The organism is Mycobacterium sp. Aquia_216, assembly GCF_026723865.1.
Classification (GTDB): Bacteria; Actinomycetota; Actinomycetes; order Mycobacteriales; family Mycobacteriaceae; genus Mycobacterium.
The window spans coordinates 5222336-5683708 of sequence record NZ_CP113529.1 but is presented as its reverse complement, the minus strand read 5'-3'; the positions used below and the strand labels follow the sequence as shown (position 1 = coordinate 5683708).

Annotated in this window: 444 protein-coding genes, 7 tRNA genes, 14 pseudogenes and 1 riboswitch (2 of these 466 only partly in view); of the genes and pseudogenes, 256 read left to right on the top strand and 209 right to left on the bottom strand. The window is 64.5% G+C overall.

Annotated features, from left to right (window positions below):
- Positions 1–722: the 3' portion of an aminodeoxychorismate lyase gene (locus tag OK015_RS26595; protein WP_268133133.1), read on the top strand. Its footprint begins 151 nt before the window's first position; only the last 722 of its 873 coding nucleotides appear in the window; the start codon falls outside the window, past its left edge; it ends in the stop codon at positions 720–722.
- A 240-nt stretch (positions 723–962) separates the two neighbouring features.
- Here the strand turns inward: OK015_RS26595 and OK015_RS26590 are convergent, their stop codons facing one another.
- From OK015_RS26590 to lmeA, 9 genes are all read right to left on the bottom strand, one after another.
- Complete coding sequence (locus OK015_RS26590; RefSeq protein ID WP_268127671.1) at positions 963–2480, bottom strand: sensor domain-containing protein; 1518 nt, start codon at positions 2478–2480, stop codon at positions 963–965.
- A 139-nt stretch (positions 2481–2619) separates the two neighbouring features.
- Positions 2620–4992, bottom strand: a complete 2373-nt coding sequence (locus OK015_RS26585; RefSeq protein WP_268127669.1) for a RyR domain-containing protein — start codon at positions 4990–4992, stop codon at positions 2620–2622.
- A 139-nt stretch (positions 4993–5131) separates the two neighbouring features.
- Entirely contained in the window at positions 5132–5800 is a 669-nt protein-coding gene (locus OK015_RS26580; protein ID WP_268127668.1) for an FABP family protein, read from the bottom strand.
- A gap of 162 nt (positions 5801–5962) precedes the next feature.
- Entirely contained in the window at positions 5963–6265 is a 303-nt protein-coding gene (locus OK015_RS26575; RefSeq protein ID WP_268127666.1) for a DUF1416 domain-containing protein, read from the bottom strand.
- 1 nt (position 6266) lies between these two features.
- Positions 6267–7100 (bottom strand): sulfurtransferase, encoded by an 834-nt coding sequence (locus OK015_RS26570; RefSeq protein ID WP_268127664.1) that lies wholly within the window; start codon positions 7098–7100, stop codon positions 6267–6269.
- A gap of 37 nt (positions 7101–7137) precedes the next feature.
- Positions 7138–7608, bottom strand: a complete 471-nt coding sequence (locus OK015_RS26565) for a DUF4395 domain-containing protein (protein ID WP_268127662.1) — start codon at positions 7606–7608, stop codon at positions 7138–7140.
- 96 nt (positions 7609–7704) lie between these two features.
- Positions 7705–7779, bottom strand: a complete 75-nt coding sequence (locus OK015_RS29370) for a putative leader peptide (RefSeq protein WP_442791331.1) — start codon at positions 7777–7779, stop codon at positions 7705–7707.
- Between the two features lie 50 nt (positions 7780–7829).
- Positions 7830–8252, bottom strand: a complete 423-nt coding sequence (locus OK015_RS26560) for a thioredoxin family protein (RefSeq protein WP_268127660.1) — start codon at positions 8250–8252, stop codon at positions 7830–7832.
- A 49-nt stretch (positions 8253–8301) separates the two neighbouring features.
- Entirely contained in the window at positions 8302–9114 is an 813-nt protein-coding gene (gene lmeA, locus OK015_RS26555; protein ID WP_268127657.1) for a mannan chain length control protein LmeA, read from the bottom strand.
- A gap of 186 nt (positions 9115–9300) precedes the next feature.
- Here lmeA and OK015_RS26550 point away from each other — a divergent pair, with 186 nt between their 5' ends.
- The 6 genes from OK015_RS26550 (at position 9301) to pstB (ending at position 15073) form a co-directional block, all read left to right on the top strand.
- The gene (locus tag OK015_RS26550; protein WP_268127655.1) at positions 9301–10071 is read left to right on the top strand and encodes a winged helix-turn-helix transcriptional regulator; all 771 of its coding nucleotides are present in this window, start codon (positions 9301–9303) and stop codon (positions 10069–10071) included.
- Positions 10068–11027, top strand: coding sequence for a mycothiol synthase (mshD, locus tag OK015_RS26545; protein WP_268127654.1), 960 nt, complete (start codon positions 10068–10070; stop codon positions 11025–11027). The genes OK015_RS26550 and mshD overlap by 4 nt, the downstream gene beginning before the upstream one ends.
- Before the next feature lie 141 nt (positions 11028–11168).
- Positions 11169–12293 (top strand): phosphate ABC transporter substrate-binding protein PstS, encoded by a 1125-nt coding sequence (gene pstS, locus OK015_RS26540; protein WP_442791166.1) that lies wholly within the window; start codon positions 11169–11171, stop codon positions 12291–12293.
- A gap of 47 nt (positions 12294–12340) precedes the next feature.
- Entirely contained in the window at positions 12341–13372 is a 1032-nt protein-coding gene (pstC, locus tag OK015_RS26535; protein WP_268127650.1) for a phosphate ABC transporter permease subunit PstC, read from the top strand.
- Complete coding sequence (pstA, locus tag OK015_RS26530; RefSeq protein ID WP_268127648.1) at positions 13369–14283, top strand: phosphate ABC transporter permease PstA; 915 nt, start codon at positions 13369–13371, stop codon at positions 14281–14283. Before pstC (OK015_RS26535) ends, pstA (OK015_RS26530) begins: the two co-directional genes overlap by 4 nt.
- A gap of 13 nt (positions 14284–14296) precedes the next feature.
- Entirely contained in the window at positions 14297–15073 is a 777-nt protein-coding gene (pstB, locus tag OK015_RS26525; RefSeq protein WP_268127646.1) for a phosphate ABC transporter ATP-binding protein PstB, read from the top strand.
- A 4-nt stretch (positions 15074–15077) separates the two neighbouring features.
- Here pstB and phoU read toward each other — a convergent pair whose 3' ends face one another.
- From phoU to OK015_RS26500, 5 genes are all read right to left on the bottom strand, one after another.
- Positions 15078–15746: a phosphate signaling complex protein PhoU gene (gene phoU / locus OK015_RS26520; protein WP_268127644.1), complete on the bottom strand. Its 669-nt coding sequence runs from the start codon at positions 15744–15746 to the stop codon at positions 15078–15080.
- Between the two features lie 57 nt (positions 15747–15803).
- The gene (locus OK015_RS26515) at positions 15804–17939 is read right to left on the bottom strand and encodes an LCP family protein (RefSeq protein ID WP_268127642.1); all 2136 of its coding nucleotides are present in this window, start codon (positions 17937–17939) and stop codon (positions 15804–15806) included.
- Between the two features lie 223 nt (positions 17940–18162).
- Positions 18163–19248, bottom strand: a complete 1086-nt coding sequence (gene dusB / locus OK015_RS26510; protein WP_268133132.1) for a tRNA dihydrouridine synthase DusB — start codon at positions 19246–19248, stop codon at positions 18163–18165.
- Positions 19249–19303: 55 nt separating this feature from the next.
- On the bottom strand, positions 19304–20326 hold the full coding sequence (locus OK015_RS26505) for an acyl-ACP desaturase (protein WP_268127641.1): 1023 nt from the start codon (positions 20324–20326) through the stop codon (positions 19304–19306).
- Between the two features lie 137 nt (positions 20327–20463).
- Positions 20464–21075 carry a TetR/AcrR family transcriptional regulator gene (locus OK015_RS26500; RefSeq protein WP_268127639.1) on the bottom strand — a complete coding sequence of 204 codons (612 nt, stop codon included), beginning with the start codon at positions 21073–21075 and terminating at the stop codon, positions 20464–20466.
- A gap of 143 nt (positions 21076–21218) precedes the next feature.
- Between OK015_RS26500 and OK015_RS26495 the strand changes: the two genes are divergently transcribed.
- A complete protein-coding gene (locus tag OK015_RS26495) occupies positions 21219–22208 on the top strand; it encodes an oxygenase MpaB family protein (protein WP_268127638.1) in 990 nt (329 codons plus the stop codon).
- Here OK015_RS26495 and OK015_RS26490 read toward each other — a convergent pair.
- Positions 22187–22720, bottom strand: a complete 534-nt coding sequence (locus OK015_RS26490) for a nucleoside deaminase (RefSeq protein ID WP_268127635.1) — start codon at positions 22718–22720, stop codon at positions 22187–22189. The genes OK015_RS26495 and OK015_RS26490 overlap by 22 nt on opposite strands.
- A 93-nt stretch (positions 22721–22813) precedes the next feature.
- Here OK015_RS26490 and OK015_RS26485 point away from each other — a divergent pair, with 93 nt between their 5' ends.
- Entirely contained in the window at positions 22814–23713 is a 900-nt protein-coding gene (locus OK015_RS26485; RefSeq protein WP_268127632.1) for a class I SAM-dependent methyltransferase, read from the top strand.
- A gap of 15 nt (positions 23714–23728) precedes the next feature.
- Here the strand turns inward: OK015_RS26485 and OK015_RS26480 are convergent, their stop codons facing one another.
- Together OK015_RS26480 and OK015_RS26475 are read right to left on the bottom strand one after the other, a co-directional pair.
- Positions 23729–24535 (bottom strand): TIGR04255 family protein, encoded by an 807-nt coding sequence (locus tag OK015_RS26480; RefSeq protein ID WP_268127630.1) that lies wholly within the window; start codon positions 24533–24535, stop codon positions 23729–23731.
- A gap of 79 nt (positions 24536–24614) precedes the next feature.
- Positions 24615–24687, bottom strand: a tRNA-Lys gene (locus OK015_RS26475).
- A 136-nt stretch (positions 24688–24823) separates the two neighbouring features.
- On the opposite strand from OK015_RS26475, the gene OK015_RS26470 reads away from it, so the two are divergent.
- From OK015_RS26470 to OK015_RS26460, 3 genes are all read left to right on the top strand, one after another.
- Positions 24824–24896: transfer RNA gene (locus OK015_RS26470), tRNA-Glu, on the top strand.
- Between the two features lie 48 nt (positions 24897–24944).
- Positions 24945–25021 (top strand) — tRNA-Asp (locus OK015_RS26465).
- A gap of 34 nt (positions 25022–25055) precedes the next feature.
- Positions 25056–25132: transfer RNA gene (locus tag OK015_RS26460), tRNA-Phe, on the top strand.
- Positions 25133–25164: 32 nt separating this feature from the next.
- Here OK015_RS26460 and OK015_RS26455 read toward each other — a convergent pair.
- From OK015_RS26455 to OK015_RS26440, 5 genes are all read right to left on the bottom strand, one after another.
- Positions 25165–26322: a site-specific integrase gene (locus OK015_RS26455; protein WP_268127629.1), complete on the bottom strand. Its 1158-nt coding sequence runs from the start codon at positions 26320–26322 to the stop codon at positions 25165–25167.
- On the bottom strand, positions 26323–26556 hold the full coding sequence (locus OK015_RS26450; protein ID WP_268127627.1) for a helix-turn-helix transcriptional regulator: 234 nt from the start codon (positions 26554–26556) through the stop codon (positions 26323–26325).
- Between the two features lie 10 nt (positions 26557–26566).
- On the bottom strand, positions 26567–27913 hold the full coding sequence (locus OK015_RS26445; protein ID WP_268127626.1) for an FtsK/SpoIIIE domain-containing protein: 1347 nt from the start codon (positions 27911–27913) through the stop codon (positions 26567–26569).
- Positions 27910–28332, bottom strand: a complete 423-nt coding sequence (locus OK015_RS29130; RefSeq protein ID WP_326498502.1) for a plasmid replication, integration and excision activator — start codon at positions 28330–28332, stop codon at positions 27910–27912. The genes OK015_RS26445 and OK015_RS29130 overlap by 4 nt, the downstream gene beginning before the upstream one ends.
- A 101-nt stretch (positions 28333–28433) precedes the next feature.
- Complete coding sequence (locus OK015_RS26440; RefSeq protein WP_268127624.1) at positions 28434–29213, bottom strand: GntR family transcriptional regulator; 780 nt, start codon at positions 29211–29213, stop codon at positions 28434–28436.
- 93 nt (positions 29214–29306) lie between these two features.
- On the opposite strand from OK015_RS26440, the gene OK015_RS26435 reads away from it, so the two are divergent.
- Together OK015_RS26435 and OK015_RS26430 are read left to right on the top strand one after the other, a co-directional pair.
- Complete coding sequence (locus OK015_RS26435) at positions 29307–29753, top strand: NUDIX hydrolase (protein WP_268127623.1); 447 nt, start codon at positions 29307–29309, stop codon at positions 29751–29753.
- A gap of 53 nt (positions 29754–29806) precedes the next feature.
- Entirely contained in the window at positions 29807–31351 is a 1545-nt protein-coding gene (locus OK015_RS26430) for an ATP-dependent nuclease (RefSeq protein ID WP_268127621.1), read from the top strand.
- A 50-nt stretch (positions 31352–31401) separates the two neighbouring features.
- On the opposite strand, the gene OK015_RS26425 is transcribed toward OK015_RS26430, so the two are convergent.
- From OK015_RS26425 to OK015_RS26415, 3 genes are all read right to left on the bottom strand, one after another.
- Positions 31402–31680: a DUF7161 family protein gene (locus OK015_RS26425; RefSeq protein ID WP_268127619.1), complete on the bottom strand. Its 279-nt coding sequence runs from the start codon at positions 31678–31680 to the stop codon at positions 31402–31404.
- A gap of 407 nt (positions 31681–32087) precedes the next feature.
- Positions 32088–32378, bottom strand: coding sequence for a hypothetical protein (locus OK015_RS26420; protein ID WP_268127618.1), 291 nt, complete (start codon positions 32376–32378; stop codon positions 32088–32090).
- Between the two features lie 312 nt (positions 32379–32690).
- A complete protein-coding gene (locus OK015_RS26415) occupies positions 32691–34304 on the bottom strand; it encodes a class I SAM-dependent methyltransferase (RefSeq protein ID WP_268127616.1) in 1614 nt (537 codons plus the stop codon).
- 95 nt (positions 34305–34399) lie between these two features.
- Between OK015_RS26415 and OK015_RS26410 the strand changes: the two genes are divergently transcribed.
- Positions 34400–37378, top strand: a complete 2979-nt coding sequence (locus OK015_RS26410; protein WP_268127615.1) for an Eco57I restriction-modification methylase domain-containing protein — start codon at positions 34400–34402, stop codon at positions 37376–37378.
- A gap of 153 nt (positions 37379–37531) precedes the next feature.
- On the opposite strand, the gene OK015_RS26405 is transcribed toward OK015_RS26410, so the two are convergent.
- The 4 genes from OK015_RS26405 to OK015_RS26390 are packed head-to-tail and all read right to left on the bottom strand — an operon-like array spanning position 37532 to position 43642.
- Positions 37532–39940, bottom strand: a complete 2409-nt coding sequence (locus OK015_RS26405; protein WP_268127613.1) for an AAA family ATPase — start codon at positions 39938–39940, stop codon at positions 37532–37534.
- Complete coding sequence (locus OK015_RS26400) at positions 39937–40512, bottom strand: hypothetical protein (protein ID WP_268127612.1); 576 nt, start codon at positions 40510–40512, stop codon at positions 39937–39939. Before OK015_RS26400 ends, OK015_RS26405 begins: the two co-directional genes overlap by 4 nt.
- Entirely contained in the window at positions 40509–42314 is a 1806-nt protein-coding gene (locus OK015_RS26395) for an SIR2 family protein (RefSeq protein ID WP_268127610.1), read from the bottom strand. The genes OK015_RS26400 and OK015_RS26395 overlap by 4 nt, the downstream gene beginning before the upstream one ends.
- The gene (locus OK015_RS26390) at positions 42311–43642 is read right to left on the bottom strand and encodes a rolling circle replication-associated protein (RefSeq protein ID WP_268127609.1); all 1332 of its coding nucleotides are present in this window, start codon (positions 43640–43642) and stop codon (positions 42311–42313) included. The genes OK015_RS26395 and OK015_RS26390 overlap by 4 nt, the downstream gene beginning before the upstream one ends.
- A gap of 303 nt (positions 43643–43945) precedes the next feature.
- Between OK015_RS26390 and OK015_RS26385 the strand changes: the two genes are divergently transcribed.
- The 4 genes from OK015_RS26385 (at position 43946) to OK015_RS26370 (ending at position 48282) form a co-directional block, all read left to right on the top strand.
- Positions 43946–44012 (top strand) — tRNA-Phe (locus OK015_RS26385).
- 333 nt (positions 44013–44345) lie between these two features.
- Positions 44346–44780, top strand: coding sequence for an MmpS family transport accessory protein (locus tag OK015_RS26380; protein ID WP_268133130.1), 435 nt, complete (start codon positions 44346–44348; stop codon positions 44778–44780).
- The gene (locus OK015_RS26375) at positions 44777–47632 is read left to right on the top strand and encodes an MMPL/RND family transporter (protein ID WP_268127607.1); all 2856 of its coding nucleotides are present in this window, start codon (positions 44777–44779) and stop codon (positions 47630–47632) included. Before OK015_RS26380 ends, OK015_RS26375 begins: the two co-directional genes overlap by 4 nt.
- A gap of 44 nt (positions 47633–47676) precedes the next feature.
- Positions 47677–48282: a TetR/AcrR family transcriptional regulator gene (locus tag OK015_RS26370; protein ID WP_268127604.1), complete on the top strand. Its 606-nt coding sequence runs from the start codon at positions 47677–47679 to the stop codon at positions 48280–48282.
- Positions 48283–48295: 13 nt separating this feature from the next.
- Here OK015_RS26370 and OK015_RS26365 read toward each other — a convergent pair whose 3' ends face one another.
- From OK015_RS26365 to OK015_RS26355, 3 genes are all read right to left on the bottom strand, one after another.
- Positions 48296–48751, bottom strand: coding sequence for a PPOX class F420-dependent oxidoreductase (locus OK015_RS26365; RefSeq protein ID WP_268127603.1), 456 nt, complete (start codon positions 48749–48751; stop codon positions 48296–48298).
- A gap of 89 nt (positions 48752–48840) precedes the next feature.
- Positions 48841–49338 carry a hypothetical protein gene (locus OK015_RS26360; RefSeq protein WP_268127601.1) on the bottom strand — a complete coding sequence of 166 codons (498 nt, stop codon included), beginning with the start codon at positions 49336–49338 and terminating at the stop codon, positions 48841–48843.
- Positions 49339–49568: 230 nt separating this feature from the next.
- Entirely contained in the window at positions 49569–50213 is a 645-nt protein-coding gene (locus OK015_RS26355; protein ID WP_268127599.1) for a TetR/AcrR family transcriptional regulator, read from the bottom strand.
- A 125-nt stretch (positions 50214–50338) separates the two neighbouring features.
- Between OK015_RS26355 and OK015_RS26350 the strand changes: the two genes are divergently transcribed.
- From OK015_RS26350 to OK015_RS26340, 3 genes are all read left to right on the top strand, one after another.
- Positions 50339–51700, top strand: a complete 1362-nt coding sequence (locus OK015_RS26350; protein WP_268127597.1) for an FAD-binding oxidoreductase — start codon at positions 50339–50341, stop codon at positions 51698–51700.
- A gap of 27 nt (positions 51701–51727) precedes the next feature.
- Positions 51728–52420 carry a M15 family metallopeptidase gene (locus OK015_RS26345; RefSeq protein ID WP_268127596.1) on the top strand — a complete coding sequence of 231 codons (693 nt, stop codon included), beginning with the start codon at positions 51728–51730 and terminating at the stop codon, positions 52418–52420.
- A 61-nt stretch (positions 52421–52481) separates the two neighbouring features.
- Positions 52482–53294: a class I SAM-dependent methyltransferase gene (locus OK015_RS26340; protein WP_268127594.1), complete on the top strand. Its 813-nt coding sequence runs from the start codon at positions 52482–52484 to the stop codon at positions 53292–53294.
- A gap of 27 nt (positions 53295–53321) precedes the next feature.
- Here OK015_RS26340 and OK015_RS26335 read toward each other — a convergent pair.
- Positions 53322–53438, bottom strand: a pseudogene (locus tag OK015_RS26335) (SDR family oxidoreductase); the annotation flags it as partial.
- Positions 53439–53501: 63 nt separating this feature from the next.
- Between OK015_RS26335 and OK015_RS26330 the strand changes: the two are divergent.
- Genes OK015_RS26330 through OK015_RS26315 form a run of 4 tightly spaced genes read left to right on the top strand, consistent with a single transcriptional unit; the run spans position 53502 to position 57492 of the window.
- The gene (locus OK015_RS26330; protein WP_268127592.1) at positions 53502–55079 is read left to right on the top strand and encodes a methylmalonyl-CoA mutase family protein; all 1578 of its coding nucleotides are present in this window, start codon (positions 53502–53504) and stop codon (positions 55077–55079) included.
- On the top strand, positions 55080–55520 hold the full coding sequence (locus tag OK015_RS26325; protein ID WP_268127589.1) for a cobalamin B12-binding domain-containing protein: 441 nt from the start codon (positions 55080–55082) through the stop codon (positions 55518–55520).
- Positions 55505–56461, top strand: coding sequence for an LLM class F420-dependent oxidoreductase (locus OK015_RS26320; RefSeq protein ID WP_268127587.1), 957 nt, complete (start codon positions 55505–55507; stop codon positions 56459–56461). The genes OK015_RS26325 and OK015_RS26320 overlap by 16 nt, the downstream gene beginning before the upstream one ends.
- A 47-nt stretch (positions 56462–56508) precedes the next feature.
- Positions 56509–57492 (top strand): CaiB/BaiF CoA transferase family protein, encoded by a 984-nt coding sequence (locus OK015_RS26315; RefSeq protein ID WP_268133128.1) that lies wholly within the window; start codon positions 56509–56511, stop codon positions 57490–57492.
- A 69-nt stretch (positions 57493–57561) separates the two neighbouring features.
- On the opposite strand, the gene OK015_RS26310 is transcribed toward OK015_RS26315, so the two are convergent.
- The 3 genes from OK015_RS26310 to OK015_RS26300 are packed head-to-tail and all read right to left on the bottom strand — an operon-like array spanning position 57562 to position 59504.
- Positions 57562–58827: an amidohydrolase family protein gene (locus tag OK015_RS26310; protein ID WP_268127585.1), complete on the bottom strand. Its 1266-nt coding sequence runs from the start codon at positions 58825–58827 to the stop codon at positions 57562–57564.
- Between the two features lie 40 nt (positions 58828–58867).
- Positions 58868–59182, bottom strand: coding sequence for a DUF4286 family protein (locus OK015_RS26305; RefSeq protein ID WP_268127584.1), 315 nt, complete (start codon positions 59180–59182; stop codon positions 58868–58870).
- 19 nt (positions 59183–59201) lie between these two features.
- Positions 59202–59504 carry a 2Fe-2S iron-sulfur cluster-binding protein gene (locus OK015_RS26300; RefSeq protein ID WP_268127581.1) on the bottom strand — a complete coding sequence of 101 codons (303 nt, stop codon included), beginning with the start codon at positions 59502–59504 and terminating at the stop codon, positions 59202–59204.
- A gap of 170 nt (positions 59505–59674) precedes the next feature.
- Here OK015_RS26300 and OK015_RS26295 point away from each other — a divergent pair, with 170 nt between their 5' ends.
- Genes OK015_RS26295 through OK015_RS26280 form a run of 4 tightly spaced genes read left to right on the top strand, consistent with a single transcriptional unit; the run spans position 59675 to position 63835 of the window.
- Positions 59675–61090: a class I adenylate-forming enzyme family protein gene (locus tag OK015_RS26295; protein ID WP_268127579.1), complete on the top strand. Its 1416-nt coding sequence runs from the start codon at positions 59675–59677 to the stop codon at positions 61088–61090.
- The gene (locus OK015_RS26290) at positions 61068–61982 is read left to right on the top strand and encodes an acyl-CoA dehydrogenase family protein (RefSeq protein WP_268127576.1); all 915 of its coding nucleotides are present in this window, start codon (positions 61068–61070) and stop codon (positions 61980–61982) included. Before OK015_RS26295 ends, OK015_RS26290 begins: the two co-directional genes overlap by 23 nt.
- Positions 61969–63066 (top strand): acyl-CoA dehydrogenase family protein, encoded by a 1098-nt coding sequence (locus tag OK015_RS26285; RefSeq protein WP_268127574.1) that lies wholly within the window; start codon positions 61969–61971, stop codon positions 63064–63066. The genes OK015_RS26290 and OK015_RS26285 overlap by 14 nt, the downstream gene beginning before the upstream one ends.
- A 1-nt stretch (position 63067) precedes the next feature.
- Positions 63068–63835 carry an enoyl-CoA hydratase/isomerase family protein gene (locus OK015_RS26280; RefSeq protein WP_268127571.1) on the top strand — a complete coding sequence of 256 codons (768 nt, stop codon included), beginning with the start codon at positions 63068–63070 and terminating at the stop codon, positions 63833–63835.
- Positions 63836–63872: 37 nt separating this feature from the next.
- Here the strand turns inward: OK015_RS26280 and mbp1 are convergent, their stop codons facing one another.
- Together mbp1 and OK015_RS26270 are read right to left on the bottom strand one after the other, a co-directional pair.
- A complete protein-coding gene (gene mbp1 / locus OK015_RS26275) occupies positions 63873–64115 on the bottom strand; it encodes a microaggregate-binding protein 1 (RefSeq protein WP_268127569.1) in 243 nt (80 codons plus the stop codon).
- 246 nt (positions 64116–64361) lie between these two features.
- Positions 64362–65234: a proline iminopeptidase-family hydrolase gene (locus tag OK015_RS26270; protein WP_268127567.1), complete on the bottom strand. Its 873-nt coding sequence runs from the start codon at positions 65232–65234 to the stop codon at positions 64362–64364.
- Positions 65235–65445: 211 nt separating this feature from the next.
- Between OK015_RS26270 and meaB the strand changes: the two genes are divergently transcribed.
- Positions 65446–66333, top strand: a complete 888-nt coding sequence (meaB, locus tag OK015_RS26265; protein ID WP_268127566.1) for a methylmalonyl Co-A mutase-associated GTPase MeaB — start codon at positions 65446–65448, stop codon at positions 66331–66333.
- A gap of 128 nt (positions 66334–66461) precedes the next feature.
- Positions 66462–67349 (top strand): thiamine pyrophosphate-dependent enzyme, encoded by an 888-nt coding sequence (locus OK015_RS26260; RefSeq protein ID WP_268127563.1) that lies wholly within the window; start codon positions 66462–66464, stop codon positions 67347–67349.
- On the opposite strand, the gene OK015_RS26255 is transcribed toward OK015_RS26260, so the two are convergent.
- Complete coding sequence (locus OK015_RS26255) at positions 67342–67995, bottom strand: response regulator (protein WP_268127562.1); 654 nt, start codon at positions 67993–67995, stop codon at positions 67342–67344. The genes OK015_RS26260 and OK015_RS26255 overlap by 8 nt on opposite strands.
- A gap of 113 nt (positions 67996–68108) precedes the next feature.
- Here OK015_RS26255 and OK015_RS26250 point away from each other — a divergent pair, with 113 nt between their 5' ends.
- Positions 68109–69311: a sensor histidine kinase gene (locus OK015_RS26250; RefSeq protein ID WP_268127561.1), complete on the top strand. Its 1203-nt coding sequence runs from the start codon at positions 68109–68111 to the stop codon at positions 69309–69311.
- A 16-nt stretch (positions 69312–69327) separates the two neighbouring features.
- Here OK015_RS26250 and OK015_RS26245 read toward each other — a convergent pair whose 3' ends face one another.
- A complete protein-coding gene (locus OK015_RS26245; protein ID WP_268127558.1) occupies positions 69328–70941 on the bottom strand; it encodes an FAD-dependent oxidoreductase in 1614 nt (537 codons plus the stop codon).
- A gap of 14 nt (positions 70942–70955) precedes the next feature.
- A complete protein-coding gene (locus OK015_RS26240; protein ID WP_268127557.1) occupies positions 70956–71633 on the bottom strand; it encodes an IclR family transcriptional regulator in 678 nt (225 codons plus the stop codon).
- Between the two features lie 127 nt (positions 71634–71760).
- Here OK015_RS26240 and OK015_RS26235 point away from each other — a divergent pair, with 127 nt between their 5' ends.
- From OK015_RS26235 to OK015_RS26200, 8 genes are read left to right on the top strand one after another with little or no spacing between them, the layout of a single operon-like run.
- Positions 71761–72624: an alpha/beta fold hydrolase gene (locus OK015_RS26235; protein ID WP_268127555.1), complete on the top strand. Its 864-nt coding sequence runs from the start codon at positions 71761–71763 to the stop codon at positions 72622–72624.
- Positions 72624–74348 carry a bifunctional 3-(3-hydroxy-phenyl)propionate/3-hydroxycinnamic acid hydroxylase gene (locus OK015_RS26230; RefSeq protein ID WP_268127554.1) on the top strand — a complete coding sequence of 575 codons (1725 nt, stop codon included), beginning with the start codon at positions 72624–72626 and terminating at the stop codon, positions 74346–74348. The genes OK015_RS26235 and OK015_RS26230 overlap by 1 nt, the downstream gene beginning before the upstream one ends.
- Positions 74296–75213 carry a 3-carboxyethylcatechol 2,3-dioxygenase gene (locus tag OK015_RS26225; RefSeq protein WP_268127553.1) on the top strand — a complete coding sequence of 306 codons (918 nt, stop codon included), beginning with the start codon at positions 74296–74298 and terminating at the stop codon, positions 75211–75213. Before OK015_RS26230 ends, OK015_RS26225 begins: the two co-directional genes overlap by 53 nt.
- An 11-nt stretch (positions 75214–75224) precedes the next feature.
- On the top strand, positions 75225–76922 hold the full coding sequence (locus OK015_RS26220; protein ID WP_268133126.1) for an FAD-binding protein: 1698 nt from the start codon (positions 75225–75227) through the stop codon (positions 76920–76922).
- A gap of 18 nt (positions 76923–76940) precedes the next feature.
- Positions 76941–78245 carry an LLM class flavin-dependent oxidoreductase gene (locus OK015_RS26215; RefSeq protein WP_268127551.1) on the top strand — a complete coding sequence of 435 codons (1305 nt, stop codon included), beginning with the start codon at positions 76941–76943 and terminating at the stop codon, positions 78243–78245.
- A 31-nt stretch (positions 78246–78276) separates the two neighbouring features.
- Positions 78277–79116 (top strand): coniferyl-alcohol dehydrogenase, encoded by an 840-nt coding sequence (locus OK015_RS26210; protein WP_268127548.1) that lies wholly within the window; start codon positions 78277–78279, stop codon positions 79114–79116.
- Positions 79109–80092, top strand: coding sequence for a cyclase family protein (locus OK015_RS26205; protein WP_268127545.1), 984 nt, complete (start codon positions 79109–79111; stop codon positions 80090–80092). The genes OK015_RS26210 and OK015_RS26205 overlap by 8 nt, the downstream gene beginning before the upstream one ends.
- 20 nt (positions 80093–80112) lie before the next feature.
- The gene (locus OK015_RS26200) at positions 80113–80925 is read left to right on the top strand and encodes an alpha/beta fold hydrolase (RefSeq protein WP_268133124.1); all 813 of its coding nucleotides are present in this window, start codon (positions 80113–80115) and stop codon (positions 80923–80925) included.
- Here OK015_RS26200 and OK015_RS26195 read toward each other — a convergent pair.
- Positions 80913–82547, bottom strand: a complete 1635-nt coding sequence (locus OK015_RS26195; RefSeq protein WP_268127543.1) for a multicopper oxidase family protein — start codon at positions 82545–82547, stop codon at positions 80913–80915. The genes OK015_RS26200 and OK015_RS26195 overlap by 13 nt on opposite strands.
- Before the next feature lie 99 nt (positions 82548–82646).
- Complete coding sequence (locus OK015_RS26190) at positions 82647–83405, bottom strand: SDR family oxidoreductase (RefSeq protein WP_268127542.1); 759 nt, start codon at positions 83403–83405, stop codon at positions 82647–82649.
- Positions 83406–83644: 239 nt separating this feature from the next.
- Here OK015_RS26190 and OK015_RS26185 point away from each other — a divergent pair, with 239 nt between their 5' ends.
- The 9 genes and pseudogenes from OK015_RS26185 (at position 83645) to OK015_RS26145 (ending at position 93003) form a co-directional block, all read left to right on the top strand.
- Positions 83645–84454: an SDR family NAD(P)-dependent oxidoreductase gene (locus OK015_RS26185; protein ID WP_268127539.1), complete on the top strand. Its 810-nt coding sequence runs from the start codon at positions 83645–83647 to the stop codon at positions 84452–84454.
- A 76-nt stretch (positions 84455–84530) separates the two neighbouring features.
- The gene (locus tag OK015_RS26180; protein WP_268127537.1) at positions 84531–85196 is read left to right on the top strand and encodes a TetR family transcriptional regulator; all 666 of its coding nucleotides are present in this window, start codon (positions 84531–84533) and stop codon (positions 85194–85196) included.
- A gap of 11 nt (positions 85197–85207) precedes the next feature.
- Complete coding sequence (locus OK015_RS26175; RefSeq protein WP_268127536.1) at positions 85208–85402, top strand: ferredoxin; 195 nt, start codon at positions 85208–85210, stop codon at positions 85400–85402.
- A 1-nt stretch (position 85403) separates the two neighbouring features.
- Positions 85404–86648, top strand: coding sequence for a cytochrome P450 (locus tag OK015_RS26170; protein WP_268127534.1), 1245 nt, complete (start codon positions 85404–85406; stop codon positions 86646–86648).
- Between the two features lie 63 nt (positions 86649–86711).
- Positions 86712–87887, top strand: coding sequence for an amidohydrolase family protein (locus OK015_RS26165; protein ID WP_268127531.1), 1176 nt, complete (start codon positions 86712–86714; stop codon positions 87885–87887).
- Positions 87884–89128: a M24 family metallopeptidase gene (locus tag OK015_RS26160; protein ID WP_268127529.1), complete on the top strand. Its 1245-nt coding sequence runs from the start codon at positions 87884–87886 to the stop codon at positions 89126–89128. Before OK015_RS26165 ends, OK015_RS26160 begins: the two co-directional genes overlap by 4 nt.
- Positions 89118–90245 (top strand): M24 family metallopeptidase, encoded by a 1128-nt coding sequence (locus OK015_RS26155; protein WP_268127528.1) that lies wholly within the window; start codon positions 89118–89120, stop codon positions 90243–90245. Before OK015_RS26160 ends, OK015_RS26155 begins: the two co-directional genes overlap by 11 nt.
- 95 nt (positions 90246–90340) lie before the next feature.
- Positions 90341–90583 (top strand): annotated as a pseudogene (locus OK015_RS26150) (enoyl-CoA hydratase/isomerase family protein); the annotation flags it as partial.
- Complete coding sequence (locus tag OK015_RS26145) at positions 90583–93003, top strand: CaiB/BaiF CoA-transferase family protein (protein ID WP_268127525.1); 2421 nt, start codon at positions 90583–90585, stop codon at positions 93001–93003. The pseudogene OK015_RS26150 and the gene OK015_RS26145, both read left to right, overlap by 1 nt.
- Here OK015_RS26145 and OK015_RS26140 read toward each other — a convergent pair.
- Entirely contained in the window at positions 93000–93839 is an 840-nt protein-coding gene (locus tag OK015_RS26140) for an SDR family NAD(P)-dependent oxidoreductase (protein ID WP_268127523.1), read from the bottom strand. The two genes, OK015_RS26145 and OK015_RS26140, sit on opposite strands and share 4 nt — an antisense overlap.
- Positions 93840–93940: 101 nt before the next feature.
- Here OK015_RS26140 and OK015_RS26135 point away from each other — a divergent pair, with 101 nt between their 5' ends.
- Both OK015_RS26135 and OK015_RS26130 read left to right on the top strand, forming a co-directional pair.
- Positions 93941–94432 carry a MarR family winged helix-turn-helix transcriptional regulator gene (locus tag OK015_RS26135; protein WP_268127521.1) on the top strand — a complete coding sequence of 164 codons (492 nt, stop codon included), beginning with the start codon at positions 93941–93943 and terminating at the stop codon, positions 94430–94432.
- 21 nt (positions 94433–94453) lie between these two features.
- The gene (locus OK015_RS26130; protein WP_268127519.1) at positions 94454–94870 is read left to right on the top strand and encodes a DUF5313 domain-containing protein; all 417 of its coding nucleotides are present in this window, start codon (positions 94454–94456) and stop codon (positions 94868–94870) included.
- A 3-nt stretch (positions 94871–94873) separates the two neighbouring features.
- Here the strand turns inward: OK015_RS26130 and OK015_RS26125 are convergent, their stop codons facing one another.
- Both OK015_RS26125 and OK015_RS26120 read right to left on the bottom strand, forming a co-directional pair.
- Positions 94874–95725: a mycofactocin-coupled SDR family oxidoreductase gene (locus OK015_RS26125; protein ID WP_268127518.1), complete on the bottom strand. Its 852-nt coding sequence runs from the start codon at positions 95723–95725 to the stop codon at positions 94874–94876.
- Between the two features lie 186 nt (positions 95726–95911).
- Positions 95912–96562 carry a TetR/AcrR family transcriptional regulator gene (locus OK015_RS26120; RefSeq protein ID WP_268127515.1) on the bottom strand — a complete coding sequence of 217 codons (651 nt, stop codon included), beginning with the start codon at positions 96560–96562 and terminating at the stop codon, positions 95912–95914.
- 240 nt (positions 96563–96802) lie between these two features.
- Here OK015_RS26120 and OK015_RS29365 point away from each other — a divergent pair.
- Both OK015_RS29365 and OK015_RS29360 read left to right on the top strand, forming a co-directional pair.
- Positions 96803–97420 (top strand): annotated as a pseudogene (locus tag OK015_RS29365) (acyl-CoA dehydrogenase family protein); the annotation flags it as partial.
- Between the two features lie 144 nt (positions 97421–97564).
- On the top strand, positions 97565–97990 hold the full coding sequence (locus tag OK015_RS29360; protein ID WP_442791330.1) for an acyl-CoA dehydrogenase family protein: 426 nt from the start codon (positions 97565–97567) through the stop codon (positions 97988–97990).
- Here the strand turns inward: OK015_RS29360 and OK015_RS26110 are convergent.
- The 8 genes from OK015_RS26110 to OK015_RS26075 form a co-directional block, all read right to left on the bottom strand.
- Positions 97987–98301 (bottom strand): DUF4190 domain-containing protein, encoded by a 315-nt coding sequence (locus OK015_RS26110; protein ID WP_268127508.1) that lies wholly within the window; start codon positions 98299–98301, stop codon positions 97987–97989. The genes OK015_RS29360 and OK015_RS26110 overlap by 4 nt on opposite strands.
- Positions 98302–98347: 46 nt before the next feature.
- Entirely contained in the window at positions 98348–99118 is a 771-nt protein-coding gene (locus OK015_RS26105; protein WP_268133122.1) for an acyl-CoA dehydrogenase family protein, read from the bottom strand.
- 73 nt (positions 99119–99191) lie between these two features.
- Positions 99192–100298 carry an acyl-CoA dehydrogenase family protein gene (locus tag OK015_RS26100; protein WP_268127506.1) on the bottom strand — a complete coding sequence of 369 codons (1107 nt, stop codon included), beginning with the start codon at positions 100296–100298 and terminating at the stop codon, positions 99192–99194.
- Positions 100295–100744 carry a nuclear transport factor 2 family protein gene (locus tag OK015_RS26095; protein WP_268127505.1) on the bottom strand — a complete coding sequence of 150 codons (450 nt, stop codon included), beginning with the start codon at positions 100742–100744 and terminating at the stop codon, positions 100295–100297. The genes OK015_RS26100 and OK015_RS26095 overlap by 4 nt, the downstream gene beginning before the upstream one ends.
- On the bottom strand, positions 100722–101954 hold the full coding sequence (locus OK015_RS26090; RefSeq protein WP_268127502.1) for a metal-dependent hydrolase family protein: 1233 nt from the start codon (positions 101952–101954) through the stop codon (positions 100722–100724). Before OK015_RS26090 ends, OK015_RS26095 begins: the two co-directional genes overlap by 23 nt.
- A 3-nt stretch (positions 101955–101957) precedes the next feature.
- Positions 101958–102281 (bottom strand): hypothetical protein, encoded by a 324-nt coding sequence (locus OK015_RS26085; protein WP_268127499.1) that lies wholly within the window; start codon positions 102279–102281, stop codon positions 101958–101960.
- Entirely contained in the window at positions 102265–103542 is a 1278-nt protein-coding gene (locus OK015_RS26080) for an aromatic ring-hydroxylating oxygenase subunit alpha (RefSeq protein ID WP_268127497.1), read from the bottom strand. Before OK015_RS26080 ends, OK015_RS26085 begins: the two co-directional genes overlap by 17 nt.
- A 21-nt stretch (positions 103543–103563) precedes the next feature.
- Positions 103564–104073 (bottom strand): carboxymuconolactone decarboxylase family protein, encoded by a 510-nt coding sequence (locus OK015_RS26075; RefSeq protein WP_268127495.1) that lies wholly within the window; start codon positions 104071–104073, stop codon positions 103564–103566.
- A 402-nt stretch (positions 104074–104475) separates the two neighbouring features.
- Between OK015_RS26075 and OK015_RS26070 the strand changes: the two genes are divergently transcribed.
- The 9 genes from OK015_RS26070 to OK015_RS26030 all read left to right on the top strand — a co-directional run bounded on the left by OK015_RS26070 (position 104476) and on the right by OK015_RS26030 (position 112189).
- Positions 104476–105774 (top strand): amidohydrolase family protein, encoded by a 1299-nt coding sequence (locus OK015_RS26070; RefSeq protein WP_268127492.1) that lies wholly within the window; start codon positions 104476–104478, stop codon positions 105772–105774.
- Between the two features lie 73 nt (positions 105775–105847).
- Positions 105848–107014, top strand: a complete 1167-nt coding sequence (locus OK015_RS26065) for an acyl-CoA dehydrogenase family protein (RefSeq protein WP_268133099.1) — start codon at positions 105848–105850, stop codon at positions 107012–107014.
- The gene (locus OK015_RS26060) at positions 107011–107823 is read left to right on the top strand and encodes an enoyl-CoA hydratase/isomerase family protein (RefSeq protein WP_268127490.1); all 813 of its coding nucleotides are present in this window, start codon (positions 107011–107013) and stop codon (positions 107821–107823) included. Before OK015_RS26065 ends, OK015_RS26060 begins: the two co-directional genes overlap by 4 nt.
- 4 nt (positions 107824–107827) lie before the next feature.
- Positions 107828–108988, top strand: a complete 1161-nt coding sequence (locus OK015_RS26055; protein ID WP_268127488.1) for a thiolase family protein — start codon at positions 107828–107830, stop codon at positions 108986–108988.
- A 115-nt stretch (positions 108989–109103) separates the two neighbouring features.
- A complete protein-coding gene (locus OK015_RS26050) occupies positions 109104–109721 on the top strand; it encodes a TetR/AcrR family transcriptional regulator (protein WP_268127486.1) in 618 nt (205 codons plus the stop codon).
- The gene (locus OK015_RS26045) at positions 109718–110233 is read left to right on the top strand and encodes a hypothetical protein (protein WP_268127484.1); all 516 of its coding nucleotides are present in this window, start codon (positions 109718–109720) and stop codon (positions 110231–110233) included. The genes OK015_RS26050 and OK015_RS26045 overlap by 4 nt, the downstream gene beginning before the upstream one ends.
- Before the next feature lie 168 nt (positions 110234–110401).
- Positions 110402–111676, top strand: coding sequence for a cytochrome P450 (locus OK015_RS26040; protein ID WP_268127481.1), 1275 nt, complete (start codon positions 110402–110404; stop codon positions 111674–111676).
- A complete protein-coding gene (locus tag OK015_RS26035) occupies positions 111673–111873 on the top strand; it encodes a ferredoxin (RefSeq protein WP_268127478.1) in 201 nt (66 codons plus the stop codon). The genes OK015_RS26040 and OK015_RS26035 overlap by 4 nt, the downstream gene beginning before the upstream one ends.
- A gap of 31 nt (positions 111874–111904) precedes the next feature.
- Positions 111905–112189, top strand: a complete 285-nt coding sequence (locus OK015_RS26030) for a DUF1330 domain-containing protein (protein WP_268127475.1) — start codon at positions 111905–111907, stop codon at positions 112187–112189.
- 3 nt (positions 112190–112192) lie between these two features.
- On the opposite strand, the gene OK015_RS26025 is transcribed toward OK015_RS26030, so the two are convergent.
- The 9 genes from OK015_RS26025 to OK015_RS25985 all read right to left on the bottom strand — a co-directional run bounded on the left by OK015_RS26025 (position 112193) and on the right by OK015_RS25985 (position 119900).
- Positions 112193–112393, bottom strand: a complete 201-nt coding sequence (locus tag OK015_RS26025) for a ferredoxin (RefSeq protein WP_268127474.1) — start codon at positions 112391–112393, stop codon at positions 112193–112195.
- A gap of 19 nt (positions 112394–112412) precedes the next feature.
- A complete protein-coding gene (locus OK015_RS26020) occupies positions 112413–113618 on the bottom strand; it encodes a cytochrome P450 (RefSeq protein ID WP_268127472.1) in 1206 nt (401 codons plus the stop codon).
- A 120-nt stretch (positions 113619–113738) separates the two neighbouring features.
- Positions 113739–114236: an NAD-binding protein gene (locus OK015_RS26015; protein ID WP_442791165.1), complete on the bottom strand. Its 498-nt coding sequence runs from the start codon at positions 114234–114236 to the stop codon at positions 113739–113741.
- Positions 114233–115048, bottom strand: a complete 816-nt coding sequence (locus OK015_RS26010; protein ID WP_268127470.1) for an NAD(P)-dependent oxidoreductase — start codon at positions 115046–115048, stop codon at positions 114233–114235. Before OK015_RS26010 ends, OK015_RS26015 begins: the two co-directional genes overlap by 4 nt.
- Entirely contained in the window at positions 115048–115944 is an 897-nt protein-coding gene (locus OK015_RS26005; protein WP_268127467.1) for an alpha/beta hydrolase, read from the bottom strand. The genes OK015_RS26010 and OK015_RS26005 overlap by 1 nt, the downstream gene beginning before the upstream one ends.
- Positions 115941–117605: a thiolase C-terminal domain-containing protein gene (locus OK015_RS26000; protein ID WP_268127465.1), complete on the bottom strand. Its 1665-nt coding sequence runs from the start codon at positions 117603–117605 to the stop codon at positions 115941–115943. Before OK015_RS26000 ends, OK015_RS26005 begins: the two co-directional genes overlap by 4 nt.
- A gap of 130 nt (positions 117606–117735) precedes the next feature.
- Positions 117736–118077 carry a hypothetical protein gene (locus tag OK015_RS25995; protein WP_268127463.1) on the bottom strand — a complete coding sequence of 114 codons (342 nt, stop codon included), beginning with the start codon at positions 118075–118077 and terminating at the stop codon, positions 117736–117738.
- A gap of 213 nt (positions 118078–118290) precedes the next feature.
- A complete protein-coding gene (locus OK015_RS25990) occupies positions 118291–118587 on the bottom strand; it encodes a ferredoxin (protein WP_268127461.1) in 297 nt (98 codons plus the stop codon).
- Positions 118584–119900, bottom strand: a complete 1317-nt coding sequence (locus OK015_RS25985) for an NADH-ubiquinone oxidoreductase-F iron-sulfur binding region domain-containing protein (RefSeq protein WP_268127459.1) — start codon at positions 119898–119900, stop codon at positions 118584–118586. The genes OK015_RS25990 and OK015_RS25985 overlap by 4 nt, the downstream gene beginning before the upstream one ends.
- A 36-nt stretch (positions 119901–119936) precedes the next feature.
- Between OK015_RS25985 and OK015_RS25980 the strand changes: the two genes are divergently transcribed.
- Positions 119937–120410 carry a hypothetical protein gene (locus tag OK015_RS25980; RefSeq protein WP_268127458.1) on the top strand — a complete coding sequence of 158 codons (474 nt, stop codon included), beginning with the start codon at positions 119937–119939 and terminating at the stop codon, positions 120408–120410.
- A 17-nt stretch (positions 120411–120427) separates the two neighbouring features.
- On the opposite strand, the gene OK015_RS25975 is transcribed toward OK015_RS25980, so the two are convergent.
- The 6 genes from OK015_RS25975 to OK015_RS25950 form a co-directional block, all read right to left on the bottom strand.
- Positions 120428–121294 carry an alpha/beta fold hydrolase gene (locus tag OK015_RS25975; protein ID WP_268127457.1) on the bottom strand — a complete coding sequence of 289 codons (867 nt, stop codon included), beginning with the start codon at positions 121292–121294 and terminating at the stop codon, positions 120428–120430.
- A 15-nt stretch (positions 121295–121309) separates the two neighbouring features.
- On the bottom strand, positions 121310–121708 hold the full coding sequence (locus OK015_RS25970; RefSeq protein ID WP_268127456.1) for a Rieske (2Fe-2S) protein: 399 nt from the start codon (positions 121706–121708) through the stop codon (positions 121310–121312).
- A 1-nt stretch (position 121709) separates the two neighbouring features.
- Positions 121710–122855: an amidohydrolase family protein gene (locus tag OK015_RS25965; RefSeq protein ID WP_268127455.1), complete on the bottom strand. Its 1146-nt coding sequence runs from the start codon at positions 122853–122855 to the stop codon at positions 121710–121712.
- Positions 122856–122885: 30 nt separating this feature from the next.
- Complete coding sequence (locus OK015_RS25960) at positions 122886–123977, bottom strand: amidohydrolase family protein (protein ID WP_268127454.1); 1092 nt, start codon at positions 123975–123977, stop codon at positions 122886–122888.
- A gap of 292 nt (positions 123978–124269) precedes the next feature.
- A complete protein-coding gene (locus OK015_RS25955; RefSeq protein ID WP_268133097.1) occupies positions 124270–125145 on the bottom strand; it encodes an NAD(P)-dependent oxidoreductase in 876 nt (291 codons plus the stop codon).
- Positions 125146–125174: 29 nt separating this feature from the next.
- Positions 125175–125576, bottom strand: coding sequence for a carboxymuconolactone decarboxylase family protein (locus OK015_RS25950; protein ID WP_268127451.1), 402 nt, complete (start codon positions 125574–125576; stop codon positions 125175–125177).
- Between the two features lie 147 nt (positions 125577–125723).
- Here OK015_RS25950 and OK015_RS25945 point away from each other — a divergent pair, with 147 nt between their 5' ends.
- The 4 genes from OK015_RS25945 (at position 125724) to OK015_RS25930 (ending at position 129658) form a co-directional block, all read left to right on the top strand.
- Complete coding sequence (locus OK015_RS25945; RefSeq protein WP_326498501.1) at positions 125724–126368, top strand: TetR/AcrR family transcriptional regulator; 645 nt, start codon at positions 125724–125726, stop codon at positions 126366–126368.
- Between the two features lie 8 nt (positions 126369–126376).
- Positions 126377–127114, top strand: a complete 738-nt coding sequence (locus tag OK015_RS25940) for an alpha/beta fold hydrolase (RefSeq protein ID WP_268127448.1) — start codon at positions 126377–126379, stop codon at positions 127112–127114.
- Positions 127115–127500: 386 nt separating this feature from the next.
- Complete coding sequence (locus tag OK015_RS25935; RefSeq protein ID WP_268127445.1) at positions 127501–128499, top strand: acyl-CoA dehydrogenase family protein; 999 nt, start codon at positions 127501–127503, stop codon at positions 128497–128499.
- Positions 128483–129658 (top strand): acyl-CoA dehydrogenase family protein, encoded by a 1176-nt coding sequence (locus tag OK015_RS25930; RefSeq protein WP_268127443.1) that lies wholly within the window; start codon positions 128483–128485, stop codon positions 129656–129658. Before OK015_RS25935 ends, OK015_RS25930 begins: the two co-directional genes overlap by 17 nt.
- 58 nt (positions 129659–129716) lie before the next feature.
- Here the strand turns inward: OK015_RS25930 and OK015_RS25925 are convergent, their stop codons facing one another.
- The 6 genes from OK015_RS25925 to OK015_RS25900 form a co-directional block, all read right to left on the bottom strand.
- Positions 129717–130289 (bottom strand): hypothetical protein, encoded by a 573-nt coding sequence (locus OK015_RS25925; RefSeq protein ID WP_268127442.1) that lies wholly within the window; start codon positions 130287–130289, stop codon positions 129717–129719.
- Positions 130286–131185 (bottom strand): hypothetical protein, encoded by a 900-nt coding sequence (locus OK015_RS25920; RefSeq protein ID WP_268127440.1) that lies wholly within the window; start codon positions 131183–131185, stop codon positions 130286–130288. The genes OK015_RS25925 and OK015_RS25920 overlap by 4 nt, the downstream gene beginning before the upstream one ends.
- 55 nt (positions 131186–131240) lie before the next feature.
- Entirely contained in the window at positions 131241–131684 is a 444-nt protein-coding gene (locus OK015_RS25915; RefSeq protein WP_268127439.1) for a hypothetical protein, read from the bottom strand.
- 95 nt (positions 131685–131779) lie between these two features.
- On the bottom strand, positions 131780–133144 hold the full coding sequence (locus tag OK015_RS25910; RefSeq protein ID WP_268127438.1) for a cytochrome P450: 1365 nt from the start codon (positions 133142–133144) through the stop codon (positions 131780–131782).
- The gene (locus tag OK015_RS25905; protein ID WP_268127437.1) at positions 133141–133359 is read right to left on the bottom strand and encodes a ferredoxin; all 219 of its coding nucleotides are present in this window, start codon (positions 133357–133359) and stop codon (positions 133141–133143) included. The genes OK015_RS25910 and OK015_RS25905 overlap by 4 nt, the downstream gene beginning before the upstream one ends.
- A gap of 30 nt (positions 133360–133389) precedes the next feature.
- Entirely contained in the window at positions 133390–134091 is a 702-nt protein-coding gene (locus OK015_RS25900; protein ID WP_268127436.1) for an SDR family NAD(P)-dependent oxidoreductase, read from the bottom strand.
- Between the two features lie 345 nt (positions 134092–134436).
- Here OK015_RS25900 and OK015_RS25895 point away from each other — a divergent pair, with 345 nt between their 5' ends.
- From OK015_RS25895 to OK015_RS25855, 9 genes are all read left to right on the top strand, one after another.
- Positions 134437–135642: a CaiB/BaiF CoA transferase family protein gene (locus OK015_RS25895; RefSeq protein ID WP_268127435.1), complete on the top strand. Its 1206-nt coding sequence runs from the start codon at positions 134437–134439 to the stop codon at positions 135640–135642.
- A 360-nt stretch (positions 135643–136002) separates the two neighbouring features.
- The gene (locus tag OK015_RS25890) at positions 136003–136821 is read left to right on the top strand and encodes an MlaE family ABC transporter permease (RefSeq protein ID WP_268127433.1); all 819 of its coding nucleotides are present in this window, start codon (positions 136003–136005) and stop codon (positions 136819–136821) included.
- Positions 136822–136830: 9 nt separating this feature from the next.
- On the top strand, positions 136831–137676 hold the full coding sequence (locus tag OK015_RS25885; protein ID WP_268127431.1) for an ABC transporter permease: 846 nt from the start codon (positions 136831–136833) through the stop codon (positions 137674–137676).
- Positions 137677–137695: 19 nt separating this feature from the next.
- Positions 137696–138958: an MCE family protein gene (locus OK015_RS25880; protein ID WP_268127430.1), complete on the top strand. Its 1263-nt coding sequence runs from the start codon at positions 137696–137698 to the stop codon at positions 138956–138958.
- Positions 138955–139977 (top strand): MCE family protein, encoded by a 1023-nt coding sequence (locus tag OK015_RS25875; RefSeq protein WP_268127428.1) that lies wholly within the window; start codon positions 138955–138957, stop codon positions 139975–139977. The genes OK015_RS25880 and OK015_RS25875 overlap by 4 nt, the downstream gene beginning before the upstream one ends.
- The gene (locus OK015_RS25870) at positions 139977–141095 is read left to right on the top strand and encodes an MCE family protein (protein WP_268127426.1); all 1119 of its coding nucleotides are present in this window, start codon (positions 139977–139979) and stop codon (positions 141093–141095) included. The genes OK015_RS25875 and OK015_RS25870 overlap by 1 nt, the downstream gene beginning before the upstream one ends.
- Positions 141092–142507, top strand: coding sequence for an MCE family protein (locus OK015_RS25865; RefSeq protein ID WP_268127423.1), 1416 nt, complete (start codon positions 141092–141094; stop codon positions 142505–142507). The genes OK015_RS25870 and OK015_RS25865 overlap by 4 nt, the downstream gene beginning before the upstream one ends.
- Before the next feature lie 101 nt (positions 142508–142608).
- Positions 142609–143862 carry an MCE family protein gene (locus tag OK015_RS25860; protein ID WP_268127422.1) on the top strand — a complete coding sequence of 418 codons (1254 nt, stop codon included), beginning with the start codon at positions 142609–142611 and terminating at the stop codon, positions 143860–143862.
- Entirely contained in the window at positions 143863–145590 is a 1728-nt protein-coding gene (locus tag OK015_RS25855) for an MCE family protein (RefSeq protein WP_268127420.1), read from the top strand. It begins immediately after the preceding gene.
- 76 nt (positions 145591–145666) lie between these two features.
- Here the strand turns inward: OK015_RS25855 and OK015_RS25850 are convergent, their stop codons facing one another.
- From OK015_RS25850 to OK015_RS25840, 3 genes are all read right to left on the bottom strand, one after another.
- A complete protein-coding gene (locus OK015_RS25850) occupies positions 145667–146188 on the bottom strand; it encodes a hypothetical protein (protein ID WP_268133096.1) in 522 nt (173 codons plus the stop codon).
- A 131-nt stretch (positions 146189–146319) separates the two neighbouring features.
- Positions 146320–146961 (bottom strand): hypothetical protein, encoded by a 642-nt coding sequence (locus OK015_RS25845; RefSeq protein ID WP_268127419.1) that lies wholly within the window; start codon positions 146959–146961, stop codon positions 146320–146322.
- Positions 146958–147707, bottom strand: coding sequence for a hypothetical protein (locus OK015_RS25840; protein WP_268127417.1), 750 nt, complete (start codon positions 147705–147707; stop codon positions 146958–146960). The genes OK015_RS25845 and OK015_RS25840 overlap by 4 nt, the downstream gene beginning before the upstream one ends.
- 201 nt (positions 147708–147908) lie before the next feature.
- Here OK015_RS25840 and OK015_RS25835 point away from each other — a divergent pair, with 201 nt between their 5' ends.
- On the top strand, positions 147909–148310 hold the full coding sequence (locus OK015_RS25835; protein WP_268127416.1) for a hypothetical protein: 402 nt from the start codon (positions 147909–147911) through the stop codon (positions 148308–148310).
- A gap of 35 nt (positions 148311–148345) precedes the next feature.
- Here the strand turns inward: OK015_RS25835 and OK015_RS25830 are convergent, their stop codons facing one another.
- Positions 148346–148879 carry a TetR/AcrR family transcriptional regulator gene (locus OK015_RS25830; RefSeq protein WP_268133094.1) on the bottom strand — a complete coding sequence of 178 codons (534 nt, stop codon included), beginning with the start codon at positions 148877–148879 and terminating at the stop codon, positions 148346–148348.
- Positions 148880–149050: 171 nt separating this feature from the next.
- Between OK015_RS25830 and OK015_RS25825 the strand changes: the two genes are divergently transcribed.
- From OK015_RS25825 to OK015_RS25810, 4 genes are read left to right on the top strand one after another with little or no spacing between them, the layout of a single operon-like run.
- Entirely contained in the window at positions 149051–149833 is a 783-nt protein-coding gene (locus OK015_RS25825) for a hypothetical protein (protein WP_442791164.1), read from the top strand.
- Entirely contained in the window at positions 149830–150642 is an 813-nt protein-coding gene (locus tag OK015_RS25820) for a hypothetical protein (protein ID WP_268127412.1), read from the top strand. Before OK015_RS25825 ends, OK015_RS25820 begins: the two co-directional genes overlap by 4 nt.
- Complete coding sequence (locus OK015_RS25815; protein WP_268127410.1) at positions 150642–151229, top strand: cytochrome c oxidase subunit 3 family protein; 588 nt, start codon at positions 150642–150644, stop codon at positions 151227–151229. The genes OK015_RS25820 and OK015_RS25815 overlap by 1 nt, the downstream gene beginning before the upstream one ends.
- 3 nt (positions 151230–151232) lie before the next feature.
- Positions 151233–151514, top strand: coding sequence for a cytochrome C oxidase subunit IV family protein (locus OK015_RS25810; protein ID WP_268127409.1), 282 nt, complete (start codon positions 151233–151235; stop codon positions 151512–151514).
- Positions 151515–151532: 18 nt separating this feature from the next.
- Here OK015_RS25810 and OK015_RS25805 read toward each other — a convergent pair whose 3' ends face one another.
- Positions 151533–152828, bottom strand: coding sequence for a cytochrome P450 (locus OK015_RS25805; RefSeq protein WP_268127408.1), 1296 nt, complete (start codon positions 152826–152828; stop codon positions 151533–151535).
- Positions 152829–153013: 185 nt separating this feature from the next.
- On the opposite strand from OK015_RS25805, the gene OK015_RS25800 reads away from it, so the two are divergent.
- Complete coding sequence (locus OK015_RS25800) at positions 153014–153715, top strand: TetR/AcrR family transcriptional regulator (RefSeq protein WP_268127407.1); 702 nt, start codon at positions 153014–153016, stop codon at positions 153713–153715.
- On the opposite strand, the gene OK015_RS25795 is transcribed toward OK015_RS25800, so the two are convergent.
- Positions 153631–154011 carry a hypothetical protein gene (locus OK015_RS25795; protein WP_268133092.1) on the bottom strand — a complete coding sequence of 127 codons (381 nt, stop codon included), beginning with the start codon at positions 154009–154011 and terminating at the stop codon, positions 153631–153633. The two genes, OK015_RS25800 and OK015_RS25795, sit on opposite strands and share 85 nt — an antisense overlap.
- Before the next feature lie 50 nt (positions 154012–154061).
- The gene (locus OK015_RS25790; RefSeq protein ID WP_268127405.1) at positions 154062–154817 is read right to left on the bottom strand and encodes an enoyl-CoA hydratase/isomerase family protein; all 756 of its coding nucleotides are present in this window, start codon (positions 154815–154817) and stop codon (positions 154062–154064) included.
- 107 nt (positions 154818–154924) lie between these two features.
- On the opposite strand from OK015_RS25790, the gene OK015_RS25785 reads away from it, so the two are divergent.
- The 5 genes from OK015_RS25785 (at position 154925) to OK015_RS25765 (ending at position 159001) form a co-directional block, all read left to right on the top strand.
- Entirely contained in the window at positions 154925–155344 is a 420-nt protein-coding gene (locus OK015_RS25785; RefSeq protein ID WP_268127404.1) for a lipoprotein LpqH, read from the top strand.
- A gap of 87 nt (positions 155345–155431) precedes the next feature.
- Positions 155432–156622, top strand: a complete 1191-nt coding sequence (locus OK015_RS25780) for an amidohydrolase family protein (RefSeq protein ID WP_268127402.1) — start codon at positions 155432–155434, stop codon at positions 156620–156622.
- Positions 156623–156654: 32 nt separating this feature from the next.
- Positions 156655–158136 (top strand): AMP-binding protein, encoded by a 1482-nt coding sequence (locus OK015_RS25775; protein ID WP_268127401.1) that lies wholly within the window; start codon positions 156655–156657, stop codon positions 158134–158136.
- A complete protein-coding gene (locus OK015_RS25770) occupies positions 158133–158756 on the top strand; it encodes a fatty-acid--CoA ligase (RefSeq protein WP_268127400.1) in 624 nt (207 codons plus the stop codon). Before OK015_RS25775 ends, OK015_RS25770 begins: the two co-directional genes overlap by 4 nt.
- A 14-nt stretch (positions 158757–158770) precedes the next feature.
- Positions 158771–159001, top strand: coding sequence for a (2Fe-2S)-binding protein (locus OK015_RS25765; RefSeq protein ID WP_268127399.1), 231 nt, complete (start codon positions 158771–158773; stop codon positions 158999–159001).
- Here the strand turns inward: OK015_RS25765 and OK015_RS25760 are convergent.
- Positions 158948–160663: an alpha-keto acid decarboxylase family protein gene (locus OK015_RS25760; protein WP_268127397.1), complete on the bottom strand. Its 1716-nt coding sequence runs from the start codon at positions 160661–160663 to the stop codon at positions 158948–158950. The genes OK015_RS25765 and OK015_RS25760 overlap by 54 nt on opposite strands.
- A gap of 65 nt (positions 160664–160728) precedes the next feature.
- Here OK015_RS25760 and OK015_RS25755 point away from each other — a divergent pair, with 65 nt between their 5' ends.
- The 4 genes from OK015_RS25755 to OK015_RS25740 are packed head-to-tail and all read left to right on the top strand — an operon-like array spanning position 160729 to position 163255.
- Complete coding sequence (locus OK015_RS25755; RefSeq protein WP_268127396.1) at positions 160729–161172, top strand: SRPBCC family protein; 444 nt, start codon at positions 160729–160731, stop codon at positions 161170–161172.
- Between the two features lie 5 nt (positions 161173–161177).
- On the top strand, positions 161178–162257 hold the full coding sequence (locus OK015_RS25750; protein WP_268127393.1) for a CaiB/BaiF CoA transferase family protein: 1080 nt from the start codon (positions 161178–161180) through the stop codon (positions 162255–162257).
- A gap of 57 nt (positions 162258–162314) precedes the next feature.
- Complete coding sequence (locus OK015_RS25745; protein WP_268127392.1) at positions 162315–162767, top strand: SRPBCC family protein; 453 nt, start codon at positions 162315–162317, stop codon at positions 162765–162767.
- A 41-nt stretch (positions 162768–162808) separates the two neighbouring features.
- Positions 162809–163255: an SRPBCC family protein gene (locus OK015_RS25740; RefSeq protein WP_268127390.1), complete on the top strand. Its 447-nt coding sequence runs from the start codon at positions 162809–162811 to the stop codon at positions 163253–163255.
- On the opposite strand, the gene OK015_RS25735 is transcribed toward OK015_RS25740, so the two are convergent.
- Positions 163248–164429, bottom strand: coding sequence for a pyridoxal phosphate-dependent aminotransferase (locus tag OK015_RS25735; RefSeq protein WP_268127388.1), 1182 nt, complete (start codon positions 164427–164429; stop codon positions 163248–163250). The two genes, OK015_RS25740 and OK015_RS25735, sit on opposite strands and share 8 nt — an antisense overlap.
- A 252-nt stretch (positions 164430–164681) precedes the next feature.
- Between OK015_RS25735 and OK015_RS25730 the strand changes: the two genes are divergently transcribed.
- A complete protein-coding gene (locus tag OK015_RS25730; protein WP_268127387.1) occupies positions 164682–165893 on the top strand; it encodes an acetyl-CoA C-acetyltransferase in 1212 nt (403 codons plus the stop codon).
- Positions 165894–165902: 9 nt separating this feature from the next.
- Positions 165903–168047, top strand: coding sequence for a 3-hydroxyacyl-CoA dehydrogenase NAD-binding domain-containing protein (locus tag OK015_RS25725; protein ID WP_268127385.1), 2145 nt, complete (start codon positions 165903–165905; stop codon positions 168045–168047).
- 9 nt (positions 168048–168056) lie between these two features.
- Here OK015_RS25725 and OK015_RS25720 read toward each other — a convergent pair whose 3' ends face one another.
- Positions 168057–168335, bottom strand: a complete 279-nt coding sequence (locus OK015_RS25720) for a hypothetical protein (RefSeq protein ID WP_268127383.1) — start codon at positions 168333–168335, stop codon at positions 168057–168059.
- 283 nt (positions 168336–168618) lie between these two features.
- Positions 168619–169821, bottom strand: a complete 1203-nt coding sequence (locus OK015_RS25715; RefSeq protein WP_268127382.1) for an FAD-dependent monooxygenase — start codon at positions 169819–169821, stop codon at positions 168619–168621.
- Between the two features lie 37 nt (positions 169822–169858).
- Here OK015_RS25715 and OK015_RS25710 point away from each other — a divergent pair.
- A pseudogene (locus OK015_RS25710) lies at positions 169859–170146 on the top strand (TetR/AcrR family transcriptional regulator); the annotation flags it as partial.
- Between the two features lie 160 nt (positions 170147–170306).
- Positions 170307–171290: an LLM class F420-dependent oxidoreductase gene (locus OK015_RS25705; RefSeq protein WP_268127380.1), complete on the top strand. Its 984-nt coding sequence runs from the start codon at positions 170307–170309 to the stop codon at positions 171288–171290.
- 6 nt (positions 171291–171296) lie between these two features.
- Here the strand turns inward: OK015_RS25705 and OK015_RS25700 are convergent, their stop codons facing one another.
- The 4 genes from OK015_RS25700 to OK015_RS25685 are packed head-to-tail and all read right to left on the bottom strand — an operon-like array spanning position 171297 to position 174171.
- The gene (locus OK015_RS25700) at positions 171297–171590 is read right to left on the bottom strand and encodes a putative quinol monooxygenase (protein WP_268127378.1); all 294 of its coding nucleotides are present in this window, start codon (positions 171588–171590) and stop codon (positions 171297–171299) included.
- 18 nt (positions 171591–171608) lie between these two features.
- Positions 171609–172625, bottom strand: coding sequence for an ABC transporter substrate-binding protein (locus OK015_RS25695; RefSeq protein ID WP_442791163.1), 1017 nt, complete (start codon positions 172623–172625; stop codon positions 171609–171611).
- Complete coding sequence (locus OK015_RS25690) at positions 172622–173359, bottom strand: ABC transporter ATP-binding protein (protein ID WP_268127376.1); 738 nt, start codon at positions 173357–173359, stop codon at positions 172622–172624. Before OK015_RS25690 ends, OK015_RS25695 begins: the two co-directional genes overlap by 4 nt.
- A complete protein-coding gene (locus OK015_RS25685) occupies positions 173356–174171 on the bottom strand; it encodes an ABC transporter permease (RefSeq protein WP_268127374.1) in 816 nt (271 codons plus the stop codon). Before OK015_RS25685 ends, OK015_RS25690 begins: the two co-directional genes overlap by 4 nt.
- A 258-nt stretch (positions 174172–174429) precedes the next feature.
- Here OK015_RS25685 and OK015_RS25680 point away from each other — a divergent pair, with 258 nt between their 5' ends.
- Together OK015_RS25680 and OK015_RS25675 are read left to right on the top strand one after the other, a co-directional pair.
- Positions 174430–174855, top strand: a complete 426-nt coding sequence (locus OK015_RS25680; RefSeq protein ID WP_268127372.1) for a Zn-ribbon domain-containing OB-fold protein — start codon at positions 174430–174432, stop codon at positions 174853–174855.
- 16 nt (positions 174856–174871) lie between these two features.
- On the top strand, positions 174872–176017 hold the full coding sequence (locus OK015_RS25675) for a thiolase family protein (RefSeq protein ID WP_268127370.1): 1146 nt from the start codon (positions 174872–174874) through the stop codon (positions 176015–176017).
- Between the two features lie 14 nt (positions 176018–176031).
- On the opposite strand, the gene OK015_RS25670 is transcribed toward OK015_RS25675, so the two are convergent.
- Together OK015_RS25670 and OK015_RS25665 are read right to left on the bottom strand one after the other, a co-directional pair.
- On the bottom strand, positions 176032–177681 hold the full coding sequence (locus tag OK015_RS25670) for a DNA repair helicase XPB (RefSeq protein WP_268127369.1): 1650 nt from the start codon (positions 177679–177681) through the stop codon (positions 176032–176034).
- Between the two features lie 8 nt (positions 177682–177689).
- Positions 177690–179942, bottom strand: a complete 2253-nt coding sequence (locus OK015_RS25665; protein WP_268127368.1) for a helicase-associated domain-containing protein — start codon at positions 179940–179942, stop codon at positions 177690–177692.
- Between the two features lie 137 nt (positions 179943–180079).
- Here OK015_RS25665 and OK015_RS25660 point away from each other — a divergent pair, with 137 nt between their 5' ends.
- From OK015_RS25660 to OK015_RS25645, 4 genes are read left to right on the top strand one after another with little or no spacing between them, the layout of a single operon-like run.
- The gene (locus OK015_RS25660) at positions 180080–180280 is read left to right on the top strand and encodes a hypothetical protein (protein WP_268127366.1); all 201 of its coding nucleotides are present in this window, start codon (positions 180080–180082) and stop codon (positions 180278–180280) included.
- An 11-nt stretch (positions 180281–180291) separates the two neighbouring features.
- Positions 180292–180777: a cyclic pyranopterin monophosphate synthase MoaC gene (gene moaC / locus OK015_RS25655; RefSeq protein ID WP_442791162.1), complete on the top strand. Its 486-nt coding sequence runs from the start codon at positions 180292–180294 to the stop codon at positions 180775–180777.
- Positions 180777–181259, top strand: a complete 483-nt coding sequence (locus tag OK015_RS25650; protein WP_268127365.1) for a MogA/MoaB family molybdenum cofactor biosynthesis protein — start codon at positions 180777–180779, stop codon at positions 181257–181259. The genes moaC and OK015_RS25650 overlap by 1 nt, the downstream gene beginning before the upstream one ends.
- Entirely contained in the window at positions 181256–181681 is a 426-nt protein-coding gene (locus tag OK015_RS25645; protein ID WP_268127362.1) for a molybdenum cofactor biosynthesis protein MoaE, read from the top strand. The genes OK015_RS25650 and OK015_RS25645 overlap by 4 nt, the downstream gene beginning before the upstream one ends.
- A gap of 21 nt (positions 181682–181702) precedes the next feature.
- Here OK015_RS25645 and OK015_RS25640 read toward each other — a convergent pair whose 3' ends face one another.
- The 4 genes from OK015_RS25640 to OK015_RS25625 form a co-directional block, all read right to left on the bottom strand.
- The gene (locus tag OK015_RS25640) at positions 181703–182566 is read right to left on the bottom strand and encodes a transglycosylase family protein (RefSeq protein ID WP_268127358.1); all 864 of its coding nucleotides are present in this window, start codon (positions 182564–182566) and stop codon (positions 181703–181705) included.
- 11 nt (positions 182567–182577) lie between these two features.
- Positions 182578–182788: riboswitch (cyclic di-AMP (ydaO/yuaA leader) on the bottom strand.
- A 207-nt stretch (positions 182789–182995) separates the two neighbouring features.
- A complete protein-coding gene (locus tag OK015_RS25635; protein WP_268127356.1) occupies positions 182996–183274 on the bottom strand; it encodes a MoaD/ThiS family protein in 279 nt (92 codons plus the stop codon).
- Positions 183267–184358: a GTP 3',8-cyclase MoaA gene (gene moaA, locus OK015_RS25630; protein WP_268127354.1), complete on the bottom strand. Its 1092-nt coding sequence runs from the start codon at positions 184356–184358 to the stop codon at positions 183267–183269. The genes OK015_RS25635 and moaA overlap by 8 nt, the downstream gene beginning before the upstream one ends.
- Entirely contained in the window at positions 184355–184759 is a 405-nt protein-coding gene (locus tag OK015_RS25625; protein ID WP_268127353.1) for a YccF domain-containing protein, read from the bottom strand. The genes moaA and OK015_RS25625 overlap by 4 nt, the downstream gene beginning before the upstream one ends.
- A 161-nt stretch (positions 184760–184920) precedes the next feature.
- Between OK015_RS25625 and OK015_RS25620 the strand changes: the two genes are divergently transcribed.
- From OK015_RS25620 to OK015_RS25610, 3 genes are all read left to right on the top strand, one after another.
- Positions 184921–185328 carry a cold-shock protein gene (locus OK015_RS25620; protein ID WP_268127350.1) on the top strand — a complete coding sequence of 136 codons (408 nt, stop codon included), beginning with the start codon at positions 184921–184923 and terminating at the stop codon, positions 185326–185328.
- Between the two features lie 79 nt (positions 185329–185407).
- Positions 185408–187360 (top strand): acyl-CoA dehydrogenase family protein, encoded by a 1953-nt coding sequence (locus OK015_RS25615; RefSeq protein WP_268127347.1) that lies wholly within the window; start codon positions 185408–185410, stop codon positions 187358–187360.
- A 13-nt stretch (positions 187361–187373) separates the two neighbouring features.
- A complete protein-coding gene (locus tag OK015_RS25610) occupies positions 187374–188378 on the top strand; it encodes a glutathione S-transferase family protein (RefSeq protein WP_268127344.1) in 1005 nt (334 codons plus the stop codon).
- A 4-nt stretch (positions 188379–188382) separates the two neighbouring features.
- Here the strand turns inward: OK015_RS25610 and OK015_RS25605 are convergent, their stop codons facing one another.
- Positions 188383–188871, bottom strand: a complete 489-nt coding sequence (locus OK015_RS25605) for a DUF2771 domain-containing protein (protein ID WP_268127342.1) — start codon at positions 188869–188871, stop codon at positions 188383–188385.
- The gene (locus tag OK015_RS25600) at positions 188868–190523 is read right to left on the bottom strand and encodes an MFS transporter (protein ID WP_268133087.1); all 1656 of its coding nucleotides are present in this window, start codon (positions 190521–190523) and stop codon (positions 188868–188870) included. The genes OK015_RS25605 and OK015_RS25600 overlap by 4 nt, the downstream gene beginning before the upstream one ends.
- Before the next feature lie 117 nt (positions 190524–190640).
- On the opposite strand from OK015_RS25600, the pseudogene OK015_RS25595 reads away from it, so the two are divergent.
- Positions 190641–191417, top strand: a pseudogene (locus OK015_RS25595) (DUF3027 domain-containing protein); the annotation flags it as partial.
- Positions 191418–191605: 188 nt separating this feature from the next.
- Here OK015_RS25595 and OK015_RS25590 read toward each other — a convergent pair.
- On the bottom strand, positions 191606–191884 hold the full coding sequence (locus OK015_RS25590; protein ID WP_268127339.1) for a DUF2530 domain-containing protein: 279 nt from the start codon (positions 191882–191884) through the stop codon (positions 191606–191608).
- Between the two features lie 85 nt (positions 191885–191969).
- Between OK015_RS25590 and OK015_RS25585 the strand changes: the two genes are divergently transcribed.
- From OK015_RS25585 to OK015_RS25575, 3 genes are read left to right on the top strand one after another with little or no spacing between them, the layout of a single operon-like run.
- On the top strand, positions 191970–192401 hold the full coding sequence (locus OK015_RS25585) for a MarR family transcriptional regulator (protein ID WP_268127337.1): 432 nt from the start codon (positions 191970–191972) through the stop codon (positions 192399–192401).
- Complete coding sequence (locus tag OK015_RS25580; RefSeq protein ID WP_268127335.1) at positions 192398–193225, top strand: TrmH family RNA methyltransferase; 828 nt, start codon at positions 192398–192400, stop codon at positions 193223–193225. Before OK015_RS25585 ends, OK015_RS25580 begins: the two co-directional genes overlap by 4 nt.
- 58 nt (positions 193226–193283) lie before the next feature.
- The gene (locus OK015_RS25575; RefSeq protein WP_268127332.1) at positions 193284–193571 is read left to right on the top strand and encodes a DUF2537 domain-containing protein; all 288 of its coding nucleotides are present in this window, start codon (positions 193284–193286) and stop codon (positions 193569–193571) included.
- On the opposite strand, the gene sepH is transcribed toward OK015_RS25575, so the two are convergent.
- Both sepH and serC read right to left on the bottom strand, forming a co-directional pair.
- Complete coding sequence (gene sepH / locus OK015_RS25570) at positions 193572–194342, bottom strand: septation protein SepH (RefSeq protein ID WP_268127329.1); 771 nt, start codon at positions 194340–194342, stop codon at positions 193572–193574.
- Between the two features lie 181 nt (positions 194343–194523).
- Entirely contained in the window at positions 194524–195642 is a 1119-nt protein-coding gene (gene serC / locus OK015_RS25565; RefSeq protein ID WP_268127328.1) for a phosphoserine transaminase, read from the bottom strand.
- 245 nt (positions 195643–195887) lie between these two features.
- Here serC and OK015_RS25560 point away from each other — a divergent pair, with 245 nt between their 5' ends.
- A complete protein-coding gene (locus OK015_RS25560; RefSeq protein WP_268127326.1) occupies positions 195888–196913 on the top strand; it encodes an AurF N-oxygenase family protein in 1026 nt (341 codons plus the stop codon).
- Between the two features lie 17 nt (positions 196914–196930).
- A complete protein-coding gene (locus tag OK015_RS25555) occupies positions 196931–198613 on the top strand; it encodes an FAD-dependent oxidoreductase (RefSeq protein ID WP_268127325.1) in 1683 nt (560 codons plus the stop codon).
- Here OK015_RS25555 and OK015_RS25550 read toward each other — a convergent pair.
- Together OK015_RS25550 and OK015_RS25545 are read right to left on the bottom strand one after the other, a co-directional pair.
- Positions 198610–199059, bottom strand: coding sequence for a VOC family protein (locus OK015_RS25550; protein WP_268127323.1), 450 nt, complete (start codon positions 199057–199059; stop codon positions 198610–198612). The two genes, OK015_RS25555 and OK015_RS25550, sit on opposite strands and share 4 nt — an antisense overlap.
- Positions 199060–199187: 128 nt before the next feature.
- Entirely contained in the window at positions 199188–200309 is a 1122-nt protein-coding gene (locus OK015_RS25545) for a citrate synthase 2 (protein ID WP_268127321.1), read from the bottom strand.
- 104 nt (positions 200310–200413) lie between these two features.
- Between OK015_RS25545 and pdxH the strand changes: the two genes are divergently transcribed.
- Together pdxH and OK015_RS25535 are read left to right on the top strand one after the other, a co-directional pair.
- Complete coding sequence (gene pdxH / locus OK015_RS25540; protein ID WP_442791329.1) at positions 200414–201040, top strand: pyridoxamine 5'-phosphate oxidase; 627 nt, start codon at positions 200414–200416, stop codon at positions 201038–201040.
- A gap of 181 nt (positions 201041–201221) precedes the next feature.
- A complete protein-coding gene (locus tag OK015_RS25535) occupies positions 201222–202514 on the top strand; it encodes a citrate synthase (protein WP_268127318.1) in 1293 nt (430 codons plus the stop codon).
- Between the two features lie 6 nt (positions 202515–202520).
- On the opposite strand, the gene OK015_RS25530 is transcribed toward OK015_RS25535, so the two are convergent.
- Both OK015_RS25530 and OK015_RS25525 read right to left on the bottom strand, forming a co-directional pair.
- Positions 202521–204092, bottom strand: a complete 1572-nt coding sequence (locus OK015_RS25530) for a phytoene desaturase family protein (RefSeq protein WP_268127316.1) — start codon at positions 204090–204092, stop codon at positions 202521–202523.
- Positions 204093–204094: 2 nt separating this feature from the next.
- A complete protein-coding gene (locus OK015_RS25525) occupies positions 204095–204352 on the bottom strand; it encodes a DUF2630 family protein (RefSeq protein ID WP_268127314.1) in 258 nt (85 codons plus the stop codon).
- Between the two features lie 108 nt (positions 204353–204460).
- On the opposite strand from OK015_RS25525, the gene arfA reads away from it, so the two are divergent.
- The 3 genes and pseudogenes from arfA (at position 204461) to arfC (ending at position 206030) form a co-directional block, all read left to right on the top strand.
- The gene (gene arfA / locus OK015_RS25520; RefSeq protein ID WP_268127312.1) at positions 204461–205423 is read left to right on the top strand and encodes a channel-forming protein ArfA/OmpATb; all 963 of its coding nucleotides are present in this window, start codon (positions 204461–204463) and stop codon (positions 205421–205423) included.
- 11 nt (positions 205424–205434) lie between these two features.
- Positions 205435–205515, top strand: a pseudogene (gene arfB, locus OK015_RS29355) (channel accessory protein ArfB); the annotation flags it as partial.
- Positions 205516–205529: 14 nt separating this feature from the next.
- The gene (gene arfC / locus OK015_RS25515) at positions 205530–206030 is read left to right on the top strand and encodes a channel accessory protein ArfC, sunset domain variant (RefSeq protein WP_268127309.1); all 501 of its coding nucleotides are present in this window, start codon (positions 205530–205532) and stop codon (positions 206028–206030) included.
- Positions 206031–206046: 16 nt separating this feature from the next.
- Here arfC and OK015_RS25510 read toward each other — a convergent pair whose 3' ends face one another.
- Together OK015_RS25510 and prrA are read right to left on the bottom strand one after the other, a co-directional pair.
- The gene (locus tag OK015_RS25510; RefSeq protein WP_268127306.1) at positions 206047–207387 is read right to left on the bottom strand and encodes a HAMP domain-containing sensor histidine kinase; all 1341 of its coding nucleotides are present in this window, start codon (positions 207385–207387) and stop codon (positions 206047–206049) included.
- Between the two features lie 23 nt (positions 207388–207410).
- A complete protein-coding gene (prrA, locus tag OK015_RS25505) occupies positions 207411–208121 on the bottom strand; it encodes a two-component system response regulator PrrA (RefSeq protein WP_268127303.1) in 711 nt (236 codons plus the stop codon).
- Between the two features lie 218 nt (positions 208122–208339).
- Here prrA and OK015_RS25500 point away from each other — a divergent pair, with 218 nt between their 5' ends.
- Both OK015_RS25500 and OK015_RS25495 read left to right on the top strand, forming a co-directional pair.
- A complete protein-coding gene (locus OK015_RS25500; protein ID WP_442791161.1) occupies positions 208340–210220 on the top strand; it encodes an ABC transporter ATP-binding protein in 1881 nt (626 codons plus the stop codon).
- The gene (locus OK015_RS25495; RefSeq protein WP_268127300.1) at positions 210217–212157 is read left to right on the top strand and encodes an ABC transporter ATP-binding protein; all 1941 of its coding nucleotides are present in this window, start codon (positions 210217–210219) and stop codon (positions 212155–212157) included. The genes OK015_RS25500 and OK015_RS25495 overlap by 4 nt, the downstream gene beginning before the upstream one ends.
- Before the next feature lie 28 nt (positions 212158–212185).
- Here OK015_RS25495 and OK015_RS25490 read toward each other — a convergent pair whose 3' ends face one another.
- Complete coding sequence (locus OK015_RS25490) at positions 212186–213658, bottom strand: carboxyl transferase domain-containing protein (protein ID WP_268127299.1); 1473 nt, start codon at positions 213656–213658, stop codon at positions 212186–212188.
- Positions 213659–213685: 27 nt separating this feature from the next.
- On the opposite strand from OK015_RS25490, the gene OK015_RS25485 reads away from it, so the two are divergent.
- On the top strand, positions 213686–214417 hold the full coding sequence (locus OK015_RS25485; protein ID WP_268127297.1) for an enoyl-CoA hydratase: 732 nt from the start codon (positions 213686–213688) through the stop codon (positions 214415–214417).
- A 5-nt stretch (positions 214418–214422) separates the two neighbouring features.
- Positions 214423–215556: an MBL fold metallo-hydrolase gene (locus OK015_RS25480; protein ID WP_268127295.1), complete on the top strand. Its 1134-nt coding sequence runs from the start codon at positions 214423–214425 to the stop codon at positions 215554–215556.
- On the opposite strand, the gene mug is transcribed toward OK015_RS25480, so the two are convergent.
- Complete coding sequence (gene mug / locus OK015_RS25475; RefSeq protein WP_268127293.1) at positions 215519–216052, bottom strand: G/U mismatch-specific DNA glycosylase; 534 nt, start codon at positions 216050–216052, stop codon at positions 215519–215521. The genes OK015_RS25480 and mug overlap by 38 nt on opposite strands.
- A 123-nt stretch (positions 216053–216175) precedes the next feature.
- Here mug and OK015_RS25470 point away from each other — a divergent pair, with 123 nt between their 5' ends.
- The 6 genes and pseudogenes from OK015_RS25470 (at position 216176) to OK015_RS25445 (ending at position 221677) form a co-directional block, all read left to right on the top strand.
- The gene (locus OK015_RS25470; RefSeq protein ID WP_268127291.1) at positions 216176–217768 is read left to right on the top strand and encodes a serine hydrolase; all 1593 of its coding nucleotides are present in this window, start codon (positions 216176–216178) and stop codon (positions 217766–217768) included.
- Complete coding sequence (locus tag OK015_RS25465) at positions 217765–220167, top strand: cation-translocating P-type ATPase (RefSeq protein ID WP_268127288.1); 2403 nt, start codon at positions 217765–217767, stop codon at positions 220165–220167. Before OK015_RS25470 ends, OK015_RS25465 begins: the two co-directional genes overlap by 4 nt.
- 94 nt (positions 220168–220261) lie before the next feature.
- Positions 220262–220441, top strand: coding sequence for an antitoxin (locus OK015_RS25460; protein ID WP_268127286.1), 180 nt, complete (start codon positions 220262–220264; stop codon positions 220439–220441).
- A gap of 4 nt (positions 220442–220445) precedes the next feature.
- On the top strand, positions 220446–220919 hold the full coding sequence (locus OK015_RS25455) for a type II toxin-antitoxin system Rv0910 family toxin (protein WP_268127285.1): 474 nt from the start codon (positions 220446–220448) through the stop codon (positions 220917–220919).
- Between the two features lie 56 nt (positions 220920–220975).
- A pseudogene (locus tag OK015_RS25450) lies at positions 220976–221146 on the top strand (VOC family protein); the annotation flags it as partial.
- A gap of 96 nt (positions 221147–221242) precedes the next feature.
- Positions 221243–221677: a hypothetical protein gene (locus tag OK015_RS25445; protein WP_268127284.1), complete on the top strand. Its 435-nt coding sequence runs from the start codon at positions 221243–221245 to the stop codon at positions 221675–221677.
- 4 nt (positions 221678–221681) lie between these two features.
- Here OK015_RS25445 and OK015_RS25440 read toward each other — a convergent pair whose 3' ends face one another.
- The 3 genes from OK015_RS25440 to OK015_RS25430 are packed head-to-tail and all read right to left on the bottom strand — an operon-like array spanning position 221682 to position 224944.
- Positions 221682–222167 (bottom strand): VOC family protein, encoded by a 486-nt coding sequence (locus OK015_RS25440; protein ID WP_268127282.1) that lies wholly within the window; start codon positions 222165–222167, stop codon positions 221682–221684.
- Positions 222168–222204: 37 nt separating this feature from the next.
- The gene (locus OK015_RS25435) at positions 222205–223716 is read right to left on the bottom strand and encodes a carotenoid oxygenase family protein (protein WP_268127280.1); all 1512 of its coding nucleotides are present in this window, start codon (positions 223714–223716) and stop codon (positions 222205–222207) included.
- A gap of 1 nt (position 223717) precedes the next feature.
- Positions 223718–224944 carry an acetyl-CoA acetyltransferase gene (locus tag OK015_RS25430; protein WP_268127278.1) on the bottom strand — a complete coding sequence of 409 codons (1227 nt, stop codon included), beginning with the start codon at positions 224942–224944 and terminating at the stop codon, positions 223718–223720.
- Between the two features lie 544 nt (positions 224945–225488).
- Here OK015_RS25430 and OK015_RS25425 point away from each other — a divergent pair.
- Positions 225489–226970: a DUF4185 domain-containing protein gene (locus OK015_RS25425; RefSeq protein ID WP_268127277.1), complete on the top strand. Its 1482-nt coding sequence runs from the start codon at positions 225489–225491 to the stop codon at positions 226968–226970.
- Positions 226971–227192: 222 nt separating this feature from the next.
- Here the strand turns inward: OK015_RS25425 and OK015_RS25420 are convergent, their stop codons facing one another.
- Positions 227193–227900 (bottom strand): potassium channel family protein, encoded by a 708-nt coding sequence (locus OK015_RS25420; protein WP_268133084.1) that lies wholly within the window; start codon positions 227898–227900, stop codon positions 227193–227195.
- Between the two features lie 189 nt (positions 227901–228089).
- Here OK015_RS25420 and OK015_RS25415 point away from each other — a divergent pair, with 189 nt between their 5' ends.
- Positions 228090–229586 carry a potassium/proton antiporter gene (locus tag OK015_RS25415; protein ID WP_268127275.1) on the top strand — a complete coding sequence of 499 codons (1497 nt, stop codon included), beginning with the start codon at positions 228090–228092 and terminating at the stop codon, positions 229584–229586.
- 37 nt (positions 229587–229623) lie between these two features.
- Here OK015_RS25415 and OK015_RS25410 read toward each other — a convergent pair.
- From OK015_RS25410 to OK015_RS25400, 3 genes and pseudogenes are all read right to left on the bottom strand, one after another.
- Positions 229624–229844 (bottom strand): annotated as a pseudogene (locus tag OK015_RS25410) (DNA-binding response regulator); the annotation flags it as partial.
- Positions 229845–230255: 411 nt separating this feature from the next.
- A complete protein-coding gene (locus OK015_RS25405; protein ID WP_268127273.1) occupies positions 230256–231254 on the bottom strand; it encodes an AraC family transcriptional regulator in 999 nt (332 codons plus the stop codon).
- Positions 231255–231674: 420 nt separating this feature from the next.
- Positions 231675–231950 carry a hypothetical protein gene (locus OK015_RS25400; RefSeq protein ID WP_268127271.1) on the bottom strand — a complete coding sequence of 92 codons (276 nt, stop codon included), beginning with the start codon at positions 231948–231950 and terminating at the stop codon, positions 231675–231677.
- Between the two features lie 405 nt (positions 231951–232355).
- Here OK015_RS25400 and OK015_RS25395 point away from each other — a divergent pair, with 405 nt between their 5' ends.
- From OK015_RS25395 to OK015_RS25385, 3 genes are read left to right on the top strand one after another with little or no spacing between them, the layout of a single operon-like run.
- Entirely contained in the window at positions 232356–233804 is a 1449-nt protein-coding gene (locus tag OK015_RS25395) for a condensation domain-containing protein (RefSeq protein WP_268133083.1), read from the top strand.
- A gap of 18 nt (positions 233805–233822) precedes the next feature.
- Positions 233823–235190, top strand: coding sequence for a hypothetical protein (locus tag OK015_RS25390; RefSeq protein WP_268127270.1), 1368 nt, complete (start codon positions 233823–233825; stop codon positions 235188–235190).
- Positions 235191–235250: 60 nt separating this feature from the next.
- Positions 235251–238208, top strand: coding sequence for an MMPL/RND family transporter (locus OK015_RS25385; protein ID WP_268127268.1), 2958 nt, complete (start codon positions 235251–235253; stop codon positions 238206–238208).
- On the opposite strand, the gene OK015_RS25380 is transcribed toward OK015_RS25385, so the two are convergent.
- Both OK015_RS25380 and OK015_RS25375 read right to left on the bottom strand, forming a co-directional pair.
- Complete coding sequence (locus OK015_RS25380; RefSeq protein ID WP_268127265.1) at positions 238205–238888, bottom strand: response regulator; 684 nt, start codon at positions 238886–238888, stop codon at positions 238205–238207. The genes OK015_RS25385 and OK015_RS25380 overlap by 4 nt on opposite strands.
- On the bottom strand, positions 238870–240552 hold the full coding sequence (locus OK015_RS25375) for a sensor histidine kinase (protein ID WP_268127263.1): 1683 nt from the start codon (positions 240550–240552) through the stop codon (positions 238870–238872). Before OK015_RS25375 ends, OK015_RS25380 begins: the two co-directional genes overlap by 19 nt.
- Before the next feature lie 458 nt (positions 240553–241010).
- On the opposite strand from OK015_RS25375, the gene OK015_RS25370 reads away from it, so the two are divergent.
- A complete protein-coding gene (locus OK015_RS25370) occupies positions 241011–241952 on the top strand; it encodes an SDR family oxidoreductase (protein WP_268127261.1) in 942 nt (313 codons plus the stop codon).
- A 36-nt stretch (positions 241953–241988) separates the two neighbouring features.
- Positions 241989–242834, top strand: a complete 846-nt coding sequence (locus OK015_RS25365) for a helix-turn-helix transcriptional regulator (RefSeq protein ID WP_268127259.1) — start codon at positions 241989–241991, stop codon at positions 242832–242834.
- Positions 242835–243018: 184 nt separating this feature from the next.
- Here OK015_RS25365 and OK015_RS25360 read toward each other — a convergent pair.
- The 6 genes from OK015_RS25360 to OK015_RS25335 form a co-directional block, all read right to left on the bottom strand.
- A tRNA-Arg gene (locus tag OK015_RS25360) sits at positions 243019–243094 on the bottom strand.
- Between the two features lie 56 nt (positions 243095–243150).
- On the bottom strand, positions 243151–243975 hold the full coding sequence (locus OK015_RS25355) for an LLM class F420-dependent oxidoreductase (protein WP_268127256.1): 825 nt from the start codon (positions 243973–243975) through the stop codon (positions 243151–243153).
- A 25-nt stretch (positions 243976–244000) separates the two neighbouring features.
- Positions 244001–245065, bottom strand: a complete 1065-nt coding sequence (locus tag OK015_RS25350; RefSeq protein WP_268127255.1) for a poly-gamma-glutamate hydrolase family protein — start codon at positions 245063–245065, stop codon at positions 244001–244003.
- Between the two features lie 93 nt (positions 245066–245158).
- Complete coding sequence (locus OK015_RS25345; RefSeq protein ID WP_268127254.1) at positions 245159–245479, bottom strand: DUF732 domain-containing protein; 321 nt, start codon at positions 245477–245479, stop codon at positions 245159–245161.
- A gap of 343 nt (positions 245480–245822) precedes the next feature.
- Positions 245823–246935: an NAD-dependent epimerase/dehydratase family protein gene (locus OK015_RS25340; RefSeq protein ID WP_268127253.1), complete on the bottom strand. Its 1113-nt coding sequence runs from the start codon at positions 246933–246935 to the stop codon at positions 245823–245825.
- The gene (locus OK015_RS25335; RefSeq protein ID WP_268127252.1) at positions 246932–247468 is read right to left on the bottom strand and encodes a nuclear transport factor 2 family protein; all 537 of its coding nucleotides are present in this window, start codon (positions 247466–247468) and stop codon (positions 246932–246934) included. The genes OK015_RS25340 and OK015_RS25335 overlap by 4 nt, the downstream gene beginning before the upstream one ends.
- A 181-nt stretch (positions 247469–247649) precedes the next feature.
- Here OK015_RS25335 and OK015_RS25330 point away from each other — a divergent pair, with 181 nt between their 5' ends.
- Complete coding sequence (locus tag OK015_RS25330) at positions 247650–248519, top strand: helix-turn-helix domain-containing protein (protein ID WP_268127250.1); 870 nt, start codon at positions 247650–247652, stop codon at positions 248517–248519.
- Between the two features lie 62 nt (positions 248520–248581).
- Here OK015_RS25330 and OK015_RS25325 read toward each other — a convergent pair whose 3' ends face one another.
- From OK015_RS25325 to OK015_RS25310, 4 genes are all read right to left on the bottom strand, one after another.
- On the bottom strand, positions 248582–249811 hold the full coding sequence (locus OK015_RS25325; RefSeq protein WP_268127248.1) for an Nramp family divalent metal transporter: 1230 nt from the start codon (positions 249809–249811) through the stop codon (positions 248582–248584).
- Between the two features lie 74 nt (positions 249812–249885).
- Positions 249886–250599 (bottom strand): SDR family oxidoreductase, encoded by a 714-nt coding sequence (locus OK015_RS25320; RefSeq protein ID WP_268127246.1) that lies wholly within the window; start codon positions 250597–250599, stop codon positions 249886–249888.
- Between the two features lie 46 nt (positions 250600–250645).
- Positions 250646–251722, bottom strand: a complete 1077-nt coding sequence (locus OK015_RS25315) for an NAD(P)H-dependent amine dehydrogenase family protein (RefSeq protein ID WP_268127243.1) — start codon at positions 251720–251722, stop codon at positions 250646–250648.
- 24 nt (positions 251723–251746) lie between these two features.
- Positions 251747–252538, bottom strand: a complete 792-nt coding sequence (locus tag OK015_RS25310) for an SDR family oxidoreductase (protein WP_268127241.1) — start codon at positions 252536–252538, stop codon at positions 251747–251749.
- Positions 252539–252778: 240 nt separating this feature from the next.
- On the opposite strand from OK015_RS25310, the gene pstS (OK015_RS25305) reads away from it, so the two are divergent.
- The 4 genes from pstS (OK015_RS25305) to pstA (OK015_RS25290) all read left to right on the top strand — a co-directional run bounded on the left by pstS (OK015_RS25305) (position 252779) and on the right by pstA (OK015_RS25290) (position 257094).
- Entirely contained in the window at positions 252779–253891 is a 1113-nt protein-coding gene (pstS, locus tag OK015_RS25305; protein ID WP_268127239.1) for a phosphate ABC transporter substrate-binding protein PstS, read from the top strand.
- Positions 253892–254077: 186 nt separating this feature from the next.
- Entirely contained in the window at positions 254078–255193 is a 1116-nt protein-coding gene (pstS, locus tag OK015_RS25300; RefSeq protein WP_268127238.1) for a phosphate ABC transporter substrate-binding protein PstS, read from the top strand.
- Positions 255194–255223: 30 nt separating this feature from the next.
- Positions 255224–256195 carry a phosphate ABC transporter permease subunit PstC gene (pstC, locus tag OK015_RS25295; RefSeq protein ID WP_268127236.1) on the top strand — a complete coding sequence of 324 codons (972 nt, stop codon included), beginning with the start codon at positions 255224–255226 and terminating at the stop codon, positions 256193–256195.
- Positions 256192–257094 (top strand): phosphate ABC transporter permease PstA, encoded by a 903-nt coding sequence (pstA, locus tag OK015_RS25290; RefSeq protein ID WP_268127233.1) that lies wholly within the window; start codon positions 256192–256194, stop codon positions 257092–257094. Before pstC (OK015_RS25295) ends, pstA (OK015_RS25290) begins: the two co-directional genes overlap by 4 nt.
- A 20-nt stretch (positions 257095–257114) precedes the next feature.
- Here pstA (OK015_RS25290) and ku read toward each other — a convergent pair whose 3' ends face one another.
- From ku to OK015_RS25260, 6 genes are all read right to left on the bottom strand, one after another.
- Positions 257115–258035, bottom strand: a complete 921-nt coding sequence (gene ku / locus OK015_RS25285; protein WP_268127231.1) for a non-homologous end joining protein Ku — start codon at positions 258033–258035, stop codon at positions 257115–257117.
- Between the two features lie 97 nt (positions 258036–258132).
- Positions 258133–259203: a GGDEF domain-containing protein gene (locus tag OK015_RS25280; RefSeq protein ID WP_268127229.1), complete on the bottom strand. Its 1071-nt coding sequence runs from the start codon at positions 259201–259203 to the stop codon at positions 258133–258135.
- Positions 259204–259339: 136 nt separating this feature from the next.
- Positions 259340–260266 (bottom strand): carbohydrate kinase family protein, encoded by a 927-nt coding sequence (locus OK015_RS25275; protein ID WP_268127227.1) that lies wholly within the window; start codon positions 260264–260266, stop codon positions 259340–259342.
- Positions 260263–261675 (bottom strand): mannitol dehydrogenase family protein, encoded by a 1413-nt coding sequence (locus tag OK015_RS25270; RefSeq protein WP_268127225.1) that lies wholly within the window; start codon positions 261673–261675, stop codon positions 260263–260265. Before OK015_RS25270 ends, OK015_RS25275 begins: the two co-directional genes overlap by 4 nt.
- A gap of 120 nt (positions 261676–261795) precedes the next feature.
- Positions 261796–262653 (bottom strand): HAD family hydrolase, encoded by an 858-nt coding sequence (locus OK015_RS25265; RefSeq protein ID WP_268127222.1) that lies wholly within the window; start codon positions 262651–262653, stop codon positions 261796–261798.
- A complete protein-coding gene (locus tag OK015_RS25260; RefSeq protein ID WP_268127220.1) occupies positions 262650–264176 on the bottom strand; it encodes a mannitol dehydrogenase family protein in 1527 nt (508 codons plus the stop codon). The genes OK015_RS25265 and OK015_RS25260 overlap by 4 nt, the downstream gene beginning before the upstream one ends.
- Positions 264177–264305: 129 nt before the next feature.
- On the opposite strand from OK015_RS25260, the gene OK015_RS25255 reads away from it, so the two are divergent.
- Together OK015_RS25255 and OK015_RS25250 are read left to right on the top strand one after the other, a co-directional pair.
- On the top strand, positions 264306–266561 hold the full coding sequence (locus OK015_RS25255; RefSeq protein WP_268127218.1) for an ATP-dependent DNA ligase: 2256 nt from the start codon (positions 264306–264308) through the stop codon (positions 266559–266561).
- A gap of 142 nt (positions 266562–266703) precedes the next feature.
- Positions 266704–267117: pseudogene (locus tag OK015_RS25250) on the top strand (fumarylacetoacetate hydrolase family protein); the annotation flags it as partial.
- 7 nt (positions 267118–267124) lie between these two features.
- Here OK015_RS25250 and OK015_RS25245 read toward each other — a convergent pair.
- Positions 267125–268042 (bottom strand): class I SAM-dependent methyltransferase, encoded by a 918-nt coding sequence (locus OK015_RS25245; RefSeq protein WP_268127215.1) that lies wholly within the window; start codon positions 268040–268042, stop codon positions 267125–267127.
- A gap of 84 nt (positions 268043–268126) precedes the next feature.
- On the opposite strand from OK015_RS25245, the gene OK015_RS25240 reads away from it, so the two are divergent.
- Positions 268127–268927, top strand: coding sequence for an enoyl-CoA hydratase/isomerase family protein (locus tag OK015_RS25240; protein WP_268133081.1), 801 nt, complete (start codon positions 268127–268129; stop codon positions 268925–268927).
- A 58-nt stretch (positions 268928–268985) separates the two neighbouring features.
- On the opposite strand, the gene OK015_RS25235 is transcribed toward OK015_RS25240, so the two are convergent.
- The 4 genes from OK015_RS25235 to OK015_RS25220 form a co-directional block, all read right to left on the bottom strand.
- On the bottom strand, positions 268986–269852 hold the full coding sequence (locus OK015_RS25235) for an LLM class flavin-dependent oxidoreductase (protein ID WP_268127212.1): 867 nt from the start codon (positions 269850–269852) through the stop codon (positions 268986–268988).
- A 105-nt stretch (positions 269853–269957) separates the two neighbouring features.
- Positions 269958–270722, bottom strand: a complete 765-nt coding sequence (locus tag OK015_RS25230; protein ID WP_442791160.1) for an STAS domain-containing protein — start codon at positions 270720–270722, stop codon at positions 269958–269960.
- A gap of 269 nt (positions 270723–270991) precedes the next feature.
- The gene (locus OK015_RS25225) at positions 270992–272212 is read right to left on the bottom strand and encodes a DUF4873 domain-containing protein (RefSeq protein ID WP_268127208.1); all 1221 of its coding nucleotides are present in this window, start codon (positions 272210–272212) and stop codon (positions 270992–270994) included.
- Complete coding sequence (locus OK015_RS25220) at positions 272209–273114, bottom strand: AurF N-oxygenase family protein (protein ID WP_268127206.1); 906 nt, start codon at positions 273112–273114, stop codon at positions 272209–272211. The genes OK015_RS25225 and OK015_RS25220 overlap by 4 nt, the downstream gene beginning before the upstream one ends.
- A gap of 172 nt (positions 273115–273286) precedes the next feature.
- Here OK015_RS25220 and cobF point away from each other — a divergent pair, with 172 nt between their 5' ends.
- The 4 genes and pseudogenes from cobF to OK015_RS25200 all read left to right on the top strand — a co-directional run bounded on the left by cobF (position 273287) and on the right by OK015_RS25200 (position 275737).
- Entirely contained in the window at positions 273287–274039 is a 753-nt protein-coding gene (gene cobF / locus OK015_RS25215; RefSeq protein WP_268127204.1) for a precorrin-6A synthase (deacetylating), read from the top strand.
- A 43-nt stretch (positions 274040–274082) separates the two neighbouring features.
- Positions 274083–274271 (top strand): annotated as a pseudogene (locus OK015_RS25210) (DNA-formamidopyrimidine glycosylase family protein); the annotation flags it as partial.
- Positions 274272–274478: 207 nt separating this feature from the next.
- Positions 274479–274946, top strand: coding sequence for a zinc finger domain-containing protein (locus OK015_RS25205; RefSeq protein ID WP_268133079.1), 468 nt, complete (start codon positions 274479–274481; stop codon positions 274944–274946).
- 41 nt (positions 274947–274987) lie between these two features.
- Complete coding sequence (locus OK015_RS25200; RefSeq protein WP_268127202.1) at positions 274988–275737, top strand: SDR family oxidoreductase; 750 nt, start codon at positions 274988–274990, stop codon at positions 275735–275737.
- A gap of 27 nt (positions 275738–275764) precedes the next feature.
- Here OK015_RS25200 and pgi read toward each other — a convergent pair whose 3' ends face one another.
- Positions 275765–277429, bottom strand: coding sequence for a glucose-6-phosphate isomerase (pgi, locus tag OK015_RS25195; RefSeq protein WP_268127200.1), 1665 nt, complete (start codon positions 277427–277429; stop codon positions 275765–275767).
- A 111-nt stretch (positions 277430–277540) separates the two neighbouring features.
- Complete coding sequence (locus tag OK015_RS25190; protein WP_085219831.1) at positions 277541–277813, bottom strand: chorismate mutase; 273 nt, start codon at positions 277811–277813, stop codon at positions 277541–277543.
- 349 nt (positions 277814–278162) lie between these two features.
- Between OK015_RS25190 and pcrA the strand changes: the two genes are divergently transcribed.
- The gene (pcrA, locus tag OK015_RS25185) at positions 278163–280499 is read left to right on the top strand and encodes a DNA helicase PcrA (protein ID WP_268127195.1); all 2337 of its coding nucleotides are present in this window, start codon (positions 278163–278165) and stop codon (positions 280497–280499) included.
- 12 nt (positions 280500–280511) lie between these two features.
- Here the strand turns inward: pcrA and OK015_RS25180 are convergent, their stop codons facing one another.
- Together OK015_RS25180 and OK015_RS25175 are read right to left on the bottom strand one after the other, a co-directional pair.
- Positions 280512–281075, bottom strand: coding sequence for a hypothetical protein (locus OK015_RS25180; RefSeq protein WP_268127193.1), 564 nt, complete (start codon positions 281073–281075; stop codon positions 280512–280514).
- A 1-nt stretch (position 281076) separates the two neighbouring features.
- Positions 281077–282168, bottom strand: coding sequence for a M23 family metallopeptidase (locus OK015_RS25175; protein ID WP_268127191.1), 1092 nt, complete (start codon positions 282166–282168; stop codon positions 281077–281079).
- A gap of 264 nt (positions 282169–282432) precedes the next feature.
- Between OK015_RS25175 and sucC the strand changes: the two genes are divergently transcribed.
- From sucC to OK015_RS25160, 4 genes and pseudogenes are all read left to right on the top strand, one after another.
- Positions 282433–283596 carry an ADP-forming succinate--CoA ligase subunit beta gene (sucC, locus tag OK015_RS25170; protein ID WP_268127189.1) on the top strand — a complete coding sequence of 388 codons (1164 nt, stop codon included), beginning with the start codon at positions 282433–282435 and terminating at the stop codon, positions 283594–283596.
- A gap of 14 nt (positions 283597–283610) precedes the next feature.
- The gene (gene sucD / locus OK015_RS25165) at positions 283611–284513 is read left to right on the top strand and encodes a succinate--CoA ligase subunit alpha (RefSeq protein ID WP_268127187.1); all 903 of its coding nucleotides are present in this window, start codon (positions 283611–283613) and stop codon (positions 284511–284513) included.
- 40 nt (positions 284514–284553) lie between these two features.
- Positions 284554–284655, top strand: a pseudogene (locus OK015_RS29350) (hypothetical protein); the annotation flags it as partial.
- 68 nt (positions 284656–284723) lie between these two features.
- A complete protein-coding gene (locus OK015_RS25160) occupies positions 284724–286250 on the top strand; it encodes an acetyl-CoA acetyltransferase (protein ID WP_268127185.1) in 1527 nt (508 codons plus the stop codon).
- A gap of 3 nt (positions 286251–286253) precedes the next feature.
- Here the strand turns inward: OK015_RS25160 and OK015_RS25155 are convergent, their stop codons facing one another.
- On the bottom strand, positions 286254–287102 hold the full coding sequence (locus tag OK015_RS25155; RefSeq protein WP_268127182.1) for an LLM class F420-dependent oxidoreductase: 849 nt from the start codon (positions 287100–287102) through the stop codon (positions 286254–286256).
- Between the two features lie 283 nt (positions 287103–287385).
- On the opposite strand from OK015_RS25155, the gene OK015_RS25150 reads away from it, so the two are divergent.
- The 6 genes from OK015_RS25150 (at position 287386) to OK015_RS25125 (ending at position 295410) form a co-directional block, all read left to right on the top strand.
- Entirely contained in the window at positions 287386–288240 is an 855-nt protein-coding gene (locus OK015_RS25150; RefSeq protein ID WP_268127179.1) for a DUF5336 domain-containing protein, read from the top strand.
- A gap of 39 nt (positions 288241–288279) precedes the next feature.
- Complete coding sequence (locus OK015_RS25145) at positions 288280–289701, top strand: cell division protein PerM (protein ID WP_268127177.1); 1422 nt, start codon at positions 288280–288282, stop codon at positions 289699–289701.
- Between the two features lie 82 nt (positions 289702–289783).
- Complete coding sequence (purN, locus tag OK015_RS25140) at positions 289784–290413, top strand: phosphoribosylglycinamide formyltransferase (RefSeq protein ID WP_268127175.1); 630 nt, start codon at positions 289784–289786, stop codon at positions 290411–290413.
- Between the two features lie 8 nt (positions 290414–290421).
- On the top strand, positions 290422–292005 hold the full coding sequence (purH, locus tag OK015_RS25135) for a bifunctional phosphoribosylaminoimidazolecarboxamide formyltransferase/IMP cyclohydrolase (RefSeq protein WP_268133077.1): 1584 nt from the start codon (positions 290422–290424) through the stop codon (positions 292003–292005).
- Between the two features lie 44 nt (positions 292006–292049).
- Positions 292050–293435, top strand: a complete 1386-nt coding sequence (locus OK015_RS25130; RefSeq protein WP_268127173.1) for an ATP-binding protein — start codon at positions 292050–292052, stop codon at positions 293433–293435.
- Complete coding sequence (locus OK015_RS25125) at positions 293428–295410, top strand: vWA domain-containing protein (protein WP_268127170.1); 1983 nt, start codon at positions 293428–293430, stop codon at positions 295408–295410. The genes OK015_RS25130 and OK015_RS25125 overlap by 8 nt, the downstream gene beginning before the upstream one ends.
- Here the strand turns inward: OK015_RS25125 and OK015_RS25120 are convergent.
- The 9 genes from OK015_RS25120 to OK015_RS25080 form a co-directional block, all read right to left on the bottom strand.
- Positions 295407–296762 (bottom strand): hypothetical protein, encoded by a 1356-nt coding sequence (locus OK015_RS25120; protein WP_268127168.1) that lies wholly within the window; start codon positions 296760–296762, stop codon positions 295407–295409. The genes OK015_RS25125 and OK015_RS25120 overlap by 4 nt on opposite strands.
- Positions 296763–296765: 3 nt before the next feature.
- Positions 296766–298247, bottom strand: a complete 1482-nt coding sequence (locus OK015_RS25115; RefSeq protein ID WP_268127166.1) for a condensation domain-containing protein — start codon at positions 298245–298247, stop codon at positions 296766–296768.
- Positions 298248–298525: 278 nt separating this feature from the next.
- Positions 298526–299128, bottom strand: coding sequence for a DUF1707 SHOCT-like domain-containing protein (locus OK015_RS25110; protein WP_268127163.1), 603 nt, complete (start codon positions 299126–299128; stop codon positions 298526–298528).
- A gap of 74 nt (positions 299129–299202) precedes the next feature.
- Positions 299203–300012, bottom strand: a complete 810-nt coding sequence (locus OK015_RS25105) for an enoyl-CoA hydratase family protein (protein ID WP_268127161.1) — start codon at positions 300010–300012, stop codon at positions 299203–299205.
- Between the two features lie 18 nt (positions 300013–300030).
- Positions 300031–301197: an acyl-CoA dehydrogenase family protein gene (locus tag OK015_RS25100; RefSeq protein WP_268127158.1), complete on the bottom strand. Its 1167-nt coding sequence runs from the start codon at positions 301195–301197 to the stop codon at positions 300031–300033.
- Between the two features lie 17 nt (positions 301198–301214).
- A complete protein-coding gene (locus OK015_RS25095; RefSeq protein WP_268127156.1) occupies positions 301215–303200 on the bottom strand; it encodes an acetyl/propionyl/methylcrotonyl-CoA carboxylase subunit alpha in 1986 nt (661 codons plus the stop codon).
- Positions 303201–303205: 5 nt separating this feature from the next.
- On the bottom strand, positions 303206–304795 hold the full coding sequence (locus tag OK015_RS25090; protein ID WP_268133075.1) for an acyl-CoA carboxylase subunit beta: 1590 nt from the start codon (positions 304793–304795) through the stop codon (positions 303206–303208).
- 55 nt (positions 304796–304850) lie between these two features.
- Positions 304851–306011: an acyl-CoA dehydrogenase family protein gene (locus OK015_RS25085; RefSeq protein WP_268127154.1), complete on the bottom strand. Its 1161-nt coding sequence runs from the start codon at positions 306009–306011 to the stop codon at positions 304851–304853.
- Between the two features lie 16 nt (positions 306012–306027).
- On the bottom strand, positions 306028–307749 hold the full coding sequence (locus OK015_RS25080; RefSeq protein WP_268127152.1) for an acyclic terpene utilization AtuA family protein: 1722 nt from the start codon (positions 307747–307749) through the stop codon (positions 306028–306030).
- A gap of 248 nt (positions 307750–307997) precedes the next feature.
- On the opposite strand from OK015_RS25080, the gene rpmF reads away from it, so the two are divergent.
- From rpmF to OK015_RS25055, 5 genes are all read left to right on the top strand, one after another.
- Entirely contained in the window at positions 307998–308171 is a 174-nt protein-coding gene (gene rpmF, locus OK015_RS25075; protein WP_066821168.1) for a 50S ribosomal protein L32, read from the top strand.
- Between the two features lie 120 nt (positions 308172–308291).
- Positions 308292–308975 (top strand): response regulator transcription factor, encoded by a 684-nt coding sequence (locus OK015_RS25070; RefSeq protein WP_268127147.1) that lies wholly within the window; start codon positions 308292–308294, stop codon positions 308973–308975.
- Positions 308975–310534, top strand: coding sequence for a HAMP domain-containing sensor histidine kinase (locus OK015_RS25065; RefSeq protein ID WP_268127145.1), 1560 nt, complete (start codon positions 308975–308977; stop codon positions 310532–310534). The genes OK015_RS25070 and OK015_RS25065 overlap by 1 nt, the downstream gene beginning before the upstream one ends.
- 75 nt (positions 310535–310609) lie before the next feature.
- Positions 310610–312184 (top strand): S1C family serine protease, encoded by a 1575-nt coding sequence (locus OK015_RS25060; RefSeq protein ID WP_268127143.1) that lies wholly within the window; start codon positions 310610–310612, stop codon positions 312182–312184.
- A complete protein-coding gene (locus OK015_RS25055; protein ID WP_090606087.1) occupies positions 312184–312744 on the top strand; it encodes a MogA/MoaB family molybdenum cofactor biosynthesis protein in 561 nt (186 codons plus the stop codon). The genes OK015_RS25060 and OK015_RS25055 overlap by 1 nt, the downstream gene beginning before the upstream one ends.
- 42 nt (positions 312745–312786) lie before the next feature.
- Here the strand turns inward: OK015_RS25055 and mscL are convergent, their stop codons facing one another.
- From mscL to OK015_RS25035, 4 genes are all read right to left on the bottom strand, one after another.
- The gene (mscL, locus tag OK015_RS25050) at positions 312787–313248 is read right to left on the bottom strand and encodes a large-conductance mechanosensitive channel protein MscL (protein WP_268127137.1); all 462 of its coding nucleotides are present in this window, start codon (positions 313246–313248) and stop codon (positions 312787–312789) included.
- Between the two features lie 64 nt (positions 313249–313312).
- Positions 313313–313993 (bottom strand): SAF domain-containing protein, encoded by a 681-nt coding sequence (locus OK015_RS25045; protein ID WP_268127135.1) that lies wholly within the window; start codon positions 313991–313993, stop codon positions 313313–313315.
- A 66-nt stretch (positions 313994–314059) separates the two neighbouring features.
- Positions 314060–314410, bottom strand: a complete 351-nt coding sequence (locus OK015_RS25040) for an FmdB family zinc ribbon protein (RefSeq protein WP_268127133.1) — start codon at positions 314408–314410, stop codon at positions 314060–314062.
- 73 nt (positions 314411–314483) lie between these two features.
- Complete coding sequence (locus OK015_RS25035) at positions 314484–315083, bottom strand: 5-formyltetrahydrofolate cyclo-ligase (protein WP_268127131.1); 600 nt, start codon at positions 315081–315083, stop codon at positions 314484–314486.
- 76 nt (positions 315084–315159) lie between these two features.
- Between OK015_RS25035 and OK015_RS25030 the strand changes: the two genes are divergently transcribed.
- The 10 genes from OK015_RS25030 to OK015_RS24985 all read left to right on the top strand — a co-directional run bounded on the left by OK015_RS25030 (position 315160) and on the right by OK015_RS24985 (position 326256).
- A complete protein-coding gene (locus OK015_RS25030) occupies positions 315160–316074 on the top strand; it encodes a UTP--glucose-1-phosphate uridylyltransferase (RefSeq protein ID WP_268127129.1) in 915 nt (304 codons plus the stop codon).
- Between the two features lie 93 nt (positions 316075–316167).
- Complete coding sequence (glp, locus tag OK015_RS25025) at positions 316168–317457, top strand: molybdotransferase-like divisome protein Glp (RefSeq protein WP_268127126.1); 1290 nt, start codon at positions 316168–316170, stop codon at positions 317455–317457.
- A 21-nt stretch (positions 317458–317478) separates the two neighbouring features.
- Positions 317479–318132: a GNAT family N-acetyltransferase gene (locus OK015_RS25020; protein WP_268127124.1), complete on the top strand. Its 654-nt coding sequence runs from the start codon at positions 317479–317481 to the stop codon at positions 318130–318132.
- Between the two features lie 239 nt (positions 318133–318371).
- On the top strand, positions 318372–319409 hold the full coding sequence (gene sepX, locus OK015_RS25015; protein WP_268127122.1) for a divisome protein SepX/GlpR: 1038 nt from the start codon (positions 318372–318374) through the stop codon (positions 319407–319409).
- Positions 319410–319459: 50 nt separating this feature from the next.
- Positions 319460–319532, top strand: a tRNA-Ala gene (locus tag OK015_RS25010).
- Positions 319533–320330: 798 nt separating this feature from the next.
- Positions 320331–321854 (top strand): PPE family protein, encoded by a 1524-nt coding sequence (locus OK015_RS25005; protein WP_268127120.1) that lies wholly within the window; start codon positions 320331–320333, stop codon positions 321852–321854.
- An 89-nt stretch (positions 321855–321943) separates the two neighbouring features.
- Complete coding sequence (locus tag OK015_RS25000; RefSeq protein ID WP_268127118.1) at positions 321944–322663, top strand: siderophore-interacting protein; 720 nt, start codon at positions 321944–321946, stop codon at positions 322661–322663.
- Positions 322664–322754: 91 nt separating this feature from the next.
- On the top strand, positions 322755–323228 hold the full coding sequence (locus OK015_RS24995) for a hypothetical protein (RefSeq protein ID WP_268127115.1): 474 nt from the start codon (positions 322755–322757) through the stop codon (positions 323226–323228).
- A 319-nt stretch (positions 323229–323547) separates the two neighbouring features.
- On the top strand, positions 323548–324192 hold the full coding sequence (locus tag OK015_RS24990; protein WP_268127112.1) for a TetR/AcrR family transcriptional regulator: 645 nt from the start codon (positions 323548–323550) through the stop codon (positions 324190–324192).
- Positions 324193–324765: 573 nt separating this feature from the next.
- Entirely contained in the window at positions 324766–326256 is a 1491-nt protein-coding gene (locus OK015_RS24985; protein ID WP_268127110.1) for a PPE family protein, read from the top strand.
- A gap of 572 nt (positions 326257–326828) precedes the next feature.
- Here OK015_RS24985 and OK015_RS24980 read toward each other — a convergent pair.
- The gene (locus OK015_RS24980; RefSeq protein ID WP_268133073.1) at positions 326829–327452 is read right to left on the bottom strand and encodes a class I SAM-dependent methyltransferase; all 624 of its coding nucleotides are present in this window, start codon (positions 327450–327452) and stop codon (positions 326829–326831) included.
- 497 nt (positions 327453–327949) lie between these two features.
- Positions 327950–328594, bottom strand: coding sequence for a TetR/AcrR family transcriptional regulator (locus OK015_RS24975; RefSeq protein ID WP_268127107.1), 645 nt, complete (start codon positions 328592–328594; stop codon positions 327950–327952).
- Between the two features lie 770 nt (positions 328595–329364).
- On the opposite strand from OK015_RS24975, the gene OK015_RS24970 reads away from it, so the two are divergent.
- Positions 329365–330048: an O-methyltransferase gene (locus tag OK015_RS24970; RefSeq protein ID WP_268127105.1), complete on the top strand. Its 684-nt coding sequence runs from the start codon at positions 329365–329367 to the stop codon at positions 330046–330048.
- A gap of 35 nt (positions 330049–330083) precedes the next feature.
- Here OK015_RS24970 and OK015_RS24965 read toward each other — a convergent pair whose 3' ends face one another.
- On the bottom strand, positions 330084–330842 hold the full coding sequence (locus OK015_RS24965) for an AraC family transcriptional regulator (protein ID WP_268127102.1): 759 nt from the start codon (positions 330840–330842) through the stop codon (positions 330084–330086).
- 210 nt (positions 330843–331052) lie between these two features.
- Here OK015_RS24965 and OK015_RS24960 point away from each other — a divergent pair, with 210 nt between their 5' ends.
- A complete protein-coding gene (locus OK015_RS24960) occupies positions 331053–331628 on the top strand; it encodes a DUF1543 domain-containing protein (protein ID WP_268127100.1) in 576 nt (191 codons plus the stop codon).
- A 301-nt stretch (positions 331629–331929) separates the two neighbouring features.
- On the opposite strand, the gene OK015_RS24955 is transcribed toward OK015_RS24960, so the two are convergent.
- Positions 331930–332643, bottom strand: a complete 714-nt coding sequence (locus OK015_RS24955; RefSeq protein ID WP_268127097.1) for a siderophore-interacting protein — start codon at positions 332641–332643, stop codon at positions 331930–331932.
- Positions 332644–332738: 95 nt separating this feature from the next.
- The gene (locus OK015_RS24950; RefSeq protein ID WP_268127095.1) at positions 332739–335006 is read right to left on the bottom strand and encodes a 2Fe-2S iron-sulfur cluster-binding protein; all 2268 of its coding nucleotides are present in this window, start codon (positions 335004–335006) and stop codon (positions 332739–332741) included.
- A gap of 499 nt (positions 335007–335505) precedes the next feature.
- Between OK015_RS24950 and OK015_RS24945 the strand changes: the two genes are divergently transcribed.
- The 8 genes from OK015_RS24945 (at position 335506) to OK015_RS24910 (ending at position 342133) form a co-directional block, all read left to right on the top strand.
- Positions 335506–336162 (top strand): TetR/AcrR family transcriptional regulator, encoded by a 657-nt coding sequence (locus OK015_RS24945; RefSeq protein WP_268127094.1) that lies wholly within the window; start codon positions 335506–335508, stop codon positions 336160–336162.
- A gap of 31 nt (positions 336163–336193) precedes the next feature.
- Positions 336194–337330, top strand: coding sequence for an acyl-CoA dehydrogenase family protein (locus tag OK015_RS24940; protein WP_268127091.1), 1137 nt, complete (start codon positions 336194–336196; stop codon positions 337328–337330).
- A gap of 26 nt (positions 337331–337356) precedes the next feature.
- Positions 337357–338172, top strand: coding sequence for an enoyl-CoA hydratase/isomerase family protein (locus OK015_RS24935; protein ID WP_268127089.1), 816 nt, complete (start codon positions 337357–337359; stop codon positions 338170–338172).
- Between the two features lie 75 nt (positions 338173–338247).
- Positions 338248–339024 (top strand): enoyl-CoA hydratase, encoded by a 777-nt coding sequence (locus OK015_RS24930; protein WP_326498561.1) that lies wholly within the window; start codon positions 338248–338250, stop codon positions 339022–339024.
- 186 nt (positions 339025–339210) lie between these two features.
- Positions 339211–340401: a lipid-transfer protein gene (locus OK015_RS24925; RefSeq protein WP_268127085.1), complete on the top strand. Its 1191-nt coding sequence runs from the start codon at positions 339211–339213 to the stop codon at positions 340399–340401.
- Positions 340401–340862 carry a MaoC family dehydratase N-terminal domain-containing protein gene (locus OK015_RS24920; protein ID WP_268127083.1) on the top strand — a complete coding sequence of 154 codons (462 nt, stop codon included), beginning with the start codon at positions 340401–340403 and terminating at the stop codon, positions 340860–340862. Before OK015_RS24925 ends, OK015_RS24920 begins: the two co-directional genes overlap by 1 nt.
- On the top strand, positions 340859–341272 hold the full coding sequence (locus OK015_RS24915) for a MaoC/PaaZ C-terminal domain-containing protein (protein WP_268127081.1): 414 nt from the start codon (positions 340859–340861) through the stop codon (positions 341270–341272). The genes OK015_RS24920 and OK015_RS24915 overlap by 4 nt, the downstream gene beginning before the upstream one ends.
- A gap of 36 nt (positions 341273–341308) precedes the next feature.
- Positions 341309–342133 carry an SDR family NAD(P)-dependent oxidoreductase gene (locus OK015_RS24910; RefSeq protein WP_268127079.1) on the top strand — a complete coding sequence of 275 codons (825 nt, stop codon included), beginning with the start codon at positions 341309–341311 and terminating at the stop codon, positions 342131–342133.
- 103 nt (positions 342134–342236) lie between these two features.
- On the opposite strand, the gene OK015_RS24905 is transcribed toward OK015_RS24910, so the two are convergent.
- The 5 genes from OK015_RS24905 to OK015_RS24885 form a co-directional block, all read right to left on the bottom strand.
- On the bottom strand, positions 342237–343019 hold the full coding sequence (locus OK015_RS24905; RefSeq protein WP_268127078.1) for a cupin domain-containing protein: 783 nt from the start codon (positions 343017–343019) through the stop codon (positions 342237–342239).
- Positions 343020–343101: 82 nt separating this feature from the next.
- Positions 343102–343938: a 2OG-Fe(II) oxygenase gene (locus OK015_RS24900; protein ID WP_268127075.1), complete on the bottom strand. Its 837-nt coding sequence runs from the start codon at positions 343936–343938 to the stop codon at positions 343102–343104.
- A gap of 26 nt (positions 343939–343964) precedes the next feature.
- Complete coding sequence (locus OK015_RS24895; RefSeq protein ID WP_268127073.1) at positions 343965–345602, bottom strand: thiamine pyrophosphate-binding protein; 1638 nt, start codon at positions 345600–345602, stop codon at positions 343965–343967.
- A gap of 176 nt (positions 345603–345778) precedes the next feature.
- Positions 345779–346666 (bottom strand): putative PEP-binding protein, encoded by an 888-nt coding sequence (locus OK015_RS24890; protein WP_268127071.1) that lies wholly within the window; start codon positions 346664–346666, stop codon positions 345779–345781.
- 73 nt (positions 346667–346739) lie between these two features.
- Entirely contained in the window at positions 346740–347492 is a 753-nt protein-coding gene (locus tag OK015_RS24885; RefSeq protein ID WP_268127069.1) for a GntR family transcriptional regulator, read from the bottom strand.
- A gap of 134 nt (positions 347493–347626) precedes the next feature.
- Here OK015_RS24885 and OK015_RS24880 point away from each other — a divergent pair, with 134 nt between their 5' ends.
- The 14 genes and pseudogenes from OK015_RS24880 (at position 347627) to OK015_RS24810 (ending at position 363377) form a co-directional block, all read left to right on the top strand.
- A complete protein-coding gene (locus OK015_RS24880) occupies positions 347627–348049 on the top strand; it encodes a GlcG/HbpS family heme-binding protein (RefSeq protein WP_268127067.1) in 423 nt (140 codons plus the stop codon).
- Positions 348050–349591: 1542 nt separating this feature from the next.
- Complete coding sequence (locus tag OK015_RS24875) at positions 349592–350302, top strand: MlaE family ABC transporter permease (RefSeq protein WP_268133071.1); 711 nt, start codon at positions 349592–349594, stop codon at positions 350300–350302.
- On the top strand, positions 350299–351153 hold the full coding sequence (locus tag OK015_RS24870; protein WP_442791159.1) for an ABC transporter permease: 855 nt from the start codon (positions 350299–350301) through the stop codon (positions 351151–351153). The genes OK015_RS24875 and OK015_RS24870 overlap by 4 nt, the downstream gene beginning before the upstream one ends.
- 4 nt (positions 351154–351157) lie before the next feature.
- A complete protein-coding gene (locus OK015_RS24865) occupies positions 351158–352618 on the top strand; it encodes an MCE family protein (RefSeq protein ID WP_268127066.1) in 1461 nt (486 codons plus the stop codon).
- Positions 352615–353643 (top strand): virulence factor Mce family protein, encoded by a 1029-nt coding sequence (locus OK015_RS24860; RefSeq protein ID WP_268127065.1) that lies wholly within the window; start codon positions 352615–352617, stop codon positions 353641–353643. The genes OK015_RS24865 and OK015_RS24860 overlap by 4 nt, the downstream gene beginning before the upstream one ends.
- Positions 353640–354959, top strand: coding sequence for an MCE family protein (locus OK015_RS24855; RefSeq protein ID WP_268127064.1), 1320 nt, complete (start codon positions 353640–353642; stop codon positions 354957–354959). Before OK015_RS24860 ends, OK015_RS24855 begins: the two co-directional genes overlap by 4 nt.
- Complete coding sequence (locus OK015_RS24850) at positions 354956–356305, top strand: virulence factor Mce family protein (RefSeq protein ID WP_268127063.1); 1350 nt, start codon at positions 354956–354958, stop codon at positions 356303–356305. The genes OK015_RS24855 and OK015_RS24850 overlap by 4 nt, the downstream gene beginning before the upstream one ends.
- On the top strand, positions 356302–357435 hold the full coding sequence (locus tag OK015_RS24845; protein ID WP_268127062.1) for an MCE family protein: 1134 nt from the start codon (positions 356302–356304) through the stop codon (positions 357433–357435). The genes OK015_RS24850 and OK015_RS24845 overlap by 4 nt, the downstream gene beginning before the upstream one ends.
- Entirely contained in the window at positions 357436–358896 is a 1461-nt protein-coding gene (locus OK015_RS24840; protein WP_268127059.1) for an MCE family protein, read from the top strand.
- On the top strand, positions 358866–359480 hold the full coding sequence (locus OK015_RS24835; RefSeq protein ID WP_268127056.1) for a mammalian cell entry protein: 615 nt from the start codon (positions 358866–358868) through the stop codon (positions 359478–359480). Before OK015_RS24840 ends, OK015_RS24835 begins: the two co-directional genes overlap by 31 nt.
- A gap of 46 nt (positions 359481–359526) precedes the next feature.
- Entirely contained in the window at positions 359527–360243 is a 717-nt protein-coding gene (locus OK015_RS24830; RefSeq protein ID WP_442791158.1) for a polysaccharide lyase beta-sandwich domain-containing protein, read from the top strand.
- Between the two features lie 269 nt (positions 360244–360512).
- A pseudogene (locus tag OK015_RS29345) lies at positions 360513–361221 on the top strand (CAP domain-containing protein).
- Between the two features lie 76 nt (positions 361222–361297).
- The gene (locus tag OK015_RS24815) at positions 361298–362185 is read left to right on the top strand and encodes an alpha/beta hydrolase-fold protein (protein ID WP_442791157.1); all 888 of its coding nucleotides are present in this window, start codon (positions 361298–361300) and stop codon (positions 362183–362185) included.
- Positions 362186–362327: 142 nt separating this feature from the next.
- Entirely contained in the window at positions 362328–363377 is a 1050-nt protein-coding gene (locus OK015_RS24810; RefSeq protein ID WP_268127054.1) for an ABC transporter ATP-binding protein, read from the top strand.
- 115 nt (positions 363378–363492) lie between these two features.
- Here the strand turns inward: OK015_RS24810 and OK015_RS24805 are convergent, their stop codons facing one another.
- Both OK015_RS24805 and OK015_RS24800 read right to left on the bottom strand, forming a co-directional pair.
- The gene (locus OK015_RS24805) at positions 363493–363891 is read right to left on the bottom strand and encodes a DUF732 domain-containing protein (protein WP_268127051.1); all 399 of its coding nucleotides are present in this window, start codon (positions 363889–363891) and stop codon (positions 363493–363495) included.
- Positions 363892–363956: 65 nt separating this feature from the next.
- Positions 363957–365234: a Rieske 2Fe-2S domain-containing protein gene (locus OK015_RS24800; RefSeq protein WP_268127049.1), complete on the bottom strand. Its 1278-nt coding sequence runs from the start codon at positions 365232–365234 to the stop codon at positions 363957–363959.
- A gap of 464 nt (positions 365235–365698) precedes the next feature.
- On the opposite strand from OK015_RS24800, the gene OK015_RS24795 reads away from it, so the two are divergent.
- From OK015_RS24795 to OK015_RS24690, 22 genes and pseudogenes are all read left to right on the top strand, one after another.
- Positions 365699–366298, top strand: a complete 600-nt coding sequence (locus OK015_RS24795; protein WP_268127046.1) for a TetR/AcrR family transcriptional regulator C-terminal domain-containing protein — start codon at positions 365699–365701, stop codon at positions 366296–366298.
- A 117-nt stretch (positions 366299–366415) separates the two neighbouring features.
- Positions 366416–367489 carry an antibiotic biosynthesis monooxygenase gene (locus OK015_RS24790; RefSeq protein WP_268127044.1) on the top strand — a complete coding sequence of 358 codons (1074 nt, stop codon included), beginning with the start codon at positions 366416–366418 and terminating at the stop codon, positions 367487–367489.
- 125 nt (positions 367490–367614) lie between these two features.
- Positions 367615–368445 (top strand): SDR family NAD(P)-dependent oxidoreductase, encoded by an 831-nt coding sequence (locus tag OK015_RS24785; RefSeq protein ID WP_268127042.1) that lies wholly within the window; start codon positions 367615–367617, stop codon positions 368443–368445.
- Between the two features lie 37 nt (positions 368446–368482).
- On the top strand, positions 368483–369292 hold the full coding sequence (locus OK015_RS24780; protein ID WP_268127040.1) for an SDR family NAD(P)-dependent oxidoreductase: 810 nt from the start codon (positions 368483–368485) through the stop codon (positions 369290–369292).
- A gap of 37 nt (positions 369293–369329) precedes the next feature.
- A complete protein-coding gene (locus OK015_RS24775; RefSeq protein ID WP_268127038.1) occupies positions 369330–370220 on the top strand; it encodes an enoyl-CoA hydratase/isomerase family protein in 891 nt (296 codons plus the stop codon).
- Positions 370217–370969, top strand: a complete 753-nt coding sequence (locus tag OK015_RS24770) for an SDR family NAD(P)-dependent oxidoreductase (protein WP_268127035.1) — start codon at positions 370217–370219, stop codon at positions 370967–370969. Before OK015_RS24775 ends, OK015_RS24770 begins: the two co-directional genes overlap by 4 nt.
- A gap of 159 nt (positions 370970–371128) precedes the next feature.
- Positions 371129–372277 carry a thiolase C-terminal domain-containing protein gene (locus OK015_RS24765; RefSeq protein WP_442791328.1) on the top strand — a complete coding sequence of 383 codons (1149 nt, stop codon included), beginning with the start codon at positions 371129–371131 and terminating at the stop codon, positions 372275–372277.
- A gap of 203 nt (positions 372278–372480) precedes the next feature.
- Positions 372481–372720, top strand: a complete 240-nt coding sequence (locus OK015_RS24760) for a hypothetical protein (RefSeq protein WP_268127030.1) — start codon at positions 372481–372483, stop codon at positions 372718–372720.
- A 78-nt stretch (positions 372721–372798) separates the two neighbouring features.
- Entirely contained in the window at positions 372799–373827 is a 1029-nt protein-coding gene (locus OK015_RS24755) for a Rieske 2Fe-2S domain-containing protein (protein WP_268127027.1), read from the top strand.
- Entirely contained in the window at positions 373824–375410 is a 1587-nt protein-coding gene (locus tag OK015_RS24750) for a class I adenylate-forming enzyme family protein (protein ID WP_268127024.1), read from the top strand. The genes OK015_RS24755 and OK015_RS24750 overlap by 4 nt, the downstream gene beginning before the upstream one ends.
- A 697-nt stretch (positions 375411–376107) precedes the next feature.
- The gene (locus tag OK015_RS24745; RefSeq protein ID WP_268127021.1) at positions 376108–377427 is read left to right on the top strand and encodes a Rieske 2Fe-2S domain-containing protein; all 1320 of its coding nucleotides are present in this window, start codon (positions 376108–376110) and stop codon (positions 377425–377427) included.
- A gap of 45 nt (positions 377428–377472) precedes the next feature.
- A complete protein-coding gene (locus tag OK015_RS24740) occupies positions 377473–378306 on the top strand; it encodes a DUF3891 family protein (RefSeq protein WP_268127019.1) in 834 nt (277 codons plus the stop codon).
- Between the two features lie 83 nt (positions 378307–378389).
- Positions 378390–379358: a PDR/VanB family oxidoreductase gene (locus OK015_RS24735; protein WP_268127017.1), complete on the top strand. Its 969-nt coding sequence runs from the start codon at positions 378390–378392 to the stop codon at positions 379356–379358.
- A gap of 57 nt (positions 379359–379415) precedes the next feature.
- Positions 379416–379916: a DinB family protein gene (locus tag OK015_RS24730; RefSeq protein WP_268127014.1), complete on the top strand. Its 501-nt coding sequence runs from the start codon at positions 379416–379418 to the stop codon at positions 379914–379916.
- Between the two features lie 120 nt (positions 379917–380036).
- Complete coding sequence (locus OK015_RS24725) at positions 380037–381182, top strand: acyl-CoA dehydrogenase family protein (protein WP_268133062.1); 1146 nt, start codon at positions 380037–380039, stop codon at positions 381180–381182.
- Positions 381183–381313: 131 nt separating this feature from the next.
- Positions 381314–381797: pseudogene (locus OK015_RS24720) on the top strand (AMP-binding protein); the annotation flags it as partial.
- 520 nt (positions 381798–382317) lie between these two features.
- A pseudogene (locus OK015_RS24715) lies at positions 382318–382921 on the top strand (alpha/beta hydrolase-fold protein); the annotation flags it as partial.
- Positions 382922–383166: 245 nt separating this feature from the next.
- Positions 383167–384075, top strand: a complete 909-nt coding sequence (locus OK015_RS24710) for an NmrA family NAD(P)-binding protein (protein WP_268127012.1) — start codon at positions 383167–383169, stop codon at positions 384073–384075.
- A gap of 36 nt (positions 384076–384111) precedes the next feature.
- Complete coding sequence (locus tag OK015_RS24705) at positions 384112–384660, top strand: carbonic anhydrase (protein WP_268127010.1); 549 nt, start codon at positions 384112–384114, stop codon at positions 384658–384660.
- A gap of 55 nt (positions 384661–384715) precedes the next feature.
- On the top strand, positions 384716–385714 hold the full coding sequence (locus OK015_RS24700) for an MBL fold metallo-hydrolase (RefSeq protein ID WP_268127007.1): 999 nt from the start codon (positions 384716–384718) through the stop codon (positions 385712–385714).
- 352 nt (positions 385715–386066) lie between these two features.
- Positions 386067–386969 carry an NmrA family NAD(P)-binding protein gene (locus OK015_RS24695; RefSeq protein ID WP_268127005.1) on the top strand — a complete coding sequence of 301 codons (903 nt, stop codon included), beginning with the start codon at positions 386067–386069 and terminating at the stop codon, positions 386967–386969.
- A gap of 66 nt (positions 386970–387035) precedes the next feature.
- Positions 387036–387842, top strand: a complete 807-nt coding sequence (locus OK015_RS24690; RefSeq protein ID WP_268127003.1) for an alpha/beta hydrolase — start codon at positions 387036–387038, stop codon at positions 387840–387842.
- Positions 387843–388181: 339 nt separating this feature from the next.
- Here OK015_RS24690 and OK015_RS24685 read toward each other — a convergent pair whose 3' ends face one another.
- Positions 388182–389147 (bottom strand): helix-turn-helix domain-containing protein, encoded by a 966-nt coding sequence (locus tag OK015_RS24685; protein ID WP_268127001.1) that lies wholly within the window; start codon positions 389145–389147, stop codon positions 388182–388184.
- 97 nt (positions 389148–389244) lie between these two features.
- Here OK015_RS24685 and OK015_RS24680 point away from each other — a divergent pair, with 97 nt between their 5' ends.
- The 3 genes from OK015_RS24680 to OK015_RS24670 all read left to right on the top strand — a co-directional run bounded on the left by OK015_RS24680 (position 389245) and on the right by OK015_RS24670 (position 391032).
- Positions 389245–389820, top strand: a complete 576-nt coding sequence (locus tag OK015_RS24680) for a TetR/AcrR family transcriptional regulator (protein ID WP_268126999.1) — start codon at positions 389245–389247, stop codon at positions 389818–389820.
- A 193-nt stretch (positions 389821–390013) separates the two neighbouring features.
- Positions 390014–390700 (top strand): cyclic nucleotide-binding domain-containing protein, encoded by a 687-nt coding sequence (locus OK015_RS24675; RefSeq protein WP_268126997.1) that lies wholly within the window; start codon positions 390014–390016, stop codon positions 390698–390700.
- On the top strand, positions 390697–391032 hold the full coding sequence (locus OK015_RS24670) for an FAD-dependent oxidoreductase (RefSeq protein ID WP_268126994.1): 336 nt from the start codon (positions 390697–390699) through the stop codon (positions 391030–391032). The genes OK015_RS24675 and OK015_RS24670 overlap by 4 nt, the downstream gene beginning before the upstream one ends.
- 80 nt (positions 391033–391112) lie before the next feature.
- On the opposite strand, the gene OK015_RS24665 is transcribed toward OK015_RS24670, so the two are convergent.
- On the bottom strand, positions 391113–392063 hold the full coding sequence (locus tag OK015_RS24665) for an alpha/beta hydrolase family protein (RefSeq protein ID WP_268126992.1): 951 nt from the start codon (positions 392061–392063) through the stop codon (positions 391113–391115).
- A 142-nt stretch (positions 392064–392205) separates the two neighbouring features.
- Here OK015_RS24665 and OK015_RS24660 point away from each other — a divergent pair, with 142 nt between their 5' ends.
- Positions 392206–392775 carry a TetR/AcrR family transcriptional regulator gene (locus OK015_RS24660; RefSeq protein ID WP_268126990.1) on the top strand — a complete coding sequence of 190 codons (570 nt, stop codon included), beginning with the start codon at positions 392206–392208 and terminating at the stop codon, positions 392773–392775.
- A gap of 143 nt (positions 392776–392918) precedes the next feature.
- A complete protein-coding gene (locus tag OK015_RS24655) occupies positions 392919–393125 on the top strand; it encodes a hypothetical protein (RefSeq protein WP_268126988.1) in 207 nt (68 codons plus the stop codon).
- On the opposite strand, the gene OK015_RS29340 is transcribed toward OK015_RS24655, so the two are convergent.
- On the bottom strand, positions 393041–393238 hold the full coding sequence (locus tag OK015_RS29340) for a helix-turn-helix domain-containing protein (protein ID WP_442791156.1): 198 nt from the start codon (positions 393236–393238) through the stop codon (positions 393041–393043). The genes OK015_RS24655 and OK015_RS29340 overlap by 85 nt on opposite strands.
- 162 nt (positions 393239–393400) lie before the next feature.
- Positions 393401–393733 (bottom strand): hypothetical protein, encoded by a 333-nt coding sequence (locus tag OK015_RS24650; protein WP_268126986.1) that lies wholly within the window; start codon positions 393731–393733, stop codon positions 393401–393403.
- A gap of 196 nt (positions 393734–393929) precedes the next feature.
- On the opposite strand from OK015_RS24650, the gene OK015_RS24645 reads away from it, so the two are divergent.
- Complete coding sequence (locus OK015_RS24645) at positions 393930–394364, top strand: hypothetical protein (RefSeq protein ID WP_268126985.1); 435 nt, start codon at positions 393930–393932, stop codon at positions 394362–394364.
- 6 nt (positions 394365–394370) lie between these two features.
- On the opposite strand, the gene OK015_RS24640 is transcribed toward OK015_RS24645, so the two are convergent.
- Genes OK015_RS24640 through OK015_RS24630 form a run of 3 tightly spaced genes read right to left on the bottom strand, consistent with a single transcriptional unit; the run spans position 394371 to position 396946 of the window.
- Positions 394371–394988 carry a TetR/AcrR family transcriptional regulator gene (locus OK015_RS24640; RefSeq protein ID WP_268126983.1) on the bottom strand — a complete coding sequence of 206 codons (618 nt, stop codon included), beginning with the start codon at positions 394986–394988 and terminating at the stop codon, positions 394371–394373.
- Between the two features lie 10 nt (positions 394989–394998).
- The gene (locus tag OK015_RS24635; RefSeq protein ID WP_268126982.1) at positions 394999–396072 is read right to left on the bottom strand and encodes an NAD(P)H-dependent amine dehydrogenase family protein; all 1074 of its coding nucleotides are present in this window, start codon (positions 396070–396072) and stop codon (positions 394999–395001) included.
- Between the two features lie 10 nt (positions 396073–396082).
- On the bottom strand, positions 396083–396946 hold the full coding sequence (locus OK015_RS24630; protein WP_268133060.1) for an SDR family NAD(P)-dependent oxidoreductase: 864 nt from the start codon (positions 396944–396946) through the stop codon (positions 396083–396085).
- 678 nt (positions 396947–397624) lie between these two features.
- Here OK015_RS24630 and OK015_RS24625 point away from each other — a divergent pair.
- Positions 397625–399118 (top strand): flavin-containing monooxygenase, encoded by a 1494-nt coding sequence (locus OK015_RS24625; RefSeq protein ID WP_268126980.1) that lies wholly within the window; start codon positions 397625–397627, stop codon positions 399116–399118.
- 370 nt (positions 399119–399488) lie between these two features.
- Here the strand turns inward: OK015_RS24625 and OK015_RS24620 are convergent, their stop codons facing one another.
- The 9 genes from OK015_RS24620 to OK015_RS24580 all read right to left on the bottom strand — a co-directional run bounded on the left by OK015_RS24620 (position 399489) and on the right by OK015_RS24580 (position 408883).
- The gene (locus OK015_RS24620) at positions 399489–400727 is read right to left on the bottom strand and encodes a vWA domain-containing protein (RefSeq protein WP_268126979.1); all 1239 of its coding nucleotides are present in this window, start codon (positions 400725–400727) and stop codon (positions 399489–399491) included.
- Complete coding sequence (locus OK015_RS24615) at positions 400724–401404, bottom strand: SRPBCC family protein (protein WP_268126977.1); 681 nt, start codon at positions 401402–401404, stop codon at positions 400724–400726. Before OK015_RS24615 ends, OK015_RS24620 begins: the two co-directional genes overlap by 4 nt.
- 13 nt (positions 401405–401417) lie before the next feature.
- Positions 401418–402308, bottom strand: a complete 891-nt coding sequence (locus OK015_RS24610; RefSeq protein WP_268126976.1) for an AAA family ATPase — start codon at positions 402306–402308, stop codon at positions 401418–401420.
- The gene (locus tag OK015_RS24605; protein ID WP_268126975.1) at positions 402305–402898 is read right to left on the bottom strand and encodes a nucleotidyltransferase family protein; all 594 of its coding nucleotides are present in this window, start codon (positions 402896–402898) and stop codon (positions 402305–402307) included. Before OK015_RS24605 ends, OK015_RS24610 begins: the two co-directional genes overlap by 4 nt.
- The gene (locus tag OK015_RS24600; protein WP_268126972.1) at positions 402895–403764 is read right to left on the bottom strand and encodes an XdhC family protein; all 870 of its coding nucleotides are present in this window, start codon (positions 403762–403764) and stop codon (positions 402895–402897) included. Before OK015_RS24600 ends, OK015_RS24605 begins: the two co-directional genes overlap by 4 nt.
- Positions 403765–403821: 57 nt before the next feature.
- On the bottom strand, positions 403822–406230 hold the full coding sequence (locus OK015_RS24595) for an aerobic carbon-monoxide dehydrogenase large subunit (RefSeq protein WP_268126970.1): 2409 nt from the start codon (positions 406228–406230) through the stop codon (positions 403822–403824).
- Positions 406227–406703, bottom strand: a complete 477-nt coding sequence (locus OK015_RS24590; protein ID WP_268126967.1) for a (2Fe-2S)-binding protein — start codon at positions 406701–406703, stop codon at positions 406227–406229. The genes OK015_RS24595 and OK015_RS24590 overlap by 4 nt, the downstream gene beginning before the upstream one ends.
- Before the next feature lie 85 nt (positions 406704–406788).
- Positions 406789–407667, bottom strand: a complete 879-nt coding sequence (locus OK015_RS24585) for an FAD binding domain-containing protein (RefSeq protein ID WP_268126965.1) — start codon at positions 407665–407667, stop codon at positions 406789–406791.
- A 55-nt stretch (positions 407668–407722) separates the two neighbouring features.
- Entirely contained in the window at positions 407723–408883 is a 1161-nt protein-coding gene (locus OK015_RS24580) for an XdhC family protein (RefSeq protein WP_268126964.1), read from the bottom strand.
- A 24-nt stretch (positions 408884–408907) separates the two neighbouring features.
- On the opposite strand from OK015_RS24580, the gene OK015_RS24575 reads away from it, so the two are divergent.
- The 5 genes from OK015_RS24575 (at position 408908) to OK015_RS24555 (ending at position 414818) form a co-directional block, all read left to right on the top strand.
- Entirely contained in the window at positions 408908–409873 is a 966-nt protein-coding gene (locus OK015_RS24575; RefSeq protein WP_268126962.1) for a LysR family transcriptional regulator, read from the top strand.
- 305 nt (positions 409874–410178) lie between these two features.
- Positions 410179–411456: a cytochrome P450 gene (locus OK015_RS24570; RefSeq protein ID WP_268126960.1), complete on the top strand. Its 1278-nt coding sequence runs from the start codon at positions 410179–410181 to the stop codon at positions 411454–411456.
- 190 nt (positions 411457–411646) lie between these two features.
- Positions 411647–412501, top strand: a complete 855-nt coding sequence (locus tag OK015_RS24565; RefSeq protein WP_268126959.1) for an NAD(P)-dependent oxidoreductase — start codon at positions 411647–411649, stop codon at positions 412499–412501.
- Between the two features lie 110 nt (positions 412502–412611).
- On the top strand, positions 412612–413565 hold the full coding sequence (locus OK015_RS24560) for an NAD(P)-dependent oxidoreductase (RefSeq protein WP_268126958.1): 954 nt from the start codon (positions 412612–412614) through the stop codon (positions 413563–413565).
- Complete coding sequence (locus OK015_RS24555) at positions 413562–414818, top strand: cytochrome P450 (RefSeq protein ID WP_268126956.1); 1257 nt, start codon at positions 413562–413564, stop codon at positions 414816–414818. Before OK015_RS24560 ends, OK015_RS24555 begins: the two co-directional genes overlap by 4 nt.
- A gap of 151 nt (positions 414819–414969) precedes the next feature.
- Here the strand turns inward: OK015_RS24555 and OK015_RS24550 are convergent, their stop codons facing one another.
- A complete protein-coding gene (locus OK015_RS24550) occupies positions 414970–415707 on the bottom strand; it encodes a hypothetical protein (RefSeq protein WP_268126954.1) in 738 nt (245 codons plus the stop codon).
- Positions 415708–415808: 101 nt separating this feature from the next.
- Between OK015_RS24550 and OK015_RS24545 the strand changes: the two genes are divergently transcribed.
- From OK015_RS24545 to OK015_RS29125, 4 genes are all read left to right on the top strand, one after another.
- The gene (locus OK015_RS24545; protein ID WP_268126953.1) at positions 415809–417386 is read left to right on the top strand and encodes a methylmalonyl-CoA mutase family protein; all 1578 of its coding nucleotides are present in this window, start codon (positions 415809–415811) and stop codon (positions 417384–417386) included.
- Positions 417387–417388: 2 nt separating this feature from the next.
- Entirely contained in the window at positions 417389–417793 is a 405-nt protein-coding gene (locus OK015_RS24540; RefSeq protein WP_268126950.1) for a cobalamin B12-binding domain-containing protein, read from the top strand.
- Between the two features lie 56 nt (positions 417794–417849).
- Positions 417850–418860: a CaiB/BaiF CoA transferase family protein gene (locus tag OK015_RS24535; RefSeq protein WP_268133058.1), complete on the top strand. Its 1011-nt coding sequence runs from the start codon at positions 417850–417852 to the stop codon at positions 418858–418860.
- A 63-nt stretch (positions 418861–418923) separates the two neighbouring features.
- Entirely contained in the window at positions 418924–419109 is a 186-nt protein-coding gene (locus OK015_RS29125; RefSeq protein WP_326498500.1) for a hypothetical protein, read from the top strand.
- A gap of 66 nt (positions 419110–419175) precedes the next feature.
- On the opposite strand, the gene OK015_RS29120 is transcribed toward OK015_RS29125, so the two are convergent.
- Complete coding sequence (locus tag OK015_RS29120; RefSeq protein WP_326498559.1) at positions 419176–419232, bottom strand: hypothetical protein; 57 nt, start codon at positions 419230–419232, stop codon at positions 419176–419178.
- Positions 419233–419505: 273 nt separating this feature from the next.
- Here OK015_RS29120 and OK015_RS24525 point away from each other — a divergent pair, with 273 nt between their 5' ends.
- Both OK015_RS24525 and OK015_RS24520 read left to right on the top strand, forming a co-directional pair.
- Positions 419506–420438, top strand: a complete 933-nt coding sequence (locus OK015_RS24525; protein ID WP_268126947.1) for an SDR family NAD(P)-dependent oxidoreductase — start codon at positions 419506–419508, stop codon at positions 420436–420438.
- Positions 420439–420703: 265 nt separating this feature from the next.
- The gene (locus tag OK015_RS24520; protein WP_268126945.1) at positions 420704–422335 is read left to right on the top strand and encodes an AMP-binding protein; all 1632 of its coding nucleotides are present in this window, start codon (positions 420704–420706) and stop codon (positions 422333–422335) included.
- Positions 422336–422387: 52 nt separating this feature from the next.
- On the opposite strand, the gene OK015_RS24515 is transcribed toward OK015_RS24520, so the two are convergent.
- From OK015_RS24515 to OK015_RS24490, 6 genes are all read right to left on the bottom strand, one after another.
- Positions 422388–423065 carry a GntR family transcriptional regulator gene (locus OK015_RS24515; RefSeq protein ID WP_268126943.1) on the bottom strand — a complete coding sequence of 226 codons (678 nt, stop codon included), beginning with the start codon at positions 423063–423065 and terminating at the stop codon, positions 422388–422390.
- 81 nt (positions 423066–423146) lie between these two features.
- On the bottom strand, positions 423147–424022 hold the full coding sequence (locus OK015_RS24510) for an alpha/beta fold hydrolase (protein ID WP_268126941.1): 876 nt from the start codon (positions 424020–424022) through the stop codon (positions 423147–423149).
- Complete coding sequence (locus OK015_RS24505) at positions 424019–425242, bottom strand: cytochrome P450 (protein WP_268126939.1); 1224 nt, start codon at positions 425240–425242, stop codon at positions 424019–424021. The genes OK015_RS24510 and OK015_RS24505 overlap by 4 nt, the downstream gene beginning before the upstream one ends.
- Before the next feature lie 20 nt (positions 425243–425262).
- Positions 425263–425769 carry a cupin domain-containing protein gene (locus OK015_RS24500; protein ID WP_268126937.1) on the bottom strand — a complete coding sequence of 169 codons (507 nt, stop codon included), beginning with the start codon at positions 425767–425769 and terminating at the stop codon, positions 425263–425265.
- A 5-nt stretch (positions 425770–425774) separates the two neighbouring features.
- Positions 425775–426506, bottom strand: a complete 732-nt coding sequence (locus OK015_RS24495) for a 2-keto-4-pentenoate hydratase (protein ID WP_268126936.1) — start codon at positions 426504–426506, stop codon at positions 425775–425777.
- Between the two features lie 13 nt (positions 426507–426519).
- Positions 426520–427302: a 2-keto-4-pentenoate hydratase gene (locus tag OK015_RS24490; protein ID WP_268133057.1), complete on the bottom strand. Its 783-nt coding sequence runs from the start codon at positions 427300–427302 to the stop codon at positions 426520–426522.
- A gap of 284 nt (positions 427303–427586) precedes the next feature.
- Here OK015_RS24490 and OK015_RS24485 point away from each other — a divergent pair, with 284 nt between their 5' ends.
- The 5 genes from OK015_RS24485 to OK015_RS24465 all read left to right on the top strand — a co-directional run bounded on the left by OK015_RS24485 (position 427587) and on the right by OK015_RS24465 (position 432465).
- Positions 427587–427988 (top strand): nuclear transport factor 2 family protein, encoded by a 402-nt coding sequence (locus OK015_RS24485; RefSeq protein ID WP_268126934.1) that lies wholly within the window; start codon positions 427587–427589, stop codon positions 427986–427988.
- The gene (locus OK015_RS24480; protein ID WP_268126933.1) at positions 427985–428824 is read left to right on the top strand and encodes an alpha/beta fold hydrolase; all 840 of its coding nucleotides are present in this window, start codon (positions 427985–427987) and stop codon (positions 428822–428824) included. The genes OK015_RS24485 and OK015_RS24480 overlap by 4 nt, the downstream gene beginning before the upstream one ends.
- On the top strand, positions 428814–430061 hold the full coding sequence (locus OK015_RS24475) for a Rieske 2Fe-2S domain-containing protein (protein ID WP_268126932.1): 1248 nt from the start codon (positions 428814–428816) through the stop codon (positions 430059–430061). The genes OK015_RS24480 and OK015_RS24475 overlap by 11 nt, the downstream gene beginning before the upstream one ends.
- A 56-nt stretch (positions 430062–430117) precedes the next feature.
- Positions 430118–431116, top strand: coding sequence for a PDR/VanB family oxidoreductase (locus tag OK015_RS24470; RefSeq protein WP_326498499.1), 999 nt, complete (start codon positions 430118–430120; stop codon positions 431114–431116).
- Between the two features lie 206 nt (positions 431117–431322).
- Positions 431323–432465, top strand: a complete 1143-nt coding sequence (locus tag OK015_RS24465) for an NAD(P)H-dependent amine dehydrogenase family protein (RefSeq protein ID WP_268126930.1) — start codon at positions 431323–431325, stop codon at positions 432463–432465.
- Positions 432466–432493: 28 nt separating this feature from the next.
- On the opposite strand, the gene dmpG is transcribed toward OK015_RS24465, so the two are convergent.
- Positions 432494–433528, bottom strand: a complete 1035-nt coding sequence (gene dmpG, locus OK015_RS24460) for a 4-hydroxy-2-oxovalerate aldolase (protein ID WP_268126927.1) — start codon at positions 433526–433528, stop codon at positions 432494–432496.
- Complete coding sequence (locus OK015_RS24455; RefSeq protein ID WP_268126924.1) at positions 433525–434436, bottom strand: acetaldehyde dehydrogenase (acetylating); 912 nt, start codon at positions 434434–434436, stop codon at positions 433525–433527. Before OK015_RS24455 ends, dmpG begins: the two co-directional genes overlap by 4 nt.
- A 39-nt stretch (positions 434437–434475) precedes the next feature.
- Between OK015_RS24455 and OK015_RS24450 the strand changes: the two genes are divergently transcribed.
- Positions 434476–435240, top strand: coding sequence for an IclR family transcriptional regulator (locus OK015_RS24450; protein WP_268126922.1), 765 nt, complete (start codon positions 434476–434478; stop codon positions 435238–435240).
- Here the strand turns inward: OK015_RS24450 and OK015_RS24445 are convergent.
- Positions 435237–435446 (bottom strand): YbaB/EbfC family nucleoid-associated protein, encoded by a 210-nt coding sequence (locus tag OK015_RS24445; RefSeq protein ID WP_268126921.1) that lies wholly within the window; start codon positions 435444–435446, stop codon positions 435237–435239. The genes OK015_RS24450 and OK015_RS24445 overlap by 4 nt on opposite strands.
- Before the next feature lie 181 nt (positions 435447–435627).
- Between OK015_RS24445 and OK015_RS24440 the strand changes: the two genes are divergently transcribed.
- The 5 genes from OK015_RS24440 to OK015_RS24420 all read left to right on the top strand — a co-directional run bounded on the left by OK015_RS24440 (position 435628) and on the right by OK015_RS24420 (position 440778).
- Entirely contained in the window at positions 435628–436431 is an 804-nt protein-coding gene (locus tag OK015_RS24440) for an SDR family oxidoreductase (RefSeq protein ID WP_268126920.1), read from the top strand.
- Positions 436432–436657: 226 nt separating this feature from the next.
- The gene (locus OK015_RS24435; RefSeq protein ID WP_268126917.1) at positions 436658–437086 is read left to right on the top strand and encodes a nuclear transport factor 2 family protein; all 429 of its coding nucleotides are present in this window, start codon (positions 436658–436660) and stop codon (positions 437084–437086) included.
- 65 nt (positions 437087–437151) lie between these two features.
- Positions 437152–438240 (top strand): zinc-binding dehydrogenase, encoded by a 1089-nt coding sequence (locus OK015_RS24430; RefSeq protein WP_268126915.1) that lies wholly within the window; start codon positions 437152–437154, stop codon positions 438238–438240.
- Between the two features lie 83 nt (positions 438241–438323).
- Positions 438324–439289 (top strand): VOC family protein, encoded by a 966-nt coding sequence (locus tag OK015_RS24425; RefSeq protein WP_268126913.1) that lies wholly within the window; start codon positions 438324–438326, stop codon positions 439287–439289.
- A 58-nt stretch (positions 439290–439347) separates the two neighbouring features.
- Positions 439348–440778 (top strand): aldehyde dehydrogenase, encoded by a 1431-nt coding sequence (locus OK015_RS24420; protein WP_268126910.1) that lies wholly within the window; start codon positions 439348–439350, stop codon positions 440776–440778.
- A gap of 262 nt (positions 440779–441040) precedes the next feature.
- Here the strand turns inward: OK015_RS24420 and OK015_RS24415 are convergent, their stop codons facing one another.
- The 4 genes from OK015_RS24415 to OK015_RS24400 all read right to left on the bottom strand — a co-directional run bounded on the left by OK015_RS24415 (position 441041) and on the right by OK015_RS24400 (position 445390).
- A complete protein-coding gene (locus tag OK015_RS24415) occupies positions 441041–442060 on the bottom strand; it encodes a cation diffusion facilitator family transporter (protein ID WP_268126908.1) in 1020 nt (339 codons plus the stop codon).
- A complete protein-coding gene (locus OK015_RS24410) occupies positions 442057–442455 on the bottom strand; it encodes an ArsR/SmtB family transcription factor (RefSeq protein ID WP_268126905.1) in 399 nt (132 codons plus the stop codon). The genes OK015_RS24415 and OK015_RS24410 overlap by 4 nt, the downstream gene beginning before the upstream one ends.
- Before the next feature lie 156 nt (positions 442456–442611).
- Complete coding sequence (locus tag OK015_RS24405; protein WP_268126902.1) at positions 442612–443457, bottom strand: mycofactocin-coupled SDR family oxidoreductase; 846 nt, start codon at positions 443455–443457, stop codon at positions 442612–442614.
- Positions 443458–443485: 28 nt separating this feature from the next.
- Positions 443486–445390 carry a heavy metal translocating P-type ATPase gene (locus tag OK015_RS24400; protein WP_268133053.1) on the bottom strand — a complete coding sequence of 635 codons (1905 nt, stop codon included), beginning with the start codon at positions 445388–445390 and terminating at the stop codon, positions 443486–443488.
- A 142-nt stretch (positions 445391–445532) separates the two neighbouring features.
- Between OK015_RS24400 and OK015_RS24395 the strand changes: the two genes are divergently transcribed.
- Positions 445533–445886, top strand: coding sequence for an ArsR/SmtB family transcription factor (locus OK015_RS24395; RefSeq protein WP_268126900.1), 354 nt, complete (start codon positions 445533–445535; stop codon positions 445884–445886).
- Positions 445887–446009: 123 nt separating this feature from the next.
- Positions 446010–446267 (top strand): type B 50S ribosomal protein L31, encoded by a 258-nt coding sequence (locus OK015_RS24390; protein WP_268126898.1) that lies wholly within the window; start codon positions 446010–446012, stop codon positions 446265–446267.
- A gap of 20 nt (positions 446268–446287) precedes the next feature.
- Here the strand turns inward: OK015_RS24390 and OK015_RS24385 are convergent, their stop codons facing one another.
- Positions 446288–446515: an ANTAR domain-containing protein gene (locus OK015_RS24385; RefSeq protein ID WP_268126896.1), complete on the bottom strand. Its 228-nt coding sequence runs from the start codon at positions 446513–446515 to the stop codon at positions 446288–446290.
- A 76-nt stretch (positions 446516–446591) separates the two neighbouring features.
- Positions 446592–447734 carry a GTP-binding protein gene (locus OK015_RS24380; RefSeq protein ID WP_268126893.1) on the bottom strand — a complete coding sequence of 381 codons (1143 nt, stop codon included), beginning with the start codon at positions 447732–447734 and terminating at the stop codon, positions 446592–446594.
- Positions 447735–447915: 181 nt separating this feature from the next.
- Here OK015_RS24380 and OK015_RS24375 point away from each other — a divergent pair, with 181 nt between their 5' ends.
- On the top strand, positions 447916–448167 hold the full coding sequence (locus tag OK015_RS24375; RefSeq protein ID WP_268126890.1) for a hypothetical protein: 252 nt from the start codon (positions 447916–447918) through the stop codon (positions 448165–448167).
- On the opposite strand, the gene OK015_RS24370 is transcribed toward OK015_RS24375, so the two are convergent.
- Positions 448164–448913, bottom strand: a complete 750-nt coding sequence (locus OK015_RS24370; protein ID WP_268126888.1) for a class I SAM-dependent methyltransferase — start codon at positions 448911–448913, stop codon at positions 448164–448166. The two genes, OK015_RS24375 and OK015_RS24370, sit on opposite strands and share 4 nt — an antisense overlap.
- A gap of 152 nt (positions 448914–449065) precedes the next feature.
- On the opposite strand from OK015_RS24370, the gene OK015_RS24365 reads away from it, so the two are divergent.
- The 5 genes from OK015_RS24365 to OK015_RS24345 all read left to right on the top strand — a co-directional run bounded on the left by OK015_RS24365 (position 449066) and on the right by OK015_RS24345 (position 453295).
- Entirely contained in the window at positions 449066–450028 is a 963-nt protein-coding gene (locus OK015_RS24365) for a permease (protein WP_268126886.1), read from the top strand.
- Positions 450025–450732 carry a TIGR03943 family putative permease subunit gene (locus OK015_RS24360; RefSeq protein WP_268126884.1) on the top strand — a complete coding sequence of 236 codons (708 nt, stop codon included), beginning with the start codon at positions 450025–450027 and terminating at the stop codon, positions 450730–450732. Before OK015_RS24365 ends, OK015_RS24360 begins: the two co-directional genes overlap by 4 nt.
- Before the next feature lie 175 nt (positions 450733–450907).
- Entirely contained in the window at positions 450908–451900 is a 993-nt protein-coding gene (locus tag OK015_RS24355) for a GNAT family N-acetyltransferase (RefSeq protein ID WP_268126881.1), read from the top strand.
- Between the two features lie 26 nt (positions 451901–451926).
- Positions 451927–452610 carry a DUF5642 family protein gene (locus tag OK015_RS24350; protein ID WP_268126878.1) on the top strand — a complete coding sequence of 228 codons (684 nt, stop codon included), beginning with the start codon at positions 451927–451929 and terminating at the stop codon, positions 452608–452610.
- A gap of 28 nt (positions 452611–452638) precedes the next feature.
- A complete protein-coding gene (locus tag OK015_RS24345; RefSeq protein WP_268126876.1) occupies positions 452639–453295 on the top strand; it encodes a DUF5642 family protein in 657 nt (218 codons plus the stop codon).
- Here the strand turns inward: OK015_RS24345 and OK015_RS24340 are convergent.
- On the bottom strand, positions 453292–453900 hold the full coding sequence (locus OK015_RS24340) for an alpha-ketoglutarate-dependent dioxygenase AlkB (RefSeq protein WP_268126874.1): 609 nt from the start codon (positions 453898–453900) through the stop codon (positions 453292–453294). The genes OK015_RS24345 and OK015_RS24340 overlap by 4 nt on opposite strands.
- A gap of 107 nt (positions 453901–454007) precedes the next feature.
- Here OK015_RS24340 and arcA point away from each other — a divergent pair, with 107 nt between their 5' ends.
- The gene (gene arcA, locus OK015_RS24335; RefSeq protein ID WP_268126872.1) at positions 454008–455219 is read left to right on the top strand and encodes an arginine deiminase; all 1212 of its coding nucleotides are present in this window, start codon (positions 454008–454010) and stop codon (positions 455217–455219) included.
- A gap of 79 nt (positions 455220–455298) precedes the next feature.
- On the opposite strand, the gene OK015_RS24330 is transcribed toward arcA, so the two are convergent.
- On the bottom strand, positions 455299–456867 hold the full coding sequence (locus tag OK015_RS24330) for a dolichyl-phosphate-mannose--protein mannosyltransferase (protein WP_268126870.1): 1569 nt from the start codon (positions 456865–456867) through the stop codon (positions 455299–455301).
- Positions 456868–456892: 25 nt separating this feature from the next.
- Here OK015_RS24330 and rsmI point away from each other — a divergent pair, with 25 nt between their 5' ends.
- Entirely contained in the window at positions 456893–457732 is an 840-nt protein-coding gene (gene rsmI, locus OK015_RS24325) for a 16S rRNA (cytidine(1402)-2'-O)-methyltransferase (protein WP_268126868.1), read from the top strand.
- Here the strand turns inward: rsmI and OK015_RS24320 are convergent.
- The 4 genes from OK015_RS24320 to OK015_RS24305 form a co-directional block, all read right to left on the bottom strand.
- On the bottom strand, positions 457729–458982 hold the full coding sequence (locus tag OK015_RS24320) for an aminodeoxychorismate synthase component I (protein ID WP_268126866.1): 1254 nt from the start codon (positions 458980–458982) through the stop codon (positions 457729–457731). The genes rsmI and OK015_RS24320 overlap by 4 nt on opposite strands.
- A gap of 51 nt (positions 458983–459033) precedes the next feature.
- The gene (locus tag OK015_RS24315) at positions 459034–459930 is read right to left on the bottom strand and encodes an RNA polymerase sigma-70 factor (RefSeq protein WP_268126865.1); all 897 of its coding nucleotides are present in this window, start codon (positions 459928–459930) and stop codon (positions 459034–459036) included.
- Positions 459927–461105, bottom strand: a complete 1179-nt coding sequence (locus OK015_RS24310; protein WP_268126864.1) for an NAD(P)/FAD-dependent oxidoreductase — start codon at positions 461103–461105, stop codon at positions 459927–459929. The genes OK015_RS24315 and OK015_RS24310 overlap by 4 nt, the downstream gene beginning before the upstream one ends.
- A gap of 108 nt (positions 461106–461213) precedes the next feature.
- A protein-coding gene (locus OK015_RS24305; RefSeq protein ID WP_268133051.1) for an FkbM family methyltransferase crosses the window boundary here: on the bottom strand, positions 461214–461373 show its end. The gene runs 635 nt beyond the window's last position; the window shows 160 of its 795 coding nt (coding positions 636–795); its start codon lies off the right edge, out of view; it ends in the stop codon at positions 461214–461216.

Genomic DNA, 461373 nt, shown 5'->3' with positions numbered 1-461373 from the left:
TGACCCAGTCGGCCAAGTTGATGGACTTGCCCGAGCCGGACCTTCCGCTTTGGCGGCGCGCGATCGACGTGGCCACCCGGGAGTGGGTCGCCAACTCGTCTGACGAAGGCGCGTTGCGGTTGATCTATACCCGGGGTCGCGAGGGTGGTTCGGCTCCCACCGCGTATGTGATGGTCAACGCCGTTCCGGACCGGGTGGCCGCGGTTCGCCGCGACGGACTTGCGGCGCTCACGCTGGATCGGGGACTACCCGCCACCGGTGCCGACGCGATGCCGTGGCTGCTGGCCGGTGCGAAAACCCTGTCGTACGCGGTGAATATGGCCGCCTTGCGCCACGCCGCCCAGCAGGGCGCCGGTGATGTCATCTTCGTCAGCTCAGACGGCTACATCCTGGAAGGTCCACGGTCGACGGTGGTGATCGCCACCGATTCCGAAGCGGGCTCGAACAGTCACCTCTGCCTGTTGACGCCGCCACCCTGGTATCCGATTCTTCGCGGCACGACGCAGCAGGCCCTGTTCGAGGTGGCGCGCAGCAAAGGCTACGACTGCGACTACCGTGCGCTACGCGTCGCGGACTTGCATGCCGCCCAAGGGATCTGGTTGGTCTCCAGCATGACCCTGGCCGCCCGCGTGCACACGCTCGACGGACGCCGACTACTTCGATCGCCGATGACCGATGATTTCGCTCAGCTGGTCGACGCGGCGATCGTCAGCGATCGCTGAGCGCTGAATTGTGTTGTCGGCTCGCGTAACGGCGGGTACGGTCGGCCGTACACAGGAAGGGAGGTGGTCCGCGAAATTGATAGCTTCATGGACATGTGAGGTGGCTACGCGCTAGCTGCATGGCTCGGAAGAGCTAGCGATCAACGCGCGCTGGCGAATTCCCCGTAGCCACCCGGCCCCCGAGCTTCCCGGTCTGTCCAACCGGGAGCATTGCTCGGGGGCCGCTCCATGTCATGGCCGTTACTGGATGCTCTTCGCGGCGATCTGCTCGGCGATCTTGCCCGCCTGGCCGGGTACCGCATCCGGACCGCACACCAGGACGTCGATCACCTTTGCGCCGTCGGCGTGCAGCACGTGGTGGCAGATTTTGCCGCCGTCGGATCGGCTGCGCTGTTGCGCGATCTTCGGCACGGTGCCACCGACTTCCGCGAATGCCCAGTCAAAGCTGTGGCCGTTGAGGCTCTCCGCCACCGTTTTTCCGGCACAGGACTTCCACTTGTCTGCCGACGCCCGGACGAAAGCGCTGGCCTTGTCGGGCGAGGCGAATTCCGCGACGGTCTCGATGATCCGGTGCGGCGGATCCTGTCCGGCCGTGTGCACGATCAGGCCGCTCACCGCGTCGAAGCCGCTGGCGTCCTGGTATGCCGCCGCGACGGCGGGCTCGTAGGTGCCGGCGCACTCGGGGTCGGACAGCGTCCACTTCGGATTGCGCAGCTGGCCGATTTTGTCGCCGGCCACCACGTTCGGGTCGCCGACGATCGTGCCGACTTCGGGCGCGCCGACCAGGTAGGAATCCAGCTTCGCCGAGTTGGGAGACGAATTCCCGGCGGCCGGCGCTGAATTCGAGTTGGCCGCGTTCGGAGCCGACTTGGTCTTGCCGCCCTGCGTAGTCACCACCACGACGATTGCGATCGCGGCGATGACTGCCACCGCGGCACCGCCGATCAGGATCAGCCGCTTGTTCGACCCGCCGCCGGTGGGCGCACCGCCGGTTACCGCGGTCGGGACGGTGACCGCGGTCGAGCCGCTGGGTTGTGTTGCGGTGGTCGACCCCGCGGCCGGAGCCTGAACCTTGGCGGCCGGGCCTCCCGGCGAACCGTCCTTGGCCTCGATTTCGGACAGCACGTTGTCGATTTCGCTCCGGGTGCGGTAGGTGACGTCGTGTCGCAGGCGCAGCATGCGCAGAAGTTGCGCGATGTCGCCGCGGGCACTGGGATCGTCGCCGTCCTCGTCGAACCCGGACCGCAGCTCGACCAACAGCTGGAGCTGCTGCTGCGGGCTGAGCTCTTTCTCGGCGAGGGTGTTCCCCAGCCGCGTGATGTAGCCGAACGGCACCGGGGGCTCTTCGGGCAGCGGGTCGGGCAAAGGCACCGGCTTGCTGCGCAGCGCGTGCACTGCGGTGACCAATTGGATGCCGGCGTCGACCGTGGGCTCCCGATAGTCGATGATCTGCAATGCGGCAAGGGGATTCACCCGCATGCTGTCGACGTCGCCGATCCGAACGGGCAGGATGGGCCGGCCGAGGGCCTGGGCGTAGCGCAACTCCGCCTGACTCGGCTTGGATTGCAGCCAGTTACTCGACAGCGCGACGATGAACACTTCACACTCGCGGATTTGCTCGAGGATTTTGGCCCACCACGAGTCGCCACCACCGAGCTCTTGGTCGAACCACACCTGGTTCTGCCCGCGCCGAAGCGCGGTGGTCAGGGCGTCGACCGTCGTCCGATCTTGGCTCGAGTAGCTGATGAACAGCGCCATCGCAATCTCCTAAAGTGAAGCGGAGCGAACGAACTGCTGCGCGCCCCGTACGCACATGCGCCGATACCGTATCAGTGTTGGGGCCCTTCACGATGCGCAAATTTTCAGCGCAATTGTGGGGTCCGCAATGCGTGAGCGGTTACCTGTCGCCGTCGTCGTGAACGTGGGCTTCTTCGGGCGGCTGATATTCGGCGTAGCGCCGCGCGAACTCGGCGCCGGGCACCGGCCACTGTTCACCGCTGGCTCCCCGCACCACCCAGTCGCCCTCGGCGGCGTTGGTAGGCCCCTCCAGGGTGTTGATGGTCTCGCCCGGGTTGGCCGGACGAGCCTGAACTAGTCCCTTGCGCTGCCAGAGCCCGTCGCCCACCGGCTCGTAGGTGTCTTGAAAGATGTCGTCGCGCACCGACCAGACTTTTCCGTCCTCGTGGATCGCCCAGTCGCCGGCGTCGCCGCGCATCGTGTGTCCCGAATCCGACGTCCACGTCCATGGCGCGCTGCGTTGCTCGGCGGTGACAGTTCCCACCCGGGTGAACGACTGCCACAGTGGACGCGACCGAAAGCCTAGCTGGCGCAGGCTCCACAGCGTGCCCGCCAGACTCCGCACCGCGGCGTTGAGCAGCTCCGGGTCGCTTTCCACCTCCGACCAGTCGACGAGCTTGTTGTGGATCTTGCGCGAGTCGTCGCGCGGCGAGCCGTATTTCCAGCCGTTGCGCCGGTAGTAGCGGCACCAGTCCTCGTGTTCCGCCTGCGCCATGCGCAGGGAGGAACCGTGGTCGAAACCCATCAGCGCAAGCTGTTCCAGCGGCGTCAATCCCGCCATTTCGCTGCCGGACAGCTGGGCCGGTGGGCTGCCCCACGTATTCCAGGTGTGTCCCGCGATCTGTTCCACCATCCACAACGCGTTGCGGACCTGGCGCCGGTTGGATCCCCGGTAGAACTCGTCGAGCTCGGCCCACGGCACGGAAGCCGCGCCACGCGGCCAACTCGGGTCGATCGTCGAGACGTAGCGTTCGTGGATCAGCCGTGCCGCACGCTCCCAGGCGTCCCGAACCTGACCCTCTTGGGTGTCGAGCACCAGCGAATAGGACTGCAGCCGGCCGACGACCTGAATGGAGTCGTCGTTGATGCTGGTGTTGAGGTCCGAGGCGTGGATGGGCATGTCGGGGAAGCGGGCGGCCAGCCGAGCGGCGGTTGTCCCGGCGTGGGCGTCGACGAAGATCACCGCGCTGGTCACGGGATCGACCTCACCGATCAGCCGCAACATGGTCGGGATCGACGGTGCCTCCGCGACCGCGTCGATCGCCGGCCCCTCCGACACGAATCCCGCTTGCTGACGGTAGAACTCGTGATCGCGCAGGTACTCCTCGGCGTCCCTGTCTACGAGGGTCAGTGCGGGCAACGCCACCGTGCCGGGCGGTGTGTAGAAGTCGCGTTCCAGCGCACGCTGGGTCAGGTCCGCGCACAGTGCCAGCGTCAATTGTGAGGTGCCACAAACAAATACGCGCTTTGTGTGCCCGGTCGCGATCACGCTGTCGAGGAGCCGGCCGGCGGTCACCTCGTATTTGCCGACCACGTCGGCCGCCCAGCGGGTATCCGATCCGCCGAACTGCTGGGCGCGCCACGCCTGGGCCAGCCAGGGATCGTCCATGCGCACGATGAGGGGCAGCCGCTGCTTGTGGGCGATTTCGGCGAGCCGGCGACTGATCAGGTCCAGCCACATCAGGTTGACCGCGGGGTCCGGTGCCATCAGGTAGAGCCGAGACAGGCGGCGCCACAGCCGAAGTGACACCAGGGTCGACGGGGTGTTGAAATCCACCAGCACCACCCGGGCGCCCTGCCTGCGGGCCCGCTGCACGCGGTCGTCGCTGGCGCCGGTGATGACGACCAGCGTGCCGCGTTTGTCCAAGGTGCGCGCAACGGCGCTGATCATCGACTGGGTGTCACCGTCGATACCGACGACGGCCGTGACGGAATCGGCCCAATTGGCCCGCAGCCGGTCCACCTGGGTCCGGAAGACCCCGATCACGGCGCCGCCCAGTCCGGTGAAGATCGCCGACAGCGCGGCGATACGGGCCAGTTCCAGGCCCACCGGTGTCGGGTTCGGGCAGGTGCGCCCGCTCACGGAGAAGTCCCCGGTGCCGCCCTTGACCAGACTGGCCGTCGCCATCAGGGGAGTGAAGAGGGCCGGATGGTTGGCGTCGTGACATCCCCAGTAGGAGCTGAGTCCCAAAATCGCCGTCATTGGGACGAGGCCCGCAATCAGGGTGAACGAAACACCCACCACGCGGTGGCTGCCCGAACGGAAATTCAGCACGGATGCCCAGATCAGCACGACGACAACGACCGCCAGCGTCGGCATCGATCCCGGCCGGCCGAACCACCCCAGCCAGGGCGGAAACGAGTCGTCGATGGAGGGCCGCAGATCCAGTAGGGCTAGATAGAGGACGAGGAGCAGACCGAGCGCGGTGACGGCCCAACGCAAGATGGGCGAGGGTGCCCTCGTGGGACGCATCCGCCGATCTCCCTTCGCGCGGCGGCTCGGACGTCGAACAGTACACGCAAAAGATCGGCCGAAGGCAATGGTTTGGTGCGAGCGCCGAATTACTCGCGAGTTGCCCCGAGTCTTCAAGGCGGGCAACGGTAGCGGGCCGTTATCCGACGAATCGCGACAGCCGCGCCGACAGGTGCGGGACCAGCCCGCCGTCGGCGTCCACTCGCTCTTCGACGTAGGCCAGGTCGCCGCCTTCGACGATGCCGTAGAGACGCTTGGCGCCGCCAACCAGAACGCCCGACCGGCTGCGGGCCAGCGCATCGGTCGCCAGCTCCCACGACGACTGGTTGCGTGGGCGCCCGTAGAACAGCTCGACGTAGCCGGACGAGTGGGCGAGCAACAGCTCGATGGCCTGGGACTCGCTCGGGTCATCGGGATCGACGACGAAACGCCAATAACCGGTCTCGCGCAGGCCGGGTTCCCGGTAGTTGCCATCGCTGTCGAGTCGCCAGGACCTGGCTTCCCAATTCAGGTAATCGCCGCCGTCATGGGAGACCACGATCTGCTGGCCGAATCGGTAATCCCCGTCGGGTCCGCGGCCCTCGCCCTCACCGCGCCACACGCCGACCAGCGGCAGCAGGGCCAGCAGCGCGTCGTTGAGGTTGGCGCCTTCGCGCAGGTTGGCCGTGTCGACCGGGACCGGCAGATCGTCGAAGGCCGGGATATTGCGGGCCGCGGTCACCTTCGCGCGTTCGGCGGCGGCAGCGATCGCGCCGTCGCCGAAACCTGCAGAACCGGCCGGTCCGTCAGGGTCCTCGTCGTGAGTCACGACTCGTCGGTGATTAGTCGGTAGAGGGTGTACAAGGCAAACCAGGAAATGACCACGGTTGCCGCGACCAGCATGATCTCGAAGAACAGCACCACGCCCGCGAGTCTATTCGCCTCGCGCCGTCAATCGCGCTTCCGGGGACCCTGGTCACGACGTCAGCGGTCAAGCGATCTTGATGTCCACCTCGTGGATACCGGCGCCCGACGGCGCCACGACGGCGTCGCCGTTGCCGGCCTTGGACAGGGCACGCAGCGTCCAGGATCCCGGTGCGGCGAAGAACCGGAAGTCACCGGTGGCCGACGCGACGACCTCGGCGGTGAACTCGTCCGAGGAGTCCAGCAGGCGGACGAACGCGCCACCGACGGCTTGGCCGTCGCGGTCCACGACGCGGCCGGTGATGACCGTTTCCTTCTCCAGGTCGACGCTGGCGGGCAACGTCTGTCCTTGCCTAGGTGCAGAGCACATATCAGCTTCCCAACTCGATCGGGGCGCCCACCAGGGAGCCGTATTCTGTCCAACTGCCGTCGTAGTTCTTGACGTTCTTATGCCCGAGTAATTCCTGCAGAACGAACCAGGTGTGCGACGAACGCTCTCCGATTCGGCAGTACGCGATCGTCTCCTTCGTGCCGTCCAGACCGGCGTCGGCGTACAGCTTGGCCAACTCCTCGTCGGACTTGAAGGTGCCATCCTCATTGGCGGCCCGGCTCCATGGCACGTTTATCGCCCCCGGAATGTGCCCGGGTCGCTGGCTTTGTTCCTGCGGCAGGTGCGCGGGCGCCAGGATCTTGCCGGAGAACTCGTCGGGGGAGCGCACGTCGACGAGGTTCTTGGCGTTGATGGCCGCGATGACCTCGTCCCGGAACGCCCGGATCGTGTTGTCCGGAGGCTCCGCGCTGTACGAGGTGGCCGGCCTGCTGACGGTGTCGGTGGTCAGCGGGCGTCCGTCGAGCTCCCACTTCTTGCGGCCGCCGTCGAGCAGCTTGACGTCGCTGTGGCCGTACAACTTGAAGTACCAGTAGGCATAGGCGGCGAACCAGTTGTTGTTGCCGCCGTAGAGGACCACGGTGTCGTCGTTGGAGATGCCACGTTCGGACAGCAGTTTGGAGAACTGCTGGGCGTCGACGAAGTCGCGCTTCACCTGGTCCTGCAGGTCGGTGCGCCAATCAAGCCTGACCGCGCCGGCAATGTGGCCACCGTCGTACGCGCTGGTGTCCTCGTCGACCTCGACGAATACGACGTTCGCGGCGTCGAGATTTTTCTCAGCCCACTCGGCGGAGACCAGGACGTCGGAGCGTGCCATGGCGGGGATCCTTTCGATTACTTGCGATGAACTTGGGTTACGCCGGACCGGCGGTCGGTCGTAAGCGAACCACGAGGGGATAAAGCTGGCAGCCCAGGCAGATGCCGAAGGCTGCGTTCAGGAACGCCGCCACCAGGGCGAACGCCGTCGCGATGACGCCCACCAAGGGTGCGCCGACGGCGAATGCGGCGGTACCGACGATCGCGAAGATCAGGCCGACCAATTGGGCGAATTTCAGGGGTGGCACCGGTTCGCGCTCTTTGACCGGGCCCAGCCGCGGGGCCACGAGCGTGGCGAACACCCGGCCATAGGGATGCCGGCGCGGGCCGCCGAGAGCACCGATCGCGAAGACCACGGCCTGCAGACCCAGGATGATCGCGGCCGCCAGCGGGCTCAATGCCGAGACGATCAGTGTCACGACCAGGACCGCGGTGGTGACCCAGGCGGCGAATCTGGGTCCACGAACGTCGACACGGTCGGTCTGGGCGCTGGGACTACTGCTTGACACGAAAGACTCCTATTTGCCTGTTGCGTGGAAACGGTGGAGACATGCCACGGCGGGGTTCCGGGCTGCTCCGAGTGCTGCGCGGGCGGGCGCGGCTACTCAGCAGCTACAGCAACAGCAACAACAACAACCCGCGATGCGGCACAGATCGACTGCGCGACGCTTGGTGAGCATGAGCTCCATGCGGGATGACACGTCGGTCAGCTTACCCAATGACATCGCGATCAAGCCAACAGCGGTTCGAGCGCTGACCGCAGGTCGGCGGCCTTGGGGACACCCGATGCCCGGTAACGCTGTCGCCCGTCGACATCGAAAATCAGGGTGGTCGGTAGCGACATAACCGAAAACTGGCGTGCGGCGGCCGGGTTGGCGTCGATGTCGACTTCGACATGTGCCACATCGCCCATGCTGTCGCACACCTGGTCGACCACCCGGCGTAGCCGATCGCAGGGTCCGCACCACGGTGCGCTGAAATGCACGACGGTCGGGCCGGTAGCCGACAAGCCCAGGTCGGCGGTGTCGGCGCCGGCACTTTCGCTCGGGTCTGAAGCTACTTCTTTGAGGCTTCCGGAGCGACGGGTCACCAACCAGCCGACGACGGCTGCTAGGGCTAGAGCCGCCACGATCGCGACGACAACGGTGGTCATCTGCGCCGCTCCTTCCCATTGCTTCGCGCTGCTTCGTCCGCGGCGCGGGTCATGACTCGTTAAACCCTTCGAGGGTCACGGTTACTCCCGTGGTGATGCCCTCGATGATGACGTCCGAGCCGCGTGCCCCGACGGTGCGCGGCGCCACGCCGAACGGGAGGCGTTGATTGGGCAGCCTGGCGGTGAAGCTGTGCAGCACGGCGTCGCGCTTGTCGTCCGGAACGGTTTGGTTGGCGGTATCCGGTCCGGTAAGGAAGCCGGTTGGGGTGAACACGAGTGTCGCGGGGTCGTCGGGCGCGATCGAAAGGTCCATCGAGACGCTCACCCGGTGGTCGAAGCCGGACGATTTCGGCGTGCCGCTGAAGACCAGGCCGTGGTTGCCGGAAATCCCCGATTCGGTGGTACCGCCGGTGGCGTCGTTGGTCTCGGAGGGTGGGGCCTCAACCATCAGGTCGCCCATGCCCAGGTATCGGCCCAGGTGCGTCGAGTCGATGATGATACGGCTCTCCAGCTTGCCCACCGGCAGCTTCGCATCGGGTCTGATCAGCCACGACGCGTAAGTCAGGTCTATCGAATGCATCGTGGCTTCGAGGGTGGCCTTGCCGATGGGTACGCGGTCGATGCCGTTAGCCTTGATCTCCAGCTCGTTGTAGTGGCCGTGCATCGCCTCCGGGATGAAGGGGAAGGCCAGTATCGCCACGAAGGGGTCGGACCCCAGATTTGCCGCCTTGCGCACGTTGCGCGAGAGCTGATACTCGGCGTAGATGCTGGTGCCGTAGTCCACGCCGACGGCACCGCCGACGATCACCGCCACGGTGGACACCACGGCGATCACACTGATCAGCACCCTGCGCATCCGCATATTGTGGCGCAGTTCACCGCGGCGTGCGGCGGCGGATTCCGGTCCGGATCACCTCGTGGCCGGGCTCACATACCTGGCAAGGGCACGCACAAAGACCAGGTAGCACGTTATCGTTACATGGCCTGGCCACTAACGCCACGTGGCTTTGTGAACCTGGGAGATGCCTTTCCCACGAGCTGAAGGGGCTTGTTGGAGCTTTTACTACTCACCTCGGAGCTGCATCCGGACCCGGTCCTGCCGTCGTTGTCGTTGCTCCCGCACACCGTGCGCACAGCGCCGCCCGAGCCTTCCTCACTACTGGAGGCTGGGACCGCGGACGCGGTGCTGGTCGACGCGCGCACCGATCTGTCGGCGGCGCGCGGGCTTTGCCGTTTGTTGAGCACCGCGGGCCGGTCGGTTCCGGTCGTGGCGGTCGTGGCCGAGGGTGGCCTGGTCGCGGTCAGCGCCGACTGGGGGTTGGACGAGATTTTGCTGCCCGGCACGGGGCCCGCTGAGGTTGACGCCCGGATACGGCTGGTGGTGGGCCGCCGTGGCGGGCTGGCCGACCAGGAAAGCGCAGGCAAGGTCAGCCTCGGCGAGCTGGTGATCGATGAAGGCACTTACACCGCGCGGCTGCGGGGCCGCCCGCTTGACCTCACCTACAAAGAATTTGAGCTGCTGAAGTATCTGGCGCAGCACGCCGGCCGGGTATTCACCCGCGCCCAGCTGCTGCACGAGGTGTGGGGATACGACTTTTTCGGTGGCACCCGAACGGTCGATGTGCACGTACGGCGGTTGCGGGCCAAACTCGGCCCCGAGTACGAGGCTCTGATCGGAACGGTACGCAACGTGGGTTACAAGGCCGTTCGACCGGCGCGCGGACGAGCGCCGATCGCCCCACCCGACGAAGCCGAAAACGACGAACCCGATGCAGAGAATCTGCACGACCCGCTGGCCGACCCGCTCCGCAGTCAGTGACCCGGCCGGACTGGCGCTCCGCACTGACCGCCGACGAGCAGCACGGGGTGCGCGAACTGGTCGCGGCGGCAACCGAATTCGATGGGGTAGCACCCGTCGGCGAACAGGTTCTTCGGGAACTCGGGCACGACCGCACCGATCATCTGCTGGTGGTCAGCGCCACTGAGGAGACCGCCAACACGGTCGAGGGCTACCTCAATCTCAGTCCGCCACGTGACGGCGGGGATCCGATGGCCGAACTGGTGGTGCATCCGCGGGCCCGCCGGCGCGGTATCGGCACGGCGATGGCACGTGCGGCGATCGCCAAAACTGGCGGCAGCAACCGCTTTTGGGCGCACGGCACGCTGGAGCCGGCCCGGGCCACCGCGTCCGGGCTAGGTCTGGTCGCGGTGCGGGAGCTCGTCCAGATGAGACGTTCGCTTCGTGAGATCCCCGACCCGGTAACCCCGCCGCCCGGAGTGCGGGTGCGCACCTACGCGGGCGCCGGCGACGACGCCGAGCTGTTGCGGGTCAACAATGCCGCGTTCGCCGACCATCCCGAACAGGGCGGGTGGACCGCGGTCGACCTGGCGGAGCGGCGCGGCGAACCGTGGTTTGACCCGGCGGGTTTGTTCTTGGCGTTCGGCGACGACGAGAGCGGCGACGCGGGCCGGCTTCTGGGATTCCACTGGACCAAAGTGCACCTGGATCAACCGCGTCTGGGGGAGGTGTACGTCGTCGGCGTCGATCCGTCCGCGCAGGGCCGCGGGCTGGGGCAGATGTTGACGGCCGTCGGCGTCGAGTCGCTGGCCCGCCGCCTTGGTGGACCAGCAAAACCGGGTGGCCCCGCACGGGAAGTCACCGTGCTGCTCTACGTCGAGTCAGACAACGTCGCCGCGGTCCGGACCTACCAGCGCCAGGGATTCACCACCTACAGCGTCGACACCGCGTACGCACCGGCGCCGAGCGTGGGCTGAGGCGAAAGCGCAGGCAGAGGTGGCGTGCCAGTTGATAATTCACCGCACGTTCACCCCTTGGGCACTCTTGTGGACGGGGCCTGCGCGCATAGTTTCGAGCGGCGGCCGCATGCGTCGAAACTGCGTCAGGAAGCGAGATCGGTGAGGCTCGACAACATGGGCAGGACGCTGGCGGCAGCGGTGTTGGCGGTCACGATAACCAGTGCGGGCCTGACAGCCTGCGGCAGCGACGACAATCACCGTGACCCGGCGTCGGGAGCGAGCTCGGGACAGGCTGGCACGATGATCTGCACCGGCAAAGGCGAACTGACCGCGGAAGGTTCGACCGCTCAACAGAACGCGATGGCGGTGTTCAGCCACGTCTGGGGCCAGTACTGCCCGCGCAAGTCCGTGTCGTACAACCCGACGGGGTCAGGTGCGGGCCGCGAGCAATTCATCGCGGGCCACGTCGACTTCGCCGGATCGGACTCCCCGCTGATCGCCGACCAGATCCTGCCCGCCACCAAACGCTGCAACGGGAACCCCGCATGGGACCTGCCACTGGTGTTCGGTCCGGTCGCACTGGTCTACAACCTGCCCGAGGCCAAGACGCTGACCGTCAACAGCGATGTGCTGGCAAAAATTTTGACGGGCAGGATCACCGTCTGGAATGACCCGATTCTGGCGGCGTTGAATCCCGGTATCGCGATGCCCGACACCAAGATCACCCCGATTTACCGGGTGGACTCTTCGGGTACCACCGATAACTTGCAGAAGTTTCTGACGACCACCGCACCGGAGAGCTGGTCCAGGGGAGTCGGCACCGAATTCCAGGGCGGCGTCGGCGAAGGCGCGGCGAAGTCGTCCGGTGTCATCCAGGCGGTGCGCTCCACGCGCGGCGCCATCGGATATGTGGAAAAGGGCTTCGCCGACCAGGCACGCCTGCCCTACGCCCAACTCGCCACGGCCAGTGGCGTGGTCTCTCTCACCAGTGAGACGGCCGGCAACGCCGTCAACACGGTCACCTTCGCCTCTGCCGGCAACGACCTGGTGCTGAACCTGAATTCGATGTACGGCGGCCAGCAGTCGGATGCCTACCCGTTGGTGCTGGCCACCTACGAGATCGTCTGTTCGAACGGCTACGACGCGGAGACCGCCGAGGCAATCAAGTCCTTCCTGACCGTGGCCGCGAACACCGGTCAGACCAACCTCTCGTCGGCCGGCTACATCCCGTTGACCGATAAGGTCAAGGGGCGACTGATCGCCGCGATCAATGCGATGCAGTAGCACTCGGGTCCAGGAGTGACACCAGAAACAGCAGTGACGGATTCACGATGACTACGCCAGATCCAGCCCAGGCGGGTTCGGGTGCGGTCGTTGCCGCGTCCTTTCCGTCGGCGCCGGTCGTACCCCTTAGCCCATGGAAGGGGACTCCATCCCGCTTCGGGGACCGGATATTTCGCAAGTTCGCCGAAGCTTGCGGGGTCCTGATCTCCGTCGTGGTCATCGCGATCGGCGGGTTCTTGCTGTTGCGTGCGATACCGGCGTTCAAGCGCAACCAAGAGGACTTCTTCACCTACCGCGGCAACTGGGTCACCACCAATACCTCGGCGATGCACTTCGGCATCCTCGACCTGCTCCAGGTGACGGTGTTCATCTCGGTGTTCGCCTTGATTCTGGCCATGCCCGTCGCTCTGGGGGTCGCCATCTTCCTCACTCAATACGCGCCGCGGCGGCTCGCCGGGCCGCTCGCCTACACGGTCGATCTGCTGGCGGCGGTTCCCTCAATCATCTACGGCGTGTGGGGTCTGTATGTACTGGCTCCGCAGTTGCGGCCCGTCGCGACGTGGCTGAATCAGTCTGTGGGCTGGTGCTTCTTGTTCGCCGACGGTAGTGCGTCGGCGGCCGGCGGCGGCACCATCTTCACCGGCGGGATCGTGCTGGCGGTGATGATCCTGCCGTTCATCACCGCGGTCACTCGCGAAGTCTTCGTGCAGACGCCGGGCGACCAGATTGAGGCGGCACTGGCGCTCGGTGCCACTCGCTGGGAGGTGGTCAAGACGACGGTGTTGCCGTTCGGGCGGACCGGCTATGTCAGCGGCGGGATGCTCGGTCTGGGCCGAGCCCTGGGTGAGACGGTCGCGTTGCTGATTATCTTGCGCGGCACTCAAAAGGCGTTCGGCTGGTCGCTATTCGACGGCGGTGCGACCTTTGCGACCAAGATCGCGGCCACCGCATGGGAATTCGATGACCGGTACAAAGCCGGCGCGTATATCGCTGCGGGACTGGTACTTTTCGTGCTGACGTTTGTGGTCGATGCCTTAGCTCGCGGCGCTGTCGCCGGGACCAGAAAGGCTAGGCGATGAGCTCGATCTTCGACCGGCCCCTCAAGGCACGCACGCTGTCCGGACTCGGTCGCCGCCGCCGGGTCGCGAACATCGTTGCGAGCGTGTTGGTCTCGCTGTCGATGCTGATTGCGCTGGCCCCATTGCTGTGGGTGTTGTTCTCGGTCGTCGCCAAGGGATTCAAGGCGATAGCGTCCGCTTCATGGTGGACGCATTCACAAGCGGGCACGACGCCTTTTCTGGCCGGGGGCGGCGCGTACCACGCGATGGTTGGAACCCTGTTGCAGGGATTGGTGTCCGCCGCGATCTCCGTGCCGATCGGTGTCATGCTCGCGATCTATTTGGTCGAGTACGGGGGCGGTACCCGACTTGGCCGGTTGGCGACCTTCATGGTGGACATCCTGTCCGGGGTGCCCTCAATTGTTGCGGCATTGTTCATCTACGCGCTATGTGTGTCCACGCTGGGCTTTCCCCGTTCGGGCTTCGCGGTGGCGCTGGCGTTGGTGCTGTTGATGCTGCCGGTGATTGAGCGGACGACCGAGGAGATGTTGCGGATCGTTCCGATTGATCTGCGTGAGGCCAGCTATGCGTTGGGGGTGCCAAAGTGGAAAACCATTGTCAGGGTGGTGATTCCGACAGGGTTGTCGGGCATCATCACCGGGATCATGTTGGCGTTGGCCAGGGTCATGGGCGAAACGGCTCCACTGCTGATCCTGGTCGGTTATTCGCAAGCCATGAACTTCGATATCTTCAAGGGGTTCATGGGGACGCTGCCTGGCATGATGTTCAACCAGACGGTGGCGGGTGCCGGCGTGAACCCGCTTCCCACAGATCGACTGTGGGGGGCGGGCTTGACGCTGATCTTGATGATCGCCGTTGTCAATGTCGGAGCCAGGGTGGTCTCGATGATGTTTGCGCCCAAGAAGTCCTAGGGAGGAGTGCTGGGTGGCAAAGCGTTTGGACTTGAAGGACGTCAACATCTACTACGGGTCGTTTCAGGCCGTCGCCGATGTGACGCTGTCGATTCTCCCCCGGAGTGTGACGGCGTTCATCGGCGCGTCCGGCTGCGGCAAGACCACCGTGCTGCGGGCGCTGAACCGGATGCACGAGGTCATCCCCGGTGCGCGGGTCGAGGGCACCGTGTTGCTCGACGACGAGAACATCTATGCCCCGGGTATCGACCCTGTCGGGGTGCGGCGAGCGATCGGCATGGTGTTCCAACGGCCAAACCCGTTTCCCGCCATGTCTATTCGTGACAACGTGGTCGCGGGCCTGAAGCTGCAAGGGGTGCGCAATCGTAGGCTGCTCGACGACGTCGCCGAACACTCGCTGCGCGGCGCCAACCTGTGGGATGAGGTCAAGAATCGGCTGAACCGACCCGGTGGCGGCTTATCCGGCGGGCAGCAGCAGCGGCTGTGCATCGCGCGCGCCATCGCCGTGCAACCCGATGTGTTGCTGATGGACGAGCCGTGCTCCGCGCTGGATCCCATCTCGACGATGGCGATCGAAGAACTGATCAGTGAGCTCAAGCAGGAATACACGATCGTCATCGTCACGCACAACATGCAGCAGGCCGCCCGCGTCAGCGATCACACGGCGTTTTTCAACCTGGAAGCGACGGGAAAGCCGGGCCGGCTCATCGAGATCGACGACACCGAGAAGATCTTTTCCAATCCCTCGCAGAAGGCCACCGAGGATTACATCTCCGGTCGCTTCGGCTGAGGGCTTACTGCGTCGTCGCCGCCGTTTCGTCTTCGGGCAGTCTGCCGGTGGCCTGGAAGATGACGCGCCTGGCGACCTCGACCGCGTGATCGGCGAAACGTTCGTAGAAACGGCCCAGCAACGTCACGTCGACGGCCGCCGCCACGCCGTGCTTCCATTCCCGGTCCATCAGCACCGAGAACAGGTGCCGGTGCAGATCGTCCATCGCGTCGTCTTCTTCGCGGATCCGGGCGGCTTTCTCCGGGTCACGGGACAACACCACCTCTTGTGCACTGTTACCCAATTCGACTGCGACTCTGCCCATTTCGGCGAAATACCCGTTGACCTCTTCGGGCAATGTGTGCTGAGGATGGCGCCGGCGGGCGATTTTGGCGACGTGCAGCGCCAGCGCGCCCATCCGGTCGATGTCGGCCACCATCTGGATGGCGCTCACGATGGACCGCAGGTCGCCCGCCACCGGTGCCTGCAGCGCCAGCAACACGAAGGCGCTCTCCTCGGCGAGAGCACTCAGATTCGCGATCTCTTCGTGGCCGGAGATCACCTGTTCGGCGAGGACGAGGTCGGCCTGCAGGAGTGCCTGAGTTGCCTTCTCCATGGCTACCCCCGCCAGCCCGCACATCTCGCCAAGGCGCTCGGATAAATCCGAGAGTTGCTCATGGTAGGCGGTCCGCATGCCGCCAAGCCTACTTACTCGGCGTCGGAATCGGCGATCTACTGAGGCGAAATGCGGTTATTCACAGGTGGTGTCGGCGGCGTTCGTCACCGCGAGGTCGTCCGGCAGTTTGGTCGGCGTGCTGCCCGGGTTGCGGTCGATCTGCACACTGAGTGAGGAGCCACTGGGCGCGGGAGCGGTAACCGACTTGAAATCCGGGCCGAGCACTACCTGAACGACCTGCCCGTAGCCGGAAACCCGCGCAACCTTTGAATTGGCGAACGCCGATGCCACCGTCGCCGCCGCTTGCTCGTTGCCGGCCGAGAAGAACACCGTCGTGGCATTCACCGAACTCGGATAGTCGTCGGGTGACATGACGTTGAACCCGTTCCGCTTGAGCTGGCTGGTGGCGGTAGCGGCAAGCCCGCTCTCTGCCGTCGCATTGGAGACCCGCACGGTGACCTCGTCAGGCGAGGTCGTCGTCACTTGCTCGCGTCGCGCCTCGGGCGCCGCGCTAGGCGGCGGTGCCTTCTTGGTGGTCGGTGCGCTGGTCGGCCCCGAGGTTGGTGTGGTCCCCAGGTTCTGCGCGTTCTGGTCGTTCTCCTCGGGCAGCGGATCGTCGTCGATGATCGCGTTGAAAAGTGCCTTCATGTCCGCGGTCCGCGGCGGTTCGTCGCCGTTCTGGTCCGTCACACCGGTGGGCACGGTGACGAAGGTAAAGTGCCCGGCCGCCATGCCCTGCAGCGATCGGCCCAGCTGAACAAGGTCTTTGGTCTGGACATTGTCCACGCGGCTGTTGCTGATGAACATGTTGACGACGTTGTTGAGCTTGTTGAGGTCGGTCAGCGTGTCCTCGGAGATCAGTGAGCGCAGCAGCGATGACAAGAACAACTGCTGGCGTTTGATGCGGCCGTAGTCGCCGTTGAACTCCGTCGTGACCTGACGGGCCCGCACGTAGTTCAGCGCCGTCGGGCCATCGATGAGCTGGCGTCCCGAATGCTCGAGGACGGTACCGAGCTCGTAGTCGTGCAGCGGGGTTTTGCTGCACACCTCGACACCGCCGAGTGCCTCGACCATCTTGGCGAACCCGGAGAAGTCGACGGCGATGAACCGGTTGATGCTCAGACCGGACAGTTTCTGGATTTCCTTCACCAGACATTTCGGGCCGCCGAAGGAGAACGCCGAGTTCAGTTTGGTCTCGGTGTAGACCATCTTCGATCCCCACGTCTTCGTCTTGTCGTCGTAGAGGGGTCCGTACTTTCCGGTATCGGGGTTCCACGCTTCGCACTGCATCGGGGTGATCGCCAAGTCGCGGGGGAACGAGACCGCCACCACGCGTTTGCGGTTGGCCGGGATGTTGACCAGCATCACGGTGTCCGACCGGGCGCCGCCGGCGTCCTCGGTGTCGCCCGCACCCATGTCGGCGTTCGCGCCGGAGCGGGAGTCCGTGCCGACGATCAGGAAGTCTTCATCGCCGTACTGCCCACCGGGGTCGACGATATCGCCGGAGTTCGGGTCGAGCGCGTTGATGACGTTGAGCCGGTGGTTCTTCGACGCGCTCCACTGGTACGCGCCCCCGGTCAGGGCCAGCGCCACCGCGGCGCACAGGGCGGCCATCGAGCGACCGGCCATCAACATCGGCCTGCGGCGCTTCGGTGCCCGGTTCGTGGGAGCTTTCGCTCGGCGGATGCGTTTCGGCTTGGCCGGGTGCGACTCGGTCGGCTCCTCGGCTGTGAGGTCGGGCTCGGAGTCGTCGCCGTGCGGGTAGTTCGGGAGCCCGAGGTCGGGAACCTCCGAGACGACGTCGAGCGAGTAGGCCGGGATATCGATGACCTGGGTGTCCCCTAAGTCGATGGGCATCTCCGGATCGGGCTCGCCAGATTCCTCGTCGAGGGCGGCGCGGCGGTGACGGGTGCCGGTGGAACTGGCCCCGACTTTGGCAAGCAGGTCGGCGACGCTGAGCGCACCGGAGGCGTGGCTCCCGCCTTTTGCGGCGCCGCGTGCAGACGGCTCGACGGTCTCACTGGGCGCGTCCGCGGCCGGCTCGGCGGGCGGCTCGATCTGCCATCGGTGGACGCTGTCGTCGGCGGGTGGTTCGGCGAATCGCTCCCACGGCGCGGCACTCAGTGCGACGGACGAGGTCGGGGTGGCCGGTCGGTGGTCGCGGGGGCCGCGGCGATGGCCAAGAGTGGCGTCTACCTCGCCGTCACTCATGCTTACTCGCCTCCGAAGCTCTGATGCCGCCGTCAGTGATGTCCGTGCGCCAACTCACCGCAGCGCCGCGCTAACAGTGCTGCAACTTCGCTACCCGTTGGGTCGCGCCGTATTCCGTAGCCCCTGTGCAGCGGGTTAAACCAACCGCCGCCCAAGCGCAATTCAGCAAGGTCCACATCGTACTGACTTATCGTCCCGGACGCGATTTCGAGCGGGGTTCGGCTCAGCCGCCGGAGTGCATGACATCGGCTCCCGCCGGCACCGTGCAGTCATCGGGGTCGCGCAGCCAGCCTTCGGGCAGCGACACCCGGGCGGCCGAGCCCTGCCGGCCGCGCGGTCCCGTCGCCGCTTCCGGAAAGGGGACGGTGCCGTCCAGCCGGTCCAGCAGAGCGTCGAGTTCGTCGCGCGTCTTGACCAAGGCCAGCGCTCGCCGCAAGTCAGATCCGGCCGGGAAGCCGTGCAGATACCAGGCGACGTGCTTGCGAATGTCGCGCATGCCCTTGTCCTCGCCGAAATGCGCGGTGAGCAATTCGCCGTGCCGTCGCACGATGTCGGCGACCTCGCCGAGCGTCGGCGGAGTGGGGGCCCGGCCGCCGGTGAATGCGGCCGACAGTTCGGCGAACAGCCACGGCCGCCCCAGGCAACCGCGGCCGATGACGACACCGTCGCACCCCGTGCTGGCCATCATGGTCAGCGCATCGCTGGCGTCGTAGATATCGCCGTTGCCCAGCACCGGAATCGTCTGCACCTGCTGCTTGAGTAGCGCGATCTGCTCCCAATCGGCGGTGCCGGAGTAACGCTGCGCTGCCGTGCGAGCATGCAATGCCACCGCGGCCGCGCCTTCGGCCTCGGCGATGCGGCCGGCGTCCAGGTGCGTGTGGTGCTCGTCGTCAATGCCAATGCGAAACTTCACCGTCACCGGTATGTCGGTACCGTCGGTCGCGCGTACCGCCGCCGCCACGATCTGGCCGAACAGCCTCCGCTTGAACGGCAGCGCCGCGCCGCCGCCGCGCTTGGTGACCTTGGGCACCGGGCAGCCGAAGTTCATGTCGATGTGGTCGGCCAGGCCCTCGTCGGCGATCATCTTCGCCGCCGCGTAGGTGGTGGCGGGGTCGACGGTGTAAAGCTGCAGCGAGCGCGGCGATTCGTCCGGGGAGAACGTCGTCATGTGCATCGTGACCGGATGGCGCTCGACGAGGGCACGCGCGGTCACCATCTCGCAGACGTAGAGTCCGCTGACCGTGCCGACCTTGGACTGCTCTAGTTCACGGCACAGCGTCCGGAATGCAACATTGGTCACGCCCGCCATCGGGGCCAGCACCACCGGGCTGGCGAGCGCGATCGGGCCGATGCGCAAGGCCGGACTACCGGCGGCTCATCACGAGCTTGCCGGCGGTTTGGTGCAGCTCGTTGGCGGTCGTCTTCTTGCCCGTACGCAGTTCCCGGTCGAGCTGGCGCTGCTTGGACACCTCGAACTTGTCGCAGGCCTGTTCGAGTTCCTTGATCAGCAGGGCAAGGTCGTCGCGAAGCGCGGCTGCTTCACCCGTGAAGTCTTCGCGTTCGAAGATGCGCCATTTCTTCAGCACCGGCATCACGACCTCCTCGAGGTGGATGCGCGGGTCGTAGACGCCCCCGACGGCGATGAACACGGCCTTGCGCCGGAACTCCGGCACCTGGTAGCCCGGCATCTGGAAGTTACGCAGGATCTTGTGCAGCGACTTCATCGCCTGGTTGGGATTAACCTCGAACCCGGCCTCGCTGACGTCGCGGTAGAAGATCATGTGCAGGTTCTCGTCAGCCGAGATCTTGCCCAGCAGCTGGTCGGCGATCGGCTCGTTGCAGGCTTTGCCCGTGTTGCGGTGCGAAATCCGGGTCGCCAGTTCCTGGAACGTGACATAGATGACCGAATCGAACAAGCTATCGGCGAACAGGTCGGCTCGGACTTGGTGGTTCTGGCCCGGGCTGAAGCCGCGGTTGACCACCTCGATGCGCAGCTTCTCCAGCTCGACGGGGTCGACCGCGCGGGTCACCACGAGGTAGTCCCGCAGCGCGATGCCGTGCCGGTTCTCTTCGGCGGTCCAGCGGTTGACCCACGTGCCCCAGGGCCCGTCGAGGCCGAAGTTCATCGCGATCTCGCGGTGATAGGAGGGCAGATTGTCTTCCGTCATCAGGTTCTGCACCATCGCCACCTGGGCGAGGTCGGAGAGTTTGCTCTGCTCGGGGTGCCACTCCTGTCCACCGAGCGCGTAGAAGTTCTTCCCGTCCGACCACGGGATGTAGTCGTGCGGGTTCCAAGCCTTATGCATGCTCAGGTGCCGGTTCAGGTACTTCTCGACGACCGGCTCGAGTTCGTGTAGCAGTTGCATCTGGGTCAGATCGCCTGACATGACACCCCCAGTTATCTGTGTCTAGTGGTTGCAGTCAATATATCTGTGTCGATCAGTTGCATCAAGTTCCGACAGGGCGCGGCAAGTCACAAATTGATCCCATTGCTGCGCATGCTCGGGGCCGGACGAACGGGCCGCTACGGAGATACCCCGTCGGACGGCGGTACATACGGGGCCGCCGTGTTGAAAAGCATGTTCACGCAGTAGTCGATGAATTGCTTGCGGGTGGCCCCGAGTTGCCTGTTCAGATACGCGGTGAACAGACTCGTCAAACCGCCGACCAGGCTGGTGGCGATCATCTTCTGCAGCACCGGATCGCCGATGCTGGACAGCTTGCGCTGCAGCAGATCGATGAAGCTGGGCATCCACTCCGCGCCCGACTGGGTCAGGATCGGCTCGACGGCCGGAGCCAGGAGCAGCACCCGCCCGCGCACCGGGTCGTCGACCATCAGCTCGACGAACTGCTCGACGGCCTCGCGAGGGGTGTCCGCCGAGGTGAGGGTCGTCATGGCCCGCGCGCAGACGTCGTCGTACACAGCGCGCACGAATTCGTCGCGGTCGGAGAAGCTCTCATAGAAGTATCGTTCGGTCAGCGCGGCCTTGCGGCACACGGCGCGAACGGTCAGTGCGGGCCCGCGCTCGCTGCCCAGTAACTGCACGCCGGCGGCGATGAGGTTGTCGCGGCGGAGGGCGTGACGACTTTCCAGGGGGACCCCTGACCAACGGCCCCGTCGTTGACCGGACTGCACATCGCTCCTAAGCTTAAAATTGACAACGTACGTAGTCAGAATTTCGGCTAGCTACAGGAAACCCAATAGTGACCAAAGATACGTCCGCAGCCTGCCCACTGACCAGCGCCGAAGCTGGTAGCGACACAACCACCGTCGACGATATGGCAATTTCTGGTGTTGAGCCCGGCGCTGTCGCCAGCGGGTGTCCGGTGTCCCCGTCGGGATATGCGGCGCCGCCGATCCCGCTCGGTCCCGATTCCCTGACGTGGCGGTACTTCGGGGATTGGCGCGGCATGTTGCAGGGGCCGTGGGCGGGATCCATGCAGAACATGCACCCGCAACTGGGCGCGGCGGTCATCGATCACTCGACGTTCTTCCGGGAACGCTGGCCGCGCCTGCTGCGGTCGTTGTATCCGATCGGCGGAGTCGTCTTCGACGGCGACCGTGCCTCAGTCACCGGCAGCGAGGTGCGCGACTATCACGTCGACATCAAGGGTGTTGACGAGCAGGGCCGTCGCTACCACGCGCTGAACCCCGATGTCTTCTACTGGGCGCATGCCACCTTCTTCGTCGGGACTATTCATGTGGCCGAACGGTTTTGCGGTGGGTTGACCGAGGCGCAGAAGCGCCAGCTGTTCGACGAACATGTCGACTGGTACCGGATGTACGGCATGAGCATGCGGCCGGTGCCCGCGTCCTGGGAGGAATTTCAGGTCTATTGGGAACACATGTGCCGCAACGTGTTAGAGGACAACGAGGCCGCACGTGCCGTGCTGGATCTGACCGACCTGCCCAAACCGCCATTTGCCCGAATGGCTCCGGACTGGTTGTGGGCGGCTCAGCGCAAGCTGCTGGCGCCGTTCTTCGTCTGGTTCACCGTCGGTCTCTACGATCCACCGGTGCGCCGGCTGATGGGCTACCGGTGGTCGCGACGCGACGAATGGCTGCACCGGCGCCTGGGCGACCTCATTCGTCTCGTTTTCACTTGTGTGCCAACACGATTCCGTAAACACCCGAGGGCCAGGGCCGGTTTGGATCGTGCGGCCGGGCGGATCGCGGCCAACGCGCCGCTCGTGCACACACCCGCGCGCAACCTGCCGCCGCTAGATGAGCGCGATAACCCAATGCATTACTGTCCCAAGGTCTCCTGACGACTCAGCGGCTCGGAGGCTGGGACGACCGTAGATTTGCGGTCGCCACCGTTGCGTTCGTTCCACAACCGGTAGACCTCGACGGCGCTGTCCCGAGGCTGGTACCGCATCGGCAGGCGCCGTTGGTCCCAGTCCTTCGAGAATTCGTCGTAAAACGTTGAGACCTCGAAGTATTTGCGGTCATCGAGGTAGTACTGCTCATAAGATTCGCGGGTGATCAAGAAGATGACTTCTTTGGGGGAGCAGTAGTACAGCGAGCCCAGGCACATCGGACACGGGTGGGCCATCACGTAAATCGTCGCGCCGACCAGGTGCTCGGTGCCCAGCTTCATGCACGCCTCTCGGATCGCCAGGATCTCGGCGTGCGCGGTCGGGTCGTTGGTCTGGGCGACCTTGTTGGCGCTCTCGGCAAGTACCTCGCCGTCTTTGACGATCACCGTCGCAAATGGTCGGCCGCCTTCAGCGACGTTGTGGCGGGCCAGGTCAATTGTCCGCTGGGCAAAGTCGGTCACGGATCGAGAGTAGTCCCGGTGAGCCCCGCCGCCGGGGCTGTGGTACTAACTAGCTTGCCTATATGTGTTGGGAATTCGGACCGAGGGAGCACCATGGCGCGCACCGATCGTGATCGCTGGGACCTCGCGACAAGCGTCGGGGCCACGGCAACCATGGTCGCCGCCCAGCGGGCGCTCTCCAGCGCCGAGAAGTTGATCGACGACCCCTTCGCCGCGCCGTTGGTGCGCGCGGTCGGAATTGATGTGTACGTCCGGTTGGTCAACGGCGAGATTCCGGTCGGTGGCGAAGCCGGGTTCGATCCATTGCGGATGGCGCAGGGAATGGCCTGTCGCACAAGGTTTTACGACCAGTTCTTCCTTTCGGGCGCGCAGAGCGGTGTCGCTCAGGCGGTGATTCTCGCCTCGGGTCTGGATGCACGCGCCTACCGCTTACCGTGGCCGGCGGGCACCGTCGTCTACGAGGTCGACATGCCCGACGTGATCGAGTTCAAGACCGCGACCCTGGGCGATCTCGGTGCAAAGCCGATCGCCGAGCGGCGCACCGTGGCCGTCGATCTGCGCGACGACTGGGCCAGTGCGCTACAGGCCGCGGGGTTCGACCCGAAGGCCCCCTCGGCGTGGAGCGCCGAGGGGTTGGTGGTGTACCTGCCCGACGAGGCGCAGGACGCGCTGTTCGACAGCGTCACCGCGCTCAGTGCCCCCGGCAGCCGGCTGGCCTTCGAATTCGTGCCTGACACAGCGATTTTCGCCGACCCCCGCTGGCGCGCACACCACGACCGGATGAGAGAACTCGGGTTCGAAGTCGATTTCAACGAGCTCGTCTATCACGGCGAGCGCAGCCATCTCGTCGACCACCTCAAGCAGCGCGGCTGGAGCGTGTCGTCGCACACCGTCAAGGAACTGCACGCGGCCAACGGTTTTCACTATCCTGATGACGACGTCGCGCAGGCCTTCGCCGATGTCACCTATAGCAGTGCGGTGCTCAGGGGCTAAGGCCGAACACAGGTGTCAGCCGAGTAAGTCATCCCTTAGCCGGCTGCTGAGCATTTCCTGGAACACCGCACGAGCCGGCTCGTAGAGGTTGTGAAAAGTCGCGCGGACGGCATCCCGGTTGTATTCGGGGATCGAGGAGACCGGGGTCCAGAAGCTGTCGATGTCCAGCTGGAAAAACGGCCCGGGCTGCGCCGGGATGGTCCGGCGCAGGTAGTAGTTGGGATCGAGGGCCTGGCCCAGGCCAGGCCCGTAGCGCACGATCAGCGATTTGCCCGGTTGCGGTTCGCGGTAGACCGCCGCGCCCTGCCATTCGGTCAAGGCCAGCCCGCCGGGCGCGATGCGTTGCGGCCCGAGCAGGGGCTCGGCGATCCATTCGGCCCAGTCAATGCGGCCGTCGGCGCCCAGCGGGACGCGGATCTCGAGGAGGTAGCGCAGACCGATACGTTCCACCCCGACGATCGACGACACCTGTGCACGCGCCTCGACGACGCGCATCGCGACGTCGGACAACGCCTCGAAGGTGGAGTAGGCGGTGGATTCGATGATGATCGCCTGGGTTTTGATCGAGGCCCCCAGCGTGCCGTTCCGGTTGACGTAACGCACGAAATTCTCGGCCGTTGGTGCCGGACCACCCCCGGGGCCCACCCCCCACGCGACGTCCTGAGCTTGGCGTTCGATCGGCAGCTCGTCGGCGAGCAGGCGTTTGAGTTCTCGGCTCGACGATTCGGTGAGGGAATCCGTTGCGGGGTGACGGATTTCCATCGTCACCAGGGCTACGGGTGCGTTTTGCCAGGCCGGATCGACGCTCACCTCGCGAAGCATAGCCAAGTAGTTTGGCGGCCACACGACGACCATGCCCGCGTGATGGCCGGCTGATTCGCGAAGGTCGTAGCCGGTTTTGTGCCCCCACTAGGACTCGAACCTAGGACCTGCGGATTAAAAGTCCGTAGCTCTACCAACTGAGCTATAGGGGCGGTGACGATTCAGGATACTTGGGCTCCAAATCCACATCGCATGCCGCTCGTTTGAGGATTGTGCCTGCGGTGACCTAAGCTAGCGTGGCTCCCAACGGTAGTTGCGTTGCGGGTACCCCGGAGTGATTCGGTTCTGGCCCCCATCGTCTAGTGGCCTAGGACGCCGCCCTTTCACGGCGGTAGCACGGGTTCGAATCCCGTTGGGGGTACGCGCAACGGCGGCAACGTCGGGGCGAGCAGTACATGCAGGAAAGCAAGGCCCTGTGGCGCAGTTGGTTAGCGCGCCGCCCTGTCACGGCGGAGGTCGCGGGTTCGAGTCCCGTCAGGGTCGCCAGCACGGCGAGGCACACGCTGCCTTCCGGCTTCCCGGCCAGGTAGCTCAGTCGGTATGAGCGTCCGCCTGAAAAGCGGAAGGTCGCCGGTTCGATCCCGGCCCTGGCCACCATCATTGAGCTGCACGGACGCGGTGACAGCACTCTATTGACGGTTGGTCTTGTCCGGTTCCTGTCCGTTCGCCTTGTTATTGGCGACGTCGTGGAGCCGGTCGAGGTTCGTTGCGACGTGGTCGAGTTCGTCTGAGTAGAGGTCGCTGTAGATATTCGCGGTGACAGTTGGCGTGGAGTGCCCCATGGTCTTCTGGACGTAGCGAAGGTCAGCCCCGGAAGCCCGTGCGAGGCTCGCATAGGTATGGCGTAGGTCGTGGATGGTCAGAGGCGCCAGCTTGGTTTTCTTCAGGGCTTCGTTCCAGTGGGTGTGCCGGCGCCAGTTGTTTGATCTGAGGAAGCCGCCGTTTGGCGAGGTGATCGCTTGTTGCCCGGCTGCGCGGTTCTCGATTCGTGGCTTGAGCGCGTCAATGACGATTTGCGGGAGCGGGACGGTTCGGACGGCAGCCCGAGTCTTCGGCGGTCCGACGATGATCCGTCCCTCAACTTCCGGGGCAGCCTGTCGGACGTAGAGCCGGCGAGCCTTCAAGTCGATGTCGCCGACGCGCAGACCGACGAGTTCGGACCAACGCAGCCCGGTGAAGGCCAGGATCGTGACGATGTCGCCGTGGTCGCCGCACGCCGATGCCAGCGCGGCGACTTCGGTGGTCGTGAGGTAGCGGTGCCGTTCTCGGGCCGGCATCCGCCCGGCCGATACGCCTTGAGCCGGGTTGGTGTGGATTCGGCCGTCCTCGCGCGCCATGTCGAAAATCGACCGGAGGAGCCGGAGCGTGGCGATTTTGGCCCATGGTCCGACTGTCAGGGTATCGATGAACTGTTGTACGTCCTTGCGGCTGATCTCGTCGACGGGGACATGGCCGAAGCGCGGGCTGATGCGGAGTTCCCAATGCTGGGTGTAGCCGCTCCACGTCTTCGGTGAAACGGCCGGGCGTTTCGATGCGCTGTATTGGGTCCAGATGGTGGAGAGGCTGGTACGGCCAAGTCGAGGGTCGAAGCGCCTGGTACCGATCGCCGCTTCGCCGTCCCGGTCGGCTTTGAAAGCCCGCGCTTCTCGCAAGGAGGCGAACGTCGATGAGGTTTCAACCCATCCCGACGGGGAGGCTGGATCCCGCACTAGGTAGCGCACTTGATAGCGCGGTTGGCCTGCTGAATTGATTCGCTTTCGAATGCCGCGCGGTACTGATCCGGCCACTTAGCGGCGCACCTGCTTGAGCCATGTGCGGACTTCCGCTGCGTCCCAACGTCTTACGCGATCGGATATCATGTAGCACGGCGGCCCCATGTCTTCGCCGCGTTCGCGCAACGCGCCCCATCGGCTAACGGTCGCAGCCGAAACGCCGAGCAGTTCGGCGACCTGCTCCGCTGTCAGAAGCTCTGGAAAGGTCGCTATCGCGGTGCCGGTGGGGCCGATGCCGAGAGTTGCCATGCCGATCTCCTCAGTTCCCTGCGGGATCAGTCGGCCTTAGGCGCGCGAACCCGTATTCTTCTGCAACAGAACGGATTAACGAATCAGGCCAGTAGTCGGCGCGTACCCGCATCGTTGATCCGTCTTCGGCGATGACGTATCCGGTCCCAGGTTTGTTGGGGTCGATCCGGTGTGCGGGCGCGGCATCGGCGAGGCCATCGCCCAGAACCATCGCGACCTCGTCGCGTGAGCGCAGCCGAAGTGCAACAGTTTGGGTGAATAGTCCGCGCATGGGCAGGATCTCCTTGCGTGGGTCCTGCATGAAGGCGGCGACGACGATTCCAACAGCTCTGCCCTTTGTCAGAATGCGTGAAAGCGAGGCCGCAACTTGCTTCTTGATGGCGGCGTCTGTCATGTAGGCGGTCAGGCCGGCCAATTCGTCGATAAGCAGAACGACGAGCGGCTCGGCCGTGCTGGGTACGTGCGAACGCGCTCGGCCGGCCATCCTGCATCCGCGGCTGTCTAGCAGCTCCTCCAACTTGGTCAGCAGCCTGGCGGCCTCGGCCTCGGTCGTCGCGACTTTGGTGAATAGTGCGGAGCCGACTGACACTTCGATCCCGTACTTGAGGTCTACCGCGAAAAGCTGCACAGTCCCTGACCTCACGGCCGGAGCCAATCCGCCTGCGATGCCCCAGAAAATGGAACCCTTTCCCGCGCCCGAGCACCCGACGGTCAGGGTGTGCAAGCCAGCGACGTGGAGAATCCAGGCCGACCCGTTCTCGCGCCTGCCGATCGCAACGGCGTTTGCCGCGGCACTGGTCGGCTGTCTAGCAGTTTCGATGTTCGATAGCTGTTGCCGCATAACGAATTCCATCCGGACCGTGCCGGGCGCGACGACCGTCGAGCGGGCGGAATGCGCCCCGACGGCATCACGGATTGCGGGCACCGAATTCTCCAGGTCATCCACCGTTTGGCCGGTCCGTGTACGGACGGACACTCGCAGGCAGTCGTCGGACATGCTCACCCCGAGAAGGCGAGGATGAGTCCAGATGGTCCTCGTCTTGCTCCCGCCCTGTGAGTCCGTGCGTGTGACGCGCTCAGAAGTGGACAACCCGCAGGCCTTGGCAACTCGCGGCCAGGAGATCAACGCCCATAGCAGCCATCGGGTCCGCCATGCGGGGGTTGCAACATAGCGCCCAAATGTGGCGGGCGAACGCAGTTTCCAAACGACGAGCGAAACGGTGACCGCGCCGATCACCGCGATGAGCCACATGGCACCGACCGCCAGCAGGTGCGTGAGGTCAAAGAAGTCGATGCCGCCGTCAGGATCTGGAATCGAATACGGATCGCTAGGTACTACGGGGTCGTACGGACTCATGCTGACACCCGGTCTCCCGCTGATGACCCCGCCTTGCCGGTGTCCGCAGTCATACCCGAGGCCCGAAATGACCACGCGATGCGGCCGGATTCACTCGAACGGTCTACGTACGGCAATACGCAGAGTTCCTCGAAAATCACTGGGGTGAAGGGCATTCCGGCAGTGTTCGGCGGGCACACAGGCTGCTTGGGTGTTGCGAACTTGACGGTGAGCGTTCGGGCTCGCTTGCTAGCTGCCGGGTCACCGTCGAGGACTTCGACCTGCCACAAGGGAGCGCCCGAGTCTCGATCAGTCGCTTGAACCTTGTTGTCCTTCGTCGATCGCTCGTAATCGATTACCGCCGTAACGTCGGATACCACGAACGCTCGGTGTGGGAAAACTTGCTGGTGGGACACCTTGAGCCACTTCGGCACGGACATTTTGTCTACCTTTCGTAGGGACTGCTCTAGATAAGCTGATTGTCACATAGTCGTCTAGAGGAGTGCCACGGCCGACGAACATTTTTTCCGAGATTCTGTGCCTAGCGCGCCGCGAACTCGTATTCCAGCACGTAAGCGGCCGCCACCTTCACGGTGTCGCAGACCTCAACGACCGCGTCGTTGGCGTCATAAGCAGTTCGCAGCACCGTCAGTACTGGAATACCTGGTTCAAGCTCCAGTTGCCGCCGTTCTTCTGGGGTGGGCATCCGAGCTGCAACTTCCTCGGTGAAGCGGGCCAGTACATGACCGTTTTCTTCAAGGCGGGCGTAGATGCCACCGGGTCCGGAATCGATCTGCTCGATCTGCGTGCCTTCAGCGAACGCCGCTGGGATGTATGAAACTGCCGTCTCAACAGGTCGGCCGTCGGCCAGGTAACGCCTCGATCGCACGACCACGTCATCATCGGCTGATATTCGGAGCCGCTCAGCTACAAGCGAATTCGGCCTTGCGAGGCTCACGACAATATTGTCGACTTGTGGCGAGTACCCGGATATCTCGGCCTCCACGGTAAACGCCGCCTTGCCTTCGGCGCGATGCTGTCGGGCGAATCGATCTGATGCCAGTCTGCGGATGGGAGGCGTCGGGCGGACAAACACTCCCCGGCCGTGTTGTGAGATGACCAATCCTTCGGTACGCAACTCCTGCATGGCCTGTCGTACAGTCATGCGCGCTACACCGAAATGCTCGATCAGCTCGGTCTCGGACGGTAGCCGCTCCCCGGGAGCGAGTCGACGGGAATTGATTGCCTCACGCAACATGCCCGCGATCTGCCGATATGGTGGCTTGTCATCCGCGCGGTCAATTCGCCTCAGTTGCAGCACCCGCTGACCTTCCGTTACATGTCTAGACGACTAGTCTAGGAAGCTAGTCAACTCGTGTCACACATGCCGGCACCAATCAGGGAAGAGCCAACGATGGCAAGTACGCCCAAACACTCGGTCAGTGTCGCCGGCATCGTTGTACGGGATGACGACCGCGTTCTGGTGATCAGGCGAGATGACACCGGCGATTGGGAAGCGCCGGGCGGAGTGCTCGAACTGGGCGAGTCCTTCGAGGACGGTGTTCGGCGGGAAGTCTTCGAGGAAACGGGATTGACGGTCACGGTGGAACGCCTCACCGGCGTGTACAAGAACCTGACCCACGGGATTGTCGCTCTGGTCTACCGTTGCCGTCCCGCCGCCGGCAACACTCAGCCCACGGCCGAGGCGCGCGAAGTCCGTTGGATGACAAGGGACGAAGTTGGGTCAACCATGCATCCCGCGTTCGCCGTGCGCGTTCTCGATGCCTTCGAACAGCAAGCGCGTTCGCGAGCCCACGACGGAGTCAATCTCTTACCGCGCAAGAGGTCCCGATCTCATTGAGCTGACCCGTGGCCACACGCAAGGCAGATTTCGTCTTTCGCCGAGTTTTAGAGGTGCAGTCAGCATTCGGCACATATGATCTGGACGCTCGAGCAGCCATCCTTCTTGTGGAGGTGTCAGTGCCCGCACCTACGGAACCTAAGCTCACCGATGCGTGGGACTCCGCCCGCCACGGCAACGGCGGCTGGCCGCAGTTTTTATCGGGTATCGAAGTTGCGGGACTTCGCGGCTGGAATGGCGAGCTAGTCGAATTTCGCTACCCCGTGGTCGCTATTGCGGGGGTTAATGGAGCGGGAAAGAGCACAATACTCAAAGCTGCTGCCGCTGCATATCAGGCTCCGTCAAATGGTACCGCTGCCACGTACTATCCAGACGACTTCTTCCCAAAGACACCCTGGGAAGACGTTGCAGGGGTTTCTCTTGCCTACAACATTCGACTCGGCGATCAGTCCAAGACGGTCTTGGTGAGAAAGCTGACGCGCAGATGGAGGGGCGTGTCAAAACGCGAGCGGCGTTCGACGTACTTTCTGGACATCTCGCGAATTCAACCCGCGAACACCCAGATAGGTTACGGACGCACTGCACAGGAAGTGATCAGCCGCGGTACCGCCGAGCCGTTGACGGATGAGCAGCTTAAACAGCTGAGCCGAACACTCGGACGTACATACGAAACAGCCCGGATCGAGCGCAAGGCCAACAAACAAGTTGGCGTGCTGTCCCAGAACGGGGTCGAGTACTCAAACTTCCACCAAGGTGCGGGCGAGGATTCCATCTTGGACCTCATCGCTCTCATCTCCGCGGTTCCGAATCACTCGCTGATCATCATCGACGAAGTTGAGGCGTCGCTTCATCCTCAGGCTCAACGTGTGTTGATAACTGAGTTCTTAGACCTCGCTCACAGCAAGAAACTTCAGATCCTCGTGTCAACGCATTCACCGTTCATTCTCGAACAGCTACCTGCTGTGGCTCGCATGTTCATCGCCGTCGATCGCGACTCTACGAGAAAGGTGCTTTACGGAGTTAGTAGCGACTTTGCGTTGAACCTGATGGACAACGAGCGCCATGACGAACTTGACATCTACTGCGAGGACCAGGAGTCCGAGTACCTGATCGAGCGGATATTGGCGCTCGGGGCAGCAGACCCAAATCTGCTGAGGCGACTGCGTATCACGGCCGTCGGTCCTGCCTCCACGGTCATATCCCTATCGACTATCGCATCCGCCGACAAGCTTCCCCGCCCAAGTATCTGCGTAGTCGATGGCGACCAACCAGAAGGCGACGGGTACATGGTCCTCCCCGGCGAAAAGGCCCCGGAACGAGAATTGCTCGGCGCCCTGACCGACCTGCAGTGGGCAGTCGTCGCAGAACGACTCGGCCGCCCGGCGGGCGAAGTGCTCGATGCCAAAGACTCAGCGATGCAGATCGGCAACCACCACGCGTGGATCGGCGAAATGGCTCGGCTAATGGGCGGAACTATGAGGAAGTCCAAGGTCTGGGAGGCGATCGCAGACGTATGGGTTCGTGACGTGCTGGGAGACGAGCGAGCCATCGAATGGTGCGAACCTATAGTGGCGACCCTCCGGACGGCTACTTCGTAGACTCTGCCGCCCTGCGGGTTTCTCTTGATGGCATCGCGAGGCGTCAATACTCAGTCGTAAAGAGCTAGCTGCTCGAATCCCACGAATGCGATGCGAGTGGGATCGTCCAGTGGGTGAACCCGAACACTGAGATTAATGTTGGGTTCGTCGTCGATAGCAATCACGTCGATGATGCCCTCAGGCAGATCTTGCGGAACGCCGGCGTCATTGACCGGAGTGTCCGATAACACCCGCAGTCGCTTGCCCCGGAGACCGGTTGTGTCATAGGGAAACTGATGAAAGGTAGCTTCGTCGCCACGGTACTGCGCCGTGGCTTCATTATCTCGCAAGAAGCCTTCCGTCGTGCGGGGTCGTCGAATGGTCGAGTAAGCCGATGTCCGTTGGCGGTCACGCCGTACGTCCCAACTGGGTTGGCTTTTTCGGGAGACCACAAGCCGTCAATCGTTGTGAACCACTCATATCCCAGTCCGCATGTGCGTGATCGTCTGACTTCCGGAGCGGACGAGTAAAGGGCTCCTTCGTCGTCGCTACGCGATGGCTAGCCACCCTTGACACGCCCCCTCGTCAGCGCAGTTTCGCTCGTTATGCGGGAGGGGGTAGGGGTGGAAGTGAACTACCGTTGCTTCGATGTAGCACGATGCGACAGATGTCTCGGGGGGTATTCGTCAGACTACGATCCGTTTTTTGCAGCTTGGGATTGCCCGCGTCTAGGTCTGACAGGCCCCGGCGCCGCGCTCTAGACGTTCGTTCGACGAACTGTATCCGCGTTGAATTCTTTGGTGCCTCCGAAGTAGTGCCAGTTGATGCCGGCACCGGTGTGGTCAAACCAGTTCAGTGCCAAAGCTTTCCGCGCAAGTTCTTCGAGAGTGTTTGCGATCACTTCTTCGTTCTCGTCGATGATCTTGTCCCCGTGCAGTTTCCAGCCGTGGTCAAAGGCGATCAACCGGGCGATCTCGGTATGGCTGCGTCCAACGAATGTTGTTACACCGGCTTGAATTTCGGCACCGCCAGTCACGTACCGTGTCACGATTACTCCTTGCTTCTCGGTGCACTACTACTGTGCCCGTCGCTGGGCCCAGTGATCATGCGGTTGCTTTTATCGTCCTAGCCCACCGATGCTTGCGCAACGGTTGACCCAAGAATTGCTGTGCCCCGGTTTGGTGCCAGCGGCAGGCGCGATACGGACGCGGATGTCAGCGGTATTCCATCCAATCGCTCGACAGCGGTGTCGTGCGAGCGACATGGTCACGGTGCAGGCGTCATAGGTCTGATTTCGTAGGCTCGCCGATGTGCTGTCACAGGACCACACAGTCAGCGCGTGAAATCCGAGGAGCGCCTCTTATGTGAGTTTGGTGCGTCTTGAGCGACCCCTGCGCCGGTCACGTAGAGCAATCCAGGCACGCCGCATGGCAGCTACCTCACGGCGATCAAACCCGAGGAGATCGATCAATACTTCTTCGTCGACGAGGTTTAATGCGTCTTCCATCCGGCGCTCGCGTAGTAGCTCGTCAACCTTCTGGTGGAGCGTCGCGGGCACGAGCGCCGGGTCGGGGACTGGCAGGTGTTCGCACTCGCTCGGCTCCAACTCAAGGATCCCACCGCCGTAACTTCGCCCTAAGACCTCCGAGAACGCGAAGGTGGCTGAGTTGAATGCGCCTGCGGCTAGACGCTCGATTTCCACGCCTTCTGCCACGCGGACGCGGTGTACGGTATCCGTGCTCGTCGCTCCCGCCAGGTTAGCGATCAGGCGCGGGTGTGTACTTATCTGCCGCAGCATGAATCCGTCAGGCACCCAGGTCGATGGAACTTCCCACCAGGTCCGCCGGATGCGGCATTTGTAGCCGTCTGGGACGCCGTCGGACTCGCCCTCTGCGAGGTATGCGGCCAGCATCTTGTTGCGACGCAAATCAATTCCGGATGGTAATGAAAGGAGCCTAGTGGGTGCAGCTGCACGATTTGGCGCCTCGAGGTCTTGGCTGGTGAAACTCAGAGCGGGTGCCTGCACACTCCTCGATAGGAGCGGCATAGTCATCCGCATAAGCCCACGCTGGCCGGCTTCGGCGGAGGTCAAGCAGAAGAACGCGTTTCGGCCCGTTACTACTCCGACGTCAACTTCCGCATACCGGCTCAGGGGGTGCAGACGGCCGCCTTCACGAACGCGGCGGATCAAACGAATAGCGTCACTACCTAGGTAGTACTTTGTCCATTTCTCTGATTCATGGAGGCGGGCTCGGGCCGCAGTCTTGGTAGCTCCGTCAAAGCCGTTCAAGTTGTCGGCATTCGGCAGCTCAACGGTCCGGATCTCGGCAGGGCCGGTGCCACGGACGGCGAGCAGTAGCACAACCTCTTGCAAAATGCCCGGGAAGACAAGCTGTTTGAACGACACGAGGGTGATTGAGGCGCATTCGTCAACTAGGTATGACCGCAGTGCCGCCGCATACCCGACTTGGAGGAGCTCAGCTGGCAACACTAGACCAATGCGGCCTCCGGGACGCACCGCAAGGACAGATGCAACAACGAACGGGACCCACGCATTGGTCAGGCGGGTTGGACACATTCCCTGCGCCCGCATCAGCGCAAGCGCCGGTTCCCTTGCCGTCGATTCCCATGAGCCAAAACGGATGTAAGGCGGGTTACCTGCCACCGCATCGAAGGTGCCGTGGCGGCGCGGCTGAAACCAAGAGAAGAAGTCGCCGACGACAACGGGAACACCTGTCTCAGCCGTCGCCTTCTTGGCTTCGCGCGCGACGAGTTCAACTGCCGTGATTTTTCGAGCGTTGGCCACCGTGACCAGGTGGCGCAAGATCGCGCCGTCTCCGCACGAAGGTTCGAGAACATGACTGCCGTCCGCGCCAACCCAGCCGGCGATGAAGCGAGCAATCGGATCGGGGGTGTAGTAGCCACCTCGCAATTTGTCGCCCTCGGGAGCAGCTTTCGCCGCGAACTTCGCCATAGCGACCATCCTCACCCGTAGGTCCGACAACAGCGGTTACCGATGCGGTCGGCGCGCCGCGAAAGCAAGACTCAAACAGCACCTACGGTCGGAGTATGCCGTACCAGCGCCCATCGAAGGAGGAAGCCCGGGCTAGATTGGCTCAGTTTGTCGCTGACTACCAACGGCAATCAGCTGACCTTCAGGCGGTCAACTCTCGCTACACGGAAGCCGAGGCCCGGGGTCAGTTCATCGACCGATTCCTCCGCATCTTTGGATGGGATGTTCATAACGACGTCGGGTTGCCACAAGTTCGGCGTGAGGTCGTCCTCGAACGGGGAAGCGAAAGCGACATAGGCGGTCGACCGGACTACCGGCTTCGACGTCACGGACAGGACCGTCTGCCTATCGAGGCCAAAAAGCCGTCCGTCACCCTCGCCACCGGTGTGGATGCCGCACGACAGGCCCGCTCATACGGTTGGTCCCTCGGACTACCGGCTGCCGTCCTAACCAATGTCGCCGAAACGGTTATATATGACACCACGGTCGAGCCCCGTGTTGGGGACAGCCCTGATGTCGCGGTAATACCGGGCGGCAGGATCAAGCTGTCGGAGTACGTCGACCGCTTCGATCACCTGTGGTTACACCTTTCGTTTGAGTCCGTCACCAGCGACGACTACTACGGCCTGTATTCCTACGCTGAACCTCCGCGGGGAACCTCTACTTTCGACCGGTCCTTCCTCGCTCAGTTCCGCAGCTGGAGACTTGTCCTCGCGTCGGATGTCGCGTCTTGCAACCCCGACCTGCTGGCCAGCGAGATAGGTCGCCGGACTCAGCGATTGCTTAATGCGCTTCTATTTCTCCGAGTATGTGAAGACCGCAACATCGGGCAATACGAAGCGCTTCTCACCTCGGCTCAGTCGGACACATTGCTCGACGTGTTTCGGTCGGCAGACCGGACCTTTAATGCAGGGCTATTCGACGTTTTGACCACCACCAAATACACCAGTGGAGCGCTCACGTCGGTCATCCGCGAGATGTATTGGCCGAGAAGCAAATTCGCATTTGGCGTGTTGCGGCCTGACATCCTCGCCGCAGTCTACGAACAATACCTAGCCGAGCGGGTCGAGCTGGATGAGCTACGAAGAGTGTCCCTTGCGCAGAAGCCAGAGTTGACCCACGCAGGAGGTATCGTCCCAACGCCCGCTTGGGTTGTACAGCATCTAGTAGCCGGAGGCTTAAGCGATCTGCTCGTACCGCAGCAACCGGTCCCGGCAGGCCTTCGTATACTCGATCTCACTCTAGGGTCCGGGTCGTTTTTGATTGAGACGTTTGAGTGCCTCGTCGATGCAGAAGTCGCAGTAGGAAATAACGTAGCCCTCGCTGAGCGCGCGGCACTCGTCAAGGACCACCTTTTCGGCGTCGACATCGACGGCGCAGCAGTCGAGGTTACTAAGCTCAGCCTCTTGCTGGCGGTCCTTGGCGATGAGGTGATCGACTTAGACCGTGGCCGCGATCTGCTCCCTGATCTGTCGAAAAATTTGCTCGTCGGTAACGCGCTGATCGAATCAGACTTTGACGACCTGGTTCCGAGCGCCGCTGTCATCCCAGAGCGCCGGGCCGCAGTCGCGCCACTCGACCTGACGTCCGCGTTCAGTCACGTGTTGCAAAACGGCGGGTTCAACCTGATCGTCGGCAATCCTCCGTATGTCCGGATTCAGACGCTTTCGGAGTTCATGCCGGACCAACTGACGTACTTCCAGGACGCGCGAAGCGGTTACGAGAGCGCACTATCGCACAACTTCGACGTCTACCAGCTCGTCGTCGAGCGAGCATTCAAATTCCTTGCTGCCGATGGGCACCTCGCCTACATCCTGCCCAACCGGTTCACCAACCTTGTGCCGGCCGGAACGATGCGCCGGTTGCTCGGACCACGATTGCTCCGGCTGGTCCACTTCGGCGAGGAGCAAGTCTTCGAAGGGCGAACTACCTATACCGCGTTGATCTTCGTCGGACCGCCGTCCAGCGATCCGGCACAGCTAGAGCTCGTCCACGATCTCAAGGCCTGGCGGGATTCAGGCGGCGCTGATCTAGCGCAGATCGACAGAGCCTCGTTGGGCACCGAAGTATGGCCGATCATGAACGAGGCGCGCGCCAACGTCTTCCGAAAAATGGAAGACTCTGCGATTGCTCGGCTCTGCGATGACGACTGGGTGGACGTATTTGTTGGGGTTCAAACGTCTTGCGACAAGGTCTTCTTCATAAAGCCATTAACCGGATCAACTAACGACACTGTCAAATTTCGAGACGCCGGGACCGGGGAACTCAGATACATCGAACGAGGAATTCTGCGAAAAGCCGTTCAGGATAGACGATTTCAGGCTTACGGGCGGAACCCCGAACCCGACGCTCTAGCTATTTTCCCGTACGATCTCACGCCGCCACCGCCGGGTCGAAAGCGCGGTACGGCAACGCTTTACTCAGCCGAGAGGATGGCGTCCGATTTTCCGATGGCGCTGGACTACCTCACCGCGAAGCATGCGGATCTCGCTGCGCGGGACGTATCGCCGGATCCGGGAGACCGGTTTTGGGCATACGGTCGCTCGCAATCATTGACCAAACTTGACGAACCTAAGCTGATCTTGCGGGTCCTGTCGTTAACGCCGCAGTACGTGTTGGACGACGAAGGCCTCGTTGCTCCGGGAGGAGGCGATGGTGGGCCTTATTACTTTCTACGCCCAATGGCCAACTGTCCGTACTCAATTCGGGTGATCCAGGCTGTTCTGTCCCATCCTGCTGTCGACGCATATATCGCATCGCGCGGCCGGGCGTATCGGGGTTCGTATCTCGTTCATAGAAAAGAGTTCTTAAAGAACGTCCCGATTCCGCTGCTCTCAGACCCGGCCCAGCAGCAAATCGAAAGCGACATTGCAGAGATGCAAAAAATCAAAGAACGGCTGCGCACTGAAGAAGACACAGCGATAAGTACCACGCTGACTGGCAGACATGAGGTGCTCCGACAGAAGGTCAACGATGCCGTTGCTGCAGGCTACGGGTTGACCGCGCAAGACTTGCGTGCCGTTGCCGACGATTAGGGCGCTTTTGTAAAAGGGCTGAACGACGCGAATCGACTAGCCAGCGGGAACGCGATGAGGCGCTATCGCGTTCGGCCCCATCGTTGGTACTGGTGTTCGCAAACCGCCGCCAGGTTTGTCAGCCAGGGACGCGGGTGCCGATTCTCCTGTTCGTCATACCGCGATTGCTGGATCTGGTGTCCAGGTGATCCGCTTAACGCCTTTCTCCGTATCGTGCGTTGATGCATCAAGCTCGATCGTTAAGAGTTCGTCGCCTTCGAACGAGGGGCTCAGCTCAAGGGAGAGATACTCGAAAAGCTCCCGCTCATGGACGGCGATGATGACCTGCCGCTGGTGTCGCTTCGCGAGAACGCGCATAAGACCGGCGAACTGAGTGATGTGTACCTCATCCATTGACTGAACTGGGTCATCGAAGACTAGACATGGCACAAGGGGTTCGACCGCGAGGTGCAACGCGATGAACAGTGACAGTGCAGCGGTGTTCAGGTTTCCCGCACTGAGCATCATCTGGGGCGACCCGCCAATGCTTCCGGACGTGTGGACAGTCTGCAACTTCACTTCGAGCGCAGCCTTGGATGAGGTCGGGATTCCGAACGTGGGAACGAAGTGCTCGCGTGGAGCTAGTCGCGTGAACACACTGCGCCACACGTGATTCAGTGACTCAGTGAACACACGGTGCACGATCTCTGCGCGCGCCTCAGATGCCGCGCGATGCACCTCCTTTGCTACCGTCTGCCGCCTCCTTGCCTCTTTCACTCGTGAGTCCCATAAGGACTTTCGTTCTGCGGCTTTCGCAACTGCGTCTTTCAAGTCCTCGACACGCTTTGCGCAGTCGCCCATCTGCTTTAGTCTCTCACCGGCAGCGGCATATGCCAGCGCCAATGCCTTGGCTCGTGCGACCCGTTCGTCTGTAATCTCTGCCAATTTCCGCCATTCGTCGTACAGAGACTGATCGGGCCGTGGTTCAGGAACATTTAGTTGACGGGCGATATTCTCAAGTTCCGCTCTTACGATGTGCGCGTCATGGGCGACGGATTCCAGTTCACCGAGCATCGCCTCCGCGTCCCGGAGTGTCGACTGCAGTTCGATCAGATTGTCGATTATTGGCTGGAGCTCCTGAAGCCGCTTGTGAAGGCTCGCAAGTGCAGTTCGCCGAGAACGAACTGCCCCGAGTTGTTCTTCTGTCAATAGCTGCCTTTGGAGTCGCTCCAAAGTCTGTTCAGCGTCCTGCAACGAAGCCGATGTGCCGGCCCGTTGTTCGCGGAGTTGTCGAAGCTGAGCCCCTTGATTCGTGAGTTCTGCGATCTTGCGGTCGATATGGGCGGTGAGGTGGGTCGACGACACCTCGCCGAAGGCCCGGTCACATACCGGACAGACGTCGTCAGAAGCGTGCTCGCGTAGGCTCGCGAGACCCTCAGCCAGTGAGCCGGCTTGTTCCTGAGCATTAGTGAGTCGATCTTGGAGCGTGCGCAGCGAAGCTCGATGTTCTGCGAGTTGGATCTCCAAGCGTTTCGTCTCGCCGACGAGCTCATTTTGGCGAGCAATGCGGCGGTCGATGTTCTGCAGTTCATCACCTATCACTGCCAATACGTCATCCGATGGCCGAATTCCCAGCTCGGCCGCGTCGGCTTGCCAGGCATCGATTGTCGATCCGTGCTGGCCACGCCACTGCTGGTATGCCATCGACGCGTTTGCAACAGCAACATGTGCTTCTTCCAAGCGCACAGTCGAGGGCCTGGTCGACAATCCCTCAATCCGTCCGCCGAGCGCGGTTATCGCTTCACGCAGAGCTGCGGCCGCCGACTCCTCATCCGTTGCGCGGCTCGTCTGCAGCAGCTCGGCCACTTCCTGGCTCAGTTCCACGTCGCTGACGCTGGGCGGAGAGTAGCCCAAAGCCATTGTTGCTTCTGCAAGGCGTTCCTTCGAACTCGTTAGCTCGTCTCTTGCAGTCCTGAGTTTCTCGGTGGCATCTGCCAATTCGCTCTGAGCTCTCTCCGCCTGTATGTCCGCGTTCGCGAGAGGTTCGGATAGCCGCTTCAGTCGACGAAGATCGCCCGCGTCGCTCAACCCTGAGCGAAGAGCATCGAGCTGCTCCAGACCCAGCAGTTCGTTGACGAATCTGGCGAGGGCTGATTCCTCTTTTCCCTCACGGTACTGATAGAGATCGAGCAGTTGGCCTAGAGATACTTGATCCAGGTAGCAACGTTCGGCATAGAACTGTGCAGTATCCGCACCTAGCGCGGGAGCACCTTCAATTCGGCTGCCGCCTACAGTCATTCGTCCAGGTACTCGGCCTCCGCTGAGGAGGTCGGAGACCGTTACGGTGAGCGTCGCGAATTCGCGGCCGTGAAACGGTAGGTGCGCCGTATAGCGTGGGTCATGTCGGCGCATGCTTCGGATCTCGCCAGTAAGCGCGAGTTCAAGTGCCGAGAGCACGCTGGTCTTGCCGGCACCGTTGTGACCGTGCAGCAATACGATCGGTGCATCGAGCGGAAAAACTCGGGTGCCCTCAATCCGTCGGAAGTCGGAAATGGAGATGCTGCGGAGCGGTCTATCGTTCACGAATCGCTCCCCTCGCCCGATGCACCCTCTACGGCGTCGTCGATATATGTGCGTAACCATTCTCGCACTTCATCGGGACCGACTCGGGCTGCGTCAATGAACTTCTGGTGCTCGTCGGACAAGGCTGCGCCCAAATGGCCCGCCACTACAGCGAGTGGCGGTTTTGCCAGGGACTGCTCCGTCGGAAGCGTTAGCGGCAGCAATACGGCGACCGCACTGCGGATCTCGTCGGGTCGAGGAGCATCGCTTTCGATAATTAGGACACGGGAGTGCTGTTCAAGGCTGACCATCGTCCGTGCATCAACCGCCGCCTGGCCCAGAAGGACGAGGGTCACGGGACGTCTGGACTCAACTTGATCGAGCGTGCGGCTAAGAGCAGATAAAAGCCGCACGAGCCGGTCCTTGGAGGCGTCGTTGGCGGCCAAGACCACCAGATCGTGCGATACGCCCGTGCCCTTGACAGCAGCATCGAAGGCGAAACTCGATCCGGCGACTACGAGGGGCTTGGGCAGACGTTCGAAGCCTTCGTCCTCAAGTACTCGGAGCACACTTTCGACACCCGACGCGTTCACAGGGCAGTCCCTAATGCGAAGTCTTCGAACAGTTCATCAGCAGAACTGACAGAGGCGCAGACGGTCTCGAGGTCTACCTCACGGGCACCGCTCTTACCGCTGCGGCCGTAGCGGGGTCGTGGTGAGCGAGTTGTCGGGTTATGGATAGCTTCTGCCTGAGCGATTACCACTTCAGGATCGGCCATATCAACAATTCCGTTGAGTTCAAGCTCCGACAACACCCGTGCACTGTGGATAACGAACACTTTCGATATGCGTCCCCCCTTTCGCACCTGCACAACACCATCGTGAGGCCTTGTCGCGCTGCCGGGTTCGAGCGTCCAATCCCCGTTAAGAAATCCGCGACCGAGTAGGGCGAATGCGAGAGCGAAGCGTCCAAGAGCTGCGCTTGGGAAGTCGGGGTTTCCTACGGATTCCGTCAACGGAGCAACGGAAACCGCCGGGTATGGAGCGGGATCAGGAATGCTGCCTTTTCTGAATACCCACAGTGCAAGCGTCACCCCCGATATTAAGGCTTCCACAAAAACTCGGGGATCGGGGTCTGCCTTCTCGGCCGCTGCATCTCGGATGCCGCGAATGTGTTTTTGAATTCCCTCGAAGTCGGCGTCTGGCAGATCGAGTTCAGGTATGTGCTGAGTCAGCGCGCTGAGTTTGTCGGCCAGCGTAAACAGCACCAGGCCGAGCAGAGCCGGCTTAGCATAGGCCCCGAGCAAAGCCGACGACTCGATCGCCTGGCTATTCGGGGAGTAACTATCGCCGTACGTCACTTTCAACACGTGCTTGTGATGATAGTGAAGCGTTTGCTCGGCGAGGACGACCGCCGGCGGGTCGGTGGGCCAGCTTCGGGCCAGGTTCTGGATCGCCGCATTCAAGACTGTGTGGATGTTGGCGTCTTGTGCCGAGAGCCCGACGATGAAGGCTGGCCTTGAGGCGAACAGGTGTTCCAGGTGATTCTTCATCATCTGGTTTTGCGATCTTGTGGTCCAGCCAGATATTTGCGACTTTCTCGCGATCAGAAGGCTGCGGTAAACGGCAGGGTCATGCGCTGCCATCACCGCGCACCCGTGGAACTTCACTAGTTCTGCGCGGCGACTGGGCGCGCGGAAGTCGGCTGCTGTCACGATCACGTTAAGCGCCCCGTCGCCTCCGCCCTCGAGACGATCCATAGCCGCCTCGACGAGGCCATCCCAATTGGTGGTCGGCGCGGATCGCACTACGCCTTCCATCATCAAGATTGCGACGCATAAGTGTTCAACGTCTGGCGCTAGACCTGGGTCCCCGTAGGTCGCGGGCACGTCGAGCCCGGTCCAGACAAGGAAGTCACCAGGCTCACCCCTGACCTGTACATCGAGGACATCCGAGTATCGGTCAATGAGGCGGTCGACGATGTCAGGGAGATTCGGCCATGTGCCAACCGGCGCCGTCAAGTCGATTGAGGCGCGAGTTGAGCCTGCCACTCCCGCAACCTCGAGGACGTCTTCAAGAGCTTTCCTAAAGCGGCAGTTCGGATCGGCTGCATTGCTGCTTGTTTGAAGGAACACCAACATTCGCTCAAGCAACTTCGGCACACCAGGCACAACATCACGCGAAATTCCGGAGCCAAGCCATAACGAGTACTCACCACGAGCAAACGCGGACGCCACGTGAGCAAACTCGTCTTCGAAGCACTCAAGGACTTGTATAACAGTCCTCCGTGGCATTGGCGTCACAGCTCCGAAGCCTCGATCATCGTGAGACAGAGAGTAGCGGCTCTGGCCGAGCAGAACGAAGTGAATCTGCACGATCAGTAGCAAGGCCTTCAAGCGGTAGATAGGGCCGCTGCGAGCTGCGCCGCGAACGTAGGGCCATCGTTCACCAGCACGTATCCTCCGGCAAGTCCCCCTTGGTTACACAGGAGCCGTCGTCGTCGGATTTTGCGGTGCCGTACTTTCCCGGTCTGGCTGTCTACCCGTTGGACTACGCGGTCGGCCGTCCGAGGCGTGACCTCGATAGGAAACGAACTTGTACTCCCGCCGTAGATAGCTCGTGACCGCGACCAGCGCCGAATGATCCTGCGGGCCGAGACATAGGAATCCTGAGCGATCTCCACGACCTTTGAGGCTCGGCGGACCCCGTAGACGCCCCAGAATCGCCCTGGGCCGCGGCCGGGTTTGCGCCAAGCATCCGGGACAATGTGCTGATATTCCTTGTCGCCGTGCTGGTTCGGTGAGGAATGTTTGGTGAAATAGATCGCCAGACGTTTTGGGTCGCAGGCGCGCAATCCGTTCCTGATGTCGATGGCGGTGCCGGCAAGCAAGTGTTTTGTGCGTTGTTCCGGGTCCGGGTGGTCGACGATGTCCGTCCATTCTTGGGATAGCCAGTCGCGGAATGTACGGCCCGATCGACCGAGAGCATTTGGGGGAGCCATCCACAGGTGAATGTGTGGCGCGCCTCGGCGTTGAAATTCGAGCTTCCAGATGTAGCGTGCAGGCTCACCCCATTCACGCTGAAACCGTTTGCGCCACAGAACCATATGTCGTTTCACACTGGCGCCGTCTGGCGCAACGGATTGCCATTCGCCTGGGTAGGTCAGGGTCACCATCGCTGGCACACGACCGCATTCCACCAACGGCGTGTAGTCGAGTTCGGCAAAGGTGCGGCACATCGCGGCACGCGACCTGCGCGACCATTCGGTGATCGCACGCCCAGGCGGACTAGGCGTATCACGGCCGGACTTAATGCGGTCCGCCTCAGTCGCAACGTCGAGTCGGTGGTGATTGACCGCCCGCTCCGATGCCTTCTCCGCGCGAGCGGGACTGCTCCAGCCGAGGCGGACCACGCCAGGCCCCACCGTGATCCGGAATCGCCCGGACTCCGGTTCCATGCCGAGCCGGTCTCGTCCGTACGCCCAGGGTTCAGCAGGCTCAAACAGTGCCGCTGCCGAGGCAACCAAATCGGGGCTCGGGAACCGCAGCCCCAGCGCATCCGCGGCCGACAGGTCCGCACCAACTCCGTCATCGACGGTGTCGCGGACACTTTTGGCACATATAACAAGCCCGTTGGTCCCTGCCGGAACACGGCCTACGCCGCTCCCGCCGTCCGACCGATCGCTACCGCTCTCGCGCCCCGCGGCCTTGATGGCCTCGGGCACTCGCGGTCTACCGGCATCCGCGGCTCCACCCGTGTTCCGGTTGGCCGTCCGGGTTGTGTCTGGCTGAAGAGTCGGTCGCTCCTCTGTCGTCTTCGTTGGACGCGCGGTCGACCCCTCGATGCTGGGCATGGGGTACCTACTCCCCGGGAGCCCGAGGCGCGCATCACTGAGTGATGGGCGATCAAGGGTTCCCTTTAGGGAGTGCTGTCACTGTGTCCGGTTTGTGTCCGATCGTCGGACGGGCGGCCTGCGTCAGACGCGCTCAGCGCGCCGCATTTGACGTATGAACGTCGTTAAAACGCAGGCCAGCGGCCATTGCGTCCGCCTGAAAAGCGGAAGGTCGCCGGTTCGATCCCGGCCCTGGCCACCACTTTAAATGTTTTGTTTTCTCCCTTCGGCGTACCCGGACTTCCTCCCAATTACCGCATAGCGAATGACGCTGCGGGACAACGGTACTGAGTGGGTCGTCGAGTTCTCTTCGTGCTCGCGTCGACGGACACCCCCCGCTGCCGGCAGCGGCAGGGCTGATCAACCTGCATCGGCGGAGTGCTCCACGATGCTGTACAGTTCTGAACTACCCAATTATGGAACTCAAGTTCCGTCGGCGGGTGCAGTCCGGCATATCGACCTCGATACGTGTGCCGACAACTCAGGTGTGGTGTCTCGCGGCGCTCGGCGGTGGCCGTAAGAGGAGGGGATGCGGGTGTATCGACTGTTCAAGAGGGTGTGGATACCGCTACTTCTTGTCGTCGTTGTCGTACTCGGCTCCTATGTCGTGATTCGCGTTCGCGACAGTTTCGGTGCCAACACCGCTGTCGCGCGAGGCGATGTGAATGCCGAGACGAAGCCTTTCAATCCGAAGCACATCACCTACGAGGTCACGGCACCGCTGGGCGGCAGCGTCAGCGTCAACTACCTCGATGAAAATGGGCAACCCCACCTTGTCGAAAACGCCCCGCTGCCGTGGTCGTACACGATCGTGACGACCCTGCCCTCGATGTCGGCCAACATCGTCGCCCAAGGTGACACCGGCATGCGCCAAATTCGATGCCGGGTCATCGTCGACGGCCAAGTCCGCGACGACCGCAGCCTCGACGAATACCAACCCTTCATCTACTGCTTGGTGAAATCTGTATGAGTAACGAGCCTGGCTCTCGCTCCCGCGTCGCCCGTCTGCTCCGCGTCCTGGCGGTGCCGATCATCCTGTTTTGGCTTCTCGTCGCGCTCGGCACCACACTGTTCACCCCCGACCTCGGTGAGGTAGCGGGGAAGCACTCGGTGCCCATGACTCCGAGGGACGCCGAAGCGTTCAAAGACATGATGAACATCGGCCACAAGTTCCAGGAGTTCGACACCGACTCCTCGGCGATGGTCGTGTTGGAGGGCGACGACAAGCTCGGCGACAGCGCGCACATTTTCTACAACCAGATCGTCGAGAAGCTCAAGGCCAGCAAGCATGTCCAGTTCCTCCAGGATTTCTGGAGCGACCCGCTGACCGCCGCCGGCTCCCAGAGCCCGGACGGCAAGGCCGCCTACGTGCAGGTCTTCCTCGACGGCGCCCAGGGCACCACTCCCGCCCACGCGTCGGTTGCCGAGGTCCGCAAGATCGTCAAGAGCGTGCCGCCGCCGCCGGGCGTCAAGGCCTACGTGGCCGGCAACACCGCGCTCAATACCGACACGCTGATCGCCGCGCACAACAGCATGGACTTGATGACGCTGGTCACGATCGGCGTGATCTTCGTGATGCTGCTGATCATCTACCGCTCGCTCAAGAACGCGATCCTGGCGTTGATATTGGTGCGCTTCGAGCTCTATGCCGCAGAGGGCATCGTGGCGACCGCCGGCAATCTGGACATCATCGGCCTGACCCCGTACGCGGTCAGCATGGTCACGATGCTGACTATCGCCACGGGAACCGACTATTTCATCTTCCTGTTGGGCCGCTATCACGAAGCCCGATCCCGCGGCGAAGACAAAGAGCAGGCGTACTACAGCGCCTACAACGGCGTGGTGCACGTCATCCTGGGGTCGGGTCTGACGATCGTCGGCGCCTGCCTGTGCTTGACCGCGACCAAGCTTCCGTACTTCCAGACGATGGGCATCCCGTGCGCGATCGCGTTGGTGGTGACGATGCTGGCGGGCCTGACGCTGGCTCCCGCGTTGCTCGCGGTCGCGTCCAAGTTCGGTTTCTTCGATCCGAAACGTCAAGTGTCGGAACGGGGTTGGCGCAAAGTCGGCACCATGGTGACGAGGTGGCCGGTCCCCATCATCGTCGTGACGTCGTTTATCGCGGTGATCGGTTTCATCAGTCTGACGACCTATGTGCCGACCTACAACGACAAGAAGTTCACCCCGCCCGACATCGCGGCCAACGTTGCGCAGACAGCGGCCGAGCGGCATTTCACCCCCGCGCGCATGAACCCGGAATTGCTGATGGTCGAGGCCGATCATGATCTGCGCGATCCGGCGGACATGTTGATCATCGACAGAATCGCCAAGAGCGTCTTCCATGAACGCGGCATCGGGCGCGTGCAAACCATCACCCGGCCGCTGGGCGCGCCGATCGAGCACAGTTCGATCCCGTTCGTGATCGCCATGAACAGCTCCAGCACCCTGCAGACCGCGAAATTCATGAACGACAGCATGGCGTCGATGCTCGAGCAGGCCGACGAAATGGGCCGAACGATCGCCGTCATGCAGCACATGTATGGCGTCATGCAGCAGATCACCGACACCACCCACGAGATGACCCGCGATATGCACGTGTTGCAGACGGATATCGAGGGAGTGCGGCAGCACATCGCCGACTTCGAAGACACCTGGCGACCGATTCGCTCCTATTTCTATTGGGAGAAGCACTGTTTCGACATCCCGGTCTGCTGGTCGTTGCGATCGATTTTCGACACGCTCGACGACATCGACCTGATGGCCGACGACATCGGGAAAACAACCAAGGACATCGACAAGCTCGACATGTTGATGCCGCAGATGCTCGCCGACTTCCCGAAGACCATCGAGTCGATGCAAAGAATGCGCAATTACATGCTGTCCACCCACAGCTCGATGGCGGGCATTCAGCAACACATGCAAGAGAACGCCGAAGGCTCGACGATGATGGGCAACTACTTCGACGAAGCCAAGAACGACGACAGCTTCTATTTGCCGCCGGAAGTCTTCAAAAACCCCGACTTCAAGCGCGGACTGAAGATGTTCGTCTCGCCCGACGGTAAGGCGGTCCGGTTCATCATCACCCACCAGGGCGACCCCGCCTCGGTGGAGGGAATCCAGCACGTCCAGGGCGTCAAGCAGGCTGTCGCCGACGCGATCAAGGGAACTCCGCTGGAGTCGGCGAAGGTGTCGTTGGCCGGCACCGCCTCGATGTACAGCGACATGCAGGACGGCGTGAAGATCGACCTGACGATCGCCGGCATCGCGACACTGATCCTGATCTTTTCGATCATGCTGCTGATCACCCGTAGCTTGGTGGCATCCCTGGTGATCGTCGGCACGGTACTGGCGTCGCTGGGCACCGCCTGCGGTCTGTCGGTGCTGCTCTGGCAGGACATCCTCGGGATCGGCTTGCAATGGATCGTGCTCCCCTTGACGGTCATCATCCTGCTGGCCGTCGGGTCCGACTACAACCTGCTGCTGGTCTCCCGACTGAAGGAGGAAATCCCGGCCGGCCTCAACACCGGCATCATCCGGGGCATGGGCGCATCGGGCCGGGTGGTCACCGCGGCCGGCCTGATCTTCGCGGCGACCATGGCGTCGATGATCGTCAGCGACCTGGTGGTGATCGGGCAATTCGGCACAGCTATCGGGATGGGCCTACTCGTCGACACGTTTATCGTGCGGGCCTTCATGACGCCGGCGATTGCCGCCGCTCTGGGCCGCTGGTTCTGGTGGCCGTTGGACACCTTCAAGATGAGGAAGAAGGCCGAAGAGTCCGAGACTGATACCGCGCCCGTCCGGCAACTGACAACGGTCTAGTGCTCTCGGTGGCTAAAGGCGACATTCAGGCAGGTATCGGGCATATGAGTGAGATGGAATCGAAGCTTCGCCAACGCACGGTTGGCCGGCTGGACCGATCTCGTGACCCCGCGATCCTCAACGCCGCTCTTGCCGCGCTGACCGAGAACGGGTACGACGCCACGAATATGGACGACATCGCCGCGCGCGCCGGCGTCGGCAAGGCGGCGATTTACCGGCGGTGGTCTTCGAAAGCAGCATTGATTACCGACGTTCTCGTCTACTGGCGACCCGATCTGCGCACCGACGACGCCCCCGACACCGGGAGTTTGACCGGCGACATCGAAGCCTTGATCGACCGCGCCGTAAGCCATGACAACGGGTTGATCACTAACGATCTACTGCTCCGCGTCGCGCTGGAAGCTACTCGCGATCCCCAGCTCGCTACGGCCATCGACGATTTGATGCTGTTGCGGGGCGGACGTCAGATCACGATAATTCTGGCCCGCGCCGTAGCCCGCGGTGAAATCGCCGCCGACCGCGACTGGTCCCTGGTCGCCAACGTACTCACGGCAATGAGCCTGCTGCGAGTACTGAACGGGCAAACCGTCGACGCGAAATTCCTGCGACAAGTCACCGAAACACTGGTTCTTCCAGCAATATCCAGCTAGACGGCAGTGAGCTCTACCTCGGCGGGAAGCCGCCGGTGGCCACCGGTCCCCAGCGGCGCGGCGCGATGCGGATCAGACACTTGCCTTGGTCCACCATAGCCTGGCGGTATTCCGCCCAGTCCGGGTGCTCACCGGCGATCACCCGGTAGTAGTCGACGAGCAGGTCCACCGCCGCGGGCAAGCCGATGACCTCGGCCTCGCCATCGACTTGCACGTAGGCGCCGTTGAAATCGTCGGAGAGGATGACCACGCTCGCCGACGGATTGCGGCGGATATTCACGCATTTGGCGCGTTGTGGATAGGTCGCGATCACAATGCGGCCTTCTTCGTCGACACCACCGGTCACCGGCGAACTGTGCAACGACCCGTCCGAGCGGAAAGTCGTCAACAGCATCTTGTGTCGCGGCCGGATGAAGTCGAGCAGTTCGGGAAGACTGACCGCGTCCGCGGTCGCCACTTTAGGAGCCATGAATCCATGCTAGCGATCCGCGGAACGGACCTACGGCGTGCTTGAACACGTTGCCGCACAACGCATCCTTGTAGTCGGCGCGATGTCGACTAGATCGCCGTGATGATTTCCGATGTGTAGAAGTCGATCGGTGTCTGCGAGTGCGGTGACGGGCGGTCAACGAATACCCAGACGCCCGTCGAATTGGCGGCAATTGCGTTTTGCAGCGTCACCGCGCCCGCGCCGCTGCCGTCGGTGTCGATACCGCCGGCGGTGACCCCGGCATCTCCGGCTCCGCAGCCGGCAGAAGTCCTGGGTGACTGAATCAGTCTGACGTTGTAGTGGGTTTGCGGCTCGGCGGCGATTAATTGCACCTGCGCGACGACGTTGTTGGACGCCGCCTTGCTGATGACGGTGTGGCCGCTGCCCTTACCGAATGTCGGCACATTCACCGCCCAGGTGAAGTCGCACGCCCGAAACTTTGGAGTCAACGGCACGGGGGTACCCGCGGAACTGGCGTCTGCCGTCGCAACGCCCGTCGCGCTCCAGAATATTGCCGTCCCAAGGATATTCGCACCGATGAAAAACAGCGCGGTGATTTTTCGCATTTATTTCCTGCCGCATCATTTATACATAGATCAACTTGGCAACGTACCAAAGATAATGAAAGAACCTGGCTATGAAGGCGCCGACAGTTAGGCAAATCACATGCACAGGTATTGTGCAGTCCAGCTCACACATCGATATTCGGGAAAACCATTTGCCGGGTCATTAGTCCACGGCGACAAAGCGTTTCACCAGTAATTGCCTTGCCGCGGTCGATTCGCTGGCGGCGATCTCAGGTGTCGCGAGGTTTCAGCAGCGCGTGGCTGACCGCGTCCCGCAGCCATTCTTCGGCCTTGGCGTAGCTCCACCCGTTGTCGTCGACGAGGGTGAAAAACCCGGCGTAGCCGAGGTAGAACCACAGGACGTCAAGCGCCGCATCGGCACTCATGTCGCCGCGCAAGGCATTCAGCTCTGCGAGGCGGCGCGCGGCGACACCGTGCCCGGCCCGGTAACGGGCGGTGGCGAGCGCGAGACCCTCGGCCGCGGTCGCCTCGTGCGGGGCTGCGGCGATGACGACGCGCATGATGTCGCCGTAGTCTTCTCGCATCCCACGCACAGTCGCCGTCGTGTACCGCAGGATCTCCCCGGGGTCGTCGAGGCTCTCGATGCGTTCGACGGCCACAGCGACCACGGGTGCTGCCGACCATACGTCGATCAGTGTGCGCAGCAGACCCTGCTTGCCGCCGTTGACGGCGTACACGGTAGCGGGTGAAACCCTTGCCTCGGACGCGATTTCGTTGACGGTGGTCGCGAAGTAACCCTTGTCGCGGAACAGGCGGCGCGCGGCGTCGACCGCGGCTTGTCGGGTTGCCTGCGCGTACTCCGCCCGTCGGCCGGTGATCCGGCTCGGCGTCGCCGCGGCATCGTGATCGGTCACGTCCCACCCACCCCTCATTGGAGTTGCACTCCAGTGAGCGTAGCACTACTCTGGCAAATCAGAGCATGGCTCTGATCGTTTGAGTGGAGCTCTAATCCGTGAGCCGGCTGAGCAAAGGAATAATCATGTCCACATGCCCGTCGACCGCTTCGGCGGCCGCCGTCGCAGCAGAACTCGATCGCCGGCTCCCCGCCGGGCGCATTCTGGCCGGTCGTGCCTACGAACAGAGCTGCCGAGTCTGGAACGGCGCCATCGATCGCGCACCGGCGTTGATCGTGCGTCCACACACCCGGGCCGAGGTCCAGGCCGCGGTGGTTGCGGCACGTGAACACGATCTGCCGTTGTCGGTACGGGGCGGCGGGCACGATTGGGCGGGTCGGGCGCTACGTCACGGCGGCCTGGTCATCGACCTGTCCGCCATGACGCACGTGATCGTGGACCCGCAGCACCGGGTCGCCACCGTGCAGGGGGGTGCCACCGCCGGCGGTGTGATCGGTGCGGCGCACGCTCACGGCCTGACCGCGGCCGCGGGCACCGTTGGCGGGGTCGGCATGACCGGGTTGACCCTGGGCGGTGGTTATGGGCCGTTGCTGGGGCGTTACGGCCTGGCGCTGGACAACGTGCTCGGCGTCGAGGTGGTGATCGCCAACGGCCGTTTGGTCACGGCCACGGTTTCAGAGGAACCCGAGCTGTATTGGGCGCTGCGCGGTGGCGGCGGCAATTTCGGCGTCGTCACCGCGCTGAGCGTGCAGTTGCACCCAGTGTCCACTGTTCTCGGGGGGCTCATCGCATATCCCTGGTCCGACGCCGACCGGGTGTGGGAGCAACTGGACGGAATTCTCGTCGACGCACCGGACGAGCTTACGGTGCAGACCGGAATGCTGCCCGGCCCTGACGGGAGCCCGACGGTGTTTCTCTCGCCGGTCTGGTGTGGCGACTTGTCGGACGGTCAACGGGTCCTCGAGTCACTGCAAGCGCTGAGCACGCCGCTGATGGCGCAGGTCGCGCCGGCCAGTTACGTCGAGTTGCTGCGCCAATTCGACGCGTTCGTCGTCGACGGACGTCATTGCGCCGCCCGGTCCCGCAACGTCACCCGCTTCACACCCGAAGTCGTCGCCGCTTTGGTTGAGGCGGGCCTGCGTCAACCATCAAGAAACTCAATGATCTCCGTGCACCACTTTCACGGCGCTGCCACTCGGGTTCCCGTCGCGGACACCGCGTTCGGCCTGCGCGCGCCGCACCGCATGATCGAGATCGTGGCGGCGTGGGAGCCCGAGGAAGACCCAACCGCGCACATTGGCTGGGCGGATCGCGTCGATGCCGATTTGGCACCGCACGCCCTTCCCGGCGGCTACCCCAACATGCTGGGGCCGGGCGCACGCGAGCAGATCGCGCACGCATACGGAAGCAATGCCGAGCGCCTGTGTGCCGCCAAGCGGCACTTCGACCCCGACGGCGTATTCTCGGCCGTCGGCTTACCGGGTTAATCGACGAACAGCCCGGACAATGGCTGGATGCATCGTGTGCGGCTGGTCCTCTCGTTGGCGGTAGCCGTCGCGGTGTCGCGGGCCGCTGTCGCGCAGGCGAGTCCCGATGTCCCGCCGGTCAGCGACGCGGCGCACGCGGCCGGGTTCATCGACGTGCGCAGTGTCGTTCCCGACGCCATCATCGACCTGCGCTACGCGACGACGAACAACTTCACCGGCACGCAGTTGTATCCCTCCGACGCGCGATGCCTGGTCCACCAATCCATGTCGCAGGGCCTCGCGAGTGCCGCGTCCGCGCTGCGCCCGCAGGGGCACTTGCTGGTGTTCTGGGATTGCTATCGGCCCCATGACGTTCAGGTGAGGATGTTCAGCGTCGTCCCCAATCCGGCGTGGGTGGCACGGCCGGGTCCCTATGCGCACAGCCACGAATCGGGGCGTTCGGTGGACGTGACATTCACCAGCGTGGAACCACAGTGCCCGCCCGAACGTCACGCGGGCGGCCTTTGCCTGGCCGACATGGGCACCGGCTTCGACGATTTCTCGCCGCGCGCAACGGCATTCGCAACTCAGGGGGTCAGTGCCGACGCGCAGGCGCACCGGGCCCTGCTGCGGGACGCGATGAAGTACGGCGGATTGTCTCCGTACTCCGGGGAGTGGTGGCACTTCGACGGACCCGGCGCCGGCGTCGGCCGTCCGATTCTCAATGTCCCGGTCGATTAACTAATCCATATAGTGAGATGTTGGTTTCATAATGTGGCTGGCCGTCGGTAGGCTCGGCGACATGAACGACGAACGCCGAGCCAGCTACACGCACGGACATCACGAGTCGGTGCTGCGCAGTCATCAGCGGCGCACCGCGGAAGACTCCGCGGGCTACCTGCTGTCGTACCTGAAGCCGGGACTGTCGCTGCTTGACGTCGGATGTGGTCCCGGAACGATCACCGCCGACCTCGCCGCCAGGGTTGCGCCCGGATCGGTCACGGCCATCGACCAATTCGCCGATGTCCTCGACCAGGCCCGCGCGGAGGCGCAGCGGCGCGAGCTGTCCAATGTCTCGTTCGCCACCGCCGACGTGGATCGGCTCGAGATTCCCGACGGCACATTCGATGTCGTGCACGCCCACCAGGTGCTGCAGCACGTCGCGGACCCGGTGTGGGCGCTGCGCGAGATGCGCAGGGTGTGCGTCCCCGGCGGAATCGTGGCGGCTCGCGACGCCGACTACACCGGATTCGTCTGGTTCCCACGCCTTGCGGCACTCGACTTTTGGCGCGATGTCTACCAACAGGCCGCCCGCGCCAATGGCGGCGAGCCCGACGCCGGCCGGCAGTTGTTGTCGTGGGCGCTGGAAGCGGGCTTCGACGACGTCACACCCACGGGAAGCCTGTGGTGCTATGCCACTCCCGAGACCCGCGAATGGTGGGGCGGAATGTGGGCCGACCGAATCCTGCATTCCGGCATCGCCCGCGACATTCTGCGGTTTGGCCTGGCAACTACGGCACAGCTCGAGGAGATTTCCGCGGCATGGCGATCGTGGGCCGCGGCCCCGGACGGTTGGCTAGCGATTCCGCACGGCGAAATCATCTGCCGCGCATAGCAGTTCATGCTCCGGCGAGCAGTCAGGAACCGCCGCGTCGACCACCCGCTGCTCGCCCTCCTCGCGGCGCACGTCGCCGACGACGGCGAGCGCCTTGCCGCCGGCGGCCTCGACCTCGGCGGCAGCGGTATGCACCGTTCCCGGTGTTTGGCCTGGTCAACCGTGTGGTATTGGCATTCTCTTTTTTTGCAAGTACGTTATTCACCGATGGATAATACGGCCCACACTCCGTCCGGTATCCCGCTGCGGCCCGTCTACGGGCCCGCGGATGTCGGCGCGGAGCCACCGCAGCCGGGTGAGTTCCCCTTCACCCGGGGTAACTTCGCGTCCGGCTACCGCGGCAAGCTCTGGACGTTTCGGCAGTACTCCGGATTCGGCACTGCCGAGGAATCCAATCGCCGTTATCGTTACCTGCTCGATCAAGGCGGCACCGGGCTGTCGGTGGCGCTCGACCTGCCCACCCAGTGCGGATACGACTCCGACGACCCTGAATTCGGCGAGGAGGTCGGCCGGGTCGGCGTCGCGGTGGACACCCTGGCCGACTTCGAGATCTTGTTCGACGGCATTCCGTTGGACAAGCTCAGCACGAGCATGACGATCAACGGAACGGCGGCGATCCTGCTGGCGTTCTACGTCGCGGCCGCCGAGAAAAAGGGGATACCCCGGGCGAAGCTCACCGGGACCATCCAAAACGACATCCTCAAGGAGTACGCCTCGCGCGGTACCTGGATCTGGCCGCCGGAGCCGTCGCTGCGGTTGATCGCCGACACCATCGAGTTCTGCGCGGCGGAGGTGCCGAAGTTCAACGCGATTTCGGTGGCCGGGGCGCATTTCCGCGATGCCGGGGCCAACGCGGTGCAGGAGATGGCGTTTACCCTGGCCGACGGTGTCACGTATTGCGACACCGTGGTGGAACGTGGCCGGATGACGATCGACCAGTTCGCGCCGCAGATCTCGTTCTTCTTCTACACCCACGGGGACTTCTTCGAGGAGATCGCCAAATACCGTGCGGGGCGGCGGCGTTGGGCGACCATCGTGCGGGAGCGCTACGGGGCGACAACGGCCAAGGCGGCGATGTTCCGCTTCGGTTGCGTCTGTGGTGGCGCGTCGCTGTACGCGCCGCAGGCCCACAACAACATCGTCCGGGTGGCCTACGAGGCGATGGCCGCCGTGCTGGGTGGTGTGCAGTCGATGTTCACCGCGGCCTGGGACGAGCCGTTCGCGCTGCCCACCGAGGAAACCACGACACTGGCGCTGCGCACCCAGCAGATCCTGGCGCATGAAACGGGCGTGGCCAGCGTCGCCGACCCGCTGGGCGGCTCCTACTTCGTCGAGGCGCTGACCGATGCCACCGAGGAACGCATCATCGAGATCATGTCCGACCTCGAGCGGCACGGCGGAATGGTGCACGCCATCGAGGACGGTTACCTGCAAGGCCTGATCGCCGACGAAGCCTTCAACATGCATCAGGACGTCGAGGCGGGCACCCGTCCGGTCGTCGGCGTGAACCGGTTCGTGACCGAGGAACCGGATCACGACGTCGTCACCTACGAGCTCGACGCCGAGGGACGGGACCTGCAGCTCAAGCGGCTCTCCAAGGTCAAGGCCGAAAGAGATTCAACGGCAGTCGAATCGAGTCTGACGGCATTGTCGCGTGCCGCCGAGGGAACCGACAATCTGATGCACATGCTCATTGACTGTGCCAACGCGTATTGCACGGTCGGCGAAATGGTCTCCGCGCTCAAAGTGGTGTGGGGCGAATTCCAGCAACCGGTGGTGTTCTAGATGACGGTGAGAATTCTGGTCGCGAAACCCGGCCTCGACGGGCATGATCGCGGCGCCAAGATCGTTGCCCGTACCTTGCGCGACGCGGGCTTCGAGGTCATCTACACGGGCATCCGCCAGCGCATCGAAGACATCGCGTCGATCGCGGTCCAGGAAGACGTCGCCGTGGTGGGCCTGAGCATCCTGTCCGGTGCGCATCTGGCGCTCACCGCCCGCACCGTCGAAGCGCTGCGCGGCGCCGACGCCGCGGACATCGCCGTCGTCGTCGGCGGGACGATCCCGCACGCCGACGTGCCCAAACTGCTATCCGCCGGTGCCGCTGCGGTATTCCCTACCGGGACACCGCTCGACACGCTGGTCCGCGAGATCCGCGCACTGACCGGCACGGCGGACATTGAACCGAAGGAACCCGCTGTGGAGGAATCGTGCGCGTCGGAGTAATGATCGGTGCCGAGCGGGGCGATATGGCCCGCAAGGTCGCCAAGTTGGCTTCCGATATCGAATGGGCCGAATCCGCGGGATTGGACACCGCGTGGATGCCGCAGGTGCCCAACGACTTCGACTGCCTGACCATGGTGTCGTTGATGGCCGCGCACACCTCACGCATCGAGCTGGGCACCGCGGTCGTACCGCTGCAGGCTCAGCATCCGATTGCTCTTGCCCGTCAAGCACTCTCGACGCACGCGGTAGCCGGTGGGCGGTTGGCGCTGGGTATCGGGCCGTCGCACCACTGGATCATTCGGGACATGCTCGGGTTGCCGTACGAGAAGCCGGCCGCCTACACCCGCGACTACTTGCAGGTCCTCAACGCCGCTGTTGCCGGCCCGGGACCGGTTGACGTCGAGAATGATTCGTTCACGGTGCACAATCCGACGGCGATCGGCGCCGATACCCCGATGCCGGTGCTCGTCGCGGCCCTGGGGCCGGTGATGCTCCAGTTGGCGGGTGAGCTGGCCGACGGCACGGTGTTGTGGATGGCCGACGAGCGAGCGATCGGCGATCACATCGCCCCGAAGATCACCAAGGCCGCCGCAGATGCCGGGCGCCCGGCACCGCGGATCGTCGCGGGTATCCCGGTATGCCTTTGCGCACCTGCCCAAGTCGACGAGGCCAAAGGGCGCGCCAACCGCATCCTGGGCGAGGCCGAGGTGTCGCCGAACTACCAGCGCCTGCTCGACCGCGGTGACGCCCGCGATGTCGGCGACCTGTGCGCGGCCGGCGACGAGAAGGCGATCCTGTCGCGCATGCGCCTATTCGCCGACGCAGGGGTCACCGACCTATCGGTGCGCCTGCTGCCGATCGGTGACAACCGCGACGAGCTCATCGCGTCCAAGCAGCGCACCCGGGAGATGATCGCGGCTCTCGCAACGGAACTGCGGTGACTTCCGCCGGTCCGCTCGACGGAATACGCATTCTGGAAGTCGGGACCATGCTCGCCGGCCCGTATGCCACCATGCTGCTCGCCGACCTCGGTGCCGAGGTCACCAAGATCGAACCCCGCGGCGGTGAAATCTCGCGCGGTGTCGGCCCCACCTATTTCGCCAGCCTGAACCGAAACAAGTCCAGCATCTGCTTGGACCTGAATTCCGATGCGGGCCGGCAACACCTGGGTGAACTGGTGTCGGAATCCCACGCGCTTCTGGTGAATCTGAAACCGTCGGCCATCCGTCGGCTGGGCCTCACCTATGACCAGTTGCGACGGCACAACGAACGGATCGTCTGCGTCGCGATCACCGGATTCGGCCTGCACGGCGGCGACGATCCGGCCTTCGACTACGTAGTTCAGGCGGGATTCGGTATCGCCGCACTCACCGGCGATCCGGATGGCCCACCGACGCTGCCGGGTTACTCGTCAGCCGACAATTCCACCGGAATGGCTGCAGCGCTTGGTCTTTTGGCCATGATCGTCTCCGGCACCGGTGGGCAAGTCGATGTTTCGCTGCGCGACGTCATGCTGTCGCAACTGAACTACCATGCGTCGGCCTACCTCAACAACGGCGTCGAGCCGCAGCGCCGTCCGAATGGCGCGCACTCGTACTATGTGCCGGCCCAGCTCTTTCCGACGGCTGACGGATACTTGGCCTTGTTCATCACCCACGACGGATTCTGGAAGTCCTTTGCCGCCGAGGCGGGTATCGGCGGCTTCGATACCATGGCCGAACGGGTGGCCCGCCGCGACGAGGTGCTCGCCGTCGTCACCGCGATGCTGGCGACCGACAGCGCCGCGAGCTGGGAGTGCCGGCTGCGCCCCCTGGGAGTGCCCGCCGCGGCGGTGCGCACGCTGCCCGAAGCCCTCAGAGCGACCCCGGAAGTGGTTGTCACGGCGGGAGAATTCCGCCTCGTCGGCAGTCCGATCCACGTCTCCGGGTATCAGCCCGACTATCGGCCGCCACCTCAACTCCCCGAGGTATAGCGACTGGCCCAACGTGCGGCCAGCCGCGCGTTCGAACCCGAGCGTGAAGCTGGTCGCACGTTCGAGGCCCTACCGCGCGACGGCAGCTTGCTTCTCCTCGTAGCGCCGTGCCCATTCGGCGCGCGGCCGGATAGCTACGTCTACGTCAATCGCTTTGGCGCGCAGAGTTTTAACGTTCGCGTGCTCGCGGGGGGTGCGGGCGAACGGATCCCAGCCGAAGAACCGGCAGGCGTTGGCCCAGGTGATCTTGTTGATGTCCGAGTCGTCGGCTCCGGCGGCGTTGAGCTCGGCCAGCACCTGCTCGGGCGCATCGGGCCAGAAGCAGTCCGAGTGCGGATAATCGCACTCCCAGGCGATGATGTCGATGCCGATTTCGTGACGCAGCTTCAACGAAGTCTTGTCGGTGACGTAGCAGGCCAGCGAGTGTTCGCGGAACACGTCGCTGGGCAGCTTGTCGCCGAAGTCGCGGCGCAGCCACTTCTGGTTGGTGTAGTGGCGGTCGCTGCGGTCGAGGTAGAACGGGATCCAGCCGATGCCCCCCTCGGAGAAGGCGAATTTCAGGTCGGGGTAGTTGCGCATCGCGGGGCCCCACAGCAGATCCTGCGCGCACATCGCCGAAACCTGGGTGGCCAGAATGATCATGTTGTCGATCGGCGCGTTGGGGGCCATGCTGATCGCCCCGAATCCGGTGCCGATGTGCAGACACATCACCACGTTCTGCTCGGACAGCGTGCCGAACACCGGACCCCAGTAATCCTCGTCGTGATAGCTCGGAAGTCCTTCCAGGTGAGGCAGTTCCGGCATCGTCACTGCGCGGCAGCCCTTGGCGGCGACACGGCGGATCTCGGCGCACATTCCCTCCGGGGTCCACGTCGGGAGGATTGCGATCGGGATGAAGCGGTCCGGGTAGGACCCGGCCCATTCGTCGATGTGCCAGTCGTTGTACGCCGACACCATCACCAGGGTGACGTCTTCGCGCGTCATGTTGAGGTGGCGGGCCGAGAATCCGGTGAACGTCGGGAAGCACATCGACGCGAGGATGCCGTTGCGGTTCATGTCCCGCACGCGTTCGTGTACGTCGTAGACACCGGGACGCATTTCGGCGAAACCAGCTGGATCGCGGCCCCATTCCTCCGCGGGCCACGACACCACGGCGTTCAGTCCGCTCACGCCCTGCGGCCTGCCCTGGTACATCCATTGGTCCACGCCCTTGTCGTCCACCACGACGATCGGGGCCTCGGCCTTGTACTTGGCGGGCACGTGGCGAAGAAACATGTCCGGCGGCTCGACCACGTGGTCGTCAATGCTCACCAGGATCAGGTCATCGGCATCCATCGGGCTTTCCTCTCTCATTAAGCGGTGCAGCCGAATTCGGCTAGCCGTCGCGCTCGGTGGTCGTCGCCAGCAGGCGCGGGATCGGCGCGGGATCCAGCAGCAGCGCATCGGACATGGTTAATTGGCCGGCGTTGGCGATCATGTTGTCCAGGATGGCCTGCAGGTCGTCACCCTCGATCTCGTAGATGGCGACATAGGGGCCGTCACCGTTTACCGGACGCAGCCGCCGCGCGGAGACGAATCCGTCGAGAGCCACGAGTTCGCGCAGATGCACCTCGTCGTACCAGGTGTTGTACTCCTGCTCGCGTTCGGGCGAACTGGGTCGACTCTCAACGAGGATGATGCCCTTGGCCATCGCTGTCACCTCTCTGTGACTACTCGTAGCGCACGGTGACCGAATCCGTATCGGGTACGCCCTGGCACGTCAAAATGTAGCCGTCGGCCACTTCGTCGTCGTCGAGTGCGTCGTTGATCCGCATGGTCGCGTGGCCGTGCTCGAGCCGGGCCATGCACGTGCCGCAGTTGCCGGCCTCACAGTTGAACGGGGGATCCAGGCCGGCCCGCCGTGCGCTTTCCAGGAGTGTCTCGCCCGCAACCAGCGACACCGTCGCCTTCTTGCGTTCCAGGTAGATCGTCACCGTGCCGGGCTCGGCACCATTCGATGTGGGATCTGCCACCCTTGGAGTCTCCTCGGTCGTCGCCGTGAGCGCCGCACGCTGAAACGCACCGTGGCCGCCCCACCCGTACTTGCGTTCTTCAGTATAGAGAATACTATTCTCGCTAAGCGATAGCATCTTCTCTAGTGCACCGATGTCGGGTCAGCGTGGCCTGCGGGGAAGGACAGGACGTGACCGAGCCGGCCGCGCTCGTGTTCGAGGAACGGCACTTCAGCCTGCCCCAGCTCGACATGCTGGCCAACAGTTTGGCTGCGGCGCTGGCCAGAAACGGTGTCGCCGCGGGCCAGCGGGTAGCCGTCATGTCATCCAACCGGCCGGAGTTCGTCGCCGTCCTGCTGGGGATCTGGCGGTTGGGGGCTACGGCGGTACTCATCAGTCCCGCATGGAAGCACGACGAGGTCGACCACGCGCTGGCGCTGACCAATCCAAGCCATGCGGTCGGGGACCATCCGGTGCTGGCCGGGCTGATGCCGATGCTGCACCTGGATGAACCGGTCGCCCCCGCGGAGCCCATAGCGCTGGCGGGGCCACCGCGCGCCGACGCGGTGCTGGTTTTCAGTTCGGGCACCACCGGTTTACCGAAGGCCGTCCGGCACACCCACACCGCATTGGCCGACGCGGTCCGCCACTGGCGCGACGCGTTGCAACTCACCCGGCAGGATCGAATACAGGTCGCCACACCACCGTCGCACATCCTTGGTCTGCTCAACATCATCACCGCGCTGCGTACCGGCGCCTGGCTGCGGCTGCATCCCCGTTTCGATGTCGACCGGATACTGCATCACATCGAAAAAGACCGCATCACAATCGAAATGGCGGTGGCGCCCATCGCTCTGGCCATCGCCTCGCACCCAAGGCTCGAGTCATACGACTTGTCGTCACTGCGCTTCATCATGTGGGGCGCAACACCGGTCAGTGCCGGCGTCGCCGAGACCGTCACGCGGCGCACCGGCGTGGGATGGCTTCCGGCCTACGGAACCACTGAACTACCTGTCATCGCGTGCAATCCGCTCGACGGTGCCCGGCTCGACACGGTCGGGCGCCCGGTGCCGGGGGTGCAGTTGCGGATCGTCTCGCTGCAGACCGGACAGCCGGTCGGTCCGGGCGCGGTCGGTGAGATCCAGGCGCGGTCGACTACATTGATGGCCGGTTACCTGCCGGCCGAGGCGACCGGCGAGGCGATCTGCGACGGTTGGTATCGCACCGGAGACGTCGGCTGGCTCGACACCGACCGTTGGCTGCGGATCACCGACCGCCTCAAAGAGATGATCAAGGTGCGCGGATTTCAAGTCGCACCCGCCGAAATCGAGACGGTGCTGCACGGTCATCCCGCCGTCAAAGACTGTGCGGTGTTCGGGGTTCCGGACGGGCTCAACGGCGAGGCCGTCGTTGCCGCGGTCGCCACTCATGCTCCCGGAGACACGGAGGCGGTCGCCGCCGACCTCACCGCCCGGGTGGACGAGAAACTGGCGTCCTACAAACATCTGAGCCGCATCGTCTTCGTGCCTGATATTCCTCGCCTACCGTCGGGCAAGGTGCTGCGCCGAGTGCTGAAGGAGCGCTATGGATGTACGTCTGACACCTGAACAGCAACAGCTACGGGATGCCGCCGCGAAGCTGGCCGATGATCTGGGGCCGACGACGGTAGCCGACCTCGCCGACGACAGCCGAATCGCGCGGCTGGACAAGCAGATCGCAGCGACGGGCTGGAGGTCACTGCGCGCCGATGGAGCCTCCGGGGTCGAAGTCGCCATTGTCGCTGAGGAATTCGGGCGCCGGTTGGTCGACACCCCGTTTCTCGGCCCGGTGTTGGCCGATGACCTGGCACACCGTATCGGTGTCGAGGCCGGCGCGGCCACCCCGACCACGGTGGCGCTCGCTGACCGCGCGATCGACGCGCGCGGTGCCCGGCGCGCTTTGTCGCTGTCCGCCAATACGGTGCTGGCCGCAGACCTCGGCGCCGTGCGCGACGGTGCCGACTTGACCAGAGCCGAAGCCGAATTGGGAGGCTCAGCAGAGACGCTCGGCGAGCTAGCGGACGACACTTCGGCCCGGTGGTACGCGCTCGCGTTGGTTGCCACGTGCGCGGACCTGGTCGGAATCGCCCGGGGTGCGCAGGCCGTCGCCTGCGACTACGCGAAGATTCGCGAACAGTACGGTAAGCAGATCGGCTCGTATCAAGCCGTCGCCCACCTGTTGGCCGAAAGCCTTGCCGTGATTGAAGGCTCGGTGAGCGTGCTGCGCCACGCCGCCTGGGGCGTCGACGAACTCGCGCCGGCGCGCGCCATCCGGGCTGCCCAGATCGCGAAGATCTACTGCGCGCGTGCCACCAGAACCGTGTGCGAGACCGCGGTTCAGGTACACGGCGGGATCGGCAACACCTGGGAGTGCATCGCACACGTCTACCTGCGCCGCGCCCTGACATCGACAGAGCTGTGGCCCGTCGCGCTGAAGGAGATCGATCTTGGACTTTCGTGACTCACCCGACGAGGCGGCTTTCCGCGAGCGACTGCGTACGTGGCTTTCGGCGCATGCCAAGGAATTCTCCGGCTCGGGCGACGAGTATTGGGCGCGGATGGCCGACTGGCATCGCGCCCTGTACGAGAACGGCTTTTTCGGACTGTCCTGGCCACGCGATTGGGGCGGGCAGGACCTGGCGCCGGTGTACGACGTCATCGTCGACGAGGAGCTGGTGCGCGCCGGCGCCCCGCCCCGTCCCAGCGTCGGCTACCTGGTCTACGGCATCGGCGCGCACGGCAGTGATGAACTGCGCAAGCGCTTCCTGCCCGGCATAATCAACGGCACCGAGCGCTGGTGCCAGGGCTTCAGTGAACCGGACGCGGGCTCGGATCTAGCGTCGCTGACCACCACCGCCACCCGGGACGGCGATAACTACGTCGTGCACGGGCACAAGATCTGGACCAGCTACTCCGACGTGGCCGACTGGTGTCTACTGCTGGCCCGCACCGATCCCGACGCCAAGCGACACCGGGGTCTGTCGGCGTTCGTGATCGCGATGAAACAGACTGGCGTGCAACAACGTCCATTGCAGATGATGAACGGGGTCAGCAACGAATTCGGCCAGGTGTTCTTCGACGGCGCCACGGTGCCGGCGGACCGGATGGTCGGCGCTCCCGGCGACGGCTGGGCGGTGGCGATGACCGTCGTCGGACACGAACGCGAGCCTTCCACTCTCGGCTATGCCGCGCGATACGGCAAGCTCGTCCGACAACTGTTGGCGCACTGGGTTGATCGCGAAGGCCCGGTTCCTGAAGAGTTGGCGTGGGCGGCGGTTCAGTCGGATATGCTGACGCATCACGTGCGGCGGCGGTTGTCCGAGCAGCTGGATGGCGTGTCGCACGGGTCGGAAGGTTCGCTGGACAAGCTGCTGATGACCTGGGTCGAACAATCCGTGGGGCACGCCGCACTGGCGGTCGCCGGGACCCGCGACCCAGATCTGCTCAGCGCCTACCTGTACAGCCGCGCACAGAGCGTCATGGGCGGGACATCACAGATACAGAAGAACATCATCGCTTCACGAATCTTGGGATTGGGAGTCTGACGTGTACGACATGCCTGCTGAAATCGATGTCCGCGTCGACGGTGCGCTGCGGATCATCACCCTGAACCGGCCGGATTCGCTGAACTCGGTCAACGATGATCTGCACTCCGGGCTGGCGCGGCTGTGGCAGCGATTGACGGATGACCCCACCGCCCGTGCGGCGGTGATAACCGGTGCGGGCCGGGCATTTTCGGCCGGCGGCGATTTCGGTTATCTCGAAGAACTCTCGAACGACGCCGACCTGCGGGCCAAGACCATTCGAGATGGACGCGAGATCGTACTGGGCATGGCACGGTGCCGAATTCCGGTGGTAGCGGCCGTGAATGGCCCGGCCGTCGGTCTGGGTTGCAGCCTGGTCGCGCTGAGTGACATTGTCTACATCGCCGAAGACGCGTACCTCGCCGATCCACATGTGCAGGTGGGATTGGTCGCCGCCGATGGTGGACCGCTGACCTGGCCGCTGCACATCAGCCTGCTCTTGGCCAAGGAATACGCATTGACCGGCACCCGGATCAAAGCCCAACGCGCCGTTGAACTCGGACTGGCCAATCACGTGGCAGCCGACCCCGTAGCGGAGGCAATCGCTTGCGCCAAAAAGATTTTGGAGCTGCCCCAACAGGCCGTCGAGAGCACCAAGCGGGTGCTCAACATCCATCTGGAGCGTGCGGTGCTCGCCAGCCTGGACTACGCCTTGTCGGCCGAAAGCCAGTCATTCCTCACCGAGGACTTCCGAGCGAACGTCGCCAAGTTCAACGCCGCCAAAAACTGAGCCGCATTTCGCGGCTCAGTTCCTGGACGGGGTGTGACTAACTCTTCGCTGCGGCCTTCTCGCGAGCCTCGGCGGTCTTCTCAGCCCCACGCGCGGTCTCGGCCTGTGCCTCTTTCTTGGCCACGTCGCGTTGTGCCTGCGCCTTGTCCTGCTGAGCGCGGCCTTCCTTGCGGAGACTTTCGTTGTTGATCAGGATGCCGACGATCTCTTTGGTCTTCCCGATCGCGTCCTCGATGACGCCCTTGATGCCTTCCACGAGTCCACTGTCGCGGTCGCTCATGATGGAGCTCCCTCCGTAGTCATGTTGTCGGTCTAGTGACCCGTACCCCACGAGGCGGGTCCAGCAACGCTTTAACCCGTGTCGCTGGTGTGGTGTCGGTCACCCCGACCGTCTGCCAGCACCGTAGCGACCGATGCGGCCGGTCCTGACGACGGGCGGTCGGCGTGTCGGGCATGCGTGTCGCGGCCAGCCATCCGCATCGCCGGACGGGAGGCGTTAGGCCGGGCTTACTGGGATTCGGGTCGTTCAGCCGTCGTCGTGGTGCCGCAAGAAATCTCGCAGCACATCGTCGAACCGGTCTGGCTCCTCAATGAACGGCATGTGCGAGCTCGACTCGAACAACTCGAAGCGCGAGCCCTTGATGCGCTGGTGCATCTCTCGCATGTGCTCGGGGGCGCACTCGTCATGGCGGCCCGCGACGACGAGGGTCGGCAGCGCGATCTCGGTCAACCGGTCGAACACGTCCCAGTCGCGAATGGTCCCGATGATGTGAAAGTCGCTGGGGCCGAACATTGTTTCGAAGATCTCGGTTCCCATGCGCGCGAATGCGTCCTGGAGTTCAGCAGGCCAGGGGTGAACACGGCAGAGATACGTCTCGTTCCAGATACGGACGGCGTCCTGGTATTCGGGCGAGTGTGTCGTGCCGGCGGCTTGATGACGGTCGATGGCGGATTGAGTGGCCGGGTCCAAGTCGCCTTTGAGCCGGGCCACCATGCCCGAAAACGCGGGTATGGACGCGATGCTGTTCGAGATGGTCAGGCTGACCGCGGTCGACGGGACGTCGAGAATGTACTGCTGCGCCAGCATTCCGCCCCACGAATTACCGAAGAGATGGAAGCGGTCCAGGTCGAGCGCTTGGATGACGGCATCCATTTCGGCGATCGAGCGCTGCACCGTCCATAGTTTCGTGTCTGACGGGCGTTCGGAGTTTCCACAGCCAAGCTGATCCCAGTACACAACCTCACGTTCGTCGGCCAGGCGTTCCAGCGAAAGCAAGTAGTTGTGCGGGACGCCGGGCCCGCCGTGCACGGCCAGGAGGGGAAGGCCCGGGCCGCCGCCGACGCGCTTGAACCACACATTTCCGCCCGGGACCGCGATGGTCCCCTCCGACTGAGTCATCGCACGCGATGCTAGTCGCCGGCCCGGGCGACAGCCCTCGCTGCAACTCATGTTTTCTGTTTAAGCGAAAAATATTCGCGTAAATGCGTGGTTGTTCTCGCAGTCCCGCGCCTGTGCTGGCTGAATTGGAGAACACCTGTGCAACGCGTGGCGGTCAGCGTGCGCTCGGGTTCCGCGACGGTCATCGAGGTCCCGGCTCCATAATGTGTCCATGACCATCGCCGACCTAATTACCGGAGCGCGCAACGGGTCTCCACGCGCGGTGGGTCGGCTGCTCAGCCTGGTCGAGGGGGAGCAGCGCGACGAGGTGCTGGCCAGCATCGGCCCGGCAACCGCGCTGACGGTTCGTGTTGTCGGTATCACCGGCCCGCCGGGCGCGGGGAAGTCGACCACGGTCGCGGCCCTCGTCGGTGCCTACCGGGAGCGTGGCAGCCGGGTGGCCGTGCTGGCGGTGGACCCGTCGTCGCCGTTCAGTGGTGGCGCCCTGCTGGGTGACCGGATTCGAATGGCCGCGCATATCAACGACTCTGAGGTATTGATCCGCTCGGTGGCCAGCCGTGGTCATCTCGGCGGTCTGGCTGCCGCGGTTCCGGCGGCCATCCGACTGCTGGGTGCTATCGGTTACGACATGGTGCTGCTGGAAACCGTGGGTGTGGGGCAATCCGAGATCGAGATTGCCGCCGTCGCCGACCCCACTGTCGTCATCCTCAACCCCGGGGCGGGCGACGCGGTCCAGGCCGCCAAAGCCGGCGTGCTGGAAATTGCCGACATCGTGGTGGTCAACAAGGCCGACCGGGATGGTGCCGAACAGACCGTGCGGGATCTGCGGGCCGAGACGGAGGCCCCCATCGTCAGCCTGATCGCCGCTCGGGGCGAGGGCGTCGCGGACCTCGTCGCCGCCATCGACGACCATCACCGCACCGACAGCCGGGAGCGTCGGCTGGCTCGCGCCCGTGCGCAGATCCTTTCCCTGGCACAGACCCAGCTGCGGACCCAGCCGGATCTCGACGGGCTCGCCCGGGCGGTGGTCGATGGGCAGGACGACCCGTATTCGGCGGCCGCGCGGCTGCTGTTACGCGCAGGTCAGCGCCGGGATTGATCGTCGCTTGTCCCCCAATCGGGGGAACGGGCATTCATCCGGATTGCAGCCCGATCGGCGGAGGTTTGCCCAGCTGAACCGGCCTAACTTAGCTCTTGTATCCACGACGAGTTAGGAGAGACCGGAACATGACTCGCACACCTGAACTGTCTGCGGCGCGGTTGCGCGACGAGCTGGAGTTGTACCGGCAAATGTGGGTCTTGCGCCTGCTCGACATGGCAGTGGAGGAGTTGCGCATCGACGGTCTGCTCAACCAGCCGGTACGGGCCGCGTTCGGCCAGGAGGCAGTGGCTATCGGTACCGCCGCGGCGCTTCGTCCGGGCGACCTGATGACCACCGGCATCGTCCATCTGCAGCATGCCCAGCAGATCGGGTGCGCGTTGCCGCTCGGCCCGGCCATCGCCGCGCTGATCGGCCCCAACTTCGACAGCGACGAGGAACTCGGAGCTTCTGTTCGTGGTTTGTCTTCCCTCTCAGACTCTTTGCGGCAGTCACCGCTGCTGGCGGTGGGACACGCCTACGGCAAGCAACTGATCGACGACGGCAGGGTCACGATATGTGTCATGGAGACTCGTGACGCGAAATCCGCGGACTTCACCGAGGCCGCTCACATCGCCATGTCTTGGCAGCTTCCGGTGGTGTTCGTCGTCGAGAACGCACGTCGCGACATTCACGCGGGCGACAGCCACGGGATGCCGGTGCTGCGTGTTGACGGCAACGACGTTGCGGCGGTTCGCGATTCGGTTGCTGAAGCGGTGCGACGAGCGGGCGCCGGCGCGGGCCCCGTTGTGGTTCAGGCGGTCACCGAACGCGCGAACGGTGTCTCCTCGGTGGATCCCCTGGTCCTGGCCCGGCAGCGGCTTATCGGCGCCGGTATCAGCGCCGGCCACCTCTACGAGTTGGAGCGCCGGGCTCGCCACCTGGTCGCCGAGGCAGAGGCCCACGCGAAGGCAATGTTGTGCGAAGAACCGCCGGCGCCGATTCGGGAGCCGGAAGTGTGGCCGGCCGCTAGTTGAGCAGACCTTGCCGCATGGCCTCGTGGACGGCGGCCGCGCGGTCGCTGACCCCGAGCTTCTCGTATAGGCGCTGCACATGCGTTTTGACCGTGGACGGCGCCACGAACAGCTCGGCGGCGATCGCGGGGATGCTCTGACCGCGAGCAATCCGATTGAGCACCTCGCGCTCTCGAGCGGACAGGACAGGCGCACTCGGTTCTGCGCGCTGCCGAATCTGTGCGGCAAGACCTCCGGCAAGCGAGGGTGCCACCACGTCGCGTCCACTCGCGCAATCGAGCACGGCTTTGACGATCTCGGTGCGCGTCGAGTCTTTGAGCAGAAAGCCGGCGGCACCCTGCTGCAATGCTTGATACACGATCGCCGACTCGTCGTGAGCCGACAACAGCAGCACGCGGGTCGGCAAGTCGTTGCCGCGCACCGCCGCGGCCACTTGCGCGCCGTCCATGCCAGGCATCCTGAAGTCGAGCAACGCGACGTCGGGCCGGTGCTCCTTGATCAGTTCCAGTGCCTGCGTACCGTCATCCGCTTCGCCGACGACGTGCACCTCACCGCTCAACGCGAGCGCGCGCACTACCCCTTCACGGAACAGCGGGTGGTCATCGCCGACGACGACGCGGACCTTCTCGGGCGTTGCTCCGCCGGTCATGGCGGACAGTGTAGCGGTTTGCCGCACCAGCGCAGATTGCCACGACGGAGAACCTGATGCCGGTTTTGCCATTTAGCCTCCGGGCAGCGAGCACCGATGAATATTGTGTTCGCGTGGCGGATACCAGCGATGCGGAACTGCATCGAGTTCGCAGGGTTCACCAGCTGCGCTCGTATCGCATTGCGTCGGTGGTTCGGATTGGTGTGGTGGGACTGATGGTCGCCGCCATGATCATCGGTACGAACCGATCCGAGTGGCGGCAACAGGGTGTATTGATCGTCGCGTATGCGGTGGTCGCCCTGTGCGCCATGGCGCTGGCGTTTTCCCCGTTCCATCAAAGGATTGCCTTGGGCCGGCTGGAACCCGTTGCCTTCACCGTCGTCGATGTTGTCGCCTTGACGGTCTTTCAGTTGCTGTCCACCGACGGGATCTATCCGCTGCTGATCATGACCATGCTGCCCATCCTGCTAGGCCTCGACGTCTCGTCGCGACGCGCCGCGGTGGTGCTGATCTTCTCCATGGTGGGGTTCGCGATCGCGGTGCTGCAGGACCCGGAGATGCTTCGCTCGATCGGCTTGTTCGAGGCCACTTTCCGCTTCGTGCTGTACGGGTTCCTCTGCGCCACCGCGTACATGGCCGTCCGCATCGCGGACCGGCACACCCGCTCGGTGGCCGGCCTGAGCGTGCTGCGAGAGGAATTGCTCGCGCAGACGATGACCGCCCAGGACGTGCTGCAGCGCCGGATTTCGGAAACCATTCACGACGGACCACTGCAAGACATCCTGGCGGTGCGCCAGGAAATCGTCGAGCTGGAGACTGCGCTGCCCGGCGACGAGCGCGTCGAGCGTGCGCTGGCCGGTCTGCAAATCGCGTCACAGAGCCTGCGGCAGGCTACATTCGAGCTGCACCCCGCCGTCCTGGAGCAGGTTGGTCTGGGCGCTGCCGTGCAACAGTTGGCCTCCGATACGTCGCACCGTTCGGGGATCGAGATCTCTACCGACATCGATTACCCGAATCGCAACGAGATCGACCCGATCGTCTTCGGCGTGGTGCGCGAATTGGTATCCAATGTGGTGCAGCATTCGCAAGCCCGTCACGCATCGATCACGCTCGGAGTCACCGATCACCGGTGTGTGCTGCACGTCGTCGACGACGGTGTGGGATTCGACACCGAGACGATGGCACGCCGACTGGGGCAGGGCCACATCGGGCTGGCGTCGCACCGGGCCCGGGTGGACGCCGCCGGCGGAGTGTTCGTCTTCCTCGATACCCCGGTGGGAACTCACATTTGCGTGGAAGTGCCGCTGCGCCCGTGAGCCGGCACGGCCGCGGCTACTGCAGGTCGACAGACTTCCCGGTGGCGGCGGCGTAGCCCGCGCGGTAGCCGAAAACCATTGCCGGACCGATGGTTCCGCCAGCACCGCCGTAGGCCCGGCCGGTCGCGCCGGCCATCGTGTTGCCCGCGGCGAACAGGCCCGGTATCGGTTCCCCGTTAACGTGGAGCACGCGGCCGTCGTGGTCTGTGCGCGGACCGCCCTTGGTGCCCATCGCGCCGATGCTCACCGGCACCGCGTAATAGGGTGCGGTGTCGATCGGGCCCAGTGTCTTTCCGGCAGCCGTGGTGGCGGTGTCGTCGCCCCAATAGCCGTCGTACGCACTGGAGCCGCGGCCGAAGTCGGGATCGGCGTCCTGCGCGACATGGCGGTTCCAATCGTCGATCGTGTGGATCAGACCGTCGGCGTCGATGCCGGTCTTGGCGCCCAGTTCGCTCAGGTCCGCGGACTCGCAGAACCAGTCCGGAACCGGTTCCCCGGGAGCGATACCCAGGAATCCATAGCGCTGCAGGTGAACTGAGTCGAACACCATCCACCCGCGGTCATTGACATACCCACCTCGGGGATCCAGGTAGTGGAACGCGCCCGCCATCGAGTTGTAATCGCATGCCTCGTTGACGAATCGGTGCCCCGCTTGGTTGACGATGATGCTGCGCGGCCGAGTCCGCTCCAGTCGCACGCTGCGGCTGCGCTGCCGGCCGTCGATGGTGTCGCCGGGGATTTGCACGATCGGGACCCACCAGGCTTCGCCCATGTTAGCCAGATCCGCGCCGTGCGCCATCGCCATGCGCAGCCCGTCGCCGGTGTTGTTCGGCGGGGATACGGCGCCGTGCATCGGGCCGCGCAGGAAGGCCTGCACCAAACCCGGATCCCATTCGAAACCGCCGACACCCAACACGACTCCGCGGCGCGCACGCACCTGGACGGTCCGTCCGGGCAGCGCGATGCGCACCCCGACGATCTCACCGCCCTCGGCAATGAGTTCCTCGGCGCGGGCATTGGTCTGCGGAGTGATCCCGGCGTCGAGTAATCCCTTGAGCAGCCCCGCGATCAGCGCGGTGCCGGCGACGCACAGATCGCTGCCTTCGTCGATCGTCACGTGCAGGCGCGCCCGGGTCTCGGCATCGATACCGACGTTGGACCAGTCGGCCGGAAACGACGTGATCCGGTTGGCCCAGTCGCCGAGCTGGTTCAGGTCGAACGGCCCCGCACTCAGCGACCGACCCCCGGTCGGCTGTCCGCCCGGCAGCTCCGGGCGGTAGTCGGGGAAACCGGTGGCGACTTCGAAGCGCAGGCCGCTGTGTCCCTCCACGAATTCCAGCATCGTGGGGCCGGTCCGCACGAAAGTCTCGACCAGAGCGTCGTCCATGGTGCCGTGGGACTGCGCGCGCAGGTACCGCAGCGCATCGTCTTCGGTCAATTTGCCCTCGGGAGAACGGTTATGGGCGGGGATCCACACCACGCCACCCGACACCGCGGTGGTGCCGCCGACGGTCGGGGCCTTCTCGTACACCTCGACCGAGGCGCCGGCGGCCACCGCCGACAGTGCGGCGGTAAGCCCGGCGCCGCCGGTGCCGAGTACGACGACGTCGACTTCGGAATCCCACAACATCAACTGCTATCCCTTCAGCTCAGCAGCTCGGATAACTGCTTCGCGGCTTTGACGACCGCATCCCTGCCGCGCAGCACGACATCTTCGCGATGGGAGATGAGGTTGATACAGGTCGGCGGGGACGGTGCCGGGCGGTGGACCGCCACGGCCAGGCCGTAGGTGTTCGGTTCGATCTCTCCATAGGTGCTCACCCAGCCACGCTCGCGCGCTCGCGACACCAGGTCCCGTTCACCCGGGCGCGGGGGAAGGCTTGCGAGCAAGGCGATTCCGGCCGCGCCACGGTCCAGCGGATACCGGCTGCCCTCGTGGAAGGACAGTTGGTAGGCGACGTGGCTCGGCACGATCACCGCGACCGCCACCTGTTGGTCACCCTCGGCGACGAGCAGGGACACGGTGGTGCCCAGCTCGTCGGCCAGAGCACGCAGCGTAGGCAGACTCAATTGGCGCACATTGCGGTCGAACGACGCGCCGAGCACCGCGAGGCCGGCGGCCGGCCGGTAGCGCCCGTCTTCTCCCTTGGCTACCAAGCGGAATTGCGCCAGTGTCGACAGCAAGCGATACGCGATGGTCCGGTGCACCCCGACCTGGTCGGCGAGCTGCTGCACGGTCAGCCCGGTCGGAGAATCCGCGACCATTTGCAGCGCCGTGATTCCCCTGGCCAGCGTCTGCGAGCCGGTACCCGAACCCGTCACAGCCTTGACATACCTCCATGTGAGAGCGAAGCTCTAATATATAACGCACATTAGTGTGCGATATTCGCACACTCGATAAGTCTAAAACGAGAACCAGATTTCCACCAGTAGTGGGCAGAGAGGCGCCGTGGCCGAGTTCGAAAGCATCTGGAGCGATCTTCAGGGTGTCGCGTTTGAGCAGGGCTATCTCAACGCCGGGGGCGTCAAGACCCGCTATCTGCGCGCCGGCGACCCGGGCAAGCCGGTGCTGATGCTGCTGCACGGATCCGGTGGCCACGCCGAGGCTTACGTGCGCAATCTGGGCGCGCACGCCGAGCATTTCTGGACCTGGTCGATCGACATGCTGGGGCACGGGTACACCGACAAGCCGGGCCACCCGCTGGAAGTCAGCCATTATGTCGAGCATCTGATGGCCGTGCTGCGCACCATCGGTGTGGACCGTGCTTACCTCAGCGGCGAATCGCTCGGGGGCTGGGTGGCAGCCCGCACCGCGGTCGACCATCCGGATGTGGTTGAGCGACTTGTCCTTAACACCGCCGGTGGCTCTCAGGCCGATCCCGTGGTGATGCAGCGAATCATCACGCTGTCCATGGCGGCCGCCGAGAACCCGACCTGGGAAACGGTGCAAGCCCGCATCAAATGGCTGATGGCCGACAAGTCCAAGGATTACGACGACCTGGTCGCCAGCCGCCAGCGCGTATATCGCCAACAAGGATTCGTCTCCGCGATGAGCGACATCATGGCATTGCAGGACCCCGAGATTCGCGCCCGCAACATCCTCGGTCCGGATGAATACGGGTCGATCGTCGCACCGACGCTGGTGCTGTGGACCAGTGACGACCCCACCGCCGACGTAACCGAGGGGCGCCGCATGGCGTCGATGATCGCGGGCGCGCGGTTCGAGGTGATGCCCGGTTGTGGTCACTGGCCGCAATACGAGGACGCCAAGACCTTCAACCGCTTGCATCTCGACTTTCTGCTGGGGCGCTGATGGCAGCCGCCGGGCACCAGGCCGATGAGGTAGACGTCGACGTTGTCATCGTCGGCGCGGGCCCGGTCGGCCTGACGCTGGCTAATATCCTTGGCGCCCAAGGTGTCCGAACGCTGTTGGTCGACGAACGCGACAGCCTGATCGACTACCCCCGCGGGGTCGGCTTGGACGACGAGTCGCTGCGTACGTTTCAGTCGATCGGTCTGGTCGATCGCGTCCTGCCGCATACGGTTCCGAACCAGATCCTGCGCTTCGTCGACGGCAAGCGCCGGGTACTCGCCGAAATGGCGCCTCCCGACGCGCGTTTCGGGTGGCCGAAGCGCAACGGGTTCGTCCAACCTCTCGTCGACACCGAATTGCTGGTCGGTTTGGACAGATTCGACTGCGTCGAGGTTCGTTGGAGCCGGCCGATGACTACCTGTGCGGAAGTCGACGACGCGGTCACGGTTGAGCTTGGCGGCGACGGTGGCAGCACTACCGTGCGGGCGCGCTACGTCGTCGGCTGCGACGGCGGTCGCAGCATGACCCGCCGGATGATGGGTGTGTCGTTCGACGGGACGACATCGTCGACGCGCTGGCTGGTCGTCGACATCGCCAACGACCCGCTGGGCCACCCGAACAGTGAAGTCGGCGCCGATCCCGAACGTCCATATGCCTCGATTTCGATCGCGCACGGAATTCGGCGCTTCGAGTTCATGATTCACGCCGACGAGACCGACGAGCAGGCCGAGGACCCGGTGTTCCTCAAGCAGATGCTGGCGCGCATGGTGCCGCAGCCCGATCGGGTCGACGTGATCCGGCGCCGGGTGTACACCCACCACTCGCGAATCGCCGGTGCGTTCCGCAGCGGCCGGTTGCTGCTCGCCGGCGATGCGGCGCACCTGATGCCGGTGTGGCAGGGGCAGGGCTACAACAGCGGTATCCGGGATGCGGCCAACTTGGGTTGGAAGCTGGCGGCGGTGGTCAGCGGCCGGGCCGGCGATAAATTGCTGGATACCTACGACATGGAACGCCGCAAGCACGCGCGGGCCATGATCGACCTTTCCACGATGGTGGGTCGCGTCATCTCGCCGACCAACCGTCGCGTCGCTACGGCGCGCGATGTGCTGGTGCGGTCGGCGTCAATTGTGCCCACTCTCAAGCGGTATGTGCTGGAGATGCGATTCAAGCCGATGCCGCGCTACGAGTACGGGGCCGTCGTGCACTCGGTGAATCCCAAAGCGCCGCACGGGACCGAATCGCCGGTGGGCACGCTGTTCATCCAGCCCCGGGTGGACACCCGTACTCAGCAGGACGTGCTCTTGGACGATGTGCTGGGCCCCTGGTTCGGCGTGCTGTGCTGGAACAACAACCCGCGCAAGATTCTCGGTGATGCGGCCTTCGCGAAGTGGAAGGCGTTGGGCGCCCGCTTTGTTGCGCTGCGGCCGTCGACTCAGCTGCACTGGACCGGACACGACGATCCGGATGTCGTCGTCGTGGGCGATCGCACCGGCGGGCTCAAGTCCTGGTTCGACGTGCATCAGGAGTCGGTGGTGTTCCTGCGCCCCGATCGGTGCATCGCGGCTGCCTGCATCGCTCAACTCGCTCCCGAACTCAGCGCGTCGCTGCTTGATGCCCTCACGCTCGTCCCGGGAGGGGGTGATGTCGACAGTGGCAATGGCTCTGTGCTGTATGTCCCACAGCCCGCTCCTGAATCTTCCGGGGCCGTCGCGGGTCCTGCTTGACGACATCGAGGGTGCCATCGCGCAGGCCCGGGAATTCGTGCGCGATTACGATCCCGAGCTCGTCGTCATCTTTTCTCCGGATCACTACAACGGATTCTTCTACAAGGCGATGCCGTCGTTTTGTATCGGCTTGAATGCCAATGGAGTTGGCGACTACGGCACACACGCCGGTCCGCTCGACGTCCCCACCGGCCTGGCCTCACAATGCGCGGAGGCCGTGCTCGGCGCGGGCATCGACGTGGCGGTATCGGCCAGCATGGACGTGGATCACGGCACCGTGCAGCCGCTGGAGAAGCTCTTCGGGGACGCGTTGGCGTGTCCGGTGATACCGATCTTCATCAACGCGGTCGCGATGCCACTAGGACCGTTGCACCGGTGCCGGGCCTTGGGCGCCGCCGTCGGCACCTATCTGGCCACGGTGGACAAGCGGGTCCTGGTGATTGGATCCGGTGGACTCTCGCACAGTCCTCCGGTGCCAACGCTGGCGACCGCGCCTCCGGAGGTTCAAGAGCGCATTGTGCAGGGCCGGCCGATGACATCCGAGCAGCGACAAGCCAGGCAGGCCGCCGTCATCGAGGCGGCCAAGGCCTTCGCCGGTGGCGATAGCGAGCTGCAACCGCTCAACCCGGCGTGGGACCACCGCTTTTTGGAGATCATCGACGACGGCCGACTCACCGAGTTCGATCTTTGGTCGAATGCGTTCGTGCTCTACGAGGGCGGTAGCTCGGCGCACGAAGTCCGTACCTGGATAGCGGCTTTCGCCGCGCTGGAAACCGCGGGTCAGTATGAGACGAAGCTGCGCTATTACAAGCCGGCCGAAGAACTGATAGCCGGGTTCGCCATCAGGACGGCGACGCCGACATGACCGGTGCGCAGATGGACGGCTTCGATCACGTCGTCGACGTGCTGATCGTCGGATCCGGCGGTGGCGGCATGGCCGCCGCCCTGACCGCGCACGCCTGTGGACTCGACGCGTTGGTGGTCGAAAAGTCCTCCTACTTCGGTGGTTCCACCGCGTTGTCGGGCGGGGGCATCTGGGTGCCCGGGGCGCCCGCGCAACGCCGGGAGGGCTATTCGCCGGATCCCGAAGGTGTGGTCGAATACCTGCTCAAGATCACCGAGGGTCTGGTCAGCGAGGCGCGTATCCGGCAGTACGTCGACTCGGCACCAAAAATGCTGGAGTTCCTCGAGGGACTTTCCGGATGGTTCGAATTCGTCTGGAAGCCCGGCTATGCCGACTATTACCCGGAATTGCCCGGCGGCTCCGAACTCGGCAGCACCATCAATGTGCCGGCCATCGATCTACGGAAACTGGGCGTCGACGAGCAGAAGCTGCTCCAGCCGTTGGCGCTGGCCCCTCGGGGAATCTGGCTGGGTCCCAAGGACCTTCGGACCTTCTACCGCATCAGGCAGTCATGGGCCGGCAAGGGCGTGCTGCTGAAGCTGATTTGGCGGATGGTCAAGGCGAGGGCCTTCAACGAGCGGATGGCCGCGATTGGGCAGTCACTGGCCGCGCGGCTGCGGTTGGCGTTGCGAGAGAACGGTATTCCGCTGTGGTTGGACGCGCCGATGACCGAGTTGATCACCGGCGTCGACGGCTCGGTGACCGGCGCGGTCCTCGAGCGGGACGGCGCCACGCAGCGAATCGGTGCGCGCCGCGGGGTCATCCTGGCTTCCGGAGGCTTCGATCACGACCTTGCCCGGCGCAAGGAGCACCTACCGGTGGTCGACCAGGATTGGAGCTTCGGAAATCCCGCCGCAATGGGTGACGGTATCCGCGCGGGCGAAAGGGTAGGCGCCGCCACCGACCTGCTCGACGAGGCGTGGTGGTTTCCGGCGATCCAATGGCCGGATGGCCGAATGCAATTCATGCTGAACGAGCGGATGATGCCGGCACAATTCATCGTCAACGGCGAGGGTAAGCGCTTCATCAACGAGGCGGCGCCGTACATGGACTTCGGCCACGCCATGATCGACGGCCAGAAGTCCGGGGTCACCCATATCCCCTGCTGGCTGATCACCGATCACCGATCGTTTAATCGCTACGTCGTCGGCGGCCACCTGCCGATACCGAAACTTCCCGGCGCACCGGTGCCCACCGGCCGTAAGGTTCCGCAGGCTTGGCTGGAATCCGGCGTGGTCAAAGCGGCGACGAGTTGGGACGAGATGGCCACCAAGATCGGTGTTCCGGCAGCCGAACTTCGGTCGACCGCAGCTCGTTTCAACGAACTCGCGCGCAAGGGTCACGACGACGACTTCAACCGAGGGGACAGCGTTTACGACAACTACTACGGCGATCCGACCCTGCCCAACCCCAATCTGTATCCGCTGGGTGACCCGCCCTACTACGCGTTCCGCATCGTCCTCGGCGATCTCGGGACCTCGGGTGGTCTGCTGACCGACGAATACGCCCGAGTGCTGCGGTCCGACGGCACCACCGTGCCCGGGTTGTATGCGGTGGGTAACACCTCCGCACCGGTGATGGGCCGCAGCTATGCGGGCGCCGGGGCGACCATCGGTCCCGCCATGACCTTCGGCTTTGTCGCCGCGAAACACCTTGCCAGCCAGGCCTAGTCTCTTGAGGAGGTAACAATGAAAATTTCACTGTTCTACGAGTTCGCCCTACCGCGCCCGTGGGCACCGGACGACGAACATCTCATGTTGCAGGAATGCCTGGACGAGGTGGAGGCCGCCGACAAGGCGGGATTCTCCACCGTCTGGCTGACCGAGCACCACTTCCTCGAGGAGTACTGTCACTCCACCGCGCCGGAGATATTCCTGGCCGCGGCCAGCCAGCGGACCAAGAACATCCGGCTCGGGTTCGGCATCATGCACCTGCCGCCCCTGGTGAATCACCCGGCCCGGGTGGCCGAACGCATTGCCACGCTTGATCTTTTGTCCAACGGGCGTGTCGAGTTCGGCACCGGCGAATCCTCCTCCGTCGGTGAGCTGGGCGGGTTCAACATCGACCCCGCCGATAAGCGCGCGCAATGGGAAGAGGCGCTCGAGGTCTCGATCCGGTGCATGGTCGAGGAGCCCTTCTCCGGTTTCGAAGGCCGGCACGTGCAGATGCCGGCACGCAACGTGGTGCCCAAGCCGTTGCAGAAGCCGCATCCCCCCGTCTGGGTTGCCTGCACCCGGCCGGCGAGTGTGCAGATGGCGGCTCAAAAGGCGATCGGGGCTTTGAGTTTCGCCTACACCGGTCCCGGCCCGCTGACCGAGCGGGTCAACGGCTACTACAAGGAATTCGAGGAGAACGGTGTGCCCGTCACACCGCAGATCAATCCGAACATCCTGGCCATCGGCGGCGATCTGTCGATGATGGTCGCCAAGACCGACGACCAGGCTCTGCAACGCCTCGGGCAGGGCGGCGGATTCTTCTCGTTCGGCATCATGCATTACTACATGACCGGCGTGCACACCCCCGGGCGGACCGGAGTGTGGAATCGCTACCTCGAAGAGGTCGAAAAAGACCCGACGCTAGCCTATGGCCCCGGACGTGGCGCGATCGGCTCGCCGGCCACGGTGCGGGAGTTCCTGCGCGGCTACGAGGAGAGCGGCGTCGACGAGATCATTCTGCTGCTCAATCCGCGCAGCCACGAAGGCACGATGGAATCCATCGAGCTGATGGGCAAAGAGGTGCTGCCGGAGTTCATCGAGCGCGACCAGAAGGCGGTGGCCGAGAAGACCAAACGGCTCGAACCCGTCATCGAAAAGGTCGAAGCGCGGCGGCCCCGGTCGACCGCGCCGAAATTCGATGAAAACTACTCCTTCGGCGGCCTGCCCACCGGTCGTGGCGGTAAGTTCACTGCCAGCGAGATCCCCGAGGCCATGGCGGAGATCAACGAGGGCCGGGTCCAGGCGGCGCAGCGCGCCAGGGAGGAGCGCGGCAAGTGATTCTCCGAAGGCCGCTGGCTTAGGAAGAGCGTTGGGAGCAATCGACGGGTTGTGGCGATACGACGGCCGCCGCGCGGTGGTGACCGGATGTGCTTCGGGCATCGGCGAACACGTGGTCCGGCAGCTCACCGAACTCGGGGCCGAGGTGGTCGGTCTTGACAAGCGCCGACCGTCGCTCGGGGTCAACGAGTTTCATGAGCTCGACCTCGCTGACCCGGAATCGGTCGACGGCGCGATAGCGTCCATCGGCGGATCGGTCGACACGCTTTTCAACGTCGCCGGCGTCTCCTCCGGGATCGGCAACCCGACGCTGGTCGCCACGATCAACTTCCTGGGCCTGCGGCATGTCACCGAGGCGCTGGTGCCCAAGATGGCCGCGGGATCGTCCATCGTGAGCGTGTCCTCGCTCGCGGCGGCCTCGTTCCGGGAACACGTGGCAGCGGTGGCGCCGCTGCTGCACACCGAGACGATGCAAGAGGGCATCGACTGGTGCCGCGCGCATCCCGACGCATTGGGCAACGGCTACCAACTGTCCAAGGAAGCGATCATCTTCTACACCATGCGCAGCGCCACGCCGTTGGGCGCCAAGGGCATCCGGATCAACTGCTCCGGGCCCGGGGTCACCGAGACGCCGATCCTCGATCAGCTGCGCACGGCGTATGGGCAAGGTTTCCTGGACGACATCCCCAAGCCCCTCGGGCGCGTTTCCGACCCCGCCGAGCAAGCTGCGGTGTTGCTCTTCTTGAATAGTGGTGCAGCCAGCTACATCACCGGACAGATCATCTGGGTCGACGGCGGAAACGTGGGCGCGGCGATCGCTCGCGAAATCGAGGAAGGAGCCCCTCCATATGAGTCGAGCCGACATGACTGATTTTCGGCGGGCCGCGCGTGACGTCTCCAACTGGGGACGGTGGGGCGACGATGATGAGCTGGGTACCCTGAACTTCATCACCGCGGACAAGGTCGCCCAGGCCGCGAGCCTGGTCCGGCACGGCAAGGTGTTTGCGCTCGGCGTCGACTTCGGCGCCTCCGGCCCGCAGGGCGCCTTCGAGTTTCGGCATAACCCGGTGCACATCATGACCGTCGACGGCGGCGATGTGAACACGCTGGCCAAGTACGGGCCGAGCTGGCCGCGTAACCCGGTGGCCCATCAGCTGAGTAGCTACATGACGGCCGACAACCCGTTTCGTTTCAACGACGACATGATCATCATGCCGCTGCAGGCGGCCAGCCAGTGGGATGCGCTGTCCCACGTCTACTACGACGACCACCTGTACAACGGCTTCCCGGCGGATTCGGTGACCAGTTTGGGCGCTTATCACTGCGGCATCGACAAGGTCGACGTCAAGGGCATCACGTCGCGCGGGGTGCTGCTGGACCTGGTTCGCCATCGTGGGGCGGAGGTTTTCCTCGAAGCCGGAAACCCGATCTCACCGGAAGAACTCGACGATGTGGTTCGCGCCCAGGGCGTGACCATCGGGCGGGGCGACATTGTGCTGATCCGGACCGGTTGGTGGACAAGGTTTCTGATGACCGGAAACAAGACAGAAGGTTATTCCGGACTGGACTGGCGATGTGCCCAATGGCTGCATGATCACGAGATCGCGGCCGTGGCCGCAGACAACCTTCAGGTCGAAGACCTGGAATCCGGGGTCGACGGGATTACCTTCCCCCTGCATCTGCTCTGCCTGCGCGACATGGGAATGATCTTCGGCGAATATTGGGATCTCACCGCGCTGGCGCAGGACTGCGCCGCCGATGGCGTCTACGAGTTCCAGCTCGTCGCCCCGCCCCTGCGGGTGGTCGGCGCGGTCGGCTCCCCGGTCAACCCGATCGCGATCAAGTGACGGACTTTGCGCGCAAGACCATGCTGGTGGACGGCCTGACCACCGGTTACCTGGAGGCCGGCGAAGGCGATCCGGTGGTGCTTCTGCACGGCGGTGAGTTCGGTGCAAGTGCCGAACTTGGTTGGGAACGCAACATTTCCGCGCTGGCGGCGCACTACCGGGTGCTGGCTCCGGACATGCTGGGCTATGGAAATTCGGCGAAGGTCCTCGATTTCGTCGACGGCCGGGGGATGCGCATTCGGCATCTGGCCCGCTTCTGCGAGGTCCTCGGCATCGACTCGGCGCACTTCGCCGGCAATTCCATGGGGGCCATCAACCTGCTCAACGACGCCACGTCGGAGGCGCCGCGGTTGCCGGTCCGTAGCTTGATGATCATCTGCGGTGGTGGAGAGATCCAGCAGAACAAGCACTTTGAGGCGCTGCAGGAGTATGACGCGAGCCTGCCGGCCATGCGCCGTATCGTCGAAGCTCTGTTCCACGACCCCGGTTATCCGGCCGACGAGCAATACGTGGGCCGACGCTACGAGTCGAGCACCGCCCCCGGTGCATGGGAGGCGGTGGCCGCGGCCCGCTTCCGCCGACCCGGTTCAGCGCGGCCGACGACGCCGTCGACCACGCGAGCCTACGAACGCATCGGCGTACCGACGCTTGTCGTCGAAGGAGGAGAGGACAAGCTCCTACCTGCGGGCTGGGCCGCCGAGATCGCCAAGCAGATCGACGGCGCCCGCTCGGCAGTGGTCGCCAGCGCCGGTCACTGCCCGCAGATCGAGCAGTCGTCGACCGTCAACGAGCTGCTGCTGGAATTTCTCGGCGCCGGGCCTCAGAAGACGTAGTCCAGGATGGTCTGCATCCCGGCAACTTGATGGTAGTTGTTGTGACAGTGCATAACCCACCGCCCCGGATTGTCGGCGACCAAAACGGCGTTCAGCTTCTGCTTGGGGAGCACGATCACGGTGTCTTTGCGGGCGCCTGGGGTGCCGTCGGCTTTGATGACCTGGAATGTGTGTCCATGTAAGTGAATGGGGTGATACATCATCGTGGTGTTGTCGAACGTCAGGGTCGGCCGCTGCCCCTGACGTATTTGCAACGGATTGGTCTTGCTCCACGGCTCGCCGTTGATCATCCAGTTGTACTGCATCATATTGCCGCCCAAAACGACCGGAAGGTTGAGGTTGGGATCGGGTCGGCCCAAGTTGACCGGCGTTGCGGCGGTGAACATCTCGATGGTGCCCACTCGTTTGGTGAGTTCGGGCGGTTGGAACTGTGGATCGGGCGGGCTCCCCTTCCCGGTGGACAGCAGTGCTCGTGCCAGCGCGTTCTTCCCTTCGGCCAGTGCGACCAATGGGAAGACACCGTCGGCGGCCGTCACGATGACGTCGTAGCGTTCCGCCATACCGATCAGCAGGGCGTCGACTTGAGTGGGCACCACCGGGAAACCATCGGTGTGAGTGACTGTCATCGAATGTCCGGCCAGCGCGACGCGAAATGCGGTGTCGGCACCGGTGTTGATGAAACGGATCCGGATGCGCTGACCCGGCTTTGCCTCGAAGGTCGTGGGAGCCGCCGGAATTCGACCGTTGATCAGATAGTACGGGTAGGCGATGTCTCCGGCATCGCCGCCAAGAAGATCGCTCGTGCCGACGCGTCCGGCCGGTGCCGTCGGCGCAGCGGGGGTCGGGCTGGCCGAGGTGGTCCCGCTCGTCGGGGTCGTCGGGCTCGTCGATGTAGTCTCGCTCGTCGAGGTTGTCGGGCTCGTCGAGGTCGTCGGTGCCGGAGCCGGCATGCCGGACATCGGCGGCTTGCCCGGATTGGCCAGTTCCTCGTACCACTGTTGCGGGGACTTCCCGATTCCATCGGTCCAATCATCAAGGACGACAATCCATTCGGCGTCGTAACTATCCTCGGTCGGATCTTCGACGATCAACGGCAGATAAAGCCCGACGTCGTCTTGGAGGCCGACGTGTGGGTGGACCCAATAGGTGCCCGAATTCGGCACGGAGAACTTGTAGGTGAAGTCCTGGCCGGCGTCGATATTCGGGGTGGCGGGCTCCGCGCCGTCCATGTCGTTGCGCAACGCAATACCGTGCCAATGCGCCGATGTCGGCTCGCCGAGCCGGTTGGCGACGTTGACCACCAGCTCGTCGCCGACCCTGGCCCGGATCGCCGGCCCCGGGATGGTGCTGCCGAATGCCATCGTCCGGACTATCGGTCCACCCAGGTCGATCTGCGTCACCTGCGGGGTCAGACTGGCGGTCACGGTGCGCCCGCTGCGCGGCCGGGCCGCCTCCGCGGCGTTGATCGCGTCGGTCATCTGAGCCGCGGCGCTGGGCGCCGAGGGCGTGGCGTGGCCGCACCCCGCCAGGGTCAATCCGCCCGCGATGCCGGCCGCCATGAACCCGCGCCGCGAAAGCCGCGTCCCGTCGAAGGAAACCCCACTGGTGGGTAGCACCGGCATTAATCGCTCCTTGTCGTCGGTCGACACGTGCCTGGCGAGTTATACCGTGCTAGGGAGTTAGCCAGAACGCAACCACTGACCAAGAATTGTTGCCGGGTGTCAGACGCCGTGCGCCCGGGAAGCCGTCCAATCGCCGAAGGCGGTGGGGTAGATACGCACTTGCTCTCCGTCGATGGGAACGATGCTGCCCTCGTCCAGCAATGCACCGAAATAGCGTGCCTCGGGGTCGGTGATCACCTGGCGCGCATCGCCGGTTGCGGCAAACCAGATCCGAAGGAAGTCGTCCATGCCTCGCTTGTCAGGTCCGGCGATGTTGATCAGCCCGGCCGGGGCGCCGATTGCCGCGCGGGTGACGGCCGTGGCGACGTCCGCGGAAGCAATGGGCTCGAACGCTGCATGCGGTGCGCGAACCGTGTCGCCGTCGGCCAGCGAATCGGCAATGCCGCCAACAAATTCGAAGAACTGCGTGGCCCGCACGATGGTGTGTGGGGTTCCCGATTCCACGATCACCTTCTCTTGGGCGACCTTGGCTCGCATGTAGCCGCTGTCGGGTAACCGGTCGGCGCCCACGATCGAGAGCCCGACGTGGTGCTGTACGCCGGCCGCCCGCTCCGCCTCGAGGAGGTTGCGAGTGGAGGTGGTGAAAAACTCCATGACGTCGTCGTCGGCCCAGGACGGGGAGTTGGACACGTCCACCACCGTGTGGACACCGGCGACGGCCTCGGCGACACCTTCGCCAGTGACGGCGTTGAGACCCGAGCGCGGTGATGCCGGGACAGCTTCGTGGCCCTGCTCGGCCAGCATGGCGACGACCTGCGACCCGATGAGCCCGCTGCCGCCGACGACCAAAACCTTCATGAGTGTGCCTTTCACTCCCGATGAACTGCTCTAAGCATGGTGTTTGGGTGGGCCGGCCGGAACCCCCGAGGGCGAGCTGGGACGTCGACGTCGCAATCCGACGATCGCCCGTTCGCTCATGCGCCGAACATTAGCCAGCGGCACAGCACGCGATGCCAAAGTTTGCCGGTTGCCCGCAACGATCGCCGGCTTAAATCAACTGCTTGACTTAAAGCCGTCGGCGCCGATTAACTCTCCGTGTGGCTAACGAACTAGATGGCAAGGTCGCCATCGTCACGGGCGGGGCGTCGGGCATCGGTCGCGGCATCGTGGAGCGTTTCGTCGCCGAGGGCGCGCGGGTCGTGATCGCCGATGTCGAGGCCGACCGGGGCGCGGCCGTGGCCGCGGACCTGGGTGCCAACGCTTCGTTCGACAAGACGGACGTCTCCGATCCCGAACAGGTGGCGGAGCTGGTCACTGCCGCCGTCGAGAAGTTCGGCGGCCTGCACGTCATGGTCAACAACGCCGCAGTTTCGAGTCCCTTGCGCCGGTTCCTCGACGACGACCTAGCCGATTTCCACCGCGTGATGGGGGTCAACGTCCTCGGTGTCATGGCCGGTACCCGAGATGCTGCGCGGCACATGGCGGAAAGCGGCGGCGGATCGATCATCAACCTGACCTCGATCGGCGGGATCCAGGCCGGTGGCGGGGTGATGGTCTATCGCGCGTCGAAAGCCGCGGTCATCCAGTTCACCAAGTCTGCGGCAATTGAGCTGGCGCGCTACGAGATTCGGGTCAATGCCATCGCACCGGGGAGCATACCCACGCCGATCCTGGGTAAGTCGGCCGCCGGGATGGACCCGGAAGAGCTGGCGCAGTTCGAGGCGCGGATTCGTCAGGGAATGCGCGATGATCGGCCGCTCAAGCGCGAGGGCACGACCGACGACGTTGCCCAGGCGGCGCTGTACTTCGCGGGCGACCGGTCGCTCTATGTGACCGGGACCGTGCTGCCGGTGGACGGGGGGACTTCGGCCGGCAAGGTCATCCCGTCCAAAAAACGCGAGGGCTGACCGCGCGGTGGATGTGCCGTCAACGCATTTAAATCAAGCGCTTGACTTAAACAGATCCGCGAGGTTGACTAAACCAATGACCGCGGCAGGCCGAGCCGTTCGCACCGAGCGCGCCAGCTCCACCCAGGAGGCGATCCTGGTGGCCGCCGAACGGCTGTATGCCGAACACGGCGTGTTCGCGGTGTCGAACAGGCAGGTCAGTGAGGCGGCGGGGCAAGGCAACAATGCCGCGGTGGGCTACCACTTCGGCACCAAGGCCGACCTGGTGCGCGCCATCGAGGAGAAGCACCGCGGACCCGTCGAGGAGCTGCGCGAGCAAATGGTGGCCGACCTGCTCGCGTCGGGCGACAACGCCGAATTGCGGGACTGGGTGGCCTGTTTGGTGCGCCCGCTGACCGACCACCTGGCGGATCTCGGCAACCCCACTTGGTACGCGCGGTTTGCGGCACAGGCGATGACGGATCCGGCCTACTACAACATCGTCGTGAAGGGCGCGCTCAGTTCGCCGTCACTGGTCCAGGTGGTCGACGGCTTCAACCGCTGCCTGCCCGATCTACCGGCTGATGTGCACTTCGAACGCAACATCATGGCCCGAAACCTGTTGATGCACACCTGCGCCGATCGCGAACGTGCGCTCGCCGCGGGCGTCGCAATGGCCCAGCCCTCCTGGCGCGCAGCCGCATTCGGCCTCATCGACGCGATCGTGGGGCTGTGGCTGGCGCCGGTCACTCCGCACGAATGAAGAGCTTGCTGATGAAAGTGACTGTCGACCAGAACATTTGCGCATCCTCGGGCAACTGCGTGATGAACGCACCCGAGGTTTTCGACCAGCGAGACGAAGACGGTGTCGTCGTCCTGCTCAATGAGGAGCCATCCGCCGAGCAAACCGAAGCGGTACGCCAGGCCGCCGCGGCGTGCCCCGCTCAGGCCATCTATATCGAGGAATGAGATGTCAGACGCATTGACGAGTCGTACGGCGCAGGCCGTTTCCGAGATTCCCGATTACCCGATGGCTCGCAACGAGCGCTGCCCGTTCGCCCCGCCCCCGGACGTGATGGCGCTGGCCGAAGAGCGACCCTTGTCGCGGGTTCGCATCTGGGATGGCAGCACCCCATGGCTCATCACGGGTTATGAGCAAGTGCGCGAACTGTTCTCCGACTCGCGGGTCAGTGTCGACGACCGGGTGCCCGGTTTCCCGCACTGGAACGAAGGCATGTTGTCGACCGTGCACAAGCGGCCCCGGTCGGTGTTCACCGCCGACGGCGACGAGCACACCCGGTTCCGGCGGATGCTGTCCAAACCGTTCACCTTCCGGCGGGTGGAAGGCCTGCGGCCGACGATCCAGCAGATCACCGACGACCACATCGATACCATGCTAGCCGGGCCGAAGCCCGCGGATATCGTTGCCGCCATTGCGCTTCCGGTCCCGTCCCTGGTGATCAGCCAGATGCTCGGGGTGCCTTACGAGGACGCCGAGATGTTCCAAGAGCACGCCACGATGGGGCTGGCGCGGTACGCCACCGGCTCGGACACCGCCAAAGGCGCGATGAGCCTGCACAAGTACCTGGCTCAGTTGGTCGAGACCAAAATGGAAAACCCCGCCGAGGATGCGGTGTCCGACCTTGCCGAGCGCGTCAAGGCCGGTGAGCTCAGCGTCAAGGAGGCCGCGCAGCTCGGCACCGGATTGCTGATCGCCGGGCACGAGACGACCGCCAACATGATCGGGCTCGGAGTGCTTGCGCTGCTTGAGAATCCCGACCAGCTCGCCGTGGTCCGCGATACCGAAGAGCCCAAAATTCTCGCCAACGCGGTGGAGGAGCTGCTGCGCTACCTCAGCATCATCCAGAACGGCCAGCGCCGCGTGGCATTGGAAGACATCCACATCGCCGGAGAGACCATTCGCGCCGGCGAAGGCATCATCATCGACTTGGCCCCGGCCAACTGGGATCCCGACGCCTTCCCCGAGCCCGACCGGCTGTATGTGCACCGCGCGGGGGCCGACCGCAACGTCGCCTTCGGGTACGGCCGCCATCAGTGCGTGGGCCAGCAACTGGCGCGAGCGGAACTGCAAATCGTGTTCCAGACGCTGTTGCGCCGCATCCCGACCATGAAACTGGCCGTGCCGTTCGAAGAGATCCCGTTCAAACACGACCGGCTCGCCTACGGCGTCTACGAGCTTCCGGTTACCTGGTAAACGGAATCCATTGAGCAGCCCGATGATCACTTCTGAAATGCCGATCCAAATGGAGGGTCAATAATGTCAACGCCGACAACCACCGCTTCGCTCTATCCGCCCGGGGGCTACGGCGCTCCGAAGGATCGGCGCGGCCACGCCGCAGACAGCGATGTGGGCCTGCCGCAAGGGACCGTCGTCTTCTCGGCCGACAACCACATCTCGCTGGCCGACGACATTTTCTACGAGCGTTTCCCGGACGACTTGAAGGACAAGGCGCCACGCATTTGGTATGAGGACGGCGCCTATCAAGTCGGGCGCAAGGGGCAGTCGTTCCTACCGGGCGACTTCAGCGCCGTGCTGATGCAGTACGACGACCTGCCCGGCGCCGCGAGCACCAACATCGAGGCCCGGATCCAAGAGCTGCACGGCGACGGCGTCGAAAAGGAATTGGCCTTCCCCAATGCGATACTTGCACTGTTTCACTACCCGGACAAGCAACTTCGTGAACTTGCGTTCCGCATCTACAACGAGTACATCGCCGAGTTGCAAGAGCGTTCCAACGGACACTTCTACGGCGCGGGCCTGATCAACTGGTGGGAGCCGGCAGGCGCCAGAAAGACTTTGGCCGAATTGAAGTCGTTGGGCCTCAAGACCTTCCTGCTGCCGCTGAACCCGGGCAAGGATGACGACGGCAATGTGATCGATTACGGCAGCACCGCGATGAAACCGGTGTGGGATGAGATCGAAGCCGCCGGCCTTCCGATCACCCATCACATCGGCGAGACCCCGCCGAAAACCCCATGTCAGTTCAACAGCGTGGTGGTCGGCATGATGATCAACATCGACGGCTTCCGCGAGCAGTTCGCCAAGTATCTCTTCACCGGAATTCTCGACGATCATCCAGGGTTGCGGATCGGCTGGTTCGAAGGTGGGATTGCCTGGGTGCCTTGGGCTTTGCAAGACGCCGAGCACCTGATGGGGTCCTACCAACACATGTTCAACCGGCAGCTGGAGCATGACGTGCGCTACTACTGGGACACCCACATGAGCGCGTCGTTCATGGTCGACCCGCTGGGCTTGCAGCTGATCGACCAGATCGGGGTGGACAAGGTGATGTGGTCCAGCGACTATCCGCACAACGAAAGCACTTACGGCTATTCCGAGAAGTCGCTGAAGTCCGTCGTCGACGCCGTCGGCCCGGCGAACGCGAAGAAAATCGTCAGCGACAACATCACGAAGTTCTTGGATCTGCAGTGACGACGTTCGCGCAACTGGACACCAGCACCGGCAACGGACTGGTGATTCCCGAAACACCCGACCTGGCTCGCCTCCGCCGCGAGACGGGGACGCGGCTGCGGTCGGCCATGGCCGACCGTGGCGTCGACGCGATGATCCTGCTCGGCAACAATGCCGTGGTCTACGCGACCGGTGCCAGCTGGCCGCTCGGCGACGCCGGCCTGTCCTACGTCGAGCGACCGGTGGCCGTGGTGGTCGCCGGCGACGAATGGCCGCACCTGTTCCTGCCGTTCCGCGAAGGGGCCTCGCAGGAGTCCGACCTGCCCGCCGATCATTTGCACGGGCCGGTCTATCTCGAGTTCGAGGAAGGCGTAGCCAATTTCGCGCGGGCGATTGCCGGCCTGATTCCGCCCGGAGCGGTGATCGCGGTGGACGAGTGCACGGGCGCGATGTCTCGTAGTGCGAACCTGTTGTTCCGGGACGGCGCCCCCGTCGACGCCGCGGCCATCGTCAGTGCGGCCAAGTCGGTCAAGACCCCGGACGAATTGTCGTGTATGCGCACCGCGATCCGGATCACCGACGAAGCCATGGTCGAAGTCCAGAAGCGGCTGGCCCCCGGAATTCGTCAGATCGATTTGTCGGCAAGCTTTTTGCGCCGTGCCTTCGAGTTGGGCGCCACGGCCAGCATGCTAGAGCCGATCTGGCAGGTGATGCCGTCGAGCAAGGCCGAGGGCGTGTGGACCACGCACGGCGACCTGGCGCTGCCGCTACTGAGCACGGAGCGCGAGCTCGTCGAAGGTGACGTGCTATGGACCGACGTCAGCATCACCTACCAGGGTTACTGCTCCGACTTCGGGCGCACCTGGCTCGTCGGCCGGGACCCGTCGCCGCGCCAGCAGGCGCAGTTCGGAAAATGGTTCGAGATCATGAGCGCGGTGCTGGGTGTCGCCAAGGCCGGCGCTACCGCCGCGGATCTGGGGCGGGCCGCGATCAAGGCCAATGGCGGCACCAAGCCGTGGCTGCCGCACTTCTACCTGGGCCACGGCATCGGCGTCAACGCCGCCGAAATGCCGATGATAGGAACGGATCTCGGCCAGGAATTCGACGAGAATTTTGTTCTCAAGTCTGGGATGGTGCTGGTTCTGGAGCCCGTGGTGTGGGAAGACGGCACGGGCGGCTATCGCAGCGAAGAGGTGCTGGTGATTACCGAGGAAGGCTGGATTCGTTTGACCAACTACCCCTATGACCCCTATGGCAACTGAAGTCCTGCCCGACGAGCGCACGCTGCGCTCGGGGCGTCGCCAGCGGGCCCTAGAGCAGATGGCGGCACACGATCTCGACGTCCTGGTCCTAGGCCGACAAGCCAACGTTCGTTACGTCACCGGGGCGCCGCAACTGTGGGTCGCAGGCACCCGGCCGTTCGGTCCGGGCTGCGTGCTCGTTCGTGAGACCGGTGCGGTGTACCTGCTGAGCACGTGGGACGAGGGTATCCCCGACGACATCCCGCACGAGAACCTCTACGGCATCTCGTGGAATCCGATGAACACGATGTCGGCACTGCAGCGCATTCCGGGTGCGGCAACCGCCCGGCGGGTCGGAACCGATGCGCTCTCACCGGTTTTCGCTCAGCTCTTACCGACCGCGTTCCCCAACGCGCAGCTGGTCGACGGAGAGTTGGCGATGCGGGCCGCCCGCCGGATCAAGACGGCCGAGGAGATTGCCGCGTTGCGGGAGTCCATCGCGGTGGCCGAGTCGGCGCTGGCGGCGGCGGTCTCGGAATTACGGCCAGGGGTAAGCGAACAAGCGCTGGCCGGCGCCCTGTTGGAGGCCGCGGCGGCCGGCGGGGTGAGCACTCCGTCGAATCAAGATGTCGCATGGGTGACTTCGCGCGAGCACCCGTGGCGCCGGGCCGCCGGTAACGGTCGTATCCAGGACGGAGATCTGGTGGCGTTCTCCGCCGGAGTTCTGGCGGGTGGCTATGTCGGTGAGGTCGGACGGACCTGGCCGGCCGATAGAAGGCATGCGCCCAACGGCGCCGCGGCCCTGTACGGGCGCTGGGAGGGCCTGTGGGGCAGGCTGATCGCGGCGTGCCGTCCCGGCGCGGGAACGGGCGAACTGCTGGCCGCCTATCGGGCCACCGGGGAGCCCGAACCGCCGATGCCGGTGGCCCGTGGCCTGGGCATGGGGTTCGACCCGCCCGTCGTCTCCAAGCACCTGCCCTCGACCGCGGCGGGCGAACGGTTGGAGCCGGGGATGGTGCTCGCCGTGACGGGCTACGTATGGGAAGAAGGAGTCGGCGCGGTATTCGGGCGGGAAGCGGTCCTGATTACCGCCGACGGCCCCGAAGTGCTTACCGCGAGCACGTCCTGGCAGCCCTAGCCATGCCCGACGCCTCGGAGCCGGCAGCCGAAGAGATCATCCGGTACGACAAAGACGTCAAGACGCGGATCGCGACGATCACGTTCGACCGGCCGGTCTTCATGCAGAAGGTCTTCTTCGAAATCATGAAGCAGTTCCAGGGCGAGTACCTGGGCAGCATGCTCAGTGGCGTCTTCGAGTCGATGGGCGGCACTGTCCGTCCGGACGTCGGTGACGAGCTGATGCTCGATGACGCCGTGAGGCAGGGTCTGGGCGATGCGGTCAAAGACAACGACGGCAAGTTCCCCGCCGATTGGGCGCTGAGCAAGAAAGCCCGCAAAGCGAAGAGAAAGAAATAGTGGCGTCCGTCGAACCGCCACTGGCCGGTTATGCGGTGATCGATCTGTCCACCGGTATCGCGGGCGCCTACTGCACGAAGTTGCTCGCCGACGGCGGCGCCGACGTCGTCAAAGTCGAGGCACCCCAGGGAGATCCCCTGCGCGAGTGGTCGGCTTCCGGGACAGCCATTCCGGCCGGCGGTGACGGCGCCTTGTTCGGCTTCCTGTCCGGCGGGAAACACAGCGTGGTGGCCGATCCCACCGAGAACGCCGACACCGTATTGGTGAACCGCCTGCTGGCATCGGCGGACGCGGTGGTTTGGTCAGCCGGTTCGAAAATCGTTGAGCACTCGGACTTTACGCCACACGCCATCCTCGGCCGCCACCCGCATCTCACCGTCACCGCGATCACGCCGTTCGGGCTGGACGGCCCCTGGCGAGACCGTGCCGCGACCGAGTTCACACTGCAGGCGTGGTCGGGAGGAATCGTCGGGCTCGGCCGTGGCGAGCAGGAACGGGCGCCCGTCTTCGTCGGCGGACAAGTCGGCGAGTACCTGGCCGGAGCCTACGCCAGCGCGGCCACCCTGGCATCGCGATACCGCCGAATCGACGGCGGGGCAGGCGAACTGCTGGATTTGTCGATGCTCGAAACCCAGATCCTGTGTCTCACGTATTACCCGGTCACCTATTTCGAAGTGCTCGGCCGACCGTGGCGAGACGCTCGGCGGCCGACCATACCAGGAGTGGCTCAGGCAAAAGACGGACTGGTGGATCTCGGCTGCGGCACGGCGCAGCAGTGGTTCGACTTGTGTGCGATGGTGGGTCACCCGGAGTGGATCGACGAGGAGTCGCCGCTGTCGATCACCGAGCTGGCCAATGTCTACGCCGATGAGATCTTCGCGTGGATGGCCAGCACCCCGGTCGACGAAATCCGGGAACTGGCTACGGCATTCCGCATTCCGAACGCGCCCGTCGCCAACGGCGCGAACGTGGCATCGTTCGATCAGTTCGTGGCGCGCGGTTCGTTCGTGCGCAATCCGCGCGACGGCTTCCAGCAGCCGGGTCACCCGTATCGGATGCGCCCGGCGCAGTTGCGCGAGCCGCATCCGGCGCCGCGCCTGGGGGAGCACACCGAGCATTACCGCACCGCGCATCTGTCGCCGCGGCCCGAACCGATCGGTGCGGCAAAATCATTGCCGTTCAACGGGCTTCGGGTGTTGGATATGACGACATTCTGGGCGGGCCCCTGCTGCACCCACTTCCTGGCCATGCTCGGCGCCGAGGTCATCCACGTCGAATCCACCCGTCGTCCGGATGGCACCCGGCTCATCGCCGGTGTCCCGATCACGGAGGATCAGTGGTGGGAGAAGTCGCCGATCTTCGAGGCCTTGAACACCAACAAGAAGGGCCTGACCCTGGACCTGCAGAGTGTGCGTGGCCAGGAGCTGCTTCGCCAGCTGATCGCGACGTGCGACGTGGTCATCGAGAACTTCACGCCCAGGGTGCTGGATCGGATCGGCCTGGATTTCGCTGCTGTTCAATCGATTCGGCCGGATGCGGTGATGGTGCGGATGCCCGGCTTCGGCCTCGACGGGCCGTGGCGGGACAACCCGGCATTCGCCTACGTGATCGAGGCCGCGTCCGGCGTCAGTTGGCTCACCGGCTACCCGGACCGCACGCCGTACGATCCGTATTCGATCGGCGACCCCAACGCGGGCGTGCATGCGCTCAACGCGGTACTGCTGGCGCTCGAACACCGACGCCGCACGGGTGCGGGTGTGTTCGTCGAGGCAGCGATGGTCGATGCGGCGCTGAGCATTTCCGCCGAGCAGATCATCGAGTACTCGGCGTATGGCGCGCTGCTCGAGCGTGACGGCAACCGGGGACCGACGGCCGTGCCCCAGAATCTCTACCGCAGCGCCGACGTCGACGAGTTCGGCCGGCTCGACAGCTGGGTGGCCATCGCCGTGGCGACCGACGAGCAGTGGGAGAGACTGTGCCAGGCAATCGGGTCACCCTCCTGGACAACCGATCCCACGCTTTCGACCATGGCCGGCCGGCGCGAGAACGAGGATTCCATCGACGAGCACCTGGCTGCCTGGTGCGAGAACCGCAGTCGCAACGACATCGTGGCGACCCTCTGGAGCGCCGGCGTGCCGGTGGCAAAGGTGCTGCAGCCACATCGGCAGACCGAGCTGGAGCAGCTGGCGTTTCGCGGCTTCTTCGAAGAAGTCGAGCATCCGGTGAACGGGCGGGCACGGCTCAGCACCGTACCGATGAGGTTCTCCGGCGGTCCGGAGGCGTTTCACGCGAATCCCGCACCCACACTGGGACAGCACAACTTCGAGTTGCTGGCTGAGTTGGGCTTGACCCCCGCGGAGATCGCGGCCCTGGAAGCCAGCGGAGTCATCGGCGTAACACCCGCGATGCGGTCGAGCTAGTGTTTCCACCCTTCGGCCTGCTGGTCGTCGAAGGTGCGGTCGATGCGTTCGAACCTCCGCTTGACCGAGTTCCGGGCCGCCTCGTGCGGCAGGACGTAGAGCCGGTTGGCCATAATCGCGTCGGCGGTCAGTCGGGCCACGTCATCGACCGACACGCCTTGATCCTGTGTCGGAGGCAGCGTGCCAAACCCCTCCGTCAGGTCGGGTGTTGACGCCAGCCCGTAATCCGCGCCGCGAATTCGCTCGGAGTTCGAGACGAGCTTGGTTTCCACGACCATCGGGCAGAGCACCGAAACGCCGATGCCGTTGTCTTTGACCTCGCGGGCCAACGTTTCGGCCAGGCCGACAACGCCATATTTGGCAACGCCGTACGCCCCGAGGCCGGCATTGGGCACCAGTCCGGCGAAGGATGCCGTGAAGGCGATGTGGCCGCCCTTGCCCTGCTCGATCAGCTTGGGCACGAACGCCTCGACGGCGTGGATCGAGCCCCACAGATCGATATCGATCACCCAGCGCCAGTCTTCGTGCGTCATGGCCACGAGCGGACCCGCGACGACGATGCCGGCGTTGCTGAACACGATGTCGACCTGGCCGAGCAGGCGGAAGGATTCATCCGCGAGGTGAACCATCTCTTCGAGATGCCTTACGTCGCACGTCACGCCGTGGGCGTCGACTCCCTCGGCTTCGAGCCGCGCCACGGCCTGTTCGAGCGCGAACTTGTCGACGTCGGCCAGCACCACGCGGGCGCCGCGACGGGCGAACTCAGCGGCGGTGGCTAGTCCGATCCCACTGGCGCCGCCGGTGATTACTGCTCCGCGTCCTTCGAATCCGTCCATAGACCGCGAGCGTATTACCTCCCGAGTCGAAGGCCTGATCGCGGTCCGGTGTGAGAGGCCTCATATAGATAGGGTACTAACTATTAGCCTACTATCCATATATGGCCAGTCTGACCGCGCGAGAGATCGACCCGCTCGCCCTCGAGCACCAGGTGTGTTTTGCGCTCGCGACCACCAACAGGGCGGTCCTGGCGGTGTACCGACCCCTGCTGGAGCCGCTCGGCCTGACACATCCGCAATATCTGGTGATGCTGGCGCTATGGGATCACCTCAAGACCCCCGCGGCGGACCAGTCGCCACTGTCGGTCAAGCAGATCGCGGCGGCATTGCAGATGGATTCGGCCACGCTCTCGCCGATGCTCAAACGGTTGGCGGGACTTGGCCTGATTACTCGCGCCAAGAATGCCGCCGACGAGCGCACCACCGATGTCACGCTCACCAAACGCGGAATCGCGTTGCGCGAGCGCGCACTTGAGATCCCACCCGCCGTCGTCGCGCGTCTCGGTGTCGAGCTGGCTGAACTCGAGAACCTGCATCAGGTCCTCACCCGAATCAACGCGGCCGCCCTGGCAGCCGGCGCATTACAATCCTGACATCCACCCTGAGGAGCCACCATGACCGACGCGAAACCCAATCTCTGGCAGTACGTCGGCTATTCCTACGGACGGTGCTTGCCCGACTCGATGCGCAGCTGGGTGGCACGCGATCTGGCCGGCGAGGGAGCCATCCGCCGGCACATGATCAGATGGGCGATTCCGCCCTTCTTGGTCCTCGCTCCGTTTTGGCTGCTGCCCGCCTCACTGTATGTGCACCTGGAGATGACCGTGCCGCTCTACGCTTGGGCCTTGGTGGTAAACCTTGCCCTGAACAAAGTTTGGCGCCGGCACCGCTTGGCAGTCCATGGGCTCGACCCGAACCTTGTCGACGTGGTCAGCCGCCGGAAAAACGCCCGGATGCACGAGGACTACATCCGCCGTTATGGGCCGCGACCCGAATCGGCGGAGTGGCAGTCCAACAGCAGCCCCTTCTAGCGGCTACTTCAGGCAGCTGCCCGCATCGATGGGAAGCGTCACGCCGGTGACGTAGCGGGCCTCGTCGGAGGCGAAGAACAACACCGCGTTGCTGATGTCGATGGGATCCACCCACGGGATCGGTAGCGTGTGGAACAGCTGGCAGATCGGTGCCATGTCGTCGGGGCCCGGGTTTTCCAGGTCCGGCCGGAACATCTTGAAGGTTCCCTCGTTGTGCAGCATCGGTGTGCTCACGTGGGTTGGGTGCACGGAGTTGACCCGAATCATGTGCTGTCCCAACTCGACTCCGAAGGCGCGCATCAGTCCGACGACGCCGTGTTTGGCGGCGACGTAGTGACCGGTGTGCGGGTAAGCCTTCAGCCCGCCGACCGAGCTGGTCAGGATGATGGAGCCGCCGTTGCCACCGGCAATGATGTGTGGGACACCGGCTTTGACGGATTTCCACACCCCGCCGAGGTTGACGTCGATCATCTCCGTCCAGTCTTCTTCGCTGGTTTTGTCCAGCGTTTCACCGCCATTGCCGATCCCCGCGTTCGCGACGATGATGTCCAGCCGGCCCAGTTGCTCGACGCCGGTGTCCACGGCGGCCTTCAGCGCGTCGAAGTTACGCACGTCGACCTCGGCCGTGTAGATCCTGCGGTTGTGGCCCTTTACGAGGTCGGCGGTCTCGGCCAGATCCTCGGGCGTCGAGGCCGGGATCGCCGAGCCCTCAACTAGGCCCTCGCGGATGGGTTTACAGATGTCGACGGCGATGATGTCGGCGCCTTCTTGCGCCAGCCGCACCGCATGGCTGCGGCCCTGACCACGCGCCGCTCCGGTGACGAAAGCAACTTTGCCTTCAACACGTCCAGTCATCGCTACCTCAATTCGTTGATCGAACCGGCACGTCTCAGCGGAGTGGGTCTGTCATCACCCACCGAGGGTGTCAACGACGAATCCGTTTTGGCTATTTGTAATTCTAGATATTAGAGAATGAGATTCTCACCAGGCAAATCGCGTGCGCTATCTGGTCACGTCGGGGAAGGGCCGCGCGGGTGGGTGCTAGCCGACGAATCCGGCTGAGCAGAAGTCCCACACCTCGTCGGCAGTGATCGGGTGGATCGTCGCGTCGTCGGAGCCCCCGCTGGACTGCGCGATGAACATGACCGTCTGCATTGTCATGGCGGCTATCCGCTTCGGATTGAGTCCCTCGCGTAACTCGCCGGCATCGAAGGCCGATTCCATAAGCTCGGTCAGCAACGCCAGCAGCGGCGCATGGGCGATCTTGACCTCGGCCGGGTGCGTCACCAGCAACCGTGGTGCGAAGTCGGTGAACAGCGGGCGCCGGGCGGCGGGGTCTGGTCGCGAGGCCTCGTACAGCAGCTCGATGGCGACCTTGAGCCGCTCGAGCGGGTCGGAATGGCTTTCGGTAGCGGCCCGGATCTGGTCGGCCGACCGGCTCAGCGCATCTTCGAACAGCGCGAGCAGCAACTCGTGCTTGCCGTCAAACTGCAGATAGAAGCTCCGCAGGGACTGGCGGGAGCGGTCCACGACTTCCTGGACGGTGAAGTCCGTGCTGCCCTTTTCGATGATGATGGCCTGCGCCGCGTCGAGGAAGCGCTGAACGCGCTGCGCCGCACGCAGTTTCGCAGTCTTGATAGATCGCTCGACGGCACGCTGTTTCCAGGCCGGCTCTTCGCTCGGGTTGGTCACGGACGGCTCGGCCGATTGCCGCGAGGGGAGAACATGATTGGACTCTACCGGAGAACGCCGTGACATCGCTGCGCTCGACCCCCTCACGGACCATGTGTTGGAGATTGTAACTTCCTCGTCACGAGAATACTATTCTCCTACACGCGTGTATGGAAGCGGCATCGCAAGAGTAAACCGCTCTGTCGGTGGAAACCCGGATCTACCGACGCTCCACGCGCCAGCGAATCCCAGGGGAGTGCTGTGCAGCTGACCTTTGACAACGACGTCGAGGAGTTCCGTGCGGAATTCGCGGCTTTCCTCGACGCGAATCCTCTCGATGCGGCGGTGACGGGCGAGCGGCCGCAGTCGAGTTCGGACATCCCGGAGTGGGCCCGCCGCTGGCAACGGCTGTTGTTCGACAGCGGATGGCTGCTGCCCGGGAATCCTCCGGAGTTCGGCGGCCGCAACGCCACGCTGCTGCAGCAATACGTGTACCTCGAGGAGTTGTCGCGGCGGCGGATCTACCAAAGTTTCAATCCCCAGGGCGTGGGGATCATCGCGGCGTCGTTGCTCTCGTTTGGCACGCCGGAGCAGAAACAGCGCTGGGCGGTGCCAATTCTGCGCGCGGAGATGACTGCGTCGCTGGGGATGAGCGAGCCCGGCGCGGGTTCCGATCTCGCGTCGCTGAAGACGCGCGCGGTGCTCTCGTCCGATTCAGCAGGCGACCACTTCGTCGTCAACGGGCAGAAGGTGTGGACGTCGGGTGCCCATCACGCCGATGTTCTGTTGACGTTCGTGTGTACCGATCCGGACGCGCCGAAACACAAGGGCATCAGCGCTTTACTGATCCCGACCGACACCCCCGGGGTGGTCCGCCGTCCGTTCGCCTCGGTGATCGACATCGAAGACGTCGATTTCAACGAGGTCTTTTTCACCGACGCCCGGGTACCGGTCGAGAACTTAGTGGGGGAGCTGAACGCGGGTTGGCGAGTCGCGACCGGATCGCTCGGCCACGAACGCGCAATGCTGTGGCTGGACTACGCCGACATGCTGCACGCGCTGACCGTCGAGTCCAACCCGTCGGGAGCCGTGCAAAAGGATCGTTACGCGACGCTGGTGATGGATTACCACGCGATGCGACTGCTGGGGTCGGCGACGTTGGCCAAAGCCGCGCGCGGTGAAGAAGACATACCCGCCCAGTCCGTGCTCAAGCTGCTCGGTTCGGAGGCGATGCAACGTGCCTGCGAGGAAGCGCTCAACGCCAAGGCGGGCGAGGGACTGGTGCTGCGCGGCGTCACTGCGCCATTCGCTCCCCTCAACCTGGACAGCCACTATGGCAGCTGGTTCGACCGGTACACGCGCACCTTCGCCGCGACCATCGCCGGCGGCACTTCCGAAGTGCAGCGCAACATCGTCGCCGAGCGAGTCCTAGGGCTGCCCCGCGGTTAGCAGTTGTTGGTGGCGGGATTGTCCAAGCACCGCTGCAAACGCCCCGGGTCCTGGGAGTCCACCCAGGAGTAGTAGCCGATGGCGACGAGCCCGGCCACAATCGCAACCGCCCCTAACACCATGCCGGCTGTCGCGGCCCGGGGATTGGTCGCTTCGCCGCGACTGGCGCGGCGCCGGGCGATATCACCCGTCAGCAGCGCCGCGATGCCCAACGGCACCCCGATCAACAGCCAGCAGGTGGCGAGTGCCAACCCGCCCAGGACCACCGAGGCGGTGCCGGCCTGATTTCGAGGTTCCACGGGGTAGCGCATGTGCGCCCATTGTAGGCAGTACGCCTCCGCGCGCGACCCGCAGCTGCTAGAGCTGTACCAGCCGTGGTGCAGATCCGTTGGCCCGCAACGCCGCTCCCGCTTGGCCGGTCAATTCGCGGGTGCTGCCGAGCAGGCTGTCCAGGATCAGTGACCGTTTGATGTGGCAGTGCAGCTGGTGTTCGGCGGTGAAACCGATACCACCGAGGACCTGCTGGCAGTGGCGTGCCGTGGTCAGCGCGGCCTCGCCGGCCGCTGCTTTGGCCAGCAAGCTGGCCAGGTCGTCCGGATCGTCGGATGCGGTGGCGGCGGCGTGCAGGGTTGCCTCGGCCCCCTCGATCGCGACGAGCGTCTCGGCCAGTCGGTGCCGGATCGCCTGAAACGAGCTGATGTGGCGGCCGAACTGGACACGATCCAGAGCATGCTGGCGCGCCAGGGCAAGCATCGCGCGGCTGGCGCCGACCAGCCACCAGCCCAATGCCTGTCGCCCCGCGGCGAGCCCCGCTTGCGCAGCTGAATCACCTTCTGCGACAGGATGTATTGGTAACTCGTCGTCGATCGCCGAACCCGGAATGTCGTCGCGTCTCCAAACCACCCAGGAGCCTCCCGCGAACGGAAGCGGGGTGACTCCGCCCGGTGTTCTTCCGGCCGCGTGCAGCACCACGTCGTTCAGCACGGGCGCATGCGCACCGGTCTCGCCGAGAATTCGGAACACCAAAGGGATTGCAAAATACGGTATTTCGTCCAGCATGTCGTGCCAGCCGAGGTTGGTCAATGCGGCATCGAGCTTGGCGCCGGATGCCAGGGAAGGATCAGTCATCGCGGTGCGTACCGACTGGGCGAGCAGTTGCAGTTCCTCGGTGTCTGCTGCGTCTTTCGAAAGGTCCACGGCTCTACTCCTTGCCGAGGTCGAGCAGCCGGCGAGCGATGATGTTGCGCTGAATCTCGGCGGTGCCGCCGTAGATGGTCGATGCGCGCGAGTACAGGTACTCCGACCGCCACGGTGTGTCGTCGAGTTCGACGACGCCGGGCAGCAGGTCGCGGACCGTGTCGTAGAGGCGTTGCTCGGCGCCGGCCAGCAGCACCTTGTCGATGGAGGTGTCTGGGCCGAGGCGTGCTCCGTCGCGCAGCCGGTACTGGGTGGCGCGGGACCGGCAGCGCAGCGTGTGCAGCGCGAGATAGGCTGCGCCAAGCTCGAATTCGTCGTGGCCGTCCTGCTGACCGGCACCGGATACCTTCGCGATCAGCTCATCGAATCGGGAGTAGAGGTAGGCGATCCGCTGCCAGAAGCAGGTAGATCGTTCGTAGGGGAGCAGGTCCATCGCGAGCCGCCAGCCGTCGCCCGGTTGGCCAAGCATCCGGCTCGTCGGGATCACCACGTCGTCGTAGTACACCTCGCAGAACTCGTCGACGCCGTGCATCGTGCGCAACGGTCGGATCGTGATGCCGGGGGTGTCGAGGTCGACGAAGAACGCGGTGATGCCGTCATGACCGGGCGCGGTGCGGGTGAGCAGGACGCATCGGGTGGAGAATTGCGCGAAGCTCGTCCACACCTTCTGCCCGTTGACAATCCAGTTGTCGCCATCCTGCACCGCGCGGGTGGTCAGCGACGCCAGGTCGCTGCCGGATCCCGGCTCGGAAAAGCCTTGGCACCATTGCTCTTCGCCGCTCAGCAGCAGCGGTACCATTTCCGCGGCGAGTTCAGCGGGGGCGTAATCGATCATCGTGGGCGCGAGCACCTCGAGCATCGAATACGGTCCGGGCTCGGCGAGCCGGCGACCGACGACCTCTTCGCCGACGATTGCACGCAGCACCGCGGGCCCACCCAAGCCACCGACTTCGACCGGCCAGCCGTAACGCATCCACTCGGCGTCATAGAGGGCCCGGCTGACCCGCGCGAATTGCTGCATATGGCCCTGCAGCGAGTGGTCGGATCCGGGTGTTAAGTCGTTCTCGCCGAGCCACTTACGCAGGCCGGTGCGGAACTCCTCGACATTCACGGCGTGGGGCGGCCGATGGCGTGCGGGCGCCCGGAGTCGTGCACGCCGCTGCGGCGGATGAACGTCATGGCGCGCGTCTTGAGCCGCCATCCGTCGGCGGTCCGGTAGTAGGTGTCGCGGTAGTAGCCGATCCGCATGTCATGCGTGGAACCGTCGATGAAGCACAACGGCTGGGTGCCGCTCGCTGAATCGCCGTCGATATTCTCGACCAGGGCAGTTCCGGTGAGGAACAAGCCCTTCGGCGCGGCGGCCACCAATTCCGGGAACCGGTCCAACTTGTACGTGGCGCCGAACGCGCTATAGGTCCCGTCGGGGGTGAACACGCCGACGAGGCCGTCGATGTCTTCCTGAGTGATGGTGACCGCGTAGCGGGCGAGCAGCTGCTGAATCTCGACGAGATCGTCTGTTCTGGTTGGGCCGCTTTCAGATCGATCGGGTGTCGACATAGACCTTGCCGCCTTTCATGACAAAGCTGACGTTACGGGTAACGGTGATGTCTTCCAATGGGTTTCCCGGTACCGCGATGATATCGGCCAGTTGGCCAGGCGCGAGCCGACCCCTGTCGCTTGAGTTGATCAGCTCGGCCGCGGTCGTCGTGGCCGCCCGCAACACCGCCAACGGCGGCAGACCCCATTCCACCAGCGTGACAAGCTCATCGGCGTTGCGCCCGTGCGGAATTGCCGGGGCGTCGGTGCCGACCGCGATCTTCACACCCGCCTTGTAAGCGGCCAATATCGAGGTCCGGGACTTCGGGAACATCTCGGCCGCCTTGGCCCGAAGTTCGGGCGGAGCGTGCGAGACATCCATCCCCTCCGCTAGACGCCGAGTGCTCACCAGGAACGTGCCGTGCTCGACCATGGAGGCAATCGCCTCGTCATCGATCAGGAAGCCGTGCTCGATGCAATCGATGCCGGCGTCGACCGCGTGCCTTACCGCCTCGGCGCCGTGGGTGTGCGCGGCGACGCGCAGCCCGCGCCGGTGTGCCTCGTCGACGATCGCGCGCAATTCTTCATCCGAATAGTGCTGCGCGCCAGGCGGACCGGTCAGTGACATCACTCCGCCCGAGCAGCAGACCTTGATCAGCTCGGCGCCGTGTTTGATCTGGTAACGCACCGCCTTGCGGATCTCGTCGATCCCGTTTGCGATGCCTTCCTCGACCGTCAGCTCCAGCGTGTGCGGCGCGAACGCGGCGAACATTGTCGGATCCAGGTGCCCGCCGGTGGGCGTGATGGCGTGGCCGGCCGGCACTACCCGCGGTCCGTCGATCCAGCCGGCATCAATCGCCTTGCCCAGCGCGACATCCAGTAGGTAACCGCCGGTCTTGACGAATAGGCCGAGATTGCGCACGGTGGTGAACCCGGCGCGCAGGGTACGGCGGGCATTGCCGACCGCGCGCAGCACCCGCGTCGGCGGGTCATCCTGCACCTGGGACAGGCCGGGCGTTTCGCCGCGCCCGCCCATCAGGAGGTTGACCTCCATGTCCATCAGCCCGGGCAGCAGGATCGCCTCGCCGAGATCGATGACGGTGTCGTCTGGGCCCGTCGGGCCCGAGCCCCCGACGGCGACGATCCTGTCGTCCTCGATCTTGAGAATGCCCGGCCGAACGATCTCTCCGGCGTCGACGTCGAGCAGTCCGGCGGCCTTGAGCGTCAGCACCGGTTAAATCACCGGCTCCCGAAGGACTTCAACCCACGCCGCGCCGCTGTCGGGAACGCGCGGTTGTTTCCACGCCTCGACGGGGAAGGAGACCATGACCAGCGACTGCATGATGTGCATCAAGATCTTCGCGTCCTCGGGCAAGTCGTCCAGCGGGTACTTGTCGCAGTATGCGATGACATCGTTCAGCAACGGGAATGCGACGTCGTAGAACGCCTGCATCTCGGCCATCGTCGAGCCCAGCCGTTTGGCGTAGCGTTCGGGCTCGGTGGCCAGATCCCAATCCAAATAGGGCTCCAGGGCCGCGAACTCAGACGGTAGCGACATTGCGCTGGTACTCCTTCACGTAGTCAGCGGTTGTCTTGTGCAGGTGACGGATCAAGACCTCCTGGTCGCACAGCAGGAATTCCTTGACGGCGCGCGTGCCGATCATCGTCTGGGTCGCTTCGAGGGTGTTGGCGTCCTGCAGTGCGTACTCCTTGAACGTCACGGCAGCCAGTTCCTGGGCCAGGCGTTCCCGTGCGTTGCGAGGCGGGACGAAATACAGAGACGACTCGAAGATGTGTTTGTCGACCGCGGTCGGCCAGTAGTGGTAGGTCAGGTACCAGCCCGGCTCCCAGATCAGCAGCATGAAGTTCGGGTAAAAGAGCCACGAGTCGATGCCCCACTGCGGCACCCTCTTCACGTTGACACCCGGCGGCAGCTCGAGTTTCTCGATGATCTCCGGCTTGTCCCACGGACCGAACAGCCCGCTGCGCAGCACCTGGTCCATGGGCTTGACCATGGACATGTCCGGGGGCGGTGCCTGACCACCCCAGGTCGACTGCAGGTTGTGCGGGCCGGCCACCTCGTAGTGCAGCGCCTCGTAGCCGAACTTTTGGATTTTGGCGGCTTCTTCCTTGGTGTACTGCCCCTGGTGCAGGATCGGCGCGTGGTAGAACTCGACGAACGCGTCGATGAACAGCTTCCAGTTGCTGCCGACCTCGGCCCGGTAGGAGTAGGTCTCGGTCATCTCGCCGAAGGGGTAGCCCTCGATGCTCTTGGCCAGCGGCCCGAGGTAATCGGTCAGCGGCGCCGCGTTGTCGTCGAAGTTGATGAAAATGAAGCCTTCCCACACCTCGCAACGGACGGCCGCCAGGCCGTAGTTGCCCTTGTCGAGGTTGAAGAACTCTTCTTCCTGTTGAACGAAGGTCAGGTCGCCGTCGAGGTTGTAGCGCCAGGCGTGGTACTTGCAGGTGAACTGCCGGCAGGTGCCGGAAGTCTCCTCGTTGGGAAAGTCGTTCCACACCAACTTGTTTCCGCGGTGGCGGCAGACGTTGTGGTAGGCCTTGACGGTCCCGTCCTTGGTCTTGACGATGATCACCGATGTGCCCTTGCCGGCCGACGGTAGTTCTCTGGTGAAGTAGCTGCCGGTGCGGGGGAGGCGGTTGACGCGGCCGACATTGAGCCAGGTGCGCCGGAAGATCGCGTCGCGCTCGGCCTCGAAGAATGCCGGATCGATCGAGTCGGTGTAATCAACCGGCGCGGTTCCCAGTTCGGGATAATTTTCTGTCCAGCTGCCGGCGGCTGGCTTGGGGAAGTGAGCCACGGTTCTACCTCTCTGATCCGTCTAGTCGTGCTCGAGCTGTATGCCGAAAGTGTTGAAAGCCATGGCCAGCAAGGCGTAACAGCCGACCGTGAAAACGAAATCCATGCGCTGCTGGTCGTTGAGAGTTTCGCCGAGTGCTGCCCACGTTTCGTCGGACAGTTGCGATTTCTCGTCCAGCTCGTCGACCGCCGTAAGCACCACGCGGTCGAACGCGTCGGATGCCTCGCCTCGTTTGACCCCGTCGATCTGCTCGTCGGTGATCCCCGCGTCCTTGGCCATGCTGACGTGGTGAGACCACTCGTAGGCGCATTCGCGGCGATGCGCGATCCGCAGGATGGCGAGTTCGCGGATGCGGGTCGGCAGCGTGGATGACATCAACAGGTGGACGTTGAACCGGAGAAACGCTTTAGCCAGTGCCGGGTGGTGAGCGAAGGTGCTGAGCGCATTGTTGGTGTCCGCGCCGCGCATTGCCGAGAGTGCCTGGTGGGCAGCCTCGTCCCACTGATCCGCGGGCAGCGGCGCCAAGCGCATTGTGAGGGTCCTCTCGGTCAAAGAGAATCATATTCTCATTTCTAACCAACAGACTTGCATGATTCGCTCGGCGGGTCAATGCCAGCGGGTAATGATCCGCGGCGCACTGATCGGGGTGCCGTTCCGCGCCGGATTGTCGAATGTCGGCGCGCTCCTCATTCAGCCGCAGGTAACAAATTTTTGGTTTGGTCTTTGGTCGAGAGCCCGGGGCTGGCATTTCTGTGATCGCGTAGCCGCACGTGAGAGGGCCCTCCACACCGAGACGGGGTATACCGGAACGGTGTCCGCATCTGTCCGGCCAGCCCGGTGAATGTTGATTCTCACATGGCGAGAAGCTAGTTTTCAGAGGTAGCGGGGCGAGTCGACAGCCAACGTCCTGGAAGCCGATCGAGAGGGAAGCTCATGAACAAAGAAGACATGATGCTGATCAGTGTCGACGACCACACTGTCGAGCCGCCCGACATGTTCAAGAACAACCTGCCGAAGAAATACCAGGACGACGCGCCTCGACTGGTGCACAACGATGACGGCTCGGACATGTGGAAGTTCCGCGACACCGTCATCCCGAACGTGGCGTTGAACGCGGTCGCCGGCCGGCCCAAGGAGGAGTACGGAATCGAGCCGACGGGGCTCGACGAGATCCGGCCGGGTTGCTACAACGTCGACGAACGCGTCAAGGACATGAATGCCGGCGGGATACTCGCCTCGATCTGCTTCCCGTCGTTCCCGGGCTTTGCGGGGCGGCTGTTTGCCACCGACGACCATGACTTCTCGGTCGCGCTCGTGCAGGCCTATAACGACTGGCACATCGACGAATGGTGCGGCGCTTACCCGGCGCGGTTCATCCCGATGGCGATCCCGGTGATCTGGGATGCCGAGGCGTGCGCCGCGGAGGTGCGCCGGGTCTCCAAGAAGGGCGTGCACGCGCTGACCTTCACCGAGAACCCGGCCGCGATGGGCTACCCCAGTTTCCACGACGCGTACTGGAACCCGCTGTGGAAAGCCTTGTGCGACACCGACACCGTGATGAACGTGCACATCGGGTCCTCGGGCCGGCTAGCCATCACCGCTCCCGACGCCCCGATGGACGTGATGATCACACTGCAGCCGATGAACATCGTGCAGGCGGCCGCGGACCTGTTGTGGTCGCGCCCGATCAAGGAGTATCCGGATCTGAAGGTCGCGCTGTCGGAGGGCGGAACCGGCTGGATCCCCTACTTCCTGGAGCGGGCCGACCGTACCTACGAGATGCACTCGACCTGGACCCACCAGGACTTCAAGGGGAAGCTGCCCAGCGAGGTGTTCCGGGAACACTTCCTGACCTGCTTCATCAGCGACAAGGTCGGCGTGGCGTTGCGCAACATGATCGGCATCGACAACATCTGTTGGGAAGCCGACTACCCGCACAGCGATTCGATGTGGCCGGGCGCGCCCGAAGAACTCTGGGACGTCTTGAGCCTGAACAGCGTTCCGGACGACGAGATCAACAAGATGACCTACGAGAACGCGATGCGGTGGTACTCGTTCGACCCGTTCACCCACATCCCCCGGGAGCAGGCGACGGTCGGCGCCTTGCGAAAGGCCGCCGAGGGCCACGACGTGTCGATCCAGGCGCTCAGCCACCACAAGGACACTCGCTCGGGTTCGTCGTTCGCGGACTTTGCGGCCAGTGCGAAAGAGCTCACCGGCAACAAGGACTGAACCGCCACCGGACGAGTTCGCCCGCCGGTGCATGAACTGACCCGAAGGAGATCCAGCAGTGCCCGGCGGTGGAATGAATTTCGAGCTGACCGATGACCAGGAGCTGATCCGCAAATCGGTCGCCGAGCTGGCGCGCAAGTTCGACGACCAGTATTGGATGGAAAAAGACCAGGCGCACCAATTCCCGACCGAGTTTTACCAGGCGATCGCCGACGGCGGCTGGCTGGGCATGACGATCCCGACCGAGTACGGCGGCCATGGCCTCGGAATCACCGAAGCGACAATATTGCTCGAGGAGGTCGCCAAGTCCGGCGGCGCGATGAACGCGGCCAGCGCGATCCACTTGTCGATCTTCGGGATGCAACCGGTCGTGGTGCACGGCTCCGACGAGCTCAAGGCCCGGACCCTGCCCCCCGTCGCGACCGGAGAGGTGCACGTCTGCTTCGGGGTCACCGAACCCGGTGCCGGACTTGACACTTCGCGTATCACCACGTTCGCCAAGCGCGACGGAGATAAGTACGTCGTCAATGGTCGCAAGGTATGGATATCCAAAGCGATGGAGTCGGACAAGATCTTGCTGCTCACCCGCACCAAGAGCTACGACGAGGTGGCCAAGAAGACCGACGGGATGACGCTATTTTTGACCGACCTCGATCGCGCCCGCGTCGACATCCGTCCGATCCGCAAGATGGGCCGCAACGCCGTCAGCTCCAACGAGTTGTTCATCGACAATCTCGAAATCCCGGTTGAAGACCGAATTGGGGAGGAGGGCAAGGGATTTCAGTACATCCTCGACGGTCTGAATCCCGAACGGATGCTGATCGCGGCCGAGGCGCTCGGTATCGGCCGGGTGGCGCTCGAAAAAGCGGTCAAGTACGGCAATGAACGGGTGGTCTTCGGGCGGCCCATCGGCATGAACCAGGGCCTGCAGTTCCCGCTGGCCGACTCGCTGGCACGCCTGGACGCCGCGGAGCTGATGTTGCGCAAGGCCACCTGGCTGTACGACAACGGCAAACCCTGTGGCCGCGAAGCGAATACCGCCAAGTATCTCTGTGCCGATGCGGGCTTTACCGCCGCGGACCGGGCGCTGCAAACCCACGGCGGCATGGGATACGCCGAGGAGTACCACATCACGCGCTACTTCCGTGAAGCCCGGCTGATGAAGATCGCGCCGGTTAGCCAGGAGATGATCCTGAATTTCCTGGGAACCAACGTCCTGAAACTGCCTAGGAGCTATTGACGTCCACCGAAGAACCCGTGCTGCTATCCGAAGACGGCGATGGGGTGCGCACGCTGACCCTCAACCGCCCGCGCCGCAAAAACGCCATCAGCCCCGAGTTGTGGATTGCGTTGCGCGACGCGCTGCACGCCGCCGGCCGTGACCGCGGCGTGCGTGCGCTGGTGATCACCGGTGCCGGCGGGGCTTTTTGCTCCGGCGCCGACATCGGGATTCCGGACGACATTCATCCGAAATACAAGCTGCAGCGGCTGACCGACGTGGCACTGGCGTTGCACGAGCTTTCGGTACCGACGGTGGCCAAAGTGACGGGTGTCGCGGTCGGCGCCGGATGGAACCTGGCGCTGGGTTGCGATCTGGTGGTCGCGACGCCGGAATCGACGTTCTCCCAGATCTTTTCCAAGCGCGGTCTGTCGATCGACCTCGGCGGCTCCTGGCTGTTGCCGAAACTCGTTGGACTGCAACAGGCTAAGCGACTGGCTCTGCTGGCGGAGAGTATCGACGCCGCGGAGGCGTTTGCGCTGAACCTGGTCACCTGGGTGGTGTCCGCCGCGGAGATCGACGCCTTCGTCAACGACCTGGCACACCGGCTGGCGTCGGGTCCGCCGATCGCCCTGGCTCAAACCAAGGCACTGCTGAACGAGGGCGCCGACCGCACCCTGCGCGACGCGCTGGCCAACGAGGCGCGAGCGCAGATCGGTAACTTCGCGACCGCGGATGCGGCCGCCGCCTATGCCGCCTTCAGCGAGCGACGGGAACCGACGTTTACTGGTCGGTGGGCGTTATCGAAATCTGAGCAGGAATCGGAGTAGAGACATGCGGGAGACAGTCCGGGAGACAGTCATTGTCGAGGCGGTGCGCACGCCGGTCGGAAAACGCAACGGCGGGCTGTCGGGCATGCACGCCGCGGATCTGTCCGCAATCGTCCTCAACGAACTGCTGGACCGCGCCGGAGTGGCGCCGGACATCGTCGACGACGTGATCTGGGGATGCGTGTCCCAGGTCGGCGACCAGTCCAGCAACATCGGACGGTATGCGGTGTTGGCTGCCGGCTGGCCGGAGAGCATCCCCGGGACCACCGTCAACCGGGCCTGCGGGTCCAGCCAGCAGGCCCTCGACTTCGCGGTCCAGGCGGTGATGTCGGGTCAGCAAGACGTCGTCGTGGCCGGCGGCGTCGAGGTCATGAGCCGGGTTCCGCTGGGTTCCGCCAGAGCCAGCGGCATGCCCTACGGACCGAAAGTCCTGGCTCGCTACGACGACTTTTCCTTCAACCAGGGTCTGTCGGCGGAGATGATCGCCACGAAGTGGGGATTGTCCCGCACCCAGCTCGACGAATTCTCCGTCCAATCCCACGAACGGGCCGCTGCGGCCCAGGACAGCGGCGCGTTCACCAATCAGATGATTGCGGTCATCACCGACGACGAAACCATCGTCACCGCCGACGAGGGTGTGCGGCGGGGGAGCACGGTGGAGAAGTTGGGCGCACTCACGCCCGCCTTCGCCGAAGACGGCGTCATCCACGCGGGCAATTCCTCGCAGATCTCCGACGGTGCGGCCGCGCTGCTGGTGACGACTTCGGAACTGGCGGTCGAGCTGGGGCTGACCCCGATCGTGCGGTACCGCGCGGGAGCCGTTACCGGGGCGGATCCCGTGCTGATGCTCACCGGCCCCATTCCGGCCACCGAGAAGGTGCTGAACAAGGCCGGCGTCTCGCTGCCAGAAGTGGGCGCGTTCGAGGTGAACGAGGCCTTTGCACCCGTCCCGTTGGCGTGGATTGCCGAGACCGGCGCCGACCCGGCTCGGGTCAATCCACTCGGCGGCGCCATCGCGCTGGGACACCCGCTGGGCGCGTCCGGGGCGGTGCTGATGACGCGGTTGGTGCACCATATGCGCGATAACGGCATTCGCTACGGGCTGCAGACCATGTGCGAAGGCGGCGGCACGGCCAACGCCACCCTGCTCGAGTTGGTCGCGTAACGGCGACCGAAGAACTCGGTAAGAGTCCGCCTGAGACCCTTGTCACATGCCGCAAACCTACCTACTGTGTGTTCACTAGGTTGGTTTCAGCCTGCAATCGGTCAAAGGAGCCCGGGTGCCCGACGCACGCCGTTACGACACGCTTCTCGCCAAAGGCGAGGACCGCAAGCAGCGGATCCTCACGGTCGCGCAGCGTCTTTTCACGCGCAACGGCTGGCGTAACACCACCTTGGCCCAGATCGCCGGCGAGGCCGGAGTCACCCCCGCGGGCCTGCTACATCACTTCTCATCCAAGGAACAGCTGCTGCACGCCGTCTTGGATGCGCGCGATCTGGATGACGATTCCCACGCCGACCGAGCCGGCGACCTGATGGCCCAGATCTCTGCGGTCGCCGATCGATTCCACCGGGCGCCCGAATTGCTCGGCACCTTCACGGTGCTGCTCGTCGAGAACATCCTCCCCGATGCGCCGCTGCACGACCGGATGCTGGCGCGACACCGCGAAGCGCTCGACATCGTCGCCGACCTCATCCGAAGAGGACAAGCCGATGGCCGATATCGCGCAGATCTAGACCCCACCATCAAGGCAGTGGAAATACTCGCCTTCGTCCACGGAATGGAAACCACATGGTTGCTCGATCCTTCGATACCGCTGACCGAGGTGTTCAAGCAGTACGCCGAGACGCTGGCACGGGACTTCGCGCCCTCAAGCAAGCCACCGAACACGACATGAGGTACCGGCTCGACGTCGTCGCCTCCAGCGTGGTCGACGTGGTGCGCTTCGCCGGCGGTTGGCTGTTCGATCGGTCGATGGCCGGATGGGACGTCACCGTACTTCTCACCGACCTGGCCGACCACCCCGACGTGCGCCCCCTGCAGATCCTCGGGGCCCGGACGCTGGACCTCGAGTGCGCGCTGGCGTCAGTCGACGATCGGCCCCGTCCGCAGGCCCTGGCAGCCGCGGCGGATCTGGTCGGTTGCGATTCGCGGGTGCGCCAAGGCGTCTTGCAGGCCCTCGATCACGGCGTCACCGAGGTCACGCTGTGGGGGGAAACCTGGCCCGCCGAACTCGATGGCAGCGTCGGTCTGGTGCAACACCGGCTCAGCATGGCCGCGCAGATGTTCAAGGGCAAGGCGCTGGCCGCCGCGGCGATGCCGGTGAGCGCCATCGATCACACCGAAAGGTTCCGCTGCGGGCTGTTGGCCTGCCCGTCGGTGGCTGCCGACCTGGTCCCGGCCGGCTAGCTCCGCACCGCCGGCGGGCCCGAATTCCGGGCTCTTTCGCCCGGGTCGCCGATCAGTTTCGTACCCGCTCAAAGGGCGCCCCGTCGTTGACGGCGATCACACCGTGTGGAAATCTAATACTCTTCTCTGAGAGGCTCATTCTCACTGCTGAGATTCGAACGGAGCAAGATGGCGAACGACTTCTCCAAGCTGGACTTCTTCCGTGGCACGGAGCTGATCGCTGACCCGTACCCCTACTACGAGTCGCTGCGGCAGCGGTGCCCCGTCGCCGAAGAAGAGCACCACGGCGTCACCATGGTGACGGGTTGGGAAGAAGCCTGCGCGGTGCTGAACGACGCCGAGACGTGGTCCTCCTGTACCTCGGTGACCGGTCCGTTTCCCGGCTTTCCGGTGCCGCTGGAAGGTGACGACATCACCGAGCTGATCGAGCAACACCGCGACGAACTGCCGTTCAGCGACCAGTTGCCCACGCTCGATCCGCCGACCCATACCAATCACCGCTCCCTGCTGATGCGGCTGATCACCCCGAAGCGCCTCAAAGAGAACGAGGACGCCATGTGGGCGCTCGCCGACCAGGCGCTCGACAAGTTCCTCGCACCGGGCAAGGGCGACTGGATCAAGGAATTTTCGGGTCCCTTCACGCTGCTGGTCATCGCCGACCTGCTCGGCGTGCCGATGGAAGATCGTGACAAGTTCGTCAAGGGCATCGCCGAGCACGCGGGCGGCGGCATCGGCGGCACCGGCAAGGAATCGCTGTCGCACAGTCCGCTGGAATTCCTCTACGGGCTTTTCTCCGACTACGTCCGGGATCGGCGCGCTGCGCCGCGCGACGACGTGCTGACCGGGCTGGCGACCGCCACCTTCCCCGACGGCACGATTCCCCCGGTCGAAGACGTGGCGCGGGTCGCGGCCAACGTCTTCTCCGCCGGACAGGAAACCACCGTGCGGCTGCTCGGCGCGTCGCTGCAGATAATCGGGGAGCGCCCCGACATCCAGGCGCAGTTGCGCAGGGACCGCAGCCTGATCCCCAACTTCATCGAAGAGTCGCTTCGCCACGAAAGTCCGGTCAAGGGGGACTTTCGCCTAAATCGCGTGCCCGTCAACGTCGGCGGGGTCGACCTGCCCGCGGGCACCACCGTGATGATTGTGCAAGCGGCGGCCAATCGGGACCCGCGCCGATTCGAGGATCCGGCCACCTTCGATCCGGCCCGCAAGAATGCCCGACAACACATCTCGTTCGGCCGCGGCATCCACAGCTGCCCGGGCGCGCCGCTGGCGCGGGCTGAAACCCGGGTGGCGATCGAGCGGCTGCTGGATCGCACGACCGACATCAGGATCAACGAGGACGTGCACGGGCCGGCGAATGACCGCCGCTACCAATATGTTCCGACATATATCCTGCGGGGCCTGACCGAATTGCATTTGGAGTTCACACTGGCATGAAGGTCTGGGTAGACGACCAACGCTGTCGCGGTCACGGGATGTGCCTTACGCTCTGCCCGGATGTGTTCAGCCTCACCGACGACGGCTACGCGGAGTCGATAAGCTCCGATGTCCCAACGGAATTGGAGGCGGCCACGCAGGAGGCCATCGAGTGCTGTCCGGAGCAGGCCATCAGCGAGGCCAAAGACGAGAACTGACTAGGTTCGCGGCGACGTAAGGAGATTCGGAATGGCTAAGGGATACGTGATCCTTACTGAGGCCATCAACGACCGCGAGGGCATGAAGGCTTACGGCAAGGCCGCCGGCTCGGCGATGAGTGGCGCCACCGTTCTTGCGGTGGACACGGCGCCGAAAGTCGTCGAGGGCAGCTGGCACGGCGACCAGACCGTCGTGCTCGAGTTCGAGTCCGTCGCCGCCGCCCACGCGTGGTACGAGTCCGAGGGCTACCAGAAGGCGGCGAAACTGCGCCAAGCGGCCGCCGACTGCAACGCGGTCATCCTCGCCGGATTCTGACCGCTAGTCTCCCACGATCGCTATTGCCTGCCGAGGGCATTGACGGACGGCCTCGCGCACGTCCGCCTCGTTCTCCGGGGTGACTTCTTCCTGGTGGACGGTCAGCATGTCGTCGTCACCGAGCTCGAAGATGTCGGGATTGATGCCCATGCAGACGCCGTTGCTCTCGCAGAGTCCCCAATCGACTTCGATCTTCCTCGTCATCGTGGCCTCCTTATCGAACTTATCGAAGCACTTTGACGGGCACGCTCTTCCAGCCCGCGACGTTTTGCATGTTCACCCGCTTGCATCCCGACCAGTCCACCTCGTAGCGCGGCATGAAGTCGACCAGCCGTTCCAGCGCGATCCTGCTTTCCAGCCGGGCCAGCGCCGCGCCGAGGCAGCTGTGGATTCCATACCCGAGGCCCAGATGCTGAGCCTCGGTCTGGTCGCGCTCGATGTCGAACGTGTCGGCGTCGGTGAAGGCCTCCGGATCGCGGTTGGCCGCGGCGCCGCAGAGAAACACCGGCTTGAAGGGCGGAATCACGCCACCGCTGACGTGTGCCTCCCTGAGGGTGTAGCGGACGTTGTATTGCACGGGCCCCTCGTAGCGCAGTAGTTCTTCCACCGCCCCGGGGATCTTGTCGCGGTCGTCCTGCAGCTTCTGCCACTGTTCGGGGTGACGGGCGAAGATGACCGCCGCGTTGCCGATCAGCTTGGTGACGGTCTCGGCGCCGGCGCCGCCCAAAAGGGTCGCGAAGCCGGTGATTTCGATGTCATCGAGTTGGCGGGTCTGGCCATCTTCGCCGGGGATCTCGGCAGCGATCAGCCTGCTGATCATGTCGTCCTGCGGATCCGCGCGCCGCTCCTGGATGAGGCCGAAGTAGTACATCGCCGTCTCGATGTTGGCCTGCATCCCGGCTTCGCTGACCTCGATCTGTCCGGGCTCGTGATGCAGGCTGGTGTCAATCCAGTGGCGCACCTGCTGGCGGTATTCTTCGGGCACCCCGGCCATCCGGGTGATGACCTCCACCGGGAACGGTCCGGAGAACTCCTGCACCACATCGAAGTTGTCGGCGTCGACGGCGCCCAGGTACTTGTCGATCACCTCGATGATCGTCTCGCGCTGCGACTGAATGGCCCGCGGGGTGAACGCCTTGTTGAGCAGGCTGCGCATGTGGCGGTGCTCCGGCGGGTCCATGAAGATGATCGACTTCTGCTCGGGTGATATACCGCGGCGCACCATCGCCAGGTCGCAGCCGCGCGCCGAGGAATACGTCTCGAAGTCCTTGAATGCCGCCGCCACGTCTTCATGACGGGTCAGGGCGTAGAAGTCCTCTTTCTCGTCGTAATACAACGGCGCGTCCTCGCGCATCCGTCGATATATCTCGAACGGGTTGTTGTAGTAATCCTCGGAGAACGGGTCGAAGATGAGCTTCGGCTTGGTCACTTACATGCTCCTCAGCGGCGAGGGTTAGGGCGGGCTGGAACCGTTACGATCGAATGCCTGACTGTAAAGGTAACGGTAGCGCTTTCACGGCGAACCGGAAAGAACCGAAGTGGCGTCATGTCAGACCTTTCCGCCGACATCGAGGACTTCGATCACGCCGTCCAGGGCGCCGAGGTCGTTGCCGAGGTCTTCGGCGACGCTGCGGACGACTGCCACGTCCTTGCCGACGAATTCCCCGGCCACCTCGATGAACCCCGCGATAGACCCGCGTGCGGCCACAATGTCCAGCACCCGGCTGCCGGCGCTGCCATGCGCCAATGCGTCTAGCACCGTCGACTCCGGAACGCCCAGGCGCTCGCCCAATCGGATTGACTCCGCGAGCAGCCCGATGTGACCGGCAAACAGCGCGTTGTTGACCAGCTTCACGATCTGGCCGGCGCCGCGGGGCCGACGTGCAGGACAGGATCGCCGTAGCAGCCCAATGTCGGCTGCAGTCGGGCTCGTGGTGGCGTGGATGACGAGCGTCGAACCCGACGGCATGGTGGTCGGCAGCGCGCGGTCCAGGCAGACCTCCATCGGCCGGCCCATCCGCCCGGCGCCGATGAACCCGACTTTCATCTCGGGTGATCCATCAGGGTCAGCGCGGCGTCGGCCGCATCCAGAACGGCTCCCCCACTGGCAGCGGCGGCCTCGGCCAAGTCGACGATCAGCCGGACGTCCTTCTGCAGCAACGTCCCCGCCAGGCCGGCCAGCCGGTCCAGCGTGCCTTCGCCGCCAATGACATTGAGCGCAAAGCTGCTTCCACTGCCCCGGGAGACGACTTCGGTGAGCCGGTCCGGGGCCACGCCGAGGGATTGTGCCAGCGAAAGGGCAGTGGCCGCGGTTCCCAGGTTGGCGGTGAACAGCAAGTTGTTGAGCAGCTTGGTGGTTTGTCCGGTGCCCAGTTCGCCGAGGTGGACGACGGGGTCGCCATAGGTTTCGAAGACCGGACGACAGCGCTCGACGGCGTCTGCTTCACCGCCGACCATCACTATCAGCCGGCCCGCTGCGGCGGCCGGACCGCCGCCGCTGACCGGAGCGTCGATTACCGAAACACCTTTGCTACTAGCCTTTTTCGCCAATGATTTGCAGGTGTCGGGGTGCACGGTGCTGTGCACGGCGATCACGCTGTCCGGCTTGACCCCCGCGAGCAGCCCGTCCTCACCGTCGCCGATTTCGTCGATGTCGGCCTCGCTGACAACGCACAGGCAGACCAGATCGCTGGCCGCGGCGAGTTCGGCCGGTGAGGGGGCGATTGCCGCCGAGGTGTCGGCGAAGGGCTCAACCGATGCGGGACGGCGCGCCCACAGCGTGGTGGCGAAGCCGCCTTCGATGATCCGCCGGGCCATGGGGGCGCCCTGACTGCCCAACCCGATGAATCCCACCCGCATCAACCGGCCTCCAAATCGGCATCGGCATCGGCGGAACGAGTAGCAAGGCACTCCTCGACAAATGCGAAGATCGTCGAGTGGTAGTCCGCGGCGGTGTGGCCGAGGCTGATGTTGTGCCCCGCCTCGAGTTGCCTGTGTAGGGTGAAGCTCGGTGCCGCGGAGAACATCGCAGTGATCTCTGCTACCGCCGAATCATCGGTCTGCCATACCTTTTCGTGCTCCGCGATACTGAAGTGCACTGGTACCCGCACGCCGGGGGCCAGCGTCGGGAAGGTGTGGCGGGCCCAGTCCGACACCATCTGGTCTTCGTAGGCGGGAGCTGTCGGGGAAACCGTGACCCCCGTGAGGATTCCGGGCGGATACAGCCGTTCCGGATGCCATAACAGTTCGCGCAGACCGGACGGTCGGCGTTCGCGCGTCGCCGTCTTCAGCATGTCGCGGGCGACAGGATGATAGTGGCGGCCGGTGCCGGCCAGCTCGATGCCGACCAGTTCATCGCCACGATCGTCGGCGGCCATCCGCATCGTCAGTTCGCACCCACCCGAATGGCCCATCACGAATAAACCTGCACCGCTTGGTCGTTCGTCGAGGATGCGGGCGACGGCGCCGTACGCCAGGTTGACGCGCTGCCCGCCGGAGACCATCGCCTCGGGATAGGGGGCCGAGCTGCCGTATCCGGGCCGGTCAAGCGCCACCACGGTGAATCCCGCTGCCGCGCCAGTACGTAACAACGAATATGACGGGTGGCCCGGGCAGTCGAAATAGACCGCGGTGGTGCCGCCGCCGTGAATGGCGACGATCACGGCCTTGGGGTCGGGGGCTTCGCAGACGATCGCCGACATCGGCACCCCGTCGACGATCACCAGTCGGGGACGCGGAGTCGGCTGGTTGCTCATGTGTCGGCCCGCAGCAAGAGCACGCCGCTGGGAGTGAGGCCGCCACTGCTGACCACGCCGACCCGGGCGTCGACGACCTGGCGGTCACCCGCCTCGCCGCGCAGCTGGCTGACGGCCTCGTAGAGCAGGCCCATGCCGTGGGTGCGGCCGTGCGAGAGCTGGCCGCCGTGCGTGTTGAGCGGCAGCTGGCCGTCACGGGCGATGTTCTTGCCGCCGTCCAGAAAGTCTTTGGCCTCACCGATTCCGCAGAAGCCCAGGGCCTCGATCCAGGACAGGCAGTTGAAGGTGAAGCCGTCGTATAACTCGGCGACGTCGACGTCGGCGGGTCGCAGCGAGGTACGGGTCCACAGGTGCGCCGCCTGGCCCAGCACCTGCGGCTCGTGGGTCAATGTGCTCTGGTCCCAGTCCAGCCGCTCGACGATCTGCGTGCCCACCGCCTCGACGAAGACTGGCGGCTTGGGCATATCGCGCGCGGCATCGGCGGCGGAGACGATGACCGCGATCGCAGCGTCACAGGGCACGTCGCAGTCGTACAGCCCGAAGGGGGTGGTGATGGGCCGCGCGCTCAGGTAGTCGTCCATCGTCATCGGGGAGCGGTAGATGGCGGTGGGGTTCAGCTCGGCATTGGCCCGCTGATTCAACGCGATCCAGCCCAGCGTCTCCTTGCTGGTGCCATACCGGTGAAAGTGACGCTGCGCGTTCATCGCCAAGGTGTGGGCCGCCGAGGTGGCACCGAACGGCATCTGCCAGCCGGACATCCTGCCCGCTGATCCTTGGGGAGGGGTGATCTTGCCTTGCTTCATCAGCTCGCCGTGGGTGGCCTCCCACAGGGTGCGGAAGCACAGCACGTGTCGCGCCAGCCCGCAGGCGATCGCAAGCATCGCGGAGATCACCGAGCCGCCGGGACCGAACGTCTCCATGGTGCCGTTGTGCCACGTCGGCCGGATTCCGAGCGCGGCCTCCAGCGCGGTGACACCGCCTTCTCCCATGCCGGCGACGTTGAGCGGGCCCGGATAGGTGGACAGGCCGTCGATGTCCGCGAAAGTCAGCCCGGCGTCGGCGACCGCCGCCTCGCACGCATCGATGGTCAGCGACAGCGGCGGCACCATCAATCGCCGCCCGATCTTCGAGATGCCGATTCCGGTGAGGGCGGATTTGTCCTCGAATTTCTCCGTGGTCAGCATGGGCCGTACGTGTTGGCCGAAGCGTTCCGGCGCGATTTCGTCGACCGGCAGCTGACCGGGCCCGGCATCGGCGATCGGCCGAAACAGCGGAAACCACACTTCCTCGACCTGTTCGAAGACGACCTCGACTTGTTGGCCGAGTTCGAGCGCGCTGGGATCGCAGCCCACGATGTTGGTGGTCAGCCGGACCCGGGGGTCTTCGGCGATGGCGACTTCCGCGATGACGTAGGGCGCCGGCAGCCCGGGCAGGCTGAACCGTTCGTTGATTGTGAAGCCGGCCAGTGTCGCTCTACCGGAGAGCTCCCGCACGCCGATGTCGCGCGAGCGGCAGCAGCGGCACACCGGCGCCGGCGGGTGGATCAGCGCCTCGCAGGCATTGCATTCCTGCAATCGCAGTGTGCCGTCGGCGCCCGAGGTCCAGAAGAATTCGTTCTCGGGCGTGACCAGGGGCAGTGGACGCCCCGGCGCTGCTGACACGTTACCTCCGCGAGTCGAACGGTCCCGGATGCAGCTTGGTAGGACCGTTATACGAATCGGAGAATTACGTTATCACTCGTCAGCAGGCACGATCTAGCCTGCCGCTAGCCACGGGCGCAGAATGTACCCGCTAGATCGGCACCCAGACGCCGCCCACATAAATGCCCCACTGGTGAAAGCCGGTGCTCCACATCGGGGCCTGCGGCGCCCAGTACGGCCATGGCGGCGGGTTCCCCGTCCATTGCGGTGGCGGCGGCACATCCTGCCCGGCGAACGACGGCGCGTAGGGCGCCGGGGGCACGTACCACGCTGGCGGCGCCGCGGGCCGTTTGCACTCGCCGGTCGCCTCGTTCCACGACATTTTGGGATCGCACTGCGCCGAGCTGACACCCGGCGTCGCGATCACCGCGACCGCCATCGCCACGAAGACGACCGCGAAGGCGGCCGTCAAACGACCAACAAACCACCTCATGGTGGGCCTTTCATTGGGTCATCCCGGCCTTGTTCGTTTCAGCTTATTCCGTTAAGACCGCCACGACCACGTGGCCGACGTCCGGGGGCGGCTTGCGTCGGAAGATGCTCCCCGAGAAAGCCGATGAACTCCACACGCAACGCTTCTATGTCTGCGTCGATCTCTGCATCAAAGGCGAGCTGCATGGACGCTTCGAGTCAGATTCGGGACACCTCAACGCGTGAAGCCCCATTCGGCTTCGTTCTCTTCGGTTTTGAGATCTTCGGCCGGATCGTCTGTGTCGGTCAGCGGCGGCTCGGCGGCACGGTATCGGCGCTCGCCGATCTCGGTGATGGCGTGCACCGGGCAGTCCAGCAGCGCCCGCATGACCGCGTCCCGATCCGGTTCCGCCACGGTGCCGTCCCCGATGAGGGCCGCGTATCCCCAATCGTCCAGCGAGAAGTATCGCGGCGCATGCTTGGCGCAGATGCCGAACCCGTCGCAAATGGTGCGGTCCAGGCGGATTTTCATGCTTGCCTCACCGCTTCAGCCTCGTACGGACGGTCGGCACGAAATGCGCCACTGGCGCAGTCCGGGCAGGTCCCGTCGAGATGCGCGGTGACTTCGGCCGGGAACTGATCGAGCAGGCTGGCGGCGATATTGGTGGCGGCATCCAGTGTCGCGCAGGCCCCGCGCCCGCGCAGCAGCACCGACCAGCGGCGCAACCGGTCGACATCTTCCTTCGTCGCGGCGCCGTCGCGCAGGGCCCCGGCCGCGGCCGCCATCGCGGCCGTCCCGTTGAAGCACGACCCGCACTGCCCGGCATTTTCGCGATCGAAGTAAGCGAGCACCGCCGCCGCGACCGCGACGGGACAATCGTCGGTGATCACTGAGACCGCACCGCAGCCGAGACCGCTGCCGAGGTGCCGCATCGTCTCGTGGTCCAGCGAGGTCTCCAGTACGGTGCGGTTCAGCAAGCCGGCGAAGTACCCGCCCATCAGCGCTCCCCGTACCTGATCAGGGGAAATCCCATGCAGTGCAAGTAATTCGGTGAAGGCAAGGCCGTGGGGGAGCTCGTAGAGCACCGGCGGCTTACCGCCACCGGTGATGGTGGCCAAAAAGGTGCCCGGCGACAGCGACGTGCCCTGCGCGCGGAATGCCGCCGAGCCGTGGCCCTGCACGTAAGGCAGATTGGCCAGCGTCTCGACATTGCTCACCAGCGTGGGCCGATCAGCGACGCCGGCTTCGAACGGGCGCGGCGGCTTGTCGGTCGGCTTGGCCGGCCCGCCGTTGATCACGCGAACCGCGGCGGTCTCCTCGCCGGCCACGTATCCGGGTGTCACCGTCAGCAGATGCACCGTGACACCGGCGAGGGTGTCGGGATCGAGTTCGCCGAGCGCGGTTTCGACGCTGTGTGCCGACTCCGGGTCGGACACATAGACGTAAGCGCGGTCGGCGGCCACGACCGCCGCGGCCAACCGCAGTCCGTCCAACACCAGGTGCGGGCGGTTGCGCAGCAGCCAGCGGTCCTTGATCGAAGCCGGTTCTCCCTCTTCGCCATTCGCGACGACGACGGGGCCACCGATGTCCGCGATCAGGCGCCCGTTGTCGCGCACCGTCCGCAGCTTCACCGCTAGCGGAAAGGCGGCTCCGCCGCGCCCGGCGAGTCCGCTGGATTCGACCTCGCTCAGCAAGGCCCCGGCGTCGGCGAGCGGGAGGTAGCCGCCGAGCCGTCGATAGGCCAGGAGGTCCTCGCGGGCTTGGCCGGCATGTTCACTCAGCAGCCGCGGTGTGCCCCCGGGAACGGTGGCGGTGGTGATGGTCGTGGACTGGGTGGTATTCAAAGCTGGCCTGCCGTCGTCTTAGTTAGGCTTGCGCACATGCGAACTGCCGTAGTGCGTGTCAACGTCGACCCGGAGAGCGTGCTCACGCCGGCACAACTACGCGATGGCATGGCGGGGCTCCTCGAACTCGCGGCCGAAGCCGGCGCCGGCGTGGTCGAGAACAACCTCGCGTCCATGCCGGTCAGCCGCCGGGAAGTTGAACTGCTCATCGCGTCCGAAGACGGCGACACAGCCAGAGAAACCGCAATCATGTTGTGCACCAAGGTATTCAGCATAACCCCGGCCCCGGGAGTGATCACCTTCGTCAGCCGGGGGACCGACGACGACGCGCACGGTGTGCTGTCCGCGTTTGGCCTCACCGGTGACATTGTGCGCACACCAGGCGACGACGGATTCGACATCATCCAGGTGACGCTGCGGGAGGCCGACCTCGAACGCGTTCCGGAAAGCCGAGTCCACACGGCGCTGGAGGCGTCGCTCAACTGCGAGGTCCACATCTGCACTCGGTAATGCACCGTTTCGCGCCGTCACGAGCCCAGGAATTCCAGGATCGCGGGTGCCGCTTGCACCCAGGTGTCGAACATGTTGAAGTGTTTCACCCGGCCCGCGGCGCGGTCCTCGGATGCCCGCTCCCAGGCGTCCTCGGGCCACGGCGGGTCGATGAGCTTGGATCCCTTGATCAGGCAGCTGACCTCGAGCGACGTTCGCTTGGGGTGATCCATGTCGTTCTCGCCGCCACGAATGATCAACGTGGGAACCCTTATCCGGTCGAACATTTCGTCCTCGACACCGGGAATCGTTTGACCGGGCTTGGAGACGAAGGCGTTGAGCCAGCGCAGCATGATCTTGAGGAAGTCGCCGGATTCGAAGTCGAGGAACCGCTGCTTGTTGGCGGGGTTCTCCGAGATCCGGTCGCGCCATTCGGCCACCTGCACCACGCCGTCCATGCCGGTACCGCGGACCGCGAGAATGCTCGGGATGATGTAGAAGGAGCCGAGCACGAAACTGCCGTAAATGCCGCCGACGATGTTCCACACCACCAGCTTGGTGACCATCTCGGGGTAGAGCATCGTGGTCAACATGGAATCCCTCGCCCCGCCCGATCCTCCGGCGAGGATGCAGCGCTCGAAGCCCAGCCCGGTCACCAGCTTGTGCAGTGTCTCGGCGCGCATGTGCGACTCGCTTTGTCCGTAGAACTGCACATCGGAGGACCCGCAGTTGGGCCGGTCCCACAGCAGCACGCGGTAGCCACCCGCGGCCAGACAGTCGGCCAGTGGACGCAGGCCGGGGATCTCCTTGCTGAACCGCCCGCCGGGCGTCAGTGCAATGAGATCGCCTGCGTCACCGAGGATTTCGTAGACGACATTTCCCCCGTTGATCTCGATAGCAGGCACGCGATTCTCCTGAAGTTAGGCTTGAACCAGAACGTCGTTGCCGACGACACGGACCGGATAGGTGCGGATGCTCCATTCCGGCTTGACCGCAGTGGTGCCGGTCGCCAGCTCGAAACCCCATTGGTGCCAAGGGCAATAGATGTATTCCAGGTCGCGAACCATGACCGCGTCGCCCGGCGCGGTCTCGTCGACGATCGTGCGTCCCCGGGCTCGCCCCGAACACAGCGGACCGCCCTGGTGGGGGCAGTAATTCGCGATGGCGTAGAAGGTGCCGTTGACGTTGTAGACGCCGACACCGTGGCGGCCGATCGGCACCAATTTGTGGGTACCCGGCGGAATTTCGTCTACGGTGGCGACAACATGCTCGCGGCCCTGGGCGAGACGTGGCTCGGGCCGTTTGGTTTCTTCGGCCAATTCAGAGCACCCGGGTCTGACCCTCGAGGACCGGGACGGTCTCGGGCAGGTGGTAGGTCGCGATGCCGTTTTTGTACATCACGGCGTCGCGGGCGTGCTTGGGCAGGTGCTTGACCAACCAGCGCGGGTCGTCGAACGTCCAGTGCGGGTAGTCCGACGAGAAGAGCAGGATCTTCTCGCACTCCATCCATTCCAGCGCGCGGGTCAGCTCGGTTTTGTCTTCGGGGTAGTCGAGTGGCTGGGTGGTGAATTTGATGTGGTCCTTGACGTACTCGGACGGCTTGCGCTTGATGTCCACCCAGGACTTGCGTGCCTCGTAGATCGCGTCCATGCGCCACATCAGCGGCAGGATCCAGGTGAAAGCGTGCTCGACGAACACGATCCGCAGCGTCGGGAACCGGTCGAAGACGCCGTCGAAGATCAGGCTCATCACCTGGTTGGCGGCCAATAGCGAGTAGGTGACCATGAAGTCATGGTTGTAGCTGGGGAATCCGACCGGGGGGATCGGTAGCTCGTCGAATTGGCTGCGCGACAGGTGGCAGCTCACGGTGATGTCGTGCTTGGTGGCGGCCGCCCAGATCGGATCGTATTTCGGGTGGCCCCAGGACGGCCGCGGCTCGGCCTTGATCAGAATCTGCGCCATGAAGGGGTGCCCGGCCCATTTTTCGATCTCGCGCGCGGACTCTGCCGGCTCCTCGATGGCGGCGCAAATTGAACCGCGCCACCGCTCGTGCCAGTTGTTGTGGCCGTCCAGCCAGTGATTGGCCTGCCATTCGTTCAACGCGGCCGACATCGCGTGCTGCGCTTCGGGGAGGCGGGCCGGGTAGGCGGCCGGCTCCAGGATCGCTATGTCGGAGCCCGCCTCCATGATCAGCTGGCGAAACGCCATGTCCGGGTCGCTGCAAGGGAATTCGCCGTTGGCGGGAAAGGCATCCACCCGCATCGCGTAGGAGTGCGCGTAGTCGGGCGCGTCGTAGTAGATTTGCTCGCCCACGGTGCGGGTGAGGAAATACTTACTGCGCCAGGGCTCGGGGATGTATGGGACCAGCTCGCCGCGCTTGGGTGCCGGGTGGACATCCGAGTCGACGCAACGGACGGCTATGCGCTCGGTAGCGGGAACCCGCTCCTGCGAATGGGTCAACGTCATCTGGGGTCTCCTCAGTCTGCCGTGTTACTTCTACTGTGCGCCCACCCCGGCGGGCATGTCTATGCCGTAGAGCTGCGCCGCATTACGCCAGCACAACTTCTCGCGTTGTTCGGCGGACAGCGCGCCGGGCAGCTTCTTGACATCGCCGCATTGCCAGTGCGGGTAGCTCGAGCCGAACATCACCATGTCGTCCTTGCCGGTGAAACCGAACCACTCGCCGGCGAACTCGGTGTCGCCGGGACCGTCGAGGCTGCCCTGCACGAAATAGACGTGGCCGGGCAGGTAATCGCTGGGGATCCGCGGTGCCCAGGGCGTCTGCTCGAGGTGCGGGCGGCCGAAGGTGTCCATCCGCCACATGAACGGCGTGATGAAGTCCGCGGCGCCGTCGCCCCAGACGAACTTGAGACCGGCGAAGCGCTCGAACACGCCCTCGGCGATCATGTTCATCAGGTGATACAGGTAGTTCAGTGCCATGAAGCTGACGTACTGCTCGTAGGTGCGGGTGTTCCCGTTCGGCGTCGGCGGAAAGGCAATGCCCGAGCCGACTTCGATGTGCGCGGCAACGGGTAAACCGGCGTCGGCCGCGGCTTCCCACAGCGGCCAGAACTGTGGTTTCCCGTAGACCTCGCGGGATTGCAGCGGGACGCCGATCTGAACCACACGCGGATGCCTACGCCATTTCTCGATTTCGCGGATTGCGCCGGTGATGTCGTCGGGGTTGACCCGGATGGTGCCGCGGAACCGCTCGCCGAACTGGCTGGACTCCAGCCAGTTCGACACCATCATCTCGTTGTGCGCGGCGTGCAGCGCGCTGCCCAGGTGCCGGTCCGGCATGATGCCGCGGCCCGCCGGGTGCAGCACCGCGATGTCGACGCCACGCTTCGAAAACAGTTCATTGGCAACGAATTCTGGATCCGAGCCGGGGTACTGGCGATCGGGTCCGTGGGTGTTGGGCGCGTACTCGCCGCCCGGGGCGCCGTACCAGTCCATCTCGTAGTCGGGGAAGCCGCGGCTCTTGAACGGTTCACGCAGGGTCTTGCGCAGCGCCTTGTTGGAGGGAAAGAAAATGTGCACGCTCGCGTCGATCACCGGTGTGCTCGTCCCATCAGCGTGTTCGATCACGACAGCCACCCTTCGGTTCCGGTAGCCGAGGTGAGCCAAACCCGGTCATAAGATAGATAATCTAACATTCTTTTCGGCTGTCGATCAATGGATTTCCGGTAAGCGTCTCGGTTAACGATTTCCCCTGGTAGTCGCTGGTATTGTCGCCATCGGAGCAATCGCCGTTCTTCAATCCGGATAATACCATTCTCAGTCGGCGCCGGGGTGTGGCTTCCGCGGTGGTGAGGTTGCTTCGGGAGGCCGGCCACCCGCCGCGTGCGCTACGACGCCGTTACAGTGTCGGCAAACGGTGTCACGCTGTCCGGCCGGACTCGACGCCACCGACGGTGACGCCGGCTGCTTTTTCGAACGGCTTGATGACCGCCGTGAAATCCGAGTCGGCGCCTTGGTCGAGTGCGGCAGCCTCCCAGAGCCGGCCGATGGTCGCGGCGACGTCGACCGGCACGCCGAGCGCCCTGGCTTCGTCGAGGTAGAGCCGCACGTCTTTGACCATCAAACCGGTGGCGAAGCCGTAGTCGAAGGTTCGGGGCAGTACCGCGCGCGGAAACTTGTCCCTGCTGGCGCTCGTTGCGCCCGAGCCCGCGTTGAGCACTTCGACCATCACGGCTGGGTCGAGACCTGCCTTGACGCCCATCACGACGACCTCTGATGTCGCGACCAAGACGTTGGCGGCGAGGATGTTGTTGGCGAGCTTCATCGTTTGCGCCGACCCGGGTTTCTCCCCGATGTAGAACGGGCGGCCGATCTTCTCGAGCACGGGACGTACGACGTCGAATTCGCTGCGCGGGCCGGACACCATCACGGCGAGCGACCCTTTTTCCGCTCCGCCGACACCGCCGCTGACCGGGCTATCGAACGCGACGATGCCCCGTTCGGCCAGGCGGTCATGGATCTGCACGGCGGTGCGGGTGCCGACGGTTGACAAGTCGAGATAGTGCTTGATCCGCGAACCCTCGATCACGCCCGTGACCCCGCTGGCGACCTCGAGCGACGCCGCCGGTGACGGGAGGCTGGCCAGCACCGTTTCCGCGTGGTCGGCGACCTCTTTCGCCGATGACGCGGCGCGGGCCCCAAGCGAGACGATGCGCTCGAGTGCGGTGCTGCGGGTGTCGAAGGCGATGACGTCGTGGCCTTCGCTCAGCAGGCGGCGCGTCATGGGAAAACCCATGTTTCCCAACCCGATGAACCCGATCTCGGTCACGACCGCTGGCCCTCGCCCGGGCTCTGGTCCAGTTCGGCGAACGCCTCGCGCGCGATGCGGAAGCTGTCGACCGCGGCCGGGACACCCGCGTAGATGGCCACCTGTAAGAAGACCTCGCAAATCTCCTCGCGCGTCACGCCGTTGGTCAGCGCGGCCTTGATGTGCGTCCGTAATTCGTTTGGCCGGTTGAGGATTGGTATCATCGCCAAGTTGAGCAGGCTGCGCGTCTTGCGAGGCAACCCGTCTCGGCCCCATACCCCGCCCCAGCAGTATTCGGTAACGAGATCTTGTAGGGGCTTGCTGAATTCGTCGGCCTCGGCGAGTGCCCGGTTGACGTACGCCTCGCCCAGCACCGCGGACCGAATCTCAAGTCCTCGCTGGTATGTTTCGCGATCCAATGGTCTTCTCCTTTACGACGAGCATTCGCTGCATCACAGCTCATGGCAGTCTTTCAAGGACACCGATTCGCCGTCGATCAACGACGCTGTGATGGTCACGGTGACCCCTTGACTTAGTGCGTCTTGCGGACGGTTATCTACACGTTAATGTATATTTCCGTGGTCACGACAACTCGGCGTGGACGCCCGACACAGGCCGAAGCCAGGAAGCTGCAACAAAAGCTGCGCACCGCGGCCGTCGCGACCTTCGTCAAGCATGGCTATGACGGCACCAGCATGGACGCGATCGCTAAAGCGGCCGGTATCACCCGGCGCACCCTCTACGCCCGCTATCCCGACAAGCGCGCGGTCTTCCTCGACGTCATTCCCTGGGCGCTCACCCATAGGACAGAGCGTGAGGCCACCCAGGAACTCGGTGACGCCGATCTGCGGACCGCCTTGGTCGCGGTCGGCCGGGCGGGCCTCGCGCGGGCGATCGATCCCGACATCGTCGGCCTGAAGCGGATCGCGATGAACGAGTCGTCGCGGTTTCCCGAATTCGCGGTAAGTGCGCACTCCATGACCTGGTCGCCACGCCACCGACAGGTGATGGACGTGCTCCGTCACCACCATGAGGCCGGAACCACCGAGGTGGATGATCTCGAGTCGGCCGCCGGTCATTTCATCGCGCTGGTCGAACATCTACCCGCGCGGCTGGCGGACTGCGGTATCTTTCGCAGTCCTGAGGAGGAGGAGAGCCACTTGCAACACGCCGTAGACCTTTTCCTGCGCGGCATACTGCGTCGCGACTGAGTCCTGCGGTGGCCCGGCCTGGTCTGGTGCTCGTGCACGGAGGCGCGCATGCCGCTGATTGCTGGGATCTCACGGTTGCCGAATTAGCCCGGCAGGCACCAGAATTGCGTGTTCTTGCGGTCGATCTGCCCGGCCGCGCCAGCAGGCCGGCGGATCTGACGACTGTCACAATCGCCGGCGGAGTGAACTCTGCGGTCGCTGATATCGACGACGCTGGGTTCGGCGACGTTGTGGTTGTCGGGCATTCGATGGGCGGGCTCACCGTGCCGGGCATTGTGGCGAAGCTCGGATCCGCGCGAGTGCGCGAGATGATCCTCTTGGCGGCGTTCGTGCCGCCGCAAGGCTCGTCGGTGGTGGATACGCTGCGCGGGCCTCTGGCTCCGTTGGCACGATCGGCGGGTCGGATTCCCAGGTCATCCCCGATGCCCAGAGCGCTAGCACGTTGGGCCTTCTGCAATGGCATGACACGCGAGCAGCGCGCGCTCACCCTGTCGCGCTTGTGCATGGAATCGCCGAACGCCATCTTCGAACCGGCCGACCGCATCGGCCTGCCCGACGAGGTGCCGCGGACGTGGATCATGACGCTGGACGATCGAGCCTTGTCGGTCCGTCAGCAACTCCGCGCGATCGAATCACTCGGTGGCGTCGACACGATGATTTGTGTCGACGCCTGCCATGACGTGATGTTCTCCCGCCCAAGCTGGCTCGCCACCACGTTGGCCGATCGGTGCCGGCCACATCGGTGAGCGCGCCGGGGCGGATCGCCTCGACCGTGCGAATCGGTGGGCCGCCGACAGCACGGCGTTCAACCGGATGCGTGGCTGGCCAGCCGCTATGCTTTCGTGGAAGGTCAACGGCCCCAAGTGGAATCGTCCTGCGTCGCGCCGGTGCAGCGGCTGAATGTGGACCGTGACGTGGCTCGGCCGTGGGCCCGGCACTTCCGCGGAAGTGCGCGACGAGCCGAAGCGGTGGGCGATTTCAAAGTGTGGGCCGGCATCGACGGTCGCGTCGTGCTGGCCGACCCGCTCGATGACAACACTCGCCGATACGCCATACGCCGAATTCGAGACTATTACTTCCAGAAGCGAGAATGGTATTCTCGCGAGGGCGGTGACGACAGGAGGCGGCCTCGATGCTGTTGGAGTTCGATGCTGATCAGCGACTGTGGCAGGACACGGTGCGTGACGCCGTCGCAAAGCAGTGCCCGCCGTCGCTGGTGCGAAGCGTTGCCGAAGATGGCGTTGACCCAAGCCCATTATGGAAGTCGTATGTCGATCAGGGCTGGACCGAGCTGAACGAACCGGACAGCGCTGTGGAGCTGGCCATCGTGCTCGAAGAGCTCGGCCGCGCAACCGATCCCACTCCGTTCCTGGCCACGATGAGTCAGTTCGCCCCGCTTGTCGCGGACCGGTTCGATCCACACCAGTCGGGCACCGCGGTCTACGGCGGGGTTACCGCGCACCGTGACGCCGAAGGCTGGGTGCTAGATGGTACGGCGCGCCACGTCCTCGACGGTGATCGCGCGGACCGGCTTGCGGTGGTGGCCGACGCCGGGGTGTTTCTCGTCGCGGCCCATCGGGTGCCGGCCCGGCGCTCGACGGTGTTCGACCCCGTGTTGCACGTCGCCGATCTGTCCTTCGCCGAGGTCCGGGTGCCCGACACCGATCGGCTGACCGTCGACGCGGAGCGCGCTCATCACCTTGCGCTGACCGGAATGGCCGTCACGATGGTCGGTGCCTGCCAACGCATCCTTGATTTGGTGCTCGAGCATGTTCGCAGCCGTCAGCAATTCGGCGCACCGATCGGCTCCTTCCAGGCCGTGCAGCACAAGGCTGCCGACATGCACGTCGCGGTCGAACGCGCTCGCGCGCTGGCCTACTTCGCCGCGCTGACGATCTCCGTCGACGATCCCCGCCGCCGGCTGGCAGCCGCAATGGCCAAGGCGTCGGCAGGGGAGTGCCAGTCGCTGGTGTTCAGGCACGGCTTGCAGTTGCACGGCGCGATGGGCTTCACATGGGAGAACGACCTGCAGTTCGCGCTGAAACGGGCCAAAGCGGGCGAGTTGATGCTCGGCGGCGCCGCCGAGCACCGGGCGCGGATCGCGGAGGAATACCGTGCAGCTGACTTTTGATTCCGACGTCGAGGAGTTTCGGGCGGAGTTCTCGGCCTTCCTGGACGAAAATCTGCCTCCCGCAAGCGAAACGCTCGAGCGGCCCCGGTCGGTCTCGCACATGCCGCAGTGGGCGCGCGACTGGCAGCGGTTGCTGTTCGACAACGGCTGGTTACTGCCCAGCCAGCCACCGGAATTCGGTGGCCGCAACGCGACGGTTGTTCAGCAGTTCGTGTACCTGGAGGAACTGAGTCGCCGCCGTATCTATCACAGCTTCAACCCGCAGGGCGTGAATATCGTTGGGGCCTCGCTATTGTCGTTTGGCAGCGATGAGCAAAAGCAGCGCTGGGCGGTGCCGATCCTGCGGGCCGAGATCACGGCATCACTGGGAATGAGCGAACCCAGTGCGGGCTCCGATCTGGCGTCGCTACGTACTCGCGCGGTACTCGACGGCGACCACTTCGTCGTCAACGGACAGAAAGTGTGGACCTCGGGAGCCCACGACGCCGATGTCTTGTTGACGTTCGTGCGCACCAATCCAGATGTGCCGAAGCACAAGGGAATCAGCGTGCTGATCATCCCCACCGACACCCCGGGCCTCGTGCGCCGGCCGTTTCCGTCGATCTGTGGCGCCGATGATCTGGATTTCAACGAGGTGTTCTTCACCGATGTGCGGGTGCCGGCGGAGAACCTGGTCGGTGAGGTTGACCAGGGCTGGCGGGTGGCCAATGGGTCTTTGGGCCACGAACGCACGATGATGTGGCTGGGCTTCGCCGATCGAATGGCCAACATGATCGCCGACTTTCGTCCCGGCAACGCGGTCGAGCGTGACCAGTACGCCAGCACGATCATGGACCGGCAGGCGCTGCGCCTGCTGGGTTCGGCAGCGCTGGCCCGCGCCGCCCGCGGCGAGGACGATGTGGCCGCGATCTCGGTGCTCAAGCTGCTCGGGTCCGAGGCAGAGTTGCGGGGGATGGAGCTTGCGCTGACGTCCGCGGGAGCCGACGGGCTCATTCACCCGGGTCTGACCGGGCCGTATGCGCACATGAACCTGGACCACTATTTCGCGAGCTGGTTCGAGCGTTATGCCCGAAGCTTTTCCGGCACCATCGCCGGCGGAACGTCGGAAATCCAGCGCAACATCATCGCGCAGCGCGTGCTCGGTTTACCGCGCGGTTAGCGATTTACTCGACGTCGTCTCCGAATTGCTTTTAATCGCAACGGCATTCAACGGTCTGCTAGACCGGGTCGAATTTGGTGATCAGCCAGTTGCCGTTGACTCGAGTCAAACTCACCAGCACGCTGCTGGAGGCCATCGCGGGATCGGGATTGTCCTTGCTCGTGGTGCTCTGGTCGACCAACACCAGCACGACGGCCGAATCCGGATGTAATTCCTGAACCGCGGCCCCCAACACCCGAGCGTTGGTTTTCAGCGACTTCTGTTTGGCTGCCGGAGCCACGATCTGCTCGGTGAACTGGTTGTAGTACGACAGGAAATCGCCGGAGAGGTGCGACTTGGCGGCGGCGAAGTCTTTGTCGAGTGAATCGGGCGAGTAAGACAGCAATGCGACCGTTCCGTCGGATGCCGAACTGACGACTGCGCTCGCAACACGGGCGTCCGTTTGTTTGTCGGGCCGGTACTGCTTGAAGTACAGCCACGCTGTCGCGCCACCGGAAATCAGCAGGAGCACAACCAAAATCACCGGCAGGGGTTTCACCTTGCGCCGCACCCGTGGCTCGCTACCCGCACCGCGTTCGGTTTTTTCGGAATAGTCGTCGCCGGCGTCGGCGCTCCGGTTGTCCTCACTCATGGAACGAACTCCACCTTGGACATCTTGTATTGCCCACCGTCGTCCGTGACGGTGACCTTGAGCCGCCAATTGCGTGGTTCGTCTTTGGCGCCCGCCGCGTTGGTGATCCGCGATGACGCCGCGACGAGTACCAACGCGGAATTCCCGTCCATGGATTGCACGGCCGCCGCATTCACGGTTCCCTGGGTGACCACTTTGGACTGCTCAACGACGGTCGCGAAATCTTTTGCGCGTTGCTTGAAATCGTCTCTGAACTGGCCGGTCGAGCTGTCGATCACCCGCTGGACGTCCTCCTTGGCCCTGTTGAAGTCCAAGGAAAACATGTTGACGATGCCTTGTCTGGCCCCCGCGACGAAGTTCGCGGTGCGCTGGTTGCGCTCGGTGGTTTCGTGACGTTGCCAGACCATGTATCCGCTGGCCCCGACGAAGGCACAGATCAGGATGATGACGGCCACTTTCCACGTCACGGACAACGATGGCAACCGCACGCGTCGGCGGGACCGGACTGATTCGGATTCCGATTCTGCGTCTTCGGGCGTTTCGTCGGAGACCTCTTCTTCGGTCTCGGTCTCGGGTTCGTCGGAGCCGGTCTCGGCGGCATCGGTTAGGTCGCTGTCGCTGTCGACGTCGGTGGTGTCGGTCGCCGCCTCGTCCGTGTCGATTGCGTCCTCAACGGCGTCGGGGGCTCTTTCGGTGGATTCGGCGGTCTCAGCCTCGGCCTCTGTCTCACCTTGCGCTTGCACTTCGCGCCGGAGTCGGGCGGCACGGGCGCGGGCACGCGCCGCGGCTGCCAGTGCTTCGGCTTCGGCGGCTTCCGCCTCGGCTTCCGCGATCAACGCCAAGGTGTCGGCTTTCGACGTGGCCGAATCTTGCGGCGGCTTCTTCGCCTCAGACATCGTGCTTACTCCCCGTCGCCCTCACGAGCGACTGACTCCCGTACGTCTCACGCGGCTACCATCGCACGAGCGAGAACGGGTAAGTATTGGTGCCCCCCGGCCCGCCACCGCAGCCCGTGCTGAATGTCGAGTCGACCTGACCCGCCAGCGTCACCGCATCCCACGAATAAACATCATGCGAGGGAAAGAACTGGACTACGCAGCGCACACCGTCGGGCACATCAACGGTCAGGGTGTAGCGGCCGTCGGCCAAGTGAGCGTCGCCCCGGTAGGGCGCCGCTTGCCCGTTGGGTTGCGGCGTCGCGAAGACGTTCAGGCATCCCGGCACTTTAGGAGTGCACGGGTTAAGGGACCAAATCCAGCTGTGGCCGGGATCCCGGTTTGTGTCCAGCCTGTAGTTGCCAACCAGCGTGTCCGCGTGGGCGGTCGGCGTGACAGCCAGCGCGGCCGTGGCAAACGCAAGGCACACTGCGAAACTCTTCACCGGAGCGTCTCCCATCTCTGCACACGCTTGCCTCAATATAAGGCGCGGTCGGGCTGAACAGGCCTACTCGGAAAGATTGGATCAGTCGACGGCCGGTTCGTCTAGGCCCGCTAGTCGATAACCGCGACTTCTTTGCGCTCGGTGATCGGCAAAGCGAGTTTCTGCTCGTCGCAGATGCGTTGCAGCTTGTCGAGGGTCTCGTCGAGGCCCGCGCCGACGGTGGGACCCGGCGTGAAAGTGGCCGGCAGCTTTCGCATGCCCTGGATGACGCCGATGCATTCGTAGTGCACCGCGCCATCGGGGTCGCAACGATAGTCCGGCATCCGGTCCAGCACCGCGGTCAGCATGGTCTTGAAGACAGTACGAGCGACATTCGATCCGACGCATCGATGCACACCGATACCAAAGCTGAAGTGCCGGTTGCCTTTACGGTCGAGGACAACTTTGTCCGGGTCGGCGAACACGGAGGGGTCGCGGTTGGCCATGGCCCACGAAATCCACAGCCGCTCACCCTCTTTGAACTTGTTTCCATTGAGTTCGACGTCGTCGGAGAAGGTCCTGCCGTCGCCCGCTGCAGGGGTGAAGTAGCGCAGGAACTCTTCGGTCGCCGGATCGAGCAGGGTGTCGCGGTTCTTGGACAGCAGCTCGCGCTCGTCAGGGTGTTCCGAGAGCCATTCCAGCGAGTGGGCCGTCAACGCCGTCGTGGTGTCGAAGCCGCCGCCGATGACCAAGCCGAGGTTGCCCAGAATTTCCAGATCCGGCGCCGGCTCGCCGTCAATTCGCAACTGCAGCAACCCATTGACGATACCCGGCCGTGGATTCTCGCGGATCTCGATCATGTTGTTGACCATGTCGAGGCCCATCTCCCGGTGCATCGCGGTCACCCGCTCGATGTCGGGGGAGTGCTCCGGCGTGTAGACGGCGGCGTGTACCGGTTCGCTGTACAAGTTCCATTTTTTCAGTGGGATGCCCAGCATCGCCAGCGTCAGGACCGCGGGCACGATGTTGGCCAGGTCGTCGACGAAGTCGATGCTGCCGCCTTCGATCTTCTCGTCGAGGCAGGCGCGCGTCACGTCCTGGATGAACGGTTCCCAACGCCTGACGGCGGCCGGCGACAGGTAGGGGTTCAGCACATTGCGGTAGGTGCGGTGCTCGGGGTCGTCCATCTCCAGGATTCCGCCGCGCACCATGCTGACGCGCCTTGCCTTCGGGATGGAGATGCCCCCGTAGCCACGGCGCTCGTTGTTGATGTCGTGGTCGTTGGAAACCGCGGGGCAGCGGGCTAGCTCGAAGACCTCGTTGCTCCCCGCCGCCACCCAATGCCCACCGTAGGTTTCGGTCCACGCCATCGGGCACTTGGCGTGCATCTCCTCGGTGATCTCCTTGAACCGGGAGCGGTACTCCGCAGCGTTGCGATCAAAGTGATACCGCGGCTTCTCGTGGTCGCCGCCAGTGACGGCATCGTCGACACTCAAGGTGCTGTCTCCCTTGGGGTTTCGTCTTCGATCATGATCGCTTGCTCCGGGCACGAATGCGCGGCCTCGCGCACCAGGCTTTCCTGGTCGGCCGGCACCACCTCGTTGACCGCCGACGAACTGCCGTCAATATCGCTGAGCTCGAACGAGTCCGGCGCAATCATCGCGCAGAGGGTGTGGCCCTGGCAGCGATCTGAATCGACCCAGACCTTCACGATGTCTCCTCCTGGGGCTGTGGTGCGTCGCTAGGTGTTTCGACCGCCGTTGACACCCAATATCTGACCGGTGATGTAGCCGGCTTCTTCAGATATCAGGAAGGCGCATGCGGCCGCGATGTCTTCGGGCTTGCCGATCCGGCGCACCGGGGTACGCGCAATGGTCTCGTCGATGTCGCCGAGGTATCCGTTCTTCTCGGCGGCGCGCAGCATCGGGGTATCGATAAAACCCGGGGGCACCGCATTGACGGTGATACCGCTGGGCCCGTACTCGAGCGCCAGCGACTTCGTGAGCCCGTTGACCGCGGATTTTGCCGCCACGTAATGACTCATATAAGGGGCACCAGAATGCGTGCTCGACGACGAGATGTTGACGATGCGCCCCCACCCGGCTTCGACCATGTCGGGCAACACCGCCTGAGTCATGTGGAAGACCCCGTGGAGGTTGACGTCGACCACGCGTTTCCAGTCCTCGAACGTGATGTTGCTGAACCGCTTGAACCCGTCCAGCCCCGCGGCGTTGACCAGAACCGTCACCGGCCCCAATCGGGCGCGGATTGCCGACAGCGCGGCATCGACCTGGGACCGATCCGTCACGTCGGCGGTAAAAGAGAAATCGGCATCCGACGGCCTGAGATCGATGGTCGCAACATCCAGACCGTCGGCGCGCAGCCGCTGCGCGACGGCCAGGCCGATTCCCGATCCACCACCGGTGACCACCGCGGTCTTCACGCCGGCACTCCTAACGCAACCGGAGCAGTCTCAGACACAAAGAATCTCCCTTACAATTATGAGAATCGTACTCTCACGCCGAAGTGGCGTGCAACATCCCCGGGAAATACCCCACAGCCTGGGCCGAGGGCGGTCAACCGGAAAAGTCCCCCCGATCGCGGGTCCGGTCAGCACCCTGTCTTATTCCTATGACTTTCTTGAATTCTCGAGACTCGAATGTAAGATTCGCCCGGGAAGAGAACGAAATTTTCGTGACTGTCACCACACAAGGAGCCAAATGCCAGCCCAGGTCACAGTGTCGGGCGCTGTGGATACGACCGGCTCAGCGGTGATGGGAGGCAACAAATGAGGCCGTTGGAGGGCATTCGCGTTCTGGAAGTCGCCATGTACGGGTTCGTCCCGTCGGCGGGCGCCGTGTTGGCCGAATGGGGCGCCGACGTCGTCAAAGTCGAGCATGCGGTGACGGGCGATCCGCAGCGTGGACTTCGGCAGACCGGCATGTTGCGCGTCGAAGGCGATCCGAACCCCAACATCGAGCACGCGAACCGCGGCAAGCGCAGTGTCGGACTCGACATGTCGGTTCCCGAAGGCAAGGAAGTGCTCTACGAATTGGCCCGCCGCTCGGACGTGTTCTTGACGAGCTTCCTGCCTGGTGCCCGGCAGAAGTTCGGTATCGACGTCGACGACATCCGGGCGGTGAACCCCTCGATCATCTATGCGCGGGGCAGTGCGCTGGGACCGCGCGGTGAAGAGGCGACCAAGGGGGGCTACGACATGACCGCCTTCTGGTGCCGGGCCGGAACAGCCGCCACCATCACTCCGATGGGAATGCCCGGCATGATCGCGCCACCGGGACCCGCCTACGGCGACACCATCTCCGGCACGAACTTGGCGGGAGGCATAGCGGCGGCGTTGCTCAAGCGCGAGCGCACCGGCGAACCCTCCGTGGTCGACGTGTCGCTGCTGGGCAGCGGACTGTGGTCGCTAGGCCACACCGTCGCGTTGACCAAGCACCTCAACCAACGACTGGAGGCGCCACCACCCGGCGTGCACGGCGCACCCAACAACCCGTTGGTGGGGCTGTACACAACATCGGATGGTCGCTACATCTCCTTCGTGATGATGCAACCGACGAAGTTCTGGGCGGACGTGTGCCGGCACGTCGACCTGCCGGAGCTGGTCGACGATCCGCGGTTCGCCACCATCGAGCAGATCACCGCCAATACAGCAGAAGCAGTTGAGATCTTGACCAAGGTGATCGCAACCCGCACGCTTGCCGAGTGGAGCGAACGCTTTGCCACGCTGGCCGGGCCGTGGGCGCCGGTTCAGGACACCTTGCAGGCAGCCGATGACTCGCAGATCCGGGCCAACGAATACGTTGTCCGGGCAGGCGAACTCGATCTGGTCGCCAACCCGGTCCAGTTCGACGTGACCGCACCGCAAACCGGGCCCGCACCCGGATTCGCGGAGCAAACCGACGAGATCCTGCTGGAATTGGGACTCGACTGGGACCGCATTATCGAGCTCAAGACGGCTGGCGCCGTCACGTAACACAGTCACGAAGAAGCGGAGCAGCCCTCAATTGCCGAAGCCGAATATCACGTTCATTCAGACCCGCCCGCCCTGTCCGGGTGCGGCGGCTACCAGCCATTCGATAACGGTTGCGCGATTTTTGCTCCACCTGGACGTGGCATGAGTCACAATGTCCGGACGCTTCTCTCGCGACAGAACGGAGGACCGGCGTGAGGTTGGTCGCCGTTGTCGTATTGGGTCGCGATGCCGCATGCCTGTTCGGTGAACGTTTCGCCAACGGCGGCACACACTTTCGGCAGCCGGTTCGCTCCACTTTACGACAGCCGTTCGGCAAAAACAAGACTGCCAGTCTCGTTACGGCGGGAAGGTCTGAGGCCCATGGCGGTTAAGGGCGGCGAGCGCTGGTCGGCGGGATTGCCTGCGCTGAAACTGAAATGGGACATCGCGGGGCCCATGCAGGCGGTCGGAGCCTTGTTCGCGATGTCGGCCGACGCGGTCAAGTTCGTGTTCGTCCGGCCATTCCAGTGGCGGGAGTTCTTGGAGCAGTCCTGGTTTGTCGCTCGGGTGGCCCTGGCTCCCACCTTGCTGGTAGCGATCCCGTTTACCGTCCTCGTCAGCTTCACGCTCAACATCCTCTTGCGCGAACTGGGCGCGGCGGATCTATCCGGTGCGGGTGCCGCATTCGGTGCAGTAACCCAGCTCGGCCCGTTGGTCACGGTTTTGATCGTGGCGGGCGCAGGTGCTACAGCAATGTGCGCGGATCTGGGGTCGCGAACCATTCGCGAGGAAATCGACGCGATGGAGGTGCTGGGCATCAACCCGGTGCAGCGGCTGGTCACACCGCGCATGTTGGCTTCTGGGTTGGTGGCGTTTTTGCTCAACAGCCTTGTGGTCATCATCGGAGTCGTTGGTGGCTACGTCTTTTCGGTATTCGTGCAAGACGTCAATCCCGGCGCGTTCGCCGCGGGTATCACCTTGCTCACCGGCGTGCCCGAGGTGATCATTTCGTGCGTCAAGGCAGCCCTTTTCGGCCTCATCGCCGGCTTGGTCGCCTGCTATCGGGGCCTGTCGATCACCGGTGGGGGCGCTAAGGCCGTTGGCAACGCGGTAAACGAAACCGTGGTCTATGCCTTCATGTCCCTGTTCGTCGTCAACGTCGTTGTCACCGCGATTGGCATCAAGATGACGGCGAAGTAGGGGCTGTCAATGGCGCTGAGGGCTGTATATCCGCGATTGAGCCGCCAATTCGAGAGGCCGGTTGCAGCGTTGGGCCGGATCGGCGACCATGCTCTGTTTTACGGTAGAGCGCTCGCCGGGATCCCGTTTGCAGCTACTCATCACAGGCGCGAAGTCATTCGACTGATTGCCGAGATCAGCATGGGCGCGGGCACTTTGGCGATGATTGGCGGGACCGTCGTGATCGTCGGCTTCCTGACGCTGGCGGCGGGCGGCACCCTGGCCATTCAGGGTTACACCTCGCTGGGCAATATCGGCATCGAGGCGCTGACGGGCTTTCTGGCCGCGTTCATCAACGTGCGTATCGCGGCACCGGTGGTCGCCGGGATCGGTCTGGCGGCCACCTTCGGCGCCGGGGTGACTGCTCAGCTGGGCGCCATGCGGATCAATGAAGAAGTCGATGCGTTAGAGGCCATGGCCATTCGGCCGGTTGCCTATTTGGTGAGCACCAGGATCCTGGCGGGAATGCTGGCCATCACGCCGTTGTACAGCATCGCCGTAATCCTGTCGTTCGTGGCCAGTGAGTTCACCACGACGTTCTTGCTCGGACAGTCGCAGGGTTTGTACCAACACTATTTCGACACGTTCCTGAACCCGATCGACTTGTTGTGGTCGTTCCTGCAGGCCGTCCTGATGGCGCTCACCATCCTGCTAATCCACACCTATTACGGGTATTTCGCCGCGGGCGGCCCGGCCGGTGTCGGCAACGCGACTGGTAACGCGGTGCGCACCTCGCTCATCGTCGTGGTGTCGGTGACGCTGCTGATCTCACTTTCTATTTACGGTTCCAACGGCAACTTCAACCTGTCCGGTTAGCAGAGGAGGTGGAAGGGCAGTGACGCAGAGTGCACCAGCGGGTCGCGGCGCGATCGCCGGCCGACCCCCGCGCGCCGGCCATGCCCGGCCGCCGGGCGGACGGAATTACCTGCCACCCCTGATCGGACTGATCACCGTCGTCGTCATTTGCTTGATTTTCGCGTTGGCGGTGGGTCTGTTTCAGGGATCCTTTACCGAAACCGTTCCGGTGACTGTGATTTCGCAACGAGCCGGCCTGGTCATGAACCCGGACGCCAAGGTCAAGATGCGCGGCGTGCAGGTGGGCAGGGTCGCTTCGATCGAATCGCTGCCCAACGGCCAAGCGGCCATTCACTTGGCGATGGACCCCTCGCAATTGCGCTTCATCCCCGGCAACGTGCTGGTCGACATCGCGTCATCGACGGTGTTCGGCGCGAAGTCCGTCCAGCTGGTAGAACCTGCCCAACCCTCGGCGCAGCGGCTACACGGTGGTCAGACCCTGCAGGGCCAGCACGTCATGGTTGAAATCAACACGGTGTTCCAGCAATTGGTGTCGGTTCTGGCCCAGATCGACCCGCCGAAGCTCAACGAGTCACTGGGTGCCCTGGCGCAAGCGTTCAGCGGGCGAGGTCCCAAGCTCGGCCAATCCCTGACCGACTTGGATTCATTTCTGGCCAGGCTGGAGCCGAGTCTTCCCGCATTCAGGCATGACCTCGCAGTCTTACCGGTGGTGGCCAACGCCTACGCCGACGCGGCACCGGACCTGGTGAAGACCGCGGCTAACGCGACCCGGATCAGCAAGACGATCGTCGATGAGCAGCGCAACCTGGATGCATTGCTGATCAGCGCGATCGGCTTGGCCGATATCGGCAACGACGTCTTGTCGGCGAATCGCCAACCACTGACGGATGTGATGCATCTGCTGGTGCCGACCACCGATCTGACCAACGAGTACCACGAAGCGCTTACCTGCAGTTTCGCCGGGCTTATACAGATTGGGCACGGTGCCCCACTGTCGGAGCCGAGCATCAACATATCGGCCAGCCTCACGTTGGGCGCCGAACGCTATCGGTATCCGACGAACCTGCCCAAGGTTGCGGCGACGGGCGGCCCCCAGTGCGTGGGTCTGCCGAAGCTGCCGTTCAACACGAACCCGCCGCAATTGATTACCGATATCGGCGCCAACCCGGTGGGGTACGGAAACCCGCAGGTGCTGCTCAACTCCGACCTCCTCAAGCAGTTGTTGTACGGGCCGATCGCCGGTCCCCCGCGCAACCCCGCTCAGATCGGACAACAGGGATGAGAACGCGCGCCACGCTGATCAAGTTCGCGGCCTTCGCGGTCGTGATGGCGATTCTTACCGCCTCCCTGTTCTTCATCTTCGGCCAGTACCGGACGGGTTCGACGACCGAGTATTCGGCCGTGTTCACCGACGTGTCGCGTCTCAAGCCGGGTCAGTCGGTGCGGGTCGCCGGGATCCGGGTGGGCACCGTCGATAGCGTTTCCTTGCAGCCGGACAAAAAAGTTGTGGTGAAGTTCGACGCCGACCGCAACGTCGTCCTCACCGAGGGCACCAGGGCGGCGGTCCGCTACCTCAACCTCGTGGGCGACCGCTACCTCGAACTGATCGACGGTCCGGGGGCAACCAGGCATCTGGCGGCCGGCGGTCAGATTCCCGTCAGCCGCACCGCACCGGCACTTGACCTCGATCTGCTGCTCGGTGGACTGAAACCCGTTACCCAGGGCCTGAATGCGCGCGATGTCAACGCGCTCACCTCCGGGTTGTTGCAGGTGTTCCAGGGTCAAGGCGGGACACTCGAGTCGCTGTTCACCAAGGCGACCTCGTTTTCAAATGCCTTGGCCGACAACGATCAAACCGTGCAGCAACTGATCGACAACCTCAACATCGTGGTCGGCACGGTTGCCAAGGACGGTAAACAGTTCTCCGGTGCCGTGGATCGCCTCGAGCAGCTGATCAGCGGGCTGTCGGAGGACCGCAACACCATCGGGTCTGCCATTGACGCCCTCGACAAGGGAACAGCGTCGCTGGCAGATCTGCTGGCCAGCGCGCGGCCGCCGCTGTCCGGCACCATAGCTCAGTTGAATCGGCTGGCGCCGATACTCGATGGCGACAAGGACCGCCTCGACGCCGCAATCGGGAAGGCGCCCAAGAACTACCGCAAGCTGGTCCGACTCGGCGTAGCCGGGGCCACCATCCCGTACTACCTCTGCCAGCTGGAGCTCCGCGGCACGGATCTTCAGGGCAGGACGGTGCACTCCAATATCTTTAGGTCAGATGCAGGAAGGTGCACAGAACCCTAATGCTCAAGTATCGCGGAGGCGGGCGGGTCAAGGCCGGACTCATCGGCGTCATCCTGGCGGTGATGGTCATCCTGGTGGGCCTATCGCCCGATCGGTTCGTTGCGTGGGCGACGATGGTCAGGTACCAGGCGCTGTTTTCGGAGGCCGGCGGCATTGCGGCCGGCAACCCCGTGATCGTGTCGGGGATGAAGGTCGGCACGGTGTCGGATGTGTCGCTGCGGCACGGCGATGCCCTGTTGACGTTCGCGATGAAGGGCGACGTCCTGCTCGGGTCGGAGACCACCGCGCACATTCGCACCGGTTCGCTGCTGGGTGAGCGGATGTTGACGTTGGAGTCCGCAGGCGGCGGCACGCTGCATCCGATGGCTCTCATCCCGGTCTCGCGGACGTCCTCGCCCTATTCGTTGACGGAAGCGGTCAGCGACCTTACGTCGGACACCGCTGGAACCAACACCACGGCGCTGAATCAGTCGTTGGACACGCTGTCGGCGACACTCGATCAGCTCGCACCCCAAATGGGGCCGGCGTTCGACGCACTCACGCGGTTGTCACGCACCCTCAACAGCCGTAACAAGAACCTGGGCGACTTGTTCAAGAGCGCCAGCGATGTCACCGGGGTTCTTTCCGAACGCAGCCAACAGGTCAACAAGCTCATCCTCAACTCCGATTCTCTGCTCCAAGTCCTGGTGGCGCGGCGACAAGAAATCGTGGACCTGCTGGCCAACACGTCGGTGGTGGCCAAGCAGCTAACGGCGTTGGTGCACGACAACGAAAGCACGTTGGCACCGACGCTGGAGAGGCTGAACAGGGTGACCGGCGTGCTGGAGAAGAACCGCGACAACATCGCCAAAGCGCTGCCGGGTCTCGCCAAATTCGAGATCACCGTCGGTGAGGGGATCGCCAGCATGTACGCCTACTCGGCGTTCGTCCCGAACTTCCTTGCCCCGCAACTCTTCCAGCCGTTGTTCGACTACCTCTGGGGATTCCGTACCTTCGACACTTCTCGCGGTCCCGGCTTCCCGTCGCCGGTACCTCGGTCGTTGACTCCCTGGCCGTACAACGCTGTTCCGGCATGCCCTGGCTGCACGTTGGGCGGCAGGGTCGGAGGATCGCAATGATCCCGCGCAAAAGGCTGGCGGCCGTAGCGGCGGTTGTCCTGGTCGTGCTGATCCTTGCCGGCGTGGCCGTGGTCGTCCGTAATACGGTCTTCGGCCCACGGACGATAACCGCCTACTTCACCACCACCACCGCGATCTACCCCAGCGACGAGGTGCGGGTGTCGGGCGTCAAAGTCGGCAACATCAAATCCATTCAGCCGCAAGGCACACAGGCCAAGATGACCCTCGAGGTCGACCGCGACGTGCCCATTCCGGCGGACGCGAAGGCGATTATCGTCGCCTCGAATCTGGTGTCTGCCCGCTACGTCCAGCTCTCACCGGCATATCGCGATAGTGGGCCGGTAATGCGCGATGGGGCAGTTATACCGGTCGAACGGACTGCGGTGCCGGTCGAGTGGGACGAGGTCAAAACCCAGTTGATGCGTCTGGCAACGGATCTGGGGCCCAAGAGTGGGGTATCGGGCACGTCCGTCGGTCGTTTCATCGACAGCGCCGCCAATGCTCTAGATGGTAACGGCGACAAGCTGCGGCAAACCCTCGGTCAACTGTCAGGGGTGGCCCGGATCCTCGCCAACGGTAGCGGCAACATCGTCGACATCATCAAGAACTTGCAGACCTTCGTCGGCGCGCTACGTGACAGCAACGTCCAGATCGTGCAGTTCAACGACCGGCTGGCCACGCTCACCAGCGTGGTGAACGACAGCAAATCCGATCTGGACGCGGCGCTTACGGATTTGTCGACGGCGGTCGGAGAGGTGCAGCGATTCATCGCCGGGACTCGCAATCAGACCAGCGAGCAAATTGCCAGGCTGGCCGACGTCACGCAGAACCTGGTCGATCACCACATGGCCCTGGAAAACATCCTGCACGGCGCGCCGAACGCTCTCGGCAACTTCTTCAACGATTACAACGCCGACACCGGAACGATCGTGGGAGGGTTCGGGCTGATGAACTTCGCGAATCCCACGTGGGGGGGTCAGCTTCTGCTGTCCATACCGGGCTGCGACCAAATCGGCGCCATCGAGAACGTTACCGCGGTCGAATCGGGCAAGCTGTGCGCCCTGTTCATGGGTCCCGGATTGCGATTGCTCAACTTCAATAACTCGCCACTTCCGATCAACTTTGCCCTGCAGAAGTCCGTCGACCCGTCCAAGATCCTCTACACCGAACCGCGCTTGGCGCCCGGCGGCGCGGGCCCGAAGCCCGGACCGGCCGAGATCCCGCCCGCGGTGTCGGCATATACCGGCCTGCCGGGTGATCCGGTGGGACCGCCGGGGTCGGTGCCCCTGGGCCCAATACCGGGAGCCGCGATGCCGCTCCCGCCCCCGCCGTCGACACCGATGCCGCCACCACCGCCACCGGCGTTCGGCGCGTCGGACATGCTGTTACCGGCCGATGGGCCACAACAATGATCGCCCGGATGGCGGCCCTGCGACCATGCGGGCGCTCGGCCCGAGGTGGGGGTGCCTCCCGCTGGCGGGGGAAAGCTGGGCCATCAGGCTTGGTTCGGCGGGTGGTCACCATCGGTTGTTGTGTGGTGTTGTCGGCGACGGGATGCGCATTCCATGGCCTGAATTCGCTACCGCTGCCGGGGGCGGTCGGCCGTGGGCCGGGGGCTAACGTCTACCACGTCGAGCTGCCGAATGTCGGGACGATGGAATCGAATTCGCCGGTGATGATCGACGATGTCGTGGTCGGCAGTGTCGGTGCGATGCGGGTGCAAGGTTGGCACGCCGACGTCGAGATCTCGGTCAAGCGCGATGTCGTCGTGCCGGCCAACGTGATAGCCACTGTCGGTCAGACCAGCCTGCTGGGCTCGATGCATGTGGAGCTCAATACGCCGCTGGGCCAGTCGGGAAGCGGGCGGCTGCAGCCGGGGGCGACCATCCCGCTGAGCCGGTCGACCGCCTACCCGTCGACGGAGCAGACGCTGTCGTCGCTGGGCGCGGTCGTCAACGGCGGGGGGCTGGGACAGATCGGGGAGATCGTCCATAATTTCTCGGCCGCCCTGTCGGGGCACGAGGGCGCGTTTCGTGATCTGATTACTCGCCTCGACACGTTCGTGGGAACTCTGGATGATCAGCGGGATAACCTCGTTGACTCGATTGAGGCGCTGAACCGGCTTGCGGCCACCTTCGCCGGTCAACGCGACGTCATCACCGAGGCGCTGCACAAGATTCCGCCCGCGCTTGATGTGTTGCTCAAGGAGCGCCCGCGCCTGACGGCCGCTCTGGAGCACCTTCGGGTGTTCAGCAATACCGCCACCCGGTTGGTCAACGACACCCAGGCCGACCTGGTCAAGAACCTCAAAAACCTGGAGCCGACCATCAAAGCGCTCGCCGACGTCGGACCGGAGCTGGGCGTGGCGATCGCGGCCGGGTTCGTGTTCCCGTTCACCCAGAACTTCGTCGACCGCGCGGTCCGAGGCGACTACTTCAATCTGCATGTCGATCTTGACATCTCGATTCCACGGCTCAAGAAGGGATTGCTGCTAGGAACCCACTGGGGGCAGCTGGACGAGCCCATACCGCCGCTGCCCGGGGAGCCGTATCGCATGAATTACACCCTCGATCCTCTGCATAACCCCGTGCGGCCGCCGTGGGTCGATCCCAATGCGCTTCCCCTGCCCGGGCCGCCGCCGGGTATCCCGCTTCCTGGCCCGCCACCGGGTGCGGTCCCGCTGCCTGGCCCGCCACCGGCACCGGTGCCTGACGCGGATCTTGGTCAAGCGCCGCCGGCAACCGCACCGACGGGAGGCGGTGGATAGATGCTGACGCGCTTCGTTCGGATCCAGTTGGCGATCTTCACGATCGTCGGGACCCTTGGCGTGATCGCGATGGTCCTCTTCTACATCCAAGCGCCGACCCTGCTGGGCATCGGCCGGATGACCGTGACGCTGGAGTTGCCGGCGACCGGCGGCCTGTACCAGTTTTCCAACGTGACTTACCGTGGGGTTCAGGTCGGCAAGGTCACTTCAGTGGGTTTGACGCCGACCGGCGCGAAAGCGACGCTGTCGCTTAACACTTCACCCAAGGTGCCTGCAGACCTGACGGCAGCGGTGCTCAGTGTCTCCGCGGTGGGTGAACAGTATGTGGACTTGCGGCCCAGAACCGATTCGCCGCCGTACCTGCACGACGGCTCGGTTATCGCCATGCGCGACACGACTATTCCGCAGGCGGTCGGACCGATGCTCGAGCAGGTCAACGCCTTGGTCGGCAGCATCCCGAAGTCCAAACTCGGCCAATTGCTCGACGAGACCTTCCAGGGCTTCAACGGCACCGGCTACGACCTGGGGTCGCTGCTCGATTCCTCAGAGACACTGTCCCGCGATTCCAACAGCGTCGTCGATCGCACCCGAGCCCTCACCGAAGACACTGGGCCGCTCTTGGATACCCAGGCACGCACCACCGATTCGATCAGGACGTGGGCACGTAGCTTCGCCGGGATCTCAGATGTGTTGGCGAACAACGATTCCCACTTCCGGACTATCCTCCAAAATGGTCCTGATGCTGCGAACGAGGCGTCCCGGCTTCTCGAACAAATAAAACCAACGCTGCCGGTGCTGCTCGCAAACCTGACTACCATCGGGCAGATCGGTATCACCTATCACCCGTCGATCGAGCAGCTGCTGGTGTTGCTGCCGTCCGCGGTCGCTATCGAGCAGGCCGCTCAGGGCGAAAACCATCCCGACGGTAAGGCCTGGGGCGACTTCGCACTCACGATCGACGATCCGCCTATTTGTACGGTCGGCTTCATGCCACCCAACACCTGGCGATCCCCGGACGACCTGAGCGACATCGATACACCGGACGGTTTGTATTGCAAACTCCCGCAGGATTCACCGCTCGCGGTCCGCGGTGCCCGCAACTATCCATGCATGGGTCACCCGGGTAAGCGCGCGCCTACCGTCGAAATCTGCAACAGCGACAAGCCGTTCATGCCGCTGGCGATGCGCCAGCACACTCTCGGTCCCTACCCGCTGGATCCGAACCTGCTTGCCCAGGGCGTCCCGCCCGATGACCGGATTACCGGCAACGACAGAATCTTCGGCCCGGTGGAGGGAACACCGCTGCCGCCGGGAGCGGTGCCGCGCGGCACACCCGCGGGGCCGCGGGGAGAAAATCCACCACCGGGCACGGTCGGAGCAGCTGTTCCCCCCGTGCCGTCGTCGGGACCGACGCTGGCACCCTTCTCGCGAATGTCGGCTGAGCTTCCGTCCATCGCACCACTCGACGTGCCGTTACCGGGCGAACTTCCCGCGCCACCGCCGCCACCGCCCGCCCCGGCAGCACAGGATCAGGCCGACGGTGGACAGCCCCAGGCTGCGCCAAGCTCGTTCGGAGCCAAGGCATCCAAGCCTGCGCCGTCGGTCGTGGTGGCACAGTACGATCCGCACACCGGTCGTTATGTCGGTCCGGACGGGAAGTTGTACGAGCAGTCGGATCTCGCGACCTCGAAGGCGCCGAAGACGTGGAAGGACATGCTTCCCACCTGAAGTCGCCCTTCGACCATGCCCGACATAGGGTGCCGCCCGCTTGCGGGGAAGGGAGCCTGACTCGACGACCGCCCGGTCAGCTCAGCTGGTCGAGGCGCAACGGCATTGCGATATCAAGCCACTGGTTTTGCCCGCAGGCGCCGCTTGGGCCGACCGTCTTGTCCTTGCCGGATAAGGTCCGCGACCCGACTTGGTATCCACCATTGTCGTTCACCGGGAAGAAATAGAACGTCTGCTGTCCGGGGAACGCGGTACCGTCTTCACACCGCTCCCAATTCGGCACCTCGCGTTTCACCTTCCACATCTCCCCATCATTCATGTACAGGGGCGCGGTCCATCCCTGGTCACTCGTCACCGTGCCGTGGCATTCCTGGAATGTGACGCACGTCGAGCTGATGGTCCATATCTGGTACACCGTCGGCTCGCCGAAGTATTGATCATTTCTCTGGGCCCAATCGCCAATAGACGTGGCGCGGAACGTCCCATTGATAGCCACTTCTTCCTTGGTTGTTGCGTGGGCTGGGGATGCCGTGCCCAAACCGCTGAATGCAGTGGCAGCCACCAGCGTTGCGGTGGTGAATGCTTTTACTGAACGCATCAGGTACTCCTCGAAGCGCATAATCCGACAGTGCCTCTGGCAGCTTTTCGCCATCGGTTGCGGCGTTCTCGAGCGATGACGTTACACCGCTTCGGCCGGCCAGGTAACGGTTAGAACAAGATTTGCCGCACTCATCCGACCGGCTCGAATTTCGCGATCAGCCAAGAACCATTGACCTTTGTCAGCGTGACCAGGACGGCGCTCCCCGTCTTCTCGGGTTCTTTCTTTTGCACGCTTGCCGTGGTCTGGTCGACGAAAACCAGCACGACGGCGGAATCGGGATGCAAATCCGAAACTGCCGCCCGAATCACCTTGGCGGTCGTCGTCAATTGCCCCTGCTGGGCCGTCGGCGCGACGACATTGTCGGTGAATTTGTTGTAGTAGGTCAGAAAGTCGCCGGTAAGATGCGATTTCGCGTTGTCGAAATCGCGATTTAAATGGTCGTAGGAATACGACAACACCGCCACAGCGCCATCGGACGCCGCCTGCACTGCCCGGTGCGCCGCCGCATCGTCGATTCGCTGATCCGGCCGGTACAGAACGAAGTACACACCGGCGGCGACTCCTACGGCGGCAACGACGAACGTTGTCGCGACTATCGACAGCCACCTTGCCCAACACCGGCGGGCCCAGTGCCGGATCGCTGCGAGCCGGCTCAAGCGTGCCGATGCCTCCCCGGCGGGTGGCCGCCCCTCCTGCTCGGCGGGCGGAATCTCCGTGCTGGCAATCGCCGTTTCCGTGTTGTCCAGCGACGAGCCATGCTCGACAGTCATTGCAGGAAATCAACTTTCGACATCTTGAGCTGGCCGCCGTCGCGGTCCATATTGACACTGAGCCGAAACAGGGCAGGTGGTGGTTTGACGTTATCTGGCCCAGTGGGAGCGGTTTTCGCCGCCACGAGCACGACTCCCGAATTGTCGCTCAACGACTCGACGGAAACGGCCTCCACGGTGACCTTGCTGCCGACCTTCGAGTCCTCGGCCTTCTTGACGATCAGGGTTGACAGCACTGACAGCGTGTTCTTTTGGTCGCCCGTAGAGGCATCGATCATGCGCTGGACGTCCTCCCTGGCATGATCGGGGTCAATCGACATCAGCGCCGTAATCCCTTGCCGGGCAGCAGCAGTGAACTCCGCGGCGAGCTGCCGATTATGCACCGCGGTGTGGTGCTGCCACACCATGTAACCGCTTGCGCCGAGGGAAGCGGAGGCGAGCACGGTGCCGACGCCGACAGTTATTAATTTCCGCCCTGGGCGGCGAAGCCACCGCGGACGCCCGGGACGACGGGGGAACCGTAGCCGTTTCCGGGTCGGCTTAACGGGGCGCTGCTCGACGTCTCGTGACCCGGTGTCGTTGTCCGCGTCCCCGGTTTCTGCCGCCTGGCGCAGCCGGGCGAGACGCGCCCGAGCCGCCTCGGCGTGGGCTTCGGCCTCGGCAACTTCGTCTTCTGTGCCCGGTTCCGCGACGGGCGCTAGCGCGCCGGAGTCGACGTGGGCGTCAGGGCCCTCCGAATCGTGCACGGAGAAGCAGCTTATCACTTCGGCCTGGGCTCAATGCCTTAGTCGGGCAGCTCCCTTCATGGGCTTTACATGCGGAAATGCATGCGCGTGAGGGGGCGGGTCGAAGTAGCGTTCGGGGTTCTCCGGCGCGGACGACCATTCTGCTCAGGCGATCTTCTCCAACTAGGAGAATTTTCTTTTCGGGTGTGGCAAAGTGATCGGGTGCGATCAATCGTGGCCCTATTTGCCGCGTTACTTGGCGCGGGTGTGCTGGCGGCGCCGCCATCTTTTGCCGGGCCGACCGTCTGCGACTACCCCGACTGCACACCGGGCATCATGCCGCATCAGGTCCTCGGAGCGCCGTGTGACAACACCACCTATTACGCCTTTGGTGTCGCGGACAATTATGTCTCCTTCGCCTCGCAGCCCGGACGGCTGATGTTCTGCGGTTCGCCGCGCAGATATCAGCCCCGATGGTTCCGGTCGCCGCCAATGGCAGGAGTCAAGGACGAAGGCGCCAACTGCCAGAATTACCAGAACTACGTCGCGCAATCGCCCGATGGCCTGTTCCTGATCTGTTTTGCCCACGACGGCATTATGAGCTGGGTCCGCGCCGACACGTAGTAAGGACGGCGTAGCCGTTTCGGAAATGGCCGCCCTTAGTCCGCGGCCACCTCGATCTCGGCCGGATGGATGAGTCGGCGGGTGATGCGCCGCAGTTGGCAACGCAGTGTTTCGTCGTCGATGCCGGCCACCAAGGGGTGCACCACTCCCACCGCAATGGCCCCCGACATCATCGCCGCCAGCACCTGGCTGTCGTCGCCGGCGTCGCCGACCAGCACTCGGTAGAGGCGACGCACGAATTGCTGGAACGGTTCTTGCTCGCCGAGCAACCGGACAATGACCGGGTCGAACTGCAGGGTGCTGGCCGCGCCGCGACGTTCGACGGCGATATCGATGACCCGGTCCAGCAGCAAATCGCGGGCCCGCGGCGGGTGGTCCTCGGCCTCGGCGGCGTCCAGGGCGTCTTCCAAACCCCCGAGTTCGCGTTCGGTCAGCGCGATGACGATCTGCTCTTTGGTATTGAACTGGTGATAGACCGCCGCCTTGGTGACCCCTACCGCGTCGGCGATCATCTGCAACGACGTCCCGCCAACACCGTGGTCCGCAATGAGTTTCAGCGCCGCATCCATGATGCGCGTCTGCGCTGCAGTGCGCCTGATGGAGCTGAACCGGGGTCCGGCCGGCGGGGAAACCACCCCCAGAGCGTAGCCGAGCGGCTATTGACGCTTGGATAGCCGTTCGGCTAGCTTCGCTGACGAGCCGAACCTGGTGAGCGGGTACGCGCCGGAAGGAGTCAGACAATGTCCGACGGCAGCGAGAACACGGAAAGCCCGCGGCGTTCGCGGCCGTCGGCGCGGGATACCGACGGTGAGGTGATCCTGCTGTGGACGCTGCCCGTCACGGTGATCCTCTGGATCGCCGCCTTCTTCCTGTTTCCGGGCTTCAATCCGCCGATGTCACCCTCGATGCCGGCGGAGCAGGTTGCCGCGTTCTATCGGGATCCGGCCCACATCCCGGAGATCCGATACAGCATGATCGTGTTCAACTGGTTCGGCGTGTGCCTGGTCCCGATCCTGGCTCTGATCGTGCTGCAGATCCGCCGGATGGCACATCGGACGCCGATCTTCTCCTACGCGATGCTGGGTTGTGTGGCCGGTGGCCCGACATTGTTTCTCGTCGCCAACGTCTGCTGGCTGCTGGCCGCCTATCGTCCCGAGCGCAGCCCGGCGCTGACTCAGCTGCTCAACGACTTCGGCTGGATGACTTTCACCATCCTGGTGCCTTTTCTGATTGGGCAAAGCGTAATCCTCGCCTTGGCAATCTATTTCGATGATCAGCCACGTCCGGTATTCAGCCGTTGGGTGGCCCACTTCAACCTTCTCGTGGCGGCGGCGCTGACGCCAGCAGCCTTTGTCGGCGTGTCATTGACCGGGCCGCTGGCGTGGGATGGCTTCCTGTCGTTCTGGGTCAAAAACGTTGCCATCGCCGTCTGGATCGTGGTGATGGGCGTGGTCTTGGGGCAGGCTGTTTATCGCGAGCGCGCCGAAAACCGCGGGCGTCCAGATGAATTGGCCAACGCATGAGTGCGGTGATCACTCCACCGACCTGCACGGCCACGCCCCCCTCTGGCCCACTGCCTCGACGGATCGCCTGGCACGTGCGCCACAACCCCAAGCGCGAACTCTGGCTGGCGTGGGCGGTACTCGTAGTCTTCTACAACCTATTCTTCCCGGTGTTCTTCATCGTGGCACAGGTCCAGCCCCCGCCGGAGCCCACCTGGGACCGCGCGACGCAGGTCCACTGGTTCCAGGAACGCCACCTGGGCATACCACTTGGTTTCGGCATCATCTTCGCCATCGGCGGCATGATCGCAACGAACAATGCCCTGATCGCGTATTCGATGCGGCGCATGTCGGTCAGCCGCGCGTTTGCTTATTCGTATCTGATCATCTACTCGCTCAGTGCGGTTCCCGGCATGATGCTGCTCAACATTGCGCTGATCGTCGGGACGCTGCGACCGGAGCGCGACCCCGAAGCGATTGGTTGGCTCTACGACTTCGCATTCTTGTCCTTCGACGGGACCATGGGAGTCTTCCTGATCGGCTCGCTGATCTGGATGGTTGCGATTCTGCTCGACAAAAATCGCGTATTCCCCAAGTGGTTCGGCTATCTCAACCTGTGCAACGCGCTCACCGAGGTGGTCGTGGCCCCCTGCTGGATCTTCCGGCGCGGCGTGTTCGCCTGGGATGGCGAAATCGCTTGGTGGCTGGACATGGTCGTATTCGCCGTCTACCAAGTCACTTTCATTGTCATGCTATTTCAGATGATCCGCCGCGAGGACTTCGGGACGGGACGGCTGCCGGACCTGCCGCGCAAAAAGGTGGCTGCGTAGTGACCGACCTGGCCGAGAAGCGCACACGCGCCGGGGCCGTGCCGGGCCAGCCCGACATGTGGGCGTTCGTATTGTTCGAGACCTTAGTATTCACAGGGTATTTCGGCTTCTACATGTTTGCCCGCGCTCGCAACGCCGAACTCTTCGTGAACTCCCAGGCACACCTGGACGTGCGCATCGGTGTTTTCAACACCCTCGTCTTACTACTGAGCTCGTGGTCGGTGGCGCGGTGTGTTCAGTCGTCGCGCGCCGGCGAGTACCGGGCGGCGCTGCGAGACGTGTTCATCACGGCCGCATTCGCCGCGGTGTTCCTCTTCTTCAAGGTTTTCGAGTGGGCCCGGCTGGTCGGCAGCGGAAACGGGTTGGACAGCAACGACTTCTTCACCTACTACTTCTTTCTGACCGGGATCCACTTCGTTCACCTGCTGATCGGCTTTGTCGTCCTCGGCGTCATCGTCTACCAACTCCGGAGTCCGGCGCGCCGGGAGCGCAAGTTCCAGGAAAACATTGAAACCTGCGCCACCTACTGGCACACCGTCGACTTCTTGTGGGTGCTCATCTTCGCGCTGCTGTACGTGGTGAGGTGAGCAGTGAAATTCAACAAGAGGCTACTCGTGGTGTGGGTGATCCTAGCGTCGCTCACCCTTGGTTACCTGGTGATCGACCACTCGGTCGACGGGTCGCTGAAATCCAGTGCGGTGGTGACATCGAGCGTCATCGTGATCGCGCTTATCAAGGTGCGCATCATCTTTCGTGAGTTCATGGAGGTGCGAAACGCCCCGGTCTTGCTGTGCCGGCTCACCGACGCCTGGGTGGTCATGATGGCCGTCGCAATGCTCGGCTGTTATTTCGTCGGACTGCAGATCCGTTAGTACTCGCCAAGGAGCGGTTCAGCCCACGGGCGCGACCGCGTCTGCGGTCGTGAACGACAGGTGTAGTTCGCTCAAGCCGCGCAGGATGTAAGTCGGCTCGTAGTTATACCGGCGATCGGCGGCCGGCCCGTGGTGGGCTTCGTTGATTTCGATGCCTGGCATCCGATCCAGGATGCGTTCGATGGAGACCCGTCCCTCCACTCGGGCCAGCGGTCCGCCCGGGCAGGAGTGCACACCGCGGGCAAAGGCCATGTGCTCGCGGACATTCTTGCGGCGGATGTCGAACTCGTGCGGGTTCTCGAACCGGCGCGGGTCGCGATTGGCCGCCCCCGGCAGCACCATCACAACGGTGCCCGGGGCGATATCGACCCCGCCTACGGAGGTGGCCTTGCGGGCCAGCCGGCAGTCGCTCTTGACGGGGCTGTCCATGCGCAGGGATTCCTCGATGAACCCGGGAATCAGGCTGCGGTCGTCGCGAAGCTCCTGTTGTATGTCGGGGCGGTCACCAATGACCTGGAGCGCGGCGCTGAGCAGTTTGGCCGTGGTCTCCTGTCCGGCGGCGAAAAGGAACGTGGCCGAGCGAGAGATTTCGATGACCTCTGGAGTGGATCCGTCTGGATATTTCGCCGTCGCGAGCGCGGTCAGTACGTCCTCGCGTGGATTGCTGCGACGGTCCTCGATGTAGGAACAGAATTTGTCGTCGAGCCACTCTAATGGGTTGATGCCGACCGATTCGTGGTCAAGTGCCCCGACCCGGGCGCCGGGACGGTCTGCTCCCAAGACGGAGCGGAACTCCTTGTGATCCTCCTCGGGAACGCCGAGCAGATCGGCGATCACCAAGGTGGCGAACGGCTTGGAGTACTCGGCGATGAACTCGCACTCGCCGGTGCCGAGGAACTCGTCGAGTTGGCGGTCGGCGAGGCGCCACATGAACTCCTCGTTGTGCTTGAGCCGGCTCGGCGTCAGCAGCCTGCTCAGCACCGATCGGGCCTTCGTATGGTCCGGCGGATCCATCGTGACCATGTGCTCGTTCATCGGAAACGAACCGCGGTGCTGATCGATCAGCGGGCTGATGTCGTCGCCTTCGGGTTCGAAAGGCAGCGGCGGGAACGGCCCGCCGAGCGCGACGATGTTGGAGAAGGTCTCCGGGTCCTTGTAGACCTCGGTGGCTTCCGCATAACCGGTGACGGCGACGACCCCGTAATGCGGCAGGCGCAGCACCGGATTCTGGCTGCGCAGATAGTCGAAGTAGGGGTGCGGATCTGGAACCAGAGACTGATCGGTGAAGAAGTCGATCGACTCGTAGCTGCTCATCGGATGTGCGTCTCCCTGGGCTGGGTTACCGGTGATGTGCGACGGCATCGGGTACCGTCGCCCGATTCGAAATCTGCTGAGCACCTGCTTAGCATGGCAGTAATGTCGTGGTCAAGGTCACAACGCCATGCCGCGCTACGATTCCCGTGGTCGGCAGGCGAGTGCGGCCAGGACGGAGTAGCGGCATGACATCGGCCCGCAGGATCGGCGCGCCGGACGCCAAGAACCGCGGCCTGCTGCTCGACGCGGCCGAACGATTGATGATCGAAGAGGGCTACGCGTCCGTCACGTCGCGCCGACTGGCGAACAAAGCGGGGCTGAAACCTCAACTGGTGCATTATTACTTTCGCACCATGGAGGAGTTGTTCCTCGAGGTCTTCCGCCGCCGCGGTGAAGAAGCGCTCGAGGTGCACGCGCAGCTGATGAAGTCGCCGCAGCCGCTGTGGGCCGTGTGGCGATTCGGCACGGATCCCGCATTTACGCGCATTTCCATGGAATTCATGGCCCTGGCTAATCACCGCAAGGAGATGCGGGCCGAAATCGCCTATTACGCCGAACGTTTCCGCGAAGAACAACGGCAAGCGGTGACGACCGCGCTGCAGAAGTACGGCGTGGACAGCGTGGAGATGCCGCCGGCGGTGATTACCGTGCTCATGTCCAGCCTGTCGCGATTCCTGGTGCTAGAGCAGGCGGTCGGCATTTCCAACGGTCACGCCGAAACCGTCGAATTAGTCGAAAGCTATCTGCGTCGCCTGGAAGGCGAGCCGCGGCCAGTTGCGGGCATACCGGAGGAGTGGGTGGTTCACCAGTTCCGCAGCGAGCAAAGCACGCCCTTGAGGCCATCCTTGGAAACGACGACAACTCCGTCCACCGCCAGAACGCAGTGAAGCCCGGGCGTGCCGGGCTCCGTGCCCGTGCTCGCCACGACCATCGCGTAATCGTCGGGGTTCGACATGTCCAGATCGAAACTCCACGGCTTGCCCGGCCCGAGATCGACATCGACGTGCGGTGTGAACGAATACGGGTTGTGGCTGTAATCGGCGAATTTTTCCGGCTGGTGGTCCAGGTAATAGATGTCGGTGTAGATCGGATTCTCCGCGGTGACCGCATACTTGACGTGATGCATGACCGGGTCGGCATGGGCACGTGGAGTATTCACAGTGAGACCGGCACCCACCAACAGCACTGCCAGGGTCAACGCCGACCCGGCTCCCGACATTCGGTACCCGCCTGTCATGTCGCTCCTCCGGTTGCCTGGCGCGCACTGCCTGTACGGTTCATCACCCGCTCTGCGGCCCGCCAATGTGCGTCGGCAACCCACAACCGTGCAAAGGATGCTATCGCCTCATCAGGTGAAACACCGCGGATTACGCGCTTTATCTCGGACGCCGGATGGCGAGCCAGCGACTTCGCGATCGATCGCCATCCGTCGGCGGGTGAGTCGAAGGAGGCGCGGGGCAACACCTTGTCCACCAAGCCGATCCGCTCGGCATCGCCTGCGGTCAAGCTCGTTCCGGTACCGGCCAGCAGGAGCGCCCTGCTTTTGCCGACGAGCTCGGCCAGTCGCTCGGCACCGCCCCAGGCCGGCATGATCTCCAGCTCTACCTGATTGAAAGCAATCTTGATGTCGTCGGCAGCCAACCGGATGTCTGCGGCCACAGCGATTTCGGCGCCGCCGCCGAAGGCGCTTCCGTTCAGTGCGGCAATGACGGGAGCGCGGAAGTTCGCCAGCTGATCGCAGACGGACCGCATCCGCTTCGCCATCGCCGCAGCGTCCTCTTCCGTCCGCAGCGAACTCAGCTCCTTGAGGTCGCCGCCTGACACGAACGCCCGATCGCCGGCACCCTTGATGACTAGGGCGCTGGCGCCCGCCGCCGCATCGAGCGCCTTTTCCAGCTGCTCCATGGTGTCGAGCGCGATGGCGTTGCGTGCGTGCGGGCGATTAATGGTCAGCACTGCCAAACCATCGTCGAACTCTAGGTCGAGCATGCGTTGGTCGCTCCTCGGACAAGGGGCCTCGATATTGGCATTCTCTTTTCGCGAGAATAGCATCGCTGCAGGCCCAAAAACCCGTCAGCGAGGATGGAGGTGATTCGGTGCCGAACCGAATCGTGGCCACCGTTGCGGCCCTCACCTTTGCCCTGCTCGCGGCATGCACGGCGCGACCACCAGCCCAAATCTCTAGCACCGCATCTGTGAACGTCGACGGCAGCGACGCGAGTTTCCACGTCGTGAAGTGCGGTCAGTCGCAGTGGACCCGGACGATCGATATCGGCGGCAGTTTCGCCGGGGCGAAGGTTGTCATCGACCAGGGAGCGCAGCCGGCGTCAGCCGAGTCGGTACAAATCCGGAACCTGGGAGGGTTCACCGGCATGTACTCCCGAGGAGGCAGCGGCGACGCCGATATGAGCATGAGCGGCGACAAGTTCACCGTCACCGGCACCGCCAGCGGCTACAAGACCGACAAACCCGGTGAACCGGCGACCGCCCAATTCAAAATCGTCGTGACGTGCTGACCAGGGGCACCCCGCCGCCAGCCGGGGCCTGTTGCAGGCTATTCTCTCGAGAGAATAGTATTCTCACAAAACGCGAAGGAGGATTCCATGGGTCAGTTGTCGCACCGGGAGGACGTCCCTTTTCCAATTTTTGACGCGGATAACCATCTCTACGAGCCGCCGGAGGCGCTGACCAAGTTCCTGCCCAAGGAGTACAAGGACTACGTCCAGTACGTGCAGATCAACGGGCGCACCAAGATTGCCATCCGCGGCCAGATCAGCAACTACATTCCCAACCCCACCTTCGAGGTCGTTGCCCGGCCGGGTGCCTGGGAGGAGTACTTCAAGTTCGGCAATCCGGACGGCAAGACCAAGCGCGAGCTGTTCGGTGAGCCGATGCGCGCGATCCCGGCGTTCTTCGAGCCCGGCCCACGGCTGGAGGAGATGAACAAGCTGGGCCTGGATCGCACCCTGATGTTCCCGACGTTGGCCAGTCTGCTCGAGGAGCGGCTGCGCGACGATCCGGTCGCCATCCATGTCTTGGTCCATGCGCTGAACGAGTGGCTCGATGAGGTCTGGGGCTTCAACTACCAGAACCGCATCTTCACCACCCCCGTCATCACCCTGCCGATCGTCGAGAAGGCGATCGAGGAGCTGGAGTGGGCGGTCAAGCGTGGTGCCCGTGCCATCCTGGTCCGCCCGGCTCCGGTCCCCGGATTCCGCGGCCCCCGGTCGTTCGCGGTGCCCGAATTCGACCCGTTCTGGGAGCGGGTCGTCGAGTACGACCTGCTGGTCGGCATGCACTCCAGCGACAGCGGCTACTCCCGGTACACCTCCGAGTGGGACGGCGCCGACCAGGAGATGCTGCCGTTCCAGACCAATGCGATGGGCATCCTCAACGAATGGCGACCGATCCAGGACTCGGTGGGGTCGTGGGTGATTCACGGCGCGCTCTACCGCCATCCCAAGCTGAAGGTCGCGATCGTCGAAGCCGGTTCGAAGTGGATGACCCCGCTGCTCGATGGCCTGGCCGAAGTCTTCCGGAAGGCCCCGGAAGCTTTCCCGAGCGACCCCGTCGAGATGGTCAAGAACCGCATCCACGTCAGCCCGTTCTTCGAGGACGGCATCGATGATCTGGTCAACCTCGTCGGTGTGGATCAGGTGCTGTACGGCTCGGACTGGCCGCACCCGGAAGGGTTGGCGGAGCCGACCTTCTATGTAAACGCGCTGTCGCACCTTTCGGTCGACGACCAGGCAAAGATCATGGGCGGCAACCTGTCTCGACTCATCACGGTGTGACAGGGCGGCAAAATTGGCAGACCATCCCCGAGATGGTCGTGAGCGCGGCGGACCGCTTCGGCGACGCGGAAGCGATTGTCGACGGTCCGCTGCGCTTGACATTCACCCAGCTTGTTGAGCAAATCCGTTGTGCTGCAGGGGCGTTCGATGCCTTAGGTATCGGCAAGGGTGAACGGGTCGCGGTTTGGGCGCCCAATTCGGCCGAGTGGGTCATCGCCGCGTTCGGGCTGCTGACCGCGGGCGGCGTGCTGGTGCCGGTTAATACGAGGTTCAAGACGGAAGAAGCGGGCGACATCATCGCCCGCAGTGGGGTGAAGGCCGTCCTGGTGCAGCAGGGCTTTCTGGACCAGGAGTACACCGCCCCCGCGGGGACGCCGGTCATCGACCTGAAGTCCGACTTCCTTTCCAGCGGTTCCCCGTTCGAGCGGGCGGTGAGCGGCGACGACATCTCGGACATCATCTTCACCTCGGGCACGACCGGGCGGCCGAAAGGCGCGATGATGAATCATCGTCAAACGCTGCGGATGTACGAGGAGTGGGCGACTCTCGCCGATCTGCGCGAGGGTGACCGTTACTTGCAGATCAACCCGTATTTCCACACGTTCGGCCTTAAGGCGGGACTCATCACTTCCTTTCTGCGCGGCGCGACGATGCTGCCGGTCGCGGTGTTCGATGTCGACACGGTGGTGGATCTCGTTGCGCGCGAAGGCATCACGATGCTTCCCGGGCCGCCGACGTTGTTCCATTCGCTGCTGACGGTGCGGGACAAGTCCAAGCTGTCGACATTGCGGGCCGGGGTGACCGGCGCCGCCGACATCCCGGTCGAGTTGGTCCGACGCATCCACGACGAACTGCCGTTCCAGACGCTGATGACCGGTTACGGCCTCACCGAGGCCGGCAACGTGACCCTGTCCCTGCCCGGCGATTCCTTCGAGGACGTCGCCACCACCGCGGGCGTGCCGTGTGAGGGCGTTGAGGTGCGCATCGCCGAGGACGGCGAGGTGCTCGTCCGCGGCTACGGCGTCATGCAGGGCTACCTGGACGACCCCGCGGCCACCGCTCAGGCGATCGACGCTGACGGCTGGCTGCACACCGGAGACTTGGGAAACTTCGCCGACGGGTCTGATGGTGGTGACCCTCCCCCGCAAGCGGGAGGTGCCCCCACGCACCCGGCTGCGGCTGGCTCGCGATCACCACGGAGGCGCCTGCGCATCGTTGGACGCAAGAAGGACATGTTCATCGTGGGTGGGTTCAACGCCTATCCGGCCGAGATCGAGGGGTTCCTCATGGAGCACCCGGCGGTGGCGCAGGCGGCGGTGATCGGAGCGCCCGACGACCGCCTGGGTCAGGTGGGCAAGGCTTTCGTCGTGGCGAAAACCGCGGTGTCCGAGCATGACTTGATCGGCTGGTGTCGAGACCGGATGGCCGGTTTCAAAGTCCCCAGATCCATCGAGTTTCGCGATACACTGCCGCTCAATGCCACGGGCAAAGTGATGAAGGACCGACTTCGTTGAACGACGGCGATATTCACTCGATGGTGATTGCGTCGGACTATCGCGTCCCAGATCCGACCAAGGTGTGGCCGCTACTCGAGCGCAACAAGGCGGCTCTTTCCGATATCGGCGCGCACCACGTTCTGGTCTACACGTCGACGCACGACTACGGCCGCGTACTGGTGATGATCGGTGTGCACAGTCGTGAGCCGATCGTGGAACTGCTGCGATCGCGGGTCTTCTTCGACTGGTTCGACGAGGCGGGTGTCGAGGACATTCCCGCGGTGTTCGCCGGGGAGATCATCGGCAGATTCATCCCGACGCTCCCCTCGACTCCCGCGGTGCCCGGGGTCGTGATGGCCGCCATCGCGTCGGTCGACGATGTGCCGGCACTGACGGCCGGCGTCGACTCGGCAATGGGCAGGTTTACCACGGCCGGCATCCGAAAAACGTGGGTATTCCAGGCCTTCGACGACGACCACGAAGTCTTGATCCTGCAGGAGTTCGCCGACGAGAACAGCGCGCGGCGGTGGATCGAGCATCCCGACGCCGCCGCCCAATGGATGTCCGGCGCGGGCGAGGGTCCATACCCGCCACTGTTCGTCGGCCAGTTCACCGACATCATGCGCATCGAGAGATAAGCGAGCACCGCGCGATGTTCGTGTGCTTGTGTAACGGGGTCACCAGCCACACGGTGACCGACGCGGTCCGGGCGGGGGCATCGACGACTAAGGCCGTTGCTCATGCTTGCGGGGCCGGCGCGGACTGCGGTCGTTGTCGCCGCACGATTCAGGCAATACTCAAATCGTCAAGGTCCGGCCTAGGGCGCGATTCAACGGCGCCTACTGCCATCCGGCGACATGGGTTGCACGAGTTCGACCAGTAGGGGCGGAATTTCCATGCGCGGCAAGACCACCTCGACGAGCACCATGCGGTCCTGGTGCTCGGCCGCCGCGGTCAGCGCATCGTCGAGGTCGCCGTAGGTTTGCGCCCGAAACGCAAGGTGATTGACCACGCCCAGCGCGCGGGGAATGTCGGTCCAACTCCAGCTGGCGATGTCGTTATAGGGAGCCGTCTCGCCGTGGATCGCCCGTTCGACCGTGTAGCCGTCGTTGTTGACCACCACGATGACCGGAGACAGTCCCTCGCGGAAGAAAGTGCCGAGCTCCTGCACGGTCAGTTGTGCGGCGCCGTCGCCGATCAGCAACACCGTCCTGCGGTCCGGATGTGCGACCCCCGCTCCCAACGCTGCGGGCAACGTGTAACCGATTGAGCCCCAAAGGGGTTGGCCGATAAACGTGACTCCCTTCGGTAGCCGGTGGTCGGCCATACCGTAAAAGGAGGTTCCCTGATCGGCGAGCACCACGTTTCCGGGCGTGAGCGCGCTGCACAGCCGGTCCCACACCATCTCCTGGGTCAGCGGCTGATCTCGGGCGGGCGCCTCGGCCCCGGCTTCGGGCCGTTCGTCCGTTGGCGCCGCCACCGGTGGCGAACTGATCCCGCGTTGCGCCAGGATCTCGGCCAGCGCCCCAAGCGCCGCGTCCATTTCCAGCGGCGCGAACACGCGGCCTGCCACGCTGCTCTGATACTGCGCGACGTCGATGGTCCGGGCCGCGTCGATGTGCTGACTGAAGAAGCCACTGACCATGTCGGTGAACACCACCCCCGCGGTGACCAGTACCGGTGCGTCTTCAATCGCGGCGCGTACCTGCGGCGCGCTGGCCGCACCCGCGTAGATCCCCAGGTAGTTGGGTGAGCTCTCGTCGAGCAGGCTCTTTCCCCACATCAGCGTGGCGTAGGGGACCACGTCGGCGGTCAGCAACGTCTCGAGCTCTTTGACCGCCTGCAGGCGGTGGACCAACAGGTCGGCCAGCACCGTCAACCGGTTGTCGCCGATGAGCTCACGCGCCGCGTCGACGAATAACGCCAGTGCCCGGGGGCTGGTACCGCCGGTGTAACGGGGCAGCGGGGCGCCGGGAGGTTCGGTGGGGAAGCGCGCCACATCGGTGGACAGCAGCAGGTAGCCCGGTCGCTTCTGCTCGCGCACCTCCGAGAGCACCCGGTCGATCTCCCGTCGCGCCGTGGCCGGCATGAGATTGGCTTGGGCACAAGTGATTTCGCGGCTGATGCGGAAGAAGTGCTCGAAGTCGCCATCGCCGAGCGAATGGTGCAGCGCCCGCCGGGTGCCTTGCGAGTCTTTGGACGGGCCGCCAACGATGTGCACCACGGGCACCTGCTCGGCGTAACTGCCGGCGACCGCGTTGGTTGCCGAGAGCTCGCCCACCCCGAATGTCGTTACCACAGCTGACATTCCGCGCAGCCGTCCATAGCCGTCGGCAGCGTAGCCGGCGTTCAACTCGTTGGCATTGCCCACCCACCGAATCCTCGGGTGCGCGACGATGTGATCGAGAAACTCCAGGTTGTAGTCGCCGGGAACGCCGAAGATCTCGGAGACGCCGAGCTCGGCGAGACGGTCCAACAAATAGTCACCGACGGTGTAGGCGGAATCCGCGGGGTCCGACCCCGCGTCGGGCGTGGTAGCTGTCACGAAGTCGACGGTACGCTCGGTCGAAACCGCTCCCGTCCGGACGCCGTTTCGCTATCGTGCGGGCCATGGCGATCACCGAAACCCGCGAAGTTGTTGTCGAGGCCAGCCCCGAAGAGATCCTCGACGTCATCGCCGATTTCGACTCGATGCCCGAATGGTCGCCGCCACACCAGAGCGTCGAAACTCTGCAGCGCGACGCCGACGGGCGGCCCACCAAGGTCAAGATGAAAGTCAAAGCCGCTGGCATCACCGATGAGCAGGTGATCGCTTACACGTGGAGCGACAACAAGGTGAGCTGGACACTGGTCAGCTCCGGTCAGCAGCGGTCCCAGGACGCGTCCTACACATTGACGCCCGACGGCGACGCCACCAAGGTCACCTTCAAGCTCAGCGTCGACCCGGTGGTGCCGCTGCCCGGGTTCCTGTTGAAGCGCGCCATCAAAGGCACGGTCGATAACGGGACCGAGGGTTTGCGCAAGCGGGTGCTGCAGGTGAAGAAGGGTAGGTAGTCGCCGTGACCGGCGGTGGGCCCTTGGCGGGGATCAAAGTCATCGAACTCGGCGGCATCGGACCCGGGCCGCATGCGGGCATGGTGCTCGCCGACCTGGGTGCCGACGTGGTGCGGGTCCGCCGCCCAGGCGGCGCGGCGATGCCGGCCGAAGACCGCGACCTGTTGCACCGCGGCAAGCGGATCGTCGACCTGGACGTCAAGACGCAGCCGGGCCTGCTGCTGGGGCTCGCTGCCAAGGCCGATGTGCTGCTGGACTGCTTCCGGCCCGGCACCTGCGAGCGCCTCGGCATCGGACCCGACGACTGTGCGGCGATCAACCCGCGGCTGATCTATGCCCGGATCACCGGCTGGGGGCAGGACGGACCGTTGGCGACGACCGCGGGCCACGACATCAACTACCTGTCGCAGACCGGCGCGCTGTCGGCGTTGGGCCACGCCGACCGGCCGCCGATGCCGCCGCTGAACCTGGTCGCCGATTTCGGCGGTGGTTCGATGCTGGTGCTGCTGGGTATCGCCGTCGCGTTGTACGAGCGGGAACGGTCGGGTCAGGGCCAGGTCGTCGACGCCGCGATGGTCGACGGAGTCAGTGTGCTCGCCCAAATGATGTGGACCATGAAGGGAATTGGCAGCCTGCGCGACAAGCGCGAATCGTTTCTGCTCGACGGCGGCGCCCCTTTCTACCGTTGCTATGAGACCTCCGATGGCAAGTACATGGCCGTCGGCGCCATCGAACCGCAGTTCTTCGCGGCATTGCTGAGCGGGCTCGGTCTGTCGCCCGACGAGGTGCCGGGCCAGCTCGAAATCGGTTCGTACCAGCAGATGTACGACGTCTTCGTGCGGCGGTTCGCCAGCCGGACGCGAGACGAGTGGACCCAGGTTTTCGCGGGCACCGACGCCTGCGTCACGCCGGTGCTGACCTGGAGTGAGGCGGCCGCCAACGACCACTTGACCGCGCGGTCCACGGTGATCACCGCCCACGGCGTCGAGCAGGCCGCACCCGCCCCGCGCTTTTCGCGAACACCGGCCGAGCCCGTCGGGCCGCCTCCGGCCGCCACCACGCCGATCGGCGAAATCAACTGGTAGCTAATAACTACTCCGAACACGTTCCGTGCATGGGGCGCGATTGCTAGGTTGATCTCAGTGGCTGTCAAGGCATCACGTGAATTCATAGTTGACGCGCCGCTCGACGTGGTCATGGGGGCGCTCGAGGACGTCAGTGTGCTGGAATCGTGGTCTCCGCTGCATAAGCGGATCGAAGTGATCGACCGCTATCCCGACGGCCGCGCGCATCATGTGAAAACCACCATTCGTATTCTCGGCCTCGTCGATAAAGAGGTCCTGGAATATCACTGGGGTCCCGACTGGGTGGTCTATGACGCCAAAGGCACGCACCAACAACATGGCCAGCACGTCGAGTACAACCTCAAGTCCGAGGGTGTCGACAAAACCCGGGTCCGGTTCGATATCACCGTCGAACCGGCCGGGCCCATTCCCGCATTCGTCGTCAAGCGCGCAATGCAAAACGTTCTCGACGCCTCCGTGGAGGGCCTGCGCGATCTGGTCATGCGCGGCGGTTCGGATAAGGCACCGTAATTCTGGGTCCACGAGGGCTCACGATTGCTAATTTGTAGGCAGTGGCCATACGTGCGTCGTCCGAAATCGTCATTGAGGCGCCCCCGGAAGTGATCATGGAGGCGCTCGCGGACATGGACGCCGTGCCCTCGTGGTCTCCGTTGCACAAACGGGTCGAAGTCGTCGACCGATATCCCGACGGCCTACCGCACCACGTGAAGATGACGATCAGGGTGAGCGGCATCGCCGACACCGAAATGGTCGAATACCACTGGGGGCCCGACTGGATGGTGTGGGACGCGCAGAAGACCGCCCAGCAACACGCTCAGCACGGCGAATACAACCTGCAACGTGAGGGCGACGACAAGACCAGGGTGCGATTCAGCCTCACGATCGAGCTCAGGGCGCCGCTGCCCGGATTCTGGGTGAAGTCGGCCGGCGGCAAAGTCCTCTACGCCGCGCTGGAGGGCCTGCGAAAGCGCGTGATGGGTAACGAGGACTCTACGTAGTCCCGCCGTTTTTGAGTGCGGACAGTCGCTTGATCGCCTCGTCGAGGGTGTCGTCGCGCTTGCAGAAGGCGAAGCGCACCAGGTGATTCCACAGCTCGGCATGCGGCGCCGCCGGATCGCAGAAAGCCGACATCGGAATGGCAGCCACGCCAACCTTTTCCGGTAATGCCGCGCAGAATGTCGTGCTGTCGTCGTACCCGAGTGGACGCGGGTCGGCGCAGAGGAAATAAGTACCGTAACTGTCGTGCACCCCGAAGCCGATGTCGGCCAGGCCCGCGGCCAGCCGATTCCGTCGGGCTTGCAGCGAGCTTCGCAGCTCGTCGACCCACGCGTCCTCGGTGTCCAGCGCCAGGGCCACCGCGGGCTGGAACGGCGCACCGCCGACGTAGCTCAGATACTGTTTGGCCGCGCGTATCCCCGCGATGAGTTCTGCTGGGCCGCAAGCCCATCCGATCTTCCAACCGGTGCAGTTGAACATCTTGGCCGCGCTGGAGACGGTGATGGTGCGTTCGGCCATACCGTCGAAACCCGCCAGCGGCAGGTGGCGATGGCCGTCGAACACCAGGTGCTCGTACACCTCATCGGTAATCACCAAAAGATCCGCTGCCACCGCGATCTCGGCGATGGCCCGCAGTTCGATCTCGGTCAGTACGGCGCCCGTGGGGTTGTGCGGCGAGTTGACGATGAGCGCCCGGGTCGCCGGCGTCACCGCCCGCCGCAGCGCTTCGACGTCCAGGGCGAAGCCGCGGCCGTCGGCGACCAGCGGAACCGCGACGCGCTGCGCGCCGGCCATCGCGACCACCGGCGAATAGGAATCGTAGAAAGGTTCGATCAGCAGCACCTCGGAGCCGGGTTCCACCAGGCCGAAGACCGCCGACGCGATGGCCTCGGTGGCGCCGACCGTCACCAACACCTCGGTGTCGGGGTCGTACTCGATGCCGAAATGCCGCTTGCGATGTGCCGCGACGGCGTGGCGCAGTGGCGCGATCCCGATGCCCGGCGGGTATTGGTTGGCGCCGTCGGCGATCGCGTCTTGTGCGGCCTTCAGCAGCGCCGGGGGCCCGTCCTCGTCCGGAAAGCCCTGACCGAGGTTCACCGCGCCGATCCGCACCGCCAGCGCCGACATTTCGGCGAACACCGTGGTCGCGTAGGGCCGCAGTCGCGACACCGTCATGGTCGTCGAGCTTAGGGCGCGCCCTCGCGCGCAGGTGCGGCTGGCCGACCTCGAACGTGCGGGGCGCGACGCCGAACGCGCGGCTGGCCGCACGTTCGGCAACCAGTGTGCGGCTGGCCGCTCGTTCGGCAACCGGGGGGGGGCCGGCGCCCTGAGCAGCTGATCGACCGCCCAACCAACAGGTTGGCCGGGAGGCCCTGTTAGGGTGCAGATAGACGGACCCGAAACCCCATTTGCGAACAGGAAGTCGACATGTCCGAAGAAGCCTTCATCTATGAGGCCATCCGCACACCACGCGGCAAGCAACGCAACGGATCGCTGAACGAGGTCAAGCCGGTAAACCTGGTCGTCGGCCTGGTCGACGAGCTCCGCAGGCGCAACCCCGACCTGGACGAGAACCTGATCAGCGACCTGATCCTCGGGGTCGTGTCGCCGGTCGGCGACCAGGGCGGTGACATCGCTCGCACCGCGGCGTTGGTAGCCGGGCTGCCGGAGACCACCGGCGGCGTGCAGCTCAACCGGTTCTGCGCCTCGGGCCTGGAAGCCGTCAACATCGCAGCGCAGAAGGTGCGTTCGGGTTGGGACGACCTGGTGCTGGCCGGCGGTGTCGAGTCGATGAGCCGGGTCCCGATGGGTTCAGACGGCGGCGCCTGGGCGACCGACCCGGAGACCAATTACCGGATCGGTTTCGTACCGCAGGGCATCGGCGCCGACCTGATCGCGACCATCGAGGGCTTCTCCCGCGAAGACGTCGACGCCTACGCGGCCCGGTCGCAGGAGAAGGCCGCCGAGGCCTGGTCGGGCGGTTACTTCGCCAAGTCGGTGGTGCCGGTGCGGGACCAGAACGGTCTCGTCATCCTCGACCACGATGAGCACATGCGGCCCGGGTCCACCGTGGAGAGCCTCGGCAAGCTGAAGACCGCCTTCGACGGCGTCGGCGAGATGGGCGGCTTCGACGACGTGGCGTTGCAGAAGTACCACTACGTCGAAAAGATCAACCACGTCCACACCGGCGGCAACAGCTCGGGCATCGTCGACGGCGCCGCGTTGGTGCTGGTTGGTTCGGAGGCCGCGGGCAAGTCGCAAGGCCTGACCCCGCGGGCGCGCATCGTGGCCACCGCGACCAGCGGCGCCGACCCGGTCATCATGCTCACCGGCCCCACCCCCGCCACCAAGAAGGTGTTGGACCGGGCCGGCCTGACGACCGACGACATCGACCTCTTCGAACTGAACGAGGCCTTCGCGTCGGTTGTGTTGAAGTTCCAGAAGGACCTCAACATCCCCGACGAGAAACTCAACGTCAACGGTGGCGCCATCGCGATGGGCCACCCGCTGGGCGCCACCGGCGCCATGATCACCGGAACCATGGTCGATGAGCTCGAGCGGCGCAACGCGCGTCGCGCGCTGATCACGCTGTGCATCGGCGGCGGCATGGGCGTCGCGACCATCATCGAGCGAGTCTGAGGAAAGAGCATGCCAGAGAACACCATTCAGTGGGACAAGGATGCCGACGGCATCGTCACCCTGACGCTTGACGACCCCACCGGGTCGGCCAACGTGATGAACGAGCACTACGCCGAGTCGATGCACAACGCAGTCGAACGCCTTGTGTCAGAGAAGGATTCGATCAGCGGCGTGGTCATCACCAGCGCGAAGAAGACCTTCTTCGCCGGCGGTGACCTGAAGGGCATGATCCACCTCGGTCCGGAGAATGCCGGTGAGGCCTTCGACACCGTCGAGTCCGTGAAGCGTGACCTGCGCGCCTTGGAGACGCTGGGCAAGCCGGTAGTGGCCGCCATCAACGGCGCCGCGCTGGGCGGCGGTCTGGAGATCGCGCTGGCGTGTCATCACCGCATTGCCGCGGACGTCAAGGGCCTTGTGGTCGGACTCCCCGAGGTGACGCTGGGCCTGCTGCCCGGCGGCGGCGGGGTGACCCGCACCGTGCGGATGTTCGGCATCCAGAACGCCTTCATGAACATCTTGTCGCAGGGTACCCGGTTCAAGCCCGCGCAAGCCAAGGAGAACGGCCTGATCGACGATCTCGTCGGTTCGGTCGAGGAGCTGGTACCCGCGGCCAAGGCGTGGATCAAGGCCAACCCGGACTCACACACCCAGCCGTGGGATGCCAAGGGCTACAAGATGCCTGGCGGCACCCCGTCCAGCCCGGCGCTCGCCGGCATCCTGCCGTCATTCCCGGCACTGCTGAAAAAGCAACTCAAGGGTGCGCCGATGCCCGCGCCGCGGGCCATCCTGGATGCCGCTGTCGAGGGTGCGCAAGTGGACTTCGACACGGCCAGCCGCATCGAGAGCCGCTACTTCACCCAGCTGGTCACCGGCCAGGTCGCCAAGAACATGATTCAGGCGTTCTTCTTCGACCTGCAGCACATCAACGGCGGTGGCTCGCGACCCGACGGCATCGAGCCGGTCAAGATCAACAAGATCGGCGTGCTCGGCGCCGGCATGATGGGCGCGGGCATCGCGTACGTCTCGGCCAAGGCCGGCTATGACGTGGTGCTCAAAGACGTCAGCATCGAAGCCGCGGAGAAGGGCAAGAACTACTCGGAAAAGCTTGAGGCCAAAGCACTTCAGCGTGGCAAGACCACCGAGGAGAAGAGCAAGGCGCTGCTGGACCGCATCACGCCGTCCGCCGACCCGGCCGACTTCAAGGGCGTCGACTTCGTGATCGAGGCGGTCTTCGAGAGCCAGGACCTCAAGCATCAGGTGTTCCAGGAGATCGAGGACATCGTCGAACCCAACGCGCTATTGGGGTCGAACACCTCGACGCTGCCGATCACCGGTCTGGCGACCGGCGTGAAGCGGCAGGAGGACTTCATCGGGATCCACTTCTTCTCGCCGGTCGACAAGATGCCGCTGGTCGAAATCATCAAGGGCGAGAAGACATCTGATGAGGCGCTGGCCCGGGTGTTCGACTACACGCTGGCCATCGGCAAGACCCCGATCGTCGTCAACGACAGCCGTGGCTTCTTCACCAGCCGCGTCATCGGCACCTTCGTGAACGAGGCGCTGGCAATGCTCGGTGAGGGCGTGGAGCCCGCCAGCATCGAGCACGCCGGTTCGCAGGCCGGCTACCCGGCGCCGCCGCTGCAGCTGTCCGACGAACTCAACCTGGAGTTGATGCACAAGATCGCCGTCGCCAGCCGCAAGGGTGTCGAGGACGCAGGTGGCACCTACGAGCCGCACCCGGCGGAGGCCGTCGTCGAGAAGATGATCGAGATCGGCCGGCCGTCGCGGTTGAAGGGCGCGGGCTTCTATGAGTACGTCGACGGCAAGCGCACCAGTCTGTGGCCGGGCCTGCGGGAGACGTTCAAATCCGGCTCCTCGCAGCCGCCGCTGCAGGACATGATCGACCGGATGCTGTTCGCCGAGGCGCTGGAAACCCAGAAGTGCCTTGATGAGGGCGTGCTGACGTCGACGGCGGACGCCAACATCGGATCGATCATGGGCATCGGGTTCCCGCCGTACACCGGTGGCAGCGCGCAGTTCATCGTCGGTTACTCCGGCGCGGGCGGCACGGGCAAGGAAGCCTTCGTGGCCCGGGCCCGTGAGCTGGCGGCTAAGTACGGCGACCGCTTCCTGCCGCCGGACTCACTCACTTAGTCACATCTGTCACTCGCGCCGCGGCGGGGAGGTGGGCAACTTTTTGCCCACCTCCGAGCGACAACGCAGCTCCAGCACGCGTTGGTGGATGCGGTACTCGGTGGAACGCGGGATATACGCCGGTCCGTATCGACCTCGCGCGAGCCGACGTACCCGGCCGTGCTCGATCTCCCAGCGCAGCGCGTCCGAGACGGCTTTGGATGGTCGCCCGTGGACGGAGAAACCGTGGTGGCGCAGCGCATCAATCAGCTCGGCGATGGTCGCAGGCCCGCACTGAGCCAGGTGCATGGTGAGCGCGTAACGGAGCTCGATTCCTCGAAGGGCTTGCTGATGCAGCGTCGAACCGTCGCACGCGGGTATGACAGCGAACCTGGTTGTCGCTGAGAGGCGGGCAAAAAGAGTGCACCGCCTCCGAGGGACTCCTGTGGTGGGTGTGACTTAGCTACCGCGCTGCGGCGATCCGGCGCTGATGCCGATCCCCAACAGGAAGCGGTCCCGACACCGGCTAGCTCCATCGCAGCTCGTTCCTTCCGCCGTGGCAGGCGTCTCTAATTCGCTGTCGCCGTTGACGTTAAACGACGGCGTACTCCTTGTACTCCATCGAGTCGTACAGACGGGCGCCGTTGGTGTTCATCTTGGCGATGGTTCGGGTGAGTCCGGCGGGGAGCGCCGAGACCAGCTGTGCGGCGCGGGTCAGCGCCCACACTCCGGCCCGCGAGCCCGGGACGATCGTCTTGGCGGCCGCGCGTGCAAAGGTGCGGCTGCGGCGTACCGCGCCGGCCATCGCCCGTTCGTAGGCCGCGAACGCGTGGGGGTAATCGCCACTGGCTTCTGCCAATTCGCCCGCCAGCACATAGGCGCCCAGCACCGCGATGCTGGTGCTGCCGCCGACCGCCGGCCCGGGGCAGTACCCGGCGTCGCCCACCAGTGCGACCCGTCCACGCGACCAGGCGTCCAACTGCAGCTGGATGATCGAATCGAAGTAGAACGTCGGTGCGCGGTCGAGCTCGGCCACCCAACCGTCCACCGTCGCATCCATCCCGGCAAATGTCGTCCGCAACAATTCCTTCTGCCGCAAGACATCTCGGTAGTGAATCTGCAGCTCTTCTTTGCTGCGGAACATGAACAACGCACGCGCATCATTCAGGGGTTGCGCGGTGTAGATGCCCGCCATCCGGCCAGCGCCCATGTGCACGACCATTTCTCCATTGCGGGCAAGCGATTTCGGCACCGACTCCACCGCCAGATAGCCGCCGAGGAACCTGGTGCGCCCGGCGTCCTCGCCGAAGACCAGGCGCCGCACGTTGGAGTGCAGACCGTCGGCGCCGATCACGATGTCGAATCGGCGTGGCGCGGCGTGCTTGAAGGTGACGTCGCCGTCGGCCGAGATGGCCGTGATCGAATCGCCGAACAGGTACTCGATGTCATCACGGCCGGCGCGGTAATAGACCTCGCTGAGGTCGTCGCGCATGATCTCGACGTGCCGGTCAGACGACGCCCCGAAGACCTTGGTGAGATCGACGTGCGCCGGTCGCTGGGTGCCCTGGCGATACATGGTCATCGCTGTCGTCCCCGTCGCGAGCGCCTCGATCTGTGGCAGCACGCCCATTTTGGCCGAGATTTCCATGGCCGGGCGGAACAGGTCGACGGCGTGGCCACCGGTCTTTCGCAATTGGGGTGCGCGCTCGACGACCGTGACATCGAAACCGTGGCGGGTCAGCCAGTACGCCAGCACCGGGCCCGAGATGCTCGCCCCCGAGATCAGAATCCGCATGTCGACCTCCTTGGACTTAGGTTACCCTAACATTGCCCGCGAATTGCTGGAGGGCTATTGCGATTTCCACTACCCGCATCGCGGCGACATGTTCGTGTTGACCGAATTGACGACGCTGGCCGACCTCGGCCTGATCGACAAGGTGCTGGCGTGGCGGATCGGCTGGGCAAGTTGGTGTTTGGCTCGCGACCAACGCTCGCACAGTCCACCCGTGCAGTGGTGTCGTTCGGCGGGTTGCAGGACTGCTGCTTACAGTTTCCGGACCCCGTATGAAGCGTTGCGCGCGACCTCGGTTGACGCCGCGCTGGCGGCACTGGGGGCGTGAGGGCAGGGCGAAACATGTTCGCGAAGATGCCGCCGGACGGCTGCGCATTGTCAGCCACGAAGTTTTCGTCGCCGTTGTCATCGACGGTGACGATGCGGGGCATGCATTCCATCCGCTATGAGGTTCCGGCTTGTACGGTCGACAGCTAGAGTGCCTAACTATGCGCTTTGGCTTCTTCATTCCGCAGGGCTGGCGAATGGATTTGGTAGGAATCGACCCCGCGAAACACTGGGCGGTGATGAAGGACCTGGCAGCCTACGCCGACGGCAGCGCCTGGGACTCGGTGTGGGTTTACGACCACTTCCATACCGTTCCGACGCCGAGCGCCGAAGCGACGCACGAAGCTTGGTCATTGATGTCGGCCTACGCAGCGACCACATCGCGGATCAAGCTCGGCCAGATGTGCACGGCAATGAGCTACCGCAATCCGGTCTACCTGGCGAAGGTGGCGGCAACCGCCGACATCATCTCCGGTGGCCGCATCCAGATGGGCATCGGCGGCGGCTGGTACGAACACGAGTGGCGCGCCTACGGTTACGGGTTCCCGTCGGCCGGGGTGCGATTGGGCCGGCTGGACGAAGGCGTGCAGATCATGCGGGACGCCTGGCGCGACGGCAAAGTCAGTCTCGACGGCAAGCACTACCAGGTCGACGGCGCGATCGTTGAACCGAAGCCATTGCAGGACAATGGTATTCCGCTATGGATTGCCGGCGGCGGCGAGAAGGTGACGTTACGCATCGCGGCGCAGTACGCGCAGTACACCAACTTCACGGCGGAGCCCGAGGCGTTTGCGCACAAGTCGGACGTGCTCGCCGGGCACTGCCGCGACCTGGGCACCGACTTTGATGCCATCGTGCGTTCGGCAAACTTCACCGCCATCGTCGGCGCGTCGGACGCCGACGTCAAAGACCGGCGGCAGCGGGTGCGTGACCGGCTGCTGAACTATGTGCCTGAGACGCTTGCGGATTCGATGACCAGCAGCCTTCCGGACTCGGCGACTGGAACGACGGAACAGGTGGTCGAGCGGCTGACCAGGATTCGCGACCTCGGCTGCGAGTACGCGATCGTGTACTTCCCGGAAGCCGCCTACGACCGCTCCGGCATCGAATTGTTCGAACGGGAAGTCATCCCCGCCCTGAGCTAGCGATGCTCAGACGTCGCTAGTGGTGTACCTCGTCTTTGAGGGCGGCGCGGCCAGCAACGGAGGCAACTGCGTCACCTTGCCTTCGCCGGCGCGAAACGCGCGGTAGGCCTCGTCGGCGTCCACCGTCTCCCACTCTTCGTAGATGATCCAGTGGGCTTCGTCTTCCTCATCGATCCAGACGTCGGTCCGGAGATTTCCCTCGAATGCCCGGGTGGTCTCCAGCGTCCGGCCCATCAGCTCGCGTCCCGCGCCGACCTCGTCGGGCTTGAACTTCAGTTCCAGTAGCACGATGACCGTCATCGTCGTCTCCTCGTATCGTCACTGTGTGCTGCTCGCCGCGAGCACACTGTTGAACCTACGGTCGACCCACTTGGCGAACTGCGGCGCCTCCGGAATCTGGTCGGCGGCCGCGAACAAGTCGGCGAGCCGTTGCTCGGCTGCTACCACCTTGTCGTCGAGGGGGACCGGTAGTCGTAGCAGGTGACTCTGGGCGAGTTCGGCGATCTTGAGGTCCAGGCCGACGGCTTTGGCGTACTTTTTCGCCCACTCCGACGGGTTCTCGCGCGCCCACTGCGCCGCCTTCTGGTAGCGGACCAGCAGGTCGGCCAGCGCGGCGTTGCGTTTTGGATCGGTCAGTGCCCGAATGGAGGCGCTGCCGAACTGGTAGCCGTTCTCGGCGATCCCGATATTGCGCACCTTCAGCGTGAGAGTGGCTTGCGACGTGTAGGGCTCCCAGATGACCCAGGCATCGCCCTGCCCGTTGGCGAACGCCGACAGCGCGTCGGCGGGTTGCAAGAAGACCAGTTTGACGTCTTTTGCCTTCAGCCCGACGTCGGCGAGATGCTCGAGCACGTTGGCATGCGCGGCGCTGCCCTTGGCCACCAGGATCGTCTTGCCCTTCAGGTCGGGAACCGAGGCGATCGAAGACCCCGCGCGCACCAAGATCTGCTCGCCGGTCTGGGCGCCGTCCCAGACCGAAACCACCCGGGTCTTGGAGTTGGCCGCGGCGCCGAAGACCGGTGGCGTATTGCCGGTGACCGCGAAATCGATCTTGCCCGCGGTCAGGGCCTCGATCTGTGGGGGGCCCGAGGTGAATGTCGAAAACGCGATCCGGTACGGCAAATTGTCGAGGGCGTTGGCCGCACGCAGTAGCGCTTCGGTGCCGCCCTTTTGGTCACCGACTTGCAGGGTCACCCCGGACAGCTCCGCCACCGGGACCGGGGCCGGCACTGCGATCACTTGCGGCCCCAAAGACCGCGACACGCATGCCGGCACGCCGACCGCGAGCACCAGCACGAGGGCGGCGCGAACCGCGATGCGGTGCGGGGCAATCAAAGCCGAACGCCGAGCTTGTCGAGAAGGTCGGCACGGTATTGGTCGTGCTGGGCGGTGCGCTCCGACGCGGCGGGACGCGGTGCTTCGATCTCGACGGAGTGGGCAACGCGGCCATCCTCGAGGACCAGTACCCGGTCGGCCAGGTCGATGGCCTCGTCGACGTCATGCGTGACCAGCAGCACGCCGAACCCGTGATGGCGCCACAAGTCGAGCAGCAACGCACGCATGGAAAGCCGGGTGAGTGCGTCCAGTGCCCCGAACGGCTCGTCGAGCAGCAGCAGCTGGGGCTCGGCCACGAGTGCTCGTGCCAGCGAAACACGTTGTGCCTGACCGCCGGACAGCGTCAGCGGCCATGCCGAGGCATGGTCGGTAAGCCCGATCTCGCTGAGCGCTCGTTCGGACCGCTCCCGCGCCGCGTCCTGCGAGAGGCTGGTGCGATTGAGGCCGTAGCGCACGTTGGTCAGCACGTCGCGCCACGGGAAGAGGCGCGGCTCCTGGAAGGCGACCGCCGGCGCACCGGCGACCTCGCGATCACCGGTGTGGTCGGGGGAGAGTCCCGCCAGCACCCGCAATACGGTCGACTTGCCGCACCCGCTGCGGCCCACCAGCGCGACGATTTCGTTGGTGCGGATCTCGAGGGAGATGCCGTGGAGAACCTGCCGGGAGCCATACCACTTGTCGATGTTGGTGAGCCTGCCGACGACGGCGGTTTGTCGTTCGGATGTCACTGTCATGTGCGGTACCTCAGGGCTCGATGTTCAAGCGCGCGGACGATGGCATCGGTCCCGATGCCCAGCAGTGCGTAGATGACCAGGCAGAAGATGATGATGTCGATGCGCAGGAAGTCGCGGGCATTGTTGATCAGGAATCCAATGCCTTTGTCCGCGTTGATCTGTTCGGCGACGATCAGCGTCAGCCACGCGATCGCCAGCGACTGCCGCAGCCCGACCAGCACCTGCGGTGCCGCACTGGGCAAGATAATGGTGCGCAGTCGCTGCCATAGCGAAAAGCCAAGAACGTCAGCGGTTTCCAGTAGTTTGGGATCGACCTGTTTGATCGCGGACACGGTATTGAGGTACAGCGGAAAACTGACACCAAGCGCGACCAGTAGGACCTTCGGCAGTTCGCCGATGCCGAACCACAGGATGAACAAGGGAATCAAGCCCAGGTGCGGTAGCGCGCGCACCATCTGTAGAGGCGGGTCGACGGTCGCCTCGAACCACCGCGACAACCCGACAACCACACCCAGGGCAACGCCGACCACGCCGCCGAGGAGAAGGCCCTCGACCACACGAAGCCCGGACACTTCCAGCGCTTCGACGAGCTTGCCGTTTCGGATCAGCTGTAGGCCGGCATCGAAGATCAGCTGTGGAGCCGGCAACACGTCCTGAGGGATCAAGCCGGTGGCGCTGAGAAGTTGCCACAGCCCCAACAGCACCAGGGGCGACGAGATGCGGATGATCGCCCAGCGGCGCTGCTTGCGGGGCCTCGCGGCCGCGAATGCCGGCGCAGATACGACGGCCGTCTCGGCGGGAGTGCTGACCATTGTTCGCAAAACCTTTGGGGGAGCGGGCGGGCGCTAACGGGTTACCAGCGGCATCGTCCGTGCCGAGGGTAGGTCGATCGGGCTCCCGGGATAAAGAGTTTGGCTCCGTGTGACGGGAACACGGCCTAAGCCGCCGACGTGGGCCGGCAACCAGGCTCCGGTACCGATGCCGGCAATGAGAATGCCGTTTCCACTTTTCGGAAGGCTGTTATACGGTTCAGTGAGCACAATTCTGTTCAACCGACGGAGGACCCCTCGATGCAGAAGGCACTCGCTCCCGAGATCTCAACCTGGCCTGACGAGAACCCGCAGCTGATCGGCAGTCGCTGCGGTGATTGCGGTGCCACCACCTTCCCGGTACAGCAGCGGTGCCCGCGATGCAGCGGCGGAGCGATGAGCGACGTGCTGTTGCCGCGCAGCGGAACACTGGTGGCCTGGACGACCCAGGGCTTCCCGCCCGGGGCCCCCTACGCCGGCCCGACCGGAAACGACTTCGTCCCCTTCGGCGTGGGCCTGGTCCAGCTCGGCTCGGGAGAAGACGCGGTGATCCGCGTCGAGGGGCGGCTCACCGAGAACGACCCGGCCAAGCTCCAGTTCGGCCAGGAGGTCGAGCTCACCATGCTGCCCCTTACCACCGACGCCGACGGCAACGAGATCATCACGTTCGCCTTCCAGCCGGTCTAGAAAGAAGGAGCCTGAGATGACTAACGACGTAGCCATCATCGGCGTCGGCCTGCACCCCTTCGGCAGGTTCGACAAGACCGCGATGCAGATGGGCGCCGAGGCCATCCAAACCGCGCTCACCGATGCCGGCGTGGGATGGAAAGACATCCAATTCGGTTTCGGGGGCAGCCACGAAGTGTCCAATCCGGACGCGGTGACCCGCTTGGTCGGGCTGACCGGCATCACCTTCACCAATGTCTTCAACGCCTGTGCCACCGCGGCCAGCGCCATTCAGCAAACCGCCGACACCATCCGGTTGGGCAAGTACGACATCGGCATCGCCATCGGCCTGGACAAGCACCCGCGCGGAGCGTTCACCGACGACCCCGCCAAGCTGGCGCTGCCGCAGTGGTACGCGCAGAACGGGCAGTTCGTCACCACCAAGTTCTTCGGGATGAAGGCCAACAAGTACCTGCACGACCACAACATCTCCCAGGAGACCCTGGCGCGGGTGGCCAACAAGAACTTCCGTAACGGCGCGCTGAACCCGAATGCCTTCCGCCGCAAGGAGATCTCCGTCGAGGAGATCCTCAACTCGACCGTCCTCAACTACCCGTTGACGCAGTACATGTTCTGCGCACCCGACGAGGGCGCCGCGGCCGTCATCATGTGCCGCGCCGACATCGCGCACAAGTACACCGACAAGCCGGTCTACGTGCGCGCCTGCGAGATCCGCACCCGCACGTTCGGTGCCTATGAGGTGCATGCCACCTTCGCGCCGCTCGACGAGGACGCCTCCCCGACGGTGTACGCGTCCAAGGCAGCCTACGAAGCCGCGGGCATCGGGCCCGAGGACGTCGACGTCGCCCAACTGCAGGACACCGACGCGGGCAACGAGGTCATCCACATGGCCGAGACCGGTCTATGCGCCGACGGTGAGCAGGAGAAGCTGCTGGCCGACGGCGCCACCGAGATCCACGGCTCGATGCCGGTGAACACCGACGGCGGCCTGATCGCCAACGGCGAGCCGATCGGTGCATCGGGGCTGCGGCAGGTGCACGAGCTGGTGCGTCAGCTGCGTGGCGAGGCCGGGGAGCGTCAGGTGCCCGGCAACCCGCGGGTCGGATTGGCACAGGTGTACGGTGCTCCCGGCACCGCGTCGGCGACGATCCTGTCGCTCTAGCCTGCCTGATTGCCCTAGATTGCCGGTCCCAGAAGGTCGTCCGCGTCGCGGATGATGTATCCATAGCCCTGCTCGGCCAGGAAGCGTTGCCGGTGCGCGGCGTATTCGGCGTCCAGGCTGTCACGGGCCACCACGGAATAGAAGATGGCGCCGCCACCGTCGGCCTTGGGCCGCAGTAGCCGGCCAAGCCGTTGAGCCTCCTCTTGACGCGAGCCGAACGTCCCCGAAACCTGCACCGCCACTGAGGCTTCGGGCAAGTCGATGGAGAAGTTGGCGACCTTGGACACCACCAGCGTCGATATTTCGCCGGTGCGGAAGGACTCGAACAACGCCTCGCGCTCCTTCGTCTTGGTGGAGCCCTGGATCACCGGCGCGTTCAGCTCGGCGCCGAGCTCGTCGAGCTGGTCGAGGTAGGCGCCGATCACCAGGGTCTGCTCTCCGGGGTGCTTCGCCAGAATCGACTTCACCACAGCGATTTTGGTGTGCACCGTCGAGCACAGCTTGTAACGCTCTTCGGGTTCGGCGGTGGCGTAGATCATTCGCTCGTTGTCGGTCATCGTGACCCGGACTTCGACACACTCCGCCGGCGCGATCCAGCCCTGCGCCTCGATGTCCTTCCACGGGGCGTCGTAGCGTTTCGGGCCGATCAGCGAGAACACGTCACCCTCGCGGCCGTCTTCGCGGATCAACGTTGCGGTCAGGCCGAGCCGTCGCTTGGACTGTAGGTCGGCGGTCATCCGGAAGACCGGCGCGGGTAACAGATGCACCTCGTCGTAGATGATCAGTCCCCAGTCGCGGCTGTCGAAGAGTTCCAGATGGCGGTATTCGCCCTTACTGCGGCGGGTGACCATCTGGTACGTCGAGATGGTGATGGGCCGGATTTCCTTGCGTTCGCCGGAGTATTCGCCGATTTCCTCTTCGGTCAGTGAGGTGCGCGCGATGAGCTCGCGTTTCCATTGCCGGGCAGCGACGATGTTGGTGACCAAGATCAGCGTCGTCGCACTGGCTTTCGCCATCGCGGCCGCGCCGACCAACGTCTTGCCCGCGCCACAGGGGAGAACCACCACCCCGGAGCCGCCCGCCCAGAAGGAGTCGGTGGCAAGCCGCTGGTAGTCGCGTAGTTCCCAGCCGTCGGGCTCCAGGCTGATCGGATGCGCCTCGCCGTCGACATAGCCGGCGAGATCCTCGGCGGGCCAACCGATCTTGAGCAGCATCTGCTTGACCCGGCCGCGCTCGCTGCCGTGGACGACCACGGTGTCGTCGTCGATCCGCGCGCCCAGCATCGGCGCGATCTTCTTGTTGCGCAGCACCTCTTCGAGCACCGCGCGGTCCAGGCTGACCAGAGTGAGGCCATGCACCGGGCTCTTGACCAGTTGCAGCCGGCCGTAGCGGGCCATGGTGTCGACGATGTCGACCAGCAACGGCTGCGGCACCGCGTAACGCGAGAAGCTGACCAGCGCGTCGACCACCTGCTCGGCGTCATGGCCGGCGGCGCGGGCGTTCCACAGCGCCAGCGGCGTGATGCGATAGGTGTGCACGTGTTCGGGTGCGCGTTCCAACTCTGCGAAGGGCGCGATGGCGGCGCGCGCCGCGTCAGCCTGCTCGTGTTCGACTTCGAGCAGCACCGTCTTGTCGGACTGCACGATCAATGGTCCGTCAGTCATGTCATCCATTATCGGTCGTCGGCCGACACCACCGACGTGATGCGGTGGATCGCGAAGTCCCGCAGCCGTCCCGACGCCGAATCAAACGCCACCAGCTGTCCGCCCCGAACGGCGATCGGCGACACCATCCGCTGGCTGGCCACGCCCGCGGCGTCGAGGTAGCCGATCAGCAGTGTGTCTTGCGACTTTGCCGCGTCAACCAGCAGCGACATCGCGACCGCCGGGTCGACACGGCTAGTGCCGAATGGCACCGTGGTCACCTTGCGCAGCACCGAGACCACCGCGTTCAGTGTCTCGCTGTTTTGCCGCTGCGCCGCGCGGTAGGGCCGCCGCTGCGCAGGCGTGGGCACCCGGGCCCGCCGCGGCCGGACGTCGACGATGGCTCCGGTGGAATCTTCGGCGGCCGGGGCGAAGCCCGCGGCCCGAAGCGCGGAGAGCAGCTCGGCGATCGGGGCGGGGGACACGGCCACCGTCGGGGCCAGCGCCCGCAGCTGCAGGTCCTCGCCTGCCGCTACGGCCTGGGCCAGCAGCGCCGGGTCTTCGCAACGCACGAACGATGCGGCCATGCCGATACGGAGTTGGCCGTGCCGACGTGCAACATCGTCGATGAGATACGTAAGTCCTTGTGGCACAGGAGTTTTAGAGTGATCGGCGAAAAACTTGTGCATCCAGTCGCGGGTTTTGCCGACATCGAGGGCGTGCCGGATCGACTGTTCGCTGATGCGGTACACCATCGCCGCGCCGGCAGATTCGACGTTGGCCACGGTTGCCAGTTCGTCGGCGAGATCGCGTTGCAGCGGTCCGGGCACCACGACGGTCAGATCGGCCTGCATCAAGAAGTGGTCGATTGGTTTGGGCAGCGCCCGCGCCATGGCGTCCACCGTGGCGGAGAAGTCGACGGTTTCCTCCAGCAACGCGCGGCCGGGAGTGCTGATCGCCCCGCGGCCCACCAGGCCCAAAGCGTGGCTTTCGGCCAGCAGATCGGCCACCGGCCCGGGTTGCAGGCGCCTGGTCCAGCGCGGACGCCGCCAGATCAGCGCCGCCGACGCCGTGGCCGCGTCGACTCCGGCGCCGACGGGCAGGTCGGCGAGGACGCCCAGCAGCAGCCTGCGATCCAGCGGCGCCGCCGTTGAGTAGAGCGAATCCGACAGGGCCGCATACGGTTTGCCGTCCGGGCCGCGGCCGCCGATCAGCGCAGGGCGGCCCGGGAGGTCGAGCCAAGCGCTGGCCAGCAGGTGCCAACGCTCGGCCGCGGACATCGCGGCGAAGCGGTCAGCGGCCACCGTCGGCGCCCAGTACAGGCCGTCACCGTTTTCCGGTTCGGGATCGGGCGTACCGCTGGCGATCAACCCCGCCGCCGCCGCGACCTCGAGAACCAGGCCCAAACGAGCCTCGTCCACGCCGGTGGCTTTGGCCAACCGCTTGACTTCCCGGACTCCAAGACCGCCGCTGCGCAGTTCGGAAACTGGTGTGCTGCCGAGGTTTTCCAGCAGCACGTCGAATTCGCGCAGTAGGTCGATCACGGCTCCCGCCGCCGCGGCGTCGACGTCGTCCGGTGTGGTGGTCGACACCACCGGGTCGGGTGCCGTCAGCTGCATCGGGCCGGGCTGCTCGCCGCGTAGCACCTGCGCGACGTGGCGGGGCAGGATCACCGTCTCGGCGTCGACTCGTCGCAGCAGACCCAATGCCAGCAGCTGCGGCACCGGCCGATCCGGCGGCGCGCCGGGCGCGGCGTCCCGGGTGCGCCCCATGGGAGATCCTTCGAGCAGCTTGGTCAGGACTTCCTGCTGTGCCTCGTTGAGCCCGTCGATCAGCTCCGAAATCTGTTCACCGGTGCGTGAAGCGTCCTCGAGCGTCACCTGTCCCGGATGCCAGGGCAACGCCATGCCGGTGTCGGCGGCCAACCGCGTCGCCGCATCTCCCCAGACCAGGGCGCGCCGCCGTAGGTCGTCGAGCGCGTCGATCACGTCGGCCTCGGGAGCGCGATCGCCGATGAGCGCCAGCAGCTTGGCGGTCGGCACCGCAGCGGTATCCGCATGCAGCACCAGCAGCGCGTCGAGTACCGCCAGCCGGAGGAAGTCGAGCTCGTCGGTGGCAGCCTTGACCGACTGTCGGGCCCCGGCGCGCGCGGCCAGGGCCGCGATGTTGCCGGGTGGCGGCTGGGCAAGGTCCGGCCGTAGTTCCAGCAGTTGGATCAGCCGCTCGTCGGGCAAGTCGGCCAGCCAGGACCCCAGCGGGATATCCGGGGTGTTGTCGGTCATCGCTGACCAGCGTAAAGCAGCTTGCGGATGCTCAGGCAACGGTGCGGGCGGTCCAACCCCGCCCCGCTGCTTGTGGGAAGAGCTCAGCAAGCCAACTAGCGTCACGCGCGCGGGCGCAACCTGTCAGAATGGACGGCGTGGCTGATATTGCTGAGGGCGAAGCGGGCAAAACCAGGTACGTCGACAACGGCTGGCCGACGACGGACCCAGACGACCACGCGGTGAGCGAGCTGGTAACCGATCGCACGGGTGCGCTATCGCCGTTTGGCGACGTGGTGTTCCCCGTCGAGTCCGACCACCTGCCCTACGTCCACCCGGTCACGGTCATCAACCGGTAGGTATCGCCGGGATGGCAGGGGTATCCCGCCCGGGCGCGCTGTCGCATCTCGACGAGCGAGGCGCGGCACACATGGTCGACGTCACCGAAAAGGGAGCCACCAAGCGCACCGCCGTCGCCGCGGGTACGTTACGGACCTCCGCGCAAGTGGTGGCGCTGATCTCCACCGGCGGGCTGCCCAAGGGTGATGCGTTGGCTACCGCGCGGGTGGCGGGCATTCTGGCGGCGAAGCGCACCAGCGACCTGATCCCGCTGTGCCACCAGCTCGCGCTCACCGGGGTCGACGTCGATTTGACCGTCGGTGAGGCGGATATCGAGATCGTCGCGACGGTGCGCAGCACCGACCGTACGGGTGTGGAGATGGAGGCGCTGACGGCCGTCAGCGTGGCCGCGCTTACGCTCTACGACATGATCAAGGCGGTTGACCCGGCGGCCCGTATCGATGACGTCCGAGTGCTCCGCAAAGACGGCGGCAAAGCCGGAAGCTGGGTGCGCTGATGGGCACTCGATTCGCACGCATCATCATCGCCTCCACTCGGGCCTCGGACGGTGTGTACACCGACGAATGCGGGCCGATCATCGCTGAATGGCTTGAGCAGCATGGGTTTTCGGCTGCGGATCCGGAAGTGGTCGCCGACGGGAACCCGGTTGGCGAGGCACTGCGGGGCGCGCTCGACGACGATGTCGACGTGATCCTGAGCTCGGGTGGCACCGGCATCTCGCCGACCGACACCACCCCGGATCAGACCGTCGCGGTGGTGGACTACCTGATTCCCGGCCTGGCCGACGCGATTCGCCACTCCGGGCTGCCGAAGGTGCCGACTTCCGTGCTGTCGCGCGGAGTGTGCGGTGTGGCCGGACGGACCTTGATCGTCAACCTGCCGGGTTCGCCCGGCGGTGTACGAGACGGGCTGGGGGTGCTTGCCGACGTGCTCGACCATGCCCTCGACCAGATCGCCGGCAAAGACCACGAGCGATGACGGTCGTCCTGCGCGCCGCGATGACGGAGCAGCAGATCTCGCTAGCCGAGCATGAAGAACTGGTAAGCCATCGGTCGGCCGGAGCAATCGTCGGCTTCGTCGGAATGATTCGCGACCACGACGAGGGGCGCCGGGTGGTGCGGCTGGAGTACTCGGCGCATCCGTCGGCCACGCAGGTGATGGCGGCCGTGGTGGCCGAGGTTGCCGAGGCCTCCGGCGGTGTGCGTGCGGTCGCCGCCAGCCACCGGACCGGCGCGCTGCACATCGGCGAGGTGGCACTGGTGGCCGCGGTCGCCGCCGATCACCGGCAGGAAGCGTTCGCCACCTGCGCCCTGCTGGTCGACACCATCAAGGCACGGCTACCGGTCTGGAAACACCAGTTCTTCGACGACGGAACCGACGAATGGGTGGGGTCGGCTTAGCGCCTCGGACTCAACGCCGCGTCAGTTGACGGGCGCGGGCTGCGCCAGCGAGTCCAGGGCGTCGTTTCCGTTGACGTCTTGGCCGCGGATCGCGTCCCACAGTTGCTGCGTGTAGCCGACCTTGCTGGCCTGCTGTGGTTCGCCGGGGGCGTCTGCGGGGGGCAGCGTGTCGGCGGGGGGCACGACGTCAGCGGGCGGCGGGGCGTCGGCGGGCGGCGCCGGCGGCAGAGCATCCGCGGGCGGCGGCGCGTCGACCGGCGGTGCCGGGGGCATGGCATCCGCGGGCGGCGCCGGCGGCAGCAGGTCTGCGGGCGGGGCGGGAGGCACATCCGCGGGGGGCGGAGCCGGTTGGTCGAAGGAGGCCAGCTGCACCGGCGCGGGCGGTTCAGCCGGCGGCGGGGGAGGCGGGGGAGGAGCGTCCGGCGGAGGAGCGTCGGCCGGCGGCGGGGCCAGTGGTCCCGGGTCGCCGTTGAGTCCCGGCACATCCAAGCCCGCGGGTGTCGGAAGCACCTCGCGCGGGGTGGGACCCGACAGCGGGCCTCCGCACACCGGCCACGCACCGCGACCCTGGGTCGCGAGCACGCGCTCGGCGACGGCGATCTGTTGTTCCCGGGTGGCTAGCTGAGCTGTCGGGGCGTATTCGCGGCCGCCGTGGGAGGCCCAGGTACCGGCGTTGAACTGAACGCCGCCGTAGTAACCGTTGCCGGTGTTGATTCCCCAGTTGCCGCCGGATTCGCAACGGGCTACCTGATCCCATTCGCCATCCGTGGCCGCGGCTGCTTGACCAGCCAGGGCGATGCTGCCGCCACCAAGTACCGCCCCGGTAAAGGCGATCTTGGCGACGCTGATGTTGGATGTCGTGGGCTTACGGTGACGTCCGCTCATGCGTGCGCGAAGTTTCCTCTCTACTGCACGCCTACGAGGTCAGCTGTCGGGTTCGGGTTGGAGAGGCCACCCGGCCGACGTCATTTCGCGAGAGCCGACGCCGGCTTCACCCCAAGGAGCCGCAAGCGACTCCAGTCCGATCACGGTGGACCGGTGGGTCCCCCGTCTCCATCCACGTACGGTGTCCCCCGCCCACTGGATGGAGCTCGGCGCGACGGGTAGGGGAGGAACGCCACCGGGTCTAGCTGGCGAACCTCCGGAGACGGTAGCCGGTTCTGTTGACCGCGTCACTTCTTACGAAACTCGGCGTTTCCCGCCCGGACATCTTCGAAAGCCGCAGGAACACCTAGGATTTGCGCAGGTCGTAGGGCCCGATATCGGGCCGTGTCCGCGCCGTTATCATTCCGTTACGTGAGCTATCTCACAAAATTAGCCGCCAGCGAAGGGGGGTAACACGTCGATCGTGTTACCCGAGCGCAACGCTTTGGTTTCGTCGCGAACCGCGATGCCGTCGCAGAGATAGGAGCATCGGTTCAACACGGTTGCGAGTCGGATACCCGAAGTGGCGAGTCTTTTAACCAATTCGGCCACCGTGGTGCCTGGAGGCAGGAGGACCGTTTCGGCTTCGGCTCCGGCGGCCGCGCGTGCGGCGGCGAAGTAGCGAATGGTCACCCGGATGCCGTCCGTGTCGACGGGGAGCTCAGCCACCGATCGCGCTCATCGGTCGGTCGGGCTGGGTGAAGTTCGGGTCGTTGATGCCGTGGCCGGCGGGTTTGGCCCACATGGCGGCGCGCCAAGCCGCCTCGATCGCGTCGTCGGTCGCACCGCCGCGCAGCAGGCCTCGCAGGTCGGTCTCGTCGGCGGAGAACAAGCAGCTGCGGATCTGGCCATCGGCCGTCAGTCGGGTGCGGTCGCAGGTGGCGCAGAACGCGTGCGACACCGAGGCGATCACACCGAACCTTGCGGCCGGCGTATCCGGGCCGGTGTCGACCAGCCACAGCTCGGCCGGCGCCGAACCGCGCGGTGCCGGGTCCGGGCGCAGCCGGAAGTGCGGGCGCAGCGCCGCCAGCACGTCGTCGGCCGTCAACGCCGCCTCGCGGCGCCACTGGTGGCCGGCGTCCAGCGGCATCTGCTCGATGATCCGCAACTGGTAGCCGTGTTCGAGGCAGAACCCCAGCAGCTCAACGACATCCTCGCGACCGGTGGCGGGATCCAGCACCGCGTTCACTTTGACCGGCGTCAGGCCGGCGGCCTTGGCGGCGGCCAGACCGGCCAGCACGTCGGCGAGCCGGTCCCGGCGCGTGATCGCCGCGAAGCGATCCCGGTTCACGGTGTCCAGCGAAATGTTGACCCGGTCGAGCCCCGCCGCGGCCAGCCCCTCGGCCCGTCGCGCCAGCCCGACCGCGTTGGTGGTCAGCGAGATCTCCGGACGAGGACGCAATCCGGCGGCCGTGGCGATCACCTCCTCGAGGTGGCGCGACAACAGCGGCTCACCGCCGGTGAACCGCACGCTGGTGACATCCAGCCGGGTCACGGCGATGTGCATCAGCCTGGCCAGCTCTTCGGGGCTCAGCAGCTGCGTGCCGGGCAGCCAATCCAGGCCTTCGGCCGGCATGCAGTAGCTACACCGCAGATTGCAGCGATCGGTCAGCGACACCCGCAGATCGGTGGCGGCCCTGCCGTACGTGTCGAGCAGCGGGCCATCCGTCGGCATTCCCCCGACGCGGGCGGCGCCGCCGTCGGGGACCGTGAGGCTCGGCACTGCCGGAACCCCCAGTGCGGTCAGCGTCATGCCGGCACCCGTGCGAATGGGGCCTGCGACCCGACCGGGACGATCTCCTTGCCCAGCGGCATCAGTGACACCGGGATCAGTTTGAGGTTGGCCACCGCCAGGGGAATCCCGATGATCGTGACCGCCATCGCTGCCGCACTCACCAGATGACCGATCGCCAACCAGATGCCGAACAGCAGCACCCAGATGACATTCCCGATCAGGGCGCCGGTACCGGCCGTCGGCTTGTCGATGATCGTCCGGCCGAATGGCCATAACGCGTAGGAAGCGATCCGCAGTGAGGCGAACCCGAACGGAATCGTAATGATGAGCAAGAAGCTAATCAGCGCCGCGGCCAGGTATCCGACGGCCATCCAGAGGCCGCCGAATACGAGCCAGATTATGTTCAGAACCAGGCGCATATCTCCTCCAGCAGTACTGCCAGCGTAGCGAGTCGCGAGGAATCGGGGGTGCTTGCCAGGCAATCACCCGAGTAGGATCTGAATCCGCATCGCGTCCTGCACAGGCGGGACGCTTCTTGTATCCATTCCTAGTTATTTCTTCAGACAAGCAGGTGAGACCAGTGCCGACCGGCAAGGTTAAGTGGTACGACGCCGAAAAAGGGTTCGGCTTCCTGTCGCAGGAAGACGGTGAGGACGTCTACGTCCGCTCGTCGGCGTTGCCCGCGGGTGTCGAGGGCCTCAAGGCAGGGCAGAAGGTGGAATTCGGCTTGGCTTCCGGCCGACGCGGACCGCAGGCGTTGAGTCTCAAGCTGATCGATCCACCGCCCACCCTGGCCAAGACGCGCCGCGAGACACCCGTCGAGCACAAACACAGCCCCGATGAACTGCACGGCATGGTCGAGGACATGATCACGCTGCTGGAGAGCACCGTGCAGCCCGAGTTGCGCAAGGGTCGGTACCCGGACCGCAAGGTGGCTCGTCGCGTCTCCGAAGTTGTCAAGGCGGTGGCCCGGGAGCTCGACGCCTAACTCCGCAGTCGAGCACGGAGTACTGCGTCCCAGTTTGGGTACTCACTCGTCGCGATAGTCGTGTAGCGAGGAGGCTGCGATGGCAGAGCAGGCGCAGGTCACCGAGGAACAGGCGAGAGCGCTCGCCGAAGAGTCCCGCGAAAGTGGTTGGGATAAACCATCCTTCGCCAAGGAGTTGTTCCTCGGTCATTTTCCGTTGGAGCTGATACACCCGTTCCCCAAACCGTCAGACGCCGACGAGGCACGTACCCGCGAGTTTCTCGCCCAGCTGCGGGAATTCCTGAGCACCGTCGACGGCAGTGTCATCGAGCGCGATGCGCAGATTCCCGATGAACACGTCAAGGGTTTGGCCGAATTGGGCTGTTTCGGCATGAAGATTCCGTCGGAATACGGCGGGCTGAACATGTCGCAAGTCGCCTACAACCGGGCATTGATGATGATTTCGTCCGTTCACCCCAGCCTCGGCGCGCTGCTCTCGGCGCACCAATCGATCGGAGTTCCAGAGCCGTTGAAGCTTGCCGGAACCGACGAGCAGAAGCGGAAGTTCCTGCCGCGGTGTGCCGCTGGCGCCATTTCGGCATTTCTGCTCACCGAGCCGGACGTGGGTTCCGATCCCGCCCGGCTGGCCTCGACGGCGACGCCGGTCGACGACGGGCGGGCCTACGAACTCGAGGGCGTGAAGTTGTGGACCACCAACGGCGTGGTCGCCGAACTGCTCGTGGTGATGGCCCGGGTGCCCAAGAGCGACGGGCACCGTGGCGGCATCAGCGCGTTCGTGGTCGAAGCGGATTCGCCCGGGATCACCGTGGAGCGGCGCAACACGTTCATGGGACTGCGCGGCATCGAGAACGGGGTGACGCGACTGCATGCTGTCCGGGTCCCCAGCGAGAACCTGATCGGCAGAGAAGGCGACGGCCTCAAGATCGCGCTGACCACGCTCAACGCCGGACGGCTGTCGATTCCCGCCAACGCCACGGGATCGTCCAAATGGGCGCTGAAGATCGCCCGCGAATGGTCCGGCGAGCGGGTGCAGTGGGGCAAGCCGTTGGCCAAACATGAAGCGGTGGCCAATAAGATCTCGTTCATCGCCGCCACCAACTACGCGCTCGACGCCGTGCTCGAACTCTCCGCCCAGATGGCCGATGAAGGCCGCAACGACATCCGCATCGAGGCGGCGCTGGCCAAGTTGTGGTCCAGCGAAATGGCCTGCACCATCGCCGATGACCTCGTGCAGATCCGCGGTGGCCGTGGGTATGAAACCGCGGAGTCTCTGGCCGCGCGTGGCGAGCGCGCGGTACCCGCCGAGCAGGCGCTGCGGGATCTGCGGATCAACCGCATCTTCGAAGGGTCGAGCGAAATCATGCGGCTGCTGATCGCCCGCGAAGCCGTCGATGCCCACCTGAGTGCCGCCGGTGACCTCGCGAAACCTGACACGGGGTTGCGGAAAAAGGCCGCCGCGGCGGTCGGCGCCAGCGGATTCTATGCAAAGTGGTTGCCACAGCTGGCTTTTGGTGAAGGGCAGCGGCCGCGGGCGTACAGCGAATTTGGTCCGCTGGCATCGCACCTGCGGTTCATCGAACGCTCCACCCGCAAGCTGGCCCGCAACACCTTCTACGGGATGGCGCGCTGGCAAGCCAAACTTGAGCAAAAGCAGGGATTCCTGGGGCGCGTCGTCGATGTCGGTGCCGAGCTGTTCGCGATGTCGGCGGCATGCGTGCGCGCCGAGGGGCAGCGTGCCGCGGATCCGGTACTGGGACAACAGGCTTACGAGCTGGCCGAAACGTTCTGTCAGCAGGCGACGTTGCGGGTCGAGGCTCTGTTCGACGCGTTGTGGACCAACACCGACAGCAGCGATGTGCAGCTCACCCACGAGGTGTTGGAGGGGCGGTACCGCTGGCTGGAGGACGGCATCGTCGACCAGTCGGAGGGCACCGGCCCCTGGATCGCGCACTGGGAAGCGGGCGAGTCGACAGAGGCCAACCTGGCTCGGCGGTTTCTGACGGTACCTGCGTCGGCGGGCGCGACCAGGTAGCAGAATCGTCGCCATGGCCGCCTACGTTGCCGGTGCCGGCGAATTCACCCGCGACACCAACTACATCACCACCCGGATCACCGCCGACGGACGCGACGGCTACGCCGTGGAGCCTGGGCGGTATCGACTCGTCGTTGCGCGCGCCTGCCCGTGGGCGAACCGCGCGATCATCGTCCGGCGCTTGCTGGGTCTGGAAGATGTTCTATCCATTGGCTTTTGCGGCCCCACGCACGACCAGCGCAGTTGGACGTTCGACCTCGACCCGGGTGGTATCGACCCGGTCCTGAAGATTCCGCGGCTGCAAGACGCCTACTTCAAGCGTTTTCCCGATTACCCCAAGGGGATCACCGTCCCGGCGATCGTCGACGTGCCGACCGGCGCCGTCGTCACCAATGATTTCGCCCAGATGACCCTGGACCTGTCGACCGAGTGGAGCGCCTACCACCGCGATGGTGCGCCCGAGCTATACCCCGAACGGCTGCGCGGCGAGATCGACGAGGTCAGCAAGAGGATCTACACCGAAATCAACAATGGGGTGTACCGATGTGGATTCGCCGGCTCGCAGGAGGCCTACGAGGCCGCCTATGACCGGCTGTTCGCGGCACTGGACTGGGTGAGCGATCGGCTGACCAATCAGCGATATCTGGTGGGCGACACCATCACCGAGGCCGACGTGCGACTGTTCACCACGCTGGCCCGCTTCGACCCGGTTTACCACGGGCACTTCAAGTGCAATCGAAGCAAGCTGAGTGAGATGCCGGTGTTATGGGCTTATGCGCGTGACCTGTTCCAGACGCCGGGCTTCGGTGACCCCGTCGACTTCGTACAGATCAAACAGCACTATTACATCGTGCACGCCGACATCAACCCGACCCGCATCGTGCCCAAGGGCCCGGATCTGACGAGCTGGCTTACCGAGCACGAACGGGAATCATTGGGGGGCAAGCCCTTCGGCAACGGCACGCCGCCCGGGCCGCCGGTCGATGGCGAGCAGGTGCCGGCCGGCCACGGCGCGTAGGCGCTCAGTGCGTCACCCGCACCGACCATTCCGCGTGCGGCACATCGTGCAGTTCACCTGATGGGTCGACCACCAAAGTCAGTAACTGCACGACGATTCCGGTCAGCCGCCCCCGTTGCGGGTCGGCCGAAGGGATCGTGACCGCGAACCGGGTGCCCGGGCGGAACATGGTGGTCGCGGTGTTGGCAGGATCCTCATACACCTGCAGTAGTCGCCACGGTGCCCGCGAGATCGCCTCGGGGACCGAAAGCTGCACGGGATAATGGTCGCTGACCCGCAGTTCGCCTTGAGCTTGCGGTTGCTGACAGTCGTTGAGGTTGAGCACATTGCAGTACAGGTAGGGTCCCACCCGGATCAACTGCCCATGCGAATACGCGCTGATCTCTGGCCGCTGTGGGCCGGGCTCGCGCACGAGCCACCATGTTCCTATCCCGCCGCCCACGGCCAGCAGCGCGACCACGACCGAGAGCAGCACGGCCACACCACGTTTCACTGGGGCGCCGCCGCAGTCATGCCGCTGTCGCGGCGTGTGCCTTCCTGCTCGACCATCACCGGGCGGTTACCTCCGAGACCCGGGATCAACGAGTTGCCGCGGAAGCTGACGACGGTCTGCGCCAGCCCCAGGATCAATATCGCGCTGACGGCGGTGAAGCCGACCCACAGCTCGGTGTAGACCATCACCCCCAGCGCGCCGCCCAGCACCCAGGCCAGCTGCAGCGTCGATTCCGAGCGGCCGAATCCCGACGCGCGGGATTCCTCGGGTAGGTCATCTTGCAGCGATGCGTCCAGCGATGCCTTCGCGATTGCACTGGCGCCGGAGGTGATCAGGGTGGCGATCGCGGCCGCCGCCAGGGTGCCGGCCACCGAGGCCGCCAACGCGACCGCGCACACCGCCACCGTGCAGCGCACCACCAGTACGGACGGTCTACCCAGTTTCAGCCGTGCGCTGGTGAAGTTGCCGGCGAAGTTGCCGAGGCCGGCCGCGGCGCCGATGATGCCCAGCATCGCGAGCTGGGCCCACCCAGTGGCCTGGTGCGACTTCGCGACGAACGCGGGATACAGAAACAGGAAGCCGACCATCACCTTGATCGTGCAATTGCCCCACAGGGAGGTAATGATGTTGCGGCCCAACGGCTGTCGAAGTGCCCCGCCAACTTTCTTGACTTCCTTATGCCAGGTACGCCGCAGCGGTTCGCTGTCCTGGCGATAGCTCAGGGTGGCGGGCACCTCACCCGCGGTCACCTCGACCCAGCGCGGGATCCGCATCGACAGCATCGCTCCGGCGATCGTGATCGCGACGACGACGAACAAGGCTCCGGGCAGCTTCAACAGGTGGGTGCCGGCGAACTCGAGGCCGCCCGCGATCGCACCGCCGGCGATGGTGCCGCCGAGCAGACCGAACATGGTCAGCCGGGCATTGACCCGCACCAGATCGATGGTGGGCGGCATGACCCGTGGTGTCACCGCGCTGCGCAGCACGCTGAACGACTTCGAGAACACCATCATCGCGAGCGCGCACGGATAGAGCACCCAGGACGGGAAGCTGCCGCTGGCACCGTCGTAGTTCATGATCAACAGCACTGCCAACGCGGTGCGCAGCGCGAACGACAGAGCCAGTGCGACGCGGCGGCCGTGCTGCAATCGGTCCAGCGCCGGACCGATGAGCGGTGCGATCACCGCGAACGGCGCGATGGTAATCAACAGGTACAGCGCAACTTTGGATTTGCTCTCCCCACTGGCCGCGGCAAAGAACAGCGTGTTCGCCAGCGCGACGGCCATCGCGGAGTCGACCGCGGAGTTCGCCACCACCGGCCACGTCAGCGCGGTAAGGCCGGACTTGTCGGCGCCGTCGGCGGTGGCCGCCCGCTGGACCATCCAGTACATCCGGGAACCCATCTCGCGGCTGCGCAACGCGGCGGCGCGGGTGACGGTGATCCGTTCGCCGGACGACGGTCGACGCGGCGGCGGGGTGTCGCGCTCCGGTTGTTTCTGCCGGCCCAGCGGTGGGAGATAGCGATTGGCGCTGGGCGGCGGCGGGGGGCGGCGGGTGCGTCGATAGTCCGCGTCGTCGGTGGGGTAATTGGCCATGCCAGGATGCTGATTCGTCGATCCAGTGCGGGTCCGGCGGCCCGGGTTGGGGGCCACACGGCCCGGATCGTCACGCCGCCGTCCAGACACGAATCAATTCTGTCTTATGCCGAGGGGCAACCGGGCGTGGCTCGCCAACCTAGTATTGGAGTCGCGATGCATGGAGAAGACAGTGTGACCGGACCCACCGAGGAATCTGCCGTGGCAACCGTGGCCGAGTGGCCCGAGGGGTTGGCGGCGGTGCTCAGCGGCGCGGTCGATCAGGCCAGGGCGGCCGTCGCGGAGTTCAGCGGACCCGAGGCGGTCGGGGATTACCTGGGTGTCAGTTACGAAGACTCGACCGCCGCCACCCACCGGTTCCTGGCTCATCTGCCCGGTTACACCGGGTGGCAGTGGGCCGCCGTCGTTGCTGCCTACCCCGGTGCCGACCAGGCCACGATCAGCGAGGTCGTGCTGGTCCCCGGGCCGACGTCGCTGCTGGCGCCCGACTGGCTGCCCTGGGACCAGCGGGTGCGACAGGGCGATTTGAGCCCCGGCGACCTGCTGCCGCCGGCGGCGAACGACGAGCGTCTGGTTCCCGGGTACACCTTGAGCGGCGACCCGGAAGTCGACGAGACCGCCGCCGAAGTCGGACTGGGCCGGCGCTGGGTGATGGGCCTGTGGGGCCGCGCCGAGGCCGCCGAACGGTGGCACACCGGGGACTACGGCCCCGACTCGGCGATGGCGCGGTCCACCAAGCGCGTATGCCGCGACTGTGGCTTCTTCCTGCCGCTGGCGGGATCGCTGGGCGCGATGTTCGGGGTATGCGGCAACGAACTGTCCGCCGACGGGCACATCGTCGACAAGCAGTACGGCTGCGGTGCCCATTCCGACACACCGGCCCCGGCCGGCAGCGGTTCGCCGATGTACGAGCCCTACGACGACGGTGTCCTCGACGTCACGGCGCCGCCGGAGCCGCCCGAGGAGCCGCCGACCGAAGCGTCCGGGGCGCCCGAAGAACCGCCTGCGGAGTCGGCAGACTCGGCGCAACTCGCGGCGGCACCCGAGGCCGTGGCGGAAACACCCGAGGCGCCGGCAGAGACGGCAGAGTCACCAGAGGACGCTCCGGAATCCCCGGAATCCCCGACGCACTCGCCCGACTAGCCCTTCGGGTCGAGGAAGGTTTCCAGACCCGTCTGCGCGCCACGCGCGCCACGGCGGGCTCCGGCGAGCTGCAGCAAGAAGATCGACGTACCGACCACCCCGGTTCCCAGCCCGGCCAGCGCGATCGGACGCCAACTCTCCAAGGCGGGGACAAGAAATGCGGCGGCCACGGCGATCAGCCAGCCGACGGCGCCGATCGTGATGAACGGCCACACCTGCAGCAGCGCGGGCGGCAGCGGTGGTGGCTCGGGACTCTGGCCAGGTTCGGCGCTCATCGCGATCAATCTAACCGAATGCGTCATGCGCCACCCTTCGACGTTTCTCAGCCCGAATTCTCGCGTTCCGATGTAACCTCGCGCCATGCCTGACAGCGATGCGCGGTTGGCGGCCGACCTGTCGTTGGCAGTTATGCGGCTCGCGCGCCAATTGCGGTTTCGGAATCCGTCCGCTCCGGTGTCGCTTTCTCAGCTGTCGGCATTGACGACTCTGGCCAATGAGGGCGCGATGACGCCCGGCGCCCTGGCGATTCGCGAACGTGTCCGGCCCCCGTCGATGACCAGGGTGATCGCATCGCTGGCCGACGAGGGTTTCGTGGACCGCGCCCCGCACCCCGTCGACGGCCGGCAGGTATTGGTGTCGGTCTCCGAGTCCGGAGCGGAATTGGTCAAAGTGGCGCGCCGGGCCCGCCAGGAGTGGCTGGCCGAGCGGCTCTCGACGATGGACAGCGACTCACGCGCCACCCTTCGCGAGGCGGCCGACCTGATGTTGGCGCTGGTCGACGAAAGCCCGTGAGCCCGAGCCTGGATGTCCAGGACGTCAGCGACCCCGACGACCCGCGGCTCGACGATTTCCGCGATCTGAACAGCATCGACCGGCGCCCCGATCTGCCCACCGGCAAAGGGCTGGTGATCGCCGAGGGCGTGCTGGTCGTGCAGCGCATGCTGATATCCCGGTTCACCCCGCACGCCCTGCTCGGCACCGAGCGCAGGCTCGAGGAGCTCCAAGGCGACCTGGCCGGCGCGACCGGCTTGACGGCGCCGTTCTACCGAACCTCCGCCGATGTCATGGCGCAGGTGGTCGGCTTCCACCTCAACCGCGGGGTGCTGGCCGCCGCGAGACGGGTGGCCGAGCCGGGCGTCGAGCAGCTCGTCGCGGGCGCGCGGACCATCGCCGTGCTCGAAGGTGTCAACGACCACGAGAACCTGGGCTCGATCTTCCGCAACGCGGCGGGGCTGGGCGTGGACGCGGTGGTGTTCGGCAGCGGCTGCGCCGACCCGCTCTACCGTCGTGCGGTTCGGGTGTCGATGGGGCATGCGCTGCTGGTGCCGTATGCCCGTTCCGCGAACTGGCCCGCCGATCTCGGGCTGCTGAAAGAAAGCGGATTCCGGCTGCTGGCGATGACCCCGGACGGCGAGGCGTGCGCGCTGGCCGAGGCGATGGCGGGCGCGCGCGACGCCCGGATCGCGGTGCTAGTGGGAGCCGAAGGGCCGGGGTTGACCCCGGCTACCCTGCGCCTCAGCGATATTCGGGTACGCATCCCGATGTCACGCGGCACGGACTCGCTCAACGTCGCGACTGCCGCAGCGTTGGCGTTCTACGAGCGGGTCGCCCGATGACGATGCGGGCCGCGACGCGGCCCGAGGAGAAGTCGGGCCATCGGGTTAGGCTCGGCAAGTGAGCGACAAACTCGGCCAGCGCACCCAGTCTGTGCCCTGGGCAACGGGTTTGACGGTAGCGGGGTTTGTCGCCGCGGTGACCGGCGCCGCGGTCGTGGTGCTGAGTCTCGGGCTGGTTCGGGTGCATTCACTGTTGGCCGTCGGGCTCAATGTGGTGGCCGCCGGCGGACTGGCGCCAACGCTGTGGGGGTGGCGGCGCACCCCGGTTCTGCGCTGGTTTGTGCTGGGCGCCGGAGTGGGTGTGACGGTCGCGTGGCTGACGCTGCTCGCCCTCACGCTGTCGTAGCTAGCGCTGTCCGCCCGAGCGCACGCCGAGCAGCACGTCCTCCCACGCCGGAATGACCGGCTTGCCCCGGCGGCTGTGCACCGGCGGCTCCGACGACGTGGCGGGTACCGGCTGCGTGGGCGCTGCCGCAGCGGGTTCGTCGAACTCGACGTGGGCCACGCGGGCAAGCGGGCGCAGCGGGCGCTCGAAGTCCGGGTCGATCAGCTCGCTCGCCCCATCGTCGATCGCGGTGACGGTTCCACCGTGGGCGCCGGGCATGAAGCAGAAGTGTGCCAGGTTGTCGGAGCGGCCGACCTTCCACGCCAGTTGCACGGTCCAGCGGTTGTCCTCGTTGCGCCACGCGTCCCAGCTGAGTCCGCTGGGGTCCAGGCCGCGCGCGACCATTGCGGTGCTCACCGTCTCCAGCAGGGTCATCACCGCGGGGCCGTCGGCGAGCATGGGATGTGCGGCCGTTGCCAGCTCCGCGGCGCGGAAACGCTCCAGCAACACCGGGTGAGCGAAGCGGCGGACCCGCGAAATGTCTGAGCCCGACGCCGCGGCCACCTGCTCGACGGACGCGCCGGCCCGGATCTTGGCCTGAATTTCCTTGGGGCTCAGCATGTTAGTGACCTCGATGTCGAGGTGCGGTTGCTCCGGCGGCGCCGCTTCCTTGCGCACCAGGTCCCGCAGTCGATCGTCGGCCGCCAGCTTGAATTGCTCCGCGGGGTCATCACTCTCGCACACGATGTATTTGCTGTCGGCGTCGAGCCCAACCACTTTGAGTTCCCGCATGGCTTCTCCTCGCAGGCTTTGTGCAGGTCAGCGACGACCCGTCACTGTGCCGCACTCTAGTCCAGCTAACGCCCACAACCTGTGCTGACACGCTGGGCGGTTTGCGCGCGGATGGCCGGCACGTCGGTATTGAATTTGTCCGCCTCCTCAGCGGCCCGTTGCGGGCCGCGTCGTCGCCGAACTAAAGCCGTTCGACAACCCAATCGACGCACTGCGTCAACGCGCTGACATCGTCGGGGTCGACCGCGGGGAACATGGCGATCCGCAACTGGTTGCGGCCGAGTTTGCGGTACGGCTCCGTGTCGACGATCCCGTTAGCCCGCAAAATCTTGGCCACCGCCGCGGCGTCGACGTCGTCGACGAAATCGATCGTGCCCACCACCTGGGAGCGCAGCGCCGGGTCGGTGACAAAGGGTGTGGTGTAGGGCCGCTCCTGCGCCCATGAATACAACCGCTGCGACGAGTCCGCTGTGCGCTTGACCGCCCAGTCCAGTCCGCCGTTGCCCAGCAGCCAGTCGAGCTGTTCGGCCATCAGCGCCAGGGTGCCGATCGCGGGCGTGTTGTACGTCTGATCCTTGAGGCTGTTCTCGATCGCGATCGGCAGCGACAGGAAGTCGGGAACCCAGCGACCGGACCCGGCGATCGCCTCGACCCGGGCTAGCGCGGCGGGGCTCAGGACGGCCAGCCACAGTCCGCCGTCGCTGGCGAAGTTTTTTTGCGGCGAGAAGTAGTAGGCATCGGTGTCGCTGATGTCGACCGGGAGCCCGCCGGCGCCGGATGTCGCGTCGATGACGACGAGCGCGTCGCCGGAACCGGCCGGGCGCCGGATCGGGACCGCGACACCGGTCGACGTCTCGTTGTGCGCCCATGCGATCACGTCGACCGACGGATCCGTTTGCGGCTCGGGTGCGCTGCCCGCGTCGGCCTTGACGATGATCGGGTCCCCGACGAACGGGTTGGCGGCGACCGCGGAGGCGAACTTCGAGCTGAACTCGCCATAGGTGAGGTGCAGCGAGCGCTTGTCGATCAGTCCGAACGCGGCCGAGTCCCAGAACGCGGTCGCGCCGCCGTTGCCCAAAATGACCTCGTACCCGTCCGGCACCGAGAAAAGCTCCGAGACCCCCTTACGCACCCGGCCCACCAAATTCTTGACCGGCGCCTGCCGGTGCGAGGTGCCGAACAGCGCGGCCGCGGTAGTGGTCAGCGCCTGCAATTGCTCGGGTCGGACCTTGGAGGGGCCGCACCCGAAGCGGCCGTCACGGGGTTTGAGGTCAGCGGGAATCTGGAGCTGGTCAGCCATGCGCACCAGGGTAGTGAGCCGACCCGAGGTGGTGATGGGGCGGGCCGTTTGTTCTGGTCCACCGGCGGCTACCTAACGCCTGGTGCGCTCGCGCGCCGGGCCCGTAGCGTGAGCCACGCCACACCAAGCCGCTGACCACTGGTCAGGCAACAGGTTCGCGAACGCTCTGGTCAATTCCCGGTACCTCCGGTACCGTATTTAGACATACGACGTCCGAATGTAAACCTCGTTGGGGAGGCTTGAATATGGCTAGGACGCGAATGGTCCGTCGCTGGCGCAAGAAGATGGAAGTGCGCGACGACGCCGAATACGTTGACATGCTCGCCACACTGTCTGAGGGGTCTGTGCGGCGGAACTTCAACCCGTACACCGATATCGATTGGGAGTCACCGGAGTTCGCCGTCACCGAGAACGATCCTCGGTGGATCCTTCCGGCGACGGACCCGCTCGGCCGCCACCCCTGGTACCAGGCCCAGTCCGAAGAGCGCCAGATCAAGATCGGCATGTGGCGCCAGGCGAACGTGGCCAAGGTGGGCCTGCACTTCGAGTCGATCCTGATCCGTGGCCTGATGAACTACACCTTCTGGGTGCCCAACGGCTCCCCGGAATATCGGTACTGCTTGCACGAATCGGTCGAAGAGTGCAACCACACCCTGATGTTTCAGGAGATGGTCAACCGGATCGGCGCGGATGTCCCCGGCATGCCGCGGATGCTGAAGTGGGTCTCGCCGTTGATTCCGCTGGCCGCCGGACCGTTGCCGATCGCGTTCTTCATCGGCGTGCTGGCCGGCGAGGAACCCATTGACCACACGCAGAAAAATGTGCTGCGCGAAGGCAAGTCGCTGCATCCGATCATGGAACGGGTGATGGCGATTCACGTGGCCGAGGAGGCGCGGCACATTTCGTTCGCGCACGAGTTCCTGCGGAAGCGGCTGCCGGATTTGACCAAAAGGCAGCGGTTCTGGACCGCGCTGTTCTTGCCGCTGACGATGAAGGTGTTGTGTCGGGCAATTGTGGTGCCGCCCAAATCCTTCTGGCGCGAGTTCGACATCCCGCGCGAGGTCAAGAAGGAACTGTTCTTCCGGTCGCCGGAATCGCGCAAGTGGCTCAGTGACATGTTTGGCGATGTGCGGATGTTGGCCTACGACACCGGCCTGATGGAAAACCGCTCGGCACGGCTGATGTGGCGGATCTGCAAGATCAACGGCAAGCCGTCGCGTTACCGCAGCGAGCCGCAGCGCCAGCACCTGACCGCTGTCCCGGCCGCATAGCCACTGCGAGTTCCTTTATGCCGCACGTTATTACCCAGTCATGCTGTAACGACGGGTCCTGTGTCTTCGCCTGTCCGGTGAATTGCATTCACCCGTCACCGGATGAGCCGGGATTCGCGACGACCGAGATGCTTTACATCGATCCGGTCGCCTGCGTGGACTGCGGCGCATGTGTGAGCGCCTGCCCGGTTGGAGCGATCGCACCCGACAACCGGCTGGAAGGCAAGCAGCTGCCGTTCGTCGAGATCAACGCCTCGTTCTACCCGGACCGCCCGGCCGACGTGAAGCTGCCGCCGACGTCGAAGCTGGCTCCGGTGATCCCGGCCGCCGCAGTGCAAGCTCGCCGTCAGCCGCTCACTGTCGCGATCGTCGGGTCCGGTCCGGCGGCGATGTATGCCGCCGACGAATTGCTCACCCAGCACGGGGTGCGGGTCAACGTCTTCGAGAAGTTGCCCACGCCTTACGGTTTGGTGCGCGCGGGGGTGGCGCCCGATCACCAGAACACGAAGAGGGTGACCCGGCTCTTCGATCGGGTCTCCCGCCATCGCCACTTCCGCTTCTATCTCAATGTCGAGGTCGGCAAGCACCTGAGCCATGCCGACTTGCTGGCTCACCACCACGCCGTGCTGTACGCGGTCGGCGCGCCCGACGATCGCCGGCTCGACATCGACGGCATGGGTCTACCGGGGACCGGCACCGCCACCGAGCTCGTCGCGTGGATCAATGGCCATCCTGATTTCACCGATCTGCCAGTCGATCTCAGCCACGAACGCGTGGTGATCGTCGGTAATGGCAACGTCGCCCTCGACGTCGCCCGCCTGCTCACAGCGGACCCGGAGGACCTGGCCCGTACCGACATCTCCGACCGCGCGCTCGAGGCCTTCCGCCACTCCGCGGTCCGCGAGGTCGTCATCGCCGCACGGCGCGGCCCCGCCCACTCCGCGTTCACATTGCCCGAATTGATCGGTCTCACAGGCGCATCCGATGTCGTGCTCGATGCCGGCGACCACGACCTGGTGGCACGCGATCTCGCGACCGCATCGGACACGTTGACCCGAAACAAACTGGAGATCTTGAGCAAGCTCGGCGACGCTTCGGTTCCGGGACTTCGCCCGCGCATCCGGCTGGCCTATCAGCTCACCCCCACGCGCGTGCTGGGTGAGCAGCGTGCCGCCGGCGTGGAGTTCTCGATCACCGGCACCGAAGACGTGCGCCGGATCGATGCTGGCCTGGTGCTGACATCGATTGGATACCGCGGCAAGCCGATTCGTGATCTCCCGTTCGACGAGCCGACGTCCCTGGTCCCGAACGAGGGTGGCCGTGTCGTCGATCCCAGATCCGGCCGGGCCGTGCCCGGTGCCTACGTCGCGGGGTGGATCAAGCGCGGCCCGACCGGATTCATCGGCACCAACAAGTCCTGCTCGTTCCAGACCGTCCAGGCCGTGGTCGGCGATTACAACGCCGGCACGCTGCCCGACCCGGTGACCAAGCCGGACGGGCTGGACCAGTTGGTGTACGCCCGACAGCCCGAAGTCGTCGACTCCGCGGGATGGGCCGCCATCGACGCCGCGGAGATCGCCCGTGGCATCGACGCCGGCCGGCCGCGAAACAAATTCACCGACATCGCCGACATGCTTGCGGCCGCGGCGACGGCGCCCCCGGCGCCGAAACGGCGGCTGCTCGCGCGGCTGCTCGGCTAGCTGCCCGACATCGCGGCCTGGATTTCGTCCATGCTGACCTCGCGCACCGGCTGCCCCAACGACCAGTGGTGGCCGAACGGGTCCGCGACCATGCCGTAGCGGTCGCCCCAGAACTGGTCCTCCACCGGGATGACGACGGTGGCGCCGGCGTCCAGCGCCCGCTGGAACTTGGCATCGACGTCGGTCACGGTGAGGTGGATCGTCACCGGGGTGCCGCCCAGGGACTTCGGGGTCATCGACTTGCCGCCGCACATCTCCGGGAAGTCGTCGTTGAGCATCACCAGGAAACCGTTGATGCGCACCGCGGCGTGCACCAATTTGCCATCCGGACGGGGCACGCGTCCTAGTTCCTCGGCTCCAAAAGCCTTGACGTAGAAGTCGATCGCCGCGGCCGCGTCGTCAACGACGAGGTGCGGGGCTACTGCGGGTTCGATGTTGATGGCCATTGCGGTCTCCTTGCTGTCGGTTTCGTGAGCCGGCCCCAGGCGGGGGCTGACTCACGGTTATTGACTGCGTCCGCGACACAAAATCATCGCGGCGAGACCCATCCAATCGGCGGGCACCGACAAAAACCCTAAGCGTGGGTGAGAACCCGATCCCAGCCCTCGACGGACTCGGGGCCGCGCGGGCTCGGGCCCACGTAGATGGCGGACGGGCGCACCAGCTTCCCGAGCCGCTTCTGCTCGAGGATGTGGGCACACCAGCCCGCGGTACGCCCACAGGTGAACATCGCCGGCATCATGTTGGCCGGCACCTGGGCGAAGTCGAGGATGACCGCGGCCCAGAACTCGACGTTGGTCTCGATGGCCCGGTCCGGACGCCGGTCGCGCAGCTCGGCCAGGGCGGCCTGCTCCAGCGCGACCGCGACCTGGTGGCGTGGCGCGCCGAGGCGCTCGGCGGTCGAGCGCAGTACTCGCGCCCGCGGGTCTTCCGCGCGGTAGACCCGGTGTCCGAATCCCATCAGCTTGTCGCCGCTGTCCAGGATCTTCTTGACCAGGCCACGTGCGTCGCCGGTGCGCTCGACCTCTTCGAGCATCGGCAGCACCCGCGCCGGCGCACCGCCGTGCAGCGGTCCGCTCATCGCCCCGATCGCCCCGGACAGCGACGCGGCCACGTCGGCGCCGGTGGACGCGATCACCCGCGCGGTGAAGGTTGAGGCGTTCATGCCGTGCTCGGCGGCCGACACCCAGTAGGCGTCGATGGCCTCGACGTGCTTCGGGTCGGGCTCGCCCTGCCAGCGAGTCATGAAACGCGCTGTGACCGTTTGGCATTCGTCGATGACCCGTTGCGGAACGGCCGGCTGGTAAATCCCGCGCGCGGACTGCGCGACGTAGGACAGTGCCATCACCGAGGCCCGGGCCAGCTGGTCGCGCGCGGTGGGTTCGTCGGTGTCGAGCAGCGGCTTGTATCCCCAGATCGGCGCCAACATCGCCAGGCCGGCCTGCACGTCGACGCGGACATCGCCGGTGTGGATCGGCAACGGGAACGGCTCGGCGGGCGGCAAACCGTGGCCGAACCTCCCGTCGACCAGCAGCGCCCAGACGTCACCGAATGTCACCTGCTGATTGACCAGATCTTGGATGTCGACGCCGCGGTAGCGCAGCGCGCCGCCGTCCTTATCGGGCTCGGCGATCTCGGTGGTGAAGGCGACGACGCCTTCGAGGCCGGGCACAAAGTCTTCCGGGACCACAGTCATAGGAAAATTCTTGCACCTCGGCTTTCGGTCGACGCTACCGGCCGGTAGCTACCGCCGGTAGCCTTGGCCCGGTGGCCGGACCAGATGAGGATCACCTGCAACGGATGCGCGTGGAGTACGGGTCAGCGGAGCGCGACGGCAGTGCGGACCTCGACGCTTCCTGGCTCGCCGACGGGTGGCTCCCGTTGCTGCGGACGTGGATTGAAGATGCCGAGCGTTTCGGGGTCTCCGAGCCCAACGCGATGGTGCTGGCGACCGTCGCGCACGGCAAGCCGGTGAGCCGCTCGGTGCTGTGCAAGAGCGTCGATGAGACAGGGATCACCTTTTTCTCCAACTACGACTCGGCCAAAGGGATCGAGCTAGCCCAGACGCCGTACGCGTCGGCCACCTTTCCCTGGTACCTGCTCGGTCGGCAGGTCCACGTCCGGGGTGCGGTGACCAAGGTCGATCCGCAGGCCACCGAGGACTACTGGTCCAAGCGGCCGCGCGGCTCGCAGCTGGGCGCCTGGGCGTCGCACCAGTCGCAGCCGATCGCGTCCCGGGCGGCACTGCTCGAACAGCTGGCGGACGTGACCGCTCGCTTCGCAGACTCGGAGAACGTCCCGGTACCGCCGAATTGGGGTGGGTACCTGATCGCGCCCGAGGTGGTCGAATTCTGGCAGGGCCGAGAAAACCGGCTGCATAACCGCATTCGGGTCGTCGGCGGTCAGGTCGAACGGTTGCAGCCCTGATCACAAACGGCGGGCGCCTGTGCGGCGCAACACCGCACGATAAGGCGGGGTTTACCTCACAGAAAGCCGTGTGGTCAGCAGAGGTGACCCCGGGCAGGCGCGTCGTCGCGATAACGACTACCTTCAGCTGTACGCACCTAGTCAGGCGCAGCCATACCAGCCAGAGCGCAAAGGGGTTCTCGTGGCCGACACCGACGACACCGCAACTCTGAAGTACCCAGGGGGCGAGATAGATCTGCAGATCGTCAGCGCCACCGAAGGAGCTGACGGTATTGCTCTCGGCCCGCTGTTGTCGAAGACCGGCTACACGACGTTCGACAACGGCTTCGTCAATACCTCCGCCTGCAAGAGTTCGATCACGTACATCGACGGCGACGCGGGCATCCTGCGCTACCGCGGTATCCCGATCGAGCAGCTCGCGGAGAAGTCGACCTTCATCGAGGTCTCGTACTTGCTGATCTACGGCGAGCTGCCGACCACCGACCAGCTCGCCGACTTCACCAACCGGATCCAGCTGCACACGATGCTGCACGAGGACCTGAAGCGGTTCTTCGACGGCTTCCCGCGCAACGCGCACCCGATGCCGGTGCTCTCCAGCGCTGTCAACGCGCTGTCCGCGTACTACCCCGACTCGCTTGACCCCACCGACAACGAGGACGTAGAGCTGTCCACGATCCGGCTGCTGGCCAAGCTGCCGACGATCGCCGCCTATGCCTACAAAAAGTCCGTCGGTCAGCCGTTCCTCTACCCGGACAACTCGTTGTCGCTGGTCGAGAACTTCCTGCGGATGACGTTCGGGCTGCCCGCCGAGCCCTACCAGGCCGACCCCGAGGTAGTGCGGGCGCTGGACCTGCTGCTCATCCTGCACGCCGACCACGAGCAGAACTGCTCGACGTCGACCGTTCGGCTGGTGGGGTCGTCGCAGGCCAACCTGTTCACCTCGATCTCCGGTGGCATCAACGCGCTGTGGGGGCCGCTACACGGCGGTGCCAACCAGGCCGTGCTCGAGATGCTCGAACAGATCCGCGAGAGCGGCGACGACGTCAGCGAGTTCGTCCGCAAGGTGAAAAACCGCGAAGAGGGCGTCAAGCTGATGGGCTTCGGCCACCGGGTCTACAAGAACTACGACCCGCGGGCCCGGATCGTCAAGGAGCAGGCCGACAAGATCCTGGCCAAGCTCGGCGGCGACCCGTTGCTGGACATCGCCAAGCAGCTCGAAGAGGCCGCGCTGACCGACGATTACTTCATCGAGCGCAAGCTGTACCCGAACGTCGACTTCTACACCGGGCTGATCTATCGGGCCCTCGGGTTCCCGGTCCGGATGTTCACCGTGCTGTTCGCGTTGGGCCGGCTTCCCGGCTGGATCGCGCATTGGCGCGAGATGCACGACGAGGGTGACAGCAAGATCGGCCGTCCACGCCAGATCTACACCGGCTACACCGAACGGGACTATGCGCCCATCGACGGCCGGTAGCCGGCCCTAGGCAAGCGAGCCAAGCACCGCCATCGCGGCGTTGTGGCCACCGATGCCCGACACGGCCCCGCCGCGACGAGCGCCGGAGCCGCACAACATGATTCGTGCGTGGGCAGTGGCCACGCCCCATTGGCGGGCCGGGCTGTCGAGCGCGTCCTCGTCGTCGGCGAACGGCCAGGACAGTGCGCCGTGAAAGATGTTGCCTGCCGTCATCGCCAGGGTGCGTTGTAAGTCCAGGGTGCTCGTCGTCTCAATGCATGGCCGACCCTGCGCGTCGCTCAGCAGTACGTCCTGAATCGGTTCGGCCAGAACGGAATTCAGCGATGCCAGCACCGACTCGGTCAGCTGGCCGCGGGAGACGGGGGAATCGCCTTCCAGCAACGAGTGGGGTGTGTGCAAGCCGAACACCGTCATGGTCTGAGCGCCCGAATCGCGCAGCCTGGCCGACAGGATGCTGGGGTCGGTCAGCGAATGGCAGTACGCCTCACAGGGCAGCGGATCCGGTAGCTCGCCGGCGTCGGCGCGTGCGTAGGCCGTATCCAGTTGACTCCACGTCTCGTTGACGTGAAACGTGCCGGCGAACGCCTGCGCGGGGGTGACGTCGTGGTCGCGCAACCGGGGCAGGCGCCGCAGCACCATGTTCACTTTCACCTGTGCTCCGGGGGCCGACGGCGCCGGTGGCTCACCGAGCAGCTCGGCCAATACCGCCGGTGTGACGCCGGCCAGAATGAACCGGCCCTGAACCCGGCGCTCTTGGCCGTCCTGGCGATAGTGCACCCGGCCGTCCGGTTCCACACCGTAAACTTCTGCGCCAGTGGTTATTTCGGTGCCATGGCGGTCGGCGGCGGCGGCCAGTGCCGCGGTCACCGAGCCCATCCCGCCGATCGGGACGTCCCAATCCCCGCCGAGTACGTGATACAGGAAGCAGATGTTCTGCCGCAGCGACGGATCGTCGAGGCGGGCGAAGGTGCCGATCAGCGCGTCGGTGGCGATCACCCCGCGGACCAGATCGTCGCGCACCGCGTCGGTGATGGCGCGCCCGATCGGTTCCTCGACGATCGCCCGCCACGTGGCGGCGGCCTCGGGATCGCCGCCGTCCAGCACGTGGCGGCGCGCTTGTGCACGGGTGCGCAGCGGTTCGGTCAGCGTCGGCCACAGCCGGTCGGTCACCAGGCGGCTGCGTCGGTAGAACTCGGCGAAACCGCGTGCGTCGTCGGCAGCGCCGACCGCGCGGAACGGATCGCTCCCGTCGTGCGACCCGATCAGCAGGCCGCTGCGCCCACCCGTCGCCGGTTGGGGCGTGTACGACGAAAATTGGCGCCGGGCCAACCGCACGTCGGCGCCCAGGTCCTCGACGATGCGTGGTGGCAGCAAGCTGACGAGGTAGGAGTATCGCGACAGCCGGACCTCGACGCCGTCGAAGGCCTGTGCCGAGATCGCGGCCCCACCGAGGTGGTCCAGCCGTTCCAGCAGCCGCACCCGAAGGCCGGCTCGGGCCAGGTAGCCGGCCGCCACCAGGCCGTTGTGGCCCCCGCCCACGACGACTACGTCATAATCCGGCGCGTCATCGAGGGACATGTCTAGCCCAGGTAGCCCTCGACCTGGTCGCCGGGACGCACCGCGGCTTCGCGCGGATCGCCGCCGGTTTCGCGCAGCGCGCGTCGCTGACGCAGCAGGTCCCAGCACTGGTCGAGTTCCACCTCGACCCGGCGGAGCCTGTCGTGCTCCTCGGATTCGCTGATGTCGTGGTGCTGAAGCTGTGCCCGCAGGTCTTTCTCCTCGGCAACAAGATTGCGAATGTGCGCCAGGGTTTCGCTATCGGTCGGTTTACTGCCCATCGCTCCAGTGTGCCCGACGCGACCGGTGTCGCAGAGCCGAGTCGGTAGGCTGCAATATTGCCCGCGGACGGAGGGTCGCGGGCAAGTGCACCGAGGAGGGGAAAAATCGTGGGCCTACGCGCGCGTGTCGGCCAACCGGCTGACTCGTGGCGGTCCCGGAGCTCCTCCCGTCGCTCGCTGGGCCTGCCCTGGCTGATCGGGGCGGTGCTTATTCCGCTACTGATAGCCGCAATCGGCTATGGCGTGTTCGCCCGGACGATGGCCGGCACGGCGCCGGTGGTCGCATCGTCGGGTAAGCCCGCAAAGGCGCCGTTGGCTCTGGCGCCGCTGTCAATTGCCCGCAGCGGCAACGACATAACCCTGACCGGTGATTTCCCCGACGATTCCGCGAAAGCCGTGCTGACGAAGGTGCTGAAAGGCGCGCTGCCTGCCGGCGTCAACATCGTCGACCAAATCCGGATCAACCCGACTGTCGACGCGCTCGATTTCTCCAACGCCGGACCGATTTTCAAGAACAGCGCGTCGATCACCGACTTCAATCTCGCGGTCAACGGGGACACGATCACCCTGACCGGGACGGCCGCGTCGCAGGATCAGAAGAACGCGATCGACCGGGAGGCCGCCCACACCTGGTCGAATCTGACTGTCGTTGACCAGCTTGCGGTCGACGGCTCGACCCCGCTGCCGGCACCGCCGGCACCCGCGGGCCAGTGCGGCGATCTGCAGGCGGCGATCAATACCGCTACCGGCGGCCCGATTACGTTCGGCAACGACGGATTCAGCCTGACCGCCGCCGACGATCAGATTCTGACCCAGGTGGCCGACAAGCTGAGGGCCTGCCCGAGTGCGCACGCGGCGATCAACGGCTACACCGACAATTCCGGCACCGAGTCCGTGAACGTTCCGCTGAGCAACAACCGCGCCCAAACGGTCGCTAATTTCCTTGTCGCCCATGGTGTTACCGGCGACCGTCTCACGGTTCGGGGTCTCGGTTCGATCGACCCGGTCGCCACCAACGACACCGCCGATGGTCGCGCGAAGAACCGCCGCGTCGAAATCGTGATCGGCTGAGAAGGGGCGGCATGGATTTCGTGATCCAGTGGTTGTGGTACCTGTTGGCCTTCGTGGCGGGATCGGCTGTTGCCTGGGTGATCGCCGTGCTGATAGGTGCGCGCCGATGAATCACATGCACTGGTGGCTGTTCGGTTTGTCGTTCGCGCTGGGGTTGGTGTTGACGCTGGTGCTCTTGGGCCGCCCCGTCAAACGCGAAGTACCGCACGACAATCCGCCGATACCCGATCCGCCGACCACCAGGATTGTGGCCGACCCGCCGACGACAAGGGTGGTGACAGAGCCCCCCACGACGATGATCCCCGCAGATATCGAGTCCCGGACAACGAAGATTCCGGTCACGAAAAGCATTCCGGCTGCCGGGGAGTCGCCGACGAGAAAGATCGCGGTACCGCCGCCCGCACCGTACGGGCCCGGCTCCGCTCAGGCCGGCCCCGACGGCCGCGGACCGGCGGGATGGCTGGTCAAGGCGCGCATCGATACCCGGCTTTACTACACCCCAGACAATCCCAGCTACGACCCAACGGTTGCTCAGTTGTGGTTCTCCGACGAGCAGTCCGCATTGCGCGCCGGCTTCACGCCGTGGCACACCAACTCGCGGAAATAATCACGGGCGCCAGGCATTAACTCGGGGCGGGCAGGTGCAACAGGAGGCGCGCTCCGCCCAGTGGGCTGTCTTGCAGCGACGCCGTCCCGCCGTGCAAATGGGCCTGCTGGGCCACCAGCGCCAGCCCTAGACCCGACCCCGAGTGCGAGGCCGTCGACCCGCGGGAGAACCGCTCGAACACCACTTGACGCTCGCCTTCGGGCACGCCGCTGCCGTTGTCGTCGATGGCGATGTCCACTCCGGCGCGCGAGCTGACCGCCGACAGCTGGACCCGGGTGGCACCGCCATGTTTGACAGCGTTGGCGATGGCGTTGTCGACGGCCAGCCGCAACCCGGCCGGCATCCCGACGACGATGCAGGTCGGCGACGGCACCAGGGATACGTCGAGGCCGGGGTAGATGCGGGTCGCGTCGTGGGCGGCGCGGTCGAGCAGCTCGGTGATGTCGACCGGCACGTGATCGTCGGACGTGGACAGTTCGCCCTGTGCCAACCGCTCCAGCGCACCGAGCGTCGCCTCGATCCGGGATTGCGTGCGGATGACGTCGCTGATCACCTCTTTGCGCTGGTCATCGGGCAGGTCGAGGGTCGACAACACCTCGAGGTTGGTGCGCATCGCGGTCAGGGGTGTGCGCAATTCGTGGGAAGACACGGCAGCGAAATCGCGCGCCGAGGACAGGGCCTCCTTGGTGCGGTTTTGCTCGTTCCAGATGCGTTGCAGCATGCCGCGCATGGCCTCGGCGATCTCGACGGCCTCGGTGGCGCCGTGCACTTCGACCCGTGGCGCCTCGTCGCCCGCGTCGATCAATCGGGTTTGCTGCGCAAGCTGTTTGAACGGGCGCACCGCGAAAGAGGCCAGCAGCCACGCGAACACCGTCGACGCGAAGATGGCAAACCCACAGATCAGCAACACCCGGCGGTGCAGATTGTTGGTCTCGGCGAGGGTGGCGTCGTAGGTCGCTCCGACGGCCAGCGAGGTCGGCTCCGGTCCCGGTATCTCCACCGTGCGTACCCGGTAACGCACACCGTGGACATAGGTGTCGGTGTAGTCGACGTCGAACTGGGGCAGCGTGACATCGGAATTCGACTTCACCCGGCTGCCCCGCCGGATCGTCATGATCGCGTCACGGTCGTTGGGCGAGCGCGGTATTTCGTCCAGGCCGCGCGGCAGGAACGGGATCGCGAAACCCGCGGCCTCGTCGAGGCGGCGGTCCAGCCGCTCCTTGCGGTCGTTGGTGATCCCGACCCAGACGACGGCACCGACGATGAGCACGGGAATCGCGGCGCCGATGGCTGTCGCGAACACCACCCGGGTCCGCAGCGAGGGCGTACGGGCCAAGGTCCGCGACAGGAATTTCATGGCTGCTGCTGCCTACCGCATCGCTACTGCATGCGCAGCACGAATCCAACCCCGCGGACGGTGTGCAGCAACCGGGGGCCGCCGTTGGCCTCCAGCTTGCGGCGCAGGTAGCCGATAAAGACGTCGACGACGTTGGTGTCGGCGGCGAAGTCATAGCCCCACACCAGCTCCAACAGTTGCGCGCGGGACAGCACGGCGGTCTTGTGCTCCGCCAGCACCGCCAGCAGGTCGAACTCGCGTTTGGTCAGATCGACGTCGACGCCATTGACCCGGGCCCGCCGGCCGGGGATGTCCACCTCCAGCGGGCCCACCGTGATGGTTTCCGAGGAGGACGTGGCCGTGGCCCCGCGGCGGCGCAGCAGCGCCTTGACCCGCGCGACCAGCTCGGCCAGTACGAACGGTTTGACGAGGTAGTCATCGGCACCGGCCTCCAGGCCGGCTACCCGGTCGTCGACCGAGCTGCGCGCGGACAGCACGCAGACCGGGACGTCGTTGTCCATCGCACGCAGGGCGGTGACCACGCTGACGCCGTCCAGCACGGGCATGTTGATGTCGAGCACGATCGCGTCGGGGCGCGTCTCGGTGGCGCTACGCAAGGCCTCGGCCCCGTCGACTGCGGTCGACACTTCGAAGCCGGAAAGCCGAAGGCCGCGTTCCAGCGAGGCGAGCACGTCGGCGTCGTCGTCGACGACCAAGACGCGAGGTGAGGTCGGACCAGTGTCCATGCCGACCATCTTGCCCGATTGTTGCCTTCGGCAGGTCATCGGGGAGTGGCCCGGTGGCTAAATGGTTACGTTTTCGAGTCTTCGCCGCGACTGACCACCGATGACACCATGCCATGATCGAATCCGGGTGGCAGGCCAAGACATTGGGGGTCTTGGTCAGCGTTGTCGTTGCGGGACTTCGATTTCGGTGCCACTGGCCGCAAGAAACTTCTACAGACGGAATCGTTGTGACTGAGGCCACGGGCCCGCCGGATACACCTGCTCTGCGCGTATCGTCTGCGATCGCCGCTGCGCCCAAGCGCCCGGGGCCGGCCTCAGACCTGAAGCGTCTGCTGCCCTACCTGATTCCCCACCGCGCCCGCTGGATCGTCATCGTCGCGGTGGCGATCGCGAGTCTCGTTGCTACGGTTGGTGTTCCGATATTGACCAGAGCCGTTATCGACGGGCCGGTACGCCACCACGACCCGAGCGGTTTGTGGGTGCTGGGCATCGCTGCCACGACTCTCGGGGTGGGCGATGCGGTGATGTTGTTCATCCGCCGCTGGTTCACCGCACACGCCACGATGGGCGTCGAGACGGATATCCGTAGGGACTTGCACGCTCGGCTGCAGATGCTGCCGATGTCGTTTCACCATCGCTGGCAATCCGGCCAGCTGGTGTCACGGGTTATGAACGACCTGTCCACCATTCGCGATTTGATGTCGTTCGGAGCGGTATTCATGCTGCTCAACATCTTGCAAATCACGGTCGTGACAGCGTGCCTGCTCGTGATGTACTGGCCGTTGGGTCTCGTCGTGCTGGGCTCGATCGTGCCGATCATCGCCACCGTGCTGCACTACCAAGGGGAGTTCACCCGGCTGTCGCGGCAGGCCCAAGACCAATCCGGTCACCTCGCAACACATGTCGAAGAATCGGCGCTGGGGCGCGGCGTGGTGCTGGCGTTCGGGCGTGAGGACCACGTGTTCGAGCGGTTCGACGCGCAAGCCGGCAAGATGTACGAGATCGGACGCGCCAAGGTGTCGGTGGCGGCGAGGTTTTGGACCTTGCTCGAAGTCATCCCCAACGTGGCGCTCGTGGTGCTGCTGGGTTTCGGTGCCTACGCGGCGGGCCACGGGCTGGTCACGATCGGCACGCTGGCCGCCTTCATCACGATGACGCTGTCACTGGTCTGGCCGGTCGCCTCGATGGGCTTCCTGCTCTCGATGACCCAGGAGGCGATGACCGCGGCGAACCGGATCGCCGAAATCTTCGACGCGCCCTGCGATATCGCGGACGGTCCCGATTCCGCATCGGTCGGCGCCGGTCGGCTCGAGCTGCGCGATGTCGGCTTTCGGGTGCCCGACCCGGTAGCGGGCGACAGATGGGTGCTCCGCCACGTCAACCTGGCTGTCGAGGCCGGCGAGACGCTGGCCATCGTCGGTGCCACCGGCGCGGGGAAATCTCTTCTGACAGCCCTGCTTTCCCGCATCTACGACGGTTCTGAGGGGCAGATACTCCTGGACGGCCGGGACATTCGGGAGATGTCGCTGCCCTCGCTGCGCCGCGCGGTGTGCACGGCATTCGAGTATCCGACGGTGTTTTCGATGTCGGTGGCCGAGAACCTGCGGATGGGCCGGCCGGATGCCACTGATGTGGAATTAGCTGCGGCCATCGACGTCGCGGCGGCGCGGTTCGTCCACGACCTGCCGTTTGGGATCGACACCCGCATCGGTGAACAGGGCATGCGGCTCTCCGGTGGACAGCGTCAGCGGTTGTGCCTGGCCCGGGCGATCGTCGCGACACCGAAGCTGCTGGTGATCGATGATGCCCTGTCCGGGCTCGACGCGCAGACCGAGACAGAGATCACCGAGGCGCTCCGGATGGCGCTCAAAGGGGTCACGGGCATCATCGTCGCGCGCCGGCTGTCCACGGTGCTGCTCGCGGATCGGGTGGCCGTGCTGGGAGACGCTGAGTCTGGGCCAACGATCACCCACGTCGGCACGCATGCGGAACTTTTCGCTCGGGTGCCGCAGTACCGCTATCTATTGAACGCCAATAAAGGATATGACAACGACGTCATCTTCTGTGCAACAAAGGATTTCGAAACAAAGATGACGGAGCACCAATGACCGTGCTGGACACCAGGCCCATCTCGATCGACGTGGGCGAAGCGGACCACGGCTATCACGGACCAGCCGTCGACGAGACCCACGCCCGTGGGCGGGACGCGCGGGCCCTGCTGGGCTCGTTGATGCGCCCGCACGTGCTGACCCTCGCGCTACTCTTGGGCGTCGCGCTGTTGGAAAACACTGCGCGGCTATCGGTTCCAATGCTGGTTCGGCGCGGCATCGACCGCGGAATTCCGGCAATCACACACGGCGGTTCGGCGCGCGGGCTGGTGGTTATCGTCGGCGCGCTGTGCGCAGTGGTGGTGGTACACGGCATCAGCCGCTGGCTATTCCTGAACCGTGCCGGCCGGCTCCGTCAGCAAGTGTTGCTGGACCTGCGTCGTCGTGTATTCCGGCACTTTCAGCGGCTCGACATCGCGTTTCACGAGCGCTACACCACCGGCCGGGTGGTGGCCCGGCTGACCAACGACGTCGAAGCCGTTGACGACATGTTGTTCGCCGGATTCGATTGCCTGATCACCGCCGCTCTCACGCCAGTGGGAATTGCCGTCTTGCTGGTCGTCCTCGACTGGCGACTCGGGCTGATGTGCCTGGCGGTGTTCCCGATCTTGCTGGTCCTGGGCGTGTGGTTCCGTCTGCAATCGGCCAGAACCTACGGTGAGGTGCGCGAATGCACCGCGCTGGTGATCATGCAGTTCGTCGAGACGATGGCGGGCATCAAGGCGCTGCAGGCCTACCGGCACGAGCCCAGGACCCAGGTGGTTTTCGAGGACATCGCCAACCAGTACCGGGCGATCCTGGAGAAGGCGTTCAAACTCATGGCGATCTTCACCCCTGGTGTGAAGGTGATCGGCAACATCACCACCGGAGTGGTGATTCTGTACGGCGGCAGCCGGGTGCTCAATGGTGAGATGACGCTGGGCACGTTCGCTGCTTTTCTGCTCTACCTGCGCATGTTTTTCGAGCCGCTGCACGAGATCACCCATTTCTTCAACGCCTTTCAGGCCGCGACGTCGGCGCTGGAGAAGTTGGCCGCCGCGCTCAACACCCGTCCGGCAATCGCGGAACCGGAGATTCCGTTGGCGCGTTGCGGTGGCGCTCGCGCGACCGACTTTGCCGCTGGCACGGTCGTTTTCGACGACGTTCATTTCAGCTACGGGCCCGGCCGGCCGGTCCTTTGCGGGCTGTCGGTGACGGTGCCGGCCGGTCAGACGGTCGCAGTGGTCGGACGCAGCGGTACCGGCAAATCCACCATCGGCAAATTGCTGGCCAGGTTCTACGACCCGACGTCCGGATCGATCACCCTGGACGGCGTCGATCTTCGCGACCTCGCGCACAGCGATTTGCGCCGCAATGTCGTGCTGGTCGCGCAGGAGAGCTTCTTGTTCACCGGCACGATCGCCGACAACATCCGGTTTGGCCGGCCCGATGCCACCGATGCGGAGGTCAGGGATGCGGCCGCGGCAATCGGTGCGGACCTCTTCATCGCCGCATTGCCCGGGGGGTATCAGACCGAGGTCAGCAACGGTGGCGTGCAGCTGTCGGCGGGACAGCGTCAGCTGATTGCCCTGTCGCGTGCGTTGCTGGCCGACTCGGCGGTGCTGATCGTGGACGAGGCGACGTCGGCGCTGGATGTCCCCGGCGAGCGCATGGTGCAACACGCGTTAGCGACCGTGCTCGCCGGCCGCACCGCCCTGATCATCGCCCACCGGTTGGATGTGGTCGAAAACGCCGACCGAGTGCTGGTGCTGGGAGAGCAGGGCCAAATTGTCGCCGACGGCACGCCCGCCGATCTGATCCACCACGGCGAGCGCACGCCGCGGCGCTGCGGTGGCACGTCGGCCGTACCGCAAGCCGCTCAACTGCAACGCCAGCTGCCGTCGCACAGCGGGAACCCGCGCGGCCAGGCGCATTACCGCGTTACGGATCGGGCGTAGTGGTTCGTAGCGGTTACCACCAAGTGCCTCAAGGCAATCCGATGCCGCGGTAGCGTCGTAGCCGTTCGGCGATGCGCTGGGCGCCGGGTATGTCGCGCAGCGCGTGGACCTCTGCGGCAATCGCGCCGGACAGCCGCTGGGAGAATTCGATCGGCTCGTCGGCGGCATCGGGGTGCTCGGGCACGATGGCGTCGACGATCCCGGACCGCAGCAGGTCGGCCGACCGAATGCCTTGGTCCGCCGCAAGTTCGGGCGCGTGATCGGTATCGCGGAAGACGATGGCGCTGGCGCCCTCGGGCGGCAGCGGGGCCAGCCAGCCGTGCAGCGCCGCCAGCACGCGGTCGGCGGGCACCATCGCCAGTGCCGGGCCGCCGCTGCCCTGGCCCAGCAGAACCGAGACCGTCGGGGTATCCAGCGTCACCAGCTCGGCCACGCAGTGGGCGATCTGGCCGGCCAGCCCATCCTGCTCGGCTTCGGCCGACAGCGCGGGGCCGGCGGTGTCGATCACCAAGACCAACGGCAGCCGCAGTTCGGCGGCCAGTGCCATGCCACGGCGCGCTTCCCGCAACGACGCGGGCCCGACGAGCCCGCCGGTGAGGCGCTGCTGACCGAGGACCACCGCGGGCTGGCCGGCGAATCGGGCCAGCGCCAACAAGGTGGTCGCCGCCTCCCCGCTGCCGGTTCCGGACAACAGCACCCGGTCGGTGGCGCCGTGCCGCAGCAGGTGGCCGACTCCCGGCCGGTCGGGCCGTCGCGATGCGACCACCGAATCCCACGCCGGCACATCGGGTATCGATTCGCCTGCCCGCGGGCCGGGCAGCGGCTCGGGCGGGTCGGCGATGACCGTCAGGGCGCGGTCCACCGTCCGGCGCAGCGCGTCGATGGCGACGACGCCGTCGATCACGCCGTGCCGCTGCAGGTTTTCCGCGGTCTGGATGCCCGTCGGGAACGGCTCGCCGTAGAGCAGCTCGTACACCCGCGGCCCGAGAAAGCCGATCAGCGCACCCGGCTCGGCGACGGTGATGTGGCCGAGCGATCCCCACGACGCGAAAACCCCGCCGGTCGTCGGGTTCCGCAGGTAGACGAGGTACGGCAGGTGCGCCTGCTTGTGCAGTCTGACGGCCGCGGCGATCTTGACCATCTGCAGAAACGCGACGGTGCCCTCTTGCATGCGGGTGCCCCCGGAGCTCGGCGAGGCCAGCAGCGGGAGCCGCTCGGCCGTGGCGCGCTGCACGGCGCTGGTGATCCGTTCGGCCGCCGCGACCCCGATCGACCCACCGAGGAAGCTGAACTCGCAGACCACGACCGCCACCCGGCGGCCGAATATTCGTCCCTCGCCGGTCAGCACCGCTTCGTCCAGGCCGGTGGCGGCCCGGGCGTCGGCGAGCTCGGCCGCGTAGGCCGCGCCGATTGGTAGCTCCAGCGGCTCGCTGTCCCAACTGACGAAGGAGCCCTCGTCCAGCACCGCATCCTGCAGTTCTTCGGTCGTGATGCGACTCACGCGTCGAGGCTATATAGGCTGACGGCCATGATCGGTATTACGCAGGTCGAAGCGGTTATGACCATCGAGTTGCAGCGCCCGGAGCGGCGCAACGCCCTGAACTCAGAGCTCGTCGACGAGCTGCGCGAGGCCGTGCTGAAGTCCGGTGACGGGTCCACCCGTGCGATCGTGCTGACCGGCCAGGGCACGGTGTTCTGCGCCGGCGCGGACCTGAGCGGCGACGCGTTTGCGGCCGACTACCCCGACCGGCTGATCGAGCTGCACAAGGTGTTGGATGCGGCTCCCATCCCGGTGATCGGTGCCATCAACGGTCCCGCCATCGGTGCTGGCCTGCAGTTGGCCATGCAATGTGATCTGCGGGTCGTCGCTGCGGATGCGTTCTTCCAGTTTCCGACTTCGAAGTACGGTCTCGCGCTTGATAACTGGAGCATCCGACGACTGTCGTCGCTGGTCGGCCACGGCCGGGCCCGGGCGATGCTGCTGGCGGCGGAAAAGTTGACCGCCGAGACGGCGCTGCAGACGGGAATGGCCAACCGGATCGGGACGCTGGACGATGCCCAGGCCTGGGGTGCCGAGATCTCCGGGCTGGCGCCGCTGGCGATCCAGCACGCTAAGCGGGTACTCAACGACGACGGTTCGATCGAGGAGGCCTCGCCAGTGCATAAGGAACTCTTTGACAAGGCCTGGGGCAGCCAGGACGTCATCGAAGCGCAAGTCGCCCGGGTGGAGAAGCGTCCGCCGAGGTTCCAGGGAGCCTGACGGACATGGTGCCCGCAGCACTGCGCTTGGCCGCCGGCACGGTCACGCTCGCCGCAGGCGGGTGGGTGCTGCGCGCGCTGCACGGGGCGCCGGCGGCGCTCGGGGCCGACCCGTCCTCCATCCGGGCGGTGACGCAGCACTCGCCCAATTTCCATGACGGAGTCTTCGTCAACATTGACCCCGCCTCGAATGTGAACCTGGACCGTGAGCAGTTCGCGCTGATCGCGTGGGAGCTCGTGGGTGGACGCGGTGGGAGCCGCCCGACCGCGCCGATCCCGCTAGCCGCGCCCGGGACATTCGACGCCGACCCCGGCCGATTGGCCGTCAGCTGGCTGGGCCACTCCACCGCCCTGCTGGAGATCGACGGTTACCGAGTGCTCACCGATCCGGTGTGGAGTCACCGCTGCTCGCCGTCGGACGTGATCGGCCCGGAGCGGCTGCATCCGCCCCCGGTCGAGCTCGAAGCGCTGCCTGCCGTCGATGCCGTGGTGATCAGCCATGACCACTACGACCATCTCGACATCGACACCGTCGTCGCGCTCACCCGCACCCAGCGGGCGCCGTTCTTCGTGCCGCTCGGCGTGGGTGCCCATTTGCGCGCGTGGGGCGTCCCGGCACATCGCATCGTCGAACTCGACTGGAATGAAAACGGTCACGTCGACGAATTGACCCTGATCTGCCTACCGGCACGGCACTTTTCGGGTCGTTTCCTGGATCGCAACACCACGCTGTGGGCCTCCTGGGGAATCATCGGTCCCAGTCATCGGGCCTATTTCGGCGGGGATACCGGCTACACGAAGAGCTTCGAGCAGATCGGCGCCGAGCACGGCCCGTTTGATCTGACCCTGCTGCCGATTGGCGCCTATAACCCTGGCTGGCCGGACATCCACATGAATCCGGAGGAGGCGGTCCGAGCGCATCTGGATCTCACAGCAGCCGGATCCGCGGTTTTGGTGCCCATCCACTGGGGCACCTTCCGGCTGGCACCGCACCCGTGGGCCGAGCCGGTCGAGCGCATGCTCGCGGCCGCGGAAACCGCCGGCGTCACGGTGGCGGTTCCCGCGCCCGGTCAGCGCCTGGATCCGACCGGACCGCCCCGATTCAACCCGTGGTGGCGACTGCAGAACCGGATTCGGTGAGCGCACAACGTAGTTCGGAGTACGCGTTGGCAAGATCATCGAGGGTGAATCCTCTGTTGAGGCCGCTTGGGTTGGGCAGCACCCACGCCGCGGAGTCGGCAAACCCGGGCGTATACAGACCCCAGGCGATTTTCGATGCGCCCGTCATCCCCGCCAGGGCACGTTTCCCGAGGAAGCCGATCGCTCGTGGTGCGTAGCGCCGCATCTTGGCTTCGAACTCGGGCCGGGCACGGCGGAACTCTTCCGTCGCCACATCGCTGGCCCGTCGGGTCGGTCGACCGACGACCGCGGTGATGCCGCAACCGTAGTCGAGTAATCGGCGCTCATCTTCTGGCCGTAATCGTGTGTCGGTGAATCCGGCCAGCTGCAGTACGGACCAAAAACGGTTGCTGCGGTTGGAGAAGTTGTGGCCGTCGGCAGCGGCAGTAGTTGCCGGGTTCACGCCACAGAAGACGATGTCGAGACCCGGGGCGAGGATGTCCGGTTCATAGTGCATCCTGTCGATACCCCCATCAGACAAACACGTGACGCGCCTATCGTAGGCTCGCCGGTGTGCCGGCCATGTCGACATGGCGCCGAGAGCATCCGCAGCCGCGTTCGAGGGCTAAAGTCTGCGAGCATGACGAAACGCGCGGCCCTCGCCGCGGTCGTGGTGGTTTTGCTGGCGTTGGTCGCATGCGGCTCCGGGCACCCCATATCGATCCCGCCCGCCGCGTTGTCTGAGGCGCCTCCCAACGAAGTGTCGGGTCTGGACATTCCGCCCGGCCGCATCGACGACGCCATCTCGAAGGTCGACGGCCTGGTCAATGACTTGATGCGGAACACCGGCGTCCCGGGCATCTCCGTGGCCGTCGTGCGCGGTGGAAAAGCGGTGTACGCCAAAGGTTTCGGCCTGAAGGATGCAAGCAAGGGCAACGGCCAAGACAACATGGTCGACGCTGACACCGTCTTCCAGCTGGCATCGGTGTCGAAATCGGTTGGCGCGACCGTGGTCGCGCATGAGGTGACCAACAACGTCATCACCTGGGACACGCCGGTGGTCGCCAAGCTGCCGTGGTTCGCGCTGTCGGATCCCTACGTCACAAGCCATGCGACCGTCGCCGACCTGTACTCGCACCGCTCCGGGCTGCCCGACCACGCCGGCGACAAGCTGGAGGATCTCGGGTACGACCGCCGGCAAGTGCTGGAGCGACTGAAGTATTTGCCGCTGGCTCCTTTTCGAAATAGCTACGCCTATACCAACTTTGGCTTGACCGCAGCTGCCGAGGCGGTGGCGGCCGCCGCGGGTAAACCGTGGGAGGACCTCTCCGACGAGGTGCTGTACCGCCCATTGGGTATGGCGTCGACGAGTTCGAGGTACGCCGATTATGTGGCCAGGCCCAATCACGCGGTGCTGCACGTCAAGGTGGGGGACAAGTGGGAGCCACGCTTCCAGCGCGATCCGGATGCGGAAACGCCGGCGGGTGGCGTGAGTTCGTCGATCAACGACATGGCCCGCTGGCTGACGATGGTGATGGCCGACGGAAGTTACAACGGCCAACAGATCACATCGCCCGAGGCGCTGCTGCCCGCGATCACCCCGCAAGTCGTTTCGATGCCCGCATCGTCGCCGAAGGCCCGGGCCGGCAACTACGGTCACGGATTCAACGCCTCGGTGACCTCGTCGGGGCGTACCGAGTACAGCCACTCCGGCGGCTTCTCGTCGGGCGCGGCAACCAATTTTGTCGTGCTGCCGTCGGTGGACGTCGGCATCATCGCGCTGACCAACGGTGCGCCGTACGGCATTCCCGAAGCGCTGACCGCGCAATTCATGGATCTGGTGCAGTACGGGCAAATTCGCGAGGATTGGCCGGCCCTGTACAACCATGCACTCGGCTGGATGAACAACGCGGAGGGCTCACTGGTCGGCAAGCAGCCCCCCGCCGACCCCGCGCCGGCCCGGCCGCTCACCGACTACCTCGGCGTCTACGCCAGCGACTACTGGGGTCCGGCCGTCGTGACCCAAAACAACGGGCAACTTCAGCTAGCACTGGGTCCGAAGAATCAGACGGCCCCTCTCACGCACTGGGACGGCGATACCTTCACGTTCTCGATAACCAACGAAAATGCGCCGCCCGGAACGATATCCAAGGCTGTATTTTCCGGGTTCCCCGGCGCCACGCTGAACCTGGAGTACTACGACGCCGATAAGCTGGGAACGTTCACCCGATGAATGCCGCCTCAGGCCTAACCGACACCGAGGTGGCGCAGCGGGTAGCCGAGGGCAACAGCAACGCGGTTCCGGCACACGCCGCCCGCAGCACCACGGAGATCGTTCGCGCCAACGTCTTCACCCGGATCAACGCGATCCTGGGCGTGCTGCTGGCAATCGTGCTGGCGACCGGTTCGATCATCAACGGGCTGTTCGGCCTGCTCATCATCGCCAACAGTGTCATCGGGATGGTCCAGGAGATTCGCGCTAAGCGGACGCTGGACAAGCTGGCGATCGTCGGGCAGGCGAAACCATTGGTGCGCAGGCGATCCGGGACTCGAACGCTGTTGCCTGCCGAGGTGGTGCTCGGCGACGTAATCGAGCTCGGTCCGGGCGATCAGATCGTGGTCGACGGCGAGGTTCTCGAGGAAGACAACCTGGAGGTCGACGAATCGCTGCTGACCGGTGAGGCGGACCCGATCGCCAAGCGCGCCGGCGATCCGGTCATGTCCGGGAGTTTCGTCGTCGCCGGCACCGGTGCCTATCGCGCCACCAAGGTCGGCCCGGCGGCTTATGCCGCCCAGCTCGCCGAAAATGCCAGCAAGTTCACGCTGGTGAAATCCGAACTGCGCAACGGAATTAACCGGATTCTGCAATTCATCACCTACCTGCTGGTGCCGGCTGGGCTGCTGACGATCTACACGCAGCTGTTCACCACACATGCGGGGTGGCAGCAGTCCGTGCTGCGGACGGTGGGTGCGCTGGTGCCGATGGTTCCCGAGGGCTTGGTGCTGATGACCTCGATCGCATTCGCGGTCGGAGTCATCAGGCTCGGTCAGCGTCGTTGCCTGGTACAGGAATTGCCCGCGATCGAGGGTTTGGCCCGCGTCGATGTGGTGTGTGCCGACAAGACGGGCACCCTGACCGAAAGCGGTATGCGGGTCTCCGATGTCGCCGAACTCGCCGCCCCGCAGGCGGCGACCATCGCAGATGCGCTGGGCGCGCTGGCCGCGGCCGACCCGCGCCCGAATGCCAGCATGCAGGCGATTGCCGAGACCTTTGACCAGCCGACCGGCTGGATCAGCACGGCCACAGCGCCTTTCAAGTCGGCAACCAAATGGAGCGGGGTGTCCTATTCCAATCACGGCAACTGGGTGATCGGCGCGCCGGACGTTTTGCTTGACCCGGGCTCGGCGGCCGCCGCGCAGGCTGAACGGATCGGGGCGCGGGGGATGCGGGTCCTGTTGCTCGGTGCCGCCGATGTCGCTGTGGATGACTCGAATGCTCCGGGGCAGGTTACGCCGGTCGCGTTGGTGGTGCTGGAGCAGAAGGTGCGCCCGGACGCTCGTGAAACAGTGGAATACTTTGCTGCCCAGAATGTTTCGGTGAAGGTGATCTCCGGTGACAACGCGGTATCGGTCGGTGCTGTAGCGGCCAAGCTCGGACTGCATGGCGAGGCAATGGACGCACGTCAACTACCAACGGAGGCAGGCGAATTGGCCGACACGCTGGAGGCCTACACCACCTTCGGCCGGGTGCGGCCCGATCAGAAGCGGGCCATCGTGCACGCTTTGCAGGCGCACGGCCACACCGTGGCGATGACCGGCGACGGCGTCAACGACGTGCTGGCCCTCAAGGACGCCGACATCGGCGTGGCGATGGGTGCCGGCAGCCCGGCATCGCGAGCGGTGGCGCAGATTGTGTTGCTGGACAACAAGTTCGCGACGCTTCCCTACGTCGTCGGCGAGGGCCGTCGGGTCATCGGCAACATCGAGCGGGTTGCCAACCTGTTTCTGACAAAGACGGTGTACTCGGTGCTACTGGCATTGTTCGTGGGCATCGAATGCCTGTTGTCCAAGCCGCTCAAGGCGGATCCGCTGCTCTACCCGTTTCAGCCGATCCACGTCACCATCGCCGCGTGGTTCACCATCGGCATCCCGTCGTTCATCCTGTCGCTGGCCCCCAACAACGAGCGTGCCTATCCCGGCTTCGTGCGCCGCGTGCTGATATCGGCGCTGCCGTCCGGATTGGTCGTCGGCACCACAACTTTCGTCTCCTACCTGGTGGCCTACCGGGGCCGCCACGCCACGTTTATCGAACAGGAGCAAGCGTCGACCGCCGCACTGATCACCCTGCTGGTGACCGCACTTTGGGTGCTGGCGGTGGTGGCGCGCCCCTACCAGTGGTGGCGGGTCGCGCTGATCACTGCCTGCGGCCTGGCCTACGTCGCGATCTTCGGCATCCCGCTGGCGCAGCAGAAGTTTCTGCTCGACCCGACGAATCTGACCGTGACATCTACGGCGCTGGGGATCGGCGTGCTGGGCGCCGTGGCGATCGAGGCCGCATGGTGGATCCGGGCCAGGATGCTCGGCATCGAACCCCGGTTGTGGCGGGCCGACCAGACCGATGAGGCCGACTAGGGCGATTGGGGCGACGCTGACATCGGCAAGTAGGGTTCTACCAGCAAAGAAGGCTCCCCGGCGGCCCCGGGGATCTGCGGGGAAGGGACAGCGCATGGGATTTCTGGACAAGGCGAAGGACCTGTTGGCGCAGAACGCCGACAAGGTCGAGACCGCGATCGACAAGGCCGGCGAGTTCGTCGACGACAAGACGCAGGGCAAGTACTCCGACACCATCCACAAGGTGCAGGAAGAGGCCAAGAAGGCGGTCGACCCGGGCACCCCGCAGAGCTGACCGCATGGCGAAACTTTCCGGATCCATCGAGGTACCACTGCCGCCAGAGCAGGCCTGGAAGCACGCCTCCGACCTGTCGCGCTTCAAGGACTGGTTGAGCATCCACCGAGTGTGGCGCAGCAAGCTGCCCGACGACCTGCACAAGGGCACGGTGATCGAATCGGTCGTCGAGGTAAAGGGCATGCTCAACCGGATCAAATGGACGATCGTGCATTACAAGCCGCCCGAAGCCATGACGCTCAACGGTGACGGAGTCGGTGGTGTCAAGGTCAAGCTGATCGCCAAGGTCAAGCCGAAAGACGACGGATCGGTCGTCAGCTTCGACGTGCACCTCGGCGGTCCGGCGCTGTTCGGTCCGATCGGCATGATCGTCGCCGCCGCGCTGAGAAGCGACATCAACGAATCCCTGGAGAGATTCGTCACCGTGTTCACCGCTCCTGATCCCGGCCGCAACGGACACAGCGGCGTCGGCCGCTGACCGTCTGGCGGACCTGCTGCGAGCCATCGTCGGTGGCGAACCGCCGGTTCGGCTGCGCGCACTGGACCGTCTTCTTCGGTGCCGAGGATGTCGACAAAACGCTGCGGGTGATCACCGAGAACGGTGGAGCTGTGCTGCGCAGACCGCAGGACACTCCCTACGGCCGGCTGGCCGCGGCGATCGACCCGACCGGCGTCAACTTCAACGTGTCCTCGCTGCAGGCGTGACGATCGCAAGCGCGGCGTAGCGGGCCTCGCCGTCTGTCCGATGGCGCTGCGCGTGGCGAGCGGCGGCCGGTACGGCGCCCTATTAAGGTCGCACCCATGACCCGCCGCCTGCGCCCCGGATGGCTGGTGGCGTTGTTTGCGCTGGTCGTTTCGGCCAGTGCCTGGCTGCCGTGGCTGACCACGTCGGTCGGCGGCGGCGGCTGGGCCAGTGCGATCGGGGGCAGACACGGCAGCCTGCAGCTTCCGGCCGGATTCGGCGCGGGCCAGCTGATTGTGCTGCTGTCCTCGGGGTTGCTGGTGGCCGGGGCGATGCTGGGGCGCGGCCTGTCGGTGCGGCTCGCTTCGATTGCCGCGCTGGTCATTTCGCTACTCATCGTGGCGCTCGTGGCGTGGTACTACAAACTCAACGTCAACCCACCGGTGTCGGCGGAATACGGACTTTATGTCGGCGGGGTCGCCGCCGTCGGCGCGGTCGCGTGTTCGGTTGCGTCGCTGGTCGCCGCCGTCGTCTCGGGTCGCCCCGGCCGATAACGCCTCAGCCCGACGGGAACTCGTGTTTGCCCGAGATGGAGCTGTCGGCGGGCTCGTTGACGCCGAACACGAACGGCGCGAACACGACTTCACGGCCGTCGGGATCGCGATAGGTGACCGCACCCGTCGCCGTCCAGTACGGATGCTGCTGCGCCTCTTCGACCCCCGCCTCCTGCAGTCGCGCGATCGCGGCCTGCTGTGACTGTTCGTCCGGGAAATACAGGCACAGCTGCTCGTGATGATCGACCGCGACGTCGTCGCCGGGGGCCTGCACGATCTCCATCGTCAGGTTCCAGCTGGGCAAACCGAAAATCGCGCCGTTGCTGCCATAGCTGGCGTCGAACGTCTCGAACAGCGGCAGCCCCACCAGATCACGGTAAAACCGCACGGTCTCTTCGAAGTTCGACGAACGGCGCGCGAAGCGGATGGCGCCGATCGGCGCCAACTGCATGGGCCAGTGCGTAGTCCGGCGGGGCTTTTCGGAGTTCATAGCCATGTCATGATGACGGGTCGCAGAGTTGCTGGGTTCACAGACCCACGGCAGCGGCCGCCGACTCGCTAGTGCCCCAGCGCCGCAACTGGACGCCGGGCGCCCACGTCGAATGGGTGCCGCTGGAAATGCGTTCCGGCAGTTGCAGTTTGCACACCGGCCCGTCGGCGACCCGCGCGGCGTCGAGCACCACGCAATAGGAGGCGTCGGTGTTCATGTCGGTGGTGAGGGTGACCAGGTAGCCGTCGTCTTCGCCGATGGCGCCCACGCGCGGCGCCATCGCGGTCTCACTGCCGTAGACGCCGTCGCCGAAAGAGAAGCCCTCCTGACCGCCGGCGAGAAGGTCATGTTTGACCAGCCCGTCGAACAGGAACCAGCCCGGCTTCCCGGTGGCGGCATAGGTGTAACGGTAACTGCTGCCCGCGTAGCCGGAATTGATGGTCCCGAACTCGGTGATCGAGTCCGACAGTTGCTCCTCTTTTACCGCGCCGGTGACCAGGTTGAAGCGCCACCGGTGCAGCCGGGCCTGCAGGCGGTCCAGTGCGAGGAAGCGAAACAGCTTCTCCCACTTGGTTCCTCCAGTGTCGAGCGGTTGAGGATCGCCTTCGAAGAAGCCGTCCAGCACGATCTCGTCGCCGTCCTCGTAGGCGTTGGTGAAGTGCAGCACGAACGTGGGGTCCGCTTCGAACCACTTGATATCAGCGGTCGATCCGCGACGCGGGATCACCGCGAAGCGCGACGGGATGTCCGGGTAGAAGCGCGGCAGGTGCACGTCTTGCTCGAGCAGCCGCGGATCCCAGAACAACGGGAAATCGTTGAGGATGGCGTAGTTTTCGGTGAACGCCATGTCGTGGGGGAGACGCGGGCCCGGCAGCGGGATGTCGACGTAGTGGGCCAGCTCGTCGTCGTCGACGACGCCGTAACGCATGTACGGATCCTGCTTGCTGTAGTTGAAGAACAGCAGTTCTCCGGTTTTGTTGTCGACCTTCGGATGCGCGGACACACCCCAGTCGACGGGGAAGCGCCCGTTCCAGCTTTCCTTGCCGAGGGTGTTGGCCGAATACGGGTCGACCCGGTACAGATCACCGCACTGGTAGAAACTGGTCAGCGCGATTCCCCGGTGCACGATGACGTCGGTGCTCGACGCGTCCTTCATCTTCGTACGCGCGCCCCAGCCCGCTTCGCGCCGGGCCAATTGCACCGGTTCGGCCAGACCCGGCCACAGCGGCTCGCCGGCGTCGTTCTCGGCCAAAAAGCCGTCGGTGCGGATAAAGCGGTTGCGGTAGAAGGCTTTTCCATCGCGGAAGCCGACGACATGCACCATGCCGTCACCGTCGAACGGGTGGTAGGTCTTCAGTGCCGGATGCAGCGGGTTCTCGGTGTTGCGCAGATAGATGCCGTCGAGGTCGGCGGGGATTTCGCCCTCCACCGGGACAAGGTCCTCGGCGTCCCACTCGGTGGTCTGCGGTCGCCACGGGCCGGTCCGGTAGGGGTGGTCGTCGTCTTCGGGCAGGGTCGACAGGAACTTGCCTACGATCTCAACATCCATGTCATGCGCCTCGCGTTGTGCCCACGACGAAACTGACCGTCGTCGCGGTGCTGCCGCCGAAGTTCAGCGTGCCGAAGGTGGTCGCGCCCTCGACTTGATAATCACCGGCCCCGCCGTTGACTTGTTTGGCCGCGTCAAGGAGCATCCGCACACCGGAAGCTCCAACCGGGTGGCCGCCACCGATCAGGCCGCCGCTGGGATTGATCGGAAGCCGGCCGCCGATTTCGATCTCCCCGTTTTCGATGGCCTTCCACGATTCACCCGGACCGGTCAGCCCGATGTGATCGATGGCCAGGTATTCGCTGGGGGTGAAACAGTCGTGCACCTCTAACCCGTCGATGTCGTCGAGCGTCACCTGCGCGCGGTGCAACGCGTCGAGCACCGCCGACCGCACGTGCGGCAGTACGTAGGGCTCGTCGGCGGCCCGATCCAGTTTCTGCCGCAGACCCAGCCCGACAGTGCGATGCCCCCAGCCGTCGATACGGCCGATCGGTCGGGCATCGGGATGGTCGCGCAGGTAGGCGTCGGTGACCAGAACCAATCCCGCACCGCCGTCGGTCATCTGGCTGCAGTCGAACCGCCGCAGCCGGCCTTCGGTCACCGGGTTGGTCGTGTCGTCGTCGGTGATCGGGTCGGGCACGGTCCACTCGCGGGTCTGCGCGTTGGGGTTGCGCCGGGCATTGGCGAAGTTGAGGTGTGCGATGGCCCGCAGATGAGTGTCGTCCAAGCCGTAGCGCCGGTCGTACTCGTCGGCAACTTGGGCGAACATCGACGGCCACAGGTAGCGCGCGTCGGCGCCCTCGTGTCCGGTCCACGCGGCAGCGCCCAGGTACACGGCGGCGACGTCGCCGGGCACGGGTTTCTCCAGCTCGATCCCCACCACGAGCGCGGTGTCGTAGGCGCCGGAGCGCAGATCGGCGATTGCCGACAGCGCCGCGATGCTGCCGGAGGCGCAGGCGGCTTCGTGCCGCGAGGCGGGGGTGTCCCAGAGCCCGTCGCACACCGTCGCCGGCATGGCGCCGAGGTGGCCCTGGCTGGCGAACATCTCACCGAAGGCGTTCGCGACGTGGACCACTCCGATCTCGGCGGCGTCCACCTTGGCCGCGGCGAGTGTCCCGTCGACAACCTCGGCGGTCAACGCCGCGAAGTCGCGGTTCTCCTTCGTGAGGTTGCGAGCGAAGTCGCTCTGGTAGCCGCCGAGAATCCACACATTTGCCGAGCCGTCCATACCAGCGCACGGTACTCCTGGATTACCCCGAAAATAGCGGACCCGTCGGCTCTCGGGCTGAACCGACGGGACCTAGGTGGGCGCGTAGGCCGGCCGACGCGCCCACCCTGTTGGGGCATTACCATCCCTGGCCGCAAGCAAACATGGCAAGCATGTTGGCTGCCGAGAATCTCAGCAGTGATTTGACCTGCGCGAGCGAGGATTTCCCTGTTCAGCGGGCGGGCGAGCCAAAACGGCGCGCTCGGCAAGCTCGGCCGGTCCGGGTCCGTCCTTCGGGCGAGTAGCCGGGTTCGCAGTTGGGCCCGCGACCCGAGAGTCGGCGATATCAACGGCCGCCAAGTCGATGCCCTTCAACTCCCCTAGCAAATGCGCCCGGGAATAGCCTGAGACCAGGATTTCGACACGGTCACGGATACATACCTATTAGCTGATAGCTGGTCACACAAGCCTCTTAGATCACTATCGTCACATGGGCCAACTGCGAACGTCAAGATGGGCGTCTCGCTCCTGGAAGGGTGTGACTTTGTCGGGGATTCTTCGGACCATGTCGCTAGCGCTGGTGCCGGTGGCCGCTATCGCATACATCGTTGCGGCTGGACCCGCGCCATCAGCAAACGCCACCCCATGTGGTGCGGCCGAGGCCAACATCGAGCCGCCGCCTGGACAGCCGGCGATGCCCGCGCCTCAGCCAGTCGTCCAACCGCCGACCGGGCGAAGGCCCTCTCATACGAATGACCAGGCGCCGCTGCCCAAGTTGGGTCCGCTGATCGCTTCGCTGATCAAGCCGCCTACTGGCGGCGGCCAGCGATACTCGGCTCCGATGGTGCCGCAGGCGGGGGTGGTGCCGCCGCCTGGGCCGAATCCACCCGCGCCGGGACCGCCGCAGTCGCCGAACGCCACGCCGTTGCGGCCGAACGCGGCTCCAGGTCCGCAGCCAGCGGCGCAGCCCGCACCGGACGCGGCGGCACCTCCCGCTCAGATCGCGGGAGCGCCGACGTCGCTGGTGGACTGGGTGACAGGACCGAACGGCCCGAACAAGACCCTGCAACGCTTCGGCATTTCCGGGACCGACCTCGGAATCGTCTGGGACAACGGCGATGCCGCTAACCGCCAGGCCTTGATGGCCTTCGGTGACACCTTCGGCTACTGCAAGGTCCGCGGCCAGCAATGGCGCTACAACGTGCTGTTCCGCAGCAATGACCACGATTTGTCACAAGGAATCCACATCGCGGACGGTGTGCCCAACAACAACTACTCCGGCTCCCCGGTGTGGACAAACGGCCTGTCCAAACAGGTCGTCAACACCATCCACAAGGCGAACCACGAAACGGGAATCATTCCGACGTCAGCCCTGTCGCTGGGCCGAACGCAGTACATGAGTTACATGTCGATTCGGCAGTGGGGTCGCGACGGCGAATGGTCGACGAACTATTCGGCCATCGCGAGGTCCAACGACAACGGCCAGAACTGGGGGATCTTCCCCGGATCCATCCGGACGGCCGCGCCGGACACGGTCCCGGGCGCCGGGTACACCCCGGGCAATGAGAACTTCCAAATGGGCGCGTTCATGAAGGGGAACGACGGCTTCATCTACAACTTCGGGACGCCGTCGGGACGTGGCGGTGCGGCCTTTCTGTCGCGCGTTCCTCCGAACCAGCTGCCGGACCTGTCCAAGTACCAATATTGGAACGGCGACAACGGTGGACACTGGGTCCCGGCGAATCCGGGTGCGGCGACGCCGCTGTGGCCGGGACCGGTGGGCGAGATGTCGGCCCAATACAACAGCTATCTCAAGCAATACCTGGTGCTGTACACCAACGGGGGCAGCAACGACGTGGTGGCACGGACTGCGCCGACGCCGCAGGGGCCGTGGAGTGGGGAGCAGCCGCTCGTGTCGTCGTTCCAGATGCCGGGTGGCATCTACGCGCCGATGATCCACCCCTGGTCGTCGGGTCGAGACCTGTACTTCAACCTGTCGCTGTGGTCGGCCTACGACGTGATGTTGATGCACACGGTGTTGCCCTAGCCGCGCCCTCGGTGGCATCCGGCAGGACATGAATTACGTTACTGCTCAATCATGTTCAGAATCTGGCTATCCTGCGCGGCATCGCGGTCAGACATCCGGAGAGCCGAGCCGGGTACCGACCTGAGCTGAACCGGTCGGCCAGAAGGGAGCCAACCACCGCGCGTTCGACTGCGTTCGGATGCTTTCGCGCCCGTGACTGCACTATCTACTTCGCTCTGCGGCCTAGGGCGCGTTAGGTGTCCATCCGCCAGGCTTTTCGGATTGCCCCCAACGAGGCGCTTCCTCGTCGGCCCTGCCGGACAGGTCCAAGGAGTCGTTGCTGACGAACACCATCTCGTCGCCGGCTTCGAGCACCTGGCTGGGCTTAGGAACCAAAACGTTGTCACCTCGGAGCACCGTGACTAAAACCGTGGTTCCCGGCAATTCCAATTCGCTCACTCGCTGTCCCACGAGTGGATTACCTTCGGGCAGAGTCAGTTTCGTTAAGGCTGCCCGTCCTTTGTGCAATGCCATCAATCGCACCAGGTGGCCAACGTCGATGGCGCCCTCGATTCCTGCAACCATGGCGTCCGGCGTCGAGACTGCCACGTCGACACCCCAACTCTGGGTAAAGAGCCACTCATTGCGGACATCGTTGATCCTTGCCACCACCCTGGGCACCCCGAACTCGACTTTGGCCAGCAGGCCCACGACCAGATTGGACTTGTCATCTCCGGTTGCTGCAATCACGACATCGCAGGTCTGCAGGCCCGCCTCTTGTAATGCTGTCAGCTCGCAAGCGTCGGCATTCAGCCAATCCGCGTCGGGAACCGTGGTTGGTACGAAGTTGCTTCGTTCGCGTTCAATCAACAAGATCTTGTGGCCGTTATCCAGCAACTCGCCTGCGACCGAACGACCTACCTTGCCCGCGCCGGCAATCCCGATTCTCAATTTTCGCATCGCCACCCAGCCATCTTGTCTCATCGAGGCTGCAGGGTCTTGATACTCTCAGCCACACCGAGCGCTCCGCGGCCGGGTGCTGATTTACTAGCAGCGAACCAAAGGCGGCACCCTCGTCGTAGATGAGTGCCCACCCGGCACCCGCTGCCGGGTTCACGTCCGAACGGGATCGGGAATGTAGTGACCTTGCAGCAGCTGTATTTGGCGTTGCTGATCGGTGGCCTCGTGCTGCTGGCCAGCATCGTCGGTACTCGGGTGGCAAGTCGCGTCGGGTTTCCCAGCCTCCTGTTCTTCTTGCTGGTCGGTGTCGTGCTCGGCGAGGACGCGCTCGGTCTTCAGTTCGACGACGTGGAACTAGCCAGAAACATCGGCACCGCGGCGCTGGCCGTAGTCCTCGTCGAAGGCGGCTTGACTACTCGCTTCGCCGACATCCGCACGGTGCTGGCGCCCGCGGTGGGGTTAGCCACGATCGGCGTGGCAATCAGCACGTTGGTTACTGCTTTCGGGGCGCATCTCCTACTAGGCATCGACTGGCAGCTCGCCTTTTTGCTTGGAGCCATCGTCTCCTCGACCGACGCTGCAGCGGTGTTCTCGGTCCTGCGTGTGCTGCCGTTGCCTCGGCGTGTGGCCGGACTGCTCGAGGCCGAGTCCGGCTTCAACGATGCGCCCGGTGTGATTCTGGTGCTGATGTTCAGTGCGGTGCCCTTCGTGTTTGAGCCGGAAGGTGCGGTCATCGACCTCGTCGGTGAGCTCTTCGGCGGTGCCGCGATGGGAGTGGCCGTTGGCTATCTGGGTTCGGTTGGGCTACGACGCATCGCGTTGCCCGCCTCCGGTCTGTACCCGATCGCGACCTTCGGATTGGGGCTCGTTGCGTTCGCCGCCGCGGGTGCAATCCATGCAAGCGGGTTCATCGCCGCCTACCTGTCCGCCGTGGTTCTGGCCAACTCAGGGTTGCCGCACAGATCGGCGACCCGATCGTTCGCCGAAGGAGTCGGCTGGTTGGCGCAGATCGGCCTGTTCGTGCTCCTCGGCCTTCTGGTGAATCCGAGCGATCTGGCAGGTGACGTGGTCGCCGCAATCGTCGTCGGACTGGTCCTGCTGCTCGTCGCCCGGCCACTGTCGGTCGTAGGTTCACTCGTGTGGTTTCGCGTCCCCTGGCGTGAGCAGTTGTTCCTCTCGTGGGCGGGCCTGCGGGGCGCGGTCCCCATCGTGTTGGCGACCTTTCCGGTCGTCGCCGGAGTTGCAGATAGCTACCGCTTACTGAACATCGTGTTCGTGCTCGTCGTGGTATTCACATTGGTGCAGGGCCCCAGCCTTCGCCCTGTGGCTCACCGGCTGGGCCTGATTTCCCGCGAATCTACCCGGGAGATCCAAGTCGAGGCTGCGCCACTAGACATGCTCGATGCGGAACTCCTGACCATGACCGTGCAAGCGCCGTCGCGGCTGCACGGTGTCACCATCGTCGAACTCCGGCTGCCCGACCCCGCCGTGATCACGCTGATCATCCGTGACGGACACACCTTCGTCCCCAATCCGGACACCCGTATCGAGACCGGCGACGAATTGCTGATCGTCACTACCAGCAAAACGCGGGCCACAGCTGAATCCAGGCTTCGTGCCGTAAGCCGGCGCGGCAAACTCGCTTATTGGTTCGACGAATACGGAAAAGTCGAATGATGTCGATGCGCACGGTGTTGCCGTAGACGCACCGGTCACGACGGGCGCTCAGCACTCGCGCCGTGACCGCGGGATCGAGGTAACTGTTGCCGATGCCGACGGATCGGACGGCGCGGATCAGCTCCTCGGCCGGCGAGTCTTTGAGCACGAAATTTATTGCTCCGGCGCAATACACCGGATAGCAGTTCGTCGTCGTTGAACGTTGTCCGCGCGCGTATCGGCGGGCCGCCTTTCGGTCAGCCGCCGGGTTGCCTCCATCCCGGGCCGATATCGATTGTGCCGGCGAGCGGTTCGATGCATTGCTGCATGCCAATGCAATCCGCGTCCGGGCTCGACAGGCCGTTCGCTGTGGCCCGGGGTGAGCTCGTCGACGACGTTCAGCGTCCCCGCGCTACACGATGCGGTCAGGGTGAGCCTTGGCGGCGTGCCGGGCGCATGCTTTGCGACGTTGAGGAGTCCAATACTGTTGTGCAGCAACGGAATATTTCCAACCAAACATCGGATCGCGGTTCGTGTCGTGTCGTGTCGTGAATCGACGAATGTTTTCGCTACCACCAGACCAAATTTCGTTGTGATCGCCGCGCAGTCGGCACGCCCGCGATCATGCTGAGGGTCCCTGCGACCGGATCCACCCAGCCGGCGAGAATCGATCCTCTTCGCGTTCTGCGGTCAGTTTGTGGCGGACCGGTCCTCCTGATGATGCGCCGTTAGACGCGCACCGTATTCGGAATTCCCTTGCGGTACAACGCGCATACGTGCCTCGCTTGGGGCCAGGCCGAATTGTTGCTTGAACACGGTGTTGAAAGTGCGTCTCGAACGGAAGCCACTGGCGATGGCGATGCTGTCGATCGAGGTGTTCGATGGCGATTGGCGGAGCAGATCGGCGGCGCGGCGCAGCCGGGTGGTGCGGATCAGATCGCTGGCGCTGGTACCGGCGCGCTGAAGGGCCAGCTGAATTTGACGGACCGACCAGCCCAGCGCGTGGGCGACGCTAGTTGGCGTGAGGTCGGGATTGCTTGCATGCCGGGCGACATACTCCCGCACCGCCCGCTCGACTGAACTGAGAGTGTCAGGAGCTCCGCCGCGGCCGAGCATGCAAGTGAGCAACAGGTCGTTGATGGTGGCGCAGGCACGCGAGAACTCGTAATCGTCGAGCGTCTCGTGCTGCATGCTCACGGTCGAGATCATCGAGCTGACTACCGAGCCGAGCCCACGCCGGAAGTCCATCGCGACGGGGCCGTTTGGCATATTGATGGGTCGGCGTGTGTCTGCGATATCGAACGTCCAGCCCCGGGCCCAGGAACCATGGTGGATCTGAAGAGCGCGCGACTTGCTCAGCAGCAGGGCCTGGCCGGGTTGCAGGTGTACCTGGCCCCGGTCCTGCACAAAGTCGAGAACGCCGCTGCGGACGATAAATAAAATGCTCCCGAGATCGCCGTCGGCGCGCACGTCAGCGTCTGTCTTCGCATAGTGCAAGCCCTCTGACCAGAAATCGACCACACGGTGACTTCCGTTGTACTGAACGACGCTGCCCGCTCTGAATTTCGCGGTATCCGGAAAACGGAAGTGCAACGAACCGTGATTTGCACAGACATGGTCGACCCAGTAGCCGGCCGGATCGTCAAGAACAGTCCGCGTGTCGCAACGCTCGGTGACGTAGCTACTCACCACGGGTCGACGCCTTGCCCTGATTTGATGATTTGTTTCCATATGAGATCCTGAATCACGTCCTCCGAGACATTGTGCAACCGACTGACCACCAAGTATGCCGCCTGATAGGCGTCGCCTCCCTAACGCAGACTGGGTGAGACGCAACCACCCTGGGACCCATTCCACGCCGTATTCGCGCTGTCGCCTAGGCAGAATCTCCGACCCGGCCTCATCCCCATTCGCGTGGGGTCATCCGCTCCGGCGCGCGAAGGAAGGCCCGGTGCTCCTGGGCGCTGAGTTCGCCGAGCCAGCGTCTTCGCCGTGGTGGATCTCGCTCCGCAACGCCTCTTTGACGCACCGGCCCGCTAGAAGCGGTCGCCGGTGATCGCTGTGCGACAACAACTCTGCTCGTTTGAAATGCGGCAAGCGCTGTTGGCGTTAGCCCACTGTTCTAAGCGCGGCTAGCATTTCGCGTAGCCGCGGCTCGTCATGATGGTGTGCGTAGGCGGTCAGCCAGTCGGCAATCCTGGCCACCAGTTCAGGGGAGACGGGTGTGCCCGTGCATACAACGGTCTCAAGCAGCGTGTTGATGGCGGCATAGGAATACCCGGCGCCGATCGCCGTGTACACGTCGGCGCGGTCGCGATCAGGAAGCAATAGGCATGCCATCTCGGCGAGCTGCCACGCCAAATCCGTTTCGGCCCAGTCATCCACCTTTCCATTGTGGCGTATGACGGGCGGTCACGCTCCGCGGACCGACAACCACGGGTACGGATCTCCTGGATCACCGATCGGGGCGGCAACGCTCTAGCCGCGTGACCGCTCAACGTGGGCGGGCCGCAGGCGTCATCTGTTGTGCGCTTCGGTTCGCTGTGCGTCGCGGGTGAGCACAATGCGCAAAAGCCGGGAATCGCCACTTATGTCGACTATCGATTACAACCGCGACACAGACATAAGCGGCGTCGTAAATTCGGTCTAGTCAAATATCCGGTTAGGACGCACGATCGCCGCACCAAGGAATGAAGATCGGCGCGAGATAAACATTCGTGCACAGCCGGTTCCGCCATTCATATGCGGCGAAAGAAACGTCGATATCGCAAAAACGCAAGGAGGGGAAAGATGGTCGCACTAGGCAGCATCAACGGATGGCAACCACCCTGTGGTCCGGTGACCACGTGGACGGCCTCCCCCGGGGCCCGAGAAGCGGCTCGGGCGGCGCGGCGCGATGATCTACCTGCTAATTATCAGCAAGCTCAACACGTGCGGGTCGCCCACTACGCCAAGGCGATGGGCAGGCAGCTGCCGCGTCTGATGGTCGTGGCGTGGGAGATTCCTGGTGTTTGTGATGTTCCGGCAATGACGGCCGCGATCAATGCGCATCTCCGTCGTCACGACACCTACCAGAGCTGGTTCGAATTCGAGAACGGCGATATTGTCCGGCGCGCCATCGACGACCCGGAACTCATCGATTTTGTTCCCGTGGAGTTCGGAAATATGAGCACCCCACAAATACGTACACACGCGTTGACGACGACGCCGGAGACACTCGAGTGGGATTGCTTCACATTCGGTGTTATCCAGCACGCTGAATATTTCACGTTTTACGCCAGCGTCGACCATCTCCACATCGACGGCGTCTCCGGCGGCCTGATTTTCCTCGATGTCCACCTCATGTACCAGAGTCTGCGGCGCGCCACACCCACCGCGCTTCCGCAGGCCGGCAGCTATTGGGACTACACGGCGCGGCAACGCGAGCAATTGGCCAGCCTGACCCTGTCGTCCCCGCAGATCAAGGAGTGGATCGACTTCGCCCACGACACCAATGGTGACTGGCCGAGCTTCCCGTTGCCGCTCGGCGACACGTGGTGCGACAACAAAGGCGACTTCCTGACCGTCGACTTGTTGGATGCCGCACAGACCGAGTCTTTCGACACCGTCTGCCGTGCCGCCGGCGCCCGGTTCAGCGGTGGGATTCTCGCCTGCGCAGCTCTGGCCGAACACGAATTTACCGGCGCCGAGACCTATCATGGATTCACGCCCTTCGACACGCGGACTCCCGGCGTGGACACGATGAGTGTCGGGTGGTTCGCCAGCCTGATTCCAGTTACCGTGCCGACCGGTGTCGGCTCATTTTTCGAGTCGGCACCGGCAGCGCAGAAGTCATTTGACGCCGCCAAACACCTTGCGGGCGTGCCGTTTGAACGTGTCCTGGAGTTGGCGACACCGGATGAACTGGGCCTTAAACTGCCCACGCGCCCGGCAATGATGGTGTCGTTCCTCGATTTCCGCAAGATACCGGTCGCCGCGTTGTGGGAAGAAACGAACTTCGGCGCTTACGGTGACAGCCTGTCGCACGGCGGGATCAACATGTGGATCAACCGGCACGCCACCAAAACCACAGCGACCATCTCCTTCCCGGATAACCCGGCCGCGCGTGACTCAGTACACCGTTACATCACGGTGTTGACGCAGGCGTTCACCCGCGTCGTCAACAACACCTCGGAATGGACGGATGCGGTTGCAGACCACGCGAACTCGGAGCACGGCTTGCCCGCCGTCAGCCTCTAACACGAAGGGATTTACAAAATGAGCAACGTAATCGACTTGGTGGACCAGGTCCATTTTCTCGGCGAGAAAGCGACTGGAACCAGCAATGTGCTGCAGTGCTTCTGGCTCTATGACCGCCCCATCGACATCGAAGGTTTGCGGCGGTTCCATCACCGTCTGGGGCGTGGGCGACTGGCCCGCCGCATCGAACAGTCACCAATACCCTTCGGCCGGCATCGCTGGGTCATGCCCGACCGGTTGTCCGACCTTGAGATCGTCGAGTGCGCTCGTCCCCGCGAGGAATTCGACGCCTGGCTGGACGACCAGGCCGGCACCACTCTGGATTCCGAGCACGGACCCGAATGGCACCTCGCTGTTCTCCCGTTCACCGACGGCGGCGCGGGGATCAGCTTCGTCATCTCACATTGCCTCACCGACGGCGTCGGGCTCTGCGAGGCATTGGCCGATGCGGCTGTTGGTCGCGACGACGTGATCGCCTGGCCCGCCGCGCTTTCGCGCCCGCGATGGCGGGCAATTGGCGAGGACGTCCGCCAAACCAGGCGAGACATCCCCGGTATCGGCCGCGCCGTCGTCGCCGCGGCACTGACGCGAAGGCGTCGCCGACGTGGTGACGGATCGGACACTGCGCCACCCAGCGGGCCGCGCTTGCGCTTCGTCGGAGCTGATGAAGCCGTAAACCTCCCAACGGCAACTGTTTTTGTCGACGCCGCGGAGTGGGACACGCGCGCTCTGGCGCTCGGAGGAACGAGCAACACGTTGCTCGCGGGATTGGCGGCGCGCCTCGCTCAGCGAATGGGGCGGGTCACGGCAGACGGTTCGGCCGTTCTGGCAATACCCGTAAATGACCGCGCCCCCGGCGATACCCGCGCCAACGCAATCACAGGTATCGATATCACCGTCGACCCGGCACCCGCGGCGACGGACCTTCGCGAGATCCGGTCTGCAACCAAACACGCGTTGATCCGCCGCCAGGAGGTCCCCGACGAGCGGTTCGCGCTACTGCCGATCGTCCCGCTGCTACCAAAGTGGTTGGTAAGGAGAATGATCAGCGTGGCCGTCGGTAGTGTGGCTACAGGATCGTCCAACCTCGGTGCCGTGAGCCCAGCCGCCAACCGGCCGGACGGCACGGACGCCGACTGGTTCGCCATGAAGATGCGCTACCCCAGCATGACCAAGGCGACGATGCACCATACCGGCGGACTGCTCAATTTGCTTTCCGGAAGAACGCGCGGGCAGGTTTTCGTCTCGGTCGTGGCATATCGGCCGGATGGATCGAATGATGAACTACGGCAGATTATTTCGCAGACACTGAGGGAATTTTCGCTCAGCTCCACGATGAACTGGCGACACCTTGAACCAGTGACCGCGCTCCTCGGACGCCGGTAAGGGCCTGCCCAAAAGCGGCCGACCCTTTGACCCTCCCCACGCATACGAATGAAGGTTGCCATGGCCACACAATCTATTAACTCCGGGATACCGGCACGCATCGAAGCCTTTTCGGTGCTGGGTCGCATTGTCGCGCGTGCCCCGTGGCTGGTTATCGCAGCCTGGCTCGCCGCGGTCGGCGTGCTGGCCGTGGCCTTCCCACCGTTGACGAAGGTGGTGGAAAGCCAGCCAATGCAGGCACTTCCGGCCGACGACATGGTGGCAGCAGACCAGATGGCCAAAGATTTCGGTGAATCCGCACAGAACATCCTGATCATCGTGCTTACCGATAACAACCGCCCGCAATCCGGCGATGAGGCGGACTATGCCAAGTTGGCTGCCACATTGCGTGCCGACACCCGCGATGTGGCCGGCGTGCACGACATTGTCACCACACCCGCTTTGCGTCCCTCAATGGTCAGCGCTGACGGCAAGGCGGTCTATCTGGCGGTCGACCTCAGGGCGCCCGCGGGCTCCCCGGAGTCCTCGCAGGCCTATCAGCGGATCACACAAGTCGCCAAACGCTCTGTCGCGGGCTCCTCGTTGACAGCGGAGGTGACCGGTCAGGCCGCCATCGTCGGGGACATGTCAATCGTGAGTGCCCACGATATGCACATGATCGAACTCGCCACCGCCGTCTTGGTGCTCACCATCCTTTCGGTGATTTACCGACGACCGATCAGCGTGTTGCTGCCTTTGGTCACTATCGGAATTTCGGTGACGGCGGCCCAGGGCGTGGTGTCCATGCTGAGTCGGCTCGGGTTAGGGGTGTCAGCGCCGACGATCGCGTTGATGACCGCGATGATCGTCGGCGCCGGAACCGATTACGCCGTGTTCTTGATCAGTCGCTACCACGAGTACATCCGCTCGGGGGCGGACTCCGACCTGGCGGTGCAGAAGGCATTGAGCTCGATCGGCAAGGTCATCGCAGGCTCAGCGGCCACCGTCGCCATCACCTTTCTTGGCATGGTCTTCACGCGCCTACCCGCGTTCACAACTGTCGGTCCGGCGCTCGCTGTTTCGATCGCGATCGCCTTTCTTGCCGCGATCACATTGTTGCCCGCCATACTCGTGCTCGCGGGTCGGCGCGGTTGGGTGACGCCACGTAGCGCGCTCACCGGTCGGCTGTGGCAGAGGTCGGGTGCCCTGATCGTTCGCCGGCCCAAACTGCATCTACTGATCAGTCTGGCGGTGTTGATCGTGCTGGCCTGCTGCACCGCCTTCTTGTCGCCCACCTTCAACGACCGCATGCAATTACCGCAATCGGCGCAGAGCAACATCGGCTTCGCGACGATGCAACGTCACTTCGCGACCAGCGCGCTTCTGCAGCAATACATCTACGTGCGCTCACCACGTGACCTGCGCACCCCACAAGCTTTGGCCGACTTGGAGCAAATGGCCCAACGCGTTTCCCAGCTGCCCGATATCGCGGCAGTGCGTGGTGTCACGCGACCCAACGGTCAACCGCTCGATCAGATCAAACTCAGCTTTCAAGCCGGGCAGGTCGGCAGCAACCTGGAAGGCGTCTCGACACAGGTCTCCGGCAGGAGCAACGACCTCGACGCACTGACTGCCGGCGCCGACAAACTTGCGGCAAGTCTCGCCCAGGTTCGCGACCAAACCCGCAGTGCCAGTGGGTCCACGATGCAGCTCGGTACCACCTTGAACCAGGTGCAGCAGCAGCTGGCCGCGGCAGCCCAGCTCTTGGACACGATGCGTGGACTGGTGAACACCGGGTCCGCCTCGGCGCCGGGCGCCGCTGCCCTCGCCGTGGCCGGCCCCATGCTCGACGCTTTGAACGCCAGTCCGCAATGCAACGCCAACCCGGCCTGCGCTGCTGGCCGCGCCCAGCTCCAACAACTAGCCCAGGCACAGAGCGGTCCGTTTACTGCGCAGATAGTCCTTGTGGTGCAAAGGCTTCAGACGGCGATGCGGCGGCTGAGTAGCCTGCTGGCGGCCGCAGGCAACGCCAATGTGTCGCAACGGCTGGCGCACCTGCAGGAAGGAGCCGATGCGCTCGCCGGTGGGAGCCAGCGGCTGGATCAAGGGGTCCGTGCACTCGTCGACCAGACCAAGAAGATGGGTGTCGGAATGAACCAGGCGGCCGATCTGCTGCTGTCGATGAACCGCGATGCCTCGCGAAACTCCATGGCGGGCATGTACATTCCACCCAAGGTGATCACCTCGAATGACTTCAAGAACGCCGCGAAGATGTTCCTCTCAACCGATGGGCATTCGGCGCGGTTCATCATCGAAACGAAATTCGACCCGTTCAGCACAGCCGCGATGGACCAGGTGGCATCGATCCTCGGTACTGCCCGCGGCGCGCAGCCCAACACCACACTCTCGGATGCGTCGATATCGGTGATCGGCACGACGGCGATGTACAGCGCAATGCGTAGCTACTACAACGACGATGTTCGGCTGATCGTCGTCGTGACGCTTCTGGTTGTCTTCCTCACCCTCGTTGCGCTGCTCCGTGCGATCGTCGCTCCGCTGTACCTTATTGCCTCCGTGGTGATCTCGTTCCTGTCGGCCTTGGGTGTAGGGGTCGTCTTGTTCCAGTTCGTGCTCCATCAGGCTATCTATTGGAACGTTCCGGCAATGGCGTTCATCGTGCTGGTCGCCGTCGGAGCGGACTATAACCTGCTGTTGATCACGCGGATTCGCGAAGAATCGGCCGTTGGCGTCCGCAGCGGCGTCATCCGTGCCGTTCGTTCGACGGGCGGTGTCATCACCTCGGCTGGAATCATCTTCGCCGCGTCGATGTTCGGCCTCTTGTTCGGCAGCCTGACGTCCATGGTGCAAACCGGCGTCATCATCGGTGTGGGCCTGTTGGTCGACACGTTCGTGGTGCGCACCATCACGGTGCCGGCTCTTGCGGCAATGCTCGGGCGGGCGAACTGGTGGCCCGCCAAGGCGATCGCCGCGCCGGGGGGTGCACGTGGTTCGGCGAAACCGTGGTCAGGCAACCACTAGCGCGGTAGACGCATTCTTCCGTTGCCGCCCGCGACGAATTCCTGCTCGGGTCGTCCCGTGGTGCCGTAGCGCAGGCCTACGGTGACGTCGCCGGTGGTGGCCAGCGCTGCCAGGTAGCGTTGGGCGGTTGCCCGTGAGATCCCGATCGCCGCGGAAACTTCCGCCGCCGACATCGGCTTCTCCGACTTTCGCAAAGCCTGCAGCACGAGCTGTTTGGTGGAGGCGGCGGCTATCGTGGCCGGCTGTGGGGGAGTAATCCTGGGGCGCAACGCATCCAGTGCCGCGTCTACGTCGCCGGAGCTCAGATTGGGGCTGGCCAGGATTCTGCGGTATCGCGCATAGCCCGATAGCCGCGCGGCGAGATCCGTGGTCGAGAACGGTTTGACGAGATAGCTCAGCGCCCCTGCCGACATGGCTGCCCGGATGGTGACCGCCTCGGTAGCTGCCGTCAATACCATGCTGTCGCCGTGCAATTCCCGAACGAAGTCGATTCCGGACCCGTCGGGCAGGTAGACGTCGACCAGCGCAAGGTCGACGGCGTCGGCCTTGCGCGCGGCCTCGAGCGTGTTGACGGTCGCGGTCACCGTGAAGCCGGCGAGCATTTTGACGACCTCGGCGTGCATATTGGCGACGCGGAAGTCGTCATCGACTACTAGCACCGTCAGGTCTGCGTCACCCATTGGGCCTCCTCAACCATCACGCCCGGCAGCCGGGCGATGAACTCCGCGCCGTGCAGCTGCGACTCCGTCGTGCCGGGGCTGGCCAGCCACAGATCGCCACCGAGGGAGCGGCTGATCTGGCGCGACAACGCGAGCCCAATACCCCGGCCGCCGGGTATGCCAGAATCCGGTTTGGTCGTCGTGCCCTCGGTGAATAATTCGTCGACAAACTCGGGCGCGACGCCGTCGCCGCTGTCGACCACCGTGACATGCAGCGTCGAACCATCTTGCAACAGCTCAACTTCCACCTCCCTGGTCGCGCTGTCGCTCAACCGGGCGGCGTCGATGGCGTTGTCCAGCAGGTTGCCCACCACGGTGGTGACGTCGACTGGCAGCACCAGCCGACCGGCGACCCAGGTGTTCTCGCCGATCGTCAGCGTCACACCGGCTTCGCGCGCCGCCGCGGCCTTGGCCGCCAAAAATGCCTGCAGGTAGGCGTCACGGATGGAGTCGATGCCCGGTAGCGCGGATCCCAACGGGCCAGATCCGAGGAGCTCTTCTAGATACTGCAACCCCTCGTCGAGGTGACCGCCGTGTAGCAGTCCGTTCAGCAGGTGCAGACGGTTGGCGAACTCGTGGCGCTGGGCACGCAGCACGGTGCTCATCACCTGCACCGCGTCGAGTTGCCGGGTCAGTGATTCGACGTCGGTTCTGTCCCGCACCACCAACACGGTTCCCAGCTCGCGTCCTTCGCGCGATACCGGTCGTGCGGAGACCACCACGATGCGTTCACCGACATTAGCCAGCGTTGGCGCCGAATTCGCCGCCTTGAAGACGTCGAGAACCCTTGGGGTCAAACCGATCTCGTCAACCTGTCGGCCTATTTCTTTACCAATCTCGAGAAGTCGGCACGCCTCGTCGTTGACGAAGGTGGTATGCCAGGACGTGTCGGCCGCTAGCACGCCCTCGCCGATGCCTTGCAGCACCGCCGCCTGGCTGCGCACCAGCTCGATAATCTCGGCCGGCCGCAAACCCAGTGTCAGTCCTCGCCACCGCCGGGCCAGCATCACCGAGCCGGCGACACCGACCAGCAGCAGAACACCTGCCATCGCGGCCAGCACGCGCAGGTTGGTCGAGAACTCGTCGTCGAATGCCTTGGTGGAGATGCCGACCGAGACGATGCCCAGCACCCGACCATCCGGCTGCTGCACGGGAACTTTCGCGACTATCACCACGCCGACAACCGTCGGTTCTTGGGCGGTCTGCTCGTGACCGGCCAGCGCCTGGGTGAAGTCGCCGACCACCGGGTGGCCCAACATGTCCCGCTCGGGCGCCGCCAGCCTAATGCTGTGGGTGTTGGCGACCACGACGAACAGCACGTGTGTGCGCTCCTGTACCCGCGACGCGATGCCTTGGATCGGGCCGCTCGCCAATTCGTCGACGAATCGCGGGCTGGGGGTCGGCGGCGCCGCGTCGTATTGAGAAATGTTGTTCAATACGGTCGGCGCGGAGGCCACCACACGGGCGATATCCAACGCGTGGACGACGTACTGGACGGTCAACCGGTGTCGGTTGTACCCGGCGAACAACCCGAACGCGACGATCAATGCCAGCGTCACGACGACGAGCTGCACCAGCAGTACCTGGGTGCCCAGTCGCAGGTCGATGCGGCCTTTGGCGGCCATGGAAAGACCCTACCGCGCCCATGAGCAAAATGCGCGAAAGTCCACAATCGTCGGGCGGATGGGCAGTCCGGGTCGAATGTAGCTGGACGACATCGCTTCCCGACTCAACGCTGCAAAACGTCAAGCATCAGCCGAAGTAATGCACGGCTGACTCGCCGCGTATTGCGAATCAGGATGGCGGAGCACGTCAGCGGCCCATCGCCGCTGAATCCCCGGCGCGGGCCAGTAAGTGTCCGATGTCGTTGAGATGTGTGTCTCGCCACGTTGGTTCCACTCCCCGTCCGGTCGGCGTGGCCGAGCGGTGATCCCTATTCGGCGCCCGACAGCGGCGCGCGCAGGGGGCGGGGTGTCGCGCTATCCCGGGATCGATATGCCGTGGTTAACGCGGCGGTGGCCGACCACAGTGGGTTTCGGGGTTCAACGTCCCCGACGAAGTCCTAGATGTGTGGAGAGTCGACATGGCAAGTACGGCATTGGATATTGAAGTTCCGGAGCTGAGCGGGAAACTGGCGCTGGTCACCGGTGCTAGCGACGGTCTGGGATTGGGGTTAGCGCAGCGGCTCGCCGCAGCGGGTGCCGAGGTGATCATGCCGGTCCGCAACGAACAGAAAGGTGCTACCGCCGTGGCGGGAATCCAACGCGACGTTCCCGGAGCGAAAGTGTCGACGCGCCGGCTGGACCTGGCCTCACTGCGATCGGTTACCGACCTGGCCGCCCGGCTCACCTCCGAGGGCCGACCAATCCACATTCTGATCAACAACGCCGGAGTCATGACACCACCGGAGCGCCGCGTCACCGCCGACGGGCTGGAATTGCAGTTCGCCACCAACCACCTCGGCCATTTCGCGCTGGCCGCCCAGATCCTGCCATTGCTACAGGAGGGTCGGGCGAGGGTGACCACGCAGTCCAGCATCGCCGCGGCCCAGCACGGCATCCACTGGGACGATCTGCAATGGGCCGACAGCTACTCGAAGTCTTCGTCGTACTCGTCGTCGAAGATCGCGGTGTCGCTGTTCGGGATGGAGCTCCACCGCCGCAGCACCACCCACGGGTGGGGAATCACCAGCAACGTCGCCCATCCCGGGGTCGCCGCCACCAACCTGTTGGCGTCGCACCCAGAAATGGGCCGCGACGGCGACACTCTCTCGGTCCGCGCCATCCGTGCCTTCGCCCGCAGGGGGATGCTGGTCGGGACCGCCGAGACGGGAATGCTGCCGGCGCTGTACGCGGCCACCAATCGGGACGCGCGTGGCGCGAAACTGTATGGCCCCGACGGCTTCCTGCATCTGCGGGGGCTACCGGCCGAGCAGAAGCCGTTCCGCTACATCGCCGATGAGCGGGCGGCGCGACGCATCTGGGCGGTCTCCGAGGAACTGGCCGGTGTGTCTTTTCCGGCCTAACCAGTCCCCGACGCGTGGCCACGGGTGTTGGGTGAGGTGATGGATCGCCAACAGTTAGCCGAGTTCCTGCGCGCCCGCCGCCACGCGCTGCAACCCGAAGACGTCGGCCTGATCCGGGGCCGCCGGCGGCGCACGGCAGGTCTGCGCCGGGAGGAAGTTGCCGCGCTCAGTGACATGTCTGCCGATTACTACAGCCGGCTGGAACAGCAACGCGGTCCGCGCCCGTCGGCGGGGATGCTGGCCGCACTGGCCCGTGGTTTGCGGCTGTCGCTGACCGAACGCGATCATCTTTTTGGGTTGGCCGGCTACGCGCCACCCTCCCGATCCCCGAGCGGCGGTGCTCACGTCAGCCCCGGCCTGATGCGGATCTTCGACAGACTCGCTGATACTCCGGCCGAAATCGTCACTGCTGTAGGGGAAACGCTGGCCCAAACACCGGCTGCGGTGGCGTTGGTCGGTGACCACACCCACTATGCCGGGTTGCAGCGCAGCATCGTCTACCGCTGGTTCACCCAGCCCGATACGCGTGCCCGCTACCCGGCCGACGATCACGACATGCTCTCCCGGTTCTTCACCGCCGGACTGCGAGCCGCGTACTCCGACCCCGCGACACGAACCCAGGCGACCGCGATCGTGTCAGCCCTAACCCAGCACAGCCCCGAATTCACCCAGCTGTGGGACCGCCACGACGTCGATGTCCCGCACGAACACACCAAGCGTCTGCTGCACCCCGAACTCGGGCCGCTGGAAGTGCAGTGCCAAGTGCTCATCGACCCCGAGCAGAAGCATTCGCTGCTGGTCTACACCGCAACACCCGGCACCGAAAGCCACACCAACCTGCGACTACTCACCGTCATCGGCGACCAGACCCTGACGAAGTAATTGCCGTCTGCAGCGGCCCGACGATCGCAAACTCACGCGCTGCCGTGCGCTGAGGTCGAATCGTTGACTCTCCCGCTGGGGGATGAGGTGAGGGTGAACGGCATGAGCCCGAAGCGCCGACCAGAGAGGAGCGACGCAGAGTAGGGCGATCGCCCGGAAAACGCGCTGACCTGCGACACCACATTGGTGCCCCCGGCAGGATTCGAACCTGCGACACCGGCTTTAGGAGAGCCGTGCTCTATCCCCTGAGCTACGAGGGCGGACGGGCCAGAGCTTACCGTGACGGCAGGCCCGGGCCCGATGACCGCGACTGCGGTCAGCGCAGTTCCGCGATCACCTTCGAGAAGTTGGCGAGGTTGTTGTCCTGCACCGTGAAGGACGAGACGCCGTACTTTTCCCGGTATGCCGACAACGTGTCGGCGATCTCGCGGGGGGAGCCGCTAAGCACCGAAGGCTGGGACAGGATCTCCTCATCGGACAGCTCCGGCGAGTAGCTGCGGGTCAGCTTCAGGTCGGGCTCGGTTTCGCCGTCGCGCGGCATCGCCGTGATCGCCAGATTCAGCTCGAGTGAGTCGAACCGGTCGCCGGCGGCATTACGGACGAAGTCGACACGTTCGGCGAACGGGTCGTCGACGGCGCGGACCTTGGAGCCGGTCAGCCCGATGATGTCGGCATTGTGGGCCGCGATGGTCAGCACCCGGTCACCGTTGCCGGCGATGATCAACGGCGTCGACGGGTGGTGTTCCTTCAAATACTTCGTCATGTGCTCGAGGTAATCGACCCGGGCACCAGCGCTGGGATACGGAATCTCCGCGGCCTCGAACTCTTCTCGGACATAGCCGGTGCCGAGCCCGATCTCGAGGCGGCCGTCGCTGAGCAGGTCCAGCCCCTGCATGTCCCGGCTGAGCAGGGCCGGTTTGTAGAACGCGGAATTGAGCACATACATGCTCAGCCGCAGCGTCGTGGTAACCATCGCGACCGCGGTTAGGGTCGGGAAAGGCGCCGCTGCGCCCAAATGGTCTGGCACACAAAGAATGTCGAAGCCAGCGTCTTCAGCGCGCTTTGCCTTGTCGAGGAGTGCCTCGCGCGACTTGAAGAACCGCATACTCATACCAAATCGAAAATCCTTGGCCACCAACAACCTCCGTTAAACGAGTTAGGAACAATTACCAGGAGCGAGCCGCGGCCGCCAAACCCTGCACCAGGGCGGAGCTGACCGAAGACAGGCCATCAGGTCCCGGCAGCGGGCTGCGCGGGCTGAGACCCCTGACGCGAACGGACAATTCGAGTTGTGTTCCGCCTTCGCGTACCCGGTTGACCGGGTTGTCAGGATGTAACCCCCGTAGTTCGAGCGGAATGTCGTCGAGGTCGGTGACGACCTGATAGCCGCTCAGCTGAATATGTCTGGCGAGGTGGGCGGCCAGCGTGCGATTGCGGCCTCCGGCCAGCAATTGCGTACTGCGCCCGATGCGGCCGTATCCGTGCAGCGAGACCGCGACGTCGACGTGGTCGAGGAATTCGGCGAGCCGCGGCGACTCGGCGGGGTCGAACCGCGCCGACGGCAAGTGATGCGGGTAGCGGTCGGGATGGCGCAACAGGTATACCGACGCGCCGGCGGCCTCGGCCGCGCGGTCGGCGATGACGTCGGTCATCTCTTCGAGGCCGCCGCCGTGGATGGCCAAGAAGCCGAAACGGGACCGCAGCTGACTGACCTCGAGCACCCCGGGCTGCATCAGCAGCTCCGAAAGTGATTGTGGCCCAGGCCCGGACGCCGATCTCGCCGACGCCGGACGAGGCCAGCGCGTGGGATCCCAGCGCCGCAAGAAGTCGATCCAGCGTTGCGGAAGCCCGTGATGGACCGCGCCGTCGATGATGGTCGGCAGGTAGCCGGGCCGCGGCGGACCCGGAGTCACCCGGTGGTCGATGTAGACCCAGGCCGGCGACGGGCCGTCGTCGGTGTGCACGGTCAACTCATCGCGCCGGTAGCGCACCGGAACACCCTCGGCGCTGTCCAGCGTGGTCAGGTCGTGATCGGAGACTTGCCAGAGCACCCCGTGTACGAGATTGCCGGCGAATGGTTCGACGGTCGCCACGCCGCGCTCGTTGATCAGCCAATCGTGATCGGACAGTATCGCCGGCCGCGGATCAGTCGCGTCGGGACAGCGCCGCGCCATCTGTCTAACGCACAGGTTGGACCCATATGCGAAGTAGGAATGCCGGCGCGCCTGCATTCAGCGGCTCACCGTCAGACAAATCGGCACCCGGTGAGCCTATGTGCTTCGCATAGCTATGTAAAACGAGGTCCGAAATGTCGGCGCCGGCAGCTACGGGCAGTAGGTAGTAACGGCGAGGTTCACCATGGAGGTGACGTCGCCGAAATTGATGCCGCGCGGGCCCAAGGTGTTGTGGACGTCGTCTGCAATCTGTTGTGACGACCAGCCATTCCACCGATCAGCACAAATGTGGTGTGCCATCAACAGGATGTCGCCGTCCTCGTTCGGCGGCCACGTGAATCCAAGGGCGCGCATCTGCGCCAGGAACGCGGGATCGGCGGCATCGGCAGCCGCGACCGAAGCGGTGGACACCAGGGCGACGCCAACCATGAGGGGGGCGGCGAGTCTGCCCAGCCAGCGGGATGAAGGCATTTGATGCTTTCCCTTCCGTCTTCACGTTAAAGGCCGCGTAAGTGTGCGAGTCCAAAGCGGCGCAAACATGAAGAATAGTGAAAGAGAAGGGAAAAGTTATGAAGTACCGAATTGGTGCTTTGGGGGCGCCGGCGCACGCTAGGGACCTGGCGATCGAATCGCCCAGACGTGGTGACCACGCAGTAACGCGGCGTCAGACCCGTGGGCTGCCTGGGGTGACGGAGGACGCCGACAAGCTCGACCCGAGGATTCCGGCAAGAAGTCGGACTAGACACTTCCGCAGTGGCCGTCCGCTAGCACCGATGGCCGGCTTCTTCCGAGGTTTTCCACGGCATCTCGCTCGCTACGATGGCGTTTCGTGGGTTGTCGCCAGGACCTCGGGTCCGTACTTGGCGGCGATGAGAGTCCAAGGGTCGGCATAGGGTCCGCGTCGCTCGATCCGACGCTGGGCAGCGAGAGCGATGCGCAGGGCCGGCCGCAGCGCCGGACCCAGTGCGCGCAGCAGCACCCGAACGGGTCGGCTTTGGGACTCGGCGACCCACGCGACCGTTTGTGGCCAGTCATGGCGGTGGTAATCGAGCAGAGCTTGAGATTCGGTGGTGTCGAACCATCCGGTGAAGCCCCAGCCGCGATCGTCCTGGCGGTTACCCGGCAGACTGGCTCCGGGGCCGAGGCGCCCGATCCCGACCGCTTCGAAGATGTCGTCTTCGACGTCGCGGTGCTCGTGCAGGTGTGTCTCGTCGCCGGCGATAAGCAACGTTTTGCTGTCGATGATGTCACCGCGGTCGACGGCGTTGGCGAAAGCCAGCGCCGCATCACGCGCGTCGATGGTGTGCAGCCTAGTGTCGCCGGGCGTCGCACGCATCAACAGCAGGTAATCGCTGTTGAGATTCGCCGCGCCGTCGGGAGAGATGATCCCGCCCAGCCGAAGCAGCGCATACGGCAGAGCGCTGGCCTGAATCACGGCTTCCGCGAGCACTTTATCTTCACCGTATTGGTCGATCGGGTTCACGGGCGTTTGTGCGGTGATGCGTTCGGGATAGCGGTAGGGGTTACGTGACCCATACACCGCGGCGCTGGAGGCGAATACCACCAGCGGTGGTACGGATAGGGACTCGGCGGCCCGCACCAGATTGGTGGTGCCCTCGACGTTGACGCGCCTGGCCAGTCGCGGATTGCGGTAGGACGGTGGGGAGTACATCCCGGCCAGGTGGACGATGGCGCTGGGTTCCTGCTCGGCGATCAGGTCGGCCATGAACGCTGCGTCGAGCAGATCGGCATAAACGGTCTTCAGCGTGCCTGGGTGCTTACCGCGACCAAGCTTGTCGGCGATGGCTACCACGGTGTCAGTACGCAGATCCGTAGCGATTACGGTGCGTCCACGCGATAGCAGTATCTCGGTGCAGCGTTTGCCCACCTGGCCGAACGCCCCTGTGATGAGGACGGGGTTGCTCACTTCGTGCGTTTCCGCACCAGGGCACCCGCGGCATCGCGCAGCCGTTTAGGAACCCGCAAGGTAAACACGGGATTGAAGATGTCTTCCCGAAGCCGCGTTAACTTGGAACTCTTGATGTACCAACGCCCGTCGATCTTCTCGTAGGTCTCGTGATAGTGACCGTAGCCCTGCAGGTTCAGCCCCGGCGCCAGGCACACCACGTCGTTTAGCGCCCAGACGCCGGTGGCCGTAGTGGCAGAGGTCAGCTCGATCTCGGGAGCATGCACCTGGTGCACCGTGGGTTGAGAGGGCTTCCCGATATGCCCGCGCGTGTAGGCGACGAACGCATCAGCCCCGGCGACCACGTCACCGCCGGATTCAGAAGTGTCGCTGAGGAAATCGTCAGCGAAAATGGTGCGCCACGCATCCCAATCCTTGGTGTCCAGGTGCCGGCAGTAGCGAGCCTTCAACTGCTTGATCGCTTCGACCTCATGGAGGCCCTCGACGTCGCGGAAATTCGACGCGGCGGCGTCACCGGCCTTGGAGGAGTTCATGTTTGCCCTTCGGATGCAAAACGACATCGCGCCGCGTATGTTGACTATTCAATTTGATTGATTGGTTATACGAAACATAGAGAAGAACGTCGACGGAGTCAACGGCACCGTTCATGGCAGCATGTCAGTTGAGCGATAGCATTTTTTCGTATAGTCAACATCCTTGCCGCAGGAGTTACTCGTGACCAGTTCATCTCCGCCGACCCGGCGGGTGGTAGACATCATCGAGCTGCTCGCCGAACGCCGCGGCAGCACAACACGACTCAGCGATATCGTGCACACCTTAGGCCTCAACCAGGCGACGGCCTATGTGATCCTCAAAGAACTCGACGAGAAGGGCTGGGTCACCCGTAACCCTGCCGATAAGACATTCTCTGTGGGCGCTGCGCTGGTCAGGCTGGCCGGGCGGATTGATCAGTCCCCGTCCATCGCACACGCCGCCCGGGCGGCGGCATCAGCTGCCGCGGCAGACACCGGCTATGCGACGTCGGTGTCCGAGCGCGTCGGCGACTCGCTCGTCATCACCGCCTTCATCGCAGGATGCGACGACCAATGGAGCCTCTCGACGGGTGATCGGCTACCGTTCGCCGCCCCGTTCGGTCCGGCGTACGCGGCATGGGAGCCTGCTGACGAGCGTCGTGTTTGGATCGAGCGCAGCGGAGTAAACAGTCCCGCCTTCCAGGCGCGGCTCGAGGAACACCTGGAGGAGACCCGTAACCAAGGGTTCAGCGTGGAACGCATGAGCCCGGATATCGCATCGGCCGTCCCCGTTATGACCAGACTTCAGATGGATGCGCGGTCCGACTCCGTGCGCGATCACCTCAACGAAGTGCTCCTAGAAATTACTTGTGCCCCAAGGGTTTCAGGGAAGCCGGGAAGCCGTCAGCGGGAGTACGTCGGGGCGGTCACGGCACCGATCTTCGACCAAGTCGGTCGCGTCACACACAACATCTGCGTGCATCCCTTCAGGTCCCTCTCATCGCGGGACGTCGAACAGATAGGTCGGCGCCTCCGCCGGGCTGCCCGCGCAGTGGGTACGCAGGCCGGCTGACGTGGCCTCCAAGGGGCGCCATCGGGTTTGGCGCAGGTGGAAGATGCACCTAGAGCTACTTTTTAGTGGCCCTTCACGGTTAGATAGATCAGCACCACGTTCAGCACGCTCACCAGTAACGCGACCGCCCAGCCGATGACCGTGGTGATCGGGTGGTTGGTGTCGCTGCCCATCAGCTTGCGGTTGCTGGTGAGCCGGACCAGCGGCAGCACCGCGAACGGAATTCCGAACGACAGCACGACCTGAGAGATGACCAGTGAGCGGGTCGGGTCGAAACCGAGGGCCAGGATCGCGATGGCCGGGCACAGCGTGATCAAGCGGCGCGCCAGCATGGGTATCGACCGGTGCAGCAATCCCTGCATGATCATGGCGCCGGCGTAAGCGCCCACCGAGGACGACGCCAAGCCCGAGGCGAGCAGGCCGATCGCGAACAGCACGGCGATCGTCGGCCCCAACGTGGCGTGGATCGCGGCGTACGCGCCGTCGATGGATCCGGTTTCTTCGCGGCCCAGCAGGTTGATCGCGGCAATCAGCAGCATCGCCGCGTTCACCGTCCCGGCGACGGTCATCGCCAGCACCACATCCAGGCGCGTGACGCGAAGCAGCCAGCGTCGGTCCGGGCCGGGCTCCGGGTGTCCGTGCCGATCCAGGACCAGGCCCGAGTGCATGTACACCGCGTGCGGCATCACCGTGGCGCCCAGGATGGCGGCGGCCAGCAGCACGCTTTCGGCGCCGTGGAAACGCGGCACCAATCCGCCGAGCACGGCGCCGGGCGGGGGCGTGGCGACGAAGAAACTCGCCGCGAAACCGACGGCGATGACGAGCAGCAAGCCGGTGATGACGCGCTCGAAAAGGATTTGTCCTCGACGGTCCCTGATCGCCAACAGCAGCAACGAGATGACCCCGGTGATCAACCCGCCGAGCGCTAGTGGCAAACCGAACAGGATGCGCAGGGCAATCGCCCCGCCGATGACTTCGGCCAGATCGGTTGCTATCGCGACGATTTCAGCCTGCGCCCAGAAGGTCAGCCGGGCCGGCCGGCTCATCTGCCTGCCGATCGCCGAGGGCAGCGAGCGCCCGGTCACCAGCCCGAGTTTCGCCGACAGAAATTGCACCAGGCCGGCCATGATGTTGGCCGCGACAATGACCCACAGCAGCAGATATCCGAACTGTGTGCCCGAGCTGACGTTGGCCGCGACGTTTCCCGGATCGACGTAAGCGATCGCGGCGACGAATGCCGGCCCAAGCAGATACCAGCTTGACTTCAACGAGGCCCGGGTGTCCTGCGCCAACTAACCCATCCTCGATCCGCGGTGCCGAATAAAAAAGTTAGGGTAACCGACATTGCCCGAGAGAGAAACTGCGCCTACGCCGCGCCGATGCTCCCGCCGCCGTCCACTCGGACAATTTGGCCCGTCATGTAGCCGGCATCCTCGTGCAACAACATGCAGATCACGTGGGCAATCTCGGCGGGGGTGCCGACGCGGCCCAGAGGGATGCGCTCGAGGACGCGTGCTTCGCGCTCGGATCCCACCGGGCTGCGTTCCCGGTACATTTCGGTCTCGATCGGCCCCGGCGCCACCGCATTCACCGTGATGCCCGACGACGCGAGCTCACCGGCCCAGATGCGGGTGACGGTCTCCACTGCGCCCTTCGCGGCAGCGTACGGAGTTCGTTCGGCGACGCCGAGCGTCGTCAGGCTGCTGAGGTTGACGATGCGGCCCCACCCCGCCTCGACCATGCCGGGCAGCGCCGCTTGTACCACCTGCACCGCGGTACGAACGTTCACGTCGTAGGTGGGCCACAGGTCGTCCAGGTCGACCGACCCGATGTGACCGAACCGAGCCAGGCCGACGTTGTTCACCACCGCGTCGACCGGGCCTTCGGTGACGACCGCGTCGAGGGCCGCCGCGGTCGCGTCCCGATCGCCGAGGTCGACCTCGACGAATAGCCCGGGGAAATCGGACGGCGCCGTCCGGGCCAGCCCGACGACGTCATACCCGTCTTGGGCCGCACGATCGGCGACCGCACGGCCAATACCCTTGGATGCTCCGGTGATCAGCACTCGTCGATTCGCCATAGAAAGGGCAACACCGAAATGAGCGCGTTTCATGCCGCGCGTTCGATCACTCGGGCAGGTAAAGCCCCTTGCCGGTGATCAGCGGCAGGTCGAGGGTCGTGACGATACCCGGCGGGGCGGCCACCACCGCGGGGATCGCATTGACCACCCGCATCGCGGTGGCTACCAGGCCGGCGTGGTTGTGGTCGCCGTTGGGGCTGCCCAGGCAGACATCAATGGCGTAGGACGGCTCGCCGGTGATCTCGATGCGATACGAACCGCCCTCCTGGGCAGGCTGCGGCCACTCGGGGCACAGGTCCTCGCGCAGCCGCGTAACGTGTTCCAGCACCACGGCGGGCTTCCCGTTGACCATGCCGAACACCTCGAACCGGAGCGCCGCGGCGGTGCCCTTGGCGATGTGCCCCGAGGCGATCTCGAAGTCCTCGGGCGCCGGTATGCGGACGTGAGTCTGGGTGACCTCGTCCAACGCAATGCCCAGGCCCGCCGCCATTTGCCGGATTACCGATCCCCACGCCAAGCTCAACACACCGGGCTGCAGCAGCATCGGGATATCGTCCATCGGCTTACCGAATCCCATGACGTCGAACATGACCGCGGCGCTGTCGTAGGTCGCGTAGTCGACGATCTCCATACACCGAATCTGCTGGATGCTCTGACAGGTGCCGGCGAGGGCCAGTGGTAGCAGGTCGTTAGCAAAGCCGGGATCGATACCGTTGACGTAGAGGCTCGAATGGCCTTCGCGCGCAGCATCTTCCAGCGGCTTTATCAGCTCGTCGGGAATCACCGCCCAGGGATACTGCAAAAAGACCGGGCCGCTGCCGACAATGTTGATCCCGGCGGCCAGGACGCGGCGGTAGTCCTCCAGGGCCTCGGGCAGCCGGTTGTCGGCCAGTGCGTTGTACACCGCGCACTGCGGTCCGGTGGCAAGCACGGCTTCCAGGTCGGTGCTGGCCAGCACGCCGGTCGAATCCGCAAGTCCGGCAAGTGATGCCGCGTCTTTGCCGGCTTTGGAATCCGATGACACCCAGACGCCGGTGAGCTCGAATTCGGGGTTGGTGATAAGCGCCTTCAGCGCGTGGACACCGACATTGCCGGTGCCCAATTGAACGACGGGAATGGGCATGAGGGGCTCCTTAGCGGTCGGTGGTCACAGATCCGGGACGGGGATGTCCAGATTCGGGTAGGTGAGGCCACCGTCGACCTCGAGCGTCTTGCCGGTCAGGAAGCTACCGGCCGGCGATGCCAAATAGACTGCCGCGGCGGCAATGTCGACAGGGTCGCCGAGGCGGCGCATGGGTGTCACCTTCTCCATCGGCTTGCGCAGATCGTCGTTGGAGGCCACCACGTCAAGCGCTGAGGTCAGGATGGAGCCGGGGGCGATCGCGTTGACCCTGATGCGCGGGCACAGGTCCAGCGCCGCCAGCCGGGTGTAGTGCGACAGCGCGGCTTTGGCGGTGCCGTAGGCAGCGAAGCCGCGTCCGGCCAACCGGCCCATCGTCGACGTGATGTTGATGATGCTGCCTTCGCCGGAGTGCTCGAGCATCAACGGCGCCGCGGCAAGGGTCAGCGCGTGGGCGGTGGCGACGTTAAAGGTGAATGCGTCCCTGAGATCTTTCGTCGAGGTGGTGAGCAGCGTGTTGGGCATGGTCCCGCCGACGTTGTTCACGACGATGTCCAGTTTCCCGAAGGCCTCGACGGCCTGCTCCGCCAGCTTCGCGGTGGCGTCCGGATGAGCCAGGTCGGCCGCGACGGTGTGGGCTCGGCGACCCGCGGCGCGGACCTCTTCGGCAACGGCCTCTAGTTGGGATTCCGTGCGCGAGGCGATGAGGACATCGGCGCCGGCTTCGGCAAACGCCACCGCGATGGCCGCCCCGAGCCCGCGGCCGCCACCAGTGATGACGGCGACTTTATCGTCGAGACGGAACCTGTCAAGGATCATTACGGCCTCTCTTCGTTGAGTTGACGGCCGAAACGGAAACAAGACTGACCGTCTCGGATCGCGGCATTTCTGGAACAGGTTCTAGTTTGGCATATGGCACCTCCGATCCGTCGCCCGCATGCCGCGTCGGTGTTACCGCTCGGGGGATCGCCAGGGCAATTGCAAACCGCGGTGACGGCCTGCGACGATGGCTGGCGAGTTTGCCGATCATCGCCTCGTTCGTACCGTCGAAGGATTGAATTGAGAATCAACCGAATTGGTGCCATCTCGTGCGTTCTGGCTGCTGGTCTATTGGTGTTGTCGGCATGCGGCAATGATGACAACGCAAGCGGTGGAAATACGACAACCTCGACGTCATCGGTGAAGGTAGGCTGCGGTGGCGCAAGAACGCTGAAGGCGAGCGGTTCGACAGCCCAGGCGAACGCGATGACACGTTTCGTCAAGGCCTACGAGCAGGCGTGCCCGGGCCACGCGGTGAACTACACCCCCAATGGGTCGGGCGCGGGAATTGGCGAATTCACGGGCAACCAAACTGATTTCGCTGGTTCGGACTCGACCCTGGCGCCCAGCGACTACGCCGCCGCCGAGCACCGCTGCGGCTCGCCGGCGTGGGAACTGCCGGTGGTGTTCGGACCGATCGCGATCACCTACAACGTCAACGGGTTGAGTTCGCTGACCCTCGACGGCCCGACCATAGCGAAGATCTTCAACGGCGGCGTTACCAAATGGAATGATCTCGCGATCCAGGAGCTCAATCCGGGTGTGAGCCTGCCCGCCGAGCCGATCCAGGTTGTGTTTCGCAGCGACGAGTCGGGGACTACCGACAACTTCCAGAAGTATCTCGAGGCCGCTTCCGAAGGCGCGTGGGGTAGGGGCGCCGGAAAGAAGTTCAACGGCGGTGTCGGTGAGGGCGCCAAGGGCAACGACGGTAGCGCCGCGGCCGTCAAAGCCAACGACGGATCCATCAGCTACAACGAATGGTCGTTCGCCAGGGCGCAACACCTGGGCATGGCCAAGATCGTCACATCGGCCGGTCCGGACTCGGTGTCGATCGGCGCCGATTCGGTGGGCAAGACGATCGCCACCGCTTCCATCGTCGGGCAGGGCAACGACCTGGCGCTCGACACGATTTCGTTCTATCGCCCGAATCAGGCCGGGGCGTACCCAATCGTGCTGACGACGTATGAGGTTGTGTGCTCGAAGTATCCCGATCCCGAGGTCGGTGCCGCCGTAAAGGCGTTCCTGCAGAGCATTATCGGTGCCGGCCAGAATGGCTTGGTGGACAACGGATATGTTCCCGTTCCGGATGCATTCATGTCGCGATTGTCGGCCGCGGTCAACGCAATCTCGTGATTCTAGGCTGTTCGAATTCTGCGCTGGCGAGGGGGTGGCGTCACGTCATCGAGCGGTGGCGGCGACGACAAATTTTGCCGAACGTTAACCTGTTTTTACTGTAGCTTCCCGGTCGCGAGGATGACGGTTGGTTTTGTAAGCTGCGGCTAGTGCTGCGGTGTTCAATCGCAAAGGTGAGGAACTGAATTGAAACTCAACCGGTTTGGCGGCTTTCTCGGCGTGCTCGCTGCTGGAACATTCGTTATCTCGGGATGTGGCAGTGACAACAACGCCGGCGGCAGCAGCCCGACAACGGGTGCGCCGTCGGGCAAGGTGACCTGCGGTGGCACCAAGACGTTGAAGGCCAGTGGTTCGACAGCTCAGGCGAACGCGATGACGCGGTTTGTTAAGGCGTTCGAACAGGCCTGCCCGGGTCAAACGTTGAACTACACGCCCAACGGGTCGGGCGCCGGTATTCACGAATTCACCGGTAACCAAACCGATTTCGGGGGATCAGACTCGCCGTTGAGTCACGATGAGTACGCGGCCGCACAACAGCGCTGCGGCGGCGCGCAGGCGTGGAACTTGCCCACCGTTTTCGGCCCGATCGCGGTCACCTTCAACATCAACGCAGTGACTTCGCTGAACCTCGACGGCCCGACCCTGGCGAGGATCTTCAACGGCGGTATCACCTCGTGGAACGATCCCGCGATCCAGGCGCTCAATGCCGGCACGACTTTGCCGGGCGAGCCGATACACGTCGTATTCCGCAGCGACGAGTCCGGGACTACGGATAACTTCCAGAAGTATCTCGACGCCGCTTCGAAAGGCGCGTGGGGTAAGGGCGCCGGAAAGAAGTTCAACGGCGGTGTCGGTGAGGGCGCCAAGGGCAACGACGGCACCAGCGCGGCCGTCAAAAGCACCGAGGGATCGGTTACCTACAACGAATGGTCGTTCGCCCAGGCGCAACACCTGAACATGGCCAAGGTCGTCACCACGGCGGGTCCGGACCCGGTAGCGATCAGTACCGACTCGGTGGGCAAGACGATCGCCGGAGCATCGATCGTCGGGCAGGGCAACGACCTGGTCCTCGACACGATTTCGTTCTATCGGCCGGGCCAGGCCGGGGCGTACCCGATCGTGTTGGCGACGTATGAGGTTGTGTGCTCGAAGTATCCCGACTCCCAGGTGGGCGCCGCGGTGAAGGCGTTCCTGCAGAGCGCCATCGGTGCTGGCCAAAATGGTTTGGCGGACAACGGATATATTCCCATTCCGGACGCGTTCGGGTCGAGGTTGTCGGCCGCGGTCAACGCCATCTCGTGACCTGAGATCGTGGTATCCGAAAGATCGCGTGTGAGTCTGCCCGGTACAAAGCCGGCGCTGACTGCATTGAACCCGCGCGCGGTGCGGCGCGGCGATCGAATATTTTCCTCGATCGCCGCCGCCGCCGGATCGACGATCGTGATCGCGATCGCGCTGATCGCGATATTCCTCTTGATTCGTGCTGTGCCGTCGCTGCGGGCGAACCACGCGAACTTCTTCACCAGCAACGAATTCAATACCAGCGACGCCGAGAAGTTGGCGTTCGGTATCCACGACTTGCTGATGGTCACCGTGTTGAGTTCGGTCAGCGCACTGGTGTTGGCCGTGCCGGTCGCGATCGGGATCGCGGTGTTCCTCACCCAATATGCGCCGGCGCGGCTGGCGCGCCCGTTCGCCGCGATGGTTGATCTGCTGGCCGCAGTACCGTCGATCATCTTCGGACTGTGGGGGATCTTCGTGTTGGGGCCCAAACTGGAGCCGTTGGCCGGGTTTTTGAATCGCAACCTGGGTTGGCTCTTCCTGTTCAAGCACGGCAACGTGTCGCTGGCGGGCGGCGGCACCATCTTCACCGCCGGGATCGTGCTTTCGGTGATGATCCTGCCGATCATCACCTCGGTGGCGCGCGAAGCGTTCCGCCAGACCCCGCGTATCCAGATGGAAGCGGCCCAGGCGCTCGGCGCCACCCGGTGGGAGGTGGTGCGAATGACCGTGCTGCCCTACGGTCGTAGCGGCGTCGTCGCGGCCTCGATGCTGGGCTTGGGTCGCGCACTCGGCGAAACCGTTGCGGTGCTGATCATCTTGCGCGCCGGGGCCCGTCCGGGCAATTGGTCACTGTTCGACGGCGGTTACACGTTTGCCTCGAAGATCGCCTCCGGCGCATCCGAATTCAGCGAACCGCTGCCGACCGGGGCCTATATCTCGGCGGGATTCGCGCTGTTCGTGGTGACGTTCTTGGTCAACGCGGCCGCCCGCGCGATCTCCGGCGGCAAGGTCAACGCATGAGTGTCGAGACTTTTCGGCAGCCGCTCAAGGTCACGGTGGTGCAGCCGCTGAGCCTGCGGCGGAGGATCAAAAACCACGTCGCGACGCTCTTTTTCCTCGCCTGCTTCGGTGTCGCGCTGGTTCCCCTGGTCTGGCTGCTGTGGGTGGTGATCGCGCGGGGTGGCTATGCCGTCACCCGGTCGGGCTGGTGGACGCATTCGCTGCGCGGAGTGCTGCCCGAGCAGTTCGCCGGTGGTGTCTACCACGCGCTGTACGGGACGGTGGCGCAGGCGGGGGTGGCCACCGCGCTCGCGGTGCCGCTGGGCTTGATGACGGCGGTATTCCTGGTGGAATACGGTTCAGGACGGCTGGCGCGAGTGACCACGTTCATGGTCGATGTGCTTGCCGGGGTTCCCTCGATCGTGGCGGCGCTGTTCATCTTCAGCCTGTGGATTGCGACTTTGGGGTTTCAGCAGAGCGCGTTCGCCGTGGCGCTGGCGCTGGTCCTGCTGATGCTGCCGGTGGTGGTGCGGGCGGCCGAGGAGATGCTGAGACTGGTACCCGACGAACTGCGGGAGGCCAGTTACGCGTTGGGTGTTCCCAAATGGAAAACGATTGTGCGGATTGTCTTTCCAATCGCGATGCCGGGGATCATCTCCGGCGTTCTGTTGTCCGTGGCCCGCGTGATCGGCGAAACCGCGCCGGTGCTGATCCTGGTCGGGTACAGCCGCTCGATCAACCTCGACATCTTCCACGGCAATATGGCCTCGTTGCCGCTGCTGATCTACACCGAACTCAGCAATCCCGAACATGCGGGTTTTCTGCGGATCTGGGGTGCCGCTCTGACGCTGATCATCATCGTGGCCGCCATCAACCTCGCGGCTGCGCTATTTCGTTTCCTGGCAACCCTGCGACGCTGACCGGGACGCCCGCGCCCGATCTAGGATCGTGACGCCGTCTTCGCGGGAGACTTCTTGGCGGGCGCCTTCTTTGTGGCGGTCTTTTTGGCCGGCGCCTTTTTGGCCACCGTCTTCTTCGCGGCGGTCTTTTTGGCCGCCGCCCTTTCCTCGCCGGAGCGCGCCTTCACGCTGGCCTCCAGCTTGGCGAGCAAATCGGAGACATCTTCGGTCTCATCCAGATCTTTGGGCTTCTCCTCGGCGGTAAATGCCTCGCCACCTTCAAGTTTCGCGTCGACGAGCTCTTGGAGCTGCTCCTGGTAGGTGTCGTGGTAGCGGTCCGGGTTGAAGTCGTCGGCCATCGACTCCACTACCTGCCCGGCCATCTTCAGCTCCGCGGGCTTGATCTCGACCTTCTTGTCGAGTACCGGAAAATCGGGGTCGCGGATTTCGTCCGGCCACAGCAGGGTGTGCACCACCATGACGTTGCGTTTGCCAAAGTCCTTCACCCGCAACGCCGCAAGCCGCGTCTTGTTCCGCAGCGTGAAATGAACGATCGCCATCCGATCGGTCTCGGCCAATGTTTTGGCCAGCAGCACATACGATTTGGACGACTTCGAATCCGGCTCCAAAAAATAGCTGCGATCGAACATCATCGGATCGACGTCGCTGGCCGGGACGAACTCCAGCACTTCGATTTCGCGGCTGCGTTCTTCGGGCAAGGTGGAGATGTCGTCGTCGGTGATCACCACCATCTGGCCGTCGTCGGATTCGTAGGCCCGGACGATGTCCCGGTATTCGACCACCTCGCCATCCACCTCGCACACCCGCTGATAGCGAATACGACCGTTGTCCTTGGCGTGCACCTGGCGGAACTTGATGTCGTGGTCCTCGGTGGCGCTGTACACCTTGACCGGCACGTTGACGAGCCCGAACGAGATCGAACCCTTCCAGATGGAGCGCATGCAGTCAGTATGCCCATACCGCTGGTCACAAAACAGCACGGCAGGGCCACGACCTGGGAATGTCCGGTTCGCGCGCGCCTCCGGGCGACGCCGGCCCTCACGCGAGCGGAGGAACCATCGCGGAGTGGCAAACCTGATTTCCTCCGGCGCGTTTGGCCTGATACATGGCCACGTCGGAAGTCTCGATCAGGTTATCGATGAGTTGCATGGGAGGGGTGATCGGGCCGGCGTTGAGCAGGATGCTGGAGGTGCCGACGCTGGCCGTGATTTCGAACGGAATCGCGGCTATCGCGTCGCGAAGTCGTTCGGCCATCTTTACCGGGCTGGGTGTGGTGTCGATATCGGCGACCACGAATTCCTCCCCACCCGACCGGCCGATCACGGCGGTGGGGCGGCAGTTCGCCCGAAGCGCCGCGGCGACGGCGACCAACGCCTGATCGCCGGCGGCGTGACCATGCCCATCGTTTAGTTGCTTGAAGTCGTCGAGATCGATCATCACGATCACCAGATATGAGTCCGGCGCGCCGCGATGGTGCATGATCAGTTCGTAGGTCGAGTTGTAGAACGAGCGCCGGTTGTGCAGGCCGGTAAGTGAATCATGGTCGGAGCTCCGCAGATCGGTGCGCAGCGTGTGCACCAGCGACCGCATGCCAAATGGCACACCGATATTGAGTCCGGCGACGACTATCAGCGCACCGAGGGTGAGGGCAACGCCGCCGGTGTTCGCGATGACCCGGTAGGACAGGACCACCACGCACACCGCGGCCACCGCGGAGTTGGTAAGCACGATGGCGGTGCCGTGGAAGTAGGCGATGTAACCGCCGAGGATCGCGAAAGTCGTGCATGCCATCAATCCGACGTAGGGGTTCGACAGCGTCAAGAGCGCTGCGGCGACGCCCACCATTGCTGCGAGCAAAGACAGGCTCGACTGACGACGCGTCGGCCAGCGCTTCAACCGCAGAATCGCGCCGGTGACCCCCAACAACGACAGCACGATTGTCACTGCCCGAGTCACCGGGTGGTGAGGTGCGGCCGGACTCCACAGCATGATGAGCGGTTGGACCGCGAATGCGGCGATGAACAGGAAGGTGATCCTGCGCCAGGGTGTCAAGAGTCCATGACTGTCCAGGTAGGCAGTGACCCAGTCGAACTGGTCTGACTCATTCACCACGGAACTCCTTCATGCCCTCCTGGTGTCCCCCGGCCCGCCAACGCCATTGACTGCTGTTCAGTCAGGGGCAATGTAGCGGTCGTGGCGACCCGGCCCGCGCCGGTTTCGGTTCCGGCGCGGGATGATGCGCGGACTAGGCGAAACTACCAGGGGGAGCAGCGGATTGAGCCGCTACGGCGGCCCTGTCGGGCAGATCGGCGCCAGCGCGTGCGACGGTCAGCGCCGACAACAGCCGCCCCGCCTCCAATGCCGCGGTCAGCTCGTCGAGACGGATTCGGGCCAGGGCGGCCCGCCGGTCGCCGCCCAACAGATTCATCTCCCAGAGGGCGTCGAGCAGGCCGACCATGAACGCGTCGCCGGCGCCGACCGTGTCGACCACCTCGACCGGACGGGCGGGTACCTGCACCTCGCCCGCCGCACAGAACGCTCGCGAACCGTGTGCGCCCATCGTCACGGCGACGATCGCGGGACCCAACGCCAACCAGGCTCGGGCCGTCCGCTCGGGCTCATGGTCGGGATCTATCCAGTGCAGATCCTCATCGCTGACTTTGACGATGTCGCTGCGCTCGACGAGGTGTTCGATCCGTCCGCGCGCCAGATCTCGGTTCGCGATCAGCGATGGCCGCACGTTGGGGTCCAGGGTGATCGTGGCCGACACCTGGTAGGCGTCGAGCAGTGCGGCGACCGCCAAGCACCCCGGCTCGCGCACGGCCGCAATGGACCCGGTGTGTACGAACAACGGTGGGGCAACTTCGGGTGTACCGGAGAGCTGCCAGTCCAGATCGAAGGTGTAGGTCGCCGATCCGTCGTCGGCGATCGTCGCCGCCGCGGTCGGCGTGCGCGGGGCGGTCATGCTTCCCGGAACAAGCTGCGCACCAGATGTTTTGACGTATTCCGCGATGCGCCGGCCGGCCTCGTCGTCGCCGATGTGGGTCAGCAGGTCGACGTCGCGACCAAGCCTGGCCAGTCCGACCGCGATGTTCAGCGGGCTGCCGCCGACATGCGAGTCGCCGTCGACGACATCGATCAGCGACTCGCCGATCACCAACCCGCGGGTCATCGCACCAACGCCTCCAACGTCGCCCGAGCTCCCTTGCGGTGCAACGAATCCAGCGCCCAGCTGTATGCCTGGACGAAGCGTGGCTGGTGGGCCAGATCGCCGAACACCGCGGCGATCTCGATGAACGCGGTGGGATTCTCGTACTGCGAGCGGGCGATCGGGATCAGCGAGTCCGCGAGCTGATCCACCACCTCGTACGGCTCACCCCATTCGTTGGTGCCCTCGGCGTAGCGTGCCCAGCTCGCCACCACCGCTGCCGCCACCCGGACCGAGCCGTCGCTGGCCAGGTTGTCGCAGATCACCGGGATCAACCATTTCGGGATGCGATCCGACGAGAAGGCGCACAACCGCGACACGGTGTCGCGCACGCCCGGGTTGCCGAACCGCTCGATCAGCGTGCGGCTGAATTCATGCAGGTCGATCCCGGGCACTGGCGGCAGCGTGGGGATGGCCTCGGATTCGAAATAGGCGATCAAGAGTTCGGCGAACAACGGATCGCGCGCCGCCTCGTGGACGAACTCGAAGCCGCACAGATGGGCGAAGTAGGCCAGGCACTGATGCCCCGCGTTGAGCAGCCGCAGCTTCATCAGCTCGTACGGCGCGACATCGTCGACCAGCAGCACGCCCGCCTGCTCCAGCGGCGGCCTGCCGTCGGCGAACTTGTCTTCGAGCACCCAGGCGGTGAATGGCTCGGCCACCACCGGCCACCGGTCGTTGACGCCGAAGTCGCGCCGCACCTCCGCGGCCATCTGCAGTGTCGTGGCCGGGGTGATCCGATCGACCATCGAATTCGGGAACTCGACGTGTTCGCTCACCCACTGCGCCAGCCCGGGGTCACGGCTTTCGGCGTTCGCGAGGACGGCCCGCCCCGCGATCTCACCGTTGTTCTCGATGTTGTCGCACGACACGATGGTGGGTGCGGCGATCCCACGGCGGCGACGCCGGTCCAAAGCCTCGACGATCAACGCGAACGCGGGCCCGTCCGGGTCGCGATAACCGCCCTCGGTGATGGTCAGCGAAATGATCCGGGTGGACGGCGCGGCCAGCACTTCCAACGCCGATTCCGGATCGTCGGGGGCGTACCGGTAGTCGATGATCGAGCCGATCACGTGTGCGTCCCGGCTGCCGTCCGGCTTCTCCAGGATCAGCGTGTAGAGCCCGTCCTGATCGTTGAGGACATCGCGCATCGTCCAGTCGGCGGGCATCACGCCCACCCCGCAGATGGCCCATTCGCGTGCCAGACCGGCTTGCAGCAGCCGGTCGATGTACATGGCCTGGTGCGCGCGGTGGAAGTGACCCGCGCCGATATGCGCAATGCCGACGGTCAAGCTGCCGCGGTCGTAGTTCGGCGCCTCGATCGGCAGCTTGGAGAGCGAGGCGTTGTTCAGATTAATTGCGCTAGCCACCATGGCCAACTCCTCCCCGGGCCAAAGCCCGGATCGTCACCGGGCTCGGAGCTCCTCTCAACGGTACGACGACCAGCGGTCTGCAAACCCAGCCCAACGACCGGTCTCGGACCAGTCGCAGCCCTACGTGAGCGGGGAACTTCCGGCCGGCACGGCCGACGACAGCAGGACATCGGCAAGACCACGCCACGAATCGGTTATCGCGACCGCGCCGGCGTCAACCAATTCCGCACGGCGGCAATCCCGCTCGTCAGGCTGCAGGAACATCAGGTTGCCGACGGTGGCGTAGCCGGCTGCGACCGCGGAACTCACGCCGGCCACCGAATCTTCGACGGCCAGTCCGTGGTGGGCCTCGACGCCCAATGCCCGGCCGGCGTGCAGATACACGGCCGGGTCGGGTTTGCTGGTCGGTACCGGAAGAGAATCCTCCGCGCTGAAGGTGACTGCCGCCGATATCAGCGAGTTCAGGCCGGTGGCGGCGAAGCAGGCAAGCAGACGCTTGGTGGCGCTGGAGCTGACGGCCGCGAGCGCGTAATGGGCCGCGAGGTCCCGCAACGGCTCCAGCACCCGCGGATCGGGTGTCAGGGTGACCGCCAGATGAGCGGTGACCCGTTCGCGCTCTTCGCGCACCCACTGCTCGAGTTCGTCGGCGGACAATGCGGCGCCGCTCGCCAGGTCGCCGGACGAGGCGATCAGCGCCGCGGGACGGCCCTCGGTCAGCGTCGGATCGAGCGGCACTCCGCACTGCACCGCCAAGTCGAGGGCCGTGTTGCGGAAGTTTTTCCCGACGGCCCGCTTGCGCAACTCTTCCGAGCTGAGCGGTGCGGTCACACCGAACCTGGCCAGGAAACGATTGGTCACGTCGGTCGATGCGTCGAACGCCGGCCGTTCCGAGCCGAACAGGTTGTCGTCGGCGTCCAAGAGCAACGTCGTGATCGGCGCGGGGTCGAATTCACGGACGAAAGTGAGGCCCTCGGTCATCGCGCCACCAACTCCCGCTCGTCGTTGCGCATCGCGTCCCGCAGCGTCGGCACCACACCGCGTGCGTCGATGTCCGCGATCATCTCACCGAGGCGCTCGGCGAAGCCGGGCACCGCGCGCACCTGGGCGAACATCTCGTGTTCCAGCAGCGGATCGGGGTTGGTGCTCGCCATGTTGGCCAACTTAACCACCGGGATTGCCTGCGAGTCCTCGAGGCTGATCTTGCGCCCATTGAGGTCGTGCCCGCGCATGTAACGTGCCCACCCGGCGACTGCCAACATCAGCAGCGTGTGCGGCCTGCCCTGCGCGATCGCCTCCTCCAGCGAGGGCAGCACGAACGACGCGATCTTGCTCGTTCCCCGTCGAGCCAGCCGCGACAATTGGTCGCTCATCCGGGGATTGCTGAGCCGATCGAGCAATGTGCCCCGGTATTCGGGGGTGTTCATCCCCGGGACGACCGGCAGCAGTGGCTGAATCTCGTCGCGCACGAGCTTCTCGACGTAATCGAAGATGATGCGGTCTCGCATCGCGTCGTCGGTGCGCTGATAACCGGCCAGGGTGGCCAAACACCCCAGCGCGATATGGGTGCCGTTGAGCAGACGGGTCTTGATCAGCTTGTGGTCGCGGACATCGGTGACGAATTCGGCACCGACCAGGTCGAGCGGCGGGCGCCAGTTGCAGAAGGAATCCTCGATCACCCACTGGCGATACGGCTCGGTCACGACCGGAAATTTGTCGGCCACGCCGAACGTCTGCTCGACGAATTTGCACTCCGACTTCGAGGTTTGCGGGGTGATGCGATCGACCATGGTCGACGGGAACGCGACATATGTGTCGATCCAGCGGGCGAGTCCCACGTCCTTCAACGCGGCGAACGACACCAGCGCGGTCCGCGCCGGCTGGGTGTCGCCGGGAATGTTGTCGCAGCACAGCACGGTGAACGGCGCGACGCCCGCGCGGCGACGCCGATCGAGAGCTTCGGCCAGATATCCCCACGCGGTTGCGTAGCCGTTGTACGCGACCAGGTCGGCGCGCACGTCGGGGTGGTCGGCGTCGAACTCGTCGGTGACGGGATTGAGGAAGTATCCATTGTTGGTGATGGTCAGGCTGACAATGCGGGTTTGGGGGTCTGCCAGGGCGGCGCGGACCGCTACGCCATCACTCGGTGCGTAGTGAACGGAGCCGATGGAGCCGACCACGCGGGCGGTTTGGCGGTCGTGGCCGCACTGCACGACGGTGTACAGCCCATCTTGTGCGGACAGCAGGTCTTTGGCGTTGGGGGAGTTGAGACTCACGCCGGTCACCCCCCACCGATCTGAAATGCCCGAGCGGGCGAGGTCGTCGAAGTACACGGCCTGATGTGCGCGGTGGAAGTTGCCCGCGCCGATGTGGACGACACCCCGCTGAAGGGCCGACCTGTCATAGGTGGGCACGTCGACGCGCTGCGAATGCAGTTGTAGTGTCGCGTCGCTCAGAGGGACGCCGCCTTCTGGACGCCAAGGGGAAGGGATGACATCAAACATTGTTCATCTGTGCCCGAGGTGGCCGCCGGTCTAACCTTTCCGTGGGTCATGTCACAAATCAAATCCACAGCAAGGCGATAATCGGTGGTCAAAGCGGTTAACACGCCTGAAACGACGTAAGTTGACAACATGGCACCTCGGGTGAAACTGACCAACCCCGACAAGGTGCTCTACCCTGCGACCGGCACCACCAAGTCCGACATCTTCCACTATTACACCGCCATCGCGGAGGTGATGGTGCCGCACATCGCCGGGCGCGCGGCGACCCGTAAGCGCTGGCCCAATGGGGTTGAGCAGCCTTCATTTTTCGAAAAGCAGCTGGCTTCCACAGCTCCCGACTGGTTGCCACGCGCCAGCGTGGCCCATCGCTCCGGGACTACGACGTACCCGATCATCGACAGCGTCGACGGGCTGGCCTGGATCGCCCAACAGGCTGCCCTGGAGGTCCACGTGCCGCAATGGCGGTTCGTCGCGCAGTGGACCCGCAGTGAAGCCGAAGAACTCAAGCCCGGGCCCGCAACACGATTGGTGTTCGACCTGGACCCGGGCGATGGCGTCACGATGACTCAACTCTGCGAGGTCGCGCATGCCGTGCGGGAGGTGGTCGCCGATATCGGGCTGGCCACTTTTCCGTTGACCAGTGGCAGCAAGGGGCTACACCTCTACACGCCGCTGGATGAACCGGTGAGCAGTACGGGTGCGAGTGTGCTGGCCAAACGCATTTCGCAGCAATTGGAAAAGACGATGCCCACCTTGGTGACCGCGACGATGACCAAGAGCCTGCGAGCCGGCAAGGTGTTCTTGGACTGGAGCCAGAACAACGGCTCCAAGACCACGATTGCGCCGTACTCGCTGCGTGGCCGTGAGCAGCCGACCGTCGCGGCGCCGCGCACCTGGGAGGAACTCGAGGATCCGGAAGTGCGTCAGTTGCGCTACGACGAGGTGCTCGACCGGGTCGACCGTGATGGTGACCTGCTCGCGGCGCTGGATACCGACGCGCCCGTCGCGGATCGGTTGACTCAATACCGCAGCATGCGCGACGCGGCGAAGACACCCGAACCGGTACCGCATGCCAAACCTACTGCAGGCCAGGGAAATACGTTTGTCATCCAGGAACACCACGCCCGCCGGCTGCACTACGACTTCCGGCTGGAACGCGACGGCGTACTGGTGTCGTGGGCGGTGCCGAAAAACCTGCCGGAGACGACATCGGTCAATCATCTGGCCGTGCACACCGAAGATCATCCCCTCGAATACGGCTCGTTCGAGGGCAACATCCCCAAAGGCGAATACGGTGCGGGCAAGGTGATCATCTGGGATTCCGGAACCTACGATGCCGAGAAATTCCGCGATGACGAGGTCATCGTGACTCTGCACGGCAGCCGAATCTCCGGACGGTATGCGCTGATTCAGACCAACGGTAATCAGTGGCTGGCGCACCGGATGAAAGATCAGAACGTCTTCAACTTCGACGAGATCGCGCCGATGCTCGCAACGCACGGTTCGGTGGCCACTCTCAAGGCCGGCCAGTGGGCATTTGAGGGCAAGTGGGACGGCTACCGACTCCTGGTCGAGGCGGATCATGGCGGCGTGCGGGTGCGGTCCCGAAGCGGTCGCGACGTCACCGGCGAATATCCGCAATTGCAATCGCTGGCCGATGATTTCGCTGACCATCATGTGGTGCTCGACGGTGAGGCCGTGGTTCTGGACGATTCGGGCGTGCCCAGCTTCCACGCGATGCAGAACCGCGGCCGCGGCAGTCGCGTCGAATTCTGGGCATTCGACCTGCTCTATCTCGACGGCCGCTCGCTGCTGCGGGCAAAATACTCCGACCGCCGAAGGCTGCTGGAAACTCTCGCCGCCGCAAGCAGTCTCATTGTCCCCGAGCTGCTGCCCGGGGGTGGCGCCGACGCACTCGACCATTCCCTTGAGCACGGGTGGGAGGGCGTGGTTGCCAAGAAACGCGACTCTACTTACCAGCCAGGCCGACGATCGGCATCCTGGGTCAAGGACAAGCATTGGAGCACACAGGAAGTCGTCATCGGCGGCTGGAAAGCAGGAGAAGGCGGGCGCACCAGCGGCATCGGCTCACTGATGGTCGGCATTCCCGGCGAGGGCGGCCTGCGCTTCGTCGGCAGGGTCGGCACCGGCTTCACCGAACGCGACCTGAGCAATCTCAAGAAGACCCTGGCGCCGCTGCACACCAACGACTCCCCGTTCGCCGACCGGCTGCCGGCACGCGACGCCAAGGGCGTGACGTTCGTCGAACCGGTTCTGGTTGGCGAGGTCCGCTACAGCGAGTGGACCCCGGATGATCGCTTGCGCCAGCCGAGTTGGCGTGGGCTACGGCCGGACAAGTTGCCAAGCGAGGTGGTGCGGGAATGAAATGGGTGACGTTTCGAGGATCCGATGGCGAGCGGACCGGGGTGCTCTCCGGCGACTCGATCCACCCGATGCCACCGGGGGTGACGCTGCTTGACCTGGTCGGGCGCGGCGCCGACGGGCTCGTCCCGACCCGATACGCCTTGCCGGGGTGCTGTTCGGCGGCGACCTGCTGTTCTTCCTGTTCATCGGCTGCACCCCGATCGTGTGGGCGGGCCCGATCGGCAACTGGGTCGCCGCCTGCGACGCGATGATCGCGCTGGACGCTCCGACGGTGGTGCCCGGGCACGGCCCGATCACCGACCCGGATGGGATCCGCGCGGTCCGTGGCTATCTCGTGCACGTTGCCGAGCAAGCCAAGGCCGCCTACGACAAGGGACTGTCCTGGGTCGACGCCGCGGACACCATCGACCTCGGCGAGTACACCACCTGGCTGGACGCCGAACGGGTGGTAGTCAACGTGTATCAGCGCTATCGCGAACTCGACCCGGACACACCACAATTGGAGGCGATGGCGTTGCTGGTCATGCAGGCCGAGTGGCTGGCCAGACGCGCCTGACCGTCCGCTACTTCAGGACCGCGGTGACGAAACCGATGGTGTCGGCGGGGACCTGCTGATCGGCGTGCCGCAATTCCGGCAGCCCGGCGGCGGTGAACAGCTCGGCAAGCCGAAACTTGAGCACCCCCCACCCGCGGGCGTGCAGGTGTGCGGCGACATCGGTGTGCTCGCCCGGGTAGGACAAACCGGCGAAGTCCAAATCCAATCCGAGGCGTCGCCAGCCCTCGCTCATCTGTTGGGCCTGTCGCCGCGACGCCTCCGTCGTCCCGAGAACCGATCCATAGTCAGCGGCCAGGCGGCTGCCGCCGGCGCTGAGCGAAATGATGTTGTCCAGCAGCAGAACCTCGGCCTCGGGCGGCAGGAAGCCAATCAGCACTCCTTCGGCGAGCCAGGCGGTGGGCTGCGCGGCGTCGAAGCCGGCGGCCCGCAGGGCGGCCGGCCAATCCTCGCGAAGGTCGATGCCGACAGTGCGGTACTCGGTGGTGGGCTTCGCGCCGATCTTCGACAGCGTCGAGGTCTTGAACTCGATCACCTCCGGCTGGTCGATCTCGTACACCGTCGTCCCGGCCGGCCAGGCAAGCCGGTAGGCGCGGCTGTCCAACCCGGCCGCGACGATCACGACCTGCCGGATGCCGCCGTCGGTGACTTGGGTGAAGTAGTCGTCGTAAAACCGGGCGCGGGCGGCGAATGTGTCGGTAATCCGCGGAAATGCCACCCCGGCGTCGTCAGCGTCGAAATCCAGTTCGCCCGCGGCCAATCGGTTGAACGCGTCTATCCCGACGGCGCGCACCAGCGGCTCGGCGAACGGGTCGTTGATGACCGGCTCCGGACGTTTGGTCGCGGCCGCCCGTGCGGCGGCGACCATGGTGGCGGTGGCCCCCACACTGTTGGCCAGGTCCCAGGTGTCGCCTTCGCTTCGTGCCATGGTTTCTCCTTCGTCGTCGCGTCGAAACCACGGTATGCCTCCTTGGTGAATCTCCACGTCGCCTACCGTTTCCCTATGCCCGCAGTGGAATTGGAAACTCTCGAGGACAACATCGCCTGTATCACGCTGAACCGGCCGGAGCGCCTCAATGCGATCGACGGGGCACTGATCGACGGCGTGGACGCCGCCCTTGACGTGCTCAGCGGCGGGCAGTACCGGGTCGCGATCATCACCGGAGCCGGGCGCGGATTCTGCGCCGGCGCCGATCTGAGCGGCACCGGCCAGGCCTGGACCCAGCCGGCCAGCCCGGCCACTCCGGCGTTCAAGATCAACTACGACGCTCAGGTACGGCTGGCAAATCTCTACACCCGGATCTACGAACTGGACATCCCGGTGATCGCGGCGGTCAACGGTGTCGCCGTCGGAGGCGGCCTCGCGTTCACACTGGTCAGCGATATTCGGGTGGCGTCCGAACAGGCCCGCTTCGGTTCGGTGTTCATCAAGGCCGGGTTCTCGTCGATGGACATGGGAACCAGCTACCTGCTGCCGAAAATCGTCGGCGCCGGGGTGGCGCGCGAGCTCATGCTGACCGGACGCATCATCGACGCCGACGAGGCCCATCGCATCAAGCTGGTGCATGAGGTGGTCGCGCCGCACGACCTGATGCCGGCCGCTGTGCGCAAAGCCCGCGAGATCGCCGAGAACAACGCCTACGGCGTGTGGCAGACCAAGATCGGGCTCAACGCGGCGCTGGATGCGCCCAGTTTGCGGCATGCCATCGAGATCGAGAACCGCACCCAGATCCTCAGCGGATTCACCAACAACCCCGTCGAGGCCGCCAAGGCGCACCTGGAGAAGCGGGCTCCCAAGTGGGATCCCCTATGAGGCGTCGGCTGATGGCGGCGGCCCGCCGCGCCCGGCTTCGCCGCGCTTGCGACCGCCGTTAGATCTTCGCGATGACGTTCTCGGCAAACATTTCGAGGTTGCGGATCTTGTTGTCCAGCGGTTCGGTGTCGTTGCCCATGATGTAGGGGATGCGGAAGCCGACGATGACGTCGGTGACGCCCTTGTCCTCGAGCCGCTTGATGCCGTCCGGTGTATAGGCGTCCGCCGAGATGACATGAATCTCGAACGGGCCCGTCTTGCCGGCTTCTTCGCGGTATTTTTTGAGCTTGTCGATCAGCCCGTCGAGTTCCGCGGGGTCGCCGCCACCGTGCATCCAGCCATCGAGTCGCGCCGCGCGCTTGAGCGCTGCGTCCGCGTGACCGCCGATCAGGATCGGGATCGGCTTGGTCGGGGCCGGGGTCATCTTCGTCTTGGGGATGTCGTAGAACTCGCCGTGGAATTCAAAGTAGTCGCCGCTGGTGAGGCCCTGAATGATCTCGATGCATTCGTCCATTCGCTTGCCGCGCTTGGCGAACGGGACACCGAGCAGCTCGTAGTCCTCGGGCCACGGGCTGGTCCCGACTCCGAAGCCCACCCGGTTGTCGGTCAATGCGGCCAGCGAACCGATCTGCTTGGCGACCAGCGCCGGCGGCCGGATGGGCAGCTTGAGGACGAAGAAGTTGAAGTGCAGCTTCGTCGTCACCGCGCCCAATGCCCCTGTCAGCACGAAGGTTTCGATGAACTCCTTGCCGTCCAGGAACTCGCGATTGCCGTCGGGCGTGTAGGGGTACTTGGAGTCGGATTCGAAGGGATAGGCGATGCTGTCGGCAATCGTCATCGCGTGGTACCCGGCTGCCTCGGCGGCCTTGGCCAGCGGGATGTAGTACCTAAAGTCCGTCATCGCTTCTGCGTAGGTGAACCGCACGTCATCCGCCTTCCTGTGGGGGCCGTCACACGACACTAGAACGTGTTCTAGTTTGGCTTGCGGGCGGGTCCCCGCAGAACCGTGCGAACGGGTGGAGCGGCCCGGCTAAAGCTGGTTCTCGGGGCCGATGATGGCCCAGACGGTCTTGCCCGACGAGGTCGGGGTGCTGCCCCACGCCCGCGATAACGCGTCGACAATCGCCAGCCCGGACACGTCGATGCCCTTGTCCGGCGACGGCAGTCGCACGGCGGCCGAAGTGCTCTCGTCGGACACTGCGATGGTCGCCGTTTCGCCGTCGGTCTCGATCCGCATCTTCGGGACGCTGCCGGTGTGTTCGAGCACGTTTTCCACGAACACGTTGACGACCACCAGCGCGACCGGGATGAGTCCGGATTGTCCCCATTCGGTTAGCCACTCGCGGACCAGCCGCCGCGATTCGCGCAGGCTGGTCAGGGTCGCGGGCAGCTCCGCATCGGCTCGCTGGAGGGTTTGACGGGTGAGCCGGCCGAGCGCCTTCAGGGCCCCTTTTTCGGTCGAATAGACCGGCATGAAGCGCGTGACTTCGCTGCGGGTGATCGCTTCGCGGGTCGTGCGATGGGCGCTGACCAGCACAATCGGAAGTTTGGTCTGGGTGCCGAGCTGTAAGTGGGCGCTGATGAAGGCCGACCATGCCGACTCCGCGGGCACCTTGAGTTCGCTGATGTTGACGATGACGGCGGTCGGCTGTTGCAGCGTTGCTTTGGAGATGCTCTCGCGCAGCGCGCCAGAGTTGCTGGCGTCGAGCACGCCACCGACGGTCAGGACTGCGATCGAGTCGTCCGTCCGCGTCACGACGGCCAGCGAGCTGGGCGACTCGGCTACCGCACTCACGCTAGGCACTCCTTTCCGTCTAGGACAGTATCCCTACTTATCCCGCTCCACGATGCAGCGGTTTGTGGGCGTGTGTCCTAATCGCGGTTAGGGCACACGAATCCTAACGTGGTCGGAAAGCAACTAGGCGTCTCGATCCGGCGTTCCATCTTCTGCTCCTCGAATTCCCACCCGGCAAACCAAATGAGGAACCGCCCCCCGGGCGGCAGAGACTTCTCACGTTAGTTCAGTGGCATCGATGCCACCAGATCAGGAGAATTCGGGGCCGTTCAGAATGCGGGCATCGCGTAAGGGGGAGGGCCCACCCCGGCGACCGCATGGGTGCCCCAGGGCGTCTGCTCGACGATGCGGGCCGTCGCGCTGCGCTCACCCACTGTGAGCGTCGCCGTTCGAATCTGCCTGAGTTCGTCGTCCGGTGGCGACTCTCCCGGCGCGCTAAAAAGCGTTCCCTGCCAGTGGTAACGGCCGTCGATCGGGTCCAGGTGCCCGGCCAGGCGCACGCGCACCGAATGGGACGTGCCGGCGATTGTCAGCGTTGCCATACCGTCGTAGGTCTGATTGCCGGAGGGGGCGCCGGACGACAGATCGAACGCCGATGCCGGCCGGAATGCGGCAGCGGGGCGCAAATGGGCGCGCTCGTTGAATACCTGCTGACTGCTGCGCAGTACCTCGATACGAGCGCTGCCACTGCGTTTCATCAGCCCGATGCATTCGACGACGTAGCGAATTTGGCTACCAACGTCGGGCCCGGTGATCAGGAAGTAGTTGGGGAAGCCGTAGATCGCGACGCCCAGGAAGGGCTCGGTGCCGTCGACCCAGGCCTGTTTGAGGGACAACCCGCCGGCACCGACCAGCCGGGGAATGCGATCGGGAATCGTGAATCCGGTGCCGTAGATAATCGCGTCCGCTCGGTGGTCGACACCATCGCTGGTGCGGACGCCCGACGGGGTGATAGCGCTAATCGCCGATGCCACAAGCGCGGGTGGAGATTGCCGACCGCCCAACGCAGCCCGGGTCTGGCGGCTCAGCCATCGCTTGACACGGGTCGCCGGCAACGGCAACTCGGCGACGATCCGGCGCGGTGGGTGCGCGAAAACGGTGACCGAGGTCGCCGCGGCGGTCAACTGTCGCAGGTAATGACCGGCGCTGGCGTCGGCGCCGATGATCGCGACGTGCTTGCCGCCGGGATCGAAGTCGGCGTCCCACTGCGCCGCGTGAATCGACGTGCCGCGAAAGTCATTGTGCCCGGCTAGCTCTGGTATCCACGGTACGAGCATCCGCGGCTCGGCGGCGATGACGACTTCGGCTCGATAGTTTTGGCCGCCAGTGCCGTTCAGTGCCCAGGTGTCAGTGTCGTCGTCGAACACCGAAGCGATGTCGTCGTCGCTCGGCACGGTGACGAAGTCAGTGATGCCCGCGTTGAGCAACTCGGTTGCGACGCCGCGGCCGCGGTCCCCGGCGCCGATGATGATGACGCGCGGCGGGCTCACAGAAACTTGGTGCGCTTCCAGCCGCGCCGCGCGATCGGGCCCAGCAAGCCGTTCTCGGTCAAAAACGCTGCGAGCGGCGCAAAGCCGGACACCTGTGTCTCGTGGCGGTGCGGATTGCTGCGCGCCGTCGCTCGTGCTCGTTTCGGGTCCAGCCCGGTCCGCGCGTAGGGGATGGGACTGCTGAACAGGTAACGGAAGAAGTAGCCACCGAACCCGTTGATGTTGGCCATGAACCATTTGTTCAAGCGCGGCATCGTCTGCGCACGCTTGCGGGCGCCGTCGCGCGCGAACTGAATATGGCGGGCTTCTTCGGTCACGTGAATTCGCATGAGCCGCTGGATAATCGGCTGCAATTCCGGATCGTCCAACATTTGCCGTTGCAGCGAATCGAAAATCTCTTCACCGATCAGTGCGGCCATCCACAGCATCGAGCCGCGCTGGAACGCCAGTGGCAAGGCGTTGATGATCATCCGGTGCCACAGCCGCGGGCGCACCGGCTTGGCCCCGATGCGCTCAATGGCCTTGCCGAACATCACCATGTGCCGGGTTTCGTCGCCCAGCTCGGTCAGCTTGTAATGCGTCGACCGGCTGGTGGGGTCCTCATGCAGGATCGTGCGCAACAACGATTGATTGAGCATGTTCTCGAACCAGATTCCGGCCGAGAGGGTGTTCACCAGTTCCTGGCGGGACAGCTCGATCTGTTGCTCGCGGGTCATCTCGTCCCACATCGGGGTGCCGTACAGAGAGACCAGCCGGGGCGGCAGATAAAACTTCTCCGGGTCCAGCGGAGCATCCCAGTCGATGTCGACAGTCGGCTCGTAGGACTTCTTGACCGAGCCCTTCAATAACCGTTCCGAGAATTCTTCCCGACTCGGCCCACCTGGCCGCACCGCTGAGGTCATGGCGCCACTCCTCATCGCTTCGCTCTGCATCGTCTCGGCGCGAGTCATCGCTGGCGTCCCTCCATTGGGTGCTTCAGACGATACCCATGGTACTGGGTACTTGAGGTCCCGACTAGGTGTTTGAGGTTGCGATTCGGCAATGTGACGGGAAACGAGCGTCAGGAGGTAGCGGGTGAGTCGGCATATCCACGTGATCGGTATCGGCGCCGGGGACCCCGACTACGTGACCGTCCAGGCGATCGCGGCGCTCAACGACACTCAGGTGTTCTTCGCGATGGACAAGGGCGAGGCGAAAAGCGACCTGGTGGGGCTGCGACGGGAGATCTGCACGCGGTTCATCCGCGAACCGGGCTATCGGTTCGTGGAGTTGCCCGATCCAAAGCGGGCGGATCCGGGCGACCGGCAAGGCGATTACCGGGAAGCGGTTGCTGACTGGCATGCGGCGCGCACGCGGATCTGGGCGCAGGCCATTGTCACCGAGCTGGGGCCCGACGGCGTCGGTGCGTTCCTGGCCTGGGGCGACCCGTCGCTCTACGACAGCACGCTGCGGATCCTCGACGCGGTCGCCGCCGAGGTGGAGTTCACGTTCGACGTCGTCCCTGGCATCACCGCCGTTCAGGCGCTGACCGCCCGGCACCGCATCCCGCTCAATGACGTCGGCGAACCGGTGCTGATCACCACCGGTAGGCAGCTGCGCACGCACCCGCTGTCGGGCTCGGCGGTGGTGATGCTCGACGCGGACTGCTCGTTTCAGAACTGCCGCCCCGATACCCGGATCTGGTGGGGCGCCTACCTGGGCACCGACGACGAACTGCTGGTGAAGGGCACTGTCGGCGAGGTGGGGTCGCGGATCGCGGCGCTGCGTTCGCAGGCCCGCGAGCGGCACGGCTGGATCATGGATACCTATTTATTGCGGGCGCCGTGAGCCTCGATGGACACTGCACAGCCGCGATCGGCAAACTGAATGTGTGCCCGAACTGCCCGAGATCGAAGCGCTGGTCGACCACCTGCGGCGCCATGCCGTGGGATCGACCATCGGTCGCGTTGACGTCGGGGCGCTGTCCGTCCTGAAAACCTTCGATCCGCCGATCACGGCCCTGCACGGCCTGACGATTACCGGAGCCAACCGGTGGGGTAAGTACCTGGGGCTGCAGGCGGAGAATCTGCTGTTGATCGCGCACCTGTCGCGCGCGGGCTGGCTGCGCTGGTCGGACAAGCTGGCCGCGGCGCCGCTGCGGCCGGGCAAGGGGCCGATCGCGCTACGCGTCCACCTGGGCGTTCCCGGGACCGGGCCGGGCTTCGACCTGACCGAGGCCGGCACCCAGAAGCGGCTAGCGGTGTGGCTGGTCGACGATCCCGAGCAGGTGCCCGGGATCGCCGCGCTGGGCCCGGACGCCCTGGATCTGAGTGCCGACGACTTGGCGGGGGTGCTGGCCGGCAATACCGGCCGGATCAAGACCGTGATCACCGACCAGAAGGTGATGGCCGGGATCGGCAATGCCTACAGCGACGAAATCCTGCACGTCGCCAGGATCTCGCCGTTCGCCACGGCCGGGAAGCTGACGCGCGAACAGCTCATCACCCTGCACGACGCGATGATCTCGGTGTTGACCGATGCGGTGCACCGTTCCGTCGGCCAGGGAGCCGCGATGCTCAAAGGGGAGAAGCGCTCCGGGCTGCGGGTGCACGCCCGCACCGGGCTGCCCTGCCCGGTATGCGGGGACACTGTGCGGGAAGTGTCGTTCGCGGACAAGTCTTTTCAGTACTGCCCGACGTGCCAGACCGGCGGCAAGGTGCTGGCCGATCGGCGCATGTCTCGGCTGCTCAAGTAGCCGATCTGCCGGCACCTGACACCTGTCGATATGCTGCCCGGGTGACTCGCCAGAAGATCCTCATCACCGGCGCCAGCTCCGGCCTGGGCGCCGGGATGGCGCGTTCCTTTGCCGCCAAAGGTCGCGACCTGGCGCTGTGCGCCCGTCGAACCGACCGGCTCGACGAGCTGAAAGCCGAGCTGGCGCAACAGTATCCCGCGATCAAGCTCGCGGTCGCCACGCTGGATGTTCGGGAGCACGAGCAGGTGCCGAAGGTTTTCGCGGAGCTGAGCGACGAGCTCGGCGGCATCGACCGCATCGTCGTCAACGCCGGCATTGGCAGCGGCGCCCGGCTGGGCTCCGGCAAATTATGGGCGAACAAGAAGACCATCGAGACCAACCTGGTGGCCGCGCTGGTGCAGATCGAAACGGCTCTGGAGATGTTCACCAAGAACGGCTCGGGCCATCTGGTGCTGATCTCGTCGGTGCTGGGCCACGCCGGCGTGCCGGGTGTCAAAGCTGCTTATTGCGCAAGCAAAGCCGGGGTGCGTTCCCTGGGGGAGTCGCTGCGCGCGGAGTATGCCAAGGGCCCGATCAAGGTCTCGGTGATCGAGCCCGGCTACATCGAGTCGGAGATGACCGCCAAATCGGCAAGCACAATTCTGATGGTGGACAACGAAACTGGCGTCAAGGCCCTCGTCGCTGCCATCGAGCGCGAGCCCGGACGGGCCGTGGTGCCGCGATGGCCGTGGGCGCCGCTGGTGCAGCTGATGCGGGTGCTGCCGCCGCCGCTGACCAAGCCGTTCGCCTAAGGTCAGCGCCGGACCGGTTGAGAGCGACTAGCTGACCCGGCCTCGTTCGGTGCGGTAGCGACGGACCAGGGCATCCGTCGAGCTGTCGGACTGGGGCGCGGGGGAGCTGTCGCTGGTGAGCACCGGAAGCAGCGCCTTGGCCTGCGTCTTGCCCAGCTCGACACCCCACTGATCGAACGAGTCGATTCCCCACACCACGCCTTCGGTGAACACCTGATGCTCGTAGAGCGCGATCAGCTGTCCCACCGCTGAAGGCGTAAGCCGTTCGCCCAGAATCGAAGTGGACGGTCGGTTGCCGGGCATGACCTTGTGCGGCACCACCTCGGCGGGCGTGCCCTCGGCGGCGATTTCCGCCGCGGTTTTGCCGAACGCCAGCACCTGGGTCTGCGCGAAGAAATTGCTCATCAACAGGTCGTGCATACTGCCAGTGCCGTCGGCGGTGGGCAGATCGTCGGTGGGCTGGCTAAAGCCGATGAAATCGGCAGGCACCAGACGGGTGCCCTGGTGGATCAATTGGTAAAAAGCATGCTGGCCGTTGGTTCCTGGTTCGCCCCAAAAGATTTCGCCGGTCTCAGTGGTCACCGGCTTGCCGTCGGCGCGTGTCGACTTGCCGTTGGACTCCATGGTCAGCTGTTGCAGGTACGCGGCAAACCGAGCCAAGTCGTTGGAGTAGGGCAGCACGGCGCGCGACTGCGCGTCGAAGAAGTTGGAGTACCAGAGCCCGATAAGACCGAGCAGCACCGGCGCGTTGGACTCCAGCGGGACGGTCTTGAAGTGTTCGTCGACGATGTGGAACCCGGACAGGAAGTCGGCGAAGGCCTCTCGGCCGATCACCGCCATCACCGACAGCCCGATCGCGGAATCGACCGAGTAGCGCCCACCTACCCAATCCCAGAACCCGAACATGTTGTCGGTGTTGATTCCGAATTCGTCGACCAGACGCTTGTTGGTCGAGACGGCGACGAAATGCTTGGATACTGCCGAATCACCGAGCGCGTCGGTCAGCCAGCGGCGCGCCGCGGTCGCGTTGGTCAGCGTCTCCAGGGTGGAGAATGTCTTGGACGCGACGATGAAAAGCGTTGTGGCCGGCTCTAACTCGGCCAGGGTGGCGACCAGGTCGGCCGGATCGACGTTGGAGACGAAGCGCGCCGAAATACCCGCGTCCGCGTAATGGCGCAGCGCTTGGTACACCATCACCGGACCGAGGTCCGATCCGCCGATGCCGATGTTGACCACCGTCTTGATCCGTTCCCCGGTGGCCCCCGTCCACTCACCATTGCGCAGCCGGTCGGTGAAATCACCCATCGCATCCAGCACGCTGTGGACGTCCTCGACGACGTTGTGGCCGTCGACAACCAACTCGGAATCCCGGGGCAACCGAAGTGCGGTGTGCAGGACCGCGCGATCCTCTGAGGTATTGATGTGCACGCCGGAGAACATTTGATCCCGGCGCTCTTCGAGATTGGCCGCCCGTGCCAGGTCGATCAGCAGGCGCAGCGTCTCGCGGGTGACACGGTGCTTGCTGTAGTCGATGTAGAGGTCGCCGACCGTCACGGTCAGATCGCGGCCGCGATCCGGGTCGTCGTCGAAGAATTGGCGGAGGTGGGTTTCGCCGACTTGTTCGTGATGCCTACGCAGGGCGTCCCACGCCGGGGTGGCAGTGATGTCGGAGATAGTCAGCACGGAGGTCATGGTTCGACCCTAGTGCCGACTCACCGGCCACAGCCACCGCTGGCGGCCAGCGCAAAACGCCCGGGCAATACCGAAATTGGCGGTAGAAATAATCCTCGATACTGAGGATCTTTAGTGGCCGAGCCGGCCCCTGCCCAGCCGCAGCAACAGCATCGCCAGGTCTTTACCTTCCGGGCCGAGCTCGCTGTAGCGCTGGATAACCTTCATTTCCCGGCTGTGGACCAACCGGGTGCCGCCGGATGCCATCCGGGCCCGGCCGATCTCGCGAGAAACTTCGGCGCGCCTCTGGACAGCGGCGAGTATCTCGGCATCGAGCCGGTCGATCTCAAGACGCAACTCTTCAATGTTCGCCAACTGTTCAATGTCGATCATCTCGACGCTCATCCCTACACCCCCGTGTTGTTTTGATGTTGTTCTTTTGGTCTTGTTCGCTATTGGGCTTGAAAACGTTATCCGGCTTTGGAAAAAGTTTGAGCCCTGAATCCGAAGGCGGACCACAGGGCTCTAGCATCCACAGCTAGACCATGGGGACCGCTGGGCGGTACCCACAGTAAAATCGGCGACGCCACTCGAGGATCGATAGGCGGCGATGGAGCTGTGCATTGTCCATGTAACGAGTGTGCCACACGCTCGGACCCCCCGAGGCAAAACGACGAGTTCAGCAACCTCACCTTGCTTGGGGGCCGTAGCCTGGGCCTTTCTCGTCGGCGGGTAGCGGTAAATTTAGGCAGACATGACTGTGCACGCAACTGATGCCAAGCTCGCCGCCGGGATCGATCAGCTGCTCGACGGCCTTAATCCTCAACAACGCCAAGCGGTGGTACATGAGGGCTCGCCCCTGCTGATCGTGGCGGGCGCGGGCTCCGGGAAGACCGCGGTGCTGACGCGTCGCGTCGCCTATCTGGTCGCCGCGCGCGGTGTCGGGGTCGGACAGATTCTGGCCATCACCTTCACCAATAAGGCCGCTGCTGAGATGCGCGAACGGGTGGTACGGCTGGTCGGCAACCGCGCCCGCGCGATGTGGGTGTCGACGTTTCACTCGACCTGCGTGCGCATCCTGCGCAACCAGGCCTCCCTGATCCAAGGCCTCAATTCGAACTTCTCTATCTACGACGCCGACGACTCGCGGCGCCTGTTGCAGATGATCGGGCGCGACATGGGCCTGGACATCAAGCGGTACTCGCCGCGACTGCTGTCGGTCGGCATCTCCAACCTGAAGAACGAGCTGATCGATCCGGACCAGGCTGTGTCCAATCTCACGGACGAATCCGATGATCTGGCGCGCACCGTCGCCTCGGTATACAGCGAATACCAGCGGCGGCTGCGGACGGCCAACGCGTTGGACTTCGACGACCTGATCGGCGAGACGGTCGCGGTGCTGCAGACCTTCCCGCAGATCGGTCAGTATTACCGGCGCCGGTTTCGGCACGTCCTGGTCGACGAATATCAGGACACCAACCACGCGCAGTACGTGTTGGTGCGGGAATTGGTCGGACGCGACGATGGTGATTCGTCCGACGACAACGTGCCGCCCGCGGAATTATGTGTGGTCGGGGATGCCGATCAGTCGATCTATGCGTTCCGCGGCGCGACCATTCGCAATATCGAGGAGTTTGAGCGCGACTACCCCGATGCGACGACTATTCTGCTCGAGCAGAATTACCGCTCGACGCAGAACATTTTGTCGGCGGCCAATTCGGTGATCGCGCGGAATTCCGGGCGCCGGGAGAAGCGGCTGTGGACCGACGCCGGTGAAGGGGAGTTGATCGTCGGCTACGTCGCCGACAATGAACACGACGAGGCCAGGTTCGTGGCCGAAGAAATTGACGCGCTCGCCCAGCGCGGCGAAATTACCTATAACGATGTAGCCGTCTTCTATCGCACCAACAACTCGTCGCGATCGTTGGAAGAGGTGTTCATCCGCGCCGGAATTCCGTACAAGGTCGTCGGGGGAGTCCGCTTCTACGAACGCAAGGAAATCCGCGACATCGTCGCCTACTTGCGGGTGCTGGACAACCCGGGCGACGCGGTCAGCATGCGACGCATCCTCAACACCCCGCGCCGCGGCATCGGCGATCGCGCCGAGGCGTGTGTCGCGGTCTACGCCGAGAACACCGGCGCCAGCTTCGCCGACGCGCTGGTCGCCGCCGCCGAAGGCAAAGTTCCGATGCTCAATTCCCGTGCAGAGAAGGCGATTTCGGGTTTCGTCGAGCTGCTGGACGAGCTGCGGGGCCACCTCGACGACGACCTCGGCGATCTGGTCGAGTCGGTGCTGGAGCGCACCGGATATCGCCGGGAGCTGGAGTCCTCAACCGATCCGCAGGAACTGGCCCGGCTGGACAACCTGAACGAACTCGTCAGCGTCGCACACGAATTCAGCATCGATCAGGCCAACACCGCCGCGCTCGACGATTCCGCACAGGCCCTCGAGGATGAAGACGTGCCCGACACCGGGGTGCTGGCGTCATTTCTGGAGCGGGTCTCCCTCGTCGCCGACACCGACGAGATTCCCGAGCACGCCGCGGGCCTGGTGACGTTGATGACCCTGCACACCGCGAAGGGTCTGGAGTTCCCGGTGGTATTTGTCACCGGCTGGGAGGACGGCATGTTCCCGCACATGCGGGCGCTCGACGACCCGATGGAACTCTCCGAGGAACGGCGGCTGGCCTACGTGGGCATCACCCGCGCCCGCCAGCGGCTGTATGTGAGCCGGGCCATTGTCCGGTCTTCCTGGGGGCAGCCGATGCTTAACCCCGAATCCCGCTTCCTGCAAGAGATTCCGCAAGAACTGATGGAGTGGCGGCGCACTGCACCGGCCCCGTCCTACAGCGCGCCGGTGAGCGGTGCCGGACGGTTCGGAACGCCGCGCGCCGCGCCCACCCGCTCCGGAGCAAGCAAGCGTCCGCTGCTGGTGCTGGCGCCCGGCGATCGCGTGACTCACGACAAGTACGGGCTGGGCCGGGTCGAGGAAGTCTCCGGCGTCGGCGAATCGGCGATGTCGCTGATCGACTTCGGCAGCTCCGGACGGGTCAAGTTGATGCACAACCACGCCCCGGTCAGCAAGCTGTAGAGCTCGGCTCGACTACCGTTGCAGCCAGCGTTTGGTCTGCGGGTGCATCGCCAACACCACACTGGCGATCGGGAGCAGCGGGAAGGCGTGCACGATCCACGCGACGCGTGCGCCGGCGATGAACACGCCGCCATAGGTCAGCACCGCAACCACCGCCCCCGTCGCGATCAGGTAGCGGCCCACGGCCCGACGTTGCAACAGCGCGATGACGCCGGCGACGGTGGTCGCCGCGAAGGTCAGGGCGAGAAACGCGATCGCGATGCAGAATAGGCGGTCGGTCCGCCACCAGCCGGCGATCAGATCGGTGGCCACCACCGACGTGGCCCAGCCGCTGACGATGCTGACCGCAGCGGCCCCGACCGCCGTCCGCGAACTCGACTCATCGACCGGGCGATCCGGCACCGCGTTGCGCGCAGCCGCGCGAGTGGCTTCCTGATCGGCGACCGCCTGGCGCGGCAGATGCGTGGTCGGGCTTTCCGGGATCGAGGGAATCGGTCCGGTCGGAGCACGCCGGATGATCCGCGTCCGTGATTCGGCGGGGGGCTCAGAAGGCGAAGGGTCGTTCGGCGCGGTCACCTCAACCAGCGTAATTGCCGACGAAAAGTCCTCGCTTGGCCAGCCACGGCACCGGGTCGATTCGTTCGGAGCCGCCCTGCAGCACCTCGAAGTGCAGGTGTGGGCCGGTGGAGTTGCCCCGGTTGCCCATGGTGGCGATCTGGTCGCCGGCCATCACCCGCTGGCCAGCGCTGACCAGCGCGGTGTTGATGTGGCCATACAACGTGACAGTGCCGTCGGCGTGGAGCAACTTGACCCACATTCCGTAGCCGGCGGTTGGGCCGGCGTCGATGACGACGCCGTCGGACACCGCAACGATCGGCGTTCCGATCGAGTTGGCGAGGTCGATGCCGGCATGCAGCACGCCCCAGCGATACCCGAAGTTCGACGTGAAGATCCCGTGGGTGGGCATGACGTACAGCGGCTGCTGCAGTCGCGCTTCGCGCTGGGCGCGATCGTTAGCAAAGGCCACGCCCTTGGCGAATTCTTGGTTGTGCAACGCGTTCGCGACGGGCTGGACCGCGATCACCTGGGGGCCGCGGGTGGCGTTGCCGCTCGTCCCGCCGATCAGGGCCGACGCGTTAGCGGTCAGCACGGTCTCGGCCTTGGTGGTTTCGGCCTGGCTGGTCGCGGTGTGCGCCGCCGCGGCCGCGGCGCCGGCGGCCATCGCGGAGATCAGCACACGACCCTTGGCCGCGCTGGTCGGCTGCTTGCGGTGTTGCCCGCCGCGGCGGGCCATACCGATGACGTCGGTGACGTCCGCGCCAGCCGGATGCGAGTCCGCGCCGAGCTTGAGGGCGAGCTGGGTCAGGCCCTCGTTGGCGGCCACGGGGGCGGGGGCCGCCAGGCGCAGCGGGGTCTGATCGTCGATCTCATCCAGGTCGTCCAGCTCGGGCGCGAGCAGCACCTGTGCTTCGTAATCGAATGTGGAGTCGTTGCTCAGGTCCAGGTCGTCGAGTTCGCCGGAATCCGCGAAGTCCAGGTCGTCGAAGTCGAATCCGTCCAGCGGCAGGATCTCGGTGACTTCGTTGCGGTGCGACTGCGCCCAGCTCTCGCGGTGGGGGCGGCCTCCTCCTGACAACGCAGGAGAACGCGCAAGACGGTGTTGGGACAAGCTGAAATGTCCTCGTATCGTGACCATAACGTTATCTGGACTTTAGGACGTTATCCGTTTACCGATCCGACTGGCAACCTCGGCGCAGGATTGTGAACTGGATCACGTTTAGTCCTCATTCGGCGTGTCGTGAGCTGCGCCACATCGGTGGATGCGGCGGCAGCGGCGATTTGGAGTGTGGATACAGTTCCACCGTGCGAGTTGCCGATTCCGGCACCGCCTACCTGTAGGCCTGTAGTCAAGTCGAGCGAAGACAGTGAGTTCATGGACCTTTTCGAGTATCAAGCGAAAGAGCTGTTCGTCAAGCACAACGTACCTACTACGCCCGGTCGGGTCACCGACACGGCCGAGGGCGCGAAGGAAATCGCGACGGAGGTCGGTGCGCCGGTGATGGTGAAGGCGCAGGTGAAGGTCGGCGGCCGCGGCAAAGCCGGTGGCGTGAAATACGCCGCAACACCCGACGACGCCTACGAACACGCCAAGAACATCCTCGGCCTGGACATCAAGGGCCACGTCGTGAAGAAGTTGTTGGTCGCCGAGGCCAGCGACATCGCCGAGGAGTACTACATCTCGTTCCTACTCGACCGCGCCAACCGCACCTACCTGGCGATGTGCTCGGTCGAGGGCGGCATGGAGATCGAAGAGGTGGCCGCCACCAAGCCCGAGCGGCTGGCCAAGGTGCCGGTGGACGCCGTGACCGGTGTCGACCTCGCGACCGCCCGTTCCATCGCGGAGCAGGGTCACCTCCCGGCCGAGGTCCTCGACGCCGCGGCGAACACCATCTCCAAGCTGTGGGAGCTGTTCGTCGCCGAAGACGCCACGCTGGTGGAGGTCAACCCGCTGGTGCGCACGCCGGACGACCAGATCCTCGCGCTGGATGGCAAGGTCACCCTGGACGCCAACGCCGACTTCCGGCAGCCCGGCCACGCCGAGTTCGAGGACCGCGACGCCACCGACCCGCTGGAACTCAAGGCCAAGGAACACGACCTCAACTACGTCAAGCTCGACGGTCAGGTTGGCATCATCGGCAACGGCGCGGGGCTGGTGATGTCCACGCTCGACGTCGTCGCCTACGCCGGCGAGAAGCACGGCGGGGTCAAGCCGGCCAACTTCCTCGACATCGGCGGGGGCGCCTCGGCCGAGGTGATGGCCGCCGGACTCGATGTCATCCTGAACGACAAGCAGGTCAAGGCCGTGTTCGTGAACGTGTTCGGCGGCATTACCTCCTGCGACGCCGTCGCCAACGGCATCGTGACCGCACTGAACATGCTCGGTGACGAGGCCAACAAGCCGCTCGTGGTCCGGCTCGACGGCAACAACGTCGACCAGGGTCGCCAAATCCTCGCTGAAGCCAACCACCCGCTGGTGATCCAGGCCGAGACCATGGACGCGGGCGCCGACAAAGCCGCCGAGCTGGCGAACAAGTAAGGGAGCCATGACCCATGTCTATTTTTCTTAACGCGGACTCCAAGGTCATCGTCCAGGGCATCACCGGTGGTGAGGGCACCAAGCACACCGCGCTGATGCTCAAGGCGGGAACGAACCTGGTGGGCGGCGTCAACGCCCGCAAGGCGGGCACGACCGTGTCGCACGTGGACCCCGTCGGCAAGGACGTCGAACTCCCGGTGTTCGGCAGCGTTGCCGAGGCGATCAAGGAGACCGGCGCCAACGTGTCGGTCGTCTTCGTGCCGCCGAAATTCGCCAAGGACGCGATCATCGAGGCGATCGACGCCGAGATCCCGCTGCTGGTGGTCATCACCGAGGGAATTCCGGTGCAGGACAGCGCATATGCGTGGGCCTACAACGTCGACAAGGGACAGAAGACCCGCATCATCGGGCCGAACTGTCCCGGAATCATCACGCCGGGCGTGGCGCTGGCCGGCATCACTCCCGCCAACATCAGCGGATCCGGCCCCGTCGGGCTGGTGTCCAAGTCGGGCACGCTCACCTACCAGATGATGTACGAGCTGCGCGATTTCGGCTTCTCGACCTCGATCGGTATCGGTGGCGACCCGGTGATCGGCACCACCCACATCGACGCCATCGAGGCCTTCGAGAAGGACCCCGAGACCAAGGTCATCGTCATGATCGGTGAGATCGGCGGTGACGCCGAGGAGCGGGCGGCCGACTACATCAAGGCCAATGTGTCCAAGCCGGTCGTCGGCTACGTCGCGGGATTCACTGCGCCGGAAGGCAAGACGATGGGCCACGCGGGCGCCATCGTGTCCGGCTCGTCGGGCACCGCGGCGGCGAAGAAGGAGGCCTTGGAGGCCGCCGGCGTCAAGGTGGGCAAGACGCCGTCGGAGACCGCGGCACTCGCCCGGGAAATCCTGCAGAGCCTGTAGCGGGAGACCGGGCGAAGCGGGTCGCCACTATCGACCCGTGGTGGTGATCGCGAGCGCGGCGCAGCCGGGCGAAGCGGGTCGCCACTATCGACCCGTGGTGGTGATCGCGAGCGCGGCGCAGCCGGGCGAAGCGGGTCGCCACTATCGACCCGTGGTGCTGCGGAGGGGCCCCGATTCGACCGGGAAACGTCTGCGGTAGATAGTTGACCTATGAATCTCGACCCGAACACTCCTGTCGTCGTCGGTGTGGGGCAGTTCACCGAGCGCATCGAGGACTCCGGCTACCGCGGGATGTCGCCGGTGGAGCTGGCGACGGCAGCGGCGCAAGCCGCACTGCATGGCTCCGGGACGGACGCCACCGCCGTCGCCGCGGCCATTGACACCGTCGCAGCGATCCGGCAGTTCGAGCTCTCCGGGCGCACACCGGCGCCGATGGGCAAGTCCAACAACTACCCGCGGTCGGTGGCCAAGCGCATCGGTGCCGCACCGGCCCGCGCGATTCTCGAGCCCATCGGCGGTCAGGGCCCCCAGCATCTGGTCACTGAGTTCGCCGGCGTCATCGCCTCGGGTGAGGCGGAGGTCGTGCTGATATTCGGCTCGGAAAACACGTCCAGCATTCGGTATTTCGCCGACCGGGATAAGCCCGACCATTCCGACACTGTCGAAGGTTCGCTCGAGGACCGGGGTTTCGGCTACGACGGGCTGTTCGACGACTACACCGTCGCCCATGGCCTGATCGGAGCGCCGGCCCAGTACGGGCTGCTGGAGAACGCGCGTCGCGGCCGGGTGGGCTTGAGCGTGGCCGAGTACCGGCGCCAGATGGGTGAGCTGTTCGCCCCGTTCACCAAAGTGGCGGCGAAGAACCCCTTTGCGTCCTCCCCGCTCGAGCGCAGCGTCGACGAACTCATCACCGTGACCGCGTCCAACCGGATGATCTGCGATCCGTACCCGAGGCTGCTGTTGGCCCGTGACCAGGTCAATCAGGGTGCGGCCGTGCTGCTGATGTCGGTGGCCGCCGCGCGCCGGCTCGGCGTGCCCGAGGAACGCTGGGTGTATCTGCACGGCCACGCCGACATGGTGGATCAGCCGCTGCTGGACCGCGTCGACCTGACGTACAACTCGGCCTCGGTCCTGGCGGTCCAGGAAGCGCTCGCCGGGGCCGGTATCGGTATCGACGACGTCTCGACCTTCGATCTCTACAGCTGCTTTCCGGTGCCGGTGTTCAACTTCTGCGACGGGACGGGTCTGGCCACCGACGATCCCCGCGGGCTGACGCTCACCGGCGGCCTGCCGTACTTCGGCGGACCGGGCAACAACTACTCACTGCACGGCATCGCCGAGACGGTCAGCGAAATGCGTGACCGTCCAGGTCAATTCGGCCTGGTCGCCGCCAATGGCGGGATCATGAGCAAGTACTCCGTCGGGGTGTACTCGACCATGCCGGTGGACTGGAAGCCCGACGACAGCGCGGCGCTGCGCGCCGAGGTCGCCGCCCGTCCCAAGCTGCCGGTCACGGTCAAGGCGGACGGTCCGGCGACCATCGAGACCTACACCGTGCGCTACGACTGGCCGGTGCACACCGGCATCATCATCGGCCGCCTCGATGACGACGGCAGCCGCTTCCTGGCTCTGACCGAGGACCCCGATCTGGTCGGGTTGCTCAGCGAGGGCGAGCCGCTCGGGGCGTCGATCGTGGTGCGGCCGACGGAAAAGGACAACCGGGCCGCGCTGGCCTGAGCCTTAGACCAGGGCGGCGAGTTTGCCGGCCAAGCGCTCAACGTAGGCGGCGACCTCGTCTTCGGACTTGTCCGGCAGACCGAACAGCACCTCGGTCACGCCGAGCTCGGACCAGTGCGCCAACTTCTCGGGCACCGGCTTGAAGTCCAGCGCCACGATCTGCGGGGCGCCGTCGCGGCCGGCGGCCGCCCAGGTGTCCTGCAGCAGCTTGACCGGCTCGTCGATGTCGAAGTCGCGCGGCGTGGTGATCCAGCCGTCGGCGCTGCGTGCGATCCACTTGAAGTTCTTCTCGGTGCCCGCGGCGCCCACCAGCACCGGGATGTGCGGCTGCACCGGCTTGGGCCAGGCCCAGCTGGGGCCGAATTTGACGAACTCGCCGTCGTATTCGGCTTCCTCTTGTGTCCACAGCGCACGCATTGCTTCGAGGTACTCGCGCAGGCAGGTGCGGCGCCGCCCGGCTGGCACGCCGTGATCGGCGAGTTCGTCGGTGTTCCAGCCGAATCCGACGCCCAGGCTGACCCGGCCACCGGAGAGGTGGTCCAGGGTGGCGATGCTTTTCGCCAGCGTGATCGGGTCATGCTCGACGGGCAGCGCCACCGCCGTGGACAGCCGCACCCGCGAGGTGACCGCGCACGCGGCGCCCAGGCTCACCCACGGGTCCAGCGTGCGCATATACCGGTCGTCGGGCAGGGATTCGTCACCCGTCGTCGGGTGCGCCGCCTCCCGCTTGACCGGGATGTGGGTGTGTTCCGGCACGTAGAACGTCTGAAAGCCGTGGTCGTCGGCAAGTTTGGCGGCGGCCGCCGGAGCGATGCCTCGGTCACTGGTGAAAAGCACAAGCCCGTAATCCATGCACAGAATTAGAACGTGTTCTACCTGTGCTGAGCAAGCTGCCCCCCGCAGACCATCGCGAAGATGGGGTCACGCGACGATCGGCCCTGGTCGCGCGCGGGCGCCGGTCGCTCCGGCACGGGCGCCCGAACGTGCGCTAGCGTGGTTGATCGATCGCGCGTAACACGAGCGCGGGCACGTCTTGGTGTTTGAGAACGGCGGGCCCTGGAAGCACAGCGTCGCACTGCAACAGTGGCGTGACGCCCGCCGAGGTCTGAAGGCATTGGAAGCAACAGGAGGACTTATGACCTACTCGCCCGGGAGTCCCGGATACCCGCAAGCGCAGCCCAGCGGCTCCTATCCGGGCGCCACACCATCGTTCGCGAAGACCGACGACGCCGCGAGCAAGCTTCCGCTGTACGTCAACATCGCGGTGGTGGTACTCGGTCTGGCGGTGTACCTGCTGAACTTCGGGCCGACGTTCGTGCTCAGCGCCGACCTGGGTCCGGCCTCGGGCGGACGCGCCGGTGACGCCGGCACCGCGGTGCTCGTCGCCGTGCTGGCCGCGCTGCTCGCCGGGCTGAGCCTGCTGCCCAAGGCGAAGAACTACGCCGGGGTGGTGGCGGCCGTCGCCGTGCTGGGCGCGCTGCTGTCGATCGCGGAGGTCATCAACACCCCGGCCGGATTCGCCATCGGCTGGGCCATGTGGCCTCTGGTGGCGTGCAGCGTGCTCCAGGCCGTCGCCTCCGTCGTCGTGCTGCTGTTGGACTCCGGAGTGATCACCGCGCCGCCGCCGCGGCCCAAGTACGACCCTTACGCGCAGTACGGGCAATACGGCCAGTACGGGCAATACGGAGCTCAGCAGCACGGCGGCTACTACGGCCAGCAGTCCCCGCAGCAGCACAACCCGCAGGCCCCCGGGGGGTACGGATCGCAATACGGCGGCTACCCGTCGAGCCAGGCTCCCACCCAGAGCGCGATCCCGACCGGCGGATTCGGTGCCCAGTCCGGACCGCAGTCGGCATCCCAGCAGGGTCCGTCCACGCCGCCCACCGGGTTCCCGAGCTTCAGCCCGCCACCGTCGGCCGGCGGTGCGGGTGGGTCCGAGCAGAGCGGCGACCAGTCGCCGTCGTCACCGTCTGGACCGGCCCCGGCCTAACCGCGGGCCCTCGCGCCTCGTCGGGCACGTGCGCCAAGAGTGACAAGGGTGTCAGAAAGCGGGGACAACCGGGCAGCGGGTGCTCGCCAGGCTCGTGACCTCGTCCGGGTCGCGTTCGGCCCAGCTGTGCTGGCGCTGGTCATCATCGCCGCGGTCACACTGCTGCAGCTACTGATCGCCAACAGCGACATGACCGGCGCGCTGGGCGCGATCGCGAGCATCTGGCTCGGCGTACACCGGGTGCCGATTTCGATCGGTGGCCGCGAGTTGGGCGTATTGCCGCTGCTGCCAATCCTGTTCATGGTGTGGGCGACCGCGCGCACCACGGCACGGGCCACCAGCAAGTATTCGTCCTGGCTCGTGGTCCGCTGGGTTGTCGCGTCGGCGCTCGGCGGTCCGCTGCTGATCGCGGCGATCGCGCTGGCGGTCATCCACGACGCGTCCACGGTGCTCACCGAGCTGCAGACGCCCAACGCCCTGCGCGCGTTCTCGAGCGTCCTGGTGGTCCACGCCATCGGCGCCGCGATCGGCGTGGGGTCTCGGGTGGGCCGGCGGGCGCTGGCGGTGGCGTCGTTGCCCTTCTGGCTGGGCGACTCGCTGCGTGCCGCGGCCGCCGGCGTGCTGGCGCTGGTCGGGCTCTCCGGGTTCGTGACGGCGGGATCGCTGGTTGTGCACTGGTCGACGATGCAAGACCTCTACGGGATCACCGATTCCGTCTTCGGCGAGTTCAGCATCACCGTGCTCTCGGTGCTCTATGCGCCCAACGTCATCGTGGGCACGTCGGCGGTCGCGGTGGGTTCCAGCGCACATATTGGTTTCGCGACGTTCAGCTCGTTCACCGTTTTCGGCGGCGACATCCCGGCGTTGCCCGTCCTGGCCGCGGTTCCCACGCCACCGTTGGGGCCGGTGTGGGTTGCCCTGCTCATCGTCGGGGCGTCGGCGGGTGTGGCGGTCGGACAGCAATGCGCGCGTCGTCCGCTTCCGCTAGTTCCAGCGCTGGTCAAGCTGCTCGTTGCCGCGGTGGTCGGGGCGCTGATGATGTCGCTGCTGGCGCTCGGCAGCAGCGGCCGACTGGGCAACTTCGGCGACGTCGGGGTGGACCAGGGTGCCTTATGGGTGGGCACCTTCTTCTGGTTCGCGGTCGTCGGCTGGGTCACGGTGGTGATGACCGGCGGGATCAGGCCCATCCGACTTAGAAGGTCCCGGCGGCCCAAATCCAAACGCGCGGCCGCGCCGCCGGCGGAGGACCCCAAGGACTTCGCGGGCGTGTTCGACGAGGCCGGCCCCGCTGCCGGACACGACATGCTGCTCGACGCCGAGGAGGCATCCATGTTCGCCGAACCGACGCTCGCCGAACCCATGCCCGGCGACCCCGCGTTCGACGCGCCGACGCCCGGCGGGCCCACCCCCGATGAACCGGCGCCCGACGAACCCGCGGTCGGGCGCGACTCCGAGGACTAGCCGCTCCCCCCGCCTGAAGCGACAACTCGGGGTTCGGCCGGTCGTATCGTCAGCGGGACATCGTCGTTAGTAGGCTCGCGATGTGGTCGAACCGCTCCGCGTGCCCCCGAGTGCGCCGGCGCGACTGCTGGTGCTGGCATCGGGCACCGGATCGCTACTGAATTCCCTGCTGGCTGCCGCCGTCGACGACTATCCGGCACGCGTGGTCGCCGTCGGCGTGGACCGCGACTGCCGGGCCACCGAGATCGCCACGGCCGCGGCGATTCCCACCTTTACCGTCCGGCTTGGCGACTACCCCGACCGCGATGCCTGGGACGCCGCCATCACCGAGGCGACCGCCGCGCACTCACCCGATCTCATCGTCTCTGCGGGATTCATGAAAATACTTGGACCGCAATTCCTTTCGCGATTCTGCGGACGCACGCTGAATACGCATCCGGCGCTATTGCCCGCATTCGCGGGAGCGCACGCGGTTCCCGAAGCGTTGGCTTACGGTGTGAAGGTCACTGGCTGTACGGTGCACCTGGTAGATGCCGGCATGGACACCGGGCCGATCCTGGCGCAGGAGCCCGTTCCGGTGCTCGACGGCGACGACGAAGAGACATTGCACGAGCGCATCAAAGTCATCGAACGGCGACTGTTGGTGGATGTGGTGGCCGCGATCGCGAACCGCGGCGTGACCTGGATCGGACGAAAGGCGACCCTGGGATGAGCACTCCAGTGACCACTGACGAATCAAGAAGAGCGATTCGCCGCGCGTTGATCAGCGTCTACGACAAGACCGGCCTGATAGAACTCGCCCAGGGCCTGAGTGCGGCGGGGGTCGAGATCGTCTCGACCGGATCGACCGCGAAGACCATTGCAGATAACGGGATTTCGGTGACACCCGTGGAGGAGCTGACCGGCTTTCCCGAGGTGCTCGATGGCCGGGTCAAGACACTGCACCCGCGCGTGCACGCCGGACTGCTGGCCGATCTGCGCAAGCCCGAGCACGCCGCGGCGCTCCAGGAGCTCGGGATCGCGGCCTTCGAGCTGGTCGTCGTCAACCTGTATCCGTTCAGTCAGACCGTCGACTCCGGCGCGGGCATCGACGAATGCGTCGAGCAGATCGACATCGGCGGGCCGTCGATGGTTCGGGCCGCCGCGAAGAATCATCCGAGTGTGGCGGTGGTCGTCGACCCACGCGGCTACGACGGGGTGCTCGCCGCGACACGCAATGGCGGTTTCACTCTCGCTGAGCGCAAGAAGCTGGCGTCGTTGGCCTTTCAGCACACCGCGGAGTACGACATCGCCGTGGCGACGTGGATGGAGTGCACCCTGTCGCCCGAGCACCCGGAGACGACGTTTCCGCAGTGGTTCGGCCACAGTTGGCGCCGCTCGGCGATGCTGCGCTACGGCGAGAACCCGCACCAGCAGGCGGCGCTCTACGTCGACCCGGCCGCTTGGCCGGGGCTGGCACAGGCCGAGCAGCTGCACGGAAAAGAGATGTCTTACAACAACTTCACCGATGCGGACGCGGCCTGGCGGGCAGCCTTCGACCACGAGCAGACCTGTGTGGCAATCATCAAGCACGCCAACCCGTGTGGCATCGCCGTCTCGTCGGTTTCGGTCGCCGACGCACATCGCAAGGCCCACGAATGCGATCCGCTGAGTGCCTTCGGCGGAGTCATCGCCACGAATACCGAAGTCAGCGTTGAGATGGCGGAGTACGTCAGCACCATCTTCACCGAGGTGATCGTCGCCCCGGCCTACGCGCCGGATGCCCTCGATGTGCTGACGCGCAAGAAGAACATCCGGGTGCTGGTGGCGTCCGAGCCGCTGGCCGGTGGCTCCGAGCTGAAACCGGTCAGCGGGGGACTGCTGATACAGCAGCGCGATCAGCTGGATGCGCACGGGGACAATCCGGCCAACTGGACGCTGGCGACCGGATCACCGGCCGACCCGGCGACGTTGAGCGACCTGGTCTTTGCGTGGCGTACCTGTCGCGCGGTCAAGTCGAACGCGATCGTGATCGCCTCCGGGGGCGCCACGATCGGTGTCGGCATGGGCCAGGTCAACCGCGTCGACGCGGCCCGGCTGGCCGTTGAAAGAGGGAATGCACGCGGCGGCGACCGCGTCGCGGGAGCGGTGGCGGCCTCCGACGCGTTCTTCCCCTTCCCCGACGGGTTGGAAACGCTGGCGCGTGCCGGAGTCAAGGCCATCGTGCACCCCGGCGGCTCGGTGCGCGATGACGAAGTGACCGCCGCGGCAGCCGAAGCCGGCGTCACCGTGTACCTCACCGGTGCGCGTCACTTCGCTCACTAAAGCCGGTGCACATGACGCACCTTTGCGGCGCGACGTAACTTGGAGTGGTGACATCACCGAGCAATCTGCCCCGAACCGTCGGCGAGCTGCGTGCCGCCGGCCATCGTGAACGGGGAGTCAAGCAGGAAATCCGCGAGAATCTGCTGACCGCGCTGGCCGAAGGTGACGACATTTGGCCGGGCATCTTTGGATTCGACGACACCGTGTTGCCCCAGCTGGAGCGGGCGCTGATCGCGGGTCACGACTTCGTTCTGCTCGGCGAACGCGGCCAGGGCAAAACCCGGCTGCTGCGCGCGCTGGTCGGGCTGCTCGATGAGTGGACGCCGGTGATCGCCGGGTCCGAGCTCAGCGAGCACCCGTACACGCCGATTACACCGGAGTGGATACGGCGGGCGGCGCAACTCGGTGACGACCTGCCGGTGGAGTGGAAGCACCGCAGTGAGCGCTACACCGAGAAGCTGGCCACCCCCGACACCAGCGTCGCCGACCTGGTCGGCGACATCGACCCGATCAAGGTGGCCGAGGGGCGCAGCCTCGGCGATCCGGAGACCATCGCCTACGGACTGATTCCGCGCGCGCACCGCGGCGTCGTGGCGGTCAACGAACTGCCCGACTTGGCCGAGCGCATTCAGGTGTCGATGCTCAACGTGATGGAGGAACGCGACATCCAGGTCCGTGGCTACACACTGCGCCTGCCGCTGGATGTGTTGGTGGTCGCCAGCGCCAACCCCGAGGACTACACGAACCGCGGTCGCATCATCACCCCGCTCAAGGACCGGTTCGGCGCCGAAATCCGCACCCACTACCCGCTGGAGCTCGACGCCGAGGTCGGCGTCATCGTGCAGGAGGCGCACCTGAGCGCGCAGGTTCCGGAATACCTGACGCAGGTGATCGCCCGGTTCGCCCGCTACCTGCGCGAGTCCAACTCGGTCGACCAGCGTTCCGGGGTGTCGGCGCGTTTTGCCATCGCCGCCGCGGAGACCGTCGCCGCCGCCGCTCGGCACCGCGGTGCCATCCTCGGCGAGAGCGACCCGGTCGCCCGAGTTGTCGACCTGGGCACCGTGATCGACGTGCTGCGCGGCAAGCTGGAATTCGAATCCGGCGAGGAGGGCCGCGAACAGGCGGTGCTCGAACACCTGTTGCGCCGCGCGACCGCCGACACCGCGTCTCGAGCGCTGGGCGGCATCGACGTGAGTTCGTTGGTCGCCGCCGTGGAGGGCGGCTCGGCGGTGACGACGGGCGAGCGGGTCTCGGCCAAGGACGTGCTCGCCGCGGTTCCGGGGTTGCCCGTGGTGGAGGAGATCGCCGACCGGCTGAACGCGGAATCCGAGGGCGAGCGGGCCGCGGCGTTGGAGCTGGCGTTGGAAGCGCTGTATCTGGCCAAGCGCATCGACAAGGTGTCCGGGGAGGGCCAAACCGTCTATGGCTAAAGCGCACTCATCGCGATACTCGGCGTACACCGGCGGGCCCGACCCGCTGGCTCCGCCGGTGGATCTGCGCGAGGCGCTCGAGCAGATCGGGCAGGACGTCATGGGCGGGACCTCCCCGCGCCGGGCGCTGTCCGAGCTGCTGCGTCGCGGTACCAGGAACATGCCCGGCGCCGACCGGTTGGCGGCAGAAGCGAACCGCCGTCGACGGGATTTGTTGCGCCGCAACAACTTAGACGGAACTCTGCAGGACGTCAAAAAGCTGCTCGACGAGGCGGTACTGGCCGAGCGCAAGGAACTGGCCCGCGCGCTCGACGACGACGCCCGCTTCGGTGAACTTCAGCTCGACGCGCTGCCGTCCTCGCCGGCCAAGGCCGTCCAAGAACTCGCCGAGTACAACTGGCGCAGCGACGAGGCTCGCGAAAAGTACGACCAAATCAAGGATTTGCTTGGCCGCGAGATGCTCGACCAACGCTTCGCCGGCATGAAAGAAGCGCTGGAAGGCGCCACCGACGAGGATCGCCAGCGCGTCACCGACATGGTCAACGACCTCAACGAGCTGCTGGACAAGCACGGCCGCGGTGAGGACACGCAGCAGGACTTCGACGACTTCATGGACAAGCACGGCGAGTTCTTTCCGGAGAACCCACGCAACGTCGATGAGCTGCTGGACTCGCTGGCCAAGCGCGCCGCCGCCGCGCAGCGCTTCCGCAACAGCCTGAGCCCGGACCAGCGCGCCGAGCTCGACGCGTTGGCGCAGCAGGCATTTGGCTCCCCGTCGCTGATGCAGGCCTTGAACCGTCTCGACTCGCACCTGCAGGCCGCGCGGCCCGGCGAGGACTGGATGGGTTCCGAGCAGTTCTCCGGCGACAACCCGTTCGGGATGGGCGAAGGGACTCAGGCCCTCGCGGACGTCGCCGAACTGGAACAGCTGGCCGACCAGCTTTCGCAAAGCTATCCCGGTGCCACCATGGACGACGTCGATCTCGACGCGCTGGCGCGCCAGCTCGGCGACGAGGCCGCCGTCGATGCGCGGACCCTGGCCGAACTGGAACGGGCACTGGTCAATCAGGGCTTTTTGGATCGCGGTTCCGACGGCCAGTGGCGACTGTCGCCGAAGGCGATGCGCAGACTCGGTGAGACGGCGCTACGTGATGTGGCACAACAGCTTTCCAGCCGGCGTGGCGAGCGCGATCTGCGCCGCGCCGGGGCGGCGGGGGAGCTGACCGGTGCGACCCGGCCCTGGCAATTCGGCGACACCGAGCCGTGGAACATTCCCCGCACGCTGACCAACGCGGTACTGCGGCAGGCGGGCACCGCGACACTGGACAGCGCGGATCCGGTCCTCAAGATCGCCGTCGACGACGTTGAGGTGTCCGAGACCGAGGCGCGCACCCAATCAGCGGTGGCGCTGCTGGTCGATACCTCGTTTTCGATGGTGATGGAGAATCGCTGGTTGCCGATGAAGCAAACGGCGCTGGCGCTCAATCACCTGGTGTCCACCCGGTTTCGCTCGGATGCCTTGCAGATCATCGCATTTGGCCGTTATGCCCGGACCGTGACCGCCGCCGAGCTGACCGGTCTGGAGGGGGTCTACGAGCAGGGCACCAACCTGCATCACGCGCTGGCGCTGGCGGGCCGTCATCTGCGCCGCCACCCCAACGCGCAACCCGTCGTGCTGGTGGTGACCGACGGTGAGCCGACCGCGCACCTCGAGGATGTCGGCGGTGACGGGTCGTCCGTGTTCTTCGACTACCCGCCGCATCCGCGGACCATCGCGCACACCGTGCGGGGGTTCGACGATATGGCGCGCCTCGGTGCGCAGATCACGATCTTCCGGTTGGGCAGCGATCCGGGGCTGGCGCGGTTCATCGACCAGGTCGCACGCCGGGTCGAAGGACGTGTTGTGGTGCCCGACCTCGACGGCCTGGGCGCGGCGGTGGTCGGCGACTACCTGCGCTCGCGGCGCCGTCGTTAACGCGTTGCCGGGCTGGCGGTGTGCCAGCCCGCCGTGGCGGTGAGTGAGAACTCGCTCAGTGTGCTCGAAATCTGTTGTCGCAGATCCTCATTCGAGTTATCGCGACCCAGCTCGTAGGCGAGGACCGAGACGAAGACCTGTCCGTGTATTCGTCCCGACACCAACGCCAGCGCGCCGTTGGTCTGGTACATCGTCGCGTTGGTGACGCCCGGGTACAAAGACTTCAGCGCGAAGTAGTCGGCGTCGGTGCCGTCCGGCCGATTGGCCGCCGCGTTGATCGCCCCGAGGTTGGACGACACGACCGTGGTTGCACTGCCGGTGACCACGCTGATCAGTTTTCGGAAGACCCGCTTCGGGATCAACGGGACCAGCGGCAGCAATGCCCAACGCTCGTCGGGCAGATCCTGCTGGCGGATCAACGCTTGTTTGATCGCGGCCCGGATCTCGCGCAGGTCTGTCGTCGCGGCGGCCGGTTCGACCTTGACGTCGACGTTGGTCACCGCGTTGGCGCGAGTATCGCCCGGGGCGCGCTCGTTCAGCGGCATACTCACGGTGACCGAGCCGTCTGCCGCGATCCGTCCCACCCGTTGGGCCAGGCGGGATGCCAACCCCGCGAGCAGCGTGTTGCTGGTACCGCCGAGGGACTGTGCGCGGGTGTCCCAGTCGTCGGCGTCGAAGAAGAGCATTGCCGTGGGGATGGTGATGCGTTCGTTTGGTCTGCCGGGTGGTGCCGGTCGTTGTCTGGATCCCGGGGTGGCGGCACCGTCGTTGCCGCGCCGGGCCATTCGCACCGCGGCTATCACGGCGCGGCCCATATCCGCGGTATCGCCTGAGGTTTGGCGAGCGTCCTGGCGCAGCGCCTGCCAGCGCCGCCGCGATGCCGCGGCCGGCCAGCTGATCGCGTCGCCACGTCCGCATGCCGCGTCGACCAACGCCTCGCAGAGGCCGACGCCGTCGGTGAGGCAGTGTGTGACAACGAAACTCACCACCGCACCGCCGTCGGTTAGCGGCAGCACCGCCAGGTGCCATCCGGGGCCGTGTTCGGCGTCCGGCCGCTTACCGACCTGCCGGTCGAGCCACGCGTCGATTTCGTCACGCGGTCGAGCCGTTGCGGAGATCTCCAGGCTGGGCCGATCGGCGGCCGATACCCAGCGATGACGGCCGAACGGCAATGGGGATCGTTCGATCCGGCGCGATAGCCGTCCCCGCCCGAGATGGTGGTGGAACTTTCGCAGACCGTCGATATCGACGCCCCGCTCGTACACCCAGATACATTGGAGCACGTTGGTCGTTGCTGTCGACCGCTCGCCGAGAAAGAGTGTCTGGTCGGCAAAATCCAGCACGTTGCTCATCGGCTAGGCTGCCTCGTCGTCGTCTTCCGTCGGAGCAAGCGCGTACATTTCATCCGAATCCGCTTCAGCGGCAACCGTGCTCGTCCGTTCGGCGACTTTGCCGACGACGCGGCCGAAAATACCTGTCAACGTCTCGAGGTAGCGGCGCACCGACTCACGCGCTGTCTCGTTGTCCGGGTAGGAGATCGTGACCGTGGTTCGTTCGGCGTGCCGGTTGATCCAGGCATTGATCCCGCCGTGGGACAGACTGTCGCCGTAGGTACCGAAGTTCGTCTCTGCCCACAGGCCGGCCAGCGGTATCTTCCGGAAATCGAGGAAAGACAACATCATCGGCAGTTGTGAGGGCAGTTTGATGCCCAGTTCCTCGGGTGTCGCCAATTCCAGCACCCGCTCAACCGGCACATAGGCCAGGTCCTTGGCCGCGTCGAATGACTTCTGCGCGGCCCGGGCGGCCTCCGGGAACGAGGCGCCCGCTGTCGGCACGGTGACCGGAACCATGCTCGCGAACCAACCCACGGTCATCGTGTCGATGCCCTGTGACCGGGTGTCCCTGGCGGTGAACCCGTGATGAAGCTCATTGCCGGTCAATTCATGCTCGGCCAACGCCGTGCAGGCCAGAACGCCTCCGAGGAACCGGGCGCCGGCCGCGACGCAGGTGGCGTCGAATACCTCCGTCTCTGCCGCATCCAACAATTCGACGGTCACCAAGTCGCCCGCGCTGCTGGACCACGTGTCGCCGAGTGGCAGCGGGAAACACGGCCAGTTGCCGTCTGCCTCGCGTGCGAACGCGATCCAAGCCTTGATCTCCGGCGATGACAGGGTCAGGGCCGCAACCTGTTCGCGCTGCCGCGCCGTGTAGTCGCGGTAGCTCCTGAGGGTGGGAGGCGTAGCGGGCTGCCGTGGCTGCGAGCCCTGCGACAGTTCTTGATACGTCACGTGGATGTCGAAAAAGATGACCCCGGCGGACAAGCCGTCGATATGGAGATGGTCGACACTGGCGTAGAACGTGAAGTAGTCGGCGTGCTGGACGATGCCGAAGCTGAAGCAACCCCATTCGAGCGTCCCGGGGGTCGCGGTCAAGACGTGGGTACGAACTTGGTCGGGGGTCATATGCCCCCACGACACCGGCACCAAATCGATGGCTTCCGGGTCCTCGATTGGGCGACGCACGATCACGCCGTTCTCGAGTTCGAACCAACTGTGGTAGGTGTCGTGACGACGGACGTGGGCATTGACCGCAGTGGTCATGGCCGCAACGTCGCACCTGCCCGGGATGTCCCATGCCACGATCATCAGACGCGGTAGCTGCCTGTTCGTGACCTTGCCATGGTAGGCGGACCAGAGGTGTTGCGCCTGTTGGTAACTCGGAGCAAGAGCGCTGCGGCGCGCGGTGCGGGCCGCCTCATGCGCCGTCGGCACGGCCGTCCACATGGTGAGCGGACCGTGCGGCGGTTGCCATTCGCTGATGTTTCCCAGCGCGACCATTCCTCACCTCGCTGCGCGTGACGTCGACGTTCGGGGCGCGGCGCGGGGAGCGGAAAGGCTTTGCGCGTACGGTTTTTCACGCAGCCCAAATACAACTTCGGGCTGGAATTCGTGCGACGTGCTTCCCCTGAGCCGTTGTTGAGCACGCTAGTAGACGGACGCGACAATTTCGTGGTTTTGCGAAGAAAGGCAAATCCACGCTTTTTCACCGCGATGCCGGTAGCCTGGGTTCCCCGATCGGCGCGCTCACATTGGCTGACCGGCGAGGGTGCGTCGGTTTACGAATGAGGCCTGCGGGCTCTGCGCTTGATGCCCACACCGCCCCACAGCGAGAAGCCGTGGATATTCACCCTCGGTGCACCGGGCGTACCTTGGCCGACGATATCGCGATCGAAACCGCCCATCACGCCGCGGCCGTGGATCTCGACGTTGACCTCCGGGGGCAGCAGAATGTTCTGCGCACCCATGATCGAGACCACGTGGATGTCTACTTCGGTCGATGTGAAATCGGCGTAGCGCAGATCCACCACCCCGCTGCCCCACAGCGTGAACGTGGTCAGCTTCTTCGGCACGTTCCAGCGCCCGCGCCGCTCGAACCCACTCAGCAGGGCAAGCAGCAGTGTGGAGGGCGCGGGATTTTGCTTGCCGCCCCGGCGCGGGCTTATCGGTGCGCCCGGCAAATCGGCTCGCAGCTTATCCAGTTCTTCGTATGTCGTCGCCGCGTATGCCCTGGTCAGACGGTCTTCGTAGTCTTTGAGCTGCAGCCGGCCCTGCTCGGCCGCGTAAGCGAGCAGTTGCGCAATTTGAATGCGATCGGTGTCGGCCGCACGCGACAGATTGTCACGCGCGTCCTTGGCATCGTGCTGCGCCGAATCGCTCATCACCCACGAGCGTACGACGTACAACTTTTGCTGCAAGAGGGTTGGCTAAATCGCAACATCCTGCCACGCACGGGTCAATTGCGGCCGGCATCGTCGACGCCGGCGGGCGGGGCCCAACTGGGTGGGCGTTTTTGCAGGAATGCGAGCATGCCTTCGCGCGCTTCGTCGGAGACGAACAGCCGGGCGGATTCCTCGGTCAGCCGCTCGGCGTCGCGGTCGAATCCTTCGAGCACTGCGGCCGTTGTCAGTGCCTTTGAAGCCGCCAAACCCTGCGGGGATCCGCGACCGATATCGGCGACCAATTTCGCCACTGTCGCGTCGACATCGTCGGCTGCCATAGTGACCAATCCGATCGCCGCAGCCTTGCCGGCATCGAACGTCTCGCCGGTCAGGTAGTAGCGAGCCGCCGCCCGCGGCGACAGCTTCGGCAGCAATGTCAGCGAGATGATCGACGGGGCGACACCGATGCGCGCCTCGGTCAGCGCGAAGGTGCTGCGCGGGCCGGCCACCGCGATGTCACAGGCGCCGACCAAGCCGAATCCTCCCGCGCGAACGTGACCGTCGACGGCGGCGATGACCGGCAAGGGCGAAGAGACGATGGCACGCAACAATGCGGTCATCTCGCGGGCCCGCGCCGCCGCCATGTCGGATGGGTCGCCGCCACTGGCCTCGCTGAGGTCCGCGCCGGCGCAGAACGTGCCGCCAGTGTGCCCAAGCACCACCACCCGCACCGCCGGGTCCGCCGCCGCGTCGCGCAGGCCCTGGTGCAATTGGTTGACCAGCGTGGTCGATAGCGCGTTGCGGTTGTGCGGGGAGTTCAGGGTCAGCCGGGCGAACGGCCCCGCGACAGCATCCGGGCCGGCGTATTCAACGAGCACTGTCATATCAATAAGACCTGGTCATCAGTAGCTTCGAGGCAGGCCTAGCGATGTCTGCGCCACGAAGTTCAGCACCATCTCGCGGCTGACCGGGGCGATCCGCCCCAGCCTGGCCGAGGTCAGCATCGCGGCGACGCCGTACTCCTTGGTCAGGCCGTTGCCGCCCATCGACTGCACGGCCTGATCCACCGAACGGGTAGCCGCCTCGGCCGCAGCGTATTTGGCCATGTTGGCGGCCTCTGCCGCGCCCGCGTCGTCGCCGCTGTCATAGAGCGTTGCGGCTTTCTGCAACATCAGCTTGGCGAGTTCGACCTCAATGTGACACTGCGCCAACGGATGCGACAGACCCTGGTGCGCGCCGATCGGCGTTCCCCACACCTGGCGGGTCTTGACGTACTCGGCAGCTTTCTCCAGCGCGAACCGGCCCATGCCCACCGAGCTGGCCGCGCCCATGATCCGCTCGGGGTTCAGGCCCGCGAAAAGCTGTGCGATCGCTGCATCTTCGGCTCCGACGAGCGCATCGGCGGGCAGCCGGACGTCGTCCAGGAAGACCTGGAATTGGCGCTCGGGGCTGATCAGCTCCATCTCGATCGGGGTGTAGGTGAACCCAGGGGAATCGGTGGGCACCACGAACAGCGCCGGGCGCAGCTTGCCGGTCTTGGCCTCCTCGGTGCGCGCCACCACCAGCACCGCCTGCGCCTGGTCGATCCCGGAGATGAAGACCTTCTGGCCCTTGAGAATCCAGTCGCTGCCGTCGCGGCGCGCGGTGGTGGTGATCTTGTGCGAGTTGGAACCCGCGTCGGGCTCGGTGATCGCGAATGCCATCGTGCACGTACCGTCGGCGATGGACGGGATCCAGCGCTTCTTCTGTTCTTCGGTGCCGAATTTGCTGATGATGGTGCCGTTGATGGCCGGGGATACCACCATCAGCAGCAGTGCGCTGCCCGCGGCCGCCATCTCCTCCATGACCAGCGACAGCTCGTACATTCCGGCACCGCCGCCGCCATATTCCTCCGGAAGGTTCACGCCGAGGAAGCCGAGTTTGCCTGCTTCGGACCACAATTCATCGGTATGTTCGTGTGAGCGGGCCTTCTTCAGGTAGTACTCGCTGCCGTAGTTGGACGCCCACGCGGACACCGACTTGCGCAGCGCCTGGCGCTCCTCGCTTTCGATGAAGCTGGTATCGGTCATTGACGAATCTCCTTTGCTTAGCTTTGTGAGTTGGCATGGTCGGGCCCTTCGACAATTGCCAGGACGGCTCCGACTTCGACTTGCTGACCGGTCGTGACGTTGAGCGAGCTGAGCACACCGTCGGAAGGCGCGCTGATGGTGTGTTCCATCTTCATCGCCTCCAGCCAGATCAGTGGCTGCCCGGTGGTCACGCTGTCACCCACCTGCGCACCGAGCCGGATGACGTTTCCGGGCATGGGTGCCACCAGCGACCCCTTGGCGACCGATGAGCCTGGCTCGGGGAACCGGGGCACCGCGTCCAAATGAACCGGGCCACGCGCCGAGTCGACGTAGACGTCGCGGCCATAGCGCGCAACCGCAAAGGCGCACGCCACACCGTTGGCGTCGGCCAGCACCACCCCATCGGGTGCCGACGAGACCAATTGCACCGGCTCATCACCGGCGAGCACCAATCCCGTTCTGGTGAACCGGTATTCGACCCGGTGCTCGTTGTCCTCGTCATCGGAGTAGGTCTTGACCTGATAGCCCGAGGTCAGGTTCCGCCAGCCGCTGGGGATCGAGCCGAACACGGTGGCGGACGCGCGGTTGTGCGCGGCCTCGGCAAGCGCAGCGGCAATGGCCGACAGCCGGACGACGCCTTCGTCACCCAGCGGTGCCGACAGCTGCGCCAGGCCGTGCGTGTCGAAAAACGCGGTGTCGGTCGCACCGTCGAGGAACGCCGGATGCCGCAGCACGTTCACCAACAGCTCGCGGTTGGTGCGCAGCCCGTGCAGCCGTGTCCGGGCCAACGCATCGGCCAGCAGCAGCGCGGATTGCCGGCGCGTCGGCGCGTACGAGATGACCTTGGCCAACATCGGGTCGTAGTGGATCGACACGACCGATCCATCGGCAATGCCGGAGTCCAGCCGGATTCCGGTGCGCTGCCCCAGCGAACTGAACCGCGCCCGGGTACCCGGCACATCGAAGGTGTACACCGGCCCGGCTTGCGGTTGCCAGCCGCGCGCGGGATCTTCGGCATACAGCCGGGCTTCAATCGAATGGCCTTGGGCGATAGGCGGTTCGACATCGAGACGGTCACCGCCGGCGACCGCGAGCTGCAGTTCGACGAGGTCGAGTCCGGTGGTCTCTTCCGTGACGGGGTGTTCGACCTGCAGCCTGGTGTTCATCTCGAGGAAGAAGAACTCACCGTCGTCGTCGGCGAGGAACTCCACGGTCCCGGCGCCCGCGTACCCGATCGCGCTGGCCGCCAGCCGGGCGGCATCGAAGAGCTTGGTCCGCATGCCAGGAATGCGTTCGACCAACGGCGAGGGGGCTTCTTCGATGATCTTCTGATGGCGGCGCTGAATCGAGCATTCGCGTTCCCCGACGGCCCACACCGTGCCGTGGGTATCGGCGAGGACCTGAACCTCCACGTGGTGGCCGGTCGGCAGGCAGCGCTCGCAGAACACGGTCGGATCGCCGAAGGCAGACTGCGCCTCGCGCTGGGCCGCGGCGACTTCGCCCGCCAGCGCGGACAATTCGCGAACGACTCGCATCCCGCGGCCACCCCCGCCCGCGGAAGCCTTGACCAGTACCGGCAGCTGGGCCTGGGTGACCGAGTCGGGGTCGAGTTCGTCGAGCACGGGAACCCCGGCCGAGGCCATCAGCTTCTTGGATTCGATCTTGGAGCCCATCGCCCGCACCGCGTCCACCGGCGGCCCGACCCAGGTCAGGCCCGCGTCCTGCACGGCGGCCGCGAAGGCGGCGTTCTCCGAAAGGAATCCGTAACCGGGGTGCACGGCGTCGGCGCCCGCGGCGCGGGCGGCGGCGATGATGGCGTCGGCGTTCAGGTAGTCGTTGGTGTTGGGCAGCCGCACCCGGGCGTCGGCCTCGGCGACGTGGGGGGCCGCGGCGTCCGGGTCGGTGTAGACCGCGACGGTGCCCAGGCCGAGTCGCCGGCAGGTGGCGAAGACCCGGCGGGCGATCTCGCCGCGGTTGGCAACCAGTACTCGAGTGATTCCCATGGGGCTCACATCCGGAAGACGCCGAAGTTCGACGTTCCCTTGATCGGGCCATTGGCGATGGCGGACAAACACATTCCCAGTACCGTGCGGGTGTCGCGGGGGTCGATCACCCCGTCGTCGTAGAGCATTCCGGACAAGACCATCGGTAGCGACTCGGCCTCGATCTGGCCTTCGACAGCGGCCCGCATCGCGGCGTCGGCGTCCTCGTCGACCTGCTGCCCGCGGGCTTCGGCGGCGGCGCGGCTCACGATCGACAGCACCCCGGCCAATTGGACACCACCCATGACCGCGGATTTGGCGCTGGGCCAAGCGAATAAGAAGCGCGGGTCGTAGGCACGCCCGCACATGCCGTAGTGGCCGGCGCCATAGGACGCGCCGATCAGTAGCGAGATGTGCGGGACGGTCGAGTTGGAGACGGCATTGATCATCATCGACCCGTGTTTGATCATGCCGCCCTCCTCGTAGTCCTTGCCGACCATGTATCCGGTGGTGTTGTGCAAGAACAACAGTGGCGTGTCGTAGCGGTTGGCCAGCTGAATGAACTGGGTGGCCTTCTGCGATTCCTCGCTGAACAGCACGCCGCGGTGGTTGGCCAGAATGCCGATCGGGTAGCCGCACAGCCTCGCCCAGCCGGTCACCAGTGACGAGCCGTACATCGGCTTGAACTCGTCGAATTCGGAGCCGTCGACAATGCGCGCGATCACGTCGCGCGGGTCGAACGGGATGCGCAGATCCGACGACACGATGCCGATCAGCTCCTCGGCATCGAACAACGGCTCGGTCACGGGCCGCGGATCCGGCCCGAGCTTGCACCAGTTCAGCCGGGCCACAACGCGGCGCCCGATGCGGATCGCGTCCAGCTCGTCGACCGCGAAGTAGTCGGCCAGACCCGAAGTGCGGGCGTGCATTTCGGCACCACCGAGCGATTCGTCGTCGGATTCCTCGCCGGTGGCCATCTTCACTAGTGGGGGGCCGGCCAGGAATACCTTCGAGCGTTCCTTGATCATCACGACGTGATCCGACATTCCGGGGATGTAGGCACCGCCGGCCGTCGAGTTACCGAAGACGAGCGCGATGGTCGGAATACCCGCCGCAGACAGCCGGGTCAGGTCGCGAAACATCTGCCCACCGGGGACGAAGATCTCTTTCTGCGTGGGCAGGTCCGCGCCACCGGACTCCACCAGCGACACCACCGGAAGGCGGTTCTGCAACGCGATCTGGTTGGCCCGCAGGATCTTCTTGAGCGTCCAGGGATTGCTGGTGCCGCCCTTGACGGTCGGGTCGTTGGCGACGATCAGGCACTCCACGCCCTCGATCGCGCCGATGCCCACCACCACGCTCGCCCCCAGGGTGAATGAACTGCCATAGGCGGCCAGCGGGCTCAGCTCGAGGAAAGGCGAATCCGGGTCCACGAGCAGTTCGATGCGCTCACGCGCGGTGAGCTTGCCCCGGGAGTGATGACGCTCGACGTATTTCGCTCCGCCACCGGCGAGGGCCTTGTCGTGCTCGAGGTCGATCTCGGCGAGCTTGGCGATCATGGTTTCGGCCGCGGCGGTGTAGGTGTCGGCCTTCGGGTCCAGGGTGGACTGCAGCACGGTCATGACCACCGCCGACGATGCGGAGCGCAGCGATGCGAAGGAGGCGGTGCGATCATGATTGGAATCCCAACAGTTTTGCGGACAGTGCGGTCAAGATTTCGGTGGTACCGCCACCGATGCCCAGGATTCGCATGTCCCGATATTGGCGCTCGACTTCGGATTCGGCCATGTAGCCCATGCCGCCGAAGAGCTGAACGGCTTGGTTGGCCACCCATTCGCCGGCCTCGACGGCCGTGTTCTTGGCGAAGCACACCTGCGGGATCAGATTCGTCTCACCGGCGAGCTGGCGTTCCACCACGTTGCGCGAATAGACCCGGGCAACGTCGATGCGCCGGGCCATCTCGGCCAGCGTGTTCTGCACGGACTGGCGCGATATCAGTGGGCGGCCGAACGTCTCACGGTCTCGGCACCAGGCCACGGTGATGTCCAGGCATCGCTGAGCGCTCGAATACGCCTGCGCGGCAAGGCCGATTCGTTCGGAGACGAAGGCCTGCGCGATCTGGGCGAATCCGCTGTTCTCGGCACCGACCAGGTTGGCCACCGGCACGCGGGCGTCGATGTAGGCCAGCTCGGCGGTGTCAGACGACCGCCAGCCCATCTTGTCGAGTTTGCGACTGACCTCGAAGCCGGGCGTGCCCTTTTCGACTGCCAGCAGCGAAACTCCCGCTGCGCCAGGGCCCCCGGTGCGCACGGCGGTGACGACATAGTCGGCGCGCACGCCGGAGGTGATGTAGGTCTTGGCGCCGTTGACCACGTAGTGGTCGCCTTCTGGACCAGAGCAGCGCACCGCGGTGGTGCGCAAATGCCCCACATCCGAACCGCCGCCGGGTTCGGTGATGGCCAGTGACCCGATCTTGTCGCCGGCCAACGTCGGCCGCACGAACTTCTCGATCAGCCGCTGATCGCCCGAGGCGATCATGTGGGGCACCGCGATGCCACAGGTGAACAGCGACGCGAAAACTCCGCCCGGTCCACCGGCCTGGTGGAACTCCTCACAGATGACCACCGCGTCGGCACCATCGCCGCCACCGCCGCCGGCCGCCTCGGGCAGACCCGCGCCCAGCAGACCGGCATCCCCGGCGCGCCGGTGCAAGTCGCGTGGCAATTCGCCGGTCCGTTCCCACTCGTCGACATGGGGCAGGATCTCGCGTTCAGTAAACGAGCGCACCGTCTTTCGTAGTTGCTCGCGCTCCGGGGTGGTCCAGATGTTCACAGGGTTGTCCAACGATTCACAAAAGCCTTTCCGGGATGTCGACGTAGCGGCTGCGCAACCATTCGCCGAGCCCCTTGGCCTGGGGATCGAACCGCGCTTGATAGGCGACGCCCTGACCGAGGATGCCCTCGATCACGAAGTTGACCGCGCGCAGGTTGGGCAGCACGTGACGGGTGACCTCGCAGTCCGCCGCTTCGGGCAGCAGTGCCTTGAGCAGGTCGACGGTCAATGTGTTGGCCAGCCAGCGCCATTGGTCCTCGGTGCGTACCCACACCCCGACGTTGGCCGAGCCGCCCTTGTCGCCGCTGCGGGCGCCGGCGATGCGGCCCAGTGGCGCGCGCCGGGTCCGGCCCCCGGGCAACGGTTCCGGAAGAGGCGGGGGAGCGGCCGGTGATAGCTCCAAAGTATCTGTGGCACAAGGAATATTGATTCGACTGCCGTCGGTGTGTACCGCGATGTGCGGCACCTCGGAGGCGTCGACGTAGCCCGCGGTGAAGACACCGTAGACCTGACCATCGCCCGGCGGGGCGGTGACGTGGAAGCCAGGATAGCTGGCGAGTGCCAATTCGACTGCTGCCGAAGAGAATTGACGACCGACATTGGCGGGGTCGGGATCGCGGACCACGCAGCGCAGCAGCGCACTGGCGGCTTCCTCGGTGTCGGCGTCGGGGTGATCGGTGCGTGCCAGCGTCCACTCCAGCTCGGCGGGCTTGACGGTGAGTCCAGCCTCGAGCTGCCGGCGCACCAACTCGGCCTTGGCCTCGATGTCCAGCCCGGTCAGCACGAAGGTCATCGCGTTGCGGAATCCGCCGATGCTGTTCAGCGACACCTTGTAGGTGGGCGGCGGCGGCTCACCGACCACACCGCTGATGCGCACCCGGTCGGTACCGTCGGAAGACAGCTCGATCGTGTCCATCCGGACCGTGACATCGGGGTTCGCGTAGCGCGCACCGGTGATTTCGTACAGCAGCTGCGCGGTGACGGTGTCGACGCTGACCAGGCCGCCGGTACCGGGGTGTTTTGTGATCACCGACGACCCGTCGGCGTCGACCTCGGCCAGCGGGAACCCGGGGTAGGACAGGTCGGGCACCTCGGTGAAGAACGCGTAGTTGCCCCCGGTGGCCTGCACGCCGCATTCGATCACGTGGCCGGCGACCACCGCGCCGGCGAGTTCGTTGTAGTCGGTGCGGCCCCAGCCGAAATGCGCGGCCGCCGCACCGACGATCACCGAGGCGTCGGTGACCCGGCCGGTGACGACGATGTCGGCCCCGTCGCTCAGGCAGTCGACGATGCCCCACGCGCCCAGGTACGCGTTCGCCGTCAGCGGCGTACCGAGCCCGAGTTCGGCCGCGCGGGGTTGCAGGTCGTCGCCCTCGACGTGTGCAACGCGGACCGCGATGCCCAGGCGCTCGGCTAGGGCGCGTATCGCCTCGGCCAGTCCCGCGGGGTTCAGGCCGCCGGCGTTGGCGACGATGCGCACCCCGCGGTCGCGGGCCTCGCCCAGGCAGTCCTCGAGCTGGGTCAGGAAGGTCCTGGCGTAACCGCGCTCGGGGTGTTTCATCCGGTCGCGGCCCAGGATCAGCATGGTGAGCTCGGCCAGGTAGTCGCCGGTGATGTAATCCACGGGATCGTCCGAGCCGCCGGTCAGCATCTCGCGCATGGCGGCTAGCCGGTCGCCGTAGAACCCCGAGCAGTTCGCGATTCGGACAGCACGGGGACCGCCAGGAGCAGAGGCCATTGGCGTCCTCCATTCAGGAATTACCGGCGCTGGACCAACCAACCACCCGGTAGGTTAGCGGGTACCGCCGGTGTCACGTCAAGGATGCCCGTCTCGGCGCTGGCGTCATAGCCGCGCAGGCCGGACGGCCCATTTTGGCGACCAGCAGGTCACCGACTATTCTTTGAGGCAATCGTCGCCTTCGGCCACACAGGTCATGCCGCGCGACGCACGACCCGAAACCCCACACCGAGGAGAAGGCCCGAACCATGGCCGTACCCAAGCGCAGGATGTCGCGCTCGAACACCCGTAGCCGCCGCTCGCAGTGGAAGGCCGAAAAGACCGAGCTCGTCGGCGTGACGGTGGCCGGCCAGAAGCACAAGGTGCCGCGTCGGCTGCTCAAGGCGGCTCGCCTGGGCCTGATCGATCTCGACCGACGCTAGCTGAATTGCCCGATTCCTCAGCGGGCCCTGCTGGCCCGCATCGTCATCGGGCGGAGATCTCGGGAAATACCCGGCGCGCCTCTCAGGCCGCTCTCAGGCCCTAGGACGAAACTAGGGGCCGTGCGCATTCTTGTCGTCGATGACGATCGCGCGGTCCGCGAGTCGCTGCGCAGGTCGCTTTCCTTCAACGGCTACTCCGTCGAGTTGGCTCATGACGGGGTGGAAGCGCTGGAGATCATCTCCAGCGACCGGCCCGACGCGGTCGTGCTCGACGTGATGATGCCGCGCCTGGACGGTCTCGAGGTCTGCCGCCACCTGCGCAGCACCGGTGACGACCTGCCGATCCTGGTGCTTACCGCCCGCGATTCGGTGTCCGAGCGGGTCGCCGGCCTGGATGCCGGCGCGGACGACTACCTGCCCAAGCCGTTCGCTCTCGAAGAGCTGCTGGCCCGCATGCGGGCGTTGCTGCGCCGGACCAAGCCCGAGGACGCCGAGTCGGTCGCCATGACGTTCTCGGACCTGGCCCTGGACCCGGTGACCCGTGAAGTCACCCGCGGGCACCGTCGGATCACCCTGACCCGCACCGAGTTCGCACTGCTGGAGATGTTGATCGCCAATCCGCGCCGCGTGCTCACTCGCAGCCGCATCCTCGAGGAGGTGTGGGGATTCGACTTTCCCACCTCGGGCAATGCGCTGGAGGTCTACGTCGGATACCTGCGGCGCAAAACGGAAGCCGACGGTGAGCCGCGCCTGATCCACACGGTGCGCGGCGTGGGCTACGTCCTTCGGGAGACGCCGCCCTGATGATTCGGTTCCAACGACGTCGGCGTGCGCCACTGCAGGCCCCCAGTTCGTTGTCGCTGCGGTGGCGGGTGATGTTGCTCGCGATGTCGATGGTGGCCATGGTCGTGGTGCTGATGGCATTCGCCGTCTACGCGGTGATCGCGGCGGCGCTGTACAGCGACATCGACAACCAGCTGGACAGCCGAGCGCAGCTGCTGATTGCCAGCGGTTCGCTGGCCGCGGACCCGGCAAAGGCCATCGAGGGCACCGCGTATTCGGACGTCAACGCGATGCTGGTGAATCCCGGCCACTCGATCTACACGGCCCAGCAGCCGGGCCAGACCTTGCCGGTCGATTCGCAGGAGAAGGCGGTGATCCGCGGCGACCTGTTCATGTCCCGGCGCACCGCTTCCGACCAGCGCATCCTGGCGATCCACCTGCCCAACGGCAGTTCGCTGCTGATCTCCAAGAGCCTGCGGCCGACCGAAGCGGTGATGACCAAACTGCGCTGGGTGTTGCTGATCGTCGGCGGCATCGGTGTGGCGGTTGCCGCGGTGGCCGGCGGCATGGTCACCCGGGCGGGGCTGCGGCCGGTCGCTCGCCTGACCGAAGCGGCCGAGCGGGTGGCACGCACCGATGACCTGCGGCCCATCCCGGTATTCGGCAGTGACGAATTGGCCAGGCTCACAGAGGCATTCAACTTGATGCTGCGGGCGCTGGCGGAGTCCCGGGAACGGCAGGCCCGGCTGGTCACCGACGCCGGGCACGAATTACGCACCCCGCTGACGTCGCTTCGGACCAACGTCGAGCTCCTGATGGCGTCGATGGAACCGGGAGCGCCGCGCCTGCCCGAGCAGGAGATGGTCGACCTGCGGACCGACGTGCTCGCGCAGATCGAGGAATTGTCCACTCTGGTAGGCGATTTGGTGGACCTCACCCGCGACGACGCCGGCCAGGTGGTGCACGAGCCGGTCGACATGTCTGAGGTCATCGACCGGAGCCTGGAGCGAGTCAGGCGGCGGCGCAACGACATTCACTTCGACGTCGACGTGATGCCGTGGCAGGTCTACGGTGACGCGGCCGGGCTGTCGCGCGCGGCGCTGAACCTGATGGACAACGCCGCCAAGTGGAGTCCGCCGGGCGGCCGCGTCGGTGTCCGGATGCGTCAGCTCGACCCGTCGCATGCCGAGCTGGTGGTCTCCGACTTAGGCCCGGGAATCCCACCGCACGAGCGGCGCCTGGTGTTCGAACGGTTCTACCGGTCGACGACGGCGCGGGCCCTGCCGGGTTCGGGACTGGGGTTGGCCATCGTCAAGCAGGTGGTGCTCAACCACGGCGGATTGCTCCGCGTCGAAGACACCGTTTCTGGCGGCCATCCTCCGGGAACATCGATTTTCGTGCTGCTTCCCGGCCGGCCACTGCCGGTGTCGACGTATCCGACGGCCGGGACCGAGGGCGCGGCCGACGCCGGCAGCCATGCCAAGACCGACCCCGCAGTTCCCTTGCAAGGCGATGCAGCGAACTCTCGGGAATCGACGAACGTTATCTCAGTGGACTCTCAGTCCGCGCGCGCAAGGTAGATGCAGTTAGTGTTGGAAATCGAGCCAAGTCGAGCTCGATAGCACCCCCAATTAGAGGAAGAGCGACTTAGCGACATGACGAATGACCCAAGGTATTCGCCACCGCCGCAGCAGCCGGGATACCGTAACGCGCCTAACCAGCCCGTGGCTCCCGCGTATGCCCAAGGGCACCAGCAACCGTACAACCAGACTTTCGACTGGCGGTACCAACAAGGGCAGCAGTCACGACCGTCGCAAACCGCGCAATACCGCCGGCCCTATGAGCCGTTCGGCGACACCGGGTCGGGTTCGTTACGCGGGGGCACCGGGCCGGGTTCGATTCCCGGCGGTACCGGCGCGGGCCCGATTCCCGGGGGCACCGGACTGGGGCCGATACCCGGGGGGACGGGGGCAGGTCCGATCCCCGGCATGCTGCCGCCGATGCGGGCCCTGCACGGCCCAGAGCGGCGATCTCGCGCCGGCCTGCTGACGGTGGGCGCGCTGGCGATCGCGGTGGTGTCGGCGGGTATCGGCGGCGCCGCGGCAACGGTCGTCGAACTGGGTACGCACTCCACGTCCGCCAACGGTGGCGCCGGACCCTCGGGCGCCACGCCCGGCGTTCCGGCGGCCAACATGCCGCCCGGCACCGTCGAACAGGTCGCCGCAAAGGTGGTGCCCAGCGTCGTCATGTTGGAGACCGATCTCGGTCGCGCGTCCGAAGAGGGCTCCGGCGTCATCTTGTCGTCCGACGGGCTGATTCTGACCAACAACCACGTCATCGCCGCGGCCGCCGCCCCTCCGAAAGGACCGGGTGGCCCGGGCGGGCCGGGTGGACCCGCGCCCAGTCCGCCGGGTGCGCCGGTCGGTCCGAGTGGTCCGAGTGGTCCCAGTGGTCCGGGTGGTCCGGCACCGAAGACGACGGTGACGTTCTCCGACGGCCGCACCGCGCCGTTCACGGTGGTGGGTGCCGACCCCACGAGTGATATCGCCGTCATCCGAGTGCAAGGCGTGTCGGGACTGACCCCCATCGCGATGGGCTCCTCGTCGGACGTGCGGGTCGGCCAGCCGGTGATGGCGATCGGTTCCCCGCTGGGGTTGTCCGGAACGGTGACCACCGGGATCATCAGCGCCTTGAACCGGCCGGTGTCGACCACCGGTGAATCCGGTAACCAGAACACGGTGCTGGACGCGATTCAGACCGACGCCGCGATCAACCCGGGTAACTCCGGCGGTGCGCTGGTCAACCTGAACGGCCAGCTGGTGGGCATCAACTCCGCGATCGCCACCCTGGGTTCGGATTCACCCGACGCGCAGAGCGGTTCGATCGGCCTTGGCTTCGCGATTCCGGTCGACCAGGCCAAGCGCATCGCCGACGAGTTGATCAGCACCGGCAAGGCGACGCATGCGTCGCTCGGCGTGCAGGTGACCAGTGACAAGGGCACGCCGGGCGCCAAGGTCGTCGAAGTCGTGCAGGGCGGCGCGGCGGCGAACGCCGGGGTTCCCAAGAACGTGGTCGTCACCAAGGTCGACGACCGTCCGATCAGCAGCGCTGACGCCTTGGTCGCCGCGGTGCGGTCCAGGGCGCCGGGCGACAAGGTGACGCTGACGTTCCAGGATCCCGGCGGTGGCAGCCGGACCGTGCAGGTCACCCTCGGCAAGGCGGATCAGTGATGCGACTCGATGAACCTCTGAACGAGCCTCTGTCCGAGCTCGGATATACGGTTGCACCCATGGAAACGGGTGCGGAGTTGGTAGTCGGCCGGGCTCTGGTTGTGGTGGTCGACGATCGCACCGCTCACGGGGACGAAGAAGATCACAGTGGGCCGCTGGTCACCGAGTTGCTGACCGAGGCGGGGTTCGTCGTCGACGGTGTGGTGGCGGTTGCGGCCGACGAGGTCGAGATCCGCAACGCGTTGAACACCGCGGTGATCGGCGGGGTGGATCTGGTCGTCTCCGTCGGCGGGACCGGAGTTACCCCGCGCGATGTCACCCCGGAGGCGACCGTCGAGATTCTGGATCGCGAAATCCTCGGCATCGCCGAGGCCGTGCGGGCGTCCGGGCTGTCCGCGGGCATCATCGACGCCGGGCTGTCCCGCGGTCTGGCCGGCGTGTCCGGAAGCACGTTGGTGGTCAACCTGGCCGGTTCCCGCTATGCGGTCCGCGACGGGATGGCGACGCTGAATCCGCTCGCCGCACAGATCATCGGGCAGTTATCTAGTCTCGAGATCTAAAGTCCCGCGGCGGCGTTTCTGCGGTGCTTTAGCCGCGGGTTATCACTGCGATTCGGCGTCGGCGCGCGGTCCGTAGTCGGGCGGCGGCGTGGTGTGTGTCCCGCCGTGCCGGCCGGACGAGGTGTCTCCATTGGTCTGCGCAAGGAGGTCGCGGATCTCGGTCAGCAAGACGATCTGGGCGTCGTCGGCCTGCTCGACCTCGCCGCGCTTGCGGAAGGTGTTGTAGGGCAGCACGACCAGGAAGTACACCACCGCGGCGACCAGGACGAAGTTGATGGCGGCCGACAGCAGGACGTTAAGGTCGATGGTCTGTCCGCCGCCGATGCTGATCCGCAGGATGCCGACGTCGGATGTCTGGTTGACACCGATCCGGTTGATCAACGGCGTGATGATGCTGTCGGTGAACTTGGTGACCAACGCGGTGAACGCTGTACCGATGACCACCGCGACGGACAGGTCGACGATATTGCCCCGCGCGAGAAACTCTTTGAACCCCTTGAGCATTCCGACGTCCTTTCTGGGCTGGACACAGTTTGCTTCGGGTCGTGTGGCGAGCAGCAGTCAGTACTCAGTGCAGGGTGAGGGTCACTGCCAGCCCTAGCACCGAGCCTGCCACCGTGTTCGCCACGCGAGCCGGCAGCGCAACTAACACTACGCGGTCACCGTCCGCGGCCTGCACTTTCTGCTTGGGTGACACGAGCACCACTACGGCATCGGTGGCCACCACCTTGCTGAGCGCCTGCGTGCCCGGCTGCGTATCGGTGGGCGGTGCGGCCAGCACGTCGACGATGTCGCCGGCGCGGATGAGATCGATCAGCGCGCTGTCGGCCAGGTGCAGCGGCACAATGCGGGCGCCGGGCCCGACCTTCGATGCGACTGCGGCCTCGGCCAGCCGGCTGCCCAGCAAGCGGACGTCGGTGAGTACCTCGCCCCGACGCGTCGGACCGGCCAACGTCGACCCCACTACGGCGGCCACGTCAGCCTGTGATCCATCGGGAAGTGTTGTCGCCAAACGCTTTTCGAGTCGGACGTCGTCGGGCGTCAAGGCCGCGCCGGGAGTGAGGTCATGCGTGGCTACCACCACCTCCAGGCGATCACCGTCCGGATCCGAACGCAGCGCCGCGACTGCCGCCAACACGACCAGGCCGCCCGCGACCACGCGGCGAGCCAGCACCGTCCGCGTCCAATCCGGGCGCAGCGACGTCGATATCCGGTGCAGGAGCGTTGGATTCAGCGACGGTTCGGCCACGTCGCCACCGTAGGCGCAGTGCGCTGCGATTAGTTCCCGTCTGGGACGCGTTCTGTGGATAACCCGCTAGCTGGACGTGGCCGCGGCCGATGACGCCGAACTCGACGACTTCTCGCTCGAGGTGGACTTGTCGCTCGAACTGGACTTCTCACTATCGCCGGACTTCTCACCGGACCCGGAGCTCTCGCTCGATCCGTTGGTCGACGAGCCGTTGTTCGAAGCGGCGGCCTTCTTGCCCGACTCACGGCTGTCGGTGCGGTAGAAGCCGCTGCCTTTGAACACGACGCCGACGGAGTTGAACAACTTGCGCAGTCGACCCGAGCACTTCTCGCAGGTGGTCAGCGTGTCGTCCGTGAAGGCCTGCACGATGTCAAAGCGGTCGCCACACTCGGTGCACGCGTAGCTGTAGGTCGGCACTGAAAACCTCCGTCAAATAAGTCTCGTTAGCACTCTACAGTGCACGAGTGCTAAAACAGTCATGAAATCCGTCTCATTCCCGGCCGTCGGCGCGCAGCTTTATGACCCCGCGCCGGGGGGTGATGACGTGGGTCATCGGCACGTCGTGCGAGTCGGCCGGTAACTCGTCGACGAACTCTACGTCGCGCACCATCGCGATCAGGCGTGCTTGCGGGTTCCTGCCGTCCAGCGAGCGGTCGTAGAAGCCGCGACCCCGGCCCAGCCGCGCGCCCCGATGGTCGACGGCCAACGCCGGGACCAGCACCATTTCGGCCTCGGACAGGGCGGAGTCGGGCAGCCACGGCTCGGTTGGTTCCAGCAGGCCCCAACGGCCGCGGACGAGTTCGCCCGGCCGGTATTCAGCCCACCGCAGCCGGATCGGCGTGCCGTCACCGGTGGTGCGCGCAACGGGCAACAGCACCCGCCGCGAGCGCCCCAGCAACATGTCCAGCATCGCGATGGATCCGGGTTCGGTGCCCACCGGTACGTACGCGCAGACCGTGCTGCCGCTGCTCACCGCGAGCGCAAGCTGCTCGTTGAGTATTCGCGCCTCAGCGGCGCGAACGTCGTCGGCAACGCGACCCCGGGCCGCCAGCACCTGCTCGCGCAGCGCGGCCTTGCTCGAAGTCGTCATGAGTCAACGATGACAGGACGGGTATTCCTCCTGCCATACAACGGCGGCAAAGCCGATGAGCGCTATGGTGTGAACGATGTCACGGCCAGATGAAATCCCGATCCCGTATACGGCGATCGTCCCCGCAGCCGGTCTGGGTACCCGTTTCCTGCCGGCCACCAAGACGGTGCCCAAAGAGCTGCTGCCCGTGGTCGACACGCCCGGTATCGAGCTGGTCGCCGAGGAAGCGGCCGCGGCCGGCGCTGAGCGGTTGGTGATCATCACCTCCGAGGGCAAGGACGGCGTCGTCGCGCACTTCGTCGAGGACCTGGTGCTGGAAGGCACGCTCGAGGCTCGCGGCAAACAAGCCATGCTGGCCAAGGTGCGTCGGGCGCCGGCGCTGATCAAGGTCGAGTCGGTGGTGCAGGTCGAGCCGCTCGGATTGGGACATGCCATCGGATGCGTGGAATCGGTGTTGGCGCCCGACGAGGACGCAGTCATGGTGCTGCTACCCGATGATTTGGTGCTGCCGACCGGCGTGCTGGAGACGATGGCCAAGGTGCGTGCCCAGTACGGCGGCTCGGTGTTGTGCGCCATCGAGGTATCGCCCGAAGAGATCAGTGCCTACGGCGTTTTCGACGTCGAGCCGGTTCCCGGCGACGACAGTCCGGACGTGCTCAAAGTCAAGGGGATGATCGAAAAGCCCAAGGCCGAGGATGCCCCGTCGATGTATGCGGCGGCGGGCCGCTATGTGCTCGACCGTGCCATTTTCGATGCGCTGCGCCGCATCGACCACGGGGCCGGTGGCGAACTGCAGCTCACCGACGCCATCGCGTTGCTGATCGAAGAGGGCCACCCGGTTCATGTCGTCGTGCATCGCGGATCTCGACACGACTTGGGAAATCCCGGCGGCTACCTCAAGGCTGCGGTTGACTTTGCATTGGATCGTGACGACTACGGCCCGGAACTGCGGCAGTGGTTGGTGGCGCGATTGGGCCTGAACGAGCGATAGCCGGCCGACATGCCGGGCCCGGGGAACGACCGGGCGATCGGGCTCAGGACCGATACGGCGCCCGTCAGGGTTGACGGCAGAGAGGCGCGGCTAGTGCGTTCGGTGGAGGAACAGCAGGCCCGGATAACTGCGGCCGCGGTAGCCCCGCGCCCGATGCGTGTCGCCATCGCGGAGGCGCAGGGGTTGCTGTGCGCGGAAGAAGTGGTGACCGAACGGCCGCTGCCCGGCTTCGATCAGGCCGCGATCGACGGCTACGCGGTGCGCAGCGTCGACGTGCTGGGCATCGGCGAAGTGGGTGGCGACACTGCTTTCGACGAAACCGGTGAGCCGCTGGCCGACGAGGACAACCCCGGCGGGCTGGTCTTGCCGGTGATGGGGACCATCGAAGCCGGTGCGCGCACGCCCAGCCGGCTGCAGCCGCGGCAGGCCGTCCGGGTGCACACCGGGGCGCCGCTGCCCACGCTGGCCGATGCGGTGCTGCCGCTGCGCTGGACCGACGGCGGCACGTCGAAGGTTCGGATTCTGCGCGGGGCGCCCTCGGGCGCCTACGTGCGCCGCGCCGGCGACGACGTCCAGCCCGGGGATGTCGCGGTGCGTGCCGGGACAATCATCGGCGCCGCTCAGGTCGGGCTGCTTGCGGCGGTCGGCCGGGAACGGGTGCTGGTGCACCCACGTCCGCGGGTGGCGATCCTGGCGGTGGGCGGCGAGCTGGTCGATATCTCGCGGACGCCGAGCAACGGGCAGGTCTACGACGTCAACTCCTACGCATTGGCAGCCGCCGCCCGGGATGCCGGCGCGGAGGTCAACCGGGTCGGCATCGTCTCCAACAACCCTAAAGAGCTCGGTGAAATCATCCAGGGCCAGATCAATCGCGCCGAGGTCGTGGTGATCGCCGGCGGGGTCGGGGGCGCGGCGGCCGAGGCGGTGCGGGTGGTGTTGTCCGAACTCGGCGAGATGGAGGTCGTCCGGGTTGCCATGCATCCCGGATCGGTGCAGGGCTTCGGACAGCTGGGGCGCGAGGGCGTGCCGGTGTTCCTGTTGCCCGCCAACCCGGTCAGTGCTCTGGTGGTCTTCGAAGTGATGGTTCGGCCGCTGATCCGGCTATCGCTGGGCAAGCGCCAGCCGATGCGCCGCGTCGTGCAGGCCCGCACGCTGTCGCCGATCACGTCGGTGGCCGGGCGCAAGGGCTACCTGCGCGGCCAGCTGATGCGCGACCAGGACAGCGGCGAGTATTTGGTGCAGGCGCTGGGCGGAGCCCCGGGGTCGTCGCATTTGCTGGCGACGCTGGCTGAGGCAAACTGTCTAGTTGTGGTTCCCAGTGGGGCCGAGCAGATTCGGACCGGTGAGATTGTCGACGTCGCGTTCTTGGCCCAGCGCGGCTGAGCCAAACGACTGCGCACCCTCGTGAACCTCTTGCGTTCCACCGCCCGTCATCCCGGTTGGCCCTCGACCGTGGGGCCGCTGCGGGTCGCGGCCGGCGTCGTCCGGTTGCGCGCCGTGCGGATGCGCGACGGCGCTCAGTGGAGCCGCTTCCGGTTGGCTGACCGGGCGCATCTCGAACCGTGGGAGCCGACTGCTGACGGCGAATGGGCGATCCGGCATACCGTCGCCGCCTGGCCGGCGCTGTGTTCGGGCCTGCGCGCCGAGGCCCGCAATGGTCGCATGCTGCCGTATGTGATCGAACTCGACGGACGGTTTTGCGGTCAGCTCACCATCGGCAACGTCACTCACGGGGCACTGCGGTCGGCGTGGATCGGCTACTGGGTGCCCAGCTCGGCAACCGGCGGCGGGGTGGCCACCGGGGCGCTGGCGCTCGGTCTCGACCATTGCTTCGGGCCGGTGATGCTGCACCGCGTGGAGGCCACCGTGCGTCCGGAGAACGTCGCGAGTCGGGCCGTGTTGGCGAAAGTCGGGTTCCGCGAAGAGGGTCTGCTGCGCCGCTACCTCGAGGTCGACCGGGCCTGGCGCGACCACCTCCTGATGGCCATTACGGCCGAGGAGGTCTGCGGATCGGTGGCATCGACGCTGGTCCGCGCCGGATATGCGCGCTGGGCCTAACGCCCTGATCGCGACTTCCCCCGGCATGCGGGAGGGTGCCCCCAGGGCGTCAATTTCGACGCGCGGCGACCCGCCGCCGTAGAGAAATCGGAATAATTCTGTGGCTAGCGTGACATATGTGGCGTGTGATGCTTGATTGAGGCAAATTACAGGTGTGTAATTGCGCTGGTCACAGATCCCGGCCACGCAGGTCAACGATCGGCCTCGCGGGGGATCCGGACCAGAAGGAGCAGGTCATCATGCCAAGCATCCCGCAGTCGTTGTTGTGGATATCGCTCGTGGTGCTCTGGCTGTTCGTACTGGTGCCGATGCTGATCAGCAAACGTGACGCCGTCCGACGCACCAGCGACGTGGCGCTGGCCACCCGGGTGCTCAACGGCGGCGCCGGTTCCCGGCTGCTCAGGCGCACGGGTCCGGCCGCGGGTCATCGCAGCGACCCGGATTGGCAGCCAGAGGAGAACTCGGCCGACGAGGAGGTCGACGACGCCGACCACCGCGACGAACTCGCCGAGGGCGACGACGAACGCGACGCCGAGACCGAGGAACTGCGCCCCGCCCGTCCCGTCGTGATGAGAATGGCGGTCGCCGAGCCGCCTGAGCCCGACTACCTCGACGTCGATGTCATCGAAGACTCGGGCGCGCTGCCCGTTGGCGCCAGCGCCGCGGCAACCGAACCCGGACTTGTCCCGGTGGACGAAGACGAGCACGACGACGCCGAGGAAGAGCTGGACCACCACGACGACGAGTACGAATACGTCGAGGACTCCTCCGGCTTGGAGCCGCCGGCCGAGGACGAGGATGCCGGACTGCGGGAGAGCGTCGTGCCCGCGAGTGCGCGGCGCCGGCGCCGCTTCGACACCAAGACCGCGGCGGCGGTTACCGCCCGCAAGTACGCCTTCCGCAGGAAGGTGTTGATGGTGATGGCCGTCGTCCTGGTCGGCTCGGCAACGGCCGCATTCGAGATCACCCAGACCGCCTGGTGGTTCTGCGGCATCGCCACCGCGTTCACGGTGCTCTACCTGGGCTATCTGCGCCGGCAGACCAGGATCGAGGAGAAGGTCCGTCGCCGCCGTGCGCAGCGGATGGCACGCGCACGCGCCGGCGTGGAGAACGCCCGCGACCGCGATTACGAGGTGGTCCCGTCGCGATTGCGCCGCCCCGGCGCAATCGTCCTGGAGATCGATGACGAGGACCCGATCTTCGAGCACTTGGACTACGCCATGCCGCAGCAGCACTACGGCTGGCCCCGGGACCTGCCCCGCGCCGTCGGCCAGTAGTGCCGACGGTGCTGGCGCCTCCCCGGAACTGGTAGCCTGCTAGCGGTCAAGGGGCTATAGCGCAGTTGGTAGCGCGTCTCGTTCGCATCGAGAAGGTCAGGGGTTCGATTCCCCTTAGCTCCACAACGAACTTGCTGGTCAAAGGCGCAAGAATGCCGAACACCGATTCTGTGTCAAGACCCGTCCAGCAAACTCAAGTGCATCCAGCTCGACGCTTTCGATGCAGTGTCCGTGGGCCGCGTGACGGCCATCGCGCAAAAACGTTCCGGGTGTAGGTAGATCACCGCTTGCGGGTAAGGGCAGAAATCGGATGCGGCACTTATATCGTCAAAGCTGCATCACACCAGCGCGCCATTGACATCGCTCCGTATCCCTGCGCGCTGGCATCGCCACAAGTCGCGTACACCAAACGGTCTATGGGTGTACAGACACGCCGTCATCGGCCCGGCGGTCGCGGCCTTGGCTACCTCGTCGATGTTGGGTGGGCCTGGCGACATTGTCCCGGGGATGTCTTCGCGCTACGTCCGCATCGACGTTAGCTGGGTGCCCACAGCTGGAGCCCGCCCAGCGGAGATGTCACCCAGGGGCGAGAGGGGCCGTCTGCGAAATGTGAGCAACGCGTCGCGCGATCCGCGTCCGTCATGCGTATTCGCATGGGTTTGCATCGGCGAGCAGGCATCCCTTGGTGCCCTCGTAGATGGGGTTCTGGGCTCAAAAGTGAGTAGAAAACTGACCTTTTGTAAGTCAATAATTGCTCTCCATGCTGCGCAAACACGTTGCGGTGAAGTCAAACTCGGAGCTCCGAAGCTCACGTTCTTGGTTGTGGAGGTTCACTCCGCCATCCCGTCGACACCGACTACAGAATCCGGCAATGAGCATCAACTCGGTTCGGGCCACCGTGTCCGTTTTGGGCTGTCGGCGATGACTGAACCGATGTGGTTTGCTTCGCCACCGGAAGTGCACGCCACGCTGCTGTCGACAGGACCAGGCGTCGGCCCCCTGCTATCCGCAGCAAGTGCCTGGAACGGCTTGAGCGCCGAATATGGCGCTTCAGCTTTCGAACTTCAAACGTTGTTGACTGCGGTGCAGACCGAAGTATGGGAAGGCCCAAGCGCCGAACACTATGTCGCAGCGCATCAACCCTACCTGGGCTGGCTATACGACGCGGCCAACACAAGTGCATCAAGAGCTGCGCAGTTGGAACTAGTAGCCGCTGCGTACCTCAGCGCACTGGCCGAAATGCCCACTCTGGCCGAACTGGCACTCAATCACACCGTGCACGCGGTCCTGCTCGGCACGAACTTCTTTGGAATGAACACGATCCCCATCGCTGTCAACGAAGAGGACTACGCGCGTATGTGGGTTCAGGCGGCTTCAACGATGTCGGCGTACGAAAGCATCGCCGTCGCGGCTGAGGCCGCGACGGCAGGGCCGGTGCCCGCCCCAGCGATACTGGCCAGCGGGGCGCTCGCCCCACGCGCCCGCGACGCCGCTGAAGCCGCAATCGCCTCGGTAAACAATGAATCCCCCCTGCTGGGGCTACTCGAAGCCATCCTGCGACTGCTGGTACCAGCCCCCCTCCTTCACCTGTTTGAAGAGTTGGGAAAGCTCAATTTCGCAGAGATTCTGACCCTGCTGGCCACCAACCCCGGGGCGGCGCTTGGCCTTCTCGCACCCCTAATTTCGGCATTGCTGGGATTAGGCCTCTACGTGAGCATCAGCCTTTTACTGTTTGCGTTGCAAATAGGTTCGGTGCTTCTGCTTTTCGCTCCAGCCATCGCCCTCCCGCTCGCCATCGCTTTGGCGGACCCGAGCCTACTGACTCCGCCAACTGACCCAATCCCGTCGCCAGTAGCCGCCAATACAGTCGGCCCCACCACTGCTCACCGCCCGACAACAGAGATCCCAATGTCGTCCAGCACCGTGCCTACAAGCGCCGTGGCACCAACTCCGACCACAACCACAACAACTAGCGGCGCGCCCACGCCGCCGCCGAGCGCGGGCCCCACTAATTCGGTGCTGTACGCGGTCGGCCCAGCCGATCCAGCGACGCCCCGCGATCCGACCCGCAACGAGGGGTCTGGCACACAGCGTGCTCAAAGCAATTCCAGCGCATCAGCCTTCGTAGCGGACGCTCAGCCGGGGGCATCGCGCTCCAGGCGTGGACGGCGCCGGCAAAGCGATCACCTACGCGGGCGGATGTACGTTCACGAGTTCCTGGACGACTCGACGAAGTCGCCGTCATCCCCACATTCCATGGCCACGCACGATCACGACACATCAGCGTCACGTCACGGCATCGGAAGCTTCGGTCGCAGCCAAGCTGTCGACGACGAGGCGCCAGCACGCGGCCATGTGCGCCTCGACTCACCGGTGGACAGCGAGCAGATGTCTGCGCATCCCCTGTTGCCTGCCACTTGGCCACCCCCAGAGGACACTGCCTGAAGAGCTTCGATGATGCTCGCGCCAACTAGCGACGAAACCAACCAAAATAACTGGGCCACAAAAGTTCTCGGTAAATAGACAGGAGCAACATGGCACCAATTACTGCACGTTTGTCGGATCTAGCCGCGGACATGCTCTTCACCTCAGTGTGCGTCAGCGAGGTGACAGAACTGGTCCCACGTTTTGTAAAGGTCAGTCTCAGTGGCGAGGCCTTCACCCGCGCCAAGTGGACCCCCGGAGACAAGCTGCAACTACGTCCCCGGCGCGGGTCGCTTGCGATGCGTGCCTACACCCCGATCAACTGGGACCGCGAGGAAGGTGTCACCGATGTGATCGGCTTCCGTCATGGTGACGGGCCCGCTGTGCGCTGGTTCGAAAATGCCACTATCGGCACCGACTGTGAAATCTTTGGACCGAGCCGATCACTGGATCTCTCCGATACGGCCCCGGGCACAATCTTCATCGGAGACGAGACCAGTATCGGCCTGGCTTATGCGCTGAGCCATGTCAATCCAGCAGCCCAATACATCTATGAGGCAGCAGATCCCGTCGCCCTGTCTGACGTGCTCACCACACTTGGTCTAACCGCCGCCACCGACATCCTCGCCAAGTCCGCCGACCGCAATGAGTTGCTCCATCAGATAGTCGGCGCCGCCGAAGCCGGCAAGAGCTCAACGTTTGACCTTGTCGTTACTGGCGACGCCGCCACCGTTAATGCCGTGCGCCGCGGCCTGCGACGTTGGCCGCACGTCACGCCACGGATCAAAGCGCGCGCCTACTGGGCTGCAGGACACAGCGGCCTGAGCTGACGAAACCACGAACGAAACACGACCCGGTGGCCAGCCGGCGCTTGCTACCCGCTTGTCGTGCAACAGCACGACCTCAGAATGATCCCGACCAGTGAAACTGGTTAAGGTGAAAGGTGATTCGATGTCAACCACTTGGTATCTGCGGGCGACCTGTGCCTCTATCCTGTGGGCGGCGCTCGCAAGTCCGACCGCGGTAGCCCAACCTGGGGATGCGGAAACCCCAACTGGCGCTCAGCTCACCGAGCAACTGCAACTTGTCTTCAACACGGCGGCTGATAGCCAACGCCGCGCCGCGAATCTCGAAGGCGGTATGGCGGCATTGCCTAACGCGAATGCAGTTGGGGCAGTGATGAATCAATACAAGTCGATGGTTTCATGGCATGCCGAAGATCCCACGTCTGAGGGGAATCAATTGCATTCAACCCTAGTCATGAACGTTGGGGGCTTGGGCTCACAATCGGAAGCGCTGGCGTGGATATGGCAAGACAGCGGCTGGAAGCTTTCGAATTCGTCATTGTGCAGCCTCGCCAACAAGGTGACGCGGAGTAGAAGCTGCACACCATGAGCGCATTGGAGGGATGATCATCGCAGGGTGCGAGTATCAGTGACGGCCCTGTCGAAGCTGTGTCAATGTGACACAGCTTGCACGCCGGAGCGAAACAGGCATTCGAGGCTCCGAGCCTAGGTCCCTGACTGTGGTAGGTCGCAATCGCTCGACAACGTACCCAGGCCGCACCGCATCAACGATGCGATGGGTACGACGCTCATTCGCGAGCACGTCGGGGAGGCAGACCGTGCAGCTCGTTAACATCTTCAACAAAACAAGTGGCGTTGTAGGACAACCTCGTGGCGACATCGCTTGACCGGAAAGCGAGGTGGATGTAGTGAGCCAGCGCAGACTTCGGCCACGAAGGCGACCGCGCCAGGATCGCGCCGAACGCACCCGCGAGCGCATTCTTTCCGCAGCACTAAGAGTATTCGCGGAATACGGCTATGCCGCGGGAACGACAAATCGCATCGCAGAATGGGCGAACTGCTCGATCGGTTCGTTATATCAGTATTACCCGAATAAGGACGCGATCCTGGTGGAGCTGGCCTGCCGCCACCTCGACGCGGGAGTTGCTGCGGCCAAGCGTCGACAAGAGCAAGGGATGCCCGATTCGCTGGCGGGCATCCTGGGGGCTATCGTGCACACCGCGATCGACAATCACCGCGACAACCCCGAATTTCTACGCGTTCTGATCGAACAGGCCCCTCGCTCGAGCGAACTCGTGGACAAGATGGCCGAATACGAGCGAACGCAAATCGCAGATATGCGCCAACTCCTCGACGATCACGATGACGTGCATGTCGCCGACACTTTCATCGCCGCGCGGCTCGTGGTGACCACCGTCGAGTTGGTGGTTCATGAGCTGCTGGCCGCACCAGATCCCATCGACGCGACTGCCTTCGAGAACGAGCTAGTGACCATGTTGACGCTGTACCTCCTAGCCCAACCAGCCGGGCAGCGCCTCGGTCGTTGGGACTAAGACGAGACGTCGGGTTAGCCTCGTTCTACGACTCAAGCATTCGCGCGGCGTGGTCGGCAACGAAATGCGTGGAACGCAAGGCGAAGCGCGTCACGGCCTACCAGGGGTGGCGCCACTGATCTGGCTGAATGCGAAGCCATACGCGAGTTACCCGGTCGATATTGGGGTATCGAAATCCGTTGCCAGCGCCACGCCCTTGGCTATTGGCACTGATCGTGCCGTTATCCGCAACTGAGCATCCCACCGGTATCCTAAGCAGGATAACGCGAGTATCGATATCGGAGCCGGGTCGACATAATGGGTTGGTGTACTGCATATTTCGGTGTTTCTTGTCACAAAGAGTGGGCGAATTAACTCGCATCTTGGCATCATTTCGTCTGTGAGCGCGTATCCGTGGCCGAATCCCAATCGCCGCGCCGACGCGGTCGAAACCAGTCGCGCCGCCGGGCGCATTGGCTGTATCCGAGACCGCGGCCTACCCGCACCGTCGCCGAGTGGCTGCCGACGCGAGCCGGCTGCATACGCGCACAGCGTCGTCGGTGTTGAGGTTAGCGCGGCTGATGTGCAGTACTCGTGGAGATCGAGCGGCAGGGTATTTGCGCGGTGACGCTGGACTTCTTCGCTTTTCCCCCTGATATTCATTCGGCCTTATTGTCCGCCGGACCAGGCACCGGCGGTCTCTTGGCCGCGGGTGGAGCATGGGCCACGATTGGTGCTGAATACTCAAGTGCGGCAGACGAATTGCGTACCATTATCTCGATGGTGGAAGCTACTGCTTGGGCGGGTACTAGCGCTGAGCGTTATGTCGCGTCCCATCAGCCGTATTTGGTGTGGCTGGAACTGATTGCCGCCGACGCCGCCGCGGCGGCGCAAAGTCACTATGACGCGGCCGCCGCATACACCGCGGCCCTGATGGCTGTGCCCACCCTTGCCGAACTTGCGGCCAACCACAGTGCCCACGCCGCGTTGATCGGCACGAACTTCTTTGGGATCAACACAATTCCAATCGCGGTCAACGAGGCCGACTACGCTCGCATGTGGATTCAGGCCGCAGAAGCGATGACCGTCTACGACGCGGTCACCACTGCGACTCTGCACGCAACGCCCCAGACTTCACCAGCGCCGTTCATTGTGTCCGCGATCGAGACTTCGACGGGATCTATCGTCGATTCGGCTAGTCACGCAGTCATCTCGAGACAGGCGCTGGGCCAATCGGAGTCGATCGTCGACAGGCTGTTCGAACTCCTACGCAACCTGATTGCGGCGTTCGATGACGTACTGCGCAAGCTCGCGCAAGACGTGACAAGCCTTCTCAAGCTGCTTGCGATGATTCCCTCCGGCGCTGGGGGGACGGTTTCATTGCCGGGCCTCATAGCACTTGGCCTGACACTCTGGACGACGATCGCATCGATCGTATGGGGATTTCTACTATCCTCGCCCGGCCTCATCCTGCCGATTGCGATGAGGCTGGCGGGCGTCGGCGATCCGACGCCGGAACCAGAGCCTGATTCTGGAAGCCCGGAAACCGTGCGCCTCGTGCCGGCGCCGAGGCCCGTCGCGGCGCATCCACCGCTAGGCATGATGACGCCCGTCACTATTCCCAGCACATCGCCGGCTTCGCCGTCTGCGCCGGCTTCCAGCGCGACGGCCAGCGGCTCACCGCCGAGTGGTCCGACCACCACCGGCTACGCCTACGGCATGCGAGCCGATGACCCGGATCGGGACTCGGGCTCACGTCCTTACACACCCAGTGAAGCTGACGGAGCGGTGCAGACACCTCAACGGGCCACCAGCACGCGGCCGGCTGCCGCAAAGTCGCTGCGTAATCATCGGTCGCGGCGGCGCTCGAAAAAGACGCGGCCCGAATCAGCGGTTCACTACGAAAAGATGGGTGTCGAACCGAGCGCGAGCACACCAGGCACGGAACCACCTAGGGCCGAGCATCGGCGCGCGATTCCAAAGGGCCGTTGCAACGCACCCGCGCAGGAGCACACGGGTCTGGCAGTGCGACCGCTCTTGCCAACCACATGGCCCGACGTTTTTCACGAGCGTGACGAGTCGTAGAGAAGCTGTGCGTGAGTCCCGAGGAACGCCCACGCGTAGTGATCCCAACCTGGCACTCGATTGGCGTGACGGTCTTCGGCCACGCACGCCACTCGACAAAGCACAACTGGCAGAAGGAGTTAACGATGCAGATCAGTAGGCGCGCGGTGGTCGAGACGGCGGCGGGAGGCTTCTTGCTAGCGTCGACAGCCACAGTCGTAATGAGTTGCGGCGCACCGATAGCACTCGCAGATCCTACTGTGCCCATTCCCTCTCCTCAGGAGCTCACAGCCGATCTGAACACAATCTTCGATACCAGCGCGAGCGGACCAGAACGTGCCGCACACCTTGAGGGGGGGACGAAAGGGATCCGGTCCGCCGACGATGTCGCCAATGCTCTTCACGGGTCGCCGATCGCTTTGCAAGTGCAGAATCCGAGACTGAACGGCGACCACCTCGACGCACAACTGGCGGTGACCGCGGCGGGGATGGGCATACGGTCGTATCCGCTTACTTGGCTTTACCAAGACACTCAGTGGAAGCTATCCAACCAATCGTTTTGTGCCATAGCGACTCAGATCAGCAGGTCATGCTCAGTCTGACGATTGGAATCGCCCCACGCCCATTAAGCCTTCGGCAGTACGGTGTTTGGTAGCGGCAAAAGACATGAGTTGACCACTGAGGCGCGGTCGAACGACGGCTGACAAGTTCTGGTGAACGCACGCGGCGGAGAATTCGACGGGACGTATCAATCGGTACCGTGACCTTTCGAACTTGTGGACCAGGGTGGTCAGCGGAGTGCGCGTCAAGTCAAAGCCGACGAACCTCCCCCCGGGCCGCAGTACGCGGGCGATTTCAGTAACAGCCTGCTCCCAGCCAACGACGTGATGCAGCATCAAACAGGACACCACACAGTCGAAAGATGAGTCGTTGAACGGAAGATCGGTCGCATCGGCCTGAATCACCGAAGCATTGGGAAACCACCGCAACCGCTTCTTGGCGACGGATACCATACGTGGGTCGACATCCGCGGCGGTGAGCATGAGGCTGGGGTTGGTCGTCAGCAGGCGTTGGGCGACTGCGCCGCTACCGGAACCGATCTCGAGAATGTCGACGCCAAGCTTGTCTACCGGCAGGGTATATGCGGTGATTCCGCTGCCGACCCGCCATACGCTGCTACGAAAAAACATTCGCTCGATCACTGACAATTCTGGCATGCCTTGCCCCTTCACCTCGTCATGGGTTCAACGCTCATCGCGTTCAAGACGATCCTGTCCGAAGTCCGCGGTTTGAAGTTCGCATCGTGGCGGAGGCCGCAGAAGACATCGCGTGGAACCAGCAGCGACGACGCAGTCGGGTGAAACACCATGCCAACCAATTGATTTCGATGAAAATAAGGGATTCCGGACGATCTCGTGGCCCCTCCTCACGCCATTGCGGCAGATTGATCTATGGGGTTAGGGCACAGTGTGCCCAATTGATTTCATGTTCAGTGCCGCGCCAAATGTGAGCAATGAGTCGTTGTACATTCCGTTGGGGCCTTGGGTTGCCGATGTGGTAGACATCCCATTATCGACCAATAGCGCGCCGAGCACTACTCGCAAAACAGCCAGTCACAGTGCGATTGTCGATACCGCTGCGGTGGCATCACCAGCCTGGTGGGCTTTCCCGCGGGGCGGCCGCGTTGGCGCGCGGCGCTAGCCTTCGTTGGGCACTACTCGCATTCCGGGGTGTTCGGTGGAGTCGCCGTCAGGTAGCGGTAGAGCATCTCGACCAACTGAGTCTCCAAGCGCTCGAGATCGATTGCATCCGGAGCGGCCAGCAGATGGTGCACCACCATTTCGATGGTCGACACTACGAGGCGGGCGGCGACCTCCTCATCGTCGATGGTGACTTCGGGCGATCGCTTCATGATGTTGCGCAGGTGCGCCATGCGTGCACCTTCCACCTCGGCAACCTTCGCCATAAGTTCATCGGAGCGAGGAGCTTGTTCAATCAAGACTCGCAACAGCTCGGGGTCGGCTCGATGGTTCTCGATATTGCTTCGGACCATTGCGCTAATGACGTCATGCAGCGACGGCGACGGGTTAGGCGTGCGAAGTCGAAGGTCGGTGGCTACGCCCGCGTCCAAATGTCGCGTCGCGAGCTCCAACAGGATTGCGTCCTTGTTCGGGTAGTACTGGTACAAGGATCCGATGGAGATGCCGGCCGATTCCGCAATTCTGTTGGTCGTTCCCGCGGTGTACCCGTACTGTGCAAAAACGCGAGTAGCCGCGTCGAGAATGCGGTGGCGCATCTCTTCGGATCGGCGCTGTCGCGGCTGTTTGCGCGCCTGAAGCTGACGCTTGCCGGCGGTCATGCTCCTCCCGAGTGTGTGGACAAAAGCGAGTTCTACCTGGTCGAGCAGTCACTATACTCGGGAAATGCACTGAACCGATACAGCTTTCGGCGCCCATCATGCGAGCGCGCAGACCAGTGCTGCAACTATCGGAGCCATGCTTGAGGTCGAATACGCTTGTCCTCGCCGAGAATATGACTTCGGACAATCCGGCTCTGCCGTTCGACGGTGCTCGCTGCAACGAGCTGTTCACGGACGACCCGACCAGTCAGTGTGAAGCCTGGCCCGTCGTCGGTGGTCGTTATCTACGTGCCCAGGCTCGAACAATGCCGAACGCCTAGAGATCGGATAGCCGCGAGGAGGAGCTGATCGAAAGTTCTTCGCACCGTGGTGATCCGATGGTCGTGCCTTCGACGTGGCCCCTAGCGCGTGAGAACGCGAGTAGGCGCATCGAGGATGCCACGGCGAGTCCTCTCTGAACGAGTTTGGCGAGATCTTTTGCCTGGGCTGAGCTGAGCTCGCCGTCGGCCACCACGCTTCCGAAGCGGAGACCAAAGGCGAGTATCAACTCATTTAGAATAGTGGAATAATACGAGGAATGTCCTGCAGCGATACAAATATCGCGTCTCGTTCGGCTATGGAATTGCTCGCTTTTTGGGTGTGTGCCCTTGGTTGGCGAAGTCGCGCCGTCACCAACCCGGGTTCCGGCGTGGCCTATGCATAGTTGCGGACTATCGACCGGGAAACCCCTCCGGCCATGATGACCGGCGCAAAACCAGAGGATCTGCACAATGAATTCGCTTGATACACCCCAGGTGTCCGGCGTGTTGGAGCGCCTATTCGGCGAAGCCGACCAGGCCGACCAGCCGTTCATCACTTCGATATTGGAGGCGGTCGAGCCCGGAATCGATCCTGTGACCCTGGCCCTGGCTGCCGAGTCGAAAGACTACAGGGGGTTCTATCACCAAGCCGTGGGGAACTTCCTCTGTGTCTCACCGGAATACGGCCGCTTCCTCTATGTCTGTGCTCGGGCCGCGGCCGCAAGGCGCGTCGTCGAGTTCGGTACGTCGTTCGGTGTCTCGGCCATCTACCTCGCCTGTGCAGTGCGCGACAACGGCGGGGGCACCGTCATCGGTACCGAGCTCGAATCGAGCAAGGCGGCCCGCGCATACGACAACCTGCGGGCGGCCGGCGTCGCCGACGTAGTCGACATTTGGATTGGCGATGCGTTGGACGCGCTGTGTACCGACCTTGGCGGTGAGGTGGACCTAGTCCATCTGGACGGTGCGTTGAGCTTGTATCGGCCGGTGCTCGAAATCCTAGAGCCAAAACTGCGTCCGAACGCGCTCGTCATCGCGGAGAACGCAACTCCCGATTATCTTGCCTATGTTCGCGACCCCGATCGCCCATACTTGTCGTTGACGCTGCCCTTCCGCGACGGTAGCGGCAACGAGCTATCGCTTTTCACCGGGTGACGCGCGCCGACAACGGCCTTTAGCAGGCGTACGAGTCATACCGGCCGATTGCTCGATTCCAGCCGTTGCCGGAATTGTGCAGGTGTCTCGCCGAACGTCCGCCGGAAGAGCGCGATGTAGGCACTGGCCGTGGAGAATCCGGCGTCGTAGGCGACAGACGTGATCGGCAAACCGCGCCCGAGCGCGTCGATGGAACGGATCAACCGCGCGTGCTGGCGCCACGACGTGAAGGTCATCCCTGTCTCGCTCAAGAACTTTCGTCCAACCGTCCTCGGACTAACCTGAATTTTACTGGCCCACTGCGATAACGAACGAGGGTTGGACGGGTCGGCGAGAATTGCCTTTGCAATCGCCGCCAACCCGGCGTCGTTCGGCATGGGAACGCGATTGCGTGTCTCGACGGCGGTCTCTCTTATCTCGTCAAACGCCACCAGCGCGATGTGATCCTGGCTGGCGGTAGTCGGCCCTTCGGGCCACTCAAGTGCCCGGGCCGCAGCCTCTTGCAACAGACTCGACACTCGAATCACCGTGGGCACCAATGGCATCGAGACGGCGCTGGCAATGTGGAGACTCCAGCCACGGACCGCAGTCGACGAACTTCCGCCATGCGCCTCGCCGGCCGGAATCCATACCGCATGCCCGGACGGCACTGTCCATCGCTCTACTTCGAAATCAAAGGTCATCAGGCCAAGCGAGATACCAACAACCAAACCGTGTGGGTGACAGTGTCGTTCGGCTTCTATCGGAATATGCGCGCTATAGGGCTGCGCAACGAGAAGAGGGGGCGGCGGCATACAACCAACTCTAGAACCGTATGTCTGCGGTCGGGAGGTCCACTGGATTCCATGGGGCTGTTTTGGCGTCAACGCGATATTCGATGGCAGCTTTCGCCTACACCCACGTTCATCTGTTTACATACGATCTGCAGACAATGGATCGAGCTCAGTCCAAAGAATGGCTCGGACCTGTCCAGCAAGTCCAAAGGAAGGAAGTAGGGATGCATTGTGAGTGACCTCTTTATGTTCTACATTGGGGGGCCAGTGAACGGCGCAAACATTGAGATACATGACGTCCAGTTCGCTGCGGTCGACTCGGCCGAGGAAGCGTTTCCTCTGCTCGCCGAGCGGTGGTTCGGGGAGCAGTACAACCTCCACATCGATTGCTATTCTCGAATCACTTGGGTGGACGGATACGACGTGACCCTCTCGCCTGAGCCGCCCGCGACCGAAAAAAAGCTTTGGTTCATCAACATGGGTGGATACCACGAGGGCGTCTTCCAGGAGCTGCACGCCATCCGTCTTTTCGTTGCGGAAACCATGGTCGAGGCGCAACGGCGCGCCAAGCAGGAAGTGTTTACCGACGTCCTGCTACAGCACAGAGACAATCAGCTCGATATCGACGAATGTATCTTGCTGGCGGAGATTCAAGGTCTGCACGTTCACTTGCGGCCGAATCCCGAGGGAAGCGACACCGACCAACCCGAATTCTTGGGTTATCAGCCGATTGGTGAAAATGTGCTTATTGGTAAGGAAGGCTTTACTCGTATCAGGGCCGGCAAAGATCCCGTCCCAGACTACTGATCGCTCGCAACAATGTGCGCGTAGGAAAATCATCGGCTGCCGAACCCGATCCCCCAATCTGCAGTGTGCCGACCGTGCGGGTTGGCGATCGAAAGGCCGCGCCCGGTTCCAGTAGCTGGGCTACCCGGGGGCCGGGTTCGGCGGCGATGTTCATTTGTGCCCCAGTCCGCCTCGATAGGCTATGCGTTATCTCCCGTTGTACCAATTGATTTCACCTCGATTGTGCAACTGGGCTAGTTGAGCGTCCGGTTCGCCCAGGCCGAGAGCGCCAAGGACTACCGCGCATGCCCCGCAATCGGCGTCAGCTCAATCCGGTTCGTCCTTTTGCCCAGTAAGCCCGCGCCTTGATCCGAGGCGTCAGGTGATCCCAACTCCGGTTGGCGCGTCGGACCGCGCTGACGGTAGCCGCGTCACCACTGACAACCAGATCGAATGTTTCGCTAAATGTTTCGCCGACTGCACGGGCGCTTTCGAGCAAAGCATGCCGGTCCGTCGACTTGACCATGATCTCGCATTCGGGGAAGCCCAGCGCTGTCAGCGCCGAGCGCAACGAGTGGGGATCCTCGGTCTCGAACAGGTAGCGAGCAGCAGGGTTGTTTTCCCGAAGTGTATGTGCCAAAGCGATACTGGTTTCATCGCCGATGAACACAACGTCGCTCGCGGTGTCCGAGAGGTCGATTGACCGGCTCGGCCCGAAGACTTCACACACATCTCCACTGCGGGCACGGTCGAACCAACGCGCTCCTGGTCCCTCCCCATGGTCGAACGCAATCAGATCTGTGGTGCCTCGCTCCGCATCCCAATTGATAGGGGTGTAGGTACGCAGGTCCACCGAGCCGGGACGAACGCGAAATTGCAGTTTGTCTCCGGTGGCCCAACGCTGCTGTTCGAAGGCTTGGCTTTGAAGGCGCACTCGAGTGAAACGGCTTGCCAGGCTTTCGACTTCGATGACGTCTACGGGCGTCAGAACGATGTCCGAGATCAGATTGGACAGACGTGAACCTAGCTTCAGCATAGGTACCCTTTCCTCGCTGCAATGCGACGGCGAAATCGGCGGAGTGGATTGCGGAGCCAGGGTCAAAACCTGGAGCGGTCAGATGTCCAACCGGGCTACTCGTCGATAATCTCGATGCGCACCGGCGAGCGCGGCTTTGCGATGCACGCCAAGATGTATCCATTCGAGCGTTGTTCGGGTTCTAGGCAATTCGGCTCGCCCATGGCGACTTCCCCATCGAGGAGTTTCACCATGCAATCGCCACAATTGCCGACGGTGCACGAGTAAGGCATCGGCAGTCGGGCCGCGAGACCTGCCTGAAGCAAGCTGCTGCCAGGTTCAACGGTCAGGCTCGCCAGCTGCGTGCCGCCGGAGTCGACGACCATCGTCTGGGGAGCGAGGCCACGGACGTCGAGATCGTCAACCGCCCGAACGAACCGCTCGCGGTGAATACGGCTCTCCGTCACGCCGTCATCGATCAGCGCACGCCTGGCGCCCTCCATCACGGCCTCCGGACCGCAGATGTAATAGTGGCTATCCGGGCCGATGGCAAGGCCGCTCAGTTCTCGTCGCAGGCCTTCCTCGTCGAGTCGGCCCGTCGCCCCTGTCCACGCCGGCGACGGCTTGGTAAGTACGTGGCGAACGACCAAACGGTCGGGGTACCTGGCGCACAATTCGGCGAGGGCGGCGGCGAAGATGATGTCGTCTTCTGTGCGGTTGCCGTAGATGAGTGCCACCCGGGTATCCGTGGTTTCGGTCATCATCGTGCGCAGGATGCTCATGATCGGTGTGATACCGCTACCCACGGCGATGAGAACGAGTTCCGGAGGCGCCGAATTCGGGTTCGGGATGCAGAAGTTCCCCGATGGCCCCATGATTTGCAGGCGGTCGCCGGGCTTCACCTTCGTGTTGAGGTACGTGGACATCGAGCCGTCGGTCACCTGCTTGATCGTCAGAGCGCACCGCTGACCACCGGGCGCGCACGAGGCCGAATACGCGCGCCGTATCGTCCTTTTGCCGACCTGGGCCGAGATGGTGAAGAACTGCCCAGCCTTGAAGTCGAATGCGGTCCTCGACTGGTTCTCGAACACGAGCGTTGTAGCAGAAGCGGTCTCGTGGATCACATCCACCACATTCACGTCTTGGAGATCAATTGCAGATCCGGCGGCGGTGTCGTTGCGTCGTGTCACGCGACGACGTGCAAGAAGCCGCCTGAACCATCCTCCACTGGGCCTTTCGGCACCAACGACAGTGGGCGAGATGAGTTCTGGAACAGAACCTGGGCTAGGGTACCCCTCGCCCGTCAGCTCTGACTTGTAGGTAAGGTCGGCGACTGCCTTTGCGAGGCGGGGATATTTGGCCAGTACGCCGAAAGCGATGCCGAGCGCTGATCGGCCCTTTGCCCGGTCCGCCATGATGACCACGTGCTTGGACGCGAGAGCCATCATGTTGGGCATCTCATCGGCTGCATGTGAAGAGAGATGCCAGAGGTCCGACTTGAAAATCGCTGTGTTGGAGTGGAACTCGACGTCGCTTACCTTGATGATAAGTGCGGCATGGGGGCTAGTGCCCTTCAGCATCATGGTTGCCAGCAAGTCCGGTGCATCTGACATGTACCCAGTACCGCGAATGTGCAGTACGGCATTGCTGCCGGGAACCAGCACCGCCAAGGATATCCGATCGTTCTCGACGAGGTTGTGAAATGTGTCCGCCCGCTTGTTGCCTTTTCGGTCCGGAATGGCAATTGTGTTGGCGTCGAGTATCTGGATGAACCCGGGGCTGTCGCCCCGCGGACTCGTGTCGCTGGACAGATCACCCGCCCATGTCGACACCACGAAGAACGGGGAAGCCGCGAAGAAGCTGGCGACCGCCGGATTATCGAGCGTGGTGGGGCCGCCCTCCTCGATTGTCGAATTGCCATCGACTTTGTTGGATTCGGGAGTGTTCCATAAGCCGGACCGGTGGATAGCTTTAGCGCAGTGAACGAAGGCTTGTTCAACGTTGATAACTGCCGACGGGCCCGACCGCAGGACCCGACCGTTCAACCGAAGAACCTCACCTACTCCCGGAAGTAGGAACACGAAAGATATGCCGGTGTTCTGCTGCGGTGGGTCGTAACCGTCCGGAAAGGGGAGGGAGATCCTGTTGGGGTTCAAGACCTCGGCGAACCCCGCCACGCCGCCGACATAGGTAGACACGGGACAGGCATCGGGACCGGCGAGGTATCCCACACCCGCGACCGGCGAGTGAGCGAGGATTTCTTCGCATCCACTGTCGAGGTGATCGAGTTCCTTCGCCAGCACAACGCTGGGAGGACGGCCGATAATGGCCTCGACTTCGTCGACCGTCGTCAATCGATGCAGGGTTTGGGTCTCAATAGTCACGTCGGGTGTTTCCCCGGTTCAATCGAAGCTCGTGTCCGTCGCACGGACGGGGTCGGCGCCGGCAAGGCGGCTGGAGCGCGCCGCCAGCGGCTCGAGCGACCCCATTGCCATTAAATGCGAGTAGCTCTTTAGCCGATCGCCGATCGAAAGGCACATCTGCGCAGTTCATCCCCCTATTATTCCAACGTTCCCAAAGATTTAGTACTCGCTTTTCCTCGGTCCGCTCAAGGGCATGGCGACCGGTAGCAACCGCGGCTCGATCCGCCTAAACGGCGGGGCAATGCGGGTCGGACGTACCGCCCAGTCGCATGCTCGATATGGCTACTCGCGTTTATTGGCTACTCGCGCTTTCACCCGGGTGAGTGCAGGCCGGCCCAACCACAGATGGGGTCACCAAGTGGCGGGTCCGTCAGCGACAGGCCCCTTGCCGCAGATCTCATCGAGCGAGGTCGAGTACGGTCTCTTTTGGTCTTGAGACGACCAGATCAGGAGGGTGTAGATGGCACAAAGCCGAGGACCGGCGCGGAAATCGACAAAGGCGGCCACCAGGCGCGTCGAGATCCTCCGGGTCGCCACCCGACTGTTCCTGGAGAAGGGCTACGAGGCGACCAGCCTTCAAGATATTGCCGACGAGGTCGGACTGCTGAAAGGCAGCCTTTATTACTACATTTCGGAGAAGGAAGATCTCCTCTACGCGATCCTGGAAGACATGTATGCCACCAGTCGTGCGGCCATGGCGGAAATCAGCAGCCTCGAGGTCGGGGCATTGGTCAAGATTCGCCGCATTTGTGTGGCGCACGTGCTTAACGTCCTGCGCAATCGCGATCAAGTGACGATCTTCTTCAGGGACTTTGGCGTGCTATCCGAGGAGCGTGTGCGCGAAATCTCGGCCCAGCGAGACCGGTACGCAAAGGGTTTCGCTGCGCTGCTCAAAGCCGCGCAGGCGGAGGCGGTCGTGTGCCCCGACGTCAACGTCAAGCTGTCGTCCGGCTCCATCCTCGGCATGTTGAACATGGTTCACGAGTGGTACCCGTACTCCGACGAAACGCGCGCGATGCGTCTAGCCGAAGAGATCGCCGATCTGGTGGTGGCCTCGCTGCGTTGCGACGGCAAGACGCACCGGCCTGGACACCGGAGGCACGCAGCCACCGCTTGATTAACTATCAAACGGTTGGTAGAAATTCAGCATGCGTTCATGGGTAGATGATGAAGTCCAGGCATTGGGTCAGCTCGCCGACCAGTATCTGGCTGCGAACGTCACCCCCTACCAGGAGCAATGGGATACCGATAAGCAGGTGTCGCGCGAGGTATGGCGCGAAGCCGGCAGATTGGGCTTGCTGCTCTGCTCCATACCGGAGCAGTACGGGGGCGGTGGAGGAACATTCGCCCACGAGCTCGCCGTCATGGAGGCCCAGGGCCGTGCCTTTGACTGGGCTTGGGGCAATATCGTGCATAGCGGGATCGTCGCGCACTACATTCTGACGTTCGGCACCGAGGAGCAGCGGCATCGGTGGCTGCCCCGGATGGCCACCGGTGAGCTCGTCAGCGCCATCGCGATGACCGAACCCGACGCGGGGTCGGATCTGAAATTGATGACTACTCGGGCCGATCGCCGAGGGGATCGATACGTCATCAATGGCGCCAAGACGTTCATATCCAACGGTGCCACAGCCGATCTCGTTCTCGTCGCGGCGAAAACCGACCCACGGGCCGGCGCACGGGGAATTTCGCTAATCATGGTCGAGGTGAACGAGTGCGACGGTTTCGCCCGTGGCCGCGTCCTTGACAAGCTGGGGCAGCACGGCGCCGACACGTCTGAGTTGCACTTCACGGATGCGACCGTGTCCGAAGCCAATCTGCTGGGAGGGGTAGAGGGCCGCGGATTCGCGCAACTCATGGAACAGCTAGCGCAAGAGCGGCTGTGCATCGCAGTGATGTGTGCGGCGGCCATGGAACGCGCAGTGGCGGACACCGCAACGTACGTCAAATCTCGCAGGGCTTTCGGCGGCTCCATCTTCGACCTTCAGAACACCAGATTCGTATTGGCCGAAGCGCTTACTACCGCCAGGGTGAGTCGCGCCTTTGTCGACGAATGCGTGACAGATCACCTGGCCGGGCGGCTCAGCGCACAGAAGGCTGCCATGGCGAAGTGGTGGCTGACCGACCGTCAGTTCAAACTGTTCGACGACTGCATCCAGCTGCTTGGCGGGTATGGCTACATGCGGGAGTACCCGCTGGCTCGCGCCTTCATCGATTCCCGAGTGCAGCGCGTCTACGGGGGCGCCAACGAAGTGATGAAGGACCTCATCGCTCGCGAGATCTGACCCGGAGCCGAAAAGGGAGACCCGCCATGTCGTACGACGAAGGCCAGGAAGCAAGGGATTTCGGCGATGTCATCGCGCTACCGCCCCGCGACGGCGTCGGCACGGTGGTGCTCAATCGCCCGCAAATGCTCAACGCGGTTCGCGAGGCGACGTTCGTCGGCTTGCGTGACGCGGCGCGCTGGCTGGCGGGATCAGCCGATTGTGGTGCCGTCGTCCTGCGGGGCGCCGGCCGCGCGTTCTGCGCGGGACTCGATCTCAAGGGTGGGCTCACGGGCGCCGAACCGGGCGATCGCACGGCACTGATGTATCGCGCCGTCGGCGCAGGCGCGGAGGCCGTTGCTACGTTGCGCGAGATTCCGCAGCCCGTCGTCGCCGCGGTCAGGGGAGCGGCCATCGGCGCAGGCCTATCCCTGGCTGTCGCTGCCGACTTGCGAGTGTGTGCCTCGGATGCCCGGTTCGGAGCGCCTTTCGTCCACGTCGGAATGAGCGCTGGCGACCTCGGTCTGTCATGGCTGTTGCCCCGTATCATCGGCACGGCGAAAGCCACATCGATTCTCCTGCAAGGTGGTTCACTGTCTTCCGCGGAGGCCCGCCAGGTGGGTCTGGTGAACGAGGTAGCCGAGGATCCTGACGAGCGGGCGGTGGAGCTTGCCCATGCGCTAGCCGATCAGCCCCGGCTCGCGACGGCGATGACAAAGTTGATGCTGAACAACGCACATTCCAATGGATTCCGCGAGCATCTCAGCGCTGAAGTGGCGGGCCAGGTCGTCGGTTCGATGACGCAGGAGCACGCGGCAGCACTGGCGGCACTAACGACACGTCAAGGCAGTCCGTCGGAGTAGGAGGCATGTTCGATGACTGACACATCCTCGCAGGAACTCGTCAGGGTCGAAGACCCTGCCGATAGGGTTCGTCGCGTGGTCTTGGCACGCCCGCAGGTTCGCAACGCACAGAGCCCGGAGCTGCTCTACGCCCTGGATGATGCATTGGTTGCCGCATGTGCCGCAGAGGCCGTGCGCGTCATCATCCTGGCAGCGGACGGCCCGGATTTCTCCTCTGGGCATGACCTTTCGGCGCAGTTCCGGTTGCCGCGCGGCGGTGTGGCCACCGTGCCGTCGAATCTCGACGATGGTGGACTCGCCGGCCACTACGCATTCGAATGCGAAGCGTATCTGGGCTTATGCCAGCGCTGGCGCGACCTCCCCAAACCGACGATCGCGCAAGTTCAAGGCCGTGTCATCGCCGGCGGCTTGATGCTCGTCTGGCCGCTGGACATTGTGATCGCAGCGCAATCGGCAACGTTCAGTGACCCGGTGACTGCCTTCGGCGTCAACGGCGTTGAGTACTTTGCGCACGTATGGGAGCTCGGACATCGCAAGGCTCGGGAGATCCTATTCACCGGCCGTGCTTTGACCGCTACCGAAGCTCAGGACTGTGGCATGGTTAACCACGTTGTCCCGCAAGAGGACTTAGAAGCGTTCACCCTGGACATGGCACGCGAGATCGCGGAGCGGTCGCCCTTGGCGCTGCGCTTGGCCAAGGAGAGCGTGAATGCGTGCCTGGATGCCCAAGGGCATGCGGCAGGCATCCGAAGTGCCTTCTTGCTGCACACCATTGGGCATGGCGCGAACCTGGCAAAATACGGATCGATCATTGACCCGAACGGCGCGGCAGCGATCCGCAAGCGCCGCTAACTCGCGCCGAATCCATGATCGGCGCTCAAAGCGCAACGCACGCCAACTAGTTCGACGCACGCGTCCGCGGTAACGGCACGAAAGAACTCGCGCAATACGGCTTGCAAAATCTACCGACCGTTTGATTGAATCAATCAGGGCCTGTGGAAGTAGATCAGACTAATCACGCGTGGAAGGTAGGAGTACATGGCAACGAACGTTCTTGTCGCTGGGGTGGGAATGATCCCGTTCACCAAGCCCGGCCGCAGCGCTACGTACTCAGAGATGGGTGAGCAGGCGGCGCGCGCCGCGTTGGCCGACGCGGCCGTTGACTACTCGTTGGTCCAGCAGGCTTACGTTGGCTTCGTCTACGGTGACTCCACGTGTGGGCAAGCTGCGCTGTATGGCATTGGCCAGACGGCGATTCCGATTGTCAACGTTAACAACAACTGCTCGACGGGATCATCGGCACTATGGCTGGCGCAACAGGCGATCAGCAGCGGCATCATCGACTGCGCGCTGGCTTTGGGATTCGAGCAGATGGTGCCAGGAGCTCTCGGCGCCGTCTACTCTGACCGGCCCTACCCGCTGTCTCGCATGGAGTCGATTCGCGACGAGTTGCAGGGCGTGGATACCCAGGCCCCGCCAGCCGCACAGTTCTTCGGTGGCGCTGGACAGGCATACGCCGACGAGTTCGGTATCGACCCGAAAGTGTTCGCCGAGATCTCGGTGAAGGCGCGTAAGCACGCGGCCAACAATCCTAATGCGGTCTTCCGCGACCCGGTCACCGTGGAGGAGGTTTTGGCGTCACCGCACATCTGGGGCCCGCTCACTCGCCTGCAGTGCTGCCCGCCGACCTGCGGTGCGGCCGCGGCCGTGCTGTGCAGCGCCGAGTTCGCCCGCAAGCACGGCCTCGACGCGGACGTGCGGATCGCCGGGCAGAGCCTGACGACCGACACACCGAGCGTCTTCTCATCCAACGACATGCGCAAGGTGATCGGTGCGGATATGGCCAGTACCGCAGCGCGTTCGGCGTACGAAGCGTCGGGAATCTCGCCCGAGGACATCCGGGTGGTCGAATTGCACGACTGTTTCACCACCAACGAACTACTCGCCTACGAGCTGCTCGAACTGACCCCCGTCGGCACCGCAGAGAAGTTCATCCGTGATGGCGACAACACCTACGGCGGTCGAGTTGTCACCAACCCGTCCGGCGGTCTGCTGTCAAAGGGTCATCCGTTGGGGGCCACCGGTCTCGCGCAATGCGCCGAACTCGTCTGGCAGCTGCGGGGTCAAGCCGGCGGTCGCCAAGTCGAAGGAGCGAATGTCGCGCTGCAACACAACCTCGGACTCGGTGGAGCGTGCGTCGTCACCATCTACGAGCGCATTGACGGCTGATGGGGATCGACCTATCGCACATCGGCCGGGCACTTCCCACCACAACCCTGTTGGTCAGTCGAAGCCGACTTCGCAACTTCGCAAAAGCAACCGGCGAGAAAAACCCAATGTATGTCGACGTCGACGCCGCACGACGGGCGGGACACCGCGACCTACCGGTGCCGCCGACCTTCTTCTTCGCGGTCGAGCTTGAGGCGCCCGATCCATTCGCGATATATGCCGAGCTCGGAGTCGAACTCAGCGACATGTTGCACGGAGAACAGTCCTTTGAATATGAGCGCATGGCTTATGCCGGAGACGAGCTCAGTTCCTCCGGCCAGATCAGCGACATCTATGCAAAGAAAGGCGGGCTCCTCGAGTTCATCGTCTCCGACCGCACCATCGTCAACCAGAACGGCGAGATCGTGGCACGCAGTCGCAACACCGCAATCGCACAGCATCGAGCCGAGGGTGACAGATGAGCGGCGCAGCAGCGTTGCACGAGGACGGGCTCACGTCGCAGATCCACATCGACCCGATCTCGCGAACGACCCTCGCCCTTTTCGCGGGAGCATCAGGAGACCACAACCCGATTCATGTGGACTTGGACGTCGCGAAGGCCGCCGGATTCGATGACGTCTTCGCGCACGGCATGCTGTCGATGGGGTACCTCGGCCGGCTGCTGACAACGATTGCCCCGCAGGAGCGATTACGGTCGTATTCAACGCGATTCATCGCGATCACGCCGATAAACGCCGCGCCCACCTGCACCGCGACGACGATCGCAGTCAACGATGTCAACGGCGAACAGCACGCGACACTGGACCTTGCGGTCGCCCTTGCTGACGGGACCGTCACACTACGCGGCACCGCGGTCATCGCGATCCCTTGACATCACCATCACACTCACGCGAGAAGGAAGGCCACCATGGGCAAGATCGACGGAAAGACAGCCATTGTTTCGGGTTCCGGTCGGGGCATCGGGCGAGCGATTGCTCTGAAGCTTGCGGCCGAAGGCGCCAATGTTGTGGTTAACGACCTCGACGCGGAGCCAGCGCGCGCGGTCGTCGAGGAGATCGTCGCGGCGGGCGGCACTGCTGTGGCGTGTGTAGGCAATGTCACCTCCGAAGAATTCCCCGAGCGATTTGTGGGTACCGCGACCGAGCACTTCGGTGGTCTTGACATTGTTATCAACAATGCCGGATATACCTGGGATGCCGTGATTCAGAAGATGACCGATGAACAGTGGGATGCCATGATCGACATCCACTTAAAGGCTCCCTTCCGGATTCTTCGGGCCGCCCAGCCGGTGATCGCGAAGGCCGCCAAGGCTGAGATCGAGGCCGGAGTGTCCGTCTACCGGAAGGTTGTTAACGTCTCATCGATCTCCGGATTGTGCGGCAACGCGGGCCAGGTCAGCTACTCATCGGCGAAGGCCGGCATCGTGGGCATGACTCGCACACTCTGCAAAGAATGGGGCCGCTACAACGTCAACGTGAACGCGGTCGCATTTGGGCTTATTCGGACGCGGCTCACCTCGTCGGTCACCGACGGAGGCACCATCGACATCGAAGGACGCACGATCAAGGTGGGTGTCAGCACGATGGTGCTCGAGGCGGCCGAGAAAGCAATTCCACTGGGAAGAGCGGGTACTCCGGAGGAAGCTGCCGGATCCGTCGTGATGTTCACTTACCCCGAAGCCAACTACGTCAGCGGTCAGGTACTGGTAACCGGCGGCGGTTTCGAACAGTGAGAATCAGCGTTCAGTCGGCCGTTCTAGGAGCGGCCGACTGAACGCTTTCGTGTGTTTGTAGCGGAAGAGCGATCAAGACGTCACGAGGACATCTCTTAATCGCTTAGATGCTGTGAAACAGTGAAACTCGAATGGGCTGGTCGGTGAGAATGTCGGATTCACCCGCCGCTGTGGTCACGTCGAGGAGCCGCGCGGCCGCTGGGCCGTTGTTAGAAATCCGATGCGGTACGCCTGCGGGCAGGGATACCAGGGTGTTGGGCCCAGTGCTCTCCGATGTCAAGGCGATCTCGAAATCGAGGCGTCCACTAAGGACGAAGTAGTGCTTGTCGACCTGATGAATGCGGGCGTCATGCCAGCCCGTTCGCGCTGCGATCTCGACGTAGTCGACGTCGACCAACCCGGTCGTCGTCGCCCCGATCAAGCTGTGTCGACGATCGCCACCGGCGCTGTCGGCGAGCCGGTCATCCTCTGCCCTCACGATGGTGGCAGAGCTGCGTGGCGCCCAGTCCGGAGGAACCCCGTCCGGCGTCTCGACCATGTGCGCCAGCGGGGCACCGATCTGTGTCGCTGGCGCAATGACTTCGAGATGCCCTTCGTCGCCGGGGCCTTCGTTCCAGTTGCAGTGGGGTAGTCCTGCCGGGATGTACACCAACGTATTTGGGCCGATCCGATGGATATCGCTGCCCAACTGCACCGTCATGGTTCCGTACCGCTGGAAGTAGATCTGGTCGCGCCGGTGATAGTGCAGACCAGCCGCACGACCACCATCGCACACCGTGGCGTCGAAGATCATCGCCGATTCCTGATTGGACAGCAGTCGCGCTTGTAGGCCGGGATGGCCCGTCGGCAGCACCTCTGCTTCGTCCACTGGGTGGACATAGCGCATAGTCACCACCTTCCGTCTTCCGTCGCCGACCGGAGGTAGGAATTCGAGCGGCGACCCATGCATAGCTTCGTCTCGGTCGGCATCATGACCAGAGCACGAGTCGGCCATCGGGCATCGGGCCGAAGAAAGTGGAGATGGTGATCCGGTCACCCTCACCAGTGACGGGATCGACAGAGTGCACGTTGGTACTCGGGATGATTACAACGTCGCCGGCAGCCGGCGTAACGCCCTCGTATTGGTAGCCCGCGACACCGCGCCATCCAAGCCCGTCGAACGGTTCCGGCGTGGGGTGTCGTTTGTTGAAGACGCGCACGCCGCCGCCCTCGGTTGGCATTTTGAGGTAGAACAAGATTGAGCCTTGGGCGGTGGTCTTGCCGATGGAGAGTTGAGGGGTGCGCCGGGCGTTGTCGGTGTGGGGGCCGGCGCCGGCAGTGAGGGAGCGCACGACTCCGGCGAAATAACTGCGGTCGCCTTCCGTGGCCACTTCGGCGGGGCCGCCCCAGAGGTAGCCCAGGATCTGCTTCATGACGTGAAGTGGATCAGCAATATTGGCGCGGGCGAAGCGGCTTCGTAGGTCAGCGTCTGCCGCGGCGGCCTCGGTGAAATAGTTCTCCACGCCATTGGGCTCACTATCGAAACCATAATGTGCGGTGGGCCCGAACTTGAAGAACTGTGCGGAGTCCGTCTTGGCAAGCCCCTGCACCGACGCGTAGTTCTGGTAGCTGACGTCGGCAAGGGCGTCCAGGATGGCCGTGCAGTATTCGGGGCGCAGCATGCCGGGCAGGTGTGCCATTCGGATGTGTCCGTCAAGGATCGCCGACAGCGTCCCCCGACCCGGCAGCCCCGTCAAATCGATTGGCAGGTCAGCCAATTCCAGCAGGCCGCCCGAGCCGTTGGCGGCGGCCGTGACTGTTGACATCGAATACTCCTTCACTTGTAATTTCGTTATTTCTCGAACCGGCCCATCGTTTGAATGTCAGGGTCGATCTTGATGTCGATCAGGACTGGTCGATCGCGTGTGGTTATCGCTTCGAGCGCGGCGTCGAGTTCGGCCAGGTTCCGTACGGTGAACCCTCGTCCGCCGAGGGCGTCGGCAACGGGCCCGAGATCGGGCCAGGCGAAGACCGACATCGCGGGATCCAGTTCCATCTTTTGGAATTGGTCGTATTCGGCACCGTACGCGCCGTCGTTCAAAACGATGACGATCGCGTCGACGCCGTGCCGCACGGCGCTGTTGAACTCGTTGAGCCCGCCGAGCATGAAGCCGCCGTCGCCCAGTACAGCGAGCACCGGGCGGTCGGGTCGGGCGAAGAACGCACCGATTGCGTTGCCCATGCCAAGCCCGATCGAGGCGAAGTTGACGGTGTGTATGAAGCCGGCAGGTTCGTGGGCGGTGAGCTGGCCGTACGAGCCGAAAACGAATCGCCCGCCATCGAAGACCAACGCGCGGTCGGCGGGTACCGCTCGGTCGATCCGTTGCAGTGCGGTGCGCCGGTCGATCGTGGTCTCCGTGCTTTGGTCGATGAAAGTCTCGGCTGCCCCTTCGGCGATGAACGCCGCGAGTTCTGCGCTGGCGAAACCGCTCGGCTTGATGTCGGCTTCGTCCAGCCACGCCACTATCGTGTTGGCCACGGTCGCGGCATCACCCACGACTCCGGCAGTGGCGGTTGACCATTCGTTTATCGCCGTGGGATTTGTGTCGACATGTACGACTGCTTTGCTGCGCAACAGTGAACCCTCGAGCGTGGTCCACGAGTTAAGGCTGGCCCCGAAGGCGATGATGCAATCACTCTGATTGACAATGTCGATGGCGACATCCGTCGACATCATGCCGAACACACCGATGTTGCAATGCTCACCGGCGAACAAGTCTTTGGCCCGCAGGGTCGTCGCCAATGGAGCTTCGATCCTGCGCGCCAATTGCATTGTTGCCGAGCGCGCTTCGGGATCGACGGCACCCTGCCCGACGATGACGATGGGCCTACTGGCGCTGGCGATGATGCCGACGGCCGCATCGAGGGCGGACGGATTGGGCTCGACCGCCTGGACCAATAGCGGACGGCTCTCAACCTTGGTGTACTGAACCGTCTGCCATTGGAACTCGATCGGAATATTGAGGACGATTGGACGACGCTCGGTGCGGGCTCGTCGGAACGCGGTGGCGACGTCTTCGCACACGCTCGACGGAGTGCGGAGCTGTTCGAATCCCGCCCCGGTCGGCCTGATCACGGCCGCCTGGTCGATCGTCTGAAGGTTGTTCCTGTCCCGAACGGGGGAGTCTCCGGCGAGGACGACAAGCGGCGTGCGGTCGCGCACACTCTCCACCAGAGCAGTGACGGTGTTGGTGAGTCCTGGACCGCAGGTAACCGTGGCGACGCCGACTCGATTCGCGACTCGCGCGTATCCGTTAGCCGCCGTGATCGCGCCGCTCTCATGGCACAGCGAGACGTAGGTGCCGTCGGTCGTGTTCTCGAAACTGTTCATCATGAACAGGTTTGCGTCGCCGAGCACTCCGAAGATGACGTCGACGTCGTTGTCGCGTAGTGCGAGCGCTATTGCTTGGTGAAACATGATGTCGGTCATCGGCGCTTCGGCCCCGCCACTGGATGCAGGTTGGCGCCACGCAGCGAGGAGGTCGTCGAGGCAACCGTTGTCAGCAGTGGCATGCTACATGGATAACACACTCGACATAAAACTGTCGACATATTTTCCAGAAATGCAGGCATTCGCCGGGTGCGGCCTGTTTCTGTGTGTCGGCGCTAGTCGGGGGGTGTCGCGGCACTGACGGTCGCGGAGCTGGCGGCCTCCTTGAGGGCCGCAAATCTGTCGAGTGACACCGAGACGCTCGAGGCGCCCCATCGAGCGAGATCGGCGAGGAGCTCCGGCGAATATGACGGCGCATCGCCGGCGACGTTCACCGGGACACCGCAGGCAACGTAGGTCTCCACGGCCCACCGCACCGCTGCGACGACTGCTGGATCGTTGTCCCACCGCTGCTGAATGAAGGCGTTGTTCTCCTGATCGACGCCCAGCACCAGTTGAGAGAGATCCTCGGTGCCGACGCACACTCCGTCCACCAACGGGGCGAATTCCCGTGCGCGAAGTATCGTCGCCGGCGTCTCCACCATGATCGAGAGGTTCGGTCGGTTGGTCCCGCGCAGCCCTGCCGACTCGAGGTAGCTCAGTGCCCACTCGACCTCTTGCGGCCAGCGCACGAATGGCAGCATCACGTGCAAATTCTCGTAGCCCTCGGCGCGCACCCGCCGCACTGCGGCCAGTTCGACAGCGAACATCTCGGGGTCGCGTTGAGCGCGCACCATGCCGCGCTGACCTAGTAGCGGGTTGACCTCATCGCTCTCGAAATCCGGGCCGCCGGCGAGATTGCGCAGTTCGCTCGAGCGCAGATCGAGCATCCGGTAGACGACGGGCCGCGGAGTCATCGCCTTCGCAACCCTGCGCATGCTGTCGGCGAGAATCGAGGCCAAGTCGTTGGGTACGGCATCGCCGAGTAGCAACATCGGATGGCGTCCCGACTTGTAGATCAAGAACTCGGCGCGCAACAGCCCTACGCCGTCCGCGCGGAACTGCACCGCTTCCACGACCCGACGCGGCACCCGAAGATCCACGAATTTGGCCAGTGCCGTCATGTCATCGTCTCCTCACGGAGGGCGCCGTAACTAACAGGCGTGGCTCGTGTGTGGGCGCTACTCTCTGTTGTCATCACGAAGTCTTCCGCTGACTCGTGATGCGCCCGACGGGCGGGGTGGCTTCATCGAGGAACCGCTTGGCGCGCGGATCGCCTGGTGCGCGGTCAATGGCGGACGCCTCGCCGAATGGGTAGGGAAGCAGTCGTTCGCTGCGGTGGAGGTGTTCGTTGACCAATCGGCAAACTTCATCGGCATTGGCGGCAAAGATCGCGTCGGCCAACGCCGCGTGTCTTTCCACGAACTCCTGCGCCTCGCGTTCGGTCAAGGTGAACACCTGAAAGTACAGCCGCTGCACGTCCGAGATCCCAGCCCACACGTTGGGGAGCAGCTGCGCACCCTTCGCCTCATAAGCGCAGCCGTGAAAGTCGCTGTGGGCTTTCATGAGCGCGGGCTGATCCCCTTGATCGGCGGCTTCGGCCATCGCTGCCAAGGCGCGGTCGAGATCGAGCCGGAACAACTCGGGACGTCGTAGGCGCCGCAGTACGGCTTGTGCTTCCAGTGAGCGCCGAAGCGCAAAGGCTTCCGCGCACAGCTCCGGATTCGACCGGACCACGAAGGTCCCGCGGGACGGCAGCGTGCGGATGAGTCCCTGCGCTGTGAGCATGCGCATCGCCTCGCGTAGAGGTGCCCGGCTCAACTGCAGCTGAGCCGCCAACTTCGGCTCGCTCAGTCGTTCCCCCTGCGCGAGCTCGCCCTGCAATATCGCCTCGCGCAGGCGCGCCACCGAGTGGGCTACCAAGTTCACCGCCGGCTCCACAGGGTCCATGATCGCATTCGAAGTCGCACGCGAGCCCAGGTGGGTGCCGTGTGTCATAGATTTGTACGCGAAAATCTGTCGACATATTATTTCGGAATGCTATGTTTGTCCGATCGGCGGCACCACACAGCTCGAGGAGAGTCATGACGAAATCCGTTGACGCGCGTTCGATTACCCGTGCCGAGTGTGAGCGCATCATCGCCCGCATTCACGCCGCATGTGAGCGCGAGGGGCAGGCGGCCACCATCGTCATCGTCGACCGGGGCGGCGCCCTCAAGGCACTGAGCCGCTCCGACGATGCGACCGCCCCGTGGGCGGTGGACATCGCGACGGCTAAGGCACGTACGGCCTTGAACACCAACGTCTCCACGCGCGATCTCTGGGAGGAAGTGCGGAACGAACCGACACTGGCCGCCAACATTCCCTATCTGCACGAGCTCACGATGCTTCCCGGAGGTCTTCCCATCCGCGATGGCGACGTCCTCATCGGCGGCCTGGGAGTCGGGAGCAATGCGCGGTACACCGAGGACGAGCGGCTGGCCGAAGCGGGGCTGCGGGAAGAGTGACTCGCGACTCGAGGCGCCGTCTTGGTTGGTTTGCTGGTGCTGGGGCATATCCTCTCCAACGCCGCTCGTTCCCCTAACTTTGCGAACCTTTGGATTCGGTTCCCGGTCGCCTGCGGTTGAATATCGACTCCTGGTCGGGAATTGCGACTTCGAAGACGTTCAAGTCCATCCTGATCATGAAGTAGAAGCCCACTGTTGCAATGAGTTTGGCCAATGTGCGCCCGCCAAGTCGGTCGGTCGCGGCAGCGTACGTCTCCTCGTCAACCTCGCTAAGACGCAGAATCTGTTTGGTGACGTCGTGAACGATGCGTTCGTCGTCGACGTCGGAGACGGGTTCCCGGTGGGTGTGTAGATCATCGATTATCCAAGCGTTGATGCAATGCGATATCGCCGTAGGGGCTGTGTCGCCAGAATGCGAAGTCGGACCGGCGCGCGAAGCGCCGCATGCCCAGCGTACGTATCGAGAAATATGTCGACAGAATTAGGAATAAGAGTTAGACGTAGGTGACCTGCGGACTACTGGGTCGGTCGTGTAGCCCCCGGAGGCGACGCCGTCCACACGCGGCCGTCTCCGCCGACCCAGGGAGGCGTTGCGCCGGCTGGGCTGCCGCCTGCGCCGAAGCGACTACCCGGATTGCGCCGCCATTTTCTCGGCGCCGTCCCCGGTTCTAGGGACGTGGCGCACTGAACTGTGACAACCGATGACATGCGTCAGGCTAGTCACGGTTCGCTGAGAGCGCTGCCTCGAGCGCGCCGAAAGTGCACGCCATGTGCCTGCATGCGGCGATCCGGTACCCGTTGAGACCGAACCCCCGGCTTCTTGACATCGCGGCCGCACGAAGGTACCTCGGCGGCCGAACGGTGTGGCGGCCAACACTCCAAGTGGCATCTCCGGCGTGGTGAGCCGCCCGGCTGCGAAGTCGGGCGCAAGCGACCCGGCCATGCCCCTGCCAACGTTGTCGCCACGTGCCCGGCAGCAGCAGGAAACTCGAAACATACATTTCACAGTATTCTGTCGACATTTTATTGAAGACAGGCTAGTTTCGTCCGAGAGTTGTGCAGCCGGTCACATTCGGCCCTGAGGTGCGCGGAGAACTCACTGGAAGCGCAGGAGCGGAGTTTTCGTGGCGGCGCCCTGGCTCGGAGGGAAGGAAGCTTGGCGATGTTGAGCGTGGAACAGAATGAGTTCCTCACACGGGTCGGCGCCGGCGCGCCGGCAGGTCAGTACTTGCGGCGCATCGGGTTGCCGGCGTTGCGAGGCCACGAGTTGCCTCAGCATTCCCGCCCCATCACCCAAACCGGTGCAGCCCGACGCCCCCAAGCATCGCGAATTTGCGACCGATCAACGCCTAGGAGACCCATGCAATCGCGCAGCAACGCGACAAGCGCGCTTCCGCACACCACGAAGGCGGAGTGCGCGCAGATGCCAGAGGCCGGCCTGATTCGTTGCCAGCCCAACAGGACTCGGTCTGCCGGAGGTGCGCGGTGAATGTCTCTGCCACGGCCGTCAAACCGCTGCGGGCGCTCGGGGACTTTGCCGCGATGGCCCTCGACGCGTTGATCGCCACTCCACAACCGCCTTTCGCATGGCAGGAGTTTCTCGCGCAGAGCTGGTTTGTCGCCCGGGTGTCGCTACTACCCACCATTCTGCTGGCCATTCCATTCACCGTGCTGTCGGTGTTCACCCTCAACATCCTGCTAGTGGAGTTCGGCGCTGCCGACTTCTCTGGTTCCTCAGCCGCGTTCGGGGCCGTCACCCAGATCGGGCCGTTGGTCACCGTGCTGGTTGTAGCCGGCGCCGGCGCCACCGCAATGTGCGCGGATTTGGGTGCGCGCACCATCCGAGAAGAGATAGACGCCATGCGGGTGATTGGGATCAACCCGATACAAGCGTTAGTCGTCCCGCGGATCCTCGCGGCAACCGTGGTCGCTTTGCTACTGGATTCGATCGTCGCGATCGTCGGGCTCACAGGCGGATTCGCGTTCTCAGTGTTCGTCCAACACGTCAACCCAGGAGCATTCGCAGCGGGAATCACCCTGTTTACGGGCTTGCCCCAGGTTGTCATTTCGCTATGCAAGGCAGCGCTATTCGGCCTGGCGGCCAGCCTGATCGCCTGCTACAAGGGCATGCACGTTGATGGCGGTCCCGCTGGCGTGGGCAACGCGGTCAACGAAACTGTGGTGTTTTCCTTCATGGCGCTGTTCGTAATCAACCTGCTGGCAACGGCAGTCGGCGTTAAGGCAACGATGTGAACTACGACGCCGCCCGATACCCATGGTCCCGCACCCGTAACGCGATTGCCGGCTTCGTATACGGCTGGAACCATATTGGGACGCAGATCGCCTTCTATGCCGCGACGGTGCGATCTATTCAAGACTCCCTGGCCAACTACCGCAGGGAAACTGTGCGGCTCATTGCCACGATGAGCCTGGGCAGCGGCGCGCTCGCCATGATCGGGGGCACGATAGCCACAGTCGGCTTCCTAACGATGTCGGCGGGCGCGTTGGTTGCCGTCCAGGGTTACAACCTCTTGGCCGGTATCGGCACCGAGGCGCTCACCGGATTCGTCTCGGCCTATATCAATGTGCGTCTGTTGGCGCCCCTGGTGTCAGGAATCGGCATGGCGGCCACCATCGGCGCCGGGGCCACAGCGCAGCTGGGTGCGATGCGCATCAACGAAGAGATCGACGCCCTAGAGGTGATCGGTGTCCGGTCAATCGCCTACCTGGCCTCGACGCGACTGATGGCCGGCGTGCTGGTGGTAGGCCCGCTGTACGCCATCGGCGTGCTGATGTCGTTCCTCGCCGCCCGATTTGGCACCACATACGTCTACGGACAATCAGTCGGCGTCTACGACCATTACTTTTACACCTTCCTCAACCCCACCGATCTGCTGTGGTCCTTCGTGAGCGCCATAGCGATGGCGATCGTGGTGATGCTTGTGCACACCTACTACGGATACACCGCCGCCGGCGGCCCCGCCGGGGTCGGGGAGGCAGTCGGCCGGGCCGTGCGGACTTCCTTGATCGCCGTAGTACTGGTGACCCTGATGATTTCGCTGTCCGTCTACGGGCAGTCCGGCAACTTTCACCTCTCGGGATAGCGCGATGCCGACCTCCGCAACTCGCAAACGTGAACGCCGCCTGCACCCCGGTTGGTGGACAGCCGCATTCGTGCTGCTCGCCGTGTCGCTGACCCTGCTGACTACCGGCCTCTTCAACGGCAGCTTCCGCTCCTACGTTTCCGTCACCCTTGTCTCCGACCGCGCGGGATTGGTCATGGACCCGGGCGCCAAAGTCAAGCTGCGTGGTGTACAGGTCGGCCAAGTTGCGGGCATCGTCGGCGGGCATCAGCCCGTGGCGTTGAAGCTTGACATCGATAGCGACCAGATTTCCCACATTCCGGCGAACATCGGCGCACAGATTCGGGCCACGACCGCATTCGGCGCCAAATACGTCGACCTGATCTATCCCGAACAACCCAGCCGCCAGCATCTGGCCGCCGGTACTGTACTGGCCTCGCGCAACGTGACCACCGAGGTCAACACCGTGTTTCAAAACGTCGTCGACGTTTTGCACCAGGTGGACCCGCCCAAGCTCAATGCAATCATCAGCGCACTAGCCGACGGTGTCCGCGGCCAAGGCCAGCGCATTGGCGAAGCCACCACCGACGCCAACGACGTGCTGTTGGCTCTCAACGCGCGAAGCGACGCGATGGCCGGCGATTGGCGCTCCTTCAAACGATTCAGTGACGCCTACAACGGTGCGGCCAACAACATCGTCTCGATCCTTGACTCGGCGAGCGCCACTAGTAGGACCGTCGCTCAGCACAGCACTGACCTCGACGCGCTGCTACTGAGCACGGCGGGGTTTGCCAGTAGCGGGGTCAACTTGCTCGCGCCGCCCAATCAGCAGAATTTCATCGACGCGGTCAACACCTTGGAGCCCACTACTGCCCTGTTACTCAAGTACAGCCCGACCTACACCTGCCTGCTGGTTGGGACGAAACTCTGGTACGACAAGATCGGCCGGCGGTCGATCGGCGGAAACGGCAGGACAGCCATCCTCGACGCGTTCGTGTTGTGGGGGGCCGATCCGTACCGGTACCCCGACAACTTGCCGATCGTCGCGGCCAAAGGTGGCCCCGGCGGAAAACCGAGTTGCGGGTCCCTGCCTGACGTCAGCAAAAACTTTCCGGTGCGGGCACTGGTCACCAACACGGGCTGGGGCACCGGCATCGACTACCGGCCCAACCCCGGCATCGGGCACCCCTGGTTCATCAACTACTTCCCGGTCACTCGGCCAGTGCCCGACGTGCCCCACATCGCCGGCAATATTTCTGCGCCTGCGCCCGGACCGATTCCTTACCCAGGCGCGCCTGCCTACGGTGCGCCCCTGTACGGCCCCGGTGGCGTTCCGCTATGGCCTGGAGTGCCGCCAGCGCCAGCGCCGCAGGAGTCACCGCCCGCCGCCGCGGCGCCGCCGTCCGACACGCCAGCACCGTCCCCCGCGGCGCCGGACGGCGGGGCCGACGTCACCAGACCCGACAGCGATAGGACCGCACCATGAGGCAACGACTCGGTGGCACCATGTGGCGCCTTGCTATCTTCGTAATGGTCTCTGCCCTATGTCTATTCGGCCTTTTGGCCGTCTTCGCCCAATTCCGCTTCGAGAACGAGACCCTATATAGGGCTGAATTCAAAGACATTGGGGGCCTGCAGGCCGGCAACTTCGTCCGTATTGCCGGCGTCGAAGTAGGAAAGGTTAAAAACGTCTCATTGCAACATGATTCGTCCGTATTGGTGTCCTTCGCTATCGATCCGTCGGTGGCCCTTACCGAGGGAAGCCGCGCTGCCGTCCGTTACGACGACCTCATCGGCGGCCGCTTTTTGGCCTTGGAAGAAGGTGCCGGAGAACCGCGGCGATTGCTGCCCGGCCAGACCATTCCATTGCAAAGAACCAGCCCTGCACTTGATCTCGATGCGCTCATCGGCGGGTTCCGGCCATTGTTCCGGGCGCTGAACCCCGATCAGGTCAACGCTCTCACGGAGCAAATTATCCAAGCTTTTCAAGGACGCGGTGACACCATCGGCTCCTTTCTGTCCCAGACCGCCACATTCACCTCCACCCTGGCGGACCGCGACCAGCTGATCGGTGAGGTGATCACCAATCTCAACACGGTGTTGGGATCGCTGGGTGATCAAAGCGACCACTTCGACAAGGCCGTCGATTCACTATCCGAACTGGTCAAGGGACTCGCGGCGCGCAAGACCGACATCACGAACGGTGTGGCCTACACCAACGCCTCATCGGCGGCCATCGCCGATTTGCTTGCCCGAGCCCGCCCGCCATTGAAAAATGTTGTAGCTCAAGGTGATCGGGTGGGAACGCTAGCCGTCGCCGACCATGATTACCTGGACAACCTCGTTAACGGGCTGCCGGAGAAGTACAAAACACTGTCTCGGCTGGGCGTGTACGGAGACTTCTTCAGCTACTACCTGTGCGATCTGCTGCTCAAACTCAACGGCAAAGGCGGTGAGCCCGTCTACGTGATGGTCGCAAGCCAAACCACCGGAAGATGCGCCCCGAAATGAAAACCTTCGCCGAACGCAATCCACTGGTAGTCGGTGCCGTCGGTGCCGCGATGGCCGCCGTGCTTGTAGTGGGATCGCTCGAATACGACAAGATCCCGTTCGTCAATTCCGACGAAAGCTACTCGGCCTATTTCGCTGAAGCCGGCGGGCTGGCTTCCGGTGCTGCCGTGCGGGTATCAGGCATGCGGGTTGGTCAAGTCTCCAGCATCGTGCTGGACGGTCCGCGGGTTCTGGTGAAATTCACCGTCGACAAGGACGTTCATCTCGGTGAGCGCACCGAAGCCGCGATCAAGACCAAAACTCTGCTCGGGGCCAAGATTCTTGAACTGGTTCCCCGCGGTGAGGGCAACCTGTCGGCGACGATCCCCTTAGAGCGCACCACTGCGCCTTACCAACTGCCCGACGCACTCGGGGATTTGACGAAGACGATCAGTGGTTTGAACACTACCCAGCTGTCAGATTCGCTGACGACGCTCGCGCAAACCTTCTCCAAGACACCACCGGACGTCAAGGTCGCCGTCGACGGTATTGCGCGTCTGTCGCAAACGATGAACTCGCGCGACGAGCAGCTGCGCAGGCTCCTCGACAATGCTCGGAAGTCCACTGATGTCCTTGCTCATCGGGCAGATCAGGTCGTCAACCTAGTTCGCGACACGAATGCACTGCTGGCCGAACTGCGTACACAAAGCGACGGTCTGCAGCACATCAGCTCCAACATCTCGGCACTGGCCAACCAATTGGAGGGCCTCATTTCCGAGAACAAGGCCCCGCTCAAGCCCGCATTGGACAAGCTCAACGATCTCCTGGGCATCCTCGACAACCGTAAACATCAGGTACAGCGGGCACTGACCACCATCAATAATTTCCTTCCGGGGCTGGCCGAAGCCGTGGCTTCCGGGCCTTACTTCAACTCATACATCGTGAATATCCTTCCGGGACAATTCCTTCAGCCCTTCATCGACGCGGCATTCTCTGATCTGGGCTTAGATCCCAACGTGCTGGCGCCGTCCCAGCTGTCCGATCCTCAGGTCGGCCAGAAAGCCACGCCGCCGATGCCGGTTCCGTTCCCCCGCACCGGACAAGGCGGAGAACCCAGGCTCAACCTGCCCGACGCGATCACCGGCAATCCGGGCGACCCGCGCTACCCCTACCGCCAGCCGCCTCCGGCGCCGGCGCCGGGGGGTCCACCCCCGGGCCCGCCGGCACTTCCGCCACCCGGGCAGTCGGTTCCCCCACTGGGACCCACGCCGGTCTATGTGCCGGCCCCCAATGAGGTTCCACCGCCACACCAGCCGACCCCTGGAGCATCCCAATGAGCAAAGTGCGATTGAAGGCGGCACTGGCCGTCGTCCTGGCGGTCTTCGCCATCGCGGGCGGAGCGCTCGTTGTCAAGGGAATCCACGAAATCAGCCGCACCTACATCGTGGCCTATTTCGCCAATAGCAACGGCATCTACGTTGGCGACGAAGTACGCATCCTGGGGGTGCCGGTCGGCAAGATCGACAAGATCGAACCTCAGATGGATCGTGTCAAGATCAGCCTCTGGGTCGAACAGAAATATGCGGTGCCCGCCGATGTGAAGGCCGCCGTCCTGTCGCCATCGTTGGTGACCTCGCGCGCCATTCAACTGACTCCCGCCTACACCGGCGGACCTGCGCTGAAAGACAACGCGGTCATCCCATTGGCGCGCACCGCAGTTCCCGTTGAGTGGGATGATTTTCGGGCTCAGCTAGAGAAACTGACGAACTCAATGCAACCCACTCAACCCGGCGGGGTCAGCCCTTTCGGGGCGTTGATCAACACTACGGCCGACAATCTGCGCGGCCAGGGCGCGAACATCCACGACATGGTTGTCAAGCTGTCCCAGGCACTTTCCGCGCTCGGCGATCACAGCGACGACATCTTCTCCACGGTGAAGAACCTCTCGGTGCTGGTGTCGGTGCTGCACGACAACGCGGGGTTGTTGGAGCAGTTGAATCGCAATCTGTCGGCGGTCAGCGCACTAGTAGCCAGTGATCCCGACTCCGTCGGCCACGCGGTCCATGATCTCAACGCTGCCGTCGGCGATGTCACCAACTTCCTCACCGAAAACCGGGACACCGTCGGGACCACCACCGATCGGTTGGCCTCGATCTCGACGGCGCTCGTGCAAAGCATCGACGACATCAAACAGATCCTCCATTCCGGCCCTACCGCGTATCAGAATTTCCTCAATATCTATGAGCCCGCGCATGGTTCGCTGGTCGCCGCACCGACAATCGCAGAGCTCGCCAATCCGATCCAGTTCTTATGCGGGGCGATCCAAGCTGCCTCCCGCCTGGGCGCCGAGCAATCCGCAAAACTCTGCGTCCAGTACCTGGCCCCCATTATGAAAAACCGCCAATACAACTTCCTGCCGTTCGGCGAGAACATTCTCGTCGGCCCCAAAGCGCGACCCAACGAGCTCACCTACAGTGAGGACTGGCTGCGCCCCGACTATGTCCCACCGGGTACCGCACCAGCGCCCGCGCCTCCGGTGGCTGCGCCGCCACCGGGCCCGCCGCCGGTCGGTGCGCCGGCACCTGTTGATGCACCGCTACCGGCCGCAGCTCTCGGCGGGGCCCCCTCCAATCCCGCTGACGGACTCCTCGGAATGATGACCCCGCCGGGACCGCGATCATGACCGCGCGGCGGTGGTGGCGCAGCGCTTTGGCCGCGGTAATTGTGATGAGCACGGCAGCGGGATGTGGCTGGCGCGGCGTGAACTCAATGCCGTTGCCTGGCACCAAAGGTGGTGGCCCGGGGTCCTACCTTATCCAGGCGCAGCTACCCGATGTCACCAACATTCAGCAGAACTCACCAGTGCAGGTCGGCGACGTCACGGTCGGCAGCGTCACCAAGATCGAACGCCAGGGCTGGCATGCGTTGCTGACCATGCGCCTTGCCGGCAACGTGGATCTACCGGCCAATGCCACCGTCAAGGTCGGGCAGACCAGTCTGCTGGGATCGCTGCACGTCGAACTGGGGTCACCGGTCAGCACGCCGCCACAAGGCAAGCTGCACAACGGATCTGTGATCCCGTTGGTGAGCGCCACGAGTTATCCCACCACCGAACAGACGCTGTCCACCGTGGGCATGTTGCTCAACGGCGGCGGTATCGGCCGAGTGCAGGAGATCACCCAGGCATTCAGCACAGCATTCTCTGGCCGCGAACAAGACCTACGCAGCCTGTTGCAGCAACTCGACACCTTCATTGGTAATCTTGATGCTCAAACGTCCGACATCATCGCGGCCACTGAGCGTTTCAACGATCTGGTCGGCAAGTTCGCCGCTCATAAAGACGTGCTCGATCGCGCTCTGCGCACCATCCCCGACGCGTTGGCCGTCCTCAGGGATCAACGCACACACCTGGCTGACGCGTTCGAGCAAATGAGCAAGTTCGGTGTGTTGAGCGCCAATGCGATCAACAAAACCAAACAAAATATCGTCAACCAGCTCAACGAGTTCGGCCCCGTCTTGCAGTCACTGGCCGACGCTGGGCCGGCAATGACCCGTGCCCTAAGTGTGCTGGCTACCTTCCCCGATCCCAATGAAGGGATTGAGAATTGGATTCGCGGCGACGCCGGAAACGTCACCGTGGTTCTCGATCTCACCCTCAGTCGGATCGACGAGACTCTGTTCACCGGAACCCGTTGGGAAGGCAACCTCACCCAGCTCGAGCTGCAGTGGGGCCGCACCATCGGCCAATTCCCCAGCCCTGCAACGGCAGCCAACCCACTGATCGCTCCCTATCACTTCGACCAGGGCCGGTAAATGCAACTAACCAAAAGAATCAAAATCCAGCTGGCGTTGTTTGCGACGATCGCCCTGGTGGCCATCACGGTCATTGCGCTTTACTACGCCCAGCTTCCCACTTTGTTTGGGGTAGGCCGCTATACGGTGACCGTGCAGCTACGCGAAGCGGCCGGGCTATATCCCTCGGCCAACGTGACGTATCTGGGCACCGAGGTCGGGCGGGTCACATCGGTAGAGCTGACCGAATCCGGTGTGAACGCGGTGCTGTCACTTAAATCGGGCCTGGCTATTCCGTCGGATCTCGACGCGCAGGTTCACAGCCAGTCGGCAGTCGGTGAACAGTACGTGGAGCTGCTTCCGCGCGCTGTTTCCGCGCCGTTGAAGAATGGCGACGTCATCCCGGTGAAGCGCTCCTCGGTGCCACCGGATGTCAACAACCTGCTCGACGCGACGAACCGTGGCTTGCAGGCCATTCCGCAAGACAATCTCAAGACAGCCATCGACGAGGCCTACGCAGCTATCGGAGGCCTAGGACCCGAAATCACCCGGATCGTCAAAGGCTCGACGCAGCTTGCCATTGACGCACGCCGCAACCTCGATCCGCTCACGACCCTCATCGACCAATCGCAGCCCGTGCTGGACTCGCAGTCAAACACGTCTGATTCGATACGCTCGTGGGCGGCTCATCTGGCCAACGTCACCGGTCAGCTGCAACACCAAGACACCGCGCTGGCTGGGCTTTTGCACGACGGACCGGCTGCCGCCGACCAAGCACGCCAGCTCATCGATCGGCTGCAGCCCACGTTGCCGCTGCTTTTGGCCAACCTGGTCACTACCGCCAAGGTCGGTCTCGCCTATCAACCGGCGCTCGAACAGATACTTGTGCTGCTGCCCCGTGGCATCGAGATGCTCCAAGGTGTGTCGGTGACCGACTGGGACAACCCCTCGCCGTACGCGGGCATGCTGGAGGATTTCAAACTCAACTTCAACACCACCCACCCGTGCCTCACCGGCTATCTACCGCCGCAGCAATGGCGATCTCCGTCGGTCACTGATGCTCCCGAACGGCCCGCTGGGCTGTATTGCCGCATCCCCCAGGACGCACGTCAGGACGTACGCGGCGCGCGGAACTTGCCATGCCTGACGGTGCCTGGCAAACGCGCACCGACCGCGAAGATGTGCGAAAGCGCCGACCAATACGTCCCGCTCAATGACGGAGACAACTGGAAAGGCGACCCCAACGGCACCCTCTCCGGACAAGACGTCCCGCAACTGCCACCGAGTACGCCTCCGGCCAAGGCGCCGGCGGACACTCCGCACTCCGCAGCGCCGCCGGCACCCATTGCCGCAGCTCAATACGACCCGGCTACCGGCAGCTACATCGGACCGGACGGGCACGTCTACACCCAAAGTGACCTCGCCCAACAATCACAGGAGGAGCACAAGACATGGCAGACGATGCTGATCCCACCGAATTAAGTAGCGCCGCTGAGGCGGCGACACTGATGCTAGACGACCCGCTCGACGACGTGTCCCACGACGATGACAGCGCCGACGCCATCACGCCGGCCCCTGGCAATCGCGGCCGGCGGCGTGCCGCGTTTGTTTTGGGGCTGCTCACCGTTCTGGCGTTGGCCGCAGTTACGGGCTGGTTGGGCTGGCAGGCCTATCAGCTTCGCGGGCAAGCCCAGTACCGCCAGGTCTGCCTGCACGCTGCGCGCCAAGGCGCACTCAACCTCACCACCATCGACTACCGCGAAGTCAACGCCGACATACAACGCATCCTCGACAGCACCACCGGTGCGTTTCACAACGACTTCAGTCAGCGCTCGGAGCCGTTCATCGACACTGTCAAACAGGCCCAATCCACTTCGGTAGGAACCATTACCGCCGCGGGCCTGGAGTCGGTGACGGATCACGAAGCCCAGGTACTAGTGGCGGTATCGGTCAAGAGCTCCCTAGCGGGTGTCCAGCAACCTCAGCCCCGCGCCTGGCGGATGCGCATCAACGTCGAGACCGTCGGAAACGAAATGAAGGTGTCTAATGTCGCGTTTGTCCCTTAAAATTGCTACCGGCCGAGGGTGCTCGGACCTGCCTGGTACCCAGGGCATGGCCCACGACAATGCCGCCAGTGAGCTGGCATTGGACAGCCGCACAGCCGCTACCGATGGCGTTGAAAGCGTTGCAGGACAAGATGGTTCGACCACGCTTCGTGGTGATGTCGGGAGCGACGACCAAGCCGAGGATCTGACGGCGCTTGAATCGCAAGCCGGGGACGATGCCGACGACGCCGGGGCCGAAACCACGCCGAAGCCGAGACGATGGTTACGCTTCTGGCGCGGCCGCGATTGGGGTGCGATCTTCGTCCGGGGAGTGCTACCCGCGCTGGCCTTGGTGCTCGCACTGGGCGCGGCATGGTTGAAATGGCAGGTCTTCAATGCCGCGGAAGCGAATACGGCGCGGGTCCAAGCGGTACAAGCGGCCACCGAGGGTACCGTCGCGATCTTGTCTTACCAGCCGGGGACCGTCGAGCATGACCTCGCCGCGGCGCGCGACCGGCTCACCGGCCAGTTCCGCGACTCGTACACATCGCTAACTCACGACGTCGTGGTACCGGGAGCCAAAGAGAAAAAAGTCGCTGCCGTCGCAACCGCGCCAGCTGCCGCGACCATGTCAGCTTCGCCCGGTCATGCGGTCGTGCTGGTCTTCGTTAACCAGACCACCATCGTCGATAACGGCGCACCTACCAGCACCGTGTCGAGCGTCCAGGTCACCCTCGACAAAATCAATGGCCGCTGGCTGATATCCGGATTCGACCCGGTCTAGCCCGAACCGAGCTGTCTCACATGGTTTCCAACAACCGGCAGAAGAATCGCGTTGGGTGCAAGCGGCAGCCGTCAGACCGCGTGTCGGATCAATCAGTCACGCCCGCAACCCATCTGGCAGATCAGGCGATCACAGCCGGATCTCGACATGCAGCGAAGGGAGGTTCAGTGAGCGCCGACGCACAGCGTACGAGACCACGCCGCCACGCCGCCACGGCTGGAGCGTTGACAGTGCTGACCGCGACGTCCAGCGCAATCTTTTTCGCACCGATGTCCCGCGCAGATAATCAGCGTCTCAACAACAGCGTCATCATCGACGTCGTCACGCTGCAGCACCAATCCGGATGCACCGGCAACATCAAGAAAAATCCACAACTTCAGCTCGCGGCGCAATGGCATACGCTCGACGTCCTGAACAATCGCGACCTCGACGGCGATGTCGGCTCGGACGGGTCGATGCCGCAAGATCGTGCGGCCGCCGCCGGATTCCATGGAAAAGTCCAGGAGACAGTCGCCATCAATCCAGCTATGGCGATCAGCGGCATCGAGCTGATCAATCAGTGGTATTACAACCCGTCCTACCTGGCGATCATGCAGAATTGCGCCAACTCCGTCATGGGCGTCTGGTCGGAGAACAGCTTCAATCGCACAGTTGTGGTCGCGATGTACGGTGAACCGCAATGAGTCGGTCGCGGGTGGTCAGCCACCTCGATGCGCTGAAAGCCGAAGGCCACAAACCATTTCGTCGGGTCGATCGCGATCTCGGCCAGGTGCGGAATCGCGCCCACCCTTGCTTTCCCGCAGCATATTTCACAGTCAAACGCGCCCATCACGAATCCTGGGCGCTCGATCCGATGAGGAGCCGACCATGGACCCAACGCCCGACTACGACGCCAGTGACGAGCTCGAGTATTTCATCAACTGGCTGCCTTGGGCCCTACGCGGGGTCTATCCACCTCCGGCCTACCCGCCGACATGAAAGCCATGCGACCCGATGGAGCGATCGTCGCTGCGGACTGTCACGGGTTACTTCGGTCCGAGCATGAGGTCATGACATGAAGGACGCTACCCGCGGGCTGAGAATTGTCCTGGCGGTAATTATGCTCTGGTGCGCTTGGGCCTCAACGCAATCCGCACGAGCGGCCGGAGTCGAGACGTTGATGATCCCGTCGCCGGCGATGGGACGCGATATCCCGGTGGCTTTTCAAGCGGGTGGTCCGCACGCGGTGGTCTTGCTCGACGCATTCAATGCCGGCGATACCGTCAGCAATTGGGTGACGGTCGGCAACGGAATGAATGATTTTGCCGGAAAAGGTGTCTCGGTCGTTGCGCCGGCCGGCGGAGCATGGAGCCTGTACACCGACTGGGAACAGGACGGCAGCCGGCAGTGGGAGACGTTCCTGTCCAGGGAGCTACCAGACTGGCTGGCGGCCAACAAGGGTCTAGCGCCGGGCGGCCACGGGATCGTCGGGGCAGCGCAGGGCGGTACCGGTGCTCTGATGATGGCGGCGTTCCATCCCGACCGCTACCGCTACGCGGGCTCGATGTCGGGCTTTCTCAGCCCATCGTCGACCACCTTCAACGGGGCTATCACCGCCGGCATGTCTCAGTTCGGCGGCGTGGACACCCGCAACATGTGGGGCCCTTCGCAGCTGGGTCGGTGGAAGTGGCATGACCCTGACGTCCACGTCCAGTTGCTGATCGACAACGGCACCCGGTTGTGGATCTTCAGCCCGTCGACGCTGACGTGCAGTGAGCCCGCCGCGATGATCGGCTACTGCGACCAAGCCCAAGGGAGCAATCGGTCGTTCTACAGCCACTACAGTTTCCTGGGCGGGAAAAACGGCCATTTCGACTTCCCTGTCGGTGGCCAACACGACTGGAGCAGCTGGACGCCTCAACTTCAAGTGATGGCAGGCGATCTCGCGAATGCGGTCCGATGACCGGGACACGAAGCGAACCGGGGGCTGTCGGCAACCACCCTTAAACCGACATACCAAGCCTTTTGGGCTCGGCAGCCGTGAAGGCGACAGTCGCTGCGGGGTAATCGTGTTGCAGCAAAGAGCATCGAGGAAAGGATCTCCGATGGGTATCGGTATACAGGTGGAAGGACTAACGAAGTCCTTTGGTTCTCAGCGAATTTGGGAAGACGTCACCATGGACATCCCGGCCGGTGAGGTCAGCGTGTTGTTGGGTCCGTCGGGTACCGGCAAATCGGTGTTCTTGAAGTCGCTGATTGGGCTCTTGCGTCCGGAGCGCGGCTCGATTGTGGTCGATGGCACCAACATCACCGAATGCACGGCCAAAAAGCTCTACGCGATACGCACCTTGTTCGGCGTGATGTTTCAAGATGGTGCCCTTTTTGGCTCAATGAGCCTGTACGACAACACCGCTTACCCGTTGCGTAAACATACCAAGAATAAAGAAAGCACGATCCGCAACCTCGTCATGGAAAAGCTTGAGCTAGTGGGGCTGGCCGGCGACGAAGATAAGTTTCCCGGCCAGATCTCCGGCGGCATGCGTAAGCGCGCCGGTCTGGCCCGCTCTCTGGTGCTCGACCCGCAAATCATATTGTGCGACGAGCCCGACTCTGGTCTGGATCCGGTGCGTACGGCGTATTTGTCGCAGTTGCTGATCGATATTAACGCGCAGATCGACTGCACGATCTTGATCGTTACCCACAACATCAACATTGCGCGCACGGTGCCCGACAACATGGGCATGTTGTTTCGCAAGCAGCTGGTGACGTTCGGTCCGCGTGAGGTGTTGTTGACCAGCGATGAGCCGGTGGTGCGGCAGTTCCTCAACGGTCGACGTCTGGGGCCGATCGGGATGTCGGAAGAGAAAGACGAGACGACGATGGCCGAGGAGCAGGCCATGGTTGCCGCCGGGCATCACGATGGAGGTGTAGAGGAGATCCACGGGGTGCCTGCGCAGATCACCGCGACCCCCGGGATGCCCGAACGCAAAGCGGTGGCACGTCGGCTGGCACGGGTTCGAGAGTTGATGCACACCCTGCCCCCGGCCGCGCGGGAGGCCATTCGCGGCGATCTCGACGGCATCCCGACGGGCCCGATCCAAGAGCCCAGTGGCGAGACGCTACCGGCACGCCACCGTGTACCGGAAGATAGCTAGCCGCTCGTTCGGATTCCGGCTGATCCCGAGATGCCTCGTGAGCGAGCTAGTTCCGAGTACCGGTGCCGCGACGTCCGCTGATGATGCATTCGAGGAGCGGACCGCGGCTGGGGACTCAGTAGTACGTGCCAGGGCCAGTCTCGCCGCCCGGCGGCCGATAGCCTTCTGACGACTGCCGTAGCTGCCATATTTGTGCGGGGCACAATATGCTGACGGCATACGAGACCAGGTAGTTGGCCACAAACTCGTCGCTGGGGCTGACCTCCCTTTTCACGTCTCCCATGACTTGCGCATAGCTCTGATTCTGGCTGACCTTGTGGCAGATCCCATAGCCGTAGCCGACTGCGTCATTACCCGGAAAGTTGTAGTGTCGCCGCACCTGGACGTCAAAGACGTACTCCACCTCGGGCGCTGGCGCGGCGTGGGCCCGAGGCGGCATTGACTGCGCGACCCCGCCGGCGGCAGCCGCAGCGACGGCCAGCACAATGAGCCGCTGGCGGCTATTAGGTCGCACGCCAATGGCATTGGTTCTCCTTGTCACCGATTGGTGGCGGTTCCACGGCATGAGCATGAGGCGCGCTATGCGGATTGCGTGACGTGGTCGGACCGTTCGGCAACCATGTCTTCGAATACCGGCATGTCGCTGTCGACGTCGTAAGGAACCAGGTCCCCGACGTAGGGGTGGCCCGGCTCGATGCCGTTTTGCACGTCGGCTGCCGCCCGCATAAGCCTGTTGCGCAACGCAATGATTGGTTTGTCGGTGGCATCGAGGTGCTCCTGGGACCGGTCGACGGCAAAGCCCATCGTCTCGACCATCACCTGGTCTTCGGTCTTGGGGCCGCCGGGCAGACCTGTGCCCCCGGTGGCTTGTTGAATCTGTCGGTCGAGCCCGTAGCCGTTGCGTTTGTTGAAGATTGGCAGCGCAATGTCGATGATCACGCCATCCTTGAATTGAAAAGTGCTCTGCTCCACCGGCACTACGCTGTCCAACCTGATCAGTTGCCCGTCGGGCCCTGGGACCATCGGCATGCGCTCGACAGGGAAGATGAGGAAGACCGCACAGTGATCGTCGTCGATCGGCAACACCATGCTGGTCTCGCCCTTGTGGCCGCCGGGGATTGGGATCAGCATGGTCGTTGGAAGGATCAGCTGGTTGACCCGCCAGTTGTATTCGCCGTTGGCCTTGCGTGTGCGGACAGCCGATGACAGTCCGAAGTCGGTTTCCACGATCGTGGCCTGTGAATGGAAGTCCGTCCCGAGCCCGTCCGCCGTGAAGTAGCCATCAGCAGATGTGCTGTGCAGGAAGGGAATATGAACCAGGTCGAGGTCGCCTTCGAGGTTCTGCATCCAGTTGCATTCCAGAAGATAACGAACCCGGGTCAGGTCTTCGGTGGGCATGTTGGTGAAGGGCAGTTCCGGGGGGCGGGGTGGCATGAGTTCGCGGGGGCCGAGGTAGACCCAGATGAGGCCGCCGGTTTCGTAGGTGGGGTAGGACTTGATGAAGGCTTTGTCTTTGAGTTTGCTTCCGGGTGGGGCGGCCGGGTAGTCCAGGCAGCGTCCGTCGGTGTCGAATTTTTGGCCGTGGTAGACGCAGCGTAGGCCGCCTTCTTCGTTGCGGCCGTAGTACATGGCGGCGCGGCGGTGCGGACAGAAGGCGTCAAGGACGCCGACCTTGCCGGCCGAGTCGCGGAAGGCGACGAGGTCCTCACCGAGGATGCGGGTACGCACCGGATCACAATCCGGCCCCGGCAACTCGCGGTCCAGCAGCGCCGGCAACCAGAACCGCCGAAAGTACTCGCCCATCGGCGTGCCAGCACCGACTCGGGTGAGGAACTCGTTTTGTTCCACAGTCAACATCGCGTCGCCCTCCTCGAGTCTGAACGAGGCATTGCGCCGGGGCCTCGTCTGGCTTGCTGGAACGCGGTCCCGGAACCACAGCGGCTGAAGCGATTGGGACCACCTCTCTGGTTGACGAACTTAGCGTGTCGGCAAAAAAATGTCGACACAAATCGTAAACGCTGCGTTGCGGGAAGGTTAGATTTCTTTAAGGGCCGGCGGCGCCGGTGCAGTCGCCCCCCGATTGCCAGCGGACGCGGGGCTACTCGGTCGAAGCAACAGCAACGTCGTAAGTTTTAGGCAGTTGAATCGCATTGCCAGCAGCGCCAGCAGTCATGGTCGCCGCCAAAGTCGGCGACTTTGCTGTCGCCCACAAAAGTCGGAAGCCCCGACTCGAACGGGGCACGCCGTGGTTGCTCCCCTCCGCAACGGGTGGAATCGCATTGTGCTGGGAGCCGAGACCCAGTGAGGAGGCATGGAACGCAATGGCGAGCAGGCACACAGCCGCAAAGGTGGTGACCACCGCCTTGGCACTGCTCGACGAGCAGGGTTGGGAGGCGGTGACCTTGCGTGGCATTGCCCGGCGGATGGGCGCTCATCTGAACTCGGTTTCGTTTCAGGTCAAGACCAAGTCCCGCCTCCTGGAGCTTATGACCGACCAGATCATGGGCGAACTCTCATTCGAATCCCTACCCGACGACCCGCTCGAGCGAGTGCGAGAGATCTACCGGCGGTACCGTGTGGTCCTGTTGCGGCACCGCGACGCTGCCCGGTTGATGATCAGTACGCGCGTGTTCGAGACAAACACCCTCCTCGTCGGAGAAGCCGTCGTTGCGGCTCTTCGGGAAGCGGGCGTGGATGACGTCGCTGCCGTACGCGCCGGATGGTCGATGCACTATTTCGTCATCGGACTGGTGCAGGAGGAGCAGGCCATGCATGCCGTCTGGTCGACGCCGCGCGGTTCGTCCGTCCTCGGTGCGTATCCCGCATTGGCCAGCGTGGCGTCGGTACTCGAGGTCGACACGTACGCCGATCGAATGGAGTTCGGCATCAGCGCGATCCTGGCTGCCGCCTGTGCGTCTTAAGCATCCATCCACGAACGCTTGAACGACGTACCTCTTGGGTCCAGCTCCGCTCTGGAAGAATCTGTCGACAGTTTTATGTCTTAATGTGTACGCTACATGTGCGGCCGAGTACCCGTCTTGGCCGCTCGATCGCCTGTCCACCTGGTGGCTGTAGTCCAAGGATCCCGACGCCTTTCTGGCGCTAGTGGCCATCTCCAGGCGCTTAGTAGAGCAACGAAGCTTCTCGGAAGGGAGATGCCGGTGACGCGAATTCCGGTAGTCAATCGCCTCGAATTCGATGAGCACCAGGTAGCGCTGTGGGAACTCTTCAACGATGGCCGACCGGACGCCGATCGGCTGGATGGCGGAGGTGAACTCCTTGGGCCGTCAAACGCCCTCATGCGTATTCCCGAGCTCGCCACCACGATGGTCGCCTTCAGCGGTTACCTCCGCTCGGACACGTTGCTGGAGCGGCGGCTCGTCGAACTGGCCATCTGCATCGTGGCGAGCCACTCGCGCGCCGACTTTGCATTTTGGCGGCATGGTCCTTCGGCAGTTTCGCATGGGATCGACCAAGAGGTCATCGACGCGCTGCGCGACGGTCGGCGACCCAACTTCGACGTCGACGACGAACGGATCGTGCACGACCTCACCACGCAGATTCTCTCCACTAGCGAAGTTGACGACCTAACCTACGATGCGGCGATCAGCTGCTTCGGCGAGCGTGGAGTGGTCGAACTCGTTGCGACGGTTGGCTTTTACTTCATGATCGGAATGATCTTGAACGTGTTCGAAGTTGCCGTTCCTGATCAAGAGTCGATTTTCGGTCGACGGCAACCGGAGCCCGGTGCTGTCATTTCGGGACCAGGGCAACCCTTGGCCACTCGATCCAACCAGGAGGTAATGATGAATTACGTCGGTTTGTGGGCTCATATCCCCGTGCACCCCGGCACCCGGTCAGCCGCCGCCAGCGCTGCCGAGTATGCGCTCGAAAAGATCAACCAAGAAGACGGGGCTGTGCTTTTTCTCGTGACCGCGTCGGACAATGACCCGGATGCACTTCTGGTGTTGGAGCTGTACCGGGATGAGGCGGCATTGCAGGCACATAAGGAGTCTGACTGGCTACCCGAATACATGGAGTCGATGACGGAATTCGTCGCAGGTGAGCCGTCATTCCACGTTGTCCGCCCGTTGCTCGCGAAGGGCCTCTGACGAGCTGGTCGCGGCCGCGCCCGAGCGTTAGTTCAGCATCTTGGTGAGGCCCGGGTCGTCAGCAACGATGTCAACGATCGTGCACGAATCCGATTGGACTCACACATAAGTCTGGAGAAATCGTCATGGGACGTCTTGAGAACAAGGTCTGCGTCGTTACGGGCGCAGCACGCGGCATTGGCCGGGGGATCGCCCGGCGATTCGCGCGCGAGGGCGCGGCCGTGGTGCTGGCCGACATCGTTGAAGACGAAGGCGAGCGGGTAGCCTCCGAGATCCGCGACAACGGGGGAGTGGCCCAGTTCGCAAGAACGGACTTGCGACGCAGGGAAGAAGTCTTCGCCACGGTGAACACCGCGGCGGACTCGCTGGGCGGCATCGACGTCCTGGTCAACTGCGCCATCGCGTTGTCGCCGCATGTGGGACTTGAAGACAAGACCGACGAAATGTTCTCGTTTGTCTTCGGGGTAGGGCTTTACGGGACTTTTTGGGGGATGCAAGCCGCATACCCGCACATGCGCCAGCGAGGCGGCGGCCGCATCATCAACTTCGATTCCCTGGCCAAGGTCAACGGTCAGCTGCACACCGCGGACTACAACTCCACGAAGGCTGCCATTGGCGCCCTCACCGTATCCGCCGCGGCGGAGTGGGCGCGCGATGGAATCCTGTGCAACTCCATCGCGCCGGCCGCGGCGAGTATGGGATTTCACAAGCTTGTCGAGGAGATGCCGGCCCTCATCGAGGTCACCAAGGGCTTCCCGCTCGGCCGAGTTGGGGACCCGGACAGCGACATCGCTCCTGTTGCGCTCTTCCTGGCCAGCGACGACGCGCGGTACGTGACCGGGCAGACGATCTACGTCGACGGCGGGCTGCTGCTGAGCACCGCGGCGATGTTCCCCCGAGACGCCGAGGAGCGTGTGCAGGCTTGGCTGCAGCAACCGTTCAACACGCAGGGATGAGTCGAGACCTTCGTTCCATGGCAGAGAGGTGATGACTATGGGCCGTCTTGACGGCAAGGTGTGTCTGATCACGAACGGTGTTCAGCCACTGGGACACGCGACCGCTCGGCGGTTTGCCCGGGAAGGTGCCACGGTGGTGGTGGCCGATGCCGACGGCGACGCGGCCGGTATCGCCGAAGAGTTGGCGGAGCTCGGTGGTCGTGGAATGTTCGTCCAAACGGACGCCGATGACAAGCTGGCTCTGGTGAGCGCCGTCGGATCGGCCTGTGCCGCGTTTGGCCGGGTCGACGCGCTCGTGACCGGCGCCCCGCGACACACGCCTCGCGCGCGGTTGGAGGCCCAGACGGACGCGATGTTCGATTCGACCATGAAGTCCGTGTTCTACCCGGCCGCTTGGGCGATGCAGGCCGTGCTTCCCGTGATGCGAGACCAAGGGGGTGGGCGAATAGTGAATTACTGCGCACCAGTGGGTCCGGTGAGCGTCTGGAATATCGCCGACTTCAACGCGGCGTCCACGGCGATCATCGGCCTCACGAACACAGCTGCCGCGGAGTGGGCCCGGCATCGAGTGCTCTGCAATGCGGTCGCGTTGCCGGCCTCCATTGTGCTTGCTACCGGCCAACAATCAGACGCCAACAATGCCGGGCCGCTCGAAACCCATCGGTTGATCACGCGAACGCCCGAGTTGGAAAACGATGTCGCTCCAGTAGCGCTGTTTCTGGTCAGTGACGACAACGCTTACGTCACGGGCTCGACGATCAAGGTCGATGGGGGAGCCGAGCTGAGCGCCGTGTGGCAGCCGGACGAGCTGTCGAATAGGTTTGCCGAGAAACAAGTTTCGCGGTAGCCGGCACAGGTTTCAGATCACGAGCAGGAGTTGAGCAATGCCATTTTCTGACGGCAACAAGCCTTTGCGTCCCCAACCGCGTACCTCGGGGGAGGCGCCGCCCCGCTTGAGCTTCGATGAGTACGCGGCGAAGTACGCGGAGTACCTGGAATTTGAGCGGCGAGACGGCATCCTTCAGGTGTCCTTGCGCAATGGTGATGGTTGGACACCGGTGTGGAATCAAGCGTGGCGTGACATTGGGAACGACCACGACAACAAGGTCGTCATCATCACCAACGAAGGTGCGGCTTGGATCGACTCTCCTGCCCCGATGAGTGGGGGATCGGGCAGTCTCAGTGACGAGTTCCTGAACATCTACCGCGACAATCTTCAAACACTGCACCACCAGCTGTTCTCGATGGTGATGCCGACGATCGCGGTGGTGCGTGGTCCCGCCCTGCCGGGCATTCACCTCGAACTCGCGTTAATGTGCGATGTCACACTATGTTCCGACGATGCGATATTCCGCGAGATGCATGCGGAGGTCGGGGTGGTCCCCGGCGACGGGCAGTTTCTTGCTCTCCAACAGCTGATTGGGCCAAAGCATGCGGCCTATTATGCATTCACGGCCGATGCAATCGATGCCGAGGCCGCGTTGCGACTTGGCCTCGTTTCTGAAGTAGACACGCGCGAGCGAATCCTGGCCCGCGCCTGGGAGATTGCGGCCAAGATGGTTGCGATGTCGGACATCAGTCGGTATATGACGACTCAGCTGGTGCGACGGCCGTGGCAACGAAGCTACGTCGAAGACGCCGGATTCCACCTGGCGCATGAGATGTTTGCGATGGCCGTCGACAGTATGGGCGGCAGCGGGTCCGTTGTCGACCAGTGGACGGCGTCGTATCTCCGTTCCAAGCAGATGGGCACCGGCCGCGGAGACGACGCATGAGCACCGGGCTGACTGGCAAGTCCGCGTTGGTGACCGGCGCGACGAGTGGCATCGGACAGGCAACCGCAATTACCTTGTCGCAGCGGGGAGCTCACGTCTTCGTCGCGGGCCGGAACGAGGAGCGCGGGCGCGCCGTCGTGGACCTGATCCGGAGCGCGGGCGGAGGAGCGGAATTCCTCGGTGGCGATCTGCACGATGCCAGCACGGCTCGTGAACTCGCCCGACGCACGCTTTCGGCTGCGGGCGGAACCATCGATATCCTGGTCAACAACGCGGGATCAGGAGCCATGGGCCCCACAGCAGAGTTCAGTGAAGCCGAGCTTGATGCGCTCTTTGCCGTCAACGTCAAGGTCCCCTTCTATCTGGTCGCCGAAATCGCTCCGGCAATGGCTTTGCGAAAAAAGGGCGCGATCGTCAACGTCTCATCAATGGCGGCTCAGGTTGGCATGGCCGGGATGTCGGCCTACGGAGCGACTAAGGCCGCGCTCAACCTGCTTACTCGACACTGGACCGCGGAGTTCGGCCCGCAGGGCATTCGGGTGAACTCCGTGAGTCCGGGCACAGTCCGCACGCCTGCGGTGGCAATGATCGACGATTCCACCATTGAGGCCATGGCCGCTCAGATCCCGGCGCGCAGCATTGCGCGTCCAGAAGACGTAGCCCAGGCCATCGCGTTTCTCGCGTCCGACGACGCCAGCCACATCTACGGCGCGGAGCTCAATATCGACGGTGGCGCTTCCGCGACTTAAGACCGGCCGGACGGCCAAACGAAGCCCGATCAGGCAATCTAAAAAATGTTGTCGACAGATTTATGACGATCTGATCTACTGACAAGGCAGGTGTGACATGCGTCGGGCTGTGGCTGCGCGCGTGGCAGACAACTAAAGGGAGCAAGTGACTTGACCGCCGTGATCTCCGGTATCGCGACCATTCGGCCACAGCCGGACGCCATGAGCTCGGCGGCCATGGCATTGGCCGCCTGCGAAAGAGCGTGTGCCGATGCCGGACTGGCGCCGTCCGACATCGATGGGGTCGTCAAGCTCAGTTACGACGGCTCGATCTCGACAATGGCACTGGCACAGCAACTCAACATGGGTGACCTGCACATCGACGCTGAACTTCCGCTGGGCGGCGGCTCGGTCGGGGCGATGCTGCAGATGGCCGCCATGGCGGTCGAAGCGGGTGCTGCTCGGCACGTCTTGTGCTTTCGCGCGGTGAGCGGACGGCAGTGGATGGCACAAGTTGGGGGACCCGACCTGCATCGGCCCTACTATCTGGACACGGCGAACTACCTGCGTCCGGCGGGTTGGACGGGCTACATGCACGTGTTCGCCCATCTTTTCGATGAGCATGCCCGACGATACGGAACCACTCGAGAAGCGCTGGGCAACGTCGCAGTCGACTTGATGGCCAATGCAATCGCGGCGGGGGTTCGGCCCGAGGGCGACGCACTTACCTTGGACGATTATCTTGCGGTACCGCCCAGAGTCGGGCCATTCAACAAGTACGACCAGTTCACCATCGTCGACACTGCCTCGGCCGCCGTCGTCAGTCCGGCGGACCACGGGTCGCGCTGCGACCGGCCGGTTGTCGAGATTGCCGCTACCACGCAGTCCCAGGGCACCAAACCAATGGGTTGGTACGACAATTCAGCTCTTCGCGGATCGGCGTTGGACGGTGCCGCACGCGTGGTGGCCCGCGAGCTGTATGAAGCTGCTGGACTTAGCCCGCGGGACATCGATGTGGCGCACCTCTACGACTGCAACACCTTCAGCGTGCTCTATCTCCTCGAAGAAACGATGTTGTGCGAGCGGGGAGCGGCGGCGGCGTTGGTCGGCGCCGGCGGCGCCTTGCGGGCAGCGGGCTCCCGGCCGGTCAATACCGACGGGGGCGATCTCGCATCGGGTTACGGACACGGCTTCAGGCACATCGTCGAAGCCGCCCATCAACTCCGCGGAACGGCCGCTTGCCAGGTGCCTGACGCGGAATTCGCGCTCGTCATGGGCGGGGCCGTCGGGGTGACTTCCGGCGCCATCCTCCGTCGGAGTAACCGGTGACGACGGACTTCACCATTCCCTGCCCAGTGGATTCCGGCACCAGCGGTGTCGCTGCTCACTACCGATCCACGATCCGCAAAATCGGTGTGCCGATCCTGCAGGTCTGCAACGTCTGCGTCTCTGCTCTATGGCCCGCGCGGCTTCGTTGTCGCTGCGGTGCAGATGATCTCGCGTGGCATCCCGCTGGTCGCCGGGGGCGGATCGTGAGTCGTGTGCGAGTCGACGTCCCCGAGGATGAATGGGCGCAGTTCGGCGTTCCGCGGAGGATGACGGCGCTTCTGCCCTACACGACGGTAATCGTGGAACCGAACGACTGGCCGGGCGCGCGGATGGCGATGCTACTCCAGACGTCTGGTTCGGCGTCCCCGGCGACCGACGAAGTGTCGTTGGGCGTCGAAGTCGAGAACGAGTCCGTGGTGTTGGTCGCTAGAGACCTGCCATGACCGCGGCGAAGGACCTGCGTTCGGCACGGCTCATTCCACCACCAATGACACATGGCACGTAGAGAAGGGAGTGCAGCGATGACGGAGGTAATGATGGAGCCCACCACAAGGGCTCCCGAGCTGGAATTTCATCGCGACCGCGGGATTCCGGCCTCGTGGTATCGAATCGCATGGTCGCAGGAAGTCCGGACGGACACCCTGCTCGACCTGCACTACTTCGGTGCCGACCTGATCTGCTTTCGCACCAGCGCCGGCGATGTCCGAGTGTTCGACGCGCGCTGTGCTCACCTAGGTGCCCACTTAGGCGACGGATGCCTCGTCGACGGTGAGGTAGTGTGCCCGTTCCACGGATGGAAGTGGAATAGCAACGGCGAGAACACACTTGTGCCGTACGCCGACCGGCCCACGCGTCAGAGGCTGCGTGCGTGGCGGACCTGCGAGGTCAACGGCATGGTGTTCGTCTGGTACGACCGCGACGGGAATGCTCCCACATGGACCATTCCCTCGTATGCGCAATTCGAGGACGACGCGTACCTCGATTACTACCCCGACTACTGCGACGAGTGGCGCGAAGCCAAGGTCCATCCTCAGCAGCTTCCCGAGAACACGGCAGACCCCGCACATATCACGTACGTCCACCACGCAGCAGATGTGCCGGAAGTCAAGCGATTCGAATCAGATGGACCAAAGTTCACCGTCGAACTATGTTACGTCTGGGGCGGCGATAAACCGAAGTCTTGGCTCACGCCCAACGGCCCGGTGCAAGGAGGCCTCATCGCGGAGAGTTGGGGTCTCGGTTTTATCGCGACAACATTCAAGGGGATCCATCCCACTCTCCAATTCACCGGCGCGACACCGATTGACGCGGCAGGTCGGACTTCCCATGTTTTCACCGCGATCGTTGTGGGCAAAGGCCGGACGGGCGATTTGTCCGCCGACGAATTTGCCAGTCGACTCGCGCGCCACTTCTTCGACCAGGTCGAAGCGGATCTCCCGATCTGGGCACGCCAGTCCTATATCGAGCACCCGCCGTTCCCCAAACTCGAGGCACGCTGCTATCGGACCCTGCGTGGCTGGGCTGACGGCTTCTATGGGACACCGCAGTGACCGCGGTGGAAAAGGTTGCCGGTGAGGTTCAGCGCATCCGCAGATTTGACGGACCGTGGCCCGACCTGAGTCTGGCTCGCGATGTCAACGTTTCCAGCGTCGTCACCCGGGCTGCGCGAAGCCGCGGCGACCACGAAGCGTTGGTCTACCAAGACCAGCGCTTAACTTATCGAGAACTCGATGCGGCCATCGATCGTGTCGCATTCCAGTTGCACGACATGGGCGTGTATGACGGCCATTTCGTCATCACGCTCGCCCGGAACTCCGCCAACGTAGTCGTGCTGTATTTGGCCCTCGCGCGGCTGGGCGCGGTCAACGTGCCGCTGAATCCCATGCTCACGGCTACCGAAATACTTGAACTCGTCCAACGCACGCAGCCCGTCCTGACCGTGCACACCGCCGAGTTCAACGAGACGGCCTCAGTGCTGGAGAACTCCGGCTACCGGGTCGTCGACATGCCGGAGGGCGAGAACGGCATAAGCGAAGACCATTGGTTCCGAACGACGCCCGCGCCCGCGGTGCCCTTCGATCCGGCACCAGGGGGAGCACGGCCGGCATGCGTCGTCTTCACGTCCGGATCGACGTCGAAACCTAAAGGCTGCGTCAAGACGCATGCCAACTTCATGTGGCATTCGATGAACATGCACCTTGGCTGGAAGCGTTCGCAGGACGACGTCGAGTACTTCTGTATCCCATTGTCCGGCATAGGATTTCCTAACTTCGTCCTAACGATTTTTAGCGCGATGGGCACCTTGGTCGTGGATCGGGTATCGGCACGAAATTCCGCAGCCACGATGGAACGCGAACGCGTCACGACCACCTTTTTGCCGGCCACCGCCGCCGAGACGATCTTGCTGGGCGACGGAGCCAGAGGGCGCGACCTCTCCTCGCTGCGAGCGGTGCACCTGTCGTACCGCATGACACCAGAGTTCCGTGCCGCGTTGGTCGCGCAGTACGGACCCATCTTCAACAACGGCTACGGATCGACGGAAGGCGCATTGATCTGCGGCACGCCCGACAGCTTTATCGCGAATGCGACCAGCCACGGTGTGCCGCGCGGGGTGGACGAAGTTGTGATCGGCAATCCGGACGGCACTATCGCGCCGGTCGGCGAGCGCGGGGAGATTCTGCTCAAGGGGCCATGCGTGATGGCCGGTTACCTCGACGACCCGGCAGCCACTACGGAGACGCTACGGGATGGCTGGCTGCACACCGGCGACATCGGTCACTTCGACGAGCGGGGCGAACTCCACTTCGACGGTCGGCTGAAGGACATCATCAAGACTGGCGGATACAACGTATCCAGCGAGGAGGTTGAGGCCGCCATCGTGTCGCTGCCGGGGGTTGCTGACGCTGCAGTGTTCGGCGTCGCCGACGCGCGCTGGGGTGAAGCGGTGCGGGCCGTCGTCGTCTTGGACCCTGGTGCCGGCTGGACCGAGGCCACGCTGGGCACAGAACTGCGCCAGACGCTTGCGGCTTTCAAGTGCCCCAAGTCAATTCTGTTCGCCGACGACCTGCCCAGAAATCCGGGCGGCAAACTCGTGAAGGCCGCAATCGTCGAGTCCCACGGCGGAATTGTCTGACCCGAACGTCGGGGCACCAGCGCCACGCAGGCGCGAGATCGGTGTTCGCCGCCTGGTGGGTCAGGGTGATGGATCGGTCGACGGCACTCGCCTGCCGCTAAGACATTGACAGGATCCCCGCGGCGAGCCAAACTTGGTCACTGACTAAGTTAGCGAGTAGGCCGGGTCGATCCGGCGTGACAGGCCCGACGACGGCTGCCGAGAAATTTAAATACAGAAAACTGTCGACATAACTGCTAGATGTTAGTCTGGATGGAAACGGCCGTTTGTGCTGTCAGAGTTCGCAGGAGATTGGGTATGGCCGAGACGCGATCCGTTCGCTCCGACGTTCAAAGCTGGTGTTCGGCAACGCCGTCGGCACCGGATCGCCACGAGGGGGCGGTCAGTCACGCCGCCGGACTTTCCGCGGCCGCGTGTCTATCCCCTGCGCGAAGCGAATTCGTCGACGCCGTCGTTGCGATGGCCGAGGCGGCCTGGCTTGGTGATGTTAACCGCTGGAACGAAATCCGTTGTTCGACAGTCGATCGGCTAGCGACTGGCTTCGTCGCATCCCGCATACTGGCCCAAATGATCGTGGCGCGAGCGCATTTGAGCGGCGTTCCCGCAGCAGACGCCTGGCAGTGGATTCGTGTAGGCGAAATCCTCGATTAACCATCCAGCCCACTAGCAGCTCGATCAACCTAACGGAGACACGACCATGACGCCGGAAGAAAACGAACTACTGACGCGCATCGGCCCTGGAACGCCGATGGGCGAGTACTTCCGCCGCTATTGGCACCCTTTGTTTCTCGCGCAGGAGTTGCCGGGGCCGGATTGTGATCCGGTGCGTACCCGCATCCTCGGTGAGGACCTCGTCGCCTTCCGCGACTCGGCCGGCAAGGTCGGCGTCCTTGACGCCTTCTGTCCGCACCGCCGCGCCGCCATGTACTACGGCCGCAACGAAGAAGGCGGCCTACGCTGCGTCTACCACGGCCAAAAATTCGACACCGACGGACGCTGCCTGGACTACCCGGCCGCCCCACCCGGAAGCAAACTCAAAGACAAAGCCTTCATCAAGTCCTACCCCACCTACGAAACCGGCGGCCTCATCTGGGTCTACCTCGGCCCCCGCGAACTCATGCCACCCCGCCCCCCGGAACTGCCCTTCACCAACATGCCCACCGAAGACCTGGTGATCGTGAAGTATCTCCTGGAGTGCAACTGGCTGCAGAACATCGAAGGCGACCTCGACACCGAGCACATCGCCTTCATGCACACCCTCCTCGTCGATGACGGGACGATGATGTACGACGAGGAAGCGCTCAAGACCGACCTTCAACCTCGGCGGTTGTGGATGGACACCGAGTTTGGTCAGGCGCAGTCAACGCGATGGACCAGGCAGGCCGGCGGCTACTACTGGCGTGTCAACCTGCACGTGCTACCGAGCCACATGATGATCCCCTTCCCGGGCGGTCACCGTGGCGAGACCAGCTTTTGGGTGCCGATCGACGATACGCACACCTTCCGGATCCTGGTGATCGGCAGGGAGACCTTGCCGTTAATTCCCGGTCCGGACGGTGAACCGACGCGTCTCGCCAGCTTCATCCCGATCGAGTCGAAGCCGGGCACTTACCAGCTCGCCGACGGCGTCACCATCGACACACCACATGCCGTCTACCGTCGGCACAACAACTACGGACTCGACCGCCAGCGGCAGCGAACCTACAACTACACCGGCATGCCCTCGCTTCCGACCGAGGACCAGGCCATCACCGAAAGCATGGGCCCGATCCATGACCGCAGTCAGGAAAACTTGGCTGCCGGTGATACACCGATCATCGCGCTGCGGCATCGACTGATGAAGGAAGTCACCAACTTTCAAGAAGGCATCGAGCCAACCGCACCAGCTTGCCCCGAAGTCTTCAACGTGGTGCCCGTCGAGGCGAGGTCGCACATCGAGGATCTCGATGCCCTTCTCAAGGAAAAGGCCAAGGAAAACCTGAGCGCGCAGCAAGCGAGCGCGCTGTTGAATTCGTAGCCGTCGCTACCGCATAACTTCGAATCACAAGACAGGACAACCAACATGATCGTACAGAGCCCGGAAATAGAGGGCGGCCAATCGTTCGTCGTCCGCCAGATCGATCACTCCCAGTTCGCGGGCCAGTTGGCCGTGCACTTCGGAAACGAGGTATTCGCTCCGCTCGAGCCCGCCGAACTGGTGATGCCTCTGGTGGCAGAACACGACCAAGGGTGGGTCGAGCTCGACGATCAGTTCGTCGCCGACCCGAACACTGGGCTGCCCTACCACCTGAATAAGACGCCGCTACCGCTTGCACTGCCCACCAGCTCGCTGTCGCCGGATCGGGCTGAAGCCCAACATCCATTCATCGGCTTACTGAGCAGCATGCACAGTTACGGACTCTTCAGCGGTCGTTACGAATTGCTGTCCAACGACAACGCCGGTTCGCTGCAAATTCAGTTTCCGCCAGATCAGCAACGCCCCGTCGAGGAGCTTCTGGCGGGTGAACTCGAACGCCAGAGTCGCCTGCGCGGCCAGCTTCTCGCGAATCCTGCAACGGCTCACCTAGCCGACGACCGTCTCGTCAAACGAACGTACAAGGCTCTCGAGTTTTTCGACCTCGTGGCGTTATACGTGCAGTGCGAGCATCCGTCCCGACATGCCCCGCAGGAATTCCCGCACATCCCGGTGGATGATGACCCAGCCAACGACGTCACGATCACCGTGACGCCACTGGGCGACGGCCGGTATCTCATGTCGCCGTTCCCTTTTGACGTAGACCCGTTCACACCCATCACGGTGGGGCGATACCTGACGCCGCAGCCCCCGGGAACCGACCTACAGGCACTGTGGAATGCCGCTCCGGTGGCACTGCAGATGGTTGAGTTTTGCTCCTAGCGGATGCGGCATCCGCGAGTGAAGATGGCGGCTTTCGTTGGGAGCGAACCGAAACCGCCAGGACGCGCACGAGAAGGACCGCGATGGAACTAATTCCGGGCAGCGAGCAGCTTCGCGTTCGGGCTATGAAGTGGGAGGCGGAATACGTCCTGTCCCTGTCTCTGACCCGGGATGACGGTTCGGATCTACCCGAATTCGCCCCCGGCGCACACATCGACCTCCATCTGCAGCCAGATCTCATCAGGCAATATTCGCTATGCAGTGACCCCAAGGTACGCAACGAATGGAAGGTCGCCGTGCTCCGGGAACCGGAGGGCAGGGGAGGGTCGGAATACGTACACACCGTCCTGCGGCCCGGAATCACGCTGCCGGTGTCGGCTCCGCGCAACAAATTTCCCTTGGTTGACGCCGAGTCCTATCTCTTCATCGCCGGCGGTATCGGCGTGACCCCGCTGGTGCCCATGATCAAACAGGTCGCGGCCACCGGCAAGCAATGGCGGATGGTGTATGGCGGGCGACGGCGCAAGAGCATGGCGTTCGTCGACGAACTCGCTCGTCTGGGTCCTCAAGTCGAGATCGTTCCTCAAGACGAAGCCGGGATCCTCGATCTCAAAACGGCAATCGAGCCGTTGAGCTCCGACACCGCCGTATATTGCTGCGGTCCGGAGGGGCTGATCACCGCGGTCGAGACGACGTGCCGCGACCTGGGTCGCTCGGCGCCGCACGTAGAGCGGTTCGCCAAGCGCAGCGACGTGAACGGGCAAGCCGAGGAGCACGGTGAGGACCGGGCATTCCAATTGGTCCTGACCAAGTCTGGCAAACAATGCACCGTCCCCGTTGGAAAGACCATCATTGAGGTGCTCAAGGAGGAAGGGATTTTCGTGCCGACCTCGTGCGAGGAAGGATACTGCGGCGCTTGCGAAACACGGGTCGCGCGAGGCATACCCGACCACCGTGACGACTACCTCACCCCGGAGCAACAAGCGTCGAACAAAGTGATGATGGTATGCGTCGGACGTGCTCGGTCCGCGGAAATTGTCTTAGATCTCTGAGGAAACAAGAATGATCCATCCCAAGGGCCACGAGCCGTCGTTCTCCGGTGAGCGTTGGTGACCGTGCCCCAACGCGTCATGATTGGCGACGAACGTGCGGTACTGGAGAACGCCTTGGATCATGCTCGGGTTTCGCTGACGGCCACGGTCAGCGACCTCAGCGAGGCCGAGGCCCGCCGTCGGCTGGTAGCGTCGTCGACGACGCCGATCGGGCTGATCAAACACGCTGCTGTCGTCGAACGGTATTGGTTCCAACACTTTTGGGCCGGCTGGGACGATTCGCGATGCGACGGTTCCGTCACCGCTGGAGATATGAGTTTCGTGGTCGAGTCTCAAGAGACCATCGCAGATGTGACCGCGGAGTTCGTGCGGGCAGTCCGACGCAGTCGTATCGTAACTGCCGATGCCGATCTCGGCAGCGCCCGGCATCATCCCCGTTACGGGCCAATACAGCTGCGCTTCGTCTACCTGAGGTTGATCGCCGAATACTCTCGCCACGCTGGCCATGCCGACATCTTGCGCGAGCAGATAGAGGCTTTGAGGGCTGAGCCGAATTGAGCCCAACACCGTGACGTGCCTGCACGCACCGTGCTCATGACGGGCCCGGGATATACCGAGGCGCAACGCCGCTCGGCCGAACTGAAACTTCCGCAGACAAACATCGTCGAGGGGACCAACATGCAACGGTCAATATTCACACCTGATCACGACAGCTATCGCGCGAGTGTGGCGGCATTTCTGTCCACGAAGGTGGTCCCGAGCTATCCCAAATGGGAGGCCGACGGCATCGTCGATCGTGATTTGTTCACGTCGGCCGCCGAACTCGGTGTGTTCGAGGAAGTTCCGGAGGAGTATGGCGGGAGCGGTCGCACGGACTTGCGCTATAACGCGATCCTTGCCGAGGAGGCAGCCAGATTGGCGGTCTCTCCGGCGATAACAGGTCTGACGCTGCAAGCCGACGTCGCGATGCCGTACTTGCTGCAGGCGGCCTCTAAAGGTCAGAAGCGCCGCTGGCTTCCCAAAGTGGCCACCGGAGAAATCATCACCGCCGTCGCGATGTCCGAACCCGGCACGGGCTCGGACTTATCGGGCATTAGGTGCCGTGCCATTCGTGACGGTGACCATTACGTGGTCGACGGAGCCAAGACCTTCATCACCAACGGCATCAACGCGGATCTGATCATCGCCGTGGTACGCACGGGTGAGCATCCTCATCAGGGTTTGAGCCTGTTGGGTATCGAGCGTGGCACCGAAGGCTTCGAGCGCGGCCGGAGGTTGGAGAAGGTCGGGATGCATGCTCAAGATACTGCTGAGCTGTCGATGGTCGGCGCACGCGTGCCTACCTTTAATCTCATCGGAGCTGAAGGCGCGGGATTTCTTGCATTGACTAGAAACCTTGCGCGAGAACGACTTTCCGTTGCAGTGGCTGCTGTCGCCACCGCGTCGGCCGCCTTGGAGTGGACCATCGCCTACGTGCGTTCTCGCACCGCCTTTGGCAAGCCAGTTGGGATGCTGCAGAACACTCGATTCGTGCTTGCCGAACTCGCGACCGAAATCGATATCGTTCAACAGTACGTCGATGCGTGTGTAATGGCTGCAAACGAAGGGCGACTGGACGCTATCGACGCCGCCAAGGCGAAGTGGTGGACGACCGAACTTCAGGGACGAGCCGTCGACAACTGCGTCCAGCTGCACGGGGGCTACGGTTACATGTTGGAGTATCCAATCGCGAAGGCATTCATCGACTCTCGTGCCTCTCGGATCTACGCAGGCACTAACGAAATCATGAAGGAGATCATTGGCAGGTCGCTGCTGTCGAAATGATGGTCCGCGTTCGACCGCGCACACGAGCGCAATGTTTGCCGCGCGCCCCCTTCGTATCCCCTGACATAGTCGAGGAAGCCGGCGCACCGTGGCAAACGCTTATTCCCGACCAAACGGATTTCCCTGGTGCAATGATATTCTCGTCGTCAGCGGAATTCGCTGCCCGAGCGAATGCCCCCGCCCGTCTGTACGACGAGTCAGACCGTGACTGGTTGACGATTTAGGTAGAACAGGCCGAGCGGTTGTCCTGGGACACGGCGTACTGGTCGCAGGCGCCGTTCGCCAAGTGGTTTGTCGGCGGCAAGCTCAACCTCGCCTACAACTGCGTGGACCGCCACGTCGAGGCGGGGCACGGCGACCGGGTCGCGCTCCATTGGGAGGGTGAGCCGGTTGGCGAGACGCACGCTGACTTACGCCGAAATCTGGGGCGAGGTGTGTAAGGCGGCCAATGCATTCAGTGGCCTCGGTCTGTTGACGGGTGACTGCGTAGCGATCTACATGCCGGTGGTGTCGGAGGCGATCGTGGCTATTGGCATGCGGCTGGGCGTCATGCACACGGCGGTATCGCTGGGTTTCGACGTCGGCGTTGGGGCCAGCGTCATAGCCGCCAAGGCCATACGACGAAAACGAAACTGCAGGTAGCGATCGGGACTGAATCGGATCGGGCGAAGTCAAACCGCAGCTGGATGCAGAATTTTCCCTGGTGGGAGGGGGTTCGATTCCCCTTAGCTCCACAACGTTTGGACTGGTGGGCCCGGTAGTGTCTGCAAATGGCCCGATTGCCGACCGGGCGGTAGAGCTCGCGCCGTGAGAAAGAGAAGGCGCTAGACCGCCCTCGCCATTCGAGAACTTGGTGTGACGACAAATGGGACCTACACCAATGGTCGATTGGTGTTCCATAACCTCACTGGACTTCGCAGAGCGGCTTGCGGCTGCGCGTCGCCGATGATCGTGTGCTCGAACGCGTCCCAAGCTTTCGGCGCCGACCAAATGTGTCCGGCAGCAGTTCAACGGCAACCAGGTGAGCTATCGTAAGCCAGCCGTCGAATGTCACTTGCTGGCACTAATGCCGTGTGGCAACGTCGGTTTCATTTCGCGTTGCTTCGGACTGTACTGGCTGCAGGTCTCACGTCGTGTATCTGATTGGGTAACGGCCGGCAATGCGATGAACAAGATTGCCGGCAAAGGTATCTCAGTCGTCGCGCCCGCCGGAGGCGCTTACAGCCTCTACACCAACTGGGAGCAGGACGGAAGCAAGCAGTGGGAGCCTTTTGTCTAGTGAACTGCCCAATTGGTTAACCACCAACAAAGGCCTCGAGCCCACCGGAAACTGCATCGTCGGTGCCGCCCAGGGAGGAACCGCGGCGATAACATTGGCGGAGTTCTATCCCGACCGGTTCCGTTTTGGGGGCTCGTTGTCTGGCTTCCTATATCCATCGGAAACCGCATTGAACGGTGCGATCACGGCGGGGATGCAGCGATTCGGCGGCGCGAATACACAGGCGATGCGGGGTGCGGCGCAGCTAGGCCGATGGAAGTGGCACGACCCGATGGTCCACACACAACTGCTCATTAACAACAACACTCGACTGTGGGTCTTCAGTCCGGCGACCCTGACGTGTAGCGATCCGCCCGCGATGATCGGGTACTGTGACCAGCCACAGGGAAGCAACAGAACCTTCTATCAGCACTACCGTCCACTCGGCGGCAACAATGGCCACATCGACTTCCCGAAATCTGTTGCGGGATAGTCGATTTAGTTGCAACTTAGAATGCGGTCGGCAGGGTTGGTCGTTCGCGGGCTGCGCCGAGATGGTGCTGGCGTGCACACCAGTATGCGGTGCGTGCACGAGACCACGACAACCGTCGAATACATATTGTTGGGATGCGAGCATCGCGGTAGCAACTAACTGCCGAATTCCGCACTCGCAGGATGTCAGTCCTATCGAGCCGGCTCGGCAGTCCCGACAGACAGGACGCCATCATGTCCGCATCACAACTTCTGGTGACCGGCGCGACTGGCGCGACCGGGTACGCCGCGGTAAAGGCATTGCAAGGCAGCGGCAACTCAGTGCGCGCGTTGGTCCATCAGGATGACCGCCGAGTCGAAAGACTGCGCACAATGGGTGCCGAGATCGTGCTGGGTGACCTGCTCGATATCGACAGCGTCCGATCAGCGCTCGATGGTGTTGATGCGGCTTACTTCGTCTACCCCATCAAGCCCCGGCTCATCGACGCCACCGCCTACTTCGCGCAAGCTGCTGAGGAGGCGGGCGTGCAGGCCATCGTCAATCTGTCGCAACGGACCTCACACCGCCACTCCAAAAGCCACGCCGCCCAGAATCATTGGATAGCCGAGCGAGTGTTCGATTGGTCTGCGGTGCCGACCACCCATCTGCGGCCTACGCTCTTCGCCGAATGGATTCTCTATCCTTTTGTGCTGCAGCGCATTACCGATAACGACGTGCTGGCCTTGCCGTTCGGTTCCGGACGGTTCGCGCCGATCGCCGCCTTGGACCAGGGCCGTGCTATTGCCGCCGTTCTATCGAATCCTGGCGCGCACGCGGGCCGGACCTATCTCCTCAATGGTCCGGCCGTGCTCGATGGCGAGGAAATCGCCGCTGGTCTCAGTGAAGCCCTGGGGCGAAGCATTCGATACGTCCCACTTCCGATCGAGGAGTACCAGGCGGCGGCCGCGGCGGTCCCGCAGCTGGCTGACTTTTTCGCTCAGCACATCGGAGCCGTGGTCGCCGAATTGACCCAGGGTCTGCTCTCGGCCACCAACAACACCGTCGAGGAACTTACCGGTATCGCCCCGATGAGCATCCAGGATTTCGCGCGAGCACACAGCGACGTGCTCGCGTCCAGTAAGACCGCCGGCGCATCGGCCTGAGCCACGCCCACCCCCGACACGATTCCGAGGAGCACCATGGACACCATCGAGACCCTGACTCAACGCAACAGTGACTTCGCCGGCCACGGTTTCGTTGCTGGATTGCGGATCGTGCCGCAGCTCAAAACTCTGCTGGTCGGCTGCCTGGATCCGCGGGTCGATCCCACGCAGATCTTGGGTATTGAACTCGGAGAGGTGGGCGTGATCCGCAATATTGGGGGCCGCGTGACCCCTGACGTGCTGGCTGAGATCGCGCTCTTGGTGACCCTGACGAAGGCTTTGGGGGGAACCCTCGGTCCGGGGTGGGATCTGATCGTGTTGCAGCACACCGATTGCGGCATCCTGCGGTTGCAAGATCCCCCGGACAAGCTTGCCCAATTATTCGATGTCGATCCCGAGTCGCTGGGTGACAAATATGTCGGCGATCCGCGGGCCGCTGTCGAGGCCGACATCGCCACGCTGCGGGACTCTCCGCTGATGCCGGGAGCCTTGCGGGTGACGGGGATGGTTTACGACGTCGAAACGGGACGGATCGACACCGTCGTCGGCTCGGCGGTGCTGCGCCCAGATCCTGGCAATGTGTGAGGGCTGCGGCTCGCATGCCGAAGCCGCCGCCTCACGCCCGCGCCCAGCCGGTCGCGTGGCAGTGGACCCCATCGCGCTGGTGTCAGTCGACGAGATTGTCGTTACTACGCTGGTGGACAATAGTTTCGACGCGCTGCTAAACGATAGTGGGGTGGCCCACCGCACCCTGTTTGCCGAGATCCCTGACGTAGCGGGCCCGCAGTTCGTCGAGGGCCGTACTGTGCCGGGGTTGGTGGCCGAGCACGGATTCTCCGCGCTGATCACCACTCGCCGCGGCGAGACATCGCACACGGTGCTCTTCGACACCGGGGTGTCCCCAGACGGGATGGCCACCAACATCGAGCGCCTCGGCCTGGACGTGTCGGAGATCGAGGTAGTCGTGCTCAGCCACGGCCACTTCGACCACGCCGGTGGCTTCCCGGGGCTGGCCCGGTTGCGGGGCCGCGCGGGGTTGCCGCTCACGGTGCATCCGATGGTATGGAGTCGGCGTCGCATCGCCGTCCCGGGCCAGCGCCCTTGGGAGATGCCCACTCTGAGCCGGTCGGCGTTGCAGGCCGAGGGCCTGGAGGTCATCGAACGGCGGCAACCCTCGCTATTGCTGGACGAGTCGGTGCTGATCACCGGGGAGGTCGACCGCACCACCGACTTCGAGCACGGCATGCCCCATCACGAGGCGTGGCGCACAACAGGCTGGGAGCCCGACCCGCTGATTCTCGACGAGCAGGCCCTGGTGGTACACCTGCGCGGCCGTGGCCTAGTCGTGCTCACCGGGTGCGGGCATGCGGGCGCGGTCAACATCGTCCGCCACGCGTTGCGCCTGACCGGTGTGGACAAGCTGCACGCGCTGGTCGGCGGACTTCACCTGAGTGGTCCTGCCTTCGAACCCCTTATCGGACCCACCGTCGTAGCGTTGGCCGCCATGGCACCTGATGTGCTGGTGCCCGCCCACTGCACCGGTTGGAAGGCCCAGCATCGGCTCGCCACGGCGCTGCCGGGCGCCTTCGTGCCCAACGCAGTTGGTACATCGTTCCGCCTCACCGGATCGCCAATCTAGTTGCTTACCAAGATATCAACGAAATTCCCGGCGCCGACGGGCGGTAGGGAAGCCGGCCGTGCCCCGTCATCGAGTGGCGCTGCCACAACGGCGTTGCCTCACCGCGCGCCCGACGGTGTGCGCCTGGCGCACGGCCTCCACGCAGAGGTATCTCACAGCAGGCGGCTCCTCTACCGTCGGTTCCAGGCCACCCGCACGGCGTGGAGCAATCTAGTTCAGACGGGATGCAACCGATGACAAAGCGGCGTTCGAAATGCACTGGTGACCCGAAAAGCACTGCGGTAGAAGATAACACGTACAGCACGACGCGGTCGGTGTGGGCCTCGAGCTTAACTAGCGATTGGGGCATCTCATGAGACGCGTCTTGGTGACCGGCGCAAGCGGAGCAACCGGACTCGCCGCCGTGCGCGCACTGCACGGCGTGGACGTGCAGGTGCGCGCTCTAGTGCACAGCGACGATTCGCGCAGCGACCCGCTGCGTGAACTCGGCGCCGAGATCGTCACCGGCGATCTGCTTGACATCGACAGCGTGGCTGCGGCCGTGGTCGATGTCGACGCTGCCTACTTCGTCTACCCCGTGCAGCCTGGACTCATCGACGCCACCGCCTACTTCGCGCAGGCCGCTGTCGAGGCCGGCGTGACCGCCCTCGTAAACATGTCGCAGCGCCCGGCCCGTCGAGAGGCCGTAAGTCATGCCTCACTGAATCATTGGATCGCAGAACAGGTTTTCAATCGTGCTGAGGTCCCAGTCACCCATCTTCGTTCGAACATGTTCGCCGACTGGATGCTCTACGCGGGCCAGGTCGATCGCATTAAAAACGCCAACGTGTTGGCGTTGCCGTTCGCGGACGCTCGGTTCTCGCCGATCACCGCCGAGGATCAGGGCCGCGTCATCGCCGCCATTCTCAGCGATCCCAGTCCGCACGCGGGGCGGGTCTACTATCTCAACGGCCCAGAAGTTGTGACCGTCAGTGACATCGCTGTTGCCCTGAGCGACGTCCTGGGGCGGGCCATCTCGTACTGCCCGATGCCGATCGCCGACTTCCAGTCGATCGTCACCGACATTCCCCATCTTGGTCCGTTCTTCGCTCAACACATTGGCGCGGTGGCCGATGACTTGCGCAACGGCGTCTTCGAGGTGACGAACACGACCGTGGCGGACATTACCGGTGTTGCGCCGATGAGCATCCGTGACTTCGTCCGCCTCCATTTCGACGAGTTCGCACCATGCCAGCCGGTCAGCGAAGTGTCCTGACCTGGCCTACGCCCGCATGACATGTCCGAAACATCCGCCTGTCCAATCGAATCCGAAGGAAATCTCATGGTATCTCCGACGAAAACCCATCCCGTGATCTTCATCCACGGTTTGTGGATCCACTCCAGCGCCTGGCAGCCGTGGCTGGAGCTGTTCGCCGCCAACGGCTATGCGGTATCTGCGCCTGGCTGGCCGGGTGACGCCGGTACCGTCGAAGAAACCCGCGCCAACCCCGACGCGATGAACGACATCGGGATCGCCGATATCGTGGACCACTACGCTGACATCATCGGCACACCGGCCATCAACCCCATCATCGTCGGCCACTCGTTCGGCGGACTGTTCGCTCAGGAACTTCTCGCTGCCGGCCGCGCAGCCGCCGCCGTCGCGATCGACCCCGCCGCCATCAAGGGGGCCAAGGCCCTGCCCTTTGCCCAATTGAAGTCGGCGTTCCCCGTGCTGGGCAATCCTGCCAACTGTCACCGGGCCGTTGCCCTGTCCGCCAAGCAGTTCCGGTACGCGTTCGGTAATACCCTGACCGACGAAGAATCGGATGCCCTGCACGCCGCCTGGTCGATACCCGGCGCGGGACGTCCACTATTCGAAGAAGCCGGGGCGAACTTCTCCCGTCACTCCGCGGCTACCGTCGACACCCATGTCGCCGACCGAGGCCCCCTGCTGCTGACCTCGGGCACCGAGGATCATGTGGTGCCCCTCAAGGTCACCCAACAAGTGGTTGATCTGTACGCGAAAGGCCCGTCCGACACCGACTTTCACGTCTTCGAAGGCCGCGGCCACTCGCTGACGATCGATAACCGGTGGAAAGAAGTCGCCGACGTGGCGCTTCAATGGCTCACCAGCAAGGGATTCTGAATCGTCGCGCCGCACAGCGGAAAAACCAGAGACCCCCGCATCGCCTAACCAGCTGTACGGTTCGTCGCCGCCTCGGGCGGGGCTGCGTGCATGGAACAGCAACGATGCCCACGCCGTCTTCGCGAGCCGATGACCTTAAGCAAGACAAAGGCTTTCGGGCCTCACATGCGGATGACAGGACGAGGTATGCGCGACCCAGACGACAACCGACGCAACGCTTAGCACCCAGATCGGCCCCATCGTGAGACTCGCACCGAACGGCAGGCTGACGGATAAGCGAACTGCTGGCAAGCATTCCTCAGGCCAAGTGGCATCGACAACTTCGACAAGGGATCTGGGTCAACCTGCTTCGATGCGTGAAAGATGGCGCCATTCCCGAGGTGACATCCCGTATGCCGTCCTATACATGCGGGCAAAGCTCGACGGGTCGGCGAATCCCCAGCGACGGGCGACCGACGCGATAGAAGCGGTGTGCTCGCCGAGCTGGGCAATGTCACGCCGGCAGCCTTCGAGGCGCTCGCTGCGGATCCAGTCACCCAGCGTTACATCGACCGCGGCCAGCACCTTGTAGAGCTGGCGCACGGAGATGTGGTGTTCGGCCGCGACCCGAGCCGCGCTGAGATCCGGCTCCCGCAGATGAGCACGCAGATACTCGACGATCCGAAGCTGCAAAGTCGCGTGCATGGAGTCCTTACCCAGCTCGGTGGCATCGACGTGGGTGGTGGCCAACGCCCGAACGAGCTCAATGCTGGGCTGGCTGACACCATCAGCGCCCGGACGATCAAACACATCGAGGCGCGTGGACAGGCGCCGAAAATAGGTGAAAGCCAAGTCGGCGACCGGATGTCCAGGACTCAACGTGACCGCGCACAACTGCCGAATCACTTCGTGCGGCAACGCAAGCCGGTCTATCGGGATACGAAAAAAATGATGGCGGATCCCCTCGGGGTCGAACACCGTGTAAGGAGCGGTCGACTCCCACAGCACGAGTTCACCAGGACGCAGCGTGGCCTCCCGGCCGTGTTGGACGACCATGCTGGCACCCGAACGCTGCAATCCCAGAAACACACAGGGTCTCAGATCATCGCGAGCTTGGGCCGGAGTCCGCTCCACCGTGAGTGCATTGGACTGCACCGAGAAGTTCTTCAAGTCACCAAGCTCGTGGATGGTGCCCGCTGCTACAACAGGGGTCGCCTCGGTAAACGCGATGTTCACTGCGACCAACGTGTCATGGATGACCTGCGTGACGACCTCTGCGCGATCGGCCGCCGGTATTTGGCGCGTATCCAGAACGACCGCCGTCACCAAGACCACCTTCTCAAGGTTAACTGAACCGAACGGTCCTAAATTAATTATTGGACCGCATGGTTCAGATTGTCAAATCTGGACGTAGCATCGAGGTGTGGGCCGGCACAAAGAATTCGACGACGCGACGGTCGTGCGGGCCGCCCGTGACGTGTTCTGGCAACGCGGGTACGCGTCAACCTCCCTCGCCGATCTGCAGGCAGCGACCGGGCTAAGCCGCTCCAGCCTTTATCAGACCTACGGCAGTAAGAGAGCGCTGTTCGACCGCGCGGTCGAGAGCTACTGTGACGAAATCGTGTGGCCGATGGTCGAACCGCTCGAGGCCGATGGGGCCGGCCGCGAGGAACTGGTCGAGTATTTCCTGGTCCTCGGTCGGCACCTACGTCGATCACCGCGATCGCACGCAGCCCGCGGATGCATGATCGCCAATACCGCCTCTGAATTAGGTGTTCTCGACACCGAAGCCGCCCGCGTAGTGAGTGAGTTTCGTGAGCGCGTGCGCTCGGCAATCCTGCACGCCTTGGAAGGCATGGCCGACGGCTTTCGCGACTGGGATAGCAAGGCCGACTTACTGACCACCGCACAATTCGGTCTGATGATCAATGCGCGTCTCGACCCCACCGGGGCAGCGCAGCTTGCCGAAACCATAGCCGCCGACGTGAAGACCTGGTGAATCCGGACTTCAACCGATTCGCAGGCGGCGTGTCGGCGGCTGCTCCGATATTGACATGGCGTGCAGCGCTATCGGCATCGTGTGCACGACTCCTCCGCACGCCATGGGACGCGAGCGCCTGATCTTTAGGCTTGAGGATCGCCTTGCCGATGCTTGCCGAGGGTCACGGCGAAATCCCCCAACGGAGGCGACGATGCCCGACGCCGGAGAAACGGCTCCCACCCAGCTCACCAAAGCGCAGCTCGCCCGCCTTGCCGCCTACGCCATTCCGCAGACCGTTGAGATAGGCGATGTGGTCTTCAGGCCCGGAGACATCGACTATGACCTGATCGTCATCGAGGCTGGGTGGATCGAGATCATCACCCCAACCGTCGGTGACGAGCCCGAGGCAGTGGTCGCACGGTACGGGCCCCGCGGCTTTCTCGGGGAACTGAACTTCCTCACCGGACAAACGGCATACCTGACCGCACGCGTCGTGGAAGCAGGTCGCGTATACCGGATGTCGCGCAATCGATTCCGCGAGTTGATGGCTGACGATCCCGAACTGTCCGATGTCCTACTGCGTACCTTCTTGGTCCGTCGCGACCTCCTGCGATCCACTGCAGCGGCGAAGGAATTGGCCATTGTCGGCAGCGAATTGTCGGCGGAGAGCCTGGCATTGCGGACCTTTGCTGCGCGCCAGCGCCTACCCCACCACTGGCTCGACATCGATAGTCCCGCGGGCCAGTCGCTGATCGCCTCCGCACAGCTCACGCCAGCCGACCTACCCGCGGTAATCACCCCGCAGCAACACCTTGCACGCGCTACGCCTGGCGATGTGGCAGACCTTCTGGGTCTCAGCTACCGGCACAAGGGCGAGGACCCGGCTGACCTCTCGTGATCGGGGCCGGGCCGGCGGGGCGCGCTGCCGCCGTTTACGCGGCCTCTAAAGGACTCACCACTGTCGTCCTCGACACCATCGGCATCGGAGGGCAGGCTGCCGCCAGCTCGAGAATCGAAAACCATCTGGGATTCCCGTATGGAATCAGCGGACACGACCTCACCCAACGAGCAGCGCTGCAGGCCATGAAGTTTGGGGTACAGCTGACCAGTCCGTGCGAAGTCGTCGACCTCGACACCAACGGATGCCACCTCGCCGTCACACTCGCCGACGGCACCCACATCGCGGCGCGCGCTGTCCTGATCGCCACGGAGTCCGATACAACAAATTAACCGTCGCGCGGTGGAATGACTTTGAAGACACCGCTAAACCCGCAGGGATAGAGGCGGAACCGTAATCCGTGACCCACGACTCACCTGCCCTGGATTCGGCCTTTCGGCGCGCAGTGGTGGGTGAGCTCGTCTTGTGCCGTGGCCCAACTGGTTTCGTTGACATGAAGGGCGGTACGCAGGTATGCGGTCGTGATGCGCTGCACGAGGACAACGGTGGCCTGATCTTCCGACGCGGACTGCGGGATCGTGCCGTAGGCGTGGATTCCGCCCAGTGCGTGGTCGGCGCCGAACAGAGTGAGCAGGCTCTTGCTGCCGGGGCTCTGCCGGTAGGCGTCCTCCCACCAGTCCGGACCGCGCGTGGACAGCGGTGACTGGTCGGCGTCGCCGGCCGCAACGAGTGCAGGGGTGCTCATCTTGTCGAAGCCGGGATTCATGAAGGGGAACATCTGGGTGGCGATCGGGGTGAGATCATCGGCCGCCAGGCCGGCCAGACACAGCAGCACCCCGGCGCTGATGCGCGCGTCGGAGAAGTCCTCGTCCGCATCGCCCGCAGGGGGCAGGATCCGCGCGCCGAGCAGTGCGCTGGCCGTGGTGGCACCGTACGAATGCCCGGCCGCCGCGACCCGGTTGGTGTCTACCCGCCCAGCCAGGCCGGGGACGCCGGCCACGACCGCGTCGAGGTTGTCGACAACGTGCAGCAAGTCCTCGATCCGATGGCGCCAGATGCGTGGTCTCCGCGGATCGGTAGGTGCGAGGCCGAGCGCGACTGAGTCCAGGTGGGTTGGCTGGACAACGACGAAGCCGTGCGTCGCCCAGAAGTCTGTCAGCGGACCGTATGCATCCATCGAGAAGCCGAAGCCGTGTGAGAACAGGACCACGGGCAGCTCGCTGCCCTCAATCGGCGTGGTGACGCGCAGCTGCAGATCGTTGCCGCGCTCGGGGGCGGGCAGGACCACAGGACGGGCCGACAGGCTTGCGGTTTCGCGGCCGGTGACGGCATCGACGACGTCCAGTGCGGTGGTGGTGGTCATTCGGAAATCTCCTCGGTGATTCGCCGCGCGACCATGTGGTAGCGCGGTGGTTGAATAGGTATCTTCTAAGTGGGCACCCACCCCATTTAGAAGATACGGACACCCTCCCCACTTGTCCACAAGCGCGATGTGAGGTGAAGGCATGACGCAGAACGGACCCGTCCGCCGCAGGATCGATGCACAACGCAACCGCGACAAGATTCTTGCGGCCGCACAGGCCGCATTCGCCGACCCCGAGGCGGATGCGTCGATGGCCGAGATCGCGAGGCGAGCCAACATCGGTTCGGCCACCCTGTACCGCAACTTCGCCGACCGACGCACCCTCTTGGAGGCACTCTATGGCGAGGAGATCGAAGTGATCTGCCGTGCGGCTGAAACCGGCGAGGGTGTGACCCCGGGGGCGAGATTGCAGGCATGGTTGCACCGCTTCTACGGCTACTTCCTAAACAAGCGTGTCCTGGCCGCCGAGTTACTCGACCTTGCCGGCGACGCCAGCCCGGTGTTCCGTGACGGTTTTGCCCGCGTCGTTGCCGCAGCCGAGTCGTTGGTGAATGCGGCGCATCGTTCCGGTGAGGTGCGCGACGACCTTACTGTTGAGCAGGTTCTGGCACTCGTCGCCTCGGTTGCGAATATCCCCGGCGATTCGGAATTCCGGAAGCCGATCTTGACCGCCGCTCTGGACGCGCTGTGGGTGCACAGTCGGCCCTCGTGATGCATTGTGCCGCGTGGGTTGCCCGCGACTGCCGCAGCGTTAACCGCAAATGTCACGCAGTTAGGTGTGTGACTGTTAGGGCAATTGTGACATGACGGGCTGGGTTCCGTTGGGGCAACAGAACTCTCAGGTATCGATTGCCGGTGCAGGCTGTGGCGATCGTGGAGGTGGCCCGCCACGGCCAGGCCCTGCCGGGCCAGGTGCTCTTGCAGCGTTGGGGGGCCGGCGTCGAGGCCGTCGACGGTGAGTTGTTCGCGCAGCAAGACTATGGCGGTGTCACCGACGGTGCGGGGTTGCTGGCGGATCGCCGCGAGCGAGGTTCGATGGCGTCGAGGCCGCCGAATTGGTAGCGCTTGAGCAGTCGATACATATGTTGTCGGGACAGCCCGCAGTCCCGTGCGGCAGCGGTGACGGTGAGGTTTCCACTGACGACTCCCAGCACGGTCACACATGTTTTCGACATGAGCCATGACTGCCAGCTATGACGCGACTCATCATGGGACATCGTAGGTTTCACCCATGACTCGACTCATGCGTCACCTATGTCATGAACTCAGACATCCTCAGCTCCACAACGGTTGTGCCCAAGTGTTGGCTAGTCCCGCGTCGATGACGATCGCGATCCTCAGAACGCGGGCACACCGTCACGGTGTGGGTGCAACGCGCCGAGCGGCGACGTGGCTGGCAGGTGCAGGGCATCGACAATCTCCGCCGGCGCCTCACACACCCACGGGATGGCGTTGACCGCCCGCATCCCGGTGGCGAGCAGACCGTGGTCGCTGGCGCTTTCACCGTCGCGGTAACCGACTTCGAATTCTCCGTCGAAGGACGGCTCACCATCGATGATGACGCGCCAGATGCCGTCGGTCCCGCCGGTGCGGCCCGTCGGCCACTGTGGGGCGAGATCGTCGGCCATCCGGTCGACGTGTTCGATCGTGATGACTTCTCGGCCGTCCACCAATCCGACGCAGCGCGCGTAGGTCGCGCCGACCGTTCCCGCTTCGATGACTCCACAGGCGGTATCGAGTTGCCGTAGGGTGCGCAGGAACTTGCCCAGACCACAACCTTGTATGTCTTGCCCGTGTTCGACCTCGTGGCGAATCCTTTCCGAGGCTGCCTACTCAGCTAAACGATAAAATATGTAATGTTTTTGCGTGGCTGAATATGCGAACGAAGCGAGCCGGGCGAACAGCGTTCATCACGTGGTGTTTGCAGTGCCGCAGGAACAGCTCCTGGATACCGCGCAATTCTTCTCGGAGTTGGGTTTTCGATTCCAGACCATCGAGCTGGAAGACGTGGGCTTGCGGGTGCTGCTGGACTGGGGCGGCGGACTTGAACTGGTGACCCCACGCTCCTCTGCAGCTGACGAGGGAAACGCGGTGGCGAATTTCCTGCGGCAAAACGGGCCGGGCGTCTATTCGGTGGTGATCCGTGTCGGTGACGCCCCTGCCGCCGAGCAGCTGGCGCAGCGATACGGCGCCCGGACTCGGTCCCATCAGCACCGCCGCGGCGACGGGTACGAACTCGACGAGATCGAGATCTCAGTCCTCGGGCTACCTTTGACATTCCTATCCACCGATCTGCCGTAGTCTCGGTCAGCCGCCGCGCGACTCGACGTAAGCGGTGATCACGTCAACGAGCGCCCGGCGGTCCCGGGACGAGTCCAGGGGTTCTGGCCACACCATCTGCGCCACGACCAGGCCGCGCAATGTTGCCCAGATGAGGTTGCCGATCCGGCCGGCGTGCGGCGCGGACAGGCCTTCTCCCAGGTGGCGGCCGAGGCTGGTCAGGGTGGTCATCAGGTCGGCGAGGTGCGTGTTGGCGACGGTATCGCGCAGGCCGCGGGTCGAGATGAGAATCTCCAGCGCCGCCATCGACGTGGGACTGGAGAACGCCCCCCAGATTGTGTCGATGACGAACGTGGTACGCGCCCGCACGCTGCCCTCGCGGACGGCCCGCGGCGGCAACTCGTCGAGGGCGTCGATCAGTTCGCCGAAGCCCTTGTCCACCACCGCCATCAGCAGGCCCTCCAAATCGCCGAAGTGGTATTGGACGACGCCCCAGGTCAGTCCGGCGCGGTCGGTGATGTGCCGGACGCTGGGTGGGGCGAAGCCCTCGTCGAGAATGCAGCGCACGGTCTCGTCGATGACGACTGCGCGGGTGCGGTCAGCGCGTGCTTGGGCCCCGGTGGGCGGCCGACGGGGTGAGGTCATGGCATCGCAATTACCACATCACGCCCCGCACGTGATCGGTCGGCCGCAGATCATGCGCGGCAAGGATGCCGCTCGGAGCCCGGCACACGGCGTCGATGACATTCACGGCGCGGGCCGCCGTGGCGATGACACCGCCCTGGTTGTGATCAATGCCTGATATTCCCACGTGGGTGTTGATCTCGATGCCAGGGCTGCCCTCGACACGGACGCGGTGCACGCCGGGATGTCCGTCCGGCGGATACGGCCAGTTAGGCGCCGCCGCGTCGGTGAGCCGGTTGACATGTTCCATGGTGATGATCACCTCGCCGCCGCGCACACCTTCGACCGCGAAGCGGACGGCGGCCACGGTGCCCGGTTCGACATTCATCATGGTGCACTCGATGAGGTCGGGCGTGACCCACTTGTCGTAGCGCTCCCGTACTCCGTCGAGCTCGATGCCGAGATCGGTGGCCAGGCTGCGAACCTGCGCACCCCACATCGACGCGAGGACTCCGGGTGAGAAAAGAATAGGCTGATGGTCCGGCGCGGCCCCGAAACCGAAAGTCACGCCGGTGAATTCGGCGTCATCATAGGTCCCGTAGTCGAAGATCTCCTGCACGGTGACGGCGGTGGCGCGCGCTGCTAAGCTCAATGCGGTGTAGACCAGGGTGTCGCCGGAGAACCCCGGGTCAATTCCGTTGATGTACAACGTCGTATCGCCGTCAGAACAGGCTTGTGCCAGTGGGCCGCGCAGCCAATCGTCGGCCTGGTCCGGCGCCACCAGCCAGACGAACGACGTTCCAACGACATTCGTGCCCGCCGCCAGAAATCGGCTGATCTCGGCCAAAGCTTCGTGCGGGCGGGTCTCGGCTTGCGACGTGTAGACCACGCAGTCAGCGTTCAGAGCTAGTAGCGCGTCGGTGTCGTCGGTGGCGAGCACTCCGGTGGCCCGGTCGAACCCGCATAGGTCCGCGGCGTCACGTCCGATCTTGTCCAGTCCGCGTGCGTGGACGCCGACGAGCTCCAGGTCGGGCCGCTCGATGATGCTGCGTAGCGCGTGGACTCCGACATTGCCGGTGGAGAATTGGACTACTCGACGGGTCACTGGAGTCCTTTCACAGCAGATCGGTGATGGTCTTCAGTCCGGCGTCGTAGAGCACGCCCGGCAGCATGCCACCGTCGATTTCAATGGTGGTGCCATTGATGAAATCGGCTGCGCCGGAGGCAAGGAAGACACACGTTCGGCCGACTTCTGCGGGTTCACCACCACGCTTGAGGGGAAGCGCGTCGAAGTACGTCGATCCCGTCGGGTCGTCTTTCGGCAGGACGAACGAGCGGAAGTTGTCGGTGATCGTCGGCCCGAGCGCCACACAGTTGACCCGGGCCGCCGGGCCCCACTCTTCGGCGAGAGACCGAGTGAGGTGGTTGAGTCCCGACTTCGCCGCACCGTAGGACACCAGGGTCGGAGAGCCCGCGGGATGGCCCGCGCCGCTGGAGACATTGATGATGCAGCCGGTCCCGTCTTGGACTTGCATCTGGCGGTACACGCGGATGGCGAACCATAACGGGCTGATGAGGTTCATCTGGACGGCGAACGCGTGAAACAGCACAGTGCGCTCGAAGTCGTCGTCGGAGCGCGGCGCGCCTTGGATGCGCGACACCAGTGCGGGAATGTCCTCGGCGTGCGGCGCGGGGACCGTCCCGCCGGCATTGTTGACCAGGATGTCGACCCGCCCATAGCGCTCGACCACCGCGGTAACCATCGCGTCGATCGCATGGTAATCGCCTTGATCACAGACCATTTGGTCGGAACGCTTCGCCCACCCCGGCTCGCCATCCACGCCGGGGATGGCGGCCAGCGGTGACCGCGAACACCCTATGACCGTGGCGCCCGCCCCCAGCAGTTCATGGGCGATGCCTACGCCGACACCTCTGCTGGTCCCGGTGACGATCGCGACTTTGTCGTCCAGCACACCCATGGTCAATGCCCCTTGCCGTTCGATCCAGGCGCCAGAAAAGCCTGTCATGAAAAAAATTACATGTGTAATCATTACAGGACAATAGCGAGAGGGGCACAGAACAGGGCAAGCCGGACCGCTACGCACTGAACCGGCTCATCCGGGACGGCAGCTAGTAGCCGCAGCGGCCGGCGTTCGACAAGGACACGGCAATGAACCTGGCTCCCATGAGTGATTCGCAGTTGTCGAATGGTCTGTCTCCGTTGACTTCTCAGATCTCCAGTTGACCACGTTCGATCTGGGCACCCAGCCGCTGGCGGGCCGACTCGCGGTAGCCGACGGCGGTGATCGTGGACACGAGTGCCTCTCGGTCGGCCTACCGGCAGGCAAGCAAGCTGCGCGCAGATCGCCGTGGCGGTAGGGGAGGAAGGCATTGCGTAGATCACACTCGTTAAATGTAGACAGTGCTTACAGGGACCCATTAAAGTAAGCGGTGTTCACAGCATAGGCGATTCGACGTGATGGCGGTGCAGTTGATGGCCATAGGGCTCGATTTGGTCGAAAGCGGTAGTCGCACAGCAGCCGCTGTGGTCAATCGCGGACTTGCCGGCGCTTGGGCTATGCGCTCTCGCGGTCGTGGCGGATGAGCCGCGTTGTCTAGCCGCTACGGCATGTCCATTCGACGAAACGGAAATCCTCATGAGTGATGGTCTTACGCCCCATACCCACATCGCCATCGTCGGCACCGGCTTCGGCGGTATCGCGGCCGCAATCCGGTTGAACCAAACCGGGTTTGACGATTTCGTGCTGCTTGAACGCGCGGGCGACGTGGGCGGCGTTTGGCGCGATAACACCTATCCAGGTGCTGCCGTAGATGTGCAGTGTCAGCTGTACTCGTACTCGTTTGCGCCAAATACCCAGTGGCGACATGTGTTTGCCAAGCAAACCGAGATCTGGGAATACCTCAAGGAGGTTGTAGAGCGGTTTAGCTTGCGCCGCCATCTGGTTCTCAACTGCCCTGTTCATCGGCTGGACTGGGACCGGGACGGCCAGTACTGGCGCCTGCAGACTGCGCACGGTGAGCGGACCGCAAACCATGTCGTGGTTGCGACCGGCGCACTGGCCGATCCGGCGATTCCGGAGATCCGTGGCAAGGATCGGTTTGCCGGTGTCACGTTCCACTCCGCACGGTGGGATCATGATTTCGACCTAGCGGGCAAGCGGGTCGCGGTGATAGGGACGGGCGCCTCGGCGGTTCAGTTCATTCCGGCTATTCAGGCAGACGTTGCACAGCTCACGGTGTTCCAGCGGACGCCAGCTTGGGTGGTTCCACGGCATGACCGCCAGATCGGTACGCGAAGCCGGAGGGTACTGGAGGCCTTACCGGCGCTCCAGCGACTCCAGCGCATTGGCCTCTATCTTCTTAGGGAGGGGCTCGCAGTCGGGTTCCGCCATCCGGCATTGCTGGGGCAGGTTGAACGTCGCGCCCTACATCATCTCGAAGCTCAGATCAAAGATCCTGAGCTGCACGCAAAGTTGGTGCCCCGTTATCGTCTCGGTTGCAAGCGCATCCTGGTGTCGGATGACTACTTCTCCGCGCTGGGGCAGCCCAATGTCACGGTGGTCACCGAAGGCATTCGCGAGATCGATGAAGATGGCGTCATCGACGTTACCGGCGCTCACCATGGCGTCGACGCCATTATCTTCGGCACAGGATTTCAGACATCGCAATTGCCGCTCACCGATCAGTTGTATGGCATTGCGGGGCAAAGTATGGCCCAAGTGTGGAATGGCAACCCGACTGCCTACCTCGGTACGACGGTTAGCGGCTTTCCCAACTGCTATCTAATTCATGGTCCCAATCTGGGAGTAGGCCACACGTCGATGATCTACATGTACGAATCGCAAGCGAACTACATCGCTTCGGCCATCGGTTACGCGCGCGCCCACTCCATCGCGTCGATACAACCTACCCCGGCCGCCCAGCTCGCATTCACTGCCGATGTAGACCGGCTCAGTGCAGGAACAGTATGGACCGCAGGCGGCTGCAAGAGCTGGTATCTGAACGACAACGGCCGCAATGTCAATCTCTGGCCCGGCAGCACGTTTGACTATCGCCGTAGGACAATGCGATTCGACCCCACTAAGCATGTCTTACATGAAACGACCGCGCACGCACCGGCTGGTCGGTGAGCGTGCCGTGGCGAAAGCAGCACCCCGATAGCACTCGAGCGATTTTGCTCGACATGGTGGCCGGGAAACTGGTCAACATAAGGAAGGTGAACACGCCACTTGAGCACGACGTGGCCGGTAGCGGATGCTCTGTCGTGGGCCAGCAGTTCGCCACCGCATTCAGATCTTCGTCAAACCGGACGGCATGAGTGTAGAGCAGCATTTGCTGGGCGTTGTCATGGCCGTAGTCTCGCGCACGAAACGCTCGAACCTCACGTGGCCGACCGTCCTCGGCTCATTCGACGGGGCGTCACCCACCGGAGTCACTGTACTCGGGGTCCGCTCAATGACCGTAAAAACCTTGCCGCGCAGGTGAATCGGCGACTTGCGACTAATGAGCACGCGCGGGTGATCGCGTCGATTCCCGAGCAGCCAGCGCAAATAGCAAGTCACGGATGCCGGTCAGCGAGTTTGCCGGCAGGAACAGATCGCAATGCGGCAGCGCCGCCGCCATCGAGCCGGCCAGCGGTTGGTATTCACTGTGCGCCGCGCGCGGGTTGAGCCAAACCAGCAACTTGGCGCGTCGACGCACCCTGGCGAGGGCGTGCTCGAGCACATGCGGGGGATCGCTGTCCCAGCCGTCCGACGCAACGATCACTACCGCACCGCGTAGCGAGTTGCCGTGTGGTGGATCCAGCAGAGCGCCGACACTGCGCCCGATGAACGTGCCGCTGTACCGGTCGGTGACTTTCTCGTTGGCGCGTTTTAGCGCTACCTCTGCCGAGCGGTGGGACAGCACCGCGGTGAGGCGGGTCAGTGACGTCGAAAACGCGAAGACTTCTGGGCGCATCCCTACCTGCCGCCGCACTGCCGCGCGCATCAGATGCAGATAAATTGCGGCGTAGGGCTGCATCGAGCGGCTCACGTCGCAGACCAACACGACCCGCCGAGGTCTCCGGCGACGTCGTGTCCGCGCCAGCGTCACCGACTCCCAGCCAGTCCTACGCGACGCGTTCATCGTCGCCCGCAGGTCGACCCTCTTGCCGTGTCGGCTGGATTCGAATCGCATGCCGCGGCGCCAGGGCCAACTCTGCACCGACGCCTCGAGCCACGAACCGAGCAGGCGCAGTTCTTTGGGGTCGAATTGGTCGAACGATTCGTCGGCCAATGTGGCGATGCGGCTGGGTAAAAGGTCGGGTAAGAGCACGCCGGCCTCGGCGGAGTCGTCGTGGTCGGGCACCGTCCGCGTGATCCACGGGAGTTTCTCGGCGCTCGCGTCCGACGGGCTGCTCGCGGGCTGTGCGGCGGGAGCACTGGACGGCCCCGGCGTCTTGGGGCCGGCGATCGGTAAGACTGACCCGGGGCCTCGTGTGTCGCCGGGTTGGATACTGCCGAAAACCTCTTGCATCACCGTGTCGAAGACACTGAGGTCTTCCATCCGGTTGACCAGAGTGAGCCTGGCGGCCCAGTAAATCGCCGACGCGGTCTGCGGCCCCAGCTGCTGAATTGCGCGCACGAAACTTCCCTGGCCGCCTGCGGACACCGAGACTCCCGCGCTGCGCAGCCGCGCCACCAGGGCTGCCGCGAACGCCGCCCGATCGACGCCGCGCAACAACAACGGGGTATTCACGAGCGTTTGCGCAGCACCCAGATCAGCGCCAGCACGGCGACCAGCGCCGCGGCCGCGGCGCCGTACTTTTTGAGTACGCCGCCGCCGGCGAGCTCCAGCAGATCGATGGGCTTGGGGTCGGCCAAGGGCCCTTTCTCGGTTCCCGGGACCGGGTTGGCCGGCCAGGCCGGAGTCACCTCTTCGGCACCGGCTGCCGCACCATTAGCGGCCGGACTGGCTGTGCTGCCGGCATTCTCGGCCGCAAGCTTGGCCTCCAGGGATTCCACAAACTGACCCAGTAGCTTCTCCGATACTTGCTGCAGCATGCCGCTGCCGAACTGCGCCAGCTTGCCGACGATCTTCAGATCGGTGTCGACGGTCACCTGGGTGCGGTCGCCGGCCTCTTGCAGCCAGGCGGTGACCGTGGCGGCGGCGTTCCCGGTGCCACGGGACTCCTTACCTTTGCCGTCGATGACCGCGCGGTGTTGGGCGCGGTCTTGCTCGACGAAGCGCACCTTGCCGCTGAACTCACTGGTAACGGGCCCGACCTTGACCTTGACCTTGCCGAGGTAGTCGTCACCTTCGTGACCGACCAGCTGTGCCCCCGGCATCAGCGGGATCACCTGTTCCAGGTCGCACAGCACGTCCCAGGCCTGATCGATTGGCGCGCTGACGGTGAACTGGTTGGCGATCTTCATGCTGTGGGTCCTCTCATGTGGGGCTGTACTCGATAAATGCGTCGCGAAGCAGGGTGCGGTCGTCGGGCGTCTTGGCCAGTGCCCCCAGGCTGGCTAGGGCTGACTCGGCAGCATCGGCCGGGTTGAGGTCTGCTACGCCCAGCGACACCAGCGCGGCGACCCAGTCGATGGTCTCGGCTACTCCGGGTGGCTTATCCAGATCGAGATCGCGCGCACTGCCGACGAATTGGGTGGCATGTTCGATCAACGGCGTCGAGGCCGCGGGAACCGTTCGGCGGACGATTGCGGCCGCCCGAGCCGGTTGCGGGTAATCGATCCAGTGGTACAGACAACGCCGTCGCAGCGCGTCATGCAGATCGCGGCTACGGTTGGAGGTGAGTATTGCGATCGGCGGATGTTCGGCGACGAAGGTGCCCAGCTCGGGCACGGTGACTGCGGACTCACCGAGGAATTCCAGCAGTAATGCCTCGAATTCGTCGTCGGCCCGGTCGATTTCGTCAATCAGCAACACCGGCGACGCCGGGCCGCGGTGCCGCACACACTGCAGAATGGGTCGATCCACCAGGTAGGCCTCGGTGTAGAGATCGGCTTCGGAGATGTTGGAGACACCGGTGCCGCGCACTTCGGCCAGTCGGATAGCCAGTAGCTGGCGTTGGTAGTTCCAGTCGTACAGTGCCTCGCTTGCGGTCAGGCCCTCATAACACTGCAGCCGCAGCAATGTTGTATCCAACACTGCTGCAAGGGTTTTCGCTGCGGTAGTCTTGCCGACACCGGGCTCCCCTTCCAGCAGTAGCGGCCTGCCGAGCGTGACCGCCAAATAGATCGCGGAGGCGGTTCCGGTGTCGAGTAGGTAATCCCGGGCATCGAATCGCCGGATCACGTCGTCGGGGTTTGCGAAGATCATGTTGGGACCGACTCCAGGAGTCGCTGGTAATCGTCCCAGGTGTCGACGTCGAGTGGCACTGGGCCTGGCACGGCAATCTCGTGTACCGGGTACCGGGCGGAGTGCACCAGCTTCCAGACCCCCTTGTCGCCGTGCAGCTGCGAAAGTTCGCCGAACACATCGCGACTGAACCAGAACGGATGCCCGATGCCATCGGCGTAACGGCACACGAGCACGTCGGCTCCGGCGGCACTGGCGACTATCCGTCGCAGTGTTGCGGGAGCCACGCTCGGCTGATCGCCCAGCATGAGCACGATGCCGGCAGCTTGTGGGTCGACCTCTCCCAACGCGACACGCAGCGACGCCGAGCATCCGGTCCCGTAATCGTCGACGGTCACCACGTCGGCCCCGTCGAGCCGCACCGCGTCACGCACCGCTTCCGCGGCCCCGCCCAGGGTGACGATGAGCTGATCGAAACCGCCGCCGCGGGCGACGTCCAGGGTGGCTCCAAGGAGCGTGGTATCCCGGTATGGCAGAACCTGTTTAGGTGTTCCGAGCCGTCGCGATCTGCCGGCGGCCAGCACGACGCCGGTGATTCGCTGCGCGTTCATGCGCCGGCTCTCTGGGCCGCGAACGCCGTCCGGCATCCCGAGCAGCAGAACCAATAGTCGGCGCCGCCCAACTCCAGATGTTCGCTCGCCGGCCCGATCGGCACCGTCATGCCGCACACCGGGTCGACCGCCTGACGCGAGACAGCGGTCACGGTGGGACGCGACAGGCTGCCGTCGCGCACGGCGGCGATGAGTTCAGCAGCAATGGACACCGCGATCTCGGCGGGAGTCTTGGCGCCAATGGGCAATCCGACGGGGGTGTGTATTCGGGCCCGCTCGGCATCGGAGAGTTCGAGTTCGTTCAGGATCGAGGCGCCGCGAACCTTGCTGGCTACCAAGCCGATATACCCCACGCCGTTATCCAGTGCGGCCCGGATGATTTCGGCTTCCGGACCGCCGTGGCTGGCGAGCACCACTGCAGAGGTGTCGGTCAGATCGGTCTCGCGGCGCGCGTCATAGCCCAGCACGCCGCACAAATCGATCAACGCGTCGGCAATCGGAGTGGCCCCATAGATCCGGATCAGCGGGGGCGGCAGCTGCGGTGTCAGAAAGATTTCCAGCGATCCACCCGACAGGCACGGGTTGACCACCACAGCGGCGCCGGGAGCGTCGGGGAAATGAACGTCGCCGTCAGGAAGCACTCGCAGCAAGACACTTTCACCGGCTTGCAGGACGCCCAGTGCCGCCTTGCGGACGGAATTCTGCGCACACTGGCCGCCGACGAAACCCTCGATAGTGCCGTCGGGCATAAGGATTGCCTCGTCCCCGGGGGTGGCCGAGGTGGGTTGCTGGGCGCGCACCACCGTCGCGTGCACGAAGGGTGTGCGCGCGGCCAGTAACTGGGCAGCCCGCTCGCCAATGCTCATGCCGATTGCGCCACTCCTCCTCATCGCTCGTTCCTCGCTCTGCATCGTCGTGCCGCGTCAAATCGGCGGCCTCGCTCTGCCCTGCATGGCCTCCCAGACTCTCGAGGGCGTCAGCGGCATGTCCGCGTGGCGAACGCCGAACGGCGCCAACGCATCCACTACCGCATTGACCACCGCCGGCGGCGATCCGACAGTGGCCGATTCGCCGACGCCCTTCGCGCCGATCGGGTGGTGCGGAGACGGCGTGACGGTATGTCCGGTTTCCAGGTGCGGCACCTCGACCGCCGTCGGGATCAGGTAGTCCATCAATGACCCGCCCAGGCAGTTGCCCTCCTCGTCGAATGCGATCATCTCCATCAACGCCATCCCGATGCCGTCGACGATGCCACCGTGCACCTGGCCCTCGATGATCATCGGGTTGATACGGGTGCCGCAGTCATCGACGGCCAGGAACCGCCGCACCTTGACCACCGCGGTGCCCGGATCGATGTCCACCACGCAGAAGTAAGCGCCGTAGGGATAGGTGAGGTTCTCCGGGTTGTAACAGATCTGGGCGTCCAGGCCGCCCTCGAGTCCTTCCGGCAGGTCGCCCGCGCCGTGTGCACGCATAGCGATGTCGGCAATGGTCACCGACGCCGACGGGTCACCTTTGACGTGGAAAGAGCCCTTCTCCCACTCCAGGTCGGCCACCGAGACCTCGAGCATCCCCGACGCGATGATCTTGGCTTTGTCGCGGACCTTGCGCGCGACCAGGGCTGCGGCCGCACCTGATACCGGCGTGGATCGGCTGCCGTAGGTACCCAACCCGAAGGGCGTCTGGTCGGTGTCGCCGTGTACCACGTCGATGTCGTCAGGTGGGATGCCCAGCTCCTCGGCGACGATTTGGGCGAACGTCGTTTCGTGACCTTGGCCCTGAGTCTGAACCGACAGCCTAACAACAGCTTTGCCCGTCGGGTGCACGCGTAACTCGCACCCGTCGGCCATGCCCAGGCCGAGGATGTCCATGTCCTTGCGGGGGCCGGCGCCAACGGCCTCGGTGAAGAAGGACATCCCGATGCCCATCAGTTCACCGCGCTCGCGCTTCTCCTTTTGTTCGGCCCGCAGTGCGTCGTAGCCGATCATGTCCATGGCCAGCCGCATGGTGGTCTCGTAGTCGCCCGAGTCGTAAAGCCAGCCGGTCTTACTCTTATAGGGAAATTGATCGGGCCGCAACAGGTTTCGTAACCGCAATGCGGCGGGGTCCATCTTCAGATCGAAGGCCAGGCAGTCCACCAGCCGTTCGACGAAGTAGACGGCCTCGGTGATCCGGAACGAACATGCGTATGCCACGCCACCGGGTGCCTTGTTCGTGTACACCGCCGTCATGTGGCAGTAGGCGGCCTCGATGTCATAGCTGCCGGTGAACACACCAAAGAAGCCGGCGGGGTACTTCACCGGCGCCGCCGTACCGTTGAATGCGCCGTGGTCGGCCAACACGCTGGACCGGATCGCCAGAATCTTGCCCTCTTTCGTGGCGGCGATCTCGCCGACCATGATGTAGTCGCGTGCGAAGCCTGTCGAGGTCAGGTTCTCGCTGCGGTCCTCCATCCACTTCACCGGCTTGCCCAGCACCAGCGAACCGACGATCGCGCAGACATAACCGGGATAGATCGGCACCTTATTGCCGAAGCCGCCGCCGATGTCGGGAGAGATCACCTGAATCTTGTGTTCGGGCAGGCCGGCGACCAACGCGTACAGCGTTCGGTGCGCGTGCGGTGCCTGGCTGGTGGACCACAGCGTGAGCTTTCCGCTGATCGGGTCCAGATCCGCCACCGCGCCACAGGTTTCCATCGGCGCCGGGTGCACCCGCGGGTAGACGATTTCCTGCTTGACGATCACGTCAGCTTTCGCGAACGCGGCTTCGGTAGCCGCCGCGTCACCGGTTTCCCAATCGAAACAGTGGTTGTCGGTCTTGCCTTCGAGATCGGTGCGGATCACCGCCGCCGAGGGGTCGAGTGCGGTGCGGACATCCACGACGGGATCCAGCGGGTCGTATTCGACGTCGATCAACTCCAGCGCGTCGCGCGCCGAATACCGATCTTCGGCAACGACAAACGCCACTTCCTGACCCTGGAAGCGCACCTTGTCGGTGGCGAGCACGGCCTGCACGTCGTTGGACAGCGTCGGCATCCAGGCCAGACCCTTCTCGGCCAGGTCGGCGCCGGTCACCACCGCTTTCACTTTCGGATGTGCAAGCGCCGCAGTCACATCGATGCTGACAATGCGGGCATGCGCGTAGGGCGAGCGCAAGATCGCCAGGTGCAGCATGCCCGGCAACACGACGTCGTCGACGTAATTGCCTCGGCCACGGATGAATCGGGGGTCCTCTTTGCGCAGCATCCGGCCATGCCCGCACGGCTTTTGATCGTTATCGGCGGTGTCTTCCGGTGAGGGTGGGCGGTTCGCCCCCTCTTTTGTGGTGGTCATGATGTCGCCGCCGGTGTCGCGTTGCGTGCAGCCCACTGGATGGAGCGCACGATCGTGGTGTATCCGGTGCACCGACAGATCTGACCGGAGATCGCCTCGCGGATCGTCTCCTCGTCGGGGTCCGGGTTGCGGTCCAGCAGGGCGCGGGCGGTGATCAGCATCCCCGGTGTGCAAAACCCGCATTGCAACCCGTGACACTGCATGAACCCTTCCTGTACGGGGTCAAGCTGTCCGTTCACCGCCAACCCTTCTACGGTCCGCACGCTGTGCCCGGATGCCATCACTGCGAGCATGGTGCAGGACTTGACCGGCATGCCGTCGACCTCGACCACGCATGTTCCGCAGTTGCTGGTGTCACAGCCCCAGTGAGTACCGGTCAGCCGCAGCTGATCTCGCAGAAAGTGCACCAGCAGCGTCCGTGGTTCGACTTCGGCGGTCACCTGCTCGCCGTTGACGGTCATATTCACTTGCATAGCGCTTCTCCTGTCTGATGGTGACCCTGCGCCGCAAGCGGGCGGTACCCCCATGCGCCCGGCTTCGCCGCGCATGCGATCACCACTAACTCCCTTGGTCGCGGACGCGGTCGGCGGCGGTGCGCAGCGTGCGGATTGTCAGCTCGCAGGCCAGATGCCGCTTGTACTCGGCGGTGCCGCGGACATCGGTGACGGGTTCGCAGGCTTCGGCCGCCCGGCGGCCCGCCTCGGCGAAGACCTCTTCGGTGGCGGACTGTCCCACCAGGACGGTAGCGAGCTCAGCCAGGGCCGCGTGGTCGGGATTGACCGCCGTCAGGCCCACCCGGGCGGCCGCTATCGCGTCACCGTCGAGGGTGATCGATGCGCCTGCCGCCGTGACCGCCCAGTCGCCAACTCGCCGTTCGACTTTCGCGTAGGCGCTGGATGTGTTGTGCCGCACCGGGATCCGTACTTCGACGAGCATTTCGTTGTAGGCGAGAGTGGTCTCGTACGGCCCGGCGAGGAAGTCGTCGATCGGGATCTCGCGCTCACCCGACGGCCCCCGTGCCAGGCAGACGGCGTCCAGCACGAGGCACACGGTTGTCAGATCCTCGGCCGGATCCGCCTGGCAGAGTGAACCGCCCAGGGTGCCGCGATTGCGCACGACCGGGTCGGCGATTACCCGCTCGGCGTCGGGGAAGATTGGGCACACCGCGGCCAGCGTGTCCGACTCCAGCAGCGCGCGGTGGCGGGTCATCGCGCCGATTCGAACCAGGGTCGGATCGGTGATCACGTAGCCGAGCTCCAGCTCCAGGTCGTTGATATCGACGAGGTATTCGGGGTTGGCGATCCGCAGCTTCATCATCGGCAGCAGGCTGTGCCCACCGGCGACCAGCCGCGCGTCGTCCCCCAACCGATCCAATAATCCGATCGCATGGTCGACGCTGGTCGCGCGTTCGTATTCAAAGGGCCCAGGCACTTGCATGTGACGCACCTCACGAGGGAAGGGAAGCCCAGTGTGGGGCGTCGGAAGACCCGCGTCAATGTCGAGTTAAGTGATCCTTTAACTCGCCCTCTACCTGCGCCTCATGGTGGATTCGCCCCACGATTTCAGCCAGCGGGCGGCCTCCGCCGCCCCATCGGCGGGCGATGATGTCCGCCGCGATCGAGACCGCCGTTTCCTCCGGTGTGCGGGCACCGAGGTCGAGTCCGATCGGGCTGGACAATTTGCTCAGCTCGGCCTCGGTCAATCCCGCCGCCCGCAGTCGGCCCATCCGGTCGTCGTGGGTCCGGCGCGACCCCATTGCCCCCACATATCCGATATGCGGCAAGCGCAGCGCCAGTTCGAGCACCGGGACGTCGAATTTCGGATCGTGGGTGAGCACACAGATCACCGTGCTCTCGTCGACGGTGCCCGATTCCGCCTGGGCGGCCAGATACCGGTGCGGCCAGTCGACGATCACCTCGTCGGCCGTCGGGAAACGTGCTCGGGTGGCGAACACCGGGCGGGCATCGCAGACGGTGACGCGATAGCCGAGGAACGATCCTTGCTGTGCCAGGGCGGCCGCGAAGTCGATGGCGCCGAACACCAGCATGCGCGGACGCGGCGCAAAGCTGGACACGAAGACCTCCATGCCGTCGCCCAGGCGCTGGCCGTCGGGTCCGTAGTGCAGGACGTCGCTGCGCCCCACCGCGAGCAATCCGCGCGCGTCGTCGGTGACCGCGGCGTCGGCCCGGCCCGAACCGAGCGATCCCGCCACCGCCTCCGGCCGGATGACCAGCCTGCGGCCAACCCACTGCGTATCGGGGTGGGCGATGACGGTCGCGACTGCTACGGCACGGTGCTCACCGACGTCCTCGGCTACTTCATCTAGGTCGGGGAAGGTTGCCCGAGAAACCGACTCGACGAAGATGTCGATGATGCCGCCGCAGGTTAGCCCGACCGCGAAGGCATCGCCGTCGCTGACCCCATAGCGTTCCAGTCGTGGTGCACCGATTTGCGCCACTTCGGTAGCCGCTTCGTAGACGGCACCTTCGACACAGCCACCCGAAACTGACCCGCTCACGGATCCGTCAGGAGCTACCACCATCGAGGCTCCGGGTGACCGCGGGGCGGAGTGGAAGGTCCGCACCACCGTTCCTAGGCCGGCGGTGTCGCCGGCGCGCCAGATCGACATCAGCTCGGCAAGCACGTCACGCACGTATCCCAAAGTAGGCTCATATCTATGACTCCGGCTCAACTTCGGGCCTATTCGGCGGTGGTCCGTTTGGGTTCGGTTCGCGCCGCCGCCACGGAACTCGGCGTATCCGATGCCGGAGTCTCGATGCATGTGGCGGCGCTGCGCAAGGAGCTCGACGATCCGCTGTTCACCAAGACGGGTGCCGGACTGGCGTTCACGCCCGGCGGACTTCGGTTGGCCAGCCGCGCGGTCGAGATCCTGGGTCTGCAACAGCAAACGGCGATCGAGGTTACCGAGGCGGCCCATGGGCGCCGGCTGCTGCGGATCGCCGCATCCAGCGCCTTCGCCGAACACGCCGCGCCGGGCCTGATCGAGCTCTTCTCGTCGCGGGCCGACGACCTGTCGGTGGAGTTAAGCGTGCACCCGACGAGCCAATTCCGCGACCTGATTTGTTCGCGCGCCGTCGACATCGCGATTGGCCCGGCAAGTGAAAGTTCCTTCGTATCCGACGGTTCGATCTTCGTGCGGCCCTTTCTGAAATATCAGGTGATCACGGTGGCCGCTCCGAACAGCCCTCTGGCGGTGGGTGTTCCGACACCCGGGGTGCTGCGACAGCAGCAGTGGATGCTCGGGCCATCGGCCGGCAGCGTGGGCGGCGAGATCGCAACCATGCTGCGTGGCTTGGCAATTCCGGAGTCACAGCAGCGAATCTTTCAAAGTGAGGCCGCCGCCCTCGAGGAGGTTCAGCGGGTGGGGGGCGTGACCCTGACCATCGGTTTCGCGATCGCCAAAGACCTTGCCGCGGGACGCTTGACGCACGTGTCGGGGCCGGGGCTGGACAAGTCGGGGGAGTGGTGCATCGCGACGCTGCCTCCGTCAGCCCGCCAGCCTGCCGTGTCCGAACTGGTCAGGTTCATCACGACTCCCAGGTGTATCCAGGCGATGATCCGCGGCAGCGGGGTCGGTGTGACGAGGTTTCGCCCGAAGATTCACGTCACGCTCTGGAGTTAGCCCCGCGCGGAGCCGAGCTAAGCCGTAACGTGTTCGGGATAGTGGCGCCAAGCAAGGGTGTGACGAGTCGACTCATCTATCACCTATGTCGTGAACTCACCCCCCTTAGCTCCACGAGATGGCCCCACTTCAGGGCCCTAAGTTTCGGCCAGATCTGACCTTTCATCAGCGGCCGCAACCCAATCCGCGTCACGGCTTGTCGACCTTGACGCCGCTCGACAAGCGGATATACGGTCTACGATATTGTATCGTAGATAGGTCACTGGCTCTCGAGCCGGATGTGTTTGGGGTTTGAGAGGGTTGCAATGGAAGCGACGAAGATCTACTACGAGCCGTGGGACCCCGCGTGTCAGGGGAACCGATTCGAGACTTACGCCCTGCTCCATGCGCACGCGCCCGTGTATCAGGCGCCCCAGTCCGGTATCTGGGTCGTTTCGAGTTACGCAGCGGTCGAGTACATCATGACGCACCCCGAGCGCTTCTCGAACAGGCCGAATCAGGATGAAACGATCGGCTTTCCGCCGAAGATCGATCCCGAGGCGGCGGGTTCGGAGGAGTTGATCGGCCGCCTCCTGCAGGCCGCTGCCGATATTCCGCTCGATTTCCAAGAGGTGTTCACCGCGAGGGTGATCGTGGGCGCGGATCCTCCTGTCCATACGCGCCAGCGCAAGCTGGTGAGTCGCGGATTTACCCCCCGCCGCATCAATTCGTTACGACCGATGATCGAAAAGACGGTCGCCGACAAGATTGCGGCGATCGAGGGGCGGCCCCGGTTCGACCTAGTCCGCGACTTTGCTGCGCCGGTCCCCACCGAGGTGATCGCCAACCTGCTTTCCGTCGACGTGGAACGCTACAGCGATATCCGACGCTGGTCGGATCAGCTGGCGAGTCTCTCGATGACCGCCGACCGCGGCTCGGCAGACACGATCGTCGAACTCGTTGGGATGCTTCGCGAATTCGCGCAGTATTTTGTACCGAAGATCGAAAACCGCCGTGCCGAGCCTCGGGACGACCTGCTCAGCGATCTCATCCAGGCCGACGGAGCCGATCTGATGAGTGCGACCGAGCTGGTGCTGTTCATCCTCGTGCTGTTGGCCGCCGGAAACGAGACGACGACCAACGTCATCAGCAACACCGTGGTTCAGCTGCTCGATCACCCCGAACAACTGGCCATGCTGCGGGAGGATCCCGACTTGATCGGCTCGGCCATCGAGGAGTCCATCCGACTCCAGTCGCCGTTTCAATTTCTGTTTCGGGAACCCTACGAAGATACCGAAATTGGTGGCGTGACCATTCCCGCCGGCGCAATGATCGCCATCATGGTGGGTGCCGCCAATCGCGATCCCGCGGTGTTCGAGAATCCGGATAGCTTCGACATCACCAGGGCGACACCGCATCTCGGGTTTGGCAAGGGGATTCACTTCTGTCTGGGCGCACCGCTGGCCCGGCTGGAAGCCCGGATCGCCCTCGATGCCCTGCTGCCGATGCTGGGAAGTGTCGGATTCGACCCGGACGAACTTGTGCGGCATCCCAGCCTGCTCATCCATGGCTACGAGTCTGTGCCCATGACGGTCAGTCGCTAGTGTCGGGCGAGGTCCAGATAGCCATGACGCCATATGGCGATGATCGTGAAGTGCCGACCGATCACGAAGCCGCCGAAGGTTGCGGTTGTCGGCGCCGGTACCGAGTACGTGATGGTCGCGCAGCGAGCTACCGGGAACGGTGTGGCCGCGGGCGTACCGGACCCGGGCCGGCCAGCTGAAGGGCACACGCATGACGACCACCGATCCGGTCAACGTCGGATTCGTCGGCCTTGGCGATATGGGTGGGCGCATGGCTCATCGGATACTCGACGCCGGGTTTGCCCTAACGGTTTACGACAAGCGAGAGACCGCGTGTCGCGACTTCGCTGACCGAGGGGCACTCGTGGCTGTCGATGTTCGTCGGCTGGCCGACGCGAGCGATGTCGTGTGTATTTGCGTGGTCGACGACAAGCAGCTACGCGCCGTGGTGCATGAGGCACGCCAGGGTCTGGGCCCCGGCGACACCCTGATAATCCATAGCAGCGTCACGCCGGCCACCGTTCGCGAGATCGAGGCCGAACTTGCCGGTGTCGGTGTCGGCGTGATCGATGCCCCGGTCAGCGGGTCGCGGCCCGCTGCCGATGCCGGGACCTTGACGGTGATGGTCGGCGGGGATCCGGCCACCGTCGATGCCGTCGCACCGCTGCTGGCCGCCTACGCCGGCAACGTGATTCAAGCCGGACTTACCGGCAGCGGGCAGGCTCTCAAGATCGCCAACAATGTCATGCTTCACATGAATCACCTCATCGTGCTGGAGGCAATTCGCTTCGCGCGGAGTCAGGGGCTCGATGAATCGGTACTGATCCAGGCCGCGAATATCTCAAGCGGGCGGTCGTGGGTGACCGAAACCTGGGGACTGATCGATTCGATGTTCTCGGACCACCCGCTGGCGAGTTCGGATGCGATCTATCCGTTGATGTCCAAGGAGATGTGGAACTCGGTGAGCATTAGTAGAGAGACGATGACGAGCATGCCGCTGACGGCACTGGGCACGCAGCTGTCGGAGGCGTATTTCCGTGAGCGGGAACGCGATCTGGGCCAGTAGCGATCGGGGACCGGCCAATTGACGCTCATGCGGCAACACGATATCATATCGCAGTGAGTCATTTCGCCCTGCGCGTGACGATTCCCCCGATCGGGAGGGAGTGAAGACACGTGGACAGCGCGGGGCTGCGGGTCGGATTCATCGGACTGGGTAACTTCGGCGAGCCGATGGCTACCAGGGTCGCCCTGGCCGGACTCGACTTGGTGGTCTTCGACCTTCGCGACGAGCCGATGACACGGCTCGAACGGTGCGGTGCCCGCAGCGTAGCTTCGGTCGAGTCGATGGCTCAAAGTTGCGACATCATTCAGATCGCAGTCGTCAATGATCAACAGGTCACCAACTTGCTGATCGGTGATGCGGAATCGCCAGGAATCATCGAACGGGCCGCGTCCGGCTCTATCATTTTGGTGCACAGCACAATTCACCCGGACACGTGCCGCCGGCTGTCGGCGGTGGCTGCCACCAAACGAATCGAGGTCCTTGACGCACCGGTCACCGGGGGTCCTGCCGCGGCAGCCTCGGGTGCGTTGTCGGTCATGGTCGGAGGTTCGGCGGCGGCCGTTGAAACCTGCCGTCCGGTTCTCGACGCCATTGGGACGACGATCACCCACCTGGGAGCGTCCGGCGCCGGTCAACTGGCGAAGCTGGCGAACAACATCGGCATTGCGATGACCATGCGGGCCGTCCACGAATCGTTGTCCTTCGCTAGCGCAAACGGAATCCCGGCCGATCAGATGCTTGGCCTGCTCGGCCACGGGGCGGCAAGCAGCTGGGTAGCCGAGAACTGGCTCACGATAGGTCACACGGCTGCGCACTATCAGGCCGGCGGTGTCCAAGGAGTCGCTGACCTGACTTACAAGGATCTCTGGCTGGCGCTTTCGATCGCGCACGACAGCCGGTTGGCATTGCCGGGAGCGGCGTTGGCGGCACAGCTCATCGCTGAACCATACTGTGCTGCAGCTGAATTGAACGGTTTGTACGCAGATCCAAACTTGGGATGCGTCTCGGAGATGTCGGCTGCCCCAGCTGCCGACAACCACAGTTGGGGAAGGGCCCAAGAATGACCGTCGAGACTCCGCACAAGGTCGACCTGCCACGCTTCGATCCCGTCGACACGGTGCTGCTGGGCGATCCCTATCCGACGTATGCGCGCTATCGTGACGCTGACCCAATTCACTGGGGCTTTGCGTCGATGTCTGATTTGCCGGGCTCCTGGTATCTGTTCCGGCACCAGGACAACGTCGACGTCTTGGCCAACAGTGATCGGTATGCAAACGATCCAGCCAGCGTCGGTATGGCGCACGCCGTGCCCGAGGCGTTCAAACCGGTCGCTCACGTCTTCCAACGGTGGCTGGGCGGAATGGACGCACCGGACCATCGTCGTTTGAGGGCGATCATGGCCAAGGCGTTCACGCCACGTCGCGTCGCCGCGCTACAGCCACGGATTGCCGAGATCACCACCGAGCTTGTGCAGTCTGCGATCTCGCGATCCGAGGACAGCTTCGATCTGATCGCCGACGTCGCCTTCCCGCTGCCAATGGCGGTCGTCGGCGATGCGCTTGGCGTAACGCCCGATGACTGGCCGCTGTTCCAGAAGTGGTCCGCTGATCTGACAGATGCGGTCGACAGGGCAGGCTCACCCGAGGCAGCTCGCCTGGGCCGCGAAGCGGTGGCGCATATGGTCGAGTACTTCGCCGCGTCGGTGTCCCGGCAGCGCCGAGATCCCCGGGACAACCTGTTGGGTGCGATGGTCGCTGCAGCCGACGATGACGGCGCTCCGATGAGCGAGTTCGATGCCATCGCCATAGCCACCGAACTTGGCGTGGCCGGCCACGAAACCTCTACCAACGCGATAGCGAAATCCGTGCTCGGGTTGATGGCGCAACGCGAACGCTGGGACGAGCTGAAGTCATTGTCGGACAAGCCGTTCGACCACGCGATCGACGAGTTGTTGCGATGGAGTGCACCCGTCCAGCGTCAGCGTTGGCGATGGGTCACCGAAACCCACGAGTTAGACGGGCGGTTGTTCGAACGAGGTCAGTCGGTGGTGGCGATCTTGGGTGCCGCGAACCGTGACCCGGCCGTGTTCGCCAACCCCGACACGATCGATTTCACCCGCCCACACGGCGGTCATATCACCTTCGGATTCGGCGTGCATTTCTGCCTCGGCGCGCACCTGGCACGACTGGAATTCAAAACCGCGCTGGTTGCGTTGATAGCCGCACTGCCCGATATGGAACTGGCGGAGTCCGCTGATGACGTCGCATGGCGGGCCAATTTCATTCTGCCGGGACCCGCCAGCGTCCGGGTGCGCTAGGCCAGGGAGCCGGCATCCGGCCGGGCGAGTCGTGTTCAAACCGATTCGTTGGGCTCGCTACTCATTCACAGATGCGGCCTGCCAACATCTTTGGCGCGTACATCGCCCGCGAGCCGCGAATCATCCGCATCGCGACGAGGCCATGGCGCGGTCAGCGGTGAGACGAGACTTCGGTCAACACATCGGCGCCGGACGGGTCGTGGCGGTTCTGCGCCGCAAGTGCCCTCAGTAGCAACACGCACAGAGTCGTCAACCAGATGAAGAAGAAGAAGAACGGGATCCAGAAGATGAAGAGCCCGTTCCAGGAGAGCGGGCCGGCCTTGAATAGGAAAGCGACCCCACCAATTTCGAACATGAGCACACACCAAATGGTGAAATACCCGAAGATCCGCGGGAACGGTGAATCTCGCACTGTATGGCCGCGTAAACACGCGACTGCGACCGATACGCCGAAGAAGATATAGAACTGCACGGTGGTGAACAGCGACAGCAGTGCCAGGTCATGCAACATCGCGGTGAGCGCGATGGGTCTATCGGGCCTGAAGGCCGCGACGCCGAAGAAAACCGGGGGAAGTACCAAGAAAATAGACGTGAACGTCCCGCCGGTGAACATCAGGATTGACCAAACGGGGCGGCCTGCTTCCTGGCGTGCCGATTGCAGAGCGGCGACGATGGATATCGGAATCAAAAAGGCGCTGGTGAACGATGTCGTCACGGCTCCCACCAGAATTCGTCCGGTGTGCTGTTGATAGAAATCGGCCACCCGCTCAGCTGTCCATGTCGCGGGCGGTGGAGGCACGATACCGATCAGGAACGCGAGTGAGAGCGCGTATCCAGCCGTAAAAGCTATGCCCCACCAGAGCAGGACGGTCTGACTGCGTGTAGACACCGTTGACTCCCATCCGGAATTTCACGATATGATATCATAATGAACGGATTATGCTCGCCCGGTCGCGTAGTTGGCCATGCCGAAAGTGCGGGGAAACATTGATGGACAACACTTATCAGACGGCGTCTGGCATATCCCTCAAACCGGTCTACGGACCGGCTGACCGCGCCGGTGAGCCGGCCGCGCCCGGGCAATACCCGTTCACGCGGGGGAACTTTGCGACAGGCTATCGGGGCAAGACGTGGACTTTTCGCCAGTATTCGGGCTTCGGCACTGCCGAGGAGTCGAATGGGCGGTATCGGTACCTGCTTGGCCAGGGCGGGACCGGTCTTTCGGTGGCCCTGGATCTGCCGACGCAGTGTGGTTATGACTCCGATGACCCGGAGTGCGGGGAAGAGGTCGGCCGGGTGGGCGTAGCGGTGGACACCCTTGCCGATGCGGAGATCCTGTTCGACGGGATACCGCTGGACGAGATCAGCACGAGTTTCACGATTAACGGCACCGCGGCCATTTTGCTGGCGTTCTACGTCGCCGCCGCAGAAAAGAAGGGAGTGCCGCGGGCGGACCTCACCGGCACCATCCAGAATGACATCCTCAAGGAGTACGCCTCGCGCGGAACGTGGATCTGGCCACCGGAGCCATCGCTGCGGCTGATCGCCGACACCATCGAATTCTGCGCTGCGCAGGTGCCGCGATTCAATGCAATTTCGGTGGCGGGCGCGCACTTTCGAGACGCCGGTGCCAATGCGGTGCAGGAGATGGCGTTCACACTGGCCGATGGGGTGACATACTGCGACACGGTCGTCGAGCGCGGCCGGATGAGTATCGACGAGTTCGCCCCGCAGATCTCATTCTTCTTCTACACCCACGGCGATTTCTTCGAGGAGATCGCCAAATACCGTGCGGGACGGCGCCGGTGGGCCAGCATCGTGCGGGAGCGGTACCTCGCAACCAGCGACAAAGCGTCGATGTTCCGCTTCGGATGTGTGTCCGGCGGAGCTTCGTTGTATGCGCCGCAGGCCCAGAACAACGTGGTGCGGGTGGCCTATGAAGCGCTGGCATCGGTGCTCGGCGGGGTACAGTCGATGTTCACCGCCGCCTGGGACGAACCGTTCGCACTGCCCAGTGAGGAGTCCGCGACACTGGCGCTGCGCACCCAGCAGATTCTTGCCTATGAGACCGGCGTGGCGAAAGTTGCGGATCCCTTGGGTGGTTCGTATTTCGTGGAAGCACTCACGGACGCCACCGAGGCGAAGGTCATCGAGATAATGCGCGACCTTGAGCAGCATGGTGGCATGGTGTCCTGCATCGAGGACGGCTATCTGCAGGGGCTGATCGCCGACGAGGCTTACCGCAACCATCAGGAGGTCGAGGCGGGGGAGCGGCCGGTGGTCGGGGTCAACCGGTTCGTCGTGGATGAACCGCCGCCGCAGATCGCCACCTACGAATTGGATGCGCGCGGCCGCGATCTGCAGCTTCACCGGCTGGCCAAAGTGAAGGCCGAACGCGACAGCGTCGGCGTCAAGGAAGCCCTTACGGCACTGGCGCGTTCGGCCGAAGGAGATGACAACCTGATGCACCGGCTCATCGACTGCGCCAACGCCTACTGCACGGTTGGCGAGATGGTCTCCACACTGAAATCGGTGTGGGGCGAGTTCCAACAGCCGGTGGTTTTCTAGACATGGCCACTCGAGTGCTGGTCGCCAAGCCCGGTCTGGACGGTCACGACCGCGGCGCCAAGATCGTCGCGCGGACGCTGCGCGATGCCGGCTTCGAGGTCATCTACACCGGTATCCGGCAGCGTATCGAGGACATCGTGTCCATCGCGGTACAAGAAGACGTTGCGCTGGTGGGACTTTCGATCCTGTCCGGCGCACATGTCGCGCTGACCACCCGCGTCGTGGAGGGACTGCACGCCGCCGACGCGGGGGACATCGCGGTCGTCGTCGGCGGCACCATCCCACAATCGGACGTACGAAAACTATTGGACGTCGGTGCGGCCGCGGTGTTCCCCACCGGGACAGCGCTGGACACCCTGGTCACCGAGGTTCGGACCTTGACACGTGCATCCGTGGAACAAGGGTGAGCGGCGTTTCGGGTCCCGCTCCGCTGGAGGGCATTCGGATCCTCGAGGTGGGCCACATGTTGGCTGGGCCCTACGGGACCATGATGCTGGCCGACCTGGGAGCCGAGGTCACCAAGGTCGAGCCGCCCGGTGGTGACATCTCACGACAGGTCGGCGACGCCTATTTCGCGAGCCTCAATCGCGGAAAACGCAGCATCTGCATCGACCTGACCACCGACGCTGGGCAGTCCCGGCTGGGCGAATTGGCCGCCGAATCGCATGCGCTGCTGGCGAATCTGAAACCGTCGGCCATCCGCAAGTACGGCCTGACCTATGATGCGCTGCGCCGCTGGAACGAGCAGATCGTCTGCGTGGCAGTCACGGGCTGCGGCTTGGATGCCGGCGATGATCCCGCGTTCGACTACGTGATTCAGGCGGCCACCGGGATTGCCGCGCTGACCGGTGACCCGTCCGGGCCACCCACCTTGCCGGGCTACTCGTCCGCCGACAACTCCACCGGCCTGACCGCCGCGCTCGGGCTTCTCGCGCAGATCGTGTCGGGTCGAGGTGGACAGGTGGAAGTCTCGCTGCGCGACGTTATGTTGTCGCAACTGAACTACCTGGCGTCGAACTACCTCAACAATGCCGTTGAGCCCCGGCGGCGGCCGGCCGGTGCGCACTCGTATTATGTTCCGGCCCAACTATTTCCTGCGGCGCAGGGACATCTGGCATTGTTCATCACCCACGATCGGTTCTGGGCGTTGTTCGCGGCGGAAGCCGGTATCGAGGGCTTCGCGACCATGGCCGAACGTGCCGCCCGGCGCGAGGACGTCGTCGCGCTGGTAACCACTGCGCTGGCGGCCCGTACCGCCGCGAGCTGGGAATCGCGATTGCGGCCGCTGGGGGTACCGGTTGCCGCGGTACGCACCTTGCCCGCCGCCTTGGCGGAGGCCCCCGAAGCCGTCATCACGGCCGGTGAATTCCGGCTGGTCGGTAGTCCTATCCGGGTTGTTGGTCACCAGCCGCACTACGGACCTGCGCCGCGTCTGGATCAGCATGGTGAATGCGCGCCGACCCGTCAGGGGTGACCGCCGTCGTCGGCCGGGCCCGACACAACGTCCGCTGCCGCGCAGCAGCTGATCGACCGCGGTGTGGGCGTCGCAGCGCCCGTCGGCGAGCGCAGCGGTCAGTTTGGCAAGGCCGGGGTGGCAATGCGGCCGGATCTGCGCGAGCGAGAGGATCTGACTGCGGGCCCTGACCACACGACGCGCGGCTGTGTCAGCGCGATGGCGATCATCAATCGCCGCAACGACTTCGGCCAGGCCATCCCCGGTTGACGCGGTGCGCATCAGGATCTCGGCGTCGGTCTCGGCACGAAGTTCACGGGCGCCCGGCCGGTCGGCCTAGTTGATCACGATGAGATCAGCGACTTCCAGAAGTCCCGCCTTGGCCGCCTGAATCGCATCACCGGCACCCGGATTGAGTATGACGACGGTGGCCTGCCCTTGCCACTCGACCGCGCCATCAGTCTACGATACTGTATCGCAGAAGTCGCTGGCTCGCCGAGACGGCCCGTCATTGCACTTTGCGGGTGCGGTGCCGCCCAGACCGGAAGCGTTCCCATTCGCCGCGTAGCTGGAACCGCCGGCCCGGCCGCGCGCGACGGCCACGCCGCGCCGTGGTGGGTGGGGCAGGCCGACGTCGGAACTATGCGGGACACGAGAGAAGGTCAGATGGACCAGCTTCGATTCGATGACCGGGTGGCAATCGTCACGGGAGCCGGCCGGGGCGTCGGCAGCCACTACGCGCGACTGTTGGCGAGCCGAGGAGCCCACGTGATCGTGAACGACCTCGGTGTGGAACCCGACGGTTCCGGCGCTTCGTCCGCGCCGGCCAATGAGTTGGTTGCTGAGCTACGCAGTCGGGGTTGGTCGGCGCTGGCCGACACGCACTCGGTCGGTCAGCAGGACGGGGCGTCGGCCGTCGTCCAGCGTGCATTGGACGCGTTCGGCAGGGTCGACATCCTGATTCACAATGCGGGAATCGTCGACGGGTCCTTCGAGCAACTGGCCGCGGTGAATTTGAGTGCGGCCCACTGGCTGACCGAGGCGGTGTGGCAGCCGATGCGTGCGCAGCAGTACGGTCGGATTCTGCTCACCACGTCGAGCGCCGGCCTGTTCGGTGCGTCGTTCGGTGCCGACTACGGGCCCATTCAGTCCTATGGCGCAACGAAGATGGGTGCGTTCGGTTTGGGGCGCTGCCTGGCGGTCCGCGGGCGGACGTGCGGGATCAACGTCAACATGGTGTCACCGCATGCGTATACCCGGCTGGCGGCCGGGCTGCCCGAAACCCCGAACGCGCAATTCATGGCCGCGTACTCCAAACCCGAACTCGTGGCGCCAGGGTGTGCCTTCCTCGTGCACGAGCGCTGCACCGCCAGTGGCGAGACGTTTGCCATCGGTGCGGGACGTATGGCGAGAATCTTCGTCGGAGAGACGGCGGGCTATGTCGACGGTGATTTCACCCCCGAGAAGGTGGCCCAGCACTTCGCCGAGATCTGTGACGAGTCCGGCTATCACGTTCCGACGGACATGACCGAAATTGTCGATATCTACCGCAAGGCGGTGGCGCCCAACTGGAATCCTGGCTCGCCCGCCGTCGTCTGACGCGCCACCGGCAGTCGTCACAATTGACAATCGATGCGCCGCGACTGCCGGTGCTGATCGGGGCGCGCACGAGGCGCACTTGGGGCGTTGACGCCAAAGATGTTAGCGTGACCGAGATCTCATTCGTTCGGAAATCCGGCGCGGCGCCCCCGCCCGTCCGGCAGCTCATGGAGGTCACGGAACCGATGCCTTTGGTGTGGCTGGACTGCCCCGCGACGGATCCCCGACGGCCGGTGTGGCTGACACATTCCGGAGCAACGCCTCGATGAGGGTCGAGGATCTCACCACCCTCGCGGTCCAGCGGCTGGCTTCGGCCGAGCCGACTCGCGTTGCGGTCCAAGACGTGGGTGGAGCCGAGCTGACGTACGCCGCATTGCACACGACGGCGCTGCGGTGGGCGCAGGCCCTCGAGGCCGCGGACGCGTGCGCGGGGGATCGAATTGGTCTGATGCTGCCGACCACAGCGGGCGCCTTCACCGTGCAGCTGGCCGTCGGCTGGCTGGGCGGCACCGTCGTCGCGCTGAACCCGCTGTTGCGCGGGCGGTTGCTATCTCGCGCCCTGAGCTGCACCGGCTGCACGGTCTTGGTGACCGATGCCGAGCACTGGGCGCAGGTGGCTCCCGTCACCGACCTGGCGCCCGACCTGCGCTCCGTGGTGCTCACCGATGCGGCGGGGCCGGTAGAGCGGGCCGATGCCTCCGGACGTGAATCCCTGCCGGTCCTGCATGCGGCCGACTTGCTGTCCGCTGCCGAACCCAGCCCCCGGCCCCATCCCGACCTTGCCGATATCCAGGGGATCATCTTCACCTCTGGGACAACGGGCCCGTCGAAGCCGGTGATGTTGTCACACGAATTCGTGCTGACCTGTGCGCGCCGGCTGATACCGGGTGGGGCAGACGCTGTCGGCGGAGCGTATTACAGCCCGTGGTCGGTGGGACATTCGCTGGGGTCCTTGGCGCTGGCGGCCGCGGTCGACCGGGGCGTCCGGCTGGTGCTGCGCGACCGGTTCAGCGCGCCGCAGTTCTGGAGTGATGTGCGCGGATTCGACTGCCGCACGACAGTATTGGTTTCCGTGTCGGCAGCACTGTGGGATACGCCGAAGCGAAGCGACGATGCCGACAATCCCCTGCGGTATGCCGCCATGACTCCCGTGATCCGCGACTACCGCGCCTTTTCGGAGCGGTTCGCGGTGCAAGTCTCCGGGCTGTACGGTGCCACAGAGATTGGGCCCGTGCTGTTTTCGTCCGACCCCGCCCACCATGGTGTGGCGGGGCGGCCCGCTCCGGACTACGAGTGCAGGCTGGTCGACGCGTACGGCGCGGTCGTTCCCGACGGAACGGTCGGCGAATTGGTGGTGCGAAGCCTCAACCCGCGCGGGCTGATGAGTGGATACGCCGACCAAGCCACCGATACCGGCAACGTGATGCGAGACGGATGGTTGCGCACCGGAGACCTCTTCCTCCGGGAGCCGTCGGGTGACTTCTGTTTTCAGGACAGGCTCAAAGACTCGATCCGCCGGCACGGACGCAGCATCTCCTCGTACGAAATCGAGGCGGAAGCGGTCGCCCATCCGGGCGTGGAGATCTGCGCGGCAGTGGGCGTGCCCGCGGACCCGACCAGCGATGCGCCCCACGCCGACGAGGAAGTGAAGCTGTTCGTGGTGCCCAAACCGGGCAGCGATCTCACGTCGCCTCAACTCGTGGAATTTCTCGAAGGCCGGCTGCCGCGATTCATGGTGCCGAGATACATCGATTTCGCCGAAAGTCTGCCCGTGACAGCCGATACGGGCAGGCCCGTCAAGTCCGCGCTACGTGAGCGTCCCAATTCGGCGAACACCTACGATCGCTATGCGAGCCGACCGGCCGTCCCGGCGGCGTCAACGCCGATATCTCCTTGAGTTTCCTGCCCACCGCTGAAGGCCGGGAGATTCCCACCTGCTGGATGCGCGCTCAGGTCTCCGGACCCGACCAGTACGCATCGATGAACAGTTCGGCCGCCGCTTGGCTCTTCAAGTGCGACACCAGTTGAGCGTGGTTGCGATCGCCGCTGCTGAATTGCTCGATAAGTTCGCGTTGCCAATTGATGGCCAACTCGCGCCAGCCCGCGACATCCAAACTGAAGTCCGGAAAGTAATGCAAGGTGTTTCGAAGGATCACATTGATTGTCGGGGACTCCGCCGCCGCGTTGATGGCGGCGTGGAACCGGCGATTGGACTCGGTGAGTTGGTGAAAGTTGCCCGATTTGAGTGCCTGGACGGAGTTTTCATGCTCCTGCCGTAGCGTGACGAGCAGCGCGTCGGTCTTGTTGTCCCACGCCCGCGCCGCGAGTTCGCCGGCCAGCACCCCGTGAATCCAGTAGACGTCCCTGATGCCCCGTTCAGTGGTGGTCGCCACTTCGAAGGATCGGTTTGCGGCGGTGACTACCAGACCTTCGGCGACCAGGCGCAGCAGCGCCTCGCGGATGGGCATGGTGCTTACACCCAACATTTCCGCCAGTTCAACCTGAGTTACCCGCAGCCCCGGTTCGAGCTCGCGGGACAAGATCATCGTTCGTAGCTGTTCGCTGACATTGTCTGTCATCGACTTGTGCTTGATGGGCGAGCTTTTGCCTTTCAGGTTGTTGACCACGACGACATCATACATTTTATCGTGACTCGAATCGGGTTGGTGCGTATGACGGGGCACCAACCCGCTTTGCCGCGTCGGCCTTCAGCAGTGCCTGAGCAGAAACTCGATCATCCGTTCGTTGACCTCATCGGCCTTCTCCCACTGGGGCCAGTGGCCGGCGTCTTCGAGCAGATGGACTTCCCGATTCGGAATGGCGTCAATGGCCGGTTTGATCGCCTCGAAGCTCTTGCCCGGATTGTGGTCGGTCCAGATCACCGATGCGGGGCACTGGATGTTCGCCAGGGTGTGGTCGTAGTAGTCGACATCGCCGAACGCCTCACGATTCATCTGCATCACGGTCTTCATCACCTTGACCATCGTTTCGATCATGCCGGGTTGCGAGTAGATCTTCAGCCGAATCTGAACCATCTCGTCGGTCATGCTGGTCGGGTCGTACACCAGCCACTCCAGCCGCCGCCGGACCGTCTCGGCGTTGAAATTGTCGGCCAGTTGCGCGGTGCGCGCCTCGATATCGTCGAGGTCCTTGAGTCCCTTCTCGTCGGGCCGGGCCAGAATCCCGGTGTTGAGACACAGCGCACGAATCTTGTGCGGGTACTTCAAGGCGGTCCAGCACGAGACGCCCCCACCGAGCGATTCGCCGGACAGGAAAGCCGATTCGGCACCGATCGCGTCGATGAGCCCGGCCACATGATCGGCGAAGATGTCCATCGTGTAGTCGCCGTCGATCGGGCTGGTGTACCCGTGTCCGACCATGTCGACCGCGAGAACGCGAAAGTGTCGGGACAACGGGGCGATATTGCGCAGATAGGTTTCGGCATGACCACCGGTGCCATGCAACAAGATCAGCGGGAGCCCGGTACCGGCCTCTAGCGCGCGGGTACGAATACCGTTGACGTTGTAGTACTTTTCGGCCACGCCGGCGCCCATGAGATGGCACCAACCCGACGCCGTGCTCACCACCTCACCGGCAGCGTGTCGAGGGTCCGAAAGAACTGATGATCGCTCCATTGTGCTTCTCCTGCGGACTCGATGTTGGGAATGCGGCTCAGCAATGCGGTGAAGATCTCCGTCGACTCGAGCCGTGCCAATGCGTGTCCGAGGCAGTGATGTGCCCCGAAGCCGAAGGAAATCAGGTTGTTGTTGGTGCGATGTATGTCAAAGCGTTCCGGGTCGGAGAAATGCGCCGGGTCGCGGTTGGCCGCGGCCAGCGCCACGACGACGGTGTCACCACGCCGGATCGTCGTGCCGGCGATCTCGACATCGTCGACCGCCACCCGGGGCAGCGGCATGGGTGCGGGACTCTCGTAGCGCAGCAGTTCGTTGATCGTGTCGGGAAGTAGGTCGAGATGGCCGGTCAACTCCGCCAACTGATCGGGATGCTGCAGCAGGACATGCAGACCGTTACAGACGAAGTTCGACGTCGTCTCGAACCCGGCGTGGATGAGCTCGATTGTCATGGCGACCAATTCGTGTTCGGCGAGGGTACCGTCCTCGGGCTCCTCGGCCCGGATGAGCTTGGTCAGCAGATCATCCGCCGGTTGGTCCCGTCGCTCCGCGATGCGTTCTCGGACATATGCGGTGATCTCGACGGTCGCCTTGTTGGCGGATTCTCGAAAACTGGTGGGATCGCCCCCCGGCGGCGGTTCGGTGATCGCCTCGGACCACTCCAGGAACTGGGGCAGATCGCCCTGGCGAATGCCGAGCAGTTCGGTGATGATGGCCGCCACCACCGGGTATGCGTAGTCGCTGACCACATCCATTCGGCCCTGGGGCAGAATCTGATCCAGCGTCTTGTGCGAGATTTCGGCGACCCGATCCCGCCACTTCGCGATACCACGGGGCGTGAACGCCTGGGATACCAGGCGCCGCAGGCGGGTGTGCTCGGGTCGGTCGTTGTAGAGCATCTTCGACGTGATGATCAGCCGGGCTTGCGGATCGTCGACCACGAGATGCTTGAGCCCGGCGTCGCGGCGGCTCAGCAGCACATCGTTGCGCAAGGCATCGCTGGCCGCGTCGTAGCCGGTGATCAACCAGATGCCCGCGTCGGACTGGATCACCGGCGATTCGGCGCGCACCTTGGCGAAGAAGTCCCACGGATCACGACGGAATACGGGATCGGTCAGATATCGGGTGGCATTGTGCGCCAACGTATTCGATGTCGTCATTTCCAGTGACATGTGAACTCCCTCTGCCGTGCTTACTGTTGGCCGACGTGGCTTGCCGGCGTGTGATGGTCACCGCTGGCGACGTGGCCGTGCCCGGTGCCGATGACGACGATCCCAAGTGCTGCGGGTTCGCTGCCCTCGTTGATCCATCGGTGGGCGGTCCCGGTCTGGACGAACGCGTCACCCTGGTGCAATGTCGAGATCGTGCCGTCGGCCATCTCCAAGTTCACGGTGCCCTGCAGAACGAACCCGAGGTCCAGGGTGTCGGTCGCATGTAGATCACCGGCGCTCTGGGAATCTCGATCCGGGGGGATGACCAGGACCCAAAGCCGAGCGCCATTGGCGGCCGGAAAGATTCCCGGGGACGGTTGCATCTTCGCGGCGAGCTCGAGAAGCCGGTCGGTGCCCCAGAGTTCGGCGAGCGCACGCCCGGTGGGCAATCGGGTTGTGGGAGCGACCCTGTCGACGCCGATGGTCGACCGACCGGCCGTGGAACGGGCCGTTTCGACGACCCGCGTCACCTGCACCATCTTTGCCATGGCGACTAGTTCGCTGTCTTGTCGCATGCGGTGTGGACCCCCACCGATCCGAGATGGGCGAAGTGGGCGTCCACCGAGATGCCGGGGGTCAATGCGACCGCGGCGGTGATTCCACCGGTGAACACGATCTGACCGGCCCGAAGATAGTCCGATTGATCCGCGGAAAGCGTTGCCGTGTAGGCCATGTCGTTGACGACCGACGCTACGGCATTGGCCGGGTGGCCAAGGACCGCGGCGGGTGTGCCCGAAGATACCGGTTCGCCGTTGACCTGGACCACGACGCCGAGCAGCGTCAGGTCGAGATCGCGCCAGCCGGCAGCGGAATGACCCAGAACGAACTTGGCTGCCAGGGCATTTCGGGCAATCAGTTCGTCGACTGAAACCTCCACGTCGGTTGGGAATCTGGTCGGCAGCTCGATACCGGCGCAGATCGCATGCGTCGCCGCAAGTACATCGAGATGCGTGATACCCGGTCCGCGCAGGTCGCTGCCAAGAATGAAGACCAGCTCGGCTTCGGCGCGCAGCGACGCGATATGCGGTCCGGCGATCTGCGCCCCGTTGGGCAATTCCATGTCATCGGTAAGCCATCCCCAGATGGGTCGAGAGCAGCCCACCCGGCGTTGCGCTTCCGGCGACGTGAGAGCGACCTTGACGCCGACGACGGTCGTATCCGGGGCGATCCCTGGTCCTTTCGATCGTTGCCCGATGGCGTGCCCGGGGTGGATAAGTTCGCTCATCGTCGTCTATGTCCTATTCAAAATATGTTGTGACGCAGCCGAGTTTGTCGAAATCAGCGCGGATCGTCTGTCCGCTGGCGACGTCGTAGGCCCGGGTACATGACCCTGGCAAAATGACGTGGCCGGCCTGCAGGCGTACGCCGAAAGCCGCGACCTTGTTCGCCAGCCAAGCGACCGCGGATGCTGGGTTGCCGAGTACGGCCCCGGACGCACCGGTTGCGACGAGCTGCCCGTTGCGGTGCAACGTGGCGCCGACGGTCCTCGGGTCGATCTCCTCAAGAGAGGTGCGGATGCCGCCGAGCACCACCAGACCCGACGAGGCATTGTCGGCGACCGTATCCACGAGGCCGATATCCCAGTTGACTATTCTGCTGTCGATGATTTCTATTGCGGGGCAGACGAAATCGGTGCAGCGCAAGACGTCGGCGACAGTGCAGCCCGGCGCGGGCAACCGTTCGGCGAGAACGAATGCGATTTCCACCTCAACGCGAGGGGAGCACAACGACGATGTCTTTATCGGAGTGCTCTCTGCAACGAACATGTCAGAAAGCAGATGTCCGTAGTCGGGCTCGTCGACCCCCATCATCAACTGCATCGCACGCGAGGACAGCCCGACCTTGTGTCCCCGCACGACAGCGCCGGCGTCGACGCGGCGCCGTATGTTCAGCAACTGAATCTCATAGGAATCCGCCACCGACATTGCGGGGAAGAGCTCGGTGAGCCGTGGGATCGGCTTGCGTTGTCGTTCGGCGTAACGCAGTGCGTCAGCCGCCTGCCGACGGTCTTCGCCGGTCATCTCGCCGCTAATGCGCACCAGCCCAGGTGCTTCAGCGGTCACGGCGTGCCGATCGCGGTTGGGGCACATACGCGAAGGGCGGGAGCCGAGTGGGATGCAACGGTGACACTGGGGGTATCTCCTACCGCAGAAGTCGAGCTCGTCCGTTGGGACATTGAGCACGGGGGATCAGATTGATATGATATCGTAGACGTAGCGAACCTGCCAAGCGACCGGATCGGCGAGTGGTCTGCGAGACGCAGCGTGTATTTCGGTGCGAGAAAGAAGCGATTTCGATATCAGCGGTGGGGAGACGAGAGGTCGACGAGGTGGTGGCTCAGGCGGACAACCGCGAGGTTGTCGGGTTGTTCTTTGCGGCTCTGTCCGGCGGTCGCTACGACGACGCGAGACGGATGCTCACCACCGATGCCACCTGGTGGATGCTGTCCAAGCGCGACTACGTCGACCCTGCAACCTGGTTCGCGGGATTCCAAGCGTTCTTCCCGCGGGGCCTCGCGTTCGACATCGAGGGCCTGACCAACGAGGGCTCCAGGATCGCCGTTCGTGCCTGCGCCGCCGCCGTGACGGCCAACGGCCGCAACTTCGACAACGCGTTCCACTTCCTCTTCGAGATCGCCGACAACAAGATAGTGGCGGCTTGGGAGTACGGCGATACCCTGCATGCCGAACGAGTCTTCCGCGGATGAACGACCCCAGTGGACGTCACGTCACGCAGATCGAGCACGGCGGAGAGAGCATCTACGCCGAGTCAACCGGTGCGGGCGAAGTCGTTGTCCTCTGCCACGGATTGGGTGGCAATCACGCGATCTGGTGGCGACAGATCAACGCATTCGCTCGCCACCATCGCGTAATCACCTGGGATCAGCGTGGATTCGGCAACTCCACCGCGCGCTCCGGGCGGACCGGCATCGACGAAGCGGCCGATGACCTGGTGGCGGTCCTTGATGCGTTGGACGTCGAGCGGACGCACCTGGTGGGCCAGTCGATGGGAGCGTTCGTCGCACTTCGCGTCGCACTCGAACACCCGGAACGTACGGCGTCACTGGTGCTGTCGACGACACTGGCCGGGGCGGACCCCCGCCATACGCGGGCATTGCGCGCGGCCGTCCCGAAACGTCCGAGGCGCGACGAACATCCCGTCGTGTCGGCGGCGTTCTCCGTCGCCGACCCCGACCTGGTGGTGTTGTACAACCTGATCTCCAGCTTCGGTACCAAACCACCGGTCGAGGCCATGCTCGAATCGATGGCAGCGCAACAGTTCTCCGACAGTGAACTCGCCGCACTCAGCCTCCCGGTGCTGTTCCTGGCGGCCGCCGACGATGTCTTGTGTCCACCAGACGTCATGCGCAGCGCCGCCGCGCGGGTGCCGTCGTCGACCACCCGAGTGCTGGCCAACGCTGCCCATTCGGCGTACTTCGAATGCCCGGACGCCTGGACGACAGCAGTTCTCGAATTCATCGATTCATCGCCCAGCGCCAGTGGTGATTCATCGCGGCAGCGAAGGGAGACCCATGTCCATTGATGAGCAGAAGCCGCCCTTGGCCACGACGCCGACCGTGGTCGGTGCCCCGCGGCGCGGCGGCCTCGGACTGCGCGACCAAATTCCCGAACTAGGGCTCACCGAGTACTGGTATCCGGCCATCGCGGCGCGTAAGGTGCCCCATCGCAAGGGAGTTCGGCGGACTCTACTTGGCCGCGAACTGGTCTTCTTCCACGGCAGTGCGGGCGACGTCGTCGCGCTCACCAATTGGTGTCCACACCGCAATGCGTCACTGGCGCAGGGGCAATGTCTGTTTCGTGGCACGATCACCTGCCCTTACCACGGCCTGACCCTGGACGAGAAAGGAGAAGCAAAGGCCTTCCTCGGCGAGGGTGCTCGATCGCGCTACATCGGCCGGCGCGGTTCCAATGCGCGGTCGTATCCGACCAGAACTCTCAAGGGGCTGGTGTTCGTCTGGATGGGCGACGGCAAACCGGCGCCGATCGAAGAGGACGTACCGCCGGAGTTCTTCGACGACGCGGCGCTCGTGATGCATTCAGAGCAGATCTGGCGCGCGAATTGGCGTCCCGCGCTGGAAAATCTGCAGGACTCCCATGCGTTCTTTGTACATCGCAACTCCCTTGAGGTGCTCAGTCAGGATCCGTCGGGGCTCAATCTGTTGCTGCACATGGGACCCGAGCGACCGCCGACCAAAATCGTCAACGGGCGGGCGCTGGTGTTCGAGAACACCCGGTTCTTCGACTTCCAGGACTCGCAGCAATCACGCAAGTCGACGGTGGAGCGCGCCGAGTTTCAGGAGAGCTACCCGGGGCTGGACGACGCGAAGTTTCCACGCACCAAGTTCCGGTTCCATCTGGCGCGTGTCATGGGTTTCCTGCGACAGCACCTACGGGGCGAGCATGATTGGCTGGTCGACGACGAGGAATGGGCCTTGGGGGTGCACCTGCCTACGACGTTCCGGTTCGACTACCAGACTCACGTCTACTCGCGTGCTGTCACACCGAAGAATGCCGACGAGAGCTGGGTTTTCTATTACAACACTTCGTATCCGCGGAGTCGCGTCGCGCGGCTGTACCGCAAGGTCAACTACGTCGTGTACTACAACTGGAAGCAGCACCACAATTTCTCCGGCCAGGACAAGCGCGTTGTCGAGCAGGTCAGCTACAACGAACCGCGGGAGAAGTTCTCGTCATCGGATGCGTTTCCGTTGGCCTACCGACTGCTCGTCACCGAGAACAGCCGCAAAGTCAGCCGCTGACAACGTATTCCAGCGATGCCCGGTAGGGCAGTCGGGCCGCGATCGAGAAAGAGGACGTGAACGTGCAACCTGTGGTCGCCGGTGACGGCGAATCAATCGACACCGTCGGGGACACCAGGACGCTGCGGGTTGAGCGGGTTGAGCGCGTCGCCGACAAGGTTCTCTTGCTGACGTTTGTGGAACCGGGCGGCGCGGCGTTGCCGGCGTGGGAGCCCGGTGCGCACCTGGACCTGTCATTGCCGTCCGGGCTGAGTCGGCAGTATTCGCTCTGCGGCGATCCTGGCGATGCGTACTCGTATACGGTTGCGGTGCTTCGCGTCGACGACGGCCGGGGCGGGTCGCTGGAGATCCACAATACCGACCTGGTGGGAACCACGCTTCGGGTGCGGGGCCCGATCAACCACTTCAGGCTGGCTGACGCGCCGTCGTACCTCCTGCTGGCGGGTGGCATCGGCGTCACGCCGATCATCGCGATAGCGCGCGAGCTGCAAATGCGTGGCGCCACCTGGACGATGGTCTATGGCGCCAGGACGGCTGAGGCAATGGTGTTCGCCGAGGAGCTGTCCGGCCAGCCTGACCGGGTGACGTTGTTGACCGACGATGTCGATGGCATACCTGACTTTTCGGCGTTGATCGCCGCGCAACCGCCGGGCACCGCGGTCTACTGCTGCGGACCCGAGCCGATGCTCTCCCGTGTCGAGGAACTGTGCGCGGCCAACCCCTCGGTGACGTTACACACCGAGCGATTCGCCCCCTCGGGCAAGGTGGTCACACCGTCGCGCGGTGAGCGTTCGTTCGAGATCGAACTCAGCCGTCGCGGTGTGGTTTTGACGGTCGCACCGGACGAGAATGCGCTCGACGTCGTGCGCCAGGTCGTCCGCAATCATCCCTACTCGTGCCAGGAGGGCACCTGCGGATCATGTGAGGTCTCCGTGATCGGCGGCGACATCGACCATCGCGATGACGTTCTCAGCGATGAGGAACGCGCCGGCAACGACGTGATGATGCTGTGCGTCAGCCGCTCCCTCTCGGATCGGCTAATCATCGACCTGTGATGTCGGGGGATGCTTAAAGGCCAAGGAGCACAATCGAACTCTCGAGCATCCCGGCTCGCCGTAGCGCTGATGGCGATGACCGTTGCTTCCTCCGCGAAAACGGCGATATGATATCAACTGTCGTCGTTGCGCCCGATGGACGAATTCACGCCGGGGCGAACACGGCATGATTCACGTCTGCGCCGCCACAAAGGAGTGTGCCAACTATGCCCGCCGAATCCATGAGTGTCGAGCCGGACTATCAACCGCGCCGGCAGGCACGTCCGTATCGCACGATCGTTTGTGGCACCGGAGGAGTCGGTGCCGCGGTGTTGCGAGAGGCCTTGCGCCTGCCGTGGATTGACGTTGTCGGCGTGCAAGTTTATACCCTCGACAAGGCGGGAATCGACGTCGGCACCCTGGTGGGGCTTTCGCCCGTGGGGATCACGACTACCGCCGACGATGACGAGATCGCCGACCTCGACGCCGATTGCGTCTTGTACTGCGCGCGTGATTTCGGCGACTGGCGATCCGACGACGCGCTGGTGCGCTTGCTCGAATCCGGCAAGAACGTGGTCACCTCGCTCGCGTACTTCCGTGCCGGCTCGCGGCCGCCCGAAGCGGTGGAGCGACTGGCGGCCGCATGCCGGCGCGGCGGCACCAGCCTGCACGCCACCGGGATCAACCCGGGCTACATCGGCGAGCGTCTCGGCGTGCTCCTGACAGGATTCAGCCACGACATTCAACATCTCAAAATCGAGGAGTTCTACGACATCACTCCACTGTCGGGAGAGCTCGCGCATCTCCTCGGGATAGGGCTGCCGGCCGATGAATCGCAGAACGTCAGCGCGGCGGCGCAGTTGGCGCAGCTATACCTGGAGCAGTCCATCGGACTGATCTGCGACGCTCTCGGCGTCGAGATTGACCGCATCGAGCACAGTCAGTTTCAGCGCCTCGCTGACGGCGAGATCCAGGCCGACAGTTACACGGTGCCCGCCGGCGCGGTGGGATCGGTCACTCACCGCTGGACGGTGACAGTCGCCGGCGCGCCCTTCTTGTTGTACGAGAACACCTGGTTCGTCGGCAAATCCATGCAACCCGAGCATTCCGACGTCGAGCACCACTGGCTCGTCACGATCGAGGGCAGACCGTCGGTGCGTATGCTTCTGGAAGTCAACGCAAGTATGGACGCGGGAACGGCCTACTACGACGGTGACCCGACGTCCGCGGGGAACTACGCGATAGGGATCCCACTCGTGCAAGCGATCCCCCGGACGTGTGAGTCAGAACCGGGGATCCTGGGCCCGGCGCCGGTGGGGCCGCACTGGACCAATGCCCTCGGCCGCACCCAAGCCCTGGCCGAGGTGTAGTGGCACGAACGGCGAGAGGGGAACGGTCCTAAACCGCGGCGGGCGCACAGGACATCTGGATGGCAAGGTCGATGATCATGTCTTCCTGGCCGCCGACCAAGCCCAACTCGCCGCACCGACGCAGAATACCTTGCGCCGGAACGTGATAACGTTCGGCCGCGCGCTCGGCGTGCAGCAGAAAACTGGAGTAGACGCCGGCCCAACCCTGGACGATGGCATTGCGGTCCATTTTCGGCCAGCGATGGAGATAGGGCCGCACGACCTCCTCGGCCGCGTCGAGCAGGGCGGGAACATCGACGCCCGAATCGATGCCCATGCGATCGAACACGGCGGCGAGCACCTCGGTCGGGGAGTTCCCGGAACCCGCTCCCAGCGCGCACAACGAGCCGTCGATCTGTTTGACGCCGGCTTGCACGGCTAGTACCGAATTGGCCACGCCCAGTGCGAGATTCTGGTGTCCGTGGTAGCCGACCCACGCTTGGTCGCCGACCGCGTCGATCAATGCCTCGAAACGCGCCTTGGCCTCGTCCATAAGTAGTGCCCCGGCCGAATCGGTCACATACGGGCATTGGCACCCCGCGTCGACCATGATGCGGGCCTGCGTGGCCAGCCGCTCGGGCGTCGTGCGATGCGCCATCATGAGGAATCCCACGGTTTCCATGCCGAGCTTGCGGGCAACGGTGAAATGTTGGATCGACACGTCGGCCTCGGTGCAATGGGTGGCGATACGTACGATGTCGGCGCCCGCGTCTCGGGCGCGCCGCAGATCGTTGACGGTCCCGATCCCGGGTACCAGGAGCACGGCGATCCTTGCGCGGCTTGCGGTCTCGCGCGCGTAGGCGATGAGCTCGAATTCATCGGTGTGGGAGAAGCCATAGTTGAACGATGACCCGCCCAGCCCGTCCCCGTGGGCGACTTCGATGACCTCGACGCCGGCCGTGTCGAGTGCGCGCACGGTGGCGACGACCTGATCGACCGTGAACTGGTGTGCCATCGCATGACTGCCGTCGCGCAGCGTGGTGTCCGTGAGTCGGATGTCGTGGACGATCTCGGGACGGCTCATGCGGGCACCCCTTGTTTGGCGGCGGCCATCAGGTAGCCGACCCGGCTGGCCGCGGCGGTCATGATGTCGAGATTCCCGGCGTAGGGCGGCAGATAGTCGCCGTTACCTTCGACTTCCAGGAAGACGGCGACGCGGGCGTTGCCGGACCACCCCGGTTGCGGATCGTCGAACTGTGGCTCCGACCGCAGCGTGTAGCCCGGCACATACTGCTGGACTTCGCTGACCATGGTGAGCACGGACGCCGTGATCGCCACTCGATCGGCGTCGCCCGGGATCGCACAGAAAACTGTGTCGCGCATGATCATTGGCGGCTCCACCGGATTGAGGATGATGATCGCCTTGCCGCGTTTGGCACCTCCGACGCTGACCACGGCTTGGCTGGTGATCTCGGTGAATTCGTCGATATTGGCTCGGGTTCCCGGTCCGGCAGACCGTGATGACACCGACGCCACGATCTCGGCGTAGGGAACCTCGTGGACACGGGAAACGGCGGCGACGATGGGGATGGTGGCCTGTCCACCGCAGGTGATCATGGAGATGTTCGGAGCCGAAATGTGGTCGCGCAAGTTCACCGGCGGGCATACCATCGGCCCGATATGCGCCGGCGTCAGATCCACGGCCTGAATGCCGCACTCGGCGTACCGCGGCGCGTTCGCCAGATGGGCATTGGCCGACGTCGCCTCAAACACAATCTCCGGTAGGGGATCCCGGCGGAGCAACCAGTCGATGCCCTGCGCGGAGGACTCGACGCCTGCCGCGCGGGCCCGCGCAAGACCGTCGGATTCGACAACGCCGACCATATAGCGGACATCGATCGCGGGGGTGCGCCGAAGCTTGGCCAGGAGGTCGGTTCCGATATTGCCCGGACCGACGATCGCGGCGGTGACAGGGCGGGGTGCGGCGGTCATGAAGTTGACCGTGACATCATATCGTGACAACCTCAAGCAATGCGTTCCGAAGAACGGAACACCGCGGGGCTGTCGATGCTCGGGCGCTCGATCACGCTTCTCCTCGCGTTTCGCACCGGCGAGAGTATGACGCTGGCGCAGTTGTGTCGTGCCAGCGGCATTCCGAAGGGCACCGCACACCGATTGGTCGGCGAATTGGTGCAATGGGGGTTGTTGGAGCGCTCTGGGCCTCGCTTGAGGCTCGGCATTCGCCTGTTCGAGCTCGGTCAGCTTGTCGCTCAACGCAATATCGTCGACGTCGCCGCGCCGTACCTGTCGGATTTATACCAGGCGACGGCCTCGACGGTGCACTTGGCTGTGATCGACGGTATCGAAGGCGTGTATCTACAGAAGTTCACGCGACCCGACGGCCCGCCCGTGGCCTCGCGGATCGGTGGGCGAATGCCGTTGCATTGCACGGGAGTTGGCAAGGCGCTACTCGCGTTCAGTCCGCGGTCGGTGACGGACGCGGTGATCGACGCCGGGCTGATCCGCCTCACGTCACGAACGATTGTGGCGCCGGGAATCCTGCGCCAGGACCTGAACCGGGCGCGGGCCCGTGGGTTCGCAGTGGAGCGTGAAGAGTCCTCGGTCGGTGTCGCATGTGTTGCGGTACCGATACTCAGTACTTCCGGTCACGCCGTCGCGGCGATCTCGACCACCGGTCGCCCGCAGCGTTTTTCGAGTACTGCACTGACTACGGCGACGCGTATGGCGGCACTCGGTGTGTCTCGCGCCTTGTCCGCCGGTCCCGGTAGCCGTTAGCAGTCTCGGCTGGGACGGGGCCAAGACAGGGCCTTGGTCTTAGCGTCGATCAACGCTTCCACCACCATATCGCCCATATTCTCTAGGCCGGGGGGATCTTCGGGCTGGTACGGGCCCGGATCTACGTGCACACCGAGAAGCTCGCCGGTCGACGAGACGGTCACCGTGACCCGACCGTCGGCGGCGGTTCCCTGAACTCTTCCCATGAGGTGAGGCGGATTCCCGTCGTGCTGTGGATCTCGCGATGTTGGGTCGAGCATCCCACCCTCCTGCATGATGATATCATATCGCAGATGCATGCGCGGTCGGGCGACAAGAGTCGGTCGTCGGCGTGCGCCACTCACAGGCCCGCGGTTGGGCTTACAGAATGCCGGGAGGGTCACCAACATGGATCTGGGCATCGCGGGCAAGGTCGCCTTCGTCTCAGGCGGAAGTATGGGCATGGGTCGCGCGACCGCTGAGCTTTTCGCGCAAGAGGGGTGTCGGGTGGTCGTGGCCGCCTTGCCCGAGCATGCGGAGTCGATCGACGCGACGGTGCAAGCGATTCGGGTCGACGGCGGCGACGCGGTGGGCGTCGCGGCTGATCTCACAGTCGAAGGCGACGTGCAGCGTGCCGTCGCGGCGGCCGACACCGCATTCGGGTCGCGGCCGGACATCGCGATCGCGAATGTCGGTGGACCGAAGCAAGGTGAATTCTTCGATGTCAGCAATGACGACTTCAGTGCCGCGCTGCACCAGATGGCGATGAGCATGGTGTATTTGGCGCGCGCGGTTATTCCGCACATGCGTGAACAGCGGTGGGGGCGCATTGTCACACTGAACTCGGGTGCGGCCAAGGAGCCGCCGCCCGAGTTGCCGCACATCCTGGCCAATACCTCGCGCGCGGCGGTGGTTCCGTTGAACAAGTCACTGGCCAACGAGTTCGGGCGCGACGGTATCACCATCAACACGATTGCCACCGGGTATATCGGAACCGCGCGTATGCAGGCCTACTACGACAAACTGGCCGCGGCCAGGGGGGTGCCGGCCGAGAGCATCATCGACCAGCTCACCGTGAACGTTCCCGTGCGTCGGGTCGGCACCCCGGAGGAGATGGCCGCGGTGATCGTGTTTCTGTGTTCGCAACAGGCGGGCTATGTCACGGGCGAGTTTCTCTCTGTCGACGGCGGATTCCACCGCAGCGCTTGGTGATTGGCGCCAACGCCGGCTGCGGCCCTGGTCACCGTCCACCTGGTCGCCGGGCGTCGGCCCGGCGAGATCGGGTGCGAATCCCCGTGGCCGCCAGCTCACCATAGCTGTGATACGATATCGCAGAAATTAATATGCGCCCCGAAGTAGGTGTATTGCGGCGCCCATGACGACGGGACAGGGCTGTACCGCAGCCCTGCGTCGAACCAATGAGAGTTTAGGTGGACCCATGTCGTTGCCGGCGGCGCCCGAAGTCGACGAGATGCGTACGCGGGCCGCGGTCGAAGGTTTCTACGACGGCATGTTGACGGCCGACCTCGCCGCCGTCGAGGCGGTGCTGCATCCGGACGTGGCGGTCAGTGAGCCGGGTTCCCTGCCCTACGGCGGTGAGCATGTCGGAGTCGACGCCGTGGTCAAACTGCTCGGCCTGCTCTGCGCCGGTATCGCGCTTGACGATGTGCGCCGGGGCGACGTGCTGGTGCGCGGCGAACGTGCCGCGGCATTCCTCGAAGTGCCGTTCACCCTTGCCGACGGGAGCTCGCAGTTCCTGCCGGTGGTCGAGACGTTTCTGGTCAAGTACGGCCTGATCATGCAGATCAGGCCCTACTACTTCGACACCGCCGCGCTGCTCGCATCGTTGTCGGCTGCCGCACCGTAGGTTTCGCCGTTGCATGCACGGCAGGGACAGCCGCAATTCATCACCAACACTGAAGAGGACAGACCGTGAAAGCAGCCGTCGTCAACTCGCCCGGGTCCGGATTCGCCATCGAGGACATCGCGATCGCCGAACCGATCGAGCGGGAAGTCCTGATCGACGTCAAGGCGGCCGGGCTGTGCCATACCGACCACACCATCGCGTCCGTCGATCTGGGTTATCCGATGCCGGCGGTGCTCGGGCACGAGCTCGCCGGAGTGGTCGTCGGCGTGGGGCCCGCGGTCACCCATGTTCAGGTCGGCGACCATGTCGTCGGTTGCCTGGCCCAATCCTGCGGCGCCTGCGCGCGCTGCTTGGACGGACGGCCCTACCAATGTCCGCATCCGACGGCCACCGAACGGCCGGCCACCGCGCCACCACGCCTGACCCGCGGCGGTGCACCGGTGTCGCAGATCTTCGCACTCGGCGGATTCGGCGCGCAGGCGTTGGTGCACGAGAACCAGTTGGTCACCGTCGGAACCGATATCCCCTTTCCACAGGCCGCTTTGCTCGGGTGCGGTGTCGTCACCGGCGCCGGCGCCGTACTCAACACCGCCAACGTTCGTGCGGGCGACACCGTCGTAGTCATCGGCGCCGGCGGCGTCGGACTCAATGCGGTCAGTGGCGCAATCATCGCCGGTGCGTCCAAGATCATCGTGGTCGACATCGACGAGCTGCGGTTGGCGGCAGCGACCCGATTCGGTGCCACGCATGTCATCAATTCGGTAACCGCGGACCCGGTTGCGGAGGTGCTCGCGCTAACGAGCGCGGGCGCGGACCACGTGTTCGACTTCGTCGGAACATCGGCCGTGGCGCAGAACGGAATTGGGATGCTCGCGGTGGGCGGCGGCCTCTACCTGGTCGGTGTCGGTGATCCGGCCGACGCGGTCCCCGTCAGCATCATCACGTCGGTTCTCAAGCAGATTCGGGTTGAGGGTGTCACGTTGGGGTCTTCGAATTTCAAGCGAGACATTCCCTACTACGCGGACCTGTACCGGCAGGGCCGGATGAATCTCGACGATCTCGTGTCGCGTGAGATCGCGCTCGACGACATCGAGAGTGGTTATGCGGCAATGAAAGATCCGGCAATCACGCGCGTGGTTGTGACGTCGTTCTGACCGGCAGGAGTCGTAGGGTTGCTTGACACTCCAGTTGGCCACGATATCATATCGAACAACGCGGGCGCAGGGAGGGAAGGGCAATGGCAAGGGTCACCCGACTGGGGTATATCGCCCTCGGAGTCAACGATCTGGTTGAAGCCGCCGAATTCTATTCTCGTTTCGTCAGACTCGACCTGACCGAGCAGGTTGGAGATACCGCCTTCATGACGGGTGGAGTCGAGCATCACTGGATTCGCCTAGAAGAGGGAAATGGCAGTGGCGTCAAAAGGATCGGGTATGAGGTTCCGGACGAGGCGGCGCTGACGGAAATCTGCGCACAGCTGAAAGAACGGAACATCGATTTTGTCGAAGGCGGCGATCTCCGCAAGGACAAGGTACAGCGATGGGTACGGTTCGTTGATCCCGGCGACTTCACCGTCGAGGTGTACACCGGCATGGTGGAACGGGGTGTTGCGCCGATCAACAACGGTGTCAAAATTGAGAAATTTCTGCATGCGGCCTGGGGTGTCCGGGATTGGGAGCGCGCGACGACATTCTACCAAGACGTGCTGGGTTTCAAGGCGTCCGATTGGGTCGGTAATCGAGCCGGATTCTTCCGTTGCGCCGATCGCTATCACCACTCGCTGGTCCTCTTGCGCAGCGAGGCACCGTCTTTCAATCACTTTTGCATTCAGGTGGAATCTCTCGACGACGTGATGCGTGCGCGAAACAATGCGCTGCGATGGGGAGTCGAACTGCGCGACGATTTGCTCCGGCACGCGCCCTCGGGGTCCATCGGGGTGTACCTGAAGGACCGGGTGCGTGGCTTCGCGGTGGAATTTTGCGTGGGCCACCCACAACTCGACGACGCGACGCATCACGCCCGCATCCTGCCTGCTTCGCCGGAGACGCGGGATGTGTGGTTGGCGCCGCTCGGCAGTCCGCTGGAGCCGGGCACGGTGACGTCGGGGTCTGATCGCGACATCGCGGACTCGGCGGGCGAATGGATCCCCGGCAGTGTCGTAAAACCAATCGGCAGTGGGCTTTCCAAGGCGGCGAGCGGATGACCTCCCGGCCCCCTGGTGACGGAAACGTACTACGCGGCTCATACGGAGGCACGCGCGAATGATCGAGCATAGCCAGTTCCTGATCGGTGGGCGGATGGTCGCGCCGCAGACCGCGGAAGTCATCGACGTGATCTCGCCTCACACCGAACAAGTCGTGGGGCGGGTGCCCGCGGGCGCGCCGGCCGATATCGACGCCGCCGTTGCGGCCGCGCGTGCGGCGATGGTCGGCGAGTGGGGCAACTCCACACCGGCCGAGCGGACCGAGGCGATCCGCCGGCTGCTTGACGAAAGTCGCAAGCGGGCAGAGGAACTCGGCATGGCCCAAGTCGTGGAGATGGGCTGCCCGATCTCCCAGGTGCAGCCGGTGATGGTCGAACCCGCCATGGCGCAGCTGGAATACTACGCAGACCTGCTCGCAGACACCGTGTTCGAGGAGCGCCGTAGCGGCGTCGGCGGATCCAGTCTGGTCCGTAAGCGGCCAGTCGGTGTCGTCGGGGCGATCGTGCCGTGGAATGGCCCGCCCATGTTGACGATGATGAAGCTTGCCCCCGCTCTGGCGGCGGGATGCGCGGTGGTGCTCAAGCCGGCCCCGGAAGCCCCGCTGGATGCTTACGTCCTTGCCGAGGCGGCGCTGGCTGCCGGACTGCCCGACGGCGTACTCAATATCGTCCCCGGCGACCGGGTCGTCGGGGAATATCTGGTGACTCATCCCGGCGTCGACAAGGTCGCCTTCACGGGTTCTGGTGCCGCCGGTCGGCGCATCGGCGCGCTGTGCGGCGATCTGCTCCGACCGGTGACCCTCGAGCTGGGCGGGAAGTCCGCCGCGATCATCCTGGACGACGCCGACCTGCAAGCCACGCTCACCGGTTTGGCATTCAACTCGTTCCTCAACAGTGGACAGGTGTGCGCCGCCGACAGTCGGATTCTGCTTCCGCTCAGCCGGCAGGCGGAGTTCACCGAGGCGATCGCGGCGATGGTCGGGTCGTTCAAAGTCGGTGATCCCCTTGACCCGGAGACCTTCATCGGACCACTTGTCGCAGAGCGTCAGCGGGCCAGGGTCGAGTCCTACATCGCCTCCGGTTGGGCCGACGGAGCCCGGGTGATCGTGGGTGGCGGGCGGCCGGCGTCACAGCCCACCGGCTGGTATGTCGAGCCCACCGTGTTTGTCGATGTCGATTCCAGCATGGCCATCGCCCGTGAGGAAATCTTCGGCCCCGTGGTCACGATCATGGCGTATGCCGACGTGGACGAAGCGATTGCCATCGCCAACGACACCGACTATGGGCTCGCAGGCTCGCTATGGACCCAGGACGTCGACCGTGCGCTGGCGCTGTCCGCCCGCATCGATACCGGCACCATGGCGATCAATTCGTTTGGCTGCCAGCCATGTACACCATTCGGTGGGGTAAAGGGCAGCGGCATCGGTCGCGAAGGCGGGCCTGAAGGTCTCGACGAATATCTGTGGTCTCAATCCGTGCTGGGCGTCTGATCAGCAGGGCACGAATGCCGGCAACGATCGGGCACAACGTCGAAGCAGCAGGTCCTCAAAATGCCCCTGCCGTGTCATGGATGACAGCTCATCGCAGTGCTCGGCCAGACCAACGACCCAACGACGCATAAAGTTTGGATCGGTAACAAGTCATCGTGCACCGGCTGCCGCGCCACGGCCAGACTCACCGGGATGCGCCATACACGGCGCACAATACGGCCCCCGACTACTTGCGCTTCAACGCTATTCGACGTTGCACTGGTTAATGCTGATGACGGTGTGACTCGGCGTGCTCGCGATGTTTCTGGGCCGCGTTGGTGCCGCCGGCGGGATAAGCGTGAATCATCGCGGTAGTCAGCTTGGGCACCGCGTGAATCAGGTCGTGTTCGGAGTCGTGCGCAATCTCATGTGCCGCAGCCAGACTCAGCGCGGGGTCGATGTCGAGCTCGGCATCGGCGTGCAACCGGTGCCCAATCCAGCGCATCCGCACACTGCGGACCGCGCGGACACCCGGTCGGGCGGCGAGCACGGCTTCGGCGGTGTCGATCAACGTCGGGTCTACGCCGTCCATCAAACGGCGGAACACGTCGCGCACCGCCGTGTGAAGCACGGCCAGAATGGCGACCGTGATCACCAAGCCGATGATCGGGTCGGCAAGCGGAAAGCCCAGAGCCACACCGCCGGCGCCGATCAGCACCGCCAGGGAGGTAAAGCCGTCGGTGCGGGCGTGCAGGCCGTCGGCGGCGAGCGCGGCCGAGCCGATGCGGCGTCCTACCCGGATGCGGTAGATGGCCACCCATTCGTTTCCGAGGAAGCCGACAAGGCCCGCCACCGCGACCCAGCACACGTGGTCGATGGGCCGTGGATTGATCAGCCGGTCAATGGCCTCATAGGCGGCGATGATCGCCGACAGCGCGATCATAGCGACCACGAACAGCCCCGCGAGGTCTTCCACCCGGCCGAAGCCGTAGGTGTAGCGGCGCGTTGCGACCTTGCTGCTCAACGCAAATGCGATCCACAGCGGCACAGCGGTGAGAGCGTCGGAGAAGTTGTGGATGGTGTCGGCAACCAGCGCGATGGAGCCGGAAAGAAGCACGACGACGATCTGCGCGATCGCGGTCGCGCCCAGGACCAGCAGGCTGACCTTGACCGCGCGAATGCCGTCGGCGCTGGACTCCAGCGCGCTGTCAACGCTGTGGGCGGCGTCGTGGGAGTGCGGCGCAAAGATCTCTTGGATCGCGCCCCACAACCCCTTCGGGTGATCGTGATCGTGATCGTTCATCGCGCTCTGGCCTTTCGCGGCTGACGGTCGGTCGTGATGCCCCGCACGTCCGGGTCGCCGCGGTGGTGGGACGGCACACCGGGGCCGGCGTGCTCGGCGTGGAATACCGCATCGACGACCAACTGGCCGACGTGTTCGTTTTCCAGGCTGTAGAAGATCGTGGTGCCGGACCGGCGGGTGCGTACCAGCCGAGCCATGCGCAGCTTCGCCAGGTGCTGGGACACCGACGGTGCGGGCTTGTCCACCTTTTCGGCGAGGTCGTTGACCGACGACTCGCCCTCGGTCAGTGCCCACAACACTCGAATGCGCGTGTGGTCGGCCAACATTCGAAAGATCTCGACGATCAGGCTGACCTGATCCTCGGCGAGCGGCGCTGCAGCGTTATCTGCATGCATACGTAGATAGTAGCTTATGTAGGAGGCCGGCGTTGCTGACCGACTATGCGGCGACTGTTGAAAGCGATATCGGATGCGATAGCGCATCTGCGAACCGTCTAATGGTCGGCGCGTGTTACTCGTGTGAGGGTGAACGGCCCCCGGGCCACGGACGCCCTAGAACTTCGCGACGGCTCCCGCGTCGACCGGCAGTGCCGCTCCGGTGATGTACTGCGCCTCGTCGGAGGCGAGAAACAGCACGGCGTTGCTCACCGCGCGGGCCTCGATTACCGGCACCGGCAGCATATGGAAGTGACCGATCACCGCGGCCGTGTCGTCCATGGTGGGCTCGGGCAGGTCCGGCCGCAGCGTGCGGTGGAACTGCTCGTTGTCGATCATCGGCGTCAGCACGTTGCCGGGATGGATCGAGTTGACTCTAATCGACTGCGGTGCAAGTTCATTCGCGAGCGAGTTCATCAGGCCGACAACGCCATGCTTTGCGGAGGCGTAATGCGCCATGTATCCGCCGCCACGGAGTCCCAACATGGAGCTCACCAAGATGATGGATCCGCCCCGCCCGTCGGACATATGCGGCACCGCCACCTTGACGGTGTGCCAGACGCCGGTGAGATTGATGTCGAGCATTGTCTGCCAGGCGGCTTCTTCAATCAGCGCGGCGGGCGCGGGACTGCCGCTAATGCCGGCATTGGCCACCACCACGTCAGGCCGGCCCAACTCGTTGATTCCCTGCTGCAGCGCATCGCGAAGGCTCGCGAGGTCTCTGACATCGGCCTTGGCGGTGACGATGCGCCGGTCTAACTTCTCGACCAGCGCCCCGGTTTCCTCGAGATCGGCCTCCGTCGCGCCCGGATAGTTGACGCCTTCGACGTCGGCACACATATCGACGGCAATGATGTCCGCGCCTTCCTCGGCGAGACGGACGGCGTGTTCTCGTCCTTGGCCGCGCGCCGCGCCCGTAATGAACGCGACCTTGCCTGCCACCCTGCCGACGGCGTTCGTCATCGTGACCCTTCCTACCGATCGATTGGTGTCACCGAGACGATATCGCTGAGCGCCAGGCGCGCCCGTTCAGGAGTCGCAAACCGTTGAGCGCGACGATGACCGTGGAGCCTTCGTGGCCCGCGACGCCGAGGGGTAGTGGCAGGTGGCCCAGCAAGTCCCATGCGACGAGCCCGGTGATGAAACTCGCCGCGATGGCCAAGTTGACGACGACGACGCGGCGTGCGCGCCGTGAAAGCGCAACAATCGCCGGGATCGTGGCGAGTTCGTCTCGGACGGTGACGGCGTCGGCGGTTTCCAGCGTCAGGTCGGCTCCGTTGCGGCCCATGGCGATCGAGGCGTGTGCGGCGGCCATGGCGGGCGCGTCATTGATACCGTCACCGACAAACAGCACTCGGTGGCCATCGTTCTGCAGCTGGCGGACGGCGGCGACTTTCTCCTCAGGCAGCAGGTCGGCACGGACATCTGCGATCCCGACCTGTGCGGCCAGCTGCTCCGCTGCCGGCCGAGTGTCGCCGGTCAGCAGGGCCGGCGGGTGGGACGTGAGCGCGGCGATGGCGCGAACCACCACGTCGGTGCCCTCGCGCACGGTGTCGTCGAGTCCGAGGATGCCCACGGGTATCGCATCGACCACGACGAAAACGGCGGTGGTGCCCTGCCGTTCGAGGCTGGTCGCGGCGAGCGGGTTGCCCCGGAATGCTCGCGGGCTGAGAACTTCGATCGCGCGCTCTGCGACATGCGCGCGAACGCCACGGCCGGGAAGCGCCTGAAAATCGTTGGCTTCCAACAAGGTGAGCCCGCGTGCGCGGGCGGCCGTGACGACCGCGCGCCCGAGCGGATGCTCGCTGAACTGCTCTGCGCTGGCGGCTATCCGCAGTACGTCGTCATCGGAGTAGCGGTCGTCAATCGCAGCGACGCTGGTGAGTTGCGGCGTTCCCGTCGTCAGGGTGCCCGTCTTGTCGATGGTGACCGCAGTGGTGTCCGCGAGGTGTTCCATCGCGACCGCCGACTTCACCAGGACACCGTGGCGTCCGGCGTTGGCGATTGCCGAAAGCAGCGGCGGCATGGTGGCCAACACCACCGCGCACGGCGACGCCACGATCATGAACGTCATCGCTCGAAGCAACGTGGACCGTAGGTCGGCGCCGAACGTCAGCGGGACCGCGAACAGGGCCAGGGTCGCCACGACAACGCCCACGGAATAACGTTGCTCGACCTTCTCAATGAACAGTTGTGCCTTGGCTTTGGTGGACGATGCCTCGGCGACGAGGGCAACGATGCGGGCGACGACGGTTTCGGACGGGTCTTTGGTAACGCGAATACGAAGTGCCCCAGCACCATTGAGCGTGCCGGCGAATACCTCGTCATCGACGGACTTGCCGGCCGGCAGGGGTTCCCCGGTCACCGACGATTGATCGACATCGGAGGCGCCATCGACAACGACACCATCCGCGCCGACGCGCTCGCCGGGGCGCACGCTGACGAGGTCACCGATGCAAAGGTCTGCAGCGTTCACCGATTCTTCGATCCCGTCGGCGTCGATACGGACAGCGCGATCGGGTGCCAGGTCGAGCAAGCCCTTGACCGAATCCTCGGTGCGCTTGGTTGCCGCGTCTTCCAATGCTCCCGAGGTGGCGAAAATGACGATCAGCAGCGCGCCGTCAAAGATCTGGCCGATACTCGCCGCACCGATCGCGGCGACCACCATGAGCAGATCGACGTCGAGGATGCGAGACCTTAACGCCTGCAGCCCTTCTAAGGCCGGTGACCAGCCGCCGGTGAGGTAGCACGCCAGGTAGAAAGCCCACCAACTCCAGGAAGGGGCCGCTAGCAGTTGCGCCGCGAGTCCGGCCAAAAACAGAATCAGGGCGACGCTCGCCCACCGCACCGATGGGACCGCCCACAAACCCACGACGCGTGACCGCCCGCTGGCCATCAACGGGGTGCGCGTCGGCGGCACGGTGGTGCAACTCATCGAAGCGGCCCCAATCCCATCGTCACCAACACAGACGATACATTTATACATGTATAGCTCTACATATTTCATACCAGTTGATGGTGCGTGCTTCAATTGAGAAATGGGACACGGAGTCGAGGGCAGGGTGCCGCCACCCGCTGCGCTCGACCTGGCATCGGCAGGCAGGATCGCCGAGACGCTGCAGGCCTTGGCCTCACCCAATCGGCTGATGATCCTGACCCGGCTGCGGCAATCCCCGTGCTCGGTCGGCGACCTGTCGACGGCGGTCGGGATGGAACAGCCGGCCGTGTCTCACCAGTTGCGCCTGCTTCGCGCCCTCGGACTGGTTGCCGGTGACCGCAACGGACGCAACATCGTCTACCGCCTCTACGACAACCACGTCGCTCAATTGCTCGACGAAGCCGTGTACCACATCGATCACTTGCGCCTCGGCGCGAGCGACCCCGGCGCCTGACGCCCCGTTCTACGCGCCCGGGGCGTAGTTGAAAATCATTGTCGACAAGGCCGCCGGAAGGCGGTACCGTTCGACTAGCTCTAATGAAAATGATTATCAATAAATGCTGAAGTGAGGCCGCGGATGAAACCCGACATCCACCCCGATTACCACCCCGTGGTCTTCCAGGATGCAACGACGGGCGCGGCCTTCCTCACCCGATCGACGATGACGAGTTCACGCACGATCGAATGGCCGACGCCGCAGGGCGTGCGGACGTATCCACTTGTCGTGGTAGAGGTCACCTCGGATTCACACCCGTTTTGGACCGGGGGTCGCCGAATCCTGGATACCGCGGGGCAGGTGGAAAAGTTCCGCCGCCGCTACGGCAATCGGCGTTGACGAATCGGACGTCAAGCAAGTCAAGAAGGTTCTTCGCCGGTCACCGCCGGTTGCGGGATCTCGAGCACCGCGGTCCAGTGCGCTATCACCTCGCTGACGGATGGGTCGGAGTTGTCGCTGACCACGTCGAGCAACGCGCGCGAAACTCCGCCTAGCCCGACCCCGCTGGCCCGCGTGGCGGACACCAACGCGTGCAAGGCATCTCGCTGCGAGCAACGACGAATACCCATCAGAACGCCGATTGCCATATCGATTTCACGCCTCGTCCGGTGCTCCCCGGGCCGGTAGCCGTGGGTGTGGGCCATCGCTGTATCTCGCTGTCCGTCAATGGGTGTGAGCGACGCTCCACGGCGGCAACGGATCGGGATAGGCGACCCACCGCCGCGGTCCCTGGGCTAGTTCGGTGTCGGTCAGCAGCGCCGACGCCATGAGGCTCAGTACCCGATCGCGGTCGAGCTCGAGCCCGATGAACACGATCTCCTGGCCGGGGCGAATGTCGGCGGTCGTCCAGTATTGCGCCGGCTCGATTACCAAGTTGGGTCCGGCCTGCGACCAGACTGCCGCGACGCTGGGACGGCTGGCGATCCAGCAGAAACCCTTGCTGCGCAACAACCCTTGCAACTGTTCCAGTGCCGCATGCAGGCGCTGGGGGTGAAAGGGGCGCCGCGCGCGGAACGTCACGCTGCTGATGCCGTATTCCTCGGTCTCGGGCGTGTGACCGCCGTTGATCTCCTGATCCCAGCCCGGTGATTCTGCGGCGAGATCGGGGTCGAACAGGCCGGTGCCCAGTACTTCCTGCAGCGGCACCCGGCCGTGGTCGGTGGGCACGATGCGTGCCGACGGGTTCAGGCGCCTTAACATCGCGGCGGTTCTCGCGCAGGCCTCCTCGCTGACCAGATCGGTCTTGTTGAGCAAGATGACGTCGGCGAATTCGACTTGGTCGACGAGCAGGTCGGCGATGGTGCGGCTGTCGGCGTCGCTGACCGCGAGGTCGCGAGCCGCCAGCTCGTCGCCGCGCGCGAGCTCGCGCAGAAACGTCGACGCGTCAACTACCGTCACCATCGTGTCGAGCTTCGCGACACTCCCGAGGCTGAAGCCGTCTTCGAACTCCCAGCTGAAGGTCGCGGCGACCGGCATCGGTTCGGAGATGCCCGTCGACTCGATCAGCAGGTAGTCGAACCGGCCCGTCGATGCCAGGTGAGCCACCGACTCGATGAGATCTTCGCGCAACGTGCAGCAAATGCAGCCGTTGGTCAGTTCGACCAATTTCTCTTCGGTGCGGTCCAGATAACCCGTTCCGGCGACCAAGGCGGCATCGATGTTGACCTCGCTCATGTCGTTGACGATCACCGCGACCCGTCCGCCTTCGCGGTTCGCCAGCACGTGATTCAGCAGCGTTGTCTTCCCGGCTCCGAGGAAGCCGGACAGGACGGTTACCGGAAGTAGGTCGGAGCGTTGCGAGGCCACGGCTTAATGATAATCATTTTCAATAAGCACGCAACGGCGGCGCACCTGTAGGCCTCAACCCGACGATGCGCGTCCAGCGCCGGCGGGGTCCCGAGTGTGGTCGGAAAAATTTAGCTGAACATTTGATAAGACGGTGTTTCGGCGCGGGATTAGATACGGTGTCGGCTCTAATGTGATGGAGATGAGTATCGAGTACTACCTGCAGAAGGTCCCGGTCGAATCCGTTCAGCCGGGCTTCTCGCTGGCCATTCACGAAGAGGGCGACTACCGGCTGTTCCAGGTCGAATGCACGCAGATGTCGCAACGGGCCGGCCTGCCGACCATGTTCAAGCTCACCTCGGAGCCCGTCAACGGCGGCGATCCGTGGGTCCTGGAGTTTGAGGAGGGCACGCCGGTCGTGCGGATCCTCGGCGTGGCCAAGGCGGCCTCCTAGCGCGTTGCGCCCGATTTTGCGGCAACGACGAACTGCACTGCGCGCTGTGTCTGCTGCTCGATGTCGACGAGCCCGGCCGACGAGAACAGATCGACGAAGTCACGTCGGCCGAACACCGTCAGGCCAATCGTGCGCGCGGCCGCGGTCATCAGCTGCCGCACCGGCGCCGCTTCGCGCGCATAGCTGGTCAGGATCGCGATCCGGCCCCCGGGTTTGACTACCCGCACCATCTCACCGGCGACGCGGAACGGCTCGGGCATCAGGTACAGCGCACCGAAACAACAGACGGCGTCGAAGGTCTCATCGTGGAACGGCAACATGCGGGCATCGCCGCGGACATAACACGTTCGCGGCCCGCTGTTGTCGGCGACGGCCCGCGTCAGCATCGACTCGGAGATGTCGAACCCCACCGCGAGGCCGCCGTCGGGCAGTTCCGTGGCCAGGGGAGCGGTGAAATTGCCTGGGCCACAAGCAACATCGAGCAACCGTTCGGCGGTCGGCAGCCGCAGTGCGGACGCCGCCCGGCGCTGTTCGGCCCGGTGGGTGAGGCCGCTGGCGACGTAAAAGGCGGTCGGCCGCCACAGCCTTTGGTAGACCGTCGCGACGAAGGGGCTGTTCATCGCGCGCTGCGCGACGGTCGGTACCGGCGCGCTCGTCGATTCGCCCAACACGTCGAGAAAACCGTGCCGCAGCTGGGCGGTCCGGCTCATGAGGCCGCGGGTCAACTCGACCGAATCCTGGCTCATTGCGATGCACGCTAATCCGCGGGGCCGCCACGCCGGTGCCCCGGGTGCGGGCACCCGCCGGGACCACAGTGATAATCGTTTTCATCAACTGTCATGAGATCTCAAGCCGGGTGCGTTAGGTGAGGGCCGAGCGTCGATCGCGTTTCGGGTCGATGGAAGTCCTGGTCTTCGGCTTGGTGGGGTTCGCCATCGCGGGGACATGGCTGCGCGCCATCGTCGCGAACAGCGACTCCTTGGCCACCGCGGGAACCGTGTTCTGCGGCGTCTTCGTCCAGGCCTTGCCCTTCCTGGGCTTGGGGGTGGTGGTCAGCGGATTGATAGCGGTGTTCGTGTCGCCCGAGCGGCTGGTGCGCTGGCTGCCGCGCCGGCCCGCGACGGCGGTGCTTGCCGCCGGTGTCGCCGGGGCCGCGCTGCCGGGCTGCGAGTGCGGCTCGGTGCCGGTGGCGCGCCGGCTCTTCGGCGACGGCGGGGTGGCGGGGGCCGCGGCCTTGACGTTCATGCTCGCCGCGCCCGCCATCAATCCGGTCGTGGTGGTCGCGACGGCCGTCGCGTTCCCGGGGCAGCCGAGGATGGTCATCGCCCGGGTCGCCGCGTCGCTGCTGACCGCGGTCGTGATGGGCTGGGCGTGGTCGCGGTGGGGCCGCACCGAGTGGATCACCCGCCGACTTCCGCCGCACGAGTCGCACGGCCCGGGGACGCAGTCGAAGTGGCTGCTGTTCTGCGAAGTGGCCCGGCACGATTTTCTGCAAGCCGCGGCCTACCTCGTGGTGGGCGCCGCCGCCGCGGCGGCCCTGCACGTGCTGGTGCCGTCGTGGATCTTCGAAAACGTCGGCGCGCACCTGATGCTGGGTGTCCTCGCCATGGCGGCGCTCGCGGTAGTACTGGCGGTGTGCTCGGAGGCCGATGCGTTCGTGGCCTCCAGCCTGACGATGGTTCCCCTGGTTCCGCGGCTGGTGTTCCTGGTGGTCGGGCCCGCCGTCGACGTCAAGCTGCTGGCGATGCAGTCCGGCATCTTCGGGCGGCCGTTCGCTTCCCGTTTCGCCCCCGCAACCCTGGTCGTCGCCACCGTGGTGGCCACCCTGGTCGGCGTGCTCCTGCTGGGTGGCGCTCGATGAAGCGCGAAACCGAGAACACGATTCTGCTGCTGGTCGGGCTGAGCATCGGGCTGATCGTGGCCACCGGCGTTTTTACCCGCTATGTCAAGCCCACGCTGTTGCCATGGCTGGTACTCACCGCCGCGCTCCTGATCGGGCTCGCATTGGTGGCCATCGCCTCCGACATTCGTCGTGGCGGCCGCGATGCCGAAGACGGGCACTCCCACCGCGGCGGCGTGGTGTGGTTGCTCGCCGTGCCCATCGTGGTGCTGATCTTTGTGACGCCCCCGGCCTTGCGGCCCCAAGCCGCCACTGGGTCGGTGACTAATGTCTCCAATGATGTTCTGCGGACGGCATTTCCGCCATTGCCACCAGGGCGGGCGCCGGAAGTCTCGCTGGCGGAGGCGGTGGTGCGGGCGGCCAACGACAGCACGGGATCGCTGGACAACCGGCTGATCACGGTCACCGCTTTCGCCCTCAACGAACCCGGCGGCATCGACCTTGCCCGTATTGTCATCATCTGTTGCGCCGCCGACGCCCAGCTGGCCCGCATCCATCTGCGCGATCACGACGGCGCCAGCGCCTTCGCCTTCCCCGACAACACCTGGCTGCGGGTGGAGGGCGTGGTGATTCCGGCCGAGCGCCAACCCCATACGCCGCCGATCCCCACGCTGCGGGCCGTCTCGGTCACGCCCGTCGCCGCGCCGGCGAACCCCTATGCGTGACCGCACGTCCTTGCCGCGGCGAGCAGCCACCTCATAACCTGGGCAATATCGGACCGTGTCCAGCTGTCCCATCCGGGCGCGGTAGACGAAGGCAATGCAGGCGGGCGGTCATGGCAGATCGATCATCGCGAGTCGCGGGCCGGTGCCGCCGCCGCGGAGTGCCCGGATTGCCGCTGTGGCCGAATTGATCGGTGCGCGGGCGGAAGAACTCGCCGCGATGGACATCTTCGAGGGATGCGCCGTCGAAGACTTGGAGCCGTTGGCGGCCTGCCTGCAGCCGCTGCGTGCCGCGGCGGGTCAGGTGCTGATGCAGCAGGGCGAGCAGGCCGTTTCGTTCCTGCTCATCTCCTCGGGCACCGCCGAGATCAGACACACCGGTGTCGACGGCGCGGTGGCCATCGGCGAGACTGGCGCGGGCTCGCTGATCGGCGAGATCGCCCTGCTCCGCGACAGCCCGCGGATCGCGACCGTCACCACGGCCGAACCGTTGTCCGGCTGGATCGGCGACAACGACGCCTTCGACCGACTGCTGTACATCCCGGGCATCATGCCCCGGTTATTGCGGATGGTGCGCCAGCGCCTCGCCGCCTTCGTCAAGCCCATCCCGATCCGGATGCGCGACGGCACTCACCTGCAGCTGCGCCCGGTGCTTCCCGGCGACGACGTGCGGACCGTGCACGGTCATATCCAATTCTCCAGCGAGACGCTGTACCGGCGGTTCATGACGGCTCGGCTGCCGTCGGCGGCATTGATGCACTACCTGTCCGAGGTCGACTACGTCGACCACTTCGTTTGGGTGGTGACCGACGGTGACGATCCGGTAGCCGACGCGCGTTTTGTCCGCGACGAAAACGATCCGACGGTCGCCGAGATCGCGTTCACCGTCGCCGACGCCTACCAGGGCCGGGGGATCGGCAGCTTCCTGATCGGTGCGCTGTCGATCGCCGCCAGGATCGACGGAGTCGAAAGGTTCTCCGCGCGAATGCTTTCCGACAACTTGCCGATGCGCAAGATCATGGACCGCTACGGCGCGGTTTGGCAGCGCGAAGACGTCGGGGTCATCACGACCGTCATCGACGTGCCGCGCCGGCGCCACCTGGGCATCAAGGGTGACTTGGCCGACGAGATCAAACGCGTCGCCCGCCAGGTGATCGAGGCACTCGGCTGAGTCGGCGTCTCGTGATATCAACGGGCATGCGGCGGTTCTGGATTGGCCCGGTGCTGCCGTTGCTGCTCGCGCTGCTGATTGCCGCGTGCGGTGCACATTCGCCGGCGCGCCGACCACCGGCGGCGTCCTCGCCTCCGGCGCGCGGCAGCGTCATCAACCCCGGCAACATCAAACGCGTCGTTCGCGACCTGCCGCCCGGTTACGAGGTCACCAGTGGCATCCCCCGCGCGGCCTCACCGCGGGCGATCTGGGGTCTGGACGCCGACGCGGCATCCAAGCCCGGGGTATGCGCCGCGCTCGCCGATCCCGGCAAGGGAAGCGACCAATCCGCGCAGGGTTTGTCCGCCTCGGGCCCGGGCGGCATCATCGACGCCGTGGTGGTGACTTTGCCCGACGCTGACCTGGACCGCGACGTCGTCGACACCTGTGGTCAGTGGGCCATGACCGCCGCGCGCACCACCGCCACCGTCCGGCTCACCGAACCGCCACACATCGACGGTGCGCAAACCCTCGGCATGGTCGTCGACGTCAAATCCAGTGTCGAGTCGGGCACCGAAATCGATTCGCGGGCATATACATTCATCGCATACCTGGGCGGCTTCTACGCCTTCACCACACTGACCACGGATCCGGGTTCGGCGTTGCCGGCATTGCCGCCGCAATTCGCCGCCGATCTGCTCGTCAAAACGGTGTCCACGTTGCGCAGCTGAACGTCCGGCTTTGGGTAGATTAGCCACGGTGTCCAAGCTGGTATGCGCGATCGGGGCCGCCTGCGTGCTGGCCGGATGCTCGTCGAATAGCACTACCGCGACAAGCGCCGACATCGCCAAGGTCGTGTCGGTGAAGTCGAGCTTTGGGCCCGAGTTCAAGGTCACCGACATCTCGGAACGGGCGATCGATCCCAAGCTGCTGTCCGCCCGCAAGCTGCCCGACGGGCTGAAGTTCGAACCGGCCAACTGTGCGAAGTTGGCGTCGGGGCCGGATATGCCGCCGGACGTGCAGGGCAACATGGCCGCGGTGTCCGCCGAGGGCGATGGTGACCGCTATGTCGTCATCGCGGTGGAGACCTCCAAGCCGCTGCCGATCAACGACCCGGGCAAGGACTGCAACAAGGTCGCGTTCTCGGGCGGCCAGGTGCGTGGCGGCCTCGAGGTCATCGACGCGCCGCACATCGACGGGACAAACACGTTCGGCGTGCACCGCGTCCTGCAAGCGGTGCTTGCCGGTGGCGCCCGCACCGGCGAGCTCTACGACTACTCCGCGCAGTTCGGCGACTACCAGGTGATTGTGATCGCCAATCCGCTCGTCGTCCCGGACCAGCCGGTCGCCAAGGTCGACACACAACGGGCCCGTGACCTGCTCGTCAAAGCGGTGACCGCGATCCGCACGTCCTAGCGCACGTCGCGGGGCCGGAACTGGATGCTGACCCGCGGGCCCTTGCGCAACGAGGTCTTCGGAACGGCATGCTCCCAGGTGCGCTGACAGGATCCGCCCATCACCAGCAGGTCGCCGTGCGCCTGCGGCAGCCGCAACGATGCCCCGCCGCCGCGCCGGCGCAGCGCGAACGTTCGAGTGGCACCGAGACTGATGATCGCCACCATGGTGTCCTCGGAGCTACTGCGGCCAATCGTGTCGCCGTGCCAGGCGACGCTGTCGGAGCCGTCTCGGTAGCAGCACAACCCGATCGTGGTGAAGGGCTCGCCGAGTTCGCCCGCGTAGATGTCGTTGAGCCGGCGGCGCAGGCGCCCCAGCAGCGGGTGGGGCGGGTCCTCGACGGTCAGGTCGTGAAAGCTCACCAGCCGCGGCACGTCGACCACCCGGTCGTACATTTGGCGGCGCTCCGCGCGCCACGGGATCGTCGACAACAGCGCGTCGAGCAGCTCTTGCGCACCGGATGGGTCGTCGCTGAGCCAGCCTGCGCGAATCTCGATAAAAGCACCGTCGCCGAGGTGCCGTCGCTCGGTGTGCTCGAACAGCGAGCCCTGTACCGCGGTCCCCACGTCGCACATCTTATCGCACATCCGTTCGACTGATCGGGACTCGCCGGGCCACCAGCACGCCTCGGGTGTGACGCGACGGGCGCGATCGGCGCGGCTACGGTTTAACTGTGGGTGTTATTGAGCTGAGCACCAATTCCGAAGTAGGCACGCTACGGATCGTGATCCTGCACCGCCCCGGTGCCGAGCTGCAGCGACTCAATCCGCGCAACAACGACCAGCTGCTTTTCGACGGATTGCCGTGGGTGGCTCGTGCGCAGGAGGAACACGACCAGTTCTCCGAGTTGCTGAGGTCCCGGGGCGTGGAAGTGCTGCTGCTGTCCGACCTGCTGACCGAGGCGCTTCACCACAGCGGAGCCGCCCGGATGCAGGGCGTTGCGGCCGCCGTGGACGCGCGCCGGCTCGGAGTGCCACTGGGGCAAGAGCTTTCGGCATACCTGCGTGGCCTGGAGCCGGCCAAGTTGGCGCACGTGCTGATGGCCGGCATGACGTTCAACGAGCTGCCCGCCGATACCCGGACCGACGTGTCCCTGGTGCTTCGCATGCACCACGGCGGAGATTTCGTCATCGACCCACTGCCCAACCTGGTGTTCACTCGGGACTCGTCGATATGGATCGGGCAGCGGGTGGTGATCCCGTCGCTGGCGCTGCGCGCGCGGGCACGAGAGGCGTCGCTGACCGACCTCATCTATGCCCACCACCCACGGTTCACCGGTGTGCGCAAGGCTTACGAATCGAGATCCGCTCCCGTCGAGGGCGGGGACGTACTGTTGCTTGCTCCCGGTGTCATTGCGGTCGGCGTGGGCGAGCGGACCACCCCGGCCGGTGCGGAAGCGTTGGCGCGCAGCCTGTTCGACGACGATCTTGCTACCACGGTGCTCGCCGTTCCGATCGGGCAGCAGCGTGCGCAGATGCACCTGGACACGGTCTGCACGATGGTCGACACCGACACGGTCGTCATGTACGCGAACGTCGTCGACACGCTTTCGGCATTCACAATCCAACGCGCAGCCGACGGTGTGAACATCAGCGATGAGACGCCCTTTTTAGAGGCGGCGGCCAAGGCGATGGGGATCGATAAGCTGCGCGTCATCGACACCGGTCTGGATCCCGTCGTCGCCGAGCGCGAGCAGTGGGACGACGGCAACAACACGCTGGCGCTGGCGCCTGGCGTCGTCGTCGCCTACGAGCGCAACATGCAGACCAACGCGCGCCTGCAGGATGCCGGCATCGAGGTGTTGTCGATCGCGGGGTCCGAATTGGGCACCGGCCGTGGCGGTCCGCGGTGCATGTCGTGCCCGGTCGCCCGCGACGCGCTCTAAACATGCCGCGAAACTGCAACTGGCAACGCGTTTCTCGAGTAGGGCCGTGGCCGGTTGCAGTCTCGACGCGAAGAGCGGGCTAGCGCCAGCTGGGCAGCCAGATCTCCATGTCCCAGGTCTGCTGCGAGATGGGCAGACCGGTGAGCACCGGAAACAACCAGGCGAAGTTCGTTACCACCAGAGCGACATAAAAGCTCACGATGATGAGTCCCAGGGTGCGCCGCTCTGCGGTTTGGCCCGGGCGATAGAGAATGTCACCGCAGATCAACGCGAGGGCCATCACCAGGAACGGCGCCATCGTCGCCGCGTAGAAGAAGTACATCTGCCGGTCGATGTCGGCGAACCACGGCAGCCACCCGGCGCAGTAACCGACCAGGACCACCGCGTAGCGCCAGTCCCGCCGGACGGCCGATCGCCACAGGGCATACACCAGCACCGGCACCGCCAGCCACCACATCGCTGGTGTGCCGACCAGCATCTCGGCCTTAACGCACGATTGCGCCCCGCACCCGCCCACGTTCTGCTGATCGATCGCGTAGAGCACCGGCCGCAGCGACATCGGCCAGCTCCACGGTTTGGATTCCCACGGGTGGTAGTTGCCCGCCGAATTCGTCAGGCCCGCATGGAATTGCAGCGCCTTCGCGCTGTAATGCCACAGCGAGCGCAACGCGTCGGGCACCGGAAAGTTGCTCTGCGGACCGATCGTCTGGCCCACCTCGTGTCGGTCGATCGCGGTCTCGGACGCAAACCACGGCGCGTAGCTGGCCAGGTACACCGCGATCGGGATCAGGCCCAGCGCGTAGCCAGTGGGGACCAGGTCACGCCGCAGTGCCCCCAGCCACGGTCTCACCACCTGATATTGGCGCCGCGCGGCCACGTCGAACGCCAGCGACATCACGCCGAAGAACACCACAAAGTAGAGGCCGGACCACTTTGTCCCGCAAGCCAATCCGAGGAGGACACCCGCCAAGAACCGCCACCAGCGCACGCCGAGTCGCGGCCCCCACGGGGTATCGGCGGTGCGGCCTTCCAGCAGCGCGACGTGCATGCGCCGGCGCACCTCGTCGCGGTCGACGATCAGGGCGCCGAACGCCGCGACCACGAAGAAGGTGAGCAGGCCGTCAAGCAGCGCGGTGCGCGAGGCGACGAAGCTGACGCCGTCGCAGATGCACAGCACTCCGGCGATCGCGCCGACCAGCGTCGAGCGGCTGATTCGCCGCACGATCCGCATCACCAGCGTCACCATCACCATGCCGAGCAGCGCGCCGGTGAATCGCCAGCCCACTCCGTCATAGCCGAAGATCGCCTCGCCGATCGCGATCAGTTGCTTGCCCACCGGTGGGTGGACGACCAGACCGAACCCGGGGTTGTCCTCCACCCCGTGGTTGTGCAGCGCCTGCCACGCCTGAGGCGCGTAGTGCTTCTCGTCGAAGATCGGTGTACCGGCATCGGTCGGCGACCCCAGATTGACGAATCGGGTGATCGCCGCCAGCAGGGTGATGACGCCGGTGACCACCCAGCCGCGGATGTGGTCGGTCGGCCCGAAATCCGCGACCGGAACCAACGGTCCCGGGCTGACGACGGGGACGACGCGCTCCTTGACGGCGCTATCCACGGTCAAGGAGGCTTCGCTGGGCGGGGCGGACATCGGTGTCGATCGTAGGCTGTCCGTCATGTCCCACGGTCGCCTATTGCTGGGTGCGACCCCGCTCGGCCAGCCTTCGGATGCCTCACCGCGCCTGATCAGGGCGCTGGGCGAGGCCGATGTGGTGGCCGCCGAGGACACCCGGCGGGTGCGAACGTTGGCCAAGGCGCTCGACGTCCGGATCGCCGGTCGGGTGGTCAGCTTGTTCGACCAGGTCGAGGCCGCGCGGGTGCCCGCGCTGGTCGAGGAGATCAAGGCCGGTGCCACGGTGCTGGTGGTCAGCGACGCCGGAATGCCGTTGATCAGCGACCCCGGCTACCGGATGGTCGTGGCGTGCGTCGAGGCCGGGATCGCGGTGACGTGCTTACCCGGACCGTCCGCGGTGACCACCGCGCTGGCCGTGTCCGGTCTGCCGTCGGAGAAGTTCTGCTTCGAGGGTTTCGCCCCGCGCAAGGGTGGGGCGCGCAAGACGTGGCTGGCCTCGCTGGCCGACGAACGGCGCACCTGCGTGTTCTTCGAGTCGCCGCGCCGGCTGGCGGCGTGCCTGCTCGATGCTGTCGAGCAGCTCGGCGGTGCACGCTCCGCGGTGATCTGCCGTGAGCTGACCAAGGTGCACGAGGAAGTGGTGCGTGGGTCGCTCCAGGAGCTGGCGACATGGGCGGCCGACGGCGTGCTCGGCGAAATCACGGTCGTGCTGGCCGGCGCGAGCCCGTCCGCCGACGTGGCGTCGCTGGTGGCTCGGGTGAAAGACCTCGTTGCCCAAGGGGTTCGCGTCAAGGAGGCCTGCACCGAGGTGGCCGCGGCCCACCCGGGCGTGCGTTCCCGACAGCTCTACGAGGAGGTGGTGCGGGCGCGCCGCCAGGACTAGCCCACCGAGGCGGCGGGTGCGGTGCACGGCCACCCGACGACGGGAGCGGCCTTGTGCAGGCATTCCTCCCATTCGGCGTCGGGGTTCGAATCGGCGGTGATGCCGCCGCCGACGCCCAGTACGGCGGTTCCGGCGTCGTCGAACTCCACGGTGCGGATCGCGACATTCAGCTCGCATCCGGCGATCGGCGACGCTAAACCGACTGTGCCGCAATATATCCCGCGGCGATGCGATTCCCATTGCGAAATCAATTGGCGAGCACGATGTTTGGGGGTGCCGGTGACCGATGCGGGCGGGAAGGCGGCGTCCAGCAGTGCCGACGTCGGCAGCTCGACCCGCACCTGAGCCGAGACCGTGGATACCAAGTGCCACACGCCCGGCGCGCGTCGCACCACCAGCAGCTCGGGCACCTTGACCGTGCCGGTGACCGCGACCCGGCCGAGGTCGTTGCGCACCAGGTCCACGATCATGATGTTCTCGGCCACCTCTTTGGGCGAGGCGCGCAACGCCGACGGCCAGGCGTCCAGCGGCAGCGTTCCCTTGATCGGGCTCGACATCACCACCGTGCCGTGGCGGCGCAAAAACAGCTCGGGCGACAGCGACGCGACCGCACCCCAGCGGCCGGCGACATAGGCCGCGCGGGCCGGCGACGTGCGCGCGACACCGTCGATGAAGAAGTCCAGCGAGGACCCGGTGACCGCCCCGGTAAATCGAGTGCATACACACGCCTGGTAGACCTCACCCGCGCGAATCGCCTCCAGGCAGGCCAGCACCGCGCCGCGGTGCGCCTTCCGGTCGGCGATGTCCCACTCGATCCGGCACTCGCGCGCCGCGCCCGGCGCCGCGGATAGCGCGGCGGCCAGCCACTCCGGCATCTCCGCCCCGGAGAGGCTTTCGTACCACCAGCATCCGTCCCGGTCGCGGCGCAGCACGCAGTCGGTCCAGCCGCCGGCGGCCTCCGGGATCCGGTGCGGGCGCCCGTCGGCGCCGGCGTCCGGATAGGACAGATAGCCAAGCCAGCCACCGCCCACCGTGGGGGAGTCGCTGGCCGGCGCGCCCAGCTGGACCGCGAAAGCGTCGGCCGCATCCACCGGGCGCACCGCCAGGCTAGGCGCGATGACCGCCAGCGCACCGAACCATTCGCCGGTCAGAGCCGCGGGCGGCGGCAGACCGAGCCGGGCGGTGGCATCACCGATCGCGCGCAGCACACGGGGTGCCTCGCCGAGGCTGCCGAGCCGGTCGATTCGCACTGCCCTAGCTTGACAGAACGGTGAATTTTCGCACCCTAGGGCCGGCGTCGCTCAGCCGCGGCTGATGTCGCGGGCGGTCGCCAGGGCAGCCAGCTTGTCCGGATTTCGCATCACGTAGAAGTTGGTGATCAAGGCGTCGGCGATCTCGAGCGTGACCACCATCGAGAGTTCGTCTTCGAGGTAGAACAACACCGCCGGAGCACTGTTGCAGGTAACCAGCTCGACGCGCATTCCGGTTCCGGCCTTGCGCACCAGCCCGGTAATGGCCCTGGCCACCTTGTCCGCGCCGACCACCGGCCGCCGCGCCGCGGACACCTTGCCGCCGCTGTCGGCCATCCAGGTCGCATCCGGGGCGAGCATCGCCATCAGCGCTTCCACGTCGCCGCTGGCCGCGGTGGTCAGGAACTGGGCGGTGATCGCGGCGTTGCGCTCCGGGTCGACGTTGTCGAAGCGCTTGCGGCGCGCCCGGACGTGTTCGCGGGCCCGGTGGGCGACCTGGCGGACCGTCGGCGCCGGCTTGCCCACCGCGTCGGCTATCTCCCCGTAGTCGAAGCCGAACACCTCGCGCAAGACGAACACCGCCCGCTCGTCGGGGCTCAGTGTTTCCAGCAGCACCAGCATCGCCATCGAAACCGATTCCGCCAGAACGACATCGGTCGACGGGTCCTGGTCGTCGAGCAGCAGTGGCTCGGGCAGCCACGGACCGACGTACTCCTCGCGGCGACGGGCGCCGGCCCGCAACGCGTTGAGTGCCTGGCGGGTTACCAGCTGGGCCAGGTACGACTTCGTGTCGTGCACCGTCGACAGGTCGACATCCGCCCACCGCAGATAGCTGTCCTGCAATACGTCGTCGGACTCGGTGGCCGAGCCGAGGATTTCGTAGGCGATGGTGAACAGCAATGGGCGCAGCAGCGTGAACCGTTCCGCATGCCCGCCGGTCGCGATCACTTGATCGCGACCCGCTGCTCGGCCGGTTGAGCAGGCCGGCTACCGCCCTTGAGCCAGTAGTACGAGCCGGGTTTGGCGGCCTCGCGCCGGATGGCCCACAGCGTGCCACGGCAGATCTTTTCCTTGATCGCGGCGGTGGTTCGACCGCCGAGGGCCATGTTCACCGGCGAGTCGTCGGTCCGCGCGAACTGCAGCGTGCCGTGCCTGCGGCCGATGCTGATGCACTGCCCGACGAATGCCTGGTTGAGTGCCGCGGGGGTCTCCCCGGCGATCCGGGCGAGCACGGTCTCCGCGGCCTGGGCGCCCAGCGGTTCGGCGGCCTGGCAGCTCATCCGCAGCGGCTCACCGGACGGCGCGGCGGCGTCACCCGCGGCGACGATGCGGCCGTCGTCGACGCTGGTCAGCGTCTCGTCGGTGAGCAGCCGGCCCAGCTCATCGGTGCGCAGACCGCTGCGGCTGGCCAGATCCGGCACGGCGAACCCGGCCGTCCACACGGTCGCCGCGCTGGGCAGCACCGCGCCGTCGCTGAGCACCACGCTGTCCCAGCGCACCTCGCTGGCGGCCACGGGCTCGAGGATGTTGACGTTGAGTTGGCGCAGTTGCCTGGCCACCGAGCGCCGGCCCCGCTTGCTCAGCGACGTCCCGAGCGTGCCGCCGCACGCCAGGGTCACCGGGCGGCCCTGCTCGGCCAGCTCGGAGGCCGTTTCAATGCCGGTCAACCCACCGCCGACCACGGTGATGGGCGCACCGAGCGGCAGGTCGGCGAGCGCGTAGCGCAGCCGCTGCGCGCTTTCCAGGTCGGAGATCGAATGGGCGAATTCGGCCGCACCGGGCACCGATTCCTGGGCGGGCACCGCGCCCGTGCTGCCGACGGCGTAGATCACGTAGTCGTAGTTGAGCGCGGTTCCGGAGGTCAGCACCAGGCGCCGGGCAGCGGTGTCGATCCGCTCGACGGCGTCGACGACCAGCTGGATTCCGTCGCCCAGCAGCGTGCCGTAATCGGCGGTCGCGGCGCCGGTGTCGGCGACCAGCTGGTGCAAGCGGATTCGCTCGACGAAAACCGGTCGGGGATTCACCAGGGTGATCTCGATGTCCGGCTGCTGCCGCAGGCGATTGGCCGCGAGGGTGCCGGCGTATCCGCCGCCGATGACCACGACGTGAGTGCTCTTGGTCATTGCTGTCTCCTACTCTCCTTGGGACTTGTGCCCTTGAGACACCGCAGGATGGCCAGGCGTGACAATTCGGCCCGTGATTGTGAGCTGTATCACTGCAGCGGCCGCCGCTCATACCCCTCTGGGAAGGAACGCGAAGTTGTTGACGTAACGGCCATCGGTCGCCCAGCCGTTCTCGCCGCTGCTGACGCTGGCCGGATTCTGATGGTGGGCGGGGTCGAATTCTTCTATCGGCCGCCGAGTCCCCTCGACATCGAAGTAGCCGGCGTAG

Excerpts from the sequence above, each read along its gene's own strand:
- OK015_RS25980 (WP_268127458.1), top strand. The coding sequence starts at position 119,937 with ATGCGAACTGCCGTAGTGCGTGTCAACGTCGACCCGGAGAGCGTGCTC.
- OK015_RS25855 (WP_268127420.1), top strand. The coding sequence starts at position 143,863 with ATGCTGACGCGCTTCGTTCGGATCCAGTTGGCGATCTTCACGATCGTC.
- OK015_RS24350 (WP_268126878.1), top strand. The coding sequence starts at position 451,927 with ATGCGGCGGTTCTGGATTGGCCCGGTGCTGCCGTTGCTGCTCGCGCTG.
- OK015_RS25150 (WP_268127179.1), top strand. The coding sequence starts at position 287,386 with ATGACCTACTCGCCCGGGAGTCCCGGATACCCGCAAGCGCAGCCCAGC.
- OK015_RS25820 (WP_268127412.1), top strand. The coding sequence starts at position 149,830 with ATGAGTGCGGTGATCACTCCACCGACCTGCACGGCCACGCCCCCCTCT.
- OK015_RS26270 (WP_268127567.1), bottom strand. The coding sequence starts at position 65,234 with ATGACTCAGTCGGAGGGGACCATCGCGGTCCCGGGCGGAAATGTGTGG.
- OK015_RS25800 (WP_268127407.1), top strand. The coding sequence starts at position 153,014 with ATGACATCGGCCCGCAGGATCGGCGCGCCGGACGCCAAGAACCGCGGC.
- meaB (WP_268127566.1), top strand. The coding sequence starts at position 65,446 with ATGACCATCGCCGACCTAATTACCGGAGCGCGCAACGGGTCTCCACGC.
- OK015_RS25545 (WP_268127321.1), bottom strand. The coding sequence starts at position 200,309 with ATGACTGTGGTCCCGGAAGACTTTGTGCCCGGCCTCGAAGGCGTCGTC.
- OK015_RS25335 (WP_268127252.1), bottom strand. The coding sequence starts at position 247,468 with ATGAACTCCTCCAAGGCCGGTGACGCCGCCGCGTCGAATTTCCGCGAC.
- OK015_RS24435 (WP_268126917.1), top strand. The coding sequence starts at position 436,658 with ATGTCGTTGCCGGCGGCGCCCGAAGTCGACGAGATGCGTACGCGGGCC.
- OK015_RS24890 (WP_268127071.1), bottom strand. The coding sequence starts at position 346,666 with ATGACGGCACTGGCCAAATTCGTGGATCTTCGGGTGCCGCGTCGGGTC.
- phoU (WP_268127644.1), bottom strand. The coding sequence starts at position 15,746 with ATGCGGACCGCCTACCATGAGCAACTCTCGGATTTATCCGAGCGCCTT.
- OK015_RS24590 (WP_268126967.1), bottom strand. The coding sequence starts at position 406,703 with ATGCAAGTGAATATGACCGTCAACGGCGAGCAGGTGACCGCCGAAGTC.
- OK015_RS24975 (WP_268127107.1), bottom strand. The coding sequence starts at position 328,594 with ATGACCGCCGGCAAGCGTCAGCTTCAGGCGCGCAAACAGCCGCGACAG.
- OK015_RS24860 (WP_268127065.1), top strand. The coding sequence starts at position 352,615 with ATGAGGCAACGACTCGGTGGCACCATGTGGCGCCTTGCTATCTTCGTA.
- OK015_RS29130 (WP_326498502.1), bottom strand. The coding sequence starts at position 28,332 with ATGTCCGTGCCGAAGTGGCTCAAGGTGTCCCACCAGCAAGTTTTCCCA.
- lmeA (WP_268127657.1), bottom strand. The coding sequence starts at position 9,114 with ATGCGGATGCGCAGGGTGCTGATCAGTGTGATCGCCGTGGTGTCCACC.
- OK015_RS24845 (WP_268127062.1), top strand. The coding sequence starts at position 356,302 with ATGACCGCGCGGCGGTGGTGGCGCAGCGCTTTGGCCGCGGTAATTGTG.
- OK015_RS26175 (WP_268127536.1), top strand. The coding sequence starts at position 85,208 with ATGAAAGTGACTGTCGACCAGAACATTTGCGCATCCTCGGGCAACTGC.
- OK015_RS25220 (WP_268127206.1), bottom strand. The coding sequence starts at position 273,114 with ATGACCTCAGCGGTGCGGCCAGGTGGGCCGAGTCGGGAAGAATTCTCG.
- OK015_RS24935 (WP_268127089.1), top strand. The coding sequence starts at position 337,357 with ATGTCGTACGACGAAGGCCAGGAAGCAAGGGATTTCGGCGATGTCATC.
- OK015_RS25105 (WP_268127161.1), bottom strand. The coding sequence starts at position 300,012 with ATGACAGTGCTCGTTGAATACGCCGGCCCGGATGCTGTCGCGGGGCCG.
- OK015_RS24575 (WP_268126962.1), top strand. The coding sequence starts at position 408,908 with ATGACTCCGGCTCAACTTCGGGCCTATTCGGCGGTGGTCCGTTTGGGT.
- OK015_RS24775 (WP_268127038.1), top strand. The coding sequence starts at position 369,330 with ATGCCATTTTCTGACGGCAACAAGCCTTTGCGTCCCCAACCGCGTACC.
- pstA (WP_268127233.1), top strand. The coding sequence starts at position 256,192 with ATGAGTGTCGAGACTTTTCGGCAGCCGCTCAAGGTCACGGTGGTGCAG.
- OK015_RS26375 (WP_268127607.1), top strand. The coding sequence starts at position 44,777 with ATGAGTAACGAGCCTGGCTCTCGCTCCCGCGTCGCCCGTCTGCTCCGC.
- OK015_RS24710 (WP_268127012.1), top strand. The coding sequence starts at position 383,167 with ATGTCCGCATCACAACTTCTGGTGACCGGCGCGACTGGCGCGACCGGG.
- OK015_RS25715 (WP_268127382.1), bottom strand. The coding sequence starts at position 169,821 with ATGCGGATTCTGATCTCGGGGGCGAGCATCTCGGGCCCGGTGCTGGCG.
- OK015_RS24810 (WP_268127054.1), top strand. The coding sequence starts at position 362,328 with ATGGGTATCGGTATACAGGTGGAAGGACTAACGAAGTCCTTTGGTTCT.
- OK015_RS24690 (WP_268127003.1), top strand. The coding sequence starts at position 387,036 with ATGGTATCTCCGACGAAAACCCATCCCGTGATCTTCATCCACGGTTTG.
- OK015_RS24970 (WP_268127105.1), top strand. The coding sequence starts at position 329,365 with ATGAATTCGCTTGATACACCCCAGGTGTCCGGCGTGTTGGAGCGCCTA.
- OK015_RS24850 (WP_268127063.1), top strand. The coding sequence starts at position 354,956 with ATGAGCAAAGTGCGATTGAAGGCGGCACTGGCCGTCGTCCTGGCGGTC.
- OK015_RS26330 (WP_268127592.1), top strand. The coding sequence starts at position 53,502 with ATGGATAATACGGCCCACACTCCGTCCGGTATCCCGCTGCGGCCCGTC.
- OK015_RS24885 (WP_268127069.1), bottom strand. The coding sequence starts at position 347,492 with ATGGACCCTGTGGAGCCGGCGGTGAACTTGGTAGCCCACTCGGTGGCG.
- OK015_RS24585 (WP_268126965.1), bottom strand. The coding sequence starts at position 407,667 with ATGCAAGTGCCTGGGCCCTTTGAATACGAACGCGCGACCAGCGTCGAC.
- OK015_RS25920 (WP_268127440.1), bottom strand. The coding sequence starts at position 131,185 with ATGTCTGAGGCGAAGAAGCCGCCGCAAGATTCGGCCACGTCGAAAGCC.
- mscL (WP_268127137.1), bottom strand. The coding sequence starts at position 313,248 with ATGCTCAAGGGGTTCAAAGAGTTTCTCGCGCGGGGCAATATCGTCGAC.
- OK015_RS25430 (WP_268127278.1), bottom strand. The coding sequence starts at position 224,944 with ATGGACGGCTCGGCAAATGTGTGGATTCTCGGCGGCTACCAGAGCGAC.
- OK015_RS24905 (WP_268127078.1), bottom strand. The coding sequence starts at position 343,019 with ATGCGCTATGTCCACCCAGTGGACGAAGCAGAGGTGCTGCCGACGGGC.
- OK015_RS26560 (WP_268127660.1), bottom strand. The coding sequence starts at position 8,252 with ATGACCACCGTTGTCGTCGCGATCGTGGCGGCTCTAGCCCTAGCAGCC.
- OK015_RS25895 (WP_268127435.1), top strand. The coding sequence starts at position 134,437 with ATGAGGCCGTTGGAGGGCATTCGCGTTCTGGAAGTCGCCATGTACGGG.
- OK015_RS25320 (WP_268127246.1), bottom strand. The coding sequence starts at position 250,599 with ATGGCGAATCGACGAGTGCTGATCACCGGAGCATCCAAGGGTATTGGC.
- OK015_RS24445 (WP_268126921.1), bottom strand. The coding sequence starts at position 435,446 with ATGGGAAGAGTTCAGGGAACCGCCGCCGACGGTCGGGTCACGGTGACC.
- OK015_RS24910 (WP_268127079.1), top strand. The coding sequence starts at position 341,309 with ATGGGCAAGATCGACGGAAAGACAGCCATTGTTTCGGGTTCCGGTCGG.
- OK015_RS25955 (WP_268133097.1), bottom strand. The coding sequence starts at position 125,145 with ATGGGTTTTCCCATGACGCGCCGCCTGCTGAGCGAAGGCCACGACGTC.
- OK015_RS24915 (WP_268127081.1), top strand. The coding sequence starts at position 340,859 with ATGAGCGGCGCAGCAGCGTTGCACGAGGACGGGCTCACGTCGCAGATC.
- OK015_RS26360 (WP_268127601.1), bottom strand. The coding sequence starts at position 49,338 with ATGCGAAAAATCACCGCGCTGTTTTTCATCGGTGCGAATATCCTTGGG.
- OK015_RS24795 (WP_268127046.1), top strand. The coding sequence starts at position 365,699 with ATGGCGAGCAGGCACACAGCCGCAAAGGTGGTGACCACCGCCTTGGCA.
- OK015_RS25965 (WP_268127455.1), bottom strand. The coding sequence starts at position 122,855 with ATGACGTTGACCCATTCGCAGGAGCGGGTTCCCGCTACCGAGCGCATA.
- OK015_RS25915 (WP_268127439.1), bottom strand. The coding sequence starts at position 131,684 with ATGGGAGACGCTCCGGTGAAGAGTTTCGCAGTGTGCCTTGCGTTTGCC.
- OK015_RS26170 (WP_268127534.1), top strand. The coding sequence starts at position 85,404 with ATGTCAGACGCATTGACGAGTCGTACGGCGCAGGCCGTTTCCGAGATT.
- mbp1 (WP_268127569.1), bottom strand. The coding sequence starts at position 64,115 with ATGAGCGACCGCGACAGTGGACTCGTGGAAGGCATCAAGGGCGTCATC.
- OK015_RS25935 (WP_268127445.1), top strand. The coding sequence starts at position 127,501 with ATGCTGTTGGAGTTCGATGCTGATCAGCGACTGTGGCAGGACACGGTG.
- OK015_RS24360 (WP_268126884.1), top strand. The coding sequence starts at position 450,025 with ATGAAGCGCGAAACCGAGAACACGATTCTGCTGCTGGTCGGGCTGAGC.
- pgi (WP_268127200.1), bottom strand. The coding sequence starts at position 277,429 with ATGACCTCCGTGCTGACTATCTCCGACATCACTGCCACCCCGGCGTGG.
- OK015_RS24725 (WP_268133062.1), top strand. The coding sequence starts at position 380,037 with ATGCAACGGTCAATATTCACACCTGATCACGACAGCTATCGCGCGAGT.
- OK015_RS25425 (WP_268127277.1), top strand. The coding sequence starts at position 225,489 with ATGTCGCTAGCGCTGGTGCCGGTGGCCGCTATCGCATACATCGTTGCG.
- OK015_RS25005 (WP_268127120.1), top strand. The coding sequence starts at position 320,331 with ATGACTGAACCGATGTGGTTTGCTTCGCCACCGGAAGTGCACGCCACG.
- OK015_RS25315 (WP_268127243.1), bottom strand. The coding sequence starts at position 251,722 with ATGCCCATTCCCGTCGTTCAATTGGGCACCGGCAATGTCGGTGTCCAC.
- OK015_RS24390 (WP_268126898.1), top strand. The coding sequence starts at position 446,010 with ATGAAACCCGACATCCACCCCGATTACCACCCCGTGGTCTTCCAGGAT.
- OK015_RS26140 (WP_268127523.1), bottom strand. The coding sequence starts at position 93,839 with ATGGACGGATTCGAAGGACGCGGAGCAGTAATCACCGGCGGCGCCAGT.
- OK015_RS25865 (WP_268127423.1), top strand. The coding sequence starts at position 141,092 with ATGATCCCGCGCAAAAGGCTGGCGGCCGTAGCGGCGGTTGTCCTGGTC.
- OK015_RS24440 (WP_268126920.1), top strand. The coding sequence starts at position 435,628 with ATGGATCTGGGCATCGCGGGCAAGGTCGCCTTCGTCTCAGGCGGAAGT.
- OK015_RS26065 (WP_268133099.1), top strand. The coding sequence starts at position 105,848 with ATGAATTTCGAGCTGACCGATGACCAGGAGCTGATCCGCAAATCGGTC.
- OK015_RS25065 (WP_268127145.1), top strand. The coding sequence starts at position 308,975 with ATGATTCGGTTCCAACGACGTCGGCGTGCGCCACTGCAGGCCCCCAGT.
- sepX (WP_268127122.1), top strand. The coding sequence starts at position 318,372 with ATGCCAAGCATCCCGCAGTCGTTGTTGTGGATATCGCTCGTGGTGCTC.
- OK015_RS25465 (WP_268127288.1), top strand. The coding sequence starts at position 217,765 with ATGAATGCCGCCTCAGGCCTAACCGACACCGAGGTGGCGCAGCGGGTA.
- OK015_RS26445 (WP_268127626.1), bottom strand. The coding sequence starts at position 27,913 with ATGAGTCCGTACGACCCCGTAGTACCTAGCGATCCGTATTCGATTCCA.
- OK015_RS26105 (WP_268133122.1), bottom strand. The coding sequence starts at position 99,118 with ATGACTGATCCTTCCCTGGCATCCGGCGCCAAGCTCGATGCCGCATTG.
- OK015_RS26025 (WP_268127474.1), bottom strand. The coding sequence starts at position 112,393 with ATGACGAGGAAGATCGAAGTCGATTGGGGACTCTGCGAGAGCAACGGC.
- OK015_RS25830 (WP_268133094.1), bottom strand. The coding sequence starts at position 148,879 with ATGGATGCGGCGCTGAAACTCATTGCGGACCACGGTGTTGGCGGGACG.
- OK015_RS24865 (WP_268127066.1), top strand. The coding sequence starts at position 351,158 with ATGCCGACCTCCGCAACTCGCAAACGTGAACGCCGCCTGCACCCCGGT.
- OK015_RS25590 (WP_268127339.1), bottom strand. The coding sequence starts at position 191,884 with ATGAGCGCCGAACCTGGCCAGAGTCCCGAGCCACCACCGCTGCCGCCC.
- OK015_RS25445 (WP_268127284.1), top strand. The coding sequence starts at position 221,243 with ATGACCCGCCGCCTGCGCCCCGGATGGCTGGTGGCGTTGTTTGCGCTG.
- OK015_RS26325 (WP_268127589.1), top strand. The coding sequence starts at position 55,080 with ATGACGGTGAGAATTCTGGTCGCGAAACCCGGCCTCGACGGGCATGAT.
- OK015_RS25470 (WP_268127291.1), top strand. The coding sequence starts at position 216,176 with ATGACGAAACGCGCGGCCCTCGCCGCGGTCGTGGTGGTTTTGCTGGCG.
- OK015_RS25245 (WP_268127215.1), bottom strand. The coding sequence starts at position 268,042 with ATGGCACGAAGCGAAGGCGACACCTGGGACCTGGCCAACAGTGTGGGG.
- OK015_RS24490 (WP_268133057.1), bottom strand. The coding sequence starts at position 427,302 with ATGACCGGCGAAGACCGTCGGCAGGCGGCTGACGCACTGCGTTACGCC.
- OK015_RS24835 (WP_268127056.1), top strand. The coding sequence starts at position 358,866 with ATGGCAGACGATGCTGATCCCACCGAATTAAGTAGCGCCGCTGAGGCG.
- OK015_RS25455 (WP_268127285.1), top strand. The coding sequence starts at position 220,446 with ATGGCGAAACTTTCCGGATCCATCGAGGTACCACTGCCGCCAGAGCAG.
- OK015_RS26365 (WP_268127603.1), bottom strand. The coding sequence starts at position 48,751 with ATGGCTCCTAAAGTGGCGACCGCGGACGCGGTCAGTCTTCCCGAACTG.
- OK015_RS24425 (WP_268126913.1), top strand. The coding sequence starts at position 438,324 with ATGGCAAGGGTCACCCGACTGGGGTATATCGCCCTCGGAGTCAACGAT.
- OK015_RS24375 (WP_268126890.1), top strand. The coding sequence starts at position 447,916 with ATGAGTATCGAGTACTACCTGCAGAAGGTCCCGGTCGAATCCGTTCAG.
- OK015_RS25805 (WP_268127408.1), bottom strand. The coding sequence starts at position 152,828 with ATGAGCAGCTACGAGTCGATCGACTTCTTCACCGATCAGTCTCTGGTT.
- OK015_RS24395 (WP_268126900.1), top strand. The coding sequence starts at position 445,533 with ATGGGACACGGAGTCGAGGGCAGGGTGCCGCCACCCGCTGCGCTCGAC.
- OK015_RS24420 (WP_268126910.1), top strand. The coding sequence starts at position 439,348 with ATGATCGAGCATAGCCAGTTCCTGATCGGTGGGCGGATGGTCGCGCCG.
- OK015_RS24570 (WP_268126960.1), top strand. The coding sequence starts at position 410,179 with ATGGAAGCGACGAAGATCTACTACGAGCCGTGGGACCCCGCGTGTCAG.
- OK015_RS24830 (WP_442791158.1), top strand. The coding sequence starts at position 359,527 with ATGGCCCACGACAATGCCGCCAGTGAGCTGGCATTGGACAGCCGCACA.
- OK015_RS24540 (WP_268126950.1), top strand. The coding sequence starts at position 417,389 with ATGGCCACTCGAGTGCTGGTCGCCAAGCCCGGTCTGGACGGTCACGAC.
- OK015_RS24740 (WP_268127019.1), top strand. The coding sequence starts at position 377,473 with ATGATCGTACAGAGCCCGGAAATAGAGGGCGGCCAATCGTTCGTCGTC.
- OK015_RS25730 (WP_268127387.1), top strand. The coding sequence starts at position 164,682 with ATGTCCGAAGAAGCCTTCATCTATGAGGCCATCCGCACACCACGCGGC.
- OK015_RS24370 (WP_268126888.1), bottom strand. The coding sequence starts at position 448,913 with ATGAGCCAGGATTCGGTCGAGTTGACCCGCGGCCTCATGAGCCGGACC.
- OK015_RS26085 (WP_268127499.1), bottom strand. The coding sequence starts at position 102,281 with ATGTCGCTACCGTCTGAGTTCGCGGCCCTGGAGCCCTATTTGGATTGG.
- OK015_RS24455 (WP_268126924.1), bottom strand. The coding sequence starts at position 434,436 with ATGACCGCCGCACCCCGCCCTGTCACCGCCGCGATCGTCGGTCCGGGC.
- OK015_RS25990 (WP_268127461.1), bottom strand. The coding sequence starts at position 118,587 with ATGAAAATCCGCCTGGACCGCACCATTTGCGACGGGTTCGGCATCTGC.
- OK015_RS24330 (WP_268126870.1), bottom strand. The coding sequence starts at position 456,867 with ATGTCCGCCCCGCCCAGCGAAGCCTCCTTGACCGTGGATAGCGCCGTC.
- OK015_RS25685 (WP_268127374.1), bottom strand. The coding sequence starts at position 174,171 with ATGGTCAGCACTCCCGCCGAGACGGCCGTCGTATCTGCGCCGGCATTC.
- dusB (WP_268133132.1), bottom strand. The coding sequence starts at position 19,248 with ATGGCGGGCGTGACCAATGTTGCATTCCGGACGCTGTGCCGTGAACTA.
- OK015_RS26215 (WP_268127551.1), top strand. The coding sequence starts at position 76,941 with ATGAAAATTTCACTGTTCTACGAGTTCGCCCTACCGCGCCCGTGGGCA.
- OK015_RS25765 (WP_268127399.1), top strand. The coding sequence starts at position 158,771 with ATGTTCGTGTGCTTGTGTAACGGGGTCACCAGCCACACGGTGACCGAC.
- OK015_RS24475 (WP_268126932.1), top strand. The coding sequence starts at position 428,814 with ATGTCCATTGATGAGCAGAAGCCGCCCTTGGCCACGACGCCGACCGTG.
- OK015_RS25640 (WP_268127358.1), bottom strand. The coding sequence starts at position 182,566 with ATGAGCGGACGTCACCGTAAGCCCACGACATCCAACATCAGCGTCGCC.
- OK015_RS24480 (WP_268126933.1), top strand. The coding sequence starts at position 427,985 with ATGAACGACCCCAGTGGACGTCACGTCACGCAGATCGAGCACGGCGGA.
- OK015_RS25755 (WP_268127396.1), top strand. The coding sequence starts at position 160,729 with ATGGCGATCACCGAAACCCGCGAAGTTGTTGTCGAGGCCAGCCCCGAA.
- OK015_RS26495 (WP_268127638.1), top strand. The coding sequence starts at position 21,219 with ATGGCAATTTCTGGTGTTGAGCCCGGCGCTGTCGCCAGCGGGTGTCCG.
- OK015_RS24535 (WP_268133058.1), top strand. The coding sequence starts at position 417,850 with ATGTTGGCTGGGCCCTACGGGACCATGATGCTGGCCGACCTGGGAGCC.
- serC (WP_268127328.1), bottom strand. The coding sequence starts at position 195,642 with ATGGCTGACCAGCTCCAGATTCCCGCTGACCTCAAACCCCGTGACGGC.
- OK015_RS25395 (WP_268133083.1), top strand. The coding sequence starts at position 232,356 with ATGGTCGCACTAGGCAGCATCAACGGATGGCAACCACCCTGTGGTCCG.
- OK015_RS24555 (WP_268126956.1), top strand. The coding sequence starts at position 413,562 with ATGACCGTCGAGACTCCGCACAAGGTCGACCTGCCACGCTTCGATCCC.
- OK015_RS26310 (WP_268127585.1), bottom strand. The coding sequence starts at position 58,827 with ATGGATGCCGATGACCTGATCCTGGTGAGCATTGACGACCACGTGGTC.
- OK015_RS26585 (WP_268127669.1), bottom strand. The coding sequence starts at position 4,992 with ATGCGTCCCACGAGGGCACCCTCGCCCATCTTGCGTTGGGCCGTCACC.
- OK015_RS25125 (WP_268127170.1), top strand. The coding sequence starts at position 293,428 with ATGGCTAAAGCGCACTCATCGCGATACTCGGCGTACACCGGCGGGCCC.
- OK015_RS25510 (WP_268127306.1), bottom strand. The coding sequence starts at position 207,387 with ATGAAATTCCTGTCGCGGACCTTGGCCCGTACGCCCTCGCTGCGGACC.
- OK015_RS25095 (WP_268127156.1), bottom strand. The coding sequence starts at position 303,200 with ATGGGAATCACTCGAGTACTGGTTGCCAACCGCGGCGAGATCGCCCGC.
- OK015_RS26505 (WP_268127641.1), bottom strand. The coding sequence starts at position 20,326 with ATGTCAGGCGATCTGACCCAGATGCAACTGCTACACGAACTCGAGCCG.
- OK015_RS24525 (WP_268126947.1), top strand. The coding sequence starts at position 419,506 with ATGGACCAGCTTCGATTCGATGACCGGGTGGCAATCGTCACGGGAGCC.
- OK015_RS26480 (WP_268127630.1), bottom strand. The coding sequence starts at position 24,535 with ATGCTTCGCGAGGTGAGCGTCGATCCGGCCTGGCAAAACGCACCCGTA.
- OK015_RS26165 (WP_268127531.1), top strand. The coding sequence starts at position 86,712 with ATGTCAACGCCGACAACCACCGCTTCGCTCTATCCGCCCGGGGGCTAC.
- OK015_RS26485 (WP_268127632.1), top strand. The coding sequence starts at position 22,814 with ATGGCGCGCACCGATCGTGATCGCTGGGACCTCGCGACAAGCGTCGGG.
- OK015_RS24610 (WP_268126976.1), bottom strand. The coding sequence starts at position 402,308 with ATGATCTTCGCAAACCCCGACGACGTGATCCGGCGATTCGATGCCCGG.
- OK015_RS24880 (WP_268127067.1), top strand. The coding sequence starts at position 347,627 with ATGACGAAATCCGTTGACGCGCGTTCGATTACCCGTGCCGAGTGTGAG.
- OK015_RS24785 (WP_268127042.1), top strand. The coding sequence starts at position 367,615 with ATGGGACGTCTTGAGAACAAGGTCTGCGTCGTTACGGGCGCAGCACGC.
- OK015_RS25270 (WP_268127225.1), bottom strand. The coding sequence starts at position 261,675 with ATGGTGGCTAGCGCAATTAATCTGAACAACGCCTCGCTCTCCAAGCTG.
- OK015_RS26075 (WP_268127495.1), bottom strand. The coding sequence starts at position 104,073 with ATGCGCTTGGCGCCGCTGCCCGCGGATCAGTGGGACGAGGCTGCCCAC.
- OK015_RS26410 (WP_268127615.1), top strand. The coding sequence starts at position 34,400 with ATGCCGTACCAGCGCCCATCGAAGGAGGAAGCCCGGGCTAGATTGGCT.
- OK015_RS26570 (WP_268127664.1), bottom strand. The coding sequence starts at position 7,100 with ATGGCACGCTCCGACGTCCTGGTCTCCGCCGAGTGGGCTGAGAAAAAT.
- OK015_RS26110 (WP_268127508.1), bottom strand. The coding sequence starts at position 98,301 with ATGCGCTACCCCGTGGAACCTCGAAATCAGGCCGGCACCGCCTCGGTG.
- OK015_RS25190 (WP_085219831.1), bottom strand. The coding sequence starts at position 277,813 with ATGAGCGTCGAGATGATCGACATTGAACAGTTGGCGAACATTGAAGAG.
- OK015_RS26030 (WP_268127475.1), top strand. The coding sequence starts at position 111,905 with ATGGCTAAGGGATACGTGATCCTTACTGAGGCCATCAACGACCGCGAG.
- pstA (WP_268127648.1), top strand. The coding sequence starts at position 13,369 with ATGAGCTCGATCTTCGACCGGCCCCTCAAGGCACGCACGCTGTCCGGA.
- OK015_RS25030 (WP_268127129.1), top strand. The coding sequence starts at position 315,160 with ATGTCACGGCCAGATGAAATCCCGATCCCGTATACGGCGATCGTCCCC.
- OK015_RS26575 (WP_268127666.1), bottom strand. The coding sequence starts at position 6,265 with ATGTGCTCTGCACCTAGGCAAGGACAGACGTTGCCCGCCAGCGTCGAC.
- OK015_RS24660 (WP_268126990.1), top strand. The coding sequence starts at position 392,206 with ATGACGCAGAACGGACCCGTCCGCCGCAGGATCGATGCACAACGCAAC.
- OK015_RS25100 (WP_268127158.1), bottom strand. The coding sequence starts at position 301,197 with ATGACCGATACCAGCTTCATCGAAAGCGAGGAGCGCCAGGCGCTGCGC.
- OK015_RS24920 (WP_268127083.1), top strand. The coding sequence starts at position 340,401 with ATGGGGATCGACCTATCGCACATCGGCCGGGCACTTCCCACCACAACC.
- moaA (WP_268127354.1), bottom strand. The coding sequence starts at position 184,358 with ATGACGCTGACCGCACTGGGGGTTCCGGCAGTGCCGAGCCTCACGGTC.
- OK015_RS24980 (WP_268133073.1), bottom strand. The coding sequence starts at position 327,452 with ATGCCAGAATTGTCAGTGATCGAGCGAATGTTTTTTCGTAGCAGCGTA.
- OK015_RS25525 (WP_268127314.1), bottom strand. The coding sequence starts at position 204,352 with ATGGGCAGTAAACCGACCGATAGCGAAACCCTGGCGCACATTCGCAAT.
- OK015_RS25650 (WP_268127365.1), top strand. The coding sequence starts at position 180,777 with ATGGGCACTCGATTCGCACGCATCATCATCGCCTCCACTCGGGCCTCG.
- sucD (WP_268127187.1), top strand. The coding sequence starts at position 283,611 with ATGTCTATTTTTCTTAACGCGGACTCCAAGGTCATCGTCCAGGGCATC.
- OK015_RS25370 (WP_268127261.1), top strand. The coding sequence starts at position 241,011 with ATGGCAAGTACGGCATTGGATATTGAAGTTCCGGAGCTGAGCGGGAAA.
- OK015_RS24695 (WP_268127005.1), top strand. The coding sequence starts at position 386,067 with ATGAGACGCGTCTTGGTGACCGGCGCAAGCGGAGCAACCGGACTCGCC.
- OK015_RS24755 (WP_268127027.1), top strand. The coding sequence starts at position 372,799 with ATGACGGAGGTAATGATGGAGCCCACCACAAGGGCTCCCGAGCTGGAA.
- OK015_RS25725 (WP_268127385.1), top strand. The coding sequence starts at position 165,903 with ATGCCAGAGAACACCATTCAGTGGGACAAGGATGCCGACGGCATCGTC.
- OK015_RS26340 (WP_268127594.1), top strand. The coding sequence starts at position 52,482 with ATGAACGACGAACGCCGAGCCAGCTACACGCACGGACATCACGAGTCG.
- OK015_RS25485 (WP_268127297.1), top strand. The coding sequence starts at position 213,686 with ATGATCGGTATTACGCAGGTCGAAGCGGTTATGACCATCGAGTTGCAG.
- OK015_RS26125 (WP_268127518.1), bottom strand. The coding sequence starts at position 95,725 with ATGACTGGACGTGTTGAAGGCAAAGTTGCTTTCGTCACCGGAGCGGCG.
- OK015_RS26205 (WP_268127545.1), top strand. The coding sequence starts at position 79,109 with ATGACTGATTTTCGGCGGGCCGCGCGTGACGTCTCCAACTGGGGACGG.
- OK015_RS25995 (WP_268127463.1), bottom strand. The coding sequence starts at position 118,077 with ATGAGGTGGTTTGTTGGTCGTTTGACGGCCGCCTTCGCGGTCGTCTTC.
- OK015_RS24640 (WP_268126983.1), bottom strand. The coding sequence starts at position 394,988 with ATGACCTCACCCCGTCGGCCGCCCACCGGGGCCCAAGCACGCGCTGAC.
- prrA (WP_268127303.1), bottom strand. The coding sequence starts at position 208,121 with ATGGTCGGCATGGACACTGGTCCGACCTCACCTCGCGTCTTGGTCGTC.
- OK015_RS25775 (WP_268127401.1), top strand. The coding sequence starts at position 156,655 with ATGGTCGTGAGCGCGGCGGACCGCTTCGGCGACGCGGAAGCGATTGTC.
- OK015_RS26345 (WP_268127596.1), top strand. The coding sequence starts at position 51,728 with ATGCATCGTGTGCGGCTGGTCCTCTCGTTGGCGGTAGCCGTCGCGGTG.
- OK015_RS25160 (WP_268127185.1), top strand. The coding sequence starts at position 284,724 with ATGAATCTCGACCCGAACACTCCTGTCGTCGTCGGTGTGGGGCAGTTC.
- OK015_RS26315 (WP_268133128.1), top strand. The coding sequence starts at position 56,509 with ATGCTCGCCGGCCCGTATGCCACCATGCTGCTCGCCGACCTCGGTGCC.
- OK015_RS26180 (WP_268127537.1), top strand. The coding sequence starts at position 84,531 with ATGACCGCGGCAGGCCGAGCCGTTCGCACCGAGCGCGCCAGCTCCACC.
- OK015_RS24875 (WP_268133071.1), top strand. The coding sequence starts at position 349,592 with ATGGCCCTCGACGCGTTGATCGCCACTCCACAACCGCCTTTCGCATGG.
- OK015_RS24310 (WP_268126864.1), bottom strand. The coding sequence starts at position 461,105 with ATGACCAAGAGCACTCACGTCGTGGTCATCGGCGGCGGATACGCCGGC.
- rsmI (WP_268126868.1), top strand. The coding sequence starts at position 456,893 with ATGTCCCACGGTCGCCTATTGCTGGGTGCGACCCCGCTCGGCCAGCCT.
- OK015_RS24465 (WP_268126930.1), top strand. The coding sequence starts at position 431,323 with ATGCCCGCCGAATCCATGAGTGTCGAGCCGGACTATCAACCGCGCCGG.
- OK015_RS25055 (WP_090606087.1), top strand. The coding sequence starts at position 312,184 with ATGCGACTCGATGAACCTCTGAACGAGCCTCTGTCCGAGCTCGGATAT.
- OK015_RS24385 (WP_268126896.1), bottom strand. The coding sequence starts at position 446,515 with ATGGCAATCGGCGTTCTGATGGGTATTCGTCGTTGCTCGCAGCGAGAT.
- OK015_RS25585 (WP_268127337.1), top strand. The coding sequence starts at position 191,970 with ATGCCTGACAGCGATGCGCGGTTGGCGGCCGACCTGTCGTTGGCAGTT.
- OK015_RS24675 (WP_268126997.1), top strand. The coding sequence starts at position 390,014 with ATGCCCGACGCCGGAGAAACGGCTCCCACCCAGCTCACCAAAGCGCAG.
- OK015_RS25680 (WP_268127372.1), top strand. The coding sequence starts at position 174,430 with ATGCAGAAGGCACTCGCTCCCGAGATCTCAACCTGGCCTGACGAGAAC.
- OK015_RS25350 (WP_268127255.1), bottom strand. The coding sequence starts at position 245,065 with ATGCAGGCGCGCCGGCATTCCTACTTCGCATATGGGTCCAACCTGTGC.
- OK015_RS26225 (WP_268127553.1), top strand. The coding sequence starts at position 74,296 with ATGTCCCACAGCCCGCTCCTGAATCTTCCGGGGCCGTCGCGGGTCCTG.
- OK015_RS26415 (WP_268127616.1), bottom strand. The coding sequence starts at position 34,304 with ATGGCGAAGTTCGCGGCGAAAGCTGCTCCCGAGGGCGACAAATTGCGA.
- OK015_RS26095 (WP_268127505.1), bottom strand. The coding sequence starts at position 100,744 with ATGTCGACACCCGATCGATCTGAAAGCGGCCCAACCAGAACAGACGAT.
- OK015_RS25380 (WP_268127265.1), bottom strand. The coding sequence starts at position 238,888 with ATGGGTGACGCAGACCTGACGGTGCTAGTAGTCGATGACGACTTCCGC.
- OK015_RS24505 (WP_268126939.1), bottom strand. The coding sequence starts at position 425,242 with ATGTCACTGGAAATGACGACATCGAATACGTTGGCGCACAATGCCACC.
- OK015_RS25675 (WP_268127370.1), top strand. The coding sequence starts at position 174,872 with ATGACTAACGACGTAGCCATCATCGGCGTCGGCCTGCACCCCTTCGGC.
- OK015_RS24600 (WP_268126972.1), bottom strand. The coding sequence starts at position 403,764 with ATGAGCATTGGCGAGCGGGCTGCCCAGTTACTGGCCGCGCGCACACCC.
- OK015_RS25945 (WP_326498501.1), top strand. The coding sequence starts at position 125,724 with ATGTATATTTCCGTGGTCACGACAACTCGGCGTGGACGCCCGACACAG.
- OK015_RS25275 (WP_268127227.1), bottom strand. The coding sequence starts at position 260,266 with ATGACCCGCGGGTTGGTGATCGGCGAGTCGCTGATCGATGTCGTCGAC.
- arfC (WP_268127309.1), top strand. The coding sequence starts at position 205,530 with ATGAATCACATGCACTGGTGGCTGTTCGGTTTGTCGTTCGCGCTGGGG.
- OK015_RS25690 (WP_268127376.1), bottom strand. The coding sequence starts at position 173,359 with ATGACAGTGACATCCGAACGACAAACCGCCGTCGTCGGCAGGCTCACC.
- OK015_RS26010 (WP_268127470.1), bottom strand. The coding sequence starts at position 115,048 with ATGCGGGTGGGATTCATCGGGTTGGGCAGTCAGGGCGCCCCCATGGCC.
- OK015_RS25700 (WP_268127378.1), bottom strand. The coding sequence starts at position 171,590 with ATGACGGTCATCGTGCTACTGGAACTGAAGTTCAAGCCCGACGAGGTC.
- OK015_RS25665 (WP_268127368.1), bottom strand. The coding sequence starts at position 179,942 with ATGACCGACAACACCCCGGATATCCCGCTGGGGTCCTGGCTGGCCGAC.
- OK015_RS25435 (WP_268127280.1), bottom strand. The coding sequence starts at position 223,716 with ATGGATGTTGAGATCGTAGGCAAGTTCCTGTCGACCCTGCCCGAAGAC.
- OK015_RS24545 (WP_268126953.1), top strand. The coding sequence starts at position 415,809 with ATGGACAACACTTATCAGACGGCGTCTGGCATATCCCTCAAACCGGTC.
- OK015_RS25265 (WP_268127222.1), bottom strand. The coding sequence starts at position 262,653 with ATGACCGAGGGCCTCACTTTCGTCCGTGAATTCGACCCCGCGCCGATC.
- OK015_RS25610 (WP_268127344.1), top strand. The coding sequence starts at position 187,374 with ATGGCCGCCTACGTTGCCGGTGCCGGCGAATTCACCCGCGACACCAAC.
- OK015_RS25530 (WP_268127316.1), bottom strand. The coding sequence starts at position 204,092 with ATGTCCCTCGATGACGCGCCGGATTATGACGTAGTCGTCGTGGGCGGG.
- OK015_RS24400 (WP_268133053.1), bottom strand. The coding sequence starts at position 445,390 with ATGGCCAGCGGGCGGTCACGCGTCGTGGGTTTGTGGGCGGTCCCATCG.
- moaC (WP_442791162.1), top strand. The coding sequence starts at position 180,292 with ATGGCAGGGGTATCCCGCCCGGGCGCGCTGTCGCATCTCGACGAGCGA.
- rpmF (WP_066821168.1), top strand. The coding sequence starts at position 307,998 with ATGGCCGTACCCAAGCGCAGGATGTCGCGCTCGAACACCCGTAGCCGC.
- OK015_RS26130 (WP_268127519.1), top strand. The coding sequence starts at position 94,454 with ATGACCGACGCGAAACCCAATCTCTGGCAGTACGTCGGCTATTCCTAC.
- OK015_RS26515 (WP_268127642.1), bottom strand. The coding sequence starts at position 17,939 with ATGAGTGACGGCGAGGTAGACGCCACTCTTGGCCATCGCCGCGGCCCC.
- OK015_RS24665 (WP_268126992.1), bottom strand. The coding sequence starts at position 392,063 with ATGACCACCACCACCGCACTGGACGTCGTCGATGCCGTCACCGGCCGC.
- OK015_RS24630 (WP_268133060.1), bottom strand. The coding sequence starts at position 396,946 with ATGGGTGTGCTGGACGACAAAGTCGCGATCGTCACCGGGACCAGCAGA.
- OK015_RS24815 (WP_442791157.1), top strand. The coding sequence starts at position 361,298 with ATGAAGGACGCTACCCGCGGGCTGAGAATTGTCCTGGCGGTAATTATG.
- OK015_RS24745 (WP_268127021.1), top strand. The coding sequence starts at position 376,108 with ATGACGCCGGAAGAAAACGAACTACTGACGCGCATCGGCCCTGGAACG.
- OK015_RS25035 (WP_268127131.1), bottom strand. The coding sequence starts at position 315,083 with ATGACGACTTCGAGCAAGGCCGCGCTGCGCGAGCAGGTGCTGGCGGCC.
- OK015_RS25080 (WP_268127152.1), bottom strand. The coding sequence starts at position 307,749 with ATGGCCTCTGCTCCTGGCGGTCCCCGTGCTGTCCGAATCGCGAACTGC.
- OK015_RS25260 (WP_268127220.1), bottom strand. The coding sequence starts at position 264,176 with ATGTTTGATGTCATCCCTTCCCCTTGGCGTCCAGAAGGCGGCGTCCCT.
- ku (WP_268127231.1), bottom strand. The coding sequence starts at position 258,035 with ATGCGCTCCATCTGGAAGGGTTCGATCTCGTTCGGGCTCGTCAACGTG.
- sepH (WP_268127329.1), bottom strand. The coding sequence starts at position 194,342 with ATGCGGGAACTCAAAGTGGTTGGGCTCGACGCCGACAGCAAATACATC.
- OK015_RS26135 (WP_268127521.1), top strand. The coding sequence starts at position 93,941 with ATGGCCAGTCTGACCGCGCGAGAGATCGACCCGCTCGCCCTCGAGCAC.
- OK015_RS25670 (WP_268127369.1), bottom strand. The coding sequence starts at position 177,681 with ATGACTGACGGACCATTGATCGTGCAGTCCGACAAGACGGTGCTGCTC.
- OK015_RS24780 (WP_268127040.1), top strand. The coding sequence starts at position 368,483 with ATGGGCCGTCTTGACGGCAAGGTGTGTCTGATCACGAACGGTGTTCAG.
- dmpG (WP_268126927.1), bottom strand. The coding sequence starts at position 433,528 with ATGAGCCGTCCCGAGATCGTCCACGACATCCGACTCACGGACACCACG.
- OK015_RS24595 (WP_268126970.1), bottom strand. The coding sequence starts at position 406,230 with ATGACCACCACAAAAGAGGGGGCGAACCGCCCACCCTCACCGGAAGAC.
- OK015_RS26245 (WP_268127558.1), bottom strand. The coding sequence starts at position 70,941 with ATGTTGTGGGATTCCGAAGTCGACGTCGTCGTACTCGGCACCGGCGGC.
- OK015_RS25310 (WP_268127241.1), bottom strand. The coding sequence starts at position 252,538 with ATGATCCTTGACAGGTTCCGTCTCGACGATAAAGTCGCCGTCATCACT.
- OK015_RS26070 (WP_268127492.1), top strand. The coding sequence starts at position 104,476 with ATGAACAAAGAAGACATGATGCTGATCAGTGTCGACGACCACACTGTC.
- OK015_RS25060 (WP_268127143.1), top strand. The coding sequence starts at position 310,610 with ATGACGAATGACCCAAGGTATTCGCCACCGCCGCAGCAGCCGGGATAC.
- OK015_RS25555 (WP_268127325.1), top strand. The coding sequence starts at position 196,931 with ATGCCGCACGTTATTACCCAGTCATGCTGTAACGACGGGTCCTGTGTC.
- OK015_RS24840 (WP_268127059.1), top strand. The coding sequence starts at position 357,436 with ATGCAACTAACCAAAAGAATCAAAATCCAGCTGGCGTTGTTTGCGACG.
- mug (WP_268127293.1), bottom strand. The coding sequence starts at position 216,052 with ATGCACTATGAACCGGACATCCTCGCCCCGGGTCTCGACATCGTCTTC.
- OK015_RS25870 (WP_268127426.1), top strand. The coding sequence starts at position 139,977 with ATGCTCAAGTATCGCGGAGGCGGGCGGGTCAAGGCCGGACTCATCGGC.
- OK015_RS24925 (WP_268127085.1), top strand. The coding sequence starts at position 339,211 with ATGGCAACGAACGTTCTTGTCGCTGGGGTGGGAATGATCCCGTTCACC.
- OK015_RS24735 (WP_268127017.1), top strand. The coding sequence starts at position 378,390 with ATGGAACTAATTCCGGGCAGCGAGCAGCTTCGCGTTCGGGCTATGAAG.
- OK015_RS25615 (WP_268127347.1), top strand. The coding sequence starts at position 185,408 with ATGGCAGAGCAGGCGCAGGTCACCGAGGAACAGGCGAGAGCGCTCGCC.
- OK015_RS26015 (WP_442791165.1), bottom strand. The coding sequence starts at position 114,236 with ATGAAAGTCGGGTTCATCGGCGCCGGGCGGATGGGCCGGCCGATGGAG.
- OK015_RS26035 (WP_268127478.1), top strand. The coding sequence starts at position 111,673 with ATGAAGGTCTGGGTAGACGACCAACGCTGTCGCGGTCACGGGATGTGC.
- OK015_RS25735 (WP_268127388.1), bottom strand. The coding sequence starts at position 164,429 with ATGACGGTGTCGCGACTGCGGCCCTACGCGACCACGGTGTTCGCCGAA.
- OK015_RS26155 (WP_268127528.1), top strand. The coding sequence starts at position 89,118 with ATGGCAACTGAAGTCCTGCCCGACGAGCGCACGCTGCGCTCGGGGCGT.
- OK015_RS25000 (WP_268127118.1), top strand. The coding sequence starts at position 321,944 with ATGGCACCAATTACTGCACGTTTGTCGGATCTAGCCGCGGACATGCTC.
- OK015_RS26005 (WP_268127467.1), bottom strand. The coding sequence starts at position 115,944 with ATGAGCAACCAGCCGACTCCGCGTCCCCGACTGGTGATCGTCGACGGG.
- OK015_RS24705 (WP_268127010.1), top strand. The coding sequence starts at position 384,112 with ATGGACACCATCGAGACCCTGACTCAACGCAACAGTGACTTCGCCGGC.
- OK015_RS24415 (WP_268126908.1), bottom strand. The coding sequence starts at position 442,060 with ATGAACGATCACGATCACGATCACCCGAAGGGGTTGTGGGGCGCGATC.
- OK015_RS24565 (WP_268126959.1), top strand. The coding sequence starts at position 411,647 with ATGACGACCACCGATCCGGTCAACGTCGGATTCGTCGGCCTTGGCGAT.
- OK015_RS25845 (WP_268127419.1), bottom strand. The coding sequence starts at position 146,961 with ATGACTGTCGAGCATGGCTCGTCGCTGGACAACACGGAAACGGCGATT.
- pdxH (WP_442791329.1), top strand. The coding sequence starts at position 200,414 with ATGCGCGTGGAGTACGGGTCAGCGGAGCGCGACGGCAGTGCGGACCTC.
- OK015_RS29340 (WP_442791156.1), bottom strand. The coding sequence starts at position 393,238 with ATGTCGAAAACATGTGTGACCGTGCTGGGAGTCGTCAGTGGAAACCTC.
- OK015_RS24500 (WP_268126937.1), bottom strand. The coding sequence starts at position 425,769 with ATGGCAAAGATGGTGCAGGTGACGCGGGTCGTCGAAACGGCCCGTTCC.
- OK015_RS25825 (WP_442791164.1), top strand. The coding sequence starts at position 149,051 with ATGTCCGACGGCAGCGAGAACACGGAAAGCCCGCGGCGTTCGCGGCCG.
- OK015_RS25255 (WP_268127218.1), top strand. The coding sequence starts at position 264,306 with ATGGCACCTCGGGTGAAACTGACCAACCCCGACAAGGTGCTCTACCCT.
- OK015_RS26220 (WP_268133126.1), top strand. The coding sequence starts at position 75,225 with ATGGACGGCTTCGATCACGTCGTCGACGTGCTGATCGTCGGATCCGGC.
- OK015_RS25925 (WP_268127442.1), bottom strand. The coding sequence starts at position 130,289 with ATGAGTGAGGACAACCGGAGCGCCGACGCCGGCGACGACTATTCCGAA.
- sucC (WP_268127189.1), top strand. The coding sequence starts at position 282,433 with ATGGACCTTTTCGAGTATCAAGCGAAAGAGCTGTTCGTCAAGCACAAC.
- OK015_RS26040 (WP_268127481.1), top strand. The coding sequence starts at position 110,402 with ATGGCGAACGACTTCTCCAAGCTGGACTTCTTCCGTGGCACGGAGCTG.
- OK015_RS25460 (WP_268127286.1), top strand. The coding sequence starts at position 220,262 with ATGGGATTTCTGGACAAGGCGAAGGACCTGTTGGCGCAGAACGCCGAC.
- OK015_RS24945 (WP_268127094.1), top strand. The coding sequence starts at position 335,506 with ATGGCACAAAGCCGAGGACCGGCGCGGAAATCGACAAAGGCGGCCACC.
- OK015_RS24965 (WP_268127102.1), bottom strand. The coding sequence starts at position 330,842 with ATGCCGCCGCCCCCTCTTCTCGTTGCGCAGCCCTATAGCGCGCATATT.
- OK015_RS24450 (WP_268126922.1), top strand. The coding sequence starts at position 434,476 with ATGCGTTCCGAAGAACGGAACACCGCGGGGCTGTCGATGCTCGGGCGC.
- OK015_RS25645 (WP_268127362.1), top strand. The coding sequence starts at position 181,256 with ATGACGGTCGTCCTGCGCGCCGCGATGACGGAGCAGCAGATCTCGCTA.
- OK015_RS25560 (WP_268127326.1), top strand. The coding sequence starts at position 195,888 with ATGGCTAGGACGCGAATGGTCCGTCGCTGGCGCAAGAAGATGGAAGTG.
- OK015_RS25495 (WP_268127300.1), top strand. The coding sequence starts at position 210,217 with ATGACCGTGCTGGACACCAGGCCCATCTCGATCGACGTGGGCGAAGCG.
- OK015_RS25720 (WP_268127383.1), bottom strand. The coding sequence starts at position 168,335 with ATGCACCTGGCTCAGTGCGGGCCTGCGACCATCGCCGAGCTGATTGAT.
- OK015_RS25480 (WP_268127295.1), top strand. The coding sequence starts at position 214,423 with ATGGTGCCCGCAGCACTGCGCTTGGCCGCCGGCACGGTCACGCTCGCC.
- OK015_RS24855 (WP_268127064.1), top strand. The coding sequence starts at position 353,640 with ATGAAAACCTTCGCCGAACGCAATCCACTGGTAGTCGGTGCCGTCGGT.
- OK015_RS24770 (WP_268127035.1), top strand. The coding sequence starts at position 370,217 with ATGAGCACCGGGCTGACTGGCAAGTCCGCGTTGGTGACCGGCGCGACG.
- OK015_RS25705 (WP_268127380.1), top strand. The coding sequence starts at position 170,307 with ATGCGCTTTGGCTTCTTCATTCCGCAGGGCTGGCGAATGGATTTGGTA.
- OK015_RS24800 (WP_268127049.1), bottom strand. The coding sequence starts at position 365,234 with ATGTTGACTGTGGAACAAAACGAGTTCCTCACCCGAGTCGGTGCTGGC.
- OK015_RS25550 (WP_268127323.1), bottom strand. The coding sequence starts at position 199,059 with ATGGCCATCAACATCGAACCCGCAGTAGCCCCGCACCTCGTCGTTGAC.
- OK015_RS24940 (WP_268127091.1), top strand. The coding sequence starts at position 336,194 with ATGCGTTCATGGGTAGATGATGAAGTCCAGGCATTGGGTCAGCTCGCC.
- OK015_RS26350 (WP_268127597.1), top strand. The coding sequence starts at position 50,339 with ATGTCCACATGCCCGTCGACCGCTTCGGCGGCCGCCGTCGCAGCAGAA.
- OK015_RS25390 (WP_268127270.1), top strand. The coding sequence starts at position 233,823 with ATGAGCAACGTAATCGACTTGGTGGACCAGGTCCATTTTCTCGGCGAG.
- OK015_RS26195 (WP_268127543.1), bottom strand. The coding sequence starts at position 82,547 with ATGCCGGTGCTACCCACCAGTGGGGTTTCCTTCGACGGGACGCGGCTT.
- OK015_RS24520 (WP_268126945.1), top strand. The coding sequence starts at position 420,704 with ATGAGGGTCGAGGATCTCACCACCCTCGCGGTCCAGCGGCTGGCTTCG.
- OK015_RS29360 (WP_442791330.1), top strand. The coding sequence starts at position 97,565 with ATGCTGTGGCTGGACTACGCCGACATGCTGCACGCGCTGACCGTCGAG.
- OK015_RS25440 (WP_268127282.1), bottom strand. The coding sequence starts at position 222,167 with ATGAACTCCGAAAAGCCCCGCCGGACTACGCACTGGCCCATGCAGTTG.
- OK015_RS26255 (WP_268127562.1), bottom strand. The coding sequence starts at position 67,995 with ATGACCGGCGGAGCAACGCCCGAGAAGGTCCGCGTCGTCGTCGGCGAT.
- OK015_RS26200 (WP_268133124.1), top strand. The coding sequence starts at position 80,113 with ATGCTGGTGGACGGCCTGACCACCGGTTACCTGGAGGCCGGCGAAGGC.
- OK015_RS26435 (WP_268127623.1), top strand. The coding sequence starts at position 29,307 with ATGGCAAGTACGCCCAAACACTCGGTCAGTGTCGCCGGCATCGTTGTA.
- OK015_RS26230 (WP_268127554.1), top strand. The coding sequence starts at position 72,624 with ATGGCAGCCGCCGGGCACCAGGCCGATGAGGTAGACGTCGACGTTGTC.
- OK015_RS25385 (WP_268127268.1), top strand. The coding sequence starts at position 235,251 with ATGGCCACACAATCTATTAACTCCGGGATACCGGCACGCATCGAAGCC.
- OK015_RS24410 (WP_268126905.1), bottom strand. The coding sequence starts at position 442,455 with ATGCATGCAGATAACGCTGCAGCGCCGCTCGCCGAGGATCAGGTCAGC.
- OK015_RS24900 (WP_268127075.1), bottom strand. The coding sequence starts at position 343,938 with ATGTCAACAGTCACGGCCGCCGCCAACGGCTCGGGCGGCCTGCTGGAA.
- OK015_RS25790 (WP_268127405.1), bottom strand. The coding sequence starts at position 154,817 with ATGCTCGACCTAGAGTTCGACGATGGTTTGGCAGTGCTGACCATTAAT.
- OK015_RS26045 (WP_268127484.1), top strand. The coding sequence starts at position 109,718 with ATGAGGTACCGGCTCGACGTCGTCGCCTCCAGCGTGGTCGACGTGGTG.
- OK015_RS25375 (WP_268127263.1), bottom strand. The coding sequence starts at position 240,552 with ATGGCCGCCAAAGGCCGCATCGACCTGCGACTGGGCACCCAGGTACTG.
- OK015_RS25155 (WP_268127182.1), bottom strand. The coding sequence starts at position 287,102 with ATGGATTACGGGCTTGTGCTTTTCACCAGTGACCGAGGCATCGCTCCG.
- OK015_RS25115 (WP_268127166.1), bottom strand. The coding sequence starts at position 298,247 with ATGGTCGCGCTGGGAAACATCAGCGAATGGCAACCGCCGCACGGTCCG.
- OK015_RS25850 (WP_268133096.1), bottom strand. The coding sequence starts at position 146,188 with ATGCGTTCAGTAAAAGCATTCACCACCGCAACGCTGGTGGCTGCCACT.
- OK015_RS25780 (WP_268127402.1), top strand. The coding sequence starts at position 155,432 with ATGGGTCAGTTGTCGCACCGGGAGGACGTCCCTTTTCCAATTTTTGAC.
- OK015_RS26260 (WP_268127563.1), top strand. The coding sequence starts at position 66,462 with ATGACTCGCACACCTGAACTGTCTGCGGCGCGGTTGCGCGACGAGCTG.
- OK015_RS25875 (WP_268127428.1), top strand. The coding sequence starts at position 138,955 with ATGAGAACGCGCGCCACGCTGATCAAGTTCGCGGCCTTCGCGGTCGTG.
- OK015_RS25890 (WP_268127433.1), top strand. The coding sequence starts at position 136,003 with ATGGCGGTTAAGGGCGGCGAGCGCTGGTCGGCGGGATTGCCTGCGCTG.
- OK015_RS24605 (WP_268126975.1), bottom strand. The coding sequence starts at position 402,898 with ATGAACGCGCAGCGAATCACCGGCGTCGTGCTGGCCGCCGGCAGATCG.
- OK015_RS26190 (WP_268127542.1), bottom strand. The coding sequence starts at position 83,405 with ATGAAGGTTTTGGTCGTCGGCGGCAGCGGGCTCATCGGGTCGCAGGTC.
- OK015_RS26590 (WP_268127671.1), bottom strand. The coding sequence starts at position 2,480 with ATGGCGCTGTTCATCAGCTACTCGAGCCAAGATCGGACGACGGTCGAC.
- OK015_RS24365 (WP_268126886.1), top strand. The coding sequence starts at position 449,066 with ATGGAAGTCCTGGTCTTCGGCTTGGTGGGGTTCGCCATCGCGGGGACA.
- OK015_RS25120 (WP_268127168.1), bottom strand. The coding sequence starts at position 296,762 with ATGAGCAACGTGCTGGATTTTGCCGACCAGACACTCTTTCTCGGCGAG.
- pstC (WP_268127650.1), top strand. The coding sequence starts at position 12,341 with ATGACTACGCCAGATCCAGCCCAGGCGGGTTCGGGTGCGGTCGTTGCC.
- OK015_RS24955 (WP_268127097.1), bottom strand. The coding sequence starts at position 332,643 with ATGCTGAAGCTAGGTTCACGTCTGTCCAATCTGATCTCGGACATCGTT.
- OK015_RS25885 (WP_268127431.1), top strand. The coding sequence starts at position 136,831 with ATGGCGCTGAGGGCTGTATATCCGCGATTGAGCCGCCAATTCGAGAGG.
- OK015_RS26290 (WP_268127576.1), top strand. The coding sequence starts at position 61,068 with ATGGATGTACGTCTGACACCTGAACAGCAACAGCTACGGGATGCCGCC.
- OK015_RS24615 (WP_268126977.1), bottom strand. The coding sequence starts at position 401,404 with ATGAAGATCGCCAACCAGTTCACCGTCAGCGCGCCAATCGATCAGGCC.
- OK015_RS24405 (WP_268126902.1), bottom strand. The coding sequence starts at position 443,457 with ATGACGAACGCCGTCGGCAGGGTGGCAGGCAAGGTCGCGTTCATTACG.
- OK015_RS25110 (WP_268127163.1), bottom strand. The coding sequence starts at position 299,128 with ATGAGCGATTCGGCGCAGCACGATGCCAAGGACGCGCGTGACAATCTG.
- OK015_RS24495 (WP_268126936.1), bottom strand. The coding sequence starts at position 426,506 with ATGAGCGAACTTATCCACCCCGGGCACGCCATCGGGCAACGATCGAAA.
- OK015_RS24895 (WP_268127073.1), bottom strand. The coding sequence starts at position 345,602 with ATGACCGACATCATGTTTCACCAAGCAATAGCGCTCGCACTACGCGAC.
- OK015_RS24625 (WP_268126980.1), top strand. The coding sequence starts at position 397,625 with ATGAGTGATGGTCTTACGCCCCATACCCACATCGCCATCGTCGGCACC.
- OK015_RS26450 (WP_268127627.1), bottom strand. The coding sequence starts at position 26,556 with ATGGCAACTCTCGGCATCGGCCCCACCGGCACCGCGATAGCGACCTTT.
- OK015_RS26305 (WP_268127584.1), bottom strand. The coding sequence starts at position 59,182 with ATGGCCAAGGGCATCATCCTCGTTGAGAGTCGACCCAGTTCGCCCGAA.
- OK015_RS25625 (WP_268127353.1), bottom strand. The coding sequence starts at position 184,759 with ATGCGCCTGGTTCTGAACATAATCTGGCTCGTATTCGGCGGCCTCTGG.
- OK015_RS26370 (WP_268127604.1), top strand. The coding sequence starts at position 47,677 with ATGAGTGAGATGGAATCGAAGCTTCGCCAACGCACGGTTGGCCGGCTG.
- pcrA (WP_268127195.1), top strand. The coding sequence starts at position 278,163 with ATGACTGTGCACGCAACTGATGCCAAGCTCGCCGCCGGGATCGATCAG.
- OK015_RS26055 (WP_268127488.1), top strand. The coding sequence starts at position 107,828 with ATGCGGGAGACAGTCCGGGAGACAGTCATTGTCGAGGCGGTGCGCACG.
- OK015_RS25345 (WP_268127254.1), bottom strand. The coding sequence starts at position 245,479 with ATGCCTTCATCCCGCTGGCTGGGCAGACTCGCCGCCCCCCTCATGGTT.